This window comes from Natranaerobius thermophilus JW/NM-WN-LF (assembly GCF_000020005.1).
GTDB classification, from domain to species: domain Bacteria; phylum Bacillota; class Natranaerobiia; order Natranaerobiales; family Natranaerobiaceae; genus Natranaerobius; species Natranaerobius thermophilus.
This window is the reverse complement of the sequence record NC_010718.1, coordinates 545,687-1,007,059: the sequence shown is the minus strand read 5'-3', so window position 1 is coordinate 1,007,059 and position 461,373 is coordinate 545,687. Positions and strand designations below refer to the sequence as shown.

Annotated in this window: 415 protein-coding genes, 8 pseudogenes, 1 riboswitch and 2 other annotated features (1 of these 426 running past the window's edge); of the genes and pseudogenes, 137 read left to right on the top strand and 286 right to left on the bottom strand. The window is 35.7% G+C overall.

Annotated features, from left to right (window positions below; translation table 11 throughout):
* Positions 1-22: 22 nt before the first annotated feature.
* Together NTHER_RS15130 and NTHER_RS04865 are read right to left on the bottom strand one after the other, a co-directional pair.
* The gene (locus tag NTHER_RS15130) at positions 23-1,018 is read right to left on the bottom strand and encodes a polysaccharide deacetylase family protein (RefSeq protein WP_012447413.1); all 996 of its coding nucleotides are present in this window, start codon (positions 1,016-1,018) and stop codon (positions 23-25) included.
* A 124-nt stretch (positions 1,019-1,142) separates the two neighbouring features.
* Entirely contained in the window at positions 1,143-1,898 is a 756-nt protein-coding gene (locus tag NTHER_RS04865; protein ID WP_012447412.1) for an exodeoxyribonuclease III, read from the bottom strand.
* Between the two features lie 227 nt (positions 1,899-2,125).
* Between NTHER_RS04865 and NTHER_RS04860 the strand changes: the two genes are divergently transcribed.
* On the top strand, positions 2,126-2,548 hold the full coding sequence (locus tag NTHER_RS04860; protein ID WP_012447411.1) for a CBS domain-containing protein: 423 nt from the start codon (positions 2,126-2,128) through the stop codon (positions 2,546-2,548).
* Positions 2,549-2,616: 68 nt separating this feature from the next.
* Here NTHER_RS04860 and NTHER_RS04855 read toward each other — a convergent pair whose 3' ends face one another.
* The 19 genes from NTHER_RS04855 to NTHER_RS04765 all read right to left on the bottom strand — a co-directional run bounded on the left by NTHER_RS04855 (position 2,617) and on the right by NTHER_RS04765 (position 19,963).
* Positions 2,617-3,189, bottom strand: a complete 573-nt coding sequence (locus NTHER_RS04855) for a hypothetical protein (RefSeq protein WP_012447410.1) — start codon at positions 3,187-3,189, stop codon at positions 2,617-2,619.
* 132 nt (positions 3,190-3,321) lie between these two features.
* A complete protein-coding gene (locus NTHER_RS04850; protein ID WP_012447409.1) occupies positions 3,322-3,837 on the bottom strand; it encodes an adenine phosphoribosyltransferase in 516 nt (171 codons plus the stop codon).
* Between the two features lie 5 nt (positions 3,838-3,842).
* On the bottom strand, positions 3,843-4,544 hold the full coding sequence (locus tag NTHER_RS04845; RefSeq protein WP_012447408.1) for an HAD family hydrolase: 702 nt from the start codon (positions 4,542-4,544) through the stop codon (positions 3,843-3,845).
* A gap of 28 nt (positions 4,545-4,572) precedes the next feature.
* Complete coding sequence (locus tag NTHER_RS04840; protein WP_012447407.1) at positions 4,573-6,255, bottom strand: cobyric acid synthase; 1,683 nt, start codon at positions 6,253-6,255, stop codon at positions 4,573-4,575.
* Positions 6,256-6,436: 181 nt separating this feature from the next.
* Positions 6,437-7,462 (bottom strand): pyridoxal phosphate-dependent aminotransferase, encoded by a 1,026-nt coding sequence (locus NTHER_RS04835; protein WP_274377067.1) that lies wholly within the window; start codon positions 7,460-7,462, stop codon positions 6,437-6,439.
* An 81-nt stretch (positions 7,463-7,543) separates the two neighbouring features.
* Positions 7,544-8,503, bottom strand: a complete 960-nt coding sequence (locus tag NTHER_RS04830) for a GHMP family kinase ATP-binding protein (protein ID WP_012447405.1) — start codon at positions 8,501-8,503, stop codon at positions 7,544-7,546.
* A gap of 96 nt (positions 8,504-8,599) precedes the next feature.
* Positions 8,600-9,418: an adenosylcobinamide-GDP ribazoletransferase gene (gene cobS / locus NTHER_RS04825; protein ID WP_012447404.1), complete on the bottom strand. Its 819-nt coding sequence runs from the start codon at positions 9,416-9,418 to the stop codon at positions 8,600-8,602.
* Between the two features lie 19 nt (positions 9,419-9,437).
* Complete coding sequence (gene cbiB, locus NTHER_RS04820) at positions 9,438-10,412, bottom strand: adenosylcobinamide-phosphate synthase CbiB (protein ID WP_012447403.1); 975 nt, start codon at positions 10,410-10,412, stop codon at positions 9,438-9,440.
* A gap of 70 nt (positions 10,413-10,482) precedes the next feature.
* A complete protein-coding gene (locus tag NTHER_RS04815) occupies positions 10,483-11,238 on the bottom strand; it encodes a hypothetical protein (protein ID WP_012447402.1) in 756 nt (251 codons plus the stop codon).
* A 24-nt stretch (positions 11,239-11,262) separates the two neighbouring features.
* A complete protein-coding gene (locus NTHER_RS04810; protein ID WP_012447401.1) occupies positions 11,263-11,757 on the bottom strand; it encodes an ECF transporter S component in 495 nt (164 codons plus the stop codon).
* Positions 11,758-11,788: 31 nt separating this feature from the next.
* Positions 11,789-12,370, bottom strand: a complete 582-nt coding sequence (gene cobU / locus NTHER_RS04805; RefSeq protein ID WP_012447400.1) for a bifunctional adenosylcobinamide kinase/adenosylcobinamide-phosphate guanylyltransferase — start codon at positions 12,368-12,370, stop codon at positions 11,789-11,791.
* A 23-nt stretch (positions 12,371-12,393) separates the two neighbouring features.
* Positions 12,394-13,179 (bottom strand): precorrin-6A reductase, encoded by a 786-nt coding sequence (gene cobK / locus NTHER_RS04800; RefSeq protein ID WP_012447399.1) that lies wholly within the window; start codon positions 13,177-13,179, stop codon positions 12,394-12,396.
* Positions 13,176-13,892 (bottom strand): precorrin-3B C(17)-methyltransferase, encoded by a 717-nt coding sequence (gene cobJ / locus NTHER_RS04795; RefSeq protein WP_012447398.1) that lies wholly within the window; start codon positions 13,890-13,892, stop codon positions 13,176-13,178. The genes cobK and cobJ overlap by 4 nt, the downstream gene beginning before the upstream one ends.
* On the bottom strand, positions 13,844-15,121 hold the full coding sequence (locus NTHER_RS04790; protein WP_012447397.1) for a cobalt-precorrin 5A hydrolase: 1,278 nt from the start codon (positions 15,119-15,121) through the stop codon (positions 13,844-13,846). The genes cobJ and NTHER_RS04790 overlap by 49 nt, the downstream gene beginning before the upstream one ends.
* A gap of 2 nt (positions 15,122-15,123) precedes the next feature.
* Positions 15,124-15,906: a precorrin-4 C(11)-methyltransferase gene (cobM, locus tag NTHER_RS04785; protein WP_012447396.1), complete on the bottom strand. Its 783-nt coding sequence runs from the start codon at positions 15,904-15,906 to the stop codon at positions 15,124-15,126.
* Positions 15,907-15,910: 4 nt separating this feature from the next.
* Positions 15,911-16,783, bottom strand: a complete 873-nt coding sequence (locus NTHER_RS15125) for an SAM-dependent methyltransferase (protein WP_012447395.1) — start codon at positions 16,781-16,783, stop codon at positions 15,911-15,913.
* Between the two features lie 42 nt (positions 16,784-16,825).
* On the bottom strand, positions 16,826-18,097 hold the full coding sequence (locus NTHER_RS04775) for a bifunctional cobalt-precorrin-7 (C(5))-methyltransferase/cobalt-precorrin-6B (C(15))-methyltransferase (RefSeq protein ID WP_012447394.1): 1,272 nt from the start codon (positions 18,095-18,097) through the stop codon (positions 16,826-16,828).
* A complete protein-coding gene (gene cbiD / locus NTHER_RS04770) occupies positions 18,079-19,251 on the bottom strand; it encodes a cobalt-precorrin-5B (C(1))-methyltransferase CbiD (protein ID WP_012447393.1) in 1,173 nt (390 codons plus the stop codon). The genes NTHER_RS04775 and cbiD overlap by 19 nt, the downstream gene beginning before the upstream one ends.
* Entirely contained in the window at positions 19,223-19,963 is a 741-nt protein-coding gene (locus tag NTHER_RS04765) for a TVP38/TMEM64 family protein (RefSeq protein ID WP_012447392.1), read from the bottom strand. The genes cbiD and NTHER_RS04765 overlap by 29 nt, the downstream gene beginning before the upstream one ends.
* Positions 19,964-20,248: 285 nt before the next feature.
* Positions 20,249-20,435, bottom strand: a riboswitch (cobalamin riboswitch).
* A 216-nt stretch (positions 20,436-20,651) separates the two neighbouring features.
* Here NTHER_RS04765 and NTHER_RS15120 point away from each other — a divergent pair.
* Together NTHER_RS15120 and NTHER_RS04755 are read left to right on the top strand one after the other, a co-directional pair.
* Positions 20,652-21,029, top strand: coding sequence for a sirohydrochlorin chelatase (locus NTHER_RS15120; RefSeq protein WP_012447391.1), 378 nt, complete (start codon positions 20,652-20,654; stop codon positions 21,027-21,029).
* Complete coding sequence (locus NTHER_RS04755; RefSeq protein WP_012447390.1) at positions 21,022-21,636, top strand: precorrin-8X methylmutase; 615 nt, start codon at positions 21,022-21,024, stop codon at positions 21,634-21,636. The genes NTHER_RS15120 and NTHER_RS04755 overlap by 8 nt, the downstream gene beginning before the upstream one ends.
* On the opposite strand, the gene NTHER_RS04750 is transcribed toward NTHER_RS04755, so the two are convergent.
* The gene (locus tag NTHER_RS04750) at positions 21,619-23,058 is read right to left on the bottom strand and encodes a cobyrinic acid a,c-diamide synthase CobB (protein WP_052291949.1); all 1,440 of its coding nucleotides are present in this window, start codon (positions 23,056-23,058) and stop codon (positions 21,619-21,621) included. The genes NTHER_RS04755 and NTHER_RS04750 overlap by 18 nt on opposite strands.
* Before the next feature lie 349 nt (positions 23,059-23,407).
* Between NTHER_RS04750 and NTHER_RS04745 the strand changes: the two genes are divergently transcribed.
* The 5 genes from NTHER_RS04745 to NTHER_RS04725 all read left to right on the top strand — a co-directional run bounded on the left by NTHER_RS04745 (position 23,408) and on the right by NTHER_RS04725 (position 30,540).
* Complete coding sequence (locus NTHER_RS04745) at positions 23,408-24,685, top strand: putative DNA modification/repair radical SAM protein (protein WP_012447388.1); 1,278 nt, start codon at positions 23,408-23,410, stop codon at positions 24,683-24,685.
* Positions 24,686-25,441: a TIGR03915 family putative DNA repair protein gene (locus tag NTHER_RS04740; RefSeq protein ID WP_012447387.1), complete on the top strand. Its 756-nt coding sequence runs from the start codon at positions 24,686-24,688 to the stop codon at positions 25,439-25,441. It begins immediately after the preceding gene.
* 261 nt (positions 25,442-25,702) lie between these two features.
* Positions 25,703-25,991 (top strand) — a binding site (T-box leader).
* A gap of 299 nt (positions 25,992-26,290) precedes the next feature.
* Complete coding sequence (locus NTHER_RS04735; RefSeq protein ID WP_012447386.1) at positions 26,291-27,505, top strand: argininosuccinate synthase; 1,215 nt, start codon at positions 26,291-26,293, stop codon at positions 27,503-27,505.
* Between the two features lie 2 nt (positions 27,506-27,507).
* Complete coding sequence (gene argH / locus NTHER_RS04730; RefSeq protein WP_012447385.1) at positions 27,508-28,971, top strand: argininosuccinate lyase; 1,464 nt, start codon at positions 27,508-27,510, stop codon at positions 28,969-28,971.
* Between the two features lie 27 nt (positions 28,972-28,998).
* A complete protein-coding gene (locus tag NTHER_RS04725) occupies positions 28,999-30,540 on the top strand; it encodes a Na+/H+ antiporter NhaC family protein (RefSeq protein WP_012447384.1) in 1,542 nt (513 codons plus the stop codon).
* A gap of 125 nt (positions 30,541-30,665) precedes the next feature.
* On the opposite strand, the gene NTHER_RS04720 is transcribed toward NTHER_RS04725, so the two are convergent.
* A complete protein-coding gene (locus tag NTHER_RS04720; protein WP_012447383.1) occupies positions 30,666-31,886 on the bottom strand; it encodes a DUF6612 family protein in 1,221 nt (406 codons plus the stop codon).
* A gap of 163 nt (positions 31,887-32,049) precedes the next feature.
* Here NTHER_RS04720 and NTHER_RS04715 point away from each other — a divergent pair, with 163 nt between their 5' ends.
* Positions 32,050-32,634, top strand: a complete 585-nt coding sequence (locus NTHER_RS04715) for a hypothetical protein (protein WP_012447382.1) — start codon at positions 32,050-32,052, stop codon at positions 32,632-32,634.
* Positions 32,635-32,847: 213 nt separating this feature from the next.
* Here the strand turns inward: NTHER_RS04715 and NTHER_RS04710 are convergent, their stop codons facing one another.
* From NTHER_RS04710 to NTHER_RS04680, 6 genes are all read right to left on the bottom strand, one after another.
* Complete coding sequence (locus NTHER_RS04710; RefSeq protein WP_012447381.1) at positions 32,848-33,318, bottom strand: mediator of RNA polymerase II transcription subunit 21; 471 nt, start codon at positions 33,316-33,318, stop codon at positions 32,848-32,850.
* Between the two features lie 82 nt (positions 33,319-33,400).
* A complete protein-coding gene (locus tag NTHER_RS04705) occupies positions 33,401-34,885 on the bottom strand; it encodes a sensor histidine kinase (RefSeq protein ID WP_012447380.1) in 1,485 nt (494 codons plus the stop codon).
* A 12-nt stretch (positions 34,886-34,897) separates the two neighbouring features.
* Positions 34,898-35,602, bottom strand: coding sequence for a response regulator transcription factor (locus NTHER_RS04700; RefSeq protein ID WP_012447379.1), 705 nt, complete (start codon positions 35,600-35,602; stop codon positions 34,898-34,900).
* A gap of 200 nt (positions 35,603-35,802) precedes the next feature.
* Positions 35,803-36,591 (bottom strand): tryptophan-rich sensory protein, encoded by a 789-nt coding sequence (locus NTHER_RS04695; protein WP_012447378.1) that lies wholly within the window; start codon positions 36,589-36,591, stop codon positions 35,803-35,805.
* 866 nt (positions 36,592-37,457) lie between these two features.
* The gene (locus NTHER_RS04685) at positions 37,458-38,183 is read right to left on the bottom strand and encodes a 4Fe-4S binding protein (RefSeq protein WP_012447376.1); all 726 of its coding nucleotides are present in this window, start codon (positions 38,181-38,183) and stop codon (positions 37,458-37,460) included.
* A 76-nt stretch (positions 38,184-38,259) separates the two neighbouring features.
* A complete protein-coding gene (locus NTHER_RS04680) occupies positions 38,260-39,627 on the bottom strand; it encodes an NAD(P)/FAD-dependent oxidoreductase (protein ID WP_012447375.1) in 1,368 nt (455 codons plus the stop codon).
* Between the two features lie 193 nt (positions 39,628-39,820).
* Here NTHER_RS04680 and NTHER_RS04675 point away from each other — a divergent pair, with 193 nt between their 5' ends.
* Positions 39,821-40,039, top strand: a complete 219-nt coding sequence (locus tag NTHER_RS04675; RefSeq protein WP_041366911.1) for a hypothetical protein — start codon at positions 39,821-39,823, stop codon at positions 40,037-40,039.
* Between the two features lie 93 nt (positions 40,040-40,132).
* The gene (gene cls, locus NTHER_RS04670) at positions 40,133-41,590 is read left to right on the top strand and encodes a cardiolipin synthase (protein ID WP_012447374.1); all 1,458 of its coding nucleotides are present in this window, start codon (positions 40,133-40,135) and stop codon (positions 41,588-41,590) included.
* On the opposite strand, the gene thrB is transcribed toward cls (NTHER_RS04670), so the two are convergent.
* The 3 genes from thrB to NTHER_RS04655 form a co-directional block, all read right to left on the bottom strand.
* On the bottom strand, positions 41,582-42,517 hold the full coding sequence (gene thrB / locus NTHER_RS04665; protein ID WP_012447373.1) for a homoserine kinase: 936 nt from the start codon (positions 42,515-42,517) through the stop codon (positions 41,582-41,584). The genes cls (NTHER_RS04670) and thrB overlap by 9 nt on opposite strands.
* Before the next feature lie 67 nt (positions 42,518-42,584).
* The gene (gene thrC, locus NTHER_RS04660; RefSeq protein ID WP_041367427.1) at positions 42,585-43,637 is read right to left on the bottom strand and encodes a threonine synthase; all 1,053 of its coding nucleotides are present in this window, start codon (positions 43,635-43,637) and stop codon (positions 42,585-42,587) included.
* Between the two features lie 20 nt (positions 43,638-43,657).
* Positions 43,658-46,495 (bottom strand): UPF0182 family membrane protein, encoded by a 2,838-nt coding sequence (locus NTHER_RS04655; protein WP_012447371.1) that lies wholly within the window; start codon positions 46,493-46,495, stop codon positions 43,658-43,660.
* A 210-nt stretch (positions 46,496-46,705) separates the two neighbouring features.
* Between NTHER_RS04655 and NTHER_RS04650 the strand changes: the two genes are divergently transcribed.
* Positions 46,706-47,488, top strand: coding sequence for an ABC transporter ATP-binding protein (locus tag NTHER_RS04650; protein WP_012447370.1), 783 nt, complete (start codon positions 46,706-46,708; stop codon positions 47,486-47,488).
* A gap of 80 nt (positions 47,489-47,568) precedes the next feature.
* Positions 47,569-48,330, top strand: coding sequence for an ABC transporter permease (locus NTHER_RS04645; RefSeq protein WP_012447369.1), 762 nt, complete (start codon positions 47,569-47,571; stop codon positions 48,328-48,330).
* Here the strand turns inward: NTHER_RS04645 and NTHER_RS04640 are convergent.
* The 3 genes from NTHER_RS04640 to NTHER_RS04630 are packed head-to-tail and all read right to left on the bottom strand — an operon-like array spanning position 48,286 to position 52,763.
* The gene (locus NTHER_RS04640) at positions 48,286-50,703 is read right to left on the bottom strand and encodes a fused MFS/spermidine synthase (RefSeq protein WP_012447368.1); all 2,418 of its coding nucleotides are present in this window, start codon (positions 50,701-50,703) and stop codon (positions 48,286-48,288) included. The genes NTHER_RS04645 and NTHER_RS04640 overlap by 45 nt on opposite strands.
* A 2-nt stretch (positions 50,704-50,705) precedes the next feature.
* Entirely contained in the window at positions 50,706-51,887 is a 1,182-nt protein-coding gene (gene amrS, locus NTHER_RS04635; protein ID WP_238526118.1) for an AmmeMemoRadiSam system radical SAM enzyme, read from the bottom strand.
* Between the two features lie 27 nt (positions 51,888-51,914).
* Entirely contained in the window at positions 51,915-52,763 is an 849-nt protein-coding gene (locus NTHER_RS04630) for a DegV family protein (protein ID WP_012447366.1), read from the bottom strand.
* Positions 52,764-53,052: 289 nt separating this feature from the next.
* Between NTHER_RS04630 and cshA the strand changes: the two genes are divergently transcribed.
* The gene (gene cshA, locus NTHER_RS04625; protein WP_012447365.1) at positions 53,053-54,477 is read left to right on the top strand and encodes a degradosome RNA helicase CshA; all 1,425 of its coding nucleotides are present in this window, start codon (positions 53,053-53,055) and stop codon (positions 54,475-54,477) included.
* Positions 54,478-54,588: 111 nt separating this feature from the next.
* Here cshA and NTHER_RS15115 read toward each other — a convergent pair whose 3' ends face one another.
* Entirely contained in the window at positions 54,589-55,611 is a 1,023-nt protein-coding gene (locus NTHER_RS15115) for a stalk domain-containing protein (RefSeq protein WP_012447364.1), read from the bottom strand.
* 187 nt (positions 55,612-55,798) lie between these two features.
* Here NTHER_RS15115 and NTHER_RS04615 point away from each other — a divergent pair, with 187 nt between their 5' ends.
* A complete protein-coding gene (locus NTHER_RS04615) occupies positions 55,799-56,593 on the top strand; it encodes a potassium channel family protein (protein ID WP_012447363.1) in 795 nt (264 codons plus the stop codon).
* Here the strand turns inward: NTHER_RS04615 and NTHER_RS04610 are convergent.
* Genes NTHER_RS04610 through NTHER_RS04595 form a run of 4 tightly spaced genes read right to left on the bottom strand, consistent with a single transcriptional unit; the run spans position 56,590 to position 61,235 of the window.
* Positions 56,590-57,264: a dimethylsulfoniopropionate lyase gene (locus NTHER_RS04610; protein WP_012447362.1), complete on the bottom strand. Its 675-nt coding sequence runs from the start codon at positions 57,262-57,264 to the stop codon at positions 56,590-56,592. The two genes, NTHER_RS04615 and NTHER_RS04610, sit on opposite strands and share 4 nt — an antisense overlap.
* A 40-nt stretch (positions 57,265-57,304) precedes the next feature.
* Positions 57,305-57,607, bottom strand: a complete 303-nt coding sequence (locus NTHER_RS04605) for a hypothetical protein (protein ID WP_012447361.1) — start codon at positions 57,605-57,607, stop codon at positions 57,305-57,307.
* 26 nt (positions 57,608-57,633) lie between these two features.
* Positions 57,634-60,030 carry an AAA family ATPase gene (locus NTHER_RS04600; protein WP_012447360.1) on the bottom strand — a complete coding sequence of 799 codons (2,397 nt, stop codon included), beginning with the start codon at positions 60,028-60,030 and terminating at the stop codon, positions 57,634-57,636.
* Complete coding sequence (locus tag NTHER_RS04595; RefSeq protein WP_012447359.1) at positions 60,027-61,235, bottom strand: metallophosphoesterase family protein; 1,209 nt, start codon at positions 61,233-61,235, stop codon at positions 60,027-60,029. The genes NTHER_RS04600 and NTHER_RS04595 overlap by 4 nt, the downstream gene beginning before the upstream one ends.
* A 313-nt stretch (positions 61,236-61,548) precedes the next feature.
* On the opposite strand from NTHER_RS04595, the gene helD reads away from it, so the two are divergent.
* Both helD and NTHER_RS04585 read left to right on the top strand, forming a co-directional pair.
* Positions 61,549-63,816, top strand: a complete 2,268-nt coding sequence (gene helD / locus NTHER_RS04590; protein WP_012447358.1) for an RNA polymerase recycling motor HelD — start codon at positions 61,549-61,551, stop codon at positions 63,814-63,816.
* 69 nt (positions 63,817-63,885) lie between these two features.
* On the top strand, positions 63,886-64,929 hold the full coding sequence (locus tag NTHER_RS04585) for a hypothetical protein (protein ID WP_012447357.1): 1,044 nt from the start codon (positions 63,886-63,888) through the stop codon (positions 64,927-64,929).
* 63 nt (positions 64,930-64,992) lie between these two features.
* Here NTHER_RS04585 and NTHER_RS04580 read toward each other — a convergent pair whose 3' ends face one another.
* Both NTHER_RS04580 and NTHER_RS04575 read right to left on the bottom strand, forming a co-directional pair.
* The gene (locus NTHER_RS04580) at positions 64,993-65,958 is read right to left on the bottom strand and encodes an MDR/zinc-dependent alcohol dehydrogenase-like family protein (protein WP_012447356.1); all 966 of its coding nucleotides are present in this window, start codon (positions 65,956-65,958) and stop codon (positions 64,993-64,995) included.
* Between the two features lie 26 nt (positions 65,959-65,984).
* Complete coding sequence (locus NTHER_RS04575) at positions 65,985-66,767, bottom strand: hypothetical protein (protein ID WP_012447355.1); 783 nt, start codon at positions 66,765-66,767, stop codon at positions 65,985-65,987.
* Positions 66,768-66,973: 206 nt separating this feature from the next.
* Between NTHER_RS04575 and NTHER_RS04570 the strand changes: the two genes are divergently transcribed.
* The 3 genes from NTHER_RS04570 (at position 66,974) to NTHER_RS04560 (ending at position 70,523) form a co-directional block, all read left to right on the top strand.
* Positions 66,974-68,119, top strand: a complete 1,146-nt coding sequence (locus NTHER_RS04570; RefSeq protein ID WP_012447354.1) for a cation:proton antiporter — start codon at positions 66,974-66,976, stop codon at positions 68,117-68,119.
* Between the two features lie 17 nt (positions 68,120-68,136).
* Positions 68,137-69,477, top strand: a complete 1,341-nt coding sequence (trkA, locus tag NTHER_RS04565; RefSeq protein WP_012447353.1) for a Trk system potassium transporter TrkA — start codon at positions 68,137-68,139, stop codon at positions 69,475-69,477.
* A 92-nt stretch (positions 69,478-69,569) separates the two neighbouring features.
* The gene (locus NTHER_RS04560; protein ID WP_012447352.1) at positions 69,570-70,523 is read left to right on the top strand and encodes an ABC transporter substrate-binding protein; all 954 of its coding nucleotides are present in this window, start codon (positions 69,570-69,572) and stop codon (positions 70,521-70,523) included.
* 243 nt (positions 70,524-70,766) lie between these two features.
* On the opposite strand, the gene NTHER_RS04555 is transcribed toward NTHER_RS04560, so the two are convergent.
* Complete coding sequence (locus tag NTHER_RS04555; protein WP_012447351.1) at positions 70,767-71,972, bottom strand: IS256 family transposase; 1,206 nt, start codon at positions 71,970-71,972, stop codon at positions 70,767-70,769.
* A gap of 89 nt (positions 71,973-72,061) precedes the next feature.
* On the bottom strand, positions 72,062-72,709 hold the full coding sequence (locus NTHER_RS04550; protein WP_012447350.1) for a coenzyme F420-0:L-glutamate ligase: 648 nt from the start codon (positions 72,707-72,709) through the stop codon (positions 72,062-72,064).
* 182 nt (positions 72,710-72,891) lie between these two features.
* Between NTHER_RS04550 and NTHER_RS04545 the strand changes: the two genes are divergently transcribed.
* Entirely contained in the window at positions 72,892-73,368 is a 477-nt protein-coding gene (locus NTHER_RS04545) for a pyruvoyl-dependent arginine decarboxylase (RefSeq protein ID WP_012447349.1), read from the top strand.
* Between the two features lie 95 nt (positions 73,369-73,463).
* On the opposite strand, the gene NTHER_RS15110 is transcribed toward NTHER_RS04545, so the two are convergent.
* The 3 genes from NTHER_RS15110 to NTHER_RS04530 form a co-directional block, all read right to left on the bottom strand.
* Positions 73,464-74,366 (bottom strand): N-acetylmuramoyl-L-alanine amidase family protein, encoded by a 903-nt coding sequence (locus tag NTHER_RS15110; RefSeq protein WP_012447348.1) that lies wholly within the window; start codon positions 74,364-74,366, stop codon positions 73,464-73,466.
* A gap of 292 nt (positions 74,367-74,658) precedes the next feature.
* A complete protein-coding gene (locus tag NTHER_RS04535) occupies positions 74,659-76,182 on the bottom strand; it encodes a 4Fe-4S dicluster domain-containing protein (protein WP_012447347.1) in 1,524 nt (507 codons plus the stop codon).
* Positions 76,183-76,331: 149 nt separating this feature from the next.
* A complete protein-coding gene (locus NTHER_RS04530; protein ID WP_012447346.1) occupies positions 76,332-76,667 on the bottom strand; it encodes a pyrimidine dimer DNA glycosylase/endonuclease V in 336 nt (111 codons plus the stop codon).
* A gap of 157 nt (positions 76,668-76,824) precedes the next feature.
* Between NTHER_RS04530 and NTHER_RS04525 the strand changes: the two genes are divergently transcribed.
* A complete protein-coding gene (locus tag NTHER_RS04525) occupies positions 76,825-78,042 on the top strand; it encodes a Tm-1-like ATP-binding domain-containing protein (protein ID WP_012447345.1) in 1,218 nt (405 codons plus the stop codon).
* Positions 78,043-78,066: 24 nt separating this feature from the next.
* Positions 78,067-78,894 (top strand): phosphoenolpyruvate hydrolase family protein, encoded by an 828-nt coding sequence (locus tag NTHER_RS04520; protein WP_012447344.1) that lies wholly within the window; start codon positions 78,067-78,069, stop codon positions 78,892-78,894.
* 120 nt (positions 78,895-79,014) lie between these two features.
* On the opposite strand, the gene NTHER_RS04515 is transcribed toward NTHER_RS04520, so the two are convergent.
* The 4 genes from NTHER_RS04515 to NTHER_RS04500 form a co-directional block, all read right to left on the bottom strand.
* The gene (locus NTHER_RS04515) at positions 79,015-79,491 is read right to left on the bottom strand and encodes a flavodoxin family protein (RefSeq protein WP_012447343.1); all 477 of its coding nucleotides are present in this window, start codon (positions 79,489-79,491) and stop codon (positions 79,015-79,017) included.
* A gap of 23 nt (positions 79,492-79,514) precedes the next feature.
* Complete coding sequence (locus NTHER_RS04510; RefSeq protein WP_012447342.1) at positions 79,515-80,306, bottom strand: hypothetical protein; 792 nt, start codon at positions 80,304-80,306, stop codon at positions 79,515-79,517.
* A gap of 95 nt (positions 80,307-80,401) precedes the next feature.
* Entirely contained in the window at positions 80,402-80,962 is a 561-nt protein-coding gene (locus NTHER_RS04505; protein ID WP_012447341.1) for a zinc dependent phospholipase C family protein, read from the bottom strand.
* A gap of 124 nt (positions 80,963-81,086) precedes the next feature.
* Positions 81,087-81,284, bottom strand: a complete 198-nt coding sequence (locus NTHER_RS04500) for a hypothetical protein (protein WP_012447340.1) — start codon at positions 81,282-81,284, stop codon at positions 81,087-81,089.
* 266 nt (positions 81,285-81,550) lie between these two features.
* Between NTHER_RS04500 and NTHER_RS04495 the strand changes: the two genes are divergently transcribed.
* The 4 genes from NTHER_RS04495 to NTHER_RS04480 all read left to right on the top strand — a co-directional run bounded on the left by NTHER_RS04495 (position 81,551) and on the right by NTHER_RS04480 (position 86,456).
* On the top strand, positions 81,551-83,143 hold the full coding sequence (locus tag NTHER_RS04495) for a spore germination protein (protein WP_012447339.1): 1,593 nt from the start codon (positions 81,551-81,553) through the stop codon (positions 83,141-83,143).
* 57 nt (positions 83,144-83,200) lie between these two features.
* Entirely contained in the window at positions 83,201-84,379 is a 1,179-nt protein-coding gene (locus NTHER_RS04490; protein ID WP_012447338.1) for a Ger(x)C family spore germination protein, read from the top strand.
* A gap of 226 nt (positions 84,380-84,605) precedes the next feature.
* Positions 84,606-85,694 (top strand): GerAB/ArcD/ProY family transporter, encoded by a 1,089-nt coding sequence (locus tag NTHER_RS04485; protein ID WP_012447336.1) that lies wholly within the window; start codon positions 84,606-84,608, stop codon positions 85,692-85,694.
* 114 nt (positions 85,695-85,808) lie between these two features.
* Positions 85,809-86,456, top strand: a complete 648-nt coding sequence (locus NTHER_RS04480; RefSeq protein ID WP_012447335.1) for a TVP38/TMEM64 family protein — start codon at positions 85,809-85,811, stop codon at positions 86,454-86,456.
* 59 nt (positions 86,457-86,515) lie between these two features.
* Here the strand turns inward: NTHER_RS04480 and NTHER_RS04475 are convergent, their stop codons facing one another.
* A complete protein-coding gene (locus NTHER_RS04475) occupies positions 86,516-87,658 on the bottom strand; it encodes a glycerate kinase (protein WP_012447334.1) in 1,143 nt (380 codons plus the stop codon).
* Between the two features lie 271 nt (positions 87,659-87,929).
* Between NTHER_RS04475 and NTHER_RS04470 the strand changes: the two genes are divergently transcribed.
* Positions 87,930-89,534: an aspartate:alanine exchanger family transporter gene (locus NTHER_RS04470; protein WP_012447333.1), complete on the top strand. Its 1,605-nt coding sequence runs from the start codon at positions 87,930-87,932 to the stop codon at positions 89,532-89,534.
* 157 nt (positions 89,535-89,691) lie between these two features.
* Here the strand turns inward: NTHER_RS04470 and NTHER_RS04465 are convergent, their stop codons facing one another.
* From NTHER_RS04465 to NTHER_RS15105, 8 genes are all read right to left on the bottom strand, one after another.
* Positions 89,692-90,018 (bottom strand): hypothetical protein, encoded by a 327-nt coding sequence (locus NTHER_RS04465; RefSeq protein ID WP_012447332.1) that lies wholly within the window; start codon positions 90,016-90,018, stop codon positions 89,692-89,694.
* A gap of 35 nt (positions 90,019-90,053) precedes the next feature.
* A complete protein-coding gene (locus tag NTHER_RS04460; protein WP_012447331.1) occupies positions 90,054-92,384 on the bottom strand; it encodes a pullulanase in 2,331 nt (776 codons plus the stop codon).
* A gap of 118 nt (positions 92,385-92,502) precedes the next feature.
* A complete protein-coding gene (locus NTHER_RS04455) occupies positions 92,503-92,937 on the bottom strand; it encodes a DMT family transporter (RefSeq protein ID WP_012447330.1) in 435 nt (144 codons plus the stop codon).
* 32 nt (positions 92,938-92,969) lie between these two features.
* Complete coding sequence (gene rarD, locus NTHER_RS04450) at positions 92,970-93,899, bottom strand: EamA family transporter RarD (protein ID WP_012447329.1); 930 nt, start codon at positions 93,897-93,899, stop codon at positions 92,970-92,972.
* 230 nt (positions 93,900-94,129) lie between these two features.
* Positions 94,130-95,686, bottom strand: coding sequence for a hydantoinase/oxoprolinase family protein (locus NTHER_RS04445; protein ID WP_012447328.1), 1,557 nt, complete (start codon positions 95,684-95,686; stop codon positions 94,130-94,132).
* 1 nt (position 95,687) lies between these two features.
* Positions 95,688-96,788, bottom strand: coding sequence for a DUF917 domain-containing protein (locus tag NTHER_RS04440; protein WP_012447327.1), 1,101 nt, complete (start codon positions 96,786-96,788; stop codon positions 95,688-95,690).
* A 64-nt stretch (positions 96,789-96,852) separates the two neighbouring features.
* A complete protein-coding gene (locus NTHER_RS04435) occupies positions 96,853-97,251 on the bottom strand; it encodes a hypothetical protein (RefSeq protein WP_012447326.1) in 399 nt (132 codons plus the stop codon).
* 36 nt (positions 97,252-97,287) lie between these two features.
* Positions 97,288-98,655: a purine-cytosine permease family protein gene (locus NTHER_RS15105; RefSeq protein WP_012447325.1), complete on the bottom strand. Its 1,368-nt coding sequence runs from the start codon at positions 98,653-98,655 to the stop codon at positions 97,288-97,290.
* A gap of 337 nt (positions 98,656-98,992) precedes the next feature.
* Between NTHER_RS15105 and NTHER_RS04425 the strand changes: the two genes are divergently transcribed.
* A complete protein-coding gene (locus NTHER_RS04425) occupies positions 98,993-100,231 on the top strand; it encodes a BaiN/RdsA family NAD(P)/FAD-dependent oxidoreductase (RefSeq protein WP_012447324.1) in 1,239 nt (412 codons plus the stop codon).
* 196 nt (positions 100,232-100,427) lie between these two features.
* Positions 100,428-102,515: an anaerobic carbon-monoxide dehydrogenase catalytic subunit gene (gene cooS / locus NTHER_RS04420; RefSeq protein ID WP_012447323.1), complete on the top strand. Its 2,088-nt coding sequence runs from the start codon at positions 100,428-100,430 to the stop codon at positions 102,513-102,515.
* A gap of 139 nt (positions 102,516-102,654) precedes the next feature.
* On the opposite strand, the gene NTHER_RS04415 is transcribed toward cooS, so the two are convergent.
* The 4 genes from NTHER_RS04415 to htpG all read right to left on the bottom strand — a co-directional run bounded on the left by NTHER_RS04415 (position 102,655) and on the right by htpG (position 106,664).
* Positions 102,655-103,350: an N-acetylmuramoyl-L-alanine amidase family protein gene (locus NTHER_RS04415; RefSeq protein ID WP_012447322.1), complete on the bottom strand. Its 696-nt coding sequence runs from the start codon at positions 103,348-103,350 to the stop codon at positions 102,655-102,657.
* Positions 103,351-103,612: 262 nt separating this feature from the next.
* Entirely contained in the window at positions 103,613-104,287 is a 675-nt protein-coding gene (locus NTHER_RS04410; RefSeq protein ID WP_012447321.1) for a hypothetical protein, read from the bottom strand.
* A gap of 13 nt (positions 104,288-104,300) precedes the next feature.
* The gene (locus tag NTHER_RS04405) at positions 104,301-104,600 is read right to left on the bottom strand and encodes a hypothetical protein (RefSeq protein WP_012447320.1); all 300 of its coding nucleotides are present in this window, start codon (positions 104,598-104,600) and stop codon (positions 104,301-104,303) included.
* A gap of 180 nt (positions 104,601-104,780) precedes the next feature.
* A complete protein-coding gene (gene htpG / locus NTHER_RS04400; protein ID WP_012447319.1) occupies positions 104,781-106,664 on the bottom strand; it encodes a molecular chaperone HtpG in 1,884 nt (627 codons plus the stop codon).
* A 183-nt stretch (positions 106,665-106,847) separates the two neighbouring features.
* On the opposite strand from htpG, the gene NTHER_RS04395 reads away from it, so the two are divergent.
* Positions 106,848-107,630, top strand: coding sequence for a threonine/serine exporter family protein (locus NTHER_RS04395; RefSeq protein ID WP_012447318.1), 783 nt, complete (start codon positions 106,848-106,850; stop codon positions 107,628-107,630).
* Complete coding sequence (locus tag NTHER_RS04390; protein WP_012447317.1) at positions 107,627-108,055, top strand: threonine/serine exporter family protein; 429 nt, start codon at positions 107,627-107,629, stop codon at positions 108,053-108,055. The genes NTHER_RS04395 and NTHER_RS04390 overlap by 4 nt, the downstream gene beginning before the upstream one ends.
* Before the next feature lie 93 nt (positions 108,056-108,148).
* Here the strand turns inward: NTHER_RS04390 and NTHER_RS04385 are convergent, their stop codons facing one another.
* The 3 genes from NTHER_RS04385 to NTHER_RS15565 form a co-directional block, all read right to left on the bottom strand.
* Entirely contained in the window at positions 108,149-108,829 is a 681-nt protein-coding gene (locus tag NTHER_RS04385) for a phosphoribosylaminoimidazolesuccinocarboxamide synthase (protein WP_012447316.1), read from the bottom strand.
* Between the two features lie 19 nt (positions 108,830-108,848).
* Positions 108,849-110,165, bottom strand: coding sequence for an MFS transporter (locus NTHER_RS04380; RefSeq protein ID WP_012447315.1), 1,317 nt, complete (start codon positions 110,163-110,165; stop codon positions 108,849-108,851).
* 343 nt (positions 110,166-110,508) lie between these two features.
* Positions 110,509-110,670, bottom strand: coding sequence for a DUF1540 domain-containing protein (locus tag NTHER_RS15565; protein ID WP_012447314.1), 162 nt, complete (start codon positions 110,668-110,670; stop codon positions 110,509-110,511).
* Between the two features lie 224 nt (positions 110,671-110,894).
* Here NTHER_RS15565 and NTHER_RS04375 point away from each other — a divergent pair, with 224 nt between their 5' ends.
* Positions 110,895-111,293 (top strand): DUF2752 domain-containing protein, encoded by a 399-nt coding sequence (locus NTHER_RS04375; RefSeq protein ID WP_012447313.1) that lies wholly within the window; start codon positions 110,895-110,897, stop codon positions 111,291-111,293.
* On the opposite strand, the gene NTHER_RS04370 is transcribed toward NTHER_RS04375, so the two are convergent.
* From NTHER_RS04370 to NTHER_RS15100, 3 genes are all read right to left on the bottom strand, one after another.
* The gene (locus NTHER_RS04370; protein ID WP_012447312.1) at positions 111,282-112,142 is read right to left on the bottom strand and encodes a nuclease-related domain-containing protein; all 861 of its coding nucleotides are present in this window, start codon (positions 112,140-112,142) and stop codon (positions 111,282-111,284) included. The two genes, NTHER_RS04375 and NTHER_RS04370, sit on opposite strands and share 12 nt — an antisense overlap.
* 88 nt (positions 112,143-112,230) lie before the next feature.
* Positions 112,231-112,641 carry a DUF2752 domain-containing protein gene (locus NTHER_RS04365; protein WP_012447311.1) on the bottom strand — a complete coding sequence of 137 codons (411 nt, stop codon included), beginning with the start codon at positions 112,639-112,641 and terminating at the stop codon, positions 112,231-112,233.
* Between the two features lie 33 nt (positions 112,642-112,674).
* Positions 112,675-113,211: a DUF4190 domain-containing protein gene (locus tag NTHER_RS15100; protein ID WP_012447310.1), complete on the bottom strand. Its 537-nt coding sequence runs from the start codon at positions 113,209-113,211 to the stop codon at positions 112,675-112,677.
* Between the two features lie 349 nt (positions 113,212-113,560).
* Between NTHER_RS15100 and NTHER_RS15875 the strand changes: the two genes are divergently transcribed.
* Positions 113,561-113,755, top strand: coding sequence for a hypothetical protein (locus NTHER_RS15875; RefSeq protein ID WP_158438219.1), 195 nt, complete (start codon positions 113,561-113,563; stop codon positions 113,753-113,755).
* Here NTHER_RS15875 and NTHER_RS04350 read toward each other — a convergent pair.
* The 7 genes from NTHER_RS04350 to NTHER_RS04320 all read right to left on the bottom strand — a co-directional run bounded on the left by NTHER_RS04350 (position 113,749) and on the right by NTHER_RS04320 (position 125,537).
* Positions 113,749-115,566 (bottom strand): acetyl-CoA carboxylase carboxyltransferase subunit alpha, encoded by a 1,818-nt coding sequence (locus NTHER_RS04350; protein ID WP_012447309.1) that lies wholly within the window; start codon positions 115,564-115,566, stop codon positions 113,749-113,751. The two genes, NTHER_RS15875 and NTHER_RS04350, sit on opposite strands and share 7 nt — an antisense overlap.
* 24 nt (positions 115,567-115,590) lie before the next feature.
* Complete coding sequence (locus tag NTHER_RS04345) at positions 115,591-116,928, bottom strand: acetyl-CoA carboxylase biotin carboxylase subunit (protein ID WP_012447308.1); 1,338 nt, start codon at positions 116,926-116,928, stop codon at positions 115,591-115,593.
* Between the two features lie 42 nt (positions 116,929-116,970).
* Complete coding sequence (gene accB / locus NTHER_RS04340; protein ID WP_012447307.1) at positions 116,971-117,501, bottom strand: acetyl-CoA carboxylase biotin carboxyl carrier protein; 531 nt, start codon at positions 117,499-117,501, stop codon at positions 116,971-116,973.
* Positions 117,501-117,974, bottom strand: a complete 474-nt coding sequence (locus NTHER_RS04335; RefSeq protein ID WP_012447306.1) for a MarR family winged helix-turn-helix transcriptional regulator — start codon at positions 117,972-117,974, stop codon at positions 117,501-117,503. Before NTHER_RS04335 ends, accB begins: the two co-directional genes overlap by 1 nt.
* A gap of 156 nt (positions 117,975-118,130) precedes the next feature.
* The gene (locus NTHER_RS04330; RefSeq protein WP_041366901.1) at positions 118,131-118,820 is read right to left on the bottom strand and encodes a hypothetical protein; all 690 of its coding nucleotides are present in this window, start codon (positions 118,818-118,820) and stop codon (positions 118,131-118,133) included.
* 80 nt (positions 118,821-118,900) lie between these two features.
* Positions 118,901-122,386: a UvrD-helicase domain-containing protein gene (locus NTHER_RS04325; RefSeq protein WP_012447304.1), complete on the bottom strand. Its 3,486-nt coding sequence runs from the start codon at positions 122,384-122,386 to the stop codon at positions 118,901-118,903.
* A gap of 4 nt (positions 122,387-122,390) precedes the next feature.
* Positions 122,391-125,537: a PD-(D/E)XK nuclease family protein gene (locus tag NTHER_RS04320; RefSeq protein WP_012447303.1), complete on the bottom strand. Its 3,147-nt coding sequence runs from the start codon at positions 125,535-125,537 to the stop codon at positions 122,391-122,393.
* Between the two features lie 314 nt (positions 125,538-125,851).
* On the opposite strand from NTHER_RS04320, the gene NTHER_RS04315 reads away from it, so the two are divergent.
* From NTHER_RS04315 to NTHER_RS04300, 4 genes are all read left to right on the top strand, one after another.
* On the top strand, positions 125,852-127,561 hold the full coding sequence (locus tag NTHER_RS04315) for a [Fe-Fe] hydrogenase large subunit C-terminal domain-containing protein (protein ID WP_012447302.1): 1,710 nt from the start codon (positions 125,852-125,854) through the stop codon (positions 127,559-127,561).
* Positions 127,562-128,731: a SpoIIE family protein phosphatase gene (locus tag NTHER_RS04310; RefSeq protein WP_012447301.1), complete on the top strand. Its 1,170-nt coding sequence runs from the start codon at positions 127,562-127,564 to the stop codon at positions 128,729-128,731.
* A 21-nt stretch (positions 128,732-128,752) separates the two neighbouring features.
* The gene (locus NTHER_RS04305; RefSeq protein ID WP_012447300.1) at positions 128,753-128,986 is read left to right on the top strand and encodes a (2Fe-2S) ferredoxin domain-containing protein; all 234 of its coding nucleotides are present in this window, start codon (positions 128,753-128,755) and stop codon (positions 128,984-128,986) included.
* Between the two features lie 121 nt (positions 128,987-129,107).
* Positions 129,108-130,556 (top strand): 4Fe-4S dicluster domain-containing protein, encoded by a 1,449-nt coding sequence (locus tag NTHER_RS04300; RefSeq protein ID WP_012447299.1) that lies wholly within the window; start codon positions 129,108-129,110, stop codon positions 130,554-130,556.
* Between the two features lie 85 nt (positions 130,557-130,641).
* Here NTHER_RS04300 and NTHER_RS15095 read toward each other — a convergent pair whose 3' ends face one another.
* Positions 130,642-132,072, bottom strand: a complete 1,431-nt coding sequence (locus tag NTHER_RS15095) for an FMN-binding protein (RefSeq protein WP_012447298.1) — start codon at positions 132,070-132,072, stop codon at positions 130,642-130,644.
* A 173-nt stretch (positions 132,073-132,245) separates the two neighbouring features.
* Positions 132,246-136,670, bottom strand: a complete 4,425-nt coding sequence (locus tag NTHER_RS04290; protein WP_012447297.1) for an AAA domain-containing protein — start codon at positions 136,668-136,670, stop codon at positions 132,246-132,248.
* 327 nt (positions 136,671-136,997) lie between these two features.
* On the opposite strand from NTHER_RS04290, the gene NTHER_RS04285 reads away from it, so the two are divergent.
* A complete protein-coding gene (locus NTHER_RS04285) occupies positions 136,998-137,234 on the top strand; it encodes a hypothetical protein (RefSeq protein WP_041366899.1) in 237 nt (78 codons plus the stop codon).
* A gap of 94 nt (positions 137,235-137,328) precedes the next feature.
* Here the strand turns inward: NTHER_RS04285 and NTHER_RS04280 are convergent, their stop codons facing one another.
* Positions 137,329-138,303: an MBL fold metallo-hydrolase gene (locus tag NTHER_RS04280; RefSeq protein ID WP_012447295.1), complete on the bottom strand. Its 975-nt coding sequence runs from the start codon at positions 138,301-138,303 to the stop codon at positions 137,329-137,331.
* A gap of 430 nt (positions 138,304-138,733) precedes the next feature.
* On the opposite strand from NTHER_RS04280, the gene NTHER_RS04275 reads away from it, so the two are divergent.
* The 10 genes from NTHER_RS04275 to NTHER_RS04230 all read left to right on the top strand — a co-directional run bounded on the left by NTHER_RS04275 (position 138,734) and on the right by NTHER_RS04230 (position 149,294).
* Complete coding sequence (locus tag NTHER_RS04275) at positions 138,734-139,198, top strand: C-GCAxxG-C-C family protein (protein WP_012447294.1); 465 nt, start codon at positions 138,734-138,736, stop codon at positions 139,196-139,198.
* Positions 139,199-139,215: 17 nt separating this feature from the next.
* Positions 139,216-139,560 (top strand): sulfurtransferase-like selenium metabolism protein YedF, encoded by a 345-nt coding sequence (yedF, locus tag NTHER_RS04270; protein WP_012447293.1) that lies wholly within the window; start codon positions 139,216-139,218, stop codon positions 139,558-139,560.
* Between the two features lie 16 nt (positions 139,561-139,576).
* Positions 139,577-140,341 (top strand): acyl-CoA dehydratase activase, encoded by a 765-nt coding sequence (locus NTHER_RS04265; RefSeq protein ID WP_012447292.1) that lies wholly within the window; start codon positions 139,577-139,579, stop codon positions 140,339-140,341.
* Between the two features lie 13 nt (positions 140,342-140,354).
* Positions 140,355-141,503 (top strand): double-cubane-cluster-containing anaerobic reductase, encoded by a 1,149-nt coding sequence (locus tag NTHER_RS04260; RefSeq protein WP_041367399.1) that lies wholly within the window; start codon positions 140,355-140,357, stop codon positions 141,501-141,503.
* Between the two features lie 256 nt (positions 141,504-141,759).
* Complete coding sequence (locus NTHER_RS04255; protein ID WP_012447290.1) at positions 141,760-143,493, top strand: aldehyde ferredoxin oxidoreductase family protein; 1,734 nt, start codon at positions 141,760-141,762, stop codon at positions 143,491-143,493.
* 189 nt (positions 143,494-143,682) lie between these two features.
* The gene (locus NTHER_RS04250) at positions 143,683-143,922 is read left to right on the top strand and encodes a MoaD/ThiS family protein (protein ID WP_012447289.1); all 240 of its coding nucleotides are present in this window, start codon (positions 143,683-143,685) and stop codon (positions 143,920-143,922) included.
* Between the two features lie 28 nt (positions 143,923-143,950).
* Positions 143,951-145,105 carry a tungsten cofactor oxidoreductase radical SAM maturase gene (locus NTHER_RS04245; RefSeq protein ID WP_012447288.1) on the top strand — a complete coding sequence of 385 codons (1,155 nt, stop codon included), beginning with the start codon at positions 143,951-143,953 and terminating at the stop codon, positions 145,103-145,105.
* Positions 145,106-145,202: 97 nt separating this feature from the next.
* Positions 145,203-145,469 carry a stage V sporulation protein S gene (locus NTHER_RS04240; protein WP_012447287.1) on the top strand — a complete coding sequence of 89 codons (267 nt, stop codon included), beginning with the start codon at positions 145,203-145,205 and terminating at the stop codon, positions 145,467-145,469.
* Positions 145,470-145,645: 176 nt separating this feature from the next.
* Positions 145,646-147,385, top strand: coding sequence for an ABC transporter ATP-binding protein (locus NTHER_RS04235; protein ID WP_041366896.1), 1,740 nt, complete (start codon positions 145,646-145,648; stop codon positions 147,383-147,385).
* On the top strand, positions 147,372-149,294 hold the full coding sequence (locus tag NTHER_RS04230) for an ABC transporter ATP-binding protein (protein ID WP_012447285.1): 1,923 nt from the start codon (positions 147,372-147,374) through the stop codon (positions 149,292-149,294). Before NTHER_RS04235 ends, NTHER_RS04230 begins: the two co-directional genes overlap by 14 nt.
* Positions 149,295-149,616: 322 nt before the next feature.
* Here the strand turns inward: NTHER_RS04230 and NTHER_RS04225 are convergent, their stop codons facing one another.
* The 33 genes and pseudogenes from NTHER_RS04225 to NTHER_RS15870 all read right to left on the bottom strand — a co-directional run bounded on the left by NTHER_RS04225 (position 149,617) and on the right by NTHER_RS15870 (position 188,334).
* A complete protein-coding gene (locus NTHER_RS04225; RefSeq protein WP_012447284.1) occupies positions 149,617-150,225 on the bottom strand; it encodes a hypothetical protein in 609 nt (202 codons plus the stop codon).
* Complete coding sequence (locus NTHER_RS16025; RefSeq protein WP_012447283.1) at positions 150,222-150,398, bottom strand: hypothetical protein; 177 nt, start codon at positions 150,396-150,398, stop codon at positions 150,222-150,224. The genes NTHER_RS04225 and NTHER_RS16025 overlap by 4 nt, the downstream gene beginning before the upstream one ends.
* A gap of 310 nt (positions 150,399-150,708) precedes the next feature.
* A pseudogene (tnpB, locus tag NTHER_RS04220) lies at positions 150,709-151,795 on the bottom strand (IS200/IS605 family element RNA-guided endonuclease TnpB).
* An 18-nt stretch (positions 151,796-151,813) separates the two neighbouring features.
* A pseudogene (locus tag NTHER_RS15560) lies at positions 151,814-151,972 on the bottom strand (transposase); the annotation flags it as partial.
* Between the two features lie 336 nt (positions 151,973-152,308).
* Positions 152,309-152,548, bottom strand: coding sequence for a hypothetical protein (locus NTHER_RS04210; RefSeq protein WP_158438217.1), 240 nt, complete (start codon positions 152,546-152,548; stop codon positions 152,309-152,311).
* A gap of 63 nt (positions 152,549-152,611) precedes the next feature.
* Positions 152,612-152,740: a hypothetical protein gene (locus NTHER_RS16345; RefSeq protein ID WP_012447280.1), complete on the bottom strand. Its 129-nt coding sequence runs from the start codon at positions 152,738-152,740 to the stop codon at positions 152,612-152,614.
* Positions 152,741-152,770: 30 nt separating this feature from the next.
* Positions 152,771-153,709 carry a helix-turn-helix transcriptional regulator gene (locus NTHER_RS04205; RefSeq protein WP_012447279.1) on the bottom strand — a complete coding sequence of 313 codons (939 nt, stop codon included), beginning with the start codon at positions 153,707-153,709 and terminating at the stop codon, positions 152,771-152,773.
* A gap of 241 nt (positions 153,710-153,950) precedes the next feature.
* Positions 153,951-154,547, bottom strand: a complete 597-nt coding sequence (locus NTHER_RS04200; RefSeq protein ID WP_012447278.1) for a DUF4352 domain-containing protein — start codon at positions 154,545-154,547, stop codon at positions 153,951-153,953.
* Positions 154,541-154,975 carry a hypothetical protein gene (locus tag NTHER_RS04195; RefSeq protein ID WP_012447277.1) on the bottom strand — a complete coding sequence of 145 codons (435 nt, stop codon included), beginning with the start codon at positions 154,973-154,975 and terminating at the stop codon, positions 154,541-154,543. Before NTHER_RS04195 ends, NTHER_RS04200 begins: the two co-directional genes overlap by 7 nt.
* A 180-nt stretch (positions 154,976-155,155) precedes the next feature.
* Positions 155,156-156,583, bottom strand: coding sequence for a group II intron reverse transcriptase/maturase (gene ltrA / locus NTHER_RS04190; protein WP_012446632.1), 1,428 nt, complete (start codon positions 156,581-156,583; stop codon positions 155,156-155,158).
* 542 nt (positions 156,584-157,125) lie between these two features.
* Entirely contained in the window at positions 157,126-159,123 is a 1,998-nt protein-coding gene (locus NTHER_RS04180) for a DUF7664 domain-containing protein (protein WP_012447276.1), read from the bottom strand.
* Positions 159,124-159,430: 307 nt separating this feature from the next.
* The gene (locus NTHER_RS04175; RefSeq protein ID WP_012447275.1) at positions 159,431-161,188 is read right to left on the bottom strand and encodes a DUF262 domain-containing protein; all 1,758 of its coding nucleotides are present in this window, start codon (positions 161,186-161,188) and stop codon (positions 159,431-159,433) included.
* 62 nt (positions 161,189-161,250) lie between these two features.
* Positions 161,251-163,698, bottom strand: coding sequence for a transcriptional repressor LexA (gene lexA, locus NTHER_RS04170; RefSeq protein WP_012447274.1), 2,448 nt, complete (start codon positions 163,696-163,698; stop codon positions 161,251-161,253).
* 227 nt (positions 163,699-163,925) lie between these two features.
* Positions 163,926-164,147 carry a hypothetical protein gene (locus tag NTHER_RS04165; protein WP_012447273.1) on the bottom strand — a complete coding sequence of 74 codons (222 nt, stop codon included), beginning with the start codon at positions 164,145-164,147 and terminating at the stop codon, positions 163,926-163,928.
* 76 nt (positions 164,148-164,223) lie between these two features.
* Positions 164,224-165,432, bottom strand: coding sequence for a PDDEXK family nuclease (locus tag NTHER_RS15090; RefSeq protein ID WP_012447272.1), 1,209 nt, complete (start codon positions 165,430-165,432; stop codon positions 164,224-164,226).
* 21 nt (positions 165,433-165,453) lie between these two features.
* On the bottom strand, positions 165,454-166,605 hold the full coding sequence (locus NTHER_RS04155; RefSeq protein WP_012447271.1) for an McrC family protein: 1,152 nt from the start codon (positions 166,603-166,605) through the stop codon (positions 165,454-165,456).
* Positions 166,602-168,062: an McrB family protein gene (locus NTHER_RS15085; protein WP_158438215.1), complete on the bottom strand. Its 1,461-nt coding sequence runs from the start codon at positions 168,060-168,062 to the stop codon at positions 166,602-166,604. The genes NTHER_RS04155 and NTHER_RS15085 overlap by 4 nt, the downstream gene beginning before the upstream one ends.
* Entirely contained in the window at positions 168,052-168,276 is a 225-nt protein-coding gene (locus NTHER_RS15765; protein ID WP_012447269.1) for a hypothetical protein, read from the bottom strand. The genes NTHER_RS15085 and NTHER_RS15765 overlap by 11 nt, the downstream gene beginning before the upstream one ends.
* A 13-nt stretch (positions 168,277-168,289) precedes the next feature.
* Entirely contained in the window at positions 168,290-168,988 is a 699-nt protein-coding gene (locus tag NTHER_RS04140) for an HNH endonuclease (RefSeq protein WP_012447268.1), read from the bottom strand.
* Between the two features lie 51 nt (positions 168,989-169,039).
* Positions 169,040-169,879 (bottom strand): GIY-YIG nuclease family protein, encoded by an 840-nt coding sequence (locus NTHER_RS04135; protein WP_012447267.1) that lies wholly within the window; start codon positions 169,877-169,879, stop codon positions 169,040-169,042.
* Positions 169,880-169,928: 49 nt separating this feature from the next.
* Positions 169,929-170,840, bottom strand: coding sequence for a GreA/GreB family elongation factor (locus NTHER_RS04130; RefSeq protein WP_012447266.1), 912 nt, complete (start codon positions 170,838-170,840; stop codon positions 169,929-169,931).
* Between the two features lie 80 nt (positions 170,841-170,920).
* A protein-coding gene (locus NTHER_RS15555; protein ID WP_414628104.1) for an IS3 family transposase occupies positions 170,921-172,062 on the bottom strand; the annotation gives its coding sequence in 2 pieces (ribosomal slippage) (positions 170,921-171,822 and positions 171,822-172,062; 1,143 coding nt in all).
* A 39-nt stretch (positions 172,063-172,101) separates the two neighbouring features.
* Positions 172,102-172,386 carry a hypothetical protein gene (locus tag NTHER_RS04115; protein WP_012447265.1) on the bottom strand — a complete coding sequence of 95 codons (285 nt, stop codon included), beginning with the start codon at positions 172,384-172,386 and terminating at the stop codon, positions 172,102-172,104.
* A gap of 148 nt (positions 172,387-172,534) precedes the next feature.
* Entirely contained in the window at positions 172,535-175,537 is a 3,003-nt protein-coding gene (locus NTHER_RS04110) for a type I restriction endonuclease subunit R (protein ID WP_012447264.1), read from the bottom strand.
* Positions 175,527-176,852, bottom strand: a complete 1,326-nt coding sequence (locus NTHER_RS04105) for a restriction endonuclease subunit S (RefSeq protein ID WP_012447263.1) — start codon at positions 176,850-176,852, stop codon at positions 175,527-175,529. Before NTHER_RS04105 ends, NTHER_RS04110 begins: the two co-directional genes overlap by 11 nt.
* Positions 176,839-178,854, bottom strand: a complete 2,016-nt coding sequence (locus NTHER_RS04100; RefSeq protein ID WP_041367390.1) for a type I restriction-modification system subunit M — start codon at positions 178,852-178,854, stop codon at positions 176,839-176,841. The genes NTHER_RS04105 and NTHER_RS04100 overlap by 14 nt, the downstream gene beginning before the upstream one ends.
* A 296-nt stretch (positions 178,855-179,150) precedes the next feature.
* Entirely contained in the window at positions 179,151-179,429 is a 279-nt protein-coding gene (locus NTHER_RS04095) for a hypothetical protein (protein WP_012447260.1), read from the bottom strand.
* A gap of 20 nt (positions 179,430-179,449) precedes the next feature.
* Complete coding sequence (locus tag NTHER_RS04090) at positions 179,450-181,315, bottom strand: N-6 DNA methylase (RefSeq protein WP_012447259.1); 1,866 nt, start codon at positions 181,313-181,315, stop codon at positions 179,450-179,452.
* Between the two features lie 14 nt (positions 181,316-181,329).
* Complete coding sequence (locus NTHER_RS04085; protein WP_012447258.1) at positions 181,330-181,827, bottom strand: hypothetical protein; 498 nt, start codon at positions 181,825-181,827, stop codon at positions 181,330-181,332.
* Between the two features lie 588 nt (positions 181,828-182,415).
* Positions 182,416-183,396 (bottom strand): hypothetical protein, encoded by a 981-nt coding sequence (locus NTHER_RS04080; protein WP_012447257.1) that lies wholly within the window; start codon positions 183,394-183,396, stop codon positions 182,416-182,418.
* A 157-nt stretch (positions 183,397-183,553) separates the two neighbouring features.
* Entirely contained in the window at positions 183,554-186,097 is a 2,544-nt protein-coding gene (locus NTHER_RS04075; RefSeq protein WP_012447256.1) for a restriction endonuclease-like protein, read from the bottom strand.
* Positions 186,072-188,078, bottom strand: coding sequence for an McrB family protein (locus NTHER_RS15080; RefSeq protein ID WP_012447255.1), 2,007 nt, complete (start codon positions 188,076-188,078; stop codon positions 186,072-186,074). Before NTHER_RS15080 ends, NTHER_RS04075 begins: the two co-directional genes overlap by 26 nt.
* Before the next feature lie 31 nt (positions 188,079-188,109).
* On the bottom strand, positions 188,110-188,334 hold the full coding sequence (locus NTHER_RS15870; protein WP_158438211.1) for a hypothetical protein: 225 nt from the start codon (positions 188,332-188,334) through the stop codon (positions 188,110-188,112).
* A gap of 93 nt (positions 188,335-188,427) precedes the next feature.
* On the opposite strand from NTHER_RS15870, the gene NTHER_RS04060 reads away from it, so the two are divergent.
* From NTHER_RS04060 to NTHER_RS04045, 4 genes are all read left to right on the top strand, one after another.
* Entirely contained in the window at positions 188,428-188,754 is a 327-nt protein-coding gene (locus NTHER_RS04060) for a nucleoside triphosphate pyrophosphohydrolase (protein ID WP_012447253.1), read from the top strand.
* 113 nt (positions 188,755-188,867) lie between these two features.
* The gene (locus tag NTHER_RS04055; RefSeq protein ID WP_012447252.1) at positions 188,868-189,101 is read left to right on the top strand and encodes a hypothetical protein; all 234 of its coding nucleotides are present in this window, start codon (positions 188,868-188,870) and stop codon (positions 189,099-189,101) included.
* A 197-nt stretch (positions 189,102-189,298) separates the two neighbouring features.
* Entirely contained in the window at positions 189,299-190,204 is a 906-nt protein-coding gene (locus NTHER_RS04050; protein ID WP_012447251.1) for a PAS domain-containing protein, read from the top strand.
* Positions 190,201-191,652: a sensor domain-containing diguanylate cyclase/phosphohydrolase gene (locus NTHER_RS04045; protein WP_012447250.1), complete on the top strand. Its 1,452-nt coding sequence runs from the start codon at positions 190,201-190,203 to the stop codon at positions 191,650-191,652. Before NTHER_RS04050 ends, NTHER_RS04045 begins: the two co-directional genes overlap by 4 nt.
* A 546-nt stretch (positions 191,653-192,198) precedes the next feature.
* On the opposite strand, the gene NTHER_RS04040 is transcribed toward NTHER_RS04045, so the two are convergent.
* The 10 genes from NTHER_RS04040 to NTHER_RS03995 all read right to left on the bottom strand — a co-directional run bounded on the left by NTHER_RS04040 (position 192,199) and on the right by NTHER_RS03995 (position 206,676).
* Positions 192,199-193,308 carry an amidohydrolase gene (locus tag NTHER_RS04040; protein ID WP_012447248.1) on the bottom strand — a complete coding sequence of 370 codons (1,110 nt, stop codon included), beginning with the start codon at positions 193,306-193,308 and terminating at the stop codon, positions 192,199-192,201.
* A gap of 36 nt (positions 193,309-193,344) precedes the next feature.
* Positions 193,345-194,511: a beta-aspartyl-peptidase gene (gene iadA, locus NTHER_RS04035; protein WP_012447247.1), complete on the bottom strand. Its 1,167-nt coding sequence runs from the start codon at positions 194,509-194,511 to the stop codon at positions 193,345-193,347.
* A 51-nt stretch (positions 194,512-194,562) separates the two neighbouring features.
* Positions 194,563-195,048, bottom strand: a complete 486-nt coding sequence (locus NTHER_RS04030) for a YjiG family protein (RefSeq protein WP_012447246.1) — start codon at positions 195,046-195,048, stop codon at positions 194,563-194,565.
* Positions 195,012-195,707, bottom strand: coding sequence for a nucleoside recognition domain-containing protein (locus NTHER_RS04025; RefSeq protein WP_012447245.1), 696 nt, complete (start codon positions 195,705-195,707; stop codon positions 195,012-195,014). Before NTHER_RS04025 ends, NTHER_RS04030 begins: the two co-directional genes overlap by 37 nt.
* Before the next feature lie 272 nt (positions 195,708-195,979).
* Positions 195,980-198,004, bottom strand: coding sequence for a sigma-54 interaction domain-containing protein (locus NTHER_RS04020; RefSeq protein ID WP_012447244.1), 2,025 nt, complete (start codon positions 198,002-198,004; stop codon positions 195,980-195,982).
* Between the two features lie 229 nt (positions 198,005-198,233).
* Complete coding sequence (locus tag NTHER_RS04015) at positions 198,234-199,613, bottom strand: Wadjet anti-phage system protein JetD domain-containing protein (protein WP_012447243.1); 1,380 nt, start codon at positions 199,611-199,613, stop codon at positions 198,234-198,236.
* Complete coding sequence (locus tag NTHER_RS04010; protein ID WP_012447242.1) at positions 199,613-202,954, bottom strand: ATP-binding protein; 3,342 nt, start codon at positions 202,952-202,954, stop codon at positions 199,613-199,615. Before NTHER_RS04010 ends, NTHER_RS04015 begins: the two co-directional genes overlap by 1 nt.
* Before the next feature lie 2 nt (positions 202,955-202,956).
* On the bottom strand, positions 202,957-203,652 hold the full coding sequence (locus NTHER_RS04005) for a DUF4194 domain-containing protein (protein ID WP_012447241.1): 696 nt from the start codon (positions 203,650-203,652) through the stop codon (positions 202,957-202,959).
* Positions 203,653-205,137, bottom strand: coding sequence for a Wadjet anti-phage system protein JetA family protein (locus NTHER_RS04000; protein ID WP_148206807.1), 1,485 nt, complete (start codon positions 205,135-205,137; stop codon positions 203,653-203,655).
* Between the two features lie 192 nt (positions 205,138-205,329).
* Positions 205,330-206,676 carry an FMN-binding protein gene (locus tag NTHER_RS03995; RefSeq protein ID WP_012447239.1) on the bottom strand — a complete coding sequence of 449 codons (1,347 nt, stop codon included), beginning with the start codon at positions 206,674-206,676 and terminating at the stop codon, positions 205,330-205,332.
* A 214-nt stretch (positions 206,677-206,890) separates the two neighbouring features.
* Between NTHER_RS03995 and NTHER_RS03990 the strand changes: the two genes are divergently transcribed.
* Complete coding sequence (locus NTHER_RS03990; protein ID WP_012447238.1) at positions 206,891-207,883, top strand: oxidoreductase; 993 nt, start codon at positions 206,891-206,893, stop codon at positions 207,881-207,883.
* A 143-nt stretch (positions 207,884-208,026) separates the two neighbouring features.
* Here the strand turns inward: NTHER_RS03990 and NTHER_RS03985 are convergent, their stop codons facing one another.
* The 6 genes from NTHER_RS03985 to NTHER_RS03960 form a co-directional block, all read right to left on the bottom strand.
* Entirely contained in the window at positions 208,027-208,227 is a 201-nt protein-coding gene (locus NTHER_RS03985) for a hypothetical protein (RefSeq protein WP_012447237.1), read from the bottom strand.
* A gap of 51 nt (positions 208,228-208,278) precedes the next feature.
* Positions 208,279-209,742, bottom strand: a complete 1,464-nt coding sequence (locus NTHER_RS03980; RefSeq protein WP_012447236.1) for a sodium:solute symporter family protein — start codon at positions 209,740-209,742, stop codon at positions 208,279-208,281.
* 302 nt (positions 209,743-210,044) lie between these two features.
* Positions 210,045-211,385 (bottom strand): YjiH family protein, encoded by a 1,341-nt coding sequence (locus NTHER_RS03975; RefSeq protein WP_041367386.1) that lies wholly within the window; start codon positions 211,383-211,385, stop codon positions 210,045-210,047.
* A 223-nt stretch (positions 211,386-211,608) separates the two neighbouring features.
* Positions 211,609-212,454, bottom strand: a complete 846-nt coding sequence (locus NTHER_RS03970) for an FAD binding domain-containing protein (RefSeq protein ID WP_012447234.1) — start codon at positions 212,452-212,454, stop codon at positions 211,609-211,611.
* 4 nt (positions 212,455-212,458) lie between these two features.
* Positions 212,459-212,923, bottom strand: a complete 465-nt coding sequence (locus NTHER_RS03965; RefSeq protein ID WP_012447233.1) for a (2Fe-2S)-binding protein — start codon at positions 212,921-212,923, stop codon at positions 212,459-212,461.
* Position 212,924: 1 nt separating this feature from the next.
* Entirely contained in the window at positions 212,925-215,177 is a 2,253-nt protein-coding gene (locus NTHER_RS03960) for a xanthine dehydrogenase family protein molybdopterin-binding subunit (RefSeq protein WP_012447232.1), read from the bottom strand.
* Positions 215,178-215,310: 133 nt separating this feature from the next.
* On the opposite strand from NTHER_RS03960, the pseudogene NTHER_RS03950 reads away from it, so the two are divergent.
* Both NTHER_RS03950 and NTHER_RS15550 read left to right on the top strand, forming a co-directional pair.
* Positions 215,311-216,272: pseudogene (locus tag NTHER_RS03950) on the top strand (IS3 family transposase); the annotation flags it as partial.
* 77 nt (positions 216,273-216,349) lie between these two features.
* Positions 216,350-217,491, top strand: a protein-coding gene (locus NTHER_RS15550) for an IS3 family transposase (RefSeq protein WP_414628103.1) whose coding sequence is annotated in 2 segments (ribosomal slippage) — positions 216,350-216,590 and positions 216,590-217,491 — 1,143 coding nt in all. Because the reading frame shifts where the segments join, the coding sequence is not laid out codon by codon here.
* A gap of 66 nt (positions 217,492-217,557) precedes the next feature.
* On the opposite strand, the gene NTHER_RS03935 is transcribed toward NTHER_RS15550, so the two are convergent.
* Positions 217,558-218,115, bottom strand: coding sequence for a hypothetical protein (locus NTHER_RS03935; RefSeq protein WP_012447231.1), 558 nt, complete (start codon positions 218,113-218,115; stop codon positions 217,558-217,560).
* A 135-nt stretch (positions 218,116-218,250) separates the two neighbouring features.
* Positions 218,251-219,392 (bottom strand): IS3 family transposase gene (locus NTHER_RS15545; protein WP_414628103.1). Its coding sequence is split into 2 segments (ribosomal slippage): positions 218,251-219,152 and positions 219,152-219,392, totalling 1,143 coding nucleotides; the frame shifts between segments, so codons are not numbered across the junction.
* A 189-nt stretch (positions 219,393-219,581) separates the two neighbouring features.
* Between NTHER_RS15545 and NTHER_RS03920 the strand changes: the two genes are divergently transcribed.
* Positions 219,582-220,583 carry a DUF3231 family protein gene (locus NTHER_RS03920; RefSeq protein WP_012447230.1) on the top strand — a complete coding sequence of 334 codons (1,002 nt, stop codon included), beginning with the start codon at positions 219,582-219,584 and terminating at the stop codon, positions 220,581-220,583.
* A 97-nt stretch (positions 220,584-220,680) separates the two neighbouring features.
* Here the strand turns inward: NTHER_RS03920 and arsB are convergent, their stop codons facing one another.
* The 5 genes from arsB to NTHER_RS03895 all read right to left on the bottom strand — a co-directional run bounded on the left by arsB (position 220,681) and on the right by NTHER_RS03895 (position 224,316).
* Positions 220,681-221,733, bottom strand: a complete 1,053-nt coding sequence (arsB, locus tag NTHER_RS03915) for an ACR3 family arsenite efflux transporter (RefSeq protein WP_012447229.1) — start codon at positions 221,731-221,733, stop codon at positions 220,681-220,683.
* A 20-nt stretch (positions 221,734-221,753) separates the two neighbouring features.
* Positions 221,754-222,131 carry an ArsR/SmtB family transcription factor gene (locus tag NTHER_RS03910; RefSeq protein ID WP_012447228.1) on the bottom strand — a complete coding sequence of 126 codons (378 nt, stop codon included), beginning with the start codon at positions 222,129-222,131 and terminating at the stop codon, positions 221,754-221,756.
* Positions 222,132-222,350: 219 nt separating this feature from the next.
* On the bottom strand, positions 222,351-222,710 hold the full coding sequence (locus NTHER_RS03905) for an ArsR/SmtB family transcription factor (protein ID WP_012447227.1): 360 nt from the start codon (positions 222,708-222,710) through the stop codon (positions 222,351-222,353).
* Between the two features lie 118 nt (positions 222,711-222,828).
* Complete coding sequence (locus NTHER_RS03900; RefSeq protein WP_012447226.1) at positions 222,829-223,998, bottom strand: permease; 1,170 nt, start codon at positions 223,996-223,998, stop codon at positions 222,829-222,831.
* A gap of 81 nt (positions 223,999-224,079) precedes the next feature.
* Positions 224,080-224,316, bottom strand: a complete 237-nt coding sequence (locus tag NTHER_RS03895) for a thioredoxin family protein (protein WP_012447225.1) — start codon at positions 224,314-224,316, stop codon at positions 224,080-224,082.
* 91 nt (positions 224,317-224,407) lie between these two features.
* Here NTHER_RS03895 and NTHER_RS15865 point away from each other — a divergent pair, with 91 nt between their 5' ends.
* A complete protein-coding gene (locus NTHER_RS15865; protein ID WP_158438209.1) occupies positions 224,408-224,572 on the top strand; it encodes a hypothetical protein in 165 nt (54 codons plus the stop codon).
* 215 nt (positions 224,573-224,787) lie between these two features.
* Here NTHER_RS15865 and NTHER_RS03890 read toward each other — a convergent pair whose 3' ends face one another.
* The 3 genes from NTHER_RS03890 to NTHER_RS15070 all read right to left on the bottom strand — a co-directional run bounded on the left by NTHER_RS03890 (position 224,788) and on the right by NTHER_RS15070 (position 229,133).
* Positions 224,788-227,451: a PEP/pyruvate-binding domain-containing protein gene (locus NTHER_RS03890; protein ID WP_012447224.1), complete on the bottom strand. Its 2,664-nt coding sequence runs from the start codon at positions 227,449-227,451 to the stop codon at positions 224,788-224,790.
* A 99-nt stretch (positions 227,452-227,550) separates the two neighbouring features.
* Positions 227,551-228,261, bottom strand: a complete 711-nt coding sequence (locus tag NTHER_RS15075) for a TetR/AcrR family transcriptional regulator (protein WP_012447223.1) — start codon at positions 228,259-228,261, stop codon at positions 227,551-227,553.
* A 368-nt stretch (positions 228,262-228,629) separates the two neighbouring features.
* On the bottom strand, positions 228,630-229,133 hold the full coding sequence (locus tag NTHER_RS15070; protein WP_012447222.1) for a hypothetical protein: 504 nt from the start codon (positions 229,131-229,133) through the stop codon (positions 228,630-228,632).
* A gap of 171 nt (positions 229,134-229,304) precedes the next feature.
* On the opposite strand from NTHER_RS15070, the gene NTHER_RS03875 reads away from it, so the two are divergent.
* The 5 genes from NTHER_RS03875 to NTHER_RS03855 all read left to right on the top strand — a co-directional run bounded on the left by NTHER_RS03875 (position 229,305) and on the right by NTHER_RS03855 (position 232,482).
* On the top strand, positions 229,305-230,486 hold the full coding sequence (locus tag NTHER_RS03875) for a sensor histidine kinase (protein ID WP_012447221.1): 1,182 nt from the start codon (positions 229,305-229,307) through the stop codon (positions 230,484-230,486).
* Positions 230,483-231,181: a response regulator gene (locus NTHER_RS03870; RefSeq protein ID WP_012447220.1), complete on the top strand. Its 699-nt coding sequence runs from the start codon at positions 230,483-230,485 to the stop codon at positions 231,179-231,181. Before NTHER_RS03875 ends, NTHER_RS03870 begins: the two co-directional genes overlap by 4 nt.
* A 125-nt stretch (positions 231,182-231,306) precedes the next feature.
* Complete coding sequence (locus tag NTHER_RS03865; protein WP_012447219.1) at positions 231,307-231,921, top strand: DUF418 domain-containing protein; 615 nt, start codon at positions 231,307-231,309, stop codon at positions 231,919-231,921.
* A 40-nt stretch (positions 231,922-231,961) separates the two neighbouring features.
* On the top strand, positions 231,962-232,273 hold the full coding sequence (locus tag NTHER_RS03860) for a DUF3796 domain-containing protein (protein WP_012447218.1): 312 nt from the start codon (positions 231,962-231,964) through the stop codon (positions 232,271-232,273).
* Positions 232,273-232,482: a helix-turn-helix transcriptional regulator gene (locus NTHER_RS03855; protein WP_012447217.1), complete on the top strand. Its 210-nt coding sequence runs from the start codon at positions 232,273-232,275 to the stop codon at positions 232,480-232,482. The genes NTHER_RS03860 and NTHER_RS03855 overlap by 1 nt, the downstream gene beginning before the upstream one ends.
* Positions 232,483-232,526: 44 nt before the next feature.
* On the opposite strand, the gene NTHER_RS03850 is transcribed toward NTHER_RS03855, so the two are convergent.
* A complete protein-coding gene (locus NTHER_RS03850; RefSeq protein ID WP_012447216.1) occupies positions 232,527-233,327 on the bottom strand; it encodes a class I SAM-dependent methyltransferase in 801 nt (266 codons plus the stop codon).
* Between the two features lie 334 nt (positions 233,328-233,661).
* On the opposite strand from NTHER_RS03850, the gene NTHER_RS03845 reads away from it, so the two are divergent.
* Positions 233,662-233,931, top strand: coding sequence for a TIGR03905 family TSCPD domain-containing protein (locus NTHER_RS03845; protein WP_012447215.1), 270 nt, complete (start codon positions 233,662-233,664; stop codon positions 233,929-233,931).
* An 85-nt stretch (positions 233,932-234,016) separates the two neighbouring features.
* Here NTHER_RS03845 and NTHER_RS03840 read toward each other — a convergent pair whose 3' ends face one another.
* Entirely contained in the window at positions 234,017-237,538 is a 3,522-nt protein-coding gene (locus NTHER_RS03840) for a PQQ-binding-like beta-propeller repeat protein (RefSeq protein WP_012447214.1), read from the bottom strand.
* Between the two features lie 7 nt (positions 237,539-237,545).
* Positions 237,546-237,746, bottom strand: coding sequence for a helix-turn-helix transcriptional regulator (locus NTHER_RS03835; protein WP_012447213.1), 201 nt, complete (start codon positions 237,744-237,746; stop codon positions 237,546-237,548).
* Positions 237,747-237,954: 208 nt separating this feature from the next.
* Between NTHER_RS03835 and NTHER_RS03830 the strand changes: the two genes are divergently transcribed.
* Positions 237,955-239,961 carry a transglycosylase domain-containing protein gene (locus tag NTHER_RS03830; protein WP_012447212.1) on the top strand — a complete coding sequence of 669 codons (2,007 nt, stop codon included), beginning with the start codon at positions 237,955-237,957 and terminating at the stop codon, positions 239,959-239,961.
* A gap of 147 nt (positions 239,962-240,108) precedes the next feature.
* On the opposite strand, the gene NTHER_RS15065 is transcribed toward NTHER_RS03830, so the two are convergent.
* Positions 240,109-240,666: a class I SAM-dependent methyltransferase gene (locus NTHER_RS15065; protein ID WP_012447211.1), complete on the bottom strand. Its 558-nt coding sequence runs from the start codon at positions 240,664-240,666 to the stop codon at positions 240,109-240,111.
* Positions 240,667-240,805: 139 nt separating this feature from the next.
* On the opposite strand from NTHER_RS15065, the gene NTHER_RS03820 reads away from it, so the two are divergent.
* Positions 240,806-242,197, top strand: coding sequence for an ISNCY family transposase (locus NTHER_RS03820; protein ID WP_202943851.1), 1,392 nt, complete (start codon positions 240,806-240,808; stop codon positions 242,195-242,197).
* A gap of 317 nt (positions 242,198-242,514) precedes the next feature.
* Here the strand turns inward: NTHER_RS03820 and nhaC are convergent, their stop codons facing one another.
* Positions 242,515-243,918 (bottom strand): Na+/H+ antiporter NhaC, encoded by a 1,404-nt coding sequence (nhaC, locus tag NTHER_RS03815; RefSeq protein WP_012447210.1) that lies wholly within the window; start codon positions 243,916-243,918, stop codon positions 242,515-242,517.
* 520 nt (positions 243,919-244,438) lie between these two features.
* Between nhaC and NTHER_RS03810 the strand changes: the two are divergent.
* The 6 genes and pseudogenes from NTHER_RS03810 to NTHER_RS03785 all read left to right on the top strand — a co-directional run.
* A pseudogene (locus NTHER_RS03810) lies at positions 244,439-244,999 on the top strand (peptide-methionine (S)-S-oxide reductase MsrA); the annotation flags it as partial.
* A 110-nt stretch (positions 245,000-245,109) separates the two neighbouring features.
* The gene (locus tag NTHER_RS03805) at positions 245,110-245,289 is read left to right on the top strand and encodes a hypothetical protein (protein ID WP_012447208.1); all 180 of its coding nucleotides are present in this window, start codon (positions 245,110-245,112) and stop codon (positions 245,287-245,289) included.
* 216 nt (positions 245,290-245,505) lie between these two features.
* Positions 245,506-246,033, top strand: a complete 528-nt coding sequence (locus NTHER_RS03800) for a superoxide dismutase family protein (protein ID WP_012447207.1) — start codon at positions 245,506-245,508, stop codon at positions 246,031-246,033.
* 156 nt (positions 246,034-246,189) lie between these two features.
* Complete coding sequence (locus NTHER_RS03795; protein ID WP_012447206.1) at positions 246,190-246,606, top strand: GntR family transcriptional regulator; 417 nt, start codon at positions 246,190-246,192, stop codon at positions 246,604-246,606.
* Positions 246,599-247,498, top strand: a complete 900-nt coding sequence (locus NTHER_RS03790) for an ABC transporter ATP-binding protein (protein WP_012447205.1) — start codon at positions 246,599-246,601, stop codon at positions 247,496-247,498. Before NTHER_RS03795 ends, NTHER_RS03790 begins: the two co-directional genes overlap by 8 nt.
* On the top strand, positions 247,473-249,467 hold the full coding sequence (locus NTHER_RS03785; RefSeq protein WP_012447204.1) for a DUF6449 domain-containing protein: 1,995 nt from the start codon (positions 247,473-247,475) through the stop codon (positions 249,465-249,467). Before NTHER_RS03790 ends, NTHER_RS03785 begins: the two co-directional genes overlap by 26 nt.
* 116 nt (positions 249,468-249,583) lie before the next feature.
* On the opposite strand, the gene NTHER_RS15060 is transcribed toward NTHER_RS03785, so the two are convergent.
* The 3 genes from NTHER_RS15060 to NTHER_RS03770 all read right to left on the bottom strand — a co-directional run bounded on the left by NTHER_RS15060 (position 249,584) and on the right by NTHER_RS03770 (position 255,141).
* Positions 249,584-250,618, bottom strand: a complete 1,035-nt coding sequence (locus tag NTHER_RS15060) for a hypothetical protein (RefSeq protein WP_012447203.1) — start codon at positions 250,616-250,618, stop codon at positions 249,584-249,586.
* A gap of 61 nt (positions 250,619-250,679) precedes the next feature.
* A complete protein-coding gene (locus tag NTHER_RS03775) occupies positions 250,680-253,400 on the bottom strand; it encodes a WG repeat-containing protein (RefSeq protein ID WP_012447202.1) in 2,721 nt (906 codons plus the stop codon).
* 142 nt (positions 253,401-253,542) lie between these two features.
* Positions 253,543-255,141 (bottom strand): FAD-dependent oxidoreductase, encoded by a 1,599-nt coding sequence (locus tag NTHER_RS03770; protein WP_083762843.1) that lies wholly within the window; start codon positions 255,139-255,141, stop codon positions 253,543-253,545.
* Positions 255,142-255,317: 176 nt separating this feature from the next.
* On the opposite strand from NTHER_RS03770, the gene NTHER_RS03765 reads away from it, so the two are divergent.
* A complete protein-coding gene (locus NTHER_RS03765; RefSeq protein ID WP_012447200.1) occupies positions 255,318-256,670 on the top strand; it encodes a CapA family protein in 1,353 nt (450 codons plus the stop codon).
* Positions 256,671-256,715: 45 nt separating this feature from the next.
* On the opposite strand, the gene NTHER_RS03760 is transcribed toward NTHER_RS03765, so the two are convergent.
* Both NTHER_RS03760 and NTHER_RS03755 read right to left on the bottom strand, forming a co-directional pair.
* Complete coding sequence (locus NTHER_RS03760; protein WP_012447199.1) at positions 256,716-257,495, bottom strand: glucose 1-dehydrogenase; 780 nt, start codon at positions 257,493-257,495, stop codon at positions 256,716-256,718.
* A gap of 59 nt (positions 257,496-257,554) precedes the next feature.
* Positions 257,555-258,040, bottom strand: coding sequence for a hypothetical protein (locus NTHER_RS03755; protein ID WP_012447198.1), 486 nt, complete (start codon positions 258,038-258,040; stop codon positions 257,555-257,557).
* 232 nt (positions 258,041-258,272) lie between these two features.
* Between NTHER_RS03755 and NTHER_RS03750 the strand changes: the two genes are divergently transcribed.
* Positions 258,273-259,808 carry a serine hydrolase domain-containing protein gene (locus tag NTHER_RS03750; RefSeq protein WP_012447197.1) on the top strand — a complete coding sequence of 512 codons (1,536 nt, stop codon included), beginning with the start codon at positions 258,273-258,275 and terminating at the stop codon, positions 259,806-259,808.
* Between the two features lie 29 nt (positions 259,809-259,837).
* On the opposite strand, the gene NTHER_RS03745 is transcribed toward NTHER_RS03750, so the two are convergent.
* Entirely contained in the window at positions 259,838-260,017 is a 180-nt protein-coding gene (locus NTHER_RS03745) for a hypothetical protein (RefSeq protein ID WP_012447196.1), read from the bottom strand.
* A 188-nt stretch (positions 260,018-260,205) separates the two neighbouring features.
* Between NTHER_RS03745 and NTHER_RS16340 the strand changes: the two genes are divergently transcribed.
* The 3 genes and pseudogenes from NTHER_RS16340 to NTHER_RS15035 all read left to right on the top strand — a co-directional run bounded on the left by NTHER_RS16340 (position 260,206) and on the right by NTHER_RS15035 (position 261,767).
* Positions 260,206-260,469, top strand: a complete 264-nt coding sequence (locus NTHER_RS16340) for an aldehyde dehydrogenase family protein (RefSeq protein WP_052291946.1) — start codon at positions 260,206-260,208, stop codon at positions 260,467-260,469.
* Positions 260,469-261,361: pseudogene (locus NTHER_RS16490) on the top strand (aldehyde dehydrogenase family protein). The gene NTHER_RS16340 and the pseudogene NTHER_RS16490 overlap by 1 nt, the downstream one beginning before the upstream one ends.
* Positions 261,362-261,368: 7 nt before the next feature.
* Complete coding sequence (locus NTHER_RS15035; RefSeq protein WP_083762678.1) at positions 261,369-261,767, top strand: aldehyde dehydrogenase family protein; 399 nt, start codon at positions 261,369-261,371, stop codon at positions 261,765-261,767.
* Here NTHER_RS15035 and trpB read toward each other — a convergent pair.
* The gene (trpB, locus tag NTHER_RS03735) at positions 261,762-262,937 is read right to left on the bottom strand and encodes a tryptophan synthase subunit beta (RefSeq protein ID WP_012447195.1); all 1,176 of its coding nucleotides are present in this window, start codon (positions 262,935-262,937) and stop codon (positions 261,762-261,764) included. The two genes, NTHER_RS15035 and trpB, sit on opposite strands and share 6 nt — an antisense overlap.
* A 585-nt stretch (positions 262,938-263,522) precedes the next feature.
* On the opposite strand from trpB, the gene NTHER_RS03730 reads away from it, so the two are divergent.
* A complete protein-coding gene (locus NTHER_RS03730) occupies positions 263,523-264,269 on the top strand; it encodes a flavodoxin family protein (protein ID WP_012447194.1) in 747 nt (248 codons plus the stop codon).
* Positions 264,270-264,309: 40 nt separating this feature from the next.
* Here the strand turns inward: NTHER_RS03730 and NTHER_RS03725 are convergent, their stop codons facing one another.
* From NTHER_RS03725 to NTHER_RS15540, 4 genes are all read right to left on the bottom strand, one after another.
* A complete protein-coding gene (locus NTHER_RS03725; RefSeq protein ID WP_012447193.1) occupies positions 264,310-264,687 on the bottom strand; it encodes a hypothetical protein in 378 nt (125 codons plus the stop codon).
* A gap of 128 nt (positions 264,688-264,815) precedes the next feature.
* Complete coding sequence (locus NTHER_RS03720; RefSeq protein WP_041366882.1) at positions 264,816-265,892, bottom strand: serpin family protein; 1,077 nt, start codon at positions 265,890-265,892, stop codon at positions 264,816-264,818.
* Positions 265,877-266,071, bottom strand: coding sequence for a hypothetical protein (locus tag NTHER_RS03715; protein ID WP_012447191.1), 195 nt, complete (start codon positions 266,069-266,071; stop codon positions 265,877-265,879). The genes NTHER_RS03720 and NTHER_RS03715 overlap by 16 nt, the downstream gene beginning before the upstream one ends.
* 203 nt (positions 266,072-266,274) lie before the next feature.
* Positions 266,275-267,416 (bottom strand): IS3 family transposase gene (locus NTHER_RS15540; protein WP_414628103.1). Its coding sequence is split into 2 segments (ribosomal slippage): positions 266,275-267,176 and positions 267,176-267,416, totalling 1,143 coding nucleotides; the frame shifts between segments, so codons are not numbered across the junction.
* Between the two features lie 152 nt (positions 267,417-267,568).
* Here NTHER_RS15540 and NTHER_RS03700 point away from each other — a divergent pair.
* The gene (locus NTHER_RS03700) at positions 267,569-268,342 is read left to right on the top strand and encodes a DUF4097 family beta strand repeat-containing protein (protein WP_012447189.1); all 774 of its coding nucleotides are present in this window, start codon (positions 267,569-267,571) and stop codon (positions 268,340-268,342) included.
* Between the two features lie 22 nt (positions 268,343-268,364).
* Here the strand turns inward: NTHER_RS03700 and NTHER_RS03695 are convergent, their stop codons facing one another.
* Entirely contained in the window at positions 268,365-269,228 is an 864-nt protein-coding gene (locus NTHER_RS03695; RefSeq protein ID WP_012447188.1) for a hypothetical protein, read from the bottom strand.
* Between the two features lie 158 nt (positions 269,229-269,386).
* Between NTHER_RS03695 and NTHER_RS03690 the strand changes: the two genes are divergently transcribed.
* A complete protein-coding gene (locus tag NTHER_RS03690; protein WP_012447187.1) occupies positions 269,387-270,133 on the top strand; it encodes a YetF domain-containing protein in 747 nt (248 codons plus the stop codon).
* Positions 270,134-270,170: 37 nt separating this feature from the next.
* Here NTHER_RS03690 and NTHER_RS03685 read toward each other — a convergent pair whose 3' ends face one another.
* From NTHER_RS03685 to NTHER_RS03675, 4 genes are all read right to left on the bottom strand, one after another.
* Positions 270,171-270,767 carry a DNA-3-methyladenine glycosylase gene (locus NTHER_RS03685; RefSeq protein WP_012447186.1) on the bottom strand — a complete coding sequence of 199 codons (597 nt, stop codon included), beginning with the start codon at positions 270,765-270,767 and terminating at the stop codon, positions 270,171-270,173.
* Between the two features lie 32 nt (positions 270,768-270,799).
* Entirely contained in the window at positions 270,800-271,075 is a 276-nt protein-coding gene (locus NTHER_RS03680; RefSeq protein ID WP_012447185.1) for a hypothetical protein, read from the bottom strand.
* A 12-nt stretch (positions 271,076-271,087) separates the two neighbouring features.
* On the bottom strand, positions 271,088-271,249 hold the full coding sequence (locus NTHER_RS15755; RefSeq protein ID WP_012447184.1) for a hypothetical protein: 162 nt from the start codon (positions 271,247-271,249) through the stop codon (positions 271,088-271,090).
* A 97-nt stretch (positions 271,250-271,346) separates the two neighbouring features.
* Entirely contained in the window at positions 271,347-271,709 is a 363-nt protein-coding gene (locus tag NTHER_RS03675; protein ID WP_012447183.1) for a methylglyoxal synthase, read from the bottom strand.
* A gap of 278 nt (positions 271,710-271,987) precedes the next feature.
* Here NTHER_RS03675 and NTHER_RS15860 point away from each other — a divergent pair, with 278 nt between their 5' ends.
* The 3 genes from NTHER_RS15860 to NTHER_RS03665 all read left to right on the top strand — a co-directional run bounded on the left by NTHER_RS15860 (position 271,988) and on the right by NTHER_RS03665 (position 273,069).
* The gene (locus NTHER_RS15860) at positions 271,988-272,155 is read left to right on the top strand and encodes a hypothetical protein (protein WP_158438206.1); all 168 of its coding nucleotides are present in this window, start codon (positions 271,988-271,990) and stop codon (positions 272,153-272,155) included.
* Between the two features lie 71 nt (positions 272,156-272,226).
* Positions 272,227-272,577 carry a hypothetical protein gene (locus NTHER_RS03670; RefSeq protein WP_012447182.1) on the top strand — a complete coding sequence of 117 codons (351 nt, stop codon included), beginning with the start codon at positions 272,227-272,229 and terminating at the stop codon, positions 272,575-272,577.
* Between the two features lie 93 nt (positions 272,578-272,670).
* The gene (locus NTHER_RS03665) at positions 272,671-273,069 is read left to right on the top strand and encodes a hypothetical protein (RefSeq protein WP_012447181.1); all 399 of its coding nucleotides are present in this window, start codon (positions 272,671-272,673) and stop codon (positions 273,067-273,069) included.
* On the opposite strand, the gene fdhF is transcribed toward NTHER_RS03665, so the two are convergent.
* From fdhF to NTHER_RS03620, 9 genes are all read right to left on the bottom strand, one after another.
* Complete coding sequence (gene fdhF, locus NTHER_RS03660; RefSeq protein ID WP_041367369.1) at positions 273,050-275,749, bottom strand: formate dehydrogenase subunit alpha; 2,700 nt, start codon at positions 275,747-275,749, stop codon at positions 273,050-273,052. The genes NTHER_RS03665 and fdhF overlap by 20 nt on opposite strands.
* Positions 275,750-275,784: 35 nt before the next feature.
* Positions 275,785-277,551, bottom strand: coding sequence for an NADH-quinone oxidoreductase subunit NuoF (locus tag NTHER_RS03655; RefSeq protein WP_012447179.1), 1,767 nt, complete (start codon positions 277,549-277,551; stop codon positions 275,785-275,787).
* The gene (gene nuoE / locus NTHER_RS03650; protein ID WP_012447178.1) at positions 277,548-278,108 is read right to left on the bottom strand and encodes an NADH-quinone oxidoreductase subunit NuoE; all 561 of its coding nucleotides are present in this window, start codon (positions 278,106-278,108) and stop codon (positions 277,548-277,550) included. The genes NTHER_RS03655 and nuoE overlap by 4 nt, the downstream gene beginning before the upstream one ends.
* 182 nt (positions 278,109-278,290) lie before the next feature.
* Positions 278,291-279,745, bottom strand: a complete 1,455-nt coding sequence (locus tag NTHER_RS03645; protein WP_012447177.1) for a hypothetical protein — start codon at positions 279,743-279,745, stop codon at positions 278,291-278,293.
* A gap of 11 nt (positions 279,746-279,756) precedes the next feature.
* The gene (locus tag NTHER_RS03640; RefSeq protein WP_012447176.1) at positions 279,757-280,755 is read right to left on the bottom strand and encodes a hypothetical protein; all 999 of its coding nucleotides are present in this window, start codon (positions 280,753-280,755) and stop codon (positions 279,757-279,759) included.
* Positions 280,756-280,844: 89 nt separating this feature from the next.
* Positions 280,845-281,153, bottom strand: a complete 309-nt coding sequence (locus NTHER_RS03635) for a DUF1294 domain-containing protein (protein WP_012447175.1) — start codon at positions 281,151-281,153, stop codon at positions 280,845-280,847.
* Between the two features lie 134 nt (positions 281,154-281,287).
* Entirely contained in the window at positions 281,288-282,634 is a 1,347-nt protein-coding gene (locus NTHER_RS03630) for a sodium-dependent transporter (RefSeq protein ID WP_012447174.1), read from the bottom strand.
* Positions 282,635-282,998: 364 nt separating this feature from the next.
* Entirely contained in the window at positions 282,999-284,267 is a 1,269-nt protein-coding gene (gene ltrA, locus NTHER_RS03625) for a group II intron reverse transcriptase/maturase (protein ID WP_012447173.1), read from the bottom strand.
* 808 nt (positions 284,268-285,075) lie between these two features.
* Positions 285,076-285,663, bottom strand: coding sequence for a hypothetical protein (locus NTHER_RS03620; protein WP_012447172.1), 588 nt, complete (start codon positions 285,661-285,663; stop codon positions 285,076-285,078).
* 195 nt (positions 285,664-285,858) lie between these two features.
* Between NTHER_RS03620 and NTHER_RS03615 the strand changes: the two genes are divergently transcribed.
* Entirely contained in the window at positions 285,859-287,031 is a 1,173-nt protein-coding gene (locus NTHER_RS03615; RefSeq protein ID WP_012447171.1) for a YheC/YheD family endospore coat-associated protein, read from the top strand.
* A 76-nt stretch (positions 287,032-287,107) separates the two neighbouring features.
* On the opposite strand, the gene NTHER_RS03610 is transcribed toward NTHER_RS03615, so the two are convergent.
* Positions 287,108-288,298, bottom strand: a complete 1,191-nt coding sequence (locus tag NTHER_RS03610; RefSeq protein WP_012447170.1) for an FprA family A-type flavoprotein — start codon at positions 288,296-288,298, stop codon at positions 287,108-287,110.
* Between the two features lie 219 nt (positions 288,299-288,517).
* Between NTHER_RS03610 and NTHER_RS03605 the strand changes: the two genes are divergently transcribed.
* From NTHER_RS03605 to NTHER_RS03595, 3 genes are all read left to right on the top strand, one after another.
* A complete protein-coding gene (locus tag NTHER_RS03605) occupies positions 288,518-289,942 on the top strand; it encodes a sensor histidine kinase (protein WP_012447169.1) in 1,425 nt (474 codons plus the stop codon).
* A gap of 5 nt (positions 289,943-289,947) precedes the next feature.
* Positions 289,948-290,589: a response regulator gene (locus NTHER_RS03600; RefSeq protein WP_012447168.1), complete on the top strand. Its 642-nt coding sequence runs from the start codon at positions 289,948-289,950 to the stop codon at positions 290,587-290,589.
* A 283-nt stretch (positions 290,590-290,872) separates the two neighbouring features.
* On the top strand, positions 290,873-291,652 hold the full coding sequence (locus tag NTHER_RS03595) for a hypothetical protein (protein ID WP_202943866.1): 780 nt from the start codon (positions 290,873-290,875) through the stop codon (positions 291,650-291,652).
* Between the two features lie 478 nt (positions 291,653-292,130).
* Here NTHER_RS03595 and NTHER_RS03590 read toward each other — a convergent pair whose 3' ends face one another.
* The 5 genes from NTHER_RS03590 to NTHER_RS03570 form a co-directional block, all read right to left on the bottom strand.
* Positions 292,131-292,691: a LysM peptidoglycan-binding domain-containing protein gene (locus tag NTHER_RS03590; protein WP_012447166.1), complete on the bottom strand. Its 561-nt coding sequence runs from the start codon at positions 292,689-292,691 to the stop codon at positions 292,131-292,133.
* Between the two features lie 95 nt (positions 292,692-292,786).
* Complete coding sequence (locus NTHER_RS03585) at positions 292,787-293,881, bottom strand: FAD-dependent monooxygenase (RefSeq protein WP_012447165.1); 1,095 nt, start codon at positions 293,879-293,881, stop codon at positions 292,787-292,789.
* A 190-nt stretch (positions 293,882-294,071) separates the two neighbouring features.
* On the bottom strand, positions 294,072-294,347 hold the full coding sequence (locus NTHER_RS03580; RefSeq protein ID WP_012447164.1) for a hypothetical protein: 276 nt from the start codon (positions 294,345-294,347) through the stop codon (positions 294,072-294,074).
* Between the two features lie 214 nt (positions 294,348-294,561).
* Positions 294,562-295,797, bottom strand: a complete 1,236-nt coding sequence (locus tag NTHER_RS03575) for an MFS transporter (protein WP_012447163.1) — start codon at positions 295,795-295,797, stop codon at positions 294,562-294,564.
* A 36-nt stretch (positions 295,798-295,833) separates the two neighbouring features.
* Positions 295,834-296,397, bottom strand: a complete 564-nt coding sequence (locus tag NTHER_RS03570; RefSeq protein WP_012447162.1) for a hemerythrin domain-containing protein — start codon at positions 296,395-296,397, stop codon at positions 295,834-295,836.
* A gap of 134 nt (positions 296,398-296,531) precedes the next feature.
* Between NTHER_RS03570 and NTHER_RS03565 the strand changes: the two genes are divergently transcribed.
* Positions 296,532-297,092, top strand: coding sequence for a glycerol-3-phosphate acyltransferase (locus tag NTHER_RS03565; protein ID WP_012447161.1), 561 nt, complete (start codon positions 296,532-296,534; stop codon positions 297,090-297,092).
* Positions 297,093-297,121: 29 nt separating this feature from the next.
* Here NTHER_RS03565 and NTHER_RS03560 read toward each other — a convergent pair whose 3' ends face one another.
* The 8 genes from NTHER_RS03560 to NTHER_RS03525 form a co-directional block, all read right to left on the bottom strand.
* On the bottom strand, positions 297,122-297,700 hold the full coding sequence (locus NTHER_RS03560) for a replication-relaxation family protein (RefSeq protein ID WP_012447160.1): 579 nt from the start codon (positions 297,698-297,700) through the stop codon (positions 297,122-297,124).
* A gap of 9 nt (positions 297,701-297,709) precedes the next feature.
* The gene (locus tag NTHER_RS03555) at positions 297,710-300,091 is read right to left on the bottom strand and encodes a homocysteine S-methyltransferase family protein (protein WP_012447159.1); all 2,382 of its coding nucleotides are present in this window, start codon (positions 300,089-300,091) and stop codon (positions 297,710-297,712) included.
* Positions 300,088-301,005 carry a methylenetetrahydrofolate reductase gene (locus NTHER_RS03550; RefSeq protein WP_012447158.1) on the bottom strand — a complete coding sequence of 306 codons (918 nt, stop codon included), beginning with the start codon at positions 301,003-301,005 and terminating at the stop codon, positions 300,088-300,090. The genes NTHER_RS03555 and NTHER_RS03550 overlap by 4 nt, the downstream gene beginning before the upstream one ends.
* Positions 300,974-301,618, bottom strand: a complete 645-nt coding sequence (locus tag NTHER_RS03545; protein ID WP_012447157.1) for a hypothetical protein — start codon at positions 301,616-301,618, stop codon at positions 300,974-300,976. Before NTHER_RS03545 ends, NTHER_RS03550 begins: the two co-directional genes overlap by 32 nt.
* An 89-nt stretch (positions 301,619-301,707) precedes the next feature.
* On the bottom strand, positions 301,708-302,877 hold the full coding sequence (locus NTHER_RS03540; RefSeq protein ID WP_012447156.1) for a coenzyme F420-0:L-glutamate ligase: 1,170 nt from the start codon (positions 302,875-302,877) through the stop codon (positions 301,708-301,710).
* 51 nt (positions 302,878-302,928) lie between these two features.
* The gene (locus NTHER_RS03535; RefSeq protein ID WP_012447155.1) at positions 302,929-303,555 is read right to left on the bottom strand and encodes a deoxynucleoside kinase; all 627 of its coding nucleotides are present in this window, start codon (positions 303,553-303,555) and stop codon (positions 302,929-302,931) included.
* Between the two features lie 40 nt (positions 303,556-303,595).
* Complete coding sequence (locus NTHER_RS03530) at positions 303,596-304,297, bottom strand: class I SAM-dependent methyltransferase (protein WP_012447154.1); 702 nt, start codon at positions 304,295-304,297, stop codon at positions 303,596-303,598.
* A 112-nt stretch (positions 304,298-304,409) separates the two neighbouring features.
* Positions 304,410-305,252, bottom strand: coding sequence for an SAM-dependent methyltransferase (locus NTHER_RS03525; RefSeq protein ID WP_012447153.1), 843 nt, complete (start codon positions 305,250-305,252; stop codon positions 304,410-304,412).
* Between the two features lie 505 nt (positions 305,253-305,757).
* Here NTHER_RS03525 and metK point away from each other — a divergent pair.
* Positions 305,758-306,963: a methionine adenosyltransferase gene (gene metK / locus NTHER_RS03520; RefSeq protein ID WP_012447152.1), complete on the top strand. Its 1,206-nt coding sequence runs from the start codon at positions 305,758-305,760 to the stop codon at positions 306,961-306,963.
* A 43-nt stretch (positions 306,964-307,006) separates the two neighbouring features.
* Here metK and NTHER_RS03515 read toward each other — a convergent pair whose 3' ends face one another.
* Entirely contained in the window at positions 307,007-308,068 is a 1,062-nt protein-coding gene (locus NTHER_RS03515; protein WP_012447151.1) for an IS6-like element ISNth1 family transposase, read from the bottom strand.
* Between the two features lie 130 nt (positions 308,069-308,198).
* Between NTHER_RS03515 and NTHER_RS03510 the strand changes: the two genes are divergently transcribed.
* Both NTHER_RS03510 and NTHER_RS03505 read left to right on the top strand, forming a co-directional pair.
* Entirely contained in the window at positions 308,199-309,455 is a 1,257-nt protein-coding gene (locus NTHER_RS03510) for an adenosylhomocysteinase (RefSeq protein WP_012447150.1), read from the top strand.
* A 26-nt stretch (positions 309,456-309,481) separates the two neighbouring features.
* Positions 309,482-310,435 (top strand): glycine betaine ABC transporter substrate-binding protein, encoded by a 954-nt coding sequence (locus tag NTHER_RS03505; RefSeq protein ID WP_012447149.1) that lies wholly within the window; start codon positions 309,482-309,484, stop codon positions 310,433-310,435.
* Between the two features lie 98 nt (positions 310,436-310,533).
* Here NTHER_RS03505 and NTHER_RS03500 read toward each other — a convergent pair whose 3' ends face one another.
* On the bottom strand, positions 310,534-311,940 hold the full coding sequence (locus tag NTHER_RS03500; protein ID WP_012447148.1) for a B12-binding domain-containing radical SAM protein: 1,407 nt from the start codon (positions 311,938-311,940) through the stop codon (positions 310,534-310,536).
* A 419-nt stretch (positions 311,941-312,359) separates the two neighbouring features.
* On the opposite strand from NTHER_RS03500, the gene NTHER_RS03495 reads away from it, so the two are divergent.
* The 4 genes and pseudogenes from NTHER_RS03495 to NTHER_RS03480 all read left to right on the top strand — a co-directional run bounded on the left by NTHER_RS03495 (position 312,360) and on the right by NTHER_RS03480 (position 316,629).
* Positions 312,360-313,373: an aspartate-semialdehyde dehydrogenase gene (locus NTHER_RS03495; RefSeq protein WP_012447147.1), complete on the top strand. Its 1,014-nt coding sequence runs from the start codon at positions 312,360-312,362 to the stop codon at positions 313,371-313,373.
* A 19-nt stretch (positions 313,374-313,392) separates the two neighbouring features.
* The gene (locus tag NTHER_RS03490) at positions 313,393-314,718 is read left to right on the top strand and encodes a homoserine dehydrogenase (protein ID WP_012447146.1); all 1,326 of its coding nucleotides are present in this window, start codon (positions 313,393-313,395) and stop codon (positions 314,716-314,718) included.
* Between the two features lie 46 nt (positions 314,719-314,764).
* Positions 314,765-316,004, top strand: a pseudogene (locus tag NTHER_RS16485) (aspartate kinase).
* Positions 316,005-316,155: 151 nt separating this feature from the next.
* Complete coding sequence (locus tag NTHER_RS03480) at positions 316,156-316,629, top strand: hypothetical protein (RefSeq protein WP_012447145.1); 474 nt, start codon at positions 316,156-316,158, stop codon at positions 316,627-316,629.
* Here NTHER_RS03480 and NTHER_RS03475 read toward each other — a convergent pair.
* The 9 genes from NTHER_RS03475 to NTHER_RS03435 form a co-directional block, all read right to left on the bottom strand.
* Positions 316,607-317,695: a DUF418 domain-containing protein gene (locus NTHER_RS03475; protein WP_012447144.1), complete on the bottom strand. Its 1,089-nt coding sequence runs from the start codon at positions 317,693-317,695 to the stop codon at positions 316,607-316,609. The two genes, NTHER_RS03480 and NTHER_RS03475, sit on opposite strands and share 23 nt — an antisense overlap.
* Positions 317,696-317,861: 166 nt before the next feature.
* Positions 317,862-319,451: an exo-beta-N-acetylmuramidase NamZ domain-containing protein gene (locus NTHER_RS03470; protein ID WP_012447143.1), complete on the bottom strand. Its 1,590-nt coding sequence runs from the start codon at positions 319,449-319,451 to the stop codon at positions 317,862-317,864.
* Between the two features lie 81 nt (positions 319,452-319,532).
* Positions 319,533-320,486, bottom strand: a complete 954-nt coding sequence (locus NTHER_RS03465) for a hypothetical protein (protein WP_012447142.1) — start codon at positions 320,484-320,486, stop codon at positions 319,533-319,535.
* A 26-nt stretch (positions 320,487-320,512) separates the two neighbouring features.
* A complete protein-coding gene (locus NTHER_RS03460) occupies positions 320,513-321,532 on the bottom strand; it encodes a hypothetical protein (protein ID WP_012447141.1) in 1,020 nt (339 codons plus the stop codon).
* A gap of 110 nt (positions 321,533-321,642) precedes the next feature.
* Positions 321,643-322,977 carry an anti-sigma-I factor RsgI family protein gene (locus NTHER_RS03455; protein WP_012447140.1) on the bottom strand — a complete coding sequence of 445 codons (1,335 nt, stop codon included), beginning with the start codon at positions 322,975-322,977 and terminating at the stop codon, positions 321,643-321,645.
* A complete protein-coding gene (locus NTHER_RS03450; protein ID WP_012447139.1) occupies positions 322,964-323,764 on the bottom strand; it encodes a sigma-70 family RNA polymerase sigma factor in 801 nt (266 codons plus the stop codon). The genes NTHER_RS03455 and NTHER_RS03450 overlap by 14 nt, the downstream gene beginning before the upstream one ends.
* A 647-nt stretch (positions 323,765-324,411) precedes the next feature.
* Positions 324,412-324,621, bottom strand: coding sequence for a lipopolysaccharide assembly protein LapA domain-containing protein (locus NTHER_RS03445; RefSeq protein WP_012447137.1), 210 nt, complete (start codon positions 324,619-324,621; stop codon positions 324,412-324,414).
* Between the two features lie 77 nt (positions 324,622-324,698).
* Complete coding sequence (locus NTHER_RS03440) at positions 324,699-325,838, bottom strand: M14 family zinc carboxypeptidase (protein WP_012447136.1); 1,140 nt, start codon at positions 325,836-325,838, stop codon at positions 324,699-324,701.
* 187 nt (positions 325,839-326,025) lie between these two features.
* Entirely contained in the window at positions 326,026-327,081 is a 1,056-nt protein-coding gene (locus NTHER_RS03435) for a hypothetical protein (protein ID WP_012447135.1), read from the bottom strand.
* 180 nt (positions 327,082-327,261) lie between these two features.
* Here NTHER_RS03435 and NTHER_RS03430 point away from each other — a divergent pair, with 180 nt between their 5' ends.
* Positions 327,262-327,690 (top strand): CBS domain-containing protein, encoded by a 429-nt coding sequence (locus NTHER_RS03430; protein ID WP_012447134.1) that lies wholly within the window; start codon positions 327,262-327,264, stop codon positions 327,688-327,690.
* A gap of 61 nt (positions 327,691-327,751) precedes the next feature.
* On the opposite strand, the gene NTHER_RS03425 is transcribed toward NTHER_RS03430, so the two are convergent.
* The 5 genes and pseudogenes from NTHER_RS03425 to NTHER_RS15535 form a co-directional block, all read right to left on the bottom strand.
* Positions 327,752-328,906 carry a cobalamin B12-binding domain-containing protein gene (locus NTHER_RS03425; RefSeq protein ID WP_012447133.1) on the bottom strand — a complete coding sequence of 385 codons (1,155 nt, stop codon included), beginning with the start codon at positions 328,904-328,906 and terminating at the stop codon, positions 327,752-327,754.
* Positions 328,907-329,089: 183 nt separating this feature from the next.
* The gene (locus NTHER_RS03420) at positions 329,090-329,293 is read right to left on the bottom strand and encodes a hypothetical protein (protein WP_012447132.1); all 204 of its coding nucleotides are present in this window, start codon (positions 329,291-329,293) and stop codon (positions 329,090-329,092) included.
* A 90-nt stretch (positions 329,294-329,383) separates the two neighbouring features.
* Positions 329,384-329,644 (bottom strand): Rnf-Nqr domain containing protein, encoded by a 261-nt coding sequence (locus tag NTHER_RS03415; protein WP_012447131.1) that lies wholly within the window; start codon positions 329,642-329,644, stop codon positions 329,384-329,386.
* 109 nt (positions 329,645-329,753) lie between these two features.
* Positions 329,754-331,496 (bottom strand): FMN-binding protein, encoded by a 1,743-nt coding sequence (locus NTHER_RS03410; protein WP_012447130.1) that lies wholly within the window; start codon positions 331,494-331,496, stop codon positions 329,754-329,756.
* Positions 331,486-331,769: pseudogene (locus NTHER_RS15535) on the bottom strand (RnfABCDGE type electron transport complex subunit D). The gene NTHER_RS03410 and the pseudogene NTHER_RS15535 overlap by 11 nt, the downstream one beginning before the upstream one ends.
* Before the next feature lie 417 nt (positions 331,770-332,186).
* Here NTHER_RS15535 and NTHER_RS03405 point away from each other — a divergent pair.
* The 3 genes from NTHER_RS03405 to NTHER_RS03395 are packed head-to-tail and all read left to right on the top strand — an operon-like array spanning position 332,187 to position 335,266.
* Positions 332,187-333,182, top strand: coding sequence for a substrate-binding domain-containing protein (locus NTHER_RS03405; protein ID WP_012447129.1), 996 nt, complete (start codon positions 332,187-332,189; stop codon positions 333,180-333,182).
* On the top strand, positions 333,172-334,644 hold the full coding sequence (locus tag NTHER_RS03400) for an ATP-binding protein (protein ID WP_012447128.1): 1,473 nt from the start codon (positions 333,172-333,174) through the stop codon (positions 334,642-334,644). Before NTHER_RS03405 ends, NTHER_RS03400 begins: the two co-directional genes overlap by 11 nt.
* The gene (locus NTHER_RS03395; protein ID WP_012447127.1) at positions 334,619-335,266 is read left to right on the top strand and encodes a response regulator transcription factor; all 648 of its coding nucleotides are present in this window, start codon (positions 334,619-334,621) and stop codon (positions 335,264-335,266) included. The genes NTHER_RS03400 and NTHER_RS03395 overlap by 26 nt, the downstream gene beginning before the upstream one ends.
* Positions 335,267-335,328: 62 nt before the next feature.
* Here the strand turns inward: NTHER_RS03395 and NTHER_RS03390 are convergent, their stop codons facing one another.
* The 9 genes from NTHER_RS03390 to NTHER_RS03350 all read right to left on the bottom strand — a co-directional run bounded on the left by NTHER_RS03390 (position 335,329) and on the right by NTHER_RS03350 (position 345,346).
* Positions 335,329-336,453 carry a 4Fe-4S binding protein gene (locus tag NTHER_RS03390; RefSeq protein WP_012447126.1) on the bottom strand — a complete coding sequence of 375 codons (1,125 nt, stop codon included), beginning with the start codon at positions 336,451-336,453 and terminating at the stop codon, positions 335,329-335,331.
* 11 nt (positions 336,454-336,464) lie between these two features.
* Positions 336,465-337,763 (bottom strand): molybdopterin molybdotransferase MoeA, encoded by a 1,299-nt coding sequence (locus tag NTHER_RS03385; RefSeq protein ID WP_012447125.1) that lies wholly within the window; start codon positions 337,761-337,763, stop codon positions 336,465-336,467.
* A gap of 32 nt (positions 337,764-337,795) precedes the next feature.
* The gene (locus NTHER_RS15030; protein ID WP_158438204.1) at positions 337,796-338,434 is read right to left on the bottom strand and encodes a TorD/DmsD family molecular chaperone; all 639 of its coding nucleotides are present in this window, start codon (positions 338,432-338,434) and stop codon (positions 337,796-337,798) included.
* A gap of 75 nt (positions 338,435-338,509) precedes the next feature.
* Positions 338,510-339,199: a 4Fe-4S dicluster domain-containing protein gene (locus tag NTHER_RS03375; protein ID WP_012447123.1), complete on the bottom strand. Its 690-nt coding sequence runs from the start codon at positions 339,197-339,199 to the stop codon at positions 338,510-338,512.
* An 84-nt stretch (positions 339,200-339,283) separates the two neighbouring features.
* Positions 339,284-341,884: a molybdopterin-dependent oxidoreductase gene (locus NTHER_RS03370; protein WP_012447122.1), complete on the bottom strand. Its 2,601-nt coding sequence runs from the start codon at positions 341,882-341,884 to the stop codon at positions 339,284-339,286.
* Positions 341,885-342,230: 346 nt separating this feature from the next.
* Entirely contained in the window at positions 342,231-342,686 is a 456-nt protein-coding gene (locus tag NTHER_RS15025) for a protease complex subunit PrcB family protein (RefSeq protein ID WP_083762657.1), read from the bottom strand.
* A gap of 22 nt (positions 342,687-342,708) precedes the next feature.
* Positions 342,709-343,266 carry a phosphodiesterase gene (gene yfcE / locus NTHER_RS03360; protein WP_012447120.1) on the bottom strand — a complete coding sequence of 186 codons (558 nt, stop codon included), beginning with the start codon at positions 343,264-343,266 and terminating at the stop codon, positions 342,709-342,711.
* An 18-nt stretch (positions 343,267-343,284) separates the two neighbouring features.
* The gene (locus NTHER_RS03355; RefSeq protein WP_012447119.1) at positions 343,285-343,818 is read right to left on the bottom strand and encodes an NTPase; all 534 of its coding nucleotides are present in this window, start codon (positions 343,816-343,818) and stop codon (positions 343,285-343,287) included.
* Positions 343,819-344,113: 295 nt separating this feature from the next.
* Entirely contained in the window at positions 344,114-345,346 is a 1,233-nt protein-coding gene (locus NTHER_RS03350; protein WP_012447118.1) for a diaminopropionate ammonia-lyase, read from the bottom strand.
* Positions 345,347-345,424: 78 nt separating this feature from the next.
* On the opposite strand from NTHER_RS03350, the gene cls (NTHER_RS03345) reads away from it, so the two are divergent.
* A complete protein-coding gene (cls, locus tag NTHER_RS03345; RefSeq protein ID WP_012447117.1) occupies positions 345,425-346,843 on the top strand; it encodes a cardiolipin synthase in 1,419 nt (472 codons plus the stop codon).
* A 65-nt stretch (positions 346,844-346,908) separates the two neighbouring features.
* Here the strand turns inward: cls (NTHER_RS03345) and NTHER_RS03340 are convergent, their stop codons facing one another.
* Positions 346,909-347,118 (bottom strand): FmdB family zinc ribbon protein, encoded by a 210-nt coding sequence (locus tag NTHER_RS03340; protein ID WP_012447116.1) that lies wholly within the window; start codon positions 347,116-347,118, stop codon positions 346,909-346,911.
* Between the two features lie 152 nt (positions 347,119-347,270).
* Here NTHER_RS03340 and NTHER_RS03335 point away from each other — a divergent pair, with 152 nt between their 5' ends.
* Genes NTHER_RS03335 through NTHER_RS03325 form a run of 3 tightly spaced genes read left to right on the top strand, consistent with a single transcriptional unit; the run spans position 347,271 to position 349,116 of the window.
* Positions 347,271-348,188, top strand: coding sequence for an acetamidase/formamidase family protein (locus NTHER_RS03335; protein ID WP_012447115.1), 918 nt, complete (start codon positions 347,271-347,273; stop codon positions 348,186-348,188).
* A 24-nt stretch (positions 348,189-348,212) separates the two neighbouring features.
* Positions 348,213-348,644: a bacteriohemerythrin gene (locus NTHER_RS03330; protein ID WP_012447114.1), complete on the top strand. Its 432-nt coding sequence runs from the start codon at positions 348,213-348,215 to the stop codon at positions 348,642-348,644.
* Positions 348,634-349,116: a chemotaxis protein CheX gene (locus NTHER_RS03325; protein ID WP_012447113.1), complete on the top strand. Its 483-nt coding sequence runs from the start codon at positions 348,634-348,636 to the stop codon at positions 349,114-349,116. Before NTHER_RS03330 ends, NTHER_RS03325 begins: the two co-directional genes overlap by 11 nt.
* A 48-nt stretch (positions 349,117-349,164) precedes the next feature.
* On the opposite strand, the gene NTHER_RS03320 is transcribed toward NTHER_RS03325, so the two are convergent.
* A complete protein-coding gene (locus tag NTHER_RS03320) occupies positions 349,165-349,698 on the bottom strand; it encodes a DUF2062 domain-containing protein (protein ID WP_012447112.1) in 534 nt (177 codons plus the stop codon).
* 218 nt (positions 349,699-349,916) lie between these two features.
* On the opposite strand from NTHER_RS03320, the gene NTHER_RS03315 reads away from it, so the two are divergent.
* Positions 349,917-350,168, top strand: a complete 252-nt coding sequence (locus tag NTHER_RS03315) for a hypothetical protein (protein ID WP_148206801.1) — start codon at positions 349,917-349,919, stop codon at positions 350,166-350,168.
* A gap of 195 nt (positions 350,169-350,363) precedes the next feature.
* Here the strand turns inward: NTHER_RS03315 and NTHER_RS03310 are convergent, their stop codons facing one another.
* From NTHER_RS03310 to NTHER_RS03290, 5 genes are all read right to left on the bottom strand, one after another.
* Complete coding sequence (locus NTHER_RS03310) at positions 350,364-352,265, bottom strand: pyruvate/oxaloacetate carboxyltransferase (RefSeq protein WP_012447110.1); 1,902 nt, start codon at positions 352,263-352,265, stop codon at positions 350,364-350,366.
* Between the two features lie 69 nt (positions 352,266-352,334).
* Entirely contained in the window at positions 352,335-353,189 is an 855-nt protein-coding gene (locus tag NTHER_RS03305) for an aminotransferase class IV (RefSeq protein ID WP_012447109.1), read from the bottom strand.
* Between the two features lie 31 nt (positions 353,190-353,220).
* Positions 353,221-353,955, bottom strand: coding sequence for a cysteate racemase (gene cuyB / locus NTHER_RS03300; protein ID WP_012447108.1), 735 nt, complete (start codon positions 353,953-353,955; stop codon positions 353,221-353,223).
* A gap of 75 nt (positions 353,956-354,030) precedes the next feature.
* Positions 354,031-354,945, bottom strand: a complete 915-nt coding sequence (locus NTHER_RS03295) for a coenzyme F420-0:L-glutamate ligase (protein WP_012447107.1) — start codon at positions 354,943-354,945, stop codon at positions 354,031-354,033.
* 26 nt (positions 354,946-354,971) lie between these two features.
* Positions 354,972-355,631 (bottom strand): thiamine diphosphokinase, encoded by a 660-nt coding sequence (locus NTHER_RS03290; RefSeq protein ID WP_012447106.1) that lies wholly within the window; start codon positions 355,629-355,631, stop codon positions 354,972-354,974.
* A 127-nt stretch (positions 355,632-355,758) separates the two neighbouring features.
* On the opposite strand from NTHER_RS03290, the gene NTHER_RS15020 reads away from it, so the two are divergent.
* Both NTHER_RS15020 and NTHER_RS03280 read left to right on the top strand, forming a co-directional pair.
* The gene (locus NTHER_RS15020) at positions 355,759-356,343 is read left to right on the top strand and encodes a DUF488 domain-containing protein (protein WP_012447105.1); all 585 of its coding nucleotides are present in this window, start codon (positions 355,759-355,761) and stop codon (positions 356,341-356,343) included.
* A gap of 154 nt (positions 356,344-356,497) precedes the next feature.
* Entirely contained in the window at positions 356,498-356,686 is a 189-nt protein-coding gene (locus NTHER_RS03280; protein ID WP_012447104.1) for a hypothetical protein, read from the top strand.
* A 63-nt stretch (positions 356,687-356,749) separates the two neighbouring features.
* On the opposite strand, the gene ltrA (NTHER_RS03275) is transcribed toward NTHER_RS03280, so the two are convergent.
* The 3 genes from ltrA (NTHER_RS03275) to NTHER_RS03260 form a co-directional block, all read right to left on the bottom strand.
* A complete protein-coding gene (gene ltrA, locus NTHER_RS03275; RefSeq protein WP_012446632.1) occupies positions 356,750-358,177 on the bottom strand; it encodes a group II intron reverse transcriptase/maturase in 1,428 nt (475 codons plus the stop codon).
* Positions 358,178-358,607: 430 nt separating this feature from the next.
* On the bottom strand, positions 358,608-359,054 hold the full coding sequence (locus NTHER_RS03265; RefSeq protein WP_012447103.1) for a small multi-drug export protein: 447 nt from the start codon (positions 359,052-359,054) through the stop codon (positions 358,608-358,610).
* The gene (locus NTHER_RS03260; RefSeq protein WP_012447102.1) at positions 359,051-359,596 is read right to left on the bottom strand and encodes a TetR/AcrR family transcriptional regulator; all 546 of its coding nucleotides are present in this window, start codon (positions 359,594-359,596) and stop codon (positions 359,051-359,053) included. Before NTHER_RS03260 ends, NTHER_RS03265 begins: the two co-directional genes overlap by 4 nt.
* Positions 359,597-359,904: 308 nt before the next feature.
* On the opposite strand from NTHER_RS03260, the gene NTHER_RS03255 reads away from it, so the two are divergent.
* Positions 359,905-360,276: a DnaJ family domain-containing protein gene (locus NTHER_RS03255; protein WP_012447101.1), complete on the top strand. Its 372-nt coding sequence runs from the start codon at positions 359,905-359,907 to the stop codon at positions 360,274-360,276.
* 15 nt (positions 360,277-360,291) lie between these two features.
* Here the strand turns inward: NTHER_RS03255 and NTHER_RS03250 are convergent, their stop codons facing one another.
* Entirely contained in the window at positions 360,292-361,245 is a 954-nt protein-coding gene (locus NTHER_RS03250) for a hypothetical protein (protein WP_012447100.1), read from the bottom strand.
* 157 nt (positions 361,246-361,402) lie between these two features.
* Here NTHER_RS03250 and NTHER_RS03245 point away from each other — a divergent pair, with 157 nt between their 5' ends.
* The gene (locus NTHER_RS03245; protein WP_012447099.1) at positions 361,403-362,593 is read left to right on the top strand and encodes an amidohydrolase; all 1,191 of its coding nucleotides are present in this window, start codon (positions 361,403-361,405) and stop codon (positions 362,591-362,593) included.
* Here the strand turns inward: NTHER_RS03245 and NTHER_RS15015 are convergent.
* The 4 genes from NTHER_RS15015 to NTHER_RS15010 are packed head-to-tail and all read right to left on the bottom strand — an operon-like array spanning position 362,579 to position 365,888.
* Positions 362,579-363,289, bottom strand: a complete 711-nt coding sequence (locus tag NTHER_RS15015; RefSeq protein WP_012447098.1) for a serine aminopeptidase domain-containing protein — start codon at positions 363,287-363,289, stop codon at positions 362,579-362,581. The two genes, NTHER_RS03245 and NTHER_RS15015, sit on opposite strands and share 15 nt — an antisense overlap.
* A gap of 42 nt (positions 363,290-363,331) precedes the next feature.
* Positions 363,332-364,153 (bottom strand): rhomboid family intramembrane serine protease, encoded by an 822-nt coding sequence (locus NTHER_RS03235; protein WP_012447097.1) that lies wholly within the window; start codon positions 364,151-364,153, stop codon positions 363,332-363,334.
* Between the two features lie 23 nt (positions 364,154-364,176).
* Positions 364,177-365,208, bottom strand: coding sequence for a hypothetical protein (locus NTHER_RS03230; RefSeq protein ID WP_012447096.1), 1,032 nt, complete (start codon positions 365,206-365,208; stop codon positions 364,177-364,179).
* 26 nt (positions 365,209-365,234) lie between these two features.
* Positions 365,235-365,888 (bottom strand): metallophosphoesterase, encoded by a 654-nt coding sequence (locus NTHER_RS15010; protein WP_012447095.1) that lies wholly within the window; start codon positions 365,886-365,888, stop codon positions 365,235-365,237.
* Between the two features lie 204 nt (positions 365,889-366,092).
* Between NTHER_RS15010 and NTHER_RS03220 the strand changes: the two genes are divergently transcribed.
* Complete coding sequence (locus NTHER_RS03220) at positions 366,093-366,290, top strand: FmdB family zinc ribbon protein (protein ID WP_012447094.1); 198 nt, start codon at positions 366,093-366,095, stop codon at positions 366,288-366,290.
* 65 nt (positions 366,291-366,355) lie between these two features.
* On the opposite strand, the gene NTHER_RS03215 is transcribed toward NTHER_RS03220, so the two are convergent.
* The 4 genes from NTHER_RS03215 to NTHER_RS03200 all read right to left on the bottom strand — a co-directional run bounded on the left by NTHER_RS03215 (position 366,356) and on the right by NTHER_RS03200 (position 371,084).
* Positions 366,356-367,558, bottom strand: a complete 1,203-nt coding sequence (locus tag NTHER_RS03215; RefSeq protein WP_012447093.1) for a M20 metallopeptidase family protein — start codon at positions 367,556-367,558, stop codon at positions 366,356-366,358.
* 41 nt (positions 367,559-367,599) lie between these two features.
* Positions 367,600-367,863 (bottom strand): Smr/MutS family protein, encoded by a 264-nt coding sequence (locus tag NTHER_RS03210; RefSeq protein ID WP_012447092.1) that lies wholly within the window; start codon positions 367,861-367,863, stop codon positions 367,600-367,602.
* A gap of 56 nt (positions 367,864-367,919) precedes the next feature.
* Entirely contained in the window at positions 367,920-368,831 is a 912-nt protein-coding gene (locus NTHER_RS03205; RefSeq protein WP_012447091.1) for a TIGR02452 family protein, read from the bottom strand.
* Positions 368,832-368,900: 69 nt separating this feature from the next.
* On the bottom strand, positions 368,901-371,084 hold the full coding sequence (locus NTHER_RS03200) for a Tex family protein (protein ID WP_012447090.1): 2,184 nt from the start codon (positions 371,082-371,084) through the stop codon (positions 368,901-368,903).
* A 136-nt stretch (positions 371,085-371,220) separates the two neighbouring features.
* On the opposite strand from NTHER_RS03200, the gene NTHER_RS03195 reads away from it, so the two are divergent.
* Together NTHER_RS03195 and NTHER_RS03190 are read left to right on the top strand one after the other, a co-directional pair.
* Positions 371,221-372,072 (top strand): universal stress protein, encoded by an 852-nt coding sequence (locus NTHER_RS03195; protein WP_012447089.1) that lies wholly within the window; start codon positions 371,221-371,223, stop codon positions 372,070-372,072.
* A 24-nt stretch (positions 372,073-372,096) separates the two neighbouring features.
* Positions 372,097-373,569 carry a BCCT family transporter gene (locus tag NTHER_RS03190; protein WP_012447088.1) on the top strand — a complete coding sequence of 491 codons (1,473 nt, stop codon included), beginning with the start codon at positions 372,097-372,099 and terminating at the stop codon, positions 373,567-373,569.
* Between the two features lie 72 nt (positions 373,570-373,641).
* On the opposite strand, the gene NTHER_RS03185 is transcribed toward NTHER_RS03190, so the two are convergent.
* The 3 genes from NTHER_RS03185 to NTHER_RS03175 all read right to left on the bottom strand — a co-directional run bounded on the left by NTHER_RS03185 (position 373,642) and on the right by NTHER_RS03175 (position 376,618).
* On the bottom strand, positions 373,642-374,184 hold the full coding sequence (locus NTHER_RS03185; protein ID WP_012447087.1) for an ECF transporter S component: 543 nt from the start codon (positions 374,182-374,184) through the stop codon (positions 373,642-373,644).
* A gap of 244 nt (positions 374,185-374,428) precedes the next feature.
* Positions 374,429-375,031: a cysteine hydrolase family protein gene (locus NTHER_RS03180; RefSeq protein WP_012447086.1), complete on the bottom strand. Its 603-nt coding sequence runs from the start codon at positions 375,029-375,031 to the stop codon at positions 374,429-374,431.
* Positions 375,032-375,175: 144 nt separating this feature from the next.
* Entirely contained in the window at positions 375,176-376,618 is a 1,443-nt protein-coding gene (locus NTHER_RS03175) for an NAD(P)/FAD-dependent oxidoreductase (RefSeq protein ID WP_012447085.1), read from the bottom strand.
* A 375-nt stretch (positions 376,619-376,993) separates the two neighbouring features.
* Here NTHER_RS03175 and NTHER_RS03170 point away from each other — a divergent pair, with 375 nt between their 5' ends.
* The 4 genes from NTHER_RS03170 (at position 376,994) to NTHER_RS03155 (ending at position 381,283) form a co-directional block, all read left to right on the top strand.
* Positions 376,994-378,598: a spore germination protein gene (locus NTHER_RS03170; RefSeq protein ID WP_012447084.1), complete on the top strand. Its 1,605-nt coding sequence runs from the start codon at positions 376,994-376,996 to the stop codon at positions 378,596-378,598.
* Between the two features lie 10 nt (positions 378,599-378,608).
* A complete protein-coding gene (locus NTHER_RS03165) occupies positions 378,609-379,700 on the top strand; it encodes a GerAB/ArcD/ProY family transporter (protein WP_012447083.1) in 1,092 nt (363 codons plus the stop codon).
* Positions 379,701-379,715: 15 nt separating this feature from the next.
* Positions 379,716-380,975 (top strand): Ger(x)C family spore germination protein, encoded by a 1,260-nt coding sequence (locus NTHER_RS03160; RefSeq protein ID WP_012447082.1) that lies wholly within the window; start codon positions 379,716-379,718, stop codon positions 380,973-380,975.
* Between the two features lie 68 nt (positions 380,976-381,043).
* A complete protein-coding gene (locus NTHER_RS03155) occupies positions 381,044-381,283 on the top strand; it encodes a hypothetical protein (protein WP_012447081.1) in 240 nt (79 codons plus the stop codon).
* Here the strand turns inward: NTHER_RS03155 and NTHER_RS03150 are convergent, their stop codons facing one another.
* The 8 genes from NTHER_RS03150 to NTHER_RS03110 all read right to left on the bottom strand — a co-directional run bounded on the left by NTHER_RS03150 (position 381,284) and on the right by NTHER_RS03110 (position 388,792).
* On the bottom strand, positions 381,284-383,038 hold the full coding sequence (locus NTHER_RS03150) for a BCCT family transporter (protein WP_012447080.1): 1,755 nt from the start codon (positions 383,036-383,038) through the stop codon (positions 381,284-381,286).
* Positions 383,039-383,194: 156 nt separating this feature from the next.
* Positions 383,195-383,497 (bottom strand): hypothetical protein, encoded by a 303-nt coding sequence (locus NTHER_RS03145; RefSeq protein WP_012447079.1) that lies wholly within the window; start codon positions 383,495-383,497, stop codon positions 383,195-383,197.
* Between the two features lie 151 nt (positions 383,498-383,648).
* On the bottom strand, positions 383,649-384,455 hold the full coding sequence (locus NTHER_RS03140) for a VanW family protein (protein WP_012447078.1): 807 nt from the start codon (positions 384,453-384,455) through the stop codon (positions 383,649-383,651).
* A 27-nt stretch (positions 384,456-384,482) separates the two neighbouring features.
* Positions 384,483-385,004 carry a manganese efflux pump MntP gene (locus tag NTHER_RS03135; RefSeq protein ID WP_158438202.1) on the bottom strand — a complete coding sequence of 174 codons (522 nt, stop codon included), beginning with the start codon at positions 385,002-385,004 and terminating at the stop codon, positions 384,483-384,485.
* Positions 385,005-385,417: 413 nt separating this feature from the next.
* Entirely contained in the window at positions 385,418-385,945 is a 528-nt protein-coding gene (locus NTHER_RS03125) for an exonuclease domain-containing protein (RefSeq protein WP_238526110.1), read from the bottom strand.
* Between the two features lie 313 nt (positions 385,946-386,258).
* Positions 386,259-386,615: a hypothetical protein gene (locus tag NTHER_RS03120; protein ID WP_012447074.1), complete on the bottom strand. Its 357-nt coding sequence runs from the start codon at positions 386,613-386,615 to the stop codon at positions 386,259-386,261.
* 196 nt (positions 386,616-386,811) lie between these two features.
* Positions 386,812-387,333, bottom strand: a complete 522-nt coding sequence (locus tag NTHER_RS03115) for a TIGR01440 family protein (RefSeq protein ID WP_052291999.1) — start codon at positions 387,331-387,333, stop codon at positions 386,812-386,814.
* A 190-nt stretch (positions 387,334-387,523) separates the two neighbouring features.
* Positions 387,524-388,792, bottom strand: a complete 1,269-nt coding sequence (locus NTHER_RS03110; RefSeq protein ID WP_012447072.1) for a class I SAM-dependent methyltransferase — start codon at positions 388,790-388,792, stop codon at positions 387,524-387,526.
* A 250-nt stretch (positions 388,793-389,042) separates the two neighbouring features.
* On the opposite strand from NTHER_RS03110, the gene NTHER_RS03105 reads away from it, so the two are divergent.
* From NTHER_RS03105 to NTHER_RS03100, 3 genes are all read left to right on the top strand, one after another.
* A complete protein-coding gene (locus tag NTHER_RS03105) occupies positions 389,043-390,008 on the top strand; it encodes an ABC transporter ATP-binding protein (protein WP_012447071.1) in 966 nt (321 codons plus the stop codon).
* Positions 390,001-390,174 (top strand): hypothetical protein, encoded by a 174-nt coding sequence (locus tag NTHER_RS15855; protein WP_012447070.1) that lies wholly within the window; start codon positions 390,001-390,003, stop codon positions 390,172-390,174. Before NTHER_RS03105 ends, NTHER_RS15855 begins: the two co-directional genes overlap by 8 nt.
* Positions 390,175-390,249: 75 nt before the next feature.
* Positions 390,250-390,882 carry an ABC transporter permease gene (locus NTHER_RS03100; protein ID WP_158438200.1) on the top strand — a complete coding sequence of 211 codons (633 nt, stop codon included), beginning with the start codon at positions 390,250-390,252 and terminating at the stop codon, positions 390,880-390,882.
* Between the two features lie 194 nt (positions 390,883-391,076).
* On the opposite strand, the gene NTHER_RS03095 is transcribed toward NTHER_RS03100, so the two are convergent.
* The 3 genes from NTHER_RS03095 to NTHER_RS03085 all read right to left on the bottom strand — a co-directional run bounded on the left by NTHER_RS03095 (position 391,077) and on the right by NTHER_RS03085 (position 393,598).
* Positions 391,077-391,343, bottom strand: coding sequence for a hypothetical protein (locus tag NTHER_RS03095; protein ID WP_012447068.1), 267 nt, complete (start codon positions 391,341-391,343; stop codon positions 391,077-391,079).
* Between the two features lie 118 nt (positions 391,344-391,461).
* The gene (locus tag NTHER_RS03090; RefSeq protein ID WP_012447067.1) at positions 391,462-392,763 is read right to left on the bottom strand and encodes a GNAT family N-acetyltransferase; all 1,302 of its coding nucleotides are present in this window, start codon (positions 392,761-392,763) and stop codon (positions 391,462-391,464) included.
* 82 nt (positions 392,764-392,845) lie between these two features.
* Entirely contained in the window at positions 392,846-393,598 is a 753-nt protein-coding gene (locus NTHER_RS03085; RefSeq protein WP_012447066.1) for a SagB/ThcOx family dehydrogenase, read from the bottom strand.
* A 106-nt stretch (positions 393,599-393,704) separates the two neighbouring features.
* On the opposite strand from NTHER_RS03085, the gene NTHER_RS03080 reads away from it, so the two are divergent.
* Positions 393,705-394,085: an Hsp20/alpha crystallin family protein gene (locus NTHER_RS03080; protein WP_012447065.1), complete on the top strand. Its 381-nt coding sequence runs from the start codon at positions 393,705-393,707 to the stop codon at positions 394,083-394,085.
* Between the two features lie 183 nt (positions 394,086-394,268).
* Here NTHER_RS03080 and ltrA (NTHER_RS03075) read toward each other — a convergent pair whose 3' ends face one another.
* From ltrA (NTHER_RS03075) to NTHER_RS03060, 3 genes are all read right to left on the bottom strand, one after another.
* Positions 394,269-395,696, bottom strand: coding sequence for a group II intron reverse transcriptase/maturase (gene ltrA / locus NTHER_RS03075; RefSeq protein ID WP_012446632.1), 1,428 nt, complete (start codon positions 395,694-395,696; stop codon positions 394,269-394,271).
* Positions 395,697-396,151: 455 nt separating this feature from the next.
* Entirely contained in the window at positions 396,152-396,637 is a 486-nt protein-coding gene (locus NTHER_RS03065) for a ferritin-like domain-containing protein (RefSeq protein WP_012447064.1), read from the bottom strand.
* Positions 396,638-396,745: 108 nt separating this feature from the next.
* Complete coding sequence (locus NTHER_RS03060) at positions 396,746-398,257, bottom strand: dihydrolipoyl dehydrogenase family protein (RefSeq protein WP_012447063.1); 1,512 nt, start codon at positions 398,255-398,257, stop codon at positions 396,746-396,748.
* A 75-nt stretch (positions 398,258-398,332) separates the two neighbouring features.
* Here NTHER_RS03060 and NTHER_RS03055 point away from each other — a divergent pair, with 75 nt between their 5' ends.
* Complete coding sequence (locus NTHER_RS03055) at positions 398,333-398,749, top strand: hypothetical protein (RefSeq protein ID WP_012447062.1); 417 nt, start codon at positions 398,333-398,335, stop codon at positions 398,747-398,749.
* A gap of 7 nt (positions 398,750-398,756) precedes the next feature.
* On the opposite strand, the gene NTHER_RS03050 is transcribed toward NTHER_RS03055, so the two are convergent.
* From NTHER_RS03050 to NTHER_RS03040, 3 genes are read right to left on the bottom strand one after another with little or no spacing between them, the layout of a single operon-like run.
* Positions 398,757-399,566 carry a CPBP family intramembrane glutamic endopeptidase gene (locus tag NTHER_RS03050; RefSeq protein WP_012447061.1) on the bottom strand — a complete coding sequence of 270 codons (810 nt, stop codon included), beginning with the start codon at positions 399,564-399,566 and terminating at the stop codon, positions 398,757-398,759.
* Between the two features lie 13 nt (positions 399,567-399,579).
* Positions 399,580-400,170, bottom strand: a complete 591-nt coding sequence (locus tag NTHER_RS03045; protein WP_041366864.1) for an HD domain-containing protein — start codon at positions 400,168-400,170, stop codon at positions 399,580-399,582.
* Between the two features lie 40 nt (positions 400,171-400,210).
* On the bottom strand, positions 400,211-400,612 hold the full coding sequence (locus NTHER_RS03040; protein ID WP_012447059.1) for a GIY-YIG nuclease family protein: 402 nt from the start codon (positions 400,610-400,612) through the stop codon (positions 400,211-400,213).
* A gap of 182 nt (positions 400,613-400,794) precedes the next feature.
* Between NTHER_RS03040 and NTHER_RS03035 the strand changes: the two genes are divergently transcribed.
* Positions 400,795-401,226, top strand: coding sequence for an Hsp20/alpha crystallin family protein (locus NTHER_RS03035; RefSeq protein ID WP_052291937.1), 432 nt, complete (start codon positions 400,795-400,797; stop codon positions 401,224-401,226).
* Positions 401,227-401,234: 8 nt separating this feature from the next.
* On the opposite strand, the gene NTHER_RS03030 is transcribed toward NTHER_RS03035, so the two are convergent.
* Positions 401,235-402,290 carry an aldo/keto reductase gene (locus NTHER_RS03030; RefSeq protein ID WP_012447057.1) on the bottom strand — a complete coding sequence of 352 codons (1,056 nt, stop codon included), beginning with the start codon at positions 402,288-402,290 and terminating at the stop codon, positions 401,235-401,237.
* A 168-nt stretch (positions 402,291-402,458) separates the two neighbouring features.
* On the opposite strand from NTHER_RS03030, the gene NTHER_RS03025 reads away from it, so the two are divergent.
* Complete coding sequence (locus NTHER_RS03025; protein WP_012447056.1) at positions 402,459-402,950, top strand: nitroreductase family protein; 492 nt, start codon at positions 402,459-402,461, stop codon at positions 402,948-402,950.
* Positions 402,951-402,977: 27 nt separating this feature from the next.
* Positions 402,978-403,976 carry a tryptophan--tRNA ligase gene (trpS, locus tag NTHER_RS03020; RefSeq protein ID WP_012447055.1) on the top strand — a complete coding sequence of 333 codons (999 nt, stop codon included), beginning with the start codon at positions 402,978-402,980 and terminating at the stop codon, positions 403,974-403,976.
* A 92-nt stretch (positions 403,977-404,068) separates the two neighbouring features.
* Here trpS and NTHER_RS03015 read toward each other — a convergent pair whose 3' ends face one another.
* The 5 genes from NTHER_RS03015 to NTHER_RS02995 form a co-directional block, all read right to left on the bottom strand.
* Positions 404,069-405,466 (bottom strand): putative glycoside hydrolase, encoded by a 1,398-nt coding sequence (locus NTHER_RS03015; protein ID WP_083762841.1) that lies wholly within the window; start codon positions 405,464-405,466, stop codon positions 404,069-404,071.
* Positions 405,467-405,635: 169 nt separating this feature from the next.
* A complete protein-coding gene (mnmL, locus tag NTHER_RS03010) occupies positions 405,636-406,613 on the bottom strand; it encodes a tRNA modification radical SAM protein MnmL/YtqA (protein ID WP_012447053.1) in 978 nt (325 codons plus the stop codon).
* 19 nt (positions 406,614-406,632) lie between these two features.
* Entirely contained in the window at positions 406,633-408,489 is a 1,857-nt protein-coding gene (locus NTHER_RS15005) for an HAD-IA family hydrolase (protein WP_012447052.1), read from the bottom strand.
* 50 nt (positions 408,490-408,539) lie between these two features.
* The gene (locus tag NTHER_RS03000) at positions 408,540-410,249 is read right to left on the bottom strand and encodes a putative ABC transporter permease subunit (RefSeq protein WP_012447051.1); all 1,710 of its coding nucleotides are present in this window, start codon (positions 410,247-410,249) and stop codon (positions 408,540-408,542) included.
* Positions 410,233-411,003: an ABC transporter ATP-binding protein gene (locus NTHER_RS02995; RefSeq protein ID WP_012447050.1), complete on the bottom strand. Its 771-nt coding sequence runs from the start codon at positions 411,001-411,003 to the stop codon at positions 410,233-410,235. The genes NTHER_RS03000 and NTHER_RS02995 overlap by 17 nt, the downstream gene beginning before the upstream one ends.
* 150 nt (positions 411,004-411,153) lie before the next feature.
* Between NTHER_RS02995 and NTHER_RS02990 the strand changes: the two genes are divergently transcribed.
* Complete coding sequence (locus tag NTHER_RS02990) at positions 411,154-411,816, top strand: hydroxyacylglutathione hydrolase family protein (protein ID WP_012447049.1); 663 nt, start codon at positions 411,154-411,156, stop codon at positions 411,814-411,816.
* 60 nt (positions 411,817-411,876) lie between these two features.
* Here NTHER_RS02990 and NTHER_RS02985 read toward each other — a convergent pair whose 3' ends face one another.
* From NTHER_RS02985 to NTHER_RS02970, 4 genes and pseudogenes are all read right to left on the bottom strand, one after another.
* The gene (locus NTHER_RS02985; protein ID WP_012447048.1) at positions 411,877-412,548 is read right to left on the bottom strand and encodes an SOS response-associated peptidase; all 672 of its coding nucleotides are present in this window, start codon (positions 412,546-412,548) and stop codon (positions 411,877-411,879) included.
* Positions 412,549-412,621: 73 nt separating this feature from the next.
* Positions 412,622-413,080 carry a GNAT family N-acetyltransferase gene (locus tag NTHER_RS02980; protein ID WP_012447047.1) on the bottom strand — a complete coding sequence of 153 codons (459 nt, stop codon included), beginning with the start codon at positions 413,078-413,080 and terminating at the stop codon, positions 412,622-412,624.
* A 1-nt stretch (position 413,081) separates the two neighbouring features.
* Positions 413,082-413,384, bottom strand: a pseudogene (locus NTHER_RS02975) (arsenate reductase family protein); the annotation flags it as partial.
* A 129-nt stretch (positions 413,385-413,513) separates the two neighbouring features.
* Positions 413,514-414,356 (bottom strand): aldo/keto reductase, encoded by an 843-nt coding sequence (locus NTHER_RS02970; protein WP_012447046.1) that lies wholly within the window; start codon positions 414,354-414,356, stop codon positions 413,514-413,516.
* 168 nt (positions 414,357-414,524) lie between these two features.
* On the opposite strand from NTHER_RS02970, the gene NTHER_RS02965 reads away from it, so the two are divergent.
* From NTHER_RS02965 to NTHER_RS02925, 9 genes are all read left to right on the top strand, one after another.
* Entirely contained in the window at positions 414,525-415,235 is a 711-nt protein-coding gene (locus NTHER_RS02965; RefSeq protein WP_158438198.1) for a ZIP family metal transporter, read from the top strand.
* A 104-nt stretch (positions 415,236-415,339) separates the two neighbouring features.
* Positions 415,340-417,262, top strand: coding sequence for a 1,4-alpha-glucan branching protein GlgB (gene glgB / locus NTHER_RS02960; RefSeq protein WP_041366857.1), 1,923 nt, complete (start codon positions 415,340-415,342; stop codon positions 417,260-417,262).
* 1 nt (position 417,263) lies between these two features.
* Positions 417,264-418,433 carry a glucose-1-phosphate adenylyltransferase gene (locus NTHER_RS02955; protein WP_012447043.1) on the top strand — a complete coding sequence of 390 codons (1,170 nt, stop codon included), beginning with the start codon at positions 417,264-417,266 and terminating at the stop codon, positions 418,431-418,433.
* Positions 418,430-419,491: a glucose-1-phosphate adenylyltransferase subunit GlgD gene (gene glgD, locus NTHER_RS02950; protein ID WP_012447042.1), complete on the top strand. Its 1,062-nt coding sequence runs from the start codon at positions 418,430-418,432 to the stop codon at positions 419,489-419,491. The genes NTHER_RS02955 and glgD overlap by 4 nt, the downstream gene beginning before the upstream one ends.
* A 64-nt stretch (positions 419,492-419,555) precedes the next feature.
* Complete coding sequence (gene glgA / locus NTHER_RS02945) at positions 419,556-421,046, top strand: glycogen synthase GlgA (protein ID WP_012447041.1); 1,491 nt, start codon at positions 419,556-419,558, stop codon at positions 421,044-421,046.
* Entirely contained in the window at positions 421,046-423,532 is a 2,487-nt protein-coding gene (locus NTHER_RS02940) for a glycogen/starch/alpha-glucan phosphorylase (RefSeq protein ID WP_012447040.1), read from the top strand. Before glgA ends, NTHER_RS02940 begins: the two co-directional genes overlap by 1 nt.
* On the top strand, positions 423,516-427,043 hold the full coding sequence (locus tag NTHER_RS02935) for a bifunctional glycogen debranching protein GlgX/4-alpha-glucanotransferase (RefSeq protein WP_012447039.1): 3,528 nt from the start codon (positions 423,516-423,518) through the stop codon (positions 427,041-427,043). The genes NTHER_RS02940 and NTHER_RS02935 overlap by 17 nt, the downstream gene beginning before the upstream one ends.
* Before the next feature lie 130 nt (positions 427,044-427,173).
* A complete protein-coding gene (locus tag NTHER_RS02930; protein WP_083762646.1) occupies positions 427,174-427,815 on the top strand; it encodes a TetR family transcriptional regulator in 642 nt (213 codons plus the stop codon).
* A gap of 175 nt (positions 427,816-427,990) precedes the next feature.
* A complete protein-coding gene (locus tag NTHER_RS02925) occupies positions 427,991-429,346 on the top strand; it encodes a radical SAM protein (protein WP_012447037.1) in 1,356 nt (451 codons plus the stop codon).
* A 43-nt stretch (positions 429,347-429,389) separates the two neighbouring features.
* On the opposite strand, the gene NTHER_RS02920 is transcribed toward NTHER_RS02925, so the two are convergent.
* The 6 genes from NTHER_RS02920 to NTHER_RS02895 form a co-directional block, all read right to left on the bottom strand.
* Positions 429,390-430,049, bottom strand: a complete 660-nt coding sequence (locus tag NTHER_RS02920) for a phosphatidylserine decarboxylase family protein (protein WP_012447036.1) — start codon at positions 430,047-430,049, stop codon at positions 429,390-429,392.
* A 147-nt stretch (positions 430,050-430,196) separates the two neighbouring features.
* A complete protein-coding gene (locus NTHER_RS02915; protein ID WP_012447035.1) occupies positions 430,197-430,442 on the bottom strand; it encodes a hypothetical protein in 246 nt (81 codons plus the stop codon).
* A 219-nt stretch (positions 430,443-430,661) separates the two neighbouring features.
* Complete coding sequence (locus tag NTHER_RS02910) at positions 430,662-431,153, bottom strand: FxsA family protein (RefSeq protein ID WP_012447034.1); 492 nt, start codon at positions 431,151-431,153, stop codon at positions 430,662-430,664.
* 66 nt (positions 431,154-431,219) lie between these two features.
* Positions 431,220-431,660: an acyl-CoA thioesterase gene (locus tag NTHER_RS02905; protein WP_012447033.1), complete on the bottom strand. Its 441-nt coding sequence runs from the start codon at positions 431,658-431,660 to the stop codon at positions 431,220-431,222.
* A gap of 27 nt (positions 431,661-431,687) precedes the next feature.
* Positions 431,688-433,430, bottom strand: a complete 1,743-nt coding sequence (gene pyk, locus NTHER_RS02900; protein ID WP_012447032.1) for a pyruvate kinase — start codon at positions 433,428-433,430, stop codon at positions 431,688-431,690.
* A 50-nt stretch (positions 433,431-433,480) separates the two neighbouring features.
* Positions 433,481-436,885: a DNA polymerase III subunit alpha gene (locus NTHER_RS02895; protein WP_012447031.1), complete on the bottom strand. Its 3,405-nt coding sequence runs from the start codon at positions 436,883-436,885 to the stop codon at positions 433,481-433,483.
* A 47-nt stretch (positions 436,886-436,932) separates the two neighbouring features.
* Between NTHER_RS02895 and NTHER_RS02890 the strand changes: the two genes are divergently transcribed.
* On the top strand, positions 436,933-437,262 hold the full coding sequence (locus tag NTHER_RS02890) for a YtrH family sporulation protein (protein ID WP_012447030.1): 330 nt from the start codon (positions 436,933-436,935) through the stop codon (positions 437,260-437,262).
* On the top strand, positions 437,259-437,783 hold the full coding sequence (locus NTHER_RS02885; protein WP_012447029.1) for a sporulation membrane protein YtrI: 525 nt from the start codon (positions 437,259-437,261) through the stop codon (positions 437,781-437,783). The genes NTHER_RS02890 and NTHER_RS02885 overlap by 4 nt, the downstream gene beginning before the upstream one ends.
* Positions 437,784-437,787: 4 nt before the next feature.
* Here NTHER_RS02885 and NTHER_RS02880 read toward each other — a convergent pair whose 3' ends face one another.
* Together NTHER_RS02880 and NTHER_RS02875 are read right to left on the bottom strand one after the other, a co-directional pair.
* Positions 437,788-439,092 carry a DRTGG domain-containing protein gene (locus NTHER_RS02880; protein ID WP_012447028.1) on the bottom strand — a complete coding sequence of 435 codons (1,305 nt, stop codon included), beginning with the start codon at positions 439,090-439,092 and terminating at the stop codon, positions 437,788-437,790.
* Between the two features lie 86 nt (positions 439,093-439,178).
* On the bottom strand, positions 439,179-439,427 hold the full coding sequence (locus NTHER_RS02875) for a hypothetical protein (RefSeq protein WP_041366855.1): 249 nt from the start codon (positions 439,425-439,427) through the stop codon (positions 439,179-439,181).
* Between the two features lie 196 nt (positions 439,428-439,623).
* Here NTHER_RS02875 and NTHER_RS02870 point away from each other — a divergent pair, with 196 nt between their 5' ends.
* Positions 439,624-440,106: a hypothetical protein gene (locus tag NTHER_RS02870; RefSeq protein ID WP_012447027.1), complete on the top strand. Its 483-nt coding sequence runs from the start codon at positions 439,624-439,626 to the stop codon at positions 440,104-440,106.
* Positions 440,107-440,112: 6 nt separating this feature from the next.
* Here NTHER_RS02870 and ltaE read toward each other — a convergent pair whose 3' ends face one another.
* From ltaE to rplU, 17 genes are all read right to left on the bottom strand, one after another.
* On the bottom strand, positions 440,113-441,138 hold the full coding sequence (ltaE, locus tag NTHER_RS02865; RefSeq protein WP_012447026.1) for a low-specificity L-threonine aldolase: 1,026 nt from the start codon (positions 441,136-441,138) through the stop codon (positions 440,113-440,115).
* A gap of 91 nt (positions 441,139-441,229) precedes the next feature.
* Positions 441,230-441,649 (bottom strand): Fur family transcriptional regulator, encoded by a 420-nt coding sequence (locus NTHER_RS02860; RefSeq protein WP_012447025.1) that lies wholly within the window; start codon positions 441,647-441,649, stop codon positions 441,230-441,232.
* A gap of 138 nt (positions 441,650-441,787) precedes the next feature.
* Positions 441,788-442,516 carry an HAD family hydrolase gene (locus tag NTHER_RS02855; RefSeq protein WP_012447024.1) on the bottom strand — a complete coding sequence of 243 codons (729 nt, stop codon included), beginning with the start codon at positions 442,514-442,516 and terminating at the stop codon, positions 441,788-441,790.
* A gap of 25 nt (positions 442,517-442,541) precedes the next feature.
* On the bottom strand, positions 442,542-443,000 hold the full coding sequence (locus NTHER_RS02850) for a tRNA (cytidine(34)-2'-O)-methyltransferase (protein WP_012447023.1): 459 nt from the start codon (positions 442,998-443,000) through the stop codon (positions 442,542-442,544).
* Positions 443,001-443,177: 177 nt separating this feature from the next.
* Positions 443,178-444,155 (bottom strand): RnfABCDGE type electron transport complex subunit D, encoded by a 978-nt coding sequence (locus NTHER_RS02845; RefSeq protein WP_012447022.1) that lies wholly within the window; start codon positions 444,153-444,155, stop codon positions 443,178-443,180.
* Positions 444,156-444,223: 68 nt separating this feature from the next.
* Positions 444,224-445,540, bottom strand: coding sequence for an electron transport complex subunit RsxC (gene rsxC / locus NTHER_RS02840; protein ID WP_012447021.1), 1,317 nt, complete (start codon positions 445,538-445,540; stop codon positions 444,224-444,226).
* A 33-nt stretch (positions 445,541-445,573) separates the two neighbouring features.
* Positions 445,574-446,428, bottom strand: coding sequence for a 4Fe-4S dicluster domain-containing protein (locus NTHER_RS02835; RefSeq protein ID WP_012447020.1), 855 nt, complete (start codon positions 446,426-446,428; stop codon positions 445,574-445,576).
* A gap of 295 nt (positions 446,429-446,723) precedes the next feature.
* Positions 446,724-449,204: a leucine--tRNA ligase gene (gene leuS / locus NTHER_RS02830; protein WP_012447019.1), complete on the bottom strand. Its 2,481-nt coding sequence runs from the start codon at positions 449,202-449,204 to the stop codon at positions 446,724-446,726.
* An 81-nt stretch (positions 449,205-449,285) separates the two neighbouring features.
* Positions 449,286-449,500: a binding site (T-box leader), on the bottom strand.
* Between the two features lie 60 nt (positions 449,501-449,560).
* Positions 449,561-449,905 carry a ribosome silencing factor gene (gene rsfS, locus NTHER_RS02825; protein ID WP_012447018.1) on the bottom strand — a complete coding sequence of 115 codons (345 nt, stop codon included), beginning with the start codon at positions 449,903-449,905 and terminating at the stop codon, positions 449,561-449,563.
* Between the two features lie 11 nt (positions 449,906-449,916).
* On the bottom strand, positions 449,917-451,125 hold the full coding sequence (locus NTHER_RS02820; RefSeq protein ID WP_012447017.1) for an LCP family protein: 1,209 nt from the start codon (positions 451,123-451,125) through the stop codon (positions 449,917-449,919).
* A gap of 61 nt (positions 451,126-451,186) precedes the next feature.
* Positions 451,187-451,786, bottom strand: a complete 600-nt coding sequence (gene yqeK / locus NTHER_RS02815) for a bis(5'-nucleosyl)-tetraphosphatase (symmetrical) YqeK (protein WP_012447016.1) — start codon at positions 451,784-451,786, stop codon at positions 451,187-451,189.
* 19 nt (positions 451,787-451,805) lie between these two features.
* Positions 451,806-452,438 carry a nicotinate-nucleotide adenylyltransferase gene (gene nadD / locus NTHER_RS02810; RefSeq protein WP_012447015.1) on the bottom strand — a complete coding sequence of 211 codons (633 nt, stop codon included), beginning with the start codon at positions 452,436-452,438 and terminating at the stop codon, positions 451,806-451,808.
* 48 nt (positions 452,439-452,486) lie between these two features.
* The gene (gene obgE, locus NTHER_RS02805) at positions 452,487-453,845 is read right to left on the bottom strand and encodes a GTPase ObgE (protein ID WP_012447014.1); all 1,359 of its coding nucleotides are present in this window, start codon (positions 453,843-453,845) and stop codon (positions 452,487-452,489) included.
* Between the two features lie 40 nt (positions 453,846-453,885).
* Positions 453,886-454,665: a hypothetical protein gene (locus NTHER_RS02800; RefSeq protein ID WP_012447013.1), complete on the bottom strand. Its 780-nt coding sequence runs from the start codon at positions 454,663-454,665 to the stop codon at positions 453,886-453,888.
* A 193-nt stretch (positions 454,666-454,858) separates the two neighbouring features.
* Positions 454,859-455,155: a 50S ribosomal protein L27 gene (gene rpmA, locus NTHER_RS02795; protein WP_012447012.1), complete on the bottom strand. Its 297-nt coding sequence runs from the start codon at positions 455,153-455,155 to the stop codon at positions 454,859-454,861.
* The gene (locus NTHER_RS02790; protein ID WP_012447011.1) at positions 455,146-455,493 is read right to left on the bottom strand and encodes a ribosomal-processing cysteine protease Prp; all 348 of its coding nucleotides are present in this window, start codon (positions 455,491-455,493) and stop codon (positions 455,146-455,148) included. The genes rpmA and NTHER_RS02790 overlap by 10 nt, the downstream gene beginning before the upstream one ends.
* A 9-nt stretch (positions 455,494-455,502) precedes the next feature.
* Entirely contained in the window at positions 455,503-455,820 is a 318-nt protein-coding gene (gene rplU / locus NTHER_RS02785) for a 50S ribosomal protein L21 (protein WP_012447010.1), read from the bottom strand.
* Positions 455,821-455,976: 156 nt separating this feature from the next.
* Between rplU and NTHER_RS02780 the strand changes: the two genes are divergently transcribed.
* Positions 455,977-457,368: an ISNCY family transposase gene (locus NTHER_RS02780; protein WP_202943851.1), complete on the top strand. Its 1,392-nt coding sequence runs from the start codon at positions 455,977-455,979 to the stop codon at positions 457,366-457,368.
* A 68-nt stretch (positions 457,369-457,436) separates the two neighbouring features.
* On the opposite strand, the gene NTHER_RS02775 is transcribed toward NTHER_RS02780, so the two are convergent.
* The 4 genes from NTHER_RS02775 to NTHER_RS02760 all read right to left on the bottom strand — a co-directional run.
* A complete protein-coding gene (locus NTHER_RS02775) occupies positions 457,437-458,153 on the bottom strand; it encodes a TIGR03936 family radical SAM-associated protein (RefSeq protein WP_012447009.1) in 717 nt (238 codons plus the stop codon).
* Entirely contained in the window at positions 458,153-460,126 is a 1,974-nt protein-coding gene (locus NTHER_RS02770) for a TIGR03960 family B12-binding radical SAM protein (RefSeq protein ID WP_012447008.1), read from the bottom strand. The genes NTHER_RS02775 and NTHER_RS02770 overlap by 1 nt, the downstream gene beginning before the upstream one ends.
* Positions 460,127-460,215: 89 nt before the next feature.
* Positions 460,216-461,064 carry a M50 family metallopeptidase gene (locus tag NTHER_RS02765; protein ID WP_052291934.1) on the bottom strand — a complete coding sequence of 283 codons (849 nt, stop codon included), beginning with the start codon at positions 461,062-461,064 and terminating at the stop codon, positions 460,216-460,218.
* A gap of 32 nt (positions 461,065-461,096) precedes the next feature.
* Positions 461,097-461,373, bottom strand: partial view of a hypothetical protein gene (locus NTHER_RS02760; RefSeq protein WP_012447006.1) — the 3' portion only. The gene runs 125 nt beyond the window's last position; 277 of the gene's 402 nt are visible here — the last part of the coding sequence; its start codon lies beyond the right edge, outside the window; its stop codon occupies positions 461,097-461,099.

Here is a 461,373-nt window from a genome sequence, read left to right as displayed (position 1 = left end):
CTGATTTGTTAAAAGGAAACTGTCATCTACTAAACTGTACCATGTTTTCACTTTTAGATAGAATATCAAAAGCAAATCCCATTTCTTGTAGCTTCGAAATCACTTGAGGTAAAGCTTCTACTGTGGTTTCTCGAGCAGCACTATCATGAAACAATATAACTGCCTCTTCTTGATTTTTTGCTCCTGAAATAACATTTTCAGTGATTTTTTCTTTACTCAATGGAGGAGTGCTAGCATCACCTGAAGTCACATTCCAATCAACATAAGCATAATTCTCTTCTTCTAACTTCTCAATGATATCTTCAATTATGTCGTAGCCTGCCACATCCAGGGCACTTGCACTTTTAGAACCACCAGGAAAACGCATTATTTCCGGTTTAACTCCTATAACTCTATCCAAAAGTTCTTCTAATTCGTAAAAATCTTCCATAAAATCTTCCGGTGAACTATATATTTTATCGTAGTTGTGAGTATAAGTATGATTACCTATAGCATGTCCTTCGTTAACCATCCGCTGATACATCTTATGACCAAAAGAGGTATCATTCCCATTTACAAAAAAGGTAGCTGGTATATCATGCTCTTTGAGGATATCCAAGATCTGTTCCGTATTATGACTAGGCCCATCATCAAATGTAAGATAAGCAATTTTATCCCCTGAAGGTGAATAATTTTCACGATTATTATCAGTACCTTTTTTTAAATGATCTTTTTCTGTTTGAAGCCTGTCTATCTCCAATTGTAACCGTTTATGTTCCTCTTCTAGCTTGTCTATTTCTTCCTCATAGTGATCAACAATTTTATCACTATCTTCCATGGTCTCAATAAGTTCCGCTAGTTCTTGGGACAATGCTTGGTTTTCTTCTTGTAGTTTTTCGTATCTTTGGGCCAATTCTTCCTGGGCTAGAGTATCTTCAGAATAATCATCAAAAATAGTTGGTATGAATACTGTAATTCCGATGACCGTAGCTACAAGAAACATTACTACTCCAAAACTGTACCAGATTTTTTTGTTCATATATGTCCCCCTCCAAATTCAAAACTTTTCTCTTTGCTTTTATAATAGACGAAGGGGGATACAAAAAGTATTTTAATTTTACGTGGTAAATACAGCCATTTTAAAGCTTACTGTTATTTTAAATTTAAGACGCCAATTTTAATGCCACAGGGCAATGGTCACTTCCCATTATATCTGCATGGATTTCTGCATCAGTTAACCAGTTATCTAACTTCTGAGAGGCTAAAAAGTAATCAATTCTCCAGCCAGCATTTCTTTCTCTTGCTTTTGTAATGTACGACCACCAGGTATATGCACCTTCTGTATCGGGATAGAAGTATCTAAATGTATCAATAAAGCCCGCATTTAAAAGTTCAGTCAACTTATTCCGTTCTTCTTCTGTGAACCCAGCATTTCTTTTATTATTTTTGGGATTTTTCAAATCAATTTCTTTATGTGCTACATTTAGATCACCACATACAATCACAGGTTTTTCAGAATCTAAATTGACTAAGTAATTCTTAAAAGCATCTTCCCACTGTAATCTATAATCCAACCTGGCTAGTTCTCTTTGAGAGTTAGGAGTATACACATTCACCAAATAGTAATCACAAAATTCTAAAGTAATAACTCTTCCTTCTTTATCATGCTTAGCTTCACCTATTCCATACTGGACAGTTAATGGTTGGATTTTTGTGAAAATAGCTGTTCCTGAATACCCTTTTTTCTCAGCATAATTCCAGTACTGAAAATACCCAGGTAACTCTAAGTCTATCTGACCTTCTTGTAACTTTGTTTCCTGAACACAAAAAATGTCTCCGGAAACCTCATTAAAGTACTCTAAAAATCCTTTCTTGAGACATGCTCTTAAACCATTTACGTTCCATGAAATCAATTTCATTTACCAGTTCACCCCTGTCTCCACTTTTAATTTAATTATAACATTCAATAAAAGTAAAAATATTGGAATATAATATTCAAAAATCAAGTTAGAACTATCTGTTTGGAAACAATTATAATAGAAAAGACCACAGAAGGAATCAGAAAGAACAAATTATTTTCACATTTGTCGCAACTGTAGTATAATAATATGGGTTCACTCATTACTAAAAAGCAGGTGATGCTTATATGGTTAAATTGGAACAACCTCTAGTTGCTTTTTTCCTGGTTCCAAAAAGTGAAGTTATTTATGAAAATGAAAACTCAACTATGCGCCAGGCTCTTGAACGAATGGAATACCACCGCTATACTGCAATACCTATTTTAGATGATAGTGGTCATTACGTATCAACAATTACTGAAGGAGATTTACTATGGAAAATAAAAAATGACCAGTTAAGCTTTCAAGATACTAACAATATCAAATTAAGAGAAGTTCCAAAAAATATGATGAATAAAACCGTATCAATAAACGCTTCAATAGAAGAGCTTGTCTTGTTAGCTGCCAGACAGAATTTCGTTCCAGTAATTGATGATCAACAGTACTTTATCGGAATAGTTAAAAGAGGAGATATCATAAACTACTGTTACAATAAATTATTTAAAGTATAACACTAGTAATAGGGCTGTATCTTTCCATGTTTTAACTTACACATGGAAAGATACAGCCCTTTTTTAATTTAATCACTCTTGTAACTAAAGGTGATTTTTGAATTAAGTAATCTATTATATTCTTTCAATTTTTCAATTAACTCTGGTCTATTGAATGAAAATAAAGAAATTGCTTGCCATAAAAAAACCCAACCACCTATGATTACACCTTCAAGCAAAGTAGTGCTTAACATATTAAATTCCAAGTCTGGCTTTAAAGCAAAAGATAGTAATAACAAGGTTACAGATATTAAAAAGTATTTAAATATACTTATATTTAATTTTCTCAAATCTTCCTGAAGGGATAATAATTGATACTTAAAGTTAGCCCTAAGTGCTTTTATTAGTACTTGCTCATTGTAACTATCTTTGTTTTCCGATACCATAAAATTTAGTTCAATGTTTTTATTATATGGGATATCTTTTGAACATCTTTCTAAAAAATAAACAAGTCCAGGATGTAAATCCCTAACATCTAAGAATGCACTATCCCATTCATTAAAAGCGTCAGTATATCTATCTAGAAACACTTCTAAAATAAAATCACCATTCTCATTTTGACTATATATTTCTTTTAAATATTCCATGTTTTTATGTTTCATTAATATCATCATCCTTTTAGTAAAAAGCTGTATTTAATAAAACAAGCTAATAAAAAAGCAGCAGTATTTTAATCTGCTACTTTTTTATTGGCTTTGTAATACATCACCTTTGATTTGCTTGCCTAATAAGCTCTAAAATTGCTCTAACACTTTTATTGGATAATCGCCTATCTTTTCACGGCCCTTAAGAAAAGATAACTCTAACATAAAAGCAAAACCCACCACTTGTCCTTCCAGCTGTTCTACAATTTTTGCTGTGGCTTGAGCAGTTCCACCTGTGGCCAATAAATCGTCAACTATTAAAACTCTTTCATTCTTTTCTATAGCATCTTCATGAATTTCTAAAACATCTGTGGAATATTCGGTATTATACTCTTGAGACGCTGTCTTAGATGGCAGTTTTCCGCCTTTTCGGGCAGGAACAAACCCAGCACCTAGTTCTTTGGCTATAGCTGGCCCCAGTATAAAGCCCCTAGACTCTATGCCTACAATTTTGTCTGGTACTTCCTTTTCGTAATGACTGGATAAGTTAATTATAATTTCCGCTAATAATTCGGGATCTTTCAAAGCTGTGGTAATATCTTTAAACACAACTCCTTTTTTAGGAAAATCCGGAATATCTCTAATATAGTCTCTCAGTTTCAACACAAACTTCACCTCCAAAAAGCTTTAAGTCTTTTCAGTAATTCTCCAAAGTTATCTCCCTTGTACAAAAAATAAGTCATTCCGGCATTTTGAGCTCCCAAGGCATCAGTTTTATAATTGTCCCCTACCACTAAAACCTGGTTAGTTTGACAATTTAGTATCTCACTCATAAGTAGAAATGGATATTTATCTGGTTTAAAATACCCAGTATCCACTGTCCAAATCGTATTTTCTTCATTAAAGAAATCTTCTAATCCTAAATGCTTTAATTTTAACTTTCCCATTTCCCGTGGGCTATTTGACAACAATCCCATGGGAATCCCATGCTTGAATAATTTTCTTAGAAGTGGTAACACCCAGGGTTCTGGAGATAAGTTCTCAAAAAAAGTTTTCCACCACAGTTTTCCCAGTTCATATGCATTGGATTTTGAGTTAGGATTATTATTTATATACCAGGCCTTGTTAATGATATCGGCCATGGCATTGATTGTGGTCTCCTGGCCATAGTTTTTCTGAGTTGATTTATATAATTGTTCCCAGAACCTCAATTCCCAAACATATTCACCATGAGATTGTTCAAAAAAGTGGTAACACTCCTGTTTCTTTACATAGTCATTATACCATCCATATTCCCAGGTTACATGTAAAGATATTTTGGCCGGTAAGTAGAAATTGTATAAAGTACCATCCAAATCCCAGATAATACCCATTTAAAGTCACCTTTTCATCAATTTGTAGTTAATTTTTACATTGCAAATTGCAATTTAACATTTTAGATATATATCCCATATCCAGAGCAGATTCTACATGGTCTGCCAATATATTAAATTTCTCCATATCACTCAAATACCCTTCATTTTTCTGCAAAAAATCCTGGGAAGATCCACATTCATTCCATAAAACAACCCAGGAAAGAAACCAATTAGTGAATGAATTATTATTAAAAATACCATGTAAAAAAGTTCCCATTACACGCCCGTTTTGAGAAAATGTGCCTTTCGGTTGATTATTCTCGTCGATAAGCCAGCTATATCCGGGTTCAACCGGTTCAGTTTCCCCCATGTGGATTTCGTATCCTATTAGTCGAGTTCCCTTTAAATCACTGAATAAACGATCAAATGTATAGCTGTTTTTAGAACTAGAAGATTCACTTTGATTCACCGTAAGAGCTGTTCTATAAGTGTGCTTTCCCGGGGAAAAATTAGTCACCACAGGTAACAGCCCTAATCCTAAAAGTTCTCCAGCCTTTCCTTCTATACCTTGTTCATCATTTAGTGACAATCCTAACATTTGATAACCACCACAAATTCCAAAAATAGGGAGATTTTCTAGTTGTTTTTGTTCTGATAAGGAAACATATAAGGTGGAATTCACAAATTCCTGTAAATCCGCCAATGTAGCTTTAGTACCTGGAATGATCAAGCAATCTAGTTTAGGTGCTTTCGATTCTAATGGAAGGTATCGCAATTCTACTGCAGGATGTTCTTTTAATGGTTCAAAATCAGTAAAATTAGAAATCCGTGGCAGTTTTACTACGCCAATTTTTATAAGGGGGCGGCTGTTTTTTCCTTGAGTCCTGTTAGTCTGAGTATTTTTATTTTCTTCCAGTGCTACAGAATCTTCTTCATCGACTAATTTTTCCTTAATATATGGCAAAGTTCCTAGTACAGGTTTATTTGTCTTTTCTTCCAAAAATTTTAACCCGGGTTGCAGTAGAGATAGATCTCCACGAAATTTATTAACCAGTATCCCTTTTACTAAATCTCTTTCATCTTCTGGTAAAAGCTCTAAGGTGCCAACAACTGACGCCAGCATTCCTCCTCGTTCAATATCACTTACTAGAAGAACCCTGGCTGAGGCTTCCTTGGCTACACTCATATTAGCCATATCTCCATCTCTCAAGTTAATTTCACTGGGGCTACCAGCACCTTCAATTATTACCATATCCGAATCCCGTCTCAGTTCATACAAGGCTGTTTTGATTTGGGGCCACAAAAAAGCTATCCAATCCTCTCTATATTCCCTGGCCTTTACTTCACCCCGGGGTTTTCCGTGCAATACAACTTGAGAGGTTCCATCACTAGATGGCTTCAACAATACCGGGTTCATATTGGTATTTGCTTGTCTCTGAGCAGCTTCCGCTTGTATACCTTGAGCCCGACCTATTTCATAACCCTGTGGGGTTACGTAAGAATTATTTGCCATATTTTGAGCCTTAAATGGTGCAATCCGATATCCTAGGCGAGAAAAAATTCTGCAAAAAGCAGTAACCAAGACACTTTTACCTACATGGGATGAGGTCCCCTGAAGCATTAAACATGGTGCCAGGTCACTATCTGCCGCGTCCACGTTTCTATCTGTCACGTTTCTGTCTCTCAGATTTCTTGCTGCCGAGTTATTATCTATAAAATTTTTAGTCAAAATAGCTCACTCCTTCTCTCGTAGAAATTTACTTTAAACTAGGCTATGTTAAAGTTGAATGTTGATAGTTGAACTCTTCAATTTCACATCCAATGTTTCGGGTTGTTACAACTAACTCTACACAAAATTCGTTCAATCGAAGAGTTAATCTATCAACAACGGAGTATAAAAGAGCCTAAAACTAAGGTGTAAAACTGCTAAGTTCCTCAAGAAAGCGGTCATTTTCTTCAGGTAATCTAATGGCTATCCTAAAATATGATTCATCAAGTCCTTGGAAATTCTCACAAAGCCGAATGAATATTCCCTTACAGGCAAGATGATGCCAGAGGTTCTTGACAGTACCTGGAAAATTATTGTTTTTAATTAGTAAAAAATTAGCTGAAGACTTAAAGGTGCTAAATCCTAGAAACTCCAGCTCTGCTCGTAATCTTTCCCGTTCGCTATGAATTAACTTTCTAGTTTTGTTTTCATAGTTTTGTAAACTAAAGCACTCTTTAAAGGCTGTCTGTGCCAGTGAATTAACCGCCCATTGATTTCTTAACTTTTCCAATTGCCATATCTTCTCTTGACTCGTAATTCCATAACCTAATCTAAGTCCCGGAAGGGCAAACATCTTAGTTAGAGAAAATAATAAAAATGTTTGATCAAAGTTTATCTCCTCTAAACTGGCTTTTGGCCAAGAAGACTTGACAAAGGGAAGAAAAGAATAATCTAAAATAAGCTCTCCATCCCATTGCTCCATGGATTGGACAATATTTTTCAAAGTATAATTATTGATAAGTTCACCGGTAGGATTGTTGGGAGACGACAAAAATAGCAGCTGTGGTCGCATCTCCATCATTTTTGTTTTCATATAGCTTAAATCATTATTTAATGACAAAGTAGTAAAGCTATTAACTTTCCCTCTCAAAGCCTGGACTCCCCGCTTGTACTCACTAAAATTAGGCTCGGGAATTAAAGCAGTTAAATGTTCATTAATATTATCACTTTTCACTAGCCTATGAAGGATAATTAAGTCAATCAATTCACTGGCTCCATTTCCTACAATCACCTGTTCAGGCAAAACTCCGTGATGTTCAGCTATAATTTGTTTAAGACTGATTCCATAAGGCTCTGGATAATGCTGCAATGCATCCAACTGTGAACTTAGCTGATTAATAATTTCCTTAGGGGGCCCCAGTGGGTTAATATTAGCACTAAAGTCAATAATCTCTTTGGGATTTAAATTAAATTCTCGTTGCCAACGCCATACTTGTCCACCATGAGAGTTAATGATTAATCACCTCCATTAATCTATCCCGCCATTAACCAAATTATAAAACCCTAAAAATTCGGCCGTATCCTCAATTTGATATTTGAGATACCATTCTCGAAAGTATTTTTTATATAAATCGCCCTCTGGGTAGATAAGGCCCAGAGCAGTGCCACTGTGCGCTCTAATAACTCCCAGGGCTCCAGCCTTTGGATATAGCTCCAATATTTTTTCTACTTCTTCTCGGTGCAAAACCTCTTGATGACTACGAGCACCTAAAGTACTGCCTTTTGCCATAAGTTTTAAATCTTTGATGCGTATTCCATGGAGCAAATAGCGGTAAGCCGCTTCTACCTGTGGTTCTTTTATTTTATTTAATTCCCTAAGATTTTTTTGTTGATTAAACTTCTCCGTATCAACTGAACCATAAAAATTTAAAATAGCCACTTGACCCTTGGGTACAGTTCCTAAATAGGTGGCCCCTTTCCCTGTTCTGTGATTCATAGCAGTCAGCTGACGAAAACAATTAGTATCACTAGGTTCTATTTTAGTTGCTTGCCTGGCCAAGGAACTTGATAAGATATATTGATCATGAAAAGAAGCTCCTATCAAGTTATATAAGTTGTATAATGTTCCGTAGATATCTGCACTGCTGGTTCCAAAACCTTGTGCTGAAGGAAGGTCAGATTTAATAGTTAGATTCATCCCATATTTATCTGCAATTTTAATTTTACTAGGTATATTTAAGTCATTGTTAGGTTCAGAAACAAATCTTTGCAGGGCTTGTATTGCTTTCCCAGGTATTTGGGGAAACCCATGGGGGCCATATCTTACACCACTAATTGGTTTTACTTCGGTTCTTTCATCAACTGCAAATAATTCTAAAGTAACTATGCTAAATGCATTGATTGGACATGACACCAAAAAATCTTGACCATCAATTGTGCCTTGAACCCATTCTCCACAGGTCAAAGGAACTTTTACCTGACTTTTCATGGCAATCCCACCTATTCTGCAACTTATATATTCTGAATTATATTACATCCAACTTATATTTCCCACAATTTATATTCCGGAAGTTATATCAACAATTCACATTAATATTGCGCCAAAAGATAAAACCAGTAATTGTCCAATTTCACAACTGGCTCCGTATATATCCCCAGTAACTCCACCTAGTTTATCATTAAAATTTTTAACAAAAATATTAGTCACAATCCCGACAACTAAAATAGTTGCAACAATGGTCAGAATGACTAAGAAATAATTGCTTAAGTTTAATTGCTCATCATATTGTAAACCAGTCAGCAAAAGAGAAAGAGACAGAACAATTACTATACTAAATACCGGTACCATAAGGGCCTGTCTTGTTTTAAAACCTTTTGAGTCTTTTATAATTTCTCCCATCCCGCGAACACCTTCAGGATATGGATAAGATATTAACACCTGCCACATAATCAATCTTCCTGCCCAAGGAAATAACAACAACCAGATGGGTTCACCCATTGAAATAATAAAACTTAATAATAGCCATTTGCCAGATAATAAGATCCATAGAGCTATTACACCATATGCTCCAACATTGCTATCCCTCATAATTTCAAGCAATTCAGTACCAGTCTTGCCGCTAAAATATCCATCAAAACTATCAGCCAAACCGTCCAAATGTAAGCCACCGGACAAAAATATATCAAGTAATACCATAAAAAAAGCCATAATTTCCGGTACCAGTAGAGGACTTATCAACATATCTACAATCACATAAATTGTTCCCAGAGTAAGACCTACAAAAGGAAAATAAGGCGTCCAAGAAGGATTAGGATAGCTAAATCCCCAAACAGGAACGGGAATTCTCGTTAGCAACGAAGTAGCACCTAAAAACTTCCCGATTATCTCTTTGATCTTATCCACTGTTATCACCTCTCCCATATCACAGTAAATACTTCAAGCTAGCCATGATAGCTAGTCCAATCCATGCTGTAAGATGAACTATATTAATTGCTTGTCTTAATACTAAATGGTCAGGACTATGCCCGGTTTCATTCATATAATGTCGGAAGGATTTATTTCCGGAGTAATAGTTGACACCACCCAATTTGATATTCAAAATTCCGGCCATGACTGATTCGGAAAAACCGGCATTGGGACTAGGATGTTTTGATGCATCATGTCTCATAACTTGCAGGCCTTTAACAAAGTTTTTCTTTGTTAGTAATGATGTAATTAAGATAAAAACGGCAGTTAGACGAGCCGGTATCAGATTTAATACATCATCCAACTTGGCCGAGGCAAAGCCAAGATCTTTGTAGGGATAAAAGTTGTAACCGATCATTGAATCCAAAGTGTTGACTGCTTTATAGGACATTACCAGGGGGGCCCCACCAATAAAAGCAAAAAATAAAGGTGCTATAATTCCGTCACATAAACTTTCTGCACTAGTTTCTATACCACCCCTGGCAATTTCAGCTTCCTCCAGATAGTCCACGTCCCTACCAACGATTTTCGACAATTCTTCCCTGGCTTTGATTAAATCACCATGTGATAAAGGACATAAAACACGAGCCAGATGCTCCACTAAACTTTTATAAGATAACGCAAAATATATTAATAAAATATCTATTATGAAATGCATGGAAGCTAAGTAATAACTTAAAGTAAAAGTCACACCAACTACTATAATCGTTATTAAAAATCCGGCGAATTTAGCTAGACCAGAAAAGTTGTTTCCTTCCAAAAGAAAATTAAAGCCCCAAGAAGTACTGATTGTTACAATCTTTTCCCATAAAAAATTAATTAACAGGGCAATTAAACAAACAGGGTGATAACGGCCCAGAAAATCTCCCAAGAGGCTGTCAATTAAAAAAGCAAATATAACTATCAATATTGAAGTTCCGATTATTTCCATATAAAACACCCACTCCGTATTACATCTTAATTAATTTGTTTATACAATCTTCTTTTAATACAATCTTCTTTTAATACAATCTTCCCAACTGGGTCATCTTTTTTCCAGAAACTTGGGCCAGTTTTTGGGCCTGGTCGGCACCATCATGGTCAGCTGTAAAAATCACACAAGTACTGGGACCAGCAGATTTTGTCAACAAGCCTTCATCTGTTTTTATAGCGTTATTAAGCTGTAACCTTAGTTCTGATCTGTTTGCCAGGGTGTTGGATTCTTTTAATAAACCCTGGGAACCCACAGGTAGAATTTCTAAAACTCCGTTTATTTCACTCAACTCTTTCATAGTTTGCAAGTCCATTATTTCGGGATCGTTAAGGTCAACTTCAGCACCTACTTTGGGGGTTCCTATCATATATAGAGCTATACCTGGATAACTATAGCCCCATCCAGGAAATTCTGGAGATTTTCCCAAAACTGTTACACCCGCTCCAGTCTGGTCAGTAACGATATTTGTCTCACAACTGCCTGTCAAAGAAATCTCAGGATCAATCTCAACAGTATCCAATTCTTCTTTAATACCCGAAATGATTTGTTCACCAGTTGGTACCATTTCATTTGCCAGGGTGTTTATAACTAGAAAGGGATCTATTCTAAGTGCTAAAAGTTCCATGACAGCTACTCGAGTCAAAACTCTGCCTACCCATTCGCAAGGAACTTTTACCTTATCCAGGGACTTTTCACCTATCCCTCCTAGAGAATCACAGGCTACTGCCAAGTACTCATTTTTAGACATTTTTATCATTTTGACATCATCGAGTTGGAAAATCATTTTTTATCCCCCTTTAAAGCCCAGTTAAACTGGCTTACGATTGAGAAACTGACTGCAAACCGGGGCTGCTGTAACTGCCAATCCTATATTCACAGCACTTGCAACTGTTACTGGAACAACCATTCCCATGAAAAAAGGAATCCCAAAACCGGGAATGAGAACAAATATTCCAGGTAAGATCAGTCCATTGAGTACCATCCCTGCCAATACTCCGGCTGCTCTACCGCTGTAATTGTTTACATGGGAGACTGCATACACACATCCAGCCATACCTACTGCTAAAATCAAATGAATTGGGATAGACATGGGAAAACCCACAAGCAAAGATGTGAATATATGACCAAAGAAGCCGATAGCTGCTGCATACTTACCTACCCAGATAAAAGCAGCTAAATAAGCTGGAAAAGAATCCAAGGCTGGAGTTCCCGTTAAACTGGGGATCTTAATCTGGGAACCAATCATTGATAAAGCTATTAACAATGCAATTTTCACCAATTCTCTGTGATCCAAACTTAGCATAAAAAACTCTCCCTTCAAATTAGTTAATTTCTCATTTAATTCTCGTGGGAATACCAGATACCACTAAGGAAACCTCTTGAGCTTTTTGAGCCAATATTTGATTCATCCTTCCCACCAAATCACGATACAATCTCCCCATTTTATGAGCTGGCACCAATCCCCAACCCACCTCATCACTCACTGTTATTACAGTTGCTGTTCCTTGCAAAAACAAATTACAGAGCTCGTCCATTTGAGCTTTCTGTTGGTAGATGAACTTTTCCATACAGCTAGCATCTAAATTATCCGGATCATTTGAACCAATAAAATCAAGTAAGTTATTTGAGAGATACATAGAGATAGAATCTATTAAAACAATCTGGTTTTTCTGAACAATTTGATTGATGTCTTCCCAGTTGAGTTTAGGTGCTACCACCGTGTCCCAGTGTTCAGGACGGCGATTCTTATGTTTTAAAACTCGTTGGCTCATTTCTTGGTCCTCCACACGAGAGGTGGCCACATAAATGACTCCGTCAAGCTCACTATGTTTTGATTCCAATTGGGAAGCCAATTGTTCTGCATAGTAACTTTTCCCCGAAGCAGAACCACCAGTGATAAGTACAAGTTTTCCCATCTTAAATTCCCCTTCCCCTCAATCTAATTGAATAATTTTGCAGATAAATAATTTTCAAGCTCTAACAGATTGGAAGTAGTTGTTATTTCAGGATAGTAAGGGCGCTTAATTAAAATGACATTCATATTTAAGTCCAGAGCAGCCTGTATTTTATTTAGTAGGCCACTGCTTTCACCGCTCTCCTTTGTAAGTAAAACCTTGGTATTATAAGAGCGAAATAATTCCTTGTTTAGGGAATAGCTCCACGGACCTTTGAGGGCCACAATGTTGTCGGGTTTTAAACCATGACAAAGGCAGTTAGTTATACTGCTTTCCATCGGTAATACTCGCACTATTAACTTGTCTTGGGAAATCCTTGAAGTAAAATAATCTATTTTGTTAGTTCCAATAGTTAAAAAAACCTTATCGTCCAGTTCTAGAACTAGTTCCTGAGCTAAATCGGCAGCTTCCTGGAAACTGTCAACTTGTCTAAGTAAGCTGTGATCAGGATCAGGCAAGGTAACAGCTTCTCTTTCAAATCTAATAAAAGGTATACCTATTTCTCGGCAGCTTTGAAAACCACCTTTAGTTACAAAGGTAGCGAAAGGATGTGTGGCATCCACTACAGCCTGAATATTATACTGGTTTAATTTGTCTATAAAATCACCCGAGGAAATGCCGAGGGGATCTGGAAAAACCCTCAGACCCGAATTGCTAATGATACTCTTACCATAATCTGTACTGGCACTGACCATAACAGAATGACCTTGTTTAGTTAAAAATTCGCCAACTTTAATTCCATCATCGGTTCCACCCAAAACTAAGATCATAATTGATAACCCCTTGGAGTAATCATCTTTTCGAATTTAACATAACTTTGGTCATTACCAATTACGACAGTTGTACTCATATCAATATCACAGTTTGTGAATTCCTCCAGTGTTGTAATAACAGTCTTTTCCCCTTGTCTGTAATTGTTAGAAACTAATCCAACAGGGGTTTGGGGGCTGCGATATTCCAGAAATATTTCCCGGGCAATTTCAATTTGTTCTCTCCGTTGACTGCTTTTCGGATTATAAAGTACTACTACAAAGTCAGTACTAGCCACAGCCTTTAATTTTTTTATGATCTGCTGCCAGGGAGTCAATAGATCGCTGAGGCTAATAACTGTAAAATCATGCATTAAAGGTGCACCTAAAGAAGAAGCAGCACCCGTAGCGGCTGTTGTTCCCGGAACAATTTCAACAGGAAGATCTGGGTCTTCATTTAATTCCAATACAACCCCTGCCATTCCGTAAACTCCAGGGTCTCCACTGCTTACTATGGCTACTTGTTTCCCTTCTTTAGCTAATTTAAGAGCCTCTTGACATCTGTCTAATTCTTGCTTCATGGAAGAAGAAATTACCTGTTGTTCTGTAATTAAGTCCTCTATCAGTTGAATATAAGTCTTATACCCAATAATGACTTCCGAGTTTAGCAATATTTGTTTAGCTTCTATTGATAGGCTCTTTCCACCACCGGGTCCAATACCCACCACGGCCACTTTGCCCTGGCCAGTGCTACAGTTACACCTTTGTGAGTCAGTTTCTTCATCAAAAGTTCCTCTGTACCTGCTAGAGTCCTGGCTGCTGGTTCGCATATTCCACCCACCCCCATTTGTTTTGTGACAAATTCAGATTCTCGCGAACTGTTCATATTTTCCTTCAATACTTGAGTTGAATAAAAATAACTGTTGATATTCAAATATCTAGCTGCCTGCAGTAATCCTACTTCACAGCTTTTTTTGTCAACACTGGCTAATGCCCGTATGGAATCAAAAGAGATACCAGCTTTTTTCAGAGATATGGAAATTGCCTCGAGTATACTTTCAAATTCAGTACCCCTCTTACAACCAATTCCTATACATATTGATTTAGGGCGAAGTATCAAATCTTGACTCTTATTAAAGAAACCACTATTAAACTGGGATTCACAGCTGTCACTTATGATTACAGATGGTATATTATCTGTTGATCTAGTTGTTAAAGTGGATAAAGTAGCTGTTGAAATCACTTTAATCCTGGGCAGCTTTATATCTTTATTCAATATTGTGTTAGCCGTTTCACCCAAGTCGAATAAAGGATTATCTGGATTATCCAAAGACTTATCCCAGCTATCTTGGGAATTAAAATACAATTTATCTTCTAAAAACCAATTAATCGGTTGATTATTTACTATTCTCTGATTAATATCCTTGATTATAGATTTATCCGTATCATCATTTAATGTTAAATTCCACAAAGAAGCCAGATGATCGGGAGTCATTTTCTCTTTGACATAGCTTGCATTAGTAATGACTGCTTGTGCCCCTATGACCTCAGCCACCTCTCGGGAAAGTTCGCTTCCTCCTCCTAAATGCCCTGAAAGAAAATTAACGGAGAAATTACCTTCTGGATCTAAACAAACCACACCAGGATCCTTTAGTTTACTTTCCAAATAAGGGGCCAAAATTCGCAGAGCGATCCCTGCTGCTCCGATAATTATAATCCCTTGATAACTTTTAAGAGCTAACCTAGCCACTTGGGATAATTTACCCTGGGTAGTATAAATTCCCGGAGGACAGTCATTATCCTGAGATTCGCGGAGGTTTCCATCATGACGGTAATTATCCAAATAGATGTTTTGGGGGATAAATAAAGTACTTTCAGTAAAGTGTTGAAATAATTTCAATCCCAGATTAACGCCTTCACGGCTCACGGCAATAATGGAAATTCTCTTAAAAGCCCAACTCATCACTACTCTTCCTTTCCTTTTCTAAAACCATGGCTGAAGTGTTTATCATACAATTTGCTTTCTTGATAGTCCGATGAAGAAAGTACATGTCCTACAACAATCAAAGCTGTTTTGGAAATTTCAGCATCAGCAACTTTTTGAGATATATTATTTAAGGTTCCGCTAATCACTTGTTCATCAGGCCAGGTGGCCTTATATACTACCCTGACTGGTGTGGTACCGGATAATCCCCCTTCAGTTAATTCTCGAACTACTTCAGTTATTAAATGAGTACTAAGATAGATACACATGGTACTTTCATTTTTAGCCAGGTTTTTTAACTGTTCTTTCTCCGGGACAGGTGTTCTTTTTCCATGTCGTGTTAGAATAACTGTCTGAGTAACACCCGGCAAGGTAAATTCCCTTTTTAAAGCTGCCATTGCCCCTTGATAAGCGCTAATACCTGGAATAATTTCAACTTCAATACCCCATCCTTTCAGTTCATCTATCTGTTCCTGAATGGCTCCGTAAAGGCCAGGATCTCCCGAATGAAGCCGCACTATTTTATCTCCTTTTCGGGAATGATTAATCAAAATATCCGTAATCTCTTCTTTGGAGAGCTCAGCACTATCATATAATTGACAATTTGAAGAAACTAGCTTCAACAAAGCCGGATTAATTAAAGAACCTGCATATACTACAGCATCACAATCAGTCAGCAATTTTTCCCCTTTCCTCGTTAAAAGTTCCGGGTCACCAGGACCTGCTCCTAAAAAATAGACTTTTGGCTGCTGTGATCTGTCCATAGTATCACCTGCTTCCTAAATTTTTTGAGACTATCAGTGTTGATAGATAACTGACTTTTCTAGGTTCCACTTCCAAGATATTTTGATATAATTTCTCATCGGGAAAACCCAACTTTTCAACGAGTACGGCCTCTTCAACTCTCTGGGATTCTTTGATTTGATTTACTAGCTTGTCAAAATTACTGGTAACTTTTAAAAACACCAAAGTTTCAAAATCTTTTAGGTAATTTCGATAATCTTGATCTTTTTTTACCGGAACAATCACTGTTTTATCAGACCCAAAGGTAAGTTGAATCCCACCAATTTTAGCACTAATGGCACTAAAGGAATAGATACCTGGGATCACTTCAACCTGGATATGGGCATCATTTGATTGTGAATTAAACGAGTTTGCCCCATTGATCTGATTGGTCAAATTGGTCTGATTGATTTGATCGATTAGCTCGGTTTGTTTGGTTTGATCGGCTTGATTAGTTTGATTATATTCTTGAATTAATTGGGCTAAATGCCTATAGGTACTATAAAACATAGGATCTCCCAGGGTAATGAAAGATATATTTTGACCTGCAAGCAGTTTTTCAAGAACTTTTCTTTGCAGTGAGTTTTTAATTGTAAAAGTTTTGCTATCCGCACTCGAATTCATGCTAACTTCTACTGTCTCCACTGGAGGTAATTTGTCATCCCATTCCCAGTTTTTAAAAGCTGCTTTAACAATGCTCTGGGCATAGCCTTTTTTCTGCCCTGGACTCTTAGGAGCTATAATAATATCACTACTCGATAGAACTCTCACAGCTTTTAAGGTTAGTAATTCCGGATCCCCCGGACCTACTCCTATAGCATATAGTTTCCCCGATTTTAGTTTCCTCGTGTTATACATATCCTCAGCCCCTTTTTTGAAAGGTTTTTCAAGGTGGTACTACTACAAAATGGTACTACTATTAGAGAATTTTGTTGCAATCAATATTGAAATAGGGTTTTGCCCTGCCCAAATCGATATATTATCATTCAAAGTCTTCATATAATTAACCTGAATTTGTTTAATTTCTAGCTCCCAACCCCTTTGATTTTCGAAAAATTCCCAGGCAGTATAAAAGCTTTCCAGGGCAACTGTAGAGATTACTACTGGACCTGTAAAACTTTCCAGTTGATTCAGATAGTTTAAAATAGGAGTTAATTGACCACTACTTCCTCCAACTATAACTCTGTCAGGGGGTGGAAGTTCACCTAAAACTCCAGGGGCTTCACCTGCCACGATTTCAATATTATTTCTTTGGAATTTAGATTTATTTTCTTTAATCACTTCCAGAGCTTCAGTTGAACGTTCTACAGCACACACTTTTCCTTGAGGGCCAACCATACTAGAACATTCTAATGATATTGCCCCAGTACCAGCACCAATATCCCAAACAACAGCTCCTCGATATAAATTCATTTTAGAGACAAGGACTGCCCTAATTTCTTCTTTGGTCCTGGGTACATTTCTTTTTATGATCTCTTTATCCGAAAAACTAACTTTCGTACTGTTACAGTCACCTGCTTCCCCACTCTCACGGTTAGTAAATAGAATGCAGTTTTCATACGGAGGATAATTGCTTAATTGTTCAATGGTAGTTTCAAAAACTTGTTCACTATCCCATGAAAGATTAGCCAACACAGTTACTTTTCTTTTTTTAAAATTAGAATCATTTAAACATATATACTCACCGAACAAATGGGTATCAACATCTCCTCCTAGTAAGATTGCTAACTTGTCACAAGATTTCATTAACAAAAGACAATTTTCCAGATTATTTTTTCTACCGTGAAGACTAATGCTGTCTACATCATTCCAGTTTTCTTGAATTTTAGAGAGACCTAACTGCAGAGAACTGATTCCTGGGACAATTTTAATTTTATCCTGGGAAAATTTATTTTTAATCAATGAACACAGGCTGTAATATCCCGGGTCTCCCGATACTAGAACTGTGACAGTTCTATCTTCTTGAAGGCACGAATCTATTTTTGCTAAAATTGAATCCATCCCAAGAGAATAATCATAAGTCTTATTAGGTTGTGCGCCCAATACTCGGGACAATTTAAGAGCAGGTTGAGATCCCACAAGAATGCTTGCATTTAAAATATAATTTTTTCCCTGTTCTGTTAAGTAAGATTTACTTCCTGGTCCAATTCCCACTATGATAATCTTTCCCATACATCCCACCCTTTGCTATAGCATATATCTTTTGCTCCATTACCCCATGCAATGATCTTACCGGGCCTATTGGTTAATAAAACCCCTACTTGATGGTCGGGTCCTGTTAATTCGCTAACCCTATGTTCTGCTTCCTGGGCAATGCTTTTCAAAGTTCTGTCACCTTGATTACTGCCTGTTGTCTCATCGTGATTTAACAAGATATTAACGCTCTCCTCGGCAGTAACTGACTCCCACAACTGATCAATTACTGGATTTGAAAACCCCTTTAAAGCCGCATGAGTGACAAAAATTTCTCTCCTTGCATCAGCGGTTTTACTGTAAGTATTAAAAATCCCCGCCGACAACTTGGCCAGTTTCCCAATATGTCCTAATAATAATATTTTTGTAAAATCATATTTCATAGCATTTCTAATCATATAACCGATATAATTACCCACTATTGCTATACAGTCACCATTTACTCCCCGGGAAAGAGCTATTTTTTCACCAGATCTTCCAGGTACAATAACAAGTGTATCTTGCTTTAGTTGATTGATCTGAGGAAGTTGTATTTTTAATGACTCTTTCATGGCTTGAGTTGACATCGGTTCTACAATACCCGTAGTTCCCAAAATTGAAATCCCTTTAACTATTCCAAGCTTTGAATTTAACGTTTTCTCCGCCAGCTGTTCTCCCTTGGGAACTGTGATGGTTATAGAAACTCCTTTGTCTTTAGGTAAAAATTCTCTTAAGTTATTGACTATCATTTGTTTGGGACCGGGATTTATAGCAGCTTGCCCCACTTCTACAGGTAAACCAGGTTTCGTTACTTGGCCCACACCTTGACCTCCGTCGATAACTATCTCCCTGTCTTTAGTCAATTTTACCTTAGCTCCAATTAATGTCCCATGGGTTATATCACTATCATCTCCTGCATCCTTTCGTACCCAAGCAGACTTTTTATCATTAGTCCTGAAACCATAAGCTGCTATGGGGATGGTAAGTTTTTTCTCTTCAGGAGTAATTATCGTCACTTCTTTTGGATATTCCCCCGAATATTCAGCCAATAGGGCAGCTTTAGCCGTAGCTGTTGCGCAGCTTCCTGTGGTAATCCCCTTTTTCAAGCTATTCTGATGTAAACTGCTATTTTGTTTGCTTAGATAACTGGTCATAATCACTACCCCTTAAAAGTCTTCTACAAATATACTTATAAAAAACACTGGTGATTAGTGGAATGAATCCTAATGCCGCTAGAGATATTGTGATCTTGGGGGATATAAGATCAGATAGTTTTTGAATTTCAGTGATTTGATGTCCAGCATTAACATAGATCAAAATACCTGGTAACAGGCCCACAAGGCTTATCCAGTAATACGTACTTGCCTTGATAGGAGTTAAAGCAAACAAAGAATTTATGGCAAAAGAAGGAATGATCTCAGTAACTCTAGATAAAAACAGCAAACTTGCTCCATGGTCTCGCGAGACTTGCTCAACATACTCAAGTTTATCTGAGAATTTTCTTGTAAGGTAGTCACGGAGTGCATATCTACTTATTAAAAACACCACAAATACCCCAAGACTAACAGATATGGTAACTAAAATCGAAGCCAATAAAAAGCCAAAAATAGCACCAGCAACAATAGTTAAGACACCACTACCGGGAATTGATACGACAGCAAAGAAAAAGCGGATTATAAAAAAGATTAATATTGTTAAAAACAAGTTATTATCTGCGTAAGAACGTAGGATATGTAAATTGTCTTGGAACCAAGTCAGGTCAATGGAATTAAAAAATAAAATAATATATAAGGTGCTGAAAATAAGTAAGCAAAATAATAATTGTGCCAAAGATTTCATTTTGAAACCGGGATGTATTTTATCCACAGAACCAACACCTCCCATACCCGTGACAAGGGCACATTAATTTTAAATATAGGCTCTTTTATATTCCGTTGATAGTTGAACTCTTCGATTTAACGGATTTTGTGTAAGGTTGATATTACATCTTAACAAGTGAACAGGAGAATTAGATTCGAATATAAAAAATCCGGCCCTTCGAGTAGGCCGGATACTTCTTAGCTACCAGTTGATAAACAAAAAATATATCACCGGAGGATGTGCCCTGGGCACATCTCTGCTCAGAAGTACTTTACCTTTACCTCGAAGGCAGTGAGTACGGGTTAACAGGCAGGTTTCCTGGCTCCTGGCATAGAATGATCCACCTTCCCAGATAGCTTGGCTATCCAGTGGTATCCGGACCATCCCTTAGACCAGTCACAGTGGCGGGACCGCTCAGGATTTTCACCTGATTCCCTTTTAACCGGTGTTACCCGGCACCTGTTAACTCGCTAATATTAATTTTTAAATATTTATTTTAAAGAATGTGAATGTGATTATATTTAATGTATATAAAATTCCAATTCTTTTATAAACTTTATCACAGAGAGGTAGTTAAATCAACTATTTATTTTATATGATTTAATGTTATAATTTCTATAAATTTTATCAACCTTAAGAGATTGGTACATAATTTCTTAGGGTTTGTAAATCCATTTAACTGGAGGGTGATACTATGGAAATTAATATTATATTAGGACATGGAAGTCGAAATCCGGAAGCTAATGAAGTATTAAAAACTCTAGCCACAATGTACAGGGAAAATAATCACACTGACACAAGTTATGCCTTTTTACAATTTGCCAGCCCCACATTAGAAGAGGTCTTAGAAGATGCAATTTCTAAAAAATATCAAACTATTGTAATTGCACCAGTATTTTTATATCCAGGAGTACATATTAAAAAAGATATCCCAGAAAAACTCGAAAAGTACCGCCGTGAGAATCCTGAGAAGACCTTTATTCTGGCAAATCCTATCGGAGAAGATCCTAGATTAATTAAAATCATAGAAAATAGAATAGCTTCTGCCAAAGGGAGTCAGAAGAATGACTAAACTACAACCGCAAGAAATAGAAACTAAAAGTATGGAAATCATTCAAAATAAAGTAAATCTATCTGCTTTTAGTCAAAAAGAATTACCCGTAGTTATGAGAGTGATCCATACTACTGGCGATTTAGAGATACATCGAGATATCAGATTTTCTTCTAAGGCTGTCACCAAGGGCTTAGAAGCACTAACTGCAGGAGCCGACATTTTCACTGATGTAAATATGGTTACAGCTGGGCTAAACAAATCTAAACTTAAAAAGCTCGGTTCAAAGATCCATTGTAAAATAGCCGATGAAAATGTGGCAGAAGAGGCTCACAGGATTGGAAGCACCAGAGCGGAAACTGCATTTAAAACCTTTGGTGAAAATCTTCATGGAAATATCGTAGTTATCGGAAATGCTCCCACAGCTTTATTTAAACTTCTTGAATTAGTTAAAAATCATAACATAACCCCCGCTCTAGTGGTAGGAGTTCCCGTAGGTTTTGTAGGTGCTAAAGAATCCAAAGATGCATTAATGAACTCCGACTTACCTTATATTTCAATTTCCGGTTATAAAGGAGGAAGCCCCATAGGGGCCTCCGTTATCAATGCCTTATTGAAATTGCTTTAACCTGTAATAATCGTGAAAACTATTAAACAACCGTTTTGCGGCATTAATATTTGAAGCCAGGTGTATATGCAAGTAACTAGCCAGCAGGTTGCCGGATAGGTAACCTGCTTGTTTGCTTTTATTCCTTGCAGAGATAATGTATGCATAGGGAAAAGAGTCTTCATCTAATTCTTCGTTCATTTCTACCTCGAATTGTGAATACCGAAATTCGTGACCCTTAACTTTGTCGCCCTGTTTAAGTAGAATTGAATCTTTCACGGCATGAGCTTCACGATAACCTAAGGCCATCAACCTAGAATTCATTGTTACTTGTCCAGGTATCAACCCTGTCAGGGAATACTTATCCCCTTTTAAGTCCTGCAAAGTATTACATAAATAAATAAATCCACCACACTCTGCCAGTATAGGCAACCCCTTTTTATGTAAATTTTTTAAATTATCCATGAAGGAAGTATTGGATGAAAGTTGAGAAGCGTATAATTCAGGGAAACCTCCTCCTAGATATAATCCACACACATATTCGGGAATCTCTTTATCTTTTAAAGGAGAGACTGGTACCCATTCAACTCCTTGTTCTTCAAGCCATTCTAAATTGTCCTGATAATAAAAAGAGAAAGCAAGATCTTTAGCTATGGCCACAGGAATTTTGGTAGTTTTGTTAGTGATCATATGTTCTTTAACTGAATCCAATTTGTTATTATAAAAAGTTTCGGAAACAGGCTGCCATTGTTCATAAGCCGTGGCCAATTGATTTATTTTTTTCATATCCACCCTTTCACTAAACATATCTGCCAGTTTTGAAACTTTCTGATGTAAATCATGACTTTCCTCTGCCGGGGTTAATCCCAGATGCCTTTCCGGTAATTCGATGTCAGGTTCATCAGGCAAATAACCGAGTAATTCTACTGAACCCAAGGATGTTACAGCTTCTTTTAGATAACGATAATGGTTTTCAGAACTAACCTTGTTTAAAATAACTCCGGCAACTTTTACATCGGGGTCAAAATTTTGGAAACCATAAATTAAGGCAGCTACACTTCTTGCCTGGCTTTTGGCATTAACAACTAAAATCACTGGTGCATCAAGTTTTTTAGCGATTTCTGCAGTACTGGCCCGGTCGTCTTTACCCGATTTACCATCGTATAGGCCCATTACACCTTCAATTATTGAAATATCCGCTTTTTCTGAACCACGCTGAAATATTTCCTTCATAATATTCGGTGACATCATCCATGTATCAAGATTTCTAGCTGGTCTTCCCGTGATAGTAGTATGGAAGCTGGGATCTATGTAATCAGGGCCAACCTTAAACCCTTGTACTGACTGCCCTTGATTTCTTAACGCTGCCAATAATGCCATTGTAACAGTAGTTTTGCCGCTTCCACTATTTGTCCCGGCAACGACTATCCTTTTTCTATTCACAAGAATCACCCCATCCGTAAATTATTTAACCTTGTGTTTTGTGCTATTACACAAATTGAATACTGAATTGTAAGTACACTCTCAACATTCTCGACCATTATACTATGAACTTAAAAAAATACCAATAACTTAAAATCAAAGGCAGGAATATCTGAACACCAGTTCGAATTTATGTATTAAGCTCTTTTGATACTCAGTTGTTGATAGTTGAACTCTTCCATTGAACGAATTTTGTGTAGAGTTAGTTGTACCAGCCCGAAACATTGGATGTGAAATTCAAGAGCACAACATCAACATACAACTCTAATACAGCCTTTTAAAGAGAGAGAATTTGAGGGAGGAATTAGTTATGGAACTAACACAAAAACTAGCCATTTTAGCTCAAGGTGCCAGATACGATGTATCCTGTTCCTCTAGTGGTTCTAGAAGAGCCAGAACAGAAGGCGGTTTTGGGAATGCATCTAAAAGCGGTATCTGTCATAGTTGGACAGAAGATGGAAGATGTGTATCTTTACTAAAAATCCTATTTACCAATAAATGCATCTACGATTGTTTTTATTGTGCTAATGGAGCCTCTAACAATATTCACAGGGCCACCTTCACTCCTGAAGAAGTGTGTCAGCTAACTGAAGAATTTTATCGTAGAAACTATATAGAAGGACTGTTTCTTAGCTCTGCCATTTTAAACAACGAAGATTACACTATGGAATTGTTAGCAACAACTGTTAAGATGTTACGTGAAGACTATAGATTCAACGGATACATTCACTTAAAAGGCATCCCAGGTGCGGATAAAACTTTGTTGATTGAGGCCGGTAAACATGTAGATCGGTTGAGCATCAATATTGAACTACCAACGCAAAAAAGTTTACAATTGTTAGCTCCAGAAAAAAATGGTAAAGAGATAGTTTCCTCAATGAAGGCAGTTAGTCATAAAATTAAAGAAACCAAGCTAAATAGGCCTGCAAGAACCGAAAAGACAAGCAAATCTAGGCCCAAAAAAACTTCTTCCAAACAATCTTTTGTCCCAGCAGGTCAAAGTACTCAATTAATTGTTGGCGCCACTAATGATTCTGATCGAGATATTCTCAGACTCTCGGAAAACCTTTATCAACAGATAGGCCTAAAACGAGTATTTTACTCGGCCTTTATACCTATTAGCAACAAACACAAAGAAAAACTTCCAGCAATAGCCGAACCTCCTTACTTGAGAGAACACAGACTATACCAGGCGGATTGGCTGTTAAGATTTTATAAATTTAATTATCAAGAGCTTTTTGATAATCAAGACACTAACCTGTCCTTGGAGCTTGATCCAAAAGCCCAATTTGCTTTAAGAAACTTCCACCTCTTCCCCCAGGAAATTAATCAAGCTAGTAAAAAAATGTTATTAAGAATTCCTGGGATTGGCCCAAAATCTGCAAGAAGAATCTTGAAAGCCCGAAAACACTTCCAATTGGGCTTTGAAGATCTAAAGCGTATGGGAATTGTCCTAAAACGGGCTAAATATTTTATCACTTGCAAAGGCAAATATTACGGTGGGATACCTTTTAAGCCTGATCTCATTTATTCTAGGCTGCTAAAGGGTCCTGAATACAAACAATTATCTTTGTGGGGTGGTAATTAAATGCATTCAGTAACTTATTACATTTATGACGGTACTTATGAGGGGTTATTAACCAGTTTATATTATGTTTTTAAATCCTCTGAAAATACACCTAAAATTGTCCCCTCTGGAACGAATTTGTCCCAAGAATTATTTGCAGAATATAAAAATGTCACTACCCATCAGCAATTGGCTAAAACAATGACAGAGAAAATCAATTCAAAAATCTCAAAAAGGGCATTATCTAAGATATATTACGCTTTTTTGTCAGAAATAGAAGGGATAGAAACTTCTATATATCATTATTTGAAATTGGGATTTCAAAAAGGAAATCAAGTTGATGAAATGTTATCCGAACATTCCGTACATACCGTTAATCAATTATCGCAAAAGGTCTCTCGTGAAAGACATCGTATGCTAGGTTTTTTAAGGTTTAAGAAATTACAGTCTGGTGTCTATTATGCCCCTATGGAGCCCGATCATAATATATTGACACTGATAGCCCCACATTTCAAAAAACGTCTTGCTGACCAATCCTGGATAATTCATGATAAACGAAGAGATAAATGCGCATTATACAATGGTAAATCATTAATATACACTACCGATAACTTGCCAGCTAACAAATTATTAGAACACAAGGAAGAAGAACAGTTTCAAAATATGTGGAAACAATACTTTCGGCACGTTTCTATTCCAGAAAGACAAAATTTAAAGCTGCAACAACAGTTCCTACCAAAAAAGTACTGGAAGTACTTAACAGAGAAAAATCAATAACAGACTCTACCTTGACAGTCCTTAAATATAATTATTATAATGTGAACTGCCAACGGGGATAGAGCCCATCAACTGGGCCTTTAGCAATATAGTTCACTTCCACAAGGAGGTGATACTATGTTGGTGAGAAGGTTCCAGATAATGGGGAGGGGGTCCTTCATCTCGCATTGAAGGACCCCCTCATAATAAAATTATTAATTTATACTTGACAATTTAATTTTGGGCAAGTAATATATTTATTAACCAAAATTAAACACGTTTTCAAAAACGATGATAGGGAGAGTAGCTAGTTATTCTTCAGTATAGCGAGCCGGGGATTGGTGGGAGCCCGGTACTGGGATACTAGTGAAGCGCACCCTGGAGTTGGGAACCGAACAGGAGAATTATTAATTCTCAGTAGGTTACCCCGGATTGTTTCCGTTAACAAACACAAGAGAGGACCGGTGTAAAGTGTGTAATTTACTTGAGCTGCGGATATCAATTATTTTCCAAATATCCATAGATAACCGGTAATCAGGGTGGTAACGCGAGTTGACTCCTCGTCCCTTAGGGATGAGGAGTTTTTTATATAGCCATCTTTTCTAGGAGCGGCTATATAATAGCTATCTCCGTATACCTATTACTGTTTAGCTATTGCTGTATAGCACTGACTGTACTAGCTTGTTATTGTTTTTAGACAAAGCTGCTCTAAACACACTTCATCTATCAACACACCGGTCAATCTGGGTGGTACCGCGGGTAATAACCCGTCCCTATACACATGTAATCAATTATGTGTCATAGGGACGGGTTTTTTTATTATTAAATTAAATAAAAAATCAAATTCAATAACGAAAGGAGAAATTAATTATGAGTAAGATTAACAAAGTAGTTTTAGCGTATTCCGGAGGACTGGACACATCTGTTGCCATTAAATGGATTCAAGAGCAGTACGATTGTGAGGTTATTGCAATGATAGGTGATGTTGGTCAAAAAGAAGATGTAGAAGCTGCCGAACAGAAAGCTTATGATACCGGAGCTAGTAAGGTTTATGTAGAAAATTTGCAAGAGGAGTTTGTAACTGATTATATCTATCCCGCCATGAAAGCAAATATTATGTACGAAGGTAAGTATTTACTTGGAACAGCTATTTGCAGACCACTATTGGGTAAAAAATTAGTTGAAATTGCTTTACAGGAAAATGCTGATGCTATAGCTCATGGCTGTACTGGAAAGGGGAATGATCAGGTTAGGTTTGAAATGGCTGTTAAAGCTATGGCGCCTCATTTATCCATTATAGCGCCCTGGCGAGAATGGGATATCAAAGGCAGAGAAGATGCCGTTAAATATGCAAATAAATACGGAATTCCCGTACCTGTTACTAAAGAAATGCCTTACAGTATCGACAGAAATTTATTTCATTCCAGTTACGAAGGTGGTATTTTAGAAGATCCTAATTTTGAGCCGGATCAAAATATGTTCGTGATGACGACTGTCCCAGAACAAGCTCCAGATGAACCCGAATATTTGGACTTAGATTTTGAACAAGGAATTCCTGTTAAATTGAATAACCAGGAACTATCACCAGTTCAAATGATGGAGACTCTCAACGAAATTGGCGGGAAACATGGTATCGGAATAATAGATATAGTAGAAAACAGACTTCTTGGTATGAAATCAAGAGGAGTATATGAAACCCCAGGTGGCACTCTTTTATATCACGCTAAAAAAGAACTAGAGTACCTGGTATTAGATAAGGATACCATGCACTTTAAAGAGGTAATTACTAATAAATATTCTGAACTAGTTTACAATGGTTTATGGTTTAGTAGTTTAAAACAAGCTCTCGATGGTTTTGTTGAAAAAACTCAAAAACATCTATCAGGACATGTAAAACTAAAGTTATATAAAGGCAATGTAATGATAGCCGGAAGATCAGCACCCTATAGCTTATACAGAGAAGACTTGGCCACCTTTGAAGAAGATGAAGTTTATAATCAAAAAGATGCTGAAGGATTCATCAACTTATTTGGTCTCACTTTAACAACCGAAGGTATTGTCAAAAGAGGCAAAGGAGGAGAATAACATTGTCAAAACTCTGGGGTGGAAGATTTTCAAAACAAACAGATCAACTAGTAGATGAATTTAATGCTTCCATCGAATTTGATAACCGGTTAATATTTTATGATCTTCTTGGCAGTCAAGCTCATGTAAAAATGCTGTTCCAACAGGGCATCATCGACACAACAGATTACAAACAGATCACAGAAGGCTTGGATATAATCTGGAAAGAAGCCGAGCAGGATAAACTCGAATTCAACTTAAGTGACGAAGATATTCACATGAGTATTGAAAAACGTTTGATAGAACTCAAAGGTGAAGTAGGCAAAAAACTTCATACAGCCAGAAGCAGAAATGATCAGGTAGCTGTAGATATGAATATGTTCTTATGTGATAAGGCCATAAAGTTAGTAAATGAATTATTACAAAATATGTCAGTTATTAAAGAACTTTCTGAGCAGCATACCAAGACTTATATGCCGGGTTACACTCATCTTCAACGGGCACAACCTACAACTTTGGGCCATCACATGCTAAATTACTTTTGGAAATTTCAAAGAGATGCTAGCCGGTTGATAGACTTTCGCAACAGGGCTGATCTTTCTCCATTAGGGAGTGGGGCTTTTGCCGGAACGGGGTTTAATATCTCAAGGAGGTCCACTAGAAAAGACTTAGGGTTCACACAACAGTTTGAAAATAGTATGGATGCCGTTAGCAGTAGAGATCTCTCCTTAGAATTTATCTTTTGTTTAAGCTCTATCATGATCAATTTAAGTCGCCTAGCCGAGGAACTCATTCTATGGTCTACTAAGGAATTTGACTTTATTGAATTAGATGATGCCTTTGCTACTGGTTCGAGCATTATGCCCCAAAAGAAAAATCCGGATGTACCAGAATTAATCAGAGGTAAAACAGGCAGAGTAGTTGGTCACTTAACTGCACTAGCCACTACATATAAGGGATTACCCATGGCATATAACAAAGATTTTCAGGAGGATAAAGAAGGACTATTTGATAGTTTAGATACCGTGGAAAGTTCCCTAAAGCTAACATCTAAAATACTATCTACCATGACCATCAAAACAAAAAACATGGAAAAAGCACTATACCAAGATTTTTCAAATGCCACAGACATCGCTGATTACCTGGCAACTCAGGGTATCCCATTTAGAGATGCACATGCAGTTGTAGGTCAACTTGTAAAACATTGTCAAGAACATAATAAACTGTTCTATCAATTAACTGAACAGGAGCTCGATATTTCATTTAAACAGATAGCCGATTCTTTAGAAGAAAACAGTCAACAAATACTAACTCAAATGGACACAACTAAAATATTAAATATTATGGATCCAATCAAATGTGTCCATAACAGAAACAGTAGAGGTGCACCAGCACCGGAAGCCCTTCAATTTCAATTGGGACAAGCTCAAAAATATTTTCATAGCCTAACAGAGCAAGTTAAAACATATCAAAGCTTTTTACCTTAAAAATGCTTTAAAAAGGAGGACATACACATGGAACATTTCGGAATTCTATCATTAGTACCGCCAGCCCTGGCTATAGGGCTAGCGGTACTAACAAAAAATATAATCCCTTCACTATTTATAGGTACTTTTGTCGGTATAATGATTTATGCCGGTGGTAACCCAATCACAGCCTTAGAAATGTTTATCAGAGACTATACTTTTGAAGTCATTGCAAGCTCTTATAATGCTCAGGCCATGGCAATGATGGTGATAATCGGTGGTTTTGTTGCCTTAATGACACATTCTGGAGGGGCTTTGGCATTTACTAAAAAAGTTACAAAAGTCATTAATAGTAAAAATAAAGCTCAGACTGGCTCATGGATTGCTGGTATTTTAGTTTGGTTCACTGATATGGGAAATGCCCTCTTGGTTGGGCCTATTTTTGCAACTCTAAATGATAAATTAAAAGTATCTCGAGAAAAGTTTGCTTATGTACTTGATTGCACCACTTCTCCCCTGGTTTCCCTAATACCCATAGTTGGTTGGGGAGTTTACAATATGGGACTAATTCAAGACCAATTAGATGCCCAGGGAATCACGGAAATGACAAGTTGGGAAGCTTTTATCGGTGCAATTCCGTATAACTTTTATGCAATCATGACATTAATTTTATGTGGTTATTTAGCCATGACAGGTAACGACTACGGACCCATGTTAAAAGCTGAAAGACGAGCAGAGGAAGAAGGTAAGGTTATCAGAGATGGTGCAGTACCTATGAGAAAAACCAAAGAAGTTAATCTACCCGAAGGTGTAGAACCTAAAGCCAGTACTATGATAGTACCTGTTCTGGTCTTGTTAGTTTCACTGTTTACTATTTTAGTTTCTCATGGGTTTCCAACCGAGCAAGTAGAAGGAATTAATATTAGAACAGCTATTGCCTTTGGTTTTATCCTCGGAAAGCTTGTTTTAATCGGAATGTTAAAATATTACAATATTATGAATTTTGACAAGAGTTTGAGTACTATTGTAGATGGTATGACAGGAATGATGTTTATGATCGTAGTATTGGTTTTAGCATGGAATATCGGAGCTGTCACTGAAGACTTAGGAACCGCAGACTTTCTTGTTGATTTAACAGAAGGTTTTCTAAGTCCCACTTTATTACCTGCTGTCACTTTTCTAACAGGGGCTTTGATGGCTTTAGCAACTGGAACATCTTGGGGGGTATTTGCAATAATGTTTCCCATTGCCTTACCCATGGCTTTTGCCCTTGGAGCTCCCCTACTGCCAACCATTGGTGCAGTAATAGGAGGAGGACTCTTTGGTGATCATTGTTCACCCATATCTGACACTACAATTTTAGCCTCAATGGGTTCAGCATGTGATCATATAGATCATTTTCAAACTCAAATGCCCTACGCATCTACTGTAGGTGTTATAGCCGTGATAATGTTTGTCCTTGCAGGCATCTTTGAAACTGCCCTGATATTAATTCCGGGAACACTCGCTGTGATAGTATTAGCTTTTGTGTTGCATAAAATGGCCCTCTATAAGCATCCAAAAAATGAATCCAGTAAATTAAATTATTAATTTTGGAGAGAAACAGTTCTGACACTTGTTCTAAAAAGATTAGACTACTACACACAAAATTAAAAGGAGCTGCACCGAAAGTAATGTATATACTTAAGTGCAGCTCCTCTTTTTAAGTTAAGTTATTACTCATTAAGCAAGACTTCAGTAAATTCTTCTAAAGTAATGGCATCAGCAATTTCTGGAAAGTCTAGTTCTACTCCGTAATCAAATAGTTCTAGAGTCATAAAAGATGATGTTTTTACTTTCCCGCTAAAGTCTTCTCCTTCAATTACTTCATTTATCTCAAAGGTGTAGTCCATTTCTGAGATTATTTGGTGAGTTTCATAAGTTTCTTTGTTTATTACCATATCCTGCACTATGGCCATTTCTATACTGTCCAATAAATTTAACATCTGCTCATTCATGATTTCTAATTCTTCCTTGGTTAAATCACCTTCATCAATTAAAGTTAACTGACTTTCGCCGAAAATATCCTTTATGAAACTTACAAGTGTATCTGTTTCTAGCTCAACCCTAATGACATAACAGTCTTCTCCATTAAAAGTTAATTCATCAATCAAATCATATTCAATTCCATATTGTTTGCCAAGTTCAATAGTTTCCCTAGGATCCATGTTAGTTAAATACTGTAACATTTCATCCATCCCCAAATCTTCAAAGGACATGACTATCCATTGATCCTCGGGATAATTTTGGTAAAATTTATCTTCTAAAATTAACATTTCAGTATTTGTTACAGTATCAAAACTAGAGCCCTCGTTATCCAGTTCAATCAACATTTCCTGTGGGATATCCATACTTTGTTTAATGTATAGTTTAAAAGGATCATATTGCAAATCAGCTTCAATGTTTATTGGAAATTCTAATACTGGAAAAACTGGCATATCCGGAAGCTCCATTTCAAAGGATGAAATGCCATTACCACTCATTTTGTATGTGTTTTTCTCCAAAATATATTCTTCTGCCAATATCACAATTTCATCACTATTTAACTCTATGTTTGACATACCTTCACTGTCAATTTCTGCCAATGTGATGTTTATAATCCTTTCTTGACCATTCCAGTCGACCTTAGCTCTTGCAGTCTCAAAAACTTCTCTTAACGAGATGAATTTTTCTTCAAAGTCGCCATTAAAAAGTTCGTTTACTGCTTCAGCTTCAATCTGTACCCTACCTTCTTCAATAAACATTTCTGCTTCAACTTGTTCACCATTAATTTTTAACATCAAGTCACTCTTTACAAATACATCTTCTTGTGCAATTACATTATGACCAGCAGTTCCAAAAAAAGCAAAAATGAACATCGTACTGATAACTAGTAGTTTGAAACATGATTTTTTCACTAATTTTTGTCTCCTCTCCCATATTTAGTTGTATTAAAATTACTTTACCTCTTTTTGCAAGTTTTGTCAATCTATTTTTTTAATTTTCACAACATGAGTTGCAAAATAACAAATTTTTCTATATCCTTGTTATAGAGTTCACTCTAAAATTGGAGGTATGGGTATGACTATAAATTATTTATCTCAAAAAATAGCTAAGTTAATCAGTGTATTCACTGTTGTCCCAATAATTGCCTTACTTGTCATTACCATCATATATTTAAATGACAGTAGCTTTTTTCACCACAATTTAAACTGGTACCTTATGTCAATATTTTTCCTTGTCATTGTACCTTTATCTGCTTATTGGTTAAAAAATTATATCCCTAAATACCGCCAACAAGGAAGAGAAGGTGAGCGAAAACTGGCTTTTATCACTGGTATAATCGGACAATTTTTTGGAACTGTTACAGTATTTATTCTAAACGGCCCCGTCGGTGTGAAATTACTATTTTTAACCTATATTCTAGCGGGTATCTTATTAACTATTTGTAATAGTATCATCAAGTTTAGGGCAAGTGGACATGCTTGTGGGGTTGCCGGTCCGTTAACTTTTTTAATTTTTATTTTAGGTAAAAATTATCTGGCCTCTTTTATTTTACTACCTCTAGTTTTTTGGTCTAGATTAAAGCTTAGAAGACACACTATGAGTGAATTAGTTTTAGGCGCTTTACTTGGTGTCATTGCTACTGTAACTGTGGTCTATTAATTGCTTAAGTACTTAAAAACCAAGGTAGCGTGGTTCTAGTTAAATTTTGTCTTCCATACCTATAATAAAAAAAGATTAGATCACCTGTTAACAGCATACAAAATTTTTTAGGGCCGCTCTTGACGGCCCTATTTTATGAGTAAAACTCTTAGTTCCTTAATACCAAACCAAAAACATAAATGATTATAGATTGTTTTGGGCAATATTAGCGAATTAGCGATTTCTACAAGAACCAGGTCCTCTACCATCGGAATATCCTGAACCTCTACCGTTTCTATAACCTGCTTCTCTATCCTCTTCAGAATCAAAATAATTTTTTAGATTCATATTAAAAGATCTTTCTCGTTGACCATCTACAGGACAATTACCTCCCTCGTATTCTTTTTCTTCTATAGCTTGGATCAATTCTTGACCTTCTTCTTCAGAAATGACTCCTTCTTCTACAAGCTCTTCAATCCTCTCGATCTGTTTTTGATCTTTATCAATTCTCCAATTTTCCCATTCTGTATACTCATTTTCATCAATAATAGGACATCTTTCTACTGAACTATTACTTTCATTTTGATTTGAAAGTTCTAGTTCATCCAAGCCTTCCCCAGCACTTACTACTTGTCCGGGAATCACTATGGCAGCACCTGCAATTAAGCTAACAACCATGAAAATACCTAGGATTTTTTTAAACATAGTTAATCGACCTCCTGTTTGTTTGTGTTTTATCCGTATTTGATCTTAACTATATCAGGAAGATTTGAAGATTTTGTGAAGATTAATAAGGGAATATTAATTTAAAAGTGCTTCCTTTGCCTAACTGGGAATCTACCACTACATAACCGCCCATAGCCTTAGTCCATTCTTTGACTAGTGACAAGCCTATTCCACTTCCACAAGAGCTATAATTAGGATCATTTTTCGGCAGGTCTTTTTTAGTCCTGGATTCCTCGACTTGATAAAAGCGTTCAAAAATATAAGGTAATTTATCTTGAGGAATCCCTTGACCATTATCGGAAACATACATCATAACTTGATTAGTATCATCTTTTATTTCTACGCCCATTTCAATCAACCCACCATTATCTGTGAATTTAAGCGCATTTTGTACCAGGTTATTTATAGCAGCATATAACAATTCTTGATCTCCTTTAATCCATATTTCCTCTTCAGGTAAGTTACAACTGAATTCAATATTATACTTTAAAACCTGTTTACTAATAGTGTGTTTTAGCTTATAAGCTAAATCCGTTAAATTCACCCAGTCTAGTTTAGGCTCGTACTCTTTGAAATCTACTAAAGCTAGCTGATGCAACTGTTTAGATAAAGTCTCTAAACGAGTAAGCTCTTCCATTGTACTATTCAAATTATCCTCGTCTACTTCCAAAACACCATCTTGGAAAGCTTCAAGATAGGCTTTTATAGAAGATACGGGATTTCGCAATTCATGAGAAATATCCTGGGTCAACTTTTTCTTGATAAAATCTGTATGCTCAAGATTCTCAGCCATGGCATTAAAACTCACTGATAATTCTTGTATTTCTTCAGGCCCTACCACATTTGCTCTTTGAGATAATTCACCCTTCTTTAACTGCTCAGCTGTACTTTTTAAACTGTTAACAGGTTTGGATATAGACAAAGACACTATTAAACTAATTAAAGCAGACAATAACAAAGCTATACCACTACCAGCTAGGATACTTCTGGTAACCTGCCTGGTGAAATCCAGTTCTTCTGGAGTAAAAAAACCATCTTTTCTGTCTAAAGACAGGATAGTAACTCTACCCTTTTCACCGTCGTTTATAGTTAAAGGGTATGTGTTTTCTTCTATCTCCCTATCAGTGTAAAACTCTGTTACCGACTTTTCTCCGTGTTCTTGATCTCGGCCAGGGCCTCTACCTTGATGCATCCCCCTATCCATCATAGGACCATGTCTTCGTTGATCTTCACCAGTATCCAAAATTACATCCCTATTAGAATCTTCCAAGATAATTCTCTTGTTATGAGTCCTAGCCAAATGGTTTATAGACATCTGTAAAGAACTAGCAAAATTATCTTCCTGAGCTAAAATATCAGAAATTGATTCAGTTATTTGCTCATGTTCTGCAATCTCACTAGATCTCACCAGTTCTGTAAATTCTGCCTCTACAGTTCTATTAACAAACACACCGGTCAATATTAGCAATCCAGCACTAAGAAACCACAGTGCCAAGAACAATCGTAAAAATAAGCTATTTTTCCTAAATAATTTTTGTAAAGACATTTAGGCACTCCTTTAAAATTTACCAAATTGATAACCGGCACCAAACACAGTTTTTATAAAAATAGGTTTTTTAGGATTTTGTTCAATTTTTCTTCGCAAATTCTTGATATGGGTATCTATCGTACGGGAGTCCCCTTCCCATAAATAACCGTATATTCTATCAGCCAAGTTTTCGCGAGAAAACACTTTTTTAGGATATAGTGCCAGGGTTGATAAAATATCAAATTCCGTTTGAGTTAAAGAAATCTCTGTTCCTCGCAAATAAATTTTTTTAGCCAAAGTATCAATGGTGATTTCACCTGCTGTAATAATTTCTTGTTGTATTCTGCCAGGCTCTTTTCCTACTCTTCGCAAAATTGTCTTTAACCTGGCTATTATTTCCCTTGGGCTGGCAGGCTTTACTACATAATCATCTGCACCTATTCCCAAACCTGTAATTTTCTCATCTTCACTGCCCTTGGCAGTTAACATGAGAATTGGAGTCTCTTGCTCTTTTCTGATTTTTCTGGCTATTTCTTCTCCTGACATGTTGGGAAGCATTAAATCTAAAACCACAATGTCAGGATTTTGTTTTTTAAAAAGTTCTAATCCTGCTAAACCATCGTGAGAGGCATAGACCTGGTATCCTTCTTTCTCCAAATAGGCTTTCAAAACTTTCACAAGTCCCTGTTCATCTTCTATGATTAACACAGTGTAACAATTGGTGTTCTCACTCATTTTTTAATCCTCCAATCAAGACTTCATAAAACCTAATGTCAGTTATAATTTTCTCTTTGATTTATTTTAATTTCATTAACTAACTCAAATTTATAATTGTAAATATTTTATCACTGACACTCTTTTTTCACAATATAAATAAATTCATAAAAAAAGCGGGCAGCAATAGTGCTAACCCGCCTAATCTCTCTTTTTTATTTTTATGTATTATTTGTATCAGTAGCCATACGGTTGCGAGCTGCAATCCATCCTAATAGGAATAAAATAACAGCCGAGGCCAACCATGCAAACATTGTTAGTACTGCTATTTCAGTTCCATGACGAACTCCAATTCCTATAAAAGCCCAAGTAAATACTAATGGGAAAACTATATCCCCCAAACGATAAAAAACATATAAAGACAGTACGGCACCGATAATGATCATAAGTATTGTAAAGACCATAGCTCCAAAACCTTCTGTTCCTAATATGCCCCAATCATTCAACAAAATATTTAAGTTTGCCAGGGTTGCCACAGAAATCCAAGCCAAATATATACTAAATGGTAATCTGACAAACAACCAATCAAAAAAGGTTTCGCTTGATTTTCTGCCAATAATTTTTTTATAAATTCCTATCAGAGTAATCAATAACAGTATCATTAGAACCATAGATAAACCGATTTGTAAATAATGCCAAGCAAATAACCATAAAATGTTTAATAAAGCTGTAACTGCAAACAAAATACCTACCGCAGAAACTTTTGGTGTCTCCCTGTAGCTAGGCAGTGCTTGATAGATAATAAACCCAATTAACAATAGATAGATTATTCCCCATATAGAAAATACATATCCCGCTGGAGTAATTAATACAGGATAAATTTCTGTAATATCTTCCTGGGTTAAATTATTGAATGGAATATAATTTGATAAAAAATTGACTATCAATACAAGGGCCAGAGCAACTAAATTTATATAAGATCGTATCCGTGAATTTAAAATTTTCTCCACCTCCTTTTTATATTAATAGTAATTAATAATCATATCTATTTATTATTTTATACATTTTTTGACTTATTCCTCCAAATTTCTAAAATTTATTGATAAAAATTTATATTATAGCCATAATAAAAAAAAGGCAACCCTTTCGGGAAGCCTTTGTTACTCCAAAGGTGAGTGTGGCAGCAGTCCGGGCTAATGCTGCGGCTTCAGGTCCGGCGGGTTTTCCCGAAAAAGCAACCGAGTGTCGCCATCTCGGCGGTTTCCCTTTAATGCCTTTCCCAGTAAGATTGGCGCCGGATCGCCACTTAGCCTGCACTTCAAGTCCCGGACTGCTTCCCATAAGAGAACAGCCTAGGGATTTTCTCCAATGGCACTTTCCAACTCCTAGCCTCTTTTGCAGCAACGGTTTCAGGGATAAACCCATTCCCCGCCACCACTCAAGGCAGGCTACACTGCACACAGAGTCTGCCGCATGCAGGTTTACACCCTGAGCCGTAGTGTTGAATTTTCTTGCCTAAATGGACGAAAAACCACGTACCCAGGTCTCCACGGTAGCCAGGATACACCCGCATGCCTTTGCGGATTCCCCTGACTACCTTGCCCCCAGCATCGACCCTCGGCTGGGCGCCGAAAGCCAACACAAGAGGATTCATCGATGTGCCCTTTAGCGGATTTTTAGGCCCGCCTTCGGAGCTGGAGTTACCAACTAGGATACTGCGCCACACTCATGACGTAGTCCGGTAAAATTTCAAAAACCGGTTAGTTCCTTTGTTATTCTTCTACTATATATATACCAGTCATTAGCAAATTAGTCAAGTCTTTTTTTATATTTATAATAATTATCATTACTTTTCAGTTACCCGCTATTTAAGGCATTACGATGCATTCATTTGCAAAATTTTAGCCGGACAATTGTTAACACAAGTATAACATCTAATACATCTTTCATCTTCAAATTGATGATTTTCTGAAAAGTTTTTATGCGGTTCTAACTGCATAGGACATACCCTGGAACATTTACCACAGGAATGACATAAATCAGGATGTTCAATGGTCACTTTTTCATCAAATTTTTTGGTTAGACCTAATTTTTTACCTAATTTATAAAAAATTGATTCCATAGTCCCCATAGGACAAAACTGACACCAGGTTCTGGCATTGATCACTACACCAAGTAGACCTCCAACAAGTAGCACCATTAAATAAGTGTTTGCAAACATAAAGCCTAATCTGTGAGTCAAAGGTTCTGTACCCATTTGTTGAATTATAATCACAAATCGAATCGACAAATTAATAATAAATAAAAGAAAAACAGCAGCGATAACAAGCTTGGATTTTAAAAAGTTTGGTATTCTAACATTTCTGCTGATTGGTAAAATTAACTGGTCAAAAAAACTACCATGAGGGCAAAAGTTTCCACACCAATATTTTCCTTTAAAGAGACTCATAACAATTAAAGCAATCATTATGAATGGAACTAGTAACCCAAGTTGTGGTAAAAATTGACCTCCAACTCCGATCAAAAGTGTCACAAACCACGCATATTTTCTGATCAAAGAAAATGACCTATTTGTTTTAATAAAATAAGATGCAGTTGACATAATAATTTCCTCCCTCTATCAGTGAGTTTTTACCAACAATACCTCCCTTGTAAAGCTCAATGATTATTTCATACTTTTAATTTTCATTTCCTGTCAGATTTCTAATAGCCTCTATAGATAGTTTTAAAAGTGGATATCCACTTGGACCTGTAGTTAGCAGGGGGTGAGTAGCATACTGAACTGATGCCAAATCATAGGCAGTTAACTCATGTTGAATCGCTAAACCAACAGTGTTAATAAATTCTCCAATACTTTTGCTTCCTTGTACTTGCCCCCCTAAAAGTTTCCCGTTAAAACTGTTAAAAATCAATTTGACATAGTTGGTTGTAACATCAGAAAATTTAGTTGGATGTCTATCGGGAAAATTGCCATCTATACTTACTACTGGACACCCCTTCTTTTTAGCTTCAAACTCAGTTATCCCTGCTGCTGCAAAACTTGTATCTCCTATTTTGGTATTAAAGAGGTTGATGACTCCTTTGTTGTTAGGAAAACGTCTATTAAAAATATTGAAACCTGCTACTTTTCCTTCAGAAGCAGCTGTTGATGCCAATCTAACTCCTGACTCACCACCACTATTAAAATCTCGTTTTGAAATACAATCGCCGCAAGCTAAGATATTAGGATCTGAACTATAATAATAGTCATCAACAATAATTCCTTTATCAGCACTATTAACAGCTATGCCTGAAGCTTCAGCCAATTCGGAATTTGGCGTAACACCTATTGCACATATTACCATATCTGTAGCCAGTTCATATTCACCTGATTTATCTTGGCCTGACATTACAATTTTATTGGATTTTATTTCTGTGACAAATTTATTTGTGTGTACAGTAACTCCCTGTTCACCCAATATCTTCTCCACTCGATCAGAAATTTTAGAATCAAAGGCCTTAGGAAGTAGTCTGTGTTCTGTCTCTATCAAATGAATATCCTTACCACTTCCGCTCAGTTCATCAGCTATCTCAACTCCAATAAAGCCCCCACCAATAATTACAACCCTTCCAGAACTAGCAGCTTTTTCCTGTAACTCACTAATTTGTCTGGCATTTTTTTCAACGAAAAAAACATTTTCTTTATTCATACCTTTAATAGGAGGTTTAATTGGATTAGCTCCTGTAGCCAAAATTAACCTATCATATGAATACGAACTACCACTTTTCAGCCTTAACATTTTATTTTCCCTGTCTATATTCACAACTTCATCATTAATGATTCGGGCGTCTAAGGTGTCCCAGTTTTTATCGTCACCTATTATGTCACTCGGCTGTAGTCTTTTAAAAGTGTAAGGTATTGCACAAGGAACAATTTGATGATCATCTCTTCTAATAACAGTGATATCTAAATTTTTGTATAAATTTAAACTTTGAATAGCACTTCGCGCTGCTACACCAGACCCTACAATGATTACTCTGAATTTTTGTTGTTCTTCAGGGTTCAAAATAATTCCCCCTAATTATAAAATTTTATATTTTGTATACCCCTCGGGGGTATGCGGTATCTAAAATATAACATAGACATAATTAATTGTCAAAACTACCTTTTTAAAACTACAAATATATGCTATTGTAATAAAAGAGCTCGGTATTGTTTATTAATAATTGTGCAACAACTTAATGTTGGGGGAAAAAATTGTGGGAAAACTAACTCGAAGGTTCTTTTCTAGTCCTAAAACAAAAAAAGCTATCTCTTGGTGGATAGCTTACCGAGGAGCTAAGATATTAACTCTCTACATTGTATTTAGAGAACATCCAATTATTTGGATACCCACAGTTATTACAACCACTTTATTATTATATATTAACATGAGAACCAGAAATAACAATCAAAAAGATAATAGTTTTAGTCCTTAACTCCACTTTATATCAATGCTTTACTCTTTGAAAAAAATAAATAATTAAAATTTTATGACAATGAATTTCATAATAAAGAAAGGTTGATTATATATGTTGCTGGAATTGGTGGTTCTCATTGAATTAGTTTTAATTATCTCAGTTATATTTATTGAACGTAAACAACCCAGTGAGGCATTCTCCTGGGTTTTAATAATTTTATTCCTACCTGGATTAGGTTATATCCTATACTTAATATTTGGAGAAACCTGGAGTAAAAAAAGGGCTAAAAGATTGAAAGAAAGCGTTGTTAGAGATAATTACAAAAATGAATTATCAAGATACTATCAATATTTAGCTCAACACAATTATACGAAAAACGATTACTTTAACCCGTATGTTAAAGATTTAATAGACTTTCATAGAAATTATAGTTACAGTTTATACACCTCAGACAATGATATCGAAGTTTTTACATGGGGGGAAGACAAATTTTCACGCCTTTTTCAAGATATAGACCAGGCTCAGGACAGTATTCATGTGATGTATTTTAAGATATATAGAGATAGCACCGGAAAGCAATTAGTTGACCACCTTACTCAAAAGGCCAAAGAAGGAATAAAAGTAAGGGTAATTTACGATGCCATCGGAAGTATGACACCAAAGTCTTTTTTCCATCCTTTAATTGAAGCCGGTGGACAAGTTCAGTGTTATGAAGAATCCATTTTTAAAAACCTCTTAAGATTAAACTTCCGTAATCACCGAAAAATGGCCATTATTGACGGTAAAATAGGTTATATGGGTGGAATGAATGTAGGCGACACCTACTTGAGCCAGCATAAAATAAAAACACCCTGGCGTGATACCCACATGCGTATCACTGGTTCCAGCGTGTTAGTATTGCAGTTTTATTTTTTTCAAGACTGGGCTCGATTAAGCTCTGACATAACCAAAGATTTACCCAGGGAAAAAATAGCTAGATATTTCCCTTCAAACTCCAGCTCTACCAGCACCACAAACACCAATGGATCTGGTATGCAACTGGTAATCAACAGCGCTGATACTGATAGTGAAAGAATTAAGATGGGCATTATCAAAATGATTAATTCTGCCACGGAAAATATCCAAATTCAAAGCCCTTATTTCGTACCTGACAGGAGCATGATACAAGCTTTAAAAATTGCCATTTATTCTGGTGTAAAAGTTCAAATCATGATACCTGAAATTCCAAGCTCCTTTTTTCTTAAACCAGTTTCCCTGTCATTTGCTGGTGAGTTGTTAGAAGCTGGTGCTGAAGTTTATTTATATCAGGGATATATACACGCAAAAACTGTCCAGATAGATGGAGAAGTCTGTACAATAGGTTCCACCAATATAGATATCAGGAGCTTTAGGCTTAGTGATGAAATCAACGCTTTTATTTATGATAAAGATTTCTCCGAAAAACACAGGCAAATATTCTTACAAGATATTTACAACTCCTCTCCTCTTTATTGGGAAGAGTTTAAAAATAGAGGTGCCATAAGAAAAATAATTGAAGACATCTTAAGACTATTTTCACCTTTAATGTAATATAGACTTGGCTCCAGAGTTATCGGGTTTTAATTTGAAAAAATTGCTCTCGATTCCGTGAGCACTAAATTTCTCTTTTCCGAGCTCACGGACAATTTTTTCTTCTTCAATCTCACTTAAAACACATGCTATAGAAGGACCTGCTCCACTAATAGCAGCAGGAATACCCGCCCCTCGTACTTCTTGCAACAATCTATCCAAGCCGGGTATTAATTTTGCCCGGTAGGGCTCATGAAGTTCGTCATCCATACTATGCCATAACAATTCATAATCTCGCTGTTGAAAGGCTAAGATCAACATATTAGCTCGACTCAAATTAAACAAACCATCTTGAAACGCAATTCTTTCTGGTAAAGCTTCTCGGGCTTTTTGAGTTGATAGTTCTTGACCAGGTACAATTATGATGAAATTCCAATCTTCTACTACATCAACTGTTCTGAACATTAATTCGTTTTCCCGAGTTATTAGACTACAGGTTAATCCTCCATACATAGCTGGTGCTATATTATCAAGGTGGCCCTCAAGTTCTAACACATGTTTCAACAACTCGTCCCTGGTTAATTCACCATTAAACATCTCATTAGCAGCTACTGCTCCACCCACTATGGCTGCCGCACTGCTACCAAGTCCTCTAGCCAGTGGTATATTATTTTCCAAGGTTATTTCTAAATCAGGTATTAGGACATCTGAACCATAAATTTCGCGATAAACTCCAGCAATAGCTTGATATACAAGATTATCTTTGTCTCTAGATATGAAATCCGCTCCCTCGCCCTTGACTTCTATTATTACGCCAGAACCAGGTTCTAACTGTCTTAGGCTGACATAATTATAAATATTTAGAGCAATTCCCATAGAATCAAAACCCGCTCCTAAATTAGCCGAAGTTCCCGGTACTTGAACTTTTACTAAATTTTTTTCTTCCACTTTAACACCACCCTATTTCAAAATCGTTATATTACTAACTAATGAATATATCGCAATAAATAATAATTTATGAATAAACCGCGTCTAAAACCTGATCCTCTAAGGGCGGAATCACCTGAGGTTGATATTCCATGGAATTAATGGCACAGTCAGGGTCTTTTAAACCATGACCCGTATTGACACACACTATTTTATCTTCAGGTTTAAACCAACCCTGTTGACCCAACTTCATTATGCCTGCCACTGAAGCTGCAGAAGCTGGTTCCACAAAAACCCCTTCGTATTTAGCTAAAGTCTGATATGCATGGATAATTTCTTGGTCAGATACTGAGCCGACTTCCCCTTTTGATTGTTCTACAGCAGTTAACGCCCCTTGCCAGCTGGCGGGATTGCCAATTCTGATAGCAGTAGCAAGGGTCTCCGGTTTCTGTACCGGTTCTCCTGATAATATAGGTGCAGCCCCTTGAGCTTGAAAACCGAGCATTCGGGGTAAATTTTCAATCATGTTGTAGTCTCTATATTCTTGAAATCCTTTCCAGTAGGCTGTAATATTACCGGCATTCCCAACAGGTATAGCTAAGTAGTTAGGAGCACTTTGTAATTGATCACAAACTTCAAAAGCTGCTGTCTTTTGTCCTTCTAGTCTATACGGATTCAAAGAGTTTACCAAGCTAATTGGATGTTTACTGGTGATATCACGTACTATAGTCAGAGCTTCATCAAAATTCCCTTCGATTTCTATAATTTTAGCACCATGCATTAATGCCTGGGATAATTTCCCCATGGCAATATTGCCATGGGGAACTAGAACTGCACATGTCAAACCATTTTTCGCAGCGTATGCCGCAGCTGAAGCAGAAGTATTACCTGTTGAAGCACACATTATAGTATCTGATCCATCTTCAATGGCCTTGGTAACGGCCATTACCATGCCTCTATCTTTAAATGATCCCGTGGGATTCAAACCTTCAAATTTCAGATAAACTTCAGCTCCAACTCTATTGGAAATTTCCCCAGCATAATATAGGGGGGTATTTCCTTCTTGCAAAGAGCATTGAGGAAAATCTTCATCCACGGGTAAAAACTCACGATAATAATTCACTATTCCTTTCCACATAATATTCACCTCATAATAGTGGTTTATTGATCATCACTGTCTTCATCTTCTATGGTTGTATCTAGTCTCTCCTCTAGTTCTTTTAAAATTTCACTTAGTTCAGTTTGTAATTCTCCGTACTCTCCCCAATTTCCTTCACTAATAGCTGCTTCAGCTTCTCTTTCAAGCCTAAGCGCTTCATCTACAAGTTCACCTATAGTTTCAAATTCTTGTTCAACCAGTTCTTCCACTTCTTCTACTTCTCGTTCGGGTAACTCTTCTTCCATAACTTCGGTGTCTACATCTTCCGCTGTGGTACCCAGGGCATCTAAAGCTTCTTCCAAGCTGTCTTCCATAACAAGCAAGTCTCCCCAGGCAGCTATTACCCTTCTCATTTCCGGGTAACTACTATCCTCGGCCTGTAAATAAAGGGGTTCAATATATAGAACACCGTCCTCTAGTGGTATTACCAGTAAGTTACCCCTGATAACCCGTGAGCCTTGGCCATCCCAGAGTGACAGCTGTTCTGAAATGTCAGGATGTTGGTCTATCCTGGCATCAATTTGCCTGGGTCCGTAAACATGGCGTCCAGAAGGAAAGCGATAAAGTACTAATTCACCATATTTATCTCCATCATTTCGAGCACCAAGCCAAGAAATCATGTTATTTCTCTGTACTGGTGTGAAAGGTTGCATCAAAACAAATTCAGGTTCGTCTGTATCAGGTAAATTTAAGGTGGCATAATAAGGTTCCATTTCAATACTTGTTTCTCCGTAACTTTCTGTGGGTATATCCCAACCATCTTCCCGATTATAAAATACCACTGGATTTGTCATGTGATAGTTTTTCAACATATTAGCCTGGATAGTAAAGAAATTATGAGGATACCTAAACTGGGCCCTCAATTCATCTGACAATTCCTGAGGGTCAGAGAACAGATCTGGAAAAGCATTGGAGATAGCCTGGGTCAAGGGCTCATCATCTTCTACTAAGTAAAATGAAGTTTCACCTGTGTAAGCATCTATAACTACTTTTACCGGATTTTTAATATAATTGTCATCTCCCTGGAAAGGTCTACTATACGGAAAATTATCGCTAGTAACATAAGCATCCATAATCCAGTATAATTCACCATTAGCTGCTGCTATATAAGGGTCATTATCATATTCTAAAAAGGGTGCCAGTCTTTCCACTCTGTCGTGGATATTTCGATTTATCAATATTTGACTATCTGAAGAATACTCCTGGGAAAACAATAGGAAACTGCTGCGTTCACGAATAGCAAACAGAATTCTATTAAGTAAACTCATATCAATACCAGTTTCTCCTTGATAGGTCAAGTCCACTTCTTCTTGCCCAGGGTAGTGAAACTCTTCTACATCAGTGTTTACTAATACGAAATCGTTAGTCAGTTCACCAAAGTATAATTCTGGTCTTTCTATCCCCAATCCTAAATCATCCTCAATCGGCATATCTTTCAAATAGTATTCAGGCATACCGCCATCGGTAAATTGTCCTACTGGGCTCATCACCAAGCCATACCCATGGGTATATTTTAAATGGCGATTAACCGGTGTTTGAGCTTCAGATGGTATTCTGTCTACATCCATTTCCCGAGGTGATACCATCACCTGATGATATTCATCATCTATCCGATACCTGGCTAGATTTACATCATTAAAATGATAATATCTTCTGTACTCTTGTGCTTCCCTGTATACATCCTGTACTGGACGATAGTCCAATAATCGCATGTTATTATAAGTTACTTCATCAAGTTCAGGTGGCGGAAGTTCTGATTCGATTTCCTCGAGTTCTTCTTCTATATCTTCTCCTTCTTCTACTGCGTCATCTTCCAACTCGCCTTCCACATCCACATCCCAGGTTTCTTCCTGAATATCTGCTAGTCCATAAGCCGTACGCGTCATTTCCAGGTGATTTTCTATAAAAGGCCTTTCTCTAGTCAATTCATTAGGAGATACTATAGTCGATTGCACTATCTGTCCGGCAACCCCTCCCAATATAGAGACAAGGAAAAAGGCTCCTAAAGAGAAGAATACCAGTTTATACTTGGCTAATTTTAGATTCGCTAAGCTAATAACAAATCCTAAAGTTCCAATCACACCAAGGCCTGTGTATACCAGTCGCGTAACATGGATATCCGTATATCCAGCACCAAAGACAGCTCCCCGGGCAGAAAACAACAACTCATACCTTCCCAGTATGGCATTAAGTGCTAAAACTAATAAGAAAATCCCTAACAATATATTGATATGTCTTAACGCCAAACGACCAGCGGGAAAACCACCATCATCTTTGATAGTATTCCATGATAGAAAGCCCCTTGCAAGGTAAATTACGACAACAGCAATTAAAGTGAATAAAACTAAACTTATAAGTGCTGTTACAATCTGTTGATACATAGGCAATCTAAATAAGTAAAAAGCTAAATCTAAATTATAAACAGGTTCAAGTTCCCCTGTGGCTTCACCGTGTATAAAATAAACGATTCTCAGCCACAAACCTTGAAATAAACCTGCCCAGATCAGTCCTAAAAAGGCAGATATTCCAATTTTAGCCCATTTTCCGAATGATTGAAATTTGTCAATTAGTTCTGCGTACTTGCTTTCATACAGCTTCACCTGTTCTTTGGGGGTCAATAAATAGTTAGATAATGTATTCAAATTAAAATAAACAAATACAGTTCCAACAATAAAGGCAGCTATGGAAATCACCACTTGAATTACAAAAGGCATCACAAATAAATCCAAATAACCCAAGCTGGAGAACCATTGCCATTCTGTAATGAAATTAGCTATAGACCCCATTGAAAATAATAAAAAAATCACAACAAACATTAAAATAATAAACTTATTCCTCAAGCTCAACCCTCCTAATAAATTCCCTCTTCCCATTTTAAACTCATTCAGTAATATATTATATCAAATCACATCGGTAATTGACATTAGAAAATTCCGGCCTAAAGTAACTTTTTACAAATTTTGGCAGTAATTTGTTATAATATATACAAATTGATAAAATAGTTTTTAGCCATATAATCATGGTTTGAAAAATCAAAGGAGGCTGTATGCATGAGCCAGAAACAGCTTGACCAAGAAGCAAACAGCGAAAACAACAAAATAATACAAGTTAATCAACTGGTAAAACAATATGAAGGAGGAGTTACAGCCGTAGACAATATTTCTTTTCAGGTGGATGAAGGCGAGATTTTTGCTTTTTTAGGACCTAATGGTGCAGGCAAAAGTACTGCTATTAAAATATTAACTACCGTCTCACGACCAACTTCAGGTGAAATACTGGTCAATGGATATAACACCGCTAAAGAAGAGCATCGGGTTAGAGATGCCATGGGAGTAGTGTTCCAAGATCACACCCTAGATAAAGAACTAACAGCTTATGAAAATTTATATTATCACACAGTGTTATACGGGGTCCCAAAAAATGAACGAAAAGACCGTATTCAAACCATGTTAGATAATGTGGGTTTATGGGAAAGAAGAAACAGTTTAGTAAAGACATTTTCCGGTGGTATGAAAAGACGAGTAGAAATAGTCCGGGCTTTACTCCATTACCCCAAAATACTGATATTAGATGAACCCACTTCAGGTTTAGACGCTCAAACCAGGTTTTTCCTGTGGAATCACATTGACGAGATAAATCGGGACTATAATATTACAGTTTTCCTAACTACCCACAACTTAGAAGAAGCAGAGAAAGTGGCTGAAAATATTGCCATAATTGATCAAGGTCAAATCCTAGCCATGGGCAGTTCAAAAGAAATCAAGGCTCAAACGGAAACAGAATCATTAGAACGAGCCTTTTTAGAAATCACTGGTTATGATTTAAGATATTAATTATAAATTAAAAATTAAATTAAAATAGTAATGAAGATATTATGGAACGATTGATTAGATAGGGATTGAGGAGGTATTGTATGAGAAATATTATGGAAGTTATCTACATAATGATGATCAGACAAATTAAATTATTTTATAGATCCAAACCTAGAATGATAAGCTCCATTGCCCAACCCACTCTATTTTTAATTGCTCTAGGATTAGGTTTTGGCCCGGTATTCGAACAGGCTGGCGATATTGATTATATCCAATATCTAACTCCAGGAATCATTGGAATGACATTATTGTTTGGTTCAATGATGAATGGCATGTCTATCATTTGGGATAAAGAATTCGGATTCTTAAAAGAAACCCTGGTTGCTCCAGTACCCAGGCCGAGTTTGCTTATAGGTCGTTGTCTTGGCGGCGCCATTACCAGCATGTTGCAGGGACTTATAGTATTTGGACTCAGCTATCTAATAATGGGATTTAGACTTAATAGCATTGTGGCCTTACCTTTATTCCTAGTTGTGATGTTATTGATAGCGTTATCATTTACTTTATTAGGAACAGTAATTGCCACCAAAGTCGATGATATGCAGGCCTTTCCAACTGTCATGAACTTTTTAATTTTTCCTATGTTTTTTCTTTCAGGGGCGATTTTCCCTATTGAAAATTTACCGAATTATGTGGCTACCATTACTAATCTCAATCCAATGACCTATGGAGTAAATTTACTTAGGAATACTATAAATTTAGATTACACAACTGCTAATTTTTTAGATACCATGGTAATATTAGCTTTAATAATACTATTAATAATGATTGGAAGTCCCATATTTAACAGGATAGAAACATAATAAAAGCAAGCTGCCAACCTTCATAAAACCCAAAACTATTAGAGTATTTACCAAACCGATAACCGGGAATAACACCATGGATATCACAAGTCCAGAAATCCAACCCCCCAGTAAATCAGCAGCATATAAAGCTGAAGCTGTACTGACGAATTTTGAGTTTTCCGTTTTTATTGATTTAGCGAAATTCCCCGTTGATTTACATTTTGGGTCCCAATCATCCTCCAAAATGCTTACAGCAAGGGGGAACTGAACCCCTATGGGAAAAGCTGATACAACAGCTAAAATACCAAAAATTCCTATAAAAATAAAATCAGGTAAAACTCTCGACCAAGATCCCATTGCATAAATTAAACTTCCTAGGCCAAAAATCAATAAAATTAAAACCAGTTCACATAACTTAAATGTTCGGATTTGAATTTCTTTGGTCTGTGTAGATACCAGTTTACTAACAGACCAATTACCACCTAAAAACATTCCCAGCATGAATGAAGCCAGAAGAAAACCCGTCATTTTATAGATTGAACCATAAAAAGTCTGAAATGAAAACATGATAAATAAATCAAAGGCCATAGCTATAATCCCGCTTATAAAAATGGCAATCAGTAAGGGGATACTAAGATCAGAGGAGTATCTCGAAACTAGAGCGATCCGAGGAACGATGTAAACAACACTGAATATAAGGGCTATCAGGGCTATATAATAAATCGGTTCAAAGCTCTCTAACTTATCAAGGAATTGAACCATAGTAGGCGAAAACATGGTCCCCCAATGCTGAAGTGTATAAAAGAAACCTTTTGGATTGAAATCAAAGTTTGGTTGAACTTCCATGGTCTTTATATCCTTTGTTATCTTCTCCTTAACTCCAGGATCAAGACGATATTCCAAATAACTTTCCGTCATCATTTCAGTAGTAATATCCCGTTCTTCAAGTCTTTGATATAGAACTTGAGGGGTTAAGTTAATTTCATCATTAGAGGCAAGATAAATATTATCATCCCCGGGAATCAACTTAATGTCGGAAAAAACACGGCTAACACTGTTAAAAAGGGAAGCATTTAATTGCTTCATTTCACGGCTCATATATTCCCGTGAGCCAGGGGCAGTAAACGCTAGGAGACCACCTTCGGCCAAGGTTTGCTCCACCAATTCATAAAATTCAACGGTGAATAAGCGATTGGTTTGTAAAGTTTCAGGAGTAATGAACCCCATGACTATTAGATCATAGTTGTTTTCGGTTTGTCTCAGATACTGGCGGCCGTCAGTAATTTCTAGCTCTACCCTGGGATCTTCCAATTCTTCTTTTACCGGTGAAACTTGATATTTCCCGGCAACTCCAGGTAAATTGGGATCTAGTTCCACATATTTTAATCCTGAAACTTCATGTTCAAGAAGTTGAGCAATACTGCCTCCCATACCTCCTCCCACCATTAACACTTCTTCAGGTGAAGAGTGAGAAGCTGCAGACACATGAATAAAGTCTTTAATTCTGGCCATATCAGGGACAGGGGCTGTGAAAACCGGACGTCCATCATAATAGAATGTATATTCTCCATCACTTTCCAGGGTAGTTATATTACCATATGGTGTGTTCTCATAATGGACTATATTTGCTCCCCACCACTGCTGCTCTAAGGAAGACTCGTGCAAGGTATCGGCTACATCAAAACCCCAAGGGGAAACTATCACAACAGCTAAGATTATCAATACAAGATAGATCCCTTCCGTTTTCCTCGGTACTTTCCCTCTTTTTGATAAAAAAGTAGTCCCCATTATTACTGCCATTAAATGAACTACTGTGATGGCTATCCCCAAGGTAAAAGAGTGGTATTTGTCAACCAATATTATTGTAAAAAACAGACCGCCAATTAAAGTTCCTAGATTTTCTAAAATATACACATCACCGGCAGATTGTCTTGAAAGATTTACATTAGCCGAATCTCTCACATCTTTTAACATAGCTGTCCCCAAGGGATACAATGCCCCGTGAATTAAGGCGGGAAAAACAAGTATTAAGATAGAAGACAAGAAGTGCTCCCAAATATTTATGGATTCACCAGGCAATACATCAAATAAAATTACTACAGCAGTCCGTGAGAAATATAAAGCTGCTGGTAAGACCAGGGCATATAGGGCCAGGAATAAAAAGTACCAAAGCTTTGAGCTTTGAGAAGTGCTAATTTTACCTCCAAAGAAACTGCCGATAGCTTCCATAATCACCCAATTGGCAATAACAATCCCAATAACTAATTCATTACCGTAAAAAGTTACTAACAGCTCCCTTAAAAGAAGGAGCTGTCCCATCATTCCGGTAATACCAATTAATATTGTAAACAGCTTAATCAAAGCCTCTGATCGTCTTACAGTTAAACTCATGATTAGATGCTCCAAACACCAGGGATATCTAATCCACAGTTTTCGCATTTTCCATCTTCTAAATTTATTTCATGTACGGAAAAGTGATCTCTTTTAATGAGAGATTGGTGACATTCAGGGCAATAAGTGGAATTATACTGGTGACCGGGAACATTGCCAATGGTTACAAAACGCAAACCACAGTCTATTGCTATTTCTCTGGCTTTTTCCAGACGTTCTACAGGAGTAGGTGAGGTATCAGTCATTTTATAGCTAGGTGTAAATCTGGTAAAGTGTAAAGGTATATCTTCACCTAACTCTTCTTTTATCCAGGTGCACATATCTTTTACTACTTCAGGATCATCATTTAAATCTGTCACCATTAGGTTAACTATTTCCAACCAAACCCCTGCATCAACAATAGTTTTAAGAGTGTCTAAAACTGGTGATAACTCAGCCTGTGAAATATCCTGATAAAAATTGTCTTCAAATCCTTTTAAGTCAATAGTCGTTGAATCCACATATTTTAACAACTTTTTCAGGGGTTCTGTACTCATAGAACCATTGGAATGGAACATAACTCCTATTTCATGTTCCTGGGCCAACTTAGCTGTATCGTACATGTATTCATAAAGAGAAGTAGGCTCATTATAAGTGAATGAGATTGCAGCTACATTTTGCTCCAGTGCTTGTTCTACTAAATCTTCAGGGAGTAGTTTTTCATAACGCAAATCATCAATACTCTGTTGAGACAATTGATAATTGTGACAGTATTTACATCGATAGTTACAGCCTGCAGTCCCTACACAAAAAATATAGCTGCCTGGCATAAAATGATGTTGTGGTTCCTTTTCTACTGGATCAATTTGAACAGCAGAAGGTCTGCCATAGACAATGTTGTAGAGTTTACCTTCTTTATTTTCCCTATTCCGGCAAAATCCTCTTTCCGAAGGTTTAATTACACATTCTCTAAAGCAGACCTGACATTTTACACGATTTTCATTTAATGATTTATAAAACATGGCCTCTTTTAAGTCTTTTATGTCATTAGTTATATCAAGACCAGTATCTGTTCCATCTCCTTTTAGAGGGTCTGTATCTTCAGACCAAGGGAACATGTCACACCCTTGTAATAACAAAGCAGACAAAGTAGAACTTAACCCTAATATTTTTCCAGTCTTAGAAAGGAATTTTCTCCTTTCCATGTGCAATAACACCACCTCATTGCACTTTTATTCCGGACTAAACATGACAGCTGCCCCAGAAGTTCCAGGTCCAGTATGTACTCCAATAACAGGGCCGATTGTAGTATAAATATCCGCCTCTATTCCGAATTTTTCATCGAGCACTTCCTTTAAAAAATCAGCACCCTCTTTACCCTGTCCATGAGCAATAGCTAGTTTCCAGGGTACCCGATTTTCTGCAAAAGTTTCTAAATTGTTAACAATTTTATTCAAGGCGGTTCGCCTACTTCTAGCCTTACCGTAGGGGACAAATTTTCCGTCTTCAACTCTCACAATTGGTTTGATATTTAAGAATGACCCCAACATAGATGAAACTTTACCAATACGCCCACCTTTATGTAGATATTCTAAAGTGTCAAGAGTAAACAAGGTTTCAACATTGTTTCTTAAAGATCCTAAAAATTCCATCACTTTTTCTGTTTCCCAGCCTTCTTGAATTTTTTTAGCTGCTTCTATAACCTGTAAACCTATCCCGGCACTAATCCCTTTGGAATCAAATACATGTACCCTGTTCTGGAACAATTTGCCTGCCTGCTCGGCGGCATTAATGGTACCACTTAATCCGGCCGATAAATGAACTGAGATTATTTCTTCATATTTTCCCAATAAATTTTTATAGAGATTTTCAAAATCTTGAGGTGTAGGCTGAGAAGATTGCGGAATAGTATCACTATTTTCTAGCAACTCATAAAAATTTTCTGAATCAATATCTACACCATCCCGATAAACTGTATCACCGTGAACTACTGATAACGGTATCACATGGATGTTATGTTTCTCACGCAAATTTTCAGGAATATCCGCTGTACTGTCTGTCACAATACCAATTTTTTGCAAAATTTTACCTCCTCTTCTATAGATAATAGCATAATAGCCATATTAATTTACACTACTTATTGTCTATATTATACATCATGAATTACGAGGTCTGCAAAAAAATAACAAAAAAATTAGTAAATCTAACCATTCTAACTGTAAGATCAATCCTATCATTTGTAATCAAAATGTGGTATAATATGTTTTAATATTGCAGAGCTTTACCTGAGTTTGGCTTTGCCAAATGTAAGTAAAGCTCTATTTTTTTGCGCACAATAAGAGAAAAGACAACGAAAGGATGTATTTTTTTATGACTACTTTTAATGATTTAGGACTTAACGACGGTGTTATAAAGGCCATATCAGAAATGGGCTTTGAAGAAACCACACCAATCCAAAGACAGGCTATTCCACAAGTAATGAATGGTCAAGATATTATTGGCCAGGCTCAAACTGGGACGGGGAAAACAGCCGCCTTTGGGATTCCATATATTGAAAGGATTCAAGACCCTAATAATAAAGAAATCAAAGGGCTTGTAGTAACTCCCACTAGAGAGTTGGCTATACAGGTGGCAGAAGAGATTAATAGATTAGGTCAGTATAATGGAATCACCGCTTTACCTATTTATGGAGGCCAAAGTATAGGGCACCAAATCAAGGCTCTCAAAAAACGGCCTCAAATAATAGTCGGAACACCAGGTCGTTTAATCGATCACCTAAATCGAAAGACAATCAAATTAAACAATGTGAATATGGTTACATTAGACGAAGCCGATGAAATGTTGAATATGGGTTTTATTGAAGATATCAAAACTATATTACAAAAAACCCCAAGTCACAAGCAGACTCTTATGTTTTCAGCCACCATGCCGGGACCGATCAAAAGTTTAGCCGAACAATTTATGAATGACCCCGAAATAATTAGAACAAAAACAAAAGAAATTACCGTGCCAAGTATTGAACAACAGTATGTCGAGGTTAAAGAAGGAGATAAATTCGATGTTTTTTGTCGCTTAGTAGACAGTCAGTCTCCTGAAAAAGCTATTGTATTCGGAAGAACTAAACGAAGAGTTGATGAACTTTATCAGGCCTTGAAAAAACGAGGTTATTTTGCTGAGGGGATTCATGGCGATATGCCCCAAACAAAACGAGACCATGTTATCAAAAATTTCCGTACTGGAGCTACAGAACTCCTTGTAGCAACAGACGTAGCTTCTAGAGGGTTAGATGTTACTGGAATCAGTCATATTTATAACTTTGATATTCCTCAAGATGCTGACAGTTACGTCCATCGTATTGGCAGAACTGGCCGAGCAGGACAAAGCGGTGCAGCTGTCACTTTAGTAACACCTAGAGAAAAAGGACATTTAAATCTAATTGAACAAAGTATTAAGAGGCAAATCCCTCGCAGACCAAAACCCTCGGTAGACGAAGCTCTAGAAGGTAAACAAAAAATAGCCGTAGAAAAACTATTAAGCGAAGCAAAAGATAAGAATGCTAGACAATACCATAAATTAGCAGAAGAATTATTAGAAGAAAATGACTCAATTGAACTAGTAGCTGGTGCTTTAAAAAGTTTAACAGTAGAAAGTGAAGGACCAAATATCAAACTTACCGAAGAGGCTCCGATCGTTAGAGGAAAATCCAAATCAAAAAAGGGTTCTGGTAAGTCAGGTTCAGGTAAGCGCCAGGGACACAAGAGAAGCCATAAAAATTATCGTAAAAAAGGAAGATAAAATTATATAAAAAGGAACAGGGACTAGTCCCCTGTTCCTTTTTTATATAAAATCCTTAATGTCATATTTTTTATGCCAAGTATGTCTAATCAATCGACTGCCAAAATGCTATTAATTTAAGTTCTGACCATATTTATCAGCTTTATCCAACACCATTTGAGAAAAATCACTTACAGGAGTCCCATGGACATCCATATAGTTCTGTAAACCTACTGTACCTCGGTTATATCCGGATAGAGCCTTGTGTACATTACCATCGTACTTTTCCATTAATTGATGCAAGTAAGTAGTACCAAGCTTGATATTGTATTGAGCATCAAAAAGTTTTTCCCGTTCATATTCCCATCCGTGCTGACTAGCAAGATTTGAAGCTGTTCCGGGCATTATTTGGAATAATCCTAAAGCCCCTGATGCACTACCCACATTCTCTGGATTAAAAGTACTCTCAACTCTCATCAGACCCAGTAGCAAGCTCAAATCCAAGTCCAACTGTTCCGATTGCTTGATTAGCTTCTCTACTGCATCTTCTTCCAAGGCATCATACCCATGACTAGTAATAGCCTCATTAACTTGAGTGACTTTTTCAGATTTAGCGCCAATTTCGGTTTCTTGTCCTTCTACACTTTCCTCCATATTATCTCGAGTAGTATCATCTTCTTTTGTCTCGATATCTTCCGTGGCCAAGCTCGTATCCTCTATCGATACAGTATCATCTTCCCAGCTTACATCAGCTCCCAAAGCTTCTGATAATGCTCTGACTGGTAAGACAGTTCTGTTTTGATTAGTGATTTTAGCTTCTGTGTCTATTGCAACTTTTTCCTGGTCATGATAAAAGTGTGATTCCCCAATCTCAATTATTAATTGGGTATCGTCTCTTTTTATATGTACTTGGCCTTGGTCACCTTTGTCTCCATTCCAATCGACCCTTGCTCCTAATGCCTCACTAACAAACCGTACAGGTACTAAAGTTCGATTATTTTCATCGATAAAAGGTTGCTGATCAACAAACCGCACTTCTTCATCATTTACCTGGACCGAGAAAGAATCCTGAGCATTGGCAAAGCCGGCATTAAATAAAACAGCTCCCGACAGAGCAAAGATCGCTAAAGTAGATTTAATAGTTTTCTTCCTCACTTTTCCCACCTCACTATCTTAAATTTGGACTAAATCATTTTGTTCATCATTATATTACAATATCGTAAGTTATTTGAAAAGTAGAAAAAATAGGAAGATAACCTACTATTATCCTTTTGTATTATTAACAAGTTAACTTCTAATAATAAACCATATCAATTACTAAAAATTAAACAGGTGGGAGTCCATGCCATTATATCTAGTAAAAAATGTTCTTAATCAAATATTGCAAATAAAAAACTTCAAGCTCGTTACTCTTGCAATCCTATTTCTAGTCTTGAGTTCATATGTTTTGTATTTTATTGAGCCCGATACTTTTAGCACTCCCTTTGCTGGATTTTGGTTTGTCATGACCACTATTTCTCAACAGGGCTATGCAGATATTCTTCCAAATACTTTAGCAGGTAGGATATATACAATTATTCTGTTTATCATAGGAATAGGAATTTTTGGAGTTATAATAGCAAAATGGGTGGATGGCGTTATTCAATACCGGCAAGCCAAGGAGAGTGGTAATTTGAGTTATTTGGGTAAAAATCACATAGTTATGATTAATTGGTCTAAAAAAACTGAAAATGCCATAGATGAACTTTTAAAAAATCAAAACAAAAAAATTGTACTAATCGATGAATTACAAACAACTCCTATCCAGCATGAACAGGTTCACTACATACAAGGAGCACCTACAGATAAAAACACTCTCACTAAGGCTAATATCTTGCAATCCAAAGCTATTAGTGTCTTTGCAAAAGATAATATAACTGATGAAATTTCCTTGGATGGTAAAACCCTGTTAATTGGCTTAACTATCCAGGAATTACTCAATGAAAATAAGAAGGATATTTATACTTCAGTAGAGGTGATCAATGAACAGCATTTATCCTCTTTCAAAAATCTCAGCAAAATAGATAAAATAATCCTATCCAATAAACCATTTTCAAACATTTTAACTCAATCTATCCTTGAAAATGCTAGTCCTTAATAAAATTCCATGCCTTTACCTCTTAATTTTTCTTTATCTGATATCCAAGCATATGCTAGCAAACAGGGAGTATTAACTTCAGTTGTCAAATAATGCACTTCCCCAGGAAGATTAAAAAAATACTCTCCTGAATCTAGAGGTTTATCGTTTATTATACAACTTCCCTTTAAACAGATATATGACTCGGCAATATTGCGATGAAAATGTTTAGGATAGCAACAATCCGGTCCTAATAAAACTAATCCTAAAACAATATCTCGAGCAAGGACAGGTCCTCGAGGGCCAAGTAATTCTGTATAAGCATATTTATTAGCTAAGTCATGGGGCATTTCATGATAACCGAATTCCCATCTCAGATCATGCTGGACATTATTTAATAAATATAGTAAATCATTAATATCTTCATTTGATCCCTCAGAAGATGCAATCAAATCTTCTAAATACTTACAAACCGGTTTTTTCTGCGGTGTTTGATCAAGCTCATGCAGATTTTGAATTGCTTTTTTTATTCTTCTAATAACTTGAGTGTTATGATTCTCTTGTTGACCAGTTTGATCGTAGCTTTCTAGGCCATTTATTTTAGTTAACATTTGCTTATACAAATTATTGTATCTAAGTATTATCTGTTTCCAGGTGCTAATGTCACCATTTTTAAAACTTCTATTTCCCAATCAAAACACTCCTTTTACAACCATTACACTTTCTTCACACCTATTCAAAAAAGGTAATCTTAATTTTCTTCAAATCATCATCAATTTCACCGTAATAAAACAAGTCGATAATAACTTGATGTACAATTTCTCCGGCTCCAGATTTGACTCCCAGCCCATGTAAATTGACATAATACCTTTCTTGAAATTCGAGATCATTTTGAGATAGTTCATCTTTACTAATAACATCATAGGAATACCAAGGAGTTATTTCTTGCTTTTCTGCCATACCTTTTAACTCGGCCAGAGCTCTTTCAAAACCTTCTTCCAAGTTTTCAGTTAAGACAATCTCTTTGTCATTCATATATAAATGCACCTCCAAAGTTTAAATTAAGCGTCAAACAAATGAACTTGACCACTGTCTATATCTTGAGATAATACTTCTTTAACTTCATTCTTAGCTGAAAAATAAATTATTTGCCACCCTAAAGCAGAGATTCTTTTAATCATATCAATTTGTCGACTTAGTCTGTTGTAATCTGCCTTGATAAAGGGATCATCAAGAATTAAAAATCCCTGTTTATTTCCTAGGATTTTCTCAGCTAGAACCAATCTGATGGAAAAATATAACTGATCATAGGCAAAACCTGACAGTTTTTCAGCTTCTAAAACCATCCCATCCTTAGACCAGCAGAATAACTGATTTGTTTCTCTGTCATAAGTCACGTCATGATAATTGCCACAAGTTAACTCTGAAAAGTAGTGTTGTAGTTTGCTATTTTTAGAAAAAAGCTCCTGCATTTTTTCCTGTTCTTCACTAATTATCTCATTGAAAATATCATCTATGGATTTTGCAGCTTCTTTTATCATGTCATTCTCACTTACAAATTTATCTAAACGCCTTTTTATATCCTCTAAATTTTTGGTAGTTCTGCATATTACTTCCTGAGTATCATCAGGATACAGCGCTTTTTCAGCTCTCTTGGCTATCTCATCTAATTTGTCATGGTAGCTTTTTATTTGTTTATTTATTTCTTCCATTTTGTCTTCAAGATTTTTTATATTTGTTTTGAGATTGGCTATTTCTCCTTGGGAGTACCTAATTCCAGGGGCCTTATCTGCAAATTTTTTTAATTCATCTATCTTCTGTTTCCAAAAGTCTAAATTGTTTCCGATAAGTTTTTGAAATCTATCAGAAGATTCCCCACTTAAGCTATTGGATCTTTGGTTATTTTCCTGACTAAAAATACTATCTAAAACACTGGCGGCGTTTTCTAATATTCGCTCCTGCTTTTGTTTTTCAGTTAGTTTAGCGGAAAACTCATCTACTGTCTCTACTCCCAAGCTCAATTGTAATTCTTTTATCTCTTTATCAATAGAGTTGATTTTTTCTGTTAATTCTGGAAGCTTATGCCCTTCTAAATCCTTAATATTTTCTTGTAAGGCATTTTGTCTTGGGAGAAGTTTTTCATATACTTCTTTATGAATAGCATCCCGATTAGATTTAATTGTGGATATATTCCTGATAATTTGGTCTAAAGAACTTCCTTCTATCCCACAACTCGCTACCTTATGTTTCAATTTTTCCATGAATTTATTGAACTGAGAACTTTCTCTGGCAAATGTAATCCGTGGTATTACCAGTAATAAAGTTGGTAAAGCTAAAATTCCACTCAAGATATATATCCAAGATTCTGGATTTACTAGTACTCCCATAAGAGTAATTCCAAAGAGGACAGCGAAAAATTTCCATAAATTCAACATTATTTTTTGGGACTTATCTTTACCAGCCAAGTTCTCTTTCCATTGCTGGGCTTTTTCAAGTTCTGGTTCTAACTCTTGTATGCCAGTTATTTTATGTTCGTATTGGGCAAGCGTTTTCTCTCGTTCTTCTTTTTGAGCTACTATTTCAGAATGTTTTTGACCAAGTTGATCTAATTTATCTTTCTTTTCTTTTAATTCAGTACGATGATTCTCTAAATCTCTCAGACAATTATTCCATTGATTCAATTTATCCTCGGTATAAGAGGCCAGTTGTCTTAGTTTTTCCTTTGCATCTAAAAGCTGATTGTAATAATAATCTCCTTTTTCATATAACTCCCTGTAATAGGCTTGTTCATATTCTTCAAGCTGTTGATATAACCTGCTTTTTTCTTCCTGGCATGAAAGATAATCTTCCTCCAATGTATCATACTGTTCCCTAAAGGATTCATCCATCAGTTCCTCAATTTCCTGACTTAATGATTCGGCTTCTTTCAACCGATCTGCTAATTTAAAATCTGATTCCCGGTTACTAAAACCTAATTTTCCAGTCAACCTGTTTTGTTCGCGAATTTTTTGTTTGATTTTATCTATGTCTTCTATCCTCATCCCAGTAATATGATTAGTAACATTTTTATAGAAGCTCTCTTCATCTTCTATAAACATATCACTATTTCGGATAATAAAAATATTTCTCAATGATTTATAAGGTATATCTAAACCATCAAAAAACGAGCCTTTCTCACTCAGTTTACGTTCCTTTCCGTTAAAATCTGTCATCATTAAATAGCCTTCAGGAAAATAATCAACACGATTAATTTCATTATCTTTAAAACCAAATTTCCCTGGTTGTTTACTAGGATCTGGTTTTTTAGGGAGAAGCAGTCTAGATAAAGCATCAATAGTTAAAGTTTTCCCGGATTCATTTTCACCAAATATCAAGAAGATATTAGTATCATTATTAAAGGTGTAAACCTTATTCTGTAAAATCCCGTACCTTTGAATATTAATTTCATTGATTTTCAATTTTTCACCTCCATCAAAGCCTCCATGACCATCTGCAGCATTTTCTCTTTTTTGGCTTCGTTATCCTCTACAGCTTCGAGCTTGTCCTGAAAAGATTTTAATAATTCATCATCCAAAATGCTTCCCATATCTTTAAATTCCGGAATGACTCTAAAATTTAGCGAATCAGAGTCAGTATGTGTTTTTTCGGCTAAAACTCTTTGACATATAGACTCAATTTCTGTGAGCAAATTGTTTTCAGTGATTTCCAACTTGGAACTATCAAAAAAACCAGTAATTTTTAAAATCAATTCAGATTCATTACCAATATCCATAGCCCACAACTTGTCATTAATTTCTTTCAAAGGGTCGTGATTATCCTTTAGTGGGTCTAATTTAAATTCTTCAAAATGATAATAGAATGTATCTAGCAATTCTTCTTTGGGAGACTCCCCCACATTGAACAAATTCGCTTTTCTTTTACCTAATTCCTTGTTGGTTATAGAAACTGGAGAACCTGGATAAACAAAGTATTGCACTCTATTGTTTTGTATTCCTTGGTTTTGGTTTTGGTTTTGGTTTTGGTCTAGGTTTACCGAGGTAGTTTGTTGGACATTACTTGTTTTATCAGGTTTATCTAATTCAAATAGACGGAAATTAGTATGAAAGTGACCTCCCAGGATATAATCAAAATTCAAGCCTGTTAAATTAGATTTTTTTACTGGCATATAACTGCCAGTCCCTTCATCTCCAAAATCACTCCCTGAATAGTAGGTCTCAAGTAACTCCCCATGAAATAGTAAAATATTGTATTTGTTACTATCTGCTTGTCTAGATACTGCCTTCATCTGTTTAAGAACGTTCAGTTCATCAGATTCCGAAAAGGGTAATCCCCAAATCACAGTATCGTGTTCTTCTAGAACCAAGGGTTTATTAACATCCTTGATAATACTAACATCTTCACCAAAGTATAATCCTTCTTGGTAGACATCTAAATCATGATTTCCAGGTAAAATAACAATTCTATAACCGGTATTGGTGAATAATGACCTCAGATAATTATATAAATTTACAGCATCCTGGCTACTATCAAACAAATCACCACAAATTATTAGTAGGTCAATATCTTCTTTCTGTCCTCTAGCGATCAGCTCTTCTAAAGCCCTCCATCTCTCATCACAACCTGTTTTCAAATGGATATCGGCAGTATGTAAAATTCGCAACACTTTTTTCACCCCCTGTTAACATTAAACCGCCCAGAAACCTTTTGGGTTTAAGGTTTAAGGGCGGAGTTAGTACTAAATCGAAATTTTACAGTTATCAACATTTAACTTTAAGGAAAGCTAAATAAAATACAGGTTTCTTTAATACTATACAACTTTTGGCTTTCAGTCAACTTAAGTTTAGATAGGTTGATATTGTTTAAATTGTCCTTCCTAGATCGATCTATTTAATCTCTTTTTTTATCGATACGACTATGTTATATTAGGTTAATGTGTAAGTGTAGTTCCCTTCAAACAAAGTGGAAAGGAGTCAGATATGTCGGAATTAAACCATCCAGATTATAATGAAGAGCTAGATCACTTAGAACGGACTAAAAGTTATATGGATCACTTCATAAATGAAATATCAAATAAACAACAACATTCTGCAGGTCAAATAAAGGAAGCTTATGAAATTTTGGATTTTCTCGACAGCAGTCAAAGCTATATAACTATACTCGTTAATGCCAGATATTTAGACCATAGTACAGAAACTGTAGATAAAGTTAAACGGGCTAAAAGCAGCCCTTACTTTAGTAGAATTGATTTTAGAGACCATCGTGATGAAGAGCCAAAAAGCTATTATATTGGTAAATTATCTTTATTTAAAGAAGATAACGAACCTGTAATCATAGATTGGCGATCACCAATTGCAAGTTTATATTACGAGGGGAGATTAGGCGAAGTATCTTACAAAGCCTATGAGGGAGAAATTACAGGTGAATTATCCCTGAAACGTCAATATACCATAGAAAACGAAGAGCTTCAGGATTTTTTTGATGTAGATATCACTACTACTGATGAACTTCTACAAGCCTCTCTCAGGGGAAGTGCCGATAACAAACTCAAAGATATAGTATCAACTATTCAGGCTGAACAAAATCAAGTTATCCGAGCAGATTTAAATAAACCCTTAATTGTTCAAGGGACAGCGGGTAGTGGTAAAACAACCATCGCTCTCCATAGGATAGCTTATTTAATATACACCTATGAAAAAAGTTTTAATCCCGAGAATTTTATGATTATAGCCCCTAACAAATTATTTTTAGATTATATCTCCAATGTACTTCCAGATTTAGGAGTTGAAGAAGCAAAACAAACCACATTTACTAGTTTTTGTTTTGAACTACTAGAAATAAAGGAACAACTAACTTTACAAGATTATAAATTATCTACACTACTTGAAAACTATGGCTTAACAAATTCCGAAAAAGATTTGATCAAATGGAGGGCTACCTTCAAAGGTTCAATGACATTCAAGAAATTAATTGACAACTACATCTGCCAAATCGAACAAGATTTACTACCAAAAGAGGGAATTGAATTAGAAGGTTATAGCATAATGAGCAAGGATGAAATCACAACAGCTTTTATGAAAGACTACTCTTACTTGCCTTTATTTCAACGAATTGATCATATCAAGAAGAAATTATCAACAAGGGCAAAACAACAAAAATCATTAATTATTCAATCCATACAAAGTGAATACGAACAAAAGATTGATCAGGCCAGAAAATCTGAAAATCAAGAACTAGGTAGAAAAAATGCAGTAGCCTTGATGGAAGAACGTGATCAAAAAATTGCAAGGGTTAAACAAGGAGCTGGAAAAATAGTTTCAAAATACACTAAACAATTTTCCAAGAAAAACTATCTCACACATTACAAGAATTTAATGAAAACTCCATCTTTACTAAAGAAATTTTGTCCTGGAAATATAGACGAAGAAAAAGTTAATTATTTATCTAAAACGGCTAAAACTTTATTTAAACATAAACAACTAGAATTAGAAGATTTAGCACCACTATTATATATAAAAGCAAATTTAGAAGGGTTCTCAACAGAAATTGAGAGCACAAATGTAATAATCGACGAAGCACAGGATTTCAGCTTGTTTCAACTTCACACTTTGAAATATGTCCTTAACACTAAAAACTTCACATTACTAGGTGACCTTTCCCAAGGAATTCATGCATATAGAAGTATCAAAGATTGGGAAACAGTAAATAACCACATATTTGATAAAGAAGCCACTTCTCTGTCATTACAGCAAAGCTATCGTACTACTGTAGAGATAATGAACCTGGCTAATCAAATTTTAGAACAAAGTGTAAATGACAATGTCCCTTTAGCAAGGCCAGTGGTACGCCACGGCAAAAAGCCCGAAAATAATGTGTATACTCAAATTCCTGACTTAATTCAAGATCTAGCAGAAACAATTACAAAGCTACAATCTAGTAACTATAACTCCATTGCTATCATTGGGAAAACCATGAATGAATGTGAGACCATCAAACAGAATCTCCAGCAACAAAGAATTGACCTACCAGTATTAACGGGTTCAGAAGAGGATTATCAGGCTGGAGCAGTAATAATACCATCTTATGCTACTAAGGGATTGGAATTTGATACAGCCTTAATTGTTAACCTAGAAGAAGAGTATCAAAAAAATGAATTGGATGCCAAGCTTTTATACGTGTCAATGACACGGGCAATGCATGAATTGTATATATTTAATATCTTAGGTAAAATCGAATTTCTAAATTGACAAATAAAAACGGATTGAGATAAAATTAGCCATAGTGATACTTTTCACATTTACTGGCAGGTGTTCACGATGGTTTATAGCAAAATAATATTAATTGTCCTGACATCCCTCTTCACTTTATTGATTCATTTCAATTTAATTTTTTACGAAGAGAATTGCGAAATTAAAGTCGGAAACAACCAGTTTACCGGTTTTCAAGTGTGCTGGTCGTGCATCCTTGAAATTTGCTATTCTACAGGACCTGATCTTTTCATTCAAAATGATAAATTAGTTAAAAAAACAAGTTACGTACCTGTTCAAGAAATTAATAACAGAGTTGATTGTCTTAAAATTTCATGTGATAAAGATAACAATAAATTGTTTTTACAAGTAAAAGGCCAAAATGAAAAACAGATTGATCTTAACGAACTTTCCGTCCCCCACTTTATTAAAGATGAACAGCTAATTATTAGCGTTTATGAATTGACTGAGCTATTAAGAGAAAATATGTTCTGTTTCGAGGAAAATATGTTTAGGAGCAATAATATCCGAGTTGCTAGAAGTGACGAACTCATTCCTGAAATTGGACTAGCTCCAGATAATGACTATGATAAAGCAAACGAAAATAAAATTGATGTCAATAAAATAGAAAAAACCCAAAACTTTATTATCGAAAATACCAAATTGGAATGTTCTGATTTTACAATTACTTTACTAAAAGACGGGGAACTAGGTAACTATAGTGGTATAGTAAGAAAAGGCAATGCATACCACATATATCTTGATACGAGTCATAAACCGGAAAGACAGGTTGGAGTGTTACTTCACGAAATTGGTCATATAATAGACTATAGATTCATGAATGATGAAAAAAGAGCCGAGTACCTAGAATTAAGAAATTGCGAAAATATTTATAAAAAAATAAGATTCTGGAATGATTCAGAACAAAAAAGCTGGTACTGGCGACCAGCAGAATTTTTCGCTGAAGACTTCCGAAGAATTTATACCCAAAAACTAATAAGTGAAACTGATATCGAAGTCGAAACTTACGGTAATAGAACGATTCTACCCGGTAAGTCTGAACGAGAAAAACAAGAGATAACTCAATTTTTCAAGACAGTTACATCAAATTAAGCGCAATCTAGATTATCTCTATTAGATTTATTTTTTGTTAAGTGCTATTACCGACAACCAAACTTAAACAGAGTCTTTTGTTAAGTCAAAGACAGGTTTTGAATCCTGTTTTGAGAAAAGGACAGCTTTATAGTGCTTCAATGAACAGGGGTTATCTAATATATTCTCTACATCGATATATTTTTTAGCTAGCAATCTCAATGCCCCATCTAAAGGTCCACATCTACTGCCGACAATATTAATTTCATTAACAACCCAATCGCTAGGGTTAAAAGCAGCAACGCTGGAATAAGTACTTTTTAGAACTATGGTCCCTCTGGGCTTTACTAGTTTCTGAGCTAGTTTCAAACCTTGTTCATTGCCAGTACTATCAACAACCATATCATAGCAAGCTGCTTCTTCTAAATCATTAATTAGAGCTACTTTACTGTATCTTTCAAATCGCTTGAGTTTATTACTATGTTTTCCGACTACCTTTAAATCACAAGCAGTGTTAGCCAACACCTGTGTGATTAAATATCCTAATTTACCATCACCCAAAACAACGACTTTATCTGTAGGTTTTATATGACAAAGTTCGGGGATCTGTAAGGCGGCAGCTAAAGGCTCAGCCAAAACGGCTTCATAATCTGTTACATTATCAGGCACGATATAGAGATTTTTCTCTGGTAAAGTAATATAGTCTGCAAAGGCCCCGTTTTTATCTGACATCCCAAGAATTTTCCTATTTGTACAGTGATTGGGAAGTCCCTTATAACACATTGAACACTGATTACAACCTATATTTATATCCCCCACGACTCTTTTTCCTTTTAAGTTTTCAGTTTCTGCTTCTCTGACAATTCCTACAAACTCATGTCCTAAAATACCCTGAAATGATTTATACCCTTTGATAATTTCTAAATCAGTATTACATACTGAAGCCAGTTTTATTTCTATCAAGGCTTCTCCGGCACCTGGTACAGGTTTCGATATGTTTTCCGAATACTTTAATTTACTGTCAAAATATAAACCTTTAATTTTAATCACATCCTCTCCAGATTATAGTGTTTTATCTACAAGACAAAATCCAGTAAGATTCCTGAATTAATAGGAATTGGATAGACACTTTGACCAGTGTTATTAAAAATTTGATAATCAGCCAAATCCATTATTTGTTCCTGAACTTCTAGTTTGTCTGTATATTTAATAGGGGGATAATCTAGAGCCTTTTCCACAATTCTTTCTACATTATTAACCATAGTTTCTAAACTGTCTAGTCCCTCCTTCGTTTCCTCATCCCAATTAGTGATAAATTCTTGCATTTTATTTTCCATAACTAGTTCGTTAATTGATAACTTCCCCTCTACCCCAATCTCTATACCAATTTTTCGCAGGGCATCGTTTTCATAGCCAGAATAAGAATAATTTGTTAAGTTATCTCCTAGTTGCTTCAAGTCTTGGCTAGTATAGTGACTGTGGGTATGAACTATGGTTTTATTAAAATAGCTAATAAAGTTGTTTACACCCTCAATTATAGAATCTACTTGATTATCACTTTGTCCATTAGATTTTGATACGTTGTTATCAATGTTTCTAATTTCCTTGACCAACTTTCTAGAGCTTTGTTTCAACCCTTTAAATGTTTCTCTTATATTAGTAATCAACTCGGCAATTTCTGCTCTGTTTTCGCAGTTAATTCCAATGTTAGCGCCAGCAACAAGTTGTGAGATATTTTTTGGTTTACTCTCACTAAATTCTTTGGATAAGCGAATAAGATCTTCAATTTTATGACGATTAATTCTGAAGTGTAGTGTGGAAGGAGATGCTCTGTTATTAACATCAATTCTCTCAACCATAATAATCCCCCCTCCCACTTGAGGTTCTGTTAAATTGTTTGATATTTGTTGGACTTCACACTATGCCAAGACCATTATATAGTCAACATATAAATCCCTTTTTCTTACACATTTTGTGCAGCTGTTGATACAGAATTATCGTATAATGAATTCCATCAATTAAAAAACTATAAAAGTAAACTACTTCTTCAAGGAGATGGATAAACATGCAATTTATATTACTTGCTGGTGGTCTCCTACTATTTTTATTATTCATTATCAGCCATTCCTTTAGCAAGTTACATATTCCTACTTTATTATCATATATTTTTTTGGGGTTATTACTTTCGGGATTTTTAGCTCACCCTGAAATCGCAGTAATTCATGATATTGCCCAGATTGGTATTGTTTTATTGTTTTTCCTCTTAGGTCTTAAATTTCCTTTGAATCATTTGATCAATATTTCTAAACGAATATGGAAAGTAGGAACTTTAGATATTATTTTAAATTTTGGAGTCAGTTTCGGGATAACTTATGTATTGGGTTTTGGAGTAATTGATGCGCTTATTATCGGAGGTGTTTGTTATGCTACGAGCTCTTCTATCACTATGAAAGCTCTGGAGGAAACCGATAGAGAACATACGCCTGAAGCTGAATTTAAGCTGGCTTTATTAATATTTGAAGATATAGCCGCACCTGTAATAGTTTCCATCTTAACAGCTTTAACAGTTGAAGGCCAGGTTCAATTGGCCTCTGTTATTATTATTTTGGGTAAAGCCATATTAATGACGATAGTCTCTATATTTGTTGCTCGATATGTTTTTAAAAAACTTGAATTATTTTTCTACAGGTACTTAGAAACCGACTATATGCCGCTACTAATTATGTCTATCATATTTCTAGTTTCAGGTATAGCAGTTTATTTAGAGCTATCTAAATTATTAGGGGCATTTTTGGCCGGTGTTATGATTTCTGAAACATTAACAGGAGAAGATATTGATAAAAATATTACTCCTATAAAAAATATTTTACTTCCTTTTTTCTTTTTCTGGTTTGGAACTTCTATTTCCTTTGAAGCAGGTCTTATACACCCTCTTGCTTTAGTAGTCTTAATAATTTGGAGTTTAGTTGCAAAATTCATTATTGGACTATACGGAGGTAGGATATACGGATTATCGGCAAAGAGTTCACTTAGAGCGGGTTTTTCCTTAACTCAAAGAGGAGAATTCAGCGTAATCATAGCTAGTCTAGCAGGTCCAGCAGTACTCACCTTTTCAGGAGTTTACATTATCATAACAGCACTTATAGGATTAGTATTTTTTTATAAAGCAACAGAGCTTTCAGATTACTTTTACCGAATAACAACTAAGTGAAAATTGAGGTGTTTACAATGCTTGTAACAATAATTGGCGGAAGTCAAGTTGGTAAAAAACTAGCTAAAATGTTAATTAAAAGAAAACATAAAGTCACTTTAATTGAAGAAAATAAACAAACAGCTGAACAGCTTAAAAAAGAGCTAGACACTCTTATAATAAACGGTAGTGGCGCTAATATTGAAGATCTAAAAAAAGCTAACGTGGATAAGGCTAAGATGATTATTGCACTAACTGAAAATGATACTGTAAACATAGTATCTTGTATGCTAGCTAAACAGCTAGGCGAGCCATTTACAATAAGTCAAGTTGCTAGTCTAGAAAATATTACAGAAAAAGCTAGCAATAAAAAAGTACCAGAACAGTATTTAGGTATTGATTATTTAATTAGTCCTCAACAATCAGTTATAAGTGAAATTGTTGAATATATTCATTTTCCTCATGCATCTGATATCCATTATTTTGGTAAGGGGAAATCTTTGCTGCTAGGTATTAGGGTAACGGAACAATCTGAAGTTATTAACAATTCATTAAAAAATATCGATTTACCGGAAGATTCTCAAATAATTGGCATTGAAAGTAAAGATTGTAGCTTTAAATTGGCCTTTGACGATGAGAAGGTTTCCCCTGGTGATATAATTTATTTAGTTGGTTCACCTGATAGTATAAAAAAAGCAAATATCAAAATTACTAATAAGGAAGTAGAAAACCAACGTATCATAATTATTGGTGGCAAAAAGATGGGATATAATTTAGTAAGAGAATTAGAAGAGCATTCTAAACATCATGATTTTATGATTAAGGTAATTGAAAGAGAACATAAACAATGCGAAGTTTTAAAAAGAAATTTACATGAAAGTATCGTATTAGAAAGCAATTACTTTAATCAAGAAGAAATTCTTGAAGCCAACATTGTAATCACAGTCACTGGAGATGATAAAACAAACATTATCAATTCAACTATTGCAAATCAAAATGGGATAGATACTATTTCAGAAATTACAAATATTCAATATGAACCGATTTATAAAGCAGTCGGAATAGAAAGTACAGTAAATCCCTCTTTAACTACTGCATCTCAAATTATGAAGTTTTTACGTGATATGGATATTGAAACAATGTCTATTTTTCAAAATGGAGAAGCCGTGGGAACGGAGATTGTATTATCTGAAGATTCATCAGTAATAAACAAACAGGTTTCGGATCTCAAATTGCCTTCAAAAATTAAAATTGGAGCTGTTATTAGAGAAGAAGATATGTTCATTCCAAATGAGAATTCAGTTTTAAAGGAAGATGATAGACTTGTTATTTTTACACCTCTGAATGATCAAAATTCAGTAAAGAAGTACTTAGAATGATATCAGTCCCGCCATAAAAGTCTTGATTATTATTGTAAAAAACTGTATAATAAGTACATCACTTGTTGTGTGTTATCAAAGGAGGAGAATTGATGAAAATTTCAAAAGGTTCAAAAATATTTTTTCTGTTAGGGTTAATTGTTGTAGTAGTTATTTCAGCCAGTGTATACGCCATAAACAGAAACAATCAGGAAACATTGACAGAAGTGGAATTACCTATTGTTGAATGGCCAGGTGTTACTCAAAAGACCCATGTTGTTAGTGAAATTTTAGAAAGCCTTGGATATCAAGTTAATATTAATCAGTACGCACTACCTGTTATTTTAGAAGGCTTGTCTGAAGGTGATTTGGATGTCTTTACTGGAACTTGGTTTCAAACATGGGGTACTCCCTTAAAAAATAAATTAGCTGATGGAAGCGTAGTACATGTAAGTACCCAGCTTGAAGACACTAATTATGGACCAGCTGTGCCATATTATGTGTACGAGGCAGGAGTTACTTCTCTAGCTGATTTATCAGAGTACTCCGAAGAATTCAATCATACTTATTACGGCTTAGAATCCGGAAATGATGGTAATCAGATAATGATTGATGCTTTCGATAACAATATCTATGATCTAGGTGATTGGAAAATAGTAGAGAGTAGTACTGCAGCCATGATTCAACACGTTCAAAATTACATGAACAATGAAGAATGGATTGTCTTTAGTGGTTGGGAACCCCATTGGATGAATGTTGTTTTAGATATGAGATATCTAGACGACCCGGAAGGAATTTGGGGAGAAGATGAAAAAGTAGGAACGATTGCTAGAAAAGGTTTAAAAGATGATGATCCGAATCTTTACAAGTTTTTTGAGCAGTTTGATATTAATAATGAAATACAAAGTGAATGGATATATGAATACAGTCGTAAAAACCGAAGTCCTAATGTTGTAGCAAAGGAGTGGGTATCTGAAAACCTTGATTTAGTATTAGAATGGGTAGATGGTGTTCACACTGTTGATGGTAGAGATGCTGGAGAAGTACTTAAAGAAATATATAAATAAATTTGAATCCCAAAACTAAAAAAGTAAAACAGGACCTTATTTTCAGGTGAGTCTGTCAAGTAATTGGTGTAAACAATCCGATTATGACCTATAGGAACAACTTAAATACAGTGAAGAAATCGAGGGAGTTTCCTGTGTGGGAAGATCATCTCCCTCGATTTTTCATTTTTGAGATTTTGTGGTAATAAGTGGGTATAGAATCCCCTGGTACTAGCTATCATCAATCAAAAAAGTTAAAAAGTTTTAAATTCTTCCTTCAAAGTAAATACTCAATTGTCCCAGAATCTGAGCCCAGTTTTTTGTTCTCATAGTCCATTTTTTAGTGATATCCATTGTAGCAAGATAAAGCATTTTTAATAAGGATTCGTCGGTAGGGAAGATACTTTTTGATTTGGTAACTTTTCTTAATTGTCGGTTGTAGCTTTCCATAGAATTGTTTGTATAAATTAGTTTTCTAACTTCTTCTGGATATTTAAACATAACAGAGAGCTTGTCCCAATTATTTCTCCACGATCTAATGGAAATCTCATATTTATCTCCCCATTTTTCTTCGAGTTTATCTAGCTCTATTAAAGCGACTTCCTCAGTTGGGGCTCTATAAACATTCTTAAGATCACTACAGAATTCTTTTCGATCTTTGTACGATATATATCTTGTGCTATTTCTAATCTGATGAATTATGCAGCTTTGAATTTCTGTTTGCGGATAAACAGCATGTATTGCATCTTCAAACCCTTTTAAACCATCTATTGATACAATTAAAATATCTTCTACGCCTCGATTTTTTAACTCGTTAATTATCTTCAACCAGTATTTCGAACTTTCATTTTCTCCAATCCAAATGCCCAAAACATCCTTCATGCCATCTAAATCAATTCCTATAGCCATATAAGCTGCTTTGTTGACTATTCTACCATCTTGCCTCACTTTGTAATGGACAGCATCCATAACTACATGAGCATAGATTCTTGATAGCGGTCGGTTTTGCCACTCCTTAATTAGAGGAACTATTTTGTCTGTAATTCCGGAAATGAGTGTAGGAGAAGCATCCACTCCATAAAGCTCTTGTAAATGAGTCTGTATATCTCTTACTGTCATGCCTTTTGCATACATGCTTAGAACCTGATCATCGATGCTTGAAACGTCTCGTTGGTTCTTTTTAACTACTTGTGGTTCAAATTCACCTTCTCGGTCTCTTGGTACTTCTATTTCTAAATTACCATAATTCGATTTGAGTTGTTTTTCTCTCTTCCCGTTTCGACTGTTGGTAGTTTCTTTTTCTCGATAATCATACTTCGAGTAGCCTAATTCATGGTCAAGTTCGCCTTCCAGCATTTCTTCTATCAGCTCGCCAAACTGTTCCTTCAGTAAGTCTTGAATATCATTCACATCTTTCAACTTTCCTTCCTTCATCATTTCTCTGACTTTCTTTTTGTCAATTAAATTCATAACGGTGCAAACCTCCCATCCTTTTTTTATTATACATCAATTCGGAAGGTTTACACCGTTTATTTTACACCCTCTTTCAGGTCCTGTTTTTACTTTTTAAAAAATCCTTTTATGACTACTAGTGGTGTCCCCTCATCATCATTACCAAAAGGATTATTTTCAAGGATTTTTTCAATCTGTTTAAAATTACTTTTTTCTTTCACTTCCTTAGAAGCCCCTATAATATCTACTTTCCCCAAATCATTTGCATCTACTATAACAGTTCCCACTCCTGTGCGTTCGGAAATTTTTTTTGCAGTAGCGTAGGGGTCTTTGGGACCAGCAATAATATAACGGTCAAATGGTGGCATAGTACCAGCAACATCATCTATTAAAGCTGCCTGTATACCTGTAATTCTAAAAAAGTACCCACGCCTACCTATTAGTTTCCCTAATCCACCAATAACTGCCCCTAAAGTAGGTTTTAAAAATCCGGATTTTCGAAAAACAATTTCCATTGAGGCCGGATTGGTCAAACTACCGTGACGTTCTGTGAAATTGGACAACAATTTTGCTAATGGACGTGGTTTAATATCTTCAGGTTTATAGTACAATCCCTGGCTAATTGCCACCACACTCTCACAAACAGCTATTATATCTCTTTTATCTGCTATATTTTTGGTATATCTGAAAATCACTTCGGATATATCATCTTCATCAGTTATTATATGGGTTCTAACCGGGATAACACCTTCCATGAGAACCCCTCCAAATAAACTCGCTATTACTTCATAAAGTTTGTGTATTTACAATATTCATTTCACTAATTTTAGGAAGTAATACAGGACAATTTGTGATAACGGAATAAGTAGCAAGTGAGTCAATAAAGCATTTTTCAGAATATAATATAGTGATTAAATTACAGGGAGGGAATCACAGAATGGCAGTAGATTTAAAAACTTTAAAATACTTCAAATTGGTAACCGGAACAGGTGAGGGCAATACCTCATTAACAGCTTTTGATAAAGCTCTCTTAAATGCAGAAGTCGGTAATTTCAATTTATTAAAAGTAACTAGTATTCTCCCAGCTAGAGTTAAACAAAAGGATAAAATCACTGTTTCCGAGGGAGGAATCCTCCCTATTGCATACGGGTCAGTCACTAGCTGTAATTCCGGAGAAATCATTTCATCGGCGGTAGCAGTAGGAATCCCAGCTTCTTCCAGGGCTCATGGAATGATAGTAGAAACTTCAGGATACAGACCTAAAGAACAATCTCTTAAAATCGCAGAAAATATGATAGCTGAGACCTTTGAAAATCGAGGTTTAGAGCTACAAGAAGTATTAACCAAAGGTTCCGAACTAAAAATAAGAGATATAAGCTGTGGAAGTGTTTTTTCAGGTGTAGCACTCTTTTAATTAAACAGGAAGGCTGTCCAAAATTACATTAAGGACAGCCTTCCTGTTGGTGTTATTTATTGGTTACTTATTATAATTTTGTTTATAATGTTGTTTTAATAATTAAAGTAGTCTACGATACCTTCCGTAATCCCCTGTGCCGCATTCTCTTGAAAGTAATCTGATCCCAATAATCGTTCCTCTTCATAATTGCTTATAAAAGCAAGTTCAACCAAAGCTGCCGGCATTCTTGCATGGGTTAACACGGCAAAATTGCTGTCAATGATGCCTCGATCGACTCTGTTGATGTTATCTATCATGCTATCCTGCAGGCTTTCAGCTAAAAAGTAGTCATTGGGATTTCTCCATGAAGAGTAGTGAGTTTCTGTACCCTGTGCTCCTCGATTGATAGCACCGTTAGCATGAATACTAATAAATAGGTCTGCCCATAAATCATTGGCAAAGTAGGCTCTGTTTGCAAGTGGAATATCTATATCGCTTTCCCTAGTTAAATAAACCTCAGCGCCTAAGCTTTCAAGCTTATCTTGAGTTTTGAAGGAAACATCAAGGGCTACTTCCTTTTCAGTTAATCCAGTCGGCCCTACAGCACCAGGGTCCCATCCACCGTGACCGGGATCAAGAACTATTCTAGTACCTTCAAGTGGTCTATAACTGTTATTCTCAGGTTCAGGATCAATAGCTTCAGGGGTAGTGATGTTTACATAATCTTGGCTAACCCAAGCTTCTTCATATCCTGAAAAATCAATTTTTACCCAATCTTGATAGTAACTCTCAGACTCATTAGTTTGCTTGTCCAACACATCATATGTTTCTCCTTGATGGACCTGGTCAATGAGTGAGTTTGATAAACCTGGACCGGATCTGACATTTAAAGTTTCTACTACAACTTCTGCTTCTTCCAACTCTTCTGCACTAACTTCGTTCCCCATAATAGGGCCACTTGCTGCTAAAAGTAGTACAAAAACTAGCAGTGAAATCGTTAACTTTAATCCTTTCATTACTTTTATCCCCCTCCAATGTTCTGATTTGTTCACTTGCTCTTGTATATTTTTTGATTGAGCAAGTTATGTTAACTAGATACAAGTTCTATTATAATACTTTTTATATTGTTTGAAAGGGGGAGATAGAAGATTCCTATAATTACTATATAAAGTAATTATCTGTTATTGTATAGGCAAAAAAAAGGCTGTAATACTAAGTGTTTAAATAACTTAGATTACAGCCTTAATCTCAATCGATTTTTCAATTTAAAGTTATATCCTTAACTTTACTTTCTTATGACTTTTTTAATTAATGCTCTCTAAACAATTGTGGTTCTTCAATTTGGGAAGAAGCCGACTCTACTGCACTTTCTATTTCTGCTTCTTTTCCGTATTTTTCAACCATTACTTTAGATTTATTAGGTTTTACTAAATTGCCTGGACCACCGATACATCCCTCTTCGCATCCCATTCCTTCGATAAAATCCGCCTCTAATTTGCCATTTTTAAGTTTCTCTAAAACTTGTTTACATTCATTTAGACCACTGCATTTAACTACATTGATATCAATATCATAATCAGGTTCTATTTCTTTAACAGTTCTCTTAATTGCCTCTCCTACTCCGCCACTCTTAGCAAAACATCTTCCAAAAGGACTGACAAGCTTGTTTTGATCCTCTTCTTCTGTAAATTCCTCACATTGTGACGGGTCAACCCCTGCACCTTCAAATAAAGCACATATTTCTTCATAAGTTAACACATAGTCAACTCCATCCTGCACATCTTCTTCAAGGGCTTCGTCTTTCTTTGCAATACAGGGGCCAATGAAAACTACTTTCGAACCTGGATATTTTTGTTTAATCGATCTACCCATGGCAATCATAGGAGAGACTGTTTGAGATAAATTAGCTGTAAACTCTGAATAAAAATTCTTTACTAAACTGACAAAAGCAGGACAACATGAACTTAACATAAAATTATGCTCATGGATGCTAGATATTAATTCCTTAGCTTCATGATATGCTACGACATCTGCACCTTTAGCAACCTCTTGTACAGAATCCATACCTAAATTTTTAAGAGCTGCTTTTATTTGGGAAACTTTTACTTTGGCTCCAAATTGACCAGCTATAGATGGTGCTATCATTGCATGTATCTGCTCTCCTCCTGTCAGATCCTCTAGAAAAGAAATAAAATTGGATTTAGAGGCAATAGCACCAAAGGGACATGCTTCAATACAAGCACCACAACTGACACATTTATCTTGATCTATGCTAATTCTTCTATCACCATCAACTTTAACGGCATCTACAGTACATGCGCTTCGACAAGGGCGCATTACATCAGAGATTGCATTAAAAGGACACATATTCTTACATTTTCCACACTCTATACATTTTTCTTGATTGATATAAGCCTGGCGATTAATGAAACTAATAGCATCTTTAGGACAACTTTCCATACAATAATGAGCAACACAACCCCGGCAAGCTTCAGTAACTGTAAACCTATTTATAGGACATTTGTCGCATGCTTTTTCTAATGCTTGTACTACTGGCTTGTCCAGTCGATGGCATGCTTGTTCGTAATCATCCTTTAAAAATGTATTAGAGTGAATATTGTTTGGATTAACACCCATATCCAGGCGTACCCTCTCGGTAATAATCGCTCTTTCTTTGTAAACACAACAACGGTACCGAGCTTCATCACCCTGGATTATTTTTTGAGGTAATTCATTTATTTCATCTAATAATTTATTTTTGAAAACTAATTTAGCCAATTCTCTCATAATTTCATGATTGATTTTTTGGACTTCGGTTTCAAATTTTCTCATTGTTGTCCCTCCTATATATTTATTTGCTTTAATGATAATGATATCATAACAAATTGTTATTAGTTTCACAACAATTGTTTATATTATCGGCCTTGTGTAAAATTTCTGTAAAATCACCCCAATGTATTCCGTGAGTTTGCGGAATTTAATCAGTCAAATAATAAACAAGGACAATCTTTATCTTTCAGTATTTGTTTTTGCACTTCTATAGAATCTATATACTCATCCTGGAAATCTTGGCCTGTTGCCAATTCGCTATTAAGAGGAGATTTATGTTGATACCCCCTAGCTTTTAATTCTTGAACTAATTGTTCATGTCGGTTATAAAGTGCTCGTAGTTTCTCTTTCCACCTACATGTTTCTGGATGGTTTTGATAGCCCTTTTTGCCTTGGGTTAGAATATTCCAAAGTGCATGTAACTCTCGATGTTCTCCAAGAAGATGTTTTCTACAAAGAAAGTGTGGTTGTATATCCCAAATTCTCATTGGGACCCTCCCTCCAAACAAATTATCAAGTCTTCATAGTAGATTTCCCATTATTTAAATTAATATAAATAAATCAAAACTAATATTATCCAAAGTATAGTATAATATGGTCAAGCTTATAATAAATATAGATTATTTCAAAAAGGAGTGAAGTTAAATGGCTCAACAGGTGGTTCTAATCGGTACACTGGATACAAAGGGTGAAGAGTTTTATTTTATTAAAAAGCTCATTGAAAACAACGGTCTTGAAACATTTGTCATTGATACAGGGGTACAGGGAGAACCGTATTTTCGACCAGACATCACAGCAGAAGAAGTAGCAAAAAAAGGAGGAACTTCTCTCAAAAAGCTACGTGAAGACAGTGATCGTGGTCAAGCTATGGAAGTAATGTCACATGGGGCTTCCAGGACAGTAACAGAATTGTATCAACAAGGAAAGGTGAACGGAGTAATCAGTCTCGGTGGTAGTGCTGGAACCACTATTGGTACCTCGGCCATGCGTGCACTCCCGGTAGGAATTCCAAAGATGATGGTCTCCACTTTTGCTTCAGGCAATACAGAGCCCTATGTAGGTGTTAAAGATATATCTATGATGTACTCTGTTGTGGATATTTCGGGAGTCAACCAACTATCTAGACAAATTTTAGCAAATGCTGCTAATGGTATTTCGGGTATGGTTACTGGTGAGATTCCTGAAACTGAAGAACAAAAACCACTAATTGCTGCGACTATGTTTGGTGTAACCACTTCTTGTGTGACAAGGGCTAGAGAATACTTAGAAGATAGAGGATACGAAGTTTTAGTATTTCATGCCACCGGCACCGGTGGTAGAGCCATGGAAAGCCTAATAGAATCAGGCTTTATCCAAGGTGTCTTAGATATCACTACAACTGAATGGTGTGATGAACTGGTAGGTGGTGTACTAAGTGCCGGTCCCAATCGCCTGGAAGCAGCCAGTAAAAAAGGTATCCCACAGGTAGTATCTACAGGTGCATTGGATATGGTTAATTTTGGACCTATAGATACCGTGCCCGACGAATTTAGAAACAGGCAACTCTACAAACATAATCCTACAGTCACTTTAATGAGAACTACCTCGGAAGAAAACAAACAATTAGGAGAAATAGTTGCTAAAAAGTTGAACGCTAGTACGGGTCCTGCAGCTCTATTTCTACCATTAAAAGGCGTCTCCATGATAGATGTGGAAGGCCAACCTTTTCACGGACCTGAAGAAGACCAAACTTTATTTGATGCAATAAGATCAAACTTAGACCAAGATAAGGTGGAATTAATTGAAAAGAACACTGATATAAACGATGACGATTTTGCTGTGGCCATGGCCGAAAAATTAATTGAAATGATGAATGATAGTTAACATCTTTGATAAGGGGGAAGTAAAATGTTTAAAAGAAGTGACATCCTAAAACATATCGATGAGCAAGAAAAACAAGGTAGAGCTATCATTGGTGCCGGTGCTGGTACCGGTATATCGGCCAAAAGTGCCGAAGGCGGAGATGTTGATCTAATAATCATTTACAATTCTGGTCGGTATCGCATGGCAGGACGTGGTTCTTTAGCTGGACTATTACCTTATGGTGATGCCAATGCCATTGTCAAAGAAATGGCCAGTGAAGTATTACCTGTAGTAAAAAATACACCAGTTTTGGCAGGAGTGTGTGGAACAGATCCCTTTAGAATTATGGATAAGTTTTTACAAGAACTAAAAACTATGGGTTTTTCAGGAGTGCAAAACTTTCCTACAGTAGGTCTTATTGACGGTACTTTTCGTGATAATTTAGAAGAAACCGATATGAGTTACGATAAAGAGGTGGAAATGATTGAAAAGGCAAATTCACTTGACTTATTAACCACCCCATACGTTTTTAATGAAAAGGAAGCCGAACAAATGGCAACAGCGGGAGCAGATATTTTAGTTGCTCATATGGGCTTAACCACTAAAGGAACAATTGGGGCAAAAACTAGTATGAATTTGGAAGAAGCAGCTCATCGTATTCAAAAAATTGCAGATACAGGCAAAAAAATCAATTCAAAGATCAAAGTTATCTGCCATGGAGGACCAATCTCGGAACCGGAAGACGCTCACTACATATTAGAAAATACCCAAGGTGTAATCGGATTTTTTGGAGCTTCAAGTATCGAAAGACTACCAACAGAACAAGCAATTAAACAACAAACTAAAAACTTTAAAAATTTACAGATTAATTGAAATTCCACATTATCAACAACTCAAATACACAGTATCTTATAAAAAAATGGGCTGTCTTGTGACAGCCCATAATTACTTTGAACTTTTGAACGAGAGCTATAAACGAAATTTAAATCAGATTTAGCTCACTTTGTCAGCTAAGTTAGCTACTCTTTCTCCCAGCTGTTTGCACTCGGAAATTGCACGGTCATCCGGTTCTCCGGTAGTCACTGGGCCGTAGTGACCAATTTTGCTGAACCCGGGAACTATCATACCATGTACCAATAAAGCTTGAATAATACTTAATACCGTACTCTCGGAACCACCACCATCGATGCCACAGGATGCAAAAGCTCCACCTACTTTTCCTTCAAGTTTGCCATGTACTTTGATACTTTTGTCTAGGAACTCCTTAACTTGATTTGCCATTATCCCATAGTATGTAGGCGATCCCATAATGATGCCATCGTAATTTGTAAGTGAATTTAGATCTTCGATTTGTTGTACATTCAGAACATCAACTTCAGCACCAGCTTGCTCAGCCCCTTCACTTACCGCTTTAGCCATTTTTTGAGTATTACCTGTTTGACTAAAGTAGGCTACCAAAATCTTAGTCATAAAAGATCCCTCCTTGATATATTTTACAATTTAACAATCAACCCCTCCTGTGAACGATAATCCCACTCCTTTTGAGTTATCCAGGGGTACTGAACATTCCAATCTGCAAGACCGTATTTGAAAATAACATATCCTATAGTCGTGCAAGCTACTACCGCATCAGATGCATCTAGACTCTCTACATGAAATAATTCTTCAGAGAGTTTTAATTTTAAATTGAAATTTTTATTAAATTCATCCGCAAATTCCTGTAAATTTTTTCTCCGAGTCAAGCCTATTTTTGCCCATGTATGTGAAGGATACACTTCATAAAGACGAGCAGCTCCATGATCTACTTCGTCAAAGGGATAAACCACATTGCCAAAATCCCTGAGATAAGACAGCAATTTAAAGCCACCGTATATCATGGCCCTCATATTGGGATTAGTTCTTTTTAGAGGGCTAAAAGAAGATATTATAGCATCAACGTATCTGCAACAATCCGATACTCTTTGACATCTCCCTTCACAGTTAGGTATCTGTGACATTTTCAACTTATGTTCAAAACCGGTTCTACTACAATTGACAACTTCTCGTAAAAGTTGTTTCCACTCCTTAATTCCCAATTGTTGAAAAACACTTGCCGGTAGAGAAAATGGAAAATCCAAGCCCCAAGGACTTTTAGAACTATTAATTGCAGCAAATAAATCTAGACGATCATCACACTGTACAACTCGCTCAATTACTAATGAATCTTCTGTTAAAGATCCCTGAGCAAAATAGATCCCTTGACTGGGGTTTCTAGCACCACTGAAATCCGCACCGTAGACTTGCATCATTTTCCCTTCTTTCTTTTAAGCCTATTATATTTGTTTTGTAATTTAAATATAACATATAAAAACCCATCCTGGGGAGGACAGGTTAGGATGGGTTAAAGAAGATCTTTTTCCGGACAATATATGCTTGAACTGGTGTTTTCTAGGATGTACTCATTAGCAGTGCTCACTATGTTAGTTGTTATCACACTTATAAAGTATAGATCATTCGAAATGTTGTATTCTGTTTCTATATATTTGTTATAGTTTTCATCTAAAGTTTTATCAATATCCAATAAAGATATATTTCCAGATACATTACAGTCTAATTGATATTTTAACAACTCATCATGTAACTTTTTTTCATAACTAAAATGTTTTAAGTACTTTTTCTTAATAGTATTGTCATTATGAGGTCGGCAGAAAAAGTCTGCCAAGTAATGTGTTATTACTCCAAGCCTATAATAAGCTAGTCTCTTATTACCAATGTTCATATCCAAGGTTTTTTCAAAATAATTTAAAAACCATTTTTTTAAATGTAAGTATTCATGCTTTTTTATCTTATGTTCTATTGCAAAATCCGGAGTCACATTTCCTAATATAAAGTAGTTTTCATAATTTTCCTCAATCAAATTACTTAAACGCCTACCTAAATGTATATGTGATTTGGGTAGCATAAAAATTTGATACCTCACTCTCACTTTTTAATTTCTCAACACTTAATATAACTTATATCAAAGAAAGATGAACATTGCAAATTATCCTATGACTTAATTTCAAATTCTTGTTACATTTTCTAATCTATATGCAAATTATCGAGATAAAAAACTCCTGGGACTCATCCACATAGCCGTATTTATCTCCACTCTCCTCTCTGAAAAGCTCACCTTCATCTCGGTGATCATCTAAAATCCCAAGAACAAGCACAAATAAAACAGCAAAGCCCCCAACTATAGCAGGGACTATAATATATAAATTGACTTTTGATTTTGGAGGCATGGAATATTCCCTCCCTGGTTAGAACACTGATTATAATACTCTAGGTTCGACTTACAAAGTATATTCCCTGCCAAAATTATTATATTCCCTATCAATTATTTAATTAAACCTTTTATTAGCAGTTATTAAATATCGAAACCACAAAAAATTATCAAGTTATAAAAATATTAAAAAACCGTTTATAGTCTATACTATTGCAGGACAAACTAATCAAACGAAGGTACTAAATTAAAACACAAATAGCAAAGTGAAAGTGGTGTAATTTTATGCTATCCCATTTTATAAAGCGATTTCAAATGCTGTTTCAACAGATCAAAGGACAGGAACATGAAACACCTGTTGAAAGCCAGCAAAAAAATTCAATTCCAATTAAAAAAAGTTATCAAAAGAACTTAGAAGATATAAAAAACGCCCTAGACACTAACTTCGATCTAGTTATACGAGAGTTTAACGTTCAAGGTCATGAAAACCGGAAAGCATTCATCGCCTATTTAAGTAAAATCGTAAATGAAGAAAAAATCAATGATAATATAGTCAAACCTCTAATGGAACCTATGGAAAGATATGAATCATTACAAAACTTAGATCTATCCTATATCAAAAATTCTATCTTACCAACAGTCAATGTAGAACAGGTTTCAGATCTTAATCAAATCATTGAAAATATCGTTAATGGAGAAACTGCCCTATTCTATATGAATTATGGAGAAGCTCTATCCATCGATAGCTGGGAAGTTAAAGGTAGAGATATAGAAAAACCGGAAACAGAAACGGTAGTTCGAGGACCTAAAGAAAGCTTTAACGAAAGTCTTAGCGAAAATACCGCTTTATTGCGCCGAAAAATTAAGAATCCTGACCTCAAGCTAGAATCATTTACTCTAGGAAATCAGACCAAAACAGAAGTGATAGTCGCGTACATGGAGGATATTGCCGACGAAAACATCGTTAACGAAGTTAAAAGCAGATTATCCGAAATCGATATTGATGCCATACTTGAATCTGGATACGTGGAAGAGTTTCTAGAAGATGCTCCCTACTCCCCTTTTCCCACAGTAGGAAACACCGAAAAACCAGATAAACTAGCTGCTGATTTACTTGATGGTCGAATAGGATTGATGTTTGATGGAACACCTATAGCCCTGTATGTACCTTATCTATTCGTAGAAACTTTTATGACTTCTGAAGATTATTATACCAGATATTCTTATGCTAGTTTTTTGAGAGGTATCCGAATAATCGCTCTATTAGTTACTGTGATGTTACCTGGATTCTATGTCAGCGTAGTCTCTTTTCACCCGGAATTAATTCCAAAAGAATTAGCAGTTTCTATAGCGGTTGCGTCTGAGGGAGTCCCTTTCCCCACCTTTTTAGAAATATTGTTCTTCGGGGTAATATTTGAAATTTTAAGAGAAGCTGGGATACGAATGCCAAGTAATGTAGGGCAAGCTGTCAGTATTGTAGGTGCTTTAATTTTAGGTGAGGCAGCGATTCAGGCCGGTATAGTAGGAGCACCGGTGGTGATAGTCACAGCCTTAACAGCAATATCGGGTTTTGCCGTTCCTACCCAACTAGACGCACTGACTATGCTTAGAATTCCTTTTGTTTTTGCTAGCGCCATCATGGGATTACCGGGGCTATTAACAGCATTTAACTTTATTATCATTTATTTATGTTCACTCAGATCTTTTAGTGTTCCATACTTCTCTCCCGTAGCACCCCTGTCATTGAGTGGTCTAAAAGATTTTATGGTACGTGTTCCTTGGTGGCTAATGTTTAAACGTCCCAAATTAATCTCAGAAAAAAACAAAAAACGTCAGCCTTTTGGTCAGCGACCTAAACCCGAACAAAATAATGATTAATAATGATTAGTAAATCAAAAAACAATAAATCAATAAATCGATAAGGAGTTTTGTAAATTGTTAAATATAAAGACAAAACTGTTTCCATCAATAATAATCATAATCTTTGTTTGTCTTTATCCGTTAATATTAACCAGTTGCTGGAACAGGGTTGAAATGAAAGAACGAGCTTTAGTCATGGGAACAGGGATTGATTATACAGAAGACGATTTAATTGAAATCACCACCCAGCTATTATTACCCGTTGAAAAAGGTGTCACAGGAGAAGGGGGAGGTAATGGTGAAGATGCAGTTTGGGTTGCACAAAGCACGGGGCATACGATATTTGATGCAGTTAGAAATTATATTACCAAAACAGGCCGCAGATTATTTTTCCAATACAATGAAATCTTAGTTATTAGTGATGAAGTAGCCGAAGACGATATGGAAATAGTGTTAGACTTTTTTGAACGAGACCACGAAATCAGGTTAAATCAATTTATTCTCATAACGGAAGATAATGCTGCCGACATCTTAGAAGCCACCCACGAACAAGAACAGGTACCAGCAGAAGCCATAGTCGATATGGTACAAGGCCAAAATTTTTTAGGAAAAGGTGGCGAAGTTACTTTATTTGATTTTACAGGAGACATTCAGTCAAATGGTACCTCTCCCCACGCACCCAAAATTATTATAGAAGAGGAAGAAGACGGTGAAGAAATACTTAAAATTGAAGGGATAGCCGTATTCGATCACTTCGATAAACTAGCTGGCTTCTTAGAACCAGATCAAGCCAGAGGACTTAATTGGGTAGCTGGTAACCTGGATACAACTGTTTTGGTAGTTAATGAAGAAGGTGATAGTGAAAAAATAGACGGCAAGCACAGTATTGAAGTAATACAGATAGATAGCAGCATAGATCCTGAATTTGAAAATAATTCCCCTGAGATCACAGTGACAGTCAATATACAAGGAAATGTTGGAGAAAAACAATCTAAAACGGAAATTCCCATCGAAGATCAAAAGAAGGCTTTAGAACGCCAGAGTGCTACTGTGATTGAAAATGAAATAAAATCTGCCTTTGAAAAATCTCAAGAATTAAATGCTGATATCTTTGGTTTTGGTGATGCTCTTTACAACCACTACCCTCATCAGTGGCAAGAAATTGAAGATGAATGGCCAGAAATTTATCCAGAATTAACTATCAATATCGATGTTGAAGCTAATGTTAGAAGGACAGGAGTAATTAGAGATTAATTCAAAAGCACTAGTAGGTGAAAAGTATGTTTTTTCAAATTGCAGGAATTATAATTGTCTCATTAATAATCTGTTTAATAGAAGTGCCTGATATGTTAACAAATAAACAATGGGGCGAGCTAGTAACATTTTTTGTATTGTTATTAAGTGGTACTGTCCTACTAATATTCCATTTATTTTAGGTGATGCTTGGATTAGGAAGCATAGATTAGGAGGCATTAGTTTAATGTTTACTAATGAACGGGTGTCTGGGATACAAGCAGTGATATTAACTGCCGCTGCCGCTCTAGGGACCATATTTCTTGACATACCTATAATCGCTATTGAAGAAGGTGGGCTCCAAGGGTGGCTTAGCATCCTACCAGGATATTCCCTAATGATAATTGGTGTTTATGCTGTAGTCAAGCTTGGCGAAAAATATCCCAACGAAACAGTTATTCAATATGCCCCGAATGTAGTGGGAACAATGATAGGAAAGCTTTTTGGTTTGACTTTGATAATCACCTTCACTGTTTTTGCAGGGTTCTTGGTCCGGTTAAACTCCGAACTATTACTACTTTTAATGCCCGAAACTCCTGCAGTTGCCTTTAAAGTACTTATTGTAAGTCTAGCTATTTATTCGATGAAATCAGGTTTTGAGGTTTTTGCTCGCGCTTGTCAATTATTAGTTCCTTTAATAATTTTAGGTCTAATATTGGTTTTTATTTTCAGCTTGGAAAATATTGAATTAGATAACTTTTTACCATTATTTGAAGAAGGTTATTTAGAGCCTTTGGGGTTTTTGCCAAATGCGATGGCCTTATCAGGTGAAGCTGTGCTCTTTATGGCTTTTTGGTATTGTACCCTGAACACAAAAGAAGAAGGATTACGAGCTGGAGCTATTGGATTGGTAAGCATGGGGTTACTACTAACTGTAACTGTATTAGTCACTATAGGTTCTTTAGGGCCCGATAAAGTATTAAATCACAATTTCCCGATATTTTCACTAACCAGGTTTATCTTGGTATTAGAATTTATGCAGGGCTACGAGGGACTTTTGACTATAGTATGGGTTTCTGCTTCATTTATTAAAGTAACAATCTTTTTATATCCAGCAGTGGTTGGTGCTTCCCAGTGGCTCAACCTACAGGATTACAAGCCCTTAGTTTTTCCATTCGCCCTATTAGTAATAAGTGCAGCCTATGTACCAGAAACTAAAGGAGATGTTGATGAAATGATAGGTTTAATTAACTTGTATGCAATTCTACCTTTAGCGTTCTTTTTACTAATTATGGCTATCATTGAAGGAGTGAAAACGAAATTGCAAAACCAGTAATAATGTAATTAACATTTTTTAGAGCTTGTATTCCCCATATCCTTAAAGTATACTAAGATTTAAAGAAATTCTTGTTAGAAAGATCAAACTATAACACCGAGACGAGGTGTTAATATGACTATCCTGAGAATAATTATAGTTTTGTTAATAGGAGTGGGAACAGGCAGCTATTATTTATATCTTAATGATATAATCACAGCTGAAAATATCTACTTATTTCTTGAAAATTACGCTTATTTAGCACCTTTATTATATTTTCTTATCCATGTCATTCGTCCTTTTACCATGTTACCATCTTCTATCCTATCAGTAGTTGCTGGTCTCACCTTTGGTTCCTGGATCGGATTTTTAATTTGTATTACCGGTTTCTTACTGGGAACATCAACTGCTTATATTATGGGAAAAGTTTTTCAACTCAAGTGGCTAATCTCTCGCTATCCCCAGAGCCAACAACTTATCCAGGTACTTAAAGAAAATTCCACTGATAATATCCTACTGGGAATCAGTTTAAGATTTGTGCCAATTTTCCCTTCAGATTTAGTTAGCTTTGCCTTTGGAGTTTGTAAAATAAGATATCGAGAATTTGCTCTAGGAACCTTAATAGGATCATTTCCGGGACTATTTATGTTTTATTATGCTGGAATTCAGTTTCAACAGCAAAGCTATTTTAATCTAATCTTGATTTTAATCGCATTTGTTATCCTCACCTTGATATTTTGGAAAAAGAAACAATATTATAAAGAAAAGTTTGGTATAAAGTAGGTGAAAATTGATATTTGGTTTCCAGATACTAACTTTCCAAACTTCATTCTTCTTTGTCCTCATCTCTTTTTCCCGGCATAAAAGGTCCTAATAATCTGATGAGTAGTATTTTCTAGTAATTCTTCGGCTCGATCAAAGGCTTGATCTTCATCTATTGGACCGGGGATAATTGAAAAATATCCAGTAATCCCATGATGATGAAACTCTTGTAAATCTTCTTTAATATTACCGGCTACAACAAAGGTGGGGATTTTATGTTTCTTGGCTTTCTTGGCTACTCCATGAGGCACTTTTCCAAACAAAGTTTGCGAATCAAAACTGCCTTCTCCAGTAATAACTATATCAGCATCTTTAATCTGATTTTCAAAGTTTAAAACCTCCATCACCAGGTCTATTCCCGATTTTAGTTCAGCTCCCATAAAAGCTATCAAACCTGCACCCATTCCTCCAGCCGCTCCAGAACCGGGAATATCTTTGACATCCTTATTCAATTCTTTTTCGATAATATCGTGAAAATGCGATAGGGCATTATCAAGCAATTCAATATCTTTAGATTGACCGCCTTTTTGAGGACCAAAGATCTGACTAGCACCTTGAGGACCAATCAGAGGATTGGTTACATCACAGGCAACTCTTATGTCTATATCATGTAATTTAGGATCCATACCTGATAAATCTATTTCTGACAATTTAAGTAGCTCTTGACCTCCATATTTTAAGGGCTTGCCTTTATCATCAAAAAATTCTATCCCAAGGGCTTGAGCCATTCCAACGCCTCCGTCGTTAGTAGCACTTCCTCCGATTCCAATGATCAACTTCGAACAACCAGTATTCAAAGCATCCTTAATCAATTCACCGGTACCATAAGTTGTTGTAATTTTGGGATCAAGATTTTCTTTGGTGACTAATTGTAATCCGGCTGCTTCTGCCATTTCAATCACAGCAGTTTCGTTATCTCCTAATAATCCCCAGCAAGCTGTAACTTCATAACCTAAAGGCCCTGTCACTTTTTGACTATAAAGTTCACCATCAGTAGCATAGACTAGGGACTTTATTAAACCTTCCCCACCATCGGATAATGGTAATTTTATAGTTTCTAAGTTTTTATTATATCTGTGTACACCACGCTCCATAGCAGTTGCTACATCTTTAGCCTCTAAACAGTTCTTATAAGAATCTGGAGCTAGAATAACTTTTTCCATGGTTTACCTCCTCATTCTACTGGCTTTCCTTTATTACCCGTCAAGATAATTCACCTTTCATCATTTAATTGGAGTTCTTGGTGCTATATTTCTTCTGTATCTAAAACACAATTCCTTTTTAGATCTACTTTTCAAACAATCAATCTTATTGTAAGATAAAAAGGGTGTTGTTTTAAACATTGCCAAACTCCCATAACTAAAGCGGTGGGCTTTCTGCTGCTGTTTATCGTAAAATTTTTATTTAATTTATAAATATGGAGGAATTTCTACAATGTCGATATTCCATGAAACACCAGTATTAACAATATTCACTATCATTTTATTGGGATTATTACTGGGAAGCATACAATTCAAAGGTTTGAAATTAGGAGCTTCAGGAGTTCTATTGGTTGCATTATTAATGGGACATTTTGGCTTTGAAATACCTAAGGTAGCTCAGGATTTAGGACTTGCTTTATTTGTACTCTCGGTAGGTTTAAAAGCGGGGCCTAGATTTTTCCGAATGCTAAAACGTAAAGGTATAGCATTCAGCGGAATAGGACTTGCTATAGTTATCTCTACCGGTTTAATTACATTAATGTTATCAAAATTATTAAACATTCCAGCACCCCTTGGCATAGGATTGATGACAGGTGCCCTAACAAGTACACCGGGACTGGCAGCTGCCATTGAAGCCACCGGAGACCCTATGGCTTCTGTTGGTTATGGGATTGCCTATCCCTTTGGTGTCATTGCAGTTGTTATGTTTGTCCAACTGGTTCCCAAAATTAAAAAAGACAGCTTTTTAGAAGCTTTACAGAGTGCTGAAGCAGATAAAGAAAGGAAACAACAGAGAAAGAACCTGATTTCCAAAGCTTTCAGAGTAGAAAACCCTGAACTACATAAGAAAACTTTAGCGGAAATCAAACTTCAAAAAAAGGCTGAAGTAATTATCAGCAGGATTTTTAGACACGATAGGAGTTTTGTCGGCAGAAATGATGCTGTGCTATTACAGGGTGATCACATTAATGTTGTAGGCACTTCCGAAGAACTCAAAAAGGTTGATGATTATTTTGGACCTAGTGTAGAAATTAATGATAAAACAAAGGAAGAAACAGATACAGAAGTTGAAAACATTATTATGAATAGGGATGATTTAGCAGGGAAAACCCTGCAAGAGTTAAACCTAAGACATAATCCAGGTGTAACGATTACCAGAGTAGAGCGTAGTGGTATAGAATTTTTACCTAAACCCGGAAAAACACTTGATAAGGGTGATATTTGTACCGCAGTAGGGACAGATAAATCTTTAAAAGAACTAAAAGATTTGTTTGCCTCGAAACATCTGCAGGTATCCGATGTAGACATGCTTCCTATTAGTGTTTTCCTATTGAGCGGAATCTTACTGGGAATGATACCTATATTTATTCCAGGACTTGGTACTATACAAATTGGAGTAGCAGGAGGTCCCTTATTTGCAGGGTTAATCGCATCTCACTTTGGAAGGATCGGACCTCTAAAGGCCAGATTTAATAGTTCAGGTTTAAATACCATCAATAGCTTGGGCTTAACTCTCTTTTTGGCAGGAGCCGGAACTTCCGCCGGCTCAGATCTTGTTACAGTCATAGCGAAACACGGTATTGGAATATTTGCCAGTGGGGCAGTTATCACCCTGGTACCTTTAATCATTTCTGCATGGCTAGTTCAAAGAGTATTTAAACTGAATTTGGTGCATGGTTTAGGTGCTATTTGTGGTGGTATGACAAGTACTCCTGGATTAGGAGCTTTAAATGATATTACTGATTCAGAAGAACCTTCCGTCGCCTATGCAGCTGTTTATCCACTAGCTTTAATACTTGTAGCAATTTCATCCCAGTTATTAGCACTTCTTATTTAAATTTTATTATTTATCACCCTCGTTTGTTTCAGTTTTGTCTGTAGCTAGGTTAGTTGTCCTAATAAGATGAACCCTAAAAAATAAAACTATACGATGCTAAAAGACAAGGTAGAAATTTTTTGTTAGTTAAATAAACAAACCCCTAAGGTCTAGTCATTTACCGTATAATAAATTTACCAGTATACTTTTTATTTAAAATAAATATTGTTCCAAGGAATATTGCTCCCAATACAATATATGTTGTAATAAAAATTTCAATATTTGGGTCAAACCAATACTCTACTTGTCCCATAGTGGCAATAAGTATACCCAGGCCTATATGTGCCATCCCTAATTTGTTCAAATATTCGGGCAAAATTTCATGGGGCATACTGTTAATTAAAGCTTCGGATATAAAAATATTTGGCTTGTCCGGTTTCTTTACCCTAAATTCTACTATGCCTTTAATAATAAAATAAATTCCCAAAAATAATTGTCCAAACATATACTCCCTCCAGACATCAGCTATGCTTCACCGGATTACAATCTAATAATTACTGCAGATAAAGGATCAATTCTTATGCCATCAGAAGTCAATTCAAATCCTGATGGCTCCTTGACCTCTTCAGTACCTGCTTCATTACTATCCACTATCACTTCCCCCCGGGCTAAATCATAATCAGTTACAGTCAATTCACGTTCACGTTCGTCTGCATTGACAAAAACCAGGTATTCTTCAGTTTCGTCTGAAGACTCGGTTCTATACCCAATTAAAAGGTCGTGATCATGAATCTCTGGAGCATGGATCATTTTCACATGTTCATCAATTTCTGAAATTGTTCCATGTCTGAAAGCATCTGTTGACCTGCGAAGTTTTATCAAACCTCGTGTAAATTCTCGCGTCATGACATTCATCGGGTACTCTTCTATATTAGTAGCTTTCTGCCAATCAAACTTATTTACAGCATCAGAAGAATCATAAGAATTGTGAATAAAATAAGGGAAATTAAAGGGTTCACCGTCTTTATTGGTCATAAATGTGGAATTAGCTGGTAGGTCATCCACCCATCCTTGATAATCTCGATGACGAAATTGTTTTGTACGCCCAAATTCTTGGCCTGCATGGAGAAAAGATGTTCCCTGGGCAGTCAGAGTCATGAGATTTCCCAGTCGAATACGTTTTTGAATTTCTTCTTGATGGTATTCGGGATCTTTTTGGATGGAAAATGCAATTACATCGTGCAGGGTTAAATTGTCATGAGCCGCAATATAGGGAACTACATCTCCAGGGTTAGTTGCCTTAAAATTATGAGGGTTCGCCCTTAAATTATCAAAAATTTTCCCAATATGACGACCGCCTCCAGTGATAAAGCGAGGCTCACCTTCCATTCCAAAACCTGATTTTAATTCATTACGAAACTCATCGGAAAAACAACCAACACTATTTGTAAATTGCATCCAGTGTTGATCTGCCGCCGGTACTTCAGGATCTAATTGATCTCCGGCAAAAGTCAACCAACCTTCACCGATCATGACAATTTCAGGGTTAATCTCTTTAGCTTTATCGTAAGCCATCTGGATAGTTTCTGCGTCATGGTCACCCATCATGTCAAATCGAAATCCATCTACTTTGAACTCTTTAACCCAGTACAAAATTGAATCCACAACAATGCGCCGAGCCATTTTATGTGTTGTACCCAGACGACCGCCTCCAAAACTAGTACGAGGTGTCCCGTCAGCTTCCATAAAATGATAATAATTAGGCTCTAAATCTTCGAAAATATGAACCCTTGCTGTGTGATTATAAACTGCATCCAAGATCACACCCATGCCACGGCGGTGAATTTCATTTACCAGATTTTTAAATTCTCTAATCCGCTGCTTTGGGTCTTCGGGGTTTTCTGAATACATACCTGTTAAAGAAAAATAGTTATGGGGATCATAACCCCAATTATAGTTATTGTGGGCTGAGGAGTACTCCATGAAGCGCTGATCATTATTAAGTTCATCCACAATGTAATAGTTCATCACCGGGAGTAATTGAATATGTGTAACACCCAAATTTTTAATATAATCAAGTTTTTCAATAAAGGCAGAAAAAGTCCCGAACTGAGATTCCAATTCACTGTCAAGGGATGGATCAGAAGTAAAATCACGGACGTGGATTTCGTAGATAATTGCATCTTCCCGTTTTTTGAACCCTTCGATACGGGCAAAATCTAACTCTGGCCCTATTGAAGATGGATCCACAATGGCAGCTTTGCCAATTCTAAGTTTATTTTCTTGATTGCTATCCCAAGCTGCCATAGAAGGGGCGTAAGGGTCTAGGGCAGTCACGACTTCATCACAACGTTTTATTTTATAGTGATAATAATAACCGGTTAAGTCATGAATTCCCGTATTCCTTTGATCTAATGTCACTTCCCATACACCGCGCTGACCGCGAGTCATATCAATACTATTTGCTACGATCTTATATTGGTCATAGCGATCGTATAAAATAACGGAAACATTATCTGCACTAGGAGACCAAAGTTTCAATGTAGCTGATCCATCTTGATGAAGTTCCGGGCCTAAAGATCCATTATAAGCGTAAAGTTCATCTTTGAGTTGCCAACTTACAATTACCGTAGCTGACATTTCATGAAACGTTACTTGGTAAGGTGCTTTATGGACATCAAACTCCCCGTAGACAGAAACACTCTCCTCAGCATCTTCAATCAAAACTTTATCAAAATAAATTCTCTCTTGATTGCGGTCTGTAATTGACAAATGTTCCTCTAATTCTTCCACTGTCAGGCCATGGATGGTAGCAAAACCAAGTTCTATCCTAGTTCTTTCTTTAAGTAGACCATAACGAATTTCGTTCATGTTATACCTCCAAAGTTTTCCAAATAAAATAACACAACTTAATTATCTAGTGGATGGGTATTTAATTTTAGTTTTCCAGAAAAAGTTCAATACCATACAACTTTGAAGGTATAACTTATTAAAACAATTGGTACAGTAAAACTCCTGCAACCATCATTACAAGACCGAGTATTTGGGTTATCGAAAGGTTTACCGTCGGGTCTCCAAAGAGCCCAAAAACACTGACTATTAAGCTTGATACAATTTGAGCCATTAATAACAGCGTGATGGCATAGCTGGCTCCTAGGACACTTACCCCTTTCATTACGCTAAATACTATTATTGCTCCCATAACTCCACCCAAAAGATAATGAGGCTTTACATTGGTCATATTCGAAAAATTGGGAGTTCCTTCTAGAATCATTAGCATTGTAAGAGCTACCAAAAATCCAGTCCCATGGACCCAGGTATTAGTATGCCAAAAATTTATTTGATCACTTAACCTGGCATTAAAAACTCCCTGTACTGTTACAAATATCCCTGCTAAAATAGAAAAAATAACGCCTTGTGCCATAATTACTCCGCTCCTTTTTTCAGACTAATCGACTAATCATAATTTGATGTAGAAGATACAGCTTCTGCTTTCATATTCCGACTTTCTCTATAGGTTTTAACACTATCCCAGGTATATAAGGCTAGGGCAATCCAAATGCAGCCAAAAGTAAATAAATGAATTGATGTGAAGGGTTCATTAAAAATAAATACCCCTAAATACAAGCTAAGGGTAGGAGAAATGTACTGCATAAACCCTACAGTTGACAATTTTACTTTCCTTGCCGCCATGGAAAATAAAAGTAGCGGTGTTGATGTGGCCACCCCTGCTCCCATTAACAATAAAATCAGATGTAAAGGAGCGTCCCCTAGGGCTCCCGTCCCTTGAACTTCATGAAAAGTTAAGTATGCTAAAACAATTGGTGCTAAAATAGCTGTTTCCAAAAACAACCCCGGTATAGGATCGACAGGGATAGTCTTTTTTATTAATCCGTAAAACGCAAAAGTAAATGCCAGCACTAATGCGACCCAAGGAAATTGTCCATAACTGAATGTCATCACTAATACACCTAGGGTGGCAATGGCAACTGATATTTTCTTAGTGGTACTCAATTTTTCCTTTAATACCAATACACCTAACATCACAGCTACTAAAGGATTTATATAATATCCCATACTAGCTTCTACTACCCTATTGGCCTGAACTCCCCAAATGTAAGTGAACCAGTTCGCACTGATAACAACAGCGGCCAACAAAGTTATGGCCAAATTCCTTCTACTTTTAAAAATATTTCCTACCATTCTCCAGTTTTTATTAATACACACAATAAATCCAACAAAAAAGCAAGACCAAAATATTCGGTGAGCAAGAACTTGTTCAGCCGGCACTTGGTCTAATAAATCCCAGTAAAGAGGGAGTAATCCCCAGAGAATATAAGCTGATAATCCTAGAAAAACCCCTTTTTTAGCTTCATTGGCCCCCATAACTCACACCTCTTTTACACCAAATTTAGTTAAACACTATAACTATTATATAGAAGTTATTTTATATTTAGCAAGTCTAAACTTCACTTTAACTAATAAAATATTTTTTACTACGCAAAATTATAAAATCCCCCTATAGAGTCGATACAGTCATAAGCCTAATTAACTGACTGTCACCGCCCAGAGGGGGATATTAAACTAACTTAATTTAAATATGATTATGATTTTGATTATTCAATTAATAAATCTCCCGCAGCTTTTGCTTTAATCCTAGTAGCATTGCCAGGAAGATATGCTAAAGGCACATCTTCAACATCAACTATTTCTACAGTTTCTTCTGCCGCCCCAGCTTTGATAGCTTCAGAAATGGCCTTTTGCTTTGCCTGTTCAACCGCTTCTTCCCTCGACATATCACTTAAATTATAGATTCGTTCAACTTCACCGCTTACCTGTGAAATAGCAGCTCCAATTGCATTTGCTACTTCATAATGATTTGGTTTATAAACTTTACTAGCACCGGCCAATTTATCAGGAAAGAGAATACTTCCTCCACCTACGAGGATGACAGGCAACTCTGTAGACTCTGTTTTCATTTTATCTATAGAAACTTCAATCATAGAAGTCATTTTTTGATAAACAGAAGACACTAATTCACTATCAAGATCATTTAAATTATTGGAATCTCCTACATTCGCTATTCCTCCAGCTACAGCTATATCTGTCGTTGTTAGAGTATCTCCGCCAAAGACCTGTGATTTATTTGTAATTTGATAACCGACACTTGCTGGTCCAATACTGAATTCAGCGGCATCACCTTGAATGATAGTTCCTCCTCCTAAACCAAGAGATAACAGATCTGGCATTCGAAAGTTAGTCCTCACGCCTCCAATTTCCACTGAAATTGTTGATTGTCGAGGAAAACCTTTGTTTAATATACCTATGTCTGTTGTGGTACCACCAACATCTACGACTAGCCCTTCCTTTTGATCAGTCAAGAAACATGCACCACGAATACTATTGGTAGGTCCACAAGCGATAGTCAATATTGGGTACTTAATTGCATATTCTATAGCCATTAAAGTCCCATCGTTTTGACCAAAATATTGCTTGGCATTAATATTGAATTTTTTCAAGGCATTTTCGAATGCTTTTGTTGCCTTTTTTGCTACATCAACTACTGAAGCATTCAACACGGTAGCATTTTCACGTTCTACAAGACCGATAGAACCGATTTCATGCGATAATGAAAAATTTATATTTTCGCCCAGCTCATCTTGTAAAATTTCTTTAGCCCTTTGCTCGAATTCACCATTTACCGGGGAAAACACTGAAGTAATAGCTACAGAACTGACTTTCCCTTTAACTTCTCGAGCTACTTCCCTGATCTCATCATCTTTTAATTCGGAAATTTTTCGACCATCAAACTCGTGACCACCATGGACAATATATTGATGATTGCCAATCACTGATTTCAAGTCTTCAGGCCATCCAGTCAAGGGTTTAACAGCACTAGTAGCGGGTTTACCAAGACGAATAACAAGGACTTTATTTAAATTTTTACGTTCTACAATGGCGTTAGTACAGTGGGTTGTTCCTAGCATTGCGTATTCAATCTTATTTGTATCCACATTTTTATCTGAAACTACTTTTTCTATAACATTAAAAATTCCAGTCGTGACATCTTCCGTTGTCGGATGTTTGGCCTTAGAAAGTACATTAAGCTTCTCATCAATTATAACTGCATCTGTATTGGTGCCGCCAACATCTATCCCTATCCTATACGCCAAACTAATTACCCCCTTTCAATTGCTTAATTCGATCTTCAACAGGTATAAATTCTACATCTTCATATCCAAAATAAGCTGGGCCTACAAGACTTAATCCTTTTTCACTTCTCCATTTTTCTGTACAGGGTGAACCCATGACTAAAATACGCTGCCCATAACGCATACCTTCTGTAGTTATCGGGTAACCTGTTTCGGCATCATGGACAGTTATAAGGTCGGGAACTGAAACAGCTACTTTTTCATTTACTCGACACACTAAATGCTCATTTTGAAAATCTAAGGAAGCACTATTTCCCTGAAAATCATCTATTCCTTCCAAAATTGCTGTCCCGCGGGCAAAACCACCTTCTGTCCTCCTGTTTATATCTACAATTTTTCCAGTAAACACAACATGTCCATTCATAACCTCACTTAATGATTTAATAGGATTAGCTCCTTGTTCCTTGGCTGTTCTAAGAGCCTTTCCGATCTCTTCGGTAAAAGTTACTATATTTTTAATACCTCCTTCTTTAACTTGAGCTCCATCCATAGGATAAATAGCAACCATGGTAGAGCCACCCATAGTTATGGTGGCACCCCTGGCCAAATCTTCCGTCCACTTGTTATCTATAGTGTTGAATAAAACGCTATTTCCCTTTTCATCAGCCAAGACCATGGGAGTTGCTGAAACATCGTATATACTAAAAGTAACCATCTGTAGTTCGGGGAAAGCTCGTCCCATTCCATCAGCATCAATCACCGGTAACCCCAGCTTAGCAGCCAAAGCTAAAGGCATCATTGAATTAACTCCGCCAGCTTCTATTGGCATGGTTGCTTTTACTTCTTTACCAAGATAACTCTCCAGAGCGCTAAATGATTTAAAAACTTCTTCACCACTAGGGATTTTTTCAACTAAGACTGTAGGAGCTCCCATCATAGCTGATGGAACAACTAAATCTTCATCACTGATTTCCTCGGGATCCAATAAAGTAATGGGGCCATATTCTTCGATAGCTGATAAAGCCATCAATTTACCAATATAAGGGTCACCCCCGCCTCCAGTACCTAAAATTGCGGCACCAATGGCTATATCTTCAATAGATTGTTTGGTTAATTTTCTCATTATATCCCTCCATTTTTTTACATGTGTTAAACAACATGTTATTTAACGTTATATTTATCAGCAGTTATGGAGTTAGAACATGGCCAGCTTTGCCATGAGCTATAATAGACCCGGCTCCCAGAATTAAAAACAGCAATCCTACAACCACTAATCCTATCTGAGTTAAAATTGATCCGGCACTATAATACGCAGAAGGAGACATAACAACATAACTAAGTCCCATGTTCAATGAAATCCAGCTTGCTTCTATGATAATTCGGGCTTCTATCAAGCTACCCTTATCTGCTTTATTTAACCTTGCTCGCGTGATACCAGTCATAATTATCGGGATTGTGGAAATCACGATAAATAAACCAGTTGCGTTAGGATTAGGAGCCAGGATTGATAAAATTATTCCTACTATCCCTAGAGAAAGCATCAAGGAGCTAACATTTTTTCTATACCATGAAACATCTTTCAACATTATTGACACCTCCAATTTTTCTTTCTTATCGATTTTTTAAAATCCTGTGCTTTCTTCCACGTAGCTGCCACTTGTATACTGGATATTGAACATTTCACAAGTATAAGTTAATATAATGAAGGCTATAAAGCTAAGCAAAATTGAATTCAATGCTACAATTCCGGGGAGATAAACACTGAAATATCCAGCTCCAATCCAACTGAGAATCCCCACCCAGTTTATGCAAGCGTATTCAGTACCAGGACCGAACTGGTATCTATTCTCGGGGTCCTTTTTACCCTGTAAATAAGGCTTGAGAATATAAAAATCGGCTATTAGAATACCTGCAATTGGTGGTAAAAAACGACCTAGTTGATTTAAAAAAGTCATAAATGGATCGGCACCAAAAACACCTAGAGCTGTTAATGAAGCTAGGATTGCTCCCACAAAACCAAGAATACCTGTAATGACAGCTTTTTTAACTTTTATGGTGTTAGCAAAAGCCAAAGCACCATTGTACAAATTGTTGTCATTTGTGGTCCACTGTCCAAGAATAACTATCAGTAAAGCCCCTACTCCAATTCCTAGATGAGCCATAGCCTCGGCTACATCGGCTTGAGGAGTGAGCAATGTCAATAGACCAGCAGCTAAAAACAGCAGAGGCTGCATAAATAAAACTTGCCAAAACCAAGCCCAACCACCGTGAGTTGGTTTTGCTGCATATCTAGCAATATCAGGTGAAATGGTTGCTCCTGCTATATAGCTTCCTACAATGGCAGTAATAGCTGCACCTATAGTCATTGGTTCAGCTGGTGTTGCCTGAGCTATTTGGCTAAATCCACCAGCTTCAGTGATTGCAGCAACGGAACCGCCTCCTAAAATCACAATAAAGAGAGGAACTGTGACATAACTTAATAAAGCTAGACCTTTAAACCCAAAAATAGCAGTTAAAGTCATTAATATAGCTCCCCAAAAAGCAGAAATATGACCCTGAAATAGATAAGGAACAGAGCCCCACAGCTCAAGTGAAATCGTTTCCATAACTTCTGAAAACAACCATGCTTGTATAAAAAACCAGCCGATTCCGCAAGATATTCCCGAAACAGCAGCACCGGCTACCATGGAACCATAACGTCCAAAAGAATGTCTGAGAATAACATATGTAGACGTTCTAGTATAGCCACCAATAATACCAGTTAATAGTCCAATTATGGCTGTTATTACAGAACCACCTAAGATTGCAAGAATCATATTATTAAGTGCTAATCCTCGACCTAATTCACCACCTGTCCAAATGACGGCCATACAAACTAACACACCAGTATAAACCATAAACATTCCTGTGAAACTGCGCTGTTGTTCTTTTGGAACTGCCGAAACTGCATGATCCTCAAAGACATCAGCTTGATTTGTCTTATCACTCATTTAAAACTCCCTCCCTGTTTTTTGAATTTTTGCTATTTTTGAAATTTATTTAAATTCACAACTTTTAACATCACCTCCAATTAAGTTTAAACACTTATAGTAAATCAAAGTCTTTATAATATATTTTCATATAAACTTGCCTCTACTTTATATATGCAATATATTAATCAATTAAAGTGTTATAGTTTTTCTAAATAGAATACATCGGTTAGTCCTCTTTGTCAAGAGAATAATTAGTTTTCATAACTTACGGACAATTATTAATTTTTCCATACATGTTTTAGAACTGATATAATAAAACTATTAGATAAAATTTTAATAAATAGGAGAGAGAATAATGAGTAAAAAAGTGGTTATCATAGGAGGCGGACCAGCAGGGATGATGGCCGCTATTTCAGCAAGTGAAAGTAAAAACACTGATGAAGTAATACTCATTGAAAAAAACGCAGAGCTTGGAAAAAAGCTGAAAATAACAGGTGGAGGAAGATGTAATGTCACGAATGACAGTGACCCTTCCGGAATTATGAATAATGTGGTGACCAACAAAAAATTTCTAACTAAAAGCTTACAAAGATTTACTCCTAAGGATCTAATGGAATTAATTGAAAAAGAAGGTTGTCCTTTAAAAGTAGAAGAAAATGGTACCGTTTTCCCAAAAAGCGAAAGTTCGCAAGATATCGTCCAGGTGTTTCATAAATTATTGAACAGAAGAAATGTTCAATTAAATTATCAGGTTGAAGTAGAAAGAATTATGACTGATAAAAATCATGTAACTGGAATACGTCTTCGCGACGGAAAGAAAATTACAGCAGATAGAGTCATTTTAGCTACTGGTGGATTCTCATACCCGAAAACGGGAAGTACTGGTTCCGGATATGAATTGGCCCGCGAACTTGGCCATACCATCACACCTTTGAGGGCTAGCCTGGTACCCATGGAAATCCGAGAAAAATGGCTGACAGACTTATCCGGAATATCTTTTAAAAATATTATTATTAAAACTAAATCGACTAAAAAGTCTAAACCCAAAACCTTTCAAGGAGATCTGCTCATCACGCATTTTGGAATATCAGGTCCTGCTCCATTTCAGTTAAGTACTCTCATGAAAGACATGGAAATTCCTACAGAAGGACATGAAATTGCTATAGACTTTGTCCCTAACTCTAGTCATGAAAAGCTACAGGACGAGTTTAATTCACTTAAGCAGACTAACAAGCAGGTCTCTACTATCCTGACAAAATATTGGCCTAAAAATTTTGTATTAAAACTACTGGAACAGCTTAATATCGGTAGCACTCTCAGCATGAATCAGTTGAGTAAGAAGGATAAAAACAAATTGATTACTAACTTAAAAGATTTTAAAATTACCATTTTGAAATTAAAAAGTATCAAGGAAGCTACTGTAACTTCTGGAGGAGTATCTGTAAAAGAAGTGGATCCTTCCACAATGGAATCGAAAAAAATAACAGGACTGTATTTTGCCGGTGAAGTTTTGGATGTAGATGCTCTATCTGGTGGGTTTAACTTGCAAATAGCCTTTTCTACAGGGCATCTTGCCGGGGACAATTGTGTTTAAAGAGTCTTGTCTCACACCCTCTGGTATCACATAATTTGCCCCCCATGATTAATTTTATATTCGTTACAAATCAGGCAATTCAATATTTAAAATAATGTATAACAAATTTTATAAGACAAACCCTAATAAGAGACCACGACAACTATAGGTTCATTCACTATCATTAAGGGGGGATCATCAAGGGGGGATCATCGTAATGATATTTAGAAGAGGTAAAGTTTCAAACAAAGAAAAACACAATGATTTAGGCGGAACCAATGATCCTAAAGATCACGAGGATTTACACGCTCAAATCAAAGTCGATTATCAGAGTATTGATAAATCACCCCAGGGGAAACAACTACATGACTGGCAGAGAGAGCATATCAAAGGGGCAGATCAATCAAAAGAAGGCTATCCCATGAATGTAATTTTAGATCCAGCAATGCGGGAGATGTATCAGGTTGTTAATAAATCAAAAATGACCAATGTCTTTGATCGTTTTTCAGAACAACAGCCCCAATGTAAGTTCTGTATTGAAGGATTATCCTGCCAACTTTGCGCCAATGGCCCATGTAGAATATCAGAGCGGGCTCCCAGGGGTGTATGTGGTGTAGACGCACATACCATGGTTGCAAGAAACTTTAACTACCGTCATGTCACCATCGGGACATCTGCTAATATTTTCCACGCCCACCAGGCAGCTAGGACTTTAAAGGCTGCTGCTACAAATCCTGAAAGTGGCCTAAAAATACGAGATCAAGACAAACTAAAGTTTTTTGCAGGAATGTTAGGTATTAATACCGATGCCGATATCAATCAGATTGCTATAGATTTTGCAGACACTGTAATTGACGATATTCACGGACCGTATCATATAGAATCAAAACTTGTTAACGCCTTTGCTCCGGAAAAAAGGAAAAACCTATGGAGAGACTTGGGAATTTTCCCTGGCGGAGGTTACAGTGAGGTCGCTTATGCCCAAACTATGAGCATGACAAACTTTACTTCAGATCCAGTAGCATTCTTGCTTAATGGAGTCAGGATGGGAATTGCCAATGAATATCAAGGCCTATTTGCTCTAGATATTTTACAAGAAATTTTAATTGGCAGTCAGAAAATAACTGAACAAGAACAGAATATGGGACTTTTAAAAGAAAACCAGGTCAATATCATAACAAACGGTCATATGCCATTACTGGCCCATGTTGCCATTGAAAAAGCGTCATCGGAAGAATGGCAGCAAAAGGCAAAAGAAGCCGGTGCAGAAGGTATCCAAGTATTAGGTCATGTTTGCGAAGGACAACAGTTATTGAACTATGAAGGTTCTCAAAACATGAGTGCATATACAGGTCAAGAAGGTGAATGGCTCTCAGAAGAATATGTACTCGCTACAGGAGTAGTTGACCTGTTCATGTTCGACTACAATTGCACAGTACCTACATTACCTCTTTATGCAGAACGCTTTGGTACTAAACTCGTCAGCACACACCCGGTGATCAAGTTACAAGGTACCGAAACTATTGACTTCGTTCCCGAAAAAATGAATGAACAGGCTGATAAAGTCTTAGATATGGCTATCGATGCCTTTAAAACTCGCAAACAAGATCAGAGAGAAACTTATATACCACCTCACACTTCCAAATGTACCGTAGGTTTTAGTACAGAATCAGTATTAGAGGCCTTGGGAGGTTCCTTACAACCTCTGATCGACCAGATCACCAATGGAAACATCAGAGGTATTGCAACAGTCGTAGGTTGTACTACTGCCCAGTACGGTCAAGGTGGAAGTAACGTTTTTAAAATCACTAAAGGTTTAATTGAGAACAACATACTGGTTCTTTCAGGTGGATGTACCTCCTCTGTCATGGAATACACTAACTTAACTAATCCAGAAGCTGCTGAAGATGCCGGAGACGGCTTGAAAGCCGTATGTCAACAGCTTGGCATACCTCCAGTTCTATCTTACGGGGCATGTGTCGATATTGGCAAAATGACGCATACTGCTGTAGCCTTAGCCGATGAACTAGGTGTTGATACCAATCAATTACCTCTAGTCATTGGAGCGCCTGAATATCTAGAGCAAAAAGCGGTAGCCGATGCATGTACTGCCGTGGCACTAGGTTGGCTAGTCCACGTAGCTCCCGTCCCTTCAGTCACCGGCAGTGAAACTGTGGTAGAGACTCTGACTAAAACTACTGAAGAGATGGGACTAGGAAAACTCATGGTAGAAATGGACGCTGATAGAGCAGTCAAGACCTATGTCGACCATATTGAAACCAAACGAAAAGAACTGGGAATTTAGTTTCTTATCGTGAGTTTTTAAGTTAACGTTTAAAGTCATAAATTTTAAGCTGTACGTCGTATATTTAAAAGTCAGTAGGTAGTTTTCAAAACCCTACTGACTTTTATGATTGATTCATATTTTGTTAAATATTGTTTAATTATTCACCTAGATAATTTAATATTCCTTCTGTAATTCCTTGAGCTGCTTTATCTTTAAAATCATCATCTCTTAATAACTGTTCTTCTTCGTAGTTAGAAAGAAATGCTAATTCAACAACAGCTGATGGTACATTAGATGCTCTCAAAACTAAAAAGTCTTGATTTAGAACCCCTCTATCTGGTCTACCCATGTTATTTACCATTCCTTCTTGTAAGCTCTCAGCCAGGTAGTAGTCATTAGGATTTCTAAAAGAAGAATAATAAGTTTCCGTTCCTTGAGCTGCAGTGTTTATCGCCCCATTGGCATGGACACTGATAAATAAATCTGCACCCACTTCATTTGCCATGGCAGCTCGTCTATACAAAGAGACATCCACATCAGAATATCTAGTTAAATGCACATCTGCCCCTAAGGACTCGAGCTTGTCCTCAGTTAATAAAGATACATCCAAAGCAACTTCTTTTTCCGTTAGACCTGTGGGACCAACAGCACCGGCATCCCATCCACCATGACCAGGATCCAGTAGAATTGTAACTCCCTCTAAAGGTTTTTCATTAGTATCTACAGTAGATGCATAAGTTGAGCTTATCTCCTCTAGTTCTTGTGCGCTAACATTATTCCCTACAATAGGACCAGTTACTGAAAACAACATTATAAAAACCAGTAGTGAAACTGATAATTTTATTATCTTCATTGTAATACCTCCTAAATCAATTGATTTCTCGTCCAAAGCTAATTAATGATTTGAGAACGAGATTATGTCAACTAACTAGCACAAAGCATATTATAAAGTTATTGTGATATTTTGACCATAGATTTAGGAGAATTACATATAATTACTATATGCAGTAATTCTTTGACAGTCTTAATGAATATAATTTTCAATAAAAAGACAAATAAAAATAAAGCGGCCCCAGCCCGTTAAAATTCGAGCTTCAGCCGCTAATTTACATTTACTACTCAGTTTTTCTACTAATTAACTCATCAAATTTATAATAATCTTTTTTAGCTAAAGAAAATTTAATATGATTACTTGCTATATTCAAAAAATGATTTATTTTTGATGTCGGTTCATATTCCAATTTGATTTTATAGTGATTTTTATTAAAGATGATAGGCTCCCGCAAATCGTAATCAATCACATTATTCCAATAGATAGTTCTCTGTCCGCAATAAATTGCATTTTCACCAATTTCTACTCGTTGTAATCCTCTATAAAATTCACTTAATAAAGGAGTCAAAATATTAAGCCCAGTCAAGAGATTTCTAAGCTTAACAGCATAATTTCCAACTAACCATTCTTTATCAAACATTTCTTGCTCCATAAAATAATCTCGTATTTCATAAATGTTATCCAGCCACAATAGCTCGTACCAATGATTGAAATATTGGGGGACTAACAAGGGATAAATATCTGTAAAAGAAGAATAAAAAGACATAAACAAAGGTAACAGTATAGGTACTAGCACAAAAATTAACAAACACAAGTATAATTCGAAATTTAAACGAGATTTAACTAATATATCGTATTCCCGAAAGGCTTTTTTAACCCCTCTTATTGTAATTGTTATTATCAATGATATTAATCCAAATGCCGGAATAATATAGTAGACATAAAAACCTCCATCCAATATCTCTTCCTCCCTAACTATTAAAATCGCTCAATAATCTATTTGCTTTATCCTCTTCCCCTTTCTTTATTTCAATAGTTACAATCACAGATTGAGAATTTTGCATACGACTAAAGGGTTGATTCTTATCTTTGACTCTACATTTTACACCGTTCTTTTTTAGAAAGGAATATATTTGATAAATTTGTTCCGAATTACTTTGCGTTCCGGAGTGAAATTCAACCCATGATTTTTTATCATAAATAAAATGCGTTACTATAGCTATAGTTGCAAATATAATCAATAAAACCTGTAAAAGGCTAAAGTCAAACACCTTAACCCCTCCTTTGTTAGGAGTTTTTGTCATCCAATGCAGTAAATAATTGTAAAAATGAAAATGTAAATGTAACTGCTATAATATCTACTCTATAACATTTATAAAATAATGAAAAATTATAGGTTCGGGACTAATCCCGAACCTACAGTTCCTATAATTAGCTTAGTTATTGCTTCGCTAACTCATGATCTTACAGACATTGTTTGTGTATTTCACTGGGTCCTCAATTGGCAGTCCTTCGATTAAACAGGCCTGATTGTACAACAAGTCTGTATAAAGTTTAAATTTATCCTCATCTTGTTCATAGGCCTCTGTTAACTTGTCAAAAACATCATGATTTACATTGATTTCCAAGGCCTTTTCTGCCTGGACGTTTTGATTATTTGGCATGCTTTGCAATACTTTTTCCATCTCTATTGAAATTTCACCCTCATTTGCAAGGCATACTGGATGATCCTTTAGCCGCTCGGAAGCTCTTACTGTATTCACTTTATCAGACAAAATCTCAGCCATTTTATCAAACATTCCCTTGTATTCCTTCTCTTTTTCATCGGAAGTTTCTTCGTCTTCGGAATCAAGACCTAAATCTTTACTGGAAACCGACTTGAATTCTACATCCTGATAAGAGCCCATCATCTTAATAGCGAACTCATCCACATCTTCTGTTAAGTATAGCACCTCATAACCTTTGTCCTTGACAAATTCGGTCTGAGGCAACTTATCAATCCGCTCTACTGATTCACCAGTAGCGTAGTAAATATACTTTTGATCTTCTCCCATTCTAGAAATGTACTCATCCAGAGATACCATTTTGTTTTCCTTGGAAGAATAAAACAACAACAAATCCTGTAGGGTTTCTTTGTTCTGCCCAAATTCACTGTAAATTCCGTATTTCAGTAGTGTACCGAAAGACTCAAAGAATTCCTCGTATTTTTCCCTATCATTTTCCATAACATTTTTAAGTTCTTTTTTAACTTTGTTCTTAATATTTTTGGCAATCAATTTAAGCTGTTTGTCCTGCTGTAACATTTCCCTGGAAATATTCAGTGATAGATCTTCGGAATCAACTACACCCCTGACGAAACTAAAGTAATCAGGTAACAGATCTGGACATTTATTCATAATAAGTACTCCGTTTGAGTACAATTCCAAACCTTTTTCAAATTCTTTAGTGTAAAAATTAAAGGGTGGTCTTTCAGGAATAAATAATACCGCTTTGAAACTAATAGTACCTTCTGCATTGATGTGTATATGAGTAATAGGTTCATCAAAGCCGTAATGTCTTTCTCGATAAAAGTTCTTGTAATCCTCATCCGTTAATTCATTTTTGTTTCTTTCCCAAATGGGAACCATGGTATTTACTGTTTCTTCTTCAATATATTCTTCGTATTCCTCTTCATTGTCATCTTTGGGTTTAGACTTGGTCAAATCCATTTTAATTGGATATCTGATAAAATCAGAGTATTTCTTAACAATTGATTTCAATCTATGTTCATCTAGATACTGATCGTAATCTTCATCATCAGTATTTTCTTTAATCTTGAGAATCACATCTGTACCTACAGATTCTTTTTCAGTAGGGCTAACACTATATCCTTCAATCCCCTCTGACTCCCATTTATAGGCGTGATCACTGCCATAAGCTTTACTGATAATGGTAACTTCTTCTGCCACCATAAATGCAGAGTAAAAGCCCACGCCAAATTGGCCTATTATGTCATGTCCATCCTTAATCTCTTGTTCATTAGCCTTTTTAAAATCGAGAGATCCACTTCTAGCAATAACCCCTATATTATCCTCTAATTCTTGCCTTGTCATGCCAATCCCCGTATCTGAAATTTTGAGCTGTCTGTTTTCCTTGTCCACAGTGATTTTAATATAGTAATCATCTTTATTAAAATCCAAGGAATTATCAGTTAGGGATTTGTAATATAATTTATCAATGGCATCACTTGCATTGGAAATCAATTCTCGTAGAAAGATTTCCTTATTAGAATAAATCGAGTTAATCACAATGTCTAAAAGCCTTTTCGTTTCTGCTTGAAACTCTTGAGTAGCCATAACGATTCCCTCCTTTAATATCTTTGATCTGTTTTCTGTTAGAACATCTCCCTATTTTATATACCAAATTTTTGGATTCATGTGAACCCAAATTTCTATATACACCTCAAAAAACAATTGTTATAATAAGCTAGATAGCTAAAATTGTGTTCATGACGGGTATAGGTAGTGAGGTGAAGAAAAGTGCTTAACAAAAAAGAAATACTAGTTTTAGCCGTTTACGCAGGGGAAATCATGCTCGAAAATGGTGCTGAAACCTATAGAGTTGAAGATACAATTATCCGCTTATGTAAATCTAGAGGTTATTCATATGTAGAAACCTTTGTTACCCCTACCGGTATTTTTGTATCTATTGATAAAAAGAACACTTATGATGCAATGACTTCCCACATGAAAAGAATTCGGTCCAGAAATATAAATTTAAGTAAAGTAGCGGAAGTGAATGACTTTTCTCGCACCTTTGTAAATAGTGATATGGATGCAAAGGAAGGTATGAAACTGTTAAAAGAAATTGATGCTACACCCAGTTACTCCAGATTCACTAAAATAATTTTTGGCGGTATAGCCAGCGGCTTCTTTTCACTATTGTTTCAATCAAACCTTCCCGAGGCGTTAAGCGCCTTTATCACTGGAATTATAGTCACGGGAACACTAATTTATCTAAAAGATAGAAAAATGCCCTTTTTCCTGGCCAATATTGTCGGTGGGGCTACTTTAGCCTTGATAGCAATTGTGCTTTCTACGTTTAGTTATTCAATTGATATAGACAATATAATAATTGGCGCTATCATGGTAATGGTCCCTGGAGTAGCTATAACTAATGCCGTTAGAGATTCCATAATTGGTGACCTACTGGCCGGATTAGCTAGAGCTGGAGAAGCCTTTATCATAGCTATTAGTATTGCCTTTGGTGTTGGTTCAATATTGACAGTTTGGTCGTTAATCATGGAGGGGAATTTAATATGATATATATCGCTAACTTCATCTATGGCTTTATGTGTACAGTGGGCTTTGCCGTGATTTTTAACAGTAGAAAATCCTCTTTAGTTAAAGCCGGTTTAGGTGGGGGGATAGGTTGGGCGACTCACTTTATCATCAATCATAATTTTCAGTCTGTCGTGATTTCTACTTTTGTTGCATCTTTAGTGATTGCCTTATTAGGAGAAATTTTCGCAGTAATTGATAAACAACCTGCTACATTATATATCATTCCCGGAATCGTCCCCCTGGTACCCGGTTTCGGTCTATATTATACTATGTTATCCTTACTAGAACAAAACTATAACTCTGCACTCCAGCACGGAATTGAGACAATTTTAATAGCAATTTTAATAGCCGCAGCTCTTACTATTATCTTGTCAATCAATACTTACAGAAAACAACGTCGATAACCTCAGTTAGACTAGATAAATGCATCCTTTCTGACCGAGAAGGACAAGACAGAAAGGATGCATTTATTTAAGATAATGGAAATGAATTATCTTCTATTTCAGCAAATATTCAACAAGTTCTTTTTGTGTAACAGTTTTGTCATCTTTGAAGACCCTCATAGAATCACCGGAGATTTCGTCAATGATGATAATCTTGCCATCTTTAACCCTACCAAATTCCAGTTTAAAGTCAATTAAATCTAAACCTTTATCATTTAACTCAGTTTCAATGATTTTGGCAACAGATTTAGTAATTTCCTTCATAGAGTCTAACTCTTCATTGTTCAAAATCCCTAGTTTAATCAAAGCTTCATCATTGATTAAAGGATCACCCCTCTCATCATCTTTAACTGTGACTTCAACCAAATAGTTCAGATGTTCCAATTCCTTATTTTGAGTAAACTCAGGATAACGTCGCAGGAAACTACCATATGCCTTAACCCGACAGATAACTTCCAGGCCTAAAGCTTCACATTGTTGTACTTCCATATAACCTTCTTCCGGTGAAGCATCGATAAAATGAGTTGGAATTCCCTTTTCTTTTAGCATATCAAAAAAATATTTTGTTACTGCCAGTGAGGATAATCCTTTCTCTGGTATTTCACCCACCACTTCATTTCCACCTGGATCGATATCTTCTCCGGTACCAGTTACCTCATCTTTAAAGTAAAGAACTAAATTACCTTTCTCATTCAAAAATACTTTCTTGGTCTTTCCCTCATAAATTTGTTTCATATTTTTGACCTCCTTCAAGTTAGTCACTCAAAATAGTAACAGGTAATTCTGTTTTCCTACTAAAATACCAAAAACCTGCTGTGATAATAAAAATCAAAGATCCAATTACTAACCAACTATAAGCATAACTCGCAGTGATATCAGCAAAATAGCCAAATACCGGAGGACCAAAGATCATACCGGTTCTGGGGAAGATTAAAGCTATTCCAGTGATTACACCGACACTTTCCTTGGGCGCTAGTTCACCAATTGTTGTGAAATATACAGCAATTACACCGATGGTATTATACCCAAGAATAAAGGATAACAACATAACCAGTACCGGATTTGGTTGTAAAGGACTGACTACCAAACCGTATAAAATAAACAGGACTGTTATTAATATTCCGTGTAGTATTAACCCTTTCCTTCTATTGCCAGAAAATACTTTTTCATTGACCAGTCCCCAGGTCGGCTGGCCTAGGATCCCGCCAGCATGTACCAGGCCTAAACAAACACCCGCCAAAGTAGAGCCAAAGCCCAAATCCCCTGTTAGATAAACAGTATAATGTCCTATAGCTGTGGAAGCACTAACACCAAAAGCAAAACCCATTATACAAATGAGTACTAAATAACGATTTTGTATGAAAAATACCAAATTATCTTTTAAAGAGCCTGCTCCCCCTTGGTTTTCATTTTGATTCTTATTTTGATTGTTATCTAGATTGTTATCCAGACTGTTACTTTGATTGTTAGTTTGACTGCCTTGAACTTGGTTATTAGTCTGAGATGTTGTATTCGGGGATTTATAACAAAGTAAAATTAAAATAGCAACTAATACAGCGAACGAACCAGAAATTACTAGCGGCGGCCTCCATCCCATTATACCACCTAAAATAGGAAGCAGAGTGGCTCCAATAATACCACCAACACCACTGCCACTGTGAACAATTCCCATGAAAAAACTTCTTTGAGTAGGTTCTGCCAACTCCAGTACGGCTTTATTAGCAGAAGGGGTGACTATACTAAAGGCTAATCCCGTAAAAAAAGCTAAACAAAGAATAATTCCAAAATAAGGTGAGAATGAATGTAAAATCATTAAAATACCGGCTATGAAGACTCCCAAAAACAGTCCCCTCTTAGTTCCCAGCCGGTCTACAATCTTACCACTAAATACAGCCAACATTATAGCACTCAAAAAGTGAAAGCTAGAGTACAAACCCACCTGTGTTTTGCTCAATAGAAATTCTTCTTGAACCATGGGTAGCAATGCTAAAAAGCCCTGAATATTTGCAACACCTGCTATATATGCAGTAGAAATTATTACAAGTGTAATCAAAGTTTTCTTATCAGCCATACAATCACCTCTCAACTACACAACCCTCTTTTATATCCTATTCTACATCCATTTTTATATCCCTTGAAAACTTGTTGAGATTCAACCATGAATGGATCAGAAAATATTATCCTGTTATTTGGCTCTAATTCTCCTGTTCACTCGTTAAGATGTACTGTCGAAACTTGCAGTATCAGTTCAATTGAAAATTTTACAGTATCAACAACTACACATAAAAGAACCTAAAAAATAAAAAGCTGAGGGCCATATCTATCACCCTCAGCTTTCCTCCTTAAAGATCATTGACAATATAAAAGATCTTGTAAAATTACGTTTTTCGTACTTATTCAACTAATCTTATATCTTATCGATATTCTTCTTTGGGAACAAAGGTTTCACATGCGGTATCATCTGTATTATTGACAACATTATTAGTCACACTTGACCTAACTTTAATGGAAGAAGCTCCACACATATAGTTTTCATTATAATAACATTCTTCTACCTGACATTTGATATCTGACATATACCCATACCTCCTGATTAACAAAGTATTTTTCTCTTTTATTAATGTTTCCATGTTGGGTATGGATATACAAAACAGGATAAAGGATACAAAAATTACTCCACTTAAATAATTTAAAGTGCTCATAACATATGCAGGATAAAACTCAATAGCCTAGAATTTATATGACTATAGTTATGTATCCATAGTAATATATTCTAACAGTTTTGAAAGGATGTATTGTAATGACTGAAAATAAGCTATCAAGATTATTTGAATTATTATTACTCATTATATTTTGGACTGCCATGGTTTTATCTGGACTTCACATATTAAGTGATAGCTTTACCCAAGCTATAGGTTATAAAGGATGTTGGTTTTATCTTAATACCGGATTAAAGGGTCCTACATGTGGCGGTACAAGAGCTGCTCAAGCTCTACTTCAATTAGATATAATTTCTTCAGTACAGTACAATGCGCTATTACTCCCCGGAGGGCCTTTGTTGCTTTATTTTGGTGTCAAAGGAAGTTGGTTATTCATTAAAGGAAAGTCAATTCTAGAGCTGGACATCCGTCCCGCTAAATTAATGTTAGCAGTAGTCGTTGTTACATTTTACTCTGTACTTAGAAATTTATTTATTTAATTTTTGATAGACTTTTTTCACTGTCTCTTCATCTAGCTGTTCGTTTCTATCATAATTTTTCACAAACTGGGATAATTCTTCTGCTTTAAGTACAGTTACAGGACAATTTTTTCGCCCTTTGATTATAAAGGATTCTGTGGCAATCACTATTACAGGAGTAACAAACTTTTCAGTACCAGGAAGTTGATTTTTCAATAAGTTTTTAATTACACTATCATGGCGGTCAACTTGAGCAATGGGATTTTTAATCACACTAGTTTTGTTACCCATTTCTTTAAACCAGTTACCATCTTCATCTATAACTATCTTACCTTGGCCTTTAAAAGCCTTTGTCTCAACGTGGAAAATACCCGTTTCACCAATAATTATATGATCTATCTCCTGGCGCCCAGCAGGACTACTTAATTTTACATTATTCAATATATGATATCCGTTAACTTTCATAAAGTTAAGATTATGTTTGACTTCTTCTTCCCCTTTGTTCCCGATTTCAAAGTTCTCTTCTTTTATTTCTTTCCTATTTTTCTTAAGTTTTATTCCCCCAACATGTACCCCTTTTTTAATAAGTAGATTTTTCAATCGCTCTTTTTTGGAGTATGATACATGCTCTGAATTGTTTACCATAGAAAAATGGGATTTTAAATTATTCCAGTATTTAGGATGGTTTGGAATATTGCCTTTCAATGTTTTAATAATTTGATCTACATCTTCATCTGTTACTAAGTCTCCTGCTTTCCCCATAATTTTATTAGTTTTCTTGATGGCAAAATAACCCTTGATATTCATAAAAAAGTTATAAATTACAAATCCAATAAATCCCAAAAAAATTAAGGAACACAGACCTTCCATTTCTATATCCCCTCCTAAATCAATTAGTCGAATATTAGTGGAGTAATTATCGTAATATATCAGAACCAAGAGATCTAATCTGCTAATCTCACACTAAATTTCTTATTACTGTAAACAAAATAATCACTACCAGCCAAAACCAGATAAATTTGGTATTAATTCTTAATTCTTCCATTGAATTCCCTTTCAATATAAATACAGAAGTTCTAATACCGTAATACAACACAATAGGAATGGTAACTATAACTAAAGCATTGTACTGTAAAGCATCAAAGAGTCTTCCATCCATCAGAGCTGAAACAGCCCTGGTACCCCTACAAGTAGGACATTTAATATCAAAAGTTTCGTACACGGAGCAACCAGTATATCCGGTCAACTGACTTACTGTATAAGGATATTGTACATAGATCAAGACAGCAACTATTATCAGTACAAAAAATAACACCAGAAATAATTCCAATTTCCTTTCCAATTTTCTTTGAAGATTGTTGGGTTGCACTATCATCACTCCGTAACAATGCCTTAGATCAAATCATAAAACACTATCAAGTAGATTTAATGAAAATATACCAATTATTCCAAGTAAGTTAAGACCTACTATAATTGCTCCCATAATAATTCCGGCCAAAGAGTAATCCTGTCCTTTATTATAACCTAAAATACCTGTTACCAGCGCCACTACACCTAAGGCTATGTCGACTCCAAAACAACAGAAGAAAAATACAATACCAATTATTCCAGTTACTAAGGATATGGTTCCGAGTGTATTATCCTGTTTTTCCTTCTCTACTACTCGTTCTATTATTCTTTCTTTTTCTCTGGGTTGGGAATCCTCTTGACCCCTGTAATCTCCATCATAACTACCACTACCCAGGTTATCACTTGCCTCTTGACTTGTTGTTTCAATGGTTTTTTTATCTGTTTCTTCACTTCTTTTTTCACTTGCATCCTGTTGATTTTCAACATCTTGTTGGCCTTCTAAATCCTGTCCCTTTTTTTCAGTAGTCTCTGATTCCTTTGCGACATGTTCTTCATATTCGTTTTCTTTCCTGTCTTTATCATTGGACATAATGCATCTCCCCTTCCATTAAAAAGTATTAAAATCAGTAGATTAAGTAACAAGTGGCAATACTTTCTGGTTGGCAATACTTTACTCTATTTATATTTCTAGTCACCAAAGAATAATCCTTCTTTTAGAATACTTAGGAAAAATTTTCTATTATAAATTATAAAAGCTAAGGCAAAAAAAGCCTTAGCTTACAATCAATCAAACTCATACAAAAAGAATTTCAGTTTTAAATATAATCTATCAAACTTATCTGTATTTTCGCCTTCGCTTCTTCATCGCCTACCTTATCACTCCATTTTTGAAGGTACAAAAGCTATTTTTTCATCTAAATCTACACCATACATATCGAATGAGCTTGTTATTGCAATTTAATTTAACTAACTTGAAATTTACCGTTATCCATGCCAAAATGGCAATAAATGGTTTAGAATATCTAAGATTAGAAATTTTAAGAGGGGTGTTTGTAAATATGAAGCGATATCTTATTGGAATTATAATTTTAGTATTAGTCATCATAATGGCTGTTCACAACATTAACTATTGATTAATACTACTATCTAAATTGGATTTCTCAATAAATCTACCTATACTTCTGAACTTCTCATATCTTTTTGTTAATAAGTCATTTGTTTCTTTTTTAGATAAGTTATCAAGAGTCTTCAAAAGGTTATTTTTAATAATTTCAGACATGGCTTGGCCGTCTTTACTGGCATCTTGGTAAGGTTCTTCAAGGATTTTATCTATTATTTGTAATTCCTGCAAGTCCTGAGCAGTGATTTTCATTACATCTGCTGCTTCTTTTGCCTTGGAAGAATCTTTCCATAATATGCTGGCAAAACCTTCAGGGGAAACTATGGAGTAAACCGAATTCTCTAACATCCATACTTCATCAGCTACCGTTAAAGCTAAAGCACCTCCACTACCGCCTTCACCGATGACTAATGATATAATGGGAACCTTTAAAGAAGACATTGTATAGAGGTTTTGTGCAATTGCTTCACCTTGTCCCCTTTCTTCTGCTCCTTTACCACATCCAGCACCTGAAGTATCTACAAAATTTATAATCGGTCTGTTAAACTTTTCAGCTTGTTGCATAAGCCTTACGGCCTTGCGATAACCTTCAGGATTAGGCATGCCAAAATTCCTATAAATATTTTCTTGTAAATCTCTTCCCTTTTGCTGTCCTATAACGGTTACTGGTAAACCATTTAAGAAGGCCAATCCTCCAACTATACTGGTATCATCGGCGAAATATCTGTCTCCGTGAAATTCTATAAAGCCTTCAAATATATTATCTATATAGTCTAAAGATGTTGGCCTCTCTTTACTTCTCACCAACTTAACTTTATCATAGGGTGTTAACTTTTTACCTTGTTGCCTTATTTCCTCTACACTTTTTGCACTTGCCTTCTTACTTGCATCTTTAGAGGAATAGTAAGAACAGTCATTTCCATCTAACATTCTAGAAGGTTGTTTAGTCTTGTGTAACTTTAAAATGTGACTAAGTTTATTTCTCATCTCTTTACGATTTATCACTTTGTCTACAAATCCGTGTTTTAACAAAAATTCAGCTCTCTGAAATTCTTTAGGTAGCTTTTGCTTAATAGTTTGCTCTATAACTCTTTTGCCGGCAAACCCTATTAAAGCATTGGGCTCTGCTAAAATTATATCACCCAACATAGCAAAACTAGCAGTAACACCACCAGTAGTGGGGTCCGTAAGGACTACTATGTACGGTAGTCCCTTGTCTTTAAGTTTAGAAATTGCTGCACTGGTTTTTGCCATTTGCATCAATGAATAGATACCTTCCTGCATTCTTGCCCCACCTGATGCTGTAAACATAATAACAGGTAAGTTTTCGTCAATTCCAGTCTCTATAGCCCTAGTAACTTTTTCACCGACAACAGAGCCCATACTCCCCATTAAAAACCTACTATCCATAGCACCGATCACTGCTTGCTGACCATTAATTTTTCCTAAGCCGGTTAGAATAGCTTCTTTCAATTCCGTTTTTTTCTGTAGCTTGTCAACTTTTTCACTGTAGCCTTCAAATTCTAAAGGATTTTCAGAGATGATATTTTGATCTAACTCCACCCAGGTATCTTCATCAATTATTTGGTTAATTCGCTCCTGGGCACCAATCCTAAAGTGATGGCCACATTCATGACATATATGATAATTCTTTTTTAGGTCTTCAGCATAAATGATTGACTTACAGCTATCACATTTTTCCCACAATCCATCGGGAATATGTGGCTTATTGGACTTATTATCATTTTGATCAGACCTTAATTCAGTTTTTCTTTCGGGATTTAGGGAAATATACTTTGTTTTTTTAAATAGTCCTTTAAACACTTGACCATCCCCTTGTTCTTTAGATTAAAAGATTTTGTCATTTATGAAATTAGTATCATAAATGCCTTTCACAAAATCATCATTATTTAAGATATTTAAGTGGAATTCAACATTATTTTTAACACCAAGTATCACAAATTCTCCTAAGGCTCTCTTCATTTTATTAATTGCTTCTTCCCTATCTTTGCCATGGACTATCAGTTTTGCTATCATTGAATCGTAGGTTGATGGTATCTCATAGCCATCATACAACAAAGAATCAACTCTTACTCCTAAACCACTAGGTATAAATAGCCCGTTTACCTTACCCGGACATGGCATGAAATTTTTTTGCGGATCCTCGGCATTGATTCTACATTCGATGGAATGTCCGTTTAAATTTATCTCCTCTTGAGTTTTTTCGAGCCTTTGTCCTGCAGCAATTTTTATTTGCTCCTTTATCAAATCCAGTCCCACTATTTGTTCTGTAACCGGGTGTTCAACTTGAATCCTGGTATTCATTTCCATAAAATAGAAATTGTTGTGTTTGTCTAATAAAAATTCAATTGTTCCCGCATTTTGATATCCCACATATTTAGCTGCCCTGACTGCAGCTTGTCCCATTTTTTCTCTGAGTTCCTCAGTCATCACTGGACATGGGGCTTCTTCTAAAACTTTTTGATTCCTTCTCTGGATAGAGCAATCTCTTTCCCCTAGGTGCAGTACATTCCCGTATTTATCAGCAAGTATTTGTATTTCCACGTGTCTTGGCTTTTCTAAATACTTTTCCATATACATTGTGTCATCACCGAAAAAAGTAGCGGCTTCTTGTTTGGCTGTACCAAGAGCATTTAACAGTTCGGCTTGGCTTCTGATAATTCGTATACCTCTGCCACCACCACCGGCTGATGCTTTAATCATCACCGGATATCCAAGTTCGTCAGCCATCTGTACAGCATCTTGCTCATCTGTTAAAGGTTTCTTAGAACCTGGGACCACTGGAACATCAGCATTTGCCATTAACTTCCTGGCATTGGACTTGTTTCCCATGTTCTCAATCACCTCTGGCCTGGGACCAATAAATGTAATATTACATTTTCTACAGACATCGGCAAAACGACTGTTTTCTGATAAAAACCCAAATCCAGGATGGATGGCTTCAGCATCAGTGATTTCCGCAGCAGTCAATATCCTGCTAATATTCGTATAGCAGTTATCGGTTGCCGTGCCGATACAAACGGATTCATCTGCCATTTGGACGTGTAGAGCTTCTTCATCTACAGTAGAATAAACAGCTACTGTTTCAATCCCCATTTCTCTACAAGCTCTGATTATTCTAACAGCAATTTCACCTCTATTAGCCACCAAAATTTTATTAAACATATTCATCATCCTTTATTACATTATTGGCTTGTTATCAGGTTGTTATTGACTTGTTTTAATTTTAAAGAGTTCCTGGCCGTATTCTACCGTATCACCGTTCTCACACAGGATATCTATCACTTCACCACTTACTTCATTTTCTATTTCATTCATTATTTTCATAGCTTCCACAATGCAGAGAACATCACCAGCCTCCACCTTGCTGCCTATTTTTACATAATCTTCCTTATCAGGGCCAGGTGCTGAATAAAAAGTCCCTACTATAGGTGCTGTCACTATTTCTAGCTGTTTATCTTTATCATGATCTATTTCCTCATACTGATCTTTAGTATCCTTTGATTGATTTTCCTCTCTCTCTGGCTTGTCTGTATCCCCCTGTAGCTCTTGTGGGTTGCTCTCGGGTTCTACCTCTTCTTTAGAAATGGAAACATGATTATTTTTATCGGTTTTTACACTCACTTCATTACTCTGTTTTTCCATTTCTATTAAAACATTATTTTCTGCTATTTTCAGTTTAGTAAGATCAGAATTATTCATTTCTTTCATTAATTCCTTAATCTCTTTATAATCCATTAATTGTCACTCCCATCTGCATTTTCTTGATTTATTAGTTTTTGTTGATTTTTAAAAAAAGCATTTAATTTGCCCATGGATTTAATTAAGGCTTCTTTTTCTCCTTCCTCTAGTTCAGAAATAGCTTCTTCAATCATCTCATTATGAAATATCTCATGAATTCGGTTAGCCTTCATTCCTTTTTGGGTAAGTTTAATATAAACTATTCTTCTGTCTTCTTCAGATCTAACTCTTTCTACATATCCTTTTTTTACTAAATGATTTATGGCTGTACTCAAGGTACCGATAGTGATCCCTAGCTCATTGGCAACTTCCGACATGGTACGTCTCGAGTATTTTCCAATTTTCTCAATGGTATGGACTTCTGAAATGGATAAATCTTTGAGTCCCCTAGACTGTAAAGCCCGCTGTTGTATGGCAAGAATGTCATTAAAAGTATCCACCAGTAGTTCATTTAAAACATCCTCACTCATCAGATTTCCCTCCCCGGACACCATAAGTATCAGAAAATTATATTTTGATTATCGAATACTTTGATAATCAAACTTTGACAATCAAAGTATATATTTAAAAAAAATAGTTGTCAAATTTGACAACTAACGTTTATCGACAAACTAGCTTTTGAGCTCTTACACACCGCTTTTACTCACCTTTCTCTGAAGAAGCTCATCTATTTTCTCTTTATCTTCACTATATATAGTACAGATAAACTTATCTTCTAAGGTGTATAATCTTTGAATTTTAGAAACAGAAGTATGGGTTAATACCAAATTATATTTCTCACCTTTAGTATCGACAGATGGACCTTTCCAATGATAGTCCTCAATCTCTTCCCAGTCTAAGGTTTTATTTTTACCGTAAATACCATTTTCTCCAAACTCCGGCTTTTGAAGTCCTAAATATAAAGAGTAGATCCCACCTATAAAAGCAAAACTGACATTTAAAAGAAAGGTTAAGTTACGGAGATAACCACTCATTTTGAACCTTTCGGACGATTTGTCTTGTTCCCGAAAATATTCTTCCATGGTTTGGATATTTTCAAAACAGAATAGTTCATACCAGTGGTCAAAATATTCAGGGATTAGCAGGGAATAAACTTCAGTATAACTAGAAATAAATGAACTAACTGCATATAAAAAAATAAGTAAAACAAATACAAATGTAAAAGCTTCAAATTCATAGCTAGGTAGCCCTCTACCCACTATTTTATCTGCCCGCAAAGCTTTTTTATTCTCGCGCACAACAATTGCAATGGTAATAAAGACCACAAAAATAACTAAAAAAAGATAGTACAGATAAGCAGTTGGTATCCTAGTCAAAATATCAATCCTTTCTATAAAAGCGGCCTCAACCAATTAAAAACTTAGCTGAAGTTGAGGCCAATAACGATGTTAATACATTAATACCATGCCAAATCTCCAGTTCTCGCAATATAAATAGCTGAAGCTTGAACTGTTTCTCGAGTCAGTTTTTCAAAGACTTGTTGATAGGCTGAGAGTTGCGGTGAATACTGGTTTTTGAGCTGGTCAATTGCATGGTTTTTCTGCTGTTCATTACTCGCTTCTATTAGATCCGTTTTATAATCTACAATCACCCATTCAGAATCTCGAACCGAATCAGGATCTTTAAAGACCAGGTCAATAGTGCCCGAAAAAACAATGGAGACATGATCTAAATTTTCATTTTCTTTAATACTATCCTTAATTTTAATACTATCCTTAATATTGTTCGAAATGAATTCATGAAGAGATTCCTGGGGCTCTGTTTTTAAATGAAACGGTACTTCTGTCAGTACTTGATCTGATCGGGAAATCTTATCCCACAGCTGTGAAGCTTTAAATTTATAAATCAGTTCTTGGATTAGAGCTTCTTTTTTACCATCAGGGTCTTCCTCTCTGTATTCTTGTAGTAATCCAGTTATGGTGATTTTATCTTGATAACAATCTTTGATGAGTAATTCAAAGGCCCTATGAACGATATTACCAAGTACAGCCCCTTTAAGCTCACCCCTGTCACTTTTTTCCGGGTCAATTTCCTCTGTTAATTCATCTTCTCTAGATTGAATGATAGATTCTATTGATATCTGAAAAAAATCGGATGAACTTGTTTTTGACTCGGAAGCTGTTTTTTCTAATGAACTGGGAGTATGCAGTAGATAACTGGGTTTTTCATGAGGTTCTATCCACTTGTATTTTTGTTCTCTGATTTTTTGCAGCTGTTCAGTGAGCTCCTCTCCATTGACTTGTTCTTGATTATCCCCCAGTAATACCCCATCAAACTGCTGATCATTATCATTAACTTCCAGCTCTAATTCCAAAACCTCTTCAGGACTGTTATCTAATAACGAACACCAGGGGTTATATTTTCTAACCTTTGATTCTTCCGAATCACTGATAACTAACAGTTCTTCAGCCCGTGTAGCTGCTACATACAATAATCTGTTTTCTTCAGATTCCAGGTATTTCAGTTCTTCTTCTCGATATTTTTCCCAATCACTGGGAATACCAATTTCCTTCCTTCGAAAATTTCTAACTTCAGAGAAAGTAAAATATCCTGTAGGAGTTGTACCAGCAGTCCTCTTTATATGTTTAGTTACAAATTTTTCCGGGTTAACTTTTTTAACAGGATTGGCCAAAAATACTACAGGGGCCTGCAGTCCTTTAGCTTTATGAAGGTTCATTAACTGAACCGCATTTTGCTTCTGGGAAAATATATCAAGTTCTTCTTCAGGATTGATTGTCAAAACATCCTCAATTTTTTCTACCATGGAAACAAAATCTGTCTCTCCTTCTATTTCTGTTTGTTTTACAATTTCTAATAACTGATATAGATAACCGCTTCTGCTTTCTTCCATCTCACCACATGTAAAGGTATAAGGGAATAAGCCCAGTTCTGATACTAGTTTTTCTAGACATATTGAGGGAGAATATTTATTTTTCCAGGACAAATATTTTTTCAATCTGTCTAAGGCCTGGGCTACTTTTTGTGTCGATTTATTATCTGTTTCGGGTAGTGAAGAATAAATATTGAAGCTACCACCATTTTCTTTGAATTGATACAAAGTATCGTCATCCAGTCCAAAAAACAGCCCCCGCAATACTGCAATTAAATATACTTGATTATCAGGTTCTTTGAGACATAACAGTAGTTTATACAACTCTTGTAATTCAAAGCAATCCCCCATGGAACTGCCCCCGGTCATAGCCACAGGGATGCCCTCATTTTCCAGGGCTCTAGCGTATTTATCCATCCCCTCTTTATAGCGAAGGATTATCATGAAATCCGAAGCCTGATACCCGCCTGAAGAATTCAATAATCTTCTAATACTTTGAGCTATTTGTCGGGCATCAGCTTCCATGACCTCTTCTTTTTTGCTAAGTCCTTGAGGTACAGATAGCTTCCGCACCCCTAGCCGTTTTGATAATAAACCGGCTAAATCACTTTGTTCACCAATCACTTCTTCGTCCCTTTTAATAGTTTCTAGGGGCGCATGTTTAGCCTGATATTTATCAGATTCCTCAGGGAGTAGTTCTTGAAATACCGGATTTAACCATTCACCTAAGCTATTGACTGATCTGAAATTGGCGGTAAGCTCTAAAATTTCTCCTCCTCTATCGACAATTAAATCCTTCACCAGATTATAGGTATCTATATCTGCCCTTCTAAAACGATAAATAGACTGCTTGGGATCACCAACCACAAATAAAGATCCCGGCCTGGGTGACAGGTTATACCAGGTTTTTTCCTGTACTTCCTCACCTGTTAGATAAAACAGTAGTTCCGACTGAATTGGATCGGTATCTTGAAACTCATCCACCAAAATAGTGCGATATTTACGCTGAAAGTACTGTCTAACCTCGGGATAGTCCCTTAACATATTGCGAGCTCTAAGTAGTAGATCATTAAAGTTCATGTATGACAGTTCTTCCCTTTTATGTTCATAAAATTCCACTGCGGGAATTAGAAACCTCATGATATGGTAATGACAGTATCTGCGCCATTCTTCCATGATAGGTTGGATAATTTCTTCTGCCAGTCTATTGGCTTCATCTCTTAGTTCATAGGCAATATCTTTTTCTGGCCACCTGTTTAGGGTGATTTTTGGTTTTTCAAACTGGCTGAGTAGTTCCACTATCCGCTCGTCCCTGTTCATGTCAAAATAGCTCAAATACCGTTTTGCTTTTAAAGTGGCCCTTTGAAGTCCGTCATATCCCTTAGGAGGTTCTTTATCGGGTAGATTGGCCTTTGCTTTGTCAATTAATTCTTTAAGTTCCTGTAAAGCCAATTCTAAATCAGGTCTATCCACTTCCTTATGAAAAAATTCTACATCGGGATAATGGGCCAATTCCTTAAAACTAGCCTTTAAATTCTGAGGTGATACACCAATCTTATCCAGGTTGATCAGAAGATCTTCCCTATTTAGCCGTACATATAATAAATATTCTTCAAAAACTTCTTCTTCCATAATAGCAGATTCCAGTTCATCTAACTCCTGAAATTCCGGGTCAAGACCCGCTTCTACAGGCCTTTCCCTCAAAAGATTGGCAGCGAAAGAATGGATTGTACCCAAAAAAGTGCCCTCAATATTTCGGAGAGCGATTTCGATATTGTCTTTTACTTCTGGACTATAATCCTTTTGATACTCTTCTTCTAAACGATTCTGAAACCGCTCTCGAAGTTCTGCTGCCGCCTTTCTAGTAAAGGTGATGGCCACAATCTCATCCACCCGGTACCTTCCTGAAACCACCTGGGCTACCATTCTATCCACCAGGCTCCTGGTTTTCCCGGAACCAGCCCCGGCTTCAACCAAAATATTTTGGTCTAAATCTTCTATTATCCTATCCCGTTGGTTCTGATCAGGAGGATTTTTTGTTTTATTAGTCATGTTTTTACTCAAATTTTCTCACCTGCCTAAAGAGGTCTAATTCTGGGCAGTAATCAAACATTTCAGTTATCGAATCGTCAAGGGACTTTCGATCACAAATGACTTGATAATCACAGATATTACAATCACTTGTATCATCAGTCATGACAAATTTACCCTGTGACAACAAGTCCAACAGTTTATCCACTAGTTCTAAAATCTGTTCCCTGTCATTGTCCTCATAATATCGTATATATCTAACCCCTTCCCCCTTAACTGTGGGGAAAAGATAACCTGCTCCTGTGACTTTTATATTGTTATGGGGATAGTTTTCCTGAAGAATCTGCTCCAAGGCCAGAGCATATAAAGCGTGCTGCAGCTGTCTTCCCCCTTTATAATATTCACTTTCCGAATATCCGTAAGTGCTCCCGGTTTTGTAATCATAAGCAAGATAATTGCCATCTTGATCCAGGTCTACACGGTCAATTTTACCCGAAAGGTATAACCGTTTTCCAGAGGGAAGCTCAACAGGAACCATATCCTGATGTTCTTGTTCATCTCCACTCCGGCCGAAATAGAGCTCAAAGTATATTGGCCTAGAAGACTCGAAATACTCTTGTTCACTGCGCAAAAATACCAGGGCAGAATTCAACAGATCATCCTTTTCGTATTGATACACCAAATCACTAGGAGGTGGCAATTCTTCTAGCTGTTGATCAATTAGTTCTTCTGCCATTTCTGTTAAATATTCACTGTGTTTGTGTTCCTGTGGTTTTTCCTGGTTCAGGGTCAGTTCTCGGTAAAATTGTTCAAAAATAGTGTGGAGCAATGAACCTCTAGTCAAAGAATCCAACCATTTCCCAGGGTCAAACTCTATATCTTCAGGAGGTTCAATCCCCAAAACTTGGTTAAGGAAGTATCCATAAGGACATCTCCCCAATAATTCTAGGCGAGTCGGAGAAATAGGTTTAGCCCTTTCCCTGGGATCAATGGCCGTCCTGTCAGCTGATACATTGCCGTCATATACTGTAAATTCTGGAGATAGTCTGTTCTGAAAAGCTTCTACCCCTTTCTGTAAATCAGGATAACAGTAGACAATATGATTTAGCTGTAAATGTTGCCCATTCTCCACATATTCCACATAATTTGCTAACCACCAATCAATTTCATCCATAACTTCTGATTGTCGTTTCGGTATCATCCCTTCAGGAGGCATCAAGTAGTTTTGAAGTGTAGTGTAATCAGCATCACTGTCACCTGATATCTGTCTATAGACCTGTAATAGCAAAGAGGACGGAAACTTCTCTTTGTGTTCCGTAGTATCAAAGGACGAATAGCTGATTACCATCTGTCCTTTTTCCTTATGCACGTTATGCACGTTTTCCCTATGTCCATTTTCCCTATGTCTATTTTCCGTATGTCCATTTTCCATATGTCCAGTCATATCAGCAATACCCTTAAGCATGTCAAGTACGAGCTGATAATTTTCTTTTGGCCTATCCTGTCCCAAAGGCAACCAATCGGATATTTGTTTTCTCTCTTCATCCAGTAAGATAGGGTCTTCCTGTCGATTCCCCGGAAACCTGTCAGCATCAAAACCAATTAGATACACATTATCTCTGAGCATCCACCAACCATTTTGATAATGATCCACATGAATATGACCTGCTTGAGGCAGTTCCTGGCCAACCCTTATATTTTCGATACTCTCCTTTAACCGCTCAATAGCCTGGTCAATTTCTAGATAACTCTTTGATATTTGAGAGATTAGCTCCAGTTCATCCCTGATCCTTTGCTGGGCTTCTTTATCAAACTGGGAAGTCACCTGGCCAAACTCGTCTATGAATCTGGCAATGCAACCAGAAAGGCTTGCCAGACTGATAATTTCAGGATCTTGCTCATCAGTTTGATAATCCAAGCAAGTAAAGATGTCATTAATGATCCGATATAGTGCTCGATATTCTCCAAGGAGCCTCTGATGACGGCTATGATCATTGTCGTCTATAGCATTGTCATCTAATTCTTCTAGATTCTCCAATTCCGAAATGACTTTTTCCAACCTATGAAAATATCTATTCCTTGACCAACCGATAGAGGCTTCCCGAAGCAATTTTCTAATTTTATATCCTGAAAGTGTCCCTTCGCCTATATAGAGAAGGTTTTCATCTAAAATCTTGTTTAAATCCGTTACCCGATAACCGCTATTTATCCATTCCAGTAGTAAAAACAACAGTTTTCCCGGTTTGGTATTTTGAATCATGATACCTTCGCCAAAGGTTACCGGAATCTGATATTTCTCGCTCAGTTTATAGATTAACTCACTATAAGGGGAAGAGCTAGAATATAAAATAATGGTCCGATCAAAGGGAAGACACCCATCTCGAATCCAAGAAAATACCTGTTTCACTTCTACACTTTCACCAGAAGCACTAAACAGGTCTATCTGTTCTTTAGTATTAAAAGTGATTTTTCTTTTCCACGTGTCTATTTGGTCATCCCCTTCATGTGCATCATTGAGTGCGTCAGTGAGTTCATCGATTATATGTAGCGAATCATCAGGTAAGCTGTCTACTAACTGCCTTTCCAAATAAGTTAAATCATGGAGGTAAGCATCTGAAACCAGGTATTTGACAGATTCCCCGGAAGTGATTTCCCCTTCTTTTAATGTGATTGCTTTGTTAAAAAGATCTCCCTCATCCAACCAATTCATGCCTTGTAAATAATTCTGATAATGTTTATATATAGTCATTAAATCTTTTTCTTTTTGAGGGTTTACAAATGGAGATTTTTCAGAGGGTTTGCTGTTAACACCGGCCATTTTCAACTCATGGATTGCATTATGAATTGCTTTAATAATGCCATTGGAGGGTTTAAGGTGGCTAAAATAAGATAGCTTGTTATTATTGATTAAATCTTCCATAATATTAAACACGACCTGTCTGGATTCAGAACTAGCTATAAGCTGCAGATCGTGGTCCTTGAGATAATCTTCGATTTTATTTCTAGCTAAGTCTAATGGTGTAATAATTCTAACATTAAATAAATAATAACCTTCTAAAGCCATTTTCTTAAGTAACATTTCACCCTTTGCATAGGAGGGCATGATTAAAACTTTTTTATTCAAGGGATATTCCTTACAGATTGAATCAAGACTGTCTATGAAAGATTTCACTTATAGTTCCTCCTTTGGTCCTTCCTATGATCCTTTAGGAAAAATAATTATGCATTAATTTCTTAATTTGGTCCACAAAAGCTAAACATAAAACCGTCCAAAAATAAATCGTCAATTATTATATTCTTGTTAAGGGTGAAATTTCCTTTTTGGAAATTTCATGGCTTAATCATTTTTAAGTAAAGTTGATATTTCAAAAAGTTATCAACATTCAACTACAATACAACCTAAATCAAAATATATGGTTGGATTTAGAAATAAAATGAGTTATAATATAATAAGCATGTGAATCAAGTAACAAAGGAGTGAAAAAAATGAAATTTATCAGTTTTTCAGAAGAAGATTGCGTAAATTGCTATAGATGTATCAGAGCATGTAATACTAAAGCTATATCTGTTTTTGGAGATCCCCGGGAAAACGATGAAAAGCTTTGTATATCTTGTGGAGAGTGTTATGTTGCTTGTGAACGAAATGGTTTGACTATAAAGGATAAAGTTAAAGAAGTTAAGGATGCTTTATCTTCCAATAAAAAAGTAATAGCCAGTTTAGCACCTTCCTTTCCTGGTGCATTTTCTATAAAAGAAGGTGGAAAAATTGTTACTGCTTTAAAAGAATTAGGATTCTATGCAGTAGAAGAAACAGCAGTTGGAGCTGATGTTGTAATAAATGCTTATGAAAACTTCACTAATGATGCAAAGCAAAAAAATTTGATTTCAACAAGTTGTCCTTCTACAGTCTATTTAGTCGAAAAATACTATCCTGAGTTAGTAAATTATCTAATACCTGTAGTGTCACCTATGATTGCCCATGGAAAAATGATTCGTGAAAAATATGGTGAAGATGCATATATAGTTTTTATAGGGCCTTGTATTGCTAAAAAAGTAGAAGCTCACGAAAGTCAATATAATGGAATAATTAATTCTGTGCTCACTTTTGTTGAATTACAAAAATGGTTTAAAGATAATAATTTAGATCTCAAAAACCAATCACCAGAGCCTTTTGATGAAAAAGCTAATGATAAGGGAAAGTTAATACCTTGCAATATCAAGTTATCTAATGAAAAAAATGAAAACTATGAAAAGATAGTTGTCACTGGGGTAGAGCGTTCTAAGGAAATTTTAAATAGTTTAAAGAAAGGTGAGCTCAGCGGTATATTTTTAGAAATCTTATCTTGTCCTGGAGGATGTATAGATGGCACAGGTATGCTTAAAGAGGCACCAAGCTATTATGTTAGAAAAAAGTATGTTAAAGATTATATTGCTAAAAAGTGTAGTGATGATGTCAAAATAGAAAATAAGTTTGCACAAAAAATTGATATCGAAAGACATGTATCTTCAAAAAAAGTTAAAAAATATCGCCACCCTAAAGAACAAATTGACGAAGTCTTAAATAGTATAGGTAAAAATAAAAAAGAAGATGAGCTAAATTGTAATGCTTGTGGTTATGTTACATGTAGAGAATTTGCAGAGTCAATTTTAAGAAAAAACGCCCATGTTAACATGTGTCATCCTTTTATGCGGTCAAAAGCAGAAAGCTTGAAAAATGTGATTTTTGATCATAGTCCCAATGCAATATTTATGGTTGATTTTAATTTGGTAGTAAGAGAATTCAATCCTTCTTCGGAACAAATATTTAACATAGAAGCTAATAAAATAAAAGGCAAGAGAATTGGTGAGATAATTGAAGAAGACACATTTAAAAAAGTTTTAGAAACCAAAACTAATCTTATAGGAAAAAAAGTCGAGTATTCTAATTATGGTGTTATATTAATAGCTAATATTATATACCTCAAAGAAGAAAAAGTATTAATGGCTATCATGACTGATGTAACTTCAGCAGAAAAAAATAAAGAGGAGTTAGTAAGAGTTAAAAAAAACACCATTGATGTCGCTCAAAGTGTTATAGATAAGCAAATGAGGGTTGCACAAGAAATTGCTAGTCTTTTAGGAGAAACTACAGCAGAAACTAAAGTTGCATTAACGGATTTAAAAGATATTGTCATTGAGGAACGGAGGGATGATTAATTGGGCTTTTTTATAGATTATGCTTATGATTTCATAAATAAGAAAAATGAAGAGCTCTGTGGAGATAATATAGAAGTTATAGAAACAGAAGAAAATATTATCATCATTTTATCTGATGGACTTGGTAGTGGTGTAAAGGCTAATATCCTGGCAACAATGACAACGAAAATAGCCGGGACAATGTTAAAGGGCGGAGCAACAGTATATGAAACCGTAGAAACCATAGCAAGTACATTACCGGTTTGTAATGTTCGTAAATTAGCCTACTCTACTTTTGCAATATTAAAGATATCTAAAAATGGAAAAGTTCATATTGTAGAGTATGATAACCCTCCTGTTTTTTTTATTAGAAATGGTGGTCTCGTTAAACTAAACAAAAAAGAACAAATAATACATGGAAAAAAAATATTAGAAAGTAAAGCCCAACTGATAAAGGGTGATAGTTTAATTCTTGTCAGTGATGGTGTTATACATGCAGGAGTGGGAGAAGTACTCACTTTAGGTTGGAAGTGGGAAAATGTAGCCAAATATTTAATTAAACAATCAAAAATCGAAGAATGTGCTAAAGTGATTTCTAGAAGAGTTGTTGACACATCTAATTTTTTCTTTAACCAAAGACCAGGAGATGACATATCAGTTGCCGTTGTAAAAGCCCGAGAAACTGAAGTTTTGCAAGTTTTTTCTGGTCCACCTAAAAACAAAAAAGATGATCCCATATTAGTACAAAAAATTTTACAATCAAAAGGCAAAAAGATCGTTTGTGGTGGAACCGCAGCAAATATAGTAAGTAGAGAAACTGGTAAAGATATAAAAGTTGATATTCAGACTGGCACAAATGAAGTGCCGCCTGTTGCTAAAATGGAAGGTTTGGATCTAGTAACTGAAGGTGTTCTTACACTCACAAAAGTTCTTAAGAACATAGATGAGTACTTAGTTAATACACACTTAAAAGAATCTTCTCAGCCTTTTAAGTCTAAAGATGGTGCAACCCGTTTAACAAAAATGTTTATTAAGGATTGCACTCATATAAACTTTTATGTTGGACAGGCTATCAACCCTGCCCATCAAAATCCAGACTTACCAAATCTAGGTATTAAAACTCAGGTTATTAAAAGCATTGCAGAAAGATTAGAAAATATGGGTAAGCAAGTTACTATAGAATATTATTAAATTTTAAGGAGGGAAGTTAATATGATAATCAATGTTTGTGTTGGAAGTGCATGTCATTTAAAAGGGGCCTATGATGTTATCAATAGTATCGAAAAAAAACTAGAAGAAAAAAACCTAACAGACAAAGTAGAACTTAAGGCTGCTTTTTGCTTAGGAGAATGTACCAAAGCTGTTTCCGTAAAAGTTGATGATGGCCCTGTCCATTCTTTAGCTTTAGAAGATGTTGAAGATTTTATCGAAAAAGAAATCCTTTAAAGTATAGAGTATTTAAGTTGAATGTTGATAACTGTAAAGTTTCAATTTTACTTATACCCTAAAGTATACAAAAAAAGTCATCTATAAGCCAAAAAAATATATCTTGAGGAGGTAGTGGCAAGTGAGAAAATTTGAAAATAAAATTCAAGAATCGAAATATGAAGTTTTAAGAGAAGTATCTAAAGCAGCGTTTGAAGGAACATTAGATAAAGAATTAATTCATATCCCTAAAAGAATTGATCTAGAACCTAAAATAAGATGTTGTATCCATAAGGAAAGAGTTGTAACTTATGAAAGAATAAAAGTGGCTCTCGGAGGAAATAAAGAAAATAATAATATCATAGAAGTGATAGATGAGGCTTGTGATGAATGTTTTGATACACGGTATGTTATTACAGAAGCTTGTAGAGGATGCTTGGCTAATCACTGTGTTTCTTACTGTCCTGTAGGGGCCATTGAATTTGTTCAACATAAAGCAAAAATAGATGGTCAAAAATGCATAGAATGTGGAAAATGTAAAGATGCATGTCCATACAATGCAATAGTAGATGTGATGAGACCATGTAAAAAGGCATGTGGAGTAAATGCAATAAATATTGAAGTAAATAAAAAAGCTACTATTGATAATGACAAGTGTATACAATGCGGAGCTTGTGTGTATCAATGTCCTTTTGGCGCAATAATGGATAAATCATATATAACTGAAGTAATTGAATTGCTAAAAAATGCAGATGAAAACAATAAAGTTTATGCAATTATTGCTCCTGCCATAGCTAGTCAGTTTACATACGCAAGTATTGGACAAGTAATAACAGGTATCAAAAAATTAGGTTTCCATGATGTAATTGAAGTAGCTTTAGGAGCCGATATGGTGGCGGTTAAAGAGACACACGAATATGCTCAAACTATAGAAAACAAAAAAACTATCACTAGTTCTTGCTGTCCGTCTTTTGTCCAGTACATTCTTAATGAATATCCTGAGTTAAAAGACAATATTTCAAGTATGATTTCTCCTATGATTGCCATTTCTAAATTAATTAAAGATTTGGATCCTAAGAGCAAAGTAGTATTTATAGGCCCTTGTACCGCCAAAAAAATGGAGATACAACAAAAAGATCTTCAAGGAATAACAGACTATGCATTGACATTCGAAGAGCTAGCAGCAATGATTGATTCAAAAGGTCTTGAGTTACAAGATCAAGAAGAAAGTTTGTTAGATAACGCTTCTTATTATGGTAGGATATTTGCCCGTACAGGTGGAATTTCTCAAGCTATTGAAAATATCATTAAGGAAGAAAAGCTTGATGTGCCATTTGATCCAGTAAGTTGTGATGGCATCATTGAGTGTGATAAGGTTTTGAAAAAACTTAAACATAACCGTTGTGACAATACATTTATTGAAGGAATGGCTTGTAAAAATGGTTGTATCGGCGGAGCTACTTCTTTAAGTCATGGGCCTAAGAACAAAAAAGAAGTAGATAAATATGCAAAGTTAGCTTTAGAGCCTGACTCTAATTCATCATTAAGAGTTTTTGATATAGAGTCCATAGATTTTCATCGAGAATTTTAATCTACTATAGTAATTTAATTAAACACCATGCAAAAAAGCCCGTGCTATATGCACGGGCTTTTGCTATCAATAAATTTTTAAATGATTACTGCTGAGTCTGTGGCCTAGTTCTTAGAGGACTATAATCCTCCGGCACTTCGCCACCTACTTCTCTGAATCTGTATACTCCTCGGTTTAGACCATCTACAATGGCGGAAACTTCCTTCTGAGAATAAATAGTCGCTCCTGAAAAGCTATCTACATCGTCCACAAAGTCACCGGGCTCATATAAGTCTGCCACAGCTTCTCGTACATCTTTACCTTCTAAATGTTCTACTGCCTGCTTGTGCTGATCTCTGATTCCTTTGTAAGTTTCATCAATATCTTCGTCTAAATAATCTACACCATCATAATACATGTATCTATGTCCTATTTCAGTTATTTCGTTATCTTCTAAAGTAAACTGTAAAACTACATGAATGTCTCCTCTATCGGCAAAAATACCTCGATATGTTCCATCTTCAAAATCTGCATCTTCAGAAATAGGGCTATAATCCTCCGGTACCTCGCCACCTACTTCTCTGAATCTATATACTCCTCGGTTCAAGCCATCTACAATGGCGGAAACTTCCTTCTGGGAATAAATAGTCGCTCCTGAAAAGCTATCTACATCATCCACAAAGTTACCGGGCTCATATAAGTCTGATACAGCTTCTCGTACATCTTTACCTTCTAAATGTTCTACTGCCTGCTTGTGCTGATCTCTGATTCCTTTGTAAGTTTCATCAATATCTTCATCTAAATAGTCTATACCATCGTAATACATGTGCCTATGGCTAATTTCAGTTATTTTATTATCTTCTAAGGTAAACTGTAAGCCAACATGAATGTCTCCTCTATCGGCAAAAATACCTCGATATGTTCCATCTTCAAAATCTGCATCTTCAGAAATAGGGCTATAATCCTCCGGCACTTCGCCACCTACTTCTCTGAATCTATATACTCCTCGGTTCAAGCCATCTACAATGGCGGAAACTTCCTTCTGAGAATAAATAGTCGCTCCTGAAAAGCTATCTACATCGTCCACAAAGTCACCGGGCTCATATAAGTCTGCCACAGCTTCTCGTACATCTTTACCTTCTAAATGTTCTACTGCCTGCTTATGCTGATCTCTGATTCCTTTGTAAGTTTCATCAATATCTTCATCTAAATAGTCTATACCATCGTAATACATGTGCCTATGGCTAATTTCAGTTATTTTGTTGTCTTCTAAGGTAAACTGTAAGCCAACATGAATGTCTCCTCTATCGGCGAATATACCTCGATATGTGCCGTCTTCAAAGTCCGCGTCTTCCATGAATTCATCTAATTCTTCTTCATCAACAGTTTCATCTTGATCCTTTTCTTTCTCATCCTTTTCTTCTTCTGCAACCTCATCATCTTCTTTTGCTACGTCCTCTTCTGTTTCACAGCCTGCTACAAAAAGTCCTCCCATAATTAGCATCAATGATAGCAAAAGAATACTAAATCTTTTCATAGTTCGTCCCCCCCCTAAATCTTTTTTTGTGATTGATATCATATGTACAAGCATATCATAAAAACTTTTTATTGGTCAATAAATTCCAGATATTAGGGGTTTAGAAATTTTTGCTGTCATTTTCTTTTACTCCATTCCTCTTATTTTTCTTTCAATTTCAACCTATCAACCTACTAATAATGTGGATAAATTCCCATCTCCTCAAGGACCGAAGCTAAATCGTTAATTTCTTTTTCAGGGGCTCTATAATAAGCACTACCTCTAATTCTAAAGAATTTCCAGCCAAGTCGTTCTAATTGAATTTGACGATTCCAGTCATATTCCCAGTTTTCTATCCCATGATATGCATCTCCGTCACACTCAACTGCTAATTTACTGCCGTCCATGCCCAACACCACTAAATCGATTCTTTTAGTGCCCACCTGATACTGTGGTTCTACTGTATATCCAAGTCTTAATAAGTCTTTTAACACATCTTTTTCAAATTTTGAATCACATAACTCTTCCAATTCAGCAGACTCTTTTTGCAATCTATGGGGAGACTTGAAGTAATGAATTAGTTTGTATCTAACATCTTGTGGATTCAAATTATCAGTATCAATGGAATGAAAAAGCCACACTTGATCTTTAGCCCTACTCATGGCAACATTGAATCGCTTGAAATCGTCTTCTTTGTTTAGCACTGCAGGTCTATGTTCTCCTTTTGCTTCTACCATTGAAAGGAAAATAACATCTCGTTCATCACCTTGAAAGTAATAAGCATCACCGGCATGCAGTTTTCTTCTTTTCATTTCTTCAGGTCCCAGTTCTTCCATGAGCATTTTTTCAATTAAGTTTGCCTGTTCATCTCCTAGTAAAGAGATAACACCCATAGTTTTATCAGCGTATTCTTCTCGCTCACAGCATTGGATGATAGTTTCTACAATTTTCTTAGCTTCAGGTTCATTGCTTTTCGAGTTCACCATTCTATAACCATTTTCAATAGGTACTCTGACAATTGAAGACCATTCTTGTCCCACACTGCCCATCTTCTCTCTTAAGGGTAGTATTTCTCCCTGATACATCAAGTCATTGCTAAACTGAATTATTTCAGGTAGACAGCGGAAATGTTCTTTGAGCATAATCACACCAGGAAATACTTGTTTGGATAAATCGTACAGGCTGTATTTAGGTTCAAATAAATCCCCGTGTTCCACATCACTCAAATAGGTTTTCATAATCCTATGGACTGCTTGTAGATTCTGCCCTACCCCTTGTGGGCTAATTTGTTTATCATCACCCACAACCAATAACTGATTTCCGCGGAAAAAAGATAGTAAACCAAAAATATCTACCTGGCTACTCTCGTCTACAATAACTAGATCAAATTTATCGCTCCAAGCCGGAAAGTTTTCAATCACTTTGTTAAAAGGCATTACCCACACCGGTACGGCACCTTTAGCTTTATCCATTTTTTCTCTAGCCTGTTTTCGATAATAACCTGCGTACTTTCCAGTTCCCTTTCCTATCCTTTTCATAGTTTGTTGCCAAGCTATTAAATTTTTCCGATTCCCTTCTGTTACATTCTTCGAAAGATTAAGCCATGTTGAAGTAGAAACTACTTGTTCTAGGATTTTTTTCTCTTTATGCCTCAACTCATCTACTTGTTTACTCAATTTAATGGGGTCTTCTGATAATACCTCGGACAACCAAGTATCTGCCTTTCGCCACTCCCAAGCTTGTTTAATATTACTAGGAGGAGAAAGGGGGCCCCCATCCCCTCCCTGTCGCTCTAAGTCTTTTGCTAAAGTAGGTGATGTTTTTTTGACTTTATCTAATAACTGCTTAAACTCCTGATAATCATCTTCTAGGTTTTTTAAGCGAATAATTTCTTCAATAGTATTATCCCACAGTTCATAATTACGATGACGCATTCCCGAAGCTAACTGTTCCCATAGATAATAAAACTTGTGGTTGTTCTCTAAGTTTTCATTGATGAGTTCAGTTATCTTATCCAGTTGTTTACGCACATCTCTCAATTTAATGTTGTTAATAGTTGACTTTAAATTTTCGATCAAAGTTTCTAGCTTTTCTATATCTACATCTTCTAAGATCACAGGTATATTGTTTTCCTTCATTTTTTCCTTTAAAGGTTTCCAAGTTGTCTCATTCCAATAAATTACTGTTTCAATAACTTTCAGCTGATCATCTATTTTTTCAATCAATCTGGGATCATCTTCATTGAACTCCGGTCCATTAATGGCGACTACTTGTTTATCCCAACGCTTTAGCAATTTGCTTGCGGTTAACCCTTTTTCAAGCTCTGCTTTGAGTATCTGAATATCTTGTAAAGTTTTAGGAGCTAGCCCGTCTATTGTACAGTTTTGTTGTAGATATCTTACATCAGAATTTAAAACCTTTTGCAATAACCCGATTTTCTCTTTTTTCTGCAAATCTGTTTCAAGTTCCATGACTGTTTCCAGTAATTTTCCTACATTACTTTCATATGGTATATCAATTTCATATTCTGCAGTCCTTTCTCTCAGTTCGTATAATTTATTAACATACTCTCGACCGCCTTCTATTAAATCTATCCACTGTTGTCTTCGTATACCCTCACTTTTGCCATCTTGAAAAATAGTATTTAACCAGTCGCTATCTATTCTGATTTTTAAATCTGAAGTTACCTTTTCCAGTTCAGCCATTAAGTCTGATACGGTCTCCACATCCAAATCTTCAGGAATTTCAAACCACTTATCAGTTGAACTGTCACTGGCTTCATTTTTCAATTCAACTGCTTGTTCACCTAACTGTTCACCTGCTTGTTCATCTGACATCTCATTTGATAGTTTATCCAGTTTATTATGTAACTCTTTTAAACTTTGACTTTTAGGAAGAAACGCGATATCGGGAATTTCTTCCTGGAGCTTTTCTCTATCTTCATGTATTAACTCGCCTATCAATTCATACAAACGGTTTAGTTCAAGTTTATCTAAAGGAAACTCTGCATCTTGAGGAATTTCATCTTTGATCCAGCCAAGCTCCTCTTCGGTTTCCGTCAGCCAAGAACTAAGTTGAGGAAGTGTGAATTCTTGGCCATTTATTGTATAAGTAGAAGTTTCAAATTCTGAGATCTGTTTCATCTTATTTTGTAAGCTAGCCCTTTTTTCTCTAATGGATTTTAAAGTGTTCTTTAGTTTCTTGAGTTTGTTCTCTTCCCTTGAAATGTCCAATGACCCCATAGTTTCGGAAATACTTCTCACTGCCTCTTCCAGTTCCAGCTTAGAATTACTCTCATCTGTGAACACATTGACACATAGTGGTTGAATATTTTTAGGAATCATCTCCCTTAAAACACGCAGAGGTCGTTCGGATTTTGCTGTAACCAGGACTCGCTTTCCATGGGCTAGCATATGAGAAACCAAATTTGCTATTGTATGGCTCTTTCCGGTCCCAGGTGGTCCCTGAACTGTAACCCCGGTATTTTCAGAAAGCCGTTTTACTATTTGGTTTTGTTCCTCATTAGAAGCCAGTGGAAACATCAGTTCTTCGGAAGCAATATTCATAGTTGCAGTTGATGTAGTGTTTTGATCTTTATCAAAGATGCTCTGGATTGTTTGGGGAAGTTCTTTTCCTTGTTGCAAACCTTCTAAGATATCATCTAGATCTTGTCTATACCCTACCCGTTTTTTCCTGAGAATTAACACAGGTTCATAAGTGATCATCGGATCTTTATCCGAAGTTAATTTTTTACTGTCGAATTGTATCCTGCCATTAGGACTCAATAAATTGACCAGTTTTTCACATAGCTCTTCCATAGCTGTCTTTTCCCAAGGATTTAACTGCATTTTATTAACTTCGTCCTTAAGCTTTGACAGATCTCTGATTTGTGAGTTTTTAATACTATTCAAAAATTCAAGCTCTAATGAAGTGTTTTCCACATCTTGAGATATAATTTCAATTTGACCATTCTTTTCATCGAAATTGAGAATGGCATTAGTAGTTACAACCGGATGGCGTATTTTTTTACCTTCGTCCTTCCAATATAGAATCCCATGACCCCAAACCAGTTCGAGCTCATCTTGTTGTCTCTCTAAATTTTGGCTGAGTAAAAACATTTCTTGATATAGCTGATGTACTCTCTGCTTATGTAAAGCTTGTTCACGCCACTCTTCCCAGTGTTGATACCAATCTCTAAAGTCCTCAACACGTTTAAGGTCATCTGTAAACTCTTCTGTAGGAGAAGTTTTATGTTTTAGTACACTTATTTCCTCAGACGGATCTTTCCAATCCCCCTCTATCCATGACTCGATACTGGCAGGAGGTTCCTTAGGATCAGAAATACTCTGCTTTTGAATTATCAGTTTTTCACCTTCAGAAGTTGATTCAAAAGAACAACCCGGAGCACTGGGCAATTCATCATACCAGTAAATAGTGTCATAACTGGCAACATCATATATTTGTTTTCGTGTTAAAGAATAATATGCTTTTAGATATTCAAATAGATTAATAATTTTTTTATAGCTACTTTTTTTGCTTATATCAGTGACTTCTTCGGAAGTCTTGTCATTAATCTCATATTCCTGAACATGTTCTTGAGTGCCTTGTTCTGTGTTCATAATTTATACCTCCATTACAGGCTTTCAATTAATTATTTTCCATTATGTAATATAATATGATTTTGAAAGGTTTTTGAAAAATATTCTCTTATTTTCTTATTATTTCCAATGAGTGATCTTTGACATGTAATTTTCACTAAAACGCATAAATTTTATACAGTGAAAAAGTTTCGACAAACCTCCTTATTTTTCCTTGGAAATGTGATAAAAACCCGAGCGGTTGTTGTTAGTATTATATAATGATAGAATAATACCATATTAAAGAATAAAATAATAATCAACAATCACAAACCATGATAATCACAAATAACGATGGGAGATGAGGATTTGGGTAAAAGTATGCGTTTTTCAAAATTTCATTATTTCATTTTAGGTGTAGGAATTTTGGCAATTCTAACTTCAAGCTACGGTATTATTAGCACTTTAGTTGCAGGAACTTACTCTTTTGGAGAATACGATTATGGGATACTGATAGGTGTGTTGCTAATCTTATATTATTTTAAAGGTGATAACACAAATTCCCGTAAGTCACCTCCTGGAGAAGAAAATTCACAAAGAAAATAATAGCCATAACCAAAAACTGGTTGTGGCTATAGTCTCATTTTTATTTCCATAGCTGTTAACTCCTCAAATGATTAGCTACCTAAATTCATTATCATTAATTAAGGTGGTAATGGATAATACTTTCAGTCACTTTTTTCCCTATAGTGCCCTTATCTTCCATATACTTTAAGTGAGCAAGGGCCTCTTCTGTTGCAAACCATTTCTGTACAAGGGGAAAATCTTCCCATGAATTACATTTTATCTCCCAACTCATAAGTGAAGCCAATTGATATGCAGTTAGCTTTTTATTATCATGTAGTATTTCTTCAATCTCCTTTTCCCTCATCTGATGATGAAGTTTAAGTTGATCTACTCTTTTACTCAAATCATAAAATAGGCTTCGATGAGCTGGTAAGACTAACTCTACTTCTAAATCCCGGACTTTATCTAGACTATTAATGTAATCCTTTAAAGGGTTACCATTGGGATCTATAGAGGCTGATATATTTGGGGTGATATTCCACAAGACGTGATCACCCGAAAAAAGGATCTTTTTATCATCATCGTAGAGACAAATATTTCCAGGAGTATGACCTGGTGTTTCAATACACTTTAGTTGGTAGTCACCGACTTCTATCACTTCATCTTCTTGTATAAAAGTAAATTCTTTTGATATCTCAGGGGTATATTTGTAACCCGGGTGTTTTTTTACGGCTTCTTCAAGTAGATCTTTTGGAAAGCCGTTCTTAGAAGCTAGTTGCTGATTTTTGTTCCAGAAGTTATTATCACCAAGTATCTTGGCATCCAAAGGGTTGAAATAGATGTTTGAATCCTCGAATGCAAGATTAAAAGCAAGCCCTATGTGATCGGCATGCAAATGTGTTATTAAAAGGTCGGTTTTTGTCATATCCACCTTTAAAGTATCAAGAGCTGTGGTAAGTGCTTTGCTACACTCCTGTCTATTCATTCCTGTATCGATGAGTAGGTTCCTCTCTTGACCTTTGATTAAGTAAGAATTGATTGCTTTTAATGGGTTACGTGGCAATGGTACTTCAATTCTATAAATATCTTTCAAAATTTCTTCTGGCATCAATTACCCTCCTATTTCAATAGTCTGATATGTCTTAATATCACTTCTACAATTCGTCCAAAAATCCTACGAATTTCGCATTACTAAACCAAAAATATTCATGGTCACTTGTAGATATATAGCCGAATTTCTCAGACAAGGTTTTTAGCATTGAATTCCCCCTCAACACCCTAGCCAAAGATTAATAATAATTTTAGTATTTAATGGTATATAATCAAATAATTTCTAAATTCTACATATACAGGATAAATCCTACACCCCAATAAAATTTATTAATAGATAAAGATTAGAGTGTCCTTATAAAACCTGTATAGATTATTTTTATACATTGTATTAGTTGTATTAATAAAAACAATTTGTTAGCGTTTATAAGGCCCGATATAATTAAATAGAAACCTTTTAGCATTAGCATTAAATTGGAGGTGATTGGTTGGAATTAGATTTCAAGAAGCTTAACCGTGAAGACATGCAAACCAAAGCTAGAGAGCAAGCGGAGAAACTCTATCGAAACGGGGATTATTTGTGTTCAGAAGCTGTTCTGTTGACAATTAATGATTTACTCGATAAACCATTTCAAAAGGATATAGTAAAATTAGCATCCGGTTTTCCAGTAGGATTTGGCGGTTCAGGTTGTTCTTGTGGTGCTGTTTCTGGTGGAGTCATGGCACTTGGCCTAGCATTTGGTAGGTCTAATCCTGGTGAAAATAATGAGACTGTCATGAAAGCATCAAAAGAATTACATGACTGGTTTATTCAAGAAAACGACAGTAATTGCTGCAGAGTGCTTATCAAGGATTTTGAGTTTGGTAGTGAAGATCATTTAAAACAATGTATATATTTCACCGGTCAAGTTGCTGAAAAAACGATAGAGCTTATTTTTAAATATCACCAATAATAAGGGTGGTGTAATATATGACGGATAATTATGTTATTTTAATCACTTCTGATAGTTTTGGAAAAGGCGATAAAACTTTAGGTAAAAAATTAATGGATAGTTATCTTTATACACTGACAGAAGCAGATCAACTACCTACACATATATTATTTCTAAATTCAGGTGTAAATCTCGTGACAAATGACTCTAATTCCTTAGACAATTTAAAAGCTTTAGAAGATAAAAGAGTTACGTTAATGGCTTGTGGAATATGTGTAGAATACTTTTCCCTTGAAGAAAAAGTTGCAGTTGGAAATATTGGGAATATGTATTCAAATATGGAACTTATGAGCGAAGCTGATAAAGTGATAACGATTTGCTAATCTTGGAGGAATTGATATGTATAGTGTTGGCATAGATATTGGTTCAGTTACCACAAAAGGAGTTTTGTTTGATGGCTCTAACTACTTGTCTTTGTATAAGCCGACTGGTTTTGATCCTACCACAATAGGTGACAGTATATTAGAAGATTTGTGTATTCGTTATAGTATCGATAAAAACCAAATATCCACGGTTGTAGGAACAGGATATGGTCGAATACATTTGCCTTTTGCTGACGAAGTTACAAGCGAAATTACTTGCCAGGGACGTGGATGTAATTATCTTTTTCCTGATGTAAAAGCCATCTTGGACGTAGGCGGCCAAGACAGCAAAGCTATGTTAGTCAATGATCAAGGTAAGGTGCGTGATTTTGTTCTGAACGACAAATGTGCTGCCGGAACGGGACGTTTTTTAGAAATGTCAGTTCAAGCCCTTGGTATTTCTCTCAAAAATCTTGATGATTTAGCAAAAGATGCACATCCCGTGGAAATAGGAAGTATGTGTAGCGTTTTTTGTGAGACAGAAGTCCTTAATTTGATGATGCAAGGAGAAGAAAAGGGTAATATTGCAGCCGGTTTGTTAAAATCTATTGCCAATAGAGTGGCAACTATGGCTAAAAAGGTTGGCGCAAAAAGAGAACTTGTTTTCACAGGTGGTATAGCAAAAAGTCATGTACTTCGTACATTTTTGCAAGAAGCAGGTAATTTTCAAATTTATACTATTAATGAGCCAATGATTACTGCAGCATTAGGAGCCGCTATCATTGGCCATGAAAACACTTAAGGGAGGGCTTTATTTGAGACCACAAACCATGGAGTTTTTTGATAGTTTGATTCCAGAGAATATGGCTAAAATCAAAGAATTAAAGGAAGCTGGAAGAAATGTCGTAGGATATTATTGTGTTTTTACACCGGTTGAACTGATAGAAGCTTCTGGAGCAATTCCAGTTGGACTTTGTGCTACAAAACAGGACCCTATACCAGCAGCTGAGGAAGATCTACCGAGAAATCTGTGTCCTTTGATTAAGTCAAGTTATGGTTTTGCTAAAACTGATACTTGTCCGTTCTTTTATTTTTCCGATGTGGTAATGGCAGAGACCACATGTGATGGTAAGAAAAAAATGTATGAAATGCTAAATGAATATAAACCTATGATGGTATTAGATATTCCAAATTCATCGACATATGAAAAAAAGCAAGAACACTGGATCCAAGAATTAAAACGTGCCAAATCATATCTAGAAGAACAGTTTGATGTGGAGGTTACTCAAGAGAGCTTGGAAAAAGCCATTAAAGGCCATAATCAGGAGAGAACGAAGTTAATGGAGCTTGTTTCTCTAAACCAGCACAACCCCGCACCATTATCAGGGCAAGACCTTTTAAAAGTTATTTGGGCACGGCAGTTTCAACTAAATCGTGATGAATATCTTGAAAAAATACAAAATATTATTAATGAAACCAAAGAAATAATAAATAATCAGTCCTTTGACGATAGTTTGGCAAAAAAACCGCGAATACTAGTTACCGGCTCCCCTACTGGTGTTGGGCAAGAAAAAACCCTGAATATTATAGAACAACAAGGTGGACAAGTTGTTCTTAAAGAAGCCTGTTCAGGTGTGAAGGGTCTAGTTAAAAATATTAGTGAAACAGAAGAGCCATTAGCTGCTATAGCTGAAAAATACATGGAACTTCCTTGCTCATGTATTTCACCAAATGATGGAAGATTTGAGCTCATTAGTGAGTTAGTAAAAGACTATCAAATTGATGGAGTAATAGATATAACTTTACAAGCATGTCACACTTATAATATTGAATCTTATTTACTAAAAGAACATCTCCAAAAAAATCATGACATACCTATGCTTCAGATAGAAACTGACTATACAGATACAGATGTTGAACAGATTAAACTTCGCGTAGACTCTTTTTTAGAAATGTTGTCTTAAATTTAAATAATATCAAACTATCCTTCGAATAAGTATTTTGTATGACCCCCTGCTTAGAATCTTGCCGTCTAAGTAGGGGGTTTTAATCTTTCATTATAGAATCTTGCTATAGTTATTTCGAAGTACGGCTTGAAAAACTACAATACCCTTATTAAAACTGGTTACAGTCAAAAAAGAAAAAACATTTTCAAAATTCTATTATCATGGTAAACTATAGTTGGATAAAGTTTTTATTCTATAAAAGGGAGGGATTTTGGTGAACAATATTTTTCGCGTGAATTTGTCTGAGAGAAGTGTCAACCAAGTAGAGGTCCCTGAAAGTTATCAGGCCCTCGGCGGTAGAGCTTTAACTTCACAAATTATTTACGATGAAGTTAAGCCCACTTCTCACCCCCTAGGAGAAAACAATAAATTGGTGTTTGCTCCAGGGTTGTTGTCAGGTACTAGAGCCCCCAGTTCAGGTCGTTTGTCTGTCGGTAGCATCAGTCCACTTACTAAAGGTATCAAGGAGAGTAATTCCGGAGGTACAGCTGCCCAGGACTTGGCCAAACTGGGGTTAAAAGCGCTAGTGATAGAGGGCAAAGCAGAGCAAGACAATCAAGTCTTAGTTATAGATAAGGATGGAGTCCGATTAGAAGAAGATAATAGTTTAGCAGGCCTCGGCAATTACGAGGTAGGCGATAAATTGCGCCAAAAGTACGGAGAAAAAGTCACAATCATGTCCATAGGACCGGCTGGAGAATATAAGATGACTGCAGCCAGTATAGCAGTCACCGATACTGATGATCGTCCGGTAAGGGCTTTTGGTCGCGGCGGCCTGGGTGCCGTCATGGGTGCCAAAGGGTTAAAAGCCATCGTCATTGACGACGAAGGGGCCCCTGGCGTAGAGTTGACCGATGAAGACGCATTCAAAGAAGCCAGCCGCAAGTTCTCCAAAATCATTCTAGATCACCCTGTTTCCGGTGAGGCTTTGAGAAATTACGGCACAGCAGTGTTAATTAACATTCTAAACGAGGCCGGCGGTCTACCTACTGAAAACTTCCGCAGCGGAAGATTTGAAACTGCCAATAAAATCAGTGGCGAAACTATGACTGAAACCATTAAAGAAAGAGACGGTAAGCCAGGTCACTCCTGCCATCCCGGCTGTATTATGGGATGTTCCAACGTCTATCACGATGACAAAGGCGAGTATTTAACCGCAGGTTTTGAGTATGAAACAATCTGGGCCTTTGGCGCCCACTGTAATATCGATGATTTGGACTACATCGCCTATTTTGATAGATGCTGTGACGATTTAGGTCTTGATACCATCGAAACTGGTGTCACTTTTGGCGTATTCATGGAAACTGATATGATAGAATTTGGCGATAAAGAAGAAGTAAAACGCATTTTCGACGAAGAAATCCGCAAGGGGACGCCCCTGGGTCAGATCCTAGGTTCAGGTTCTGAAACGACCGGTAGAGTATTCGGAATAGATCGAGTGCCGACTGTAAAGAGACAAAGTATCCCCGCTTATGATCCCAGAGCTGTCAAAGGTGTTGGTGTAACTTACGCTACCAGTACACAAGGTGCCGATCACACAGCAGGATACTCTGTCACTGCCAATATCCTTAAAGTAGGTGGAGAAATCAATCCACTGAAAAAAGAAGGCCAGGTAGACCTTTCCAGAGATCTACAGGTTGCCACGGCTTCAATCGACAGCACAGGGCTTTGCCTGTTTGTCGCATTTGCTGTTCTGGATAGTGATGAAGCGCTTCCTACTGTCGTCGATATGATTAACGCCCAGTACGGAACAAACTTGACAGTTGACGATGTAAACGAATTAGGACAGCAAATCTTAAATGTAGAGCGCAAATTTAACGAAAAAGCCGGATTCACCAAGGCTCACGACAGACTGCCCGAATTTTTCGAAAAAGAAGAATTACCACCCCACGATGTTAAATTCGACCTATCGGAAGAAGAATTGGATAGCCTGTACAACTTCTCATAATTTTGACGCCATTGACGGGAAAAGCATAATTTTTGAACATGTAAATTGTCATCTATGTCATCTACGATGCGGGTCAGATAAACTCTGGCCCGCATCGCTTATAATAATTCTCACAGGCTTAAGGATACCTAATCGATATTTTTGCCCATAATATTTGCTTAATAATGAAATTGAAGGCGGTGATAAACTTTGGCAAATATAGAAGTTCGCTGCTATGCTACCCTGCGAGAGTACCTGCCTCAAGGTGCTGAAGCCGGGGTATACCAATATGAAACCGCGAAACATACCATCGGTGAGATTGTTGATGAATTGGGACTACCCAGGGAGGATTTGCATTTAATCATTAAAAACGGCATCAATGTAGACTTAGAGGAAACTGTGGAAGATGGCGACAGAATTGGTTTTTTCCCACCAATTGGCGGAGGTTAATTTTGCTTAGAAATTAGGATGTGATATTATGAGTAAAATAACTGGATACGAAAAAAATGATTCTCAATATAACTTTGATAATCCCGAAGATTGGATAAAGGTACAATACAGGGACGGAATTAAGTACCTACCCGTACAGTTGGACTTGAAAAAGCTATATTTAGAACTGACCACTAGATGTAATTTTGACTGCATCACCTGCATTAGAAACGCCTGGTTTAGAACCCCTGACAATATGAGCAACGATATATTGAATAAAATATTGGCTGAACTCCCCGAGCTGGCCAAAAATGGGCTAAAAACAGTACACCTGGGTGGGTTTGGCGAGCCAATGGTGCATCCCCGCTTCTTTGAAGTCGCGACTAAGGTTAAGGAGCTGGGACTTGAATTGGAGTTTATCACCAATGGCTACTACCTCACCCCTGAACGGGTAGATCAGTTGATAGGACTGCAAGCCGATAAGATTATTGTCTCCATGGACGCCCCCAGAGAAAAAGAGTACCAGCAGATCCGCAAAAACTCGGATTTTAATTTACTGCTGAAAAATCTAGAGCACATATACCACCAAAAAGTAAACTACCGAATTAACAAGCCCCATCTGTGGTTCGAATTCGTGGCCATGCAGTCAAATTACCATTTACTGCCGAACCTAGTGGAATTAGCAGGAAAACTGCAGGTGGATTCAGTAATAGTCACCAATTTGCTCCCCTACACCGAAGACATGATTGATGAGGTTCTGTACGATGCCGATGAGGACAATTTAGCAGTGGGAAGCGGTGCCGGGTTTATCTACTTCAGATCCCAACTTCCCGAAATGAAACTCCGCACCCACCGCTACTGTAATTTTGTGGAGTCTAAGTCCCTAGTAATCAATTACTTGGGCAAGGTTTCTCCGTGTTATCCAGGCATGCACAATCACACAGCTTATATTTACGGTAGGAAAAAATTCAATTACGCCTACCATGTCGGTGATCTGTCCCAACAGAGTATAGCGGAAATCTGGAAGCAAAGAGAATTTATTAAGTTCCGCTCCCAGGTCATGGAAGGGAGATTTCCCTCCTGCACTGATTGTAAGTATTTAGAAGGATGTTCCATGACCGACGACAATCAATTGGACTGCTGGGGAAACACCCCCACCTGTGCCGATTGCCTCTGGTATCGTCAGATAATTCTGTGTCCGTAACAATTCCACCCGAAAAGTATTCCTAAATAAAAAGGTATTTTTTACTAAATGTAAAATAGTATATAATACGGTCCATTAAATTTAGGAGGTTTAAACTATGGAAACATTAAAAGTGTCAGCAAAATCGAATCCCAACAAAGTAGCAGGTGCACTTGCAGGAGTAATAAGAGAACAAGGAAAAGCTGAGTTACAAGCTATTGGAGCAGGAGCCACCAATCAGGGAATTAAAGCTATAGCGATTGCTCGGGGGTTTTTAGCCCCAAGCGGTATTGATATAGCCTTTGTTCCAGCTTTTATTGATGTTGAAATCGATGGTGAAGAAAGAACAGCTATCAAATTACTGGTAGGACCGTTAAGACAATAGTTTTTAGCAAAGTTTTAAGGCCAATCCAAGTAAAATTAGGATTGGCCTTTATTTTATGAAGTTTATTTTATGAAGTTATAATAATTATGCTATAATAATTATTAGTGTCCCAAAATTAATTTTGATAGAGATGTTTTTTTGTATTTTTGCACAGGGGGAGGGCTATTCAAGTAGATATGTTAAAACATTTGTTAAGCTGTATAGGAGAATATAAAAAAGATACTATTATAGCACCAATTTTTGTTATTTTAGAAGTAATTATGCAAGTTCTGATTCCGTTTTTAATTGCTTACTTAATTGACTTCGGGGTTGAAAGAGGCAATATTGATTTAGTTATCAGGCTCGGTGGCGTATTACTATTATCAGCCCTGCTTTCTATGCTTTTTGGTATTATTTCCGGTACATATGCAGCACGTGCCGCGGCAGGGTTCTCACGTAACTTGAGACGAAAAGTATTCTATAAAGTTCAGGACTTTTCTTTTTACAATATTGACAAAATCTCGGCTTCAGGCTTAGTTACACGATCAACGACAGACATAACAAACATCCAAAATGCCTATCAGATGATGCTTCGAGTTTCATTCAGAGCACCTATTATGCTCATTTTTGCTCTCGTGATGGCTTTTAATATCAATCCACAGCTTTCATTGGTTTACCTGGCAGTTCTACCCTTTTTGGCCATAGGGCTATATTTAATTATTAGTAATGCAGATCCGCTTTTTCATAAAGTTTTTCGGATTTACGATAAACTGAATAATGTGGTACAGGAAAATTTACGCGGTATACGTGTTGTTAAATCATATGCCCGAGAAGAATATGAGAAGGAAAAATTCAATGATGTTTCTGAGACAATTTACAAACTCTTCTCCAAAGCGGAAAGAATTATTAGCCTCAATGCTCCATTAATGCAACTTTCTGTCTATACCAGTATAATATTAATTGGCTGGTTAGGTGCAAATATGATTGTTGAGGGTGTAATGACAACAGGACAATTGGTAAGTATGGTTGCTTATACCACTCAAATACTTATGGGCTTGATGATGCTGTCAATGATTTTGGTCTTAATCAGTATATCACGGGCTTCCGCTAAACGTATTGTTGAAGTATTAGACGAAGAGATTGACTTAAACAACAGCGAAAATCCCATTAAAGAGGTCAAAAGCGGTGATATCAGTTTCCAAAATGTAAGCTTTAGCTACTACAAAAGTATGGATAATTTATGCTTAAACAATATAAATCTTAATATTAAAGAAGGCGAAACTGTCGGAATATTAGGAGGAACAGGTAGTGGTAAAACCAGCTTAATCCAGCTAATTCCTAGGTTGTACGATGTTACTGAAGGAAGTTTATTAGTTGGCGGAAGAGATGTTCGAGAATATGATATCAAGGCATTGCGGAACAAGGTATCCGTTGTGCTGCAAAACAATACTTTATTTTCAGGTACAATTAAGGAAAATTTACGCTGGGGTAACAAAGAAGCTAGCGATGAAGAATTGATCCGGGTTTGTAAATTGGCTCAGGCCCATGGCTTTATCCAAGAGTTACCAAATGGATATGACACACATATTGAACAGGGTGGGTCAAACGTCTCCGGTGGACAGAAACAGCGGTTATGTATTGCTAGAGCATTACTTAAAAAACCTCATATTCTTATCCTTGACGATTCAACAAGTGCTGTGGACACAAAAACCGAGTCATACTTGCGTAAAGCTTTTCTAGACGAAATCCCCCAGACAACAAAAATCATAATTGCTCAACGTATAACATCAGTTATGGATGCAGACAAGATTGTCGTTATGGATGGTGGTAAAATTGACGCAATCGGCACCCATGACGAGCTACTAGAGAACAACCAAATTTACCAGGAGGTTTATGACACTCAACTCAAAGGGGGTACAGATAATGGCGTCGCATAATGTGAGCAAACGAAGAAAAGCCAAAGATCCCATCAAGACTTTTAAAAGACTTCTTTCATTTATATTTGTTAGATATAAACTACTTTTACCAATAGTTTTTATCGGCATAATGTTAAGCACCGGCGCTCGACTGGGAATGTCCGTTTTTCTAGAGGTTTTAATAGACGAATATATTACCCCCTTAGTTGGTGTTTCCGATCCTGATTTCAGCAGCCTTATCTCGGCCCTGTTCATTATGGGAGGTATTTTTTTAGCAGGTGTTATTGGGACATTGACTTTTAATTTGTTAATGGTCTCAATTTCCCAGGGCACTCTTAGAGAATTGCGAGATAGTATGTTTTCTCATATGCAAAAATTACCCTTAAGCTATTTTGATAGTAACACCCATGGTAATTTAATGAGCAGGTATACAAACGATACTGACACACTGCGACAGTTTATAACCCAGGGATTGCCGCAAATGGCTGTATCCATTGTCACTATTGTCGGTGTTTTCACAACAATGTTAATTTTAAGCCCCCATCTAACTCTAGTAGCAATATTAACCGTAATTATAAATTTAGTTGTTGTCAGGAAAGTAGTGGGATTAAGCGGTAAAAATTTTTCCCGGCAACAAGAAACTTTAGGCAAAACAAACGGTTATGTTGAAGAAATGATCAGCGGACAAAAGGTAGTTAAAGTGTTCTGCCATGAAGAAGAAGCTAAAGCAAAATTTGATGAATTAAATGATAAGCTCTGTCAACACTCTACAGATGCACACCGTTATGCCAATATTTTAATGCCGATAATGATAAACTTCTCTCATATTCAATATGTTTTAATTGCTATAACAGGTGGAATACTCTATATTAACGGTATTGGCGCTCTTACTCTGGGAACAATAGCAGCATTTTTACAATTGAGTAGAACGTTGGCAATGCCAATTGCCCAAATTTCCCAACAATTACAGTCAATAGTTAAGGCCCTGGCAGGTGCAGAGCGGATTTTTGACCTTCTTGATCAAGAAGTTGAAGCAGATAAGGGTTCTGTTACACTGGTAAATGCAAAGTACGAAGACGACAAACTAGTGGAAACAGAAGAAAGAACAGGTATCCTGGCATGGAAACAACCACAACCCGACGGTTCCTTCAACTACACTGAACTAAAAGGAGATATTCGCCTAAATAATATTGATTTCAGTTATGATGGCGAAACACCAGTCCTGCATAATGTTTCTGTTCATGCAAAACCTGGTCAGAAAATAGCTCTAGTGGGTGCAACCGGTGCTGGTAAAACCACTATTTCCAATCTAATTAACCGGTTCTATGATCTTGATGATGGTAAAATCCGTTATGACGGGATAAATATAAATGATATTAAAAAAGCTGATCTACGCCGTTCCCTTGGTGTGGTTCTGCAAGATACATCACTATTTACCGGAACTGTTAAAGAAAATATTCGCTTTGGCAAATTAGATGCTACCGATGAAGAGATTTATGAAGCAGCCAGGAGATCACAAGCAGATAGCTTTATCTCAATGCTGCCTGATGGCTATGAAACCATCCTCTCTGAGGAAAGCTCCAATCTATCTCAGGGGCAAAGACAGTTACTGTCAATAACCAGGGCCCAGTTAACTGATGCTCCAGTTATGATCTTAGATGAAGCCACTTCAAGTATTGACAGCCGTACAGAGGCCATTGTACAGAGGGGAATGGATGAACTGATGAAAGGTAGAACTGTATTCGTGATCGCCCATCGGCTATCTACAATACGAAATTCCGATAAAATATTAGTCCTTGACCAAGGTAGGATAATTGAAAGCGGCAACCATAAAGAACTAGTAGCAAATAAAGGTGCATACTATCAGCTTTATAAAGGAAGCTCTAATTCTTTTGATGAAGCAAACTTTGATGAGGCAGATGCTTTGTGACATACTCTCAACCACTCAGCGCGGAAAATATGCAGGGCACCCACTAAAAAACTGAGGACAATTTTTGTCCTCAGTTTTTTACTATAAGATACATAATGCTCTGCAAAAAAGTTCTAACTAGTAAACTAAATTATGATATTCATTAGAACTCAACTTTATCCCAAAATTCTTCATAGGAAATAGCTTCATCCAAGAAGTTTTCTAAAACTCCCTCGGGAACAGTATGGTTATATTCGCAATTCAGTCATCTTTAAAAGTTCCCCATTATCTTGAAGCAAAAATATCCCATCACTCATAATTATCACTCCTGAGAATTATGATATTACAAATATTTGAGCAGTTGAATTAAATAATCACCTTCAAATAAGTTTCTTTCATCAGGATCTAATCGTCTAATACCGAAAACAACAAATCCATTATCTTCGTAAAAACTTCTTAACTTAGGCTTGTCCTCACATTCTAAATATACTACTTTACCTCCTAAATCAAGTTGTGTTTTTTCTACTTTTTCACAGGCGATATTTAGTAATTCATCACCGGTAATTAATCTATTATATCTATTGTTAAAGTTTTTCCCTAGTTGAGCTATTAAAGGAGCAGACATTGTATATTGCCTCAAATGTTCATCGTATTGAGCAAATTTTCTGATTCTTTTTTGTAGGTTTTTACTTAAACTTTTTTTAGATATAACTATTACTTTTGATGCTAGCGTAAAATATCCAACTATAACTGGAGAGTCTTTATAAGAAGTGAATACTAAATGTGTTGCAGCTATCCTTTGTTTAGCAAATTCAATAGCTTTTCCACTTCTTAAGAAGTTCTCTACATCTATATTTAATGGACAATAAAATTCGGAGAGGATAGATTTTACTCTATCCTCTCCTAGCTCATTTATCATATCGTGTAGGTTTATTAAATTGTATCCTGTCATCTTTCATTACCGAATATTTCTTTTATTTTTTCTCCTTTAATTTCGGTAACAGGTCTACTTAATTTTACTTCTTTAGATTTTCTTCCTTTTGCATTTTCTAAAGCATTTATAAAATTGCGGCAAAAAGACTTTCTTCTTATATTAATATTTTTTAAAATACTTTTTGTTGCCATACATTTCACCTTCCTAGTAAACTGTGTGTTACTTTATATTATAACAGTTTTTATAGCTATTGGTAATAAATTATTATAACCCAAAATAATATGTGCTAATCTTAATATATTAGATATCCTAATCACTATATTCTATGTTTATTCATTACTCCTTCTGTGAACCTCTCATGACTAAAGTCACGAGCTTCTAGTATCACTACTAGAATTTCCTGCTTCTCAGACCGGCCTTGTTGCACCGTATTCTCCACAGGCGTTAATTTGGATAGTTCCTACCCTACATTTATTGTTAGGCTAACGTTCTAAGTCCTTCTTAAAGAATGTTTTTACTAGAATTTACGTCCCTATCATGATGGGTTCCACAGTTATCACAAGTCCATTCTCTAATTGAAAGATTTTTAACTTCTGTGTTCTTCGCTGTACAACTAGAACATAATTGACTTGATGGGAAAAATCTATCTATCTGGATATAAGTTCTAGAATACCAGTTAGCTTTATATTCTAGTTGTCTGGCAAGTTCTGACCAAGATACATCTGATATTGATTTAGCTAGTTTAGAATTTTTGATCATACCACTTACTTTTAAGTCTTCACTAACTATAACTTGGTTTTCGTTTATAATCTGTGAAGACAATTTATGTAAGAAGTCTTTTCTGGCATCTAAAATCTTCTCATGAAGCCTTGCAATTTTAATTCTCATCTTTTTTCTATTGTTACTGCCTTTTTGCTTCTTGAATAGTTGCCTTTGTAGTTTGGCTAATTTCCTTTCGTATTTGGATAGGTTTTTAGGATTAGGTATCTTATTCCCATCGCTATCGATTAGAAAATCACTAATACCCAGGTCAAAACCTATATTCTTGTCCACTCTCGGCAAAGCCTTTTTCTCTACATCCACAAGAATACTTACAAAATATCTGCCACTGGGGTTTTGAGATATTGTTGCTGACTTTATTTTTCCATCAAATTCTCTATGTACTTTTGCTTCTACCCACTTTAGTTTAGGTAGTTTGATTCTATTTTCTGAAAAATCAACTTCTATATTGTTATTGGTGAAATTGGTTGTATAGCTGAATTTATTGCTGTGCTTACTCTTGAATTTAGGAAATCCAGCTTTTTCATTTCCTTTGTTAACTCGTCTAAAAAGCATTATCAAGATTGTAAATAGAGTTAGTCAAGGCAAACTTATCTACTTCCTTAAGCCACATAAATTCTTTCTTTAGTTCTCGGTTTAAGTGGTTGTTGCAATCTATTTTAGATAGAGATCCTTGTTTGTCTTCATACAGATTTATTTTCTTGTCTAAGTAATGATTATACACAAATCTAACACACCCGAAAGTTTTAGCTAATTGTTCTTTCTGTATTTCATTTGGGTATAGTCGATAATTATATGCCTTTAACAGGATAGTTCGCCTCGCTTTCTATTTGATTTTTTGACTTTTTATATAATCTGTCATCGCTCTTGCGTATTTTCTGATACTGTAGCTTTTATATGTGTTGATAAATTTTGATAATTCACTTTTCGATTTTGCTTTGAACAGAATGTGAACATGGTTTTTATCATGGTTCCACTTAAATAACCTCTCTTTGGGCTATATCTATATTATACCACATACCGAACATAAGTTCTATTATGTCACAAAAAATTAGCACTTCATCCCACCACTGAATCAAAGATTCAGTATGTAGTTATATAATTCCAGTATAAAAAGGGTATTTTGGGAGATGAAGTTGTGTTTTATACTGTATATGTCGCCACTAACTCATGACTGAAGTCACGAGAGTGCGTGGCGACTACTTCAAATTTAAGATCATGAAAATCCCAATCAAATAGTATAGTTATTCCAATTATTTCGTCGTAAGACTTTTTCTTCCTAGTAAAATATCGAAGCAGCTCCTTACCGCCATAAGAAAAATTATTCATTTACAATAACTTCAACCTTTTCACCCTGGTTTGGACCCTTTTTCCAAGTAATTATCAGTTTCAATTTTACATCCAATTCTTGGGCTATTGCTATTGTTTTACTGAAGTTTGTACCTAAAGTCAGACTATTTTTGTAGATTAATATATTAGTATCTGGAACCAATTTATATCCATTTTTTTCTTCATCACTGATTATTGTTCTAACTGATTTGCGAAATGAAGAATCTTCCATAATCTGTTTGGCTTGCTCACTTTTCCCTACCTTAAACGCTTTTTTAAGTGCAAAATACAAAAGTTACGCTGATGGAATATGATCTTTATTAGAGGTTAATTCCTCATTATCAAGTTTTGCATATAAAATAATGGAATGCTTTAACCATCCTCTATCAATGTTTCTTGGATCAGGATCAATAATAGTTTTCATAATAACACCCCCTCCCCATCTAACCAACTTTTAGTCATACATAACTTTCATTAACTCAAGTTCATTAATCATTTTTTCCCGCATCCATCCAGGTTCTAAGATTTCTGCCTTTCTACCGAAAGATAGTACCCATGAAAATACTTCCCGCCAGTTAGCTACTTCTAACTCATAAATAATATCTCCATTATTTCTAAATTTCTTTTCTTTTTTATAGAACACCGTCTCTTCAATTAATGATGCCACTTCTTGTGTGAATTTTATCTTGATTTTGGTGGGTTCACCTTTCATCAGTTCAAAACTATCTGACAAAAACTCTTCCAAATCAAAATCGTTAGGAATATCATACATATCTGGTAATGATTTAATTTTTTTAATTCTATTACATTTGAATATTCTAATATCTAAATGCCTATGACAGTACCCTACCATATACCACGCCCGTTTTTTGAAAAACACCCCATAAGGATCAACCATTCGCCAGTTTTCTTGTTTTGATGAATGGGATTGATAATAAATTTTTACACGGTTTTTACATTCTATAATATCTTTAAATCTCCGGACTATATTTCTTCCATCTTGTTCATTGTCATGGGGGTGGATTAATACACTCTTTTGAATATGCTGATATTTATCCATCATTTTTTCAGGAAGATATTGTTTTAACTTTTCATATAAGCTATTAGGGATCTGATTATCTATTTCATATCTCGATATGAAATTTACCATTAACAATAAAAGTATGACTTCATCAGGTTCAAATTGTACTTTTGGCAGCTCAACATCGGACATAAATCTAAGTCCATGATAATTTTGCACTGGCAATCCAGCTTGTTCTAAAACACTGACATCTCTTCTAACTGTTCTCACAGATACATCAAATTCCTGGGCCAATTCATTATAGGTAATACCAGGTTCTTTCCTGATCTTTTCAGCTACTGACATCACCCGTACCAACCGATCAAGTTTCATAACCCCACCTCTTACCTGTTTACGTCAACTAAATTTACTAGTTCTTCATTTAACTTGTAAATCCCTTCCTGATACTACTTTTCTACTACCTGATCATTTGTGTGATTTATCCTACTATGACTAATATAGCTTAGAATTGCAAGGATTATCGAAATCACTCCCCAGAATAGGAATGCAACCAATACTCCCACAGCTGCAACATTAGACAAGTCTTCATCACCTGCAATAGAGCTACCGGCTCCTACTGAACCTCATCTTCACTAATAGCATAAATCGCCTGACCAAATCCAAATAATTCCGGTTCAAAAATAAACTCCCATTCACTATGATCTTCCGAAACACTATAAGCAATTTCTCCGCGCATAGTTCGACCGCCACCCAGTTCTCCATCAAGTTGGCCTTCAGTATCAGCACCCATAGACAGATCATTAGAATAATGTTCTTCATCAATTAAATCAAACATCATCATACTAGAGATAGACGTTGACTCATCAGACAAGTTTTCAATGGTACAATCAATTACTAACCATCTCTCTCCTTCATCTGGTCCCATAAATTCATCTCCTGTATCCCAACGAGCACTATTTACGGTAAATTCTAGCTCTCCCATCTTAACTGTATCGCCGATATTAAATACCTCATCAGCCTGTTCAGGTTCTTCATCTTCCTCTATATCTTTTTCTCCCTCATCTTTAGCTTCATCCTGTTCATCCTCTTCCTTAACCTCTGCTTCTCCATTATCAACAGCTTCTGGCTCTTCTTCATCAGCACTACCAATGGCCAATACTAAAAATAAGCAAACAACTAAGATTGTAATTACATGTCTTTTAATTAACATGTGGACCTCCCCCTTAAAAAAGATATTTTAAGTATTATAAAGGCTGTAAAAGCCCCAATACCGTGAGCAATTAAATCACCATAACAAAAGGTTCCCGGTAAAATATTCATTAGCTGACCTAATTCAATAGTTATTCCAAAAATAATAGGTACTAATAACCACAATTTCCCGAGTTTTGGTTCATCTGTAAACCAAATAAAACCCATAATTGCTGTAAAAGATAAGGTCCATAATCCATTAGGACCCCAATACAGTAACCAATCCGGTATAGTGTAATATGAAAGCAACTCCCGTAATTGCATAATTAATTCTAAAAGCCCAACTCTATCAAACCAGAAAAACATCAATGTGCTTTCTGGACGCCAGCCAATATATATCATACTGCCAATTATAAGTGGTATAGTGACAATAACTGTCTTAAAAATCATCTTAACAGCTCCAACTCGTAAAAGTGTTCAAACTTTATATGCTCAGTTAAGTATTGTACTAATATTTTAACTATTTCCTTTGACAACTGTCTGTCAAATCGAGTAGGAGGTAGATAATTATTTTATCTACCGACCTCTCACACCACCGAGCAAACCGTTCGGTACACGGCGGTTCCTAGTTTACGCTTTAACTTGTCGATAATATTCCGAAAAGAATAGGAAACCAAATCCTTTGATTACATCATTTCCAAGGGATTTGGATAAGACGGGGCTATTGGAAATTCTCCAGTAGCCCTTTCTTGTGTTTGCATATTCCCATGCTTTGTATTTATTGGCTCCAAAGAACTTGAGCATTTTAAATTTTGTTCTCACTTTCTTCCATTGTTTCCAGTAAATCATGCGAATACGCCTTCTCATCCAACTGTCAGTATTTATTAACAGATTCTTCATATCAGCTGGTTTAAAGTAGTTAACCCAACCCATAATGTATCGGCTAAGTTTCTTTGCTCTGGCTTCGTTGCTTATTCCATAACTTCTAGATGTGAGTTCTTTTATTCTCGTTCTCATCTTTGTAACTGATTTAAGATGAACTCTTAATCTGGCTTTTCCTTTATGTCTGTAAAAGCCAAACCCAAGAAATCTTACCTTTCCTACATAGGCAACTACAGTTTTATCTTTATTTACTTTGAGAAATAGTTTATTTTCGATGAAGGGTAGTATGTTCTTCAAGGTGCGTCCGGCACTTCTTCTGCTTTTACAAAAGATTAGCAGGTCGTCCGCATAGCGGACGAATTCGTGCCCCCTTTTCTCAAGTTCTTTATCCAATTCGTGGAGCATTATGTTACTGAGGATAGGGCTAAGAGGCCCGCCCTGGGGCACGCCAACTTCTGTATCCTTATAGGTGTGTTTGATCATTACTCCTGCTCTTAGATATTTGTTGATAAGAGATATTACTCGACCGTCTTTTATTGTCTTAGATAGCACTTCTATCAATTTGCTCTGGTTTACTGTGTCAAAGTATTTCTCCAAGTCCATATCTACTACATATTTGTATCCTTCATTTATGTTTTGTTGACTTTTCTTAATTGCATCATGAGTACTGCGTCCAGGGCGAAAACCATAGCTGTTATCTGAGAATTGCTCCTCATATATTGGAGATAGTACTTGGGCTATTGCTTGTTGGATTACCCTGTCTACCACTGTAGGTATGCCTAATTTTCTTTTCTTCCCATCTTCTTTAGGTATCTCTACCCTTCTGACGGGATTAGGGCGGTATTTACCGTCCAGGACTCTTTGCCTGAGGTGGTCCCCGTTTTCTTTGAGATATTGTAGAAGTTCATCTACTCCCATCCCATCAATCCCGTGAGAGCCTTTGTTGGATTTTATTTTCTTGAATGCTTTATTCATGTTGTCTCTATCCAAAATTTCCTCTAGCAAATTCCCCTTCGACAAGTTTGCATTGGAGATGTTGTTTTCAGTTATCCTTAAAGAACTGTGCACTCCCGCATATCCTTCGTGTTCCGCACTATTCTTCTGCGGTGAGCCTTCTTTGCAGCTTTCGCCTGTCAGAAGTTGGCGGCACTTCATTCCTTTATTGGTAACAGTCATTTACTGATCTCCTCCTAGGTTCATCCCTTCCTTAATGATGTCGACCTCATCAAGTACTATGGAATCTGCTGACTTCTCATGACAAATCTTATTTCAACCGTGGTTCGAAGTTCATCTTGCCACGTCCATGAGACCTCCCACGGTAAGACGATTAACTTTCATTCCATGTACCCACATCATTTACACTGGTATGTCCGTGTAGTTGATTGGACTTCGTTTTGTATTGCAAACTCATCCCATACCTTATGCCTGATGATGTTCGTGTGCCTTGGGTCGGAATTTTGCCTTAAGCTTCCTTCAGATCCCACCTCACGATGGGCACCCTTGCTCTTGGCTAATGGTTGGTAACTACAAACCCCCATAGTGGACTTACACCACCTAGCTAATCGTCATGCATGGCGCACAATAAAAAACTGAGGACAAATTTTGTCCTCAGTTTTCCAAAAGTAAGCATATCCATTAATCAAAAGAAGGGAACTCCACCTAGCGCGAGATGAAAGTTCCCCTCCCCAGAACTCTTTTTAATTAATTTCAAAGAGATTTTATACAAAAGGGCGATAACCTATAACGATTCCTTTCTCTTTCCTATCATGCTGCATGACATCCTTAACAAAATTGTCATCAAATTCATATTCTAAAAATTTTTTCATTGTATGTCCTAAGACACCTAAAATTGATGAAGCTCCCATTCCCTCTTTTCTGTAAAAACAACCTACATCTGATTTTAAACCTTTTCTTAGCGCAATTTTAACCCCTTCCGTATAGAAAAATCTGTAGCTAGAAGAGTTAAAATTCCAATTTTCTCCCCCTGCAAAGAATCCGTATACTTTATCTGGTTGTTTTTTTAATAAATATTCTGATAATACGTTTTCTAATCTATTTTTTTTCCACCATGAAGCCACTCTTCCTTTCATTAGTTCATCATAATTATGAATAGGTTCAAGTGCATTCAAAATTCCATAACCAGCTGATATAATTAAAATACTTATCTCGCCTTTTTGGATTTTATTTATAATCTGTTCTTTTATAGAAAATAAAGGTTTATAAAAGTGTCCGGTATATAAATGAATTGCTGTAGTCAAAGAAGTACCAAAATCAATACTATATTCCATGCCTTTTCTACCATTTCGAAGTTGTCCCCAAGTCTCTGGAATATCTTGCGGCTTAATAGACCTTTCAGGTTTAACAAGATCTCCAGATGGTTTTTTACTCTTGCAACAGGGAATTACACAGACAATATTTTCTTTCTGATTAAAGTTTTTAAAAATCTTATTTTGGCTTAATTTTGGCGCTTCTATTGTTTTATGATTACTTATGATTTTGTAATTATTTTCAGTCAAGTTAGACATCCCTTGAAATGCTAACAAATTATTTGCTACTTTCAGAATCCCAAGATCTTCAAAATAAGTCTTAAGCTGGTCTTTATCAAGTGAAGCAATTTGCCAAACTAAGCTATCCAAATGTATCATTGTTATTTCTGGGTAGTAGTTCCTTAACTGCTTAAGGGCATCACTCCAAATTCGTTGAACTTCTGATTCATTGCATTCTTTACAGAGTCCAAGATTTTTAGTTAGTTTTAAGACTCGTATATCTACAGGAATAGGAACCCTAGCAAAATCAAAACCATTTTCTCCTACCATTAATAAGCTTAAACCTAAGCACTTCATAGCAAAAACAATAGTTTTTGCATTATAATCTTGATTCATGGTTTTAGCTAATTCCCGCCAAATATAAGGTAAAATTTTAGCCACATTCTGTGCTTGATTATTCCATAATAAGTTGGCTAAATTACTGTTTAAGAACTTGTGTAGTCGTTCAATCTTTAATTGACCATGTCGTTCTTTTCGGTAAAAGGGTTCTAAGGTTTTAGCTAACTGATATGGTGTAGAAGGAATAGAAGTATTTGTAATTTGTTCCCTTAATGGCATCCAATAAGCTTTTTCTGCTTTTCCTTTCAACTGAAAATCATTTAAACCAGCAACAACCATTAAGGTTGAAAAAGTGCCAAAATCATAATATCTCAGTAAATCAATCATGTTCACCCACTCTGGTTCAACTTTCACTATACACTCCCAAACATCCCAAGGTATATCTTTAAATATATCTACAACCTTATTTTGGTTTACTTGGATTTCTTCTTTTGTTTGATAAGCTTTTTGTTGATAGTCCTCTTGAATCTGATCATTATTTTCACAATTAAATTCACCTGGTCCCTTACTAACTTTTGTATTCGCTGCTATTACTAATTCTATCATAAGCTGTAAATCTGAAGTTACAGTTAACTTTAGAGTTTTATCATCCAAAATATAATTAAGCTCATCATAAACAATATTACCAAGCGACCTTGCATGAGCCATTTCTCCCTTATTAACTCCTTCCTGATGGACTTCAACTACGCCATACCAATTTTTTCTTTTTCCGTAGTTTACTAAATCATTTACACTTAATTTACTGCTATATCTAAATTTTTTAGCTTCTTGAATTAACTTTGCTATATCATTTATTCTTTTTTTCCAATAAATATCATATTTGCTAGACACGGTAGACACCTCTAATAATAAATTAATTTTTTATTTTATTCTATATTTATCTGAAAAATCCTACAATTATTATCAACGATTCAATTTTTCAGTACATTAAAAAAAGGAACCTCCACTCGTTACTCAACATGAAGATTCCCCTTAGCAAGTTTGTTTCAAGTTGGAATAGGTTGTTCGTGTAGTTCAGTCTTATTTATCAAAATCTGTTGACTCTAGTTTATTTGTAACACCTGGCTGTCACTTTGCGATTTGAAAATGCAACAGTATTAAGTAAACAAATTTCTTAGCTAATATGTCCTTAATTCCCTTAATGAACCCAGATATCAAGAGCCCTATCAATTAATTGCTTATGTCTATTCTCTAATTTATCGAGCGTCCAGTCTGTATAATCTTGTAATTCATTTGTGATATGAAAGTCACTCTTTTTCTCAAAGTATTCATTAACTTTATTATAAAAGGCTTTATTACTGGCTTTAGAATTTTTTCTACCTTCTAATAGGACTAAATTGCCTAATCTATTGGTCCATTCTATTCTATCGTTTTGAGAAAAACGGTCCAACCAATAGCTTTCCCGGGGATTTCTGGGTAATATATGTTCTACACTTACATTTTTCATATATTCTCTTAAACTATTGTTATCTCGCGATTCCATGTCTAGTCGTAGGAGAACATATTTAGAGATTTGATATCTACCAATTTTGTAAAAATTAATATCATTTAACGAGTCTTTGAATGCATCTTTTTGATTAGATACATCCTGGTTTAATAAAGAGTGTCTCAAAATTGTATTAGGATCATTAGGGAATTCTTCTATTAATTCTATCACTTTGTAAATTCTAGTGAGTCGCTCAGTAAAAGATAAGCGCGTAATCCAATCGACGACTATTTTCTTCTCATACTTTATTAAAAATTCATAAAGTTTGTCCTCATCTTGATAGGTCTCATCAAATTTTATAAGAGCTGTCATCCAATCATCAAATGGAAGGAAGTTTTTCATGATAGAAATCAAATTATAGAAATAAGCATTTTTGCGTACGTCCATAGAACTAAGGTTGCCATCCAAAATTCTTCTTCCATATAAGTCACTAATTAATTCTAAATAATCAATAAAGTGTTCCCCTTTTAAATTGGGGTTTTCAGGAAAAACTTTCCTGTTAAATTCTTCGGAGACTGCTCTATCTGCTTTCTTTTTTAATTTTATAGACCTTATAAATCTAATAAGCATTTCCAAATCTTCACTACCAAATTCCTCTTCTATACTCTCCCATTTTTCAGTATATTTCTCTCTTCTTTCAGAAGGAATGACTCTTAAGTTTTCACTTTTTAATAAATCAGCGTTTGTAAGCGGTAACCCTCGAGCGTTAATAACATTAAAAAGACGAAATGCCGAAGAAAGAGAATCTGTCCGAACTACAACTAAAACAACCTTTTGCAAGAAATACTTTATAAAAACATCTAAGTACTCTTGGTCAACTTGACCATCCTCATCTTTAAAAAAGTTATGAAACACTTTTGTAGCTTCTATCATACGAATTTTGGGTTCAGTCAAACCGCTTGTAGCCATTTCAAGTAGTTCCCATGTTGCATCAACGGTAAGAATGTTATTTCTATAAAAATCAAATTCACGCTCTCTAACTGATAATTTTATTCTTTCCCTAGTCCCTATAAATTCGTTACCTTTTTGATAAATATATCTTTGAAGAGCTTGTTCTGCATCATTATTTTCCGTTAAATCTCTCATAACTGCCATTAATATAGTAAATGAAGTCAATCTCTGTTGACCATCAATAATATCATATATCCCAGAACTAGCAGAGCTATCTTCATTGTTGCATAGTATTACACTTCCTATAAAATAGGGTTCAATACCGTCTTGATAGTGATCTTTCTCTTTTAAAATTTCATAAACTGGTTCAATAAAACTATGTATATCCTCACATAATTGTTCAAAATTTTCTTTCTCCCATGAAAAAGGCCGTTGATAATCTGGGATATTGAACAGGTATTTTTCTCCTAAAAGATCATTTACATAAATTTCACCGGCTTTAATATTAGAGTTATCCAATTAAACTCTCTCCCTTCTCCAAACTAATTTGTTCTATCTGAATTATAATGATTCACATATATTTATGTCTTCAACACCCCAATCACCTTTCCATTAATTATTAAATCTTCCTCACTAACAATAATTGGTTCATAGTTCTTATTCTCAGGCATTAGCAGGATCGTATCTCCCATCCGGCTATACTTCTTCAAGGTCGCTTCTTGATCTATCACCGCAACTACTATATCCAGGTTTTCGGCATAATTTTGTTTTTGGACTATTACATAGTCACCTTTATCGATACCAGCATTAATCATACTATCCCCCGTCACTTCTAACATGAAACAGTTATCTGGATTAGGTACAATCTCTTTAGGTAGTTCCACATCCCCCTGGATATCTTGATGAGCATATTTCAACTCTCCAGCTGTCAGTTCTCCATAGACATTTAGTTTTACATACTCCGAAACTTCTAGAGAATTATCTATTTTTTCATCATATACATGAATCAATGATTTATCTTCTAGATTTCGATGGAGCTTGTATTTTTTATCTCGCTTCAGGTCTATATATTCAAATTCTTCAAAGAGACTATTGATATCCCCTTGATAATCCGGTAATGAATCAATATATTCAAATTCACCCTTTTTACTTTGCTTTTTTAGTATCTTGAAATCTTTACCATTTGTCAGCATACCATATTCTACACTACTATTTCCTTCTAGGTACGATTTCAGCTGGTTGACATCTTGTTTATCTAAGCTGGTATTATAATGTTTAGCCTCTATGAATATATAGGGGACAATTTTTCCTTTCATATTTTTAAAGACAACGATATCTACATATCCCGTGGCTGAAAACAATTGAATTTCATATTCTATGTCTATTAGTTCTAAGGGATAATTTAAAGTATTGATTAGCTCTTCTATCACCCATTGTCTAACCACTTCTTCATGGCTGTATAGATCCACTATTTTTTCCTTAAACCTGTAACTATCTATACCAATATGATTAAACCTGGAAAACCCATTTTCATTATTTAGTTTAAGGTACTTGGGATTGATATCATTAATGAATTTGGAGGGGTTTCCACTAGAGGTTAAAAATAGCTTGTCTTTGGCCCGGGTCATTCCTACATATAATAACCTTCGTTCCATGGACTCTTGTTCCAGGTCAATATTACCATCAGGGCTATATGGAATCACATTTTCATTAATACCAATAATGAACACAACTTTATATTCCAGGCCTTTGATAGAATGCATGGTCAACAATTTAACCTTATCATCGGAAAAATGATTTTCCCGTTTACTCAAAATCTTGCAATCAACTTTATTATTTAGTAGATATCTTTTAGCATTTTCTAATTGTCTCCTGGTTTTAGCTATTATGGCTATATCCTTGAGATCATAGTGTTTATATAAATTATTTTTAATCATATCACAGACATAATCTAACTCTTCTCCATCAGAGTCAAATTGCTTATAAACAGGGTGTTCTCCCCTTCGATCAATAATTGCTGGTTCTACATAATTTTCGTTATTAACAATGGTTTGATCATCTTCAATTAAACTATAGGCTGCTTCAGCTATTTCAGCTGTTGTCCTATAATTCTTAGATAAAGTTCTGGCCCTACCTGACATATCAAAGCCAATACTTTTAAAACTTTGATGAGACAGCCAGGACTGGAGGTAAATACTCTGAGCTGTATCGGCTATGAAAATAACACTTGAGTAATTCTTATCATTTTTAAACATATTTTTAATAATTTCTAACTGGACTCTGCTGAGATCTTGACTTTCATCTACCAATATATGAGTGAATTTATCGCAAGTGATTACACCTTCTTCTATTCCCTTCAACACCTGAAGGGCCATGTTTTTAAAATCAGTATAACCTTCCTTGTCCATCAATTCATCGTAAAGCACCATAGTCTTAAATATGGCTTCTCTGTTAGTGGAGTTTTTTAGTATTCTTTGAGGACCGTCTTCTTCCATATTCCTGCTTCTACCTAATCTATCTACATTTTGATATACTTCTAGCTCAGTGTATCTATTGCTTTTGATCCACTCGATTTCATCAATTAAGAAATTAACATTCCTATCAGAAACAACAGTCTGATCTGGATATTTCTTTGAAATATATTTAATAGCTTGGTTTAATAATCTATATTTTTCTTTTTGAGGTATGATCTCTCGCTCTTCTATCCCTGCTTTTTCTTCATACTTTCGATAAAGGTGAAAGATGATTTTATCTGCAGTTGAGATCTGTAAATTTTGATCACTATTTATCATAGAAAATAAGGTGGTTTCATGTTCTATATTGTTGTATATATAATTAATGTAGTTTATTAAAGTTTTAGTAAAGGTAATAACCAGGACCTTGTCATCCTGAGAGCAATAGTGATTGAGTAAATGAGGAATTTTATGTACAGCTACAGTTGTTTTCCCGCTTCCTGCCACTCCTCTTATCAACATGTGTCCACCAGGTTTGGTTTCAATAATCCGCTTCTGATCAACATTTAGTTCCATGTAATCACCCAATTCATAGTTTCAATTTTTTGGTAATGCCTTGTTTTATTTCTTCTACAATTCTTCAGGAAATCCTACAAATTTCGTAATTCTAGACTAAATATATATTGGTTTGATAGTATTAGAGGGCATGAGTGGGTGATATGGTGTGATACTTCGTACCTAGAACTTCCTGATACTTTTGTCTGTGTGATATAAAAAAATAGCTCCTGTTTTATGAGGAGCTATTAATTAGAATTTTCAATATATCTCTTCCAAGTTTCTTCTTTGAATTCTTTAGGTTGATCACCGTATATCCAACCAAATAAATTTCCCATATTTGCATGAGTTTTTTTAGTATGTATAGTATTATATAGGCTCCCTTTTACTGCATCAGCCCATCCTGAAAATTTGTGCAAACAGAAATTTAGACCTTGAATGGTTTTGTCAAAAGTCATATGTTCCCACATGACATTCACCTCATCCAAGCAATTATATTTGTGTTTTAAAACTGTCTATAAACGCTTTACTATACGGATATAGCCATCAGCTTTCAATTATTTCTTCAATTTTATTGATGGTTTCAGATACAATGTCAATAAACTCTTCATAATTATCTTTCATTTCATCCAATTTAATACTTTCTTTCAGTCCTAAAGTTTCATCGAAATTATACCCGAATAATGTTGCGATTTTAGAAAAATGAGAAGTCGCTAGTTTTCTGCTTATACCGTACTTTCTCAACTGGTCTGAAAGCCAACCAGTTATAATTTCTCCATTAGTACTAATACCAAACATTGTAAATTTTTGTTTCGTGCCAGAGGGGTCTTTCAATCTAATCATAGCACTACTTTGTCGCCATTGAATAATACAACCTAAGTTTTGCATATCTTCAAAAATTCTTTTTACAAAATCTATGTTTTCTTCACTCACATGTTCACTCAGTTTTTCATAAAACTCTTCTTCATCTAGTTTCCTTCTTTTCTTTTTCTTCGATTTATCTTCACTAGTATCAACATCTACCTCTACTTTATCAATAGATACTCCATCTATTTTCACTACAGCTCGAGTTATTTCTCGAGTTCTAGTAATTATCTGAGGAATTACTAAATAATCATTTTGATCTAGCTTGTACATTTGAAGTTCCACTAATGCTAATGTAAATAAAATGCTTGGGGTTTGGTTTAAATAATTCACCATTTCTTCTACACTCTCTCTAATACCATCCCCAACAATAAGTAATAAAAATCTTCCGCGTTGCATATTTTTACAAATACTATCCACGAGCTCTGATTCATTAATTTCAGGATTATGTTTACGAATGGTTTCAATAATTCCAGCTCTCGTTCCATGATAATTATAATTATATGCTTTAACTCTTTCATTAAGTTCATCAAAGCTCCATTCACATACTTCTTTGGCATAATCAATTATTTGACCGACTACTTCCCGTCTAGCTTCTGGATTCCTCCAAAGCTTAGTTTCAACTATTGTCAAGTAACCTTCTGTATTTATAAACATATTATCTATGGCTCCAGAATTAGTTGGCACTTCACGTCCAATAGGTATTAATGGATCAAATATAGCTTCAATATCTGCAACTGGTAAAATATTTGGATATTTACGAATAAGTTCTTGAATCCAATTCTCATCAAATTCTTTACTGGTAAAAGAGATTTTTTCAATATCAGATATATTTTCATCGCTTTTTATTAATATAGGATGCCCAGAGATCTTTTCACCATCTTCCACCATAATACACCCCTCCACAAAATATCAAACTTTAATTATCCAGTTTATTAAATCCTTTGCACCATCATCAAGGTTTTGTAAGTCAATAGTTTTTATATTGAGGCTCCTACCATTTATAATATATTCTGTTTCAGCCACTTCTTGAGCAGGATACAATAATACACCATCTGTTTTTGTTTTACTCATATAAGCTGCCATTTGGTAAATGTCATTATTCGTAATATCTTTGGAACCCTTATACTTGGTATCAATAACTAAATAAGGCTTTACATCATTATAAATTACAATATCCGGCCTAATGCTTATCTGATCATATTCATCTAAGTGAAGCTTATCCTGGAGAATAACACAATAATTATTTGGTAACTCTTCCTTTAATAATTTCCCTACATATTTTTCATATAGGTTGTTCATTTCTAAGTGAAACTGATTAAAAAGAGTTTCTCCAATTTGTTCATTTATACCCATTAACTCTAAAAACATTTTACAGAAGTTATGAATGTGTTTGTAATGTTTATTTAATGTGGTGTACTGAACTTGATCAATATCTTCTACTGTAATAGGCCTTAAGGAAACAGAATCAAAGTATCTGTTTGTATTTAACAGTGATCTTCTTATCCAATTATTTTGGATATACCTTTTTAACAAATCAATTGTAAACTTTATAATTTGATTCTCTAAAATATCAACTTGATAATTGTCATAATAACAATCAATTTTATGCTTTTCCCAAGGCTTTTCTACCAATTCTCTAACATTCATGCGCCCTTTAGCATAGCTTAATTTATCATTAACAAGTACATAATCAGCATGTAGTCCTTTTTTGATAAGCCTATTAACCTGATTACAAAATACCAACACTAAATAATCTAGTAGTTCCTGAATATTAGCGAATTGTGCTTTTTCATCATGCCAAAAAATTAAATCATAAGAGTAGGAAAGCATTTTAAACACATTGGCTGTATCAATTTTAGGCTCTACTACGATTTTAAAGTCATCTAAATCGTAAACTCCCACATAACTGTTACTACATATAATATATCCTGATCTATCAATAGCTGACTTGACCTTTAGTTGATTATCAAATTTAGCTAGTAATAAATCCAGATGGTCCTGTCTTAATTGAAGTTTATTACTTTCATCATACTCTTTTAGCTTTAGAGTATTATCCATCATTCTATCAATTCCTTTAATCTATGCTTGACATTTTCCCATTTGAATTTATCAATATTTGAATTCATATCATCAATGAAGTACTCTTCTAAATAAGGATAAATTTCAGATTTCCAAATGTATTTAATAGTCTCGGGTAAGTCTTCTCTCATAAAAAAGGATATTCCAATAAAGAAATTTTCATCTCCTATTTCATTATTTACATCTTCAATTAAAGTTGCCAGAGAGTCCATGACTAGACCTTGTTTTTCACCCCAATTAATCAATATCTTAGTATCTACGTTAAATTTATAGAAGGCAAATCTTCTTCTCATTGCAAAGTCAATCCTAGTCAAGGATTTATCCGCTGTATTCATTGTGGCTATAATATAAAGATTATCGGGTATATAAAATAACTCTTTTTCCTTTGAATAAGGTAGTTGAATTGAATTATCTTCAGATCTGTATTCTAAAGAATACAACAGTTCACCAAATATTTTAGAAATATTACCTCTGTTAAATTCGTCGATAATGAGTACATATTTTTCCTCAGGGTTTTCTTTGGCATTGTCACATAAGGTTTTGAAAACTCCAGGTCTAATAGGATAGTCAATAATATGAGTTCCATTTACCTTCTTTGATTCAGGTCTGATTCCTTCTATAAAATCCTCATAAGAATAGTTCTGATGAAATTGAATAAATTTAATATTTTTAGATTGACCCCCAACTAAGTAATTAGCAATTTTTTTGGCTACATACGTCTTTCCTGTTCCTGGTGGTCCGTAGAATACAACATTTTTCTTCAACTTAAGTAAGTTCAAGATTTCTTCTGTAACATCTTGCTCAAAACTAATCTCCTCAGTTAAATTACTTATTGATTGTTCAAATGGAGCTTCCCCATCTTGTTCTTCAACTACTTCGGTTATTGCTCCTGTTGGCACAGTAACATCGCTAGCATCAGGTTTGCCGTATTTACTGACATACCAGAGGAAAGCATCTACATAATGATAGTTTTTCAGTTCTTCCAAAGTTAACAATTCCTTTAACAAATTATAATAAGCAAGATAATTTCTAAAATCAGAATTATTAATTGGCTGGGTAATATTTTGTCTTTTCCTCTCTTTTTCAGCATAGTTTTTCAATGCCAGATGATCTTGTTTACCTATGTATTTTTCAATACCACTTATTGACGCACCATTTATTAACGGAAACTTATTAGGATCATATAAGTGCAAATAGCCAGATATAATGGCCTTACCAACACCAATATGTTTACTAAATTGAATATAAGCTTCTTGAAATGAATCGCCATCTGCATTTAACAAGTTAGCTAAATCGTTAGAGAACTTATCCAGATCTACTCCAGGATGCCCTGAGCCACCCCCATATTCTGGATTTTCCTCTATAAAATCTTCCTTTGATTTATTATATCCCTTGAAATAAACATTGTATTGATAATTACCTACTAATTTAGGTAGCACTACATTGTTTATGTTTTGGACTTTTCTTTTGTATTTTAATGGATTCACATAAGTGCTCGCTTGTCCAGATACCTCCATGAAGTAAATTAGTCTTTTCTATTAGTTCTCGCATTTCCCTTTCGGCATTTTCCCTTCTTTCTAGCTCCATTGTGAAGAAGTTGAAATCCAGATTGTTAATACTTTGTCTTATTTCCTCTTTGATTGCTTCGTTCAAAAAAACACCCCCTTTAATTATTTTGGTCCAACTGCTCTGTATATAACTTTTGTAATTTATTTTTCCAATCATCAGTTTTATGTTTGAATTTTATCCCTCTTACTTGTCCATTATATTCCCATATCCCAGCTTGAGTGAAAATTGACCCCAAATGGCTTGCAAGTTGCGCTTCTGCAATTTGCCAGTTTAGTTTTTCATATAAAAACTTCCCTAACCCTTCTTTTTCCATGCCTTCTGAAATTTTTTGAACATTATTAGCCAAGTCTACCCAATCTTGTTTTTTAACATAGTTAATTAAGGATTCTAGCTCTTGAACAGAGATTTCTTTATTAGCTTTTATATCGTTTTTAAACTCACGGTAAATACATAACGTAAAGTCATCTTTGAGTTTCCACCAAAAAGTTTTCTTTTTAGAGCCTAAAGTACTCATAAGGACCCAAGAAGATCTATTTTCTAATTGTTTTTTTAATTCATCTATCTTTAGTGGTGGATCTTCCCGATGTAACATTGCATGGCAGTTAGGGCATACGGGTCTAAGGTCTCTTACGGGATCTAATGTATAGTTCCCACCTTTATTCTTTATTGGGACGATATGATGAATGTGAATAAAGCCCTCTCCTATTTCACCGTATTTTTCTTCTGGAATTGTATTATTTTCAAGACTATCCCAATCCCATTTACTTGGATTCCAGGTCAATAAAAATGTCCTCACGAACTAACCTCCTTTCGATCTTCTGTTCGATCGAGAGTTGCTTAATTAATTTTAATCACTTTTTCTCTTCACATCATCAAGAGTTTTACCATCTTTATTCTTCCATTCCGTCCACCCATTAGCTCTCCGTGCCAAAACCGTGGCAGCTGCGGCGCTAGGAGAACTAAAAATATAATTTGATGAAAATTCATAGATCTCATCCCTTTTTACAAGAACACCACTTTCAATTAACTGTTTTCTTAAGTTTATCAACCATTCACCTGCACTCTGAGTTTCTGTTAAATTAGCCTTCGAACCTTTATAAACTACAAATCCTTCATCTATGTAATCACCTTCAGCGTATGCTTCTTTTCCTTTACATACAAATACGCTCTTCCTTTTAGATTTAGGTATTTCTTCAAAAATCGGGAAACCAAGAGTAGAAAGCAAGATTTTAATAGTATTATAAACGTCAAAAAGGTCAGCTTCCATTGGTTCGGGTACAAAAGGTTTTGTAGGAATATTTGAATTATCTATTTCCCACCGACCTATTTCGTGAGCTTTCACATAACAGTAATACTCTAAATATTTCACATGAGCCTTTGTGAAATTATTTGTTTTAGAAATAGCTACAACTGCATTATTCCAATTATCTTTATTCTTATTATGTTGTTTTAATCTTTTATAGCAATCTTCTGCTTCACCAATATATACAATCGGCTTAGCTTTTTCTTCGTCATCACCGATCAGAAAATATACACCCACATTTTTTAGTTCATCACGTTTATCTGCAGCATCAAGTTTATTTCGAGGTACAGATACCAATTTAACTATACTACTAGTTATTTCAGCTATCCTAATACTACTGGGAGAGCCATCCGGTAAAAAAATTTGTATTGTTTTCGGGTTCATCAGATCCACCTCTTCTTTTAAAATTGCCCTCCAAATCTTCTAAGTTAAATTATATACTTTTCTTTGATTTGAATAAATCAATCTTCTTCTTATTAAATTCATTTTGGAGTTTACTTAAATCAAGCTTCCATTTATTTATAGCATTTTTATATTTTTCCTCTCCGCTTATACTACGCGAACGGATATGACTCATTATCGTACCTACAACTTCTTTTGTGCCAAGTTTCGGTATCGCATTATTTATCAGACGATCCCATCGTTCATTTTCTGAAAGTTCTCTTCCATTCTCCCAAATTTTGTAGCCACATTTATATAAAGGAGTTTCTTCCATTTTTTCATAACAATTATTATTAATTCCAAAGCTAGAAACATCAAACTCATCTTTAGGCCAATCCTCAATATAAAAAAATTCTTCTTGTATAATATTAAACTTTATTTCTTCTACATATGAACTCTTAACATAATCTAAAACCTTATATTTATTAAGTTCTTTCTTCCCTATAGTAGATACTTCAACTTCAATTATTTCGCCATATGTTTTACCAATTAGTTTTTGACCAACTGGAGACTTAGGACTTATAGTTTTAATTTCAGTATCCTTGTTATTTTCAGTTAGCTTGAATTGAAAGATGTTATCATCTAATAAATCTTTAATAGTTACTTGATCTTCTATAGTTATAAACTGATTTGAATAGGTTTTAATCATACTTTTTATAAATTCCTTAATTTCTAACAATTCATCTATTGAAAATAACCCATCTCTTAAATCCGATTTCAAAATATCTAACCAGATAAATTCTTCAATAATTTCATCTAGAATTTCTAATTGCTTTAGTGTCAAAAATTTTTCTTTTATATTCTTCTTATTTTTAATATGTAAACGTAATAGTACAAGCTCGAAATCTAAATTATCACTGCCCTTTTCTTTTTCTTTATTAGAATTTTCCATCTCGATTAACATTAACAAAAGTTTAATATAAATATTAAAACCTTCAGATACCTGGACTTAGGTCAAAATTTTGGACACCAAAAAGTTAAGTATTAAGCAGATTGCTTTGCTAGATCCTCAACATGTTGAGGAGTTAAAAACTCCAAACTTCCATGGATTCTTGTTCTGTTGTACCAGCTCTCAATGAACCTAAATAGAGCAATTTCAGCCGATTTGAAGTCTAAGTACTTAACATGGTTAACTTCTTCCTTTTTCAAAGTAGCATGAAATGATTCGATATGTGCATTGTCATAAGGGCAGCCTTTTCTGCTAAATGATTGCTTGATCCCTTTGTACCTTAAAAAACGCTTAAAGTCATCGCTAGTGTACTGGGTACCTAGATCACTATGTAGAATAAGTCCATTGCCAGGTTTCTGTGTATCATAAGCATTTTTAACAGCTTTAATAACTAAATCTGTTGTCATGGTCTTGCTAAAAGAGTATCCAACAATTTTATGGGTGTGTAAATCCATTACAGAGGCTAAGTAGCACCAGCCGTCTTTAACAGTATCAATGTATGTAATATCAGTAACCCACTTTTGATTGACAAATGTAGTTGAAAAGTCTTGTTTTAGGAGATTCTCTCGTTCGACTACTTTTTCTCTATTAGGATAAGGCCGATATTTTTTCCTGACAATTGATTTGATACCCTCTTTTCTCATTAATCGTTGGACTCTTTTTAAGCTGACTTTGTATCCTTTATTGATTAGCACAGCGTGGATCTTTGGTGCACCATATCGCTTTTTACTGTTTTTATGAATTTGAGTTATTTGATCTAATAGTTCTCTGTTTTCTTTGTCACGATTAGATTCAACTCGATTTATTGTTTCGTAATAAGTACTTCTCGGAAAGTCTAGAGCATCACAAATAGCTTTGATAGTATGCTCGTCCTTTTGTTCTTTTATAAATTCAGTAAGCTCTGTATTGTCTACTTTTTGGCGAATATGGTCATAGCCTTTTTTAAGATTTCATTCTCCTCTTTCAAGCGAGCCATTTCTTTTTGCATTTCTTCCACATCTTTTGAAGTGGCTCCCTCACTGCCAGATTGTTGGTTTGGAGAGAAATCTTTGATCCATTTATAAATAGTAACCTCTGTCACACCATATTCGCTAGACAAATCCTTCACAGAACTACCTGAATTATATAAATCTACAATTGTTCTTTTGAAGTCTTCATTATATCTCTTATTACTCATTACTGGACACATCCTTTCGTTATTAATATTGTAAGTGACTTAACCATGATGTGTCCAAGAATTTATACTAACACCAACCTTTACATTTAAAAAAGTATTCACTCTATTATTAAAATCTCCATATTTTTCAAAATCAATATCTCTCGTGTTGAATTTGATCTGTCTTTCAATTTCTTCTATGATTTCTTCCAAAATTCCTATTTTATCTGTAGCTTCTATTTCTAAAAAAATTTCATCATCGCATTTAGCCCAATAGTAAAAATACTCTTCCAAAACTATTAATAAAATTTTTATATACCTGTCTTTAATATTAACCTCAGGCATTTTATTCCCCCCTCACCTCTAAGTTTAATGATATTTATTTATCTTCAAGAAAGAAAATCCTGTCTTTAGGAGACAGGATAGAAATAAATAAAATAACATAAACTCTTCTCGAATTGGTTCTTTCCGGACTTTTTAATTAATTTAGCAATTATGAACTAGCTTTATTTTTAAATTCCTTAAATACTTCATTCATATAGAAGTCCATTACCTTTTCTTTGAATTCTTCATTATCCATCAACATGGCAAACAGTTCCATATTCTGAGTTCTTCTCTTTATAGTCTTTTTATCAAAGTGGTCTTTAAAAGCGTAGTAAAAATTATCTTTCCTATTGTTCCGTGCATGCTTCTCTAATTCCTCATCCTCTAACATGTCATTTTTAATTTGTTCAAAGAATAGCCAGTCATTTTCTGTGAAGTCAGTTCCAAATCGTTCATTAATTATTTCTATAATCTCTGACAAAGGAGCTTTTTCATCTTCTTTGTCTTTATTTTGTCCTGTTCCTGCATGGGTGGTACCCCTAACTCCATATTCACCTTGTTCTTCCAATACAACACTGTGGTCACCGGTTTTTTCTAACCTGTAATATTCTAAATCAATTTCATTATTTAATTCTACTGTATCTTCATGGTTTCTTTGACTAGGTAGTTTAGTTAGTAAAAATCGTCCATAAGCATCTAGTTTATGAAGCTCTTGGTCTTGAAAGGGGATGATTTGCAGTAAAAAAGCATAAGTTCTGATAAAGCTTGTAAGTGTCTTGTGAAATTCCTCCTGCTCTTCTTTTGGTTTATTTTTAAATCTATCTACCGCAGGATCTACATATGAATTTAACATAGCTGCATCTTTATCTTTATTTTGCTTTTCTGGTGGTTTAAAGAATACTTTACAGAAATTATCTATCTCAGTTTGCCAATATACCTGAAAATCATCCAGCTTATACTTCAAGTCATAAAGCAGATTGGGATCAGTGGTTTCTTCAACGGTTGTTTGCTCATAAAAAGGTTGAAAGGCTTTTTTAATATCATCCGCTTCATTGACAAAATCGAGGACAAATGTATCATCTTTACCTGGATAAGGGCGATTTAACCTGGACAGGGTTTGGACTGCTTTAACATCAGTCAGTTTTTTATCAACGTACATTGTATGAAGTAATGGCTGATCAAATCCAGTTTGATATTTGTCTGCAACTAAAAGAAGACGGTATCCATCAGTATCAAATTTTTGTGGAAGTTCAGATTCTCTTATCTGATTAATTTCCGATTCTGTATATTCTTTATCAAGTTCAGGGTCTTGTACTGTTCCTGAAAAAGCAACTAGGGTTTTAATATCATCGTACCCGTTTTCTTTTAAATATCTATCAAATTCAAATTTATATCTTAGTGCATGAAATCTAGAGCTTGTCACCAGCATTGCCTTAGCTTTACCATTTATTTTGTGCATAGTTACATTTCGGAAGTGTTCTATCATCACTTCAGTTTTTTGCGCTAGATTGTGCGGGTGAAGGCTAACAAATCTAGCTACTTCTTTTGCTGCTTTTTTCTTATCTAAGTTTGGATCATCTTCAATTCTTTTAGCCAGTTTAAAATAGGTTTTATAAGTGGTATAGTTTTTCAATACGTCCAATATAAACCCTTCTTCAATAGCTTGTCTCATGGGATATAAATGAAAGGGAACAGGTTTCCCTTCTTTGTCTTTATGGCCAAAGGTTTCTAATGTTTTAGCCTTTGGGGTTGCTGTGAATGCAAAAAAGCTAAGATTTTCCTGCTTGCCTTGTTTTTTCATAGATTTTATAATTTCTTCTTCTGGATCAAATTCATCTTCTATGTCCTGCTGTCTTTGTTCTGCCTCTTCTAATGTTTCGGCAGATAGAACTTCTCTGACTGCTCTTGCGGATTTTCCGGTTTGTGAACTGTGGGCTTCATCTACTATTACCGCGTAATTTCTTTCAGGCAAGCCTTTAATTTCATCTAATATCACAGGGAATTTTTGCAGTGTGGTGATTATTATTTTCTTTCCTTTTTCAAGGGCATCCTTTAACTGAGATGAATGTCTATCTATCCGCTCTACTACTCCCTGTTGATGGTCAATCTGATATATAGTTTCTTGAAGCTGTTTATCAAGGACAACACGATCGGTAATAACTATCACACTGTTAAAGACAGGAGCATTATTGTCATCATGTAAATTTGATAATCGATGAGCAAGCCACCCTATGGTTAAACTTTTTCCACTTCCTGCGGAGTGTTGAACTAAATAGTTTTTACCTGGTCCTCTCTTTTGAGCATCATTTGTTATATTAAACACTGCTTCTAATTGGTGATATCTAGGAAAGATAATGTTTTCCTTAGTAATCTGTTTGCCATCCTTTTCTTCTTTTTTAACTTCTAAGTTCATAAATCGGGAGACAATCTTCATCCAGGTATCTTTTTCCCATATTTCTTCCCACAAATAAGCTGTCCGGTATCCATTAGGATTTTCAGGATTCCCTTTACCGCCATCTTTTCCTTTGTTAAAGGGGAGAAATACAGTATTCCCTTTTGCAAGTTTTGTTGTCATATATACTTCATCAGTATCCAAAGCAAAATGAACGAGGGTTCGTTTTTTAAACTGGAAAATTGGTTCTTTTGGGTCACGGTCTTCTTTGTATTGTTTTTTTGCATCTTGGAATGTCTGACCGGTGGAGGGGTTTTTAAGCTCTGCTGTTGCAACTGGTAAACCATTAATGCTCAACACTAAATCTAAAGAGTTTTCATTCTTAGTAGAATATCTCACTTGTCTGGTAGCTGTTAACCTGTTTTTATCATATAGTTCTTGTATTTCAGGATTTAATCCACTGGCTGGTGGAAAATAAGCTGTTGTTAGTTTTACACCAAAATCAGTAATCCCTTTTCTCAGTACATCTAACATTCCCCGCTGTGAAAGTTCTCTAGTTAGACGGTAGATAACTTTTTCTTCTACTTGATCACCGTGCATTCTCTCTAGTTTTTCCCACTTATCTGGTTGGGTATCTTTGATGAATGCTATAAAGGTTTTGGGAAATAGTGCTTTTTCCCTAGCAAATTCAGAGGGGTCACCTTTAATATATCCACCATGGTTTATTAGATAAGATTCTATAGTTTTTTCAAGGGAGATCTCACTGTGATCAACAGACATTATCTTCACCTTCCTTTGCATCTGCCCAGTCCCTGACGTCAATCTTGCCAGTGACTGCGTGGGTGATAAGGGATTGGCGGTATTCTTTGAGTTTTTGGATAGCTACTTTTATATTAAGAATACAATTATTTATATTATCAACTTTTTCATCTAGATATTCTGCTATTTTATTTTGTTCTTCGATGGGTGGTATAGTTAGTGGTAGAGGGTTAATATGCTTATTGTTAATTTGAGGTATTGTAGATGTATCCGCAATATCATCTACTTTCCTCGCCTTAATCATATAGACTAAATAATGTATATTACAGTTTTTCTTAGGTTTTAACCCCATTATATTAGAGTCAATAAGTCCTTTATCAACTAAAATCTTGACTTTATTTGTAAAAATTGCAGCACCTCTTTTAGGTATCAATATAATTGGGTGATCTAATGCTTCTGTCTTTTTATTTTTAAGTTTTAACTTAGAATCTTTTATTACTAATTCATCATTTTCTGTGTTTAAGTCATCCACTTGAATATATTTCACCTGACCATTAGCACTTAAACTTAATTCTTCAGGAGGATACCCGTTATAAATATCTAGCAGATATTTCCCTTTTAAAATCTCCCAATGCTCCGGCACTTCCCCTATCCATTCAACACCCGAATCTTTCATTTTTACATTGGGGTCAAGTCCTTTGGTGACGGTGTGGGTTATAAGGGATTGCTTGTATTCTTGGAGTTTTTCGATGAGGTTTTGTTTTTTGTTGATTAGGGAATCTATTTGAGATGTTTTTGAATTTAAGTATTTTACTATATTATCCTGTTCACTTTTACTTGGAAACGCAAAATATATTTTTGATATATCTCTAGGGTTAACTCTTTGATGACTATTAGTAGCAGATTGTACAGCACTACTTAGTTTTTGTTTTACTAGTTCTGACTGATATATATATCTAATAAATTCCCTACTACAATTGCGGGGTACCAGGGGAACAAATTCTGAAGAGCAAATAATTGGCATTTCTTTTTCTTTAGTAGGAATTATTCTACCTTTTCTTGGGTTCAACTTTGATACCAGTAATTCTTCTCCCTTAAGTAGTAATTTATTACTATCAATGTTTGAGCCTTCTTCTACCACACCATCGCCTGTTTCTTCAATTGCAGGAATACTATAGTAAAAAACTGTCTTTCCGCGAAGTGCTTCTCGTTCAATACTTTTCTTGTAATATTTTGTATAAGCATCCATCCGGTTTATGTCCCAGTGACTCGGAACTTTTCCAAGCCATTCAATACCAGAGTCCTTGTATTTTTTGTATTGCTTAAATTTCTCCATTGCCTATCACCTTCTTCAGTTCTTCTTTGATGTCATGTTCCAATTCAATTATTTCTTCCATAATAACCTCTGGTTCTCTAGGTGGTTCATACTTATAAAAATGTCTTGTAAATGGTATTTCATAACCTATTTTGGTTTTTGATTCGTCTATCCAAGCGTCTGGAACATGAGGCTTCACTTCTCTTTCAAAATAGCCATTAATATCGTCTTTTAAAGACACTATTTCATTATCCCTGAGATCTGGATCAGGTTCCGGGTTGCCTTTAGAGTCAGTACATATTTCTGCAGTTTCATCTTGTTCAGAAAGGGCTTTTAAAACAGCTTTTTTCAGAGAAGCTTTTAATTTTATTCCTGCATCTTTTAAAGCTTCATCTAAAATTTTAGTGAATTCTTCCCTATTCTTATAGACAGTCTCGTCCATGCTTTTCAAGACATTGATTATGGCTTCCTGTTGTTCTTCCCCTTCATTAATCTCTTCTTCTTTTTTTGCTGGGTCCTTTTTCTTTGATTTCGCGAGGTTTTGAAATGCTCTCTGTTCTTTCAAGCGTTCAATTCGTTCATCGGAGGCCTGGAAATTAAGTCTAAGAGGCCTCTCAACTGTAATTTTGTAGTATCCAAAATCTTCATTATCAAAAATCTTACTGTATTCTCCTTCTTTAAACTCTCCATAAATTTTACTGATTTTGTCTATTTGTTCAGGAGAAATTTCATGTCTTTTTTCACCCAAGCTTTTTCTCATCTTCTTATAAAACTCTACTGCATTGATTAGTTGTATTTTACCTTTTCGCCAAGGTCTTTTTCTGTTAGTTAAAACCCATACATAAGTATTTATACCTGTGTTATAGAAAAGTTGTTCTGGAAGAGCTACAATTGCTTCTAATAGGTCATTTTCTATAATCCATTTTCTTATGTTACTTTCTCCCTGTCCTGCATCACCAGTAAACAAAGGTGAACCATTTAAAACAATTGCAATCCTGGAGCCACCATTTTGGTGCTGCATCTTGGAAATCATATGCTGCAAAAATAAAATGGATCCGTCATTAATCCTCGGTAATCCAGCACCATACCTTCCTGAAAAACCAAGGTTTTCATGTTCTTCTTTTATTTCTTTCTCTATCTTTTTCCACTCTACACCGAAAGGTGGATTAGAGAGCATATAATCAAAAGTATTATCAGAAAACCCGTCATTAGTAAAACTATTACCAAACTTTATATTATCCGGGTCTAATCCTTTAATCATCATGTCAGCTTTACAAATCGCATACGATTCCGGATTTAGCTCTTGTCCAAACATTTCAAGCTTTGCATCATTGTTCAATTCTCTTAGGTAATCGCGGGCAACAGATAGCATTCCACCAGTTCCACAGGCGGGGTCATAAATTGTTCGAAGCAAACCTTCTTTTTGTAAGAGGTCCGAATCTTCGTTGAATAACAAATTGACCATTAACCGTATTACTTCTCTAGGAGTAAAGTGTTCCCCCGCAGTTTCATTTGACTGCTCAGAAAATTTCCTGATAAGTTCTTCAAAGATATACCCCATTTCTAAGTTAGAAACTTTTTCAGGGCTAAGATCTATTTCCGAAAAACGTGAAACAATTAAATAAAGAAGATTTGACTGCTCAAGTCTTTCTAAGTGATCATGAAAATTAAAATATTCAATAATGTCACGAGCATTTGTAGAAAAACCATTTATATAATGGCGGAGATTATCTCCTATATTATCAGGCTCATTTTTCATTTTTTCAAAATCAAACTGGCTGGTGTTGTGAAAGTGTTGCCCCGTAATATCATTAAGTACAGGTTCAGGGTTTTGAATCCCCGAGTCTTTTAGCATTTTATATTCTTCTAAAACTTTATTTTTAGTTGGTTTCAAAGCACAGTCTAATCTCTTAAGAACTGTGAAAGGTAAAATTACTTTTCCGTAGTCTGATCGTTTATAATCTCCTCGGAGTAAATCAGCTATACTCCATATAAAATTAACTTTTTCTTGAAAGCTTGCTATATTCAAATAAATCACCTCTCGTTAATATCAGTTAATAACCAAACACCTTTTTTCGTTATAACCACCTTGGAGTTATAAAGGTTCTATTTTTCAAGAACAAAAAACCAAGGCTAAAGTTTTTCAAGAATATTATATTATAAATTTGTTGCTCAAAAACTCATTAATCTTTTTTAACATAAAAGGATTGTTTTCTATGTCCGAAAAAACCTCAATTATTTCATCCTTACTTAACTCCATTTGCTTTTCTAGTTCATCAACCATATCCTCTTCTTCATAGTCTTCAATTAATTGTTCACCTAATTTTTTATGTTTTCATGAGCATAAAGGCCAGCAAAAACTATTCCTTCAATATCCAAATGAGAATGGAAACTTTCGCTAAACTTTTCTAACCGCTCTAAGCAAAAGTCGTTTTCAATATCCTCTATTTCCTCTATCAAGGAAAAATCTATTTTGAAGTTGTCAATTTCATTTTTATCTATCTCTGCATCGTTTAATAGTTCTATAACCCCATCATAACTAAAATTATAGCATATTTTTACAGTAATTGAATCTAACAGAGATACCTTTGTCTTCATTGATCACAGAGATAAATGGGTCACTTCTTCTCTGTGATACTTTCATGAATACCTAAACTTCTATAAGCATAAAGGTACAGTTGTTTATGTTCCTCTTTAGCTTTTTGTATTTTCCTTTGTAACGTCAAATCAGCATTTCTTAACTTATTAGAGATTGCTTTTTGTTCCTCTAATGAAACCTTAGGTATATAGATTTTCTCAATATCTTTAACTTTCAACACAGAGACAGCGGATCCCTTCTGATATAAGGAAAGGTATTTAATACCTATAGGACTTTCCATGAAATACTTAATAAAATAGGGGTCGACATTGTCATTAGGCCTAAAACCGATAAAATTATGAGATAATAGTGTGTTTTCAATTTCTTCTGGAATAACAGCAATTTTAATAGAATTACCTCGACTTGAAATAATTACATCACCTGGCTGAACTTCATACGAACTTGGATTTTTTAGTTCTTTAGCATTATAAGAATCGGCATTTTCAAGAAAAATCTCACCATTCTCTACATTGGATAATTGAAGTATTTTATGGGTTGGGGATTCAGACTTCTGGGTTTTGTATGCATGAGTATTTAATCCTCTATAGAAAGTACCTAAGCTTTTTAAAGAAACAGTTTCAGTATTATTTTCATAATCCTTTCGATCAATCTCAAACTTACCAATAGGAGTTGTCACTTCACAATCTTCAAAGTAATTTTTAACTAATAAGCTGTGATCTATTATATCTTCTCTATTGATCCACATACTAAAACCATCAATAGTATCCTTTCTAATGTATGCTTCAATGATCATATCTAAATCTTCTCTAGGTAATTCAAATCCCTTATGTTCAATATCTTTGGCATTAACCATAAAAATTTTCTCAGTTGATTCTTCAGGTTTAAGTTTATTTAAAATTATTATAGAAACTGGAATATTAGTTCCTGCTAATAATCCAGACGGTAAATCTACGACTCCTTCAATAACGTCATTATTGATTAATTTTTCTCTAATTTTAGCTTCTCTACCTCCCCTAAATAATACTCCGTGCGGTACAACTATTGCAGCTTTACCAGATCGGTTTAACGATGTTAATGCATGTAATATAAAAGCCATATCTCCATGCTGCTTACTAGGAATACCATATCGGAATCTACCAAAAAGATCTCTTCTAGCTTCCTCAACGCCCCAGTCACGTAATCCAAAAGGAATATTCATCCCAATATAATCAAAAGTTTTTAAATTATTATCTTCTGTAGTCATAGGATTTCTTAATGAGTCTTCTCTTTCTAATACTACATCATGACATTCATTAAATATTAGGTTTATTTTACCAAGTGCCCAGATTTTAGGATCTATTTCTTGCCCATATAACTGTAATGCACCTCCCTCTTGTTCTGCAAATTCAGAAGCTTCAATGAGAGTATTACACAACCCTGCTGTTCCGTCATAAAAACTACCATCCATAGGGGCAATCAACCTTACTATTAGTTCATTTAATGTGTTTGAAGTGTGCCATACCCCGGAGGCTTTGCCTATCCTTTTAGAAAAGTGGTCAATTACAGTTTTTAAAAACTGTTTGTGATCTTGAATCTCATCTATACCTAGCATAAAATTATATAAATTAACATCAGATAACGACTTACCTGGAAAAATGTTAAGGACATTATTTAATCTATAATTATTTCCCTCTATCAATTCAATTGCTTTTTCAACTCTTTTAACCAAGTTAAGTCCACTCGCTATCAAACAATTCCAAGTAGCGTCTTCTGGAATATAGTAAGGGGATTTAGTCTCAGAGATGTGTTTTATAGTTAAAACTGGGAATATAACATCTAAGTATTCTTCAGGTTGGAGCTCTCCTCGCAAATGTTCACACAACTGAAAAATATGTTTATGTTCCATTTTACATCCTCCCTTTATAAGTTTTTTATTACGTCTCTAGAAACTTTTAAAGCATAATCGAGACTTCTATTAGTTCCATATACCCAAAGTCCATGAGATCCTTTTTTTCTTCTAATACTTACTGATAATTGCCCTTGATATTGTCTATTTAAATCAATACATTTTTCTAATTCTTCAAACTTTATCAAGGCAATTTCAGTGTTATTCAGTTTATTTTGACTACAGATAAAAGCAAAGATAGTGTCTTTCCCCTGTTTTTTACCTTTAATGGTTTTAATTTCTTCAATTTCATTGTCTGAAAAAACAAAGCTCCAAGTAGAACTGTTTTGTCCATTGCTACTTGGTTTTGATAAAAATTTAGAGTATATTTGGTATTCATCCCCATTATCCGTAAATAAACCATAAATTTTACGCTTGTTTCCCGCTTCAATCATTACTGGTGAAAATTCGTTGTTAACCAAAACCGAAAGCAAAGCTCCATAATAATAATCCGCTTTTCTAACAATACACATTAAAACCTCTCCCTCCATTAATTTGTTTTATTGGAATTACTCGATTTTAGTAATCTCGTTATTAAGAATTAAGGCTTAAAAATTTTATTAAAATATTTGTTCATCCACATATAGACTATCAAAAAACTATTACACTTTCAATATTAATTTTTAGTATATTCTTTACTAAAAATTAATATTGCTGAAATTTAGTATTTATGATAGGATGAGTTCTTATAGATATCACTTTTCTTTTATATTGGCTCTCTTATACTCCGTTGTTGATAGTTGAACTCTTCGATTGAACTAATTTTGTGTAGCGTTGATATTACATCTTAACGATCCAACATTAGAATTAAAGTCAAATAACAGGATGTTATTTGCTGATCATGCTCAGGGATAAGCAGTTGATCAGGAAGCTTTAATTCTACTGTTGGGAAGTTTTAGATGTACCAGCCCGAAATTTTGATGTGAAATTGAGAATTCAACTATCAACATTCAAATTTAACACAGCCTTTATATTAATACTTGTGTATTTTTAATGACAGTCACAATCCACTTTAATACACCAGTAGGTTTATTAACATATATTTATATTACCGAATTCTTTCATAACTCTTCTAATATATTAGATCCATATCTTAATAAAAACCGGGCAACATCTTCACCAATGAGCAAACCAACATGTTTATCAATATGATTTCTTAATTCATCAATAGCTTTATCTAAATTAGGAGTAGAACAATCAGCTGTTGAAATAATCAGTCCCATACTTGCTTCGGGATAGTACTCAAAAGCATTTTTAATATCTACAACACAAGTTGTATCCCAATGTTCTCCTTGATAAGATTTAACTTGTACAATAAGAATTTCTTCTCTATCTACAGCTGTTATAGGTAAACCACTTTCAAATTTAACTAAAATATCTGCTCCTACATCTGCCCTCCCCCCCTTTTTTTCAACACTAATTACTCTTGGAACATTCTGCAAAACTTCTACACATAAATCTTCAAGTGATTTGCTTGGGTAATTATGTTTAATTTTTCGCGTAATTTCACGTAGGAACGGCTGAATCTCTTTGCTCAACCTACTCTCAGAAGTTAATTCAAGTTCAGATTGACCTGTTTTTAAGTTATAAAGTAATTCTTCAAATTCTTCTTTTAAATAAATATGCCACCATGCACCTTGTAATTTTAACCTTGTACTCAGAGCAGGATGCACTATATTACTGTTTCTATCAAAAATATAAATTGAGTTAGGATCAACTGGAAATCGATGGTTAAAATCTTTATCTTCAAATCTCCAATAATATTCTCCTGTTACCCTAGCTAAAGTGCATTTACCCCATTCCGGTATATTTATATAAATTACATAATCCCCGTTCTTAATGTCTAGTAAAAAAGGATAATAACATTTCTTTTCTTCATATGTAAGACTTCCCCATCCTTCTTCGTTTATTCTCTTGTCCAATTTGCGTAAATCTGCAGATTCAATATAACTCCAACCGAATCTTCCTTCTCCTTTTTTTAACGACAAGTACACATCACACCATTCAGAGTTTCCTTTAATTGCATATACTTTATAACTCAAAATATTCACCTCTTATTTCAAATTTTTAAGTATACCTAACCAATATTTCTAGAATTTGCTTTAAAATTCCTGGAATAATAGTTAAAATTTTCTTTCATTTTAAGGAGTGAACCGAAAAAAATCATCGACTTGAAATTATTAAGATTTAAAAGTCGATTTATTTTTTATTACTAACCCCCAATTTCCATATCTCTATTATATTTTTCAATATTACTCTTGCTTGACCTCGCAGATCTTGAAACTTAAAAATTTCTTCATCATAATCAGTAATAACCTTGAATCTTTCTTGATCTACTCTTTCTATGATCAACTCGGGAAATTCAATAAGTTCAAATCGTTCATCAGATTTAATCATCTCTGTAGGAAACTTAAATTGGGCTTGGTTTTCTATACGTCTCAGCTCTTTCAACAACCGCATCTCTTCCCAAGTCAGATGAAGTTCTGGATACGTTTCAGCCTCTCTAAAGAGGTACCAGTTAGTAAATTGCGGACCCTGAGGACCATAACCTTGAGGCTTTATAGGTTTATCAAGTTTTTTCCATTCATCAACTATAAATTTAACAGCTAATTCATTAGGTTGTGAGGCTGCTTTAACCTCTTTGATTTCTTTTCTAGGAATAATATAATACTCTTGTATTTTTCCATAGTAGAAAATCCCTTGTTCTTGTTGGTTCTGAAATTTCCGCTTTGATTGGTAGAGTGCAATATATCGAAGTAAACCAAGTTGATTTTTAACCTGATCAAGGTAGGTATAGTACATATTATTGTTTAAACACAATTCAAGTTGTTCTGCTCGTCTTAGAGGTCCAATAAGGACATCGCTAATTTGTTGTTGTTTATCGAAGTAATTTCTAGTTCCCTGTTGTATTACAGAACGCTCAAAAGCAGTATCTGATGACTCTAGTAATAAATCATCAAGAAAAGATTTTACTAGTTTAGCTTGACTTGGTAAGAATGGTAAAGCTCCAATACTAATTTCAGAAATACTATCATAAAACTTGCTTGGCTTCCCGCCTTCTAATCCCGCAAATTTCTGTTCATTATTATGAGGAAATAGTACAAAAGCTCCGAAAATATCCCTAGTATAATCTTCTTTATGTTTGTTATTAGCTACTATAGCGTCACGATAACGATGCATAGCATTAATGGTATCTACTGGTGGTCCGATTTGATTAAACTTCTGTTTATATTCAATACTTGTATCCAGTCGATATTTTGCATCGAAAATGTACTGATAGCGGACATTTGAGTCACTTTTCTTTATAGACAGGATGTTATCTGGATGTTGACCAACAGTAGGCAAGTTGTTAAAAGCCCTATTATAAGCTACAGTAAACTGTTCGTTTGTTTTAGGATCTCGATAGGTTAACTGGGATTCCCTTCCCTTCTTTAATTTCACTATAATCCCAGATCTATCTAAGCTAATTAGATCATTGTATTCCAGTTGATACTTATTTCTAAGTAGAGAATTTAACTTTAAAAAGCACCAGTACTCATAAAGTAAAGCCACATCTTTTATTGAAATATCGAAAAAATCAGAGGTTAGATTTAAGCCTTTTTTCATCATAAGGTAATATTTATAAACATCACGATATCCTTGTCCCATCTGCATCACTAAGGAACTACTTTCTAATCTAGTTAATCTTCCTGCAAATTGTAGAAAACTATAGTTAATAAAGTGTCTTAGTTTAGATCTCATTTTATTAATTTCATTTTGTACTTCTTCTTTAACTTCTAGTTGTTCATTATTCAGTTTTTCTGAGAATCTCTTTAATTTTTTATCTATTACTAGAAGAATCCACTTCAAAAATCTGTTCTCATAAGTATCATAACTAAATTCTTTTTTAGTATCTAAAATTTTTCTTGGAATGTAATTGTTATTGTTAATAGCTATGCCAGAATGAGAACTCTTTTGCATTATATTAGGTCTTTTTTGAAGCCATTTAAGAGTATCTTTGTTATTCTTTTTCGCTTTTTCAGGTCTAACAACTTTATTTGAAGGAACTATTTTATGATGGGGTTGATTTTTAACACGCTCCAAGGAATTATAAAATTCCTTAAAAATAGCTGAAATTATTGTATAAAATTCTGCTTCAGATGGAGTTTCTTCTTTTGTTATCTGTGCAGAAAAATATGTCCTTCTAAGAAAATCAAAAGCCAAATTATAAATTTCTTGGTTAACTTCTTGAAGCATCTGATAGAAATCCTCTATATAATCCAATTTACTTGGAAAAACTTCTATTTCAAAAGAAAAAATTTTAACACCATTTTCTTCTAGCACAAACCGTGAAAACCCGATGTCATTGTGGAAATTGATTACTCCAGTATATATCTGACCACTACTTCCTGTAGGGGTAACTGCATTATCTAAATGAGGATTATCATGGGTAAGTTTATAATCATTGTTACCATCATTAACTTCCAAAACTACTTCATAATTTGTTTGCTCAAAAAAACACGGGGGCATTCCTTCATAGTAATATGGTCTTAATCCGCTAGGACTTTTAGGATCAAAAATCTTCACTTGATAGCTTTGATCTACAAAGGACTCTACACTAACATAACTTCTTTTTTGCTTGATATTATGTAGCTTTCCATCGTTATTTTTATTTACAGGCAAGCCTTTGATTGACAATGTAAATCTATCAGTTTCTATAACTAGTAATTCTTTAAGTTTAGAGCCAGAATGAAGTGAAGCCATCTTCTTCAAACCTTTCTAACATAAATTCTGCTTTTTCTTTACTGTGTGGCAAACTGTCTGAACACAGTTCTATCAGTTCTTTTAATACGGATTCAATTTTTAATGAGCTCCCCTGAATTCTTGGCAATATTTTTTGCATTATTTGAAAGTCTTTAGCAGTGTTTTCAGGAAGTAATTTAAATTTATTATTATTTAACAAATAAAAGCAAAATTCATCTCGTATACGATATCCTATTTGAAGTTGTAAACCTGGTTTATTAAGAATTGAGTTTAATTGTTTTAAAAACTCTACTTGCTGTTTGATAAAATCTTCATTTCCATAATAGCAATCTTTTAACTTTATATATTCAGTTTTAAATATATTGTTATGAGCTTTTTTGGGTAATATTTCTTCTCCTTCATGATCAGGGAGATAGTCTAAATTTACTTCATTAAATTCAATTGTATTAGCTCGATCGAGAACCTTAGGACTAAAAGAATGAGTAGTTTCATCCATGTTTACAGTACCAACAATGTATAAATTGTCCGGGAAAGTTAGGGAATCATCTAATCCTTCAACATGCATGGGTGCAGTTATTATTCTTTCACCTTGTTTTTTCCGTGTTTCCATAACACTTAAGATATCGCTAAAATAGTATTCCACTCTTGCTAAGTTCATTTCATCTAAACAGACAATATAAGGGTGATCTTGATTTGCTTTCGCTTTTCTAATCACTTTTGTGAGTTCACCTTCAATAAAATCACCTTGCAAGTTTTTATAACCTAGTAAATCAGTACTATCATTCCAATCTGGACGTACTGGAATAAGAGTAAACTGTCCATTTTCTCTAGTTGCTCCTAGTGAATTGGCCACTAATTCTACTAATTTACTTTTTCCTGTTCCTGATAAACCTGCTAATATAACAAAAGGTTTACTTTTTAGAGCTAATAAAAAATTTTTTATTAAGTCATCAGAGAAAACAAAACCTCTATTTCTAATGAAAGAAATAATATGGGGATAGACTTCATTAAGACTTTCAACATCAAAGCTATTATATTCGCTATAGCCATTATATTCGCTGTTGTCTTCTGTAATAAAATTCATTGACTCCCATGTATTTACAGATTGATTAAATTCTATTTCATTACTCGCTTGATCTTGTCTTTTTAAAACAAAATAAGGATGTTCTTGTTCATCTCTTCTGATTTCTTCAAATACAAATTGACCTTCATAGTAAAAGTATGAGTTTTTAGAATATCTGACAAATGCCAAAATAGGATATCCTTCTTCTTTAGACTTTATGACAGATTGATTATTTTTGGAATTTTGGTTATATTTTTTTATTCCAGTATTTTTATCCCTTCGACCCTCTAAATAATATTTTAAAAACTGTTTATTTGCATCCAGCCACTCATTAGGATATTCTTGTCCACTAATTGTACATAAAATTATAGTACCTTGGAATTCTTGTGAATCAACTGGATGAATTCCTTTAATTGAGTTTTGTTCTGATAATGAAGAAATGTCATTTGCATTTACTGGGTACCCACGATCTAAGTCAGACAAATCTTCTAACTTAATCCAATTATTATCTATATTTTTGTAATATTGATAAAGATGCTTATAAGCTACTTTTTTTAACTCCATTCTGTTATCATTTTGATTAAGATCTTTATATGTATTATCTGAAAATTTTATTTGATTGTTTTCTGGATCAAATTCTATGAGCTCTTCTAAGTGAGTAACAGGACCTTTTAATATAGTATTCTTAATTTGAGATGAAGAAAGTTGTTCAGGTATAGACATTTTAGCTCTTTCAATTTCTGGATTCTTACCTTTCTCTTGTCTATCTAAATAAAAGTTCAAAAAACTGTTAACAACATTATCGAAGTCTGCACTCCCATCTGTAGTTACATTTTCCAATAATGCTAAAACAGTAACCATCTTATATGAAGTTTGCCGTTGTTTAAACTTTTCATCAAATCTATTAACAATTGACATAATCACACTCCTAAATATTAAAATTATTTTATTATGCAACCCTTTGAATTTGAGATACTTGCGTTTTATCAATTTCTAAATAAGACATCCCCATTAGTGCAATACTTTGAATCAATATAACCAAAAATAACCCTAAACAAACCACACCAACTGCAACTTTAATAAAATCACACCCTTCTGGAGTATTATTTAAGATGGAGGAAATAATCTCTTGAACTAGAACACTCTTTAAGACATCTCTAATAAAATTAAACATATAAATTATAGATAACATATTTAATTATATATTTTGACAAAAATAACCAAAAAACCTCCATTTTTTAATAATGCGCTTTGAGGTGATATAAAAATGAGAATTAAATACGACAAATTAATCAGAGATAACATACCTAAAATAATTCATAACAATGGTAGTAAAGCTGTAACATATAAACTATCCAACCCTGAAGAACTTAAAGCCAAATTACTTAACAAATTACAAGAAGAAATAGATGAATACATAGAATCAGGAGAGCCAGAAGAACTAGCTGATATCATGGAAGTTATCAAAGCTATAACTGAAAATATTCATGAAATGAATTTTGAAGAAATAGAAAAAATTCGGGCCAAAAAAGAACAAGAACGCGGAGGTTTTGATCAAGGGATAGTCTTATCAGAAGTAAAAGAAAAAAATTAGACCACTTTTCTCACCTTAACAACCATCTGTATAAAATTACCATTTGCGCTCAAAAATATAGTTTAGACACAACCATAAAGTCTATTATGGGTCAAGTATAAGGGGGAAGCACTATGAATGACTACCATATAATTTTAGAGTTGATATTCACCCTAGCTGCTCTAGGATTGCTCATTTCTGCTTTCTACCATATAATTAACAGCAAATCTTATCGGCTTATGTTGAAACGTTTCAAGGGAAAAATTACAGATGAAGAAAGAGAACAATTGTCAAATAATAGTAGGCAAGTGCTTTACAGAGCCCTGGGTGCAATTATTTTGCTAAACATTATGGGACTTTTTAGGTAAAAAGTCCCAAGGGTTTGTAGGACGTATTGAAGAATTTAACAAAGACACATAATATACCACCCAGTATACAGTATACGTCTTTATATACACTACACTAGTATTAAATGCCCTTCTCAGGGCTTTTTTTATAGCTTATTATTCGACAATTTAGTTGGTTTTTCGACTAACTGTGTACTCCTACATTGAGGAGGTGCATTATGTCATCCCAAAATCAGGATGATTGTAAAAAACAGTTAAAGGAATTACAGAATCAATACCAAAAATTACAGCAAGAATACGAAACCATCCTTAATAGTACTCATGACCTCATTTTCTTCATAGGTGTGGAAAAGAATGGTACCTTTCGATTCTTGAAGGGGAATAACCAATATCAAAAACTCACGGGGTACTCACAAGAAAAAATTGCAGGAAAAACCATGTACCAACTTTTTGATCAAGAAATAGCCGATTTTTTATGCAATAACTACAAAAAGTGCTGTAAAACTAAAGATGTTATTACCTTAGAAGAAACACTACCATTTCCCAATGGAACAAGAACATATTCAACAACACTTACTCCGATAATTGAAAACGGTGAAGTGATTCAAATTGTGGGTTTTTCTCAAGATATTACAGAACATAAATTAATGGAAAACCGGAGAATGTACAGGAACAAAATCTTAACAGCATTAGCAAATAAGGAAGAACTGGCAGATGTACTTAGTTTAACTATTCAGTGGCTAGAAAGTGAAGATCCACAGGCCAAAGGTGCCATCATGTTATTAGATAAAAATAAAGAAAAGCTACATCTAGCAGCTGCTCCTAGTTTGCCGGATGAATTTAAACAAGAGATTGACGGATTAAGGATTGAAAAAGCCGGAGTTGCTTGCAGTGCCGCAGCGCATTCAGGCAAGAGATCAGTTGTAGAAGATACTTTCACTCACCCAGATTACCACTTTAAAGAACTGGCGCAAAAATTTAATCTCAGATCCTGTTGGTCAGAGCCGGTCTATTCAAGTCAAGGTGAAATCATTGCGACTTTCGTTGTTTATCATAACAAGCCTAAATCCCCTGATGAAAAAGATCTGAAAGACTTAAAATTTCTGCTGACTCAACCAGGATGACCATTGAACACAAACAAGCAGAAGAAGAGCTACGTCTTAGTGAAGAGAAATTCAGGCGATTTATCGAAAATGCCAGTGATATAGTCTTTACTTTGGACAAGGAAGGGTATTTAACCTTTGTTTCCCCTAACTGGAAACAATTATTGGGCCATGATCCGGAGAATGTTGTAGGTAACCATTATAAAGAATTTGTACATAGTGAAGATATTGAAAAAGTCATAGCTAAACATAAAGAACTTTTAGAAACCGGTACTTTAGATAGCGAAATAGAGTACAGGGTTAGACATAAAAGTGGCGAGTGGAAATGGCATGCCTCTCGCATAAATATAATGGAAAGTGACGAAAATCGGGTAGTGATACTTGGTGTAGCTCGAGATATCACCTTAAGAAAAGAAGCTGAAAGTAAGATACGTTATTTAAGCTTTCATGACAGCTTGACTGGTTTATACAATAGAGCCTATTTAGATGAACAAATCAAGCAATTAAATAATAAACACTTCTATCCCTTAAGTGTTATCATGGCTGATTTAAACGGACTAAAATTAGTTAACGATACTTATGGTCATTTAGCCGGGGACGAAATGCTTAAAAAAGCTGCCAGCTCAATTAAAAATTCCATTCGTAAGAATGATATCGTTGCACGCTGGGGTGGTGATGAATTCTTGATACTTTTACCCCAGACCAATAAACAAGATGCAAAAAAACTAAGCGAGCGGCTCTTAGATAGTTGCAAAAATCAATATGTTCAAGATGTTCCCATCTCATTAGCTGTAGGAAGAGCAACAATAACCAAACCTGAAAATGATGATGAATATTTAACTAAAACACTAATTGAAGCTGAAGATGATATGTATAAACAAAAATTAGCAAACAGTAGAAGTGCAAGAAGTTCTATTTTAACCGCCTTGTTAAAAACCTTAGAAGCAAAAAGTTTTGAAACAGAAAGTCATACTGTACGTATGCGCAATATTGCTAAACAAATAGGTAAAAAAATCGGATTATCTGATTCGGAATTAAACAAGCTAAATCTATTAATTACTCTCCATGACATAGGTAAGATTAACATCCCGGAAGATATCTTGAGTAAACAGGGAAAGTTAACAGAAAAAGAATGGGAAACTATCAAAACTCACCCCCTCACCGGTTATCGCATAGCCCTTGCTACAGAAGAGTTTGCCCATGTGGCAGAGGGAATTTTATCTCACCATGAGCGATGGGACGGTAAGGGGTATCCTCAAGGACTAAAGGAAAAAGAAATCCCTCTATTGGCAAGGATCACTACCATTGCCGATGCTTATGAAGTGATGACAAATGGAAGACCTTATCAAAAACCCATGACCCAAGGGGAAATTATTGAAGAGTTTAAACGTTGTTCAGGTTCTCAATTTGATCCAGAATTAGTACAAGCTTTCCTAGAAATATTGACTAATACAGAGATCCAACTTTAACGAGATAAATTTTTGGATAATTTTCTGAAAAAAGATTGTGCTTTCATTTCTTTCATGGTATAATAAACATGTAACACGTTAGTGTAACACAATTAAACTTTAGTAACACGAACATGGTACGTGAGAGCTTGGAGCGTGTACGTGCAAGTGCAGGTGAGCTTGGAGCGTGTACGTGCAAGTGCAGGTGAGCTTGGAGCGTGTACGTGCAAGTGCAGGTGAACTTGGAACGGGAACGTGCAAGTCAAGTTCAGTTTGGAACGGGGTACGTGCAAGCGGAAGTGCAAGTAGAACGCATAGGAATTTGAAGTGAAGTGAACTGTACGTGTAACGTATCAAGTGGAACGTGCAAACGGAACGTGTGTACTGGGAAGGTGCAAGTAGAAAGTATAAGTGAACCGGGTTCGTGTAAGGGAACGTGGAACATGAACGTGTTTGATAAGGAAAGGACTCGCTTTAATTAGCGAGTCCTTTCCTTATTTTATATAATCATTTTTTAACCTTTGAGCATCCAATAGTTCCCTTTATCTTAAATACAGAGCTGAGATATCAATCTTCCAGCCTTTTTTTGGTCATTTTAACGAGAATATTACATCCTTTAATTAGTGCTGACTTGTCAAAACTCATATCGGGATGATGGAGCCCAGGTTTCAAATCTGCACCTAAGCCGATATAGGTTGTTTTTATCCCTAGATCTTGGGAATAAAAATGAAAATCTTCAGCTCCCGGTGTAAGCATGGGATCTAGTGACTTGCCGAGTTCTTCCTTAATAACTTCATCTGCTAACTGGATTAAATCCTCGTTGTGCTCGGCAGCTGGGACTCCTCCTTCAAAGTCAATTTGGGATTGTGCTCCTACAGTTTTAGCACCATTCTCTATGGCATAATCTAGCTTAGTACGAATATCATCCATTACTTCATTGGTTTGAGCCCTAATATCAACTGTTAACACAGCTCTATCGGGAATAATATTAAATACTTCTCCTCCGGCTTTAAATGAAGTTACTTTAACAGAGTAAGATACAGCAGGATTAGCTTTTATACTGTTAATAGCGTTAGTTATTGCAACACCCGCGTCAACAGCATTCACTCCTAAATGAGGTCTTGCACCATGAGAGTTTAAACCTTTAACAGTTATATCTACTCTTTTACTTGATCCATGTATCAGTGCTGGAGTAGCCTCCCCTAACTTAGCCTCTTGAATAGGTCTTAAATGGATACCCACCATTTCTTCAACTTCATTAATGTGACCACTTTCTATGATACTTTTAGAGCCTCCTAATTTTTCTTCTGCAGGTTGGAAGACTACATAGATCTTGCCTGTACTAATTCCTGTTTCGATAATCTGCTTGGCCGCCCCAAGAACCATTGACGCATTGGCATCATGTCCACAGGCATGTAGATTATATTTCTCGCCATCCTTTTCAAATTCTAATGCATCCATATCAGCTCTTAACGCAAAGATTGGACCCGGATTTTTGCTATCCAATATACCTATTACACCTGTACCATTAATTTTATCTAAAACAGTATATCCCATTTCCTTTAATTCATTGGCTATAAAAGCAGAAGTCTTATACTCATCATATCCTACTTCAGGCATATTATGAAGTTCTTCAAATACCCTGAACACGTATTCTTCTAACTTATTTGTAGTCATAATTTTCACCTTGACATTTGATTACTCTAGAAAGTATTACTCAAATGTCCCTTTCTTTAATACTTTTTTGTGAGATACCATTAACTCCCCTTTGGCATATACTGAATCAATTGTTAAATCATTCTGATCTAAGAAAACCAAATTAGCTTGATTACCTTCTAAAATTCTTCCTTGGTCAGCTAATTTATAAATCTCAGCTACATTCTGGGTGATAGTACTTATAGCTTCCTGAGGTTCTAATTTTTCATGCAATATTGCATCTCTAACTTCAGAATAGAGGGAGTTAACAGAACCAATCCCTAGTCCCTTAAAATTCCCTTCTTCATCAAAGGATGGTAAACTTCCCTGTCCATCAGAACTCAAGGTGACTTTACTTAAATCTACACCACTATCTTTCAATTTTCTCAATATTTTACTTGGTTTTAACATTATTTTTTGTGAGGCCCCACTAGTGGTTAAGTCAATGTAACCACCGTTTCTTGTATACTCCACACCTTCTTCTAACAGTCTTTCGCTTCTATTAATGTGAGTTGGCAAAAACTGAGTGCATGGAATATCAGTGTTTTCTACAATTTGGTTCAAATAACGTAGTCCATCCTTTTCATCACCTAGGTGTAAATTTATTACTCCTGGTTTCCCAGAAAGCATGCCACCTACCCTTGCTTCTCCAGAAAGCTTTTTAATTTCTTCCAATGTTGGCTTAGAAGATCTGTGATCTGAAATAGCAATTTCACCAACACCAATTACTTTATCAATTATTACAAGATCATCTCTAACATTACCGGTAATAGTGTGAACGGGTATTTGATATGAACCGGTCAGAATATAGGTTGATATTCCTTCTGACTCTAAAGCTCTAGCTTTTGCTAGAAGACTGGTCATATGTCTAGTGGTTCCATCTGTACCCAAAACACCTATTACTGTTGTAATGCCAGCTTCAGTGAGTTTTGAAAGCTGAATTTCAGGAGTTCGAGTATTATATCCTCCTTCACCTCCGCCACCAATCAGATGTACATGGTTATCTATAAATCCTGGTACTACCCAATAGCCCTCTGAATCAATTATTTCTAGCTCTAACCCCGAGTTTTCAGACAAGTTAATTTCATCTGATATCATCTGAATCTTATCACTTGCCAATAAAATATCTTTCTTACCTAAATATTCCGGTGTGTAAAGTTGAGCATTTTTAATTAGTGTTAGCATAATACACTCCTTTCACATCCCTATTTTGATACAAGAAAATAATTATTCATTTTAAAAGAGAGGTAAAGCTAAATAATTCATAACTAACATCGCAATCAAGCCATTTAAAATACAAATCCCAAATAATACTGGCCAGTGATTAGCATTAACTTGAGCCGTACCTAATAAACGTCCGGCATATTGAATTTGAGAACCCATAAGAAAAATAGCTGGAAATAGGATTACCAAGTGTTGTCCATCTAATACACCTTGTTCAAATAAGCTAGCTGCAACGCCTATTCCTCCACCCATTGATAACCAGGCCCCAGCAAGAACAGCCGCACCTTCTCCCGGTATTCCAAAAATCGCCATTACCGGTCCTAGCACATTTCCAAGTAGATCTAATAATCCAACAATATTAAGAGCATGTATGATTACAAATGCCATAACAACATTTGGCAACATGTTAAATACTCCAACATTCCAACCTTTCTTTGCACCATCAACAAAAACCTGTGTTACTAATCTGCCATCGTTGGTTTCTTGTTTTGCTCCCATTCAGCATCCCCCTTATCTCTCATCAAATTTAATCGCATTAAATTAGCTCCAACAAACTTCATAATGAAAATAACTGCCAAAGGTATGATCATTGGAACAGTAATGGCCATACTACCATCAGACATTGTTAACCCATATAAGATCGCGCCTGAGGCAAATACATTTGTGATTGTTGCACCTGCTGAAAACTGAAAGGATGCAAAAACACTTTTTTGTTTTTGAGTAATTTCTTCTGCTTCAGAAAGAGACTTTGTCATTGCCCCACCAGCATCAGTACTCTGTAGACTAGCAATTAATGTAAGGCCAGCTGCTCCTGGCAAACCAAGAAGTGGTTTTAAAAGAGGTGTTAAAAGCTTCCTTGCGGCATCAAGAGCACCGTAATGTTGAGCTATTTCTACTATTGCCAAAGCAAATATCACTGTTGGCAGTAGACTTAAACCAAACATAAATCCGTCTCTTGCTCCTGTACCTTCAACACCTCGAAAGGTTGTTGAGCCATCAGCGTTTTCAATGGCCCCAAAGCTACCATTTAAAGTTGAGAAATCTAATAGACCCAGTGCTTCTGGCCCATCAATCATTCCAAAAATACCGGAAAAAAACATTACTGCTAAAATTAGAGCTATATAAGCACCTATTCCCACTTTGTTGTCTTGTGACATTTTAATACCTCCCTATTATATACATTTGAATTAGTCCTACTTGATAGATTTACTAAGGTCACCTCCCCCAATTGGTTTTGAAAAACTTGGTAGTTAGAATATAGTTTTATTATGCAATAAATGTGCCAATATATGAGCCCATTTATATCAGTGTTTTAAATCGCTAAATCAAAAAAGTGGATGCTTACCGGGATAATCAGCGCCCAATAAACACCCACTATTATCAATTAATTAAATTAAACAAGTTAGTTAACATTTAATTTAGACATACATTAATGATTTAGTTTTTTCCCAGAATGAGTTAACTCTACCCCCTTTCGACCTTTTCCGTAGGTAATAAAACCTTTGTGTTGTAGATAATTTAATATTTTACGTATTTCATGTTCTGAAGTTTTAATCCCTTGATTTTCTAATAGTTCTTTTATAGTCCTTCGACCTGCACTTCTGATTTTAATTATTTTGAGTATTGAATCTGAAATCATTTTTTCTTCTTGAAGAAGTTCCGGAAAATGGTCAATTTCATTAGTAGTTTCATAATCAGCAGTGTCTTCATAGAAATCATCCGGAAGATCTTCTAACTTAATGGAATCATCAGACATATAGGCAAGATATTCAACACAGTTTTCCAATTCCCTTATATTGCCGTCCCAATCATGATTAACTAATTTATCCATGACTTCTTTTTCCATACTTTTTCGAACTCCGGTTTTTTGTAAAAAAAATTCTACTAGTAGCGGAATATCTTCTTGTAAATCATTTAAAGAGGGAAGTTTTAGATTTAGAACACTCAATCTATAATATAAATCTTTTCTTAGCTTGCCTTGTCTCATAAGTTTCTTAAAATCCTTATTGGTAGCTGCAATAATTCTAACATCAACAGGAAATGTCTTAGTTCCACCAATTCTCATTATTTCCTTTTCCTGTAATACTCGAAGAAGTTTAGCTTGCAGCTCTGAAGAGATGTCACCTATTTCATCTAAAAAAAGAGTTCCTCCATGGGCAAGTTCAAACAATCCTTCTTTTCCACCTTTTTTGGCACCTGTAAAAGCACCCTCTTCATAACCAAACAATTCACTTTCTAATAGTTCGGAATGTAATGCTGCACAGTTCACAGCAACAAAAGGATTATCCTTTCTTGCAGAGTAGTTGTGAATTGATTGTGCAAACAACTCTTTTCCAGTACCAGTTTGACCTATAATCAGTACAGGTTTGTCTAACCTTGCTATCTTCATACCTTTTTGTTTACATTTAATTAGTTCAGTGCTTTTTCCAACAATGGAATCAAAAGTATATCTTGCTAAATGGCCTTTTTCAGCTAAAGTTTTTCTTACTTTATTTTCTAGTCTTCGGATATTGTTTACATTTTTCATAATATAAACATAACCAAATGGTTTATTGTGGTCCATTAAGGGTTTTTTGGTAACGAGTAAAGAAGAATCTAAAAGGTCAATATCTATGACCTGGTTATTCACATTGTTTTTATTAATTAATTTTTGTTGAATTTCAGCTAGAATAGTTTCATCATCAACATTGGTACCTTGCAAATCTGTTTTATTAATGTTTAACATGTTAACTAATGCAGAATTGTTATGAAGAATACTACCTCTGTTATTAGTCATGAGGATAGCATCGTCCACCTCATCTAAAATAATAGATAATTTGGCCTCTGATTTGGTGATATCATCCAATATCGAGTGCATTCCATAACTTACAGGAACGATTTTTTTGCTGTGAGCTTTGACACTATCAAATATTGTTTCATCATTAATTTTGAGCTTAAGGGCAATTTCCCATAATGTTGATATATCAAATTCGCGCCACCCAATATCAATTACCTGATTCACTTTTGATGGTACATAGAAAGTTTGACCTGGGGTAACCGCTAAATCCAAATCGGGCACTTGTCCCATATCTGGATAGAATATATCAAATTGTATATGATCAATTCCTATTCGATGCAATAATGACAATAGATCTAAAGCAAAGGTACTACTATTACTAACAAGCATGGCTCGTTGTCCTTTTTCTAACTTTTTTAGTTCTTTAAATCCCTTTTTTAATATTGTCCTGGTTGGATAAATTACTTCTATATCAGAAGAAACAAATTTTTTTACATACTCATTAAGTAAAGGAGTAGAAATCATCAGTAAATCGCCATTTATTTTATGATTAATCCCCTCTTTTAGGGAATACGATTCAATTTCTATATAGTCTCCAAAAAAACTTTGTAAATCCTTGGTATATTTTTCTTTAGATGCAGGATCTAATGAAAAGAAAATCATTTTCTTCTTTTTCATAACTAAACAATCCTTTCTGACAGTGTATAGTTTTTAATCTATTTAGCTTATATTAATACATGTATACAGTATATCTTACCACATCGGGGGTCATCATGGTACTTATTTTGACATGTCATTAGGCAGGATATAATACTAAAAACCTGCCCGGGTAGAGCAGATTTTTTAGAACAATATTATGGTTGCAATAAACAATTAACTTTTACTCTTTTTTGATTTTCTGTCCAAATTACTCAGGTAACACAATATCCCTAACAGCTTCCTGTTCAATTCGCACCTTGTGTTTCAACATGAGATTAATTAAGTTATGGAACTCACTATATTCATCGTCCTTTAATAAGTCAGTTAATTTTTTCTCATAATCTTTGTTAAATTTATGACCATTATCAATATGGTACAGGTAGGTTTTTTCATCCATCATAAGAGGAGCAAAGGGAATGTTAGTTTTCTCTTTCAAATGATTATAAATCCTAAATCCCCCAAGATCTAAATCACCCCAATGATAAAACTTGGTTTCCATTCCTTGGTATTTGACGAAATCCCATAACTTATTGAGAATGTGTCTTCTCATCCTATTGTGATAACCTCCCAGGTAAATCACCAGATGATTATCAGGGGCAACACTTAGATAATGATAAAAGGATGTTAAATTTTCTATAGTTATTATACAATTCGCTTTAAGAGTATTAATTTTCATATCTTTGACCATTTGAGGTGGGAGTCCCACATCGGGGTAGAATGCTACTAGGTCGATCTCACCCTGATGAGTAGAAAACTTCATGTATCCGCTAATATTTACATGACGTGGATTTTCAATCAATCCAAACTCTGCTAGCAGTTCATTATCTTCCATCATATATATATCATATATATGATCTTTAAGCGGTTTAGCTAGTTCTTGATTTAGTTCTTGATCTAATTCTTTATTATCAGTTTTGTTCGACCAATAATTTTTGATTATCCAGACAATTCTTCTTTCATACTTATCCCATCTCTTAGAATCTCTATAAAGTTCTACAGAGAAGTTTCTTTTCAGAATTTCAAGTTCCTTATTTTTGGTTAACTGGTTTAATCCTATTAACAATTCCTCAATTTCATGTGGTGTTTCATACTTCACCTGGGCAGGTAATTTCTGTAGATGTTTTAATTTACTAAGCATTTCTTCGTAAAAGTTATTTAAATTACTAGAAGCCTCTTTATAGTATTTATAAAAAATCTTCTCTAGTTCGCGGTAGTATTCTATTTTTGGTTTTCTGTTCAAAACACTGTAAGCTTGTTCTAAGTTTTCATATTGTAAGGCTATCTTTTCCAGGTATTCACCTTCCTGATATTTTTTCCAAATAAGATCAATAAAGCCGTGCTTTTCCAGTTCTTTCATTTCGGCGTTATAATCCAGTCGAAACTTACTGTCACTGACATGATAATAGTCAGGATAGTTTTTTTCTGTTATATGAAGAAAGTCCCGACGAGGATTTTTACTTTCTTTCCCGTAGTCCTTTCGGTTTTCGTATTTATCCAGAAGTTTCGATAGCTCCCTTTTCTGAAGTTTGGTCAGTTTAACATTTGAGTTAGTAGATAAGTTTGAATTGTTATTTGAGTTGCTATCCATTACTCAAGCAGCTCCTTCCTGGACACTCGTTCTACAAAACTTGTGAACTTTTCTTTCATAACAATCAAGTTAGTATGAACATGGGGAGCAATTAACTGGATTTTACCCGTTGGTGCTACAATTAGTGGCTGAAAACCCAGGGTATCGATGAATCGAATGGCTTCTTCAACTCGATCTGCATCCATTCTATTAAAGGCCTCATCAAAGATAACCAGTCTTAGGGTGTCAGAATTACGATACATGCCGTATACTTGATAAAAAGAAGCTAGAATAGCCACGTAAAAAGGGACTTGAGTTTCCCCTCCACTTTTATCCCGGGCTACCTTGGAGAAATAACTCTGATTACCGTTTTCATCAGTGATTACTATTTCAAAATCTAGATAGGACCTGTAATCGGTGAGTTCCTGCATTTTTTCCTGGAAGGCATCTTCTTCAGCATTGAGATCTCTAAACAATTCATTGATTGTTTCTCCGTGTTTTTCACGGAAACTTTCAGTAAATAAATTATGGCCTTCATGAAGTTGAGGATCCATAATCATATCATAATATCCCTTGAGTTCTTGTTTAGGTGATAGTTTGAATCTATATGAATCAGTTCCAAACTTCATATTCTTCAAGGCCCTATTTAGTTCTTCTACCTCTTGTTTGGCAATTTCAATATTTTCTCTGAGCTTTGCTACAAAGTGTTCTCGAAAACTCTGTTCAGCCTTTTCCCTGACATCTTTAGCCTGGGACTGATACTCCACCAGATGGCTATCCTTTAAGTTTTGATAGCGTTGTTGGTACTTGTCATTAGTCTTACTCTGAGGATTAGCTGGAAAGTCAAATTCATGGTTAAAATCACTTCTCTTTTGAATAAGTTTATTCCAGTCTTCGTTTATCATGGTAGTTAACCTGTTTTTCTGTACTTCATAGTTGGCTTTTAGAGTCTCGGGGGGTTTGGTCTGAACTTCCGAATCCCATTTGGTCTTCCAGTTGCTTCGCTGATTCTCATCTATCAGTTCTAGATAATTGTCCAATTCTGAGCTGGCAGTTTCTACCTTGTCAGTGAGCTCTTTAATCTGTTCTTTCAAGTAGTCTATATTGGATCTTGTCTGTCCTTCTTTAGTTTGAAGTTTCCCGAGCTCTTCATCGGTTTCATTATACTCTTTAGTCAGTTGTTTTTGTTGTTTTTTAAGACGATCTATTTCCGAGGTGTCCATACTCATTAGTTGTTGATTCAATTCCTGTAATTCTCGCCTGAGCTGGGGAAGGACAGAAATCCTTTCATAGGCTGATTCGAGATTCGAAAACCGGTCCCGTTTATCATCGGGATAGTCTTCTATCTGTTTTAACTGAGAAATAACTTGATCTACCTGACTTAGTTTGTCTTTCAATTTTGCCAGTTCTTGTTTTTTGGTTTCTAACTGGATTCTTAGTGCATCACTACCGATATAGGGGGGCTGGTATCTATTTTTGGGAATTTGCCTGGCAGTATAGTTTTGATACAACATGCAGGTCTTGGTAATGGCTCGCCTGTATTGTTTTAGTTCCCGTTCATGGTCACATTTTACTATTCGGCCTAAAAGGAACTCGGCATAAGCCTTGATATGAGGTTTTTTAGCATGAATTTCTTGTGATAAGGCTTTGTCTTCGACTTTTATCTTTGACTCCATGAGTTTATCTGTATTCACCAGTCCTACCCGGTCTATTCCCTGGGAGAATTTATAGCGCTCATATAGTTCTAGGGCATCGTCAAAATAGCCAGGCTCTACTAAAAGGTCGAATCTCTGGGTATGTAGATAACCCTCAATGGCATTTTGCCACTCTTTATCCTTGATATCCATGGCTTCGCAAAATATGTCCACGGGGACAGGTTCGCCTCTGTCATTAACCAGATGTTCTTCCAGGATTTTTTTGAGTTTCATAGTAGGAGAATCACTTCGAAGGATTTGGTTTTTCTCCAGATCAGAAATTTCTTGCTCTAATTGGTTTTTATCGTTTTGTAGTTGTTTTTGTTCTTCTCTCAGGGAATACAGAGTACTAGAAATCTTTCTATGGATATCTTTCCAGGTAGCAGCCATATCTTCTAGAGAATTAGAAAAAGCCCTGGATATATCTTCTGGGTTGTCATTTTCCTTTAGAGATTTAGCCAGATCCCTCATTTCCTGGATAATTTGCTTTAATAACTGATAATTGGAAAATTCACTGTCAATATCAGCAGTTGTTAGTAGCTTTTTCAGGACTTCAAATTCTTCTGCTTCAGAGTTAATTTGATGACGGAGATTTTCCTGGAGTTTAGATAGCTCTTGTTCTTCCACTTGCTTATTGTGAATTTCTTTTTTCAAGTTCTCGATTTTTATAGTAATACTATTCTGGGCGATCTGCTGATGTACTTGTTTTATCTTATTATCCAGTTCTGTTTTCTCTTTTTCTTTAGTATTAATATCTTGTAACAACTTTGATAGGTTCTGTTCTTCCTGGGTACGTTCTTGCTCCTTTGTTTGTAGACGGGCTTTTCTATCTTCGAGTTCACCTCTGTAGATCATGTATTTGGCAGTATCCAGATTAGCTTGTTTTTGCTTGATTTCTTGATAAGTTTTATCAATCTGTTCTAGTGCTGACATTTCTTTTTTGGTATCTTCAATGTATTCTTCAAGTTCCCGGAATTTTTCAAAGTAGTCTCTCATGGTCTCTACGTCAACCTGGCGTTCTTCTAGAATATAGTCATACACGAAGCTTCGCAGGTGGGTTATAGGACTAAAACTTATTCCTTTTTGAATCAGGGAAAAGAATGACTGTTTAACACCGCCAAAGAGTTGGCGAAGGTCATTCAAATAACCAGACAGGTCGTTTTTGTAATGTTTAAATTTGATACCCTGTCCTTTTAGATAGCGAAAGAACTCATCCCGATTCCTGGGTAAGTTCTCTTCTTTATAAATTAACTCATCCCGGTACTCCTCATTATCTATTCTAAAAAACACATGCTCAAAGTCTTCTCGATTTTGATAATAGTCAAATAACACGCCTACCAGGTACGGTGTCTTGGTTTTGGAATGGAAAATTTCCATGATAATATAACTGGTAAAATCATGATCATCTCTTAGAAAAACCGTCTCCCCTTCCGTCCCGGTTTTACCTTTTAGATAACCTTTGATGTTTCTGGTGGTCTTTTCCTCAAAGGCTGAAGAGTTAAACCTAACTTTTGCCAGGTTTCCTACCAACACAACTTGAAGGGCATCAATTAGTGTTGATTTTCCCGCTCCATTGTCACCGGTTATCAGCACACTATTATCCATTTCCATGGTTTCATCGGAAAAAAAGTGCCAGTTAACTAGTTTAACCTTGGTCAGTGATCTCATGGTTAGTGTTCCCCCTCCCCTGTGATATCTTCGGTTTCGATATCTTCGGTTTCGATATCTTCTTGTTCTTCATCTTCTCGCTCTAGGTCCTCATCGGATTCCTCTAGCTCTATGCTGAAATCATCCATTCCAAGAAGTTCTCCCATGGAATCAAGTCTGGCATCATCCACCACCATCTTTAGGGAAGGGTAGAGAACATACTTGGCTTCTGGATCTTTATAATCTCCTGTTTTTAATTCCAGTAGTGAATAACCTGACAGCATCCGAAGGATCCTCCTCATCTCTTCTTTGGAGGGAAGCCTATCTTTTATTTGCAAAGCCATGTATTTTTCTTGAATTTCAAAACCTGCCACCACTATATCCCGGGTCAGTTGGAGATCCTTTTGCTTTTCGTCATATAGCAAGCGAAGAATCAAAAGGAAAATGGTTTCTTGTAAATTAAACCGATACCGGTTTTTTTCTTCTATATTGTACAGTTGAAAAACCGACAACCTCTTGTGGTGCAACAAGTCCCATTTAGCTATGCTGAAATAACCCTGGAATACTTCCAGGTTTTTCTCAACAAACCGATAGTACTGACGGTCCTTGTCCTTTCCATAGACCAAAAAAGTTTTATTTAATAGTCGATTGGCAGTGACTTGAAACTTCTCTTTATCTTTTTCAGACATTTTTTCATACTGTTCTACCCACTTCATCATTTATTTACTCGCCCCTTTTGATGCTGATCTATTTTTAAGTTGTACCACCTGATGTGGCAATTCTACCTGTCCTTCATCAAGTTCAATCATATCACCTCGGGCCCCTGTTATTTGATATTCAGCTTTTTGGGAGTTTTGATAGAGAAGGATATATATCAACTTAATCCAGTCTTGCTTGGATTTACGGGGAAATTCATGGAGATAAAGAGATCCCTTTTGCCCCAGGTATTCTCGAACATACTGATTAATATCCTTGATTGTAATTTCTTCTTCTACTCGCTTTTTAAACCTGGCAAAACTTCTGTCCCTGGCTCTTCGATCTACTTTTTGAACCTGTACAGGGGCAGGATCATGTTCTTTGCTGGTACGAGTGGGTTTTTTCATACTCTGATCGTCAACGACCCTCTGGGGGTACAGATGAAGGAGTTGTTCAATTTCTGAAGGAAGGTCCTGCTTTTCTCCCTCTTCTTTGGCTTGAGAGGCTAAATATCTAAGAACTCGTTTCAATTGTTCTTCCGAGCCTGCACCTTCTGTCATTTGAAACTGAAGTTTCTCCATAGCTGAGGTTACATATCGTCTATTCCGGTTATCTATCTCATTTAAGATCTCATCCATTCCTTGAAAGTTTTCTTCTATAAACTCCAGCCAGTTGTACAGCATGTTTTCAGCATCTATACGGTTGCTGGCCTGCCTTTCTTTAACCATGGTTTCAGCCTGGCTGATAATTTCGTTTCTATTATGACGCAGGTTTTTCACCTGTTTTAAAATTCCTGCCCGGTATTTTGATATGTGGTCCGAGGTTTTTAGGCGGTAATACTGTTCTCCGAGAATTTCTTCATAATAATCTACCAGGATCTGTTGGATGATTTCCTTGGGTTGTTGGGTTTTCAGAAGTCTTTCTGTGTACATTTTAATACTGTGATTTAAGCTTTTCAGACCATTGATTAATTCTTCGGTTGTTTCTCTGGCCTGATTTACCGCCACATAAGTACTTCCATCATCACCGGTTAAGTTTTGATAAACGGATAGAACTCTACCTTGAAACTCCATACTATAGCCACTTTTGATTTTATCCAAGCTTTCTAATAGTAAAAAAGCGTAATCAGGTAGGGAAATTCGGTAGGAATAATCATAATTTTGCTCTTGAATTATCCACCCACATTCTAAAAGTCTTCTTAAGAAGTAATGGGCTCTTTCCCGAGCATCCTTTGATAATTGCTCTAATTCGCTGATATTATTGTCATGAACTTGTTCTGTAAGTTCATCTATCTTGTAATTTTTATCTTCTACATACTCGACAAACAAATTTATAATAGCTTCCCTATCTAAAGTATAGATTGTCTTTTTATGTTGATCATAAATTAAAAATAGTAAATCCGTGTACACTTCTTTTAAGCGACCAGTCAAAGGAGAAAAGAGATTATCGGGTATTTGTTGAAAAAGATTCACTAAGTAACACCTGCTTTCTTGGTAAGAACGAATCATTTCTTACTTCCTGACAAATATGCTTCCTGACAGATGAACGATTTATTTAGATAAATTATAACAGAAATTGCAAGGTTCAGAAACTCATTTACTTCAAGCTTCCATTAAGGGATTTCCTAATTTAAAGACAAAAAAAGAGCCGGAGTTTTGTTTACCCCGGCTCTTATTAGTCAATTTAACATTTTATTTTTCTTAAGGTTGACTATATATTCCCTTGTTTAAACCATCTACAACTGAGTAGATAATCTTATTTGATCTAAGGGTAGCTCCTGTGAATCCGTCAACATCATCTTCTACAATCTCTCCAGGTTCGTATAGGTCTGCTAGGCTCACCCTAATATCAGTACCTTCTAGATGGTCAATTAGTTCTTTATGCTGTTCCTTAATGCCTTCAATAGTGTCATCATCTGATTCTAGATAATCTTCACCGCCGTAACTTAGATGTCTAAAACCAATCTCAGTAATGACATTATCTTCAAGAGTAAATTGGGTATTTACCTGCATTTCTCCTCCATCTTCAAAAATACCTCTGTAAGTTCCGTCTTCAAAACTATAATCCGGATGTGGTGTGTAAGCTTCAGCTATATCTCCACTGTATACTCCTTTATTTAATCCATCTTTCATGGCAGAAATAATTTTGTTTGACCGAAGAGTAGCTCCAGTGAAGCCATCAACTTCATCTTCTACAATCTCTCCCGGCTCATATAAGTCAACAAGACTGTCTCGTATATCAGTTCCTTCTAAATAATCCAGTAATTCTTTATGCTGATCTTTTATCCCTACTACCAATTCATTTTCAGATTCTAAGTAATCATCTCCATCATAAGCTAGGTGTCTAAAGTCAATTTCAGTGATTTCATTGTTCTCAAGGGTGAATTGAACATTTACTTGCATTTCTCCTCCATCTGAGAAGACTCCTCGATAAGTACCATCTTCAAAACTTTCTCCTAAGACTGGATTATAACCTTCTGGGATATCATCAAAGCTATAAACACCTCTGTTAAGTCCATCCCTTACAGCATAACTAATCTTGTTAGCTCTTAGTGTGGCGCCACTAAAACCATCAACCTCGTCATCCACAATACCTCCAGGCTCATAAAGAGCTGCTAAACCAGTTCTAACGTCTTCACCTTCCAGGTAATCAAGAAGTTCCATATGTTGTTCTTTTAAACCTTCGGTAGTATCATCATCAGGTTCCAGGTAATCCTCACCACCGTAGGTTAAGTGTCTAAAGTCAATATCTGTAATTTCGTTGTCTTCAAGGGTGAATTGAACATTTACCTGCATTTCTCCTCCATCAGAAAAGACCCCTCGATAGGTACCGTCTTGATAGTCTTCATTTCCAGTGTTCTGATTCCAGGCTATCTGCTCAAGTTCATTGTTGTCGTTATTTTCAGCCTCTTGTTCCTCTTCTTCTTGTTTTTCTTCTTGGTCTTCTTCATTTTTGTCAGCAGCTTCTTCCGCACCACATCCTGTTAGAACTAAAGTAAAAACTAAGGTTAATACTCCGATCAAAAGTAAAATGCGACGGTAATTCAAAATACTCCCCTCCCTTTTTGTGAAAAATATCATTTAGTAGTTCTACCACTAATTATTTCATATATTTGTACCTAATAATATTAGGGTAAGCCTTTAATAATGCTAATGGAATTCCTGTATAATTTGTAAGGGAAAACCCCGACTTAGCTTAGTTAGCAGGATTAAAGTAGTTATAATAGAATATAAAACTTATAGTACTAAAGGAGGAATCTTTATGTCACATTTACTTAAATCATTGGAAATCGGTCCATTAAGTTTAAAGAATCGTCTGGTTATGCCACCTATGGCTACAGCAAAGGCTGAACCTGATGGATCTGTTAATCAGTCTATCTTTGACTACTATTCCGAAAAATCTGATGGGGGATATATCTCATTAATCATAGTCGAGCACAGTTTTATCTCCCATGAAGGTCAAGCTAGCGAATATCAAGTTTCTATCGCTGATGATCAGAAAATAGATGGTTTGGAAAAGTTAGCAGAGATTATTCAAAACAATGGTTCTAAGGCAGTAATGCAAATAAATCACGCCGGGAGTGCAGCCCCCGAAGATATCATAGGGACAAAACCCGTAGGACCGTCGGCAGTTCCAAACCCACGCAAAGGAAATACCCCCCATGAGCTCACTGAAAAAGAGATTCAAGATATTGTGGAAGCTTTTAGCAATGCTGCCAGAAGAACTAAAGAAGCTGGATTTGACGGTGTAGAAATTCATTCTGCCCATGGTTATCTGCTTAATCAGTTTTATTCACCCCTTACTAACAAGAGAACAGATAAATATGGCGGAGATGTACATAAGCGAATTAGAATTCACCTTGAGGTAATTGAAGCAGTTAAAAAAGAAGTTGGAGAAGATTTCCCTATTCTTTTACGACTCGGAGCTTCAGATTATCAAGAAGGTGGCACTACTATTGAAGACAGTAAAATAGCAGCCAGGGAATTTGAGAAAGCGGGTGTAGATATTCTTGATATTTCGGGAGGCCATTCGGGATATATGGTGAATGGTCTTGACGGACAGGGTTTCTTCGCTCCACTGACAGAAGCTATTAAAGAAGTAGTGTCAATTCCGGTTATCCTAACTGGTGGAATTACAGAACCCGAGGCAGCCGAAAAACTACTTATTGAAGGGAAAGCTGATTTAATTGGGGTAGGTAGAGCTATACTCGAGGATTCCACTTGGGCTAAACGGGCCATTGAATCCCTACAATAAAAACAAAACCAGCCCTTAGGAGCACTTTGATATGCTCCTCAGGGGCTGGATAGTCAACACTTAATTGGACAATTATTTTAAGGTACTAGACTTATATTCAATCTCACTATGGTATAAAGATAATCGACTTCACAAAATAATAGCTAGCTATCCCATTTCCCAGTTACGTCCATAAGATGAAATATTCCTCCTCCGATGATTCCCGGTATAAAAAGCCATGATAGTACAATAAACGTATCTAGTTTGTTAGGTAGGTGTAGAACAATATTATATATTAATATAATATAAGTTACCAATAATACTCCAGAACAAATTAAACCAACAGGTAAATTGGAAGAATTCATTTTCAACCTCCTACTCTTTGATTAGTAATAAACTGTCGTAACTTGAAATAGTTAAACTGAACGACTAATTTTGTCCATTAATTCTAACTCCTCTTTTTGATTCTCTGTAAACAATGATATGACTATAAATAGCGTTGTTGATGTAATTAGTGCAGCAACATTTGGCACGACCCATTCTGGCGTTAACCCGGCAGCTCTAGTAAAGCCTAAAATAACTGCAACAAATAGTGACATACTCATTGACCAAAAAGCCCCAGAAGTAGACCCTTTCTTCCACAACGTTCCAATTATTATTGAAGGCCACCAAGCAGCAAAAACTGAGGTAGCAAACAAGAATGCATACAGAACAGTTAAACCTTCAATAGTTGGTATTGATGCACCAATAAAAACTATTATAGCTAGAACTACAACACAAACCCTGGTAACCAGAAGAACTCTATTATCTGATAAATCTTTTATAAAGTATTTTTTAATTATATCATTCGCAAGGGTAGCGGAAGCTTGTTGCAAAAGAGACGATGAAGTAGAAATTGCCGCTGCTATAACCCCAGACATACCTATTGCCCCTACAAAAGGATTTACTAAATTCCTTGCAACCCACGGAAATACCTCTCCTTCAACAGTAAACCCTTGAACATGTTCTAATACTGGTAAATATCCAAAAGAGTATAGCAACCCAAATACCGTAATTGGTATCCCTATTGAAAGATATAGCATAGCTTTACCAAACTCACGTTCACTTTTCGCAATATAGATCCTACTCATCAAATGAGGTGCGGCCATAACATTAATTAAACATAAAACATTTAATTCAATGATATTCATGGTACCCTGGAGAAGGGAGTCGTCTCCAACCCAATTAAAAAGATGTGTAAACTCTGGTGTTGCTTTTTGAATTGCTAACTCAAAACCTCCAAGGTGCTGAATTATTGGATACCCTATCAATAAAGAAGACATAAAAAACACACAAAACATTATTACATCCGTAATAACAACAGAACGCATTCCACCTCTAATAGTAAACATAGTAATCAAAAGGATCACAGCTATTAGAGAGGTCATCTCATTCCAGCCAAATAAATTTTTACCGACAACAACTGTACCTATTGTAACGCTGATTGTATAAGCTACCATAGAAATTAATAATATGATTGAGGAAACTAATTGTATAGCTTGACTAGGATATCTTTTCTCAAAAAATTCAGGGATTGTATTTAAATCCATCCTTCTAATATATCTACCAATTAATAGTCCAATAAATAAGCTAGCAACAACAGTCATCCCAAATTGAGAAAGTATAGCTAGAGGACCACTTGCTACAACTGTAGCTGTATAACCTATTAAAGTTACACTACTCAAGTTAGAAGCAATTAGCGATCCTGTTATTTGATACCCCACAGCACTTTTGCTCATAACCATATGATCACCAGTGGTATTTGTAACCCGCCCGGCATAAACACCTACAAATAAGTATAATACAAGAAACAGGACAGCAACTATACTATAAATATCCAATTTATTTCCTCCTTAACTGCATTTATTTCTTACAAAATTCATATCTAGTACAACTGCATTTACAGTTTGTAAAACACCATTCGCTGGATTTCAAAGATGTCAAAAGACATACCAACTGCTCCATTTTGCTGAATATCCTTATCCTGTTAAATCAAATGACACGTTATATATTTCACAATTTGCTTTGTTGTCATATATATTTTTGATAATACAACCGAGACTTTGCGAGAGTTTTTAAATTAGGGAGCCATTCGGCTCCCTAATTTGGTTAAATTCCGCTTAAAAGGACTAATAGTTAAAAATTAAAACAACAAATGTGAAATGAATGCAACAATAGGTATAGCAATCATAGTTCTTACAGCAACCATTTTGACTATATCTTTGAACTTAATATTCAAACTTGATTGTAACATAGCGGATCCAGCTTCACTTATAAAAATAATCTGTGCAATAGAGAGCAATACTACAAAGAATACACTTTGCTCAGCTATCTCTTGCCCTGAAATAGAGATTACTGGTAAAGTAATTGATAGAAAACCAAGGATTGGAGCAGCTGAAATTTCAGCCGCATTAGGTAATTGTAATAACTCAAACAATATTCCAAATGGTCTTCCCACCCAAGTAAAAATCGGTGTGTAGTACACTAGTGTAAGTGTAACTACAACTATTGTCATCATATATGTCACTATTCTTTGAGCAAATTTGAGTGAATTAACTAATCTTAATGCAAAGTCCTTCATATTAAATTCTTCAGATCTGTTACTAGCTGCAATTAGAGCTCTTCTAAAAGCATTTCCTTGTTTATCTACTACACAATCTTCTTTTGTTTGAACCCTATTGTCCACATACTCATTTTTATATGATGAAATAGGAGGAATTCTTAAAAGGATAGGTGTTAGCACAAACACTAGTAATAAACTGCATATTACTAAAACGCCAAATTGGTACTCAATCCCCCCCATTGCAGCCAATACACCAATAAATCCAACACTACATGTACTAAAACAACTTGCCGCACCGATTGCTTCTCTTTTAGTGTACACTTTTTCTTGATAATAATCGTCTGTTAAATATATTGCTACTGCTGGTGATACTACAAATGAAGATAAACAGTCTATAGCCGATTGACCAGGAAGTTTAAATATAGGTCTCATTAAAGGTTCAATAAGTATTCCAACAAATTCTACAAGACCTGATTTTAAAATAATAAATATTAACCATCCAGCTAAGGTTATTGTTGACATTATATCTGCTGATAAGGGTAATAACTCCCCGCCTATTCTTGGATCCTGAAAAATAAATGCTGGCCCTATTTCAAATAAAATACAAATTGTTGATATAAGTGAAAGGAAAAAAAACAATATTTGATCTGGTTTGTCATTTTTATGATATTCGGCAAACCATTTAACTTTGAATACTCTTCCTAATAACACAGAAATATTTAAAGTAACAACCATAATGACTACAATTCCAATTAATGCATCTCCCAATAAAGATCTAAGCGTGTTGATTATTACTACTAAGGGAACATTTGACTCTTGAACAGGAATAAAAAATAAAAAGATACCTAACATACTTAACAAAATAAATTTTAGTACTGAGTTTGTGTCTAATTTTTGTACTGTTTCATTTTCATTAGTCATCATTAATACCCTCCTTAATTATTTTATAATAGCTCATTTCAAAATGCTGCTATTTGATTTACCAGGGAGCTATTTATCAATTAAAAGCTTGTCCAATTTAACAAACATTCATAAGGGGAAACACCTATTTGTTCTCGCCTTCACGAATTGTTTTATTAACAACTGGTACAACTGGTCTACTAACAGAGATTTTTCATGCAGACGCAGCACCTATATTTGATAATTAGGCAACAAATTTATCTAATACATCTTCGATAACTCCTTTTGCAGCCCAAGCCTTGTATTCACGACTCCTTGATTTTGATATCTCTTTGATTAAGTCTGATAACATTTGTCCTATTTCATCTTTTAAGTCTTTATCTATTACTCTTCCTATCATAGCCTTTTCAGCTTTTTCAAAATTTACAGGTGTTGGTGTTATTGCTCCTATTACAACTTTGGCTTTTGTTATTTTGTGATCTTCTATTTCAAGCCCCATAGTTACACCAATTCTTGAAATAGTCACTTTACTTCTAGAACCTAGTTTGACAAATGCACTTTTGTAATTAGGTGACTCTGGAATTTTTATTTTGATTTTGACAATTGCCTCATTATAGTCAATACAAGTTTTTCCTGGACCTAATATTACTTCTTTAATTGGTAATTCTTTGAAAGTGCCTTCTGAATTAGCAATGACAATTACTGCATCTAGCATGAATAGTATAGGTATAAAATCCCCAGCAGGTGATGCAGTCCCTATATTACCTCCAATTGTTCCGTTGTTGCGAATTTGTTGAGACCCTACATCTTTTGCACCATCAACGATTGCTTGTAGCTTCCCTTGTAATATTGGACTATTCTCTAATTCAGTCATTGTTACAGCTGCACCAATTTCTACAGTATCTCCTACTTGCTCAATCTTTTTTAGTTCTGGAACATTTCCCATATAAAGCAGAGCATCTGGTGTTATTTCTCCTGAATTCATATTAATAATAAGGTCAGTTCCTCCACTAATTATTTTGCTTTGTGGTGTTAATTGTGCCAATGAAGCATGTAATTCAGATAATGTTTTTGGTGTAAAACTCATCATTTTATTAACCCTCCATTTCTTGTGCACTTCTTTGTACAGCACGAATAATCTGACTGTATCCAGAACATCGACAAATATTTCCTGATAAAGCAATACGAATCTCTTCTTCTGTTGGGTTACTGTTTCTTAATAATAACGCTTTAGTTGACATTATCATGCCTGGTGTACAGTAACCACACTGAATAGCAGTTTCTTCAACAAAGTTTTTTTGGATAATGTCTAATTCCCCATTTTCAGATAGGCCTTCAATAGTGATAACCTCTTTACCCTCTAATTGTGTTGCTACTAATAAACAAGAATGTAGGGCCTTTCCATCAACAATCACTGTACAAGCTCCACATTCACCTTCAGAACAACCTTCTTTCGTACCTGTTAATCCTAAGTCTTCTCTTAATATATCTATCAGACGTCTATTTCCATCCACCTCTAAGGTTCTATCTTTGCCATTTACTTTAAAATTTAGCTTCATGTTAAGCCCTCCCACTCATAAGTTTAGCAATTTTATCTGGATTAATTGGAATTTCACAAATTTCAGTTGATAATGCATCATTTATTGCACCAACGATTGTTGCTGTTACTGGTATATGTGCTATTTCACCTATTGATTTTGCTCCATATGGACCGTCTGTTCCACCATCTTCAATAAGTTCTACTCTTACATTTGGTGCATCATAACAATTAACTACATGATAATCTTTCATACTATTAGTACTTTGCCCCTGTTCAGAAACAGTTAAGTGTTCAGATATGGCAGCACCCATTCCCATAGTAACCGAACCTTCAATTTGGGCTATACACATTTCACGATTAAGAGCTTTTCCTATGTCATGTACTGCTAAATAATCTAAAGTTTTTGTCATGCCTGTATATGTGTCTACTTCCACAAGTGCGAAGTGAGCAGCCGTCACACTAGGATTGGTATCATCTTTATGTTGATAAGTTGCAACAACTTCTTTTCCTAGCTCAAATAAACTCTTAACAGATGCCTCAGCATAAGTATAGTTAATTTCCTCATCTTTTTTGGAGCGAACATACCCATTGACAACCTCTATATCTTCTAGTGGAATATTGTGTAACTCAGCTATATTTTTCCCTAAAACTCTTTTTATTTCTTTAGCACACTCTTGTGCTGCTCGTCCTAATACATAAACTGTTCTACTTGAATAACATCCATAATCATATGGTGATACGAAAGTATCTCCTTCTTTCACTGAAACCATATCAAGAGGAATGCCTAATTCTTCAGCAACAATCATTTGGAAAGTTGTTACGGTACCACATCCATGGTCATGTAAAGTTACGTTTGCTTGAATACTTCCATCTTCCGTCATTCTCATATCCACTGTTGCAAATTCTCCTCTTTTTGGTGTAAATCCGTTCACATGTCCACCGCAAGCTACACCTATACCACGTTTATAACGATTGTTTTTGCTATTAAATTCAGATACTTCTTTCTTTCTTAATTCCCAGTTAAACTTTTCTCTACCTAATTCTAAGGATTCTTTAAGGCGAATTTCTCCAAGATCACGATCTATGTAAATATCCTTGTCTCCTGGTAAAGCAACATTTTTTAATCTCAATTCAACAGGATCAATATTAAGTCTTTTAGCAGCTACATTTAAGTTATGTTCAATCATTAATGTAGCCTCTGGTCCTGACCATCCTCTAAACCCTCCAGATACAGGTGTATTAGTACATGTAGTTCTAGCAGTAAAATCTACATAAGGATATTTATAGCAACGGAAGAATTTACCGAGCATTGTATTAATATAAACATATGAATTTCCTAAGTAAGCTCCAGCATCTAAAGTTATATCCGTTGTAAAGCTCTGTAGCTTACCGTCTTTTGTTATTTTTGATGTAATCTTAGATTCAACGGCTCCTCTACCGTATACTGATACCATACTCTCAGCCCGGTTATATACCAATTTAACTGGTTTTCCAACACTGAGTGCACAACACGCAGCCACAGGTTCTAATACCCATTCTTGTTTTGCACCAAAGGAACCACCCATGGTAGTTTTAATTACTCTTATCTTATGATAAGGTATTTCAAACAAATCACCAACTACAGTTCTTAAGCCATGGACACTTTGGTTTGGACTCCATATAGTCAACTCATCTAACCCATGATCATAATTTGCTACACAACTGTGAGTTTCCATAGTGAGATGGTTGAGCCTATCTAACTTATTGCTAGTAGTAATTTCAATTGCTGAAGGATCCACTTTACTTTCGTCCCCAACTTCTTTATGAAGATCACCATAGACAGCACCGTCTTTATGGATATTATCTATTGAACCATTTAACGTTTGCTCTGGTGATAATGAATATGGTAATTCTTCATAAGTTACTTCAATAAGTTCCACAGCTTTACGAGCAATTTCTTCTGTTTCAGCAATAACTGCAGCTACTCTGTCCCCTACAAAACGAACATGATTATTAAAAACTCTTTCTTGATCTGGAACAGGTTGTCCAACAAAAGTTCGATATCTAGAGAACTCCTTTTGGGTTGTATTAAAACAATGTAATACTTTAACAACCCCTGGTAATGCCAATGCTTTTGAGTCATCAATTGACTTAACGTATCCATGAGGAATTGGACTAAACAACACAGCAGCATGTAACATTCCTGCTAGTTGCATATCACCAGCATAGGCAGTCTGTCCAGTAGCTTTACCCTTTGCATCATGAGTTGGGTAAGAAGAACCTATTATTTGCATTAATTAGCACCCCTTTTATTTGAATTATTAAGTACAAATTATATACATATGAAAGTGTGGTGTTAGTATAAATTCTTGGACACATCATGGTTAAGTCACTTACAATATTAATAACGAAAGGATGTGTCCAGTAATGAGTAATAAGAGATATAATGAAGACTTCAAAAGAACAATTGTAGATTTATATAATTCAGGTAGTTCTGTGAAGGATTTGTCTAGCGAATATGGTGTGACAGAGGTTACTATTTATAAATGGATCAAAGATTTCTCTCCAAACCAACAATCTGGCAGTGAGGGAGCCACTTCAAAAGATGTGGAAGAAATGCAAAAAGAAATGGCTCGCTTGAAAGAGGAGAATGAAATCTTAAAAAAGGCTATGACCATATTCGCCAAAAAGTAGACAATACAGAGCTTACTGAATTTATAAAAGAACAAAAGGACGAGCATACTATCAAAGCTATTTGTGATGCTCTAGACTTTCCGAGAAGTACTTATTACGAAACAATAAATCGAGTTGAATCTAATCGTGACAAAGAAAACAGAGAACTATTAGATCAAATAACTCAAATTCATAAAAACAGTAAAAAGCGATATGGTGCACCAAAGATCCACGCTGTGCTAATCAATAAAGGATACAAAGTCAGCTTAAAAAGAGTCCAACGATTAATGAGAAAAGAGGGTATCAAATCAATTGTCAGGAAAAAATATCGGCCTTATCCTAGTAGAGAAAAAGTAGTCGAACGAGAGAATCTCCTAAAACAAGACTTTTCAACTACATTTGTCAATCAAAAGTGGGTTACTGATATTACATACATTGATACTGTTAAAGACGGCTGGTGCTACTTAGCCTCTGTAATGGATTTACACACCCATAAAATTGTTGGATACTCTTTTAGCAAGACCATGACAACAGATTTAGTTATTAAAGCTGTTAAAAATGCTTATGATACACAGAAACCTGGCAATGGACTTATTCTACATAGTGATCTAGGTACCCAGTACACTAGCGATGACTTTAAGCGTTTTTTAAGGTACAAAGGGATCAAGCAATCATTTAGCAGAAAAGGCTGCCCTTATGACAATGCACATATCGAATTGGTGTTAGTATAAATTCTTGGACACATCATGGTTAAGTCACTTACAATATTAATAACGAAAGGATGTGTCCAGTAATGAGTAATAAGAGATATAATGAAGACTTCAAAAGAACAATTGTAGATTTATATAATTCAGGTAGTTCTGTGAAGGATTTGTCTAGCGAATATGGTGTGACAGAGGTTACTATTTATAAATGGATCAAAGATTTCTCTCCAAACCAACAATCTGGCAGTGAGGGAGCCACTTCAAAAGATGTGGAAGAAATGCAAAAAGAAATGGCTCGCTTGAAAGAGGAGAATGAAATCTTAAAAAAGGCTATGACCATATTCGCCAAAAAGTAGACAATACAGAGCTTACTGAATTTATAAAAGAACAAAAGGACGAGCATACTATCAAAGCTATTTGTGATGCTCTAGACTTTCCGAGAAGTACTTATTACGAAACAATAAATCGAGTTGAATCTAATCGTGACAAAGAAAACAGAGAACTATTAGATCAAATAACTCAAATTCATAAAAACAGTAAAAAGCGATATGGTGCACCAAAGATCCACGCTGTGCTAATCAATAAAGGATACAAAGTCAGCTTAAAAAGAGTCCAACGATTAATGAGAAAAGAGGGTATCAAATCAATTGTCAGGAAAAAATATCGGCCTTATCCTAGTAGAGAAAAAGTAGTCGAACGAGAGAATCTCCTAAAACAAGACTTTTCAACTACATTTGTCAATCAAAAGTGGGTTACTGATATTACATACATTGATACTGTTAAAGACGGCTGGTGCTACTTAGCCTCTGTAATGGATTTACACACCCATAAAATTGTTGGATACTCTTTTAGCAAGACCATGACAACAGATTTAGTTATTAAAGCTGTTAAAAATGCTTATGATACACAGAAACCTGGCAATGGACTTATTCTACATAGTGATCTAGGTACCCAGTACACTAGCGATGACTTTAAGCGTTTTTTAAGGTACAAAGGGATCAAGCAATCATTTAGCAGAAAAGGCTGCCCTTATGACAATGCACATATCGAATCATTTCATGCTACTTTGAAAAAGGAAGAAGTTAACCATGTTAAGTACTTAGACTTCAAATCGGCTGAAATTGCTCTATTTAGGTTCATTGAGAGCTGGTACAACAGAACAAGAATCCATGGAAGTTTGGAGTTTTTAACTCCTCAACATGTTGAGGATCTAGCAAAGCAATCTGCTTAATACTTAACTTTTTGGTGTCCAAAATTTTGACCTAAGTCCATACACTTAAATTAATTATAAGTATAATTAGTTAATCTGAGATTCGCATTTAGCCATAAATGACATAATTTTAATTGTTAAAATAATCCCAGCAATGAATATACCAATAAAAGCTAAAACGGCTAATCCAGGGATTGCCATCAAAACAATTCCAAATAATGTGGCAATGTTTAAGAATAGGAACTGTTTCCAACGCAGTTCTGCTTCAATACTAAGATCAAATTCTTCTTGCATGTCAGCTAGAGCTTTAATACCCATGAATACTTTGTAAACAGCAATTAGACTAAGAATTAAGCTGATAATTCCTATCATGGCACCAATTGGGTTAACGGAAAAGTTAACTCCAGGTCCCACAGGCGCAGGTGCTTCATAAATTGTAAATATAGATAGAAAGATTAACACATAGGTAAAAGGTTTAGCTGAATTAAAGTTTTCATTCCAAGAAGCTAAGGTCCCTAAGGCTAGTGCAAATAATATATAACCAATAATATCCGGTAACACATTAAAACCCTGTAGTCTAAAATCTAGTGAAACAAATAAAAATCCCCAATAAAGATGCCTAAAAGCTGCTGCATACGTATTCATTTATGAATTACTCCTTTCTATCCTAAAAAATCATTATAAATAGCAAATCATTAATAGTAGACGTATTAATTTAGCAAATAGTCACTTTAATTTATTGGACTTAGGTCAAAATTTTGGACACCAAAAAGTTAAGTATTAAGCAGATTGCTTTGCTAGATCCTCAACATGTTGAGGAGTTAAAAACTCCAAACTTCCATGGATTCTTGTTCTGTTGTACCAGCTCTCAATGAACCTAAATAGAGCAATTTCAGCCGATTTGAAGTCTAAGTACTTAACATGGTTAACTTCTTCCTTTTTCAAAGTAGCATGAAATGATTCGATATGTGCATTGTCATAAGGGCAGCCTTTTCTGCTAAATGATTGCTTGATCCCTTTGTACCTTAAAAAACGCTTAAAGTCATCGCTAGTGTACTGGGTACCTAGATCACTATGTAGAATAAGTCCATTGCCAGGTTTCTGTGTATCATAAGCATTTTTAACAGCTTTAATAACTAAATCTGTTGTCATGGTCTTGCTAAAAGAGTATCCAACAATTTTATGGGTGTGTAAATCCATTACAGAGGCTAAGTAGCACCAGCCGTCTTTAACAGTATCAATGTATGTAATATCAGTAACCCACTTTTGATTGACAAATGTAGTTGAAAAGTCTTGTTTTAGGAGATTCTCTCGTTCGACTACTTTTTCTCTACTAGGATAAGGCCGATATTTTTTCCTGACAATTGATTTGATACCCTCTTTTCTCATTAATCGTTGGACTCTTTTTAAGCTGACTTTGTATCCTTTATTGATTAGCACAGCGTGGATCTTTGGTGCACCATATCGCTTTTTACTGTTTTTATGAATTTGAGTTATTTGATCTAATAGTTCTCTGTTTTCTTTGTCACGATTAGATTCAACTCGATTTATTGTTTCGTAATAAGTACTTCTCGGAAAGTCTAGAGCATCACAAATAGCTTTGATAGTATGCTCGTCCTTTTGTTCTTTTATAAATTCAGTAAGCTCTGTATTGTCTACTTTTTGGCGAATATGGTCATAGCCTTTTTTAAGATTTCATTCTCCTCTTTCAAGCGAGCCATTTCTTTTTGCATTTCTTCCACATCTTTTGAAGTGGCTCCCTCACTGCCAGATTGTTGGTTTGGAGAGAAATCTTTGATCCATTTATAAATAGTAACCTCTGTCACACCATATTCGCTAGACAAATCCTTCACAGAACTACCTGAATTATATAAATCTACAATTGTTCTTTTGAAGTCTTCATTATATCTCTTATTACTCATTACTGGACACATCCTTTCGTTATTAATATTGTAAGTGACTTAACCATGATGTGTCCAAGAATTTATACTAACACCAGTAATTATATTAAGCTTTCTGATAATGTTTATCGTAAACTTTAAACATAACTTGAATATTTTAGTTTTCACACACAAACAATAATCCTGAAATAAGTTTCAGGAGGTTCATAATTGAAAATATTCAGGTTATTGAATCCAAAAAATGCATCTATCTTCAAAAAATCATTAACAGCTGAACAAGAACTCTCATCAATGGAAGCTTTTAATATATGGAATTCTTTGAGAGCACGATATCTAAGTTTTGAAACCTATCAACTTTTTAGAAACTTTGTCCATGACCGTGAATTTGATTTATTATTGTCGCAGCATCAAAAACATTTTCAAAAGCAAATTAAAATCCTTGAAAGCGAAGCTAGCAAATTTAAGGTCAAGGTTCCGGATAGGCCACCAGAGTATTTAAGGACTTCAGTTCATATAGATGCAATAACTGATAGAATGATATTTAGGAAAATTTTCTCTGATATGTTGTCAGAACTTTACTTACTAAGCAGTGCAATTACTACCTCTACAGTCAATGATAATTTACGAAGCCATTATATGAACTTTGTTAAGAGTCATTTGACTGATTACGAAAATCTTTATAAATTCGGGAAATTGAAAGGATGGGTAGATGTTGAACCCGCCTTCAAAACCAATAAACCCGGAGAAAGAGAAGAATTAGCTACCAGCGAAGCTAATCATTTGTGGGACCACATAAATATTAGGTACCAACAGCTACAACTTACTCAGATATTCATGAACTTTATTCATGACCAAGACTTTCAACTTCTACTAAATCGGGGTCTTACAAGACTTCAAAGTCAGTTAAAAGTACTAGAAAGAGAAGCGTCAAAATATGAAGTTCCAATGCCTGATAAGCCACCGGCTAGCCAACCGGCTAACATTGATCCTGAAGTAATGGAAGATAAATTTGTATTTAGAACTATTTTTAAAGGAATAGAAGATGCCATTAATCTACACATCCAAGCCACAATATCAACTGTCAGAAATGATAATTTGCGTACAATATTTTCAAAATATCTAGACGATGAATTTAAAATGTTCAATGATTTAGTTAGATACGGAAAATTAAAAGGATGGGCACACAAAACTCCAATGTATAGAAAATCTTAACTTAATCCAAAAAGTTTCACCTATACAAAAAAGCAGGGGTAGATAAATAAAATTGATCTCCCCTGCTTTTTGCTTGCCCAAATTATATAATATTCCTCTATGATCCCTTCCTCACCTTAGGAAACCAGTGCTGAGTTCGTAGACAGATCTGAACTAACAGTAACATTATTGGCACCTCGATTAACATACCGGTGACAGCTGCTAATGTCGCTGGAGAATCAATGCCAAACAGAGCTATAGACATGGCAATGGCCACTTCAAAGTGGTTACTAGAAGCAATTTGAGCAGTTGGTGCTGCATCTTCATAAGCAAGGCCCAACTTTTTAGATGCATAGTAACCGATACCAAAAATAAGAAAGATTTGAACACTCAATGCGATCAAGACAAATAATACTAATGAAGGATTTGAAAGTACAACACCGGATTGAGGAGATACTATCGCCACTATCGTAAATAATAATGCCGCTGGTGATACGTAATGTAATTTTCCTGTAAATTCCTCAAAAGCTTCTTTTCCTTTTGATTCAAGTAGTATTTTGCGTGTTAAATAACCTGCTAACAATGGAAGCCCTACATATGCCAAGACTCCAAAGGCTACTTTACCAAAAGGTACTGGTACATCAGCTACTGGTAGTAGTAAAACTGCAAGGGGGCCATATAGAACTACCATTGTCAAGGAGTTAATGGCCACCATAACCACTACGTGCCCCATATTTCCTCTAGACAGATAACCCCATACTAGAACCATAGCCGTGCAAGGTGCTATTCCAAGTAGAATCATCCCTGCCATCAGGTCGCCGCCTACATCATATCCCACAAAGTTGGCGAAAATCACCCGGAAAAATAACCATGCTATAAAAGCCATAGTAAAAGGTTTAACTAACCAGTTGAGAACCAAGGTTGTAGTCAGAGGTTTTACTGACTTACCGGCTTTAATTATTTCACCAAAATCAGTCTGTACCATAATAGGATAAATCATTAGAAATAGTGCAATAGCCACAATAAGAGGATAACCTTGAATTTCAAAGGCCTCAAAAAATTCCGTTATCTGGGGAAAAGTTTCTCCAAGAACCAATCCTAAAACAATACAAATCCCAACCCAAAGAGTAAGATACCTCTCAAAAAATCCTAATTGATGCTCTTCAGACATTAAAATCCCTCCCTAATAATTTAAACTTCAAAACATACCTTTCCTTCTTTTAAATCATCACAGGTATAACCTGTTTCTTTGTAGTAAGCCAATCTTTCATTATCTCTTTGGCATTTTTCCAATTGAGCAGTTTCAATGTTAAAAATTTGTTTGATAAATGGATGTTTTTCAATCATCTCATCATTGATTGTGTAATAAACATATTTAGCAGATTTATAATATCGCAGTAATTCGACAGCGGTAAGTTTACTCAAATGCCTTGAGGCGTTTGATTGGCTAATCTCTAGCAAAATCTCCAACTCACAAACACAAAGATCCCCTTGATGTAATAAATTAAGAATTCGCAACCGAGTCTCATCAGACAAAGCTTTAAGTATTTGTATTAGTTTTGCTTCCAAAAAAATCACCTCTATAAAGTTTTATATGATCATCTGATCATATTTGCTTACGGTAATATGATATTTCTATTTGGCTTATTTGTCAACAGATGTAGTAATCGTCAAATCACACTTTTTCGTGTTTGCTGAAAGTGTCACAAATTAAAAATACGGCAAGCATATGATCATATCATATACTTACCGTCTAGCCGGAATCTAAATAACCCACACCCTAGTACATTATTTAGTTTTATTCTTTATCTCTTCCTTAGGAGGAAGATTTACCAAACGATGGTGAATTTCTTCGTAACCTTCTATTTCGTTAAGGTCCGCTCCAAGAAAGTCATGAAATTCTTTTAATACTTTATGCATTTCATCAAGATCTAATTTGTAATAGGTCCAAAATCCTTGGCGCTCTTCATAGACTAAGTCCACTTCTTTTAATGTACGCAAATGTTGAGATACTCTGGGCTGGCTCATATCTAATACTTCACTCAATTCGCACACACACATACTCTGTTGGGATAGTAGTTTTATTATTTTTAAACGGCTGGGTTCACCTAAAGCTTTAAACACTTTAAAAATCTTTTTTTCGTTCATTCCTGTCCACCCCTAACTAATTTAAGTTGATTTAAAGGATAACTGGTTAGTTGACTGTTGATTAATAACATTTCATTCGAACTGTTATCAACAATTAACTTTGAGGCTTTATAAAAACTTAAAATAAATTTCCATATATTAAGCCAGATAATGTTGCCATAACAACTACAAGGACTACAAATACAGCTGTTTTCTTAGTTCCCAGTACACTCCTGATAACTAGCATATTGGGTAAACTCAAAGCAGGTCCTGCTAGTAATAGACTTAATGCCGGACCACTGCCCATACCTGAACCTATCAATCCTTGTAAGATGGGAACTTCCGTTAAGGTTGCAAAGTACATAAAAGAACCAATAATGGAAGCCACAAAGTTTGCTTGAATAGAATTACCACCAACTAAAGCTTCAATATATTGTGCAGGGATCAAACCCGCATCACTATCAGGTCTTCCCATCAATAGCCCTGCAACAAATACACCAGCAAATAGTAATGGGAAAATCTGCTGGGCAAAGCCCCATGTGGATTCCACCCATGATACTCTCTCTTGTTTGTTAAACCATGTAGTTAATATAATACCTAAAATAATCAATAGTCCAACAACCAAGTACCATCTAGCTGTATAAGTCAGTGCCCAAAAACCTTCCTGACTAGCTGGCTCTCCCATTGTCATTAATAATAAAATTACTACCATAATTCCAAAATATAATAAATTTTGTACAGGCGTTCTATTTTCTTTTTCTTCACCGATATCAAAGGATTGGTTAGCTCTTTCCTGTTCATCAGCTTTAAAGATTTTCGCCATAATTAAACCAATAATGATTGCAAATATAATAGCACCAACTGCTCTGGCAATTCCTAATTCAGGTCCTAATACCCTTGCAGTTAATACTATAGCCAATAAATTTATGGCTGGTCCTGAATACAAGAATGCTATTGCCGGACCAATACCGGCTCCTCTTTTATAAATGCCAGCAAATAAAGGTAGTATTGTACATGAACAAACGGCCAAAAGTATCCCCGAAACTGAAGCTACTGAATAGGATAACCATTTCTTAGCTTCGGCCCCAAAGTATTTCAAAACTGCCCCTTGAGAAACAAAGTTTGCTATGGCACCAGCTATAAAGAAAGCAGGAATCAAACATGTCAGCACATGTTCCTGGGCATAATATTGAAGCATATAGAAAGCTTCCATGATTGCATCTCTTACATGCTGACTTTCAAAAGGTATAAAATAAGCGCCGAGAAACACAGCTACTAGTATTATTAGTTTTTTTATATTACCATTCATAACAATCATCTCCTTGACTTTTATAATGGAGGGGGGAATCTTAGTAAGAATCCCCCCCCTTCATCCTTCCATAGCATAACCTTAAGCTGAGTCTATAACTTCACCAATTTCTTCTTTGGAAGGTACTCTACCTGAAATTTTAACTTCATCATTAATCACAAGGCCTGGAGTCATTAAAACCCCTGCATTGGTAATTTCATTCATATCAGTTACCTTTTCAACATCAGCTTCGACACCTTTTTCTTTGATAACTTCTTGTACTCGATTAAACACTGTTTCGCAATTTTTACAACCTGGACCCATAACTTTAATTTTCATTTCAATAACCTCCTTTAAGTATATAAGAATATGTTTATATGCTAATTTGATTATATGGTTCAAAAAGTAAATTGTCAACCATAAAAATTTAATGAAAAAAGGCTTTTTCAAGTCAGATGGTACTGTTAAATACATTCCCAAAAGAATGGATGTCGACCATGAAGGGATAACAATACTTGTTGAGTATAAGATTGATGAGAAAATAAAGGACCTGGGGTTTGATTATACTTATTCCAATCCTAGATTTTGGATTTAGAAAGACCCTAAATATGGACCTGAGGATGATGGTAGATTTCCCATAAACTATCGGGAAAATACAGTTCCAGTCTACTGATATTAGCAAAAAAGACAATACTGATTCCTTTGAAGTTTATTTTTCCTATACGGATATTTCTCATTATGATGAAGAGGCAACTTACAGGCTTTATCTGAGTAATCCAGGTAGTTTAACAAAGGAATATCTTTCTGAATTTATTTATCACTAGCATGTGATTCGGGATCCTCTAATATTTCTACATTCCCAGTTTCTCCATTTAGTCTTACTTTTTGTCCATCTACCAATCTATCTGTAGCAGCACTAACACCGGCTACTGCTGGTAAACCGTACTCTCTTGCTACAACAGAGCCATGGGAAATAGGTCCACCTGTTTCCATAATTAAGCCACTAATTTTAAGAAATAATGGTGTCCAAGCTGGATTGGTACCTTTTGTTACTAAAATTTCACCTTTCTTCAATTTGCTTCCTTCTTCTGGGTGATTTATTACTCTGACAACTCCTTCAATAACCCCGGGAGACACAGGCACTCCACTATATACACCTTCACTTTCATTGTCTACTGCTGCTGAATAAATAGATTCACCTGTATTTGTCATAATCCTAGGGACAGAAGGCCTTTGCATTTCTCTGAAATATTTTTCCTTGTTTTCTGTTACAATTTCCTTTAAATTTTCCATAGATTTGAGATCATGGAAATTAACAAAGAAAATGTCCAGTTTGTCGTCTAATTTCCCTTGTTGTTGCAGTTCTGTACCGATATCTTTTAACATTTCTCTTAAGATGCTGAAAGCTTTTGTTAAATAAAATTTTGGTAGTTCCCTAACACCAAACATTTTTCGGTAGTTTTCTAATAGTTTTTTAACTTTTTTTGCATCCTTATGACCACCTTGTTCTCTTAATCTATTTGTTATATTTCCAATTACTTGTTGGGCCTCTTCCATACCCTGATAAAATTTGGATATCCCATCATCATAGCTTTTATTGTCCATATAAGCTTGCACTAGATCTACAACATACTGAGGCTTTTCATACCATCTGGGGATACCTATATCAACTTCGTTTGAAGATCTATGACCGTACTTATTTAAAAACTCTCGGATCTGTGGATGATCAGCATCTGGTTGTTCACCATTTTCACCTAATTCTTTTGCAATATTTAATAATTCCATACCCATTTCAGTAGTAACATTATTGGGAACAGATTGCTCTACTTTGTCTAGTTGTGATGTGTCCTCATTGTATTTTTTTAATATGGCTTTAGCTTTTTTAATATAGTTCGTTGAAGCTGATACATAAAAAACTACTTCAAACAAGCCAACAAAAATGTCTCGAGTAGCAACTTCCTCTATATACCTTAGTTTATCTTCAATCTCTGTTAACTGATTTCTGGACTGTTCAATATTTGCTATTTGACTTTGCCCGTACTCAAAAGCTTTTGTAACAGCTTTATCAGGAGAAACTACTCCGTACATAACTTTATGAATGGAAGTTAACAAAAATTTAATTACCCAGGGGTTCATTTTTGAAATCATTTTAAATGCCACACTTATGGGTGATTTTTTGTTCTTGATCAGTTCATCTTTATTTCTTTCTACAACCTGCAATAAAGCTTCAGTTGTTATAGGATCCTTATCAGCCGGATTATTTTTAAACTTTTCCCGGACCCTTTCGTATCTTAATAGCTCAGTTAAATCTATAAATAGCCTACCCCCGGCCGTTTTGCACCACTTTACAGGTTTCTTTTGATAATCCCTATTTATTCGTTTAGCAAAGCTTTTAAACATGCCTGTAAAGAAAGCCTCACCCATAGGTGTAAAAGGTTCGTGTAGAGCTTGAGAATATAAACTCATATTTAAATATATCCGGAGATCATCCCCTTCATCTAAAGGTTCAGGCATGGGGAAAAGTGATGTTATAGGCCGTGTTTGTACTAAATAAAACTTGTCATCTGAATATGCCCACTCAATATCTTGAGGAAATCCATAGTAATTTTCTACCTGACTTCCCAATTGCAATAACTGTAATACTTCTTCATTATCTAGTGTAACCTGAGTTTGCTGTTCATCTGGTACTTTAACATGATCAATACCTTGATTTTGTCTAATTGTCATTATTTCTTTCTTTGCTATCTGTTCTGTAACGATTTCATTGTTATTCTTATCTAAAATCCACTGATCCGGTGTCACCTCCCCTCCTACTATTGCCTCTCCTAAACCCCAGGAAGAGTTAAGAAGCATTTGATCTCTACGTCCATTAACTGGGTTTGCTGTAAATAAAATCCCTGATTTATCGGCATAAATTAGTTTTTGTACAACGACACCATGGGCTAAGTCGGTAATATTTGTTTTTTGTTTAATTCGATAGCTTAGCGCCCTTAGGTTCCATAATGATGCCCAACATTTTTTTATATATTTGCAGAGTTCTTCTTTACCCAAAACATTCAAATAGGTTTCATATTGACCTGCAAAAGATGTTCCCGGCAGGTCCTCAGAAGTAGCAGATGACCGAACGGCCACTTCTGGCTCTCCTATTTGTTGATATGAACTTTCTATTTCCTCCAGGATATCCTCAGGTATATCACCTTGTTCAAATAAATTCTGGATTTCCTCTGAGATTTGTGTTAACTCGGCTAAATTATCATCCCTGGTTTCAATTCCCTTTATCAAGGTATCAATTTTTTCTTGTAACCCATTGGTCTGAACAAATCTTTTATAAGCAGTTGTTAGTAATACAAAACCGCCTGGTACAGGAAGCCCGGCATTTATCATCTCACCCAAATTAGCTCCCTTTCCTCCAACTAGTGATTGATCATCTTTTGTGATATTCTCCAACAATTTTATAAATTTATAATTGTTCATGGGAGATTTCCTCCTTTTGATTGTCGGCATACCGACTGACGGTATGTCGCAATGCTAAAAAGCTTCCTATTTCCGATTTACCGATAATACTCTACACTTTTAACTTCCTTTGACAAATCTATTAAGATAAGATTCCCGTAACTTAATAGTATCATTTTGTAGATTAAATACCCTGGAAAAAGCTTCTTCGTAAAATCTCAACTTGTTATCAAGTCTTTTAGTAAACTCTTCATAGCCAAAATCGTTATCCTCATCATTCATATAGTGTACCAGTTCATCTATAGAAGAATTTAAACTTTTAATAGTGTATAACATAAACTCAGCTAGCTCCCTGGAACAAACCGGTTCTTCAATGGACCCTTCTGCTATTCCTTCTTCAATTATCTCTTGAAATAGATCAATTGTTTCTTCTTTAAATGAATTAAATATCTTTTTCTCTAGCTTCAGATTTTCTTCTCCATAAAATGCGTCTTTTAACTTGTGTCTTTTTTCTTCAGAACTCCCCTTGTATTCATTAATTGACTGGAAGATTCGATTGATCTTATTAACTGCAGATAAATCATTTCTACTATTGATCCTTTTAATAATACTTAGTGCTCTATCAGCGTATTCTTTAGCCAGTGATGTAATCACATCTTCTTTGGATTCAAAATAATGATAAAAAGCTCCTTTAGACACGTCCATTTTGTTAATTATATCCTTGATGGTAGTTTTTTCGTAACCTTTTTCATAAAACAGTTCTAAAGCTGTCATCAAAAACTCTTGTTTTCTGTTATCACTATTATTAAATTCATTATTTGAGCTAATCATTAGATAATCCCTCCTCTTTTAAAAACCGACCGTCGGTTTGTTTAATATATAGTATTTTTTATAATTTGTCAACATATATATTTTTAACTTGTAATTGTTCTGTGATATTGTCACCCTAAGAATGTTCTGTGAAAATGTCACTATGACTTAAAAGGTGACATTACACAGACATCTAAAACTCCCCAATAGTAGAATTAAAGCTTCCTGATCAGTTGCTCATCCTAGAGCATGATCAGCAAATAACATCCTGTTATTTGACTTTAATTCTACTGTTGGATCGTTAAGATGTAATATCAGCCTTACACAAAATTCGTTCAATCGAAGAGTTCAACTATCAACAACGGAGTATAAAAGAGCCTTGATTTAAATTATTTATTCACAGCCCTAATCACAATAATAATTCCGGTAATAATTAATGCAATGGGGAATAGATTACTAAAAATCACACTGACAATTTCTGATTCTAACTGTCTTTCTGATACAATTAATATTCCAAACATAAATAAGCCCAGGGCCGGATAAAGAGGCCATATTCTCTTCCCTCTAGATAACTCCTTTAAATTTCTTGTATGGATAAGATATATCCCTGCAAAGGCAACACTTAAGAATATAAAAAACAAATACCCTTCAACATACTGCATACGGAGAGTTTCTATTAAAAAGTCATAAATACCAACCATAATCAAAATCGCGCCTGGGATCAATAATCCTATGTTACGATGAGAGGCTTTCTTACCCGAATGATAATAGAAAAACAAAAACCCTCCACCAACTAATAACAATACCAAAGCCCCAGACAGAATACCTAGATTCCCTAATAAAAATAAAATTCCTAGAACCACTAACATAATGCCAATTACTGTTCTATTCATTATATAACCACCTCGTTTTATAGTTGAACTGTAGCTATATTATAATATATAAATTACTTTTTGATTAGTGACTCTAGTCATTATTATTTTTTACTATAAGGTATAACTTTACATTCTAAAAAAGGATATCAATTAATACTAGGCGAATTAACTATTAGAGGAGTGGTGAATTTGGATCAGAGAACTAAAAATATTTCTGATATTTTAACTTTGATAGGTTTCCTATTTGCTTTTTTAGGTACTATTACTCAAAGCCCAGAACATCAAATAGAAATTTTGATACTATCATTTTTGTTAGCGAGTTCATTTCTGGCACGAAGCTATACCGTATCTGACAAAATTCAGGTTATTCATAGATATGAAGTCCCCTTAATCATTTTTGAAATTATGATTGTTACGATAATTATGTATTTTGACCAGTCAGGTGCTTCACAAATATATTATTTCATCCTGATAGCTGATGCTGTGTTGTATTTTTCTATAAAGTTTGCTTTAAGCCTTACTTTGCTAATTTTTTTGGCTTTTATGATAAATGCTTGGATAGCCCTCTGGCCTGAAATGACTTTAAATGACATTTTAGTAATCGGTTTATTAAATGGTATTGGATATATTTTTGTTTTTTTAATTACTTATTTAGTCAAACATCAAGTTAATCAAAGGAATTTTATTAATGAAACCTTGAAAGAATTAGAGTATAAAAATAAGAAACTGGAAGAAAGCCAAAAACAGTTAGAAAATATGGCAGTTATCAAAGAAAGAAATAGAATTGCCCATGATATCCATGACACCGTCGGTCACACCCTGACAACGGTACTAGTTGGAACTGAAGCCGCAAAGCGCTTAATAGATAAAGATCCGGAATTAGCTAAGGAAAAGCTGTCACTAGCCCAGGATCAAGTGAGAAAAGGATTGAATAATATTAAAAATTCCATAAAAGATATTAAAGATCATAATGAAATCATTGATTTTAATAGTGCAGTTAATAATCTTATCCATGAGACCGAGCAACAAACAGACATAGAGATTGATTGCCATATTTCTGTCTCAGAAGATCAAATCAGTCAAACTAAACAAAAGGTAATTTTGAGGGCACTACAGGAAGGGTTAACAAATGGGATTAAACACGGGAACAGCACATATTTCAAATTCAATCTAATAGAAGATCAGGAATATATTTATTTTGACCTAGAAGATAACGGTACGGGAAGTGAAGATAAAGATATGGGCTTTGGCCTCAATTTTATGAAAGACAGAGTAGAAGAATTAGGAGGCAGCCTTACAGCGAATTCCAAACAAGATGGTGGTTTTATACTGTCTATTGAAATCCCGGTAGAAGAAGGTGAGGAATTATGAGTAAAATTAAAGTGATGATAGCAGATGACCAAACTATTCTTGCCGATAGCTTAAAAACAATTATAGACCTAGAAGATGATATGGAGGTTGTGGCGGTTTCTAGTAATGGTGAAGAAACCCTAGAAATCAGTGAAAAGCTACTTCCCGATATTATACTGATGGATATCAGGATGCCTAAAATGGATGGTGTTGAATGCACTAAAAAACTTAAAGAGAAGTATCCAGAAATTAAAATAATTATCCTGACAACCTTTGATCATGATGAATATATCGTTGATGCCCTTTCCTATGGTGCAAGTGGTTATTTATTAAAAGATATAGACGGAGATAAGCTTATCAGTTCTATACGAGATGCTTATAATGATAAGTTATTAATACCCACTTCTATTGCAGCCAAACTCATTGGGAAAATAGATAATAGGAAGCAACAACCAACTGATGACCATAAAGATGAGCCGTTAAAAAGTCAAGATCGTAAGGAAAGTCAGAAAGAGATTAATCTATACGAGGAACTGACCCAACGGGAAATAGAAATTGCCCAATTAATGGTAGCAGGTCTTTCAAACAAGAAGATCGCCGAAAAATTGTTCATCACCCAGGGGACAGTCAAAAATTATATCACCAATATTTACAGCAAACTGGGGGTCAAGGAAAGAACAAGTGCAGTGCTTTATCTTCAAAAGTTAGGGTTTTAGCTCAATGTCGATTATGGAAAATCTACTATAATAAAATATGACCGATCATATGACTCGGGTCACTAATCATATTACCTCCCCTCTTATTATAATTGACTTAACAAAGCTTAGGGAGGTAATTTTTTATGAACAAAATATCAATGTCAGCACATACACCAATTTCTGAAAAAAATAGAATAAGCGAGATCGACATAATCAGGGGGGTTGCATTATTTGGTGTTTTATTAGTAAACGTAGTTGCCTTTAATTTTACACTGCCAGCACATTTACAGGGCGTCACCCCTTTAACCAACCCGCTTCACTTAGGATCAGCTATTGATCGTCTCTCAGCTGTTTTCATTCAGTTATTCGCAGAAGGTAAGTTTTATACAATCTTTTCATTTTTATTTGGGTTAGGATTTTATATTTTTATTTCCAGGGCTGAAGAAAAGGGGCTGGATTCCAGAAAACTATTTAAAAGAAGAATGTTAGCATTACTTGGTTTCGGAATACTACATTTAATTTTAGTATGGTACGGCGATATACTGCATGTTTATGCTTTGGGTGGATTCTTATTAGTCTTATTTAGAAATAAATCAGAAAGATCAAAGGTGAGGTACGCCACCTTTGATGATTCTTTTTCTTTATGTGAATCATTGTCCAGTTGCCACAATATTTGTCTTGCTATTATGAAGTTAATGTTATATAATTGTAACAACACGTTAATTATTTTTAACATTTTGTTAGTTTTAAATAACTAAACGGGGGGTATTTAAAATAAAAACGAATAAACTGAAATACATGGGATTTTTAGGTCTGTTGGGTTTAATTGGGATGTTCACGGGTAATTACGGTTTCTATGGATTTTTTGGTTTTTTCGGATTTTTCGGAATTTCTTCTCAAACAGATGATGAGCTATTGAGAAAGAACATTGCCCGGGCTGGATTTAATGCCTTCATTGTAAGCAATGTAGCTCTTGTCCTCTCAATTGTCATAATTGGGGTAACAGAAACTATTGAATTTGCTGCTCTAATGATTGCTATCATATTTGTTATTCAGCTATTAGTATTTATCTTTTCTTTCAACTACTACGAAAAACGTGGTGATACCTAATGGAAAACATCACATTTAAATCGCGAATTAAAGAACTTCGTGCCCGTTATGATTTGACTCAGGAAGAACTAGCTAAGAAAGTCAATGTCAGACGGGAAACCATTGGGCACATAGAAAACAATAAGTATAACTTGTCTTTAATCTTGGCGTATAAAATATCCAGGGCATTAAACAGTACTATTGAAGAGGTGTTTATATTTGATGAATAACGAGGTTTAAATTATTGAACCAATCGCCACGCATTCTCGTGACTTTAGTCATGAGAGGTTACATTAGGTTTTTGAAAAGAAATATGATAAATTCTATTATTCCATAATTTGCGTTCCGTAACATTTTCCATATCATCTGGTATCAAATCCACAGGTGGTGTATATATATCAGAACCGTTTTTAGGACCAGGCGTTTCAAAAAATCTATCTAAAAATGACGGCTGTTTCTTAACCACATCTTCTGTTTCATCTCCAATATATATCTTAGCTCCAGGTTTAGCTACTCTGATCATTTCAAGAATAGCTTTTTTTCTATTATTGAAAAAATTGATTCCACCAAAATGATAAACAACATCAAAAGATTCGTCTTTAAAAGGCAACATTTCAGCGTTTCCTTGAACAAGATCTAAGTTGGATGATAATTGAGTTTTACTTTGACATCTTTTTAACATCCCATAAGAAATATCTAACCCTACAAATTGTCCTGTTTTACCATGATCTAATAAATTTTTAACTTGGTTCCCTGTACCCACAGAAGTTTCTAACACCAGATCATTTTCTTCTATTTCAATAATTTGAGCTAATTCTGCCGCCACATCATAGGCACTACCATACACCTTGGCGTATATTAATGTAAGTGTGTCATAGAAGTAACTGAGCCAATCATATATTTTCTGGTATTTATGGTTTTGACCTATCACTTGATCATCTTTGAGCATAATAGGTATTGCATCGCTAATAGTAAATTGTTCTCCTGTTTTAGTATCTATTAATTTTTGTCCTTCCTTTTTGAGTTCATTACCAGTGGATGGATTTATTAACAGTGATAAAGTTGTTTCTTTCATTAGAAGTCTCCCCCATGTTTAAACTTTCAGGATTTATATTTCAAATCCCATATTAATTCGGTCAGTTTATATTCTAATAATTATATTATACATTATTTTCTAAAATTTTACCTCTAATTTATGCTAGAATACCCAAAATAGACCACTTCCAAGAAGAGGAAATATTACTATGTTGGTGACAAAGTTCTGGCTGTTCAGGAGGTTAAACCTTCTACTCGAATTAAGAGTGAAGGTTCCCTTTTATATAAGTGCCTTTACTAACTTCTAAAAATGTGTTTAAATACAATTTGGTTGGTTAATAGAAATAAACATACAAACCAAAGGAGGCTTAACTATGTACGTTTATCGTCCAGAAAAAGTTTGTGCCAAAAAAATCACCTTTGAAGTTCATAATGATCAGGTTAGCAATGTTTCTTTTGTATCAGGATGTTCCGGAAACTTACAGGGGATTAGTAAACTTATTGAGGGAATGAACATATATGAGGCCATAGAAAGATTAGCGGGAATAGAATGTGGTGCTAAAACGACTTCTTGCCCCGATCAGTTAAAACAAGCCTTAGAACAATATTTACAAGAAACTCGAAATGAACAGGTTTCAATTTGATATTCCTCAAATAACTGGATTTATATACCTTAGTAAAGTAAAAAAATGGAGTTCTGTTAAGAGAACTCCATTTTTTTAAAATGATCTATTCTATATCTAGTTTAAATGTTTCAAGGAAACCTCGATTCCGACTACTTATATTGAAATAGCTCAACTTCTCCGTATACTCCACCCGAGGACCTGCCAAAGGAGAACCTCCTCGTAATATCGGTTGTTTGCTTTTTACTAACCCGGTATCAATGTCAATCTCTAAAATATAATCCCTAGTACTGATAAATACGCTATCCCCTTCAATTGTATGGGATATTCTTCTACTCTGCAATAAAGGGGATGTGAACTCTTTTTTCCAGTTAAATTCCTGCTCTTCTAAATCATATAACAGAATGTGGTTTCGAGAAATAACTAGAAGTTCATCATCTAAGATGCTGAAACCCATTATTTCCTCATCTTTTAAAGGATTTTCAAGAATTTGTTTAGATTTATTACTCTCTGACCAGTCCAGGGTTATAATCTCTTCTTTCGTAGATGCATACAGATCTCCTTCATACTCGCTGACATGATTAATATTTTGTTTAGTACCACCATTCGTATCATCCTGAGATACCTCTCCTGTTTTTCCATCCAGCATTACAACACCATTCCTGGTCATAACTGCAACTTTATCTCCATCGGGTTTTATGTGAAGAGGTGATAATCTATCCAGATTTTCCAGATCCTTATGCCACTGTTTATTTAAATCATGATCGTAACCAAGAATCTGTTCATCTTCATCAACCAGATAAATCCTCTGCCCATCATTGTAAATATGTTCCGCGAAATTATCCAATTCAATGCTTAGTTCTATTTCCCCAGTTTCCTTGTCTAGTTTGTATAACTGCGGAACTAGTCCTTGTTGATCATAGTAGGTATCTTGAATGGCAGTAAACAGATAATCATCTACCAGGACCGGTCTTAGTAGGGGGTGAGTTTCTTCAGTTTGCAAGTCAGCTTGAAATTCCCAAATTGTTTCACCCGATTCCTGGTCAAGTGCTTTCAATATATCCCCCATCACCTGATACAGATAGACATTTCCCTCTTTGAGAGGTGAGGAATGAAACTCTAAATCTTCTAAATTAAAATATCGAGACCACTGGAACATATCATCTCGTATATAATTGGTCTCCTGAGTCGCTTGTAATAAATCATCAAAAGATAGAGAATAAACAAGCATATGGGGACCCGTCCGGGCCTGGAAGTCCACCTCTTCTCGGTCATATGAAACTCCTATAGGGGTAACTGATATATCGGATATTAAACCATTCAATTCCAATAAAGTTAATTCACACTTATTTTGTTCACTGTTTGAAGCCAGGTAGTTACCACTATATGAGTTGTATAAAAAGTCAGTAATACCATCATCGGTTATATCTGTCAAAAATACAGAAGTACCTTTACCAGGAATCCCGATATTATGAATTTCTTTCATAATATCGCTCAAAGGAGCTCCAGCCTGATAATCTTGGACACCATAATCTATATTTTTGTCTGAATCCATATCGATACCCATAACCCTGTTATCTCGGTCTGTTGTTTCCTCTGCTAATTGATAAACTTTATCTTCTTTTAATTCAAACACAGTCCAGGTTTTCTTCAAATAAGAGCCGGCACTATTAATCCAATTAGAGGTATTGTCGTGATATTTTAATTGATCAAAAGTGATCTCTGGATCTGTACTGTTGACAACACCGTCTTCTACAGGTTCAACAGCCGTTTCACTAACCAGGCTGTAACTTTGCTTTAGCTCGGGTTCTTCAGATGCAAATATCTGTATGAAAAATGTATGCGAAGTTCTCTCATCATTAATAAGCCGGGTCTTTGTTGCTATAGTTCCAAAATCCTCGCCTGAAGAATCATTTTTAAAATCTACTCCAATTATTTCGATATGGAGATTAGCATCTGAATCTTCTTCGGTTTCTATATCTTCACTAATCCTGCCTATCTCCTGCCAATTCTGTAATTCTTGTGGACCTCCTATTCCTATCTTTTGAGAATTCATTGATTCTAGGTCTAACAGCAAAATCCCCTCTTCAAAAGTGGAAATTAAAAGTTGATCTTCACTAATCTCTTCCACATCGGCAAAGGTAAGACCATCCCCGAAACTTTCTTTGACAGTTAACTTATCATTTTCTTTGTGAAAAACCCAAAGGTTATCCTGGCCTTCTATTTCTAAGGTGTTGTCTCTGAGAAAGTCAAGATGCTCATTTTTTGTATAAGCAATGAAGTAATCCTGTTGTTGTTCTAGTTTCTTTAATTCAACCTGTTCATCCAACAACTTTTCTGTTTTTACTAGTGAATCATTTTCTTTTTCATAAAGATATGTACCTTGACTGCCACTGATAATGATTTTGTTATTCCATACAATCCCATCTGTCAGTTCACCGTCCTCTATAGAATACGTCTCGCCTTCTTCCACGGTAATATATAAATTCTTTTCATCCTCACTGTAAAGATAATGACCGTCTTTCATTTCATGGTTTTGACCTCTATACCCAAAGTCACTCCCTGTCCTTTGATGCTTGATCAGATCTTCTCCCTGGAGTTCATGAAGTGAAAATCGAGCTGTATTGATAGCCTTTCTAACAGCATCCTCTGCTACAAATTCTTGATATACCTGGGCATCTTCCTCTACAGGCAGTTCAATCTCATATTCGTGGATCTCTAACTCTTCTCGTTGGATTATATCTGAATAATTATTTTTAACTCCAGACAGTAAGTCTTCATTATCCATCCTTGTTACTTCAGGTATTCTTGCCATTACCTCCGTTTCTAGTTGTTTATGTAGCTCTTCAAAGTCCGGATGAGTAAAAATAATTTGATCAGGCCCATTTTCTCCCTGGGATTTTATCTCTATATTCATCAGGTCATGAATGTCATCTTCTAACTCCTCGGGTATATATAATAAGTCCAGTTGAGTTTGGATATTGTTCACAAAAGAGTTAACAGACTTTCCTTTTGCAAAGGTATCCGGTATATCTTTTTCCAAGAAATCCGCTTCTTTAACAAGCCACTGCTCACCTGAATCGGTCTCAACATTTTTTTCATTTCCATAGTTTTCATTTTTCTTTGTACTTTCTTGTGGAACCAAAACTATTTGACCAGCTTCTACAACTTTATAAGAAACTTCGTCTAAGATTTCAGCCATCTCTTCATTTAATAGATCTTGTGTTTTTTCTTCAGTTAAGTCACCCTCTATTGCCAAATCTTTCGAGGCTGTTAAAAATTCTTGGTTAAGTTCTTGAAAATTCGGTAAGTACAAAGAAACATCAAATTTCACTTTTGAGTCAGTACTTTCTTGATTATGAACAGATATCTCTACCTTATCTCGTAATATGTCTCGAAGTTGCTCTTCTTGATAGACATTCCAAAGGTTAAACTCTACATCCTCTAATTCTTCTGCAGATAGATCTTGAATTACGTCCTCTTCCTGCTCCATTACTCCTTGAAAGAACTCCTTGACTATATCAGCGTAGTCATCATCAGCAGTAGTACAGCCGGTGAATATTGTGATATGTATAACTAGTAATGACAATAATATAATTCCCTTTAAGCGATCAATAGTTACCTCCATGGTTTATTCAATCCTCCTCCCAAAAAAGATCATCCAATGTTTTACCTAAAACCTTACAAATAGCCAAACAAAGCTTTAAGCTGGGATTGTACTTCCCCGCTTCAATCAAGCTAATAGTTTGTCTTGTAGCCTTAACCCTTTTCGCCAGTTGTTCCTGGGTTAGTTCCTGTTCTAGTCTGGCTGATTTTATCTTGGTTCTTTTTTTCATACCACCACTCCTGCTGATTCAATTTAGAAATTATATACATTTAATGTATAATATAAACAAGCTATTGTCAATTATATTTTACATTGCTAACAATTACTCCTACCTTTAACCTTACTTTTAGCTTAACTTTATAGTAAAATAAATGAGTACGTGACAAGTGAACCAATATTAGTTGCTTGTAGTTAATATTTGATAAAGGATGATGTATATGAAATTCAAGTGGTCACAACTAGTTATAACTTTACTGATTATAATAGCAGTCTTAATAAGTGGTGGTTTAGGTTTTTTTACCTATATGGTATTTAGCATGGAAGAACTGCCAGATAGCCAACAGGCTCAAACCTCTCGCTTCTACTATCATGATGGTGAACTGATGACTACCCAGTTTGTTGAAAACCGGACCAAAGTCCCTCTAGAAGAAATATCAGAACAGGTTGTCTGGGCAACCGTGGCCGTGGAAGATAGTGATTTTTACAGTCACAGTGGTTTTGATTTCACGGGAATTGCCAGGGCTGCTTATCAAAATTTAAGGGAAAGGCGAATAACACAAGGTGGCAGTACCATTACCCAGCAACTGGCTAAAAACCTTTACTTAAATCATGATAGGACTTGGGATAGGAAACTGGAAGAAGCTGCTATAGCAATTAATTTAGAACGTAAGTTTTCCAAAGATGAAATCATGGAAAAATACTTAAACACTATCTATTACGGCCATTCAACTTACGGTATAGAGGCGGCTTCTCAGCTGTATTTTGACAAGCCAGCAGACGAACTCAATACGGCAGAAGCTGCTATGTTAGCTGGGATTCCTAGGGGTCCTGGATATTATTCTCCTTTCATCAATGAAGAATCTGCCTATAATCGACAGCGCATTATCTTAAAATTGATGGAGGAAGAAGGATTTATAAGTCCCAGTGAGCTAGAGCAGGCTTTGAATGAGGAACTGGAGTTGAATGAAGAGTTCGCTTTACCTCGAGAAAGTAACTACGTGGTGGAGCAAATTATGAATCAAGAACTTGATGAGATCACCGAAGATGATCCAGAAACAATTCAAAAAGGAGGATTTGATTTTCACACAACCATAGATCCTCACATGCAGGAAGTGGCAGAACGGATTCTAGACGAAGAATTACCTGAAACAAGTAAGGACGAGGAAGGTACTAAACAACCACAAGGAGCTTTAGTGGCTTTAGAACCCGATACCGGTAAGATAAGGGCCCTGGTAGGAGGTAGGGACTATCAGGAAACTATGTTGAACCGGGTGAATATATCCAGATCACCGGGGTCTGCCTTTAAACCCCTAGTATATGCCGCTGCCCTAGAACAAGATTATACCATAGCAGACACTTTTCTTTGTGAACCTATCTCTCTTCAAGAGGAAGGCATGGACGAACCCTATGAGCCTACTGATTTTGATGGGGGATTTCATGATGAGAATTTGACCTTGAGAAGAGCTCTAGCCGAATCTTGCAATATTACAGCAGTAAAGTTGAATCAGAAGATCGGAAGGGACGCTGCCGCAGAAATGGCAGATAGGTTGGGAGTTGAAAGTTCTATCGGTAACCATTTGTCAACGCCTCTGGGTAGTTCAGAAGTCAATTTATTAGAACTAACTGCTGCCTACGCACCATTTGCAAATGGTGGCTACCGTATAGAACCTGTTATACTCAATCAAGCCACAGATCATAACAATGAAGAATTGATAAATAACTCTGCAGAAAAAGAAAAAGTAATTGACGAAGGTATAGCTTATCTCATGACAGATATGATGAAAGACGCACTAGAACCAGGAGGTACCGCTGAAAGGGTATCTCAAATTTTAGAGAGGCCTGGGGCTGGTAAAACCGGAACTTCTCAAGGCTTTAGAGATGCCTATATGGTCGGATATACACCTGATCTGGTTGTAGGAATATATATCGGTAATGATCAAGAAGAGCCACTACAGGGTACGGGAGGCAGTCTGGCCGCACCAATATGGGCTAAATTTGTAGAAGAGGCATCTCATGCTATACCTCCTAAGGATTTTACCAGACCGGATAATGTAGTGACAGAAACTATTTGTCAGGAAACCGGTCTAATCCAATCAGAATATTGTACTGCTGATAGTGAAAAAGAGCTATTTATTGAAGGAACTGCACCTGCAGAAGACTGTTCTTACCAAGATTGTCCCTACATTGAAGAACCCAATTGGTGGGAGTGGGATTTTTGGTTCTAAGCATTGTTTAAGTTCGCAATCACTTTGGGACTTTTCCAACATTTTAAATGTTATACTGATAATTGATAGATTTGAGAACTTGCAATTTATTTTTATAAAATCCATCAACATTAAACTATCCATACAAGTTCTACACATATCCTTTCATCAAGTGTTATACAAAATTGATCCTCTAATGGTTTTCACCCTTTGCTCAACTTTATCAGTTGCTTTGTAATAAGTCGGTAAAGAATCATATATTTTTTGAAAAACCATTGGCGGTTCCCTGAAAATCAGTCTGCCGCCCTCTTTGCTTTTTGAATACAAATTTTCAAATACAGAGGCTTTATTATTAACTTGTAAAGCAACAATAGCAACATCAAAAGAATTAGGGACATCAATAGAAGCATCACTTTGTTTAAATGAAATATTTAAATCTTTATAATAATAATTTAAATAGTATTTTGCTTTTTCAATTGTATCCAAATCACGATCAACAGCAATAACTTCAGCACCAGTAAGTTTAGCAATATGAATTGCTGTAAAAGGAATCGCACCACAGCCAATATTCAAAACTTTATCCTCTGAAGTGATTTGTCCTAGTTTTATTTCATTTTTTACAACACTTTTATAAAGATAACAGTAAAAATGATAACAAGGAAATAAAAGACAACTAATTTTTTCTAAAGATCCAAACAATTTTGTACTATTATGTTTAAGTTCCACTTTTTACACTCCTTTTATTCTTTGATTCTATAGTTAGTCTTTTCCTGGTTGAAGATGAAAATCATTCTCAATCAATCACCTATGGTAAATATTATCCTAATACATTTTATTTGTCAATTTTGATTTTTAACCTTTGTAATTGTTCTGTGATATTGTCACCCCTAGAATGTTCTGTGAAAATGTCACTATGACTAAAAAGGTGACATATCAAATGACCCAAGAAGAAATTAAAAAACTAAATATTATCAATCAAACAATTGATGGCTACTTAACCATTAGAGATGCAGCACGAGCTTTGAACCTCAGTGATCGACAAATTAAACGACTGAAGAAAGGAGTGCAACTAGAAGGACCCAGTTTTGTCATACATAAAAGCCGAGGTAAAAAGCCTGATCATTCTGTTCCTGAAAGTACTGAAAAACATATCATTTCTCTAAAGTTAGAAAAATACCCAAATGCAAATTTCACTCATTTTACAGAACTTTTAAACGAGCGAGAAAAAATCTCTATCAGTAGGCCAGTTGTTCATAGAATTCTTAGTAAAGCTGGAATTTCTAGTCCTAAAAAACATAAAAAGAGTAAGAGTCACCACAGACGCAAACGCAAGGACAGAATGGGACTTTTAGTACAAATAGACGCCTCACCTTATGACTGGTTTGACACTGGCTTTGATTGTGATTTACACGCTGCTATCGATGATGCCACAGGAGCTTTGCTAGGATTATTTTTTGTTGAAAATGAATGTCTTGAGGGATACTTTCAGATTATGCATCAGTTAATTTCAAACTATGGTATTCCTGCAAGTCTTTATAGCGATAAGCACACTATTTTTAGATCACCTAAATCGGACAAGCTTTCGATTGATGAACAGCTCGCAGGTAAACAAGTTAAGCCTACTCAATTTGGTGCAGCTATGGAAGAGTTAGGAGTCACTATTATACCTGCTAACTCTCCACAAGCAAAAGGACGAGTTGAAAGGCTTTTTGATACTTTACAAAGCAGACTGCCCACACTTTTTAAGCTACACAATATAACTACCATGGAGAAAGCTAATGAATTTTTACAAAAAGATTTCTTGCCTGATTTTAATAAAAGATTTGCCCTAAAGCCCGAAAATGAGCTATCGGCTTTTACCTGTTTAAATCAAGATATTAATCTTGATCATATACTTTGTTCTAAATTCAAAAGAACTGTGGACAACAGTGCCACTTTCTCTTTTGAAGGAAGTTACTATCAAATTTTAGATAAAAATAGTCAACTGGTTCCTAAATCTAAAGTTACTGTCCTATCTAATCCTAAATTTGGAGTTAAAGTAAAATATAAAGATATGGTGTTTGAAACTCAAATTGTGGACAAGCCTTCAACTACTAAAATGACCAAAAAAGTTAAAACAACGCAATCACCTAAAAATAGAATAGTCCCAGATGAAAATCACCCTTGGAGAAAACAAAGTGAAAGAACAAATCTTAACTACGACCTGACTGATCAAGAACTTTTAGATACTATACTAAATACCAGGGACCGAGTTTAAAACTCGGTCTACCTTCCTGGGGGGTGACATTTTCTCTGAACAAATTTATGCGTTTTTAGGTGACATTTTCAAAGAACATTGACATTTTGATTTTTAACCTTTGTAGTTGTTCTGTGATATTGTCACCCTAAGAATGTTCTATGAAACTGTTATTACGATTAAAAGGGCGATATATCAAAGAACTTAAAAAAAGAAATAAATAAGAAGATGAAATAAAAGAAGGGCCATCCAGTTATGATAGCCCTTCAATCTTCTTTAAAAGATACTTACTTTTAAAGAAGATCAACTTCCTAAAATCTAAACTATTTTATTAATTTTTAAGCCTCTGTTTTCTCATATGGTTCCATACTGAAACCTACAATGGCAAATACCATCGAAACGACCATTGTTGCAAGAATATAAATTGCAAATGGGAAATACTCTATTACAGGTACTCCAAAAAGACCAAATACATAAGCACCACATGGTCCCCATGGAATTAAGGAAGAAGGTAGAGTACCCCAGGCTTCAGAGATACGGGAAACGTTTTTAGCGTGTAGTCCTCTTTCTTCAAAGGCGTGCTTGTATGCTCTACAAGTTAGTACGTGGGTTAAATAGTGAGAAAGTACAGTCAAAATTAGAATCAATGTGGTAATGTGAGAAACAATTATTAGAGATCTTTTTGTAGTCGCTATATTGAGGATCTTTTCCAGAATAACTTCCATCATTTTCGTATGCTCAATTATTCCACCAAAGGTCAAAGCTATTAATATTAGTGATATAGTCCACATCATACTTTGAAGTCCACCGGTAGTAAACAAGTCATCGACAAGTTCTACGTTACTTTCCATGACAAATCCATAGTTCATTGACCCTAATACATCGGCGAATGAAGATCCCTGAAATACCATAGCCCAAATAAGACCCAAGAAACAACCACCTACTAAAGCAGGTATCGGGGGAACTCTCATAAGAATCATCACTAGTACTACAATTAAAGGTATAAACATTATTGGACTTACATTAAAGCTGCCTGAAATAGCTCCAGTAATTTCACTAATTCTATCAGCATCCAAATCTGATCCTGCATACTGTAAACCAAATATACCAAAAACTATAAGAGAAATTACAAATCCCGGACCTGATACCCATAACATATGCTTAATGTGATCATAAATATTTACTCCTGCAGCACCTGAAGCTACAACAGTAGTATCAGAAAGTGGAGATAATTTATCTCCAAAGTAAGCTCCAGATACAATAGCACCTACAGTCATACCACCTGGTATACCAAGACCTTCACCAATTCCAAACATAGCTAAACCAACCGTAGCAAGAGAACTCCATGAACTTCCAGTAAATATTGATACTAGTGCACAAATAATAAGTGTTGCAATTAAAAATATTTGTGGTGAAATCATTTGTAAACCGTAGTAAACTATTGTAGGTACAATTCCACCTTCAACCCAACTACCAACTAAAATTCCAACAATAGATAAAATTATTACTGCATCAAGGGCAAAATTAATCCCTTTAATCATACCATCTTGAACTACCTTCCATTCATGGCCAATCCAGGCAACAGCTACTATAGCTGTAATCACAACTGCAATAAAAAGCGGAATATGCACATCTGCTCCCAAGAAAATAGCAGCATAAGCAACTAATACTATTAGTGCAATTAAAGGTGTGAAAGCTTGTCCAGCAGAAGGCTTTTTAAAATTCTGATTACTTTCGTTCATAAATATCCCTCCTAAATGGTATGTTCTGAAATAATTACCAAGTTCACCAAGCTTAATGTTACAGAATCTGTTACAAAGGATTGTAAAAATCATCTAGTTTACTCGCACAATCTCATCTCAAGGTTTCTCTTCACCCCCCCCTATTTTGGTTAATTTTCTGAATGTTTCTTCAAAAGAACCAATTACTGTAGTTACATATTAATAAAAACAATACTATTAATAGTAATTATATAATCAAAATTTGAATTTGTAAAGTTTTAAAATGTAAAATTAGTTTGACAAATGCGACAAATAATGATTTTACTCAATATGATATAATTATAATAACTATTAACGTTAAATTTGTAATAATCATTCTTGGTAAGTATCAAACTATATTTGAAATAACTTTAATAAAAAGGGGGGAATAAATTTGAATGAATCGGATATTAGTTCCAACACATCTAAACCTTTGATAGATCAAAAGAATTCCGCAAAAATCACCACTGCTACTTTTGCCATGGGATGATTCTGGGGACCTGATGCCCAGTTTGGGCAGTTGGATGGAGTAGTAAGTACTAGAGTCGGTTATGCCGGTGGTGAAAAGGAAAACCCTACATATTATAATCTTGGGGATCATTCAGAAACAATAGAAATAGATTACGTGCCATCACAAATCACTCTTGAACAGCTTTTGGATATCTTTTGGAAGAGCCACAATCCCAGAGTGAAAGCACCTACCCGTCAGTATATGTCTATAATTTTTTATCACAATGAAGATCAAAAATATATTGCACAAAAATCTAGGAAAACTCAAGAAACTAAATTAGGTACACAAATATATACAGAGATCAATCCAGTAACTAAATTTTATCAAGCCGAAAACTATCATCAAAAGTTTTATTTACAAAACACTCCGGTACTTATGAATGAATTGAGAGGTTACTATAAAGATTTTCAAGAATTTGTTGATTCAACAGCCACTGCACGTATTAACGGTTATGTGGCTGGTTTTGGAACTTTAACACAATTAGAACGAGAGTTCCCCTTATTCGGACTATCCCAGAAAACTCAGGAATATTTAAAAGCTGGTGTTAAATGAGTATTAATTGCAAATTTGCATTGTAAAAAGTACTGTCATAAGTTATACTACATATACCAATAATATTACATTATTTTATAATTTTATAATTGAAAGAAAGGGTGAAACCAATGACAAGAGAACCAGATAAAAAGACTTGCAAAAAGTGCGGCGCAACTCTGGCCATCAAATGCCCTAAAGATAATATAGATCTTTGTGAAAAGAAACGATATTATACTTGCACAAGTTGTGATCATGCCGAAATGGAAGAAGGATATCCTGAAGATTGTAATTATGAAGACAATGAGTAATCATTATTCCATGATTTTAGAGCCAGTAACAAATCTGGCTCTTTTTTCATACAGATCATAAAGAAGAAGTTCTTTATGATATTCTAGTCATCAAACTAAATAAAAAATATTTGCAGTCACAACTTATCAATAATAGAAAAAATAAAATTTGCATTTACACAATGTCCCTCTTTCCCACATACCCTGCAGTAAACAGTTCTTGGGGGGACAACCCAAATGTATGATACTCGAAATATTATCAAAGTGGCTATGGCGCGGATAAAGGGTGGCTCATTAGCACCTGATCTCAAGGGAATCGTCACTTTTGACAGTGTTAAAAATGGTACAGTAATCTGTGCCGATATAGAAGGGCTACCATCTTTTCAGAGGGAATCTCATCAGCCTCCAATAGGGCCTCACGGTTTTCATCTTCACGAAATTGGTACCTGTAAGGAAGGCAATCCCGAAGATCCTTTTCAAGCAGCAGGGGGACATTGGGATCCAGATAACCAACCTCACGGAAACCACGCTGGTGATTTCCCAGTACTATTCTCCCATAATGGAATTGCACGTACATGCTTCTTTACAAGCCGCTTTCATGTACAAGATATTATTGACAAAGCAGTTATTATTCACGAAAGCCCCGACGATTTCAGAACGAATCCCACAGGTAAATCTGGAAGACGCTTAGCTTGTGGTGTTGTAAAGTACGAATATATTGACATTAAAGATCATCCAATGTATAAGCTAAGAGCATTAAATTAATATTGGATTTTAATTACACCAAAAAATGTTAAACCCTGAGTTCAGTTATAATTAGCTGAACCAGGGTTTTTTATTTTTGCTTGACAAAATATAACGTTCAGGGTAAGATTACTGTAGTAAGTGTATTAAAACTATTAATACAGTTAGGTGGTTATTATGATTCAACTAGACTTGACAGACGGCAGACCATTGTATGAACAAATCAAAGAAAAGATTAAGTTTTTAATTATTCGGGGAGTTTTAAAACCCGATGAAAAAGTCCCTTCAGTACGAGAGCTGGCCCAAACCTTGACAATAAATCCTAATACCATTCAAAAAGCCTACAAAGATTTGGAAACGGAAGGGTTTATTTACTCTGTCAGGGGCCGTGGTAGTTTCGTAGCTAACCTGGAGAATGTAACCAATTTCAAGAGAAAGGATGATTTATTAAAAGAATTAAATAAAATAGTACTCGAGCTCAAGTATTTAGATGTAACCAAAAATGAGTTAGTGGCTGTAATTGAAAACACATACGCCGATAATCATGAAAACAAGAGCCAAAAAGGCTCTGAGGGGGAGGATCTAGATGATTGAAATAAATAATCTTACTAAAAGTTTCGGGGATATTAAAGCCCTGGATAATATCAGTACAACCATAGAAACCGGTTCTATCTATGGTTTACTGGGTCCCAATGGTGCTGGTAAGACAACATTAATTAAACATATCGCAGGCATTTATCGTCCAGATAGTGGTTCTATCGACATCAAGGATAAATCAGTTTATGAAAATCCCGAAATCAAATCATCACTCTATTATATTCCTGATGATCTGTACTTTTTTAATCAATATAGCATCAAGGAAACTGCCAAGTTTTACGCTAGAATGTATCCTAGTTGGAATCATGAAAGATTTAAAAAATTACAGGACTATTTTCCAATCGATATCAACAAAAGGGTTACAAAACTGTCCAAAGGAATGCAAAAACAAGTTGCCTTTTGGCTAGGTATCTGTACTATGCCAGATATCATGATCTTAGATGAACCGGTAGATGGTTTAGACCCGGTCATGCGTAAAAAAGTATGGAATTTAATGCTTCAAGATGTAGCCGAAAGAGATACTACAATATTAGTTTCATCACATAATTTAAGAGAGCTAGAAGAGATTTGCTCACATATCGGTATTATCTATAATGGCAAAATTGTAGTGGAAAGGGAACTAGACAATTTAAAAACTGATATTCACAAAATTCAAGTAGCCTTTGATGACCTCTCCCCTACTGAACTGCTCCAGGATTTTGAAGTCCTTCACCACTCTAAAAATGGAAGTATAAATCTCTTAATAGTCAGGGGAGATAAAGAAGAAATCTTGTCTCAATTACAACAGGCCAATCCATTAATTCTCGATCTTTTGTCTTTAACATTGGAAGAAATTTTCATTTACGAGCTAGGAGGTAAAGGTTATGAAATCGATACTACCATTATTTAATAAAGGGCTGGTATTCAGTAACTTAAAAAGGTTTTGGTGGGTAAGTGCCCTATATAGTTTATTGCTTTTTTTCATAGTACCTTTTCAGATGATAATTCAGTTAGATGAAGTGACCCAGTCTAGCTTTATGCAAGATCGATTACTTAATCTATTAGATCTAACTACAAATCCCGGGCAAACTCAGTTCTTGCTTGTTTTCGTCCTACCCGTAGTCGTAGCTATTCTGGTATTTCGTTATTTACAATTAGGTAGCGCAGCTTCTATGTTTCACAGTTTACCCGTCACCAGAAAGCAACTATATCTCAACAATCTAATCTCAGGTTTAATCATTTTAGTAATTCCAGTCTTATTTAACGGTTTCTTACTTACTTTATTCCATGCCACTACCGAACTTTCTTGGGTTTACAACATGGGGCATGTATTTAACTGGGGAGGTTACACTCTACTATTCATCTTGATAATGTACAGTTTTGCCGTTTTCGTAGGAATGTTTACTGGAAACTCCGTGGCACAGTTGGTGTTTAACTATATTTTGCATATCCTTCCCCTGGGATTATTTTATCTTATTCAAACGAATTTGCCCCATTTAATTCACGGATACAGTAGAAATATTATCACTGAACCGGCATTTTTGGAGAAACTACCACTAATGGTAATTGGAAATGCAGAGATAACTGAAGTGATTATTTGGTATCTAGTGTTTTCTGCTATTTTCTTTATTAGTGCATATTATGCTTACAAGTTGAGACACATTGAAGTGGCTGGTGACCTGATTTCATTTAGTGTAATTCAACCTATATTTAAATACGGAGTTACCTTTTGTACCATGTTATTAGGTGGTGCCTATTCGGCTAGTATTTCCCATGGCAGTCTCGGAGCTATTGTCTTTGGATATTTGATTAGTTCACTGGTAGGATACTTTATAGCAGAAATGTTAATTCAAAAAACTTATAAAGTGTTTAATGCTTATAAGGGGTATTTAATCTATCTAGGAATAATTATCTTACTATTCGTTGGAATTCAGGCCGATGTTACAGGATATCAAAGTCGAGTTCCAGATAGTGAAGAGGTTGAGTCAGTGTTTTTTGGACGAGGTGCTTATCAGTTCCGGCAGATTCAAGAAGGACACATTGAGCCCTCTAAAGTTTCCGGTTTTTATCAAGAACATGAAAATATTGAAAATGTCATCAAACTCCATGAAAAACTGATAAAAACTGATAAAAATACTCAAGGATCACATTACAGTCTCATATACACTTTGAAAGATGGAAGTGTCATTGCTAGAGATTACACAATAAATCAAGAACACTACACATCATTACTGAAGCCGATCTATGAATCTTTAGAATATAAAGAGGCCGAATATCCGATACTGCAGCAAGATGCCAGTAAAATTGACAGCATTACCCTGGGAGATGATCGCAATCCAGAAAACCAAATCACCTTGACTGACGAGCAAGAAATTCAAACATTTTCTGAAATAATCAGTTCAGAAATAATGGAACTAGAATATGAAGAGTTACATCAACAAAATAGAAATTACTTGTTCGCCTCCATAGAAGACGAAGAAGGAACAACTTATTATCAGTTAAAAGAAAGCTATGAGGAACTTAGAAACTGGCTAGTAGAAGAAGGGTATTATGAAGATTTTGCTTTATCCCACGAAGATATCAGGTATATTGAGATCGGTGAAGATGATTTTTCACATGGTGTTAGAGCTGGTGAATCCGAAGAGCAAACAATTGAAATTAGAGATCCTGAACTAATCAAAGAAGTTTTCCAACTTAGTAGTGCTGCTCCTAGAGGTAACCGAAGCGATTCCGATTATTTTTGGGCTACATTCCACTTCCAAGACAATATGGGAAGACAACAATTTGTCGATCAGCTGGCATTGAGTGATACTATGTGGGAAGATTTATCCTCTGAGTTACACAACAAACTGGAGCAAGTTTTACAGGAAAGTGATTAAAAATAATGATGCTTACATTACTTGAATTTCTCAATTAAGATAAAAAGAGGTAGCTGATGCAGCTACCTCTTTTTATTTGCCCTTTTATCATTGCTTATCCATCTTATTTGTCTAACCTATCCCTCTTGTTCTAATTCTTCTATCATTTCTACAATATTGTCCATTATCCGGATTGAACTGACTTTTATTAATTCAAACTCTTGTTCCTCCACGGAATCTTGAAAATCCTCAAAGGCCAAGGAATAGTCGTCATAAAGCTCCTCCTCATCTTTATTTATAAGCCCCTCTTCTACTGATTCGTTTAAATCAGTCATTTCCTCCAACCCTTCATCAGCGCTATCAAAATCATTTACTACCGAGTTCAGTAAGATGTCTCTAACATGATATTTTAACCGATAAGAATCCGGCAATGATTCTGAAACATCTTCTTCTGCAAAGGGCTCTTGAAAGGCTGCAAGAGATAATGTCAGTTCATTGGCAGCTTTCATAGTCCCCATGTAATCCATTTCAGTACTGGCTAAAGTCAATTCATCTAAGACTTCCTCAAAGCTATCTAAATCTTCATTGGCTACCTCTCCTTTTAGCTCTGATTCTAATTTATCCCATTGTTCTTCATATAACTCGGTAATCGATATTTTTATATCATCCCATATTTCCTCTGAACTTTCTGGAATTTCTACTTCCTGATCTTCTTCATCGTTTTCTTGGTCATTTTCCTCTCCAGTCTCATCATCATTGTCTTCTTTTTCGACTTGAATAACTTCCATAAATATAGTTTCCTCAAAGGTAATTTGCTCTGTTTCCTTTTCTTCCTCTTCACCACCGTTTTCCTCTTCATCATCTCCCTCTTCACCACCGTTTTCCTCTTCACCATTTTCTTCATCTTCATCATTGCCTTCTTCACCATTGCCATTACCTTCTTCGCCGTTTTCCTGGGCCTGGGCAGGTTCTATCTCCTCGACAAGAGCAACCATATCCGTTTGTTCCATGATTTCTAGAATAGTCATCTCGATTTCTTCCAGTTCTTCTGGTTTTTCTTCCTCGTCTTCAGCTTCTTCCTTTTCTTCTTCACCTAGACACGCTGTTACTGTCAGCAGTATGAAAAATATCAGTGAACTCAAAAAGATAGCTTTGATCCTGGTTATGATCATAAAAAATCACCTCATGGTTAGTATGCCCCGGTTTAAGGGCAAGTAACCACGAGGTGACAAACTACTCAAACAAGCTTTCCACCATCTCTTCATTTTCGTCAATATACTTTTTGGCTATTTCCTCAAAATCCAAATCTTCTTTCTCCTTTTTTAGAAGCAATGAATTGATTTCTTCCATGCTCATCTCAAAGTTAGTAACGGCTTCATAAATTTCAGGAAGGTCTTCTTCCAATCCCTTTCTACTAAATGTATAAGAGGCATCAGCTGTTGTATATATTTCCTTGGAATCTTCCAGCATCTTCAAGTCCCATTTCGCCCATTTATAATAGGGTTTCCAACCGGTAATGGCTACTGGGTCTTCGGCTTGATACTTTTCATCTAAATTTTTTAGCATTAAATCATGTAAATCATACTCTTCGTATTCGTCATCATCAATTTTATAATCTCCTCTAGTAATTAGCTCCATATCCAAGTTGTATTTTTTTAAAACTTCTTCTGTCTCAGTGCTTATTCCGGCACCAGCATCAATGCCGTATATCTTACTATTAAACTTCTCTTCTTTTCCCTTTAGATCATCTATGGAATCAATGGAAACATACTCGGGTACTGCTATTCCTTGATCTATACCAGTTAAAGCCTCTCCCACTTTATCTATATCATCTTGATACTCTTCGTAATAATGTTCATGGTTGTGAGGCAAGTAAATGGAAAAGGTGAAGTCCATTCTTTGAGAATCGTCCTGAGCAATATCACCAAATATTACTCCTATATCACTTACTACGACTTCACTATCATATCCTTTTACCTTAAGGGCTTCATGGAAAATATGACTCATCAATTTGGTATCAAGCCAGGGAGTAGTCCCAATTTTAATTGTTTTTTCAGGTTCTGGGGGCTCTGGAGGTTCGTACACAAATTCACCTTCGGTATCAATATAACCTACTTCACTGTTTATTTTAATCCTGGCCAGGCCATCTCGAAAGTCACGGACTGAATCAAATTGTGGTTCAATGACCACATTACCTCCTTTGTCAATAAAGCCCCATTGTCTATCAAGTTCAACCGAGGCAAGGCCTTGAGAAAACTCCCCTATACTATCATACTTAGGTTCTATTACAAAATCTCCAGCTTCCAGGTCAAAAACTCCCCAATTATCATTCTGTTCAACAGAAATATATCCATCCCTGGGATCGTTGATATCATTAAAAATCAACTCAGTGATTTGCTCACCTGATTTATGATAAAGGCCAATTTTATCATCGACTTGGACTCCAAAATAATGTTCATCTAAATCGTAGCTATAAGAATATAGGTCATGAATTCGATGGTACTTGGCTTCTATTATCTTGTTTCCTTTTTTATCAATAACACCAAATTCATCATCCTGTTCGATAATAAACACATCGGCGTCTTCAACATTTGCTATCCGGTCAAATACAGGTTCAATTATGAATTCTCCTTCTTGGTTGATAACACCTCTCTGTCCGTCTTCGATAACAACACTAATAGCTTCTCCATCGATATCAGTATTGAAATTATAAGCATTTTCAAATTGAGGTTCGATAACTATTTCACCATTTTTATCGATATAACCAAAGTCCTCATCATCGACCACAAAAGCAAGGCCATTATAAAAATCGCCTATTCTATCAAACTGAGGTTCTATGATTATTTCTCCGGAAAGATCCATGATACCGTACTTCATTTCCCTAACAGTTTCATCGTTTGTCACCTTTTTGGCAATTCTCAATAGATCATCTGTAAGATGAGATAGCTCATATTTTTCCTTAGAATATTCCGGTTCTATTAACCATTCCCCTGATTTATCTATAACGCCGTAGTTCCCATCCTTTACAACGGGAGCTTTTCCACCTTCAAATCTACTAACTTCAGAAAATTGCAGATCGATAACCTCTTTTCCGGATTGATCTACATAACCGTATTTATCATCCTTTTCCACTAAAGCTAAGCCTTCTTCAAAGGAATAGAGCGAATCGTAATTCGTATCAAGAACGGTCTCCCCTTTTAAATTAACTAAACCATTCTTGTCCTCCTCTCTTACAAGGAACAGACCCTCTAATAATGGATGAATTCGATCGTACTGGGGTTCAATTAAAAAGTCCTGGGTAATTGGGTGCCAGATGCCTTTATTTTCGTCTTGATCTGTTACCATGAAAAAGTTGGCACGATAGTCTGAATCGCCAGTGGCTCGTTGCTTTCGAATATTGCTGAATTCTTTATCTAATAATTTATTCCCCTCTTCGTCAATCAATCCGTATCTATCATTTTGAACTACTGGAAAGGCACTCATGGGCGTATAATCAATAATTTGATCTTCTTCGTTCAAGGAAACTTCTGTATGTATTTGCTCTAGAAACTCCATGGGAAGATAACTTTTATTATCAATTAAGCGAATTTCATTTTGAAGAGTGATAAGTTGATTATTAACTCTAATATGTTGTTCTCCTATCTTGGTCTCAAGTTCCAGGTCTTCTCTTTCTGCAAAGATACTTTGATCGTCATCCTGCCATGTAATATACATATCCATCTCTGACATCAATGTTCTCATAGGAATGTAACGGATGCCATTTTCGGTTTTGGTAGCGGTGTCCAATTGGTAATAGTCTGAGAAACCTCTCACCTTTACTTGCTCTTGGCTTTTTTCTTTAGTTTGCTCATTACTGCCATTGAAAGAAATTTCAGTTAAAACTTCCGATGACAACCCTGGAAATAATAAAAGCAAAACAAATACTAATAAAACTGTGCTGATTTTTATCCCCATTTCAATACCCCCTAAAGTTCTCAAATTAGCCATGTTAAATCAAGCAAAAACAAAGCAAAAATCCCACAAAGAACCCCACAAAAAACCACTGCTTTGGCTTGGAATTAAGTGTAATTTATGTATGATTATATCATATTTTCCCTTATGGATTGAACCTCAAGGGGTCACGGGTTTGGAGGCTTTTGAGAGCGGGGCCTTCAATGATATCACCTCTATAAGTGAACCTGGAGCCATGACAGGGACAATCCCAGGAAAGCTCGGCAGCATTCCAGATTAGATCACATCCCATATGGGTACATGTAATATTGACAGCGTGAATTTCACCGCCTTCATCTTTATAAACACCCATTTTTTCTCCTTGATATTTGATCACTTTCGCTTCTCCGGGCTCTATATCAAAGTCACTGGGTACGGGCTTTAGTTTATCTCCTATCAAATGTTTAGCTACTTCCATATTAGAACTGACAAAGTTTTTAATCATGGGATCTGTTTCAAATCTTGATGGATTATATACAGGTTCCCAGGGACTCTCACCTTTAATTATCAGATCCTTTAGCAAAATTGCTGAAACTATACTGTTGGTCATCCCCCATTTTCTAAAGCCTGTAGCGACGTAGATATTAGGACTTTTTGAAGTTATTCTACCCACATAGGGCACATCATCTAAAGTGGTATAATCCTGGGTGGACCATCTGTATAAAATATCTGTCACTGTATAAGTTTCCTTGGCAAAATTAATCAGGTTTTGATAGTGCTGATTTGTGTTTGGACCCTGTCCCGTTTTATGGTGTTCACCTGCTACTATAACTAATTGATTATTTTGATCATTATTATCCGGTGTGAAGCGCAAAGAACGCCCTGGGTCTTCGGCTGTAATGTACATTCCACCTGGAAATTCTTCTTTAGTTTTTATTCCCAGGGCATAGGATCGGTCAGGATACATCCGTGCAAAGTAATATCCACCACTTCCGTAAGCCGGAAAATGAGAAGCGATGATAACATGATCAGCTGTTACCTTGTATCCGTTTTCTGAAATAACTGTAATCGGCTTATCCTCATGAAAGTCCACGGCCCTTGTCTGTTCAAAGATGTAACTTCCGTTTCCATGCACTTCTTCTGCCAGGGGCAATAAAAATTTTCTAGGATGAAACTGGGCCTGGTTTTCAAACTGTTCAGCAGCTTTTACTTCAAAGGGTAAAGGTAACGAATCTAGGTACTTGACATCTATTCCCAGGCTTGATGCTGCTTCAACTTCTTTTTGGATTTTCTGAATATATTGATCAGATTGGGTATAGACAATGGCAGGTTGTCTGGAAAAGTCACAGTCTATTTGTTTTTCATTGATAAGATTTTCAACAAAATCTATGGCAAATTCGTTGGCCCCTGCATAAATTTCTGCTTTTTCCTTACCCAAGTGATTAATCAGTTTATCATATATTAAATTGTGCTGGGAGGTTAGTTTGGCTGTAGTATGGCCTGTTGTCCCTTCAGCAATTTTATCTGACTCTATAACTGCTACTTTAAGATTTTCTTGCTTCAAAAGATACGCAGCAGTTATTCCTACAAGGCCTCCACCCACAATAGCAACATCTACTTTTATATCCCTGTCCAAAACAGGATAATTGGTACTGTGAGTTGATGCAATCCAGTAAGATTGGGGTGGGTTACCAAATCCGTATTTTTGGTAAAATGATTCTTTAATCAAATAAATCCCTCCTAATATCAAATTCCTAAATTCCATAATTCCCATTTATACAGTGTTCTGTTTATGGTATTTTATACTTATCAGAATTAAAATTTTATGTACTCGGAAAACTTGCAGGAATATTTTACTGAAAAAGCCAATTTAATATTTTAATAGCTATTGGAAAAAGAAAGGAACAAATCACAGATTTCTAGTGAAAGGAGAACCAGATTATGTTTATCAAATACAAAGCTACCGACAATTTAAGTGTGACACTTCTTTCAAATATGTTAATTTGTTTGTTACTACTATCAACAACTTTTTTATCAGCATGTAACCAAAATGAGGATCAAAACAGTAAATCCGAGACCATGAAAGAAGAAGAACAAAAAGAAGAAAAGGAAGCTAAAGAGGGCAAAGCCCAAGAAACAGAAACCGAACAGCAAAATTTAGAAGAAACCAATGAAATTGTAATTTCTGCCGTTGGAGATGTTATGGTCCACGGTCCCCAGTTAGAAGCCCAGTACGACAGTGAGAAAAACGAATACGATTTTAATGATAATTTTGAGTACATAAAACCTTATATTGACCAGGCAGACCTGGCTCTAGCTAATTTGGAAACTGTTCTGGCGGGAGGAGAACGAGGTTATAGTGGTTATCCCATGTTCAATAGTCCCGATGTCTTGGCAGATGCTTTGAAAAATTCAGGTTTTAATGTTTTATCAACGGCTAATAACCACAGCCTTGATCAGGGAGAAGCTGGCCTAAGAAGAACAGTAGAAGTTTTAGAAGATAGAGGATTAAAGGCAATCGGCACAAAAAAACAAGCAGAGGATGACAGTTATTTGATCAAAGAAATTGAAGGAATCAAGATAGGGTTATCAGCTTTTACATATGAAACCCCTCGAATTGACGGGCAACGAACTATTAATGGCATCCCTATGTCTGATAAGACAGCCGAACTAATCGATAGTTTCAATTATGATGAATTAAATCAAGATATGGAAGATTTGACAGAAAGGGCTGAACATTTACAAGATCAGGGAGCAGATGTCATAGCTTTTTTCATGCACTGGGGAACGGAGTACGAAAGACAGCCCAATGAATATCAAGAAAAAATAGCAGAAGAACTGGTGGACAGTGGAGTAGATATAATCTTTGGGAGTCATCCCCATGTAGTTCAGCCAGTCGAGGAAATTAAAACACCTTCAGGAGAAGAAGGAATTGTGATTTATTCCATGGGAAATTTTCTTTCAAATCAAAGAAGGGAATATCTGGACCGGCCTTATACCGAAGACGGTGTGATTATGCATGTCACTATTGAAAAAGACGCCCATGCAGACATTGAAATAACTGAAACAGCTTATACGCCTACATGGGTACATAAATACCGTGAAAATGAAGAGAGGAACTACGAGATTGTACCTCTTCCCGATGCCTTAGAACATGAAAAAATTTACAACTTACATACAGAAGAAAGCGTTAACAGAGCACAACAATCATTAGAAAATACCAATAAGATATTGACAACTGATGATTCTTTTACACCCGAACACATTCATTCACTGTTCCCTCCACAGGACTAAGGGTTTAAAACAACTTTAATACAATCATCCATATTCAGGATAGAATTAAACAGCTGTCCATCCACCATCAACAAAAATTGTTTGACCATTGACATAACTTGAACTTTCAGAAGCTAAGAAAATTAGAGCTCCATCTAGTTCTCCTTCTCTGCCTGGTCTCTGAGATGGACACCTGGATCTAACGTATTCGTGAAAACTTTCGTCACCAAAAGCATCCTGGGTCATCTCTGATTCAAAAAAACCTGGTCCGATGGCATTTACTTGTATCCCGTGCTGGGCTAGCTCCCCGGCCAAAGCCTGGGTTAAGGTTATTACCCCACCTTTCGATGCATGATAAGGTGTAGCTGGAAAAAATGTATTTCCGACTTTTCCAAACATAGAAGCAATATTGACAATTTTCCCTGATTTATTTGCTTTCATTTTCCTAGCCGCATGTTTAGCAAAGAAAAACACCCCTGTTAAATTTGTATCCATCACCTTATCCCAATCTTCCTGTTCCAAATCCTCAACGGGAGCAAGGGCTGAAATTCCAGCATTATTTATAAGTATATCTATCTTGCCAAATTCTTGTTCAGTTTTCTCCACGACATCCTTCACTTCAGCTTCCTTCTGAACATCACATTGCAGTGCCAAACTTTCTTTTTCCGAATTTACTGTATTTTTTATATCTTCTCGTAACTGTTCCAACTTTTCCTTTCTCCGGGCAACAATACTAAGATTAGCACCAGCCTGGGCCAGTACCTTGGAAAACCGCCATCCTAAACCACTTGAAGCTCCAGTCACTATGGCAGTTTTACCAGTCAAATCAAATAACTCATTAATCATAATAATCACCTCTCGTATAGATTTTTTAACATATTGTCAGTTTCCATATATATCGTTTGTCATGTATCATATCTTTTAATCAAAATTCCCATGATAATTCCGAATAGAATATGCTGTAGTAAACTCAAAAAATTTTCCAAAGAATTATTTATATCAACACTGGTTATTTCTAGTCTCAGTGCACCTCCATACAAAAAAACAAAAGCAAGTAAACCTACAAACAAACTTTTCCATATAGGAAATGTCCTGTCAGTACATCTGACAAGATACACAGTAGCAACTCCTAGTAAACCAGCTACTGTAAGATCAGTAATGGCACCAGTAATTATTATTATGGGATCTGTTAAAAGCTCGACATCAACAAACAATCCAGCAGCCAGTTGAGAAAAAGTGAATTCATGTACCCCCAGTTGAGTTAAAATAAATTTTAATAATTCCTTAGGGATATTACTGATTACTCCAACAAGTACTCCAAAAATTATAGTATCTCTAATGACAGAGTCTGGGGGGAAAGAACTGTTGTTATTTCTAATGTACTCATTCATGACTAAGTAGGCCCCTTTTTAAAAAGTCTTAATCAAATAACATAATTTCCCGTATTTATAGTCTGCTAAACTTGTATTAATATACACATAAAAACTTAACTCTTTTATATTGAAAAAGTAATAATAATTCCATCTATCACCTTGAAAAGCATCTTGCAAAACCCCACGGTATTATGTAAACTTAAATTGATTTAATAGATTACACTATGGTGTTATGAGGAGGAAGTTTCCATTGAAAAACAAATTGTTGCCACTAACTCTGGCATTTGCTCTTATTATTTCATTTATTGGGTATCATGAAGAGAATATTTCCAAAGCCCTGGGTTTTGATGTACAATGGAATCAAAAAGCTCATGAAATAAAAACAAAAATCGTTGACCAGAACAAGGAAGTGAATTATTCAGTAGGTGGTGAACAAGAAATGAATGCAGTTTTACAAAAACAGCTTGAAGATATAGTTGAAGAGTATGAATTAGCTGGTGTGCAAGTTGCCGCCGTCAATGAGAAAGGCACTATCGTCTCCGGCAATGCAGGAAAACATAGCCTGGAAGATAAAACAGAGATTGACGATAATACTATCTTGAGGAGTGCTTCTGTTTCAAAAGCTTTTACGGCAGTTGCCACTATGCAGCTTGTTGAACAGCAACAAATTGATTTGGATGCTGATATAAATGACTATCTTGAACTGGAAGTTGATATCAAACACCCTGAATATCCTGACACTAATATAACTCCCAGAATGTTACTAAACCACAGTTCTGGCATGACTAACGGTACTTACGTTAGTTTTGCATCGAATTCTATAAATCGCGGCAATCGCCAAAAAACGCCCCCTTCCCTTTCAGAAGTTTTTGATGAAGAAGGTGAATTTTATTCAAATTCCATCTGGTCAGAATATAAACCGGGGGAGAAATTTATATATACTAATTTAGGTTATATAGTCTTAGGAGCAATTGTTGAAAATGTGTCAGGAATGAATTTTGATGAGTATACTAATGAAAATATTTTCAATCCTTTGGGGATGAATTCTTCAAGTTTTAATATTAATGACCTGAGAAATTCTAGAAGAGGCCGAGATCGAGATAGGATAGCTCCTCTATATCGAAGGACAGTAGAATATATAGATCAGGAAGAATCCGTTGAATCCAAAAAAAGCACAATCAAAGATAATGAAAAAACACTAGAGAATAAAGATCAGCAACATAACAGGCAAAGACAAGTTCATTTTAGAGGAACAAATTTTGGTGACCTGCCGGAGTTTTCCAATTATAGGCCTGGTAGAAACGGTTCACTGTATTCACCCCAGGGGGGGTTATTTACTACCGCCACGGACCTGGCTAAGTTTGCATCGGCTATGATAAATGGAGGAGAATATCAAGGAAATAGAATTTTAGAACAAGAAACCATTGAATTGATGAAACAAGTCAGTGTCAGCTCCTGTGCCCAAGATTGGACAGATTTTGATGGTCTTTTTAAGAAGCAGGGGTTAGGTCTTCATATCACCGATGAGTTGTTAGAAGATGGAATAACACTTTATGGCCATCCGGGAATTGCTTATGGATTATTAAGTGGTGTTTATTTCACAGATCATACAGAGCAGACGGAGCAATCGAGACGGGAAAATAATTTCGGCATCGTATATCTGATCAATGGAGCCAATACAGAAATTCCCGGTTCTAGTGATACTTTTTATGAAATTGAAGAAGAAATTGCAAAAACAGTATATGATTCTCTCTATGATTCCATTAAAAAAGCTGGAGAACATTAATCTCCAGCTTTTTTAATGCCGTAATTTCATTATAGAGGTCCTTTTTGGTAAAATGAGGAATACCATCTATCATATTCTTTTTCTAATAGGTATGCTCTCTTTTCTTGCCTTAATTGCCGGGGTATTTCTAGACTATCCAAATATTCTTGTTCAACATTAATATTGATTTTCACTCTACCGCAAAAAGGAAAATTGAAACAAATACTCATAACTTCTTCCTCCTTAATTTAATCAAGTCATCAATTAACTGTTAACTGTTAATCAAAGTTTATCAGGTAAATTTGAGTGCACAAAGGATAGCGGGACTGATTTCTACTCCCTTAAAAGTACCAACTTAACTCATACTTAAGTATGAGTAGTCAGTTCGAAAGGTTATCTTCATATTGGAGGGTTAACCATGGCTAAAGTAGGAAAAAAAGGTTATTTTAAAAATTATAACCCTGTTTCAGGTGATGTGATCGGGGAGTATAAAATTGCTGAAGAGGACGAAATTCAAACAGCCATAAATTTAGCCAGGCAGGAATGGCAATCATGGAAACAAGTGTCTCTTAAAGAACGAAGCCGAGTATTAACCAAAATCCGCCAACAAATTGTATCGGATATGTCAGAGCTAGTAAAAATCATCTGCCAAGATACAGGAAAAGTGCGACAAGACCTTTAATGGCAGATATTTATCCCACCCTTGAAGTGATTAAATATTATGAAAAAAACTTAACAAAAATTTTAAAACCAGAAAAAAGAAAAACTCCCTTAGCTGCTATCGGCAATGTTTCTTGGATAGAGTACTTTCCCAAGGGGGTTATCGGCATAATATCACCCTGGAATTATCCATTACAGCTGGCAATGATACCTGTCATTACTGCCATAGCCGCTGGCAATGCAGTCATTTTAAAGCCTTCTGAGTTAACCCCCTTTGTTGGAGAAAAATTCAAGAAATGCTTTCCGATATTCAGGGCCTACCCTCGGACCTGGTACAAGTAGTTCAGGGACCAGGTATTGTAGGCCAAAAGATAGTATCAGCTAAACCCGATATGATTTTCTTCACAGGAAGTGTTAATACAGGTAAGAAAGTCAAAGCTGCGGCTTCAGAACAACTTATACCAGTAGAATTGGAATTGGGAGGAAAAGATCCCATGATAGTCTTAGAAGACGCTAATTTGGAAAGAGCTGCTGAAGGTGCAGTTTACGGAGGGTTTGCCAATACGGGACAACTCTGTGTAAGCACTGAGAGACTTTACGTTCAAGAAACTATAGCTAATAAATTCCTAGAAATTATTAAAGAAAAAACAGAAAGAACAAAAAGTAATCAGGGGGATTGAGGAGATATTGGCCCCTTTACTCATCCGGGCCAAAAAGAACATGTGATCTCTCAAATCAATGATGCTATCAATAAAGGGGCACATCTTGTAAAAGGTAAAGACGAATTAGAAAGAACAGAAAAGGATAATTGTCTAGCACCTATTATTTTAACGGGAGTAGACCATTCTATGGATATAATGCAGGAGGAAACCTTTGGTCCAGTCCTCCCTATGACAACTTTTTTCCACCGATGAAGAAGCAATCCAGCTGGCCAACGACAGCTACTATGGCTTAAATGCCAGTGTTTGGAGTACAAACTACAGGCGAGCCAAGACCATCGCTAGACAGCTGGAAACAGGAAATTGCATGATAAATGATATATTCAGAAATGTTAGCAATCCTTATCTACCCTTTGGTGGAATAAAAAACAGCGGTATAGGTAGTTACCATGGAAAAGAAGGGTTAATTAATTTCTCCCACACCAAATCAGTTATGCTGAATAAAAACCGTCGTGCCAGAGAAATTAATTGGTTCCCCTTTGGCAAAGAAATGTATCATGATATTGAAAAGTTCTTATCTCTATATTTTGCCGATGCATCTTTACTACATAAGTTTATCGGGGTCCCAAAACAATTACTTAAGATTTTAAGACGATTATAGACCTGTGTGCTTGGCTACGGCTTCCACGTCCTTGTCACCGCGACCCGATAAATTAACTATTATCAGTTCATCTTTGTCAGTATTAGGTGCAAGTTTATTTAAATACGCTAGTGCATGACTACTTTCCAAAGCTGGTACAATGCCTTCACAGAAAGCCAGATCCCTGTAAGCTTCTAGGGCTTCCTGATCAGTAACGGCTACGTAGGAGGCCCTACCTGAAGCTTTAAGATGTGAATGTTCGGGACCTACCCCGGGATAATCCAAACCCGATGATATGGAATGTGTATCATGGGGAGCATCTCCTTCCCCTTTTAGATAATAGGTGTAAGCTCCATGAAGCATTCCCGGTTCACCTTGTGTCAAAGTAGCTGCATGATCGCCCTTTGTTAAACTTTTACCTCCAGCTTCTACGCCATGTATTTTCACTTCCGAATTATCAATAAAAGCAGAGAATAAACCGATGGCATTACTACCGCCTCCGACACAAGCTACAATGTGGTCGGGATTCTTACCTTCAAGTTCATTAATCTGGACTTTAGCTTCCCGGCCAATCACAGATTGATAATCCCTGACTATTGTAGGGTATGGATGTGGCCCAACACATGAACCCAAGAGATAATGGGTATTTTCAAGGTTTTCAACCCAGTATGAAAGGGCTTCATTAACGGCGTCATTTAAAGTTTGATTTCCCGATTCTACTTTTATGACTTTAGCTCCCAAAAGTTCCATTCGAAATACATTTAATGGCTGTTTTTTGGCATCTAATGCTCCCATAAAAATAGTACAATTAAACCCAAATTTAGCAGAGACTGCTGCTGTGGCCACTCCATGCTGACCCGCTCCTGTTTCTGCTACTATTTCCTGTTTCCCCATTTTTTGGGCGAGAAGAATTTGTCCAATTGTATTGTTTAATTTATGAGCACCTAAGTGGTTTAGATCTTCACGTTTTAAAAAGATCTTCCCTCCTCCAAGCTTTTCCGTTAAATTCTTAGCATAATATAAAGGAGTAGGACGTCCACCAAAGGTGTGCAAGTGGTATTCAAACTCCTTATAGAAATCAGAGTCGTCTTTGTATTTATAATAAAACTCTGTTAGTTCCTCTAAAGAAGGCTTCAGGGCTTCATCAACATGCTGACCGCCAAATTCTCCGTAAAAACCTATTTTAGTCATATTCATACCTCCACATAATTTTTTATTTCAACTAAGTAGTTTTAAAAATTTAGTTAGATTGTTTGATTCAATAATTGGTTTCTTAAAATAGATTAAAGGCGCCAGCGAAAAACCACTTGTTCAGATATATTTGGTTTTCTCATGATTATCAACCCCTTTCACCAAATAAAAAAGCTTTCATCCTCAACTAATAACAGTTAAGGACGAAAGCTTATCTAGCTTCCGCGGTACCACCCAAACTTGGTAGGTCAAATTAAACCCTACCCTCTCGTCAATAATCGCTCAGGGGTCCATTCAATCCTGGGTCCTCACCGGGCTCCCACCTTTTCCCGGCTCTCTAGAGAGGCCTTTGGATCTACTCTGTCCCATCGTCGCTTTACTGTGGTAAAATTTTAAATAATAGTTTACCAGTAAATTTGTACTTTGTCAACATAATAACGAGTATAGCAACATAACGAGAACAATACCTTCCTAAAACAATACCTTCCTAATTGTGATTATATTTCAAAATGATATAATAATATAAATGATGTTTGGTAACATAGTTCCATTACTTTAGGAATTATAAAAATGGAGGTAATAAAATTGAAAACAATTTTGGGTATTAGTGCCGGAAGAAAAAATAAAGTTACAGAATCAGTGGTTGAAGCAGTCTTAACAGGAGCTAAAGAATATTCATCAGCCGATATTGATTATGAATTAATTTCTCTATCGGGTAAATTAATTAGGCCATGTGAGGCCTGTAATGGTTGTGTGAATACAAATAAGTGTATCCTTAAAGATGATTTTCCATGGATTATGGATAAAATGATCGAAGCAGATGCTATTGTTTTCGGAGCTCCTACTTATTGGAACCATATGAATGCTAAAGGACAAGCCTTTTGGGAAAGAGCTTGTTTTTTAAGTCGGCACAACGCTGTTTTTTTATTAAAAGACAAACCAGGGGGAATTGTGGCAATTGACGGTAAAGGAACTGATAACTATGTGATCAGAGATCTTAAGGAATATTACCAAGATGCCAGGATTAAGTACACAGGAAGTGTAACTGCACAGGGAGAATATGCCTGCTTCACTTGTGGATATGGAAGCTTCTGTTCTGTTGGAGGTTTTGCAGAATTGTATCCATTAGGAACTGAAATCACCGATGATTTGAAACCTTCAGCCAATAACCAACATCCAGAAACGACATTTAATAAGGAATGGAAAACTCAAAGTGATAAAAATTGTAAAAAAGATAATAATAAAAGAATTCAAGATAAATCAAGGACTATTATCCCTGAAGCTAAACAATTAGGGGCTAAAATAACTAAAATGTGTTGGGACCACCACTAAAGTATTGGTATTTCGTTAAAGACTTTATTTGGTTTTTTAATCAATAATGATTACGCCCCCCTGCGTAATCAATTTCTTTATGATATTTTTCCATAGTTTTTTCTCTGTATTCTCTGCTATTTTGAAGGGTTTTGTTTTCCTTTACGAAATAACTTTTAATGAAAAAATTAAGTCCTGAAAATATTTTAAGAGAATAAAAAGCTAAGATTATAATAATCCCTATATTTATATAGGTGAAAATTCCATTAGCAAAAATATATGACATTATCAGATCTGTTATAAAAAGTAGGGCTAAAAATATCAATCCTTGCACCATAAATACAACTCCAGTCTTTCTTAAACGCTTGGCAAACTTCTCACTAGTGGGATCTCCTAATAATCTTGAAGTAAAGGGAGGCATAAAGAAAGATTTTAACATAAAAACACCTCCAAAAAAGTAAAGCTACTATTAAAAATATTATACCATATTTCAACACCTTTAATATAATTAATTAAGAGAAATTTGAAAATTTTGCTATACCCAAACAAATGCGAATCAATTATCAATTAATCAAGAGTAGGATCGTGGACAACCCCCATAAACAGGATAGTATCAACTTCAGTGTTTTCAATAGCATAGAAGAATGGACGGTTGAATTCAATTTGGAATTCGTGCATAGATGCCGCCTCCTCAACTGCCACGGAAGTGGCAGCTGCTGCTTCCGTACCCTTTTCATCTACTTCAATAAAGGATTTATGAAGTACTTCACTGATATAAATTCCCTGGGACTGATGGAACATTTTACTTAAATCAGCATCTTCAAAAGGGGTTTCCATCCCCATATCCTTTAAGACATCGTTCAGTTCAATTTCGTATTCCATTTTAAATTTTGGAAGTTTAACTTCACCTTCTAAATCCATAAATTCTTTCTGCCACTTTTTCCAGTTCTGTGAGTTCATTTCATTGTAGAAGTCTTCCAAAGAGTTTTCTTCCTGTGGTAAATATAATGTCATTTGATAGCTTTCATCTTCATAGGGTAGAGCTACAGCTTGAAACAAGTTATTTTCTAAATATGAAAATTCTTCTTCAGAAATAGACATCATATCAACAGTACGTTCTTCACCTTTTTCTGTGATAAAAGTGTCTTCCCTGGTATTCTCTTCCGGAAATGGAATATCCCAATTTCCATTAAAATAAATTGCATTGATTAGATATACAAGCACTCCATTTGGAATATTATCGGGAACCATTTCTTCTATTTTATCTTCTGTATTCTCTGCCACCCAATTGTTAATAGTGTCTGAGGCTTCTGGATCATTAAAATCAAGTTCCTCCATACGGGCATTGTAGTAATCTTTCATATCATCCTGAAATGTATCTAGAAATTCAACCCTGTTTTTTCGTCCCCAAATGGAATTGGCAATTTGTAAGTCAACACCGCCGTATTCCAAATAGTTGGCCAAATGATGCATTTGCTCATTAAGCTCTTCTGAATCGAGTCCATTTAATTTTAAAGCTGTTTCCATTTCTTCCTTGGTTTCCCCATCCGCTCCACTGTAAGTCATATACAAAGCGTAGTTCACACTTATGGGAGAGATCATAATATTTTCTTCAGGATCCGAGTCTACTACATTTTGAAACAGGTCAAGAGAAAATTCTTTCTGTGCTCCAAATAATCCAAATCTAAGTCTTCATACGCCTCGTCTCTTTGCTCTTTTTGTTGTTGGTCCACATAACTATCCCAGGTCCTGATCCCTAAGGTTAAAATACCGCCCCCAAGGACCAAAACAGCGAGTAAAACTATACCAGCCTTTCTATTCATTAAAGTTTTATCCCCCTCTAAATCTCATTATCTATTAATTTATGTTTATTATTTCAAGACGTTTTATGGATAAAATAGTAGTGTCAGTTAGGATAAAAATTATAAAACAAATTATAAAACGAGTTTATGAAATCAATTAAAGAAAACATTAAATTTAAAAAAGTGGACTTAGGTCAAAATTTTGGACACCAAAAAGTTAAGTATTAAGCAGATTGCTTTGCTAGATCCTCAACATGTTGAGGAGTTAAAAACTCCAAACTTCCATGGATTCTTGTTCTGTTGTACCAGCTCTCAATGAACCTAAATAGAGCAATTTCAGCCGATTTGAAGTCTAAGTACTTAACATGGTTAACTTCTTCCTTTTTCAAAGTAGCATGAAATGATTCGATATGTGCATTGTCATAAGGGCAGCCTTTTCTGCTAAATGATTGCTTGATCCCTTTGTACCTTAAAAAACGCTTAAAGTCATCGCTAGTGTACTGGGTACCTAGATCACTATGTAGAATAAGTCCATTGCCAGGTTTCTGTGTATCATAAGCATTTTTAACAGCTTTAATAACTAAATCTGTTGTCATGGTCTTGCTAAAAGAGTATCCAACAATTTTATGGGTGTGTAAATCCATTACAGAGGCTAAGTAGCACCAGCCGTCTTTAACAGTATCAATGTATGTAATATCAGTAACCCACTTTTGATTGACAAATGTAGTTGAAAAGTCTTGTTTTAGGAGATTCTCTCGTTCGACTACTTTTTCTCTACTAGGATAAGGCCGATATTTTTTCCTGACAATTGATTTGATACCCTCTTTTCTCATTAATCGTTGGACTCTTTTTAAGCTGACTTTGTATCCTTTATTGATTAGCACAGCGTGGATCTTTGGTGCACCATATCGCTTTTTACTGTTTTTATGAATTTGAGTTATTTGATCTAATAGTTCTCTGTTTTCTTTGTCACGATTAGATTCAACTCGATTTATTGTTTCGTAATAAGTACTTCTCGGAAAGTCTAGAGCATCACAAATAGCTTTGATAGTATGCTCGTCCTTTTGTTCTTTTATAAATTCAGTAAGCTCTGTATTGTCTACTTTTTGGCGAATATGGTCATAGCCTTTTTTAAGATTTCATTCTCCTCTTTCAAGCGAGCCATTTCTTTTTGCATTTCTTCCACATCTTTTGAAGTGGCTCCCTCACTGCCAGATTGTTGGTTTGGAGAGAAATCTTTGATCCATTTATAAATAGTAACCTCTGTCACACCATATTCGCTAGACAAATCCTTCACAGAACTACCTGAATTATATAAATCTACAATTGTTCTTTTGAAGTCTTCATTATATCTCTTATTACTCATTACTGGACACATCCTTTCGTTATTAATATTGTAAGTGACTTAACCATGATGTGTCCAAGAATTTATACTAACACCAAAAGTGTTTTTTTATGGTAAAATTTAGTAATAAAATTTAAAATGAAAATGCTTAATGCTTAATAAGGAGGATGCTAATGAAACAAAAGATTATTTTACTGGCTATGAGCACTTTATTGTTAATGACATTTACCGGCTGTACAAAATTTGAAATATTATTGTCAGAGACAATTGAAGACAAAGATAATTACACAGTGGAAACAGCTACCACAGAAGCTTATCATAAAGATATGAAGTTGGATATTGAAACTACTAATGGTGATATTGTAATAGACAACTGGAACGAAGATCATATCAAGTTTGAATTTAAAAAAGTTATGTATACCACATCACAAGAAAGGGCCGAAGAAATTGCAGAAGAAACTGAAATAAAGTTTAACAGAGATGGCAACGATTTAATAGCAGATGTGCAAAAAGCCGATATGGGATCTACTGAAAGTATATCTATAAATTATCATGTTAAAATCCCCGAAGAATTTAATGGTAAGTTTAATAGTACAAATGGTGATATTACTATAGAAAAAATGTCAGGAGAACTCGATATTGATTCTACTAACGGAGAAATAAGCTTAACTGATATAAGTGGTAAGTACATTGATATCACAACAACTAACGGTGATATTGAAAATCAAGATATAAACAGCGATTTAACAATAGACACAACCAATGGAAAGATTTATATCAGCAATTTACAGGGAAATTCAGATATTACGTCTACTAATGGTGATGTAATCCTGACAGATATAACGGGTGATGCGAATATAGAGACAGTTAACGGAGACATTACTGTCAGTACTTTGACTGGTGATTTGGAATACCACACTACTAATGGGGATGTCCAAATAGAATAAGGAAGACTTTCTGAGCGTATATCTAGTTTAGCCACATCTCGGGATGTTTTTCTATATACTCCTCTTGTGGCCACATCTCCCCTTGATGGACAGTGCCGTCATTATAAATCACTCTAAGATTAATTCTTTCAACTTCTTCATCAAAGGTTTTGGCAATTTCAAATATTGGTATCTCTTCATCTCGCTCTTTTCGAGTACCGGGTTCAAATTCATAACTATTTTCCTGACCTGTATCGTATTTCACGTCCAGAAAAGCTTCTTCTATATTAAAAAAATCAAGCTCGGGGCCATCCAATGCAGTATTACTTAATTCCATGTCAAAGCCCTTTATGTTACCCTGGGGATCTTCACCACTAGAAAACGATATTGGGAGGGCGGGCTGGGGTCGATAATGTCTGGCAGATAAAGTAGTATCCTCACTCACTCTGGTATGATCACCTTTTGCTATATAACGATAGTTATAATCTTCTTTCGGATCTAATTCTAGAGAAGCAGAATAAGTTAAGTCATCTATTTGAACAACAGTCAGCCGCTCCCAAGCTTCTTCATCTTGGTCATCTTTAGAGTACTCAAGGTAAACATCAGCATCTTCTTCTATTTCTCGAAAGCTCCAAGATAGCTCCATAATAATTTCTTCAGGAGATGATTTTTCTTGGTCAACGGAAAACTCCTCTGATAGTATCCATTGTTGTTCTTTTTCCAGATTATAAAGGTTCTCTTGAATAGAGTTTATGCTTCTATACATTCGTTGGTTTTCATTGTTAACCTTATGAGAAACTTGTGTTATTTCATCCTCTAATTGCACTACTCGCAAAAATCCGTATACATTAATTGCCAGAGATATAATCAATAATGTTAATAGTAATTTAAACCGGCTATCAGTCATTTAAATCCCCCTAACTTTAATGGATGTACTGTCAAACCGCATAATCAGTTCAATTGTAAATTTTACAGTACAACAACTAAATATACCAGAGCATAATTAATAAGAAAAATTTAAAAAACCAATACTAAAATCACATAATTTAACAAAGGAGCATGGTTATGGAAGTAGTAATCAGGGCGTTAATCATTTATCCATGGACTGTGATAATTTTCAGGTTCATGGGTAAAGGAATCACCTTTCAACAAAAACCTTATGACTTTATGGTTATGATGTTGATAGGTTCATCTGCGGCAGCACTAATAGTCAATAGAGATGTGCCTATAATCAATTCTTTAGTGGCATTAGCGGCATTAGGAATATTGCATACCATCATAAGTACTGCTACTCTCAGTAACAAATTAAAATATTACATTGGGGGTCGTCCTGATATTCTAATCAGGAATGGACGAATTGTGAAAGAAAACCTTATCAAAAACCAAGTAAATTTGGATCAGTTATTAGCAGCTTTAAGGAATCAAGGATATAGAAGAATTCATGATATTGAATTTGCCGTGTTAGAAGCCAATGGCCAGATGTCAGTCATCCCAAAATCTCAATACAGACCGATTAATCCTAATGATTTATCTCTCAATACAATATATGAGGGAATCCCCACACCTCTGATTTTAGATGGTCAAATTATATTAAAAAATTTGGAAGAGATCGGATTAGATATAAAATGGCTAAAAAACAAACTTTCGGATCGAGGTATTACTGATCCCGATTATGTGTTATTGGCGTTAATCGATACTGACGGAAGTTTATATATATCGGAACAACCAGATATTGAACCTATAAGATCCTTCTTTATTGGAGAAGGAAAAGATAAAATACAAGGAAAAAACCCGGATAACAATCTGGGATGATCTGACAACTAGGGAATGAATAATAACTAAAATGGGATTAATTTATTGAAACAAAAGGATTATCTCGGATATAAAACCTCCAGAGTTTGTCTGTATATTCTTCGGCATAATCGATATTCACTCTTTTAGCAGGAATAATTTGATAGCTCTGTGAATCACAAGCATGTCTAAGATAGATTTCCTTACTGGCAACTAGATCTTGGCCATTCAAGGATTTATCTATTGCCATAGCCTGGGACAGTTTCCCGGGGCCATTTGTCAGTTCAGTTTTTTTATTGGATTTGATATTTCTATTATCTCTCATGGTTTTAAGGCCTGAAATAGGCTCACCAGCCCTAATAAACACCGCCTCTGGCCTGTCTTGTTTACTGACTACTACATTGAAACAATAATGTAAACCATAAATAAGATAAACATAGACATAACCGCCGGATTTGTACATAACTTCAGTACGATTTGTCCGCTTGTTTTGATAAGCATGGCAGCCTTTATCTTCTGGTCCACAATAGGCTTCTGTATCTACTATCCTGCAAATCAATTCTTCCCCATTGAGATTTCTAACAAGTAACTTCCCTATTAAATCCTTTGCTACTGATACGGCGTCTCTTTGAAAAAATTCATAATCTAATTTCACTATCCTCACTCCCAACTAGCATTTGCTAATTGCTAATGCCTTTCGATTATCTCATAGGCATTTTTAACTTCTTCTTCCTTCACCAAAATCACAGCAGTTGTTGCCCTAGAAGAGCGACCAGGACCTCCTCTCACCAATAATTTGCAGTTAATCCCCTGCTGCTTTAATTGAGAGTACTTTTCCTGGACTTCAGCCAGATTTATTTGACTGCCGCCATATACTTCAACCCAACCCCTATCTTTAGTGATAATTAGGTATATACCAAGAGTAATTAAGATAACTACTGCAATAATTATAATAATTTCCAAGCTTTGTCCTCCTTAAGCCTGATAATCACCGCTTAATGCCTCCCTTAATATTTCAATATCTTTTTCAAGTTCATTGATTCGTTTTTGTAGTATTTTATAGACTATTATAGATGGTATGGAAATTATTATAAATTGAATTGTAAATACAACTAAATAATCAAAACCAGGTGGCATTACTAATCACCTCACTCAATATTTTTTGTACTACATTATGACATGACAAAAGAAAAGATTAAATTTATAACCACTCCTTGTAAATCACTATTTATACTCAAAGCACAGATTCCACTAAAATTTCAGCTGTTGCAAAATTGGTGGCTACCGGAATATTATGGACATCACAGATACGCAGTAGTGCCGTGATATCCGGCTCATGAGGTTGAGCAGTTAACGGGTCTCGAAGAAAAAATACAAAATCCACGTTTCCGGTTGCAATTTCACTTCCTATCTGCTGATCTCCACCTAAGGGACCTGATTGATAGCGATGTACCATCAAGTTTGTGTTTTCTGCGATTAATCTTCCGGTGCTATTTGTTGCACATAAAGTATGTGTTGCCAACACATGTTCGTAGCGTTTAATAAAGTGCAACAATTCATCTTTTTTATTATCGTGAGCAATTAAAGCTATTCTCAATGTTTACACTCCTTTACAGTTTGTCAAATATAATTCTTCTAACTTCCTTTCCTGTCTATTTCTATATATTATACCTCTAACTTCTACTATATATCTTTTTTCCCTGCATGAATATTGTCGAATCTTATAGCTTTAAAAACTATAAAAAATGGAGAATACCACTAATAATTGTCCAATTAAAGATAGAGAATAAATTAATAAGCAACTTGTCATCAACTTGTCATCTCATTAGTTAATCAATAGACCGTAATACAGATATAACAAGGTGTGAATTGTATATGTCTCCTAAAAAAGTTCTCGGGTTAATAACTTTTTTCATAACAGGAAGTTATCTTTTATATAATTCCTTTGTCAGGCAGGGGATATTTGAAAGCCTGGTGATTTTAATAATTGGCTTCGGTTTCATCGCAGGATTGGCCAGACATTATCGTAGACTCAGAGAATAATATTAGTATATTAGATTTACAGTTTTGTCCAATTTTGTTTAGTTTACAGCATAATATTAGGAGAGAGTTTTATGAAAAAACAATTGATTACCCTAATCACATCTATTGTCTCTGTAATAGTAACTTATTTATTAAATCATCATTTGGCTTTAGGACCTTTTTTTGCTAATGGCATTGTTGGCTTAAGTGGTGCCCTTCTTTTTCCTAAATGGGCCGGAGGAATATATATTGCGTCTTTTGTAGGGATGTCATCTACTGAAATAATACCAACTTTAGGCAGTGCTTTCTGGGCCGGAATAATAGTAGGACTTGTATTCGCAAATACAAGTCCTGTTTTTGATGGCTTGGGAGGCAAAGGAGGAATCACGGCAGCTACTTCTGTGCTATTGTATAGGATTCTTTTACTTCTTATAGGTAGCTAGAAAATTATAATACTATAATCACCGATTTATATACTCTAATAGCAATAACTATTTAAAAAACTTTAGATTTTTAGATTACAGGGAGGTATCCAATTGTTTATTATCTTTGAGTTTTTTGATTCTAGTTCATTAATTATTATTCTCACTTCTATTCTCGGTGGGATTACTGCCTATTACATAAATATAATTCTAAAATATGGTCCAGTGATTGGCTCTGGTGTAGTAACCTTGTTAAGTGGTGTATTTCCTGTACTCTTTGGGGATTTTGGTACACTGCTAGCAGGTGCTGCTACCACTTCAGGTTATGCCTCTATGGTATCTGTTAAGCATGTGCCATCAATAAAAGAAATGGGAGCCCTGAGCTTTCTCGCAGGCTCCCTGTATTTAGTGACGATTCCAGCTTTTCAAGGAATAGGAGGTAAGCTGGGAACTATAGCTGCTCTTTCCTGTTTAGCTTTCATAGGTTATAAGACTATTCTTTCTCGATTCTAACTGCACTACTTTTTAGTTCAGGAATTTTACAGATAGGATCTTTAGCCTTAGTAGTTAAACGATTTGTCAAGGTTTCTGGGAAATGAAATGTCATAAACACCATATCTTGGGGCACATGATCTGTAACCTGAACTTTTGATTTCACTTTACCGCGCCTGGAAGCAATCTTAACTATATCCCCGTCTTCTATATCCAATTCGTTGGCAACCTGGGGATTAACCATAGCTAGTTCTTCATCACGAAGCCATTTAAGCCTCTGAGATCTTAGAGACATGGTGCCAGTATGGAAGTGATAAAGCCATCTCCCTGTATTTAAGATTAAAGGATACTTTTTTGAAGGCTCCTCCGAAGGGGGAATGTATTTTACAGGATGAAATTTACCTTTTCCCCTTGAAAACTGATCTTTGTGTAAAAATTCAGTCCCAGGATGTGAGGTGTGGTAGCAAGGCCACTGTAAGCCCTCGTTTTCTAACCTAGCAAAAGTGATCCCGCCATAAAAGGGTGCCAATTTATTAATTTCATCCATCACTTCTTCATCATTATTGTAATTCCAGTTAAGTTCTAGTCTATTAGCCAACAGAGTTAAAATTTCCCGGTCTGTTTTAGCTTGACCCGGAGGTTCAACTGCCTTTCTAACGCGCTGTACTCTTCTCTCAGTATTGGTAAAAGTACCTTCCGTTTCAGCAAAGGAAGTGGCAGGTAGAACTACATCGGCAAGTTTTGCCGTTTCAGTCATGAAAATATCTTGAACAATCAATAATTCTGTTTCCTCTAATGATCTTTCAACCTCATCAGCATCGGGATCACTAACTGCCGGATTCTCCCCCATAATATATAGTCCTCTAATATCACCGGTACCTGCTTTTTCAATAATTTCCGTTACTGTCAACCCGGGTTTGGGTTCTGGAACAGTACCCCAAACTTTTTTAAATTTATCCCGAGCCACTGGATCCTCGATAGGTTGATATGAAGGGAAGTAGTTTGGTAAAGCTCCCATATCACAGGCACCCTGAACATTGTTTTGTCCCCTCAAGGGATTTACACCTGTACCTCTTCGTCCTACATTACCTGTTAAAATTGCCAAGTTAGCTATAGATAAAACGTTCTGAGTTCCCTGAGTATACTGGGTAACTCCCATAGCATAAACAAAAGTCACTTTATTGCTATTACCTATTAGTCGTGCGGTTCTAATCAGTTTATCCTTTGGAACACCCGTTATTTCTTGGACTCTTTCAGGTGTATATCCTTCAATAGATTCTATCCAATCCTGAAATCCTTCGCTTCTAGCTTCTACAAATTCTTGGTCCCATAAGCCTTCTTTATATATTACTCTGGCAATACCATTCAGTAGAGCTACATTAGTAGCGGGTCTCAGTTTAAGCCATTCATCGGCATAATTAGTTAATTCTATTTTTCTGGGATCAATCACTATCAAATTTTTTCCCATTTTATTGGCCTGCTTTATTCTGTAACCTGTAACGGGATGAGCTTCAGTAGTATTTGAACCTATCACTACAATACAATCTGTCTCCAAAAGCTCATTGATTGAATTAGTCATAGCACCGCTTCCGAAGCTAGTGGCAAGCCCCCAAACAGTGGAGCTGTGACATAGCCTGGCACAGTGGTCAATATGATTAGTCTTGAAAGCTGTTCTCAATAATTTTTGAAACAGATAATTTTCTTCATTAGTCACCTTGGCCGAACTAAGTCCTGCTATGGCATCACTGCCACTTTCATTATAAAGTCTTGATAAATTCTCACTTATGTACTCCATGGCAACATCCCAACTAACCTCGGTTAACTGGCCATCTTTTCTAATCATGGGCTTAGTCAATCTATCTTTTGAATGAACGAAATCCCAACCGAATTGACCCTTTCCACATAGATGCCCTTTAGTAAATGAATCTTTTTTTCTTGATACACCCACTATTTCTCCGTCCTGGACTTTTAAATACATTTGACAGCCCACTCCGCAGTAAGGACAGGTAGTCAGTACTTTATCTACCTCCCAGGGTCTAGAACGCCACTCGACAGAACGCTCTACCAAAGCTCCTACGGGGCAAACGTTGACACACATACCACAAAAAGTACAAGTAGTATTCTGTAATTCATCGTCAAAAGCACTGGTAACCTTCGAATCAAAGCCCCTATCCATAAAATCGTAGACATAGGCCCCATTTATTTCTGCGCAGATACTAACACATTTTCCGCACATGATACATTTTCCGTAATCTCGAAAGAAAAATGGGTTTGACCTATCTATAGGATAGTTTTTAGTATCTCCCACATAAGGGGTATCTTCCACTTTATAGCGGTAACAGTAATCCTGCAGCCTACAATCGGCATTTCTCTCACATGTAAGACATCTCAAATCATGGTTTGCAAGCAGTAGCTTTAAAATCTCTCTTCTGGCCTCAACAACCTGTTCTGATTCAGTAAAAATATTCATACCATCTGCCACCGGTGTACTACATGCTGGGTGTAGTTTTCTGGCACCCGAAATTTCTACCACACATAACCTGCAGGCGCCAATAATTGGCAGTCCCTCTTCGTAACAAAGAGTAGGAATGTGAAATCCGTGCCTTTCCAAGGCATTGAGAATACTTTCTCCTGGTTCTGTTTGATATGAATTACCATCTGCCATGATTGTAATTGTGTTTTGGTTTTGACTGTCAGTCATCACTTGAATACTACCTCCAACTTGTTGTTATGTTATTATTCAATTGCTTCAAGAGGACATTTATCTATGCATTCTTTACACTTAATACACACTTTCGAATCTATATTGTGAACCTCTGACTTTTCACCTTTTATTGCATCAACGGGGCATATCTGCTTGCAAATTTCACACCCACTACATTTTTCTGGATCTACTTCTATTGTGGTAAGATTCTTACATACCCCGGCTCGACAGTACTTATTATTGATATGTTCTAGGTATTCATTCTCGAAGTACCTGATAGTACTTAGTACCGGATTAGGTGCTGATTGTCCCAAACCACAAAGAGAAGTATTAATGATATTATTTCCTAATCGATTGAGGATTTTGAGATCTTCATTTTCTCCATAACCGTCAATAATCCGATTTAATATTTCTAACAGCCTTTTTGTTCCTTCACGACATGGGTTACATTTACCACAGGATTCACTCTGGGTAAAATTTAGAAAGAACCGGGATAAGTCTACCATACAAGTACTCGTATCCATGACTACAAGTCCCCCTGAACCCATCATAGCTCCTGCATCTATGAGAGAATCATATTCGATGGGAAAGTCTAGGGATTCTTGAGGCAAGCACCCACCTGAAGGTCCACCTATCTGGACTGCCTTAAACTCTTTGTCATCCTTAATACCTCCACCGATATCAAAAATTAAATCTTTCAATTTAATGCCCATGGGAACTTCACATAGTCCGGTATTTCTCACTTTTCCCGTTATGGCAAAAACTTTTGTTCCTTTACTATCTTTAGTACCAAGTTCATTGTACTTTTGGGCACCCCAATTCAAAATAACAGGTATATTTGCTAGTGTTTCTACGTTATTAAGAATAGTTGGGGAATCATAGAGGCCTTTTTCGGCTGGGAAAGGCGGTCTAGGTCTTGGCATTCCCCTGTTCCCATGAACACTTTCAATTAAGGCGGTTTCCTCTCCGCAAACAAAGGCTCCAGCTCCCTGTTTGATCTCAATATCAAAAGAAAAGTTTGAACCTAAAACTCTTTCTCCCAGATACCCGTATTCCTTTGCCTGACTAATAGCTTTCTCAAGCCTTTTAACAGCCAAAGGATATTCAGCTCTAACATATATAATTCCTCGATTTGCTCCAATAGCTAACCCTGCAATGGCCATACCCTCGATAACAACATGAGGGTCACCTTCTAGAATGCTTCTATCCATGAATGCTCCAGGGTCTCCCTCATCGGCATTACAGACAACGTATTTTTCAGTTTTTTCATCGCCTTTTTTTGCATATTCCCACTTCAAACCCGTAGGAAAGCCTCCCCCACCTCTTCCCCTAAGATTAGCAGCTTGTATTTCTGTTATGATATCTTCAGGCTCCATGGTAAGACCTAATTGCAGAGCCTGATAACCTCCTGAATTTAAATATTCATCAATGTTTTCTGGATCTATAAATCCCGACCGGTTAATAACCACCCTTTCTTGCTTTTGATAAAAATCTATCTCCTCACGCTTTTGCACTTTGTGACCATCATGATTTTCATACAAGAGTTCGGAAACCAGCTGGCCGTTTTTTAAATGATGGTGAACTATTTTCTTAGCACCTTCTGCATCAACATTACAGTAGAAGGTCTCATCTTGTTCGACTCTTATTAACGGCCCTTGCTCACAAAACCCTTGACAGCCAGTGAAAATCACCTTGTAGTCTTGTATATTCTCTTTTTCCAATTCTGTTTCTAAAACATCTTTAACTTCTTGGGAGCCGGATGTTACACATCCAGTACCACCACAAACCAAAACTCTCATCCTTGTTCCCCACCTTCATTTCCGTTATTTGAACCATTAACATATCTATTAATCAAATGGTTTACATCAGAAGTAGTAACTTTTCCGTGTGTATTGTGATTAATAGTTAAGACTGGAGCAAGACCACAGGCCCCAATACATGAAACCGCCTCAAGACTAAACTCCCTATCTTCAGTCGTTTGACCTGTTTCTATGGAAAGTTCTCTTTGGAATTTTTCCATTACTTGGCCTGCTCCTTTAACATGACAGGCCGTTCCCATACATACGCGTATGATATTTTTGCCTTTAGGCTGGATATGAAACTGTGAATAAAAAGAAACTACTCCCATTATTTTGGCCAGGGAAAGGTTCATCTCTCGGGCAATGGATTCCAACCTTTTACGGGATAAATAACCTTCTCTTTCCTGAACTGTTTGCAAAAGAGGAATTAAACCTCCTGAATCTTTCCGGTGTTTTCTAATGAGTTCTCGCAACTCTTCTTTAGGTAGCTCTTCTCGTCTCACTTGTGTATCAATTCTCTTGGCTGTATCTTGTTTAGTATCCTGACTTTGACTCAAATATACACCTCCACTAAACCATGAAACTTTTACTGTTTAGTATTTGTGTTAGAATAGATTTTAGACTTGTTTAATTTTGGTAAAAAATAACCCATCGACTGATTGTAAAACCAATCGATGGGTTATAGAGGATTATAGTATTGTTAACTTTTATGATTAAACCAGTCTTTTATTTCATTAAGCTAGTTATTTTTTCTCAGCTCCTCTGTTACAACATCTAATTTGTATCTGTATGCATTTCCTTTTCCATCTTCCTTTTCCTGGAAAGAAGTGACCTTAAATGACAAAATATCTTCATCTGCTAACCAGCGAAGTTTATTAAACTCACCTGTAAGTCCTTGATTTCCATTTCCATGGTTTTCCTTAAATGTTTCGATTTCATTGATTTTAATTAGTTCATCACTAGCAATATCGTAAACATTGAGATAGTTAAAACCTGAGCCACTTTCTGTATAGTAATAGGCCAAATAATCGCCGCCTTGTGACCAAAAGAAATCACTCACTTGTTGTCCCGGGCCTGAAACTTTATCAAACAAATTGATTTCATCCTGTTCTAAATCAATATAACCGATGACACTGTCTTTGGTTGCGACTGCATATGGTCTGGTAAAAGAAATAGATACTACATTATCTTTAGTAGTTTTACCGACTATTACTTGGTTAAGATAGTTTTCAGGACCAAATTGCAAATGAGGATTATATCCTGCCAGTTCCGACAGTTGATCCCAAATCTCTGTCAACAGTATTTCATTTTCTTCGGTCAAGATGAGTTTTAGTTCATCGCGCAAGTATTTTCCTAAAAAATCACTTTCCATTACAATTTTTTCACCCTGAAACTTCGCCTTAACAGTATCTTCCCAGCCTAAAAAAAGCCCATGGGGTCGCAAATCTATCACTACATCCTGAATTCCATCGGCAATTGCCCTCTGAAAAGCTTTATCAAAGGATTGAAATAAATCATCAGGCCGATCCATCTCTACAACTTTAAAATTTATGTCAGTATTATCCTTATTTGTCTCATCTGTATCATCTTTTGAAGTACCATTTTTAGCCGAATTATCCCCTTCAGCTGTTAATGTTAAAGTTTTATTTGTCCTTTCCTGGTCTAATTCCTTGGCTTGTAGAGTTTCGTTAAATATATTCTGAAGGTCAATAGCCCTGTCTTGAGATTCGGCTTCTGACAGAATTCTTTCCTCAAGTTCTGCTGTAATGGATTCTATTTGCTCTTCATTTATATGAGGATAACTAACTGAAGCTAACATTTGAATATTGCCACTTTCTGTTTCAGTCATTTCTTCAATATCAATATTGACTGCTTCAATATATTCTTCAGTGCTTATTCCAGGATAATCTACATTTAAATGACCTGCTTCCAGGTCCTTACGAGCATTATCAGCAAACAAGTCTAGATCAACATAACTATAATAAATAGTAAAAGCTTCTTTAGCTATTTCCTCAAGTTTATCTCGGTTTTTATCGATATCAATACCCACTTCTGACTCATTATCAGAGTTAGGATCTGCTCCGTTAGTATCTGCTCCTTCATTAAGTTCGGGTTCTGAAACACAAGCTGTCATAAAAACCGTAATCATTACAACACTCACTAATGTAATTAAGATCTGATTATTCTTATTCAAAGCTATCCCTCCTAGTCCTCTCTCTGTATATTTTCTTGACTAAGGTTAGTACTTGAATCATTAATGCTTGAATCATCATCTTTTAAAAGTTCATCTACTTCTGCTTGTTTTTCATGATATTCCTTTCTCAATTGGCTAAATAAAATATAAATTATATAAATGCCCACACAACCTGCTGGAGCATAAAGTATTATTGAAAGAAGTATAGAAACTATGGCGACTCCATTAATCACGACACTTACTACAAAGAAAATTCCCACTAAAGCCAGTAAATGTAAAATTGTTTTGCCAAAGTTTCCTTTCACTGTGCTATAAGATACGGACATGGCTTCTAACGGTAATAGATTTTCCTCTACTATAGCGTAAGGTGCAAATAATAAAAATAGCATTACTAAGAGTATTGCTAATATGAAGATAATAAATATAATGGCAAGTAATGGCATTATATTCATGGGAGCGAAGGGATTTACGGACCTAAAAACTCCGTACATAATAATTAATAGAATTAACAATAGTCCTAAAAGTATCCCCAGCATAATCAAACGATATTTCAGCATATTCCAAAAATATTTTTTAGAATTTATTAAAAATTTCCCAGGTGAAAATAACTGTTGATAGCGATAACCATCTTTAATACATCCTAAAAATCCAGACTCTAAAAAGACTTTTACTAATAAAAATAATAATGTGAAGCCAATCATGATTAATATATAAGAAATTAACTCTCCGGAAACGGCTAGTTGATCAGTTAAGTAATCCTCGATCATAACCTCATTTAATCCCGGTAGGACCCAGTCCCCCTCTAAAACATCGGTAACGGATGGTGGAATACTGGGAAAACCCACTTCTATATGAAACCTATCTTGACTCATTTTAATTTCACCAATCTCGGGAAATACACCAAAAACTAGTACTACGGCTAGTAACAAAGCTAACACATCCATAATTATAGGCACTAAGGCAATCTTATAATTCTCCTTAAAACTCAATAATGCCTGCTTAATAGCCATTAAATACACTCCTCTCCGCTAAGTAATTCTATTAATCACTATACATTCATCAAGATGGTCACCCCTTTTGAATTAAAATACTCCTACACCTAAAGCAGTGGGCTTTCTGGAATGTTTATCGTAAAATAAAATACCACAACATATAAAAATAAAAGTAGTGGAATTCCAAGTTTAAATATTAAATGTTGAGTCTTATGTCTAAAAACTTTCATCCCAACATAGAGTCCAAACACCCCTCCTACAACTCCAGATCCCAATAAATGCTTTTCTGAAATCCTGCTTTTCCCTTTTATTGCAAAATGTTTATCAAGTCCCATAAGAACAAAAGCATAAATATTTAGTAAAGTTAATAATAAGTATATGAATTCCGAGCTAGTCCATTGAACAATTAATTCCATAGTTAACCTCCTCAAATCATTAGACGTTTAATGTGGTTAAAAAGATTTGGTTAATAAGCATAACTGAATTTTAACATAATAAAAGGGCACCCATTAAGTCTGGATGCCCTTAAATATTATTAGAGATCTAATTTTTAACCACCAATAGTCTCTATAATTCCTACAATCATTACTATGATAACGCCAATAGGGATTATATACTTTAATAATGGTGCTGCCCAATCGCCAATCCTAATACCGGTGGCAGATTTATTTGCTTCTTCCATAACATTTCTAGTACCCCAAACATGACCGGCAAAGAAAGCAATCATAGCCCCACCTAGTGGTAACATAATACTATCTGCTATAAAATCATAAGTGTCTAAGATATCCATGCCCATAAAGGTAACATGATCTAGGGCGCTATAACCTAAAACTGGGAAAAGCCCTACGATAAAAGCAACCAAACCTATAGTAGCAGAAGCTTTTTTTCTAGGCCATTGTTTTTCGTCTACGAAATAAGCTACAACTACCTCTAGCAATGAAATGGCAGAGGTTAATGCCGCAATGGATAATAAGACAAAGAATAAGAATCCAAAAAGTCCACCAACAGGCATTTCTGCAAAAACAGCCGGTAAAGTGACGAATACCAATCCAGGACCTTCACCAGGGTCAAATCCTAAAGCAAAAACAGCAGGGAAAATAGCCATACCTGAAATAATTGCAATCAGAGCATCGGCACCAATTACCTGAACTGAACTGTTAGGTATTTCATCATTCTTAGAAAGATAACTTCCATAAGTTAAAATAGCACCCATACCAAGACTTAAAGTGAAGAATGACTGACCTATGGCAGCGAGAATAGTATCCCAACTAACCGCACTGAAATCCGGCCTAAATAGGAATGCTAAACCCTCTCCAGCTCCGGGTAAAGTGACAGCCCTAATAACAACAGCCAGTAATAGTACTACCAACACTGGCATGAGAAAAGTGACCACTCTTTGAATACCTTTCACAACTCCAGCTGATATAACACCGACTACAATCGCCATGAATAAAAAGTGATAAAAAATTGGTTCAAAAAGACTTGTAGTGTGTTCACCAAATAGCTGCTCTGTGGCTTCTATTCCTATTGGAAAACCTGCTAAAGATTTAACAATGTAAGATAGAGACCAACCAGCAATAACAGAATAATAACTTAGGATGACAAACCCTGTTAGCACAGATAAAGCACCAACAAGCCACCAAGGAGTATTAGGAGCAATTGATTTAAAAGCACCAACCGGATTTCTTTGAGTATGTCTACCCAAAGAAATTTCAGTTACCATAAGGGGATAGCCTATAATTATTATTGCGATAATGTAAATAATTAAAAAGGCAGCTCCACCTTCTTCCCCTGTTACAAAGGGAAATCTCCAGACATTACCTAAGCCTACAGCTGAGCCTGCCGCCGCAAGTACGAAACCTAATTTCGACTTCCATTGTTCACGTTGATCAGGCATGAAAAACCTCCTTTTTAAGTTATTATTATTCAATCAATCCCTGGTTTAAGCCTAATAACCAGAGATTAATTAACCTTAATCTAAAAACTTTCATCATTCCATTAAAATTTCACAAATGTTAGAGCTATGTTTTTTATCAATTGCTAATTTTTTAAAAATTTATAATTTCTTAATTTTATATTTCTGGATCTGTTAGAATTAATCCTTCCTGTTCCTTACTTTTTTATAAAAGTATACCAATTCTAACTATAATTGAAAACCCCATAAAATCGAGTAGGTAGAAGCCACAGTAATTAGCTGTGGCTTCGTTCCTCTCACAGAACCGTGCTTACGGGCCACGTACACGGCTCCTAGTAGACCTCGATCACTCTCTAAAGTGATGCAAAATACCAACTTGATAGGTACTAATATTAATTAGACCTATCTCGTCAAACCACTTATTGGGTAGTGCTAAACTTATGAGAGGACTTGATGAGTTTCTCCATTTATTCATGGAGATTTTCTCAAATTCCCCTTTGTAGCCTTTTCTGCGAAGAGTTTTGTGTAGTTGTTTCCAACTTTTCCATTCTCGCATTTTCTTCATCCTAAGTCTTCTTCTAATCCATTTCATTAAGTTCTCAAATTGTTTCTTACAATTGGCTATTCGGAAGTAATTTGCCCATCCTCTTAATACTGGATTTAGCTCTTTTATGATTTCGGATAGATTTCTACCATGATTTCTTGGTGTAAGAGTTCTGACTTTTTCTTTGAATTTCTGTATCTTTTCAGGCTGGATGGATATGTTTTGACTCCTTATGATAACTCCTAGGTAGGGAACACCTTTGCGGTCATTTGTTATGTGAGTTTTCTCTTTATTAACTGTTAGTTTTAATTCGTCTTCTAATATTTCAGTAGCTATATCTTTATATCTTTTCGCTTGTCTTGGTGTGTAGGCGAATATTAAAATATCATCGGCATATCTTACTATTCGGATATTGCGACTCTTCATTTCTTTATCAAATCTGTCTAGGTAAATGTTGGTTAGTAGTGGTGATATCACTCCACCTTGAGGGCTCCCTATTTCTGTGTCTTCTATGGCTCCATCTTCCATTACTCCGGACTTCAAAAATTTCTTTATTAATTTGAGAACACTTCCATCACTAACTTTCTTGGCTACTTCTTCGATAATCAACTCATGGTTTAATTTATCAAAGCATTTAGATAGGTCCATATCTACTACATGTCTTAGATTGTATTTATTAATGAACTGTTCTGATTTAGCTATTGCTTTGTGACATGAGCGATTAGGCCTGTATCCGTAGCTTGACGGGTGGAAGTCTGGATCAAAAATCGGTTGAAGTATATTTAACGTTGCTTGTTGGACTACCCTGTCTTTTACGGTTGGAATCCCTAATGGGCGAGTACTTCCATCTGGTTTGGGTATCTTAACTCGCCTCACAGGTTGTGGTTTGTATGCGCCAATTTTAAGGTCATGATGAAGGGTTTCCAGATTTTCTTCTAGGTTGGAGCCATAAGCCTCCACGGTTACCTGGTCTATGCCGGGTTTACCTTTGTTAGCTCTGACCCTGCGGTAGGCGTCTTCTAGATTCTTTTTGGAATAAATCTTGTCTATTAAACTGTACCATTTCTTCATCAATTGCACCTTCTTTCGCTGTGTGCCTTCCCTCTTTCTACACTTTTAGTTGTGGTTTCTTTGAACGTGCTTAACGGTGTCTCTAGCTCTTTGGCAATCTTACCTATCAGGGTACGCTCTACTTCCACTAGGCGGACGGTAAAGCAAGTAAGCTCGTCACCACCTGACTTTCCGTTCCCTTTAGCATTTCAGCTTCAGTTTTCTTCCTACCTAAAGTGTCTACTCGAGTTCTTGCTACACTCTTTGGTCTACTTTCACCCCTTCACACTACATAATTCCCTTTCGGTCATTATGCACCACTACAACCAGGTGTAGTGTCCTTTCGGTTTTATCCTCCAGACTGTTACCAGCTTTCTTTGGCCGAAAGTTCTTCACTACTACGGGTTCATCTGCCTCCTGCACTGCTTTAGTTAAAACTCATGTTTCCACTTGTCTTAACTTTACTTGTCGTCACAAGACAATACAGGTATCTCCCCGGTTAAGTCTGCTTGCCTGAATTTGAACGCATCCGTCCTAACCTTTTAGGTTATCCAGCTTTCGGGCTTTCCCATAATTTGCAAGGTTACCCACCTAAAAGGCCATCCTCGGTTTGTTCTCACTATGTTCCAAATTCCCCCTTCAGCTTCCTTCAGACTCCACCGTCACCGGTGACGCCCTTGCCTTATGGTTGTCTTCCTGCTGGTTAGGTGACAGGGTTTCTTTCAACCCATCGGCGCGACAGGCATGCCGGGCAAACAAAAGAGCAGCGCATCTCTTTTAAAAGATACGCTGCTCTTAGACGAGCTATTTTGATACTGTGATTTAAGAATTATTCTTGGGGTGGATAAGGTGGCCACTCTGGGTCATAATCAGGACATTCTGCTGCTACCTGGCAAATTTCCGGTTGAGGACAAAATCCATATACTGGTACTAATAACTGAACATGAGCTATTAACTTAAATATTAACAACTTACCTATGCAGAGAACAATTTCATCGTCGACAATAAAAGCATCTAAACATTCTAAAAAGACTTCACATTGCGGTTCTAAACCTTCTTCACCGGCACGCCCTAATACAACAATTTTTTCAAAAGTTTGTATTTCCGTGAATACTTCATCATTAAGACTGTATGTGATTTCATATTTGATCCACAGTCTAACTTTTGTATCAGCTACTATTTCACACTCTTTTTTCAATAACTCAACATCAATACACTCAACTTCTCCAATATTATTTATTAGATTAGTATCTTCAATGTCATCTGGGATATCAACTCTGATTTCGTTAACATCAACTTGTTTACATTCTTCATAAACCTTATCAACTTTTATACAGTCTATGGCCTCTGGGGGTGGAAATTTACCAGGGTCCTTAATTGGGCCTGGGTATACTTGCCTTCTTTCTTCTTCAGACAACTTTAAATCTACCTCCTTGTCAACATCTTTGTAGTTTAGCTTATGTTGATGGAGCCCATGTGTGATAATCGTAAACCTTATAGTGATGACTTGAAATAACTAATATCTTAAAAAGTTATCAAATAATCACTTCTTAAATAAATTCACATAAAAGTAATTATTAAATAATCAATGTTAACTTTTGAGGTGACACCCTTGAGCCATGATTATTTAGATTATTTAACTTGCCATGAAGAAGTGAGTCATCCTTCTCTGCAATCAAAGCCATTAATTGGGATATTCATTAATAGATTTGACTCTCTAGCTCTGTTAGATAATATATCTAATAAAAAAATTCGTTTATTAGTTGATGCCAATGAAGATTTAAATAATAAATTAGTCTTTTTTTCATTAATTGATATTGATTTTGATAATAAAAGGATATTCGGACATTATTACAATCAAGAAGGTCAACACTGGGAAAAAGAAAATTTTCCTTATCCGGAAATCATTTATCAAATAGGAAGTGGGCTAAAAAAAGAAAAAAACCTATTTAAAAGATTTCAAGAAGAAATGAAACAATTTGGTGCTAGATTTATAAATCCACTTCAAAGCTTTGATAAATGGACTACGTACAAACATTTACAAAAGTATCCAAAAATTGCTTCCTATCTCCCAAGTACCACAGTATTAAATGATCAAGAAGATTTAAAAACTATGTTAGGAAAGTATCAATCAGTTTATTTAAAGCCCATTGGAGGAAGAAAGGGAAAACGAATACTGAGAATTGATCAAAATTATAACAGATATAAAATTTTAACTTATCATAAAAACCCAAATTCAATTCCTGTTAATAATTTCTGTGAATTAATTGATCATGTTTTTGATTTTGTACGCAGTAAAAATAGCTATATTATCCAAGAAACCATAGATCTACTCTCAATTGATGCCAAATTAATAGATCTAAGGGCCGAAGTCCAAAGAAATGGCACAGGAAAATTAAAAATTACAGCGATTCCAGTTAGATTGGGGAAAAGCAATTCACCTATTACTCAACATGTTGATAGCTACAAGTTTACTGAATTTTTTACTTCAATCTGGAAACTCCCTGATAAAGACCTAGCTGATCTATATAGCTCTTTAATTACTCTGATAACCAATGTATATGAATCGATAGAAGCTCTTCACGGAAAATGTGGAGAAATGGGCATCGACATAGCGGTGGATAAAAATTTGCAACTTTATTTGATCGAGTGTAATTCTAAACCTACTAAAGCCTCTTTGTTAAGGGCGTATGGTGAGCAGACACTTATAGATTTCTATAAAGAGCTACTCCAATATGCTAGTATATCAATAAATAATGGAAATCAATGTTTAGATGATGCATAAAAAAAGAGACGACTAAAAAGTCGTCTCTCATCTCTGGGAATGGAATCAATGTACTCTACTTATTTACCAACAACTCTTATTCTTTCAGTTTCGCCGCCATATTTTCAGCCATTTTTATACAATCTTCATGGTCTTTTTTCTTGGGAGCAGATTTCACTTCTACTGATGGCTCAATTAATTCAAGCTTAGTATTTTTTTGGAATTCTTGAAGTCTCTTCATGGCACCACCACTCCAAGTGTACGAGCCAAACAGCCCCAATAGTCGATTCTTTATGTTTTTATTTTCTAAAAAGCACAATAAATAATCCATTGGTGGAAAAATTCTTGAGTTATAGGCGCAACTTCCTAAAATCAAACCTTGATATCGCCAGATATCGTTAATAATATAAGATACATGAGTCTTAGAAATATTGTACACCTTTATGTTCTTGATTCCTTTCTCAGCCAGTCTTCTACAGATAGTGTCCACCATGGTTTCAGTATTTCCATACATTGAACCATAAACTACAACCACGCCCGGCTCTGTTTCTTGTCGGCTCCAACGTGAGTAATCTGCAATAATCTGTTCTGGCTTTTCTCTCCAAACAGGGCCATGGGTAGCAGCAATAATCTTCACATCTAAATCTGCTAATTTAGAAATAGCTTTTTCTACCATAGGTCCATATTTAGCAACAATATTAGTAAAATAACGGCGAATTTCTTCTTGATAAAAATCCAAGTTTACTTCATCATCAAATATGCCACCCTCTAGAGTTCCAAAGCCTCCAAAGGCGTCTCCAGAAAATAATATTTTTTCCTTCTGTTCATATGTCATCATTGTTTCAGGCCAATGCACCATAGGAGTTAAATAAAAATTTAAGGTGTGTTGGCCTAGTTGCAGTTGATCTCCATCATCAACGATTTTGATATTTTCCACAATTCCGTAAAATTGTTCTAAAAAAGTTAATGTTTTTTGATTACCTACAAGGGTTATATTTGGATATTCTCTTCTTAAAGCCTCTATAGCCCCTGAATGATCTGGTTCCATATGATTTATTATTAGGTAATCAACTGAACGATTTCCAATTACGTTTTTAATATTTTGCAAATATGTATTGATTTCGCTATCCTTTACCGTATCTACAAGGGCTACTTGTTCGTCATTAATCAAATATGAATTATAAGAAACACCGTCAGGCAAAGGCCAAATAGCCTCAAAAAGTTCACTAACTCGGTCATTTACTCCTATCCAACTAATCTTATCAGTAATAGCCACAGTGTTATTCATTTTAATAAATAACCTCCCTTTTTATTTATTATTATAGATTAACTTAATCAGATTTATATTGATAGTTAATCCTTTTACTGATAGGTTATCAATAATAGTAAAAAATATCAAGAAATCCTGAACTTTCTAATCAAAATAGTTACTTTTAAAGATACATTATAGTATAATTTATCATGAGAATTTAAAGGTGAAATTATACTTATTAGAAAGGGGCTCTCTATGAAAGCTTTTTTCCTTGAATACTTCTATGAAGTTTATTTCATATACGGTTTATCTTTCATTATTATGGGTATTGCAATTACTCTTCAGGTTAAAGAGTATACTAATAAAACTTTTTCTAATAATCTATGGCTGCTGGCTGTTTTCGGTTACTTGCACGGATTATCAGAATGGACTTATTTTTACCTCCCTTATAGGGAGAGTGATTTTACTTCTTCATCCTTGTTTATTCTAGAAGTAATTGATTTAAATTTAGTTGGAATTTCTTTTGGATTTTTATTATTTTTTGCATTACAGTTTTTATATGATATTCATAAACATGCTTTGGTAAAATATCTCTTCTACATTTCTATTGGTAGTTTAATTTCATGGTTAGTTTATTTTGTCTTCTATCAGTTAATATTTATAGGTGATAACCCAGATTACTGGTTTAATCTGGCTGAAATAATTAGCCGATATTTCTTTGCTTTACCTGCTGGATTAATTGCTTGCTACGCCGTATATCAACACAAAAAACAATTGCAAACTACTAACAAGTATACAGGGTACGTTTATAACTTACTAATGATAGCTTTCATGGGATATGGTATATTTGCAGGTTTTCTAGTTCCAAGTGCCGACTTTTTTCCAGCAGACGTAATAAATACAGAAACTTTTTTCAAGCTTACAAAATTGCCTGTTCCTTTATTTAGAACTTTTTTTAGTATATTAATTACTCTTAGTATTCTTTTAATCTTAAGAAAGTTCCAATTAGAAAACATTTCGTTAATTGGACGAACTGTAAGCGAAAATGCTATTTTACAGGAACGGGAACGAATAAAAAAAGATCTGCACGATGATATCATGCAATCAATCTATTCTGTCGGACTAGCCCTTGAAAGTTGTAAGTATGAATTGGACTCGGGAGATACAGAGGAAGTACGAGAAAGATTGGACAAGTCTGCGAAACAACTAGATAATATTCTTTCAGATATGCGATTGTACATTCAAGATCTCAAATCTGCTGAACTGGCTTCATTAACCATTAGTGAGATAATTAGCCGAATAGTCCAGAGATTTAAACGACATTTAAACATTGAATTTAAAAATGACTTAAAATCTTTTATAGATGTTAAACCGGAAATTAAAGCTGCCATACACAATACCTTAGGAGAACTACTAATAAATGCAGTAAAGCATTCACAAGCCGATAAAATCACTATTACTATAAAAGCTGGCCAAGCTAATAACATTTTAATCACATTAGAAGATAATGGCGTGGGAGTAGATTTGAAAGAGTTGCAGAGAAAACAAAGCCAGAGAGAAAAACTCGGTCTGGTTCATGTTAAAGAACGAATTCATACCCTGGGCGGTGAATTCAATTTCCAAACCGAAAAAAGTAAAGGAACTAAGTTTTATTTAGAATTGCCAAAGAAGGGAGGGTAAACCAAATGTACCAAGTGTTAATTGTGGATGACCATGAAATGATCCGCTTGGGCCTGAAAGAACATTTATTAAAAGGTGAGAAAATTTCCCATGTAAGTGATGCCGAAAATATATCAGAAGCTTTAAAACAAGTACAAGAACAATATTTTCACGTAATTATAATGGATGTAAGACTCAAAAGTGAAAGCGGAGTGCAAGGATGTCAAGAAGTCTTAGAATATAGCCCTGACAGTAAAGTTATAATGTTAACGGCATTTGACGATGATGATGCCCTGATTGAATCAATTTTAGCCGGTGCTTCAGGTTATTTAATGAAAGAAGTACGAATTAAATCCTTGGTTGAATCTGTGATCAAAGCTGCAGAAGGTGAACAAATAATGGATGCAAAAACTACGGAAAAAGTTCTTGAATATATGAGAAATAAAAATCCTAATCGGGAAAATCCTACTGATATATTAACAAATCGAGAAATGGATATTCTGGACTTAGTCGCTAAAGGCAAAACTAATAGTGAAATTGGTGAAGAGTTACACTTAAGTGAAAAAACTGTCAGAAACCAGCTGAGTAGAATTCTTAACAAACTGGATTTAAATAATCGGACTCAAGCAGCAGCTTATTATGTATCACAAATAAAAGAAGATAGTTAACAACTTGGTAAGCCGACCTTGAGTAACAAAGGTCGGTTTTTTTAACTTTAGAATCAGGGACAAATGTCCCTATCTAAGACGGATGAATACACCTATATTAGTTTTAATGAAATAGGTAAAATGGAATTAGTTTTGAGAAGCTTTGAACAAGGGGGAGCGTGACGCTTTTAATTTCTTTTAATTACTAGGTATCTTATTCAATTCATTTTAAGTAAGCTTTTGAGTACTTAAACACTAACTCCCAAAGCACTACAAAACTCTATTTAGAAAGGAGCGAAAAATTATGAAAAAACTTAAATTCAGTCTAGTTTTTGTCTTGGCTCTGTCTGCACTAGTTATTGTAGCGGGTTGTGCAGATACAGATGAGCCTGCAACGGAAGAAAGCAATGGGGAAGATGAACAGGAACAATCTTTAGAAGGTCGATACGTAGGTTATTCTTGGGAAGGAGAAGCTGATGGTCAAAGTTTCGATGAAGCCGGTAGGTATATTGAAACCATTTTGGAGTTAGACGAGGATGGAATTATTGAAGATGCTACCATGAGATATTTCCAAGAAATTGATGGTTATTGGACTACTCGTCAAAGTGGGAATGCTTATGTGGACGTTGATTTTTCTGTAGAACCTAAAGAAGCCACTCCCGGTGATGATTACCAAGAAGGACAATCCATGTTCACCGTTAACACTGCGAATATGATGAATTTTTATGCAACAGCCGTGGATGAAACTGGTGAAGTTGCCGTTACTATGGTAGATCCTGTTACTAGGTATCAGTTTGATTATAATTTCCCAGCAGATTTTGATTATGACACACCCATGAGTGAGATAACTGTTGACAGTGATTATTTTGTACCAACTGTAAGAACTTCTGGAGGCGGTGTTGAACAAGTAGAAGACTGGGAAGATTTTGCAGATAAGACCATCTTCAATATGCACGATATGTGGTCTCATGTTGTAAACGATACTGGTGAATTAGAAGGTATAGACGAAGATTCTAGTGTACGCGAATTTTTAGAAGCCTTTGAAATTGAGTTTGAAATAACCTGGCTCAGGAAAAATCAGTAGATTACGGATATTTCGGTTTAGGTGGCTGGGAAGGTAATTATGAAGCCATCGAAGATTATCTAATTGGAAAAGATGTCAATGAATTAAATTCTCTAGTAGACTGGGAGCAAGACAGATTAGCTGGCGCTATTAATGAAGATAACGAGTTTGGAGTCGACGTAGAATCTGGAGCTACCGGTACAGCTCAAGATTCCGTAGATGGAATTTCCGGTGCTACAGTTCGTATGTCAAGGGAAAGTACTTCCTTTCAGAGAGCTCTGGTAGAAGCAGGTATCCTAGATGAAGACGACGTTATCATTGGTCGATTCTAAATTAGTCAATTTTAAGTTGTAATAATAAAGCCTACCCTACTCCCTATTAGCTAGTTAAGGGAGAGGGTAGGCTTTATTTCTTAGTGCGCTTATATTATTTTAGTGTTGATAACTGAAAAAATTTTAAATTAATTATTAAATTATCCTGGGTAGACAGTACTCTTCAATTAATTTTTATTAGCTAATGGCAAAATAGTAGCTTTGGAAATAAAATTTATAGGAACAATTATTTTTTTATTTCTAACAAGAGTAAACGGCTCTGTAACCAGGTCAAACACAGGAAAAACATCATTTCCAAGAGTTCTGATCCTGACATAAGTGTCTTCAGGTATGCTAAAAGGTACTTCAAAACTTTTACGGACTTCCTCGGGTAACTCAAAAGTCACGATATTTTTGTCGGCTTGTTTCCATTCCGTGAACCGTCCTTCTGTTTCTTCGGCAGGTATGGCACCTTTATAAAGAGCCGCTTCCCATTTTCCAGTATAGCCAAATTTATTTGTACCAATATTCAAGGCAATGATGACTTTTGCTCTTCTGGGCTCAATTTCCCTTGGTATGCACAATACATCACCAGGACAGATAACTTCTAAATCTTCAATATGTCGATTGGCTTTTTTAAGTTCATGTAAAGAAATATCATAATGCTTGGCTATATCATAAATTGTATCCGTCTCTTGGACAGTATATCGCAAGGAATTACGAGGACAACGATATGGTTTGCGGGACATCTAATCCCCCCTTCCCCCGGTTTCATTAGATATCTGTATGTATAATATTACAATATGTGATATTGGACTAAATTTCTCTGATAAAACAAATTTTGTTATTTAATCATAGGGTAAAGAAGTCCCTCTAAAACTTTTAAAATGTCGTACTTTGAGTTAAAGAAAATTCCACCTGCCCTTGTATTAAGTGTTTTCACCATATTATCAAAATCCCTATTATCTAATGCACTCATACCTTGATATATGGTTTGTAATTTTGTTAATTGTCTCATCAAAGGAGAAATTAAAGAATCATAATTCTTCTGATTTATTACACTTTTCGCAGCATGTACTCCACTTGAAATTGCAAAAAATTGATCATAACCGAGCATAGGCATGACTGACCCTAAGCAATTTCCTGTTAACAGATAGTTTCCTATGCGACCTTTAGCTCCAGTAGAAGCATAGTTTACTATTCTAGAGAATTCCTTGACTTCCACTAAAGAAATTCCCGGAAACTTGTTATATAATAATTGAAGAAAATATTGCCAGCCTGTACTTATCGTACCCTTAGCTAAATACTTATTTAAATAGCCAATAGGAAAAGAAATTTTTAAATTGGCAAGCGAGTCATTCAGTGGTACAAGATAACCAAAAGATTTAGGAGCTATATTATGATTTTGAAAAATATGGATACGATTTTTATTGAATTCACCTGATATTAAAGCATCTTTATAGTATATTTCTTTATAATTTCCGGGAATTTTTATTTGATCAACCTGATTAGGATCTCCCGTGGCTATAATCACCTTATCAAATTCATGTTCAAGATCAGCCATAGTAAAAGAAGAATTATTTACAATTTCAGTATCTAAAAGATTGTAACCTAGTTGGCTTTCCAAAGAACTAGGATGATCTCCCCTAATTGTTATATACCCTAAGTGGCCTCTGACTACGGCTGTTTCTCGTTTAGAATGAAATACTAGTTCCGTTATGTTAGTTTTAGGATTTATGTATAAACCATGTTCTTCGGACAAATGGGAGATACTATCTTGTATTGGTCTGACAAATACTGAAATTAAAGTTTGGGCCCTGGGACTATAATCCGTCAAAGATTGCTTAGTTTCAAAAACTGTTGGGATTACACCATATTTTTCTAATACGTTAGCCGCCGATAAGCCAGCAAGTCCACCGCCTAATATGGCTATTTTCATTTTTGAACCCCCAATTGTACTTCAATGTGACTCATAAATTAATTACTGTTTTGAGATCTCATTATTTATTATTTGCTAATTTGTTCTAATTAAAACAAACCAGTAGCCGGGGATTTAATTGATCCCAGCTACTGGTTTAGAATGTTTATAGTCCGCTCTAAACTAGTTCATTTTAAGTTTACTTTAAGTTTTACTCTTGTGTTTGTTCGGTATTTCCAATCGTAACACTTCCACCTGCTTGTTGAATTAAGTCAATAAGCTGATCTAAGTTCTCTAAATCCTGCAGACTAATCACCAGGCAAATTCCGTCAGGTGAAGTAATTCTTAATGGGCCAATCTCAATAGCAGCTCCTGCAGGAATAAAGATTCTTATGATTGTTCCAGGCTCTCTAGGACATTCCTTGTCTGGTTTACGTCGATGCTCCCTTTCTGGTCTTTCGTCTCCTGAGCGTTCCCAAGCTGTCAAATTAATTCCCTCCATTTCCAAGGTTTAGTCCATCATATGCCAATATATAAACTTGTGCGCTTTATGAGAGCATTTTCTGGGAAATTAAAATTCCTTTAATAAGATTAAGCTATATTAAAGTAGAATGTTGATAAATGTAAAAATCAATTTCATAAAAAAAGCCTGCCATTAAGGCAGGCAAAGTCAGCTATCAAGAAGTTTCAGTTTTAGTATATTAAGCAATCATTTTTTGTGACATGGAAAAAGTCCCCCACATGATTGAAACTACACCAACAATTAAAAATACCACATTTAATGTAGTAAAGCCAAGAATGATTCCCAATAAAAATGGAGACAAAGTCATTCCTAAAAATCTCATGGTATTAAAAATTGCAACTACCGAGCCAATCAGGTCTTGAGGTGGTAACTTGGTGGCCCTGTTGTATATAGTAGGCGAAACAATCCCAAACCCTACTCCATATATGATAATACTTATGCTAAGTAAAAAACTCCCTGTAGGCCATAAAGGCATTAATAAAAAGGCAATACCTTTCAAAATAAATCCTATCGAAATTCTTTGCCACCAGGTCATAAAACGAGCTGCTAAATCCGCTCGAGAAGCAATTATGGCTGAAAACAGTCCTTGCATTGACAGGGCTAGTCCATTAAATATTTCTGCGAAACCGTGGACTGTCACTAAAAATATCGGGAAAAAGGTTACCAAAGCATATAAAAAAAAGTAGTTCATTAACGGTTGAAACATAATATTACGAATACTTTTATTTTTGAAAACTGTAAATAATGAATTAATATATTCTATAGGAGATTTGTGAGCAGTATTTTGATTAGTCTTATCACCTTGATTATTGTTATTATCACTACTAGAACCTGCATTAAAGTGAAACGGAGAGGTTTCAGGCAAAGTAAACAAGAAAAACAAGGCAAACACAAATCCGAGACCATAAACGGCAAACACAAAGCGCCAATCAAAGGACGCCAAAGCTCCACCCAGTGTAGGTATAACTGCTGCTCCGAGGGAAATTATCCCTGTTAAATAACCCATAATTTGTAGTCTTTTTTCTCCTGAGAACAAATCTCCAATAATAGTCATGGCAACTGGAATTAATCCAGCTATACCAATCCCCTGGATAAATCTTAAAATTAACACTACCCCAAAACTAGGGGCAAATATAATAGAAACTCCGGCAGCTCCATCAATTAGCAAACAAGCCAAAGCCACTCTTCGTCTACCAATTACATCTATTAAATATCCAATGAAAGGTAGACTTAAGGCTGCTGCTAAAGTATAAACACTTAGTATAAAGCCTTGCTGTCCTTCTGGTACCTCAAAAGCTCTACCAATGGTTGGAAGAGCGGGGGCTACTAAAGCGCCTCCCATGACACCAAAGGCTCCCATAGAAAGAATCATGACAATCATATAACCTGGTATATTCCCTTGAAGAGTGCGCATTCAATCACCTCTATTTTCTGACAATTACTGATAACATTACTTATGTATAACAGGACTTGTTTTTAGGCCTTCTAATTCAGAAAGTAATTCATCACGCCTGGCTTTGTTTTCAGATTGTTGTTCATATTCCTGAACAAGTTCTGTTAGCTGGTTCAGCTTATCTTGAGATAAAGCTCTTTTAGCATACTGAAATAAAGTGTCATCTTCTTTATCAATATGACGTTCTAGTAAATAAACATAGGCCATAACATTACCTACAATATCCAGTTTCGCTTCAGATTGCCCCTGTTCATAGTCTGCAATAGCATCTTCTAACTGTGACACATATAGTCTACCTAGATTATGTTCCGCTTCCATTCCACTAATTAAATTATGCTCAAGATCTCCCCCTTCTTCTTTCATGATTTCAAATAACATATCTTCCTCTTTTCCATGATGATGTTTGTCGGCAAAATTGCGAATAAAGTTTAAAGACCTCTTAAAAAAGTCAGTATTTATCTTACCTGTCTCGTTAATTATTTCAAGACAGCTCTGTCTTAGTAATTTTAACAGTTCTTTTATAGATTTGTGTTCTGTTGTCATTAACTCTAAAGCATCCATTTTTCTCCTCCTAGCCAATATACTTGTTTTTTCATACAATTCCCTTTTTCTTAAAAACTCATTCAGTGTTATAATTAATCAAAAGCTAATATCCATTGTATAAATTATATTATTTTTGTGGAGGTTTGTCATTCATGTCTATACTTTGGGGAATTGTTGCTTATCTCATAGGTGCATTTCCCTCGGCACAACTTTGGACTAAAATAAGTATTGGAGAAGATATAACCCGTCTTGGTAGTAAAAACCCTGGGGCTTTAAATACCCTAAGGAATGCAGGAACTATACCTGGTATTTTAACACTAATTTCTGATATGTTAAAAGGCTTTTTAGCAGTACTTCCCCCTTTAATTTTGGGGTTACCATACGAGTATTTATTTGTATTTGGTATTTTGGCCGCTATTGGACACAATTGGCCAATTTTTATGAAATTCAAGGGAGGTAAAGGATTTGCATCAACTGTTGGGTCTTTAGTTGCTATATCCTTGTCGGCTTTATTTATATTACTCTGTGTAATAATAATTTTTCTGTTTTTATTTAACAAAAACGCTAGCAAAGCTGTAGCTTTTGGAGTCTGGATTCTTCCCATTAGTACCACAGTTTTATTTGAAAGCTCTTCTATTCTACTGGTTTCATTAGTTTGGGCCATGGTATTATTTATTAAATATTTTCCGGATATTAAAAAATTCCCGGGTTAAGTTCAAAAATGTCACCCGGGAATTTATAATTAACTGTCCAAGATATAGTCTATCTTTGCTATCAGTTCTTCATTATCATTCCATATTATCACTTGCACATCAGCTTCAAGATCCGGCATAGATTCAGGCAGTCTTTTTGTAATTATAAAATGTTTTCTTTGAGTGTTTTTCTGCATTTTTTTAATAAGCTCTTGCAAAGAGGCAGCCCCTTCTAGATTAGCTACTATGTAAAACTGCTTATCTTGATATATAAAACTGGTCACAGGCGAATCTAGCTTTTGAATATCATACTTTTCATAGATCTTACTTAATATATATTGTTTTTTTAAATAACCTTTATTTGCTGAAACTCGATAAAAGCTAGCATCAATTGCATCGGCACCTTTTTCTGTTAAATAATAAAGGGTCCCCATCTTGCGAGCACTGGTCTCAGTTGCTATATAATATCTTTCTTTGTTTAAATACCTGGCGTTATATAAATCGCTTAATCTTTCAAAGGCGTAATTTTTGTTTTTAAAATGTCTTTTTTTGACAGCTTCTGAGAACAATCCCCGAAAGTGATGTAAATCTTTCAATACATCTCTATCACGTGAGGTTAAATTAGCCATCTCTTCACCTCACCTCTCATTAGACAAAGCTTTTTCACCAGTCATTAATTGTTCACATTTGGTTAACGCTTCATGTGCATCCTTGGCATAAGCATGACAACCAAACTTTTGGGCTAGTTCAGGATTTAGAGAAGCGCCTCCTCCGATCACCTTTACATCAATTCCTTCAGCTTGAAGCTGTTCTGTGACTTCTGCAATTTTTTTAATTGTGCTAGTCATCATGGCCGATAAACCCAGGATATCTGGTTTGATATCTTTGACTTCTGCTACAATTTCATTAGCTGGAAGATCAACACCTAAGTCATATATCTCAAATCCTCCGCTTTTCAATATAGTTCCTACAATTTTTTTGCCTATGTCATGTACATCACCTTCCACGGTAGCTAACATAATTTTTCCTTTACTATCTTCTTGGTGCTCCCCTACAAGTTTATTTAAGTAGTCAAAGGAAGGTTGCACTGTTTCTGCTGACAATAACAACTGGGGTAAGTAGATACTTTTATCGTTGTATAAATCACCAATCTCTTTCATAGCTTTTCCCAGCAGTTGCTGACTCACTTCCAAAGGAGTCATATCCTTTAAATAAGATTTCACCTGTGTTAATACTTTGTCGGAATTGCCTGTCAAAATGTCTTTTACCATCTGATCTTCAGTATCGATTGCTACATCTTCCCAAATTGTTTCTTTACCCATTAACATCAGTGATTTTTCCACAGTCTGGGTTACCAGTTGATCTGAAGTATCCATAATAGCGCTGTCTAATCCATTATAAATTGCCATGGAAACAAAGGCAGAGTTCAGTTGGGGTCTATCGGGCAATCCATGACTTAAATTTGATAAGCCTAGAGTTGTCTTGCACTCCATTTCCTGGGAAATAATTTTGATCAGCTCCAAAGTAGTTTTTGGGTCATGTTCAGTACCCACCGGTAAAACCAAGGGATCTACCATAATCCTGCTTTCATCAATACCTTTTGATTCTAAATATTCTAGGCCATATTTCAATTCATCCAATCGCTTTTGAATTGTTTTTTTAGGAGTACCTGACATAGCAAGCAAGACTAAAACTCCGCCGTATTTTTTCATTAAGTCAATGGCATTATCCAAGTCTTCTTTGTCACAGGATGACGAATTAATTATCGGCCTACCCGGATAAACCTGTAGTGCCTTTTCCAAGAGTACTGATGACTGAATATCCAAAGATAATGGTTTACATCCAAGGGAATCCAAGCCGTTGACAATTGTCTCCACATCTTCTAGTTCCACGTCCTCTTCCACACCTAAATTGAGATCAATCACATCACTACCTTCATTCATCTGGCTAAAGGCTTCATCATAAATCCTTGAAAAATCTTTATTATTAATTTCTTCTTGAAAGTTTTTCTTGGAGGCTGGATTAATTCGTTCACCAATTTTGACAAAATTATTGTCTAAATCAAGTTGATAAGTTCTTGATGATATCAAAGTTGGTATATCTTTGTGGATTTGAGATTGTTGCAATAACTTGCGGGACTTTTCCTTGCCTTTTAATTTAGAACAATAATTGTCAACATATTCGGGTGTGGTACCACAACACCCTCCTACAATAGCTACCATATCTAAATCAGAAATGGCATCAAGATAAAATGAAAATTCTTGAGGATCTTCACTATAACTCAGATCTAAGTCCGGATCTCCTGCATTAGGAGAAATGCTAAGTGGTTTGAGTGAATAGTAAGAAGCCTGTTTGACAAGATCCAACATATCTTTCGATTTGACTCCACAGTTCAAACCAATAATATCCACAGGTAGATCATTCATTAAAGTGACGTAAGATGGTACAGATGTACCAGTAATTGTTTTACCATCTTGTTCAAAACTCATACTAACTATCAGGGGTAAATCCTCATCTATTGAACGTATCCCTAATATAGCAGCTTTTAGCTCTTTAATATCCGTCATTGTTTCAATTTTTATTAGATCAACTCCACTTTCTATCAAATAACGACCTTGTTCCTGGAATACTTGTTGAGCTTTTGTAAAGGACAAATCACCTACGGGCTCGATAAATCGACCGGTAGATGATATATCACCTACTACCAAAACATCTCTATCAATATTTTCAGCTGACTCCTTGGCCAGCTCAACACCTCTGCTATTAATTTCTGCAACTTTATCCTCATATCCGGCATCTTTCAATTTTAATCTATTACCACCAAAAGTGTTTGTTAAAATTAAATCAGCACCAGCTGAGGCATAATCATAATGCACATTTTTTACCAAATCCTGATCTTGTAAATTTAAAATTTCCGCATTGCCTTCAAAACCTCTTCTTTGTAGTTCTGTACCATAGGAGCCATCGAGAAAGAGTAACTTCTCCAAAGTTTTATTAACTAGTTGATCTTTTAGTTTCAAGTCTGTTTTGATAGTTCCACCTCCCTGTTTACATTTGAATCAACTTGGTCAAGAATTTCTTCAACAGCTTCATGGCGATTCATCGTATAGAGATGCACTCCATCCACACCTCTTTCAAATAAATCGTTCACCTGTCTAACACAATAATCTAAGGATCTTTTTCTAAATTCTACTTCATCATCCCTGTAATTTTCCAAAGCATTTTCTAATTCTTTTGGTAATTTTACACCTGATAATTCAATGATTTTGTCCACGTATTTAGGACTAATCAAAGGCATGACACCTGCAGAAACTGGAGATTCCACCCCATTATTCCTGACATTTTCCATAAATTTAAAGAAATTATCGTTATTGAAAAACAGTTGGGTTAAGAAAAACTTTACACCCATTTTTTCTTTGATTTTCATAATCTCGATATCCTGCCCTGCATAACTAGATTCTTGATGACCTTCGGGGTAAGCGGCTCCCCCTATGCAGAAATTCGGAAAATCCCTTGAGATAACCTTGATCAAATCAGTTGCATGTAAAAAATCTCTCCAAACCAAGTCTGCTTTTGAAGGACTTTTCGGCAGATCTCCTCTTAAAGCCAAAATATTTTCAAAACCCTTGTTGTAAATTGTACCTAAATACGAATTAATCTCTTCAACGGGATAACCGATGGATGTAAAGTGAGGTAAAGACGTAATCCCTTTGTTTTTAACGTATTCGGAAATTTCTAAGCTACCATCACTATTGGTACCGCCAGCTCCGTAAGTCACACTTATAAAATCAGGTTTTAACCGAGCTAAATTATCAATTGTTTTTAATAAAGAATCAAAATCCTCTTTTGATTGATTTTTTTTCCTTTTGGGCGGAAATATCTCAAAGGAGACAACAGGTCCGTTACTTTGCGAAAAAATTTCGGATATCTTCATACAAAAACCACCTTCCCTTTTTGGTATTCTTGACTGCTATATCATTAAAACCGACTAGACAAATAGTACTTTTTCTTGGCTTTAAAATGCCATTATTTTCATTAACGGTTATATTAGTGAAATTTGCCATTTTTCCCAGCTGATAATTAACAGTAATGTCAATATCCTTAAAGCCTGGAGAAAACCTCCGACCACATTTATCTAAGTGAGTATTTACTAATTTCTCCACATGCCTGTTAATGATTTCCACACTCTCCGAATACCAGGAGTCAATAAAATAACTTTTAAATACTTCACCGGTTTGTGCACTCTTATTAATAAGTTGATCTGCTTGCAACCCCAATGTTGTAGCAAAAACAACAAATTTATTATACCCGTAATTACTGGTAATGATTTTAGGCAGTTTATCAGCTTCAAAGATTCTTAGCTCTAGACTTGGATCTGCGTAATTTAAACATTCTTTTTGCCAGGAAAAAAATTCATCTAGAAACTTTTGTTGATAAAAAATATCCATTTCAGAACTGACATCATACTTATGAGATAAGGCTTTAAATCTCCTAATTACTGCAGAATATAATGGAACTATTTTAGCTTTATCGCTAATCTGAATCAATTGGGACAGCTCCTTTTTATTATTTGTTTAATCTCGAAATTATAGTAACACCATTTGTAAAAACCTCCGGCCAAGCCGGCCGGAGGTTTTTAAATACTTTTGATTAGAATAACAGGTGTTCCGGCATCTGCTGAACCACTGACCAAATCGGCCAGGCTTGCTAGGATGTCTTCTATTTTCCTGGGTGTTGTCCCTTCAGTTTCTATCTCGTGATTTTTACCTTTTTTCTTTTCAGATTCTTTAGCAATAATTTCTTGGATCTCTTTTTCTGATTTCCCTTGATTATGATACATGTCGATGAGATATTTATATTTTACTCCTTCTCTCATATGTTGTCTTAATCCAGGAGTAGTTCCAAATGCCGGTTTAGGATCGGCCAGCTCGTAAATACCACTACTAGGATCTTTGTATGCACCATCTCCTCCAATAATTACTTCGATTTTTTTGCCGGTTGCATCTAAAATTTCTTTTTGTAGTTCACAGGCAAATTCATCTGCATTGTAAGGTGCAAGTTTTAATTTGTTATCCGAAGACATATTGCTGCCTAATAATCCCCATTCTGACCAAGATTCCTTGCTGCTATCATTAAACAAATCTTGAAGAGTACAAGTAATTACCTTGGATTCTAGTTTACTCCTATGTTCTTCCCTGGTGTGGATATCAGCACATAACACACCTTGAGGATGGTAATCCAATATCACACGGTAATCATTAGAAACAAATAACTCTGCTTCTGCTCCCTGCTCTGTGATAATATCTCGGTATAACTTAAGATAGTTAACATTCGTAATAGGATGTATACAATCTTCTTCCAATTCTTCTGCTTTGATTACATTGTATCCTTTATCTATAAGTGCTTGAGACTTTTCTGGAGGGATTAATTGATTTCCTACTTCATCGTCAGGATGAGAAAGCTGAACAATAATTTTTCCCCGGGGAACTGCTTTGGCAAGTCCTTCAAGAATTAGCGAAAATCTGTTACGACTCAAAATTGGAAATAACACTCCCAAAGTATCATTAGGCTTTAGATTTAATTTATCGGTGACTTCTTCAGCTATTTCCTCAGTAGTAATATAATTCTCTTGGGCCCTAGCAACTATTGATTCTGTCACACACAGAGCATCATTGTCTTCTAATAGCCCATCTTTGTTAATCTTCATAATTTCACTTTTAATCATACTCTTTAAATCCGAGCCCGGTAAGACAACTCCCATCTTGATTCCGAATGCACATGGTCCTACATATTCCGGTAAACTCACTTTTTTGGCCTCCTTATAACATTCTCATCTTTTTTTGGGATGAAAGAATCCTTAAATAGCCGTTTCTGCTAGATTTAAAATATCAAATAATTGTTCATCTCTTTTGGCCAAGTCAATATCTTCCGTGTCTATTCTAATCACTTTTGTTGACATATGATCTTGTTGTGTTAATAGTTTATCAACATGTTCTTGATATGCTTGGTATAATGGCCACCAGTAACCTTCTTTGGATAATTTCAACTCGTCAGATCTGCCTCTATCAACTATCCGACGCATAATCTCATCAAAGGAACAATTTAAAATTATCATGCATTTTGGTTCCTTGATATCTTCTTCCAGGCTATCATAAAAGTTTAAGTAATTGTCGTACTGTTTTTCACTTAAATAACCCATATTGTAATAAAGTTTTGCATAAACCGGATCACTATAAATACTTCTATCCAGAATATAATTTTCATGTTCAGATGCCACCGTATACTGTATATACCTGGTCATCAAAAAGTTTAACTGCATGGGATAACACCATTTAACATCATCGGCAAATCTGTACAAGAGATTATAGGGATCACGAAATTCTTCCGGCATAACTTCCAAATTTAACTCATTTGCCAAATGATTCACCAGGGTAGTTTTTCCCGAACCCGTCATACCATCGACTACAATTGGTACTTGACCCATGAAAATGCTCCCCCTTTCATTTATTTCAACCCTTAAATTTTTACTTTTGGGCTACTTGAATTATGAAGTCAGAATCGTATTTATCATAATCTTTTTTGAAGTCACCATAAGTTTCCACTTTTTCAAAACCGGCATCCAAAATATACTGGCTTAGATTATCAATTCTGATAGGATGTAGTGTCAGATAATATTTTTCATTTTCACTAAACTTGTAAGCAAATCTAACAAAATCGTCTTCGATAATTATAGGTTTAACTTCCACCTCATCTCCACAGTAATAATACTTATGTTTGCTACTATAACCCGTTTCCAAGATTGCATCATAATTTCTTTGATCTGCTACCAAAATGCCGCCTTTGTTGAGAACTTGATAAATTTGTTCCAAAGCGCGACGATAATAATCTTCATAGAACAAATGTGTCAATGCATTCCCCAAACAAATGACCGCATCATACTTTTCAGAAATTGTATTGGTAAGTTTTAACCAATCTGCCTTTTCAACTTCAAAATCCACATTGTATAGCTTGGCATTCTCTTTCGTTTTTGCCAACATAGCTTCTGATCCATCTGCAGCTTTAACATTAAAGCCAGCTTTTGCTAGATGAATTGAATGGAATCCTGTGCCACAGGCTATATCCAACACATTCTCTACCCCGTGATTATGCAATAGTTTTTCAAAAAAACTATCTTCACTTTGTCTTCTTTTTTCCCAGTCAATTATTTCATCCCATCTTTCCGACAACCCCTTGGCATATTCCTCTTTAAACTTTTCTTTGTAATTTTCAGTTGAGATATGAATCTCCCCCTTTTAAATATTTTTTATTCTTAAAATGAGCTTTTTACTCTACTTCACTCTACCGGTTATTAGGACGCTGACTCACAAACAATCCCCAACCCAACTTATTATCAGATGCCTTTTCTACCCAATATTTCAGGCCTTTTAATGTCATATCAATTCTGTCTTGAGGTATGTTCTTATCTTTCATAAGAAAATTTTTCTTATCATTTAAATTATCGTAAACAGATTGATAGGACTTTGCTAGATTCATATTACCCAGGTCTTGAATATCAATTACGTTAAAATTCGCATCTATTAAGGCCTTCTCATAAAAGTCAAAGGTAGCCAAATGAGGAACATTGATACGATTATATACAATCTTTGCTTCATCTTCAGTTAGTTCCGGAAGTTTTAAAATATCGGAAAATACAAACATTCCACCTGGTTTAATTACCCTGAAGCATTCTTCCAATAGTTCTTTTTTGTTAGGACTGTGTAACATAGAATCCTGACTAACTAAAATATCAAAATTCTTATCTGGAAAAGGCATATTGTTAAAGTCCCCATCAACTACATCAATTTTATGGTGAAGATTTTCTTGTTTATTTTTTTGCCTGGCGTATTCGTTTTCTTTTTCTGAAATATTTAAAGCTGTTACTTTTTCACAATTGGTATTCTTTACTATATAACGCGGTAGACCACAAAAACCACTGCCTATATCTAGAACATGATCTCCTTCTTTGACTTGCAATTTTGTAACAAGGTTTTCGTTAGCTTTTTGGGCAGCTTGATAGAAATCATCTGTATTATCAAAGATCCCTAAGTGGTGATTTTCACCTCCCCAGCACTCTTTATAAATTTCGTGAGCTGTACTGTTGTAATAATCTTTGGCTATTTGCGCGTACTCGTTAGTAGTCATAAACTTACCTCCTTTTGAAATAATTCTGCTATAAAAGGTTTTAACAGAATGAATTTTTGAAACAGTAACTAAACTGTTTCAATATAATTTCTTTAACACCGCACTTGTTAATAGTACGGTTAAAATTATTAAATATCAAACTTGATAAAACCGGATATATAAGCATTATTTTGTATATATTGTTAGATATCTAATATATATGGATATTTCTAACAATCATAGGGTTACATGGTGACCTTACACCCCTACTTGTTTCTTGAAAGGATTTCTATCTATGTTATACTTGCTACTGAATGTTGCGGGGCCTCGCGAAAGTTGTCGATACTATTCAATTATTGCGTTATTATTTTCAGTATTTTTACTGACTAACGTCGTTGTTAAATCTATCTCATAAAAAATTAGTATCAGTTTAGGTTAGCAGTACTTTAACTACTGAAAGTAGTTACCTTGAAAGTGGCACCTGTAAAGTAACAGTTACAAAAACTTATTCTAGGAGGTGGATTTTTTGGCAGTTGAAAAAACTTCGGAAATTAAAGCCAAAGAAGAAAATAAGAATTTAATTACTTCTGAATCGGTGACTGAGGGACATCCAGATAAGATATGTGATCAAATTTCAGATGCAGTCTTAGATGCCTTATTGGAGGAGGATCCAGAATCTAGAGTTGCTTGTGAGACTGCTGTCACTACTGGACAAGTGAATGTATTCGGTGAAATCACCACTAAGGCTAATGTGGACATAAGTAATGTGGTTAGAGAAACTCTTAAAGATATAGGTTACACCAAAGCTAAATACGGATTCGACTGCGATACATGTGGAGTTTCTGTTTCAATTGATGAACAATCTCCTGATATTGCAATGGGTGTGGATGGCGAAGATAAAAATGATGTTGGTGCTGGTGATCAAGGCATGATGTATGGTTATGCCACTGACGAAACTGAAGAATTCATGCCTATGCCAATCATGCTTGCTCACAGGCTATCTAGGAAGCTATCAGAAGCTAGAAGAAATGGAGAGATTTCTTATCTACGTCCTGATGGAAAAACACAGGTGACTGTGGAATATGAAAACAATCAACCTAGCGCAATTTCTAATATCTTAATTTCCGCTCAACATCCAGAAGAAGTTGATAATGAAACTATCGAAAATGATTTGATTGAAAAAATTATCAAAAGAAATGTCCCTGAAAACTTAATAACTGATGAAACCGAGTTTTTAATTAATCCTACTGGAAGGTTTGTAGTTGGTGGCCCTCAAGGGGATGCAGGGGTTACAGGAAGGAAAATAGTTGTCGATACCTATGGTGGTATTGGCAGAATTGGAGGAGGTGCCTTCTCCGGAAAGGATCCATCTAAGGTAGACCGTTCAGCAGCTTATGCGGCTAGATATGCTGCCAAAAATGTTGTAGCTGCTGGATTAGCAAATAGATGTGAAGTATCAGTTGCATATTCCATCGGTGTAGCCAAACCGGTATCCTTATGGGTGAATACCTTTGGAACAGGAAAAGTTTCTGAAGAAAAACTATCCAATTGGTTGCAAGAAAGCTTTGACTGGCGTCCAGCTGCCATTATAGATAGATTCGAGTTAAAACGTCCTATTTACAGACAAACTGCTGCATACGGACATTTTGGCAGAAACGATTTAAATTTACCTTGGGAAAAGCTGGATATGGTCAAAGATTTAAAAAATAAAGAGTCTGTTAAGTTGTTATGAAAAATAAGCTCACTTGCTCGCAAGATTTCAAAAGATTTGGCAGTCAAGCGGCATTATTACTATGTAAAAGCCAAAAAGTCCTATTACGATTAGAGTAATTAATCCCAGCAACTTGAGCAGGAGTAGACTGATTCAAAACATTGCTTGTCCTAACAAAGTTAAAAGCAAACACAAATACCGCAATCAACTTGTTGGCTGACTGGAAAGAAGCAAATCCTCTGCGTTGCTTAACCCAGCTTTTGAAAATCTGAAAAAAAGATTCAATTAAGTTATTAGAGATATCATCTTGAAAAGACTTGACTCTGATGTGATTAGAGTTTGGAAACAGAACTTTAATTGGAGCATTGTAAGCCCAATATCTATCTGTGACGATACTATGAGGTCGTCCAAAATGTTTCTTAGCATAGTTCAGCACTTTAAAAGCAGCCTGGCTATCTCTGTAAGGAGATAGATGAAATGCAAGTACAAATCTAGTTTCAGCATCAATAACAGTCCAGGCGTAGAATCTTTGGCCTTTAATTTTAATTACAGTTTCGTCAACATGCCACTCATCAGAAGAGTCTAGATCAATAGGTTTAAGATATCTAGAGATATAAAGAAAAAGAGGTGCAAACTTTTTAGTCCAGTCAGCAATAGTAACATGAGACACTTTAATTCCTTCACAATCAAGAAGGAATTGAGAGACACCTCTAGTAGAGCTGCCATTAATGAAGTACAGGTAAAGAGCTCGAATAATAGTATGAAGAGGATGTCTCATGTTAGAGAAGTCTACTTTGCCGTTAATATCAAGTTGCGAAGGTTCAGGAATACTTTGAGGTTTAGGGACATAGAAAGAATGATTACAGCTTTTGTCACAACACCTCAAATTAGAATAAAATTCATAGTCGTGATGTAAAAATGTAGCTTTCCCGCATTTAGGGCAAGAGGGATATTTGCGAGGCATATTAGGGCCTCTTTTATCCCCGCCTTTAGAAAGTGTCTTAGGTGCAAACTGACTAAAACATTCTTGACATTGATACTTTTGATGACCATGATTATCAAAACCAAACTTATAAAACTTGTCAGAGCAGTTGTTATTGCATCTAGGGCATACAACTTTAGTCATGAATCAGTCTCCTTTCTCCCGGAGGGTTTTGATTTCTGTCTAAAACTATCTTAACTCCGGGACGGAGACTGATTCAAATATCATATAACTTAACAGAACTAAAATAAATGGAAGGAGGAGAAGTAGTATTATGGCTACAGTAAAAACTAGTAACAATTTAGTTGAACAAGGTGAAAACAAAATAACTTGGGCAAGAAACAAAATGCCTGTCTTACAGAGTATTTCTGAACGCTGGAAGGAAAACCAACCTCTAAAAGGTGTTAGGGTTAGTGCATGCTTGCACGTAACACCTAAAACCGCTAATTTGTTAATCACTCTAAAAGATGGAGGTGCTGAAGTAGCACTGTGTGGTTCTAATCCTCTTAGTACTCAAGATGATGTGGTTGCTGCTTTAAATGAAGTATATCAAGTGCCAACTCATGCCAAACGAGGTGAAGGTAAAGAAGACTTTTACAATCGAATTTTAGAAGTCTTAGATATTAAACCACACATCACAGTTGATGATGGTGCAGACTTAATCAACACATTACACAGTGAAAGAAGAGAACTGCTTGATAACATTTCTGGAGGTACTGAAGAAACTACAACTGGTGTCACTCGTTTAAAAGCTATGGCCAGAGACAATTATCTACAGTATCCAGTGATCGCAGTGAACGATGCCATGACAAAACACATGTTTGACAACCGCTACGGTACTGGCCAGTCAACTATAGATGGTATCATGAGAGCCACCAATTATTTAATGGCAGGTACCAGTTTTGTTGTAGTTGGCTACGGCTGGTGCGGCCGTGGTGTTGCCAAAGATGCTAGTGGGCTTGGCGCTAGAGTGACAGTAGTGGAAGTAGATCCTGTGAGAGCTTTAGAAGCTTCACTGGATGGCTTTGAAGTTAAAAGTATGGAGGAAGCTGCTAAGAATGCAGACTTTGTCGTAACTACTACTGGTAATAAAAATGTAGTTGATAAACATCATTTAGAAAACATTAAAGACGGCTGCATCCTATCGAATTCTGGTCATTTCAATGTTGAAATCAATTTAGAATCACTGGAGAAAATGTCTAAAACAAAACGAACAGTACGTCCTGATGTTGAAGAATACCAGTTGAAAGATGGTCGGAAAGTATATGTTATTGGTGAAGGAAGGCTAGTTAATCTATCTGCTGGAGAAGGACACCCGGCAGACGTTATGGACATGAGCTTTTCCAACCAGGCCTTATCAGTAGAATACCTGGCTAATGAAAAAACGAACCTTAAAAACGATGTATATCCTGTACCAAAACATTTAGACGAAGGTATAGCCGAGTTAAAACTTAAATGTATGGGAATGGAACTTGAACAGCTAACGGAAGAACAAAAAGAGTATCTAAACTCCTGGGATGTTGGGACTTAATTAACCACCAAAAGGAGGTGGATATCATGTTAAGAATAATTTCAAATAATAAAATAATATTATTTATGATTGTAATCATCACCACAGGTGGCCTGATGGCAGCCTGTGGTGATGAAGCAATCCCAGAAGAAAGCACTAAAGTTGAAGAACAAGAACAAAATCCAGATAATGAAAAGTCAGAAGAACAATCTGAAGACGAACAGCAGACAACTCAAACAATTGAGATTGCTTACGTAAACTGGGCTGATTGTGTTGCAACTACTTATTTAGCTAAGGAAATTTTAGAAGAAGAAATGGGATATGAAGTCGAATTAACAATGGCCGATCCGGGACCAATTTATACTGATATTGCTGAAGGTGAACACGATGTATTTCTAGGTGGTTGGTTACCAATTACTCATGAAGAATACTGGGAAGAATATCAGGATAAAGTAGATAAAATTAGTCCTAACTTTGAAGGTGCAAGAATTGGACTAGTAGTCCCTGATTATGTAGATATCGATAGTATTGAAGACATGAATGATGTGACTGATAAATTTGACGGTGAAATAATTGGAATTGACCCCGGTGCTGGAATTATGCAAACAACAGAAACCGCTTTAGAAGAATATGGTCTAAACTTTAATTTAATCGAAGGTAGTGACCCTGCCATGGCAACTGCTCTACAAGAAAGCATTGAAGAAGAGGAATGGGTAGTAGTTACAGGTTGGATTCCTCATTGGAAATTTGCCACCTGGGATTTAGAATTCCTTGAAGATCCAAAAAAAGTATATGGAGAACAAGAGAACATCTATAATATCGGAAGATCTGATTTAGAACAAGATTTACCGGAAGTAAGAGAGTTCTTAGAAGAGTTTCAGCTTTCCCAACAAGGTTTAGGAGAGTTAATGGCAGATATTAATGAAACAGAAGATGAAGAGGAATCTGCCAAAAGGTGGATTGAAGACAATTCTGACAAAGTTGAAGACTGGACCCCCTAATTAATATTCTCCCTAACCATTTTCCCTCATTTATTCCACACACAAACTCACCCGCTCCAAAAACGGGTGAGTTTGTGTTTTTTACATTATTATTTAATTTATTGTGTGTTCATGGTTACATCAGGAGAGTATTTCTTTTTAAGAAATTCAAGATAAGAAATATTTTTGCGGTCCTTAAACCATTGTCTGAGAGTACGAAATCCGTAAAATCTAAAATATAGATTGATAAACTTAAATTTCGCAGCCAATTCTAAGCATTTTTTGAAAGAATAAAATCTGGTCATCTCTTTCATTACCTGATATTGAAGCTCATAAGGAGAAATATTTTCAGGTCTATGAACTACATGATGGCCATCATAATACTCCCAAGAAGATGGCAACAATCGATTTTGAGAGGCTAATTCATGGAACTGTTCCGAACCAGGAATGGGAACTAAAATAAGTAGTTGAATAGTATCAATTTTGTGTTTTAAGGCAAAATTGACGGTTTCGTGAGCTGTTCGGACATCATCATGATCACTGCCAATAACGAACATTCCATGGATGTGGAACCCTTTATCTTTAATTGTTTTGATTGCCTGCTTTGTTTCATCGATACTTAGGCTCTTATTGTATTCTTCCAAGGTTGATTGATTAACACTTTCAAAACCAATGTGTAACATCCTTCCCCCTGCTTCTTTCATGATATCTAGTAATTCTGGGTCTTTATAGATGTCTGCTCTTACTTGTGCACCCCATTGAATGTTAATATCTCTTCTCGAAATAATTTTTTTCATCAATTGATAGGTCCGCTCCCGGTCTGCCGCAAAATTATCATCGTAAAAAAATATTTTGGCAGGAGAAAGACGTGCTAATTCATCGGCAACCTTATCAATGTGTTTAAACCTGTATTTCTTTCCAAACATTTTAATAACTGAACAAAACTTGCAACCAAAGGGACATCCTCTGGAAGTTTCCATAGGCAGGATATTCATTTTCTCACTACCAGCAATCAAACTCAAGTCGGGAAATGGCAGATCATTATGAGTTACCGGATCTGGTAATGAGTTTTTAATTAACTCTTTGTTTTCATTAAAATAGGCCAAACCTGGAATGTTTTCAGGTTTTTTTCCGGAATCCTTCTGAGTATCAATGAATTCTACCAGTTCTAAAAAAGACTTTTCTCCTTCGCCCATAACGCAAAAATCTGCATGAGAAAGAGCCTCCTCTGGATAAAAAGTAACATGAGAACCTCCGATCACAATTGGTATATCTACCTGGTTCTTGATTTTGTCTGCCAAATGGTAGGCTCTAGGTGCTGTGGAAGTAATTGTTGATAGACCCACTAAGTCAGAATTGTAAATCCTGTCAAAATTTAGTGATCTGATTTCTTCAGCTTGAACTTCAACATCGTAACCTTTTTGTTTTAAAATTGTCGCCATTATAGGTAGTCCCAGCCTGGGAAGCTTAACCTTATTGAAAACATGTACCCCAGGAGATTTGGGTTCTATTAAGGTGATCTTCATATAACATCACCTCACTTAAAATTGATTAAAAATATTATTAATTCTAATTCTTGTAACCCCTGTTATATAAACACTTAATCCTTTAATTTATTTTGTCTAAATTAACATTTACTATACTTCGTTATCATAAAACTCCCTAAATATACTGTCTACTATACAATTTGAAAATTTCCTAATTTTTTCTAGGTAGATATTTCTATAAAAACTTATATTTTCCTTTTTTTAATACTCTATTTTGTTTTCCAATAAAATATTTTGGAACAAGTTAAATGCAAAAAATATCGACAAGATTAGCAGAGTGTTTTATAATAAGAAGGGATATCAATTAACCTGGATGTTTAAAATCCCAGGTATGGATATCCCGATTTTTTTATTTCGGTCTTTTTTAAATTAAATCGTTAAAACGGGGGGGTGCACAGATGGGTATAAATTTAGCAATTGTAGGAAGTACCGGGGCAGTCGGGCAAACCATCCTGGATATTTTAAGAGAAAATAATTTGGATTTTTCTTTAAATAACTTAAAGCTCTTGGCATCTGAAAATTCGGCCGGTACTAAAATCACCTTTGGAGGTAAAGAAATTACCGTAGAAGCTGCCAATTCTTCCTCTTTTCACGATGTTGACATTGCCATTTTTAGTGCCGGTTCATCTGTTAGTAAAAATTTGGCTCCTAAGGCTGTAGAATCTGGAGCCATTGTAATAGATAACAGTAGTGCTTTTAGGATGGATGATAAGGTACCTCTGGTGGCAGCTGGAGTTAATTATGAATCTTTATATGAGCATGAGGGAATAATTGCCAATCCTAATTGCTCCACAATTCAAATGGTCTGTGCATTAAAACCAATATTAGACCATGCCGGTATCAAGAGAATTGTAGTATCTACATATCAGTCCGTTTCTGGTACAGGTTATCAAGCAATGAAGGAATTAACAGAACAAAGTCCAAAATATTTAAATAATGAAGCCATTGAAAAACAGATATATCCCCATCAAATAGCCTTTAACATGCTTCCACACCTGGATTCTTTTGATGAAAATGGAGATACGAAAGAAGAATTGAAAATGGTTAATGAAACTAAAAAAATCTTTCAAGATGAAAACATAGGAGTTACTGCTACTACTGTACGGGTGCCAGTTTTTATTGGACATTCTGAAGCGGTCAATATTGAGACAAAGTCTAAGCTTTCAGCTTGTGACGCAAGGCAATTACTAGAAAATTTTTCGGAAGTAGAAGTTATTGATGACCCTTTTGAAGCAAAATATCCCACTCCTATTGAGATTGCCGGTAAAGACCAAGTCTATGTAGGTAGAATAAGAGAGGATCTTTCCATTGATAATGGGCTTAATTTGTGGGTAGTAGCTGATAACTTGAGACGAGGAGCTGCCTTTAATGCTTTGTTATTAACTGAATATTTAGCTAAATATATAATTTAAATTCAAGGAGGATTATGATATGACATCAACTATTAAAATTGGCTTTCTAGGCTTTGGTACAGTGGGGACAGGTACTGTGGAAGTTTTAACTGAAAATAAAGATTTGCTAACTGAGCGAGTTAATGCCGTACTAGAAGTGGAAAAAATTCTTGTAAAGAATAAAACTAAATCTAGGACAACACAACTTAATCAGAACTTCATATCAGACAAGCTTACAGATGATCCAGAAGAAATACTGAGAAACCAAGATATTCAGATAGTAGTTGAAGTAATGGGAACAGAAGAACCAGCTCTTAGTTACATGAAAAAAGCCATCAAAGCTGGTAAGCATGTAGTCACTGCCAATAAAGAAGTGATAGCCAAACACGGCGAAGATCTCACTTCTTTAGCCAAAAATAATGGTGTTAATTTCTTGTACGAAGCCAGTGTAGCCGGTGGTGTTCCAGTAATAAGGCCCTTAAAAGCATGCCTAGCTGGAAATACAGTTAAGGAAATTTCCGGTATATTGAACGGTACTACTAATTACATCTTGACCGAAATGGAGGAAAAGGAAGCAGAGTTCAATGAAGCCCTTAAAAAAGCACAAGAGCTTGGTTATGCTGAAAGTGACCCTACTGATGATGTAGAAGGTTTTGACGCTGTAAGGAAACTTGCCATAATGACATCTATGGCAACAAATTCTACTGTATTACCCGAAGATATATACACTGAAGGCATTTCTGGTGTAACAAAGGAAGATCTCCAATTTTTAGGTGATCATGGGTACAAAATTAAACTTCTTGGACAGACAAAAATTAATGGTACGGAAGTAGAAAGTCGGGTCGCACCTACTTTCTTACCCTGTGACAATCCGCTTTCATCAGTCTCCGGGGTTTATAATTCTATATTAATTAAGGGAGAACCAGTGGGTTATCTTACATTTACCGGCGAAGGGGCTGGTAAAGAAGCAACCTCCAGTGCTGTCTTATCCGATATCATTGAAGCTGCTAGGAATGGTAAGCATTCCAATAATTTCAATGGTTGGAGTAAAAATAATTTTTACAAAATCCTTGATAAGGAAGAAACCAGTTCACTATTTTATCTCAGGCTAGTAAGTTCAAATCCTTCTCAGACAGAACAAGAACAGAAAGTTAACAAATCCGAAATCCAAAACCTATTAAATCATCACGGCATTGAGTTACAGCAGTTAGATAAAAAATCTAGTTCAAATGGAAAACAAGAATTATTTATAATCACAGAATTAGCTAAAGAACAAAATGTACAAAACGCTATTTCTGATTTACAGGATAAGTCAGTTGAACTTATAAACATTATTAGAGGAGATAACAGTAACGGTGGAAGATAAAAAGCTGAAAGATGAAAGATAAAAAGTTATGCGTAGGAGGATAATGATGGAAATCTATGTGGAAAAATACGGAGGAAGTTCCCTGGCTACTGTAGATAAAATTAAAAATGTGGCTCAAAGGATAGTCAATCAGTCCAGACAAAATAAAGGCCAGGTCATAGTTGTTTCTGCCATGGGCGATACAACGGATAATCTAATCAAACTAGCTCATGAAATCACACCACAACCCAAGGACCGAGAAATGGATATGCTGGTCTCCACTGGAGAGCAAGTATCTATATCTCTGTTAGCCATGGCCATCGATTCCCTAGGTCATTCGGTCATTTCATTAACAGGACCACAGGTTGGCATTAAAACCACGGGAACATATAAAAAAGCCAAAATTTTAGAAGTCAATTCTAACAGAATAATTTCAGAACTAAAAAAGGGAAAAACTGTTATAGTTGCAGGTTTTCAGGGGATTACCGAAGGAAATGAAATAACTACACTGGGAAGGGGCGGTTCAGATACTACCGCAGTAGCCATTGCCGCCGCCCTTGATGCCGTGAAATGCAATATATGTACAGATACCGATGGGGTTTATTCGGCAGATCCTAGAATCGTACCAAATGCTAAAAAACTCTCTGAAATATCTTACGATGAAATGCTGGAAATGGCCGTTTTAGGTGCAAAGGTCCTTCATCCTAGATCAGTAGAATTAGCTCGTAATTACAATATAACCCTAGAAGTTCGCTCGAGTGCTAAATTAGAACAAGGAACAATAGTGAAAGGAGTTGAAGACATTTATGGAAGAGATGTTGAGAGTAAGCGGTATAACTCATGACACTAATATCTGCGAAATTTCTGTAATCGGAGTTCCTGATTTGCCAGGTATTGCCTATCGATTATTTTCTAAACTAGAAGATAATAATATAACTGCCGATACAATTATCCAAAGTATTAAAAGAAAACAGGTCAACGATATTTCTTTTACAGTCAGTCAAGATGACTTAACAGAAACGGTCAAAGTAATGGAAAAATGGTCTGAGGAACTAGGAGCTCAAGGGGTGGAATACCACCGACAGGTTGCCAAAATTTCAGTTGTTGGTGCTGGAATGGTGAATAAATCCAAAATAGCCAGGGCTATGTTTCAAGCTCTATATGAACTAGATATCAACATCCGAATGATCAGCTCTTCGGAAATGAAATTATCCTGCCTGATTGATAGCGACAAAGTAACTCTGGCTGTTAGAGCTGTCCATGATAAATTCTCCATCCAAGGGATTGAAGTTAACAGTAAATGCTAACATAAAATAAAGTGATGTGATAAATTGTGATAGATAAGGATAGTGGATATTTTCCAGATTTTAACTTCACCCAAAATATCGTATATAAAGACTATACTCTTATCAAAATAAAAATGACACTATAAATTAACTAATAATCTAATATATAAGGGTGATAACAATTAGAAAGATAAATGATCGAGTATTTGCAGGTATAGTGGCAGGAGTCGGTGCTAATTTATTAAAAACAGCCATAGAGCATGCGGCCTATAAAAAAGGTTACACTAATCAAACTGGATTACAAAAAGCGGGCGGATTTTTTATGTCCGCCCGGCATGTGAATACACCTCTAGGTAAATTAAATGGATGGATTGCCGATAACTCGGTAGCAGCTATTCTCGGCATTTGTAAAAGCTATCTATTTTCATTATCAGGTAGAGATTACCCCATTGTAAAAGGTGTAGCTTTAGGGGATATGTCCTGGGCCTTCGCCTATGGCGTACTAGCTAAAATGGGAGCAAGTTCACTTCAGGAAGAAGATCCCAAGACCGCTTTTACAGTCATGATATCTCACATGGTTTTTGGAGCCGCATCAGCTATTATCTTAAGATCTGTAGCTAATCCTAATCTGTTCCCACGTAAGTAAAAAAACGCCAAACTTTCTCCACAGGGCCATGGCCAAATTTGTTTAACCAAATCCTGGCAAATTCTGATTGCGCCAGATAAATAACTACAGCTAACAAGGGAGTTAGCATAGTCGGGAGTTCATTATAAAGTCCCAAATTAATTTCGTAGAATAAGAGCAAATAAATCACACTATGGGTTAAATAACTAGTAAGGGTCATCTTCCCAATTAACCTGAACCTATCAAAGATATAGTTATCTTTTTTCCAGTGATAAAACACTACAAACAACGTAATATAAAAGAAAGTTAAACTTAAATTAAATAAATTTGATAAAGGAAGGGACAGGTATTCATCAGCCAAACCATAATTTCTCACTATCATTCTTGAGAAATAAAACAATACAAAGAGACCCATACTCCACCATGACACTCTCACTACAGATTCCAATCTATCCCTGGTTTCCATGAATACTCCAGATTTCCCTAGATAAAGGCCTATCAAAAATAAAAATAAATGGTGAGGAATGTCAACAACAGCATCGTAAAGTATACCCGGAACATTTTCTATTGTTATAGATAAATTAGCACCGTATGAACTGGCATTATATGAGGATATTATCGAAGGTGCAGATGTTGTTACAAGTCCAGAAAGTAAATCACTTAAAAAAGCTGCAAATAACATATCTAAAATGAATAAAACAACCAACCATTTTTTTAAACTTGATAAATCCATTTTGTAGAAAAACAGCAAGAATATCCCCGTAATAGCATAAGCATGAAGTATATCAAGATGCCATACAAATACCATGTGCATAATGCCCAGTATCAATAGTATGACTAGCCGTCTAACAAAAATAAGTTTTGTATTACGCGGACGAGACATGAACATATAAAAACTGAGTCCAAATAAAATCGCAAACATGGGATAAAAATTATTGAGAATAAATTGAGAATAAATTGTAGAAGCCATTTCCAAAAAATCTATTTCGTTATGAGTAAAGACACCCAAATTGGCAATTAACATTCCGAATAAAGCAAATCCCCTTAAAGCATCAACTATTTCAACTCGTTCTTTTAAGCTTCCCATAGCTTTCCCCTCCTATCCAACAGAAACGCCTCATGGATTCTTTAATAATAACAACAGTTGCAATTATATCTTAGCTAAGGGAAAAAAATCAATCTTTAAATATTTAGGATTATCTTTACGATTTTAACAACAGAAGAAAGCCCACTTCTTTAGCTGTGGGAGTATGTTAATATTTGATTGTGACTCTTTGCCATTGACCGTCCCAGTCTACCTGTGCTTCCAAAAATTCACCTATATATCGAGCAGGGATCATAGTTCTCCCATCTTTGATCAATGGTTCAGTATCCATAGATTTATCTTTACCATTTACTTGTGCTATTTGGCTGCCAATAGTAAATCGTATCTGTTTCCCGCCGGGTTTATTTATTATCACATCCTGATGATCTCCTTCCCATTGAACAAAGGTTCCCAGAGCTTCAGATATATTTCTTAGAGGAACTAAAACACGATTATTGTCATCGATATAAGGTTTGACATCAAAACTTATAATAGATTCATTTACTTTAACTAGGATTCCCGGTTGGTATTCATCCAGCAAATACTGTTTTCTAGTTGCTTTAAAGTTGCGTAACTCAGGAGCATACTTCTCTTCAATCTCCTGTGGAGATAACTCCTTTTTAAGGCCGATACCTATTTGGTCCGTACCCATAATTTTGTCGAACATGACAATATTTCCCTGGTCACTAGTTGGTACTTCAAAGTCTCCTATTTTAAAGGCCTGGGATAAGGCGTAAATTCCAGTTTTAGCAGGATTAAAGGCATAGTAATCAGTAATATTAAGTCTTACTCCCCCGGCACTTCCCCTATCTTCTGGGATAAAAGAAACCCCTTCAAGTCCCGCCTGGTTTAGAGCTTCTGCAAATTTATATGAATCGAGATCTTTTCCACCAATCCATTCGAATTTATCCGCTTGATAAACACCAGTTCCCTCACCTAAGCCTGTAGCCATATATCCAAAACAAGAATCCAAATCCGGGATATTAGGCGAAGTCTGAACCCAAGGTAAACCGGTATCTTGAAAGATCATATTTCTTTGATAATTTTTCATAGGAATAACTGTCAGGTCCACGTCAATTTTACGATTAAAGAACTGAGCCAGTTCCCCTACAGTCATCCCATGGGCTTTAGGTAACTTGTCCACTCCAACGAAAGAAATAAATTCTTCTTCCATGACTGGACCTTCTACTGTCATGCCCCCAAGGGGATTTGGCCTATCCAAAACAATTACAGGGACATCATATTTCTCAGAAGCCATCATGGAATAATTTAGTGTGGATATGTATGTATAACTTCTGGCACCTATATCCTGGATATCAAACAGTAATACATCGACTTTGGATAACATTTCCCTGGTAGGTTCTCTAGTCTGTCCATATAAACTGAAAACGGGAATATCATGTTCTTCATGAGTATATGATTCTACGTATTCTCCAGCACTAGCTTCGCCGTCCAAACCATGTTCTGGTGCATATACAGCAGTTAAATTTATTCCATCATCATCCATGAAAACATCAACTAGACTTTCTTTATTGCTATTTACACCGGTGTGATTGGTGATCAACCCTACTCGTTTATCTTCTACCAAGTGAAGGTAATCATCTAAAAGCACTTCATTACCCAGTTCAACCATATTCTCCTTTTCACGTGCAAAAGTCGTATTAGTAAAGTTTCCTAAAGATGCACTAATAATTGCAATAGTTGCTGCTAAAACAAATAGTAGTAATATTTCTCTTCTCAGGCTAGCTAAACTGCTCATACTATATGTAATCCCCTTTCTAGTATTATTTTAGTTAATTATACCATAATATACAAAAACCTGCCTTTAATGGCAGGTTTTTTATTCTGTAAAATCCTGGTATTTAATGTAAGCTAGTATCCCGGCTACCAAGGCAGTAGCACCAATTAATTCTAAAGATTCTTCAAACAAATTATCCATTAGCAAGAATCCAACACGCTCTGTTGGCGTAAAATTGCCCCTAATATAATTAGGGTCAAGATTATTAGCTATGGCTCCTTCACCAATCATTTCATTTATCCTAGATCCTACTTTAATATACCAATTACCTATGTTTCTGGTAGCTGATGCCATTGTTGCGACTCCATAAGACAAATAACCCAGAATCAAGTAATTTCGTGCCATAGATAAATGCCGGGCATGCCGCCAAAAATACCAGGCGGCACCCAGCATAAATAAGCCTAAAACACCAAAGTAGACTAGTTCAATCCCAGTGCTACCGGTTAAAAAGTTTTCAATACCCAAATATTCAAAGATAGTAGGAAAATATGTGGCCAAAGTGTGTCTGGGATTACCTGCATCTTCTAATAACATGAATAGTAATCCTATACTCAACAAGCAAGTGAATTTCTGAGCATCTGTGAGAGATTCTTTTCGGTTATTTGCTAATTCACTACTTAATTTTCCTGCGTGATACGCACTGATTAAGGCCGCCGCCCCCAGTAAAATCCACTGCAGGATTTCTGTGGGACCTCCTTCTCTAAAAATATGGGCGAATAATAAGGGTTCCGTTGGTTCCTGGGCTCTATATTTCGTAACCTCATACAATCTGTCCAAGAAACCTTGCATTCCAACATTTTGGATATCTACCAAATACACCAAAATTGCTGCAACTAACAAGTATAATATTGTAAATCCCATCAAAGTTCCCGGCTTTATTTTGGTAATAAAACTTGGAATTGTCTGTTTCATAGATATCGCCTCAACTGTTAATTTCCCTTTTATTCCTATTCTATCAATTATTGTTATTGTATCACCGATAGCAATGTAAAACAAGTTGTTTAGGTGTGAATCAAGGTCAATTAATCAATTTCCACTAATTTTACACCAATCACTTTACCGGCTTCTTTATACAAATGTTCTATTTCAAGCTCTTCATCTCTAAGTCTAATATCCATCATTTCTTCTTCAAATTCTTCATGTGTTAGGGACTCATCTTCTAAAACTACTACCATCTCCTCTGAACTACTATAAAGATTGTATTCGTTTTCTTCTATGTCTTCTACAAGTAGTTCCTTATCATCTTCATCAAAGTAGACTACTACATAATCTCCAATGTCTTCTTCATCAAATACGTAAATGTAAAGAATTAGTGATTCATCATTTTCTAGAACGGACATTTCAATGAACTGACCTTCTTCTAGTTCATCTTTTTCCTCTGCCTCACCATAAACTGCCACATCATCATCTAAATCAAAGGTTTTTTCTTCCCCTGTTTCTTTCACAAACAAATCAATTTCATCATCATTCACATCCGAAATAAAGCCAAATTTAAACTTTTCAGTTTTTTCGTCATCATCGTCTTCTTTCTCTTCTAAATCTTTCATCTCTGAAACAACGTAATCTTCATCAACTGCTACCTCTATATATAAGTCTTTTAAGTCTGCTAATTCTTCAATTTTTTCTTCATCTTCATCTTGCTTGTAAACATACCCTTCTTCCAGCTCATCAACAAAATCTTCGGATACTTTTAGATAAAAATAACTTTCTCCTGCTGACAAGTCGATATAGTTATCGTCTTCGTCAACCGCAACTACCTCTCCACTAATTAATTCTAAGTCCTTTACTTCCTCTTCAATACGGTCACCAAATCGCTTTTGGATGCCTGGAGGTAATCCATCTTTGTCCCTTAATCCTGGTGGCACATCTTCATCCTCATTATCAACTAACTTCTTCCTTTGTCCTGGAGGTAGATTTTCCTTATCTTCCCCCTGAAAAGGTGGTGGTAATTCTGTACCATCATCTTGTTGTTCAGCTACTGCATAGGAAATTCCTCCAAAGGAAATTACAGTGGCTAAAGCTAGAATCAACAGTTTTTTCATAATTATGGTCCCTCCTTGTTATTATCTTTCTTCTCATTAAGCTATACGAAAGTCAATTTAAATTTTGGGACCCTATGATAAAATTTTCTAGAAAAACTTTAATATGCCAATCATTCACCTTGCCCAGGGGGACCATTTTCATGCTGCTTTCCAGGAAGATTATCATCTTGATGTCCGGGTGGTCCATTGTCCTGCTGATGTCCAGGAGGACCGTTGTCCTGCTGCCCAGGGGGACCATTATCGTTCTGTCCCGGGGGTTCTCCCGGCGGTTCTTGCTCTAGCTGTCCTGGTGGCCCCTCTTCAGAATGACCAGGAGATTTGTCGTCATATCCCTCGTCAGTTCCAGGACTATCATTCTCATGTCCTGGTGGTCCATCTTCTGTTTGTCCTGGCGGTATTTCGTCTCTTTGTCCCGGATGATCATCATCTCTTTGGCCAGGGTGACCGTTCTCATCTTGACCTGGAGGTTTTTCTTCATCCTGGCCAGGAGGTTTTTCTTCAGGAGATCTTCCTGGATGTTCTTCTCTTTGGCCAGGGGGTTTTTGTTCATCTTGCCCTGGTGGAGTATGATCTGGGGGACTTGGCTTTTTTGTGTCTGTTGTTGATTTACCTATTTGAGTCACTTCATCGTATAATTCTTCAACAGATCTACCCTCATCCCGTAACTCCGTGATCATTTTTTCCCGATCTATTTCTTCCTGGGACTTTTCTTTTGTTGATTCAACTTGGCCTTCTGAGGTGTGAGCAACTTCTGCTTTTATCTTATAGTCATTTAGAGTTATTCCCTGTTCTCTAGCCTGATTCAGTTCAGCCATCGTCCCTTCCCTTAATGCAATATTAGCTGTAATTTCAGTGTCTTCCACCCCGGTTAAAATTTCATCTCTTAAATTTTGATAATTAGAAGAAGTTAGGTCTTTTTGATTAACCTGATCCACATTTACCAATGTGATCATTATTAAATTATCCATTTCGTCATAAATATAACCTTTTTCTCTAGCTGTATTGACCAATTTACTCATTGAATTAGTGAGATATTTATCTTCTAACTGGATCTCTTGAAATAAATCTTTTGCTGTTTCGTTTAGCGGAACTGCTTCGATAACCTTGTAATCAGAATTAACTGCTAACTCAAAACCTGGATTTATATCCACATTTAAATAAGCCACAGCTTCATCAGATTCAAAAAATAAATCACTGAGAAATGGAGAAATTATTAATAGCATAAAAATTGCTGCAATAGAAACCACGTTTTTTATAGACGGTGGCACACTATTTCGTGTATCTATAAATTTATCTTCTTGAATATTCTCAGGATCAATCCAAACTTCCTCACCTTTGGCTACTCCCTTTTCTGGAATAGGAACCCGCAAGAACCTGCGATCTTCAGTAGCAACATGCATATAATTTTTTTCTGTTTTAATAACTACAGCCTTAATTTTTGACATTATCTTCATCCCCTTTCAAAGGAGAGCCACTTTCAGTTACTTTTTGAGCTTTTTCAGATGATTTGTTGGGTAATGAAAATAGTGATCTCAAATAGGAAAAGCGCTCGTCTGATATTATCATTGTCACAGCTAGAATATATTTTCTGCCTCGTTTTAACACTTTCTTGCTATTTCCCGTTTCCAAAATGAGCTTTTTTAATGGTAATTTTTTCTTCTTTTTTATGTATTTTAATAAATCTTCTCGCTCTGCAATTAATTTCGCCACTTCAACCAGTTTATCCCTAGTTTTTTGATGTTTAGGAGATGCTTGTTCGAGGTCATGAAAAGATAAACCATATTCTTGTAATACGTATTCAAATTGACTCATTTCTTCAACTCTTTCTTGAAACTCTTTTTGTTGATGGTATTGCTTCCAGGCAGCTTCATCTTCAATTTTGTTATCAGGAGGTTCATCTAATTCAGTGTTGGATTCTTCCAAATTATTACTCAATGGTAAATGGTGATGCCGTTTTTCAGTTCTAAAATAATCAACTAGGCGACTTTTAACAACCATTCTCAAATAGTTCTTAAACTTTTTATTTGAGTTGAGATCATAACTGTCAATAGCTTCATTCAGTGCCAAAAGTGCAATGCTTAATTCATCATCATTTTCCCATACAAGTTTACGATTGCAATACCCTGAAGCTATTTCCTGGATATATGAAGTATATGATGTTATTAAAAGTTCTCTAGATTGTTCATCACCTGATTGAGCCTTTTGTAAAAGTTGTATGTCTTTTTTCTCCATATACTTCACCCTTTACTAATCAATACGTAGTGAATTTTAATTTTTGGGTACATAAATCCAATTATTTCATTATACCGAAAAAAACTCCCTCAATGAAGCAATAGGATAAGTGATGCTTCAAAGGGGAGTTTTCCGCAAAGTTTATTCTAAATCCTGCTTTTTAAATATGAGCATTAGCAAGAAAGCACACTGATTCAGCTGTGGAAGTACGTTAATAGTAATTATATCAATTGACATCAGTAGTCAATATGATTATAATACAGGACAATATACTCTCCCACGTAAGGGTATTGGGAGAAGTAAAGCTAGGAGGTATTTGATGAGTGATTACCGTTTACAAATAGACGATAAAGCAAAAAAATATTTAGATAAAAAAGGAATAACAACTTTGACTATTAGATTAATTAGGAACAGTGGTGGCTGATGCAGTGGTACTTTAGAACCTGAGGTCCAGGTTAAAGAACCAGCTGTTAAAGACGGTTTCGTTAAAAAAGAAATCCATCCTTATACGATTTACATCCAAAAAAGTATTGAATTAACCGATCCAGAACAGGGAATTGTAGTTACTATCTGGGGCTTTTTGTTTTTGAAAAGATTAATTGCCTTAAATATTCAATCAGTCACTCCTTTATAATAGGCTAAATTGATTACATTTTATTTCTTCTTGAAATCGTAAACAAAGCCCTGGTAAGATAACCAATGACAAATCCACCGGCAAGGGATAGCAAAATTAGTAGTATTAAAGGGCCATCAATTTTCCAAAATAGTAACTGCAGTTCGACCTGATGAGTATTTTGAAATAATAAAATTAAAAAGATGATTGCTATCACTAAAATAGCTATGGCTTTAGGTCTCATGGAATCACCTCCAATGTTAAATTCGACCTTATTTTAGGTGATTCCTTCTAAAAAATTACTATTACTGAAACATTTTGTTATTTTAACTTTTTATTAGCAACTTTTGCCAAAAACACCGCTACCTCTCGATTATTTTTCCATTCAGTCTTAAGATAATCCAAATCACGATCTTCCTCGTCACCTGTGAAAGGCACTAATTCTAAAATATAAGCTGGCCTATCAAATTTTTGGATAAACCAGTCATTGAAATTTGCACCTCTGTAATCGGGTCTAGGAGGATATAATGTATAACCTGTTAATTCGCTGAGCTGATCACCAATTTCCTGATCCCTTTCCAAATGTTTGTTATGGTAATACCAGAAAATCACTTGCCCTCGAGTGTGATATGATATAGCACTTAAAGGTTTGGTTTCTTTAGTAAACTCATATAGAGCTTGAGATTCAGGTTCTGATAAAGGTTCCTCTCCTTTATAATTCATAGCAAATCTAACACCAGTACAATCGGAGTCTTCCCAATCCGCAGGATACTGCCTATTTAAGTCAACTCCATTAATATTTGCTTTCCATAAATAAAAATCTTCTCCAGCCCAGTCTACATTATAGTCTACAAATTCGTCATGATATTCTTCAGGAATCCCATCAAGCCCTTTTTGATGTAATGTTACACCATCAGGGTTGACCATTGGGACAAACCAAATTCCCACATCGTCCAGAATTTCTCTAATATTAAACTCACCTATCTTTTCGTTTTGGACGTATTTATAAGCATAACGATCCAATTTTTTCATTGTTAAATTAGTGGAGATCCATTCCCTGGCATGATGACTGGCTTCCACTAAAATTGTGTTGTCCTCATTCCCTATCCTTACTGCATATAAATCTTTCCCCAGGACTGATTTTCCTATTGTCCTAACTTCTAACAAATCACCATAATTTTCTTTTAATTGGTCCAAATCCTGTTCCATTTGGTCATAAGTATAGGTCTGATAGGGATCAACCACATAATCTAAGTCTTGGGGGTCAATAGTTTGCCATGATGGTAACTCAGTATAGTCCTTGTCAGCACCATCTCGCTTTTCTTCATTTTTTTTCGTATCATGGATTTCATCATTTAAGTCATCCCGACCGAGAAGAAAAGTAATAATTAAACTAAGCATTATTAAAACAAGAAAAATGAGCATGATTTTATGGTTTTTTTTAATATTGAATACATTCATATAAACAATTCACCCCTATAAAATCTTATTTGTCTATTATCAAAGTATACAATGAACTAGCTTTTATATTACAAAAAAAGGGTTATCCCAAAAGTCTTTATTTTAACTTTTGGAATAACCCTTACATTTTATACACCATTTATACGCCATCTGCTAATAACATTTCATTGAGTAATTAATCAGAGTATTATTCAAACATAATTTCATTGAGTAATTCTTCATATGAAATGGGATTCTCTGTTATATCAGAAAAATGCAACTCTTGCCCATAATCCTCTATATATAATTCTGTATCAAAGTTTAAGTCAACTTCTAGCTCAATCAGTTCATCCGGAATTTCTTCTTCAGCAGTAAAATTAAAATCAATCTCAGAATTTAACTTATCAATAGTGAAGTTTTCTTGATTTATATACTTAGTTCTAGTTAAAGATACTTGCAAATTTTCTTTGGTTTCTTCCCATTGTTCTTGAAGTTCTTGTTCCATATCTTTTAGTTCTTCTTCAAATTCGGTTGGTATTTGATGTTCATCTGTAATAATCTCGGGGGATTCAAAAAAATCATCCAGCATATTCATATATGTATCAGGATCGAAATTACTTTCAACAACATAGTATTCTTGATTATCAATATCTTTTTCACCAATTAAATTAACATCTCCATCATACTCCTGGAACATTTCTATCGAAGTTAACGGATCCATACTTATAAAGTATTTGATTGAATTTGTCATATCCATTAAAGCTAGATCACCAACCACCCATTTTTTGCCTTGCTCGCCTCTATATTTTTGATACAATTTCTGATCCGTTAATAACATTTCATCACTTTCTTTTTGGATTCCAAAGCTCTCTAGAGAATTTCCGCTAGATAGTAATGGAAAATAATCTAATAAGGGAAAATAATTTTCCATATCGTACTGGCTATAATATTTAAAGGGATCATACTGAGTTTTTGTTTTTACGTGATAAGGTACCTCGAAATCGGGAATCTCGTGGTTATTAGAGGCATCTGAGCTGCATCTTGTGGACAATGAAATAGTTGCTAATCCATCTCCGCTCATTGTATGAGTCTCTTCCGCTTGCAACTGTTCTTTTCCTCTATTAATCATGTCTTCTGCAGTTAAACCATCCAACTCTTCTAAATTTGTTATGTCTTGACCAGATACAGGAGCGGTTGTAAAAACTAGAATCATTAAAGATAAACCTAATTTGATAGCTGATTTTCTACTTCCTTCATCAATCATATTGCTCCTCCTTTTAGAGATTATGCAATTTAACTATATTTTCCCAATAATTAAATTCGCCATAAGAGAAAATATTCCCTTCCATATATTTTAATTTTTTAACAGCTTAGCCTGGTTATATTTATTAATAAACTGCACATTCTATAAATGATTTAATCTAAAACTATTAGGAGGGTTTTAATGAAAGTTAGAGATGTAATGACTTCTGAAATCTTTTCAGTTGACAAAGGTGAAAATGTCAGTCGGGCTGCTCAAATCATGAGGGAAACTAATATAGGTGTTTTATCAGTACACGACGGAGAAAACGTAGTGGGCATGTTAACAGATAGAGATATTGCTATTAGAAACGTAGCTTTAGAAAACAGTGTCAATGTACCTTGTGAAGAAGCCATGACAGCTGACGTCATTAGTTGTTCACCTGAAAATTCTGTTGAAGAAGCAGCAGATATCATGGCTAAGTATCAAGTTAGACGATTACCTGTTATTGAAAATGGAAAACTGGTGGGAATGGTAGCTTTAGGAGATTTAGCTACTGAAAACCAAACAAAAGACGAAGCTGGTCAAACTTTAAGTCAGGTTTCTACACCTAGCAGGCCTGATTTATCCTAAAATTCAAGTTTTAGCTAGCCATTTGTCTACAGTCTGAAATTAGCTCCTTTGAAACAAGGAGCTAATTTACTGTTGATTTAGTTTCTTGAACTGATAATTTGTTTTGGCACCAGCGTTCTGTTTTTCTTAAAGCCTGATAAGCTCCCTCAGCTTGGTTATCCGCATTTACTAAAGAGGCCAGATTTATATCCTTAAATTCATTAATTACTCTCCCACCTATTAAAATATAATTATTTTTTAATGTATCAGATTTTCTGATTTCTGATATTAATCTGTGGACCTCTACTAAATTAAATGATACTGAGAATGATATCCCAATAAGATCAGGATTAATTTCTTTTATTTGGTTAACGAGAGTATGTTTTGATTGGTTATCTGTAAAGTTCTCCAGATACTTCACATCCCAACCGTAAAGACTTAATAAATCTCCCACTATTTTCATACCCAGTTGGCTTGAATCAGAGGCGGCAGTTGTAAATACTACTTTCCCTTTATCCTTTTCTGTTGATGACAAATACTGATTGTAAAGATAATGCCTTACTTTAATAACAATGGAAGTAGCGTGTTGTTCGTGTATCATATTAATATCTCCCATTTCCCAATAATATCCTATTTTGTACATAACAGGGCGCAATACATTCATATAGAATTCAGGTATTATTTCTTTTGCAGTCACATGTCTTTTTGTTATCTCAAGGCAACGGTCTAAATCTCCCTGCATCAATGATGAGAAAAAAGATGTCTCCACTCGTTTCCACCAGGCTGGAATCTTAAAAACTGATTTGGTTTGGGAATTAGCAAGTTTTATTAAATTTCCTTGTTGATCTGTTAGCCATTGATAAAAAGGCATTAACTCTTTCAGTGCTGAAGACGAGAGCAGTTCCTGAGTGGCGGCAATCCATGCTTGTAATTCCAATCGAAAAAAATCTTCAGAAAAACCCCCATAACTATAAGCTCTGTAATACCAGCATAAATAAGGAATAGCTAACTCAAATTTATTATTATAAATAGCTGATAACCATAATTTTGATAAGTTATCTTGATTGTAATATAAAAAATTCTCAGGATAATTGTTTGTCAAGGCCTTTAAATTTTTTTCATTATCTAATATTTCCATAACTTTATTCACAATGGCATTTTGTTGTGTTTCATATTCTTGAACAGACTCCTTAGATATGTCAGGAAGTCGTCGTAACTCTTTTTTGAACTTTTCCAATCTGACCCCTCCCCTCAATCTGCAACAATTGGATATTGTCTAAACATAAGCTGGTTGTTATTAAATTCTATAGAATGTCAAAATGTCCTTTTATTTGTCAATAAATAGCACAAAAAAAAGAGCCTATGATCAGGCTCTACTCTACCGAACTTCTAATAAGGGAGAAGTCTAATTAAATTTAAATTAAATACTGCAATAACTGAAAACTAATTCACCATTAGAATCTTCAATTTTTAAATTACATTCCTTACAATCTATCTTCATTTTCCCCTTTTGAGCTTTTTCTTTAATTCGCCCTAATTCTTTAGCATCGATCCAACGCATACCATCGAAGTCTTCCTTACTATGGCAATCCATCACCAAAAGATAGTTTCCGTTTCTACTCATAGCCAAAATCCCCCTTGGATTTAGTATGTTTTCTTATTTAAATTTTCTCATAAATCACACTTTTTACAATCGGGGGAAGTATTTAATCTGCTAAAGGGGTAAACCCCTAGTTTTTTTTAAAATACTGTCAGGGTTTAATACTAAAATTACCCCTAAAAAGCCCGTAAAGGCAATAGAAAGTACACCTGCTATGATAAAAGGTACTGAAGCAAGCATCACCAAGAGATGAACTGATTTTTTCTTGGAAGCAAAAGCTTCTGATCGCTCTAAAATTAGACAATTTGTAACTATTAAAGGGACAAAAATCCCTCGGGATTTTTGCAAAGCTGGGCTGTAAGCTTCTAAAAGCATATCAACTAAGGTTACAAAAGTAGCTTAACTCCCTCCAAAAAACTATCTTAATTTAAATATACAGTTCCTACCGAACAAACTCAAAAGAGCATCGGTAGGAACTGAATATTTATTCACTAGCCTTCTCTAAAGCTTCATCCACGGCTTCTAAGATACCTTCACTAGAATAGGTTGCCCCAGATACAGTATCAACATCTAAAGATTGGGCATCGATAATTCTATCGGGAAGCTCATTCCAAGCTTTTTCCATAATATCTTCAGTGTCCTGGTGATCTAACAATTCAATATCTACTATTGACTCGTTTTCCACAGTTACTTCTATTTCTATATCATCACCGCTATAGCCAACTGCAGAACCTGTAAAACTTCCATCGGATAAATCTCCAACTTCTTCAGTTTTTTCTGTGTCTTTTTCTGTGTCTTCGTCAAGCTCTTCTTCAAGTTTTTCGTCAACATCTTCTACTAAAGATTCTTCGTCAAGGGCATTTTCAACTGCTTTTATTATGCCATTACTTGATTGGGTAGCACCTGATACTACATCTACATCTGTTGATTGATTGTCTAAAATATCTTCTTTAAGTGTTTCCCATGCAGGATTCATCATATCTGAAGATTCTTCGTGATCGATCAGTTCCAACTGAGAGATCTCGCCATCTAAAATTGTTACTTCTATTTCAATACCAGGATTTCTACCACTTGCTTCTCCTCTATAAACACCATCAGCTACCTCTACAGGAGAAGCTTCTGCTTCCTGAAGTGCTTCTTCCACGGCTTCTATAATTCCATAACTAGATTGAGTTGCTCCTGAAACAGTATCCACATCATCTGTTGATTGACTATCAAGAATCCTTTCTTGCATTCCTTCCCAGGCTGATTCCATTATATCTGAGGAATCGTCATGCTCTATTAATTCCATATCGGTAATTTCTCCATCAGAAACAGCTACTTCTACAATAACACCCGGAGAGTGTCCAGAGCCTTCCCCTTGATAAGTGCCGTCTTGTAGCTCACCAGGTTCTTGTTCTAGACCTACGATAGCATTTTGGACTGCTTCCATAATGCCAAGACTTGATTGGGTGGCTCTAGAAACTGTATCCACTTTAGGTGAGTTTTCTTCAATGATTTGTTCAGGCACTTCTTCCCAAGCCATTTCCATATAAGTTTCTGATTCATTATGATCTATCAGCTCTATATCAATAATTTCTCCATTAGAAACATTTACTTCTACTTCTATACCTGGTTCGGTTCCAAACCCTTCCCCTTCAAACACACCATCTTCTAACTGTGCTGGAGCTTCTTTGATTTCCGGAAAATCTTCTGGGTCTCTCTGGAAGTAGTTCACAGCTATGGCTTCAATTCCCTTTCTAACACCTTCAGTCACACCTTCACTGCTGGCTGTAGCCCCTGAAACCGCTTCTACATCCTGGGCGAGTTGAATATCGTCAAATATAGTTAAACCTACAAATTGTTCTTGCCATTCAGAATCTTCTATTTCATCGGAAATTCCAGGAGTTTCACTGTGTGATAAAATTTCGATTCCAGTAACTGTACCTGCTACGTCCATAGCCACCATCATTTCTATTACTCCTCCATATCCTCCTGGTTCAACTATACCTGCAACACCTAGTACGTCTTCCTCGTCTAGCACAACGTAATACTCTTCACCATTCACATCTTCAATTTCAAATTCATTAGCTTCTGGAAAGTATTCAAACATTTTGGTTTCCATTGTTTCTCTATGGCGCTCTGCTATTATTGGTGACGTAAATTCATTGGAAAAACCAAGCAAAGCAGCGGATAAGGCTGCTATAATCATCAAAACACCTGCAAGCCTAATCATATCATTTTTCATTTATAGACACCTCCCCGTATATTTTCGGTCTGGTGTATTTATTAATAAAAGGTACTGTTGCATTCATTAGGAGGACGGCATAAGTCACTCCCTCAGGAGCTGAACCAAGCATCCTAAATATCCCAGTAAATACACCACAACCTATCCAAAAATCAAATTACCCATCTTGGTATATGGTGATGTTACCATACATGTAACCATATAAACAGCGGCAAAAATTGCCGATCCGCTAAATAGGTGATACAGAATCCTTTCCTCTACAAGGAATGCCATAGCAGCCAATACCTCCGGAAAGTTTTAAGAACCATTAAAATCACACCCCTCTCCCATTTTCATAAGGAGTCCTATCCTTCCTTGCTTAGGATCAATGAATCTGAATGGGCTCACAACACCCTTTTATAATGTGCTTGCGGCTTGTTACGACAATCCTTATTAACTTTCCTTATAACTTTATTCAACTATTCTTTGTAATTTGCTTTAACTCCTTTGCTTTTTTTAAAAATAGGTAAATATCAGGGAATACCCTTACACCCTTTAATGGTTTACCCTCTAGAGTTGACTAGTGCAAGTATGTAATAATAAAAATACAACAAATTTAAATATGTAAGGGTTTATAGTAAAATATATTTAACACTTTAAGTGAGGATAAATTATCATTTATCTACTGATATTAGAGTAGGGGGTATCGGATTGCCTGGCTTTCAAAAAAAGGTGTTTTTCGGAGTAGGTCTCTTATTATCCATCACAGTAATTGTTGGAATTTTCTTACCTTTTTACGAAAATTATCAATTACAGCAGTATCCTAAAGTGAATCTAACATCAAAGGATCAGAACCCTTCCGAATTTCAAGAAATAACTTCCCAAGATACAAAAGAATTTAACAAAGAGAGAGACAATGACTCTCATTTATTAAGAGTTGGCCTGGGAGCAATAACAGCAGGTCGTGAATCCCTTTATTACTATAAAGAACTATTAGACCATTTAGAAGATCAGCTAGGGATGGAAGTTAAAATCCATCAAACTCGTACCCATTCAGAAATGAATGAATTAATACGCCATGGTAACATCGATATAGCATTCATTTGTTCTTATTCTTACATTCAATTACAAGATAGCCATGGAGTGCCATTATTGGTCGTACCTGAGATAAATGGAACCACCACATATAGATCTGTAATTCTAGCAAGAAAAGAGCTTAATATAGATGCTTTTAATCAATTGGAGAATAAAACTTTTGCTTTTACAGATCCCCTATCTAATGCAGGCAAACTATATCCTGCATATTTACTAAAACAACAAGGACAAAGTCCCCAGGATTTTTTTGAACACAGTTATTTCACATATAGCCACAATAATTCTGTAGATAGTGTGATAGAAGGGGTTGTGGATGCCGCTGCTGTTGATAGTCTTGTATATGACTACTTGTATACTAAAGATCCAGCTAGATTTGAAAATGTGGAAATAATTCATACTTCACCTGCTTTTGAAATCTCACCTGTTGTGGCTAGTCCCAAATTAAAAACTTCATTAAAAGAAGATATTAAAAACTTTTTCTTGGAATTACATGAAACTTCTAATGGTCAATATATATTGGAGCAATTGGGAATTGAGCAGTTTGAGCCCGCTCAAGATAGTAGCTATGACTCCATCAGAGATATGGCCGAGGTGGTAGGTTATGATAAATAAAATTAAAAATAAAATTGGTATTAAAGAGAAAATAATAGCTATTGTAGTTATAATTGTATTAATGCTTGGGATTTGGACTGTAGTTCAAGTCAGGTCAACTACCTCAAGTGCATTAAACGAGTACTTGCAACGCCATGGAATTTCCATAGCTAAAAATGTTAGCACTAGAAGTGAAAATTATTTATTAACTAACGACCGTTATAGATTACATCAACTGGTATCCGAAACTATGGATAATAATTCAGATGTTGAATATTTATTTATAGAAGGGGCGGGAGGAACTGTAGAAATCAGTTCTTTTGCCAATGAATTACCAGACAATTTGAAGCAAGTAAATACTGTTGAGGAAAATGAGGAATATAATATTCAACCTTTAAATACTGAACATGGACTAGTCTATGACATTGCAGTACCAATATTTGAGGGTAGAATTGGTACTGTTCGCCTGGGAATGTCTACTAGTGAAATCGATCAGTTAGTTCATCAAATTTGTAGCAATATTTGGTTAACAGTTTTGATAGTTTCTATAGTTGGTTTGATTACAGCTTATTTATTATCTCTTATAATAATCAATCCAATATATCGACTAGTTTCAGCCACTGAACAAGTAGCAAAGGGTCATTTACATGGTATCCCCCTGGTGGTAACAAATGATGAAATTGGCAAGCTATCCCTATCTTTTAAGAAAATGATTGAAGGACTTAAATCTTTACGAGAAAATAATGAGAGTTGTTGGGTCCAACTTGAAAAAAAAGAAGAGATGAGAAAAAAATTGTTAAACAAAATGATGTCCGCCCAGGAAGAAGAGCGGAAAAAAATATCAAGGGAGCTTCATGATGGAACCGGACAATCTTTGACTACTTTAAAGTTAGCGTTAAAACAAATCAGCGAAACAAACGATTTAGAAGAAGCTAAAAGAATGTCTGAAGAACTAAGAGAACTTACTGGAGATGTAATTGATGAAATCAAAAGTTTGGCCAGGGATCTGCGTCCTAGTGTGTTAGATGATTTGGGATTAGACTATGCCCTAGAAAAATATCTCAAAGAAATACAAGGAAGGACTGGAGTATCTACCGAATTTTGGTTTCAAGCAGATCAAGGATTAAAATTAGAGCCAGAAATTTCTACTAATATTTATCGGATAGTCCAAGAATCTGTCAATAACTCTATCAAACACGCTGATGCTAGTAAAATTGATGTGATTGTCAAGACCATTTCTTCTCAGTTAATAGTTATTATTGAAGATGATGGGAAAGGATTTGACCTGGAACAGTTTTCTGATAATTATAAACAAAATGAAACGCGGGGACTTGGAATATTTGGAATGGAAGAAAGAGCAGAATTAATTGGGGGACATTTGGCGATTGAAAGCACTCCCGGAGATGGTACTGCCGTTTATTTAAAGATTAATTTAGCAAAGGAGGAAACATCAAACCATGACTATTTCGGTACTAGTAGTTGATGATCATGCCGTACTTGGAAAAGGATTGAGTATGCTTTTAAATTCCCAAGATGATATGGAGGTATGTGGGCAAGTTGGTACTGCCAAAGAAGCTTTAGATACATGCAAGGAAAAATGTCCCGATGTAGTATTACTGGATCTGTCACTCCCAGATAAACAGGGTCATGAAATAATCAAAGAACTCAAAGAATCTTGTAGTGCCCGAGTTTTGGCACTGACAATGCACGAAGATGAAGCTTATTTCAAAAGAGTGGTTGAAGCAGGAGGAGATGGGTATATTTTAAAAAAAGCAGCTGATGACGAATTGATTTCAGCCATCAGGTCAGTTTATCAAGGAGAAGTTATTGTAGATAAAACTTTTACTAAATTATTAATCGACTATTATCGAAACCCAGATAAACAGAGCGGTACAGAAAAAAACTATGATCTCAGCGACAGGGAAAAGGAAGTATTGCAGCTAATAGCCTTAGGATATACCAATAAAGAAATTGCCGAGAAATTATATATAAGCATAAAAACGGTGGAAACCCATATTGCAAGAATAAAAGAAAAATTAGGCCTTAACCGCAGATCCGAGCTAGTCCGATATGCAATGAGAAATAATATAATCAGTACCGAGTGAAGCTAGATAGAATTTAATCTTTATCTTACTTCTTTATTAAAATTCTTTAGCAAAATTTTTTATTAAAATTCTATTTCGGATTTTTTCAAACAGGGATTACAAACAAATTTGTCTGTTATAGACAGTTCTTGGTCTTTCATAGTTATTCGATGACATTGACTGCATCTCCTGGCAAGCAGGCTTTTTAAAGTCTGCTTTGTAAGCATTTGCTTAATTTTACCAGTGAATTTAGTTTTCTTTATGGCATCAACAGGGCAAGCTAGTTTGCAAATACCACAATCAAAACACTTCCAAGGACTGTGTTGTATTACTATTTGTTTTGATTCTCCTGAACCCCAGGTATTAATAGTCAGTGCACCAAAATCACAGCTTTTTGCGCACAAGCCACAGCCATAGCAATCAGGACTTATCTTTAAACTGCCAAAACCCGGTCTTGGTTTTCCTTTAAGGAATTGGCTTTGATATTTTCTTAACCACTCCTTAAGTAATAAACTACGACATGTGGTTAAGTCATTGATATCATCAAATAAGAGTTCTCTGGTAACACCTCTCATATTGTTTAAAGTCTCATCTCGAATTAAATTGAATAGTTCCCTCCTTGACATAAAGTTTGTTTCCGATTTTGAATTTGGAAATTGTTGAGTGTTTTTTTGATTAATTGCTGCAACTCTTGGTTCTTGCCCTAATTGTTCAGCTAAATAAAAAGCTTTTTTGACGGTTTCCAAAAACACAGGATAATTTGAAAAAATTTCGCATTGAGGACACTTTTCCAGATAAAAATATAAATTCGAGCCTTGAACTGCACTGTTTAGAAATATGGCATGGAGAAAATCCATGTTTATCGAATACAAACACGGAAACACTATATTACATTGACTCGTGTGATAGTAACAACCTAAGATGGGTTCTTTTAAATGTAAAATCTCCCTGTATTTCCTATAATAATCAAAATCTGTCTGATATATTGCCCCGTTAGGACACTGTCGTACACAGATATGACATCCAATACAATTCTTTCGAAGTATACTAGGGAATGCACCTTGAATGGAAATAGCCTCTCTAGGGCAAATGCTAGCACATTTATTACAATTTTTGATATTGACTTTTTTATTAATACATTTTCCAGGATTAATTCTAGGAACAGTTCCATGAATTAATTTTTTCCAAATTAATCTCTGCCATATCATTTCACATCACTTCACTTATCTATTGGGATAAAATTAACTTTATCACCGGCCCTTATCGCCTGGCTATCCGGGGGAACAACTATATATCCATTGGCCCAAATCATAGTCTTCAACATATTAGGCTTTTCCTTGGCAATAGGAGTACTATAAAATACTCCATCATTTCCTATCCATGCTTTACCTCGAACAAATCTCCATAATGAAGAGGTTTTCTTTTTAATATCCTTTGCAAGGAAAGAAGCATGGCTACGCTCTTTAAGACTAGTAGCAGTTTGTCGTTTGCCATTATTTTGAAGAGCCGGTGCTAGCAATAAATGAAAAGATGCCATGGATGCTGCCGGGTTACCTGATAATGATATTACGGGAGTTCCTTGATATTGTGAAACATGCAATGGAGTGCCGGGTTTCATTTTCACTCTCCAAAATAATCTTTTTGCTTTCATCTCCTCCAATACATAAGGAACAAAGTCATAATCTCCCCTCGAAACCCCTCCGGTAGTAAGTAAAATATCAACTTTACTAACAGCTTCTTCAATTTTTTCGGCCAATTTTTTCTTACTGTCACCAACAATTCCAAAGTCTAGAACTTCATGTCCCATACACTGCAAAGTAGCACCAAGGGAAAAGTTATTACTACTTCTAATCTTTCCTGGGCTTATGTCATTTTCTGGATTAACTAGCTCTGTCCCCGTAACTAATATTCCTATTTTGTACGGTGCATACACTCTAGGATGAGTAAACCCTAGAGATGCTAAAACCCCAATATGATAAGGGGTTAACTTCTCTCCTTCCTTAATTACTAGTTCTCCTTTTTTTATGTCTTCACCTTTGGGAATGATATTGTGTTGAGAGGGTATTTCTTTATTGATTAAAATCTTTTGCTCTTTATCTTTAATTCCTACTTGTTCCCAGGGCAGAACAGCGTCGTATATATCAGGAATCATACCCCCTGTCATGACTTTCATGCCTGTTTGTTTCCAATCTTGTTTTTTCCGGTCATTTAATTTTGGTTTGGAAGGTGAATTTAGATCTGCATCTTCCAAGTTATTAAAGTATTCAAAATTTTTTCCTGCAGGTACTGTATCAATTATATCGATTTCTACCGGGTTAGTAGAAGTAACATTACGGGTAGCTTCAGAATTAAATGCGTATCCATCATATGGTGATCTACAAAAAGAAGGGACGTCTTCTTGAGCAATTATGTTCTCTGATATGCAACTTTCCACACAACTTAACAGAGATACACTTTCTATGTTTCTATCAGGCATTAAATTATAAATCTTCTGACATGCTTCTTCTGGTGAAATCATTTTGATCCCCTTTCAATAGTTAACAACCGCCTTCAGCAACTGAAGACGGTTGTTTTGTAGTAATTCATTTCATATTTGTGAAATAACTCTAAAATTTCTGCGACACAATAATAGAAACTATGTTTAGTTTCTGATTTGACTAAGTATGTGAATTGATCGATCCAAGTTGCCGGATGTTTTAAATAAAAATCTTTTGCCAGAGTTAAAATTTGGTCTGCTTTATCATTATCTCCTGAATTTAACAATTGTGTTTGAATTCGATACAACTGGGCTAAAAAGTTCATCTCAATGGCAATATGATCTTGTGGCTCTTTGATCTCCTGTAGCACTTCCATACCTGCTTGTTGGTAAAACTTTTTTACATTCATTGTACTTTCGCCCATAACTCTTCCTCTATCGCGATAGTAAGATTCATAGGGCGGTGCCAGCAACTTAGAAGGCCCTACAAATAATTTACTATATTCGACTAGTAATTCTTGTAGACCATCTTGCTCATCAATTATTTTGCAAAATTTATCAATCAAAGAAAATTCAACTGCGGGAAAAGCTTGGTTAGCTTCTTGGATCAATTTACAAAATTGAGGTTTTAACATATCTTCTTCCGGTTCATATAAAGCTTTACTAAAAAAGTCGTAAAATGCCCATCTTGCCAAAGAATTTTCTTCTTGCATTGTCATGATATACTATCGCCCCTTTGTAAACAGTTCTTTTTCACTTCATTATTTTATTATTTTTTTGGATAACTGTTAAGCATTTTTATTGTAATCTCTAATGTAATATACATTGGGTTCAGTTCCTTTATATTCTTTTAACCGTTTGCTCATATATTCTTTTAGCATTTGATTTACTAAATCATTCTCATCTTCTTTGTCACCAAAATACCTTGCACCGGAAGGGCATTGTTCTACACAATAAGGTAATTTCCCTTCTATTATGAGATGATCACAAAATGTGCACTTTTCTACAATATCTGGAGGGCGTATCCCAGCATAAGTTCTGGCTCTATTAGGATTATAGTAAGGAGGAATAACGTCATTTTCTTTACTTATTTTATTAACAACTTCTTGAGCCTTTCCATCTCTCCAAAATTCATGAGCTTTCTCGCTATTAAAGTATACTACACCATAGGGACAAGCATCTTCACATTGACGGCACCCAATACATTCTTTTGAATCGTGCAAGGTCAAGCCGTGTTCCGTCTTATACATAGCTTTAGGATCTGTTGGACATACTTCCACACAGGGAGCGTGATCACAATGGTTACACAAGGTGGGAATATAAGTATACGTTACATTGGGAAATTCTCCTTTTGTTTCATGAATATAATCAGCCCAGCGAAATCCTCTAGGGACATTGTTTTCTATTTTACACGTAATAGCACATGCACCACAACCTGTACATCGGTGCAAGTCGATAACCATAGCATATTTAGTCAACAGTAAACACCTCCTAAGTCAAACAGAGAGACAATTTTCTCCCTAAATTAATTATTTATAACTAATTCAAATAATTGGACGATCTTAAGATTTTTCTACCCTCACTCTGGTATGGGAATAAAAAGCCGTACTTCCGCTAAGCCTTTCATAATCCGCAACTAAAATTTCATTATTATTCCCCCCACGGGGAATTCCTCTGTCAAAATTTTCACTGGCTACTCGTCCATAAGCCCAATGTCCTTGGCCGTAAGCTTTAGCAACAACTCCTGGAGGTATTCCTTCCCATAATTTTGCATAACATTCTATTTCTCCTACAGGTGATTTTATAATAATCTTATCATCAGTTTTTATGCCATATTCATCGGCATCCTTTGGATTTAATAAAGCCACATCTTTTTCCTTCTCTAAACCTGGATTGATATCATTAAATTCATGATACCAATAACAATTTGCTGAACGTCCTTCTCTGTTCAGCCTATTTTTAAAATCTACAAACATAAAGGGATATTCTTCTTTCTGACCGTGCACAAAGGGGGGGTCATAATGAGGGATAAAAGCCACTTCTCCTTCAGCTTCGTATTTACATGCTTCGAGAACCTCATCGACTGTAAGATTGTGATTGGCTGCATGCTTTTCTAAAGCGTCCTTTAAAGTTTCACTATAAAATTCATATTTATCAGTCTTGGTTCCAAAATTGTCCCAGTACTGTTTATATTTATATTCATCCGAATTCCATACCCCAACAGCTTTAAAGTCTTCCCAGCCATCAAACTGATCTCCACTTTCATACTCATTAGGATCCCAAATTGGCTGTAAGGTCAATTTAGTTGCGTATTCAGCAAACTCTATTTCATTAGTTGGTTCTTTTTCTGTTTCAGGATCTTTAAAGTTTTTAAAGTGTTCTAAAAGCTTATCAAAGCCTTTTTCAGCTAGTTTCTCAGCCAATAACCACTGCACTTCAGCTTCAGGGTCTTTTACATCGAAAAACCGTTCTATCATTGGTCTAGCTAACCATAAGTGGGTATGTTTATTTCCTTTCTGGTTTAAAAATCCCCACTGTTCAAACATATGATGGGTAGACGGTAGAACTATGTCGGCATACCTAGTCATTTCAGATTCGTGAGTCACCATATGAACAATAAAATCTACTTTTTTCAAGGCCTCTTCCCAACGTCTGGCTTCAGGTGCTGAAAAGGCAAAGTTGTTCCAATAAGCCATAATCATCTTAATATCATAAGGGTCCTCTTTTAAAATACCATCAGCCATTCGGTTTGTAACAACTCCGCTACCAGGTTTTCCTTCTTTCAAAGCTGGGAATTCTAAGTATCCTCTTTGATCGATTTTTTGGTAGTTAATTTTTTCTTGAGCATTTTCATCCATATATTCATCAGGTGCAGGATAACTCTTTCTAGGTACACCTGCACCTCTTAAAGTGCCACCTTCACTATCAACAGAGCCCACAAGGCCATTTAGTGCTGAAATTGCCATGGAGGTATATCCACCTCGTACTTGCATAACAGGTCCTCCACCCATCCAGACCAATGCCTTGGGAGCTTTTTCTGCAAATTCAGTTGCAACCCGTATGATTTGAGACCTTGGCACACCTGAACGAGCTTCAGCCCATTCTGGTGTCCTATCTTTCAATTCTAAATTCCACCATTTAACTAACCCGTGAGTGTAATTTTCTTCAAAAGTTTCTTCATCTACAGTTTTTCCAGGTATAAATCTATTTTCACCATCGTGAAAATCTCCAACAAATTCTTTGTTCCAAAGCCCTTGAGTTAATATTACATGGGCCATTGCCACGGCTAGAGCACCGTCTTCAGCCGGTTTAACCGGTAACCACTCATGAGCTTTAGTAGCACTAGCTGACAATCGTGGCTCAATCACAGCAACTTTTGCTTTGTCTAAAACATCAGGCCAAACTCCCAGATAATAAGAAATTTGCCTGTTAGAAGCAATAGGGTCTGCTCCCCAAAGAATAATATACTCACTGTTGAGCACGTCAAAATCTCGATAATTCCAGTATCCTTCAGTATAGTAGGGACCAAATTTTTCGGCTTCAGCACAGATGGAACTATGTGAAATATTATTAGGAGTCCCCAATATGGCAGGAACATGGCTGTAAATTATATCTCTCAACTGGGTATATCTTCCTCTTTGCACAGCTATTTTATGGTTCTCGTCCTGTTCTCTCAATTCCAAAATCTTGTCAGCTATTTCTTCCATAGCTTCATCCCAGGAGATGGGGACAAAATCGGGATCAACATCTCTTCCTTTGTCAGGATTTGTCCGTTTCATAGGTTGTTTTATCCTATCTGGATCGTAAAGTTGTTGTAATGAAAGATGGGCCCTGGGACAACTGACTTCACCATTTACTTTAGAGTTCTTGTTTCCTCTAACTTTAATTACACGTCCATTAACCACATTAGCTTCTTTACTGCACCAAGAAGTACAACCAGAACACCCTGTAGGTATCCACTGGCCTTCTACATAATCATCAACTTCACCGATCCGATTACTCATCTCGTACACTTCTTTTACTTTTTCTTTTTCCTCGGCTTCTGCCTCTTCTGGCGGTTTAGCCAATCCGTGTCCAATTGCTATACCAGCCCCTGCTGCACCGGTAACTGCTAGGAATGTCCTTCGCTTTATTTCTTTATTGAGCAATTTTTTTAAAGTCAAATAATTCACCTCCGTCTCGAGAAAAGGTTGTTAAAACCATTGTTTTGTGAATATTCACTAAATTTTATGAGTTTTCTTCTAGTTAAATACATTTATCACCTTTCAGGGAAAACCCTGAATTTGTAAATCAGGGTAAAAAAAGTTCATTACAAATCACTAATTATTTACATTAAAAAATGGCAGTTCTCTTTATAAAAATGAGAAACTGCCATATCTTTATAGAACTAACAGATTATACGCTATTTAATTAAATAACTGTTTATCGCAGTTTGAAAAACCTGCGACTTTCTAATGTCAAAAACGAAAATGATGTGAAAACGATAATGATATGATTGATCAGTTGTCTTCAGTATAATTTAGATAATTCTTCACCTTGATCTGTTATCACCTTATGATTTTCTACCTCGACTTTGTACTCCAGCTTGGTAATTACGTGTGGGTAAGTCAAAGCCTGAATGGTTATTTCATCATCGCCTGGTACCTTTTCAGAAACTATTACTTCAACTGTTTTTCCTGTAAGTTTAACACTGTCAACTTGGATACTATAACCGCCTGTTTTACGTTTGCCAGAAAAAATTACGAGATAATCATCCTTTGTATCAAAATTTTCATGGTTAAAAACAAAAAACCCTCTATTTTGTTTAAGCCGATCTATAGTATCAAAAATTTTCCTTGGTAATTGTTCTCTGTCTTGAATAATTTCAAAATTAATTTGGGCTCCGTTACTATTAGTACTCACGCCCATCACCACTCCTGTAGTAATTACTATGCCCTTGTAATAGTTACTTTCTTCGCTTCTCATTATACAATACGGTCAGAACCTGTTACCAACTACTTGATATTAAAGTATTAGTATTTCTAAGGTCCTTGATCTCCACTGTTTTCTCGGTTGTATCTAAAATACCAACAGCAGGAACTTTGTCTTCACCCTTGGGTAAAGACGGGGAACCAGGGTTAATTAAGATTAAATCATCTTGGTGTTTGATTTGTGGTATATGAGTATGGCCTACCATGATCATGTCAGCTTGGTATCTTTTACCCAGTTGAAATAGCTCTTCTTGACTATATTTATGACCATGCAAAACTAAGATGTTAAGTCCTTCGAGACTGGTATAAAAATAGGGAGTTAATACAGGATGGTTAAGTACCATGTTATCAACTTCTGCATCACAATTTCCGCCGACCATAAATAAACTCTTACCTAAATTATTTAATTCATTGGCCAATTCCTTAGGATCGTACCCTTCTGGTAAAGGATTTCGAGGACCATGGTATAAAATATCTCCTCCGTGTAAAATTACCTGACAATCTTGAAATAGTTCCATAGCTTGATTCCAGGCTTTTAAACTGCCATGAGTATCACTGATTAATCCTATCCGCATAAAAACACCTCCTAGATTTTATAATTGCTCTTCTATACGTTTTGCTAACTTTTCTGGTAAGTCATCCCTGTTATTCTCCGTAACCTCAATAACATCAGTATCACCTCTGTTTTTCAAATAATCACAGAATTTATGAGACTTTTTCATAATAGTTGCCAACAAGGGATAAGAACTTTGAAAAGCTTTATCCACGGTTTCATGAAAACCGGGAGTGAAAAATTCCATTTTTCCAATTTCATCTATCACCAGGCATTGAGGTTTGTTACTAGTCATAGCTTCATTAATTTCCTTTAAGAATCCAAGCAGGTTTTCAGCTTTTACACCGTATTTTCCTACTCTATCTTCAGCAGTGGTAAAATCAGTATGAGCTAAAGGTAATCTCTCTCCAGTTTGTAAAGATATTATTTCAAATCCAACCCGGGGATCACCCCTTTTAATTTCACGGGTATAAAAACCAGTACTTGAACATGAAAGAAGTTCTACAGTTCTTTTAATCACGGTGGTCTTTCCAATACCGGGTTTACCAGTCAATAAAATATTGGATTCTGTCATAAGATCACCCCATATCCAAACTAAGGCTTAAATCAAGGCTCTTTTATACTCCGTTGTTGATAGTTGAACTCTTCGATTGAACGAATTTTGTGTAAGGTTGATATTACATCTTAACGATCCAACAGTAGAATTAAAGTCAAATAACAGGATGTTATTTGCTGATCATGCTCCAGGATGAGCAGCTGATCAGGAAGCTTTAATTCTACTGTTGGGGAGTTTTAGATGGACCAACCCGAAACATTTGATGTGAAATTGAAGAGTTCAACTATCAACATTCAACTTTAACACAGCTAAATCATAAAAGCGCTTTCCAGTCAAAATCTCCATTTACCGGAGTACAAGGATGGCCATCCCACATAACACTTTTGTAATTACCATGGTCTGTTACACTTTCAGTATTTATAGTTAAAACTACTGATTCTTCATCTATTTCCAACCAATCCTTTAATCCAGTAAAATGATCGAATTCAAATAATGAAAGCAATCCTATACCAGGGCTTCCAGAAAAACCAGCTTGCACTATAGGATCCCTTCCATGAGGATTATGTAAAATTCTAAGCCCTCTGGCTGCTACCCAGTCCGGTACTGATATGAATGTATTAGTTGCATCTTTTATTCCTTTCCACCCTAAGGGATTAGGAGCACCACAAGACAAACCTGTCATAATAGTATCCAAGTCACCAAATATTCTTTTAGCTGTACCCCCTTCTTCCAAGGCCGAATTAAGCATACAGGCGGCATTTTCCGGTTCAACCACAATTATATTGGGAATTTGTTCTCCTAATCTATTGACCAGGTAATCTAATACCCCTCCCGCCAGAGAACCAACTCCTGCCTGAATAATCAGATGGGTGGGGAATTGACTTGATTCTTGAGCATTAAAATAATCCACTATTTCCTTGGCTATCATTGAATAGCCTTCCATTATCCAGCCCGGTATTTTAGTGTAAGAATCAAAGGCAGTATCTTGTACTAAAATCCAACCTTCTTCCTGGGCTTTTTGGGAAGCAAAGATTACGGTATCATCATAATTAGCTTCAGTGACATAAGCTTTACCTCCGGCTTGTTCAACTGCCTTGACTCTATCATTGTCACTACCCTTAGGTAAGTACACAACTGCATTATGCCCAAAAAAATTGGCGGCATAAGCCAATCCTTTACCATGATTCCCATCAGTGGCTGTCACAAAAGTTAAGTGACCCACCCGTTCTTTTACTTTACGACTTTGTAGCTCCTGTTCATCAAGTTGAGACAGGTCTTCTCCCAGGTACTCGGCTATTATATTTGCAACGGCATACAAACTGCCAAGGACCTTAAAAGAATCCAAACCTAATCTAGAAGATTCATCTTTAACAAAGATATTTTTTACGCCTATGGAATTCGCCATGTCATGTAAAGAGATTTGAGGTGTAGGTTGATAATTAGTGATTTTTTGATAAAATTTAACTACTTGTTCTATGTAATCTAATTGGTTTTGATTGACAAGGAGTTTTTCGGATCGGTACTGATTCCTACAAGTTAAAATCATCAAAACAACTCCTTAAACTAAATTTAAAACCACCTTATCCGGATCAATTCATGTATTTTCCTAAAGGATGGTGAAAGCGTGACCTTAATACCTTTAATATTATCAACAATCACACTATTAAATATTGTTGTAGTAATAACTTTAATCTTTTTCGAGAGAAAAAATCCTACTGCCACTTGGGCATGGGTTTTAATCCTGGTTTTATTTCCTATACTCGGTTTAATTCTTTATCTGTTCATTGGTCTTACTCCGCGAAAAAGAAAAATTTTCGATCGCAAAACTGAAAAAGATCTAATTAAAAATAAGCAATTAATTGAAGGCTCACCCAATTATCAAGGTAAAAGCTTGCCTCATCAGGCAAACAATATCTTTCAAATTGATTTTGGTAAAGAAGAAATCGTCTACACCGATAACAATGATGTTCAGATTTATACCCATGGAAAAGAAAAATTCAAAGAATTATTTAATGTCATGGAAACAGCCGAACATCATATCCACATTAGCTATTATATCATTCGTAACGACGAATTGGGAAAAGCTATAGTAAACAAATTAACCAAAAAAGCTCGTCAAGGCGTCACAGTTAGGGTATTGTATGATAGTGTGGGTTGTAGAAAACTTCCAAAAGATTTCTTTTCCGAATTGGAAGAAGCAGGCGGTCTTGTAACACGATTTTTTCCTTTTATCTTAGATATTAATTACAGAAATCACAGAAAAATCGCTGTTATAGATGGCAAAACAGCTTTTGTGGGCGGTACAAATATAGGTAAAGAATATCTTGGTATTTCCCAGCGTTTTGATGATTGGCGGGATACCCACTTAAAAGTTACTGGCGATGCCGCTAAGTCCCTTCAAGTTAGGTTTTTACTAGATTGGATTTTCGCAACGGAAGAAGACGAAGATATCATGATGAATCGAGAATTTTTCCCAGAGATTTCTGATCAAGGTAATTCAGGTATTCAAATAGTAGCAAGTGGACCTGACTCCCCTCACGAAGAGATTAAAGCTTTTTTACTAAAAATGATCTACTCTGCTAAGGAATCAATTTACTTGCAAACACCGTATTTTATTCCAGATGAAAGCATTCTGGAAGCTTTGCAAATAGCAGCCTATTCCGGTGTTGATGTTAGAATTGCTATCCCTGATAAGCCAGATCATCCCTTTGTATTTTGGGCCAATAGAGCTTATCTAGGCCTTATGCTAGAAACTGGCGCTAGGGGATTTATTTATAAACATGGTTTTCTACACAGCAAGTTAATTATAGTTGACGGAAAAATTGCATCTGTAGGAACTGCTAATATGGATGTAAGAAGTTTTAAATTAAATTTTGAAGTCAATGCTTTTATCTATGATCCACAAATGGCCCAACGACTTAATGAAATTTTTCTAAGAGATCTAGATAATTCTTGCGAATTAACGGAAGACCAGTATAATCAAAGGGGAATATCTTCCAAATTTAAAGAATCTATTTCCCGATTATTATCACCAATTCTATGAAAACAGAAGAAACTTAATTCCTAAGCCCCTCTTTTTTGTTTGTGATCATAAAAGAGGGGTGTTTTTTAACAGCAACTTCCACCACTACAAGTTCCACAAGCACTACCAGAGCTTGCTCCAGCTTGACTGCCTTTACCTATATTTAAACCGGTAAAAATTTGTTTGGTATCCCGCGATCCACATTCTGGGCAATGAACTTGATCCTTTTTTTCAAAGGAGACTCTTTGTGTGAATTTTATCTGACAGCCATTACATCTAAAATCATAAGTTGGCATTTTAAATCCCCCCTGCTTTAAATGTTATTTACTCTTCTTTTATATTACAATTTTAAAATCACTAAATCAAGGCTGTAGAAATCAGTACTTTGCAGGAGTTTAAAAATGTACTGAAGAAATCTAACTTAAACACAGAAAAGGAGTTGACTATTATGAATTTTATTTCCAAGCAAGATGTAGTTTATGAACTCAGTGGTGCAAATCAATCTATTGCCGAAATAGAACCCGGCCAAAGGGTAACTTTTGATACTTATGATTGTTTTTCCGATCAAATAAGAAGTACAAAAGATAAATTTACTACAATTGGATGGGAAATGATCAATCCTGCTACTGGACCAATCTCTATAAAAGGAGCCCAGCCAGGAGATGTTTTAAAAATCAAAATCGAAGATATTTCTGTAGCTGATTACGGTGTCATGGTTACCGCACCGGGATTTGGTACTATTGAAGATGAGATCACCAAAGAAACTACTAAAATTATCCCTATCAAAGATAATAAAGCTATTTTCAATGATAATATAGAAATCCCCATTAAACCTATGATAGGTGTAATTGGAACCGCTCCAGAGGGGGATCAGGCTATTCCCTGCGGTACACCAGGTGAACACGGTGGAAATATGGATTGTCAAGAAGTCATAGCAGGATCTACTATATATTTACCTGTTCACCACCAAGGAGGATTACTTGCCTTAGGTGACTTACACGCTGTTATGGCTGATGGAGAAGTCTCTATGACTGGTTTAGAGGTAGCCGGAAAAGTCACCTTACAAATAGAAGTTCTCTCGGGACAAAGTGCTAAATTGCCACTACCCATGATCATCAATAATGAAAACTTAATAGTAGTCCACAGTGAAAAAACCTTGGATGAATCAGTAAAACAAGTCACTTCTAAAACTACACATTTCATCCGTGAATACTCAGATTTAGAGTTAGAAGATGCTGTTAGTTTGCTTAGTTTAGTGGGAGATGTTAAGATTTGCCAAGTAGTTGACCCATTAATGACGGTTAGGATGGAAATTGCTCACAAGTATCTCAAACAACTGGGAATATCGGAGCAACTATTTAGCTAAAAAGCATGTAAAGGAGTGAAAAAAATGCTCTGGAAAGATAAGTACAAAATTGGGGTAGAAGAAATTGATCGTCAACATAAAGAATTATTTGAGCGTGTCGGTAATTTTTTAAAGGTTGTCAGAAGTGACGAAAATTGGGAGGACAAGCTTGACACTGTGAAAGAAACATTGGAATTTATGAAAGAGTATGTAGTAATCCATTTTGATTCGGAAGAAGCTTTTCAAAAGAAAATTGACTTTCCAGGTTATGAAGAACACAAAGAAATCCATGAAAATTTTAAACAAGAAGTTGAAGAATACGCCCGTAGATTTGAGGAAGAAAACTATAACGAAGAATTGGTTCAAGAATTTGGGGGTAAATTAATGGCTTGGCTGATTAATCATGTAGCTGCTACAGATCAAAAAATAGGTGAATATGTAGAAAGTCAGGAAGGAGGTAGTCACAGTGAAAGCTAAGTACATCAACCCGTTCTACCAGGCAACTAACGATGTACTTAACAATATGCTAGAGTTGAACACAGAAAGAGGACAATTAGACGTAATTGAAGATATCGTACCAGGAAATGAAGCAAATGTTATCATTGGTATTACTGGTGACTTATCGGGATCCATATTATACAGCTTTTCAAAAGATATGACTTTAGAAATAGTAAAGATGATGTCAGGAATGGAAATGGAGGAACTAGATAGTTTTGTTACATCAGCTTTGGGAGAAGTGGCTAACATTATAAGTGGTAATGCTGTAACTTATCTGAAGAATGAAAATTATAACTGCGATATAGTACCTCCCCAGGTTATTATTGGACAAAACAAATCTCTTTCTATGGCTACTGAAAAAGCATTGCTTTTACCAGTAAAAACTGACATAGGAAAGTTTGATTTGAATATATCTGTTAAAGAAGCAATAGAACAGAAACCGCTCAATTAAAGCGGTTTCTGTTAATCTTAAAATTGTTTTGTTATCAGCTTTTCTTTCTTAATTCAAATTGTTCTCCTCTAAACGCAGTTTTTCTCTATACTGCTCCCTTTTTATCAGTAAGTAATAGAAACTACAGTACAGCAAAATGCCTGCTAACAATGAATTTATTATTGATCCAATTAAAAATCCCACTGAAAAAGTCTCCAAACTTGCTAGAAGAGTTTCAACCTGAGATTGTCCTAATAAGCCCTCTAAAAAATCAATAGTATTACTAAAAACCGACCTAACCATTTCTGTTAACTTTAATCCCGTTGTTTCTCCACCCATCACAAACCGTCCTACCATAACGTTCAATGTATAAAACAAAGGAATTAAAGCCCCTGTTCCTAAATTAACAGTCACAGCCGCCACTATACTACCACCAAGTAATCTAGCTGCAAAAGCAGACAAAAATGGGCCAACCCCCAGTGAAGGTAAAAAATTCCAAAAGACGGCAATAGCTACACCTATGGCTATTTTTTTAGGAGTTGATTCTAATTTCAATACCTGTTTAAATTTATTTTTTATCTTGTTAAGTCGATTTTTAAACATAACATCACCAAAATCTATTATCCCACAATGATATATTCCTGTAAATCTATATTTATTGACAATATGTGCATTGACTATGTGCAGTTATATAATATTGTTATTGACAGTCTTAAATGTTAATGGTAAATATATAATGGGCAAATTACTGAGCGCCTTTGCCTTTTTGGTAGTATTTCTCTCAATTACTAAATATAAGTATAATATAAGTATAAGGAGGGATGCTCATGCTTAATGTTTTACTATTGAGCATTACAGTTTTCGTAACCGGATTAATTTTATCAAGCATGTGGGTCCCTACGCCACTAACTATGCTATTAGTAGGTTTGGGCCTTCTAGGAACCACACGTAGTGGTGCGCTTTTACTCAAAGACAAATTTGTCGGCGAAATTTATGTTGACGAAATTTATAAGGATGACAAACAAGTTTGTTATAAATGTGCGAGAGAAATATGCAGGGGATTGGCAGATTAACCTCTATAATCCAACCCCTATAATCCAACCCCAATTTTCCATCTTTACAAGCTTGTTACATTTTATATTTGCTAATTTCATTCAGGGATAGTTAAACAGAGAGATCAAACTTAGACTGTTCAGTAGGGTTTCACAACCCTTAAAGAAGGACCCGGCAAAAACCAGGTCCTTTTTTTAAATTAACATATTTAAACACTATTCTAATACAACTAAAGGATCTCCAGAATTCACTGTGGCTCCTTCGGATACATTAACATCCTTAACTGTCCCATCTGAATCGGCAGTAATCTCATTTTCCATTTTCATAGCTTCTAAAATCATGACCACATCTCCTTTATTGACATTATCTCCAGGAGATACATTGATTTTTAATACATTACCAGCTATTGGAGCAGTTATAGTAGTACCAGTGCCTGAAGTCGCTGAAGCTTGACCTTGCTGTACCTGTGAAGCCGACTCTGATGCGTTATTTGTCTGAGGTTTTTGTTTTTGGGGTTTTTGGGCTTGGCTTGATTTAGTTGTCTGAGTTTGAGAAGGTTGTATAGACTTAATGGAAGGACTACCACCTGCTACAGGTTCTACTTCCACATCAAAGGTTTGACCGTCCACAGTAACTCGCAATTGTTTTAAAGAATCTGGGCCTTGCATAGCAGCTGATTGTCCCTGGGCCTTGGTATCAGAATCTGTCCCTGACTTGCCATTACCGCTAGCTTCAGCTTTTTCTTTTTCTGGTTCTGGTTCCACGTTATCCTCTGAAGCATTTATTTTACCTTCTTGGCGTTTTTTGAAAAATTCCATTGCCACGTTGGGGAACAGACAATAAGACAGTACATCTTCCTCTTGTTCTAGATATTGTTCTATTTCATTCCTAGCTTTGTCAAGTTGTGGTTCTAAATGATCTGCAGGCCTTCCCGTGAATTCTTCTTTTTCTTGAAGTATCCGTTCTTTAAGTGTAGGATCTATTTCATGGGGAGGCTTTCCATAATACCCAGCTACATAATTTTTCACTTCCTCAGAAATCATTTTATACCTTTCCCCAGTTAACACATTAAGTACAGCTTGGCTTCCCACTATTTGGCTTGTTGGTGTAACCAGAGGAGGATAACCCAATTCCTCTCTGACTTTAGGAATTTCTTGTAAAGCTTCATCATATTTTTCGATGGCATTGGCATCTGATAGTTGAGATGTTAAGTTGGATATCATTCCACCCGGTACCTGATAATTTAAAACATTAGTATCAACAGTGAAGGCAAGTTTTGAATATTTTTCGTATTTCTTTTTCATTCCTTTGAAATACTCGCTCATCTCCGTCAAAGCATCCCCATCTAATTCTAATTCTTTTTCAGTTTCACTTAACATTGCTTCAACTGGTTCTACGGGAGGTTGTGAGGTACCCAGTGCAAAAGGTGATATAGTAGTGTCTACTATATCCGCCCCAGCTTCAATTGACTTTATATAAGTGGTTGTAGCCATTCCACTAGTACTGTGACTGTGTATCTGAACAGGTAAACCCACTTCTTCTTTTAATCTTTTTACCAAATCATATCCTTTATATGGAGATAAAAGACCTGCCATATCTTTTACACAAATAGAGTCACAGCCTGTTTCTTTCAAATCCTTGGCGAACTGAACAAATACATTATTATTATGAACAGGACTAATGGTGTAACAAATTGTTCCTTGAGCATGAGCCCCTTCGCGTTTAGTAAATTCAATGGCTTTTTCCATATTCCTTAAGTCATTGACGGCATCAAAAATTCTTATGATATCCATTCCATTAGCTACTGTTTTCTTAATAAATTCTTCCAAAACATCATCGGGATAGTTTTTATATCCTACAATATTTTGACCTCTTAATAACATTTGTAACTTAGTATTTTTAACGTACTTTCGAATTACTCTTAGCCGTTCCCAAGGATCTTCATCTAAAAATCTCATACAAGAATCAAAGGTTGCCCCTCCCCACATCTCCAGGGAATGGAAACCAACATTATCAATTGTTTCAAGGATGGGCACCATATCTCCTGTCCTCATCCTGGTAGCAAACAGAGACTGATGAGCATCTCTTAACGAGGTGTCTGTGATTTTTACTGACAATTTTTAAACCTCCCTTTTCTTGATAAATCAGTCATGAACTATGGCTAGCACATGGTAATAGAAGTACAACTAGTCTTCTCTGTTTTCGATTATATGCTTCTCTAGTTCTTCCTGTAAGGTGAAAGTGACACGATACTGGTCGACAGGGAAGGTTACTTGATCTACCTGATTTATAGGCAAGACTTTATTAGTAGTACTTGTAAGGAATACTTCGTCACAGCTTAACAGTTCTCCTGTTGTCATAAACTTCTCCACAACTTCAATTCCTTGTTGTTCTGCCAACTCCAATACTGTAGTCCTGGTAATTCCTTTTAAGATTCTGGGACCCGCTGGAGCTGTATATATCACCCCGTCTTTTACCCCATAGATATTAGTGCTAGTTCCTTCCGTTATTCCCAAACGGTGTACCTGTATAGCCTCATATGCTCCTGCTCGCTTGGCCTTTTCTTTATAAAAACAATTTGGCAATAGATTGATACTTTTTACATGGCATCTATTCCATCGTTCATCAGGGACTAAAATTGTCTTGACACCTTTAGTTCGTTTTTCACCGTCGGGGAACTGTGCTTCTTTAGCAAACATGAATACATTTGGTTCCGGTTCTTGGGGGAAACGATGACTTCTGGGTGCTGTGCCTCTAGTAACCTCTAAATAAATGATTCCTTCACCAATACCAGTTTTTTGAAGAAGTTCACGAGCTGCTTTCTTTAAATCTTCAGGTCGGGGAGTGTTCTCAAACATCATTTCTTGAGCTCCATCCCAATACCGCTGCAGATGCTCATCCAATTGATACATTTTTCCACCAAAAATAGCTACTACTTCATACAGCCCATCACCAAAAATAAACCCCCTATCCAGGGCATCTATTTTTGCCTTTTCTAGCTCCACAAAATCCCCATTTACATAAGCAAGTGCTTGTGACATGAAGACACCTCCTGAAAATTTTATAATTTTTTTAATTTTTACCTATTTCCAATTTGTCACCAGTTTTCAGGGCTCTAGAAACAGTTTCATCGGCCAGCACTTCAGTAGGATCAATCAATTCTGCTTGGGTAGTTTGTTCAGTCGTTGCAATTACTGGAATTTCCGTACAACCCATAATGATAGCTTTAGCACCGTTATTTTCTAATTGTTTAATAGGCTTTTCTAATAGTTCTCTGGTGCTAGTGCCAATATCGCCTGCTTTTACAGCATAAATCGCTTCCATAACAAGTTGTTGGTATGGTTCTGGGGTAATAACTTCAAAACCGAATTGAGATAATTGATTTTGGTATATCTCTGTTTGAAGTGTTCCGCTAGTTGCTAATAGTCCTACTTTACCCTGTTTTGAATCATTCCCTATTAGTTTATTTATATACCTGGCCGTACATTCAAGCATGTTTACAAAAGGTATATTAACCACATCTTGAATATCTTTATAAAAGTAATGAGCTGTATTACAAGGCATGACCAAAAAATCAGCACCCATATTTTCAAGCCTTTTAGCCATATCCCGTAAATAGGTATTTGGGTTATCCCCCCCTTCTATGATGGCCTTGGTTCTATCCGGCACCTGGGGGTTATTATCTACCACCATTCTAATATGGTCTTGATCCTTGGTTGCTGGGGTTTTTTTAACTACCTTGTCCATAAAATCAACAGTCGCTTGGGGTCCCATACCACCGAGTACTCCAACTACTTTTTTTTCCATGAATTCGTCCTCCCTTAGTGTCTTTATATTCCTGTTTTAATTTTTTATGTGAAAAATAGTTACTCTCCCTACCTACTAGTCATTTCTCAACAAAGCTAGTAAAGGCCAAGTATATAATTTGAACCTGGATATGGCAACTTCTTTAATGAATCTGGCCATGTAACTATATGGTAATTCTGGTTTGCTATCTATTTTAACATAATTTTCTTGAAAATTGGCCAGTCCTTTAAGTATGACAACCGGTACATTCTCATCCCGCTGTCCCATCAACAAAGCCGCACTATTTGCTATTTGGTCACAGATGGAATCAACCCCACCAAATGTAGGTTCACCATATAAATCTTGTTTGCCAAAGCCTTGCTCTAAAGGAGTTATCCCACTATAACCAATTGCTATATCTGCAGTTCCTTGACGAAGAGCTCTAATCTCTGAATCAGAAACCACCACCCCTAGTGAACAATTCCAAATGCTTTCAAGTTGTGTTCGAATTTCCTCAGCGCTTTCCATGGGCTTGCGAGGGAGCAAAGACAATACTCTTTTTCCTTTTACATTGGAAAAATCTGTTCCTCCATCTGTCATCAATTGTCCACTGGGCATAACGGTAAAGAGTACAGCTTCATTATTCTGTAACATTTTGTGGGCATCTTCATTCCCAAAATAAGATTCAACAAAACCTCGGTCCTGAACAAGCTTTTTTAGTGACAGATAACCAACCACTTGCTCTGCTTCTTCAAGGATCACTTGAATTCGGGCAGCATCTTTCCCCGTCAATTGGGAAAGGGATTTAGCCTTTTTACCAGGTGAAACATAGTTGAGATCTATTATTCGATTTTCTGCCTTGGAAACTATTTTACTGCTGATTACAACTATGTCTCCAGAAACTAATTCTAAACTTTCTTTTACCATATTTTCTGATATAATTTGCGCTAAATCGTGACCTGGTTTAATATCAGGTGTTTTGTCTAGACCAATTAATTTCGCAACTTTCACGATACCCCTCCAGTTGTTGTCTCAAATTAAAATTTTGTGTTAACCTTAATAGCCAGGAGGTATCCTGTCTTTATAGCAATATCCACTTGCTCAGTTATAAATTCATTGCTTAAGCCTCTAGAAGGACCCATAGTTAAAGAATCGTTTTCTAAAGGATATTTTACCCCATGAGCGTAAATACCACTCACTTCCTGAGTTAAAGCAAATAAAGACAAGTAATCACCGGGATTTCCAATCAAAGTTAATTTGGAATCAGTAATAGTGATTTCATGGCATGTATCTTTTAAACAAGTATAGATCCCATTTTTTATGGGATTCAACATAACCATAATATTTGCAAATAAGTGATCAACCCTGTTACCAAAGGCACCATATACAAATATTTCTTTGGGTTTTAAATTTATTCCTGTAACTAAAGCTAGTTCTAAATCAGATTCATCCTTTTCAGCAGGATGGTGTTTAATCGGGATATCTAATCTGGAGTAATACTGATAAGCTTCAGCTGTTATCGAATCCATATCACCAAGCAAAAGATCAGGAGTTTCATCGACTTTATATAAAAAGTTAGCTCCACCATCAACCGCTATTATGTAATCACTTTTCTCCAGTTCTTCACAATAAAACTGAGGATTATCGTAGTCTCCATTGGCAAAAATAGCTACCCGATTAATTTTTCCCGAAACCAATTAAGTTTCCCCCTCTCCTCTTATTACAAGGCGCTCTAAATCCTTTGTTTAGGAGTATTAGATGTACCAAGTATAAGCATTGTAAAGTAAAATTGAAATTTTAAATATATGGAGGTGAACATCATCTATGTATGAAACCAATATGTATAAATCCAAGTGTTTTACAATAGGACATTCTAATAATAATTTTAACACATTCTTGAAATTATTGAGTTTATATAACATAAAGGCAGTAGCTGATATTAGGAGAATTCCATATAGTTCCCATGTTCCCCATTTTTCCAAAAAGAATTTTGAAAAAAAGCTAGCTGAAAATAATATCAAGTATTGTTATTTAGGCAAGTATCTAGGTGGATTTCAAGAGATACCACAGAATGAATTACAAATAGGTTTAAAGAAATTTCAGCAAATTTTGAACTGTGCGAATAGACTAACAGGAGAGGTTACTATTATGTGCAGTGAACGAGATCCTTCCAAATGCCATAGATCCTCTTTAATCAGTCCCCTTTTGATTAAAGAAGAAATTACAGTCTATCATATCTTATCTAGTAACAAATTAATTTCTCACCAAGAACTTGAACAAATATTAATTGATAAATATATACCCAATTATAATCAGATAAGTTTATTGGATAGTCATCCTAATTATCAAAACATACTTACACAAGCTTATCAAAAACGCAGACAAGATAAGTCAAGATTGTTCTCGTGAATGACTCTACAGTTAATTTATGAATTAGATTTCAATATTTATCCAACAATATTATAACATGTTTTTAGCTGTACTAAAATAAGACTTTTTGTGTAATAATATCAAATGATTAACTAAATTAATCATAATAGCTTTTAACAAAGGAGGTCTCTCTGTGGAAAGGTACAATAATCTTGACAACTTGCCTTTGGCTGATTTAAAAAAAGAAGATCTAAATAAACTAAAGAATTTAGAACATGAGCTAACTCAAAAGTACAATAACGACATTTTTGTCATGGCTCTTGAAGAAAATGAAAGCGATCAAGAAAACAAAGATAACCAAAATCGAGTAGGAGGTAGATAATTATTTTATCTACCGACCTCTCACACCACCGAGCAAACCGTTCGGTACACGGCGGTTCCTAGTTTACGCTTTAACTTGTCGATAATATTCCGAAAAGAATAGGAAACCAAATCCTTTGATTACATCATTTCCAAGGGATTTGGATAAGACGGGGCTATTGGAAATTCTCCAGTAGCCCTTTCTTGTGTTTGCATATTCCCATGCTTTGTATTTATTGGCTCCAAAGAACTTGAGCATTTTAAATTTTGTTCTCACTTTCTTCCATTGTTTCCAGTAAATCATGCGAATACGCCTTCTCATCCAACTGTCAGTATTTATTAACAGATTCTTCATATCAGCTGGTTTAAAGTAGTTAACCCAACCCATAATGTATCGGCTAAGTTTCTTTGCTCTGGCTTCGTTGCTTATTCCATAACTTCTAGATGTGAGTTCTTTTATTCTCGTTCTCATCTTTGTAACTGATTTAAGATGAACTCTTAATCTGGCTTTTCCTTTATGTCTGTAAAAGCCAAACCCAAGAAATCTTACCTTTCCTACATAGGCAACTACAGTTTTATCTTTATTTACTTTGAGAAATAGTTTATTTTCGATGAAGGGTAGTATGTTCTTCAAGGTGCGTCCGGCACTTCTTCTGCTTTTACAAAAGATTAGCAGGTCGTCCGCATAGCGGACGAATTCGTGCCCCCTTTTCTCAAGTTCTTTATCCAATTCGTGGAGCATTATGTTACTGAGGATAGGGCTAAGAGGCCCGCCCTGGGGCACGCCAACTTCTGTATCCTTATAGGTGTGTTTGATCATTACTCCTGCTCTTAGATATTTGTTGATAAGAGATATTACTCGACCGTCTTTTATTGTCTTAGATAGCACTTCTATCAATTTGCTCTGGTTTACTGTGTCAAAGTATTTCTCCAAGTCCATATCTACTACATATTTGTATCCTTCATTTATGTTTTGTTGACTTTTCTTAATTGCATCATGAGTACTGCGTCCAGGGCGAAAACCATAGCTGTTATCTGAGAATTGCTCCTCATATATTGGAGATAGTACTTGGGCTATTGCTTGTTGGATTACCCTGTCTACCACTGTAGGTATGCCTAATTTTCTTTTCTTCCCATCTTCTTTAGGTATCTCTACCCTTCTGACGGGATTAGGGCGGTATTTACCGTCCAGGACTCTTTGCCTGAGGTGGTCCCCGTTTTCTTTGAGATATTGTAGAAGTTCATCTACTCCCATCCCATCAATCCCGTGAGAGCCTTTGTTGGATTTTATTTTCTTGAATGCTTTATTCATGTTGTCTCTATCCAAAATTTCCTCTAGCAAATTCCCCTTCGACAAGTTTGCATTGGAGATGTTGTTTTCAGTTATCCTTAAAGAACTGTGCACTCCCGCATATCCTTCGTGTTCCGCACTATTCTTCTGCGGTGAGCCTTCTTTGCAGCTTTCGCCTGTCAGAAGTTGGCGGCACTTCATTCCTTTATTGGTAACAGTCATTTACTGATCTCCTCCTAGGTTCATCCCTTCCTTAATGATGTCGACCTCATCAAGTACTATGGAATCTGCTGACTTCTCATGACAAATCTTATTTCAACCGTGGTTCGAAGTTCATCTTGCCACGTCCATGAGACCTCCCACGGTAAGACGATTAACTTTCATTCCATGTACCCACATCATTTACACTGGTATGTCCGTGTAGTTGATTGGACTTCGTTTTGTATTGCAAACTCATCCCATACCTTATGCCTGATGATGTTCGTGTGCCTTGGGTCGGAATTTTGCCTTAAGCTTCCTTCAGATCCCACCTCACGATGGGCACCCTTGCTCTTGGCTAATGGTTGGTAACTACAAACCCCCATAGTGGACTTACACCACCTAGCTAATCGTCATGCATGGCGCACAATAAAAAGCGGCCGTTACTCGGCCGCTAAAAGTTTAGTAGTCCAATCAATTCTAATCCTGTACTTGTGGCCACAGCCACTAGTGAACCATATAATAAGACTGTAAATGCAGAGGTTATCATTAGTTTAGCTCCTCGATATCCAAAAGTGCTGGCTAAAGCAGCAGCTATCCAAATCCCTGTGACAGGGGTAAACAATAGTACGAATGAACTTCCAAATCTATCAATAGTTTCACGGTACTTGCTATTAGTAAGTTTTTCTAACCAAGCTGCAATTCTAGGTATATGAGATAACTTTTTTTGAGCAAATAAAATAACCGGAACTGCTGAAAAATTTCCCAGTCCGGCCCAAAATACGCTTGATATTGGGTCTAAACCCATTGCTATTGTAGCTGGAACTGCCAGATAAATTTCAAAATAAGGTATAAAACCTAATAACCACGCTGTAACTGCTAACATGATATACTCCATCATCGTTCCTCCACCTCCTTAGCTAATTGAATAAGTTTTTCTTTAATACGATCTCTTTCGGCTTTTGGAACAGTATTGAGCTCCAAGATATCCTCTAACCATAGACCATCTGCTGCTAATCTTACAATATTAGCCATATCCTCATCCTTTAAATGTTGATCATACTGCGAGGTAAAATCAGACAGCCGCTTCTGCACAGGGGCGAGTAAACCCGGGCTCAATAAGCTGGCAGCTAATACTCCCTGACTAATTTCATAAGCTTTTGATTGAAAATTAAAAGCAGCATTTATATAAGCTGTTAATGGACGTTTCTCTCCTTCAGGCATTTTTCCCATCTCTTGTTCTATCTCTCCAGTAAATAATTGCTCATAATAAGCCACTAAACCCTCAATTAAATCTTCTTTGCTGGGAAAATGGTATAACAACCCGCCTTTGCTGATTCCCGCTTCTTTAGCTACTTCTTCTAAAGTCATATCATCAACAGTTCTTTCTTTTATGATTTTGGCCGCTGCTTCAAAAATTCGGCTCTTGGTATCGTCACTCATAAAACCACCCCTTTTAATTCGAGTCAAAACAAAGTTCAAAACACAAACACTAAACAGACTTCTTAAATAAAGTTAAATCCCTAATCCCTTTAAGGCTATTCTTATTTTACCGTCCAGTCGGTATAGTTGTCAAGTATATAATATACCAAATTGAATAGAGTAAAAGCTTTAGCTGTATTAAAGGTGAATGTGGTGAATGTTGATTTCAACTAATAAATATAACAACGCCAAAGTTTAGAAAGAAGAACAAATCCATGTTATAATTATAGAAATAAAGGAAAATGAGTCAGATAAGGAGCGATGGGGCCATGAAACTTTTTGAACAAATGTGTGAAGAAAAAATACGACAGGCTGAACAGGATGGAGTATTCGATAACTTACCTGGTAAAGGCAAACCACTAGAATTGCAAGATCTTTCACAAGTACCTGAAGAATTAAGAGCTGGATATAAAATTTTAAAGAATTCGGGCTATTTACCTGAGGAAGTTCAACTTAAAAAAGAGCTAGTGAATCTAGATGATTTAATAAAAGCATGTAATGACCCTGATGAAAAACAAGATTTGAAACGCCAGAGAAATGAAAAAATGCTGCGATTTAACCAGTTAATGGAAAAACGCAGCATCAAAAAGACTTCAGCATTTAAAAAATATCGAAACAAAATAAGACAAAAATTTACTTAAACACAAGCAAAACAGTTAATCAAAGTTTTGCTTGTGTTTTTTATATATTATCACTATTGCTCCTAGTATACACGCGATCCCTAGGAAAACGAACCCGTAGCTTATAGTCAATCCCGAATGTAGAGCTTCTTTTAAAATAGCAGCTAAAAGGGGTGCGCCCTCTCCGGCCTCGGTATAGTTTTCAATTAACCCCTTAATATTTAAAAATACGGGAGCAGTTATAAAGATTAATCCCGAAACAAATAAAGAAATCCCCACCATGAGAATACCTTTTAATTTCCCTAACACTAACAATGGTATCCCAGTCAATCCGATACCGACAGTAGCAACTGCGGAAAATTCTCTTATTAAATTGACTATTGATTTTATGGTAGTCAAAGTTTCAGTAATCTCATCCTCCACGATAAAATAGCTTAATGGTAGTTGTTGCGGAAGTTGGATTTGATCGATCAAATCTTCTTTGATTACATCGTAAAAATTCTTTTGAAACTCATCGGGAAGACTTGTGAAAATTCTAGCTTGGTCTGGTGCTTCCAATTCCAAAATTCTTTTAAAGGATTCGTAATCATCCAACTGCGCTTTTAATTCTGACTCAAGTACTCCAACAGAGAGCATTAAGTTTAAAGTTTCTTCTTCTCCCTTTAAATAATTGAGAACATCAGGAACTATTTTTTGGGCGTTATCCTCTAATACTCGGGAACGATCTACTTCCGAAAGTAAATAATTAAGGGTTCGGCGTCCCTGAGGAGCGTCTTCAATATTTTTAAAATTGTCTTTTATATAAATTTCGTCAAAAGTATTATAAAAATCTATTTTGTCAAAAGTTTTCATCATAAAAGACTCTGTTAAAGCTTGTTCCATGATAACTGAAGAGGTGGCTACTAGTAAGCAAACTGTCAGTAAAATGGTTAAAAAAGATAATATCCAGTTGGAGTTACTTATAGTTCTTATCTTAGCAATTCCTTTCATGATAACACCTCTTCTTTTATATTACTCACATCACATATATTATTATAACAGAAACATCAAAACTGGTTTTAATTTTTTTAATCACTTATCCAACTAGCATCTATAAGAAAGGTATGTAATTATTTATGGCGAAATAAGTAATTAAAGGAGGCTTATTATGGAATCTCAGAAAAAATTAATTAACAAGGAAATCGATAGCATAAAAGATATTCTTGAAAATTTAAACTACAAAATATATTACAATCCTGAACTGGCTTTCCAAGAATATCAAGGAGTTGAATTTCAGAAAGAAATTCTTGAAAAGTTTGGATTCAAATTTTTAAATCCAGTAGGAGGCTTAGAAACTGCATTTATTGCCAGTTATCAAAAAGACCGGATTGATAAAAAAGTTAACCCTACTATATCCTTTCTCTCTGAATACGATGCTCTCCCTGATATTGGCCATGCCTGTGGACATAATCTAATAGCTACTGCTGCTGTAGGAGCAGCTATAGGTTTGAGTAGAGTTTTAGATAAGAGCGATAAAATAAATGGAACTATTAACGTAATTGGAACTCCTGCCGAAGAAGGTGGGGGTGGTAAAATTCACTTAATAGACGCAGGAGCCTTTCATGATACGGACTTCGCAATGATGGTCCATCCGGCTCCTAAAAATATGATCGGCAGAGGTGGATTGGCTTGTACAAAAGTAACAGTTGAGTCCTTTGGAGAAAAAAACCACTCAGCTGCTCCTCATAAGGGTATTAATGCACTCACTGCATTGATCAACGTTTTTAACGAAATTGAAATCATAAAAGGTAGTACTAAAAGCACAAATAAAATTAATGGAATTATTACTCATGGAGGGAGTGCCTCCAACGTCATACCCGACTATGCCAGAGGAGTTTTTACAGTCAGATCAGCTACAGGAGAAGAATTAGAAAATTTGTTAGACAAGATTAATAATATAACTAAGGGAGCCGAATTACTGACTAATGCTAAGCTAAAGTGTCAACACGATCTAATTTATCAGGAGCGTTATCCTAATAAATCTATGGGGGAAGCATTTAAAGCCAATCTTGAGTCCATGGAAGAACAGGTAACTTACCCTGCCAGGGACGAAATTTTAGGATCTTCCGATATTGGCAATGTTTCCAAATGCCTACCCATTATTCATCCATATATTAAAATAGCCAATGAGGCCATAAGGGGACATACTGATGAGTTTAGCCGTAAGGCAGGCGAAGACATGGCTTTTGAACAAACCATAAAATCAGCTAAAGCCATGGCTATGACAGGATACGATCTTCTAACAAGTGTAGATCTGCGAGAACAAATTATCCAGGAATTTAATTCAACAGTCTACTAAACCCTTCCCTTCGCTAGTAAATGATCCTTTCTCTAAAAAATGAATTACTAATTGAAATGTTTTTGGAGACCTATGAATTTTCTTATGCCCTAAAGGCAGTACCACCATATCTTGCATACTTGGAACCCGGGCAGAACTCACGGTTACCCGCCCATCATTTTCACCTTCTAACAATAAGCCGGAAATAATATTACTCTTATTTCCGGCTATAACACCTATCTCTATTTCCTCAGCCATTTGTGGATGTTCTAACTGGAAATCAGTAGTTTGTAGGTCTAATAATGGCTGATAGATTTTAGTCAAGGGTTTCATATATTGACACACAATATCAGCCATTTTAGAGCCTTGATTGGGAGTAGCTATAAGAATAACTTTTCCTAACTTTGCCTTTACTCCCTGATTTGACTCTAAGAAGCCCTTAATTAAGTTGTGATTTAAATATTTTTTAATTATTAATCCGCCCATACTGTGGCCTATTAAGTGAACTTTAATACTTTCTTTTTGAATTTTCTTGTCTTCAAACAAGTTTTCAAGCTTTTGTTCCAGCTCTGCTGTACAATCTTTTAATGAATTACATGCAGTAGATAGTTCTATAGCCCTAGCTTCATAGCCACATTCCTCAAACCATGTTTTAAAATCATTAAACTGGGAAGCTCTGGCGTTGAAGCCATGAACCATAACTATTAGTTCTTTCATCAAAAACACCTCTAATCGCGGCTTACCCATTGAGACGCTTTTTTAATTATTGTTTCCATTGTTTCGCACATGTTCATGATTTTTTAAGTGCTCCATACAGTACTCATAATCACCTTCACATTTAGAGCAATATCTAAATTCTAATTGTGGATCATCCTCCTCTGTTCTTCCACAAACAACACATCTGTGAAAGGGGCCTTCTCTAGTGCGAGCCTTTGACATAAATTCGCGCTTTCGCCCAGCAGCTTTAGTCCGTCTAGTTACAGTTTTAAAAAAGTATTCTCCAAAAAATAAGATGAAGTTCAATAAAGCTACAATAATAAAAATCCTTTGCGGCATTGGTGAAAATAGCAAGTTGAATCCTAAAAACACTCCCGATAAAATTGCCAAGTACTTAATTTTAATTGGAATCATAAAAAATAATCGTAACTGAAAGTCTGGATAAAGGCTAGCAAAGGCTAAAAAGAGTGACAGATTAATATACTGTGAAGTAGCTGCTGTATCTGTTAGGAAAGAGGCTGCAATAGTGCCTACTGCCCCAATTAAATAGTATAAAGTGAATTTAAAGCTTCCCCATTCATTTTCTAAAGCAGTTCCAATAATATAGTATAAATACAGTACGATAATTACAAAAATAGACCGAGCACTAGGGGGAATGAATAAAAAGGTAACTAATCGCCATACCTCTCCCTGTAAGACTAACTGAGGGTGCAACATGAGTCCAGGAATAACTCCTGCGGGGCCAGGTACAGCCAAGCTGGCTACATACACCAAAGCCATCAAACCAACAATATATGCCATTAAATTATTAATCCCAAAACGTCGATATTTTCTTTCTAGTTTATTTAACCAATTATTTATCATATCGATACCCCTTTATTAGTTTATTAGTAGTCTGATATCTCTCCTTCCAGGCTTTTTAAAGTATCACCCGCTTCTTTGGAAATCATGTCAATTACATTTTTTCTGAATGTGATACCACTCTTTTCCTTGCTCATTTTTCTTACTTCAGGAAGGCTATTACGCTCGACCTTTCTGTTCCTAAAGTAAATATCCATATCAACTAGTCGATTACCTTCTTCGTCATATTCAAGACCCATAATTATTTTCTTTAATTCTTTGGGTTCTGTCAAAGTGAATAATTTGACTTGATATACTGGTACTGACATCATAATGAAAGCTTGGTCCCTAGTCCATTCTTCATTTATGACAAAACCCAGTTCCAGATCCGATAAAACAGTATACAATCTATCCAGATGAAGAAAATATTGATCATTACTATCGTAAATATTAATCTTCAATTCATACCAATTGCTTTCTTCGTCTTCTAATCCCCTAGTAAAGAACTGCATAGCATTAGTTCTCAAATCTTTGTAAATCTCCAAAGGTACTTGGGGAATAAATAATACTTCCTGTAAAATATCCCTGCGTGATAACACTCTACTTATAGGTTTATCCGAAAATAATAAAATTGTTGAATTTCTAGTTCCTGTTTTAACTGCATCATCAAAGCTTGTTTTATAAGCAGCTGTAGCGGAGTAATGCTCAGCTAGCTGATCAATCACTTTTTTACCTGGCGTAGGAACCCGCATAACTATAAAAGAAGGTCCTGGTTCTACTTGATCAATTAAATGAGATTTTCCACAACTGATCAATTTAGCAAGGAAGTTAGTGGGAGTATCTGAAATAGAAAAGACCTGTTCGGCATTATATAGTGAAAAATTTTCAGTATCTTTTGGCTGAAAGGCTGCTATGGTATCTGCTTCACCTGCTTCATCCATAGCAGTACATACTACCCTTTTGATATCACCCTCAATTTTGATGACAGATTCTTCAATCTCGTTCAATACCCCGCGTAACTCATCGGGGGTTTCACATTTCATAAAAAGTATTAGAGGCCCTCTTCTAATAAATAACATATAATCCTCTCCCTAACAAAAATTAATTATAATAATCTCATTGATTTATTGTATTTTCTATAGTGATCAGTGCCTCGGGGATAAGAAAATCTATTTACAGTCTCGTCAGGAAACTGCATTAAATTTATGGCCTCTACTCCATTTAGTATTACAGGTTTTTTTGTATCACTAGTAAAACAACCTGTTTGTGGGAGGTCATAGTTATGACCATATAAATAATAATCACCTTGTCGATCATTTAAAAATAAATCTTCCAGATAATGAGCGCAAATAAACTCAGAGCCAGCTATTGTTAGACTATTACCAGGTGATATAATCTTTATTTCTCCATTCTGATAATATGATAAGTTGGTGATAGTATTGATACAATCATGATTACCGGGAACTACCCAAAGCTCGGTATCCAACTCTTTTAATTTCCCAACAAAATCAGTTAGTAATCTTAGATAACGGTAAGTTTGTTGTTCCTGCTCTCCTATTTTCAATTCATCGACCAAATCCCCAGTGTGAATAATATGATCAGGTTTTATACGTTCAGCTAACCTAATTATATCTCCATGAATTTCCGATGGGGTATCACTTATATGAAGTATTTGAATTTTGGAAGTATCTATGAGCTCTTCCTGTACAACTTGCTCGAATTTAAATAACTGTTTTACTTTGTCAAAAAGTTTCTTCATAATTCTCAAGCCCCATTCGGAAGATTTTTTTGAAAATTATTATCGATTACTTCGATTATAAAAAAGTAAGAAGAGAGAGTCAAATAATAATTTAGTTGACATTTTTGGGAAAGCATAATAAAATTAAAATACCCAATAGGGGTATAAGGTTTATAGTTTGTGCTTCAAAATTCTAAAGCTCTCAATTTGAAAGGAGGCAAATCAATGCCTAATTATGAATTTACATGTCAAGACTGCCAACATAAATTTTCTAAACTATCAAGCTCAGATAAAAAGAGTGAAATTATCTGTCCAAATTGTAACTCCAAAAATTTGAAAGAAAACTACGAAAATTGCTTTTCTAAAAAGGTAGTTAAAAGTTTAAGAGATCTCAACAAACTATCTAAGAGTGGCTTTGGTTGAGGTTAATGGTTCGGGGTAGTTACCCTGCTGATTATTTAAATTAAAGTCCCGCACAATGCGGGACTTTAATTATTTCTGAGCCATTCTAAGGCTATGTTACAGTAAATTTCCGTTCCCCAGATTAATATACCTTCATTAAAATTATAGTATGGATTGTGGGGTGGAAAAATTTGCTCATTTTCCTGATTATAGCCTAGCCAAATAAAGGCTGAGGGTACCTCTCGGGCAAAGTAAGCAAAGTCTTCTCCACCCGGAGCTGGTCGCTGAACCGGAATGTAGTTTTCGTCTCCTAAAACAGCCTTAATAGCTTTTTGCGCAACACAAACCATTTTTTCGTTATTTACGGTAGGTGGATAACCAAAAGTATACTCCAACTCACCTTGACCGCCCAGGGATTCTGCAGTTTTAGTCACTATTTCCTGCATCTTTTCCTTTACTACTTGTCTGATATTATCGTCAAAAGTTCTCACAGTCCCCATTATTTCAACTTCATCAGGAATTGTATTATGTGCCGTCCCACCTTGGATTGTCCCTGTAGAGACAACAGCCTGTTCAAAGGGATCGATATTTCGACTAACAATACTTTGTAAATTAGTTACTATCTGAGAAGCAATTAGAATAGGATCGGTACCCATATGCGGTAGAGAAGCGTGCACACCTTTACCTTTAACTCTAATTTTAAAGGGATCTGATGCTGCCATGATGGGCCCTACTCTAGTCCCAGCCGTACCAACATTTAAAGTGGGCCAAATATGAACTCCCACCATGGCATCAACTCCAGGTTCATCATGCAAAACACCATCTTCAATCATGTATCTAGCTCCACCACCGTTTAATGCATCTTCCTCGGCAGGTTGAAAAATTAATTTTATATTCCCAGCAAATTTATCTCTAAACTTATTTAAAACTACGGCACAGCCAAGTCCCATAGCCATATGCCCATCGTGACCGCAAGCATGCATTAGACCAGGATTTTGTGATTTAAAATCCAACTCCGTTTTTTCTTCCATTTCCAAAGCATCCATGTCAAATCTGAGGCCAATTGTCTTATCCTTTGAACCACTTAATTTACCTCTAATGACAGCAGTAAGACCAGTAGTATAATACCCTTCGACTACCTCAATCCCTAAATCTTCTAAAGTAGACTTTAGAACTTCTTTAGTTTTAACTTCACAGGCGCTCTTTTCAGGATATTTGTGTAACTGTCTCCTTTTATCAATTATCCAATTTTCGATCTCTTTGATACTGTCCGTGATTTCTTTTAACAAAAAACCACCTCAGTTTCACTCTTTTATTTATTTTAGTTCTCCTACTTCCACTTAAAATAAACAAAAACCCTGCCAAAGTTTTTAGGATCTTTCTTCACTCTGTGATATCGCTGTCTAATATCTTTTTGGTTTAAAAATCTAAGCACTCTTTTTTTTAACTGACCAGTACCTTTACCACAAATTATCTCCAGCTCTTTGGCTTTTTTCTGTTCAGCATCGTCAAAAGCTCCGTAAAGAGCTTCATTGATTTTATCACCTTTATTGTAGATAGGATGAAGGTCAAGTTTTAAACTCCTGCGCGACATCCCCTTCACCTCCTACCCAGAAAGTACTTTCATAGAGGCGCTGTTATATTTAGTTGTTAATAAGCCTGATCAGCGATTAAACTTCTTTTAAAAGTTGTGTACGGGCTGTTTTTAGAACGAGCTAAAATGGCAAAGACAATTTTATCAAACAAATATCCCAATTCACCAACTTCATCAACATCAAACAGACAACGATGAAAGTACTCAGCAACCTTTTCAGGGTCATTTTTGAAAACTCCGCAACCAAAGGCTCCTAAGACTATGGCAGAATGACCGTGATAAACTGCCAAACAAATGATTTTCTGTATTCGCTCAACCATGGTTTCTTCAATCAAATGTATATTATCAGGCTCTTTTGACCTGACTACTCCTGCATTTACTGCCGGAGCCGTAATAAAAGCAACTTGATAAGGTTTTTTTAAAAGCCTATCTTGGTCATCCCGAAAAACAGGTACCTGAGGTGAGTAAATCATATGATCGGTATACAAAGCAGAGGAGTACTGTTTGTTCTGCCGATAATACTCCTTTTGACGTGAAATGCTGGCATACAGAGCAGAAGCCCTAGAAAGGCTTTCCTCCTGGGCACCACTTCCTTTGAGAAAGCCACCTCCAGGATTTTTAGCTGAAGCAAAGTTAAGGCAAACAGGATGATAGCCAAGTTGAAGAAGACGATTGGCAGCGGCTAAAGTGGATTCAAGAGCTATTTCTAGCACCCTGTCTTTTAACTGGGATATTTCAGAGGCATTAGAAGCCGATTTACGACTAGCCAATTTTTGACTGGCATAATCTTTGATCTTGGAAAAATCCTCGGGACTATATAATCGGGTGTTTTTTACACAGTGATCAATTGAACTGCCAAGGCCTACCCATTCCTTATGATCATTGTAATAGCCACCTTTGTCAATTATTTCCAAAGTTTCCCTGGCAGTTTGTGCTCTTATCTGACTGGTATCAGATTGTCTACTCACAATAAAATCCCTCCTTGAATTCAATCAGCTCCTAATGCCAATATTTAATTATCTACAATTAAACTCCTTTTAAACTTTTTTCAAACCTATTCTGCCTCTATCCTTATCAATACTGACTATTTCTACTTGAACCACATCCCCAACAGACACTATTTCCATGGGATGTTTAACAAATTTCTCACTTAAATTAGATATGTGGATCAAACCGTCTTCTTTGATGCCAAGGTCTACAAAGGCACCAAAATCCACTACATTCCTAATTTCTCCTTCCAAGATCATTCCTTCACTAAGATCTTCAAGTTTCATAACATCTTTTTTTAACCTTGGTTTGTCAAACTCTTCTCTGGGATCATATAAAGGTTTCTTTAAACCAGTTAAGATATCCTCTAGAGTATATTTGTCGGTATCAAATTCCTGACAAAGAGACTGAATTTGATTTTTATTGTTCAATAAACTATCTACACCCGTTCTCAAAGCTTCAGAGCCTATATTTTCCGGAACTTCGTTCAGATGAGCAATTATTCCCTCGGCAATATGATAAGATTCGGGATGAATAGCGGTTTTATCCAGCGGGTTACTGCCGTCAAGTATTCTCAAAAATCCAGCACATTGCTCAAATGTCTTGGCACCTAACCCTTTAACTTCAGTTAATTGGGCTCTGCTGTCAAATCCTCCTAGTTCACTTCTGGTATTTACCATATTTTCAGCACTTTTTTTGTTAAGACCTGAAATATACCGAAGCAAATGGACAGATGCAGTGTTTACATCTACACCTACTTGATTGACAACCTTTTCTACAACAAATTGAACGGCCTCTTTTAACTTGCTCTGGGGAACATCATGTTGATATTGACCAACTCCGATAGATTTGGGATCTATTTTAACAAGTTCCGCCAGGGGATCGATTACTCGCCTGGCAATGGAAATAGCACTTCTTTCCTGGACATCTAGCTCTGGAAATTCTTCAGCTGCCAGTTTGGAAGCCGAATATACGCTGGCTCCATCTTCGCTCACTATGGCATACTGAACCTCCAGGGATAGTTCCACATCCTCAATAGTCTCGGAAACAAATTCTTCGGTTTCCCTGGAAGCAGTTCCATTTCCTATAGCTATAATTTCTACCTGATATTTATTTAGCAAAGAAATCACCTTTTTTGCAGCCTGTTCTGTTTTGTTAAAAGGAGGTGTAGGATAAATAACATCTACTTCCTGCATATCTCCTTTGTAATCTACCACTGCAATTTTACAACCAGATTTATAAGCCGGATCAATTCCCATGACATTTTTACCTTTAATGGGGGGCTGCATTAATAGACGTTCCAAATTTTGAGAAAAGATTTTGATGGCATGCTCTTCCGCTTGTTCTGTTTTACTAGTCCTCAGTTCTCTTTGAATAGATGGGATAATCAATCTTTTACAGGCATCTTTAACTGCTTCAAATACCAATTCTCTCGAAAATCCGGCATTTTCCAGGGATACCAGTTCTCTAAGGGCTACTTTATCAATTATTCTTTCTTCAGGAGAACTAAGAGAGACTTTTAAAACTCCTTCTTTTTCGCCCCTATTAATTGCCATCGCTCTATGTAAAGGCATCTTTTTCAAATTTTCCCTGTAATCGTAGTAATCTTGATATACCTTGTTTTCATCTTGAGCCTGATCTTTTAGTTGAGTTTCAAGATAGGTCTCTGGAGCTGCTATTTCTTTAACATCTCGACGATTATCCACTGTTTCTGAAATCTGTTCTGCGATAATGTCCTGAGCACCCTGCAGTGCCTCGTCAGTTGAATTAACTCCTTGTTCATCGTCAATAAAATCACTGGCTGTAGATTCAGCTTCAGCTTCAGTTTTAAGTTCTCCTTGGCGAAGCTTGTTAGCTAGAGGTTCTAAACCTTTTTCTTTGGCCTTCATACCCCGGGTTTTCTTTTTTTGCTTATAAGGTTTATAAAGTTCTTCTAATTCTTGCATTGTTTCAGATTTTTGAATAGCTTCTTTTAACTCCGGGGTTAATTTTTCTCTTTTTTCAAGAGTAGCAATTATCTCCGCTTTTCTATCCTGTAAATTTACGAGATAATCCCATCTTTCAACAATAGATCTCAATTCATCCTCGGATAAATTGCCTGTTTCATTTTTTCTATACCTGGCAACAAAAGGAACTGTATTACCTGCTTCTTTTATGAGATTGATAGCTTTGGCTACTTTTGATTCCGGAAAATTTTCTTCCTGTGAAACTTGTTTTAAGATCTTTTGATCCAAATTATCCCTCCTGATTATACTTACATAAATTGAAATTATAACTTTATTATACATTGTTGATTATTGTTTTCAACTGTATGTTTTTCTAATAAAATTAAATTACTGAGATGTTTTATACATTATGGGGGTGAACCATTTGTTTAAGAAAGCCTTGATGCCGTTAACTTTACGAGAACAGCAAGATGAGTTTTTATCTTCGGTAAGTCTCTTGGCAAAACTGTCCACAAATACAGTGCATTTATGTCATGTAATAGATTCGGGATTCACAAAATATTCCCTGGTATCAAACAAAATAAAACTTTATAAAAATATCCTGGCAGATAAGTTTCCTTCTCTCAATGTGAGTTCGGAAATCTTATCAGGGCATGCCGGAAGTAAAATAATAGAAAGTGCTAAAACATCAGAGTCGGAATTTATTTATCTACCGGCAAGTCAGCGTCACCGTTTAGGGCAATTACTAATTGGAAGTACAGCATCAGATGTGGTTAGGCTGTCTGACCGTCCAGTATTTGTCCATAAATCTCAACCAATTATAAAGTTTGAGGAATCAAATTCTGAAATTGAAAAGGAAAATAACGATCATAACAAGGGACTATTTGGGCAAGTTATAGTAGCTATAGATTTTGGACCCAATACTGATCGTACTAGCTATTCTCTTACGGAATTAGGCAATTTAGCATCTACTGTTACTTATCTACACATTGGAAAGCGGGCTGGCGATCCCTTTAGTGAGTCCAAAAGAAGAGAACATGTCCAGCAACAACTTGAAGAACTAAAGAAAGATTATCAGTGTTATTGTCATGATATCAATACTAGAGACCGAATTGGTATTCCCTCAAAAGAAATACTCAAGGAAGCAAAACAAACTCAAGCAGATTTGATCATCCTAGGTAAACTGAAAGTTAAAAGCCCTGGGGAAATTATCATGGGTACAACTGCTGAACGAGTTTTAAAAGGAACCCAGTCTTCAGTTTTAATTATTCCGTAAATAACTTAAATTGGGGTGATCAGAATGAAAATGCAAACAGTATTTATAGTTTCCCTGGCCATTACATTAATAGTTCTGGGTTTGGGTATTTTCAATCAACCAGCCTTGGAATACTATGTGGAAACGGCCTACCAAGGCATTCTCGAATATTTTGGCTGGGTTTACATGTTAGCCACCTTTTTCTTTTTGGTTTTTGCCATAGGCCTTTCATTTAGTAGGTTTGGGCAGATCAAACTAGGAGCTGATCATGAAAAACCTCAGTATAGTTACTTTGGCTGGTTTAGTATGCTATTTGCAGCTGGAATGGGAATTGGGTTAATTTTTTGGGGTGTAAGTGAACCTCTGGTTCATTATCTTGAACCCCCGGCCCATATTCCAGAAGCTTCTGGGGATGCTGCTGGCTTTGCCATGAGGTACAGTTTTTTCCACTGGGGATTACAGCCATGGGCTATCTACATTATTATGAGCCTGTCAATTGCCTATTTTTCCTTTAGGAGAGGGATGCCTCCCCTAATCAGTTCGTGCTTCTATCCCATGTTGGGAGAAAACATATACAAATTCCCGGGATACTTGATTGACATTTTAGCCGTAGTTGCAACTATATTTGGTGTGGCCACCTCCTTGGGATTGGGAGCTACACAAATTCATAGTGGTTTAAGCTTTCTCTACGGATTACCCGATGGTTTTAACATTACTTTAATAATCGTAATAATAGCTACAATTTTATATATGATTTCCAGTGTAGTAGGATTGGACAAGGGTATTCAAGCATTAAGTAAATTAAATATGTTTATTGCCTTAATTTTGATGGTATTCATGTTAATAATGGGTCCCACCTCTTATATCTTTAACATATTTACAAGTACCATCGGAACATATACTAACCGTTTACTTGAGATGAGCCTTGATACTAACCCTTTTACTGGACATGAATGGATAGAATCCTGGACTCTTTTCTATTGGGCCTGGTGGATTTCCTGGTCACCTTTTGTCGGTTTATTTGTAGCGAGAATTTCCAGAGGTAGGACTATTAAGGAATTTATCCACGGAGTGTTGCTGGTACCAACCCTGATGACATTTTTATGGTTCAGCGTATTCGGTGGAGCCGGTTTTCAACTACAATTGACCGAAGGTATCCATATAGCGGAAATTGCTCAACAGGACGCTTCCCTGGCATTATTCCACTTATTTGAAGCTTTCCCATTGGGAAGTATTTTATCGTCAGTCACTATCCTGTTACTATTTGTGTTTTTCATTACTAGTGCAGACTCGGCAACCTTCGTCCTTGGTATTTTAAGCTCAAATGGTACTCTCAATCCATCACTAGCTAAAAAGATGACCTGGGGAGCTAGCCAGTCAGGGATAGCTCTTATCCTGTTATTCACAGGTGGAATTCAAGCTCTACAACAAATGTCAATAACAGCAGCTCTACCTTTTTCAATTATTATGGTCTTGTTATGCTATAACCTATTGTCAGCCTTGAAAGAAGAAGTTTAGTCAACGAACTATACAGCACTTTTTATAGACTGTATTAAAGTTAAATGTTAATAACTGTATAACAACACCTTTTTATAAGGACTGAAGCAGTTTCTTGACCCGTTTATAAACAAAAATAGTCAAAATGCTGTTTACAGTCCCACGGAAAATATTGAAGGGAGTTGTAGCAGCTAAAATCGTCGGAAGTAATGCTTCTTGGGGAATTCCCCACAGAGGTAGTGCAATAAAATAATTTGTGAAACCACTCAGGATCACCATGGCTAGTGTTCCCATAATCATTCCCTTAACTGCACCCCTAAATGTTCTATCTCGTTGATATATAAATGCAGCCACACCAACAAAAGCAGCAGTAGCAAAAAAATTGGCCATGGCTCCAATAGGCCCTGCCAAACCTTTAGAAAATAGATACAAGAGAGCTTTGAAAAAACTCATTACTATCCCAGCTAAGGGACCAAACCAAAAACCTCCAATTAACATAGCTACATCACTGGGGTCATACATTAAATATTCCGTGAATACGGGAATCTGAACTGTTACCATCAATAATGTTCCAATGCCCACTAACAATCCCATATAAACTAATTGCCTTACATTAATTCTTTGACCTTGATTCATGGAACTCAACTCCTTTAACATGCAAAATTTTAATTTGTAAACAATGAATACAGCTATTTATATCGTATTTATCTTATCAAAAACTTAAATATAACAAAAGTTTTCATCAATATTTTGATTTGATCTGCATTAAAGAGTTGAATGTTGATAACTAGTAAAATTTTAATTTTATAACAGCGTCGAATTTAATAAAAAAAAGGGCTGAAACTGTGCTAACATCAGCAAGCTTCAGCCCTTAGAATCATTAAGGTTCTTCTACCATCATGTGAAATCTCTCTTTAATTTCTTGGGAAGACATGACTTCCCCCACTACTTTTTCTATACTCCTGAGGAAAGGTTCTTTATCTACACCTTTTGAAGGAGCAGTACAATCTGGAACTGCAATTATATTAAAATTCAATTGATGAGCATCCAATGCAGTAGCATAATAACAAATATTAGTAGGAACTCCAGCCAAAATAATAGTATTTTTCTTAAGGCCTCTTAGTAAAATTTCCAGATCTGTAGCATAGAAACCACTATGGCGACGTTTTAAAATCACATGATCATCTTCATCAGGGGTCAATTCTGAAACTATCTCCGCCCCTTTTGTTCCTTCTATACAGTGCTCTTCTCCTTCTTTACTAAGCTCTTTCCCATAATCAACCATTCCTGGTCTATGCAGTTCCTTTGTATAGATAACTGGAACTCTAAAAAATTTCATATCATGCTTGAACTTTTGTAAATTAGGAACAATCTCCCTGCACCGAGGACATTCAAAAGAAGTGATTTTATCTAAAAAATCATTTTGCATGTTGACGATCAACAAGGCACAGTCTTCGATATTAATGTGTCTTGGAGAACCCATAAACATTCCTCCTTAAAGTTTATTTCATCAACATTATATTGTTTTAAAAGTTAAATGATTACATCACTCTTTTCTCCTTAATTCAAAAGATTAAATTCACAAAAAAGACGGCCTGTTTTAGGCCGTCTTCGATAACTGTTAGTTTTATAATCTTTTTACAATATCTCTCGCAATTGCCACTCCACAGGCACTGGCCTGGGCTAATCCACGTGTGATTCCAGCTCCATCTCCACCTACGTAGAGATTTTTTATCCCGGTTTCAAAATTATTATTTAGTAATGGCCTGGAAGAATAAAACTTAGCTTCTACACCGTAAAGTAAAGTGTGATCTGATGCTATACCTGGCGTTACTACGTCTAGTGCTTCAATCATCTCGATGATACTAATCATAGTACTATAGGGTAGTACTAAACCTAAATTCCCGGGTACCGCTTCCTTTAGAGTGGGTTCAATAAAGCATTCATCAATCCTTTTATCTGTTGAACGGCGCCCTTTCATAACATCACCATAACTTTGAATCAACACACTGCCTTCGGATAGATCATTAGCCAATTTAGAAATTGATTTGGCATATTCCACAGGTTTGTTAAAGGGATATGAAAATTTATGAGAAACTAATAAAGCAAAATTTGTATTATTGCTCCCACGATTTTTATCCTTGTAAGCGTGTCCATTAGCCAACATTACACCACTATGATTTTCTATAACCACGTGTCCCGAGGGATTATTACAGAAACTTCTCACTGTTGTACCTACAGAAGTTCTGTAGAGAAATTTGCCTTCATAAAGATTTTTATTAATCTCTTCCATAATTGTATCTAAAGTTTCCACCCTAACACCTATATCCACCTGATTACTGCTCACTTCTTGATCGTATCTTTGCAATATTTTAGTTAGCCATTCCGAACCATCTCTTCCGGGTGCTATTACTATCTTATCGGCGTAATACTCTTCATTATCCTCTGTCAGTAAACCGTGGATTTCATAGGAGCTAGAGTCTTGTTGGTTATTAGATTTAGTAATAAAATCTGCTACTTCGGTTTCAAAAACCATATCCACCTTTGTTTGCAAATTGTCAAAAATATCAGTTAGTATTTGGAAATTCTGCTCTGTTCCCAAATGTTTAACTTTTGCTCTGAGTAATTTTAGACCTGCGGCCAACCCGCGTTTTTCAATATTTTTAACTTCACTTGTAGTAGGATCTGATACCTGAGATTTTGCCCCATGACTGACATTGATCTCATCAACGTATTTGATCAATTCTAACACCTGAGAGGGAGACATGTAATCAGTGAGCCAACCACCAAATTCAGTAGTAATATTAAACTTTCCATCTGAATAAGCACCTGCACCTCCAAAGCCATTTGTAATAGAACAGTTTGGATAGCAGCTGGCTATATCTTGTTTTTTAGTGGCATGTGGACACTTGGAAACTTTATTTTCTAAAATCGGACAACTTCGTCTATAAATATCGCGGCCTTTTTCCACTAGTAAAATATTTAATGATGGATTTTGTTCAATGAGTTCATAACAGGTAAAAATTCCAGTAGGACCTGCACCTACAACAATCACATCATATTTTTTCACTGTTTTTCAGCCCTCCTAATTAAATTCTAGCACCCAAGTGTTTAATTATAACAGAATACCAACAAAAATCAATTGTAATTATATTTTACTGTAATTATATTTTACATCATAAAAAAATAACCGTAAATCTATCAGGATAAGATTAAAGATTCCCTGACTAACAGTATAATAGCTATATAAGGAAAAATACTAAAAAAAACTATAATTACATAATTACTAATCCAACAGATGGATATTAAAATTCTAATAATTTAGGGGAAGAAGTGAGGGATAAATATTTTTAAATCAGTCCTTGAAAAAATAAAAACTAAGCTTAAGACAAAAAAACAACAAACTTCCGATGGTGAGGTCCTCCACCACTGGCTGCGTACTGATATGAACTTAGAGGACCGCTCCCAGTTTATTAAGGAAAAAACTTTAGATAAAAAAATATATACCAATTTAGATCAGATCAAATCATATTTAGGAAGCAGTTACGATTTGCAGATAAAGCAATTCGTAATTGGTCATAAAGAAATTCAAGGAGCTGCAGTGTTTCTGTCAGGCCTGGAAGATCCCAGGGCTATTGAAAGAATTATTGGAGATCTTACCAGTGAACTTCACAAAGCAAACCTGACTCCTGAAAATCCCAAGGAAGCCTTTAATATTGCTCACCGTAAAATCCTTAGCAATGAAGATATGTTGCCCACTGATAATTTTGCCGACATTTTTAATAAAATTTTAATCGGTGAAACGGCAATTTTGATAGACGGTGTCTCACAGGCTATACTCTGTGACACAAAGGAGTGGGAAACCCGAGGAATCGAAGAGCCTGAAGCAGAAAAAACGATTAGAGGGCCTAGAGAAGGTTTTATAGAATCTTTAAGAGTGAATACTGGGCTAGTCAGGAGACGGATACGCAGTCCAAATCTGTGGATGGAAAAAGTCACAGTAGGACAAGAAGCGGGAAATGAAGTTGCTTTTGCTTACTTAAAGGGGTTAGCCCATGAAGATCTAATAAATGAAGTTAGACACCGCCTGGAAAATATTGATTTAGATGGAGTTTTAGAAAGCGGATATGTGGAAGAAATGATTGAAGATACCCCTTTTACTTTATTCCCTCTAACTCATAGAACGGAACGAGTAGATATAGTGTCGTCAGCTATTCTAGAAGGTAAAGTAGCCATCTTTACCGATGGCACTCCTTTTGTAATGATCGTCCCCATCAAATTTTTAGAATTGTTACAAGCACCAGATGATTATCACGAAAAATTCCCAGTAGGTACCCTAATAAGACTTGGAAGACATATAGGCTTTTTATTTTCAATTTTCTTTCCAGGAGCTTATGTAGCAGTGATTAATTTCCATCCTGAACTTCTACCTACTAGTTTAATGCTACAGATAACAGCCGCTCGACAGGGAGTTCCTTTCCCCGCCGCCATGGAAGTACTATTAATGGAATTTCTATTTGAACTTTTACGTGAAGCAGGCCTTCGCCTGCCTGGCATGATTGGCCCTGCTTTAGGAATTGTAGGCGCTCTAATTCTCGGGGATGCAGCCATTGGAGCTGGACTGGTTTCACCTGCAGTCGTGGTTGTTGTCGCTTTAACGGCAATTTCTTCTTTTATAGTTCCAGCTTATTCTCTGGCAATTGCCGGTAGGATAACCCGGTTTATCGCAGTCTTATTTGGTTCTGCCTTTGGTTTATTTGGAATTCAATTTGTATTTTTACTTCTGGGACTACATCTGTGTTCACTTAGATCTTTTGGTTATCCCTATATGGCCCCCGTTGGACCATTAATTAAGTCTGATTGGAAAGATGCTATTTTAAGAGTACCCTGGCCACTACAAAAAACAAGGCCTAAATTAGAAGGTGGAAAAGACCCTTCCAAACAGAAAACCCAATTTCCAAGTCCACCCCAAGGCTTAGAAACAAGTGAAGATCAAGATCATGAAGAACAACCTGAAGTAGAAAATGATAGTGATAGCAAGGATAGTTAGGGGGAAAATTGTGCTGCAAGAAAAAATAGCTAATAGACAATTACTGTTTATGATTTTTCTAGTACGAGCAACAATTGCTATAGCATTTTTACCTGTGTTAACAACTGGAAATGCCGGACAAGATGCTTGGCTGGCTACAATTATTATGACATTTACAACGGTTGCTCTGATATTTTTAGTAGTGGGGCTAGGAATTAAGTTCCCCGAGCAAACCATTGTAGAATACAGCCAGGATTTACTGGGAAAATATCCGGGAAAACTAATAACTTTATTAATACTTTGGTTCTTTCTACACATGGCAGCTACTGAAGTGAGAATTTATGGGGAATTATTGAATATAGCTTTTTTACCCAGAACTCCACTGGTTTTTGTAATTGGAGCCATGGTGTTTTTAGCTGCTATTACTGTATATATAGGAGTAGAAGTTTTAGGAAGAATGGCGGATCTATTATTTCCCTTTTACATATTCTTAATTGGTATTTCCATATTATTGCCGTTGCCAGAACTAGTACCAGAAAACTTTGAACCAGTACTAGCTGGTGGGCTAACTCAAGTAATGAGTTCAGCTCTAACCCCTACAGCTATAGGAAGCCAGGTTTTGGTCGTCACAATTTTGCTTCCCAGAGTTGTCGAACCAAAAAAGGGAATAAAGACAATAATAGTAGCTTTTACTGCAGCAAATCTATTGGTACTGTTAATCTCCATAGCAGTAATTGGAAAACTTGGATCAGTTGAAGGAGCAAAGGCAGTTTTTCCTTTCTTACTCACAATTAGAGCTTTAGAGCTCAGTGAATATATAGAAAGGTTGGAAATTTTTGCAGTCCTGGCCTGGGGAATGGGAATATATATATCACTATCTGTATATTTATACTGTGGAGCAAAAGGACTTTCACAGTGGTTTGGTCTCAGGGATTATCGCCCTTTAACTTTTCCAATGGCTATTGTATGGGTAGTTATGGCTATGCATTCCTTTGAAAGTATTTTTCAGATTAGAAATTTCTTTGCTCCTGAAGTTTTCTTTCCATATGCTATGACAGGGTTTTTACCCTTTATATTGTTGTGGGTCAGTTACGTATTTAAAAAACTAACCAAATCGAACTGATTGGAGAACTGTAAAATGAAACTTATAAACAATAATCTTTCTAAACAAAACAAAAAAAGCTCTAAACTAGTCATTTTGATGACAATAATAACTGTAATTCCGCTCATTATTACAGGCTGTTGGGACAGGAATGAGCCAGAAAATAGAGCTTTTGTACTGGCTACTGGCTTTGATTACGACGAAGATCAAGATTTATATGAAATAACCGTCCAAGTAGCTGATCCCACAGGAATAGAAGGTGGTAATGGCCTGGGAGGTGGTGGTGGAAATGACGGACCAAATGTAGGTGTTATGAGTGCCAAAGGAAGGACTCCTTATCATGCTGCTAAAAACTTACAATTACACATGACCAGGGAGCCGTTTTTTACACATAATAAATTATTAATAATCAGCGAAGATCTAGCACGGAGAGGAATTGGGCCTGTCCTAGATTATTTTGATAGAGAGAGAGAAACACGGTTAATAGCATTCCCTGCAATACTTCCGGAAGAACATGACATAACTCAATTATTTAGAACAGAGTTACCTTTTGAAACATATATAGGAGAAGGTATTGAAAGACAAATAATTCTTTCGGTATTTGAACGGTCGGTTTTCCCCTCTAGATCTTTAATTGAGTCCTTTAATGTACTATCAATGCCCGGAAGAGAAACTGTGATTGGAAAGATAGACTTAGGAGATCAGGAAGAGGAAGATATCCTTGGTGAAGAAGATGTAGTTAGAGGAACCACCCGACTAGAAGGTGGAGCCGTATTTAAAGGAGATCAGATGCAAGGATGGTTTGATATCGAAGAAACTAGAGGCTGGTTCTGGATTCACGGAAATGTAGATAATGCCATTAAGGTGATTAATTGTCCAGTTCATGATACCCATCCTATCAGTATTGAAATTTTCGAATCCGAATCTCATGTTAATCCTATTATTACAGAAGAAGGAGATTATCAAATAGATATTAAAATTAGTGCAGATGGACGAATCCAGGATCAGACCTGTCCCCAAGGGTATGAAGAAGAGGGGGAATTAATAGATTCTATTGAAAACAGAACAGCCACAGCTATTAAAAATGAAATAAAATCAAGTATTGAAAGGGCCCACCAACATGAATCCGATGTATTTGGTTTCGGTAATGTTTTCTATAGGAAAAAACCTGATGTTTGGGATGGAATAAAACACGAATGGCAAGAAGAGATATTTACAGATTTAGCTGTCAACGTAGACGTAGAATTTGAATTAAGACGCGCGGGGCTTGTAACGGACCCTCTCATTAGAGATTAAAATTAGACTTGTTCTACCATCAACTAAAAAGTCAAAATTTCAAGGCATCTAGATAGGAGCGAACAATAATGTTTCTTATTTGGGCAATATTAATTTTAGTTGCCGCAATTCAAATTCCCAGAATGATCAAAAAGAAACAATTTAACACACTTAAGGTCTATATCCCATTATGGCTTTTTGCTGGTATATATGCTAGTTTAGTGGTAGCTGGAGCTCCTATACCTAATGTCACTGATATCATATTGGTTATTCAGGAATTTATAATCACCAATGTTCTAGAACCTTTTGGTTTTAACTTTTTATCTTAGTTAATCTTGTGGTGGTGTAACATTAGGTGATACTTCTGGTTCAGCTTGATGATCTGTTTTTTTAACTGCTGTTTCAGTTTCACTCGTATGCTGTCCTTCCCCTTGCTCCTGATCCTGTTCCCGTTCTTCTTCAAGATCTTCAAAGAGTTCTTCAAATTTTCTTTTATCCCTGATCTTTTTCTGCTTTTTATGGGTAACGGTGATTCCTTTAATTAATGAAATGGCCATAACTGTCAAAATAAAAGCCAAGGGTAGTCCAGCACTGATAACGGCCGTCTGTAGAGTATCCAGCGCCTTTTCACCACCGATCAGTAACAGTGTAGCAGCAACTAGTCCCTCCAGACAGGCCCAAAAAACTCTTTGTTTTTTAGGTGTGTTGATTTTGCCGCTAGATGTAATTTTGTCTACTACCAATGAGCCCGAATCAGAAGATGTGACAAAATAAGATGATACTAGCGCTATCACTAAAATAAACATTAATACCCGCAGTGCTCCAGCCAAAAATGGCATTGGTAGTAAATCGATCATTTCAAATAAAGCCACAGGATAATCGTCTTGTACTGTCTCAAATAAAGCTCCACCTGCTTGTCCATCTAAAAAAATGGAAGTACCCCCAAAAACAGACAACCAGAAGAAAGACAGCAGGGAAGGAACAATCAAAACACCTAAGATAAATTCTCTGATAGTTCTTCCGCGAGAAATTCTAGCAATGAACATTCCAACAAAGGGGGACCAGGAAATCCACCAGGCCAAATAAAATATAGACCAATCTCCCTGCCAGCTTCCCCCATCAATGTTAATAAAGGAAGCATATTCTACAATATTACTGAAATATAGGCCTACAGAGTTTGAAAATAAACGCAGAATATAAGTAGTCGGTCCTAATAAAAATATTGCAATCATAAATATAAAGGCTAGTCTTATGTTAAGTTCTGACAAAAACCTGACACCTTTGTGAATCCCTGAAATTACAGATATAGTAGCCAATAAAGTGATAATGGCTATTAAAGTTACCTGCATTTGTACATTAAAACCTATTCCGAATAAGTAATCGAGACCACTATTGATTTGCTTGATTCCTAGTCCCAAAGAAGTAGCTAGTCCAAACAATGTCGATAACACGGCAAAGGTGTCAATTACATCTCCCAGGGTACCGTACACTTTTTCTTTAAATAGAGGATAGAATACCGACCTAAGTGATAAAGGCAGCTTCCTATTATATGCAAAAAAAGCTAGAGCTAAAGCTAATAAGGCATAGACCCCCCAGGGATGCAATCCCCAATGAAAGAAAGTAGTAGCAAGGGCTGCTTTATCAGCACTGGTACTTGTGAAGATTGGCGGGGCTTCCATGAAATGATGGAGAGGTTCACCTACAGCCCAAAACATCAATCCTATTCCCATACCTGCTGAAATAAGCATTGAATACCAAGCAAAATTAGAAAATTCCGGTTCACTGTTAAGGCCACCTATTTTAACATTACCAAGCTTGGAAAAGGCCAGATATAGACAAACTAAGATAAAAAAATTACTTGACATAATAAATACCCAATCAAATCGAGTTACAATTGTTTCGTTAACAAATTGAAAAACTTGATTGGCTCTATCGAGATCCAACAGAGCATACAGTGAAAACAAGATAATAAAAATTCCACTTCCAAAGGAAACAACTGGATTTAAGTCAAGACCGTACTTTGTGTAGTTTCTGTCGAATAACTTTTTTTCGAGTTCTTTTTTACTAACCTCAATTTTTTCCATACAAATCTCAAACCCCTTCTTTTTTGTTTTGGAAATAGTTGCCACCATCGCCTTTGTTAAGTACATTTGGGATTATATTTTAAAGGTTATGGGATGTCAAGAAAGGGGTTTGAAATTCAAACAAATGCTAATAACATCCATTTTATTACACGGAGTTTAAGAGGTTAACACAATGATTCCAACACCGAGTATTAAAGCTGTATCACCTATCTTTTCAATATCCAACTTTTTATCAAAATCAAATTTTAAAAATGGAATCAAAAAAGAAGCCGCACTCAATAAATAACAGAAATTGATGAAATTATGGATATTGTAATATGCAAACAACTCTCCTAAGGAATAAAGACCAGTAAACATAGAAAAGGCTAATCTCCACTTATCTTTTAAATAAGCTTTATTCTTAAGCCTGAGCAAAGCTAGTGCAATAATAATCCATCCAAAATATTGAATTGGTAACATGTTGTTCACTCCTTTTTGCTTCATAGTATATATTTAAGACTGTTGGAGTGAACAACCAACTTTTTTAGATTAGTGCTGTTATTTCGTTATTGATAACTTCAGGGCTCAATAACAGTATTATATTTGCTGATCTTATATTAAGCACTTTTTCCTAATCTCCCTGTTCTAAATAGGGTTGATACATCATAATAGCATGATTTTCTGTAACAAATTCATCATCAATATCTTCTCCTTTAAGATTATAAACTTTTCGATATATTGTATTATGACGTACATACCCGATACCAGGTTCATGGGTTATCCAGTGATCCCCCTGATACACCTCATATGTATGACATGGTTCATTATCAGACCTCCACTCTCCCACCAAGTAATCATCAGTCAAGTACACAAGCAATTGATATGTTTGTTTAGTCCCATTATATATTTGCAAATCTATATAATTATAGGCACAAGTGGCTCCACTCCCAAAGGGCACAGTTCGATTGGAATCCGGAAAAACATCGTAACTGTGTCGGTACCTTTCGGTAACTGTCAGGGGAGTGTGGAGAGTCATCCAATAGATTAAATTGGAAAGCTGACACAGTCCACCGCCTACACCCGACTCTACTTTCCCATTGTATAACACCATACCCTCTAGATAACCTTTAGTCCTGGTGGGTCTTCCGATTAGTCTCCAATAAGAAAAAGTTTCTCCTGGTTTAATGATAATTTTGTTTAATCTCTTAGTAGCTATTTCTAAATTAGTAATTTTATTATATTGCATCCACATTTCCACTTGACTTAGCTTTCTCAGTAAGGGTGTTTTATGTTGAAAAACTGAATACTTTAAAAGCTTATCTTTATACATACTTGCCCACTTAGTGGTACTTAAATACCATTCCAGGTATCGTTTAATTTGATAGTAGAACTTTCCCAAAAGCAGACGTAGTTTGGATCTTTGTATCGATGTTTTCATAATCCCCTCCCCCTGAATTTATAATAATTATAAAGGTGTTAGTAGTATAGCAAAAGCTAAAAATACTAATAATATCCCGGAAATTATATCCGACTTTTTAAGAATAGGTTGTAAGGCCCCGCCAAAAACTGAGCCCAAAAATAGAAAAATAAAGCTAACTAAAAAAGCTGCAATACTAGTAGGCAATAAAGGATATCCGGTTATACCAGCAGAAACTCCCAGAGCCAAGGAATTTATACCCAAAGTCAAACCCAAAATTATCGCCATTGACAAGGTAAATTTTATAGGTCTGTTTTCGTCATTCTCTTGATTTCTAAGGCCATTTACCACAAAATAAATTCCTAAGCCAAGAAAGACTAAAGCACCAATCAAATCATTTATTCCCCTGGGAATGAAATTTAACAACTGGACCCCCATGCCAATACCAAGGGCCATAGTCAGCCCTGAGATGGAAGCTATTACTAGAATTATGGGTACAGGTATTCTCTTTTGAATCCCAATACTAAACCCCACCCCAAGGTCATCTAAATTTGACGATATAACTAACATTAGTATGGATAGCAGTTCCATAAAGTGATTACGACTCCTTTCAAATCTAATACTATATTATAATTTTATGCTAGTTATTATTTTGCGGAAGGTATTTATAAAGACCAATAAGTAGTGTTATCATACTTGCCCAAAAAAATACCCTAGAAGCTAATTGTATAAAACTGCTGAAATAACCGAATTGGGAGGGGTCTAAATAATTGTTGATTGCCCCTGTCATCATAAGTATTGATGGAGTATATGAAAATAACTCTGACATTCCTAATAGCACAAAAAAATAAAATCCAGTTCTAAAAATTGTGCTAACCGAGATCCTTTGATAGCATATATAAGCTCCTACCAAAGAAATAGTAAGTGAAATAACCACAAAAAAAATAGCCATAATGACTACACCTCCTAAGGGTTTGTGAACACTAAGACCGGATTCTAGCTGGCCGATACCCACCTTGATATACTTTGCCCAAACCTAGTCGCAACTCTCTTGCCAGTGAATATAAACAATCAACATTTTGACTTTTACATGCTGATACTGCAATTTGAGCACAAGCGTAAGCATCTTCCATTGCATCGTGATGTTTAAATTTTACATCTAAAAACTTGGCAATGGATTTCAATCCATATTTATCAAGATGAGGCCATTGCTTTTCAGCTAATTTTTTTGTACATAAATAGTCAAATTGAGGGTAGTCCAAATCATATAAATCCAAAACATGTCTTAGAACGCTAATATCAAAGGAAGCATTGTGGGCTACTACCAAGTTATTTTCTAAATATGTACTGATTTCTCTCCATATTTCACTGAAATCCGGTTCATCTCGGACATCTTCTGGTTTAATCCCATGAATATATACATTATAGGGGTGAAAATAGAATGGTTTTGGTCTAATGTACCAATGCTGTTTTTCAATAATTTCACCTGCTTCCACCTTAATAATGCCCAAAGCACAAGCACTGTGTCTACGAGCATTAGCGGTTTCAAAATCAATGGCAACTAAATTCAGAAAAATCCCTCCTATTAAATTTTTTCATCACTTTATCCTCCCGCAACAGAATAAAAAGTGTCAGTTCTTTCCTCTGTCCTGTCGGGTTCTTTAAAGATTCGGCAAGGAAGAGTTAATAACCTGCCAGGTCGTGTGAAATTGAGAAACCATCTCATTTCCAAATACTCTATAGCTTGTCCAAATAATAAACGCTATGATGTCTTTTATCAAAAAACTTATAGTTAGTGTATACAGTATGTAATAATTCACAAATTCAAAAAGTAGATGGTGAACTAACTTTTGAAAAACTCTTTAACCTTTGTAAAATTTCTGTTCCAAAATATAAAACATTTTGGGAGTCGGGCTGATCTACATTTAAGATCTGTTTCATTTCTTTCAGGTAGTCGGGAAACGGATCTTGTAAATAATGCACCCCTTCAGGATATTCGTTTATCAATTCAGGTCTAATTTTAAATCCTTCCTCGGCATTTTCAGTAATTAAATTTGCCATTGCAAAATCCAAAACATAATTTAGTTCACTTTCAATTTGTTCAGAGATTTTTCCAGTTTGTCTCAACTTGGCCAATGTGTCTTCTAAAGTCTTTTCTACTTCTTTAAGTTTAAGTAACATTTCAATCCCCCCTTGTTTTAGTATCACCTAATATCAATCAATTAATCAGGGGAGATTTATAGGATTAATGGTTTTACTATAATTTAATAAATATTCAAAAATGTCATTAATGAGCTTTTGATGGATGAGCAACAATAAACTTTAAAATAATCATTAGTACTTTTAATCATATTTTCATTCAGTCCTTATAAAGTCTTTATTTGTAAATTGCTCTGTTACCACCAATTAACCTGGGACGAGTTTTAGCCATAGTCACATGGGCTGATCCAATATTTTGTATAGAAGGGCGAACCGGAACTGCTACAGGTTTTAAATGCATCCCAATAAAGGTATCACCAATATCCAGTCCAGCATGGGCGGTTATTCTTTCTATCATTACTGGCGAATCAAATCTGGTATAGGCCACAGAAGGTAAGCTACCACCTGCTTTAGGAGACGGAACCACTGTCACCTGTTCAAAGTTATATTGTTGGAGACATTTCTCTTCTATCAGTAATGCCCTATTTAGATGTTCACAGCATTGAAATGCTAGAAATAATTGTTTTTGATAATCTGTTAAATAACTGTTTATAGCTGAAATAATACCTTCATAAATTGATTCAGCAATTTCCCAACTGGAAGAACTGCCTATTTTTTCTCCCATAACTTCACTGGTACTACAACCTATCACAATTATTTCTCCATCATCTAAGTTAGCTTCATAAAGAAGTTCTAACATGATATCTCGGCTATTGTTAATTACACTATCATTAAATTCAGACAAATAATCCCCTCCCTTAAAATTTCCTTTAATTAATTTTACTATAATTTTGATGCTCATTTCAATTTAATTACCGGGCAGTAGGTGACTGCCCGGTATCCCAATGAGTGTTCTCACTAACATGCAGGTCTTATTTTACTAACCGTTATCACTTAATAACTTGGATTATTGAAACAATTGAATGCCCTAAACCTTCACCTTGTTGATATTTCATTTCTAAATTTCTCAAACAACAACCCAACTGATTTTCGATAATATCAGCTCTTACATCACCATAAAAATAATAGCTATTTTCTATAGTTCTTCTAATTACTTGATAAGCCTGGCGTAAAGCGGAACTATTAGTATCAGGAGGATCCGGCAATTGTATATTTTCTCCTATAATATCATCTCCTGGCTGTTGTTTATTACGATCTGCTATAGCTTGTAAAAGTTTTATTGTATAGCGAATTAAAGAGTTCCAGGACTTTTCCAAATCTTTAAGCCTGTTATTCTGCCATGTGTAGCCGGGGCGTGTGATATAATCTACTAGTAAATTAGGTAAATAAGTTCTATGACCAGGTTCATGTAAAGAGTTTACCATGGATCGTAGAGGTTGAGGGTAATCATTATAATCTCCAGTTTCTATATGTCTGCCAACAAATAAAGATCTGTCAAATATTTTTTTAATTTTTAATTTAATGCCCGTCCGTTCCGAGACTCTATCTACAATCTCAGTGATTTCTTCCGGTGTCATTACTCTCATGGGAAATGTGGATACATTCTTAGCCTGGTCTGAATAAAAGTTTAGTTTATAACTAACAAAGGGCTTGTTTTCAGGGTGTTGTGTCCATAAGCTCTGCCACTCATAGGAATATCTACCCAACCAGTCTCCTACAATGATACTCCCGTTTCTACCATGGACAGCAATATCGCTAAAAAGTTTTTCCAGTTCTTGATCATTGCAATGAGATAAGGTGGCATAAGCAGTAAAGTAAAGGTCATAAGGAAATTCTCCACTTTCTACGGGAAGGCCTTGACTAATATCTCCTTGTGTGAATTTCACTTTACTATGATCTTGAAATCTATTATTGGCTTCGGTAATCAAATCATTATTCAGATCAACACCTTTATAAAAAGCTAGATCTTGATTACTAATAACTTTGGTATCTGCCTGATCTAATACTCTTTCCCTGGACAATCTAGTTAAGAAGTCATAGCCATCCCCCGCTCCACAGCCTAATTCACAAACCCTTAAACCTTGCCCCAGTTCTTGCTTTTCCGATACCATCCTTCTTAGATAAGGTTTTAAATAGTAACCGGTAGTGTAATCTTCCCAAAATAACCTGACATTATCGTATTTACCTCTTAATTTACTAATGTACTGATGACCACCATAGTACCTGATAGCTTCACGATAAGCTTGATCAGCCCTCATGGTTATCGCCCCCTTTAAATGTAGTCACAACTATTTATATGGGGCTTTGTTCTAAAAATGACAAATTACTCAAAAAGGCCTCTTGTAATGCTATGCTTCCTTGCTTAACAAATATCAGTCCCAAGACGGATAAAAATCTCGCCTTCTGGCAGGTATCTTGCAGAGCGGGATTTTATTATTATATAGATAACTCGATCTTGAGTTAATAACAGTTTAAGGAAAAAAATGAACAGTGAAAGAGGTGAAATTGTTGCAGGATAGTCTATTTGAAATTGATAATGTGACCAAGATATATAAAAAGAAAGACAAACAAGTAACAGCAAATCTAGATATCAACTGTAGTATTAGATCTGGTGAAATAATAGGTCTATTAGGACCTAATGGAGCTGGTAAATCAACCTTGGTTAAGCAAATGTTAGCCCATATCCAGCCAACTAAAGGTGAGATTCGTTACCGAGGCCAAAATGTACTAAAAAACAGCCATAAATTAGCGCAAGAGATCTCTTATTACTCCCAAGAACCATCATGTCTCACACCTTTACAAGTCAGGGAGGCCATCTACTTTACTGGACGCCTTCGGGGATTAAAACACGAACCAGCCAATAAAAAAACAGAAGAGCTTATATCAGAGTTAGAATTAACAGATGTCAAAGATAATAAGATCAAAGAAATTTCTGGTGGACAAAGAAGACTAACTGGTATGGGAATAACTTTAATAGGTAGGCCCTCTGTGCTAATTTTAGATGAACCCACAAATGAGTTGGACCCAGAAAAGAGAAAGCTAGTTTGGAAGATTATTAGGGAAAAGAATAAACAAGATACCACAGTTATTCTAGTAACTCATAATATCCTAGAAGCAGAACAGGTAGTTGACCGAGTAGCTGTTATAAACAATGGTAAACTACAAGATATAGATACAGTAGATAAGTTAAAGCAACGGGTGGATCAGCGTCTTAAGTGTCAGGTTTCCACTGAATCAGGTGCGAATGATAGTATCGGAGAACTGCTAGATTCCTGGGGAACTATTATTAGTAATACAGAAACAAAGGTTGATCTGCTAATTGATAAGGAAAAAGCTTCATCTTTGGTGAAATTTTTGACCAATAATGAACAGGACCTACCCATCGAAAACTTTTCTATTATACCGCCAAGCTTAGAAGATGTATATTTTCAAATACATGACAGATATAAGAGGGAGGAATTACAAGATGGTTAACAATACTAGAGGTTTTACTTATAAATCTGCAGGCTCAGATTCATATTCAGAATCATACCCAGGTTCAGTTTCGGATTTCTATCATAAAGATCAAGACGATATAGAAGAGATAATGGAAACTAATAATTTACGCCAGCTAATCGTAGAGCTTTGGTATCTCCTTTGAATACAATTTGCTATTATTAGAGATGATTGGATTTTTATAGTGGGGTTAGCTTCTTTATTTCCCTTAACCACCTTGATGTTTTTAAATTTTTTTACTGATAATCCCAGCTCCGGTCAAATGGCCCATATTATAACTGGTAATATGATGTTTGCATTGGTTATTACAGGTTTAAACGTAGTCGCTCAAAATATATCTCAGCAGAAACACCAAGGACATTTCACTTTTTACGCATCACTTCCCATCTCTAAGATAAACTTTATATTAGCTAATCTAGCAAGAGGAGCCATGACTAGTTTACCGTCATTCTGTATTTTGTTTGTGATAGGCCGGTTGGTTTATGATGTTGACTTTTATATGACATGGGCACTTTTCCCTGCAACCTTTCTAATAATAATGAGTGTTGTGGGAATCGGAGCATATATTGGGTTTTGGTCACCAAATCAACAGCTTACTAGCATGCTAGTCCAGGCTCTAATGATGCTAATCAGTTTCTTGACACCTGTAATGGTAAGAATTGAGGATCTTCCTTCTTTATTACAGTTGATATCTAGATTATTACCGACAACTTATGCTGCCGAGACATTAAGAATTTTGTTGATTTCAGGGCTAACCCAGGAAGTGTTATTTAATGCCGCTATTTTACTAGTATTCACTTGCTGTTTTTATATCTTAATTTTAAACAATCTTGACTGGCGAATAGAAGAATAACTCCAGTGAAGGGGGGCATGAACTAGCTGTAGGGGGCATGAATTAGATGTCTATATCTTGAAAGGCCGTTGGGGGAAAATTAACAAAAAGAGAAAAGCTGCTCATTTTTATATCTAAAATTTCTATAAAATGAAGCAGCTTCTCATTTGTTTCTTACAATTAACTATCTTCACCCATTTCCTGAGACAACTAAGTTAACACTTAATATTATCTTTAATCCTTTTGTCCGTTACCAAAGCGTATATATATGATGATCCACGCAAATCTTTGAGATCAGCCACTCTAGTCACCTGTCCTCTATTTAACCCTTTAATAATGTCCTTGATGGGGATTGGGTACTTAGTTGTATCTGGCACAATAGAATTACCCTTAACTTTATAAGTAAATTGTTTACCACGCTTTTGTTGAAAGGATTCTCCTTCGTATGTTATCAATACATCTCTAATAAATTTTACACTCACCCCAAGAGAATCTCCCCCTTAATTGGGTCCAAAATCTTTTGATAGTTTCATTTATTTGACATTCCCCTTCTTTACAGTAAAAACAGTATCAACAACTAAATGTAACAGCACCAAAAAGTTAGAAGTATTCCAGAGGAAAAATGGGATGACTTGGAAAAATTCTGTTCAGTAGAGTCAATTTTTCCGGATCAGAGTTCCCAGGAGTTATTCTTTGTTCTTGTACAAGTTGGTAGGGCTGTATATAGCCTGCATATATTTGGGATAATGAGTTTATATCCATAATAAAATCAGGATTTTCCATGCTTGTAGTTGTTGGCTCAGAATTAACACTTATATTTCCTTCTTCCACTTCTATCATATAAATACCGGAGTTGTCAGGTGTAAATTTATCCTCAATTTGAAGATTTAACTTTCCTGTCAAGTTTTTAGGTGGTTCTAAATACGAAAGTGCGCTAACTACATCAACAATTTTTACCATAGGGCCTGATTCGATTTGACAGCTAAGAGCTTCAGGGGCCATTATCTTATCTGTAAAATATTGATCTGTAATTCCCTCAATGGAAAGTTGTTCTGCTTGCAGACTGTGACCCGAAATAAATTTCAAAATAGCACTATAAACTTCAAAATTATCATATACCAATTCCCGGATACGCATCTTAGTAATGTTAGCTGGTTGCCCCTGGGAGTTTACAGAAGGCACAGTATCGAAGTCATAAATCAAATAACCTTTATAATCTTCAGGATTATCATTGGGGTCTATAACAGCATAAACATAAGCTGGTTTTCCTGAAGAAACTTTTGACTGAGTAGTAACAAAAGCATCCCACCAATTAGAATCCCTATTAATTGACAAATTAAATTTTTTAGTATTTCGTCGATAAACCTCTTTTAGGGAATCATGTTCCTGACCTCTCTCTATGGGGACAAATTCAAGTTTTTTCTCGGTTAATTTGATATTACTGCTTAGTGAGAAGCTATTGAAATTCATATCATATACTATTTTTGACCCGGCAGTACTATACCCTAGTTTAGAATATATGTGGTAAGAAGAAGGCCATAATATTGATAAGCATAACCCACGATCCCGCATTTCCTGAATAAAGCCAGAGAAAAGTTGTTTAAAAAAACCTTTACCCCTATTTTCGGGCATCGTAGCCACATCGGCTATTCCACCAGCTGGTACATAATTACCACCAATACTAATTTCAGTAGGTAGTAATCTCCCTACTGAAACAAGTTGTTCATTTTGAAATATACCGCGTTTTTCTCCTATGGCAGGACCGCGCCAGCGATCTGGGTATTTAGGACCTTCAGGTTGCGGTCCATCTTCCGGGGTAAAAGCATAACCCTGATGATTTTTGTATTCAAGCTCCAAGTCATCAGTTAAAGCCTTATATGATACATTATTATTTATTGCCATCCTTTGACGACCTCCTTGTGGTTTTATTTTTAATTCAGTATCAGTATCAGTTTGAATATACTGAATATTCCTCAACGAATCATTAATCTAATTTTCCTACAGGCATTATATACAAAGGTTCCGTATCTTGAGAAAGCTCTAAGATATTGCTCACACTATCTTGGTGAAAGGCTCCAATTGCTACCGTCCCCAAATCCAATCCTTGAGACTGTAAGTAAATATTTTGCGATATATGCCCAGCTTCCATTTTACCATATCTATAGCCCACTTCTCCGTATTCGGCAGTGACACGATCATAAACAGCAGCTATGATAATATTCACTGGAGCTTCACCAATGGAATCTTGACCTAATGCTGCTTTCATCAACTCTTGAGATAATTCTTCACTTTTGTCTTCATCTTCAGATTTTAATACTTTTAAAGAGTGTTTTTCTGGTAGATAATGATATACTCCGGATGCTAAACCTTCAACCTGTTCTACAAGCACGAAAATTTCCATAGGAAATGTCGCACCTGCCGATGGCGCCGCCCTATAATTTCTATTCTTATCAGTAATACCCTGAGCGGCCCATAATAGTTGAGATAACTCTTGTTCGCTTAGGCCTTCTTCTTGATAACTCCTAACTGACCTGCGTTCCTCAATTGCTTCCTCTATTGTTAAATCACCTTCTATGTTGGGACTGGATAATTCTATAATGTTGTTATCATTGTTAAAATTCTCCTCTGTATTACGGTCCTGACTTTCCTTTGTTTGGCAAGCAGTTAATCCTCCTATTAATAAGATAGTGAGCCCTAAAACTAAAAGTCCTGACCTAGATAACACATTGCCCTGCAAGGGCAAATCACCCCCTTGTTAGGTTAGAGAAATTACAGTGGATAAAATATTCGTAAAAGTACAATACTAAAAATAAAAATATTTTCCTAATTTGGAGGCTGTTTAAATGTTTACAAATTATAATCATAATCCCAATTCAAAGCCCAATTTCAATGACAATGAAACCACCCACGAATTTCGCGCAACTTTAGAAAGCATAGTTAACAACTTTGATAATGAACTGGTAAAGTCAGATGATTTCCATAAAGATGCATATGAATATAATGGATACTTAGTCATCGAATTAGAACTTCCAGGTATTAAGAATGCTAACATATCTATCGCGAATAACACTATGTATCTTACAGGAGAATGGGATAAAGATGACCCAATTCAGACAGGTCTTCCTCTACCAAGTATTGTAGATACTAATAGATCTGATCAAATAAGCTGGGAGCACTGTAATGAAATTTTAAGGGTATATCTACCTTTATCCTACAGTGACTAACTAGAATTCATAAACTGTAGCTAAATACATTTAATTAATAGTTTAGTTAATAGTTCTAGCCTCATAGTACCATATCTCAGCTGGTTATCAAACTAATATAATCGAGTAGGAGGTAGATAATTATTTTATCTACCGACCTCTCACACCACCGAGCAAACCGTTCGGTACACGGCGGTTCCTAGTTTACGCTTTAACTTGTCGATAATATTCCGAAAAGAATAGGAAACCAAATCCTTTGATTACATCATTTCCAAGGGATTTGGATAAGACGGGGCTATTGGAAATTCTCCAGTAGCCCTTTCTTGTGTTTGCATATTCCCATGCTTTGTATTTATTGGCTCCAAAGAACTTGAGCATTTTAAATTTTGTTCTCACTTTCTTCCATTGTTTCCAGTAAATCATGCGAATACGCCTTCTCATCCAACTGTCAGTATTTATTAACAGATTCTTCATATCAGCTGGTTTAAAGTAGTTAACCCAACCCATAATGTATCGGCTAAGTTTCTTTGCTCTGGCTTCGTTGCTTATTCCATAACTTCTAGATGTGAGTTCTTTTATTCTCGTTCTCATCTTTGTAACTGATTTAAGATGAACTCTTAATCTGGCTTTTCCTTTATGTCTGTAAAAGCCAAACCCAAGAAATCTTACCTTTCCTACATAGGCAACTACAGTTTTATCTTTATTTACTTTGAGAAATAGTTTATTTTCGATGAAGGGTAGTATGTTCTTCAAGGTGCGTCCGGCACTTCTTCTGCTTTTACAAAAGATTAGCAGGTCGTCCGCATAGCGGACGAATTCGTGCCCCCTTTTCTCAAGTTCTTTATCCAATTCGTGGAGCATTATGTTACTGAGGATAGGGCTAAGAGGCCCGCCCTGGGGCACGCCAACTTCTGTATCCTTATAGGTGTGTTTGATCATTACTCCTGCTCTTAGATATTTGTTGATAAGAGATATTACTCGACCGTCTTTTATTGTCTTAGATAGCACTTCTATCAATTTGCTCTGGTTTACTGTGTCAAAGTATTTCTCCAAGTCCATATCTACTACATATTTGTATCCTTCATTTATGTTTTGTTGACTTTTCTTAATTGCATCATGAGTACTGCGTCCAGGGCGAAAACCATAGCTGTTATCTGAGAATTGCTCCTCATATATTGGAGATAGTACTTGGGCTATTGCTTGTTGGATTACCCTGTCTACCACTGTAGGTATGCCTAATTTTCTTTTCTTCCCATCTTCTTTAGGTATCTCTACCCTTCTGACGGGATTAGGGCGGTATTTACCGTCCAGGACTCTTTGCCTGAGGTGGTCCCCGTTTTCTTTGAGATATTGTAGAAGTTCATCTACTCCCATCCCATCAATCCCGTGAGAGCCTTTGTTGGATTTTATTTTCTTGAATGCTTTATTCATGTTGTCTCTATCCAAAATTTCCTCTAGCAAATTCCCCTTCGACAAGTTTGCATTGGAGATGTTGTTTTCAGTTATCCTTAAAGAACTGTGCACTCCCGCATATCCTTCGTGTTCCGCACTATTCTTCTGCGGTGAGCCTTCTTTGCAGCTTTCGCCTGTCAGAAGTTGGCGGCACTTCATTCCTTTATTGGTAACAGTCATTTACTGATCTCCTCCTAGGTTCATCCCTTCCTTAATGATGTCGACCTCATCAAGTACTATGGAATCTGCTGACTTCTCATGACAAATCTTATTTCAACCGTGGTTCGAAGTTCATCTTGCCACGTCCATGAGACCTCCCACGGTAAGACGATTAACTTTCATTCCATGTACCCACATCATTTACACTGGTATGTCCGTGTAGTTGATTGGACTTCGTTTTGTATTGCAAACTCATCCCATACCTTATGCCTGATGATGTTCGTGTGCCTTGGGTCGGAATTTTGCCTTAAGCTTCCTTCAGATCCCACCTCACGATGGGCACCCTTGCTCTTGGCTAATGGTTGGTAACTACAAACCCCCATAGTGGACTTACACCACCTAGCTAATCGTCATGCATGGCGCACAATAAAAAACCGGCCCTTGGGTTATTCACCCAAATGGCCGGTTATAGCTTGTTATGAAGGACTAAATCTCTGTTCGTCCCACCATTCTTTTTGCAGTTCATCGTATCGCTTTTGAAAGTCATTTAAATGCTGTCTTTCCCAATCAATTAAAATATCAAGCAATTTTTCAACATTAGGATCATCGGTTTTTTCCTTTGCATCTTTGTAAAACTCTACTGCGGCGTATTCCATTTTAACACCGATACTAAAAACAGACAAAGCCTTGGAAGTATTGTCTAATGGTAGATTTTCCCATCTAAACAGTTCAGGTGAAGGGGCAGTCACCTGATCAAAATCAAAGCTATCTGCACTTCCTTGTTCGAATTTTTCATATAATTCAAGGATCCATTCTTTATGTTGCTTTTCTTCCTGAGCAAGTTCATTCAAAGCCTCTTGAGACTCCTGATTATCAGAGTTTTGGGCGGCCATCATATAAAATTCATATCCCTCTTGTTCGTTAATGGCAGCCTGTTTCAATAGTTCTAATTCCTTTTTCATAGGAAATATTCTCCTCCTTGTTAAGGTTTCTGTTTTTTCCAGTATAACTAATAATTGTTATTATTTCAAGAAAATATTTATAGCAATTATAATCAATATTGTTTGTTGTTAACCAGTAGTTGTTATTCTTGTATTTATTGCTTCTTCAATTGCTTCTATCATAAGTTCACCCATACTTGGATGAGGAAGAGGTAAATCAACTATTTTACTTGCAGGAATTTTTGATTGCATCGCAACTGTTATAACTGATATCAACTCTGAAATATCATGCCCTATCATGTGAACTCCTAAGAGGGATTCATTTTTACCTAGCAAAACTTTGACAAAGCCATTATCATGTCCTAATGATAAGGTCCTCAAGTTTTCTTTAAAATAGGCTATCCCTTTTTTATAGGGAATTTTTTTATTTCTTAAATAGTCTTCGGTAACTCCTATTCCTGAAGTTTGGGGATCTGTAAAAAAAACATAAGGAGTAAAGGAATAATTAATATGTTTATTTTTTCTTGGTTCTGTTAAATTTTGGGAGACCAGCTTTCCTTCATGAATAGCAGCATTGGCTGAGGGAACACCACCTGCAAGATCACCAATGACATAAACTTCAGGTGCTGAACTTTCCAATTGAGAATTAACCTCTACCAAACCTTCCTGGGTAATTTTCAAGGGAAGGTTAGCGTAGCCCTTAGGTAATTGAGGTATTCTCTTGCCAGTAACCAATATTTTATCAACTTCCAGGGATTTATCTGATTCATTTTCTGTTTTGGAAGAATAATAATCACCATGGGCTTGTGGAGTATTCGAATTATAAGTAAGCTTTAAGGCTTCACCTTCTAAGTTTTGAACTCCAGTAACTTGAGTATTTGTTTTTATTTTTATTCCTTGTTTCTTATATTCAGTCGATAAACTATTAGAAATTTCCTGATCACAATTTGGCAATATATTATCTTCCATTTCTAACAGATGTACTTGTATCCCAAGTCGGTTAAATAGACCGGCAAACTCACAGCCTTCTACATCAGCACCTATAATAGCTATAGAGTTAATGTTATTATAATGCATATCTAATAAGTGCTCATGAGTAATAACATTCTTCCCATCAATAGTTAGTTCAGGTATAGGCGACCCTGGAGCCGTGCCCGTAGCCATTACTATGGATTTCGCACTAATATACCGATCACCATCTATGATATTTGGGTCCTGGATTTCCCCTTGATATTTACTTGAGTGAATTTTAATTTGATAAAATTCAGATGTACTTGAGAGTAACTCTCCTTCACCGGGAATTAGATATAATTGTTCAAACCTTTTAGTCAGGCTAGAATCCCACTGAGCTCTAGCTTTATTTACCCTCTCATTAGCTTTGGCCAGGCACTCTTCATTTGGAGCTAATTTATTTTCTTTTAATTTAGCCGCTTCTATTAGGGCTTTTACAGGAAAATACCCCCTGGCAACAGATCCTCCTCCAGGGAAATCTTTTTCTATCAAAGCAGTTGTTAATCCTAATCTTGCAGCTTTTAAAGCACAAGCAGTCCCACCTGGTCCTCCACCTATTACTACCAGGTCATATTGATTTGAAAATTTATTTTGCTTTTTGATATTTTTCCCTCCTTGAAAGAATAGCATTAATCTAAAATAGAAATACTATGCCTGCTTGGATACATACATCTTCAAAACTATTAACTAAGGAGAGAGATAAAAATGTGGCAAGTTGCACATAAAGTTCAAGATTCATCCCCAGTATATTTCAAAGAATGTATCAGCAGGACAGGACATATCACTCTGGTTGTAATCTCAGAAAATCCTTTCAGATTACAGCTGTTTCCCAATACTTTTATGGAAGAGTTGTATTATAGACCTGATACAAACAACAATTCCATGAACCATGACAATCATGTAAATTTAGATCAAGAGCAAGTCTATGATGCCTTGATTTCAACAGATAATATGGAAAGAGCTATAGATCTTGGTGAACAAGAACTGGCAGTTTGGGGTGATAATAATTTAGACTATCGCAAGTTAAGAAGTATTTTATCAGACGTTATCATAGACCCAGAAGTCGATAGCATAATTGATCTGACAGTTAATATAACTAGAAAACATAATTTCGGTCAGTAATCAAAATTTAAAAAATGTATTTGTTTCGGCGTGGCTGGTTTTTTATGAAAGTTGTAGAAACTAAAATTAACAAAAACCCTACAACAATTAATCCGTAATTTACAAAGGCTAAGATTTCACCTGGAAAGTATTCATTCATAACAAGGGACATACTATTCCAGGATATATGAATAAGAATTGGAGCCAATAAAGTGGCCGTCCATTGATAAACCAGTGCCAATAGTATCCCGGCTGGCACCACATATACAAATTGATACAAATTGGCATGTAAAATGCCAAATATAATAGCTTGAATTAGTATGGCCAGATTCATATTTAAATTCCGTTTAAGATCGTTAAAGATCATCCCCCTGTACATCACTTCTTCAAAAATGGGAATAACAATACCGACACTGAGAAACCGGATTCCTAATCCTCCTCTGTCAATTACATCTTGAAGCATTTCCATTTCTTCACCAAAAAATCGTTCAATTTCAATTGCAGCAAAAATGCTGTTTAAAAATAATGCCACTCCTGCACCTAACACTAACGACATTACCACTATTGGAACATTAGTTGGATTAAATTCTAGAAATTCACCTGGCCGATCGCCCCGAACACTTAAATAAACAAGGTAGATAATTATACCAATTATACTGGCAATGGTCATGCTTAATAAAATATTTTCTGTAATATAGAGATTGATCTGAGCCATGCTTGATGTTTCTTCGGCTAAAACCGCATAATAAAAACCCATCAATAAACCGCTAAGCACATTTGATAAAAAATATACAGCTATCACAAATAAAATAATTGCGGATAAACGCACAAATCTCATCTAATTTTCCCCCTCAATCCAAGTATCCTTGTTTTTGAGCTGTATCCAGAATTTCCTGTGTAAACTTCCACAGTTGTGAAGAACCAAAGTCTATTTTCTTATTCTTCTCTTCGACTTGTTCCCGGTTAATACTAAACTCCTGCCAAGTTCCACCCTGATTATAAAAATTATGTATAATGGGCTGCATTCGATCCAGAGCTAATGCGAACCTTGCCTCGGCGGTTTGTTCTTCTTCAAACTCGTACCACAATGTCCTTAATTCCTGTTCTTGATCTGATGGTAGTAACCCAAAAATTCTTTCCGCAGCAGCTTGTTCACGTTCTTCTTGATCTTGAACTGCTTCTTCATCGTAAACGAAGGTGTCACCGGCATCAATTTCTACAAGATCGTGGATGAGTAACATTTTGATCACACGGCTGAGATCTAGTTCCTCTTCTGCATACTCTTGTAATACAACTGCCATCATGGCTAGTTCCCAGGAGTGTTCTGCATCATTTTCAAATCTGTCTCCTGTGTTTAGTTTAGTTTTCCTGTAAATCTCTTTTAAACTGTCAATTTCCGCAAGAAAATTAAGCTGCTGTTTAAATCTTTGTTGAGAACTCATAATATTACCACCTTTTCCTAACATAATTTTTGATCTAGAATTAAAACATTTCATCAATTAACCTTGTCAAATCCTGAAAATTTTCAAAATGCAGCAGGTGACTAAAACAGTTACAATCCGATGCTCCAAACCCTGGAACTATCACCTGGGCACCTTGTTGAATAAATTTTTCTGCAATGTCACATTCACTAAGTTCGTCTAACCTATAGGGAAGTAATCTCATTAGTATAGGTGTTGCGTTTTGGCTTAAATAGTCAATGTGCCAGCGTAGCTTCTTTTTGTGAGCAATATGTCTTGATACCCTTGACCTGATATTTCTTTTGTCTCTGCCTATATAAAGGTAATACCCCTTAGGCAATTCAAAGTCTCCTAACTTACCGATTGTTAGATTGATTGAATCAGAAATTTGATAAACTATAAGATAAAAATTATACTGGTTCATCCTTTGTTTAGACTCCTTCCCACACACTCTAATAACTTCCTATTTTAATAACTTCCTATTTTTTCTATTTTCGCCATGAAAAGGATTGCCTCCTGCTATATAAAAACGAAAGCTAAAAGTTAACACTATTAATGTCAATATTAATTTATCTATCAATCAATCATTGAAGGAGGTATTCAGTGGTGAGATACGCTGATAGCGGTAAAAATTTATTCAATTGGACACCTGGTTTTGGAGTTCTAAATCCACCGGCAGAAGAACTTGTTAAAACGGGTTTCGGTGGAGCTGATATCTATAAAAAAGATAGAGAGTTAAATTTCGATATCGTACTTCCGGGACTTAACAAGGAAGATATAAATGTCCGAGTAGAAAATAATTATCTAGTAGTCAAAGGAGAACTCAAAAAGAGTGAACAAGTAGAACAAGAGAACTATTTAATGGTAGAAAGACAGTCAGGGCTGTTTCAAAGAAATTACCCAATCCCAGAAGAGGTAGATATGGGTAGTTTAAATCATATTACGGCCACCTATGATAAAGGTATCCTGAACGTCAAACTACCTCTCAAAAATGAGCCTAACAGCCATGGTGACTCCCATGAAATTGATATTGAATAACTTGCTAACTACCAATCTCTAAAATGATTTATTTTATCCTGATAATGTTCAGTCAATTGTTCAAGCTTTTCTAAATCATGGTTCTCTAAAGGTGAAAAATTTTTCAAAATCTGGATATTGTCTTCTAATTGATTGATTTGGGATATTCCAATAATAGCAGTACTTATGGGAAAGGAACAGGTGTAAGAAAGTGCCTGTTCCGCTTTTCTAATCCCCTCTTCATTAAATATGTTGCCGTAAGCCATTACTTTCATGGCTATTATCCCCATATTCCTATCCCGGGCTTTATTTAAAAGCTTAGTTTGAAAAGGCCGGTCATGGATATCTCCTGCGTTTAGTGGCATCATAATACAGTCAAAGTCATACTCTTCTAGAGCGTCCATTAACACTCTTGGTTCACGATGACCGCTAACCCCGGTAGATTTAATAACACCCTCTTGTTTTAATTTCTCTAAAGCTTGGATAGATCCATCTTGAGAAAAAGCTTCTTCTAAATCTTCTTGACCATTTATACCATGAATTTGGTATAGGTCTATATAATCAGTTTTTAATCTGTTAAGGCTTTCTTCCACTAGTTTCATAGTTTCGTCATAAGATCTAGATAAGGTTTTAGTAGCAATAAACAACTCGGATCGGTCTATTGCTAGTCCTTCTAAAGCAGTTCCTATGTTTTCTTCACTGGGACCATAAGTGGGAGCAGTATCAATAAAATTAATACCATTGTCGACGGCTTTTTGAATCAATTCTTGGATCTCTTCTTGAGATTCATTCCCTTCTTGAGCCAGAATCCCTCCTCCACCTAATCCCAATAAACTAACCGATCTTTCAGTTTTTCCCAGTTTTCTTCTGGGTATCATGTTTTGATGTTCCTTGTTAGCAGGATTCGGATCTTTGTTTTTGTCAGCATTTAGCTTGACGGAATCTTCATTATCTTTTAAATTATTATAATGTGGAGATGAATCTTGATCTTTTTCAGGAAATATTTCCGAATTGATTACATAAATTACACTACCAGCTATCACAACACCGCCAATTTTTAAAAAAGTCCTTCTACTTATGGTCATTTAACAACCATCCCTCCACATTAAAATCACTCATTGAGATCATGAAAGATCTTCTCCAAGATCCCTCTTTGACTTTCTGAAACTTTTCTGACAAAATTATTATTAACAATCATAAATTATTTGTTCATCAATTGCAAGATTACATATCCAAAGGGGGTATCAAATCAGATGAGCCTAGAACTTTTATTCCAAAGGCGCAGCATTAGAAGCTATCAAGATCGACCCGTAGAAGATGATAAAATCAAAAAATTAATAGAAGCTGGTATGGCTGCGCCATCGGCACGGAATATTCGTCCTTGGCATTTTGTAGTAATTAAGGATCGAGAGATCCTAAATAAAATCACTGACATCCACCCTTATTCCAGTATGCTAAGAGAAGCCCCCATGGCTATTGCTGTATGTGGCAAACATAGTGAACCTTACTGGGTACAAGATTGTTCTGCAGCCATGCAAAATATTTTACTGGCAGCTACTGCTCAAGGTTTAGGATCAGTTTGGCTAGGGATCTATCCAAGGGAAGATCGGACTCAGGAAGTTAAAGATTTACTTGATTTGCCAGAAGAGATCTCACCACTTGGAGTTACAGCCATAGGATATCCTAATGAAACTAAACCTCAAAAGGAAATGTATGAAGAAGATAAGGTGACTGTTATCGAATAAGAGTTCAATAGAAAATGAGGTGATATTTTGACATCCAGTAATAAACCAATAATATTCAGTGGTGCTCAACCTTCTGGAAGTATGACTCTAGGTAATTATATCGGAGCTGTACAAAACTGGAAGGAAATGGAGCAAGATTATCAATGTATCTTCTCCATCGTGGATCTTCACTCTTTAACAGTTCGTCAAGATCCAAAACAGTTTAAAAAAACAGTTCTATCCTTCTTAGCTCAATATTTAGCATGTGGACTAGACCCAAATAATAGCATTATATTTTTCCAATCACATGTTAAAGAACATAGCGAGCTATCTTGGATACTTGGTTGTAATACCTATTTAGGAGAGCTAAATAGAATGACTCAATTTAAGGAAAAGTCGGAGCGCCACGCAGATAATGTAAATGCTGGCTTATATACCTATCCTATTTTAATGGCAGCAGATATACTACTATATCAAACTGACTTGGTCCCTGTGGGAGAAGATCAAAAACAACATTTAGAACTGGCCAGGGATATTGCAGAAAGGTTTAATGGTGCTTATGGAAATGCATTCAAAGTACCAGAAATCCATATTCCAAAAATCGGGGCTAGAATAATGAGCCTTCAGGAACCCGAGAAGAAAATGTCTAAATCCGATGAAAATGAAAAAGGTGTCTTATTTTTACTCGACGAAGAAAATGTCATCAGAAAGAAAATCAAAAGAGCAGTCACTGATAATGAAAACCAAATTGCTTATAATGATAGTCAACCCGGCATCAAAAATTTAATTACTATTTACTCAAAACTAAAACCTTGTACAGTAGAAGAAGTAGTAGAAGAGTATGCCGATCAAGGCTACGGAACTTTCAAAAAAGATGTGGCTGATTTAGTTGTGGATAGGTTACAACCTGTCAAGGATGAATACAATAAATACATGGAAAACAAAGATTACTTAGAAGATGTTTATCATGAAGGAGCTAGAAAAGCCGCAGAAATTGCAGCAGATACCATGGAAAAAGTAAAAGATAAACTTGGACTAGTAAATTAAATTGAAACTAGTCATAAAAGAGCCCGGATTTTTATCCGGGCTCTTTTTAATGTTAAATGTTGCTTTTAAATAGTTATTGATAGATATAAAATCTAATCTTCTAAGGGTTTATAATCTACCCCTTTGGTGTATCGGTTACTAGCGTTCCAAAGCAGGAATTCTTCTACACCTTGTTCGTTTAAGGCTCGAATTTGATCTTCTACCTCGTCAACTCCATATGAAATGTAATTACCTTGTCCTAACCAGCTAGCAGTAAAATCTTGAATCCAAGGTCGTGATATAGGTGGTTCTTCCAATTTATCAAGTAATTCATTTTCTCTTTCGGTATATTTGTAAACTAATTCATAAGGTTCAGTATCAGGCTGAGAGATCCCAAAATACCCTGGTCCCCAATGGCTTGGATAAATCATAGAAGAAATCACATCGACATTTTGGAGTATACTAAAGAAGTTCTGTCCAATTTCTCTTGATTCGGGAACAGTTACAGTGTAACCAAAAACATCCACGGACACATCTACATCATAGGATTGTAATCGATCATAGGCATATTCTGTGAAATCTGAGACTGCCATTACCCGGGCAAGACCGTACTCATATTCCGGAGGCGAGGCTTTTTCTTTTAATTCTTCTGCTTTGTATTCCTTGATTTCTTCTTCATCTTCTAAAATATCCTCATTTTTTTCGACAACATCTTCCTCATCAATGTTGTACTCTGTAAAATCTGGATTATCACTTGCTTGTTCTTCCAACATTTCTTCCCACTCTTCTTCAATACGTGGAGTTAATTCCTCTTCAGTATAATTTCCTAAGGAGTATTCTAATTCATCAGCTCTACTGCCATGACCTTCAGGAAATCTTACATAGTCAAATTGAATTTCTTGAAAGCCCATTTCAGCAGCTTTTTCAGCTATTTTTAAATTGTAATCCCAAACTTCTTCCTTATAAGGATTCACAAAAGCTTCTCCTCCACTATTTTTCCAAACAGAACCATCTGATCTTCTAAAAGAATACTCTGGCTGTTCCTCAGCCAAAACTGTATCTTTAAAGACCACGACTCGAGCAATAGGGTAAATATCGTGTTCTGATAATTTTTCAAGCATTTCTTCGGGATCGGAAATATAGTTTTTACTGAATTCGTCAAACTCTGTTCCATCAAGTTTAAATGTTATATTACCGTAATCATCTTTGACATCAATAACCATAGAATTTAACTCCGTATCATCAACTAATTCAATTAATTCTTCCATACGAGAGCCGCCTGCAGTGTGACCTGTTACATAAATTCCTCTGACTCCATCTTCAGGATAAGTGAATTCAGGCCCTAGATCCTTCTCTTCTTCATCTTCTTTCTCAGTTTGCTCATCACTATCATCGTTTTGATCCTGGTCTTTAGAATTTTCATTTTTTTCTTCTTGATCAATGTTTTCTTCGTTATCTTTGGGAGAATCTGTTGTTTCCGAATTATTACAGGCTGTAACTGAAAAAATCATTACTAAAGCGAGACTTAAGATTATAAGCAACTTCTTCACCATGAACACCTCTTTGCAAATTATTATTGTGTAATTTATATTGACATAAAGATAGATATAAATTTGTATTTACTTATATTCGGCATGGAGGGGATGAGTTCCTCTCCATGTTAGATATTGGCATAAAAAATTATTTCAAAAATCTTTTTAGAGCTTTGCCATTCAAATAATCACATTTAGCTCCTTGCCAGGTATTTCTCTGTTCCAGTTCACTTTCAATTTGCTCTTTTAAATACCACCAACTTCGATCCCAATTATTAAATATGACTTTATCTTTAGGACCTTTACCAACAAGTCGTTGTACTACTATTTGAGGCGATAAATATTCTAAAAAGGTGATAACCCGATTTACATACTCAGTTAAAGAGATAATATTTAATTCATCCTTCTTATACAACTCTCCCAATTTTGTCCCTTCCACTACATACAAGGAATGAATTTTTATTTGATCAGCATTGACTGCACTCATAATTTTTGCCGATTCAACAATATCTTCTAAGCTATCTCCAGGTAAATTGAGTATTAAATGAATACATGTAGAAAATCCACGCTGTTTTATTCTCCACATAGCATCTAAAAATTCAGCCAAGGTATGGCCCCTATTAATGTATTGAAGGGTTTTATAATTAACAGTTTGCAAACCTAGTTCCACATCTATATCTAAATTAAATTCATGGTGGATTTCTTCTAGAACATCTAAGTATGCTTCATTGATACAGTCTGGACGTGTAGATACTGAAATACCCACCAAATCTTGGTCTTCTGCTGCCGACCAAAGGAATTCTTTAAATTTATCTAAAGGCCAGTAGGTGTTAGAAAAGGCCTGAAAGTATACAATAAATTTCTTGGCTTTAAACCTTTTTCCAAAGTACTCTTTGTTCTTGGCTACTTGTTCTTTAATAGCCATAGAATTGGGAAGACAGTCAAAGCCTGAACCTTCTTCATCACAGAATATGCACCCTTCTTCTCCCATAACCCCATCTCTATTAGGGCAGGTACCGGGGAGATTGATGGGAATTTTATAAACTTTTTCTCCGTATTTGGATTTTAAATAAGAGGAATAAGTACGATAACGATTGTCTGATCCCGTCCATTCATTCTTAATCATCATTAGTCCTCCTTGAAAATTAATTTTTTAATTTATCTAGATAGTTTATTATATCCCAGGGGTGCTTTAAATTTTCTTCCCAAGGAATGTCCCGGTCAATCAACTCTTGTAGATTACAATTGTAGGCTAAAAATGGTATTGAAGCATCTTGGGCTGCTTTTGCGTCTATCCAAGAATCTCCTACCATGACCCAATCTTCAGCTTTAGTATCACCAAAATGCTCTAAGATGTATTCCGCACCAGAAGGAGATGGTTTCAAACTAGTCATCTGCTCCCTACCTACCACCAATTGAAAGTATTCATCTAAGCCAAATTGTTTCAAAGCTTTCATAGCAGCTTTATATGAGTTATTAGTCAATACGATCAGAGTATACTCATTAGCTAAAGTTGAAATCACTTCATTGATATCAGGTTCTGTTTCGGCCTTATCCATGCCTTCAGCTTCAATGGCAGTAATTAAAGCCCACAATCCATCTTCTTGTTCCTGATCCAAAGTGGAATGTTGACGAGCAGTTTGAATCAAGGTAGCAGCAGTATGTTTCTCAAGGTTAGTAATTTCGGGCAAAAGCTGTTCTTCTTGGAGATAATTCATGACTTCTACTTTCATTTTATTAAAATTTATTTTTGAGTTGATCAATGTATTATCTAAATCGTAGATAATGCCCCAAGGATGATTAAACTGACTTTGATTTTCACTAGTATAACGTCTGGCAATCTTTCCTTCACCTACAAGGCCTTCAATTACAGGTAAATTTTCCGGCGGACATCCGGGCACAAAAGTTCCTTGACTTTTATGCTTGTATAGGCAATTTCCGATCAGTATAGAGTTGGAGCTACCACTAATCTCACCTTGTGTTAATGGACCGGCATATACAGTTTTTCCCGATAAATATGGCTCCACTCCCTGAGTTTGGATATCATCTAAGGAGCTCATAACTGTATTTTTACAGCCTGTACAAACTTCCTCATTAAATATTAAATCAAAGTCAACATTAAATTGATAATCCAAATCTTTGATCCGAGTAAATCTTCTCGCTACTTGATCTATATCTGTCACATCACCTGAGATGGTGATCTTATCTCGTCTCAATTCACCTAAACACCTATTATAACATTCTCCCTCAATCTTAAGTTCATCTTCCTCCAAACCCATTATACCTGCAGCTATTGAATCTAAGGCCACAGGATCGCTGCTGGCTAAAATAAGTCCCATGGGTACAGATTCTCCATAGACAGGCCCCATACCCTCTAATGCATAGGTGGCATCTAGGACTGAAACCACTGGAGGCACAGTTGCCAGTATATCTGATACTCCTTTAGCTAGGCCATATTTATTATGAAATGCTTTTTTTATTTTATCTGGTAGTAGTCCTTTTAGATTTTTGATACTCAGGCTAACTTCTACCTGATCATGAGTTTTCATAACTGGTACTGAAATTATTAGATCTACGTCTTTGACTGTTTTGGCTACAGGCAACTGGGACAGTGCTTTTCCACCTCCTGGAACTTGAAGGTCTACTACCGAATCCTGTTTTAAATCAATAACTTGATAGCCCTGCTGTCTTAGCTTCTCATATCCCGTAGTAGAGATAACATCTTCTGTGTTGACCCCTACTGCTGATGAGTCACCAATAATAACTTGTCCTCCCAAGGATCGGACTATATCTGACAGTTTTTGAACTATTAAAGGATGAGTAATGGCTCCTCGAAAATCTTCCGGGGGAACCGCCACTAGGTTGGGCTTAATCAGAACCTGTTTATTTGGAGCTATATAATCATTTAAACCCGTGTCAAAAAATAGCTGCTTCATTTTAGCAGCGATAATGTCATCACTATACTGGCAACCAACTTGGGCTATAGAAACTTTGCTTGACATAACACCTCTCCTTTATGATTCCTGATACCTGATAAATTTTATTTTTTAGTTTAACCTATCAAAAAATTACTGAGCCGGTCAATACTTTTTAGATAACACCATCGAGTTACAAACACAGCAGTCCCAACAAAAATACCTAAAGATATTGTAATAACCCACCATATGGGAAAAGCGCCGGGAATAATCACTAGTAATCCAAGAAAAGCAGCAGTGACCAATTGTATTAAAACACTGACAATGGAACGAATTTCGCCCTGAATTTTATTGTCGCCTCCAATGCGATTCAATTTATCACCATTTTCAAATTTTGGATTCTCTATATCCAGGTATAAAATAACAGATGTGATTACCAGGGCTTTTCCAAAAAGTAGTGGTAATGATAAGTACCAGGGATAAACTGTTAAATTGGGAATTAAATAAAATATTAGATAAGCTATTTTCATAATTGCCAAATTTATTATCAAACCAAAGGATAATTTCCAAAAGTATAATCTATGTTTCGAAATCGGCGCAGTTTGTAAGTTCCATAAAGCCTTTCCCTCGGCACTAAAGGCAATGCCAGCCACACTTCCACCGGCTTGAGTACCAAATAAACCTATGAGTAGTAAGTTTAAACTAGCTTCCAGATTAAATATCCCTGGGTGATGAGTTTGGCCTTCTTGAGGAAAGTTCACAGCTAATATCCCTAACATGGCTACAATTATCAAGATGTTATACCACATAAAGGGTGTTCGCTTCAACAAAAGTAAATCTTTTTTTACAACGGGTGAAATGGCAGGCAAACTTAAGTGGTTAATCAATCTTGAAAAAATGCCTCCATTTTTACGAGAAAACTTGCCTCTACTACCTGCCTGTACATCCATACTCTTCGACCAGCCAGTTAGAAATACCTTTTCAGCTATAAAGACACTCATTAAAAAACCTAAAATAGCCGTAACTGCTAAAGGAATAAGAGACTCCCAGATTGTCACATCAAACTCAGCCAAGGGAAACATTAAACTCCTGGCCATCCACAAATGGGGTAATTCTAATTCTAAATAAGCTTGCATATTTTGACTGATAGTAAGAATCCCTTCAGGTGTGATTTCTACTTCTGCTATCTGAACGAAATACTGCCAACCAACAAAGATAATAAAAGCCATGGCAAAAGAACAAATAGTAATAGCTTGTTTCATAACCACAGATGGAACGAAACGGGCAATAACAAGGAGTAAAATTGTTGCTACAGCGGTAAAAATTAATCCACCACAGATCAAAACAAATAATATTATAGGTAAATATAAAATGCCTGCACCTACCGCCAAACCATAACCCAGCCATATAGTACCAATAAAAGGAATGATTTGCACCACATTGATACAAAAGCTCTGTAAAAATTTACTTGCAAATATTGCCTGAACCGATAGAGGTAAGGTTAATAATATCTGTACATCTCGTGACTCAAAATAATTTTCAAAAACAATTCTGATACCATTAAGCATTAAAAAAAAGAAGACCAAGACAGCGGTTGTTGCTAAGATATGGGTTTCTAAGATAGGCATTAGTCCAGCATCCCATTGTTCTTCAGTTTCAAATAGAAATCTAATACCTGAAAAAATACTTGAACTGAGCCGGAGAAGCAATAAAGCTATGAAACCAAAAGCAACTATACTCAACCAAAAACTGTTATTGCTTTTATGATCATCTTTAATTAAAAAATCTTTTTTAGTTAAATTGAACTGATGCTTTAATAGAAAGACCAATTCATTCCAGATACTCATGTTCATCTCCTCCAGTTAGTTCTAAAAAGAGTTGTTCCAAATTTGTTTCATCTTCTTGGGAAGAGTGAGGGGTCTGATTCTTTTGAGAATATAACTCATCCATAGTTCCCAAAGCTTTTAATTCACCGTGTTGAATGATCCCTATTCTATGACTCATCTTTTCTGCAATTTCTAAAATATGAGTAGACATAAACACAGCTTTTCCCCTTTGCGCTTCTCTAGTTAATAGATCTTTGAGACGCTTAACACTTCTAGGATCCAGTCCACTGGTTGGTTCATCTAAAATTATAATCTTAGGATCAGGAAGCAAAGAAGCTACTAAAGATGCTTTTTGTTTCATTCCCCGAGAAAAGCTGCCTAGTAATTTATAACTACTATTTGCTAGTTCAAATAACTCTAATAACTCTTCAGCACGAGTCGTGGCCGCTTGGTAATCTAAATCATATATACGAATAATGAAGTCCAAAAACTCGCTCAAAGTTAATTTTTCATATAGCACCGGCTCATCAGGGGCATAACCAAATACCCTTTTAGATTCGACTGATCTACTGTCAAATTGTTGACCATCTAGATAAACCTTCCCAGTAGTCGGTTGTAACAGTCCTGTTAGCATGTTTATCGTTGTAGTTTTACCTGCGCCATTTGGACCTAAAAAACCAAAAATTTCACCTGATGACACTTGAAAATTGACATCTTTAACGGCGTAAAAACTACCGTATTTCTTAGTTAAGTTTACAGTTTCTAAAACATTCAAGCATATCACTCCCCGCCCCATTGACTATTTAATCCTAATAAGGATCTATTCTTGACACTTGTTATCAAAATAATCAATAATAACAAGTGAGAGTATTCATGAGATAAAGTTCCAAAAAATCAATTCAAAATATGAAAGGAGATATTCAGTTTGACTATTGAACAGTTTAAATGTCCTCACAGAGCTAAAAATTTTAGTTATGTAATTTCTTCTCCATCTAGCAACAAAATCGCCATAGTAGATCCTTCATTTTGTGATGAATTATTGGCTACCAAGTTAACAGAAGCTCAATACGATGTACAATATATTATAAATACCCATGCTCATTTTGACCATACTTGGGGTAATGATACCTTAAAAAACATATTTCCAAAAGCTAAATTAATAGCTCATACCAACACAAAATATAAGCCTAACGCAAGTTCAGTTGATATTGCAGTCGAGGACGGCGAATCAATCTGGCTCGACCAACTAGAAATAAAGATATTACATACCCCTGGTCACACTCCTGAGGATATCTGCCTATTAGTCAATAATTCACTCATTACGGGAGATACGCTCTTTGTGGGAAAAGTAGGCGGCACAAGAGATCGGGAAACAGCTAAAACACAATTTGAAAGTTTAAAGAAATTAATGCAACTTCCTCAAGATACAAAAATTTATCCTGGTCATAATTACGGCCCTAGTCCAAGCTCAACTATACAGGCAGAAAAGGAAGCTAACCCTTTTTGTCTGAGACTAGATAATTTCGAAAACTTTTATTGGCTCAAAGAAAACTGGAAAACATTTAAAGAAAAACACAATTTAGATTAAAAATAGTTTTATCTCTAGCTATGTCTTTTTTTAAGTAACGGGATCAAACAGGCTCAACTTTTAACTAACGGGCTCAACCACTTCTGGAAAATCATTTTTATAAGAATTTACAGCTGTTGAGACCTTGTGCCAATCAGCTTTTTGGGTCATAAGAGCCTGGGATTCTGATACTATTTCAGAAAGAACAATATTTGAGGAATATAGCCATTCCTTTTCCCCTTGCTCAGTCAATAATAACGGCATTCTAGAATGTATTTCGGTCAAATTACTATAATTAGGGGCTTGTTGAGTAATTATCACACAACCTGTATATTCTTCACCATTTTGCTTCCAACGGTTCCATAAAGCTGCCATGGAAAAAAATTTTTTGCCTTGTAAATAAATATAATACGGTTCTTTTCCTTGATGAGTTTTTTTCCATTCAAAGAAACCATCGGCTAAAATTAAACATCTCCTTTGATCTACCAGCTTGGCAAAGCTCTTTTTTTCACGCAAAGTTTCAGCCCGAGCATTTATGATTGGGGAACCTTTAGGAAAAGCTTTTAATCCCCAGTTAATATATCCCAATCTGTTTTGCTTTTGTCCGGCAGCAATGGCCAACACAGCTTGACTAGGAGCAATATTAAATCTGGGAGTATAGTTAGACGCTATTTGAGATACATAAGATATTTCAAAACCATAATTTTCGATTATTTCTTTTAGGTCAATAGTTAAAGTGAATCGTCCACACATAATTCGATAGCTCCACCTTCCAAAAAAACCCCCCGATTAAATTTAGCCGGGGGCTTTTTTATGATTTTTAAACTTAACCCTTTTGATATAACATTTCTATATGTTCAATGCCATCTAATATGAATGTATCAGATACAGTTCTAAAATGAAACTTTTTGTAAAAACTTTCAAGGTATTTTTGCGCCTCTATACGAATTTCCTGCCAATTTTTTTGTCTACACATAAAGGACATCACCTGTTCCATCAATTCCAGCCCTAAACCTGTCCCTCTCACTCTTTCGATAGTCAATAATCTCCCCATGGAAGCTTCTTGAAACTTATAACCAGGTGGAATAACACGAGCATAAGCAACAACATTTCCTGAGCTCTGTATAAAACAATGATAGGCCATTTGGTCCAAATCATCACATTCCATATACGGACAATTCTGCTCAACCACAAATACTTGAATTCTTGCTTTAATAACTGCATATAGCTCTTGAAGAGTTAACTCATCAAATGTTTTAATTTCTATATTCATATCTGCTCCCATTTTATAATAACTCCTTCATTTCGTCTTCAATAAATCCTAATACGACTTTATGACCATTAGTTAATATTGGTCGCTTCAAAGCTTTCGGCTTATCTGCTAAGAACTCAGCTAACTCCTCTTCACTTAATTCTTGTTCATCTACCTGACAATTTCTGTATGCAGCACTCTTTTTATTCAAAAGGGATCTAATGCCGTCAGGAGCAAGGTCTCCCAATTGGACTATTTCTTCAGGAGTTAAGGGGTCTTTGACCAGGTCTCGGATCTCAAATTCGACTTCCTTTTGCGAAAGCCACGCTCTCGCTTTTTGACAGGTCTTTCAAGTCGCTAGACAATAAAAGGTCAGCATATTATTCCTCCTTAGTTTTTGATAGTTTATTAATTCAAGATTTTATTGGTAAATTCCTTGTTAAAAATAGTTTAGCTCATCCTTAAATTACCACTCATATTTAAAAAAATTAACCTGTCTTTGATTACTTGCCGTTTTTTCTTCCAAGTCCTTAATTTGTTCTGTAGTATAAGGGGTGAAATTTTGAGCAAGGTTAACATTTTCCTCTAGTTCTTTTAGATTGGAGATACCGATAATTGCTGTGGATATAGGATGGGACCATACATAATTTAAAATTTGGCCCATACTGATAGATTTATTATTTGCAAAAATCTTGCCAACAGCAGTAACCTTCATAGCGATAATACCAAGCTGACGATTAACAGCTTCTTCTAAGAACTCTGTTTTAAAAGAATTATAATGAATATCTCCTGGATTCAAGGCATGTAGTACGGTATCGAAATCATACTCTTTAATTCCCTTTAACATAGGTTTTGGCCGTTTATGTCCTGTTATTCCTATAAATCTTATATCTCCATTGGCTTTTAATTCTTCAAGAGCTTTAATAGCTCCCTCGCCTTGATCCAAAACTTGCAGCAGTTCTGCCTCAGTCTTTATGTCATGAACTTGATATATATCCAAATAATCTGTCTGCAATCTCTTAAGGCTTTTTTCGAAAGATTTCATTGTATCATCGTATGTACGTTCAGGTGTTTTACTAGCAAGAGTGACTTCATCTCTTCTATCCTTCATCACCATGCCAATATTTTCTTCACTACCTCCCTCTCCGTAAGCTGGAGCAGTATCGATATAGTTAACACCTAAATCCAATGCCTTATTTATCAATTCAATAGCTTCACGTTTAAGCCCTCTTTGTTCTACAGTAGCCTCTCCCCCTAAACTGAACAGTTTGACTTTAATACCTGTTTTGCCTAGCTGCCTTTCTTTCATTAACAACTCCTCCTTAAGGACTTTATAAAATTATAATCATTTTTTGACTATTCTAACATAAATCATTTCGAAAACCTACTTTTCGGGGGAATTATTTAGTAAGCCAGCTAATATGTTTAAATAAAAAGCTTTATTAAAGTCTTCTATAGGCGGGATAATATGGAAATTATGATTTTTAGTACACTGGCTGGTATGTCAACTTTAATGGGAGCTGGGATAGTTTTTTTGTTCGGTACACCTTCTCGGATTATATTAGCAGTTATCTTGGGGTTCTCAGGTGGTGTAATGTTTTCTGTCAGTATTTTTGAGTTAATTACTGAAGCTCTAAAGTTGAGCTATCAAGGACCAGTCCTGGCTGCATTTTTTGCAGGGGGCTTTATCATGTGGTGTTTTTCTGTAGTAATAAATAAGTTTCTCACCCCTACTCACCAGATGTATGAGACTGAAGATTTTCTAAAGACTGGCTATTTAGTAATTTTGGGAATTGCTCTGCATAATCTACCAGAAGGATTAGCTATCGGTACAGGAATAGAAGCTTCCCCCGACTTAAGCCTGATAATAGCTATCACCTTGGCAATTCATAATATACCTGAAGGAATGGCAACAGCTGGACCATTAAAAGCTGGTGGTTTAAACACTTTCTCTATAATTATTTTAATCACCTTTGCAGGATTGGTAACCCCTCTTGGTACCATGGCCGGGATTATTTTTATGGGAGTTCTTCCCGATCTAGTGGGAATAAGTTTGGGAATTGCCGGGGGAGCTATGATTTATTTGGTTATCGATGAATTACTCCCCAAAGCTCAAAGTTCTAATAAAGTTTTAGCAAATTCAGGGTTTTTTTTGGGATTTATCTTGGGAAAACTTATAGTAGGCTAAATCGATTAAATATTTAAATACAGCTGATAAATTTCACATAAATACCATGTTTATGGGAAGAATTAGTATTTGAAAGTTTATTTACAATCTTTACAAAGGGGAGTATGACTTTGGTTCAAACCAAGACAATTACTGAATTTGAAACTCATCTTTTTCATGAAGGCACATATTTCGAAAGCTATCGTAAATTTGGAGCTCACTTAAGTAATGAGAAAGGAACTGTTGGTACTCGATTTACTGTCTGGGCACCTAATGCCAAGAAAATTGAAATTGTAGGCAGTTTCAACGACTGGCATGGTGAACAATACGCAATGAATAAAATCACAACTTCGGGAATTTGGTCATTATTTATACCAGAAGTTACTGAAGGAGAATTATATAAGTATAAAATTTATCCTGAGGGGGGAGGAGAACCCCTATTGAAAGCTGATCCCTATGCTTTCTATTCTGAAAAAAGACCAAAATCAGCATCCATCGTTTATTCTCTAGAGGGATATAACTGGGGAGATAGGGAATGGCAACGAAAAAAGAGACGAGAGAATATTTTAAAAAAACCTGTATCCATTTACGAAGTACACTTAGGTAGCTGGAAAAAAACTGAAGATGGAGATTTTTTATCTTATCGTGAATTAGCCCACGATTTAGTCGATTATGTAAAAGAAATGGGCTACACTCATATAGAGCTCCTCCCAGTTGTTGAACATCCTTTTGACCGTTCGTGGGGTTATCAGGCCACTGGGTATTTTTCTGTCACCAGCCGTTATGGTACCCCGAAGGATTTTATGTATTTTGTAGATCGGTGTCATCAAGAAGGTATCGGGGTAATTCTGGATTGGAACCCCTGTCATTTCTGTAGAGATGGTCACGGTTTGAGACTCTTTGATGGAGCACCGGTTTTTGAATATCAAGATCCCCACAGGGCTGAAAATACTGAATGGGATACTAATAACTTCGATCTTGGGAAACCAGAAGTTATCAGTTTCTTAGTTTCTAATGCTTTTTTCTGGTTTGACCTTTTTCATATTGATGGTCTTAGAGTAGACGCTGTCTCAAGTATTTTGTATATGGATTACGGTAAAGAAGATGGTGAAGAATGGTTACCGAATAAATACGGAGGCAGAGAAAATTTAGAAGGATTAAATTTTCTCAGGACATTAAACGAAGCTGTTTTTGAACGGTTCCCTAATGTAATGATGGTTGCAGAAGAATCTACTTCTTGGCCCTTAGTCAGTAAACCTACATATTCAGGTGGGCTAGGTTTTAACTTCAAATGGAATATGGGTTGGATGAATGACATGTTAGAGTACATGAAAAAAGACCCAATACACCGAAAACATCACCACCAAAATATCACATTTTCTTTCTTATACGCTTTTTCCGAAAATTTCGTTTTGCCATTGTCCCATGACGAGGTAGTTCATAGTAAAAGGTCTCTTCTCAATAAAATGCCCGGTGATTATTGGCAAAAGTTTGCCAATTTAAGAGTATTACTAGGATATCAAATGGGTCACCCAGGAAAAAAACTATTATTCATGGGTGGAGAACTGGGGCAATTTGATGAATGGAAAGACTTAGAGCAATTGGACTGGAACCTATTACAATTTGAATTTCATTGGAAGATGAGGCAGTACTGTCGTCAGTTAAATCAACTTTACACAACAGAACCAGCTCTCTACGAACAAGATCATACATCTAAAGGTTTTGAGTGGATAGATCCTCATGATCACAGTCAAAGTATTATCAGTTTTATTAGATGGGGGTATAATTTCCAGGATCATTTAATTATAGTATGTAATTTTACGCCTCAAGTATATCACGGTTACAGGATTGGAGTTCCCAAAGATGTGAGTTATAAAGAAATATTTAACAGTGACGCTGAGGAGTATGGTGGTTCCGGCATCTTAAACTCAGATGAACTGCAACCCCATGAGGTTGAATGGCATCATCGCCCGTATTCCATTGAACTTAATATCCCTCCCCTGGCCACCTTTATTTTAAAACCTTTGGCAGCTAGAGAGGAGAATTAGAATGATTAATAATGGTCAAGATTGGGTCGCCATGATTTTAGCTGGTGGTAAAGGGTCGAGATTAAATGAACTCACTTCCGAGACGGCTAAACCCGCCGTCCTTTTTGGCGGAAAATACAGAATAATCGATTTCACCTTAAGCAATTGTAGAAATTCTGGTGTTAACACGGTAGGTGTATTAATTCAATACAAACCCTTTGAACTAAATACTCATATCGGTGAGGGAAGGAGTTGGGACCTTCATGGTACGTGGAGCGGAGTTTATATATTACCACCCTATACAGAAAAAAACGGGGTATGCTGGTATAAAGGGACCGCAGATTCTGTCTATCAGAACCTGGAGTTTCTATCGACTTACAATCCTAAATACGTGTTAATTTTGTCAGGTGACCATATCTATAAAATGGATTATCAAAAAATGCTACAATTTCACATTGCTTCTCAAGCTTCTGTGACTATTTCTGTAATGGAAGTCCCTTACAGCGAAGCTCATCGTTTTGGAATTATGAATACAGATAATAAAGGGAAGATCTTCGAATTTGAAGAAAAACCCCAACAACCCAAAAATAATTTAGCTTCCATGGGGATCTACATTTTTAATTATGACAAACTAAAAGAGTATTTAGAAAAAGATAGCCAAAATCCCACCTCAACAAGAGATTTTGGTAAAGATATTATCCCTCAAATGCTAGCTAATGAGGAAAGATTATGTTCTTATATTTATCAAGGTTATTGGAGAGATGTGGGAACTGTAAAAAGTTTTTATGATGCCAACATGGACCTATTGTCCAGTAAACCCTTTTTAAAACTTGATTGCCAAGAATGGCCAATTCTCTCCAGAAGCAGCTCTTACCCACCACAATACATTAGTGAAACTGCAAAGGTTCGCAATTCTATTATCAGTGAAGGTTGTCACCTGGAAGGCACTGTAGAAAATTCTGTACTATCTCCGGGAGTGACTATCAAAAAAAATGCTGTGGTTGAAAATTCCGTACTTCTGGAAAACACCATTGTAGAACAAAACGCCACTATCAAACATGCCATCACATGTCAAAATTGCCATATCAAATCTTTTGCCTCGATAAATCAAGAAAACCATCAAGAACCAGTACTGGTACCCCAAAATACAACAATTACACAAGAAACGAAATTAGAAGAGGTGTTAACATGAAAGATTTAATGGGCATAATTTATTTGAACAAACCAGAACAAGATGGAAAATTACCGATTTTAACTCGAAATCGGTGTATTGCCTCTTTACCAATTTGGAGTAAATTCAGACTTATTGACTTTATTTTGACCAACATGGTCCAGTCTGGTATTGAAAATATTGCACTGTTATCTACTATTAAGTACAGAGCACTAATCAACCACCTACAGGGAGGAGCAGCATGGGGACTAGATAAAAAACGAGATGGATTATTTATTTTCATACCCACAATGTCCCAATCCAGCTATAATTTAGGACATTTTGATTTTCAATTACTATCCGAAAATATTGATCATATTAAAAAAAGCCATCAGGATTATCTGGTATTTGCGCCGGGGAATCTGGTGGGAAATATAGATTTTCAGTGGTTATTAAACTTTCATAAAAAACAAGAAAAAGATATTACCTATGTAAGACCAGGAACAGACTATGCAAGCTACTCAAAAGATCTATCAGAAGATGGATACTATCAAATGCATCCAATTTTCTTAATAAGTAAAAGTTTAATGGTTAAATTAATAAGAGAATATTATTATACTAACTTCAATGGATCTATCACAGATCTTATGACTAGTTCTATCAGAAATAACGGATTAACAATTAATGAAGTTAACTATCCAAATCTTAATTGTATTACTAATATGGAAAATTATTTTAACTTTTCCATGAATATTTTAGAAACACCGGAAATGCTTACTGGTAATATGGAAGTGCCGGTTACTAAAAAAAGAGACCTCCCTCCCACTCGATATTATGAAGGATGTGAGATTTCACAATCCTTGATAGCTGAAGGTTGCCACATCAAAGGAGAAGTCAACTCCAGCATTATCTTTCATTCAGTCAGTATAGAAAGAGGAACTCAAATTAGTAACTCAATAATTTTTCCGGAGACTATTATAAATGAAAACTCGCTATTAAATGAAGTAATTGCTGATAAACAGGTTTATATTTCCGAAAATAAGCAATTGATAAATTCATCAACTAAGCCTCTAGTTTTATCAAAACAAGCGCGAGTTTAATAATAGGCGCTGCTATATTTAGTGTTGATACTTAAAATAATTCATCCAAGGGGAGGACTAAACAATGAAGGTATTAGTTGCAACAGCTGAGGCAAGTCCCTTCGCAAAACGCGGTGGCTTAGGGGATGTTCTGGGAGCACTCCCCATTGCTATCAAAAAACAATCAGAGATAGACATCAGGGTTGTATTACCCGGATATTCTGCAATACCAAGCCAATTTAAAAGTGAATTTCAACCAATTGATTCCATTATTATACCTCTAGGATGGAGAGCCCAAAAAAGTAGAGTCTCTAGCTACAATTTTCGCAATGTCACCTTTTATTTTATAGAAAACGATTATTACTTTAATCGTGAAGATATTTATGGATATTTTGATGAAGCAGAGCAATTTGGTTTCTTTTCTAAGGCTATTTTAGATATTATGCCCCTTTTAGACTTTTATCCAGATATTATACATTTGAATGACTGGCATACGGCCATGGTTAGTCCCTTGTTAAAATACAAATACGCTCATAAAACTAATTATAATCAGATGAAAACGATATTGACAATCCACAATTTAAAATATCAAGGGATTTTTACACCACATGTACTAGAGGATTTTTTTGATTTACATGACCACAAATTACAACATGATCCCGAGTATTTGGAATACCATGGCCAAATCAGTTTCTTAAAGGGTGGTTTGATTTTCTCCGATGCCATTACTACTGTTAGTCCCACTTATGCAAAAGAAATTCAAAGCCCTGAATTAGGTATGGGAGTAGATGGTCTTCTTCACAAACGAAGAGATGATTTATACGGTATCTTAAATGGTATCGATTATCAGGACTACAATCCAAAAACTGATGTTAATATTTACCGTAATTATAATCTCCCTGATGAAGGCAAAACTAATGAAAAACTAATTAATAAACTCAGACTCCAGGAAGATTTGAGGTTACCTGTAAGTTCTCGTGTTCCTTTGATAGCATTTATTAACCGCTTGGTAAAACAAAAAGGATTGGATTTAATAACTTATGTTTTACCTGAGTTATTAGAATCAGAAGAGGTCCAATTTGTATTTCTAGGAACAGGAGATCCTCATTACGAACAGTATCTTAGTTATTTAGCCGAAAAACATCAAAATTTATCTGCTCAAATTAAGTTTGATGAAGGTTTGGCCAGAAAAATATACGCCGCATCTGATTTATTTTTAATGCCATCTTTATTTGAACCTTGTGGAATAGGACAACAAATTGCTATTCGTTATGGCAGTGTTCCCATTGTTAGAAAAGTGGGCGGTTTACATGATACGGTTTATCCGTCAATTTCAGAAGAAGGTACAAGAGGTATTGGTTTCACTTTCGAATCATTTAACGCCCATGAAATGCTATTTACCATTAAAGAAGCAATACAATATTATCACCAAAAAGCTTTTTGGCAGGAAATCATAAATAATTTGACAACAATTGATTTTAGTTGGGAAAAATCTGCCTGTGAATATATCGAATTGTATCACAAACTTATACATAGAAACACAAACAGCACCAGAAAGGAGAGTTATCTTAAATAATGTTTGAATCAAGGGATAAATTCAAAAGAGAATTTAAGGAAAAATTACGTAAAGAACGAGGTAAAGCTATCGATAACGCAAGTTATTTGGATCTATATAAAACTCTGGGGAGAATGGTCAGAGAAGAAATAAATGATAATTGGGTAGCTACCAATAGTCAAATGGCTGACAAAGATAAAACCCAAGTTCACTATATCTCTATGGAATTTTTGATGGGAAGGATGTTAAAGCAAAATTTATTAAGCATCGGTGCTCTTGACACCTGTCAAGAGTCTTTCAAAGAACTAGGAATAGATTTTGACAAAGTAGTTCAAAAGGAACCAGACCCGGGATTAGGAAATGGTGGTTTAGGCAGATTGGCTGCAGATTTTCTCGACTCTCTGTCTGCCCTGTCTATTCCCGCTGTCGGCCATTGCCTTCGTTTCAAATATGGACTCTTTGACCAAAAAATTGTAAATGGATATCAAGTGGAATTACCAGGAAATTGGTTAAGAGAAGGTAATATTTGGGAAATAAGACGAGGTGACCACGCTCATGAAATCAAATTCGGAGGCAGAGTCACCTCCAGCCACCAAAACGGAAAATTAACTTTTCACCATGAAGATTACGAGTCCATTCTAGCTGTCCCTTATGATATACCAATAATAGGTTATAAAAATCAAGTGGTTAATACCCTACGCCTTTGGAATACCGAACCCGCAGTCCAAGATTTTTACTTTAAACCTATTGATGGTAATAGCTGTCATCAGGTACTCAATTACAAAAAATCAATTGAATCTATTTCTGAATTTCTATATCCCGACGATAGCCACGAAGAAGGCAAAGTGCTCAGATTGAAACAACAATACTTTTTGGTCTCTGCCACCTTACAAAGTATTTTAGATAATTACAAACTAAAGCAAAAATCAATTCACGAATTACCCCAAGAGGTATCGGTTCATATTAACGATACTCATCCTGTCCTAGCTATACCAGAGTTAATGAGAATTTTAATGGACGAAGAGGGTTTGGATTGGGATACAGCTTTTGATTTAACTAAAAGAACAATCTCCTTTACTAATCATACTACTTTGCCAGAAGCTTTAGAATCATGGCCGGAAGAAACCATAAAATGCTTGCTACCTAGGATTCATATGATTGTTCACGAACTAAACGAACGCTTTTGCCAATCTTTATGGGATAAATACCCTGGAGATTGGAACAGAATCGAAAATATGGCTATTTTAGCCCATGGAAGAGTTAAAATGGCTCATTTGGCTTTAGCAGGAAGTCATACTGTCAATGGTGTGGCTGCTCTCCATACTAAACTGTTGAAAGAAAAACTATTTAAAAATTTCTATGAATACATGCCAGAAAAGTTCCAGAATAAAACAAATGGCATAACTCATAGACGCTGGTTAATGCTTTCTAACCCAAAAATAGCTGATACTGTGACAGACTATATAGGAACTAATTGGATTACAGAACCAAAAGAATTAGAAGCTTTGGAAAAACACCAAGATGATGTCGGTCTACAGGAACAATTAGTAAAAATTAGGCACGAGAACAAACAAGATCTGGCTGAAATTATTAAAAAAGAAAACGGGCTAACAGTTGATCCTAACAGTATTTTTGATGTGCAAGTCAAAAGATTCCATGCTTACAAGCGTCAATTAATGAATGCCCTTCATATACTAAAAATTTACAATCAAATTAAAGAAAATCCCAATACTTTATTTTACCCAAGAACCTTTATCTTCTCTGGCAAGGCAGCTCCTGGGTATCACTATGCAAAAAAGATAATTAAACTTATCAACAGTATTGCTGAATTGGTGAACAACGATCCTCAAGTTAATGATCAGTTAAAAATTGTTTATCTAGAAAACTATCGGGTAGCCCTAGCCGAAAAAATCATCCCAGCTAGCGATGTTAATCAGCAAATTTCTACTGCCAGTAAAGAAGCTTCAGGTACCGGTAATATGAAGTTTATGATGAACGGTTCTATTATAGTAGGAACCAATGATGGAGCCAATATTGATATCCGGGAAGCGGTTGGAGATGATAATATTTTTGTTTTCGGACTAGAATCTGAAGAAGTATTACAATATTATCACCATGGTGAGTACAGTCCTTTTGAAATCTATGAGAATGATTTAAAAATTAAAAGGATTTTAGATCAATTAGTATCTGATTTTTTACCAGGGGAAGAAAATTTCCGAGATATCTACGATTCGCTATTGCTTGGAAATGATGAGTATTTTGTTTTAAAAGATTTAACATCATTAGAAGAAGCCCAACAAAAAGTTTCTCAAGCTTATCAAGATCGAAGTAAATGGTTTAAAAAAGCCATTGTTAACATTGCCAATTCAGGGCGGTTTTCAAGTGATTATACAATTAAATCCTACGCAGATAAAATCTGGCAAGCTACTCCTCTGAAAACAATGACTGTAAATCAAGCAGATTCATCTCAAATGCCGGCAGGTGAATATAGTGGAAACACCTATTAAGCTGTTTCATGACTCCCATAATCCTTTGTATCGAAAACCATTTGGAGCAGTCTCTATTAACAAAGAGATCTTATTAAGGCTTTATATTCGTACTACTAACCCAAAGGAACTGCAAGTCTTGGCTAATTGCATTGACGATCAAGGTAACAAAGTGGCGTATCCCATGTATCAAACTGGAATTTCGGAAAATGACTGCGATCAAATTGACTACGATAATGGCAATGGTAGTATTTATAAAGAAGAACTTACAGGGTATTTTTATGAAGCATCCATCAAATCACCTGATACACCAGGATTATTTTGGTATACTTTTACAGTCGTAAGTAATGAAACTAAAGTTTATTTCGGTAACAATCAGGAATTATCAGGAGGCCCAGGCCAAGAAAGTCACCAAGAACCTTTAGGTTATCAAGTAACTGTTCACGAGCAAGATTTACAAATACCCAATTGGCTAAAAGATGCTGTCATTTATCAAATATTTATTGATAGATTTAATAATGGAAATGAAGATGGTACGGTATCTAATCCTAAGAGAAATAGTTTTTTACATTCCCACTGGGATAATTCGCCTCTGTATGTTCGAGACCAAGAGGGAAAAATTTTGCGATGGGATTTTTTTGGAGGAAATTTAGAGGGAGTCAGGCAAAAACTGGTTTATCTCAAAAAATTAGGTGTTTCCATTATCTATTTTAATCCTATTTTCGAAGCGGAAAGCAATCATAGATATGATGTAGGTGACTATCACAAAATTGATGCGATGATAGGAAACAATGAGGAATTTCGTCAATTTTGCAAAGAAGCTGAAAACATGAACATTAAGGTTATCTTAGACGGTGTCTTTAGTCACACGGGAAGTAATAGCCTTTATTTTAACAAATATGGAAGCTATCCATCATTAGGGGCATATCAATCTAAAGAATCTCCTTATTATAATTGGTACCGCTTTTTAGAACATCCTCACAAATACGAAAGTTGGTGGGGAATTGACAATCTCCCAAATGTAGAAGAACATAATCCTGATTATCAAAACTTTATTATTAGTGATGACAACAGTGTTTTAAAGCACTGGTTCCGGCACGGTGCAAAGGGATGGAGATTAGATGTAATTGATGAAATCCCTGATGAGTTTTTACAAAATTTCTATCAGACTTTAAAATCTCAAGATCCAGAAAGTATTGTTATTGGAGAAGTGTGGGAAGATGCCTCCAATAAAATTAGTTACGACAGGCGGAGGCAATATTTATTGGGAAAAGAGTTGGATTCAGTCACAAATTATCCTTTAAGAAACATAATGCTGGATTTTGTATTAGATCATAACAGCTCTCAAGAGACTGCTCGAAGAGTTTTGTCCCTCATGGAAAATTACCCTGAAGATTATTTTTACACAGCCATGAATTTACTCGGAAGTCATGATGTCGAAAGGGTTTTGACTGTCTTAAAAGACAATACTCCTGATGATTTAAGAGAAGATTTGGACAGTATAGCTAAAAAACGTCTCAAGTTGTTGACTCTCTGGCAGATGACTTTCCCTGGGATACCTTCAATTTATTACGGAGACGAAGCAGGATTAGAGGGCTATCAAGACCCTGACAATCGAAAGACTTATCCCTGGGGCAATGAGGATCAGGAATTGGTTTCATGGTTTAGAAAATTAACAGCTATAAGAAACCACTACGATGTATTACGAACTGGCGATTTTTCCCTGGTCACTACAGTCAGTGATTCTCAACAAGATCTGGATAAGGACATTTTACTGTATCGACGTAAAATTTCTCAGAACCAAGATAGATTCCACCAAAAAAGATTAAACAATACAGCTGTAATTGTTCTAAATAGAAATCCCAGAGAACGAAAGAATCTAAAAATTCATATCTCAGAAGTTACTGGCACGAATAGTGGTCAAAGCTTTGTAGATCCCTTAGAGGATTATAACATTGTTTCGACTGACAATGATGGATATCTTGAGATCACCTTAGAACCTTTAGAATGCAAGTTACTATTAGCCGATAGATATCAAGGAAACGCAAATTTTGAAAGGAACGCTGGTATTTTACTTCACCCTACTTCATTACCTTCTCCTTATGGAATTGGTGATTTGGGTAAAGAAGCCTACAGATTTGTTGATTTTCTAAGGGACTCTGGTCAAAAATTTTGGCAGATTCTCCCTCTGAACCCTCCAGGTTACGGAAATTCTCCCTATCAGTGCTTTTCTGCTTTTGCCGGAAATCCTTTGTTAATAAGCTTAGATAAGCTGACTGAACAAGGGCTGCTTACTCAGAATAGACTTAGTGAAGCTCAACAGAAACAGACTAACTATGTCGACTATGAAAAGACTTATCAATTGAAAGAACCTTTATTACAAGCTGCCTTCGAAAATTTCATTGATAATGGTGGGAAAGAATCCCATGATTTTAGAGAGTTTATCTCTCAGCACAGTTACTGGTTAGAAGATTACGCTATGTTTATGGCATTAAAAGCTCACTTCAATTATAAACCTTGGCATCAGTGGGACGATGAAGAAATTATCTGGAGAAAACCACATGCACTAGCAAAATACAGAGAAAAATTAGCTAATACTATTGATTATCACAAATTTTTGCAGTATATATTTTTCAATCAATGGCATTCATTAAAAAACTATACCAACAAACAAAATATACATATTATTGGTGACCTTCCCATTTTCGTGGCTCATGATAGCAGTGATGTTTGGGCACTAAAACATTACTTTGAGTTGGATTCCCAAGGTAAACCGGCAAAAAAGGCTGGAGTACCACCAGATTACTTTAGTGAAAATGGACAATTGTGGGGCAATCCTCATTACGACTGGAACGAACTAGAACAAGATAATTACAGGTGGTGGATTGAACGAATTAAAGTCCTAATGCAGTTATCCGATGTAGTACGCATTGACCATTTTAGAGGTTTTGAAGCTTATTGGGAAATACCTGGTTCAGAAGACACGGCAGTAAATGGCACATGGGTGAAAGGACCCGGAGAAAAGTTTTTTAATACCATAGAAAGTAATCTCCAGGATAAGTATGACCCGCAAATAATTGCCGAGGATCTAGGAGTAATTACCTCAGAAGTAGAGGAACTTAAATTAAAATTTGATTATCCTGGTATGAGTATTTTACAATTTGCAATCCATAACGAGCCAGATCACAAATTCAGAGTCCCCTTGTACAACAAAAATACTGTAGCCTACACTGGAACTCACGACAATGACACTATAGTAGGTTGGCTTGAAAATGAATTGGGTGAGAGATTTTCTTCCCAACAAGAACAAATCAATGCCGCCTGGAAACACATCGAAATGGTATATGAAAGTGATGCCCGCTCAGCAATTATTCCTTTACAAGATTTTTTAGGATTAAATAGTAATCACAGAATGAATACTCCAGGAACCATTGGTGATAATTGGGAATGGCGTTTTTGCTGGGATCAAATTGGGCAAGAGCTTTCTGATAAAATTAATAATTTGGTTTATAAAACTAAAAGAAAACCGTAAACGCTTAACCTCCTTCCCTTTTTTTGAGAAAAGGGGCTTTTTCAATTGACAAAATCTAAAGAAAATATTACCATTAAATTAACTATGAGGTTAATTTCAGAATTTTTACGATAAAAGGGGTGGACATACAATTTCTACAAAAAAAATAACGGCTAAAGAGAAAATATTACAAACTACGGAACACCTCTTTGCCGAAAAAGGATATGACGGAACTAAAGTCGATGAAATTGCTCACAGAGCTCAAGTAAATAAAGCTTTGATCTATTACTATTACGATAATAAACACGGTTTACTCAAGGAACTGGTGATAAGACATGTCCAGGAAACTCTAGAATTTAAAGAAACCTTACTAGAGGAAATTGATAATTATTCCGAAGAAGAAATCAAAAAGATTTCCCAAAGATTATTTAATTTTTTAAAACAAAAGAGCAAAATTCTTAGTATTTTGACCATTGAAACATTAAAATCCGGTTCACAAGATCATAATATTTTTCGAATACTGCATCCTATTTACGAAAAAACTTTGAAAGATCTAGAAGAAAAAGGCTACAAAATAGATAATCATACAGAACAGATTCTAAACTTGTTTTTCTTTGGTACCATTCCTGTTACCTTATTTATTGCACTAAAGGAAAAATGGTCCGAGTTTTATGGAATAGACTCTGACGAAACCGAAAAAATATTCCAAGCTAAAATAGATGAATTTCATATAAACTTTTATCAAGCATTAATTAATGATAAAACTAACACAAGCAACTTAATTAATAAGTGAATTTATAGAATTTAATAGCATATTATTACAATAACACGAACTATTCTAGTTATATAAAAATCGTTAAATATGTACTAATAATTTGACAACTTTCATTTCAAGGGCAAAACTCCCTCAAAAACCATTAGTATTTGGGGGATATTTCCAATATTCACTTGTAAAGGGGGGAGGGGAATTGAATTATAAAAAATTAATTGGCTCAGCCGTCATTAACCAGGGATTAAACTATATTGAAAAGGATCCACTAAATAACATCCCAAAATTATTAAAATATATCAAAAAATTTACTGCCTTTGACCATCATCACAAAGCAATTGACAACTTCGGTAAAGCTATAGAAGATCCTGATAACAATTGGAATCAACTGACACAAAAAGTTTTAAACAATTACGATATGAATATAGTAAAAAAGTTTGTAGCCAACTTCGTATTAAATTCGGTTATTTTAGGTCGAAAAGTATCAGTTGAGTACAGTGAAAAATACGACTGCAATGTTCCATGGGCTATACTAATGGACCCTACAGCTGCATGTAATTTGAAATGCGAAGGATGTTGGGCAGCGGATTATGATAAAACTTCAATGAGTTTTGAGACCATGGACAGAATTATTAGAGAAGGAAAAGAACTGGGAGTCTATATGTATGTCTTCTCTGGGGGAGAACCTTTCCTAAAAAAGCAGGATTTAATTAAACTGGCAGGTAAACACAATGACTGTGCCTTTTTATCTTTTACTAATGGAACTTTAATCGATGAAGAACTGGCAAAGGACCTCAGTCAAGTAGGTAACTTCGCTCTAGCTATAAGTGTAGACGGTTTTGAAGCTGTTTCTGACCAAAGGCGAGGAGAAGGAACTTACAGCCAGATTGATGAAACTATGGGAATACTGTCAAGCTACGGGGTGCCCTTTGGTTTCTCCACAACTTATCACAGATACAATACCGAAACCGTTGCTTCAGAAGAGTATATAGATGCAATGGTTGATAAAGGGTGCTTATTCGGATGGTACTTCACTTATATGCCAATCGGAAAACAAGGAACTCCCGATATGTTAGTAACTCCTGAACAAAGGGCCTATATGTTTGAACAAATTCACAAATTCCGTGCTGAAAAACCTATCTTTTTAATTGATTTCTGGAATGATGGAGAGTTTTCTGGAGGTTGTATCGCAGGCGGTAGAAATTATTTACACATTAATGCTAACGGAGATGTAGAACCTTGTGCCTTTATTCATTATGCCAATGTAAACATTCATGACCATAGCTTGTTAGAAGCTTTAAGATCACCTCTATTCCAAGAATACCGAAAGCGACAACCTTTTGATGACAATTTATTGAAACCGTGTCCATTACTTGATAATCCAGATATCTTAACCGAAATGGTTCAAAATTCCGATGCTTATTCTACACAGATACTGGAGAAAGAACCCGTTGAAAGGGTGGCCAATAAATGCCAGCCAATTGCTAGTAAATGGGCAAGAAAAGCCGATGAACTCTGGGAAGAAAATTATTCTGTCTCTTCTGAATCGGACTAATAAAAAACCCCGGCTAATGCCGGGGTAATTATTTTATATTGACTTATTTTTTTACCGTAGATTTATTTTTTTCTGGCATTTCTGCCAAGATAGTTTCTCCTGCTTTCACTTTATCTCCGGATTTCACCTTTACTACAGTTTCCATAGGAAGATACAGTTCGGTGCATGAACCGAATTTGATCATTCCAAAAAGATCACCCTTTGTAACAGCTTGACCTTCTGTGACTTGGGAAACAATGCGCCTAGCTACAAAGCCAGCTATTTGCACAACAACAAAGGGAGAACCGTAATGATCAATTAGAATTGCATTTCTTTCGTTTTCATCGGAAACCTTATCTTTCCAGGCTAATAAATATTTACCTGGTAAGTAACTAGTGCCAGCTATATTACCATCAATGGGCATCCTATTCATATGCACATTAAATAAAGATAAAAATATTCTTACCCGCTTCATTTTATTATTAGTAAAATTCGGCTCAATAACTTCATCGACTTCCATAACTTTACCGTCTGCGGGAGAAACTACTACTTCTTCACCTTGGGGCGGGAACCTTTTAGGATTTCTGAAAAAGGCTGCTGTAAAAGTAGCAAAACATAAAAAAGTTAACATTAACCACTGATTTATAAACCAGCTAATTAAAGCTCCTATTAAAAAGAATCCAATTGTGCTAAATCCATGTTTAGAAATTGTAAAGCTTCTCATGTTAATCTCCCCATTCCAACTTGAGTAGAAACTCTAGCTACTGCAATTACTCAGTATCTCCAATTCACTATGTAATCTATCATGAATTAGCATAAAATACAATAGTTCAAGATTAACATCTATTATTTGGTTTTTAAAAGACTTATTTTATTTATTATATTCCATTGTATTTTTGGCTCCCGAATAGGCTCCAATAGCAGATAATCCAATAGAAGTACCCCAGATTATTGCTTTTTCCGGCTCTCCTGGAGCTAAATAAACATATCCCATTACATTACCCACAATCAATGCCACTACAGGAGCAGCCTTTTTAGGCATTCCCAATTTCTTAAACACTTGAATCATTCCCATCACAAAGGGAATCAACGCCACATCATAAGCTTCAAATTCCACTAAGATTCCCCTTTCATCATTTAGTCTTAAAACTATATAAATCTCTTATTCCATCTGTATTTTTATTTGAGTATTTTTATCACCAACTAAACAATGAAAAGGGTAGATTTTATTTGAACTTTTCTGTCCCTCAATTAAAATATCATCTGTCGTCACTAACTCATAATTAAATTCACGAGAATGCGTAAGGACTGGTTCAATGGTTAAGCAGTTAAGCTATTAATGATAATCTTCATCCTTATCTTCATCGTAATTGACCTCAAAATCAGTATCAATATAATCGGATTTCTCCGAACCTGTATTGCCCCAAAATTCTTGATTATTGGTATGAACGGTAACTTTACCATCTTTGATAAGTTTTTTAATTATCCTGGAAAACACCATTTTCCAAAACACTCTGGTAAAAGGGATTAACAAGCTTAAACCAAATAAGTCAGTGAATAGTCCAGGAGTCAATAATAATGTCCCACCTATCAAAATACATGCACCGTTATAAAGTTCATCAGTTGGAAAAGCTCCCGATGCCAGTTTTCTTTGAAGTCTGTGTATCACTATAAAACCCTGGCTTTTAGCAAGGAAAACCCCAATAAAACCTGTCACGGCCACTAAAAAAATAGTAGGAAAGGCTCCTATATTCTGCCCGAGTCTAACCAGGAACCAGACTTCAATTAAAGGTACAATTGTAAATAATAATAAAGCTTTTACCAGCATATAAACCCTCCGGTTATAAGTAAGAGTTCTGCGAAGTTGCTAAGTTTACTCTGTTACTACATTTTCCTATGTAATTATATAGTTTTTTAAATCATTGTAAAGATCTGGGAAGTACTTCTTAAAAGCAACTGGCTTTCCTGTTTCATTGACAAAGGCATGGGATGTTTCACCCTTAGCTAGGAACCTATCTCCTTTTCCTGAAGTTGTTGTGTCTTGAGTGCCTCTAATTATTTCATAATTGAACCATATCTTGGCCGACGTCATTTTAGTTATCTTTGTCTGGATTTCGATCAAGTCATCATACCGAGCAGGTTTTTGATAATTACAGTTTGCACTAATTACTGGAATATAAATCCCCGCTTTTTCCATATCCCTATAAGGGAAATCAAGTTCCCTAAAATAGTGATTCCGTCCTACTTCAAACCAAACAAGATAATTGGCATAATAAACCACACCCATTTGGTCTGTTTCCTGGTATCGTACCCTTATATTTGTTTTTGAAATCATTTAACTCACCTCTAATCTACTCATGGTTTACAATATGGTTGCTTGCCCTTTATAGACAAAACCTCGTAAAGGATCTATAGTAACCTGATCACCATCTGCCAGTTTTTCTAAAGCTCCTTCAGCACCAACAATAACAGGTAATCCTAGATCCAGTCCTACAATTGCACTTGGTGATGTGTAACCACCTTCTTCGGCAACAAGACCACTAACCTGAGCCAGATGAGGAACCATTTCATCTGTAGTACCCCGCAACACTACTATATCACCACTAGAAATTTTAGATAAATCATTGCTATCTTCTACTTTGACCACTTTGCCAGTTGCCGGTTTTTTCCCGATTCCTGCACCTGAAACTAAGATTTCTCCCACAGTATGTACTCTAATTAAGTTAGTTGTTCCCGAAACTCCTACTGGAATTCCTGCTGTTATAACAATAAGGTCCCCTTCACTAATATATTGAGTTATCAGGGCTGTTTGAATTGCTTCCTGAAACATTTCATCTGTTGTTTCTGAAGGGTCACAGGTTATTGGATAAACACCCCATGATAAAGATAATCTCCTGGCAACTTTTTCAATTGGCGTCACTGCCACAATTGGCGCTTTTGGTTTGTATTTGGCAACCATTCTTGCCGTATACCCAGATTGGGTAGCTGTTAATATGGCATTAGCTTCTAATTGGCCTGCTATCTGACAGGTGGAGTACCCAATAGCTTCGGTCATACCAGTGTCTTTAGCGGTAACTTCTTGTGGTTTTCTAGATAGCTCCCTCTCCGTACTTTTTGCTATATTTGCCATAGTACTTACCGATTCCACGGGGTAAGCTCCAGCAGCCGTTTCTCCACTAAGCATAACCGCATCAGTTCCGTCTATGATAGCATTAGCAACGTCGCTGGCTTCTGCCCTAGTTGGGCGTGGGTTTTCCGTCATGGACTCTAGCATTTGTGTAGCTGTTATAACAGGCTTACCTTCATCATTACATCTGTTAATCATTCTTTTTTGCACTAAGGGCACTTCTTCTGGTGGTATATCAACACCCAGGTCTCCTCGTGCCACCATTAGGCCATCGGAAACTTCTAAGATTCTTTCTAAATTTTCAACACCTTCTTTATTCTCAATTTTTGATATTACGGGAATATCTGAACCATGTTCTTCAAGGAATTTTCTAATTTCTAAAACATCTTCTGGCTTTCTAATAAATGAAGCTGCAATAAAATCCACCTGGTTTTCGATACCAAATAAAATATCTTGTTGGTCTTTGTCAGTCATAGCTGGTAAAGATAGAGTCACACCTGGTAAATTGACACCTTTATTATCCTTAATGGTACCGTCATTATTGACGACTGTTTTAACCTCTGTTTCAGTCACTTCATTAACTAATAGCTCAATCAAACCATCATCAAGAAGCACCTTATCTCCGGGACTTATATCAGAAGTGACTTGTGGATAATTTACATGTACTCTTGTAGTATCCCCTTCTATTTCTTCAGTTGATAAAGTAAATTCTTGTCCTTTTTCCAAATCCACTTCACCATTTTCAAAAGTTCCCAATCTGATTTCAGGACCTCTGGTATCAAGTAAAATAGCTGGGGGAAACTTTAATTCCTGATAAACTTCCCTGATTAAATTTATCCTATCCAGGTGCTCCTGGTGTTCACCATGTGAAAAATTTAACCGACAGACATCCATTCCGTTTTGGGCCATCCTGGCTAAACTTTCTTTGTTTTCACAAGCAGGGCCTATAGTTGCCACAATTTTGGTTTTTCTTAACATTGAGTGTTTCCTCCTTTTATTTACTAAATTAAAAAAGGGCACGTATTTTCTTACAGTGAATATTTTAATTTAATAGAATCAGTTCCCATTATTTCTTGGACTTTATGACAAAATTCATTATCACCTGTGGCAAAAAACTCCTTACTAACTTTTTTTAATTTTCCTTGTTCAGGGAAATATAAAAATACTGGTAGTTCTCCAGGACTTTTTAATAATACTTGTTTTAATTCTGGAATCTTGGGGTATAACTTTTCAGGTACTTTGATATAAATTTGTTGAGAGATACTTTCTAGAGCTAGTAACTTTTCCACTAGTATTTTTGTTTCTCCTTCTTCTTTATAATCAACTTTACCTGTGATTAAAACAGGTGCGCCATCTAAAATCAGTTGTCTTCCTTTGCTGTACTGATCGGGAAAGATCACCAGTTCCACTGTTCCACTTTGATCTTCTAAAGTGCAAAAAGCCATTTGTTCCCCTTTTTTAGTTATTATTTCTTTTACATCTTGACAGATTCCTGCCACTTTAATCCTAAAGCCTTCTTTTATTTGGTTAAGCTCTGCTAAGGACGATGTATCAATATTTGCAAGTTTTTCTTTATAATTATCCAGGGGATGTCCACTTACAAAGAAGCCTAGCAATTCTTTTTCCATTTGTAATAATTCATTTAAAGTGAACTCTTCTACATCTGGATAATCAAGATCAATTTTATTCGTGCCATCAGAAACAATTTCAAACATGGTCACTTGTCCTTTAACACTGCCAGAGGTAAAAGCTTGGGCTTTTTTAACAGCTTCATCTAAAACCTGGAGCATCTGTTTTCTGTTGTGTTCAAAGGCATCAAAAGCACCTACTTTTATCAAGCTTTCTATGGCTTTTTTGTTACAGGCTCTAAGATCTGTTCGAGAACAAAAATCATCTAAGGAGGTAAACCCACCTTCTTTTCTTCTACGAGTAATTATTTCCTCAACAGCACCTCTGCCAACATTTTTCACGGCTGCTAATCCGAATCTGATTCTAAAATCACTAACAGCTGTAAAATCTACCAAAGATTCATTGACATCGGGTGGCAAAATTTCAATTCCCATTTCTCTAGCATTATCAATATATAACGCAAGTTTATCGGTATCATTCATACTATTGGTCAATAAAGCCGCCATAAATTGGGTCGGATAATTAGCTTTCAGATAGGCGGACTGATAGGCAATATATGCATAGGCAGCTGAATGAGATTTGTTGAAACCGTAATCTGCAAATTTAACTATTAAATCGTAAACATGTTCACCGGTTTCTTTCCCATAACCCCGGTTAATACAACCTTGAACAAATTTTTCTTTTTGCTCTGCCAGTATGTTTTTCTTTTTCTTACCTATAGCGCGTCTTAGTAGATCGGCTTCCCCTAGAGAAAAACCTGCCATTGTACTTGCTACTTGCATAATTTGCTCCTGATAGACAATAATTCCATAGGTTTCTTCCAAGATTGGTTTTAAATCTTCATGGGGATAGGAAATCTCCCTTTGACCGTGTTTACTCTCAATAAAAGTTGGAATCTGTTCCATTGGACCCGGTCTATACAGAGCAGAAGTTGCAATAATATCTTCAAAGCTTGTAGGTTTTAAATCCCTTAGTACTCCTCTCATTCCACTAGATTCTAACTGAAATACGCCCAGGGTATTGCCTTCTCTTATCAACCTAAAAGTCTGTTCATCATCCAAAGGAATTTTATTCAAATCCACTGTTTCAGCTTGAGTTTGATTAACTATTTCAACTGCCCTGTTCATCATGGTCAACGTTTTCAAACCCAAAAAGTCCATTTTTAAAAGTCCCAATTCTTCCAAAGTCCCCATGGGGAATTGAGTGACAACCTGATCATCATTACATTGAAGAGGTACATACTCTGTCAAAGGTGCTTTTGAAATGACTATACCAGCAGCATGAATCGATGCGTGACGTGGCAACCCTTCAATAGACTTTGATATATTAATAAGTTCTCGTACTTGGGGATCTTCATCGTAAAGTTTTTTAAAATCTTTATTTAACTCCAAAGCTTTATCTATTGTCATGCCTGGATCATGGGGAATCATTTTAGCTACACGGTCAACATCCCCGTAATTCATACCCATGACCCGCCCCACATCTCTAACAGCTGCCCGGGCTTGCATGGTACCAAAGGTGATTATATGAGCCACATTATCATTTCCGTATTTTTCCACCACGTATTGGATAACTCGTTCTCTATTTTCATAACAGAAATCAATGTCAATATCGGGCATATTAACCCTTTCAGGATTTAAAAACCGCTCAAACAGTAGTCCGTATCTGATTGGGTCCACATTAGTTATCCTTAAAGAATATGCAACCAAACTACCTGCCGCGGATCCTCTACCGGGACCAACAAGAATATTATTTTCATGGGCAAACCGTACAAAGTCCCATACAATCAAAAAGTAAGACGCATAACCCATTTTACTAATGACATCTAATTCATATTCTAAACGTTCTTGAATTTTCGTTGTGACCTGTTCATATCTTTCAAGTAGGCCTTTTTGACATAGTTTTCTTAAATAAGAGTTTTCATCATAACCTTCAGGTACTCGAAATTCGGGCAAATGAAGAGTATCAAAATCTAACTCTACTTGGCATCTGTCAGCAATGGCCAGAGTATTTTCAATTGCTCCCGGGAAATCTTTAAAAATATTGCTCATTTCGTCGCCATCTTTAAAATAGAATTCATTAGATGGAAATTTCATCCTATCCTGATCATCTAAGTGTTTACCTGTCTGTATGCATAGTAACACATCGTGGATTGAGGACTCTTGATTTGTTAAATAGTGTATATCATTAGTTGCTACCAATCCGATATCTAACTCTCGGGATATTTGCAATAGATGGGTATTCACTTGTTGTTCTTCCGTTAATCCATGATCTTGAAGCTCTAAATAAAAATTGTTTTGTCCAAAAATTGATTTTAACCTGTCCGCTCTATTTTTTGCCACCTCGTACTGACCTTGTAATATCAATGTGGGAATTTCTCCTGCAAGGCAAGCACTTAAAGCTATAATTCCATCATGATAACGTTCCAAAAGTTCGTAATCAACTCGTGGTTTATAATAAAATCCCTCTTTAAAAGCTAGAGAAACTAGTTTCATTAGATTTTTATAGCCTGTTTGATTTTCAGCAAGTAATACCAAATGATATTGATGCTTGTCTTTAACCGGGTCTTTTACTGTTCGACCCCGGGGGGCTACATACACTTCACAACCCAAAATTGGTTTGATACCTGCTTCTTTAGCCTGTTTATAAAATTCCACCGCACCATACATTACACCATGATCAGTCAAAGCTAGAGCAGGCATTTGATATTCCTTAGCTTTTTGAACTAATTCATTGATCCGACACTTACCATCAAGTAAGCTATACTGACTGTGAGTGTGTAAATGTACAAAAGGTTTAGGCATAACAGTCCACTCCTTAACATAATATTACCAAAGGAGTTGGTAAATATATGTCTACATTTTTTGGTACTCTTATAGTTAACTTTTCTATTGCTCTGGGTGTAGTTATTGGAGGTTCTTTCATAGGTGGATTAGGGGCCAGCATTGGTGGCCAACCTCCTATTCAAACCACATTGACTATAGCCGAAAAACTGAAAATTTGGGCGCTGGTAGCTTCTTTAGGAGGTACTTTTACTACTATCAAGGAAATCGAAATGGGTTTTTTGGGCGGACAGCTTCACACTGTTGTCAAGCAACTAATTTTCATTTTAGGGGCCTTTTTAGGAGCCCATTCAGGAGTAATCATAATCTCATTTATAGCTGGAGGAAATAACTCATGATCTTTAAATTAACTAATATTGAAAACCAGTCACCTACTAAAGAGACTAGGAATAAGTTGCGCAAAATATTTCTGGGTTGGTTTTTACTGGGCATTCTAATCGGAGCTACTTCCACTTCATATTTTTTAAATTATCAAATAGAAAATCTTTACTGGGAAAAAACAGAACTAGAGCAAGAACTTAGTCAAACAGAGAACCGTATGGAAAAGTTGGAAGAAGAATTGCGCACCTTAGAAGAAAAGTGGGAACAAGATCCTTCTAATGTCGTAAAAGATGCCAATATTGTAGTTGATTATGAAGATAATCCTCAAGTTGTACTAGCTATTAAAGAGTTTTGTCAGGATATTGCCCAGGAAATAATAGGATATCAAATAAATAAATTAGAACCCGAATTAATTTTTCAAATGTTTGACAATAGATCCACAAAAGTTGAAGAACAAGAATATAAAATAAATGTTAACAGTTTGATTATTAGCGAACGTTTGACATTGTGGATAGAGCCTGAGAAAGTAAATAATTAAAAGTTTATTTTTTTAAGATTTGACATGAAATAAAACCTTTTAAAAGCACTTTTTCATCACCTTTGATCTCTAAATCCACTTTTCCATACTTGCGAGAATTTTCCAGCACTCGGGCTGTTACATTTATTTTCTGCTCTAGTTGTATTGGTGCCACGTAATTAAAAGAACAGTTTTCCAAAACTATATTAAATACATTATCGTGACCTAGGGCTGATAAACTTGCTTGAATAAGCAACGCCGTTAATATTGAAGGGTCCATGCTACCCACTTGGTCTGTCATAGCTGGATTCACAAACCCTGATAAAGTGATACCTTCATTAAATATCTCTTTTGTAAAATTGTTTTGGATCATCTTACGAGCTGCTGTGGCAGTATTTTTATCGTGACCCTTACCAAATTGCATGGCTTCCATTACATCATGTCGACTGACTATTCCTATTAGCTTGTCTTGTTCATCAACAACTGGTATCATTTCAATACCTTGCCAAACCATAACGTAAGCAACAGAAGCTACTAAAGTCTCAGGAGAAACAGTAATAGGATTCGATGTCATTAGCTTGGCTATAGAAGCATTGTAATCCCTACCTGTGACATCTTTGGATGTAACTACTCCCACCACTTTATTTTCGTCATTTGTAACCGGAAATCTACTATGTTCAGTTTTATCTAAAAGTTGTTCCCAATCTTGGTAGGTATCTTTTTCATTCAAATAATGTGGGTGATTATTAATAATATCTTTGACATGAAGAATTTCACTTTCCACCATTTTATTATACAAGGTTTGATTAATTAATGTAGCTATTTTGTAAGTATCATAAGGGCTTTTTATTATTGGTAAGGCATATTTATCCGCTAATTTTTTATTGGCTTCAGTTGTCTCAAATCCTCCAGATATCAAGACAGCCGCACCTTTTTTCAATGCCAATTCGTGAGCTTCCTCTCTATTACCTACAATTAAAACACATCCATCACTTATATAGCTAGAAATATCCTTTAATTTCATGGCCCCAATCAAAAATTTATTCAAGGGCTTGTATAGTCCTTCTCTTCCACCTAGAACAGTACCATTGACTATTTTAATTAATTCAGCGAAAGTAACCTGATTATTGTAATTTTTATCTTCGTTTTTAATCCTAATAGTACCTGTCTTAGGAATCGTAGTGACAAGTCCTTTATTTTCTGCATCTTTAATAGCTCTATACGCTGTACCATCACTCACTGACAATTCACCAGCTATTTTACGTACAGAGATTCTAGTGCCTATGGGAAGTTCTGAGATATATTTTATTAATTCTCGGTGTTTAGTCAAGGTTATCCCTCCATGCTGTTATATTTCATTGTTGAATGTAAAAATTACAATTGAACGAATTATAGGTTTATCAATTACTTTCTAAACTAACTTCGGCTTCGGTTTTGATTTTTAGGCCCTGTTTGTTCTCCTTCATTACCCGAAAGCCCTTGTTTCTTCCTTGCTGTAAAGATAGTTTCTTTAGATCTGTTTTTATTTCTTAAATGAGGATTCTGAATACAATATTTGATATGAGCAGCCAAAACTAAAACAGCCAGTATTAACCATAATAAGCTAAAAAGAGATGGTCCTTGTACCCCCAAGGGAGGTAGATAAGGTAATATTAAAAAAATCACTAGACAGAGTAACACACTTATTATATAAGAAATTATTGCAGAAATAAGAGTCACCCCTTATGGCTTAAATTTAATTCGCATTACTATATTTATTAAATCAACTATTACACTATTAATAAAATCTTCTTGGTTGTGACAATAAAACAAAAATTACATAATCTACTATTGAGAATGGATTTAAGCCGGGGGTGTTAAATTGAAAATTCAATTTTCTCAGTTCAATAACAAGAACAGTAGGGCATCTAACAACAATATTAAAACGATGAAATTAGAAAAAGAGTGGGCAAAAGTCTTATATGTTGAAGGAGTTAAGCCAGACCAAAATTTGCCCGCAGAAATACAAATTAAAAGAATATCATATAAAACCCTTTCCCCTGAAAAATTAGCAATTAACGCTGATTTGACAGTTAAAACTCTTAAGACCAAACAAAATACTTCTTCTAATAAAATTAACGTGGCTTGGAAAAAAACTTTAGATACAATTCCCGAACAACATACACAAGTAAAGATACGCCTTATTAATACTCGTCCTAAGTATTTACCGCCAGTCAAAAAAATCAATAAAGTGACACCAACAATCAACAGAATTAATGCCAAAACTATCAGAAATAGAATTGCCCTCAGAGGAAAACTGGTTTTTCAAGTTGATTATCAGGCAGATAAAAGTAGCAAAAACTAGTTCAAACTATAAACTTTTCAATACTGAAACCACATGCTCTACTTGGTCTCTTGTGACATCTTTATGAGTCACCATCCTGACACCACCATCACCGCTGACATTGACCTTTATATTAGCTTCTCTTAATTTGTTTTCAAACTCTACAGCACTAAAGTGAGATGTATCTAAATTGAATCTAATGATATTCGTTTCAACTCTATCTACATCTATTTCGATCCAGGGTATTTCTGCTAAATTTTTGGCTAATAAAAGAGCATTTTCATGGTCTTCCTGAAGCCTGTTAGTCATTTCCTCTAAAGCAACAATTCCAGCAGCAGCTAATATCCCGGCTTGTCTCATACCTCCTCCTAGTAATTTACGACATTTTCTAGCCCTATTGATAAAGTTTTCATCGCCAACTAACATCGATCCCGCTGGTGCTGATAAACCTTTAGACAGGCAAAACATGAGAGTATCACATGACGAAGTAAGCTCTGCCACAGTTGTCTGTAAATAAGTAGCTGCATTAAAAATACGGGCACCGTCCAAGTGCAAAGGCAGTTTATATTGATGAGCCACTTCTGCAATTTTGTCTATGTCCCTTTTAGAAATAACAGTACCTCCATGAACATTATGAGTGTTTTCTAAACAAATAAGTGAAGTCCTCGGAAAATGTATATTGGATGGTCTGATTGCTGCCTCTACTTCCTGAGGATCAAGTTGTCCTAAATTTCCTGGAAGTTGTCGCGATTGAACTCCTGATAAAAAAGCCAAGCCCCCAACCTCATATAAATAAATATGCATGTCCTTTTCTATTATAATTTCCTCACCGGGATTAGTATGAGCTAGAATTGCTGCTTGATTAGCCATAGTTCCTGTTGGAAAAAATAAGCCTTTTTCTTTATTAAAAATTCGAGCACTTTTCTCTTCCAATTCCAAAATAGTTGGATCTTCTTCGTATACATCATCTCCAACAGCGGCTTCACTCATTGCTGTACGCATCTTCTCAGTTGGTTGGGTAACGGTATCACTACGCAAATCTATAAAAGACATATCTGACTCCCCTTTATCCGTCTAATAAATTTTTTAAATAATTTGATAGATAAAAAACCCTTGCTGGCGATTATTACCAGCAAGGGGGATCTTAACCCTGAGCCGTTGACTGTTGATAGCATTCTTGGCAAGTTCCATAAAATTCAAGTCTATGCTCTTGTACTTGGTGTTCACTTACTTCATCAGCTTTAGCAAGTAATGATTCATCTGTAGGCATATCAATATCGTATACGCGCTCACAATCATTACAAACAAAATGATAATGGTTGTGAGGATTACCGTCAAATCTACTATAAGTACTACCAAAATCTAATTCCATGATTTCTCCCATCTCTTTTAGCACTTTCAAATTACGATATACGGTCCCCAAACTAATGTTGGGAAGCACTTCTCTAACTTGGTCATAAACCCAATCTGCTGTAGGATGACTTTTAGTATTCTTGAGCACATTTAGAATAATTTTTCTCTGTTTGGTCATTCTCTTTTTCTTACCTTTTTTAACATCACTCATGTCGAGTCTCCCCTTTATAAAACTTTTTTACCGCAATCTCTAAACACAAAGCTTTCCCATCCCGTCGTTTATTATAGAAAATACTTATCGAGCGTATATTGAAATTCATTATTTGTTTTAATTATATCTTAGATCTTTTTAGTTAACAAGTTGTTCATTAAAATAATCTGACATTTCTTGAAGAGTTCCTTGATAATCTGGAGTCATTTGTTCTAAGAGATTTCTTTCATCAATTAAGTAATCAGTTACCAGATAAGTTTGCATATCCAATTTTTTCGCAATTAAATCTTCTCCCGTATCATTACCGACCATTATACATTCTTGAGAAGACAGTTGTAATTGTGAGCATATTTCCTGATAATACCTGATATTCGGCTTGGCAAAATGCATGTTTTCGTAAGTTGTCACCAAATCAAAATCAGATCTGCTTAATCCAATCCAATCAAGGCGGTGTTCTATAGCTTCCTTAGGAAAGATAGGATTTGTAGCTATAATAACCTGATATCCAGCTTTTTTTAATGAACTGATCAGCTCATACCTATTTATCTCTGTTTCTCCTACACAATTTCGTAGCTCAGGAAATTTATTGTTATAAAAATCATCAAAAAAGGATTCAATTTGCTCTAAAGGTAAATCTATAGCTTGATTAAAATATTGGAAAAAAACTTGCTGATTGGTAGTTTTTGAATCATTACTGTTAATCATCTTTTTGCTGCCTTCCCAAACATGCTTTACAAAGACTTCTGGATCATATAAGTTTGAGACGCTTTTTTTCATCAATTCAAAATATTTGTAAATAAACACCTTAGTATCTACAGGCAACAAAGTTCCATCTAAGTCAAACAAAATAGCTGTAAATTTTCCCATACAATTCTCCTTTTCGTTGACAATTTTAATTTAATCCTGGGAAACTTTGCTGTCGCAAAGCTTCAAACAATACAACAGCAACAGAGTTACTCAAATTAAGGGATCTAAAATCTGGAGCCATTGGTATTCGAATGGAGTTTTCATAATACTTATTAATAATCCAATCCGGCAAACCTTCAGTCTCTTTTCCAAATACCAAAACACTATCACGGGGATATTCTATATCATAATAATAATTTTTACCTCGAGTTGTTGCAATATAAATGGGATGTGTTTGTAATAAGTTTTCAACAGATGTGAAATTTTCATGAACTTGATATGATAATTTGTCCCAGTAATCGAGACCTGCCCTTTTTAACTCCCGGTCGGAAATTGAAAAACCCAAAGGTTCAACTAAATGTAAAGTTGTATTACTGACTGCACAAGTCCTGGAAATATTACCTGTATTAGGTGGGATTTCAGGTTCCACTAGTACTACATGCATTGCCAGCTCGCCTCCATTAAAAAAGAAAGTATTTATATTACTCAATACCTATTATAATATTCATATTAAAATATAACAATATCCTTATAAAACACGGCAGGTGGTATAAACCTGCCGTGTTTTATGCTTTAGTCTTCATGAAATCCCCTATTAAAAATTCATTGCAAATCTAAATTTTTAGCTACTAGCCGTTTTACCTCCGGAAGCAGGTTCAGAAGTCTTACGTGGCTCCATAAAAGATGGGTGCTGGGTAAATTTCTCTATCATTGGTGTGAAGCCATTCATAATTAAGATAGAAAAAGCAACCCCACCTGTGGCTGGTAGTGCATATCTAAATATGCAAATTAGTAAGCCGACACAAATTCCAAAGACTAGTTTACCTTTATTATTGATAGGGCAAGTAACCCAGTCAGTTGCCATGAAGAAAGCTCCAAAAAGAACTCCTCCACCTAAAACTGCATAAATTGGATCAACGCCAAAAATCAAGCTGATGATGAATACTGTAGCTATCATTCCCACTGGAGTTCTCCAGTTAATATGTTTCTTATAGAGTAAATATAAGCCGCCAATTATAACTGCTAAGGCAGAAGCTTCAGCAAGAGACCCTGCCTCGCCATGTCCTAACAACATACTTCCATAACCGGGCATTTCCATCCCTTGAGTCAACATAGCCAGAGGGGTGGCCCCGCTAACTGAATCTAAAGCCGGTAGTGACTGAAATCCAGTTTCCATGAATGGAAGCCATGCTCCCATCAACAATGTAGTTACATACCCAAATAAAGCAGGGTTATATCGGTTCCAACCCAAACTACCCATTAATTCTTTGGCTATACCTACTGCTATAACAGTAGCTATTATGGCCCTAATAGGTGATGTTGCAACTGGTAACACTAAAGCTACAAATAACCCTGTAAGAACTGCACTTAAATCTGCCAAGGATGGTTGTTTCCCCATTATTTTTCGAAATACCACTTCTGTCACCGCTGCTGTGACAACTGAAACTGCTATTAAGGACAAAGCCTGCATACCATTGAAATATAAAGTTACAAGGATTATAGGTATTAAAGCGATAATTACATCTCTCATAGATTTTGACACAGAGAGATCGGCTTTTAAGTGCGGTGACGGTGAAACAATGGTTTTATTCGATTCCACTGTGGATTCCCCCTTCTCCAAAAATTACAACACGATTTCTTCACAATACTCAGGTTCTAACTTCTAATCTATTTACTTCGTTGCCGTTGTCTCCTTTTAACAGTGGGCTTAACTTGCTGGATCCACATTAAAATTGGTCGGTTAGCAGGACAGAAGTATACACATGTACCACACTCACCACAGTCCATTATATCCCATTCCTCGGCTTTACTGTATTGTTTGTGTTCAGCATACATCCCTATCTTATTGGGATATAGATGAACAGGACATCGTTCTACACATTTACCACAACGGACACATTCATTGTAGTCGGTGTAGTCCCAGGTCATATCTTCAGGAAATAGTAATAAACCTGTGCTATTTTTTACTACTGAAGATCTGATATCTTTGACAGCGGTACCAGTCATTGGCCCACCAAGAATCACCTTCTGATTTTCAAAGTTATCTACTCCACACTCTCTTAAAACATGCTCAACGGGTGTGCCAATTTTAATATTGTAGTTACCAGCTTCAGGAATATTATAACCACTTACAGTTACAACTCGTTCCATTAATGGTTTACCGTATTTGACGGCTTCATAGGTAGCAATAGTGGTTCCTACATTTCTAACTATACAACCTAAGTCAGCGGATCTGACTCCCCGAGGAACATCTCGACCGGTGCATGCATGGATTACATTAACTTTATATCCTTGAGGATATTTTGTCTTAAGAGGAACAACTTCCATACCGTCTTTACCCTCGATTTGCTTGGAAACTGCATCAATTGCATCAGGTTTATTTTCTTCAATACCAAAATAGCATTTTTTGGCACCTATAATATTCATTAGAATTTCTGCTCCGATAACTAATTCCTCACTGCGCTCGACCATTTGTCTATGATCGCATGTTAGAAATGGTTCACATTCAGCTCCATTGATCAACAAACTATCGATGGGCTTAGATTGATTGATGTTTACATAAGTCGGGAAAGCTGCACCACCCATTCCTACTACTCCTGCTTCTCTAATTCTATCTTTCATATCATCTAAGCTCATATCTTCAATATTCTTCTCATCATAAGAAAACTCCTGCTGTTCACTATCAGGCTTAATGACAATGCTTTCAACTTCATCCCCTTCAAAAAACGGCCTTTCCTCTATAGCCACAACTTCTCCTGAAACGCTGGCATGTACTGGTGCGGTAATATATTCCTCTGAATCACCAATTTTTTGACCAACTTCAACCCTATCACCAACTTTTACCAGCGGTTCACATGGGGATCCAATATGCTGGGCTAAGGGAATTACTATCTCTTCGGGAATAGACATGTCCTCAATCGGCTTGTCGTCAGTAAATTTATAATGAGGTATATATGCTCCTCCCGGAAAAGTTTTAGCTTCCATACTCTCCACCCCCTAGTTAAGTAAAATTAAGATTTATTCTTCATCTTCTTCTGGTTGTTCTAATTCGGCTTTGGTTTTTCTTGAATGTAAGAAATTAAATACCATAGCCGCCCCACCTACTACTAAAAAGGCTGGTGCAAAAGGTATTTGATTCCATACCCTTAATTGCATAGGTATTTGAGGATCCTTTGGCAACTCGTACTCTTGGGGCTCATCATGTAAAACTCCTAAAACTGCCAAACCATCAAATTCATCATCACCATATAACATGGCTTTATCATATCCCTGGTCTTTTAAATCGGAAACTTTTTCTCGTCCCAGCTCTAGCATTTCTTCTCTAGTACCAAAGTAAATAGCATCTACAGGACATTCTTGCTTACACAAAGGTTCACTTCCAGCATTAATAAGTTCAGTACATAAAGTACATTTCTCATTAACACCTTTTTTGCGATCATACTTAATAGCGTTGTAAGGGCAAGCAGATACGCAATAACCACAATTAACACAAATACTGTTATCAATTTGGGTTAATCCCAAATCATCTTTATAAATTGCATCTGCAGGACAAGCCATGACACAGCTAGCCTCATTACAGTGAAGACAAGCATTTTTCTTAAAGTATTCTTCGTCTTCATCATCTTTGAATCTGTGGATCTCAGTTCTTAAAATACCTTCAGACAATTCATAAGCTTCTGAACACACCCTGGTACAAGCGTTACAACCAACGCATTCCGTTTTGTCAACCATCATTGCATACTCGGATCCGTTATTTTCACCAGCTTCAGCTATGCGCGGAGCTGAAAGGCTAAGACCTGCTAATAAGCCTGTACCAGCCATAGACTGAATAAATTGACGTCTTTTGAGCTTAAACCCCTTGTTCTCTTTCATATTCCCTTTCTCCCTCCCATCTAATAAAATTCAGCTAATACTAGAAGCGGTTTAATTGTTACATCTTGCTGTTACATCTGTCACTAATTAAAGCATAAAAATTCAAAATAATGAGTTAAGAATAAAAATTAATGAATACTTTTATCACTAATACAATTATAACAAATCGATATCAATTATTCCATAACCTTTTTTTATGTGATAGTTATTAATTAATTAAATATCCTATTACTAAAAAAGGCGCACCAAAGGGTGCGCTTTTAATTAAAATACGGAGATAATTTTAGTTCTGTATTTATTTGCAAACAATATTTACCAATTTTTGGGGAATCACAATTACCTTTTTGATCTCAGCTCCTGATATATATTTTTGAACTTTTTCTCTTTCCAACGCCTTTTCTTTAATTGTTTCTTCACTGGAATCTGCAGGTACTGTTAGATGATCCCTAACTTTTCCATTTACTTGAACAACCATCTCCGCTTCTTCAGCAACCATTGCTTTTTCGTCATAGCTAGGCCAATTCAATTTGTGTACACTATCTTGGTAACCTAAAGTTTCCCATAATTCTTCTGCTATATGAGGGGTAAAGGGAGCCAGCAACATCACGATAGTTTCCAAACCAGTACGCAGTAATGATTCGTTAACCTCTTTTTGTTCTTTATATTTACTGCTGGCATTTGTTAATTCCATAATAGCGCTAATAGCTGTATTGAAGTTATGTCTCTCAGAAATATCGTCAGTAACCTTCTTAATTGTTTTATGAATCAAGCGATGATATTCTTTATCCTCTTTGGTAAACTTTGTATCATCCAATTGCAGATCCACTAAGTTTTGGTTGTCATTAACCAATCGATACAATCTTTGTAGAAAGCGATAACAACCTTCCACACCTTCATCATTCCAGTCTAGATCTTTTTCAGGTGGAGCTGCAAACAATATAAATAGTCTACCTGTATCTGCTCCGTAGGTCCGTAGTATTTCATCAGGTGATACCACATTGCCCTTTGATTTACTCATCTTGGCTCCATCTTTATTGACCATTCCTTGGGCTAACAAACGTGAAAAGGGTTCTTTGAAATTAGTATAGCCCTGATCATACATTACCTTAGTAAAAAATCTGGCATAAAGTAGATGAAGTACAGCGTGTTCTATCCCACCGATATACTGGTCTACAGGCATCCAGTAATTTACATCTTCTTGACGGAAAGGAACTTCATTATCCCAGGGGGTAGTATACCTTAAGAAGTACCATGAAGAACAAACAAAGGTATCCATAGTGTCGGTTTCCCTCTGGGCTGAACCTCCGCACTGGGGACAACTAGTTTCAACAAAATCCTGTCTAGCTGCCAGTACATTACGACTTCCCTGACTAAAGTCCACATCTTCAGGTAGCTGAACAGGCAACTCATCTTCCGGGACTGGTAGAATTCCGCATTGATCACAGTAAAGAACGGGTATTGGCGCTCCCCAGTATCTCTGCCTAGAGACTAGCCAATCTCTCAACCGATAAGTTGTCACACCTGCTCCAATCCCTTTATTTTCTATGTCTCTGGTAATCTGTTCAATAGCTTGCTCAGATGTCATGCCATTGTATCCCGGAGAATTTATTAAAATACCATGATCTGTATAAGCTTTTTTGAGCTCGTCATGAGTTTCTGACTCTGTTTTACCCTCTCCCTCTGGGGGTGTAACTACTTCCTTTATTGGTAGATTATATTTGTGAGCAAATTGGAAGTCCCTCTGATCGTGAGCTGGAACTGCCATAATAGCACCAGTTCCATATTCCATTAATACGTAATTACCTACCAAAATAGGGATCTCTTCACCATTTAAGGGATTAATAGCCCATCTGCCAGTGAAGACGCCTTCTTTTTCAAGATCTTCTGCTTCCCTGGCTTCTTTCCCCATTTCGTGGACTCCTTTGATAAAGTCCATAACTTCCTTCTCTTGATCGGTACCTTGAACCAATTGCTCTGTCATAGGGTGCTCCGGAGCAAGCACCATGTAAGTAGCTCCAAAAATGGTATCAGGACGAGTAGTAAATGCCCTGATTTTTTCTCGAGAACCTTTTACCGGAAAGTCAATTTCAGTTCCTTGACTTTTGCCAATCCAATTTTTTTGCATTGTCTTAACCCGATCAGGCCATTCTTCCAACAGCTCTAAATCTTGATCCAAGCGATCGGCATATTCCGTGATCTTAAAAAACCACTGAGACAATTGTTTTTGCTCTACCATACTATCACAACGCCAGCAAGCTCCATTTTCTACCTGTTCATTGGCCAATACTGTTTCACACTCTGGGCACCAATTAACGGGTGCTTTCTTCTTATAGGCTAGGCCATTTTTATACAATTGTAAAAACATCCACTGAGTCCATTTATAGTAATCGGGAGAACAGGTGGATACTTCCCGTTTCCAATCGTAACTAGTTCCAAGAGCTTGTAACTGATCTTTCATATTATCAATATTGGCGTAGGTCCATCTTGATGGCAAATCTTGATTTTCAATAGCCGCATTTTCCGCTGGTAAACCAAAGGCATCCCAGCCCATAGGATGGAGTACATTATAACCTCTCATACGTTGAAACCGGGCTAGCACATCTCCAATTGAATACACCCTCATATGACCCATATGAAGTTTCCCAGAAGGATAAGGAAACATCTCTAGTACATAATATTTGTCTTTATTATGGTCAACTTCGGTTTCATAGGAAATTTCATCTTGCCAACGTTTTTGCCATTTAGATTCAATTTTTTGTGGCTGATACTCTTTCATGGTTAACCCTCCTCACTTTGTTTTTGTGGCTAACTACATTTATCGTTTAAATTCTAGGAGAAATAAAAAAACTTCTCTCCCTTAAGGGACGAGAAGTTATTCCCGTGGTACCACCCAATTTGGCCTAATTGGCCCACTCTTTTAGGTAACGGCTAAATTAGCCGGATCAGTTACTTGGTTTTACCGTTCACCTCACAGCTCCAGAGCGAGTTCATCGAAGTCGGATACCGGTTCACACCAACCACCGGCTCGCTGTAATCCTGCTCTCGATTACTACTCTCTTTCATTGCCTTTAAAATTCTGAGTTTTTAGTTTGATAAAATTATATAAAATTCTAACTTTCATGTCAAACATATTTAAAGAGTAATTTCTTCAGCTTCTCCCCATAGTCTTTCCAAATTGTAAAACTCTCTTGTATCCTCTAAGAAAATATGCACTAACACAGAATCGTAATCTAACAAAATCCAATTCCCTTCTGCCAAGCCCTCTTTGTGTAAGGGTGAAAAATCATCCTCTTCCTTCAATGAAGAAATCAGGTTCTCCGCCAGGGATTGAATATGAGTAGTACTAGTTCCCGTAACAATCACAAAATAATCAGCAATCAAGGTGATATCCTTGACTTTTAGAAGTACAATATCCTTTCCCTTCTTGTCATCTAATTTTTTAGCTATGTTTTTTGCTAATTGCAGAGAATCTTGCAAATAGATCCCTCCTATTCAAAGTTGTTTTCCTTTTCTTCAGAGTTGTTTTGAACATAATTTTCTCCTATTATTACAGTTACTTGAGCTTCTGGATCATCTTGTTGGTCATGCAATAAATCTGCTCCAGAAATCTCTAACGCCACTTCCTTAGCTGCTTCTATTAAATCCGTTCTAGCTATTACTTGAGATGATTGATATTCAAAGTGGTCTGCATTACCTATCCTAACTACTTGGAAGCCCTGATCTTCTAATTCACTTTTAAGATCAGTTGCAGCTCCATCTATGCCACAACCATTTAAAATTTCAACTGTTATATCTTCTTGGGGGATAGACCCAACTTCTCCGGAAAAGTACTGTTCAACCATGATTCCCAAGTCATCGTTATCAAGTACCAAATACTCATGATCATTTACCTGATCTCGTTCTCCCGGTATTGTGTAAAGATTAAAAGCTTCATTTTCAAATGCATTATTGTATAGTTCAATGTATTCTGTAAGTTCTTCCCATGTTAAATTAGTTTCAACCTTATCACCTACATATGAACGAATAGCTGGTCTGTTAAAAAGCCCGAGTTCATTTCTTACTTGTAAATAAAAGGATACTAGCGATTCCATGGTATCATTAAACTTAGTTTGGAATTCATCTCTCTCAAGTCCACTATCTAGAAACTTATAACCCAATTCTTCTAATTCAATTTGTTGCTCTAATTCTAATTGGTGATTCAAATGTTCAAAAGTGCGTTGATCTACTTGAATAAAATTATGTATGGAAATCCCAAAGTACTCTTTTGTTGTTTGTAATAATTTTCCCACACCATCGTGATAGCTTTCCATATAAGTTTCAATGTCATTACCAGGTGTATCTAAATAAGTTTCACCGGGAACAAAGAGCAAATTTAAGTCTTTTGGTTCTTGGAAGTCCGATTCTGCTTGCTGTTGGTTAATAATGACTACGTATTCTAATAAATTATTTTCTCGATTTATTACACTAATCATGGTATTGTCATATTCCTGTGTATCCTGGGAAGCCAAAGCAGTAACCCAATTAGCCTCTGTTTTTAAAGTACTGCCAATTAACAGATATCTGGAAACAAAACCTGCAAAGAAAAATAAAATCACCAAAACCAAAACAGCTACTAACCTATTCTTTTTTATTTTCGTTCGCTTGCGTCGCTTCTTCCTTCTATTATTAGATTTACGATACTTATCTAAATTCTCCATAACTTGGCCCCCCAAAGTTATTTGCTTTTAAGCATAAAATCTTCTTGGGAACAACCCGATTCTAAATCTTTAGAGATCTGGTAGTGCCTCTTTTTTGGAGATAATAGTTCCTAGTCTTTACTGTTAAAGGATGAATTACCCAGCCCATTCTCATTAGGTATTCCAGGGTCCAATCAAGGGCTTTTACTAATCCTAGATAAGGTTCATTAAAACTGAGTTTTCTCAATATATCCACATTAGGATAGTCACGACCTGGCTCTATCAAATCTGCTAAAAAAACAGCTTTTTCTATCGAGCTCATGCCAGGCCGTCCTGTGGTATGGAAGCGCACAGCCTGTAAAATGTCTTCATCATTTATTTTACCTTCTTGTTTAAGGAGGTAGGCGCCTACTGGTCCGTGAAGTAATCCCGGATGAGATGTTTCTGCTTCATCTAAGATTAACCCTGCTTGTTCCGCAATTTTAATCAATTGGTTAACCCCGATCTCTTTACCACGGTCGTGAACTAAAGCAGCCAAAGCAGTTTTTTGATAATCTGCATCAAATTTAGGAGCTAATTTTAAGGAAGTCTGAACAACTCTCATAGAGTGGGTATACCTGGCAGGTGTCAGTATTTTTTGTAATTGATCATTATAATAATTGTATATACTATTATAGTCCATTTACTATTTTACCTCCTAATCAGTCCCCTTTAAATAAATTTTCTTTTAAAATATAATTTTCAACAGTTTCTGGCACCATGAAGGTAATATCTTGTTCATTAAATCTTTTATTTCTGATTTCAGTTGAAGAAATTTCTATTAAAGGTATTTGGAGATAGTGAACATGGGGTTTTAATTCAGGAAAATAGCGATATACTCTGGTTTCCAGTTCTTCGACAGAAAAATTTGGCCTGGTTGCACAAATAAAGTCACATAACTGGGGTAATTCATGATAATCTTTCCATGTTAATATATCCAAAATAGTATCAGTCCCTGTGATAAAGTATAAAGAAGTCTCACTATCATATAAGTCACGAAAATATCTCAGTGTTTCAATGGAATAAGAGGGCTGATTTCGATCTATTTCAAAATTACTAACGAAAAAATGGGGATGATTATTTGTCGCTAGTAATGTCATCATATATCTGTGATAAGATGGCGTGATATTTTCCGCAGATTTATGGGGAGGTATACCCACAGGGACAAAAATGACCTTGTCTAGAGAGAACTTCTGACGTGCTTCTTCTGCTACCATTAAATGACCTAAATGTATAGGGTCAAAGGTGCCACCCATAATTGCAATCCTGCTTGCGTTAAAAGTATTATTTTCCATATATAACTCCCCCACTCTATAACAGATAATTTAAGTTAACTAGTTTAATTACTGATATTCAAATTCTACATTACCAATTTTGACAGTATCACCTGGTTTGATTCCTTTATCTACTAAAGCTTCTTCCAATCCAAACTCGTCAACTTTAGCCTGAAAGTAATGCCTTCCCTTCTCTGTATGAACATCTATTTCGTTTAATATTTTCTCTAATTTTTCATGTTTAACAATGAAAATATCTCCTTCTTTTCTGATCCCAAAATCTGATTTTGGTTTTTCTTCAATTTTATCATCTTGAGACATGGTGAATAAAGCTTCTTGTTCTGTGTCAGTGTTTTCTTCAGATTCAGGTAGTTCCAAGTCAATATCGAAGGTATCATGAGTATCAGGTAGTTGTGCTACTTTTTCTGCCACAAAATCTAATAATTCCCTCAGCCCTTCTCCAGTTGCAGCCGAGATAGGAAAGATTTTTTTGTATTGTTCAGGTATCAGGATTTCGTCTGAATTAACTTTATCTAGCAATCTTTGGAGGTTTTCTTCTGCCTGATCCCCTAAATCCATTTTATTAGCAGCGATCACCTGAGGTTTATCCATCACCCTACTATTATAACCCTTTAATTCTTCATTGATTGTTTCGATATCTAAAACAGGATCTCTACCCTCGATAGAGGCAATATCAATCACGTGAATTAACATTTTCGTTCTTTCTATATGCCTTAAAAATTGATCTCCTAATCCTCTTCCTTGATGAGCGCCTTCGATTAGACCAGGTATATCTGCCATGACAAATCTACTACCCTCTTCTAATTCAACTACACCCAAATTGGGATTGAGGGTGGTAAAGTGATAACTGTCAATTTTGGGACTAGCCTTGGTGACTTGACTTAATAAAGTAGATTTACCCACATTGGGATAACCAATTAAACCCACTTCTGCCATAACCTTTAACTCTAGTACAATCCATTTCTCTTCACCTGGCTTGCCGTCCTCACTGAATCTGGGAGCTTTATTTTTGGGATTAGCAAACCGGGTATTCCCTCTTCCCCCTCGGCCACCTTCAGCAGCTATGTAGCTATCATGTTCATGAACTAAGTCAGCTAAAACTTTTCCTGAAGTAGCCTCTTTCACTACTGTACCCGGTGGTACTTTAATCACTTTATCCTGACCAGATTTTCCGTGTTGATTGCTCCCTTGACCATGTTCTCCTCGTTTCCCTTTGATATGGATGTTATACTTATAATCCATTAGAGATTTGAGTCCTGGGTCGACTTCCAAAATTACGTTTCCACCTTTGCCGCCATCTCCACCACTGGGACCACCATCAGGCACGTATTTTTCGCGCCTAAAAGCAACTATACCATTGCCTCCATCTCCACCTTTTACGTATATTTTCGCTCGATCTATAAACATATTCGATTACCCCTTCATTTAATAGATTCGTAAAATATCTTTATTGCAAACTACTTTTGTCTGTGTTCTTATAAATACATAACTTAATCCAAATTTGAGTTTTAAAGGTAAAATATTCAAAATTAAATTTTAACTCATCAAATTTATCTTGTAAAGCAATAAAGAAGTTTTCATCTATAGTTTTCCAAGTTCTTTGAGAATCATAAACATCTAATACAATAATATAACAATCCTCATCTTCCCTCAATTCCCAATTAATCTTCAGTGAAGTATCAGTATTTTTAAATAAATTAATTTCATCACAAATATTTTGTAATAACTCCGCCGTTGTTTTCCCTAAGTCAAATTCATTTATATTTGCTGTATTACGAAAATAAAATTGACCTCCCGAATCCAAGGTTTTAACAAATTGATTCAAATAGAATGCAGTCAAATCGTATTGAGGTAGTTTTAGGATTTCACCGTATAAAACATCTAAAAACTTAATCTTCTTTAAATGTTTTATCAACCTTTGTTCTCCTGATAATTGGGCAAGGCTATATACTATCTGGAAATGATTAACGATATCATGTCGTATCCGCCTAATGTCATTAGTCAATTGTTGATAATTGCGTTCTTTTATTTCAGATACCCGTTTATTTAACTCCTGATGGTATTGTTTTTTTAGATATTTGTAAACTATTAGCCAATAAATTATGACAACGGGAGTTAAAAATAATAAATAAGGGGTAATCAAATCTGCCATCAACGGTATTAAAAAAGTTACTACAATCCCAATTATCACACCACAGATCCCCTGCTGAAATCCCTTCTGATCCACTACGTTTTCCTCCTACCGGGACATATTAACTTCAATCTTCTAAAACTCGTTCCTTTACTTCAAATTCTTATCTAATTATTTTATATTAGGCAAGTAATTTCCTTGTAATTTTACATAAAAATATTAAAAAGCTACCAATACAAAGATTGGCAGCTTTTTAATTAGCACATTTTATGGCTTTCTTTTAAAGGGGTTATTCTGCCATAGCCGGTTCCGGATAGACACAAACCCGCTTCTTCTTTTTACCAACTTGTTCGAAAGTTACTACTCCATCCGCTTTAGCAAACAATGTGTCGTCTTTACCAATCCCTACATTTTCACCAGGATGGAATTTAGTACCTCTCTGGCGCACAATAATGTTTCCGGCATTAACTTGTTGGCCTCCGTGCCTTTTAACTCCTAAACGTTTACTAATACTGTCTCTACCGTTTTTGGAACTGCCTGTACCTTTTTTCTGGGCAAACAGCTGTAGATTCATTTTTAATTCCATGAGTATTCCCCCCCTTCATCCTCTATATTAATGTAATCCGGATAATTTTTAGCTGTTTCATAAATACCTATAATCACAGTCTCAAGAATAATTTCGTAGGTTTGTTGTTGTTGTTCATCTAACCCGGTAGGCATTTCTAAAGACAATAGACCCTCTTCAGGTTGAGTTATCTGTTTGCTCAGATTACACAGTTTTTCACTGGCAAAAACTCCTGTCAGACTAAGTGCTGATATGGCTGCACAAACTATATCCTCACCTTCCCGGGCATAATCTGCGTGTCCTTCAACCTTAAAACCACAAATTTTACCTTTTTTGCGATATACTTCAACCTGTATCATAGCATTAAATTAACCGTTAAGTTTAATTTTGTCAATTTTAACCTTGCTGAATGGCTGACGATGTCCTTGTTTTCTACGATAGTTTTTCTTAGGTTTGTACTTAAACACGGTAACTTTTTCTCCCTTGCCATGTTCTAAAACAGTTCCTTCAACTTGCGCTTCTTCTAATACAGGTGTACCAACTTTGACATTTTCGTCGTCTTTAACTAACAATACTTTGTCAAAAGTTACCTGTTCTTCCGTTTCTTGAGAAAGCTTTTCAATTTCTAAAACATCGCCTTCAGATACTTTGTACTGTTTTCCTCCAGTTTCAATCACAGCGTACATAATTACACCTCCTGCTCGTAAGACTCGCCGGAATAAGGTCATTATGTTTGCAACCCATTCCGTGCGGTTTCAGTGCAGACTTTCCTGCAGTTTATAACAATCCGTATTTTATCATGTTACATACTGGATGTCAATTTAACCTATCCCATTCTGTAATTGTTCTGTGATATTGTCACCCCTAGAATGTTCTGTGAAAATGTCACTATGACTAAAAAGGTGACATATCAAATGACCCAAGAAGAAATTAAAAAACTAAATATTATCAATCAAACAATTGATGGCTACTTAACCATTAGAGATGCAGCACGAGCTTTGAACCTCAGTGATCGACAAATTAAACGACTGAAGAAAGGAGTGCAACTAGAAGGACCCAGTTTTGTCATACATAAAAGCCGAGGTAAAAAGCCTGATCATTCTGTTCCTGAAAGTACTGAAAAACATATCATTTCTCTAAAGTTAGAAAAATACCCAAATGCAAATTTCACTCATTTTACAGAACTTTTAAACGAGCGAGAAAAAATCTCTATCAGTAGGCCAGTTGTTCATAGAATTCTTAGTAAAGCTGGAATTTCTAGTCCTAAAAAACATAAAAAGAGTAAGAGTCACCACAGACGCAAACGCAAGGACAGAATGGGACTTTTAGTACAAATAGACGCCTCACCTTATGACTGGTTTGACACTGGCTTTGATTGTGATTTACACGCTGCTATCGATGATGCCACAGGAGCTTTGCTAGGATTATTTTTTGTTGAAAATGAATGTCTTGAGGGATACTTTCAGATTATGCATCAGTTAATTTCAAACTATGGTATTCCTGCAAGTCTTTATAGCGATAAGCACACTATTTTTAGATCACCTAAATCGGACAAGCTTTCGATTGATGAACAGCTCGCAGGTAAACAAGTTAAGCCTACTCAATTTGGTGCAGCTATGGAAGAGTTAGGAGTCACTATTATACCTGCTAACTCTCCACAAGCAAAAGGACGAGTTGAAAGGCTTTTTGATACTTTACAAAGCAGACTGCCCACACTTTTTAAGCTACACAATATAACTACCATGGAGAAAGCTAATGAATTTTTACAAAAAGATTTCTTGCCTGATTTTAATAAAAGATTTGCCCTAAAGCCCGAAAATGAGCTATCGGCTTTTACCTGTTTAAATCAAGATATTAATCTTGATCATATACTTTGTTCTAAATTCAAAAGAACTGTGGACAACAGTGCCACTTTCTCTTTTGAAGGAAGTTACTATCAAATTTTAGATAAAAATAGTCAACTGGTTCCTAAATCTAAAGTTACTGTCCTATCTAATCCTAAATTTGGAGTTAAAGTAAAATATAAAGATATGGTGTTTGAAACTCAAATTGTGGACAAGCCTTCAACTACTAAAATGACCAAAAAAGTTAAAACAACGCAATCACCTAAAAATAGAATAGTCCCAGATGAAAATCACCCTTGGAGAAAACAAAGTGAAAGAACAAATCTTAACTACGACCTGACTGATCAAGAACTTTTAGATACTATACTAAATACCAGGGACCGAGTTTAAAACTCGGTCTACCTTCCTGGGGGGTGACATTTTCTCTGAACAAATTTATGCGTTTTTAGGTGACATTTTCAAAGAACATTGACATTTAACCTATCCCATTCCCAAAGGGGGATCAAATTCTTTTGGCTTTTGTTGTTTTCACAAAACAATTCTAATCTATCACAAGAGATTTTTGTAAAAGCCTTTTGATCATTCAATAGTGCAGAAATAAAATCATCTGGACGTAGGTTACCACTACTTCCAGCTTGAAAAGTACCGTAGATGTCTTGACCTTCTGTCTTTATTTGATAAATCATAGGTGTAATATTTTTCTTAACATACTCCTTGCGTTTTTTATGCCATTTATCAATATATAAATCTTCGCCCTTTTTTAACCGTCCACACAGTTCAACTAGTTCATTTTCTTTTGCTAATGAGCTACAATTAAACCTATAATCGGCGGCCACCACCAAAGACATTAATTTAGGTGGTTTTGAATGCTCAGGTTCCTTCAGTTCAAAAATGTTAAAACCTTTAGGGAGCTCTTTATTAATACCTGATATCATATCAGCCATATCCCATGAATTAGGTTTGCTGACAATTTCAAGTTCTCCATAATCCCTAAGAGAGTTAACTCCTAAGGGCAAGGGCTGGGCAAAGGAAACTTTCGGTTGGGGATTAAACCCCTTGCTCATGGCTGGCTCTATTCCCGCCCGTTTAATAGCCCGAGCGAACACATTCAAAAGATCTAAGTATGAAATATATTTCATCTTATCTATTTTTTCAAAACTAAACCATAGTTTCACTAGTTCCTCCTCCCTTCCTTTGATGGAAGCAGTTCTGTTTCCATACAAATATTACAAAAGCTACAATTATCCAAATTATGGTCACAGTCACTGGTTGTTTTTTCCTCTATAGCTCGTTTGTATTCACGCTTTAAAAAACTTTTTTTAATCATGGGACTGATATGGTCCCATGATAATGTTTGCCCTAAGTCCAAGTCCTTATTGGCATAATCTTCAGGGTTTACACCGAGTTCTGAAAAAGCCTGTTCCCATAGTTTAAAGTCAAACTGATCACTCCAACCGTCAAATCTGACACCATTGAGATAAGCCTGATAAAGAACCTTACCGATTTTCCTGTCCCCTTTTGCTATACAAGCCTCTAAAAAACTGGGATTCGGGTCTGTCCAGCTGTAATTGATAGCAGGATGATTAAGATTCTGTTTTAAATATTTTTGACGCCTGTTTATTTCTTCTCTAGAAAGCTGTCCCATCCATTGAAAAGGAGTGTGAGGTTTAGGTACAAAAGTTGATGTACTAACATTCAGTTTTAATCTATTTTTCCCTGTAATTTGTTTATATAGTTTAATTACTTTGTTGGATAGTTCTACTATTCCTTCTAAATCTTCTTCTCTTTCAGTAGGTAATCCAATCATAAAATAAAGCTTAATCTTGTCCCACCCGCTTTTAAAAGCTGCTTCTGCTGCTTTCATCATGTCTTCTTCGTGAACTTTTTTATTGATTACATTTCGTAACCGTGGTGTACCCGCTTCAGGAGCAAATGTCAGCCCCGTTTTTTTGCCTTGTTGAACCTTTTTGGCTAAATCAACGGAAAAGGAATCAGCTCTTAATGAAGGTAGTGACAAGGCAATATCATTTTGAAAGCAATCATTCAAACTATCTAACAAACTATCGATTTGCGGGTAATCTGCAGTAGACAGGGAAGTGAGTGATAGTTCTTCATACCCCGTCTTGGAAACTATCTGTTGAGAAAGGTCTACTAGATTAGCGGGAGATCTATCCCTAACAGGCCTATAAATCATGCCTGCTTGACAAAATCTACATCCCTGGGTACATCCCCTAAAAAGTTCCACAAAGGCCCGATTATGAACTATATCAATATTTGGGACTATCATCTCTGTAGGATACTCAATTTCATCTAAATCCCGAATTAAGCGTTTATGGATTACTTCAGGTATATCGGATTTCACAGGCTTAACTCCCATGTATTCACCATTTTCATATTGTTCTTCGTAAAATCGAGGAACATAAACACCTTTTATCTCCGTCATTTTAAATAACAAATCTTCTCTAGAGTAGCCCTTTTGCTGTAATTCTTTGATTTGCTCAAGTACGTCGATTAAAACAATTTCACCTTCACCTACTACAAATAAGTCAATAAATTCAGCCAGGGGTTCAGGTGAAAAAGCATTAGGTCCCCCTGCCATTACAATTGGATCTTCTTCTCCCCGATCAATACTAGTGACGGGAATATCCCCCAAATCTAAAGCAGTCAGTACATTACTATAACTGAGCTCATACTGTAGTGAAAATCCTACCACATCAAATTGAGATAAGGGAGTAAAAGTTTCTAAAGAATATAGAGGGATTTCATTATCTCTTAATTCCCTTTCCATATCTATCCAAGGGGAAAAAGCGCGTTCGGCTACAGCCCAATCGAGTTTATTTACATGATGGTATAAAATTTTCAATCCTAAATTACTCATACCAACTTCATAGACATCGGGAAAAATCAAAGCCAAACTAAGCTTATCTTCCCAGTCTTTAACTACTGAATTATACTCATTTCCTATATATCTACCTGGTTTCTCAATATGAGGTAAAATCCTTTCAATATCTTCAAAGGATAATTGCTTACGTGGCATTATAATCTCCCCTTTTTGTAATCTCATAGCTTGATCCTGACTAGGAATATTGTAACCCAATTTCATGACATTGTCTAAAACCTTGGCTTCATTCCATGGATGAATATTCATAGCTCAATTCATAGGCGCTATTATATTCTTTTGTTGATCCTGTGAAACTGAAATTTCAGTTATCAACATTCTTATTTAATACAGCCAATTCATAAAATCTGTGAAATTTTTATATGAGGACCTCTAGTAAACATGGCATCAATAATATCTTTTTCTTCTATGATAGCCTTTTTTTCCCAGTTTGCGTCAATTACATGCAAAATATGATATTTTTTGGGGCGAAATAGACTGGTAACTTCTTTTAATGATGTAGCTTCAAAGGCAATTAAGATTTCACAGGGAAGGACTCCTTCTTGAGTCAAAAGTTGCTTTTTTCTAGTGAGATGCCTGTAATAAAGATAAGTTGCCTCTTTTTCTTCTCTTAAAGCAACTATAAAAACAAATAATCCGGCAAGGAAAAAAGTTATATTAATATATTGCCACACTATACCCACTACAATTCCAAAGATAACTAGTAAAATCCCAACCAGTTTCCCACCCTGACAAGCGTAATGAGTGGCTTCACGAAAGCTCATTCTCTTACTCAAGCTAGCTCTCAACACTCTGCCACCATCCAGGGGAAGGCCAGGAAATAAATTGAACAATGCCAGGATTATATTTGCCCTTACGGCAAACAAAATTATTTCTTCAGAAAAGATTGAATATTGATCCAAGGATAAAAAGAGAATAGCAAGTAATATATTAGTTAAAGGACCAGCTAGGGCGATATGTAATTCCCTGTAAGGATCTTCTTCAATTAATCCATCAATTTTTGCCCGCCCTCCAAAGGGATAAAGGACTGTTTCCTCTACTTTAAAACCGTGGCTGATAGCCACAATCGTATGAGACAATTCATGTAATATTACTAAAACAAAAAAAATACCTATCTCCTGTAAAAAACCGGTAAATAGATAAACAATTCCAAATAAAATCAAAGTCCAATGAACTCTAAAATTCAAAGCTATCACCTATCCTGATTTAGATTAAAATTTTAGTTGTCTATATCAAACACCTCTTCTTCACTATCATCATCTATCACAGGAAGTATTTCTATTTCATCTAATACTCCGTCATCTTCAACTATTTGATTAACTATCCGTGAGTAATCTGGTTGTTGAGTAGTAACCCGGTGGACAAATTCTATTACTTGGCGAGACCAACCCTGATTTATTTGATAGGTAAAATATATCATCAAGAAGATTATAATTGACAATACTATTTTTCTTGGCAAGTCACGATGGATTTCCCAAAAAACCTTTTTTATAAAG

Coding starts and splice junctions, on each gene's coding strand:
- NTHER_RS03120 (WP_012447074.1), bottom strand. CDS start 386,615: ATGTTACTTAAACTTAAAGAAGTAGAAAAGACTTTAGAAGACACATTG.
- NTHER_RS03990 (WP_012447238.1), top strand. CDS start 206,891: ATGTCACATTTACTTAAATCATTGGAAATCGGTCCATTAAGTTTAAAG.
- NTHER_RS03855 (WP_012447217.1), top strand. CDS start 232,273: ATGGAAAACATCACATTTAAATCGCGAATTAAAGAACTTCGTGCCCGT.
- NTHER_RS15565 (WP_012447314.1), bottom strand. CDS start 110,670: ATGTCAGATATCAAATGTCAGGTAGAAGAATGTTATTATAATGAAAAC.
- NTHER_RS04385 (WP_012447316.1), bottom strand. CDS start 108,829: ATGAAACAAATTTATGAGGGAAAGACCAAGAAAGTATTTTTGAATGAG.
- cobK (WP_012447399.1), bottom strand. CDS start 13,179: ATGATCTTAGTTTTGGGTGGAACCGATGATGGAATTAAAGTTGGCGAA.
- nadD (WP_012447015.1), bottom strand. CDS start 452,438: ATGGAAAATAATACTTTTAACGCAAGCAGGATTGCAATTATGGGTGGC.
- NTHER_RS03235 (WP_012447097.1), bottom strand. CDS start 364,153: ATGATAAATAATTGGTTAAATAAACTAGAAAGAAAATATCGACGTTTT.
- NTHER_RS04390 (WP_012447317.1), top strand. CDS start 107,627: ATGATATATATCGCTAACTTCATCTATGGCTTTATGTGTACAGTGGGC.
- NTHER_RS02885 (WP_012447029.1), top strand. CDS start 437,259: ATGATCTTTAAATTAACTAATATTGAAAACCAGTCACCTACTAAAGAG.
- NTHER_RS04480 (WP_012447335.1), top strand. CDS start 85,809: ATGACTATCCTGAGAATAATTATAGTTTTGTTAATAGGAGTGGGAACA.
- NTHER_RS03135 (WP_158438202.1), bottom strand. CDS start 385,004: ATGTTAGTTATATCGTCAAATTTAGATGACCTTGGGGTGGGGTTTAGT.
- NTHER_RS03575 (WP_012447163.1), bottom strand. CDS start 295,797: ATGCGCACTCTTCAAGGGAATATACCAGGTTATATGATTGTCATGATT.
- NTHER_RS03210 (WP_012447092.1), bottom strand. CDS start 367,863: ATGTCGCGCAGGAGTTTAAAACTTGACCTTCATCCTATCTACAATAAA.
- NTHER_RS04105 (WP_012447263.1), bottom strand. CDS start 176,852: ATGGAGAAATTTAAGCAATACAAAAAATACAAGGACTCTGGTATTGAA.
- NTHER_RS03440 (WP_012447136.1), bottom strand. CDS start 325,838: ATGAATGTATTCAATATTAAAAAAAACCATAAAATCATGCTCATTTTT.
- NTHER_RS04230 (WP_012447285.1), top strand. CDS start 147,372: ATGGCGTCGCATAATGTGAGCAAACGAAGAAAAGCCAAAGATCCCATC.
- NTHER_RS03415 (WP_012447131.1), bottom strand. CDS start 329,644: ATGCTTTTAGAAGCTTACAGCCCAGCTTTGCAAAAATCCCGAGGGATT.
- NTHER_RS03390 (WP_012447126.1), bottom strand. CDS start 336,453: ATGATATGGCAGAGATTAATTTGGAAAAAATTAATTCATGGAACTGTT.
- NTHER_RS04025 (WP_012447245.1), bottom strand. CDS start 195,707: ATGTCACAAGACAACAAAGTGGGAATAGGTGCTTATATAGCTCTAATT.
- NTHER_RS03635 (WP_012447175.1), bottom strand. CDS start 281,153: ATGGAATTAATTGTTCAATGGACTAGCTCGGAATTCATATACTTATTA.
- NTHER_RS03835 (WP_012447213.1), bottom strand. CDS start 237,746: ATGAAAAAAAGAACCAAGATAAAATCAGCCAGACTAGAACAGGAACTA.
- NTHER_RS03655 (WP_012447179.1), bottom strand. CDS start 277,551: ATGAGAGTTTTGGTTTGTGGTGGTACTGGATGTGTAACATCCGGCTCC.
- NTHER_RS02855 (WP_012447024.1), bottom strand. CDS start 442,516: ATGGGAAAATTTACAGCTATTTTGTTTGACTTAGATGGAACTTTGTTG.
- NTHER_RS02920 (WP_012447036.1), bottom strand. CDS start 430,049: ATGAGAAGCTTTACAATTTCTAAACATGGATTTAGCACAATTGGATTC.
- trpB (WP_012447195.1), bottom strand. CDS start 262,937: ATGACTAAAATAGGTTTTTACGGAGAATTTGGCGGTCAGCATGTTGAT.
- NTHER_RS03145 (WP_012447079.1), bottom strand. CDS start 383,497: ATGTTACCAATTCAATATTTTGGATGGATTATTATTGCACTAGCTTTG.
- NTHER_RS15865 (WP_158438209.1), top strand. CDS start 224,408: ATGAAAAAAGGCTTTTTCAAGTCAGATGGTACTGTTAAATACATTCCC.
- NTHER_RS03220 (WP_012447094.1), top strand. CDS start 366,093: ATGCCTAATTATGAATTTACATGTCAAGACTGCCAACATAAATTTTCT.
- cshA (WP_012447365.1), top strand. CDS start 53,053: ATGACTACTTTTAATGATTTAGGACTTAACGACGGTGTTATAAAGGCC.
- NTHER_RS04005 (WP_012447241.1), bottom strand. CDS start 203,652: ATGATGAAGTGGGTAGAACAGTATGAAAAAATGTCTGAAAAAGATAAA.
- NTHER_RS03890 (WP_012447224.1), bottom strand. CDS start 227,451: ATGAACAATTATAAATTTATAAAATTGTTGGAGAATATCACAAAAGAT.
- NTHER_RS04815 (WP_012447402.1), bottom strand. CDS start 11,238: ATGATTTTCCAACTCGATGATGTCAAAATGATAAAAATGTCTAAAAAT.
- cobU (WP_012447400.1), bottom strand. CDS start 12,370: ATGGGAAAACTTGTACTTATCACTGGTGGTTCTGCTTCGGGGAAAAGT.
- NTHER_RS03090 (WP_012447067.1), bottom strand. CDS start 392,763: ATGGCAATAAATAATAATGTATCATATAAGGCTTTAACTGATGACTTG.
- NTHER_RS03030 (WP_012447057.1), bottom strand. CDS start 402,290: ATGACCATAAGTAGAAGGACTTTTTTAAAAATTGGCGGTGTTGTGATA.
- NTHER_RS04265 (WP_012447292.1), top strand. CDS start 139,577: ATGTATAGTGTTGGCATAGATATTGGTTCAGTTACCACAAAAGGAGTT.
- NTHER_RS15095 (WP_012447298.1), bottom strand. CDS start 132,072: ATGAAAAGATTTAGTATTCTTTTGCTATCATTGATGCTAATTATGGGA.
- NTHER_RS04745 (WP_012447388.1), top strand. CDS start 23,408: ATGGAACTAACACAAAAACTAGCCATTTTAGCTCAAGGTGCCAGATAC.
- NTHER_RS15030 (WP_158438204.1), bottom strand. CDS start 338,434: ATGCAAGAAGAAAATTCTTTGGCAAGATGGGCATTTTACGACTTTTTT.
- NTHER_RS04115 (WP_012447265.1), bottom strand. CDS start 172,386: ATGCCTGAGGTTAATATTAAAGACAGGTATATAAAAATTTTATTAATA.
- NTHER_RS04380 (WP_012447315.1), bottom strand. CDS start 110,165: ATGGCTGATAAGAAAACTTTGATTACACTTGTAATAATTTCTACTGCA.
- cobM (WP_012447396.1), bottom strand. CDS start 15,906: ATGGACAGATCACAGCAGCCAAAAGTCTATTTTTTAGGAGCAGGTCCT.
- NTHER_RS04085 (WP_012447258.1), bottom strand. CDS start 181,827: ATGTGTATTGTTAGAAAAGCGGATTATTATTATGGAGCTTTGCTTTCG.
- NTHER_RS04305 (WP_012447300.1), top strand. CDS start 128,753: ATGATAATCAATGTTTGTGTTGGAAGTGCATGTCATTTAAAAGGGGCC.
- NTHER_RS15860 (WP_158438206.1), top strand. CDS start 271,988: ATGTCTCCTAAAAAAGTTCTCGGGTTAATAACTTTTTTCATAACAGGA.
- NTHER_RS04045 (WP_012447250.1), top strand. CDS start 190,201: ATGACCATTGAACACAAACAAGCAGAAGAAGAGCTACGTCTTAGTGAA.
- NTHER_RS04245 (WP_012447288.1), top strand. CDS start 143,951: ATGAGTAAAATAACTGGATACGAAAAAAATGATTCTCAATATAACTTT.
- NTHER_RS03000 (WP_012447051.1), bottom strand. CDS start 410,249: ATGAGTATCTGGAATGAATTGGTCTTTCTATTAAAGCATCAGTTCAAT.
- NTHER_RS03245 (WP_012447099.1), top strand. CDS start 361,403: ATGGAATCTCAGAAAAAATTAATTAACAAGGAAATCGATAGCATAAAA.
- NTHER_RS03690 (WP_012447187.1), top strand. CDS start 269,387: ATGGAAGTAGTAATCAGGGCGTTAATCATTTATCCATGGACTGTGATA.
- NTHER_RS15130 (WP_012447413.1), bottom strand. CDS start 1,018: ATGAACAAAAAAATCTGGTACAGTTTTGGAGTAGTAATGTTTCTTGTA.
- NTHER_RS16340 (WP_052291946.1), top strand. CDS start 260,206: ATGGCTAAAGTAGGAAAAAAAGGTTATTTTAAAAATTATAACCCTGTT.
- NTHER_RS03045 (WP_041366864.1), bottom strand. CDS start 400,170: ATGAGTTCTCAACAAAGATTTAAACAGCAGCTTAATTTTCTTGCGGAA.
- NTHER_RS04495 (WP_012447339.1), top strand. CDS start 81,551: ATGCTATCCCATTTTATAAAGCGATTTCAAATGCTGTTTCAACAGATC.
- NTHER_RS03445 (WP_012447137.1), bottom strand. CDS start 324,621: ATGAGACCTAAAGCCATAGCTATTTTAGTGATAGCAATCATCTTTTTA.
- NTHER_RS04570 (WP_012447354.1), top strand. CDS start 66,974: ATGCAATTTATATTACTTGCTGGTGGTCTCCTACTATTTTTATTATTC.
- NTHER_RS04715 (WP_012447382.1), top strand. CDS start 32,050: ATGACTATAAATTATTTATCTCAAAAAATAGCTAAGTTAATCAGTGTA.
- NTHER_RS03470 (WP_012447143.1), bottom strand. CDS start 319,451: ATGAGCAGTTTAGCTAGCCTGAGAAGAGAAATATTACTACTATTTGTT.
- NTHER_RS04500 (WP_012447340.1), bottom strand. CDS start 81,284: ATGCCTCCAAAATCAAAAGTCAATTTATATATTATAGTCCCTGCTATA.
- NTHER_RS04075 (WP_012447256.1), bottom strand. CDS start 186,097: ATGGCTTCACTTCATTCTGGCTCTAAACTTAAAGAATTACTAGTTATA.
- NTHER_RS03340 (WP_012447116.1), bottom strand. CDS start 347,118: ATGCCAACTTATGATTTTAGATGTAATGGCTGTCAGATAAAATTCACA.
- NTHER_RS04010 (WP_012447242.1), bottom strand. CDS start 202,954: ATGAGATCACTGACCAAGGTTAAACTAGTTAACTGGCACTTTTTTTCC.
- NTHER_RS16345 (WP_012447280.1), bottom strand. CDS start 152,740: ATGAAAACTATTATTGATCCTGATCCAAGAAACATTGATAGAGGATGG.
- NTHER_RS04210 (WP_158438217.1), bottom strand. CDS start 152,548: ATGGAAGATTCTTCATTTCGCAAATCAGTTAGAACAATAATCAGTGAT.
- ltrA (WP_012447173.1), bottom strand. CDS start 284,267: ATGAAGAAATGGTACAGTTTAATAGACAAGATTTATTCCAAAAAGAAT.
- NTHER_RS15015 (WP_012447098.1), bottom strand. CDS start 363,289: ATGAAAGAACTAATAGTTATGGTTCATGGCTTCAACGCCAGAGCTTCC.
- ltrA (WP_012446632.1), bottom strand. CDS start 358,177: ATGACTGTTACCAATAAAGGAATGAAGTGCCGCCAACTTCTGACAGGC.
- NTHER_RS04855 (WP_012447410.1), bottom strand. CDS start 3,189: ATGAAACATAAAAACATGGAATATTTAAAAGAAATATATAGTCAAAAT.
- NTHER_RS03975 (WP_041367386.1), bottom strand. CDS start 211,385: ATGACTAATGAAAATGAAACAGTACAAAAATTAGACACAAACTCAGTA.
- NTHER_RS04740 (WP_012447387.1), top strand. CDS start 24,686: ATGCATTCAGTAACTTATTACATTTATGACGGTACTTATGAGGGGTTA.
- NTHER_RS04475 (WP_012447334.1), bottom strand. CDS start 87,658: ATGGAAAAAGTTATTCTAGCTCCAGATTCTTATAAGAACTGTTTAGAG.
- NTHER_RS04710 (WP_012447381.1), bottom strand. CDS start 33,318: ATGTTTAAAAAAATCCTAGGTATTTTCATGGTTGTTAGCTTAATTGCA.
- cbiB (WP_012447403.1), bottom strand. CDS start 10,412: ATGGAAATAATCGGAACTTCAATATTGATAGTTATATTTGCTTTTTTA.
- NTHER_RS04520 (WP_012447344.1), top strand. CDS start 78,067: ATGTTTAAAAGAAGTGACATCCTAAAACATATCGATGAGCAAGAAAAA.
- NTHER_RS02770 (WP_012447008.1), bottom strand. CDS start 460,126: ATGAATATTCATCCATGGAATGAAGCCAAGGTTTTAGACAATGTCATG.
- yqeK (WP_012447016.1), bottom strand. CDS start 451,786: ATGGACTATAATAGTATATACAATTATTATAATGATCAATTACAAAAA.
- NTHER_RS04095 (WP_012447260.1), bottom strand. CDS start 179,429: ATGAAGACAAAGGTATCTCTGTTAGATTCAATTACTGTAAAAATATGC.
- NTHER_RS03765 (WP_012447200.1), top strand. CDS start 255,318: ATGTTTATCAAATACAAAGCTACCGACAATTTAAGTGTGACACTTCTT.
- NTHER_RS03305 (WP_012447109.1), bottom strand. CDS start 353,189: ATGTCACAAGCACTTGCTTATGTAAATGGGGATTTTGTGGAGCTAGAA.
- NTHER_RS02955 (WP_012447043.1), top strand. CDS start 417,264: ATGATTAATAATGGTCAAGATTGGGTCGCCATGATTTTAGCTGGTGGT.
- NTHER_RS02980 (WP_012447047.1), bottom strand. CDS start 413,080: ATGGGAGCAGATATGAATATAGAAATTAAAACATTTGATGAGTTAACT.
- NTHER_RS15070 (WP_012447222.1), bottom strand. CDS start 229,133: ATGAATAGAACAGTAATTGGCATTATGTTAGTGGTTCTAGGAATTTTA.
- leuS (WP_012447019.1), bottom strand. CDS start 449,204: ATGAAAGAGTATCAGCCACAAAAAATTGAATCTAAATGGCAAAAACGT.
- NTHER_RS03250 (WP_012447100.1), bottom strand. CDS start 361,245: ATGAAAGGAATTGCTAAGATAAGAACTATAAGTAACTCCAACTGGATA.
- NTHER_RS04090 (WP_012447259.1), bottom strand. CDS start 181,315: ATGGAACATAAACATATTTTTCAGTTGTGTGAACATTTGCGAGGAGAG.
- NTHER_RS03385 (WP_012447125.1), bottom strand. CDS start 337,763: ATGATTTCACCAGAAGAAGCATGTCAGAAGATTTATAATTTAATGCCT.
- fdhF (WP_041367369.1), bottom strand. CDS start 275,749: ATGACTGACAGTCAAAACCAAAACACAATTACAATCATGGCAGATGGT.
- NTHER_RS03845 (WP_012447215.1), top strand. CDS start 233,662: ATGTACGTTTATCGTCCAGAAAAAGTTTGTGCCAAAAAAATCACCTTT.
- NTHER_RS03505 (WP_012447149.1), top strand. CDS start 309,482: ATGTTAAGAATAATTTCAAATAATAAAATAATATTATTTATGATTGTA.
- NTHER_RS04280 (WP_012447295.1), bottom strand. CDS start 138,303: ATGCCAGAAGAAATTTTGAAAGATATTTATAGAATTGAAGTACCATTG.
- NTHER_RS03430 (WP_012447134.1), top strand. CDS start 327,262: ATGAAAGTTAGAGATGTAATGACTTCTGAAATCTTTTCAGTTGACAAA.
- NTHER_RS04550 (WP_012447350.1), bottom strand. CDS start 72,709: ATGGAAGGTGTTATCCCGGTTAGAACCCATATAATAACTGATGAAGAT.
- ltrA (WP_012446632.1), bottom strand. CDS start 156,583: ATGACTGTTACCAATAAAGGAATGAAGTGCCGCCAACTTCTGACAGGC.
- NTHER_RS03040 (WP_012447059.1), bottom strand. CDS start 400,612: ATGAACCAGTATAATTTTTATCTTATAGTTTATCAAATTTCTGATTCA.
- rplU (WP_012447010.1), bottom strand. CDS start 455,820: ATGTACGCTGTGATTGAAACTGGAGGAAAACAGTACAAAGTATCTGAA.
- NTHER_RS04485 (WP_012447336.1), top strand. CDS start 84,606: ATGTTTACTAATGAACGGGTGTCTGGGATACAAGCAGTGATATTAACT.
- NTHER_RS03610 (WP_012447170.1), bottom strand. CDS start 288,298: ATGAATAACACTGTGGCTATTACTGATAAGATTAGTTGGATAGGAGTA.
- NTHER_RS03315 (WP_148206801.1), top strand. CDS start 349,917: ATGCTCATGCTTAATGTTTTACTATTGAGCATTACAGTTTTCGTAACC.
- NTHER_RS04755 (WP_012447390.1), top strand. CDS start 21,022: ATGACTAAACTACAACCGCAAGAAATAGAAACTAAAAGTATGGAAATC.
- NTHER_RS03630 (WP_012447174.1), bottom strand. CDS start 282,634: ATGCCTGATCAACGTGAACAATGGAAGTCGAAATTAGGTTTCGTACTT.
- NTHER_RS03590 (WP_012447166.1), bottom strand. CDS start 292,691: ATGTCCCGCAAACCATATCGTTGTCCTCGTAATTCCTTGCGATATACT.
- NTHER_RS03570 (WP_012447162.1), bottom strand. CDS start 296,397: ATGGATGCTTTAGAGTTAATGACAACAGAACACAAATCTATAAAAGAA.
- NTHER_RS03935 (WP_012447231.1), bottom strand. CDS start 218,115: ATGAATACGTATGCAGCAGCTTTTAGGCATCTTTATTGGGGATTTTTA.
- NTHER_RS04560 (WP_012447352.1), top strand. CDS start 69,570: ATGAAAATTTCAAAAGGTTCAAAAATATTTTTTCTGTTAGGGTTAATT.
- NTHER_RS02910 (WP_012447034.1), bottom strand. CDS start 431,153: ATGCTGGTAAAAGCTTTATTATTATTTACAATTGTACCTTTAATTGAA.
- NTHER_RS03490 (WP_012447146.1), top strand. CDS start 313,393: ATGACATCAACTATTAAAATTGGCTTTCTAGGCTTTGGTACAGTGGGG.
- NTHER_RS03670 (WP_012447182.1), top strand. CDS start 272,227: ATGAAAAAACAATTGATTACCCTAATCACATCTATTGTCTCTGTAATA.
- NTHER_RS04060 (WP_012447253.1), top strand. CDS start 188,428: ATGAGAATTAAATACGACAAATTAATCAGAGATAACATACCTAAAATA.
- NTHER_RS03230 (WP_012447096.1), bottom strand. CDS start 365,208: ATGTTATTTATTAGAAGAGGGCCTCTAATACTTTTTATGAAATGTGAA.
- ltrA (WP_012446632.1), bottom strand. CDS start 395,696: ATGACTGTTACCAATAAAGGAATGAAGTGCCGCCAACTTCTGACAGGC.
- NTHER_RS03160 (WP_012447082.1), top strand. CDS start 379,716: ATGAAACTTATAAACAATAATCTTTCTAAACAAAACAAAAAAAGCTCT.
- ltaE (WP_012447026.1), bottom strand. CDS start 441,138: ATGTCTTTTATAGATTTGCGTAGTGATACCGTTACCCAACCAACTGAG.
- NTHER_RS03970 (WP_012447234.1), bottom strand. CDS start 212,454: ATGATGAGTTTTACACCAAAAACATTATCTGAATTACATGCTTCATTG.
- NTHER_RS03400 (WP_012447128.1), top strand. CDS start 333,172: ATGATAAATAAAATTAAAAATAAAATTGGTATTAAAGAGAAAATAATA.
- amrS (WP_238526118.1), bottom strand. CDS start 51,887: ATGGAAAGGAGAAAATTCCTTTCTAAGACTGGAAAAATATTAGGGTTA.
- NTHER_RS03100 (WP_158438200.1), top strand. CDS start 390,250: ATGTTTTTAAATTTTTTTACTGATAATCCCAGCTCCGGTCAAATGGCC.
- NTHER_RS03260 (WP_012447102.1), bottom strand. CDS start 359,596: ATGAGTGACGATACCAAGAGCCGAATTTTTGAAGCAGCGGCCAAAATC.
- NTHER_RS03785 (WP_012447204.1), top strand. CDS start 247,473: ATGAAATCGATACTACCATTATTTAATAAAGGGCTGGTATTCAGTAAC.
- NTHER_RS03050 (WP_012447061.1), bottom strand. CDS start 399,566: ATGAGATTTGTGCGTTTATCCGCAATTATTTTATTTGTGATAGCTGTA.
- NTHER_RS15100 (WP_012447310.1), bottom strand. CDS start 113,211: ATGTCCAATGATAAAGACAGGAAAGAAAACGAATATGAAGAACATGTC.
- NTHER_RS15110 (WP_012447348.1), bottom strand. CDS start 74,366: ATGAAAGGATTAAAGTTAACGATTTCACTGCTAGTTTTTGTACTACTT.
- NTHER_RS15010 (WP_012447095.1), bottom strand. CDS start 365,888: ATGAAGAAACTTTTTGACAAAGTAAAACAGTTATTTAAATTCGAGCAA.
- accB (WP_012447307.1), bottom strand. CDS start 117,501: ATGGATTATAAAGAGATTAAGGAATTAATGAAAGAAATGAATAATTCT.
- arsB (WP_012447229.1), bottom strand. CDS start 221,733: ATGTCTGAAGAGCATCAATTAGGATTTTTTGAGAGGTATCTTACTCTT.
- NTHER_RS03475 (WP_012447144.1), bottom strand. CDS start 317,695: ATGGGAAGCTTAAAAGAACGAGTTGAAATAGTTGATGCTTTAAGGGGA.
- NTHER_RS02790 (WP_012447011.1), bottom strand. CDS start 455,493: ATGATACAGGTTGAAGTATATCGCAAAAAAGGTAAAATTTGTGGTTTT.
- NTHER_RS03715 (WP_012447191.1), bottom strand. CDS start 266,071: ATGAATAGAAAGGCTGGTATAGTTTTACTCGCTGTTTTGGTCCTTGGG.
- NTHER_RS04195 (WP_012447277.1), bottom strand. CDS start 154,975: ATGATTTTTAAGACAGTTATTGTCACTATACCACTTATAATTGGCAGT.
- NTHER_RS03510 (WP_012447150.1), top strand. CDS start 308,199: ATGGCTACAGTAAAAACTAGTAACAATTTAGTTGAACAAGGTGAAAAC.
- NTHER_RS15005 (WP_012447052.1), bottom strand. CDS start 408,489: ATGTCAAGCAAAGTTTCTATAGCCCAAGTTGGTTGCCAGTATAGTGAT.
- NTHER_RS03515 (WP_012447151.1), bottom strand. CDS start 308,068: ATGACTAAAGTTGTATGCCCTAGATGCAATAACAACTGCTCTGACAAG.
- NTHER_RS04700 (WP_012447379.1), bottom strand. CDS start 35,602: ATGAGTGAGAACACCAATTGTTACACTGTGTTAATCATAGAAGATGAA.
- NTHER_RS03140 (WP_012447078.1), bottom strand. CDS start 384,455: ATGAAAACATCGATACAAAGATCCAAACTACGTCTGCTTTTGGGAAAG.
- NTHER_RS03790 (WP_012447205.1), top strand. CDS start 246,599: ATGATTGAAATAAATAATCTTACTAAAAGTTTCGGGGATATTAAAGCC.
- NTHER_RS04455 (WP_012447330.1), bottom strand. CDS start 92,937: ATGGCACAAGGCGTTATTTTTTCTATTTTAGCAGGGATATTTGTAACA.
- NTHER_RS04775 (WP_012447394.1), bottom strand. CDS start 18,097: ATGGGAAAGATTATCATAGTGGGAATTGGACCAGGAAGTAAATCTTAC.
- NTHER_RS15125 (WP_012447395.1), bottom strand. CDS start 16,783: ATGTATAACACGAGGAAACTAAAATCGGGGAAACTATATGCTATAGGA.
- NTHER_RS03265 (WP_012447103.1), bottom strand. CDS start 359,054: ATGATGGAGTATATCATGTTAGCAGTTACAGCGTGGTTATTAGGTTTT.
- NTHER_RS04370 (WP_012447312.1), bottom strand. CDS start 112,142: ATGGAAGGTCTGTGTTCCTTAATTTTTTTGGGATTTATTGGATTTGTA.
- NTHER_RS03860 (WP_012447218.1), top strand. CDS start 231,962: ATGGGATTTTTAGGTCTGTTGGGTTTAATTGGGATGTTCACGGGTAAT.
- NTHER_RS03725 (WP_012447193.1), bottom strand. CDS start 264,687: ATGTTAAAATCTTTCTTTATGCCTCCCTTTACTTCAAGATTATTAGGA.
- NTHER_RS03015 (WP_083762841.1), bottom strand. CDS start 405,466: ATGATTTTTTCAGTTACAGCCTGTAATAATTCGGAAACAACAGATTCT.
- NTHER_RS04015 (WP_012447243.1), bottom strand. CDS start 199,613: ATGGATAGCAACTCAAATAACAATTCAAACTTATCTACTAACTCAAAT.
- NTHER_RS03800 (WP_012447207.1), top strand. CDS start 245,506: ATGTATGATACTCGAAATATTATCAAAGTGGCTATGGCGCGGATAAAG.
- NTHER_RS04130 (WP_012447266.1), bottom strand. CDS start 170,840: ATGTTAATCGAGATGGAAAATTCTAATAAAGAAAAAGAAAAGGGCAGT.
- yedF (WP_012447293.1), top strand. CDS start 139,216: ATGACGGATAATTATGTTATTTTAATCACTTCTGATAGTTTTGGAAAA.
- NTHER_RS03150 (WP_012447080.1), bottom strand. CDS start 383,038: ATGGAAAAAATTGAGGTTAGTAAAAAAGAACTCGAAAAAAAGTTATTC.
- NTHER_RS03460 (WP_012447141.1), bottom strand. CDS start 321,532: ATGAAAAAACTGTTGATTCTAGCTTTAGCCACTGTAATTTCCTTTGGA.
- NTHER_RS04515 (WP_012447343.1), bottom strand. CDS start 79,491: ATGACTAAGATTTTGGTAGCCTACTTTAGTCAAACAGGTAATACTCAA.
- NTHER_RS02985 (WP_012447048.1), bottom strand. CDS start 412,548: ATGTGTGGACGATTCACTTTAACTATTGACCTAAAAGAAATAATCGAA.
- NTHER_RS03395 (WP_012447127.1), top strand. CDS start 334,619: ATGACTATTTCGGTACTAGTAGTTGATGATCATGCCGTACTTGGAAAA.
- NTHER_RS04505 (WP_012447341.1), bottom strand. CDS start 80,962: ATGCTACCCAAATCACATATACATTTAGGTAGGCGTTTAAGTAATTTG.
- NTHER_RS04575 (WP_012447355.1), bottom strand. CDS start 66,767: ATGGTTGAGAGAATTGATGTTAATAACAGAGCATCTCCTTCCACACTA.
- NTHER_RS03895 (WP_012447225.1), bottom strand. CDS start 224,316: ATGAAAATTAAAGTTATGGGTCCAGGTTGTAAAAATTGCGAAACAGTG.
- NTHER_RS04790 (WP_012447397.1), bottom strand. CDS start 15,121: ATGAGTTGGGCTTTTAAGAGAATTTCCATTATTGCCGTGAGCCGTGAA.
- NTHER_RS02860 (WP_012447025.1), bottom strand. CDS start 441,649: ATGAGTGATGTTAAAAAAGGTAAGAAAAAGAGAATGACCAAACAGAGA.
- NTHER_RS03500 (WP_012447148.1), bottom strand. CDS start 311,940: ATGAAGATCACCTTAATAGAACCCAAATCTCCTGGGGTACATGTTTTC.
- NTHER_RS15025 (WP_083762657.1), bottom strand. CDS start 342,686: ATGAGAAGCGAAGAAAGTAACTATTACAAGGGCATAGTAATTACTACA.
- NTHER_RS04200 (WP_012447278.1), bottom strand. CDS start 154,547: ATGTTAATTAAAAGACATGTAATTACAATCTTAGTTGTTTGCTTATTT.
- NTHER_RS03535 (WP_012447155.1), bottom strand. CDS start 303,555: ATGGGTCAAGTACCAATTGTAGTCGATGGTATGACGGGTTCGGGAAAA.
- NTHER_RS15875 (WP_158438219.1), top strand. CDS start 113,561: ATGAGCTTGTTATTGCAATTTAATTTAACTAACTTGAAATTTACCGTT.
- NTHER_RS03760 (WP_012447199.1), bottom strand. CDS start 257,495: ATGATTAATGAGTTATTTGATTTGACTGGTAAAACTGCCATAGTGACT.
- NTHER_RS04640 (WP_012447368.1), bottom strand. CDS start 50,703: ATGAGTTTAACTGTAAGACGATCAGAGGCTTTGATTAAGCTGTTTACA.
- NTHER_RS04110 (WP_012447264.1), bottom strand. CDS start 175,537: ATGTCTGTTGATCACAGTGAGATCTCCCTTGAAAAAACTATAGAATCT.
- NTHER_RS03350 (WP_012447118.1), bottom strand. CDS start 345,346: ATGATTTTAACTTGTAGGAATCAGTACCGATCCGAAAAACTCCTTGTC.
- NTHER_RS03450 (WP_012447139.1), bottom strand. CDS start 323,764: ATGGAGAAAAAAGACATACAACTTTTACAAAAGGCTCAATCAGGTGAT.
- NTHER_RS03410 (WP_012447130.1), bottom strand. CDS start 331,496: ATGAAAAATGATATGATTAGGCTTGCAGGTGTTTTGATGATTATAGCA.
- NTHER_RS03905 (WP_012447227.1), bottom strand. CDS start 222,710: ATGAACGAAAAAAAGATTTTTAAAGTGTTTAAAGCTTTAGGTGAACCC.
- cuyB (WP_012447108.1), bottom strand. CDS start 353,955: ATGGAAAAAAAAGTAGTTGGAGTACTCGGTGGTATGGGACCCCAAGCG.
- NTHER_RS04225 (WP_012447284.1), bottom strand. CDS start 150,225: ATGACAGGATACAATTTAATAAACCTACACGATATGATAAATGAGCTA.
- NTHER_RS04725 (WP_012447384.1), top strand. CDS start 28,999: ATGGAACATTTCGGAATTCTATCATTAGTACCGCCAGCCCTGGCTATA.
- NTHER_RS04235 (WP_041366896.1), top strand. CDS start 145,646: ATGTTAAAACATTTGTTAAGCTGTATAGGAGAATATAAAAAAGATACT.
- NTHER_RS03605 (WP_012447169.1), top strand. CDS start 288,518: ATGAAAGCTTTTTTCCTTGAATACTTCTATGAAGTTTATTTCATATAC.
- NTHER_RS03190 (WP_012447088.1), top strand. CDS start 372,097: ATGAAAATGCAAACAGTATTTATAGTTTCCCTGGCCATTACATTAATA.
- NTHER_RS04240 (WP_012447287.1), top strand. CDS start 145,203: ATGGAAACATTAAAAGTGTCAGCAAAATCGAATCCCAACAAAGTAGCA.
- NTHER_RS04585 (WP_012447357.1), top strand. CDS start 63,886: ATGGTTTATAGCAAAATAATATTAATTGTCCTGACATCCCTCTTCACT.
- NTHER_RS03320 (WP_012447112.1), bottom strand. CDS start 349,698: ATGTTTAAAAATCGACTTAACAAGATAAAAAATAAATTTAAACAGGTA.
- NTHER_RS15120 (WP_012447391.1), top strand. CDS start 20,652: ATGGAAATTAATATTATATTAGGACATGGAAGTCGAAATCCGGAAGCT.
- pyk (WP_012447032.1), bottom strand. CDS start 433,430: ATGTTAAGAAAAACCAAAATTGTGGCAACTATAGGCCCTGCTTGTGAA.
- NTHER_RS03110 (WP_012447072.1), bottom strand. CDS start 388,792: ATGAGGGCTGATCAAGCTTATCGTGAAGCTATCAGGTACTATGGTGGT.
- NTHER_RS04415 (WP_012447322.1), bottom strand. CDS start 103,350: ATGAAGATAATAAAATTATCAGTTTCACTACTGGTTTTTATAATGTTG.
- NTHER_RS04290 (WP_012447297.1), bottom strand. CDS start 136,670: ATGAACACAGAACAAGGCACTCAAGAACATGTTCAGGAATATGAGATT.
- NTHER_RS04155 (WP_012447271.1), bottom strand. CDS start 166,605: ATGATGGATAATACTCTAAAGCTAAAAGAGTATGATGAAAGTAATAAA.
- lexA (WP_012447274.1), bottom strand. CDS start 163,698: ATGGAACTAAATGTTGATCAGAAGCGGATTATTGAAACCAAACCTGGT.
- NTHER_RS04315 (WP_012447302.1), top strand. CDS start 125,852: ATGAAATTTATCAGTTTTTCAGAAGAAGATTGCGTAAATTGCTATAGA.
- NTHER_RS03695 (WP_012447188.1), bottom strand. CDS start 269,228: ATGACTGATAGCCGGTTTAAATTACTATTAACATTATTGATTATATCT.
- NTHER_RS04650 (WP_012447370.1), top strand. CDS start 46,706: ATGAGCCAGAAACAGCTTGACCAAGAAGCAAACAGCGAAAACAACAAA.
- NTHER_RS04020 (WP_012447244.1), bottom strand. CDS start 198,004: ATGAAAAAGAAGAAAATGATTTTCTTTTCATTAGATCCTGCATCTAAA.
- NTHER_RS03550 (WP_012447158.1), bottom strand. CDS start 301,005: ATGAAGATATCCGAAATTTTTTCGCAAAGTAACGGACCTGTTGTCTCC.
- NTHER_RS04510 (WP_012447342.1), bottom strand. CDS start 80,306: ATGCAAGTCTACGGTGCGGATTTCAGTGGTGCTAGAAACCCCAGTCAA.
- NTHER_RS04845 (WP_012447408.1), bottom strand. CDS start 4,544: ATGGGTATTATCTGGGATTTGGATGGTACTTTATACAATTTCTACTTA.
- NTHER_RS04460 (WP_012447331.1), bottom strand. CDS start 92,384: ATGAACGAAATTCGTTATGGTCTACTTAAAGAAAGAACTAGGATAGAA.
- NTHER_RS03960 (WP_012447232.1), bottom strand. CDS start 215,177: ATGCAAATAATAGGTTCTTCTTACCCAACTCATGATGCAAAGGGTAAA.
- NTHER_RS03170 (WP_012447084.1), top strand. CDS start 376,994: ATGAACTTAGAGGACCGCTCCCAGTTTATTAAGGAAAAAACTTTAGAT.
- NTHER_RS03455 (WP_012447140.1), bottom strand. CDS start 322,977: ATGTCAAAAATTAAGGCTGTAGTTATTAAAACAGAAAAAAATTATATG.
- NTHER_RS03900 (WP_012447226.1), bottom strand. CDS start 223,998: ATGAATGGTAATATAAAAAAACTAATAATACTAGTAGCTGTGTTTCTC.
- NTHER_RS03525 (WP_012447153.1), bottom strand. CDS start 305,252: ATGACTACTAACGAGTACGCGCAAATAGCCAAAGATTATTACAACAGT.
- NTHER_RS04525 (WP_012447345.1), top strand. CDS start 76,825: ATGGCTCAACAGGTGGTTCTAATCGGTACACTGGATACAAAGGGTGAA.
- cls (WP_012447374.1), top strand. CDS start 40,133: ATGTTGCTGGAATTGGTGGTTCTCATTGAATTAGTTTTAATTATCTCA.
- NTHER_RS03080 (WP_012447065.1), top strand. CDS start 393,705: ATGTTTACAAATTATAATCATAATCCCAATTCAAAGCCCAATTTCAAT.
- NTHER_RS04645 (WP_012447369.1), top strand. CDS start 47,569: ATGAGAAATATTATGGAAGTTATCTACATAATGATGATCAGACAAATT.
- NTHER_RS16025 (WP_012447283.1), bottom strand. CDS start 150,398: ATGGCAACAAAAAGTATTTTAAAAAATATTAATATAAGAAGAAAGTCT.
- NTHER_RS03115 (WP_052291999.1), bottom strand. CDS start 387,333: ATGTTAGAACTTCTTTATGAAGCTAACTTAGATGATGGAGAAATAATT.
- NTHER_RS03330 (WP_012447114.1), top strand. CDS start 348,213: ATGCTCTGGAAAGATAAGTACAAAATTGGGGTAGAAGAAATTGATCGT.
- NTHER_RS03965 (WP_012447233.1), bottom strand. CDS start 212,923: ATGAAGCTAAATTTTAAAGTAAATGGCAAAGATAGAACCTTAGAGGTG.
- NTHER_RS03840 (WP_012447214.1), bottom strand. CDS start 237,538: ATGGAGGTAACTATTGATCGCTTAAAGGGAATTATATTATTGTCATTA.
- NTHER_RS03640 (WP_012447176.1), bottom strand. CDS start 280,755: ATGGCTATTAAGCAGGCATTATTGAGTTTTAAGGAGAATTATAAGATT.
- NTHER_RS04425 (WP_012447324.1), top strand. CDS start 98,993: ATGAGTAAAAAAGTGGTTATCATAGGAGGCGGACCAGCAGGGATGATG.
- NTHER_RS03595 (WP_202943866.1), top strand. CDS start 290,873: ATGAAAAAACTTAAATTCAGTCTAGTTTTTGTCTTGGCTCTGTCTGCA.
- NTHER_RS04605 (WP_012447361.1), bottom strand. CDS start 57,607: ATGAATGACAAAGAGATTGTCTTAACTGAAAACTTGGAAGAAGGTTTT.
- NTHER_RS03420 (WP_012447132.1), bottom strand. CDS start 329,293: ATGAGTAGAAACGGAAACTATCTTTTGGTGATGGATTGCCATAGTAAG.
- NTHER_RS04860 (WP_012447411.1), top strand. CDS start 2,126: ATGGTTAAATTGGAACAACCTCTAGTTGCTTTTTTCCTGGTTCCAAAA.
- NTHER_RS02850 (WP_012447023.1), bottom strand. CDS start 443,000: ATGCATGTAGTACTAGTGGAACCTGAAATCCCACCTAATACAGGTAAT.
- NTHER_RS03435 (WP_012447135.1), bottom strand. CDS start 327,081: ATGATTGATGAAGGAAGTAGAAAATCAGCTATCAAATTAGGTTTATCT.
- yfcE (WP_012447120.1), bottom strand. CDS start 343,266: ATGCGGATAGGATTAATCAGTGATACTCATGGCAGTTTAAAAGCCTGG.
- NTHER_RS03700 (WP_012447189.1), top strand. CDS start 267,569: ATGAAACAAAAGATTATTTTACTGGCTATGAGCACTTTATTGTTAATG.
- NTHER_RS03155 (WP_012447081.1), top strand. CDS start 381,044: ATGTTTCTTATTTGGGCAATATTAATTTTAGTTGCCGCAATTCAAATT.
- NTHER_RS03185 (WP_012447087.1), bottom strand. CDS start 374,184: ATGAATCAAGGTCAAAGAATTAATGTAAGGCAATTAGTTTATATGGGA.
- helD (WP_012447358.1), top strand. CDS start 61,549: ATGTCGGAATTAAACCATCCAGATTATAATGAAGAGCTAGATCACTTA.
- NTHER_RS04535 (WP_012447347.1), bottom strand. CDS start 76,182: ATGAGAAAATTTGAAACCGAAGTCCAAAAAATCAATCATGAAATTATG.
- NTHER_RS15090 (WP_012447272.1), bottom strand. CDS start 165,432: ATGGTGGAAGATGGTGAAAAGATCTCTGGGCATCCTATATTAATAAAA.
- NTHER_RS04440 (WP_012447327.1), bottom strand. CDS start 96,788: ATGAGAAAATTAACCAAACAATCTATTGAAGATATAGCCATTGGTGCC.
- NTHER_RS15105 (WP_012447325.1), bottom strand. CDS start 98,655: ATGAGTGATAAGACAAATCAAGCTGATGTCTTTGAGGATCATGCAGTT.
- NTHER_RS04375 (WP_012447313.1), top strand. CDS start 110,895: ATGACTGAAAATAAGCTATCAAGATTATTTGAATTATTATTACTCATT.
- NTHER_RS03870 (WP_012447220.1), top strand. CDS start 230,483: ATGAGTAAAATTAAAGTGATGATAGCAGATGACCAAACTATTCTTGCC.
- NTHER_RS03560 (WP_012447160.1), bottom strand. CDS start 297,700: ATGGCTAATTTAACCTCACGTGATAGAGATGTATTGAAAGATTTACAT.
- NTHER_RS03065 (WP_012447064.1), bottom strand. CDS start 396,637: ATGAAAAAGGAATTAGAACTATTGAAACAGGCTGCCATTAACGAACAA.
- NTHER_RS04165 (WP_012447273.1), bottom strand. CDS start 164,147: ATGTGGGAACATATGACTTTTGACAAAACCATTCAAGGTCTAAATTTC.
- NTHER_RS03805 (WP_012447208.1), top strand. CDS start 245,110: ATGACAAGAGAACCAGATAAAAAGACTTGCAAAAAGTGCGGCGCAACT.
- mnmL (WP_012447053.1), bottom strand. CDS start 406,613: ATGATTAAGAATGAATGGACGGGATCAGACAATCGTTATCGTACTTAT.
- NTHER_RS03335 (WP_012447115.1), top strand. CDS start 347,271: ATGAATTTTATTTCCAAGCAAGATGTAGTTTATGAACTCAGTGGTGCA.
- NTHER_RS02940 (WP_012447040.1), top strand. CDS start 421,046: ATGTTTGAATCAAGGGATAAATTCAAAAGAGAATTTAAGGAAAAATTA.
- NTHER_RS15020 (WP_012447105.1), top strand. CDS start 355,759: ATGTATGAAACCAATATGTATAAATCCAAGTGTTTTACAATAGGACAT.
- NTHER_RS03745 (WP_012447196.1), bottom strand. CDS start 260,017: ATGAGTATTTGTTTCAATTTTCCTTTTTGCGGTAGAGTGAAAATCAAT.
- cbiD (WP_012447393.1), bottom strand. CDS start 19,251: ATGACCAGTTATCTAAGCAAACAAAATAGCAGTTTACATCAGAATAGC.
- NTHER_RS04465 (WP_012447332.1), bottom strand. CDS start 90,018: ATGTTTGGACAATTATTTTTGGGAATTTATTTTATTATTAAAGGCATA.
- rarD (WP_012447329.1), bottom strand. CDS start 93,899: ATGGGGGCCAATGAAGCTAAAAAAGGGGTTTTTCTAGGATTATCAGCT.
- NTHER_RS02895 (WP_012447031.1), bottom strand. CDS start 436,885: ATGCCTAAACCTTTTGTACATTTACACACTCACAGTCAGTATAGCTTA.
- NTHER_RS03830 (WP_012447212.1), top strand. CDS start 237,955: ATGAAATTCAAGTGGTCACAACTAGTTATAACTTTACTGATTATAATA.
- rsxC (WP_012447021.1), bottom strand. CDS start 445,540: ATGGAAGCTAAAACTTTTCCGGGAGGAGCATATATACCTCATTATAAA.
- NTHER_RS04470 (WP_012447333.1), top strand. CDS start 87,930: ATGTCGATATTCCATGAAACACCAGTATTAACAATATTCACTATCATT.
- NTHER_RS03795 (WP_012447206.1), top strand. CDS start 246,190: ATGATTCAACTAGACTTGACAGACGGCAGACCATTGTATGAACAAATC.
- NTHER_RS04530 (WP_012447346.1), bottom strand. CDS start 76,667: ATGAGAATTTGGGATATACAACCACACTTTCTTTGTAGAAAACATCTT.
- NTHER_RS03060 (WP_012447063.1), bottom strand. CDS start 398,257: ATGCTATTCTTTCAAGGAGGGAAAAATATCAAAAAGCAAAATAAATTT.
- NTHER_RS04050 (WP_012447251.1), top strand. CDS start 189,299: ATGTCATCCCAAAATCAGGATGATTGTAAAAAACAGTTAAAGGAATTA.
- NTHER_RS15755 (WP_012447184.1), bottom strand. CDS start 271,249: ATGCCACCTGGTTTTGATTATTTAGTTGTATTTACAATTCAATTTATA.
- NTHER_RS04545 (WP_012447349.1), top strand. CDS start 72,892: ATGGCAGTAGATTTAAAAACTTTAAAATACTTCAAATTGGTAACCGGA.
- NTHER_RS04810 (WP_012447401.1), bottom strand. CDS start 11,757: ATGCTAAGTTTGGATCACAGAGAATTGGTGAAAATTGCATTGTTAATA.
- htpG (WP_012447319.1), bottom strand. CDS start 106,664: ATGGCTACTCAAGAGTTTCAAGCAGAAACGAAAAGGCTTTTAGACATT.
- NTHER_RS04555 (WP_012447351.1), bottom strand. CDS start 71,972: ATGAATTTAATTGACAAAAAGAAAGTCAGAGAAATGATGAAGGAAGGA.
- NTHER_RS02820 (WP_012447017.1), bottom strand. CDS start 451,125: ATGGAGAATTTAGATAAGTATCGTAAATCTAATAATAGAAGGAAGAAG.
- cooS (WP_012447323.1), top strand. CDS start 100,428: ATGATATTTAGAAGAGGTAAAGTTTCAAACAAAGAAAAACACAATGAT.
- NTHER_RS15075 (WP_012447223.1), bottom strand. CDS start 228,261: ATGATTAGCTCAAATAATGAATTTAATAATAGTGATAACAGAAAACAA.
- NTHER_RS04325 (WP_012447304.1), bottom strand. CDS start 122,386: ATGACTAATAAAACAAAAAATCCTCCTGATCAGAACCAACGGGATAGG.
- NTHER_RS04705 (WP_012447380.1), bottom strand. CDS start 34,885: ATGTCTTTACAAAAATTATTTAGGAAAAATAGCTTATTTTTACGATTG.
- NTHER_RS04435 (WP_012447326.1), bottom strand. CDS start 97,251: ATGTTGAAAGATGTTTCATGGTATAGAAAAAATGTTAGCTCCTTGATG.
- NTHER_RS04000 (WP_148206807.1), bottom strand. CDS start 205,137: ATGATTCGTTCTTACCAAGAAAGCAGGTGTTACTTAGTGAATCTTTTT.
- NTHER_RS03585 (WP_012447165.1), bottom strand. CDS start 293,881: ATGAAAATAGCCATATTAGGCGGTGGACTTGCTGGCTTATCGGCGGCT.
- rpmA (WP_012447012.1), bottom strand. CDS start 455,155: ATGGAATTAAAAATGAATCTACAGCTGTTTGCCCAGAAAAAAGGTACA.
- glgD (WP_012447042.1), top strand. CDS start 418,430: ATGAAAGATTTAATGGGCATAATTTATTTGAACAAACCAGAACAAGAT.
- NTHER_RS03180 (WP_012447086.1), bottom strand. CDS start 375,031: ATGGGTTCTCCAAGACACATTAATATCGAAGACTGTGCCTTGTTGATC.
- NTHER_RS03495 (WP_012447147.1), top strand. CDS start 312,360: ATGGGTATAAATTTAGCAATTGTAGGAAGTACCGGGGCAGTCGGGCAA.
- NTHER_RS04335 (WP_012447306.1), bottom strand. CDS start 117,974: ATGAGTGAGGATGTTTTAAATGAACTACTGGTGGATACTTTTAATGAC.
- NTHER_RS04030 (WP_012447246.1), bottom strand. CDS start 195,048: ATGGGAGCAAAACAAGAAACCAACGATGGCAGATTAGTAACACAGGTT.
- glgA (WP_012447041.1), top strand. CDS start 419,556: ATGAAGGTATTAGTTGCAACAGCTGAGGCAAGTCCCTTCGCAAAACGC.
- NTHER_RS03755 (WP_012447198.1), bottom strand. CDS start 258,040: ATGAATGAGTACATTAGAAATAACAACAGTTCTTTCCCCCCAGACTCT.
- NTHER_RS15080 (WP_012447255.1), bottom strand. CDS start 188,078: ATGTCAATTGTTAATAGATTTGATGAAAAGTTTAAACAACGGCAAACT.
- NTHER_RS04135 (WP_012447267.1), bottom strand. CDS start 169,879: ATGAACCCGAAAACAATACAAATTTTTTTACCGGATGGCTCTCCCAGT.
- NTHER_RS03255 (WP_012447101.1), top strand. CDS start 359,905: ATGAAACTTTTTGAACAAATGTGTGAAGAAAAAATACGACAGGCTGAA.
- NTHER_RS03850 (WP_012447216.1), bottom strand. CDS start 233,327: ATGAAAGAAACAACTTTATCACTGTTAATAAATCCATCCACTGGTAAT.
- NTHER_RS15870 (WP_158438211.1), bottom strand. CDS start 188,334: ATGTTTAATTTTATTAGAGATGTCTTAAAGAGTGTTCTAGTTCAAGAG.
- NTHER_RS04040 (WP_012447248.1), bottom strand. CDS start 193,308: ATGACTACAAATAAGTTAGAAGAATACGTGTTCAGGGTATTTGAAGAA.
- NTHER_RS03775 (WP_012447202.1), bottom strand. CDS start 253,400: ATGGGGATAAAAATCAGCACAGTTTTATTAGTATTTGTTTTGCTTTTA.
- NTHER_RS02970 (WP_012447046.1), bottom strand. CDS start 414,356: ATGAAAGAAAGGCAGCTAGGCAAAACAGGTATTAAAGTCAAACTGTTC.
- trkA (WP_012447353.1), top strand. CDS start 68,137: ATGCTTGTAACAATAATTGGCGGAAGTCAAGTTGGTAAAAAACTAGCT.
- NTHER_RS03985 (WP_012447237.1), bottom strand. CDS start 208,227: ATGAATTCTTCCAATTTACCTGTTGGTTTAATTTGTTCTGGAGTATTA.
- NTHER_RS03355 (WP_012447119.1), bottom strand. CDS start 343,818: ATGACAGAATCCAATATTTTATTGACTGGTAAACCCGGTATTGGAAAG.
- NTHER_RS15855 (WP_012447070.1), top strand. CDS start 390,001: ATGGTTAACAATACTAGAGGTTTTACTTATAAATCTGCAGGCTCAGAT.
- NTHER_RS04345 (WP_012447308.1), bottom strand. CDS start 116,928: ATGTTTAATAAAATTTTGGTGGCTAATAGAGGTGAAATTGCTGTTAGA.
- NTHER_RS02890 (WP_012447030.1), top strand. CDS start 436,933: ATGTCTACATTTTTTGGTACTCTTATAGTTAACTTTTCTATTGCTCTG.
- NTHER_RS04685 (WP_012447376.1), bottom strand. CDS start 38,183: ATGTCAACTGCATCTTATTTTATTAAAACAAATAGGTCATTTTCTTTG.
- NTHER_RS04615 (WP_012447363.1), top strand. CDS start 55,799: ATGCCATTATATCTAGTAAAAAATGTTCTTAATCAAATATTGCAAATA.
- NTHER_RS03770 (WP_083762843.1), bottom strand. CDS start 255,141: ATGGAATTTAGGAATTTGATATTAGGAGGGATTTATTTGATTAAAGAA.
- NTHER_RS04205 (WP_012447279.1), bottom strand. CDS start 153,709: ATGAAACTTGATCGGTTGGTACGGGTGATGTCAGTAGCTGAAAAGATC.
- NTHER_RS04865 (WP_012447412.1), bottom strand. CDS start 1,898: ATGAAATTGATTTCATGGAACGTAAATGGTTTAAGAGCATGTCTCAAG.
- glgB (WP_041366857.1), top strand. CDS start 415,340: ATGACTTTGGTTCAAACCAAGACAATTACTGAATTTGAAACTCATCTT.
- NTHER_RS02965 (WP_158438198.1), top strand. CDS start 414,525: ATGATTTTTAGTACACTGGCTGGTATGTCAACTTTAATGGGAGCTGGG.
- NTHER_RS15060 (WP_012447203.1), bottom strand. CDS start 250,618: ATGATCATAACCAGGATCAAAGCTATCTTTTTGAGTTCACTGATATTT.
- NTHER_RS04735 (WP_012447386.1), top strand. CDS start 26,291: ATGAGTAAGATTAACAAAGTAGTTTTAGCGTATTCCGGAGGACTGGAC.
- iadA (WP_012447247.1), bottom strand. CDS start 194,511: ATGCTAACACTAATTAAAAATGCTCAACTTTACACACCGGAATATTTA.
- NTHER_RS03865 (WP_012447219.1), top strand. CDS start 231,307: ATGAACAAAATATCAATGTCAGCACATACACCAATTTCTGAAAAAAAT.
- NTHER_RS02835 (WP_012447020.1), bottom strand. CDS start 446,428: ATGAAAGAGAACAAGGGGTTTAAGCTCAAAAGACGTCAATTTATTCAG.
- NTHER_RS03565 (WP_012447161.1), top strand. CDS start 296,532: ATGTCTATACTTTGGGGAATTGTTGCTTATCTCATAGGTGCATTTCCC.
- NTHER_RS02905 (WP_012447033.1), bottom strand. CDS start 431,660: ATGATTTCAAAAACAAATATAAGGGTACGATACCAGGAAACAGACCAA.
- nhaC (WP_012447210.1), bottom strand. CDS start 243,918: ATGAACGAAAGTAATCAGAATTTTAAAAAGCCTTCTGCTGGACAAGCT.
- NTHER_RS03600 (WP_012447168.1), top strand. CDS start 289,948: ATGTACCAAGTGTTAATTGTGGATGACCATGAAATGATCCGCTTGGGC.
- NTHER_RS03055 (WP_012447062.1), top strand. CDS start 398,333: ATGTGGCAAGTTGCACATAAAGTTCAAGATTCATCCCCAGTATATTTC.
- NTHER_RS04055 (WP_012447252.1), top strand. CDS start 188,868: ATGAATGACTACCATATAATTTTAGAGTTGATATTCACCCTAGCTGCT.
- NTHER_RS04830 (WP_012447405.1), bottom strand. CDS start 8,503: ATGAAAAGTCAGGTAAAAGTTCCTTTGACCTGTGGAGAATGGGTTCAA.
- obgE (WP_012447014.1), bottom strand. CDS start 453,845: ATGTTTATAGATCGAGCGAAAATATACGTAAAAGGTGGAGATGGAGGC.
- NTHER_RS03025 (WP_012447056.1), top strand. CDS start 402,459: ATGAGCCTAGAACTTTTATTCCAAAGGCGCAGCATTAGAAGCTATCAA.